Annotated in this window: 338 protein-coding genes, 4 tRNA genes, 5 pseudogenes, 2 riboswitches and 1 other annotated feature (1 of these 350 cut by a window edge); of the genes and pseudogenes, 158 read left to right on the forward strand and 189 right to left on the reverse strand. The window is 56.8% G+C overall.

The window, feature by feature from the left end:
- Positions 1 to 696, reverse strand: the 5' portion of a protein-coding gene (locus tag QZ862_RS12090; RefSeq protein WP_296083740.1) for an NAD kinase. It extends 78 nt beyond the left edge of the window; 696 of the gene's 774 nt are visible here — the first part of the coding sequence; the start codon lies at positions 694 to 696; the stop codon falls past the left edge of the window.
- A gap of 509 nt (positions 697 to 1205) precedes the next feature.
- On the opposite strand from QZ862_RS12090, the gene QZ862_RS12095 reads away from it, so the two are divergent.
- Positions 1206 to 1457 carry a hypothetical protein gene (locus QZ862_RS12095; protein ID WP_296100101.1) on the forward strand — a complete coding sequence of 84 codons (252 nt, stop codon included), beginning with the start codon at positions 1206 to 1208 and terminating at the stop codon, positions 1455 to 1457.
- Between the two features lie 497 nt (positions 1458 to 1954).
- On the opposite strand, the gene QZ862_RS12100 is transcribed toward QZ862_RS12095, so the two are convergent.
- The 3 genes from QZ862_RS12100 to QZ862_RS12110 all read right to left on the reverse strand — a co-directional run bounded on the left by QZ862_RS12100 (position 1955) and on the right by QZ862_RS12110 (position 3527).
- On the reverse strand, positions 1955 to 2167 hold the full coding sequence (locus QZ862_RS12100) for a hypothetical protein (RefSeq protein WP_296018486.1): 213 nt from the start codon (positions 2165 to 2167) through the stop codon (positions 1955 to 1957).
- 870 nt (positions 2168 to 3037) lie between these two features.
- Positions 3038 to 3113, reverse strand: a tRNA-Lys gene (locus tag QZ862_RS12105).
- Between the two features lie 162 nt (positions 3114 to 3275).
- Positions 3276 to 3527: a GlsB/YeaQ/YmgE family stress response membrane protein gene (locus QZ862_RS12110; RefSeq protein ID WP_296018489.1), complete on the reverse strand. Its 252-nt coding sequence runs from the start codon at positions 3525 to 3527 to the stop codon at positions 3276 to 3278.
- A gap of 168 nt (positions 3528 to 3695) precedes the next feature.
- Here QZ862_RS12110 and QZ862_RS12115 point away from each other — a divergent pair, with 168 nt between their 5' ends.
- The gene (locus QZ862_RS12115) at positions 3696 to 6308 is read left to right on the forward strand and encodes a mechanosensitive ion channel family protein (protein WP_296100104.1); all 2613 of its coding nucleotides are present in this window, start codon (positions 3696 to 3698) and stop codon (positions 6306 to 6308) included.
- Between the two features lie 165 nt (positions 6309 to 6473).
- The gene (locus QZ862_RS12120; RefSeq protein WP_296100570.1) at positions 6474 to 8987 is read left to right on the forward strand and encodes an FAD-dependent oxidoreductase; all 2514 of its coding nucleotides are present in this window, start codon (positions 6474 to 6476) and stop codon (positions 8985 to 8987) included.
- 76 nt (positions 8988 to 9063) lie between these two features.
- On the opposite strand, the gene glp is transcribed toward QZ862_RS12120, so the two are convergent.
- From glp to QZ862_RS12155, 7 genes are all read right to left on the reverse strand, one after another.
- Positions 9064 to 10281 carry a gephyrin-like molybdotransferase Glp gene (gene glp / locus QZ862_RS12125; RefSeq protein ID WP_296100107.1) on the reverse strand — a complete coding sequence of 406 codons (1218 nt, stop codon included), beginning with the start codon at positions 10279 to 10281 and terminating at the stop codon, positions 9064 to 9066.
- Between the two features lie 115 nt (positions 10282 to 10396).
- Positions 10397 to 10879 (reverse strand): cyclic pyranopterin monophosphate synthase MoaC, encoded by a 483-nt coding sequence (gene moaC, locus QZ862_RS12130; protein WP_296100112.1) that lies wholly within the window; start codon positions 10877 to 10879, stop codon positions 10397 to 10399.
- Complete coding sequence (gene trpC, locus QZ862_RS12135; protein ID WP_296100113.1) at positions 10876 to 11691, reverse strand: indole-3-glycerol phosphate synthase TrpC; 816 nt, start codon at positions 11689 to 11691, stop codon at positions 10876 to 10878. Before trpC ends, moaC begins: the two co-directional genes overlap by 4 nt.
- A gap of 6 nt (positions 11692 to 11697) precedes the next feature.
- The gene (trpD, locus tag QZ862_RS12140) at positions 11698 to 12711 is read right to left on the reverse strand and encodes an anthranilate phosphoribosyltransferase (protein WP_296100115.1); all 1014 of its coding nucleotides are present in this window, start codon (positions 12709 to 12711) and stop codon (positions 11698 to 11700) included.
- A 13-nt stretch (positions 12712 to 12724) separates the two neighbouring features.
- Positions 12725 to 14617 carry a peptidylprolyl isomerase gene (locus tag QZ862_RS12145; protein ID WP_296100116.1) on the reverse strand — a complete coding sequence of 631 codons (1893 nt, stop codon included), beginning with the start codon at positions 14615 to 14617 and terminating at the stop codon, positions 12725 to 12727.
- Between the two features lie 210 nt (positions 14618 to 14827).
- Positions 14828 to 14962 carry a hypothetical protein gene (locus tag QZ862_RS12150; RefSeq protein ID WP_296018542.1) on the reverse strand — a complete coding sequence of 45 codons (135 nt, stop codon included), beginning with the start codon at positions 14960 to 14962 and terminating at the stop codon, positions 14828 to 14830.
- A gap of 38 nt (positions 14963 to 15000) precedes the next feature.
- Positions 15001 to 15180, reverse strand: coding sequence for a hypothetical protein (locus tag QZ862_RS12155; RefSeq protein WP_296018544.1), 180 nt, complete (start codon positions 15178 to 15180; stop codon positions 15001 to 15003).
- A 394-nt stretch (positions 15181 to 15574) separates the two neighbouring features.
- Here QZ862_RS12155 and coaD point away from each other — a divergent pair, with 394 nt between their 5' ends.
- From coaD to QZ862_RS12190, 7 genes are all read left to right on the forward strand, one after another.
- A complete protein-coding gene (gene coaD / locus QZ862_RS12160; RefSeq protein WP_296100118.1) occupies positions 15575 to 16069 on the forward strand; it encodes a pantetheine-phosphate adenylyltransferase in 495 nt (164 codons plus the stop codon).
- A 28-nt stretch (positions 16070 to 16097) separates the two neighbouring features.
- Positions 16098 to 16667: a peptidylprolyl isomerase gene (locus QZ862_RS12165; protein WP_296018547.1), complete on the forward strand. Its 570-nt coding sequence runs from the start codon at positions 16098 to 16100 to the stop codon at positions 16665 to 16667.
- A 66-nt stretch (positions 16668 to 16733) separates the two neighbouring features.
- On the forward strand, positions 16734 to 17243 hold the full coding sequence (locus QZ862_RS12170; protein ID WP_296018550.1) for a peptidylprolyl isomerase: 510 nt from the start codon (positions 16734 to 16736) through the stop codon (positions 17241 to 17243).
- A 234-nt stretch (positions 17244 to 17477) separates the two neighbouring features.
- Positions 17478 to 18560, forward strand: a complete 1083-nt coding sequence (queA, locus tag QZ862_RS12175) for a tRNA preQ1(34) S-adenosylmethionine ribosyltransferase-isomerase QueA (protein WP_296100120.1) — start codon at positions 17478 to 17480, stop codon at positions 18558 to 18560.
- Positions 18560 to 19690 carry a tRNA guanosine(34) transglycosylase Tgt gene (tgt, locus tag QZ862_RS12180; RefSeq protein ID WP_296018552.1) on the forward strand — a complete coding sequence of 377 codons (1131 nt, stop codon included), beginning with the start codon at positions 18560 to 18562 and terminating at the stop codon, positions 19688 to 19690. Before queA ends, tgt begins: the two co-directional genes overlap by 1 nt.
- 21 nt (positions 19691 to 19711) lie before the next feature.
- Positions 19712 to 20866 (forward strand): aminodeoxychorismate synthase component I, encoded by a 1155-nt coding sequence (locus QZ862_RS12185; protein ID WP_296100122.1) that lies wholly within the window; start codon positions 19712 to 19714, stop codon positions 20864 to 20866.
- A 180-nt stretch (positions 20867 to 21046) separates the two neighbouring features.
- Positions 21047 to 22534 (forward strand): esterase-like activity of phytase family protein, encoded by a 1488-nt coding sequence (locus QZ862_RS12190; protein WP_296100125.1) that lies wholly within the window; start codon positions 21047 to 21049, stop codon positions 22532 to 22534.
- Positions 22535 to 22594: 60 nt separating this feature from the next.
- Here QZ862_RS12190 and QZ862_RS12195 read toward each other — a convergent pair whose 3' ends face one another.
- Positions 22595 to 22861 carry a hypothetical protein gene (locus QZ862_RS12195; RefSeq protein ID WP_296018556.1) on the reverse strand — a complete coding sequence of 89 codons (267 nt, stop codon included), beginning with the start codon at positions 22859 to 22861 and terminating at the stop codon, positions 22595 to 22597.
- 5 nt (positions 22862 to 22866) lie between these two features.
- A complete protein-coding gene (recG, locus tag QZ862_RS12200) occupies positions 22867 to 24972 on the reverse strand; it encodes an ATP-dependent DNA helicase RecG (protein ID WP_296100127.1) in 2106 nt (701 codons plus the stop codon).
- Between the two features lie 170 nt (positions 24973 to 25142).
- Here recG and QZ862_RS12205 point away from each other — a divergent pair, with 170 nt between their 5' ends.
- The 3 genes from QZ862_RS12205 (at position 25143) to QZ862_RS12215 (ending at position 29439) form a co-directional block, all read left to right on the forward strand.
- Positions 25143 to 25454, forward strand: a complete 312-nt coding sequence (locus QZ862_RS12205) for a succinate dehydrogenase assembly factor 2 (protein WP_296100130.1) — start codon at positions 25143 to 25145, stop codon at positions 25452 to 25454.
- A 3-nt stretch (positions 25455 to 25457) separates the two neighbouring features.
- The gene (mfd, locus tag QZ862_RS12210) at positions 25458 to 28967 is read left to right on the forward strand and encodes a transcription-repair coupling factor (RefSeq protein WP_296100133.1); all 3510 of its coding nucleotides are present in this window, start codon (positions 25458 to 25460) and stop codon (positions 28965 to 28967) included.
- A 151-nt stretch (positions 28968 to 29118) separates the two neighbouring features.
- A complete protein-coding gene (locus tag QZ862_RS12215) occupies positions 29119 to 29439 on the forward strand; it encodes a hypothetical protein (RefSeq protein WP_296037215.1) in 321 nt (106 codons plus the stop codon).
- A 71-nt stretch (positions 29440 to 29510) separates the two neighbouring features.
- Here QZ862_RS12215 and QZ862_RS12220 read toward each other — a convergent pair whose 3' ends face one another.
- The 3 genes from QZ862_RS12220 to QZ862_RS12230 form a co-directional block, all read right to left on the reverse strand.
- Positions 29511 to 30455 carry a DMT family transporter gene (locus tag QZ862_RS12220; protein WP_296100136.1) on the reverse strand — a complete coding sequence of 315 codons (945 nt, stop codon included), beginning with the start codon at positions 30453 to 30455 and terminating at the stop codon, positions 29511 to 29513.
- Between the two features lie 74 nt (positions 30456 to 30529).
- Positions 30530 to 31201: a DsbA family protein gene (locus QZ862_RS12225; protein WP_296076045.1), complete on the reverse strand. Its 672-nt coding sequence runs from the start codon at positions 31199 to 31201 to the stop codon at positions 30530 to 30532.
- 107 nt (positions 31202 to 31308) lie between these two features.
- A complete protein-coding gene (locus QZ862_RS12230) occupies positions 31309 to 33135 on the reverse strand; it encodes an extracellular solute-binding protein (protein ID WP_296100138.1) in 1827 nt (608 codons plus the stop codon).
- 318 nt (positions 33136 to 33453) lie between these two features.
- Here QZ862_RS12230 and QZ862_RS12235 point away from each other — a divergent pair, with 318 nt between their 5' ends.
- Positions 33454 to 34101, forward strand: a complete 648-nt coding sequence (locus tag QZ862_RS12235) for an invasion associated locus B family protein (protein ID WP_296018573.1) — start codon at positions 33454 to 33456, stop codon at positions 34099 to 34101.
- 77 nt (positions 34102 to 34178) lie between these two features.
- Here the strand turns inward: QZ862_RS12235 and hspQ are convergent, their stop codons facing one another.
- The 4 genes from hspQ to QZ862_RS12255 all read right to left on the reverse strand — a co-directional run bounded on the left by hspQ (position 34179) and on the right by QZ862_RS12255 (position 37472).
- Positions 34179 to 34508: a heat shock protein HspQ gene (gene hspQ / locus QZ862_RS12240; protein WP_296018580.1), complete on the reverse strand. Its 330-nt coding sequence runs from the start codon at positions 34506 to 34508 to the stop codon at positions 34179 to 34181.
- A 75-nt stretch (positions 34509 to 34583) separates the two neighbouring features.
- Entirely contained in the window at positions 34584 to 35501 is a 918-nt protein-coding gene (locus tag QZ862_RS12245) for a DMT family transporter (protein WP_296100141.1), read from the reverse strand.
- 159 nt (positions 35502 to 35660) lie between these two features.
- Complete coding sequence (glnA, locus tag QZ862_RS12250; protein WP_296018608.1) at positions 35661 to 37070, reverse strand: type I glutamate--ammonia ligase; 1410 nt, start codon at positions 37068 to 37070, stop codon at positions 35661 to 35663.
- A gap of 63 nt (positions 37071 to 37133) precedes the next feature.
- Entirely contained in the window at positions 37134 to 37472 is a 339-nt protein-coding gene (locus QZ862_RS12255) for a P-II family nitrogen regulator (protein WP_007753933.1), read from the reverse strand.
- A gap of 349 nt (positions 37473 to 37821) precedes the next feature.
- On the opposite strand from QZ862_RS12255, the gene QZ862_RS12260 reads away from it, so the two are divergent.
- Positions 37822 to 39339, forward strand: a complete 1518-nt coding sequence (locus QZ862_RS12260) for an NAD(P)H-hydrate dehydratase (RefSeq protein WP_296100144.1) — start codon at positions 37822 to 37824, stop codon at positions 39337 to 39339.
- 47 nt (positions 39340 to 39386) lie between these two features.
- Here the strand turns inward: QZ862_RS12260 and QZ862_RS12265 are convergent, their stop codons facing one another.
- Positions 39387 to 40439, reverse strand: coding sequence for a LacI family transcriptional regulator (locus QZ862_RS12265; protein ID WP_296018617.1), 1053 nt, complete (start codon positions 40437 to 40439; stop codon positions 39387 to 39389).
- 463 nt (positions 40440 to 40902) lie between these two features.
- On the opposite strand from QZ862_RS12265, the gene QZ862_RS12270 reads away from it, so the two are divergent.
- The 3 genes from QZ862_RS12270 to QZ862_RS12280 all read left to right on the forward strand — a co-directional run bounded on the left by QZ862_RS12270 (position 40903) and on the right by QZ862_RS12280 (position 44999).
- Positions 40903 to 43359 (forward strand): glycoside hydrolase family 2 protein, encoded by a 2457-nt coding sequence (locus QZ862_RS12270; RefSeq protein WP_296100146.1) that lies wholly within the window; start codon positions 40903 to 40905, stop codon positions 43357 to 43359.
- Between the two features lie 84 nt (positions 43360 to 43443).
- Complete coding sequence (mgrA, locus tag QZ862_RS12275) at positions 43444 to 44478, forward strand: L-glyceraldehyde 3-phosphate reductase (RefSeq protein ID WP_296076057.1); 1035 nt, start codon at positions 43444 to 43446, stop codon at positions 44476 to 44478.
- 191 nt (positions 44479 to 44669) lie between these two features.
- Complete coding sequence (locus QZ862_RS12280) at positions 44670 to 44999, forward strand: RcnB family protein (RefSeq protein ID WP_296100149.1); 330 nt, start codon at positions 44670 to 44672, stop codon at positions 44997 to 44999.
- Positions 45000 to 45052: 53 nt separating this feature from the next.
- Here the strand turns inward: QZ862_RS12280 and zigA are convergent, their stop codons facing one another.
- Positions 45053 to 46258: a zinc metallochaperone GTPase ZigA gene (zigA, locus tag QZ862_RS12285; protein ID WP_296100150.1), complete on the reverse strand. Its 1206-nt coding sequence runs from the start codon at positions 46256 to 46258 to the stop codon at positions 45053 to 45055.
- Between the two features lie 78 nt (positions 46259 to 46336).
- The gene (locus QZ862_RS12290; RefSeq protein ID WP_296100151.1) at positions 46337 to 47413 is read right to left on the reverse strand and encodes a zinc ABC transporter substrate-binding protein; all 1077 of its coding nucleotides are present in this window, start codon (positions 47411 to 47413) and stop codon (positions 46337 to 46339) included.
- Between the two features lie 103 nt (positions 47414 to 47516).
- On the opposite strand from QZ862_RS12290, the gene znuC reads away from it, so the two are divergent.
- The 3 genes from znuC to QZ862_RS12305 are packed head-to-tail and all read left to right on the forward strand — an operon-like array spanning position 47517 to position 49676.
- The gene (gene znuC / locus QZ862_RS12295) at positions 47517 to 48452 is read left to right on the forward strand and encodes a zinc ABC transporter ATP-binding protein ZnuC (RefSeq protein ID WP_296100152.1); all 936 of its coding nucleotides are present in this window, start codon (positions 47517 to 47519) and stop codon (positions 48450 to 48452) included.
- On the forward strand, positions 48445 to 49260 hold the full coding sequence (znuB, locus tag QZ862_RS12300; protein WP_296100154.1) for a zinc ABC transporter permease subunit ZnuB: 816 nt from the start codon (positions 48445 to 48447) through the stop codon (positions 49258 to 49260). Before znuC ends, znuB begins: the two co-directional genes overlap by 8 nt.
- Entirely contained in the window at positions 49260 to 49676 is a 417-nt protein-coding gene (locus tag QZ862_RS12305; protein WP_062427389.1) for a Fur family transcriptional regulator, read from the forward strand. Before znuB ends, QZ862_RS12305 begins: the two co-directional genes overlap by 1 nt.
- Positions 49677 to 49710: 34 nt before the next feature.
- Here QZ862_RS12305 and QZ862_RS12310 read toward each other — a convergent pair whose 3' ends face one another.
- The 3 genes from QZ862_RS12310 to QZ862_RS12320 all read right to left on the reverse strand — a co-directional run bounded on the left by QZ862_RS12310 (position 49711) and on the right by QZ862_RS12320 (position 51180).
- Complete coding sequence (locus QZ862_RS12310; RefSeq protein WP_296076067.1) at positions 49711 to 50238, reverse strand: gamma carbonic anhydrase family protein; 528 nt, start codon at positions 50236 to 50238, stop codon at positions 49711 to 49713.
- Positions 50239 to 50268: 30 nt separating this feature from the next.
- Positions 50269 to 50958: a fumarylacetoacetate hydrolase family protein gene (locus QZ862_RS12315; protein ID WP_296076070.1), complete on the reverse strand. Its 690-nt coding sequence runs from the start codon at positions 50956 to 50958 to the stop codon at positions 50269 to 50271.
- 78 nt (positions 50959 to 51036) lie between these two features.
- Entirely contained in the window at positions 51037 to 51180 is a 144-nt protein-coding gene (locus tag QZ862_RS12320; protein ID WP_296038983.1) for a hypothetical protein, read from the reverse strand.
- Positions 51181 to 51389: 209 nt separating this feature from the next.
- On the opposite strand from QZ862_RS12320, the gene dusA reads away from it, so the two are divergent.
- Entirely contained in the window at positions 51390 to 52421 is a 1032-nt protein-coding gene (gene dusA, locus QZ862_RS12325) for a tRNA dihydrouridine(20/20a) synthase DusA (RefSeq protein ID WP_296100156.1), read from the forward strand.
- A 12-nt stretch (positions 52422 to 52433) separates the two neighbouring features.
- Here the strand turns inward: dusA and QZ862_RS12330 are convergent, their stop codons facing one another.
- Both QZ862_RS12330 and uvrA read right to left on the reverse strand, forming a co-directional pair.
- Complete coding sequence (locus QZ862_RS12330; RefSeq protein ID WP_296100158.1) at positions 52434 to 53234, reverse strand: DUF72 domain-containing protein; 801 nt, start codon at positions 53232 to 53234, stop codon at positions 52434 to 52436.
- A 44-nt stretch (positions 53235 to 53278) separates the two neighbouring features.
- A complete protein-coding gene (gene uvrA, locus QZ862_RS12335) occupies positions 53279 to 56200 on the reverse strand; it encodes an excinuclease ABC subunit UvrA (protein WP_296100159.1) in 2922 nt (973 codons plus the stop codon).
- 321 nt (positions 56201 to 56521) lie between these two features.
- Here uvrA and QZ862_RS12340 point away from each other — a divergent pair, with 321 nt between their 5' ends.
- Both QZ862_RS12340 and QZ862_RS12345 read left to right on the forward strand, forming a co-directional pair.
- Entirely contained in the window at positions 56522 to 57067 is a 546-nt protein-coding gene (locus QZ862_RS12340) for a single-stranded DNA-binding protein (RefSeq protein ID WP_296018646.1), read from the forward strand.
- A 113-nt stretch (positions 57068 to 57180) separates the two neighbouring features.
- Positions 57181 to 57438: a hypothetical protein gene (locus tag QZ862_RS12345; RefSeq protein ID WP_296100160.1), complete on the forward strand. Its 258-nt coding sequence runs from the start codon at positions 57181 to 57183 to the stop codon at positions 57436 to 57438.
- Between the two features lie 73 nt (positions 57439 to 57511).
- On the opposite strand, the gene QZ862_RS12350 is transcribed toward QZ862_RS12345, so the two are convergent.
- Positions 57512 to 57919: a DUF2000 family protein gene (locus QZ862_RS12350; RefSeq protein ID WP_296100161.1), complete on the reverse strand. Its 408-nt coding sequence runs from the start codon at positions 57917 to 57919 to the stop codon at positions 57512 to 57514.
- On the opposite strand from QZ862_RS12350, the gene QZ862_RS12355 reads away from it, so the two are divergent.
- The 10 genes from QZ862_RS12355 (at position 57891) to lipA (ending at position 67116) form a co-directional block, all read left to right on the forward strand.
- Entirely contained in the window at positions 57891 to 58805 is a 915-nt protein-coding gene (locus QZ862_RS12355; protein ID WP_296100163.1) for an AraC family transcriptional regulator, read from the forward strand. The two genes, QZ862_RS12350 and QZ862_RS12355, sit on opposite strands and share 29 nt — an antisense overlap.
- Positions 58806 to 58918: 113 nt before the next feature.
- Positions 58919 to 59236, forward strand: coding sequence for a septum formation initiator family protein (locus tag QZ862_RS12360; RefSeq protein ID WP_296014237.1), 318 nt, complete (start codon positions 58919 to 58921; stop codon positions 59234 to 59236).
- 152 nt (positions 59237 to 59388) lie between these two features.
- The gene (pdhA, locus tag QZ862_RS12365) at positions 59389 to 60435 is read left to right on the forward strand and encodes a pyruvate dehydrogenase (acetyl-transferring) E1 component subunit alpha (RefSeq protein ID WP_296080631.1); all 1047 of its coding nucleotides are present in this window, start codon (positions 59389 to 59391) and stop codon (positions 60433 to 60435) included.
- Positions 60436 to 60452: 17 nt separating this feature from the next.
- The gene (locus QZ862_RS12370) at positions 60453 to 61880 is read left to right on the forward strand and encodes a pyruvate dehydrogenase complex E1 component subunit beta (RefSeq protein WP_296100165.1); all 1428 of its coding nucleotides are present in this window, start codon (positions 60453 to 60455) and stop codon (positions 61878 to 61880) included.
- A gap of 15 nt (positions 61881 to 61895) precedes the next feature.
- Positions 61896 to 63290: a pyruvate dehydrogenase complex dihydrolipoamide acetyltransferase gene (locus QZ862_RS12375; protein WP_296100167.1), complete on the forward strand. Its 1395-nt coding sequence runs from the start codon at positions 61896 to 61898 to the stop codon at positions 63288 to 63290.
- 58 nt (positions 63291 to 63348) lie between these two features.
- Positions 63349 to 63996 (forward strand): SGNH/GDSL hydrolase family protein, encoded by a 648-nt coding sequence (locus tag QZ862_RS12380; protein ID WP_296100170.1) that lies wholly within the window; start codon positions 63349 to 63351, stop codon positions 63994 to 63996.
- Positions 63997 to 64059: 63 nt separating this feature from the next.
- Positions 64060 to 65505 (forward strand): dihydrolipoyl dehydrogenase, encoded by a 1446-nt coding sequence (lpdA, locus tag QZ862_RS12385; protein WP_296100172.1) that lies wholly within the window; start codon positions 64060 to 64062, stop codon positions 65503 to 65505.
- 55 nt (positions 65506 to 65560) lie between these two features.
- Positions 65561 to 65815 carry a GlsB/YeaQ/YmgE family stress response membrane protein gene (locus QZ862_RS12390; RefSeq protein ID WP_296014248.1) on the forward strand — a complete coding sequence of 85 codons (255 nt, stop codon included), beginning with the start codon at positions 65561 to 65563 and terminating at the stop codon, positions 65813 to 65815.
- A gap of 42 nt (positions 65816 to 65857) precedes the next feature.
- On the forward strand, positions 65858 to 66106 hold the full coding sequence (locus QZ862_RS12395) for a GlsB/YeaQ/YmgE family stress response membrane protein (protein ID WP_062427373.1): 249 nt from the start codon (positions 65858 to 65860) through the stop codon (positions 66104 to 66106).
- 35 nt (positions 66107 to 66141) lie between these two features.
- Positions 66142 to 67116, forward strand: a complete 975-nt coding sequence (gene lipA, locus QZ862_RS12400) for a lipoyl synthase (protein WP_296038811.1) — start codon at positions 66142 to 66144, stop codon at positions 67114 to 67116.
- 355 nt (positions 67117 to 67471) lie between these two features.
- Here the strand turns inward: lipA and parE are convergent, their stop codons facing one another.
- On the reverse strand, positions 67472 to 69547 hold the full coding sequence (gene parE, locus QZ862_RS12405) for a DNA topoisomerase IV subunit B (RefSeq protein ID WP_296014250.1): 2076 nt from the start codon (positions 69545 to 69547) through the stop codon (positions 67472 to 67474).
- Positions 69548 to 69729: 182 nt separating this feature from the next.
- Between parE and QZ862_RS12410 the strand changes: the two genes are divergently transcribed.
- From QZ862_RS12410 to QZ862_RS12440, 7 genes are all read left to right on the forward strand, one after another.
- Positions 69730 to 70611, forward strand: coding sequence for a dienelactone hydrolase family protein (locus tag QZ862_RS12410; RefSeq protein WP_296080643.1), 882 nt, complete (start codon positions 69730 to 69732; stop codon positions 70609 to 70611).
- A gap of 136 nt (positions 70612 to 70747) precedes the next feature.
- Entirely contained in the window at positions 70748 to 71518 is a 771-nt protein-coding gene (gene tpiA, locus QZ862_RS12415) for a triose-phosphate isomerase (RefSeq protein WP_296100174.1), read from the forward strand.
- 118 nt (positions 71519 to 71636) lie between these two features.
- The gene (gene secG / locus QZ862_RS12420) at positions 71637 to 72137 is read left to right on the forward strand and encodes a preprotein translocase subunit SecG (RefSeq protein WP_296014258.1); all 501 of its coding nucleotides are present in this window, start codon (positions 71637 to 71639) and stop codon (positions 72135 to 72137) included.
- Positions 72138 to 72296: 159 nt separating this feature from the next.
- Complete coding sequence (locus QZ862_RS12425) at positions 72297 to 73925, forward strand: CTP synthase (RefSeq protein WP_296038816.1); 1629 nt, start codon at positions 72297 to 72299, stop codon at positions 73923 to 73925.
- Positions 73926 to 74004: 79 nt separating this feature from the next.
- Positions 74005 to 74643: a VOC family protein gene (locus QZ862_RS12430; protein ID WP_296100176.1), complete on the forward strand. Its 639-nt coding sequence runs from the start codon at positions 74005 to 74007 to the stop codon at positions 74641 to 74643.
- A 132-nt stretch (positions 74644 to 74775) separates the two neighbouring features.
- On the forward strand, positions 74776 to 75915 hold the full coding sequence (locus tag QZ862_RS12435) for an efflux RND transporter periplasmic adaptor subunit (RefSeq protein ID WP_296014269.1): 1140 nt from the start codon (positions 74776 to 74778) through the stop codon (positions 75913 to 75915).
- Entirely contained in the window at positions 75915 to 79043 is a 3129-nt protein-coding gene (locus QZ862_RS12440) for an efflux RND transporter permease subunit (protein ID WP_296100212.1), read from the forward strand. The genes QZ862_RS12435 and QZ862_RS12440 overlap by 1 nt, the downstream gene beginning before the upstream one ends.
- A gap of 355 nt (positions 79044 to 79398) precedes the next feature.
- Here QZ862_RS12440 and QZ862_RS12445 read toward each other — a convergent pair whose 3' ends face one another.
- Positions 79399 to 80748 carry a flagellar biosynthetic protein FliO gene (locus QZ862_RS12445; RefSeq protein WP_296100215.1) on the reverse strand — a complete coding sequence of 450 codons (1350 nt, stop codon included), beginning with the start codon at positions 80746 to 80748 and terminating at the stop codon, positions 79399 to 79401.
- A gap of 348 nt (positions 80749 to 81096) precedes the next feature.
- On the opposite strand from QZ862_RS12445, the gene cckA reads away from it, so the two are divergent.
- From cckA to QZ862_RS12470, 5 genes are all read left to right on the forward strand, one after another.
- Entirely contained in the window at positions 81097 to 83703 is a 2607-nt protein-coding gene (gene cckA, locus QZ862_RS12450) for a cell cycle histidine kinase CckA (RefSeq protein ID WP_296014275.1), read from the forward strand.
- A gap of 301 nt (positions 83704 to 84004) precedes the next feature.
- Positions 84005 to 84358 (forward strand): ATP-dependent Clp protease adapter ClpS, encoded by a 354-nt coding sequence (gene clpS, locus QZ862_RS12455; RefSeq protein WP_296014276.1) that lies wholly within the window; start codon positions 84005 to 84007, stop codon positions 84356 to 84358.
- A gap of 10 nt (positions 84359 to 84368) precedes the next feature.
- The gene (gene clpA / locus QZ862_RS12460) at positions 84369 to 86864 is read left to right on the forward strand and encodes an ATP-dependent Clp protease ATP-binding subunit ClpA (RefSeq protein WP_296014277.1); all 2496 of its coding nucleotides are present in this window, start codon (positions 84369 to 84371) and stop codon (positions 86862 to 86864) included.
- 221 nt (positions 86865 to 87085) lie between these two features.
- Entirely contained in the window at positions 87086 to 87841 is a 756-nt protein-coding gene (locus QZ862_RS12465; RefSeq protein WP_296073960.1) for an AzlC family ABC transporter permease, read from the forward strand.
- Positions 87838 to 88179 carry an AzlD domain-containing protein gene (locus QZ862_RS12470; protein WP_296014280.1) on the forward strand — a complete coding sequence of 114 codons (342 nt, stop codon included), beginning with the start codon at positions 87838 to 87840 and terminating at the stop codon, positions 88177 to 88179. The genes QZ862_RS12465 and QZ862_RS12470 overlap by 4 nt, the downstream gene beginning before the upstream one ends.
- Positions 88180 to 88385: 206 nt before the next feature.
- Here the strand turns inward: QZ862_RS12470 and QZ862_RS12475 are convergent, their stop codons facing one another.
- Positions 88386 to 88655 (reverse strand): DUF982 domain-containing protein, encoded by a 270-nt coding sequence (locus tag QZ862_RS12475; protein ID WP_296080656.1) that lies wholly within the window; start codon positions 88653 to 88655, stop codon positions 88386 to 88388.
- A 190-nt stretch (positions 88656 to 88845) separates the two neighbouring features.
- Between QZ862_RS12475 and QZ862_RS12480 the strand changes: the two genes are divergently transcribed.
- Positions 88846 to 89094: a BON domain-containing protein gene (locus QZ862_RS12480; protein ID WP_296014282.1), complete on the forward strand. Its 249-nt coding sequence runs from the start codon at positions 88846 to 88848 to the stop codon at positions 89092 to 89094.
- A gap of 241 nt (positions 89095 to 89335) precedes the next feature.
- On the opposite strand, the gene QZ862_RS12485 is transcribed toward QZ862_RS12480, so the two are convergent.
- Positions 89336 to 89815: a DUF192 domain-containing protein gene (locus tag QZ862_RS12485; RefSeq protein ID WP_296100218.1), complete on the reverse strand. Its 480-nt coding sequence runs from the start codon at positions 89813 to 89815 to the stop codon at positions 89336 to 89338.
- Complete coding sequence (locus QZ862_RS12490) at positions 89815 to 90393, reverse strand: cold-shock protein (protein WP_296014284.1); 579 nt, start codon at positions 90391 to 90393, stop codon at positions 89815 to 89817. The genes QZ862_RS12485 and QZ862_RS12490 overlap by 1 nt, the downstream gene beginning before the upstream one ends.
- A 229-nt stretch (positions 90394 to 90622) precedes the next feature.
- Between QZ862_RS12490 and gloA the strand changes: the two genes are divergently transcribed.
- Together gloA and QZ862_RS12500 are read left to right on the forward strand one after the other, a co-directional pair.
- Positions 90623 to 91063, forward strand: coding sequence for a lactoylglutathione lyase (gene gloA / locus QZ862_RS12495; RefSeq protein WP_296073966.1), 441 nt, complete (start codon positions 90623 to 90625; stop codon positions 91061 to 91063).
- 138 nt (positions 91064 to 91201) lie between these two features.
- Positions 91202 to 92362: a D-Ala-D-Ala carboxypeptidase family metallohydrolase gene (locus QZ862_RS12500; protein ID WP_296100221.1), complete on the forward strand. Its 1161-nt coding sequence runs from the start codon at positions 91202 to 91204 to the stop codon at positions 92360 to 92362.
- A 24-nt stretch (positions 92363 to 92386) separates the two neighbouring features.
- Here the strand turns inward: QZ862_RS12500 and QZ862_RS12505 are convergent, their stop codons facing one another.
- Positions 92387 to 93541, reverse strand: a complete 1155-nt coding sequence (locus QZ862_RS12505) for an HPP family protein (protein WP_296100224.1) — start codon at positions 93539 to 93541, stop codon at positions 92387 to 92389.
- 79 nt (positions 93542 to 93620) lie between these two features.
- Complete coding sequence (locus tag QZ862_RS12510; RefSeq protein ID WP_296036501.1) at positions 93621 to 94250, reverse strand: MarC family protein; 630 nt, start codon at positions 94248 to 94250, stop codon at positions 93621 to 93623.
- Positions 94251 to 94512: 262 nt separating this feature from the next.
- Between QZ862_RS12510 and gyrA the strand changes: the two genes are divergently transcribed.
- Positions 94513 to 97314, forward strand: a complete 2802-nt coding sequence (gene gyrA / locus QZ862_RS12515) for a DNA gyrase subunit A (RefSeq protein WP_296036503.1) — start codon at positions 94513 to 94515, stop codon at positions 97312 to 97314.
- A 181-nt stretch (positions 97315 to 97495) separates the two neighbouring features.
- On the opposite strand, the gene QZ862_RS12520 is transcribed toward gyrA, so the two are convergent.
- Together QZ862_RS12520 and QZ862_RS12525 are read right to left on the reverse strand one after the other, a co-directional pair.
- Positions 97496 to 97759: a hypothetical protein gene (locus QZ862_RS12520; RefSeq protein WP_296018665.1), complete on the reverse strand. Its 264-nt coding sequence runs from the start codon at positions 97757 to 97759 to the stop codon at positions 97496 to 97498.
- 91 nt (positions 97760 to 97850) lie between these two features.
- Positions 97851 to 99311 carry an SPOR domain-containing protein gene (locus QZ862_RS12525; RefSeq protein WP_296100229.1) on the reverse strand — a complete coding sequence of 487 codons (1461 nt, stop codon included), beginning with the start codon at positions 99309 to 99311 and terminating at the stop codon, positions 97851 to 97853.
- Between the two features lie 254 nt (positions 99312 to 99565).
- Here QZ862_RS12525 and QZ862_RS21340 point away from each other — a divergent pair, with 254 nt between their 5' ends.
- The 3 genes from QZ862_RS21340 (at position 99566) to QZ862_RS12535 (ending at position 101191) form a co-directional block, all read left to right on the forward strand.
- Positions 99566 to 99829 (forward strand): hypothetical protein, encoded by a 264-nt coding sequence (locus QZ862_RS21340; RefSeq protein ID WP_363315927.1) that lies wholly within the window; start codon positions 99566 to 99568, stop codon positions 99827 to 99829.
- Positions 99830 to 99872: 43 nt separating this feature from the next.
- Positions 99873 to 100109: a hypothetical protein gene (locus tag QZ862_RS12530; protein ID WP_296100231.1), complete on the forward strand. Its 237-nt coding sequence runs from the start codon at positions 99873 to 99875 to the stop codon at positions 100107 to 100109.
- A gap of 710 nt (positions 100110 to 100819) precedes the next feature.
- Positions 100820 to 101191: a hypothetical protein gene (locus QZ862_RS12535; protein ID WP_296018661.1), complete on the forward strand. Its 372-nt coding sequence runs from the start codon at positions 100820 to 100822 to the stop codon at positions 101189 to 101191.
- Positions 101192 to 101365: 174 nt separating this feature from the next.
- Here QZ862_RS12535 and QZ862_RS12540 read toward each other — a convergent pair whose 3' ends face one another.
- From QZ862_RS12540 to QZ862_RS12565, 6 genes are all read right to left on the reverse strand, one after another.
- Positions 101366 to 101767 carry a response regulator gene (locus QZ862_RS12540; RefSeq protein ID WP_296080670.1) on the reverse strand — a complete coding sequence of 134 codons (402 nt, stop codon included), beginning with the start codon at positions 101765 to 101767 and terminating at the stop codon, positions 101366 to 101368.
- Complete coding sequence (locus QZ862_RS12545) at positions 101739 to 105167, reverse strand: CheR family methyltransferase (RefSeq protein ID WP_296100234.1); 3429 nt, start codon at positions 105165 to 105167, stop codon at positions 101739 to 101741. Before QZ862_RS12545 ends, QZ862_RS12540 begins: the two co-directional genes overlap by 29 nt.
- A gap of 2 nt (positions 105168 to 105169) precedes the next feature.
- Entirely contained in the window at positions 105170 to 105769 is a 600-nt protein-coding gene (locus QZ862_RS12550; protein WP_296100236.1) for a PAS domain-containing protein, read from the reverse strand.
- A gap of 144 nt (positions 105770 to 105913) precedes the next feature.
- On the reverse strand, positions 105914 to 106747 hold the full coding sequence (gene fghA, locus QZ862_RS12555; RefSeq protein ID WP_296100239.1) for an S-formylglutathione hydrolase: 834 nt from the start codon (positions 106745 to 106747) through the stop codon (positions 105914 to 105916).
- 26 nt (positions 106748 to 106773) lie between these two features.
- The gene (locus QZ862_RS12560; RefSeq protein ID WP_296074052.1) at positions 106774 to 107448 is read right to left on the reverse strand and encodes a DUF1345 domain-containing protein; all 675 of its coding nucleotides are present in this window, start codon (positions 107446 to 107448) and stop codon (positions 106774 to 106776) included.
- A gap of 6 nt (positions 107449 to 107454) precedes the next feature.
- Positions 107455 to 107910, reverse strand: a complete 456-nt coding sequence (locus QZ862_RS12565; RefSeq protein WP_296100572.1) for a YaiI/YqxD family protein — start codon at positions 107908 to 107910, stop codon at positions 107455 to 107457.
- Positions 107911 to 108049: 139 nt separating this feature from the next.
- Between QZ862_RS12565 and QZ862_RS12570 the strand changes: the two genes are divergently transcribed.
- The 4 genes from QZ862_RS12570 (at position 108050) to QZ862_RS12585 (ending at position 110711) form a co-directional block, all read left to right on the forward strand.
- Positions 108050 to 109534 carry a helix-turn-helix transcriptional regulator gene (locus QZ862_RS12570; RefSeq protein ID WP_296100242.1) on the forward strand — a complete coding sequence of 495 codons (1485 nt, stop codon included), beginning with the start codon at positions 108050 to 108052 and terminating at the stop codon, positions 109532 to 109534.
- A gap of 148 nt (positions 109535 to 109682) precedes the next feature.
- Positions 109683 to 109862, forward strand: coding sequence for a CsbD family protein (locus QZ862_RS12575; protein WP_296016326.1), 180 nt, complete (start codon positions 109683 to 109685; stop codon positions 109860 to 109862).
- A gap of 25 nt (positions 109863 to 109887) precedes the next feature.
- Positions 109888 to 110211 (forward strand): BON domain-containing protein, encoded by a 324-nt coding sequence (locus tag QZ862_RS12580; protein ID WP_296016327.1) that lies wholly within the window; start codon positions 109888 to 109890, stop codon positions 110209 to 110211.
- Positions 110208 to 110711: a DUF992 domain-containing protein gene (locus tag QZ862_RS12585; RefSeq protein WP_296036523.1), complete on the forward strand. Its 504-nt coding sequence runs from the start codon at positions 110208 to 110210 to the stop codon at positions 110709 to 110711. Before QZ862_RS12580 ends, QZ862_RS12585 begins: the two co-directional genes overlap by 4 nt.
- A gap of 96 nt (positions 110712 to 110807) precedes the next feature.
- Here QZ862_RS12585 and QZ862_RS12590 read toward each other — a convergent pair whose 3' ends face one another.
- The 3 genes and pseudogenes from QZ862_RS12590 to poxB form a co-directional block, all read right to left on the reverse strand.
- On the reverse strand, positions 110808 to 112391 hold the full coding sequence (locus QZ862_RS12590; RefSeq protein ID WP_296100245.1) for an FUSC family protein: 1584 nt from the start codon (positions 112389 to 112391) through the stop codon (positions 110808 to 110810).
- Between the two features lie 262 nt (positions 112392 to 112653).
- Positions 112654 to 113133: an FUSC family protein gene (locus QZ862_RS12595; protein ID WP_296100247.1), complete on the reverse strand. Its 480-nt coding sequence runs from the start codon at positions 113131 to 113133 to the stop codon at positions 112654 to 112656.
- 12 nt (positions 113134 to 113145) lie between these two features.
- Positions 113146 to 114869 (reverse strand): annotated as a pseudogene (poxB, locus tag QZ862_RS12600) (ubiquinone-dependent pyruvate dehydrogenase).
- A 107-nt stretch (positions 114870 to 114976) separates the two neighbouring features.
- On the opposite strand from poxB, the pseudogene QZ862_RS12605 reads away from it, so the two are divergent.
- A pseudogene (locus tag QZ862_RS12605) lies at positions 114977 to 115159 on the forward strand (LysR family transcriptional regulator); the annotation flags it as partial.
- 318 nt (positions 115160 to 115477) lie between these two features.
- The gene (locus QZ862_RS12610; RefSeq protein WP_296100249.1) at positions 115478 to 116581 is read left to right on the forward strand and encodes a hypothetical protein; all 1104 of its coding nucleotides are present in this window, start codon (positions 115478 to 115480) and stop codon (positions 116579 to 116581) included.
- A 142-nt stretch (positions 116582 to 116723) separates the two neighbouring features.
- On the opposite strand, the gene QZ862_RS12615 is transcribed toward QZ862_RS12610, so the two are convergent.
- Both QZ862_RS12615 and QZ862_RS12620 read right to left on the reverse strand, forming a co-directional pair.
- A complete protein-coding gene (locus QZ862_RS12615; protein ID WP_296074061.1) occupies positions 116724 to 116963 on the reverse strand; it encodes a hypothetical protein in 240 nt (79 codons plus the stop codon).
- A gap of 419 nt (positions 116964 to 117382) precedes the next feature.
- Positions 117383 to 117610 (reverse strand): AlpA family phage regulatory protein, encoded by a 228-nt coding sequence (locus tag QZ862_RS12620; RefSeq protein ID WP_296100251.1) that lies wholly within the window; start codon positions 117608 to 117610, stop codon positions 117383 to 117385.
- Positions 117611 to 117785: 175 nt separating this feature from the next.
- On the opposite strand from QZ862_RS12620, the gene QZ862_RS12625 reads away from it, so the two are divergent.
- Positions 117786 to 120236, forward strand: coding sequence for an SIR2 family protein (locus QZ862_RS12625; RefSeq protein WP_296100254.1), 2451 nt, complete (start codon positions 117786 to 117788; stop codon positions 120234 to 120236).
- Positions 120237 to 120663: 427 nt separating this feature from the next.
- On the opposite strand, the gene QZ862_RS12630 is transcribed toward QZ862_RS12625, so the two are convergent.
- The 22 genes from QZ862_RS12630 to QZ862_RS12735 form a co-directional block, all read right to left on the reverse strand.
- Positions 120664 to 120957 (reverse strand): hypothetical protein, encoded by a 294-nt coding sequence (locus tag QZ862_RS12630; RefSeq protein ID WP_296100256.1) that lies wholly within the window; start codon positions 120955 to 120957, stop codon positions 120664 to 120666.
- Positions 120957 to 121604 (reverse strand): hypothetical protein, encoded by a 648-nt coding sequence (locus QZ862_RS12635; protein ID WP_296100257.1) that lies wholly within the window; start codon positions 121602 to 121604, stop codon positions 120957 to 120959. The genes QZ862_RS12630 and QZ862_RS12635 overlap by 1 nt, the downstream gene beginning before the upstream one ends.
- The gene (locus QZ862_RS12640) at positions 121601 to 121921 is read right to left on the reverse strand and encodes a hypothetical protein (protein WP_296100259.1); all 321 of its coding nucleotides are present in this window, start codon (positions 121919 to 121921) and stop codon (positions 121601 to 121603) included. The genes QZ862_RS12635 and QZ862_RS12640 overlap by 4 nt, the downstream gene beginning before the upstream one ends.
- Before the next feature lie 252 nt (positions 121922 to 122173).
- Entirely contained in the window at positions 122174 to 122506 is a 333-nt protein-coding gene (locus QZ862_RS12645) for a hypothetical protein (protein WP_296100261.1), read from the reverse strand.
- Positions 122507 to 122738: 232 nt separating this feature from the next.
- On the reverse strand, positions 122739 to 123656 hold the full coding sequence (locus QZ862_RS12650) for a DUF5131 family protein (protein WP_296100263.1): 918 nt from the start codon (positions 123654 to 123656) through the stop codon (positions 122739 to 122741).
- Positions 123649 to 123825, reverse strand: a complete 177-nt coding sequence (locus QZ862_RS12655; RefSeq protein WP_296100265.1) for a hypothetical protein — start codon at positions 123823 to 123825, stop codon at positions 123649 to 123651. The genes QZ862_RS12650 and QZ862_RS12655 overlap by 8 nt, the downstream gene beginning before the upstream one ends.
- Complete coding sequence (locus QZ862_RS12660; RefSeq protein WP_296100268.1) at positions 123818 to 124423, reverse strand: hypothetical protein; 606 nt, start codon at positions 124421 to 124423, stop codon at positions 123818 to 123820. Before QZ862_RS12660 ends, QZ862_RS12655 begins: the two co-directional genes overlap by 8 nt.
- Before the next feature lie 2 nt (positions 124424 to 124425).
- Complete coding sequence (locus QZ862_RS12665; protein WP_296100271.1) at positions 124426 to 125112, reverse strand: hypothetical protein; 687 nt, start codon at positions 125110 to 125112, stop codon at positions 124426 to 124428.
- Positions 125105 to 125533: a hypothetical protein gene (locus QZ862_RS12670; protein WP_296100273.1), complete on the reverse strand. Its 429-nt coding sequence runs from the start codon at positions 125531 to 125533 to the stop codon at positions 125105 to 125107. Before QZ862_RS12670 ends, QZ862_RS12665 begins: the two co-directional genes overlap by 8 nt.
- Positions 125530 to 126237, reverse strand: coding sequence for a hypothetical protein (locus tag QZ862_RS12675; RefSeq protein WP_296100277.1), 708 nt, complete (start codon positions 126235 to 126237; stop codon positions 125530 to 125532). Before QZ862_RS12675 ends, QZ862_RS12670 begins: the two co-directional genes overlap by 4 nt.
- Positions 126230 to 126628 carry a hypothetical protein gene (locus QZ862_RS12680; protein ID WP_296100280.1) on the reverse strand — a complete coding sequence of 133 codons (399 nt, stop codon included), beginning with the start codon at positions 126626 to 126628 and terminating at the stop codon, positions 126230 to 126232. Before QZ862_RS12680 ends, QZ862_RS12675 begins: the two co-directional genes overlap by 8 nt.
- Complete coding sequence (locus QZ862_RS12685; RefSeq protein WP_296100282.1) at positions 126625 to 127179, reverse strand: hypothetical protein; 555 nt, start codon at positions 127177 to 127179, stop codon at positions 126625 to 126627. The genes QZ862_RS12680 and QZ862_RS12685 overlap by 4 nt, the downstream gene beginning before the upstream one ends.
- A gap of 62 nt (positions 127180 to 127241) precedes the next feature.
- Positions 127242 to 127412 (reverse strand): hypothetical protein, encoded by a 171-nt coding sequence (locus QZ862_RS12690; protein ID WP_296100284.1) that lies wholly within the window; start codon positions 127410 to 127412, stop codon positions 127242 to 127244.
- Positions 127409 to 128290, reverse strand: a complete 882-nt coding sequence (locus QZ862_RS12695) for a TAXI family TRAP transporter solute-binding subunit (protein ID WP_296100286.1) — start codon at positions 128288 to 128290, stop codon at positions 127409 to 127411. The genes QZ862_RS12690 and QZ862_RS12695 overlap by 4 nt, the downstream gene beginning before the upstream one ends.
- A 21-nt stretch (positions 128291 to 128311) precedes the next feature.
- Positions 128312 to 128725, reverse strand: a complete 414-nt coding sequence (locus QZ862_RS12700; protein ID WP_296100573.1) for a helix-turn-helix transcriptional regulator — start codon at positions 128723 to 128725, stop codon at positions 128312 to 128314.
- Between the two features lies 1 nt (position 128726).
- Positions 128727 to 128975 (reverse strand): hypothetical protein, encoded by a 249-nt coding sequence (locus QZ862_RS12705; RefSeq protein WP_296100290.1) that lies wholly within the window; start codon positions 128973 to 128975, stop codon positions 128727 to 128729.
- On the reverse strand, positions 128965 to 129567 hold the full coding sequence (locus QZ862_RS12710; protein WP_296100292.1) for a hypothetical protein: 603 nt from the start codon (positions 129565 to 129567) through the stop codon (positions 128965 to 128967). Before QZ862_RS12710 ends, QZ862_RS12705 begins: the two co-directional genes overlap by 11 nt.
- Positions 129548 to 129829 carry a hypothetical protein gene (locus QZ862_RS12715; protein ID WP_296100295.1) on the reverse strand — a complete coding sequence of 94 codons (282 nt, stop codon included), beginning with the start codon at positions 129827 to 129829 and terminating at the stop codon, positions 129548 to 129550. Before QZ862_RS12715 ends, QZ862_RS12710 begins: the two co-directional genes overlap by 20 nt.
- Entirely contained in the window at positions 129826 to 130068 is a 243-nt protein-coding gene (locus QZ862_RS12720) for a hypothetical protein (protein WP_296100298.1), read from the reverse strand. The genes QZ862_RS12715 and QZ862_RS12720 overlap by 4 nt, the downstream gene beginning before the upstream one ends.
- Positions 130065 to 130370 carry a hypothetical protein gene (locus QZ862_RS12725; RefSeq protein ID WP_296100301.1) on the reverse strand — a complete coding sequence of 102 codons (306 nt, stop codon included), beginning with the start codon at positions 130368 to 130370 and terminating at the stop codon, positions 130065 to 130067. The genes QZ862_RS12720 and QZ862_RS12725 overlap by 4 nt, the downstream gene beginning before the upstream one ends.
- Before the next feature lie 247 nt (positions 130371 to 130617).
- Positions 130618 to 131313 carry a hypothetical protein gene (locus QZ862_RS12730; RefSeq protein WP_296100303.1) on the reverse strand — a complete coding sequence of 232 codons (696 nt, stop codon included), beginning with the start codon at positions 131311 to 131313 and terminating at the stop codon, positions 130618 to 130620.
- A 154-nt stretch (positions 131314 to 131467) separates the two neighbouring features.
- Positions 131468 to 131770 carry a helix-turn-helix transcriptional regulator gene (locus QZ862_RS12735; protein ID WP_296100305.1) on the reverse strand — a complete coding sequence of 101 codons (303 nt, stop codon included), beginning with the start codon at positions 131768 to 131770 and terminating at the stop codon, positions 131468 to 131470.
- Positions 131771 to 131860: 90 nt separating this feature from the next.
- Here QZ862_RS12735 and QZ862_RS12740 point away from each other — a divergent pair, with 90 nt between their 5' ends.
- The 18 genes from QZ862_RS12740 (at position 131861) to QZ862_RS12825 (ending at position 144781) form a co-directional block, all read left to right on the forward strand.
- Positions 131861 to 132097, forward strand: a complete 237-nt coding sequence (locus tag QZ862_RS12740; RefSeq protein WP_296100307.1) for a hypothetical protein — start codon at positions 131861 to 131863, stop codon at positions 132095 to 132097.
- Entirely contained in the window at positions 132094 to 132342 is a 249-nt protein-coding gene (locus QZ862_RS12745) for a hypothetical protein (protein WP_296100309.1), read from the forward strand. The genes QZ862_RS12740 and QZ862_RS12745 overlap by 4 nt, the downstream gene beginning before the upstream one ends.
- Positions 132339 to 132974, forward strand: a complete 636-nt coding sequence (locus QZ862_RS12750) for a hypothetical protein (RefSeq protein ID WP_296100311.1) — start codon at positions 132339 to 132341, stop codon at positions 132972 to 132974. The genes QZ862_RS12745 and QZ862_RS12750 overlap by 4 nt, the downstream gene beginning before the upstream one ends.
- On the forward strand, positions 132974 to 133261 hold the full coding sequence (locus QZ862_RS12755; protein ID WP_296100314.1) for a hypothetical protein: 288 nt from the start codon (positions 132974 to 132976) through the stop codon (positions 133259 to 133261). The genes QZ862_RS12750 and QZ862_RS12755 overlap by 1 nt, the downstream gene beginning before the upstream one ends.
- Complete coding sequence (locus QZ862_RS12760; RefSeq protein ID WP_296100317.1) at positions 133239 to 133655, forward strand: hypothetical protein; 417 nt, start codon at positions 133239 to 133241, stop codon at positions 133653 to 133655. The genes QZ862_RS12755 and QZ862_RS12760 overlap by 23 nt, the downstream gene beginning before the upstream one ends.
- Positions 133656 to 133735: 80 nt before the next feature.
- Positions 133736 to 134047 (forward strand): DUF2312 domain-containing protein, encoded by a 312-nt coding sequence (locus QZ862_RS12765; protein ID WP_296100574.1) that lies wholly within the window; start codon positions 133736 to 133738, stop codon positions 134045 to 134047.
- Positions 134048 to 134050: 3 nt separating this feature from the next.
- Positions 134051 to 134659 carry a GcrA family cell cycle regulator gene (locus tag QZ862_RS12770; RefSeq protein WP_296100320.1) on the forward strand — a complete coding sequence of 203 codons (609 nt, stop codon included), beginning with the start codon at positions 134051 to 134053 and terminating at the stop codon, positions 134657 to 134659.
- A complete protein-coding gene (locus QZ862_RS12775) occupies positions 134656 to 136650 on the forward strand; it encodes a DNA cytosine methyltransferase (protein WP_296100323.1) in 1995 nt (664 codons plus the stop codon). The genes QZ862_RS12770 and QZ862_RS12775 overlap by 4 nt, the downstream gene beginning before the upstream one ends.
- Positions 136647 to 137000, forward strand: coding sequence for a hypothetical protein (locus tag QZ862_RS12780; protein WP_296100325.1), 354 nt, complete (start codon positions 136647 to 136649; stop codon positions 136998 to 137000). The genes QZ862_RS12775 and QZ862_RS12780 overlap by 4 nt, the downstream gene beginning before the upstream one ends.
- The gene (locus QZ862_RS12785) at positions 136985 to 137200 is read left to right on the forward strand and encodes a hypothetical protein (RefSeq protein WP_296100327.1); all 216 of its coding nucleotides are present in this window, start codon (positions 136985 to 136987) and stop codon (positions 137198 to 137200) included. The genes QZ862_RS12780 and QZ862_RS12785 overlap by 16 nt, the downstream gene beginning before the upstream one ends.
- Positions 137197 to 137940, forward strand: a complete 744-nt coding sequence (locus QZ862_RS12790; RefSeq protein ID WP_296100329.1) for a hypothetical protein — start codon at positions 137197 to 137199, stop codon at positions 137938 to 137940. Before QZ862_RS12785 ends, QZ862_RS12790 begins: the two co-directional genes overlap by 4 nt.
- The gene (locus tag QZ862_RS12795; RefSeq protein ID WP_296100331.1) at positions 137937 to 138560 is read left to right on the forward strand and encodes a DUF1376 domain-containing protein; all 624 of its coding nucleotides are present in this window, start codon (positions 137937 to 137939) and stop codon (positions 138558 to 138560) included. Before QZ862_RS12790 ends, QZ862_RS12795 begins: the two co-directional genes overlap by 4 nt.
- On the forward strand, positions 138557 to 139375 hold the full coding sequence (locus tag QZ862_RS12800; RefSeq protein ID WP_296100332.1) for a hypothetical protein: 819 nt from the start codon (positions 138557 to 138559) through the stop codon (positions 139373 to 139375). The genes QZ862_RS12795 and QZ862_RS12800 overlap by 4 nt, the downstream gene beginning before the upstream one ends.
- Positions 139375 to 140922, forward strand: coding sequence for a hypothetical protein (locus QZ862_RS12805; protein WP_296100335.1), 1548 nt, complete (start codon positions 139375 to 139377; stop codon positions 140920 to 140922). Before QZ862_RS12800 ends, QZ862_RS12805 begins: the two co-directional genes overlap by 1 nt.
- A 116-nt stretch (positions 140923 to 141038) precedes the next feature.
- Entirely contained in the window at positions 141039 to 141356 is a 318-nt protein-coding gene (locus tag QZ862_RS12810; RefSeq protein WP_296100338.1) for a hypothetical protein, read from the forward strand.
- Between the two features lies 1 nt (position 141357).
- A complete protein-coding gene (locus QZ862_RS12815; RefSeq protein WP_296100341.1) occupies positions 141358 to 143607 on the forward strand; it encodes a hypothetical protein in 2250 nt (749 codons plus the stop codon).
- A gap of 11 nt (positions 143608 to 143618) precedes the next feature.
- On the forward strand, positions 143619 to 144584 hold the full coding sequence (locus QZ862_RS12820; RefSeq protein WP_296100343.1) for a hypothetical protein: 966 nt from the start codon (positions 143619 to 143621) through the stop codon (positions 144582 to 144584).
- Between the two features lie 8 nt (positions 144585 to 144592).
- Positions 144593 to 144781: a hypothetical protein gene (locus tag QZ862_RS12825; protein ID WP_062425257.1), complete on the forward strand. Its 189-nt coding sequence runs from the start codon at positions 144593 to 144595 to the stop codon at positions 144779 to 144781.
- A gap of 54 nt (positions 144782 to 144835) precedes the next feature.
- Here QZ862_RS12825 and QZ862_RS12830 read toward each other — a convergent pair whose 3' ends face one another.
- Positions 144836 to 145384 (reverse strand): hypothetical protein, encoded by a 549-nt coding sequence (locus QZ862_RS12830; protein ID WP_296100348.1) that lies wholly within the window; start codon positions 145382 to 145384, stop codon positions 144836 to 144838.
- A gap of 191 nt (positions 145385 to 145575) precedes the next feature.
- Here QZ862_RS12830 and QZ862_RS12835 point away from each other — a divergent pair, with 191 nt between their 5' ends.
- From QZ862_RS12835 to QZ862_RS12850, 4 genes are all read left to right on the forward strand, one after another.
- On the forward strand, positions 145576 to 145890 hold the full coding sequence (locus QZ862_RS12835) for a hypothetical protein (RefSeq protein ID WP_296100351.1): 315 nt from the start codon (positions 145576 to 145578) through the stop codon (positions 145888 to 145890).
- Positions 145891 to 145928: 38 nt separating this feature from the next.
- The gene (locus QZ862_RS12840; RefSeq protein WP_296100353.1) at positions 145929 to 147572 is read left to right on the forward strand and encodes a hypothetical protein; all 1644 of its coding nucleotides are present in this window, start codon (positions 145929 to 145931) and stop codon (positions 147570 to 147572) included.
- A 113-nt stretch (positions 147573 to 147685) separates the two neighbouring features.
- Positions 147686 to 148537: a hypothetical protein gene (locus QZ862_RS12845; RefSeq protein ID WP_296100355.1), complete on the forward strand. Its 852-nt coding sequence runs from the start codon at positions 147686 to 147688 to the stop codon at positions 148535 to 148537.
- Between the two features lie 142 nt (positions 148538 to 148679).
- Positions 148680 to 164084, forward strand: a complete 15405-nt coding sequence (locus QZ862_RS12850; RefSeq protein ID WP_296100358.1) for a PLxRFG domain-containing protein — start codon at positions 148680 to 148682, stop codon at positions 164082 to 164084.
- A gap of 64 nt (positions 164085 to 164148) precedes the next feature.
- On the opposite strand, the gene QZ862_RS12855 is transcribed toward QZ862_RS12850, so the two are convergent.
- The 12 genes from QZ862_RS12855 to QZ862_RS12910 form a co-directional block, all read right to left on the reverse strand.
- Complete coding sequence (locus QZ862_RS12855; protein WP_296100360.1) at positions 164149 to 165459, reverse strand: hypothetical protein; 1311 nt, start codon at positions 165457 to 165459, stop codon at positions 164149 to 164151.
- Positions 165456 to 166619 carry a tail fiber domain-containing protein gene (locus QZ862_RS12860; protein ID WP_296100363.1) on the reverse strand — a complete coding sequence of 388 codons (1164 nt, stop codon included), beginning with the start codon at positions 166617 to 166619 and terminating at the stop codon, positions 165456 to 165458. The genes QZ862_RS12855 and QZ862_RS12860 overlap by 4 nt, the downstream gene beginning before the upstream one ends.
- A gap of 46 nt (positions 166620 to 166665) precedes the next feature.
- Positions 166666 to 167118 carry a GNAT family protein gene (locus QZ862_RS12865; RefSeq protein ID WP_296100366.1) on the reverse strand — a complete coding sequence of 151 codons (453 nt, stop codon included), beginning with the start codon at positions 167116 to 167118 and terminating at the stop codon, positions 166666 to 166668.
- The gene (locus QZ862_RS12870) at positions 167115 to 167357 is read right to left on the reverse strand and encodes a hypothetical protein (RefSeq protein ID WP_296100373.1); all 243 of its coding nucleotides are present in this window, start codon (positions 167355 to 167357) and stop codon (positions 167115 to 167117) included. Before QZ862_RS12870 ends, QZ862_RS12865 begins: the two co-directional genes overlap by 4 nt.
- A 2-nt stretch (positions 167358 to 167359) precedes the next feature.
- Positions 167360 to 169093: a hypothetical protein gene (locus tag QZ862_RS12875; protein WP_296100376.1), complete on the reverse strand. Its 1734-nt coding sequence runs from the start codon at positions 169091 to 169093 to the stop codon at positions 167360 to 167362.
- A gap of 30 nt (positions 169094 to 169123) precedes the next feature.
- The gene (locus QZ862_RS12880) at positions 169124 to 169561 is read right to left on the reverse strand and encodes a hypothetical protein (RefSeq protein ID WP_296100377.1); all 438 of its coding nucleotides are present in this window, start codon (positions 169559 to 169561) and stop codon (positions 169124 to 169126) included.
- A gap of 1 nt (position 169562) precedes the next feature.
- Entirely contained in the window at positions 169563 to 170696 is a 1134-nt protein-coding gene (locus tag QZ862_RS12885) for a hypothetical protein (RefSeq protein ID WP_296100382.1), read from the reverse strand.
- On the reverse strand, positions 170696 to 171322 hold the full coding sequence (locus QZ862_RS12890) for a hypothetical protein (protein ID WP_296100384.1): 627 nt from the start codon (positions 171320 to 171322) through the stop codon (positions 170696 to 170698). The genes QZ862_RS12885 and QZ862_RS12890 overlap by 1 nt, the downstream gene beginning before the upstream one ends.
- A complete protein-coding gene (locus tag QZ862_RS12895) occupies positions 171322 to 172026 on the reverse strand; it encodes a DUF6682 family protein (RefSeq protein ID WP_363315928.1) in 705 nt (234 codons plus the stop codon). The genes QZ862_RS12890 and QZ862_RS12895 overlap by 1 nt, the downstream gene beginning before the upstream one ends.
- A 3-nt stretch (positions 172027 to 172029) precedes the next feature.
- Positions 172030 to 172356 carry a hypothetical protein gene (locus tag QZ862_RS12900; protein ID WP_296100389.1) on the reverse strand — a complete coding sequence of 109 codons (327 nt, stop codon included), beginning with the start codon at positions 172354 to 172356 and terminating at the stop codon, positions 172030 to 172032.
- 59 nt (positions 172357 to 172415) lie between these two features.
- Positions 172416 to 172877 carry a hypothetical protein gene (locus tag QZ862_RS12905; RefSeq protein ID WP_296100392.1) on the reverse strand — a complete coding sequence of 154 codons (462 nt, stop codon included), beginning with the start codon at positions 172875 to 172877 and terminating at the stop codon, positions 172416 to 172418.
- Positions 172878 to 172952: 75 nt separating this feature from the next.
- Positions 172953 to 174050 (reverse strand): N4-gp56 family major capsid protein, encoded by a 1098-nt coding sequence (locus QZ862_RS12910; protein WP_296100394.1) that lies wholly within the window; start codon positions 174048 to 174050, stop codon positions 172953 to 172955.
- 147 nt (positions 174051 to 174197) lie between these two features.
- Between QZ862_RS12910 and QZ862_RS12915 the strand changes: the two genes are divergently transcribed.
- The 4 genes from QZ862_RS12915 to QZ862_RS12930 are packed head-to-tail and all read left to right on the forward strand — an operon-like array spanning position 174198 to position 175855.
- Entirely contained in the window at positions 174198 to 175133 is a 936-nt protein-coding gene (locus tag QZ862_RS12915) for a peptidoglycan-binding protein (RefSeq protein WP_296100397.1), read from the forward strand.
- Complete coding sequence (locus QZ862_RS12920) at positions 175130 to 175372, forward strand: hypothetical protein (RefSeq protein WP_296100400.1); 243 nt, start codon at positions 175130 to 175132, stop codon at positions 175370 to 175372. The genes QZ862_RS12915 and QZ862_RS12920 overlap by 4 nt, the downstream gene beginning before the upstream one ends.
- Complete coding sequence (locus QZ862_RS12925; protein WP_296100403.1) at positions 175257 to 175523, forward strand: hypothetical protein; 267 nt, start codon at positions 175257 to 175259, stop codon at positions 175521 to 175523. The genes QZ862_RS12920 and QZ862_RS12925 overlap by 116 nt, the downstream gene beginning before the upstream one ends.
- Positions 175523 to 175855 (forward strand): hypothetical protein, encoded by a 333-nt coding sequence (locus QZ862_RS12930; RefSeq protein WP_296100406.1) that lies wholly within the window; start codon positions 175523 to 175525, stop codon positions 175853 to 175855. The genes QZ862_RS12925 and QZ862_RS12930 overlap by 1 nt, the downstream gene beginning before the upstream one ends.
- A 93-nt stretch (positions 175856 to 175948) precedes the next feature.
- Here QZ862_RS12930 and QZ862_RS12935 read toward each other — a convergent pair whose 3' ends face one another.
- Positions 175949 to 177271 carry an integrase arm-type DNA-binding domain-containing protein gene (locus tag QZ862_RS12935; RefSeq protein WP_363315929.1) on the reverse strand — a complete coding sequence of 441 codons (1323 nt, stop codon included), beginning with the start codon at positions 177269 to 177271 and terminating at the stop codon, positions 175949 to 175951.
- A gap of 156 nt (positions 177272 to 177427) precedes the next feature.
- Positions 177428 to 177517: transfer RNA gene (locus QZ862_RS12940), tRNA-Ser, on the reverse strand.
- A 267-nt stretch (positions 177518 to 177784) separates the two neighbouring features.
- Between QZ862_RS12940 and QZ862_RS12945 the strand changes: the two genes are divergently transcribed.
- From QZ862_RS12945 to QZ862_RS12980, 8 genes are all read left to right on the forward strand, one after another.
- Positions 177785 to 178840: a septal ring lytic transglycosylase RlpA family protein gene (locus tag QZ862_RS12945; protein WP_296073683.1), complete on the forward strand. Its 1056-nt coding sequence runs from the start codon at positions 177785 to 177787 to the stop codon at positions 178838 to 178840.
- A 111-nt stretch (positions 178841 to 178951) separates the two neighbouring features.
- The gene (locus QZ862_RS12950; RefSeq protein ID WP_296100411.1) at positions 178952 to 180124 is read left to right on the forward strand and encodes a D-alanyl-D-alanine carboxypeptidase family protein; all 1173 of its coding nucleotides are present in this window, start codon (positions 178952 to 178954) and stop codon (positions 180122 to 180124) included.
- A 73-nt stretch (positions 180125 to 180197) separates the two neighbouring features.
- Positions 180198 to 180866 carry a dTMP kinase gene (gene tmk / locus QZ862_RS12955; protein ID WP_296100414.1) on the forward strand — a complete coding sequence of 223 codons (669 nt, stop codon included), beginning with the start codon at positions 180198 to 180200 and terminating at the stop codon, positions 180864 to 180866.
- Positions 180863 to 181888, forward strand: a complete 1026-nt coding sequence (locus QZ862_RS12960) for a DNA polymerase III subunit delta' (RefSeq protein WP_296073687.1) — start codon at positions 180863 to 180865, stop codon at positions 181886 to 181888. Before tmk ends, QZ862_RS12960 begins: the two co-directional genes overlap by 4 nt.
- Positions 181889 to 181983: 95 nt before the next feature.
- Complete coding sequence (gene metG / locus QZ862_RS12965) at positions 181984 to 183534, forward strand: methionine--tRNA ligase (RefSeq protein ID WP_296100416.1); 1551 nt, start codon at positions 181984 to 181986, stop codon at positions 183532 to 183534.
- A gap of 8 nt (positions 183535 to 183542) precedes the next feature.
- The gene (locus QZ862_RS12970; RefSeq protein WP_296100418.1) at positions 183543 to 184325 is read left to right on the forward strand and encodes a TatD family hydrolase; all 783 of its coding nucleotides are present in this window, start codon (positions 183543 to 183545) and stop codon (positions 184323 to 184325) included.
- A gap of 4 nt (positions 184326 to 184329) precedes the next feature.
- The gene (locus tag QZ862_RS12975) at positions 184330 to 185160 is read left to right on the forward strand and encodes an MBL fold metallo-hydrolase (RefSeq protein WP_296100420.1); all 831 of its coding nucleotides are present in this window, start codon (positions 184330 to 184332) and stop codon (positions 185158 to 185160) included.
- 18 nt (positions 185161 to 185178) lie between these two features.
- On the forward strand, positions 185179 to 186960 hold the full coding sequence (locus tag QZ862_RS12980) for a chloride channel protein (RefSeq protein ID WP_296100422.1): 1782 nt from the start codon (positions 185179 to 185181) through the stop codon (positions 186958 to 186960).
- A gap of 389 nt (positions 186961 to 187349) precedes the next feature.
- On the opposite strand, the gene QZ862_RS12985 is transcribed toward QZ862_RS12980, so the two are convergent.
- A complete protein-coding gene (locus QZ862_RS12985) occupies positions 187350 to 188366 on the reverse strand; it encodes an NADP-dependent oxidoreductase (RefSeq protein ID WP_296100424.1) in 1017 nt (338 codons plus the stop codon).
- Between the two features lie 169 nt (positions 188367 to 188535).
- On the opposite strand from QZ862_RS12985, the gene QZ862_RS12990 reads away from it, so the two are divergent.
- A complete protein-coding gene (locus tag QZ862_RS12990) occupies positions 188536 to 189741 on the forward strand; it encodes an MFS transporter (RefSeq protein WP_296100426.1) in 1206 nt (401 codons plus the stop codon).
- A gap of 19 nt (positions 189742 to 189760) precedes the next feature.
- On the opposite strand, the gene QZ862_RS12995 is transcribed toward QZ862_RS12990, so the two are convergent.
- The 5 genes from QZ862_RS12995 to crcB all read right to left on the reverse strand — a co-directional run bounded on the left by QZ862_RS12995 (position 189761) and on the right by crcB (position 193225).
- Positions 189761 to 190258 carry a hypothetical protein gene (locus tag QZ862_RS12995; protein ID WP_296100428.1) on the reverse strand — a complete coding sequence of 166 codons (498 nt, stop codon included), beginning with the start codon at positions 190256 to 190258 and terminating at the stop codon, positions 189761 to 189763.
- A gap of 83 nt (positions 190259 to 190341) precedes the next feature.
- Entirely contained in the window at positions 190342 to 191127 is a 786-nt protein-coding gene (locus tag QZ862_RS13000) for an ATP12 family chaperone protein (protein ID WP_296100430.1), read from the reverse strand.
- Positions 191128 to 191139: 12 nt separating this feature from the next.
- Entirely contained in the window at positions 191140 to 191796 is a 657-nt protein-coding gene (locus tag QZ862_RS13005) for an HAD-IA family hydrolase (RefSeq protein ID WP_296036563.1), read from the reverse strand.
- Complete coding sequence (locus QZ862_RS13010) at positions 191793 to 192785, reverse strand: RluA family pseudouridine synthase (RefSeq protein WP_296075801.1); 993 nt, start codon at positions 192783 to 192785, stop codon at positions 191793 to 191795. The genes QZ862_RS13005 and QZ862_RS13010 overlap by 4 nt, the downstream gene beginning before the upstream one ends.
- A gap of 62 nt (positions 192786 to 192847) precedes the next feature.
- Positions 192848 to 193225 (reverse strand): fluoride efflux transporter CrcB, encoded by a 378-nt coding sequence (gene crcB, locus QZ862_RS13015; RefSeq protein WP_296075804.1) that lies wholly within the window; start codon positions 193223 to 193225, stop codon positions 192848 to 192850.
- Between the two features lie 183 nt (positions 193226 to 193408).
- Between crcB and QZ862_RS13020 the strand changes: the two genes are divergently transcribed.
- Both QZ862_RS13020 and QZ862_RS13025 read left to right on the forward strand, forming a co-directional pair.
- On the forward strand, positions 193409 to 193681 hold the full coding sequence (locus tag QZ862_RS13020; protein WP_296100432.1) for a hypothetical protein: 273 nt from the start codon (positions 193409 to 193411) through the stop codon (positions 193679 to 193681).
- A gap of 86 nt (positions 193682 to 193767) precedes the next feature.
- Entirely contained in the window at positions 193768 to 194196 is a 429-nt protein-coding gene (locus tag QZ862_RS13025) for a plastocyanin/azurin family copper-binding protein (RefSeq protein WP_296075808.1), read from the forward strand.
- 63 nt (positions 194197 to 194259) lie between these two features.
- Here QZ862_RS13025 and QZ862_RS13030 read toward each other — a convergent pair whose 3' ends face one another.
- A complete protein-coding gene (locus QZ862_RS13030; RefSeq protein ID WP_296100433.1) occupies positions 194260 to 195264 on the reverse strand; it encodes a copper chaperone PCu(A)C in 1005 nt (334 codons plus the stop codon).
- Positions 195265 to 195342: 78 nt separating this feature from the next.
- On the reverse strand, positions 195343 to 195756 hold the full coding sequence (locus QZ862_RS13035) for a hypothetical protein (protein ID WP_296100435.1): 414 nt from the start codon (positions 195754 to 195756) through the stop codon (positions 195343 to 195345).
- A 113-nt stretch (positions 195757 to 195869) separates the two neighbouring features.
- Here QZ862_RS13035 and QZ862_RS13040 point away from each other — a divergent pair, with 113 nt between their 5' ends.
- The 5 genes and pseudogenes from QZ862_RS13040 to QZ862_RS21345 form a co-directional block, all read left to right on the forward strand.
- Positions 195870 to 196055, forward strand: coding sequence for a DUF3008 family protein (locus tag QZ862_RS13040; RefSeq protein WP_296016482.1), 186 nt, complete (start codon positions 195870 to 195872; stop codon positions 196053 to 196055).
- A gap of 126 nt (positions 196056 to 196181) precedes the next feature.
- Positions 196182 to 196269: riboswitch (glycine riboswitch) on the forward strand.
- 154 nt (positions 196270 to 196423) lie between these two features.
- Positions 196424 to 197563 carry a glycine cleavage system aminomethyltransferase GcvT gene (gene gcvT / locus QZ862_RS13045; RefSeq protein WP_296100437.1) on the forward strand — a complete coding sequence of 380 codons (1140 nt, stop codon included), beginning with the start codon at positions 196424 to 196426 and terminating at the stop codon, positions 197561 to 197563.
- Between the two features lie 15 nt (positions 197564 to 197578).
- A complete protein-coding gene (gene gcvH, locus QZ862_RS13050; protein ID WP_296016373.1) occupies positions 197579 to 197941 on the forward strand; it encodes a glycine cleavage system protein GcvH in 363 nt (120 codons plus the stop codon).
- On the forward strand, positions 197941 to 200805 hold the full coding sequence (gene gcvP, locus QZ862_RS13055; RefSeq protein ID WP_296100439.1) for an aminomethyl-transferring glycine dehydrogenase: 2865 nt from the start codon (positions 197941 to 197943) through the stop codon (positions 200803 to 200805). Before gcvH ends, gcvP begins: the two co-directional genes overlap by 1 nt.
- A gap of 310 nt (positions 200806 to 201115) precedes the next feature.
- Positions 201116 to 201298, forward strand: a pseudogene (locus QZ862_RS21345) (hypothetical protein); the annotation flags it as partial.
- Here the strand turns inward: QZ862_RS21345 and QZ862_RS13060 are convergent.
- Both QZ862_RS13060 and QZ862_RS13065 read right to left on the reverse strand, forming a co-directional pair.
- The gene (locus tag QZ862_RS13060) at positions 201281 to 201430 is read right to left on the reverse strand and encodes a hypothetical protein (RefSeq protein ID WP_296077146.1); all 150 of its coding nucleotides are present in this window, start codon (positions 201428 to 201430) and stop codon (positions 201281 to 201283) included. The pseudogene QZ862_RS21345 and the gene QZ862_RS13060 overlap by 18 nt on opposite strands.
- Positions 201431 to 201490: 60 nt before the next feature.
- Positions 201491 to 201991, reverse strand: a complete 501-nt coding sequence (locus QZ862_RS13065) for a hypothetical protein (RefSeq protein WP_296077149.1) — start codon at positions 201989 to 201991, stop codon at positions 201491 to 201493.
- A gap of 136 nt (positions 201992 to 202127) precedes the next feature.
- Here QZ862_RS13065 and QZ862_RS13070 point away from each other — a divergent pair, with 136 nt between their 5' ends.
- Positions 202128 to 203387 carry an MFS transporter gene (locus QZ862_RS13070; RefSeq protein WP_296100440.1) on the forward strand — a complete coding sequence of 420 codons (1260 nt, stop codon included), beginning with the start codon at positions 202128 to 202130 and terminating at the stop codon, positions 203385 to 203387.
- Between the two features lie 66 nt (positions 203388 to 203453).
- Here the strand turns inward: QZ862_RS13070 and QZ862_RS13075 are convergent, their stop codons facing one another.
- From QZ862_RS13075 to cysG, 5 genes are all read right to left on the reverse strand, one after another.
- On the reverse strand, positions 203454 to 204266 hold the full coding sequence (locus tag QZ862_RS13075; protein WP_296100442.1) for a ferredoxin--NADP reductase: 813 nt from the start codon (positions 204264 to 204266) through the stop codon (positions 203454 to 203456).
- 145 nt (positions 204267 to 204411) lie between these two features.
- Positions 204412 to 204918, reverse strand: coding sequence for a DUF934 domain-containing protein (locus QZ862_RS13080; protein WP_296100444.1), 507 nt, complete (start codon positions 204916 to 204918; stop codon positions 204412 to 204414).
- Between the two features lie 10 nt (positions 204919 to 204928).
- Complete coding sequence (locus tag QZ862_RS13085) at positions 204929 to 206599, reverse strand: nitrite/sulfite reductase (protein WP_296016387.1); 1671 nt, start codon at positions 206597 to 206599, stop codon at positions 204929 to 204931.
- 8 nt (positions 206600 to 206607) lie between these two features.
- On the reverse strand, positions 206608 to 206922 hold the full coding sequence (locus QZ862_RS13090) for a DUF2849 domain-containing protein (RefSeq protein ID WP_296016390.1): 315 nt from the start codon (positions 206920 to 206922) through the stop codon (positions 206608 to 206610).
- Entirely contained in the window at positions 206915 to 208375 is a 1461-nt protein-coding gene (cysG, locus tag QZ862_RS13095; RefSeq protein WP_296100446.1) for a siroheme synthase CysG, read from the reverse strand. Before cysG ends, QZ862_RS13090 begins: the two co-directional genes overlap by 8 nt.
- A gap of 228 nt (positions 208376 to 208603) precedes the next feature.
- Between cysG and QZ862_RS13100 the strand changes: the two genes are divergently transcribed.
- The gene (locus tag QZ862_RS13100) at positions 208604 to 209191 is read left to right on the forward strand and encodes a nucleoside deaminase (protein WP_296036594.1); all 588 of its coding nucleotides are present in this window, start codon (positions 208604 to 208606) and stop codon (positions 209189 to 209191) included.
- Between the two features lie 19 nt (positions 209192 to 209210).
- Positions 209211 to 210047 (forward strand): nucleoside triphosphate pyrophosphohydrolase, encoded by an 837-nt coding sequence (gene mazG, locus QZ862_RS13105; protein ID WP_296100448.1) that lies wholly within the window; start codon positions 209211 to 209213, stop codon positions 210045 to 210047.
- A 35-nt stretch (positions 210048 to 210082) separates the two neighbouring features.
- Here the strand turns inward: mazG and QZ862_RS13110 are convergent, their stop codons facing one another.
- From QZ862_RS13110 to dusB, 9 genes are all read right to left on the reverse strand, one after another.
- Positions 210083 to 210958 (reverse strand): GGDEF domain-containing protein, encoded by an 876-nt coding sequence (locus QZ862_RS13110; protein ID WP_296100450.1) that lies wholly within the window; start codon positions 210956 to 210958, stop codon positions 210083 to 210085.
- A 442-nt stretch (positions 210959 to 211400) separates the two neighbouring features.
- The gene (hflX, locus tag QZ862_RS13115) at positions 211401 to 212729 is read right to left on the reverse strand and encodes a GTPase HflX (protein ID WP_296100452.1); all 1329 of its coding nucleotides are present in this window, start codon (positions 212727 to 212729) and stop codon (positions 211401 to 211403) included.
- Positions 212730 to 212926: 197 nt separating this feature from the next.
- A complete protein-coding gene (gene hfq, locus QZ862_RS13120; protein WP_027673217.1) occupies positions 212927 to 213169 on the reverse strand; it encodes an RNA chaperone Hfq in 243 nt (80 codons plus the stop codon).
- Positions 213170 to 213357: 188 nt separating this feature from the next.
- Positions 213358 to 214734, reverse strand: coding sequence for a Trk system potassium transporter TrkA (trkA, locus tag QZ862_RS13125; RefSeq protein ID WP_296100453.1), 1377 nt, complete (start codon positions 214732 to 214734; stop codon positions 213358 to 213360).
- A 46-nt stretch (positions 214735 to 214780) separates the two neighbouring features.
- Positions 214781 to 216145: a sigma-54 dependent transcriptional regulator gene (locus tag QZ862_RS13130; RefSeq protein ID WP_296016409.1), complete on the reverse strand. Its 1365-nt coding sequence runs from the start codon at positions 216143 to 216145 to the stop codon at positions 214781 to 214783.
- On the reverse strand, positions 216135 to 218399 hold the full coding sequence (locus QZ862_RS13135; protein ID WP_296077164.1) for a PAS domain-containing sensor histidine kinase: 2265 nt from the start codon (positions 218397 to 218399) through the stop codon (positions 216135 to 216137). The genes QZ862_RS13130 and QZ862_RS13135 overlap by 11 nt, the downstream gene beginning before the upstream one ends.
- 147 nt (positions 218400 to 218546) lie before the next feature.
- The gene (gene ntrC, locus QZ862_RS13140) at positions 218547 to 219998 is read right to left on the reverse strand and encodes a nitrogen regulation protein NR(I) (RefSeq protein ID WP_296016414.1); all 1452 of its coding nucleotides are present in this window, start codon (positions 219996 to 219998) and stop codon (positions 218547 to 218549) included.
- Positions 219995 to 221143: a nitrogen regulation protein NR(II) gene (locus QZ862_RS13145; RefSeq protein ID WP_296016415.1), complete on the reverse strand. Its 1149-nt coding sequence runs from the start codon at positions 221141 to 221143 to the stop codon at positions 219995 to 219997. The genes ntrC and QZ862_RS13145 overlap by 4 nt, the downstream gene beginning before the upstream one ends.
- On the reverse strand, positions 221140 to 222156 hold the full coding sequence (gene dusB / locus QZ862_RS13150; RefSeq protein ID WP_296100455.1) for a tRNA dihydrouridine synthase DusB: 1017 nt from the start codon (positions 222154 to 222156) through the stop codon (positions 221140 to 221142). The genes QZ862_RS13145 and dusB overlap by 4 nt, the downstream gene beginning before the upstream one ends.
- Before the next feature lie 254 nt (positions 222157 to 222410).
- Here dusB and QZ862_RS13155 point away from each other — a divergent pair, with 254 nt between their 5' ends.
- Positions 222411 to 223598 carry a bifunctional 2-C-methyl-D-erythritol 4-phosphate cytidylyltransferase/2-C-methyl-D-erythritol 2,4-cyclodiphosphate synthase gene (locus QZ862_RS13155; RefSeq protein WP_296100457.1) on the forward strand — a complete coding sequence of 396 codons (1188 nt, stop codon included), beginning with the start codon at positions 222411 to 222413 and terminating at the stop codon, positions 223596 to 223598.
- Positions 223595 to 224098 (forward strand): CinA family protein, encoded by a 504-nt coding sequence (locus tag QZ862_RS13160; RefSeq protein WP_296100460.1) that lies wholly within the window; start codon positions 223595 to 223597, stop codon positions 224096 to 224098. Before QZ862_RS13155 ends, QZ862_RS13160 begins: the two co-directional genes overlap by 4 nt.
- Here the strand turns inward: QZ862_RS13160 and QZ862_RS13165 are convergent.
- From QZ862_RS13165 to QZ862_RS13175, 3 genes are read right to left on the reverse strand one after another with little or no spacing between them, the layout of a single operon-like run.
- Positions 224086 to 224535, reverse strand: a complete 450-nt coding sequence (locus QZ862_RS13165; protein WP_296016426.1) for a type II toxin-antitoxin system RatA family toxin — start codon at positions 224533 to 224535, stop codon at positions 224086 to 224088. The genes QZ862_RS13160 and QZ862_RS13165 overlap by 13 nt on opposite strands.
- A 9-nt stretch (positions 224536 to 224544) precedes the next feature.
- A complete protein-coding gene (locus QZ862_RS13170; RefSeq protein WP_296100462.1) occupies positions 224545 to 225117 on the reverse strand; it encodes an AAA family ATPase in 573 nt (190 codons plus the stop codon).
- A gap of 9 nt (positions 225118 to 225126) precedes the next feature.
- Complete coding sequence (locus QZ862_RS13175; RefSeq protein ID WP_296100463.1) at positions 225127 to 225711, reverse strand: AAA family ATPase; 585 nt, start codon at positions 225709 to 225711, stop codon at positions 225127 to 225129.
- Between the two features lie 188 nt (positions 225712 to 225899).
- Between QZ862_RS13175 and QZ862_RS13180 the strand changes: the two genes are divergently transcribed.
- From QZ862_RS13180 to QZ862_RS13190, 3 genes are all read left to right on the forward strand, one after another.
- The gene (locus QZ862_RS13180; protein WP_296016431.1) at positions 225900 to 226082 is read left to right on the forward strand and encodes a hypothetical protein; all 183 of its coding nucleotides are present in this window, start codon (positions 225900 to 225902) and stop codon (positions 226080 to 226082) included.
- Between the two features lie 81 nt (positions 226083 to 226163).
- Entirely contained in the window at positions 226164 to 226895 is a 732-nt protein-coding gene (locus tag QZ862_RS13185) for an AraC family transcriptional regulator (RefSeq protein ID WP_296100464.1), read from the forward strand.
- 73 nt (positions 226896 to 226968) lie between these two features.
- A complete protein-coding gene (locus QZ862_RS13190) occupies positions 226969 to 227901 on the forward strand; it encodes a DMT family transporter (protein WP_296100466.1) in 933 nt (310 codons plus the stop codon).
- Between the two features lie 32 nt (positions 227902 to 227933).
- Here QZ862_RS13190 and QZ862_RS13195 read toward each other — a convergent pair whose 3' ends face one another.
- The gene (locus QZ862_RS13195) at positions 227934 to 229661 is read right to left on the reverse strand and encodes an ABC transporter ATP-binding protein (RefSeq protein WP_296016437.1); all 1728 of its coding nucleotides are present in this window, start codon (positions 229659 to 229661) and stop codon (positions 227934 to 227936) included.
- Between the two features lie 223 nt (positions 229662 to 229884).
- Here QZ862_RS13195 and QZ862_RS13200 point away from each other — a divergent pair, with 223 nt between their 5' ends.
- Complete coding sequence (locus QZ862_RS13200) at positions 229885 to 231090, forward strand: AI-2E family transporter (protein ID WP_296077187.1); 1206 nt, start codon at positions 229885 to 229887, stop codon at positions 231088 to 231090.
- On the opposite strand, the gene QZ862_RS13205 is transcribed toward QZ862_RS13200, so the two are convergent.
- Complete coding sequence (locus QZ862_RS13205) at positions 231087 to 231542, reverse strand: GNAT family N-acetyltransferase (RefSeq protein WP_296100468.1); 456 nt, start codon at positions 231540 to 231542, stop codon at positions 231087 to 231089. The two genes, QZ862_RS13200 and QZ862_RS13205, sit on opposite strands and share 4 nt — an antisense overlap.
- A 205-nt stretch (positions 231543 to 231747) precedes the next feature.
- On the opposite strand from QZ862_RS13205, the gene QZ862_RS13210 reads away from it, so the two are divergent.
- A complete protein-coding gene (locus tag QZ862_RS13210) occupies positions 231748 to 232146 on the forward strand; it encodes a hypothetical protein (RefSeq protein ID WP_296100470.1) in 399 nt (132 codons plus the stop codon).
- Between the two features lie 64 nt (positions 232147 to 232210).
- On the opposite strand, the gene QZ862_RS13215 is transcribed toward QZ862_RS13210, so the two are convergent.
- The 3 genes from QZ862_RS13215 to QZ862_RS13225 form a co-directional block, all read right to left on the reverse strand.
- Positions 232211 to 233347: a DUF2336 domain-containing protein gene (locus QZ862_RS13215; RefSeq protein WP_296100472.1), complete on the reverse strand. Its 1137-nt coding sequence runs from the start codon at positions 233345 to 233347 to the stop codon at positions 232211 to 232213.
- Positions 233348 to 233499: 152 nt separating this feature from the next.
- The gene (locus QZ862_RS13220) at positions 233500 to 234105 is read right to left on the reverse strand and encodes a flavin reductase family protein (protein WP_296100474.1); all 606 of its coding nucleotides are present in this window, start codon (positions 234103 to 234105) and stop codon (positions 233500 to 233502) included.
- Positions 234105 to 234686, reverse strand: coding sequence for a nitroreductase (locus tag QZ862_RS13225; RefSeq protein ID WP_296100476.1), 582 nt, complete (start codon positions 234684 to 234686; stop codon positions 234105 to 234107). Before QZ862_RS13225 ends, QZ862_RS13220 begins: the two co-directional genes overlap by 1 nt.
- A gap of 108 nt (positions 234687 to 234794) precedes the next feature.
- On the opposite strand from QZ862_RS13225, the gene QZ862_RS13230 reads away from it, so the two are divergent.
- A complete protein-coding gene (locus QZ862_RS13230) occupies positions 234795 to 235775 on the forward strand; it encodes a hypothetical protein (protein WP_296016454.1) in 981 nt (326 codons plus the stop codon).
- 94 nt (positions 235776 to 235869) lie between these two features.
- On the opposite strand, the gene thrS is transcribed toward QZ862_RS13230, so the two are convergent.
- From thrS to QZ862_RS13250, 4 genes are all read right to left on the reverse strand, one after another.
- A complete protein-coding gene (thrS, locus tag QZ862_RS13235) occupies positions 235870 to 237873 on the reverse strand; it encodes a threonine--tRNA ligase (protein WP_296100478.1) in 2004 nt (667 codons plus the stop codon).
- A gap of 108 nt (positions 237874 to 237981) precedes the next feature.
- Positions 237982 to 238416, reverse strand: coding sequence for a DUF2267 domain-containing protein (locus QZ862_RS13240; protein WP_296016458.1), 435 nt, complete (start codon positions 238414 to 238416; stop codon positions 237982 to 237984).
- 9 nt (positions 238417 to 238425) lie between these two features.
- Complete coding sequence (gene yidD, locus QZ862_RS13245; RefSeq protein ID WP_296016461.1) at positions 238426 to 238788, reverse strand: membrane protein insertion efficiency factor YidD; 363 nt, start codon at positions 238786 to 238788, stop codon at positions 238426 to 238428.
- A 4-nt stretch (positions 238789 to 238792) separates the two neighbouring features.
- A complete protein-coding gene (locus tag QZ862_RS13250) occupies positions 238793 to 239239 on the reverse strand; it encodes an iron-sulfur cluster assembly scaffold protein (protein ID WP_296100480.1) in 447 nt (148 codons plus the stop codon).
- A 272-nt stretch (positions 239240 to 239511) separates the two neighbouring features.
- Here QZ862_RS13250 and folE point away from each other — a divergent pair, with 272 nt between their 5' ends.
- From folE to QZ862_RS13265, 3 genes are all read left to right on the forward strand, one after another.
- Positions 239512 to 240138 (forward strand): GTP cyclohydrolase I FolE, encoded by a 627-nt coding sequence (folE, locus tag QZ862_RS13255; protein WP_296036628.1) that lies wholly within the window; start codon positions 239512 to 239514, stop codon positions 240136 to 240138.
- A 31-nt stretch (positions 240139 to 240169) separates the two neighbouring features.
- On the forward strand, positions 240170 to 240634 hold the full coding sequence (gene hisI, locus QZ862_RS13260; RefSeq protein WP_296036630.1) for a phosphoribosyl-AMP cyclohydrolase: 465 nt from the start codon (positions 240170 to 240172) through the stop codon (positions 240632 to 240634).
- Between the two features lie 100 nt (positions 240635 to 240734).
- Complete coding sequence (locus QZ862_RS13265) at positions 240735 to 241688, forward strand: patatin-like phospholipase family protein (protein WP_296100482.1); 954 nt, start codon at positions 240735 to 240737, stop codon at positions 241686 to 241688.
- A 45-nt stretch (positions 241689 to 241733) separates the two neighbouring features.
- Here the strand turns inward: QZ862_RS13265 and QZ862_RS13270 are convergent, their stop codons facing one another.
- Complete coding sequence (locus tag QZ862_RS13270; RefSeq protein WP_296016473.1) at positions 241734 to 242168, reverse strand: CBS domain-containing protein; 435 nt, start codon at positions 242166 to 242168, stop codon at positions 241734 to 241736.
- A gap of 182 nt (positions 242169 to 242350) precedes the next feature.
- Positions 242351 to 243094 (reverse strand): rhomboid family intramembrane serine protease, encoded by a 744-nt coding sequence (locus tag QZ862_RS13275; RefSeq protein WP_296100483.1) that lies wholly within the window; start codon positions 243092 to 243094, stop codon positions 242351 to 242353.
- Positions 243095 to 243433: 339 nt separating this feature from the next.
- On the opposite strand from QZ862_RS13275, the gene QZ862_RS13280 reads away from it, so the two are divergent.
- Positions 243434 to 244036: a PilZ domain-containing protein gene (locus QZ862_RS13280; protein ID WP_296100485.1), complete on the forward strand. Its 603-nt coding sequence runs from the start codon at positions 243434 to 243436 to the stop codon at positions 244034 to 244036.
- Positions 244037 to 244602: 566 nt separating this feature from the next.
- Positions 244603 to 245214 carry a transglutaminase-like cysteine peptidase gene (locus QZ862_RS13285; protein ID WP_296016481.1) on the forward strand — a complete coding sequence of 204 codons (612 nt, stop codon included), beginning with the start codon at positions 244603 to 244605 and terminating at the stop codon, positions 245212 to 245214.
- A 102-nt stretch (positions 245215 to 245316) separates the two neighbouring features.
- Here QZ862_RS13285 and QZ862_RS13290 read toward each other — a convergent pair whose 3' ends face one another.
- Together QZ862_RS13290 and QZ862_RS13295 are read right to left on the reverse strand one after the other, a co-directional pair.
- Positions 245317 to 245751 carry a DUF1489 family protein gene (locus tag QZ862_RS13290; protein WP_296016485.1) on the reverse strand — a complete coding sequence of 145 codons (435 nt, stop codon included), beginning with the start codon at positions 245749 to 245751 and terminating at the stop codon, positions 245317 to 245319.
- Positions 245752 to 245816: 65 nt separating this feature from the next.
- Positions 245817 to 247220, reverse strand: coding sequence for an L-serine ammonia-lyase (locus QZ862_RS13295; protein WP_296081261.1), 1404 nt, complete (start codon positions 247218 to 247220; stop codon positions 245817 to 245819).
- 637 nt (positions 247221 to 247857) lie between these two features.
- On the opposite strand from QZ862_RS13295, the gene QZ862_RS13300 reads away from it, so the two are divergent.
- The gene (locus tag QZ862_RS13300; RefSeq protein WP_296036641.1) at positions 247858 to 248211 is read left to right on the forward strand and encodes a hypothetical protein; all 354 of its coding nucleotides are present in this window, start codon (positions 247858 to 247860) and stop codon (positions 248209 to 248211) included.
- Here QZ862_RS13300 and QZ862_RS13305 read toward each other — a convergent pair.
- Positions 248206 to 248961, reverse strand: a complete 756-nt coding sequence (locus QZ862_RS13305; RefSeq protein ID WP_296036644.1) for a phosphodiester glycosidase family protein — start codon at positions 248959 to 248961, stop codon at positions 248206 to 248208. The genes QZ862_RS13300 and QZ862_RS13305 overlap by 6 nt on opposite strands.
- A 220-nt stretch (positions 248962 to 249181) precedes the next feature.
- Here QZ862_RS13305 and QZ862_RS13310 point away from each other — a divergent pair, with 220 nt between their 5' ends.
- Entirely contained in the window at positions 249182 to 249919 is a 738-nt protein-coding gene (locus QZ862_RS13310; RefSeq protein ID WP_296100486.1) for a ParA family protein, read from the forward strand.
- Between the two features lie 61 nt (positions 249920 to 249980).
- On the opposite strand, the gene QZ862_RS13315 is transcribed toward QZ862_RS13310, so the two are convergent.
- Both QZ862_RS13315 and QZ862_RS13320 read right to left on the reverse strand, forming a co-directional pair.
- Positions 249981 to 250142: an entericidin gene (locus tag QZ862_RS13315; RefSeq protein ID WP_296018316.1), complete on the reverse strand. Its 162-nt coding sequence runs from the start codon at positions 250140 to 250142 to the stop codon at positions 249981 to 249983.
- 122 nt (positions 250143 to 250264) lie between these two features.
- Positions 250265 to 251212, reverse strand: a complete 948-nt coding sequence (locus QZ862_RS13320) for a LysR family transcriptional regulator (RefSeq protein WP_296036648.1) — start codon at positions 251210 to 251212, stop codon at positions 250265 to 250267.
- Between the two features lie 517 nt (positions 251213 to 251729).
- Here QZ862_RS13320 and glgX point away from each other — a divergent pair.
- Complete coding sequence (gene glgX / locus QZ862_RS13325; protein ID WP_296100489.1) at positions 251730 to 253805, forward strand: glycogen debranching protein GlgX; 2076 nt, start codon at positions 251730 to 251732, stop codon at positions 253803 to 253805.
- 179 nt (positions 253806 to 253984) lie between these two features.
- Here the strand turns inward: glgX and QZ862_RS13330 are convergent, their stop codons facing one another.
- Positions 253985 to 254401 carry a response regulator gene (locus QZ862_RS13330; protein ID WP_296036652.1) on the reverse strand — a complete coding sequence of 139 codons (417 nt, stop codon included), beginning with the start codon at positions 254399 to 254401 and terminating at the stop codon, positions 253985 to 253987.
- A 363-nt stretch (positions 254402 to 254764) separates the two neighbouring features.
- On the opposite strand from QZ862_RS13330, the gene QZ862_RS13335 reads away from it, so the two are divergent.
- Positions 254765 to 255799 (forward strand): GlxA family transcriptional regulator, encoded by a 1035-nt coding sequence (locus QZ862_RS13335; RefSeq protein WP_296100490.1) that lies wholly within the window; start codon positions 254765 to 254767, stop codon positions 255797 to 255799.
- 110 nt (positions 255800 to 255909) lie between these two features.
- On the opposite strand, the gene gndA is transcribed toward QZ862_RS13335, so the two are convergent.
- The 5 genes from gndA to ccoG form a co-directional block, all read right to left on the reverse strand.
- Positions 255910 to 257346 (reverse strand): NADP-dependent phosphogluconate dehydrogenase, encoded by a 1437-nt coding sequence (gene gndA / locus QZ862_RS13340; RefSeq protein WP_296100493.1) that lies wholly within the window; start codon positions 257344 to 257346, stop codon positions 255910 to 255912.
- 148 nt (positions 257347 to 257494) lie between these two features.
- Positions 257495 to 257650, reverse strand: coding sequence for a cbb3-type cytochrome oxidase assembly protein CcoS (gene ccoS / locus QZ862_RS13345; RefSeq protein ID WP_296018330.1), 156 nt, complete (start codon positions 257648 to 257650; stop codon positions 257495 to 257497).
- Positions 257647 to 259947, reverse strand: coding sequence for a cation-translocating P-type ATPase (locus QZ862_RS13350; RefSeq protein ID WP_296100495.1), 2301 nt, complete (start codon positions 259945 to 259947; stop codon positions 257647 to 257649). Before QZ862_RS13350 ends, ccoS begins: the two co-directional genes overlap by 4 nt.
- Complete coding sequence (locus QZ862_RS13355; protein WP_296100496.1) at positions 259944 to 260444, reverse strand: FixH family protein; 501 nt, start codon at positions 260442 to 260444, stop codon at positions 259944 to 259946. The genes QZ862_RS13350 and QZ862_RS13355 overlap by 4 nt, the downstream gene beginning before the upstream one ends.
- Complete coding sequence (ccoG, locus tag QZ862_RS13360) at positions 260441 to 262024, reverse strand: cytochrome c oxidase accessory protein CcoG (protein ID WP_296100498.1); 1584 nt, start codon at positions 262022 to 262024, stop codon at positions 260441 to 260443. Before ccoG ends, QZ862_RS13355 begins: the two co-directional genes overlap by 4 nt.
- Before the next feature lie 112 nt (positions 262025 to 262136).
- Here ccoG and QZ862_RS13365 point away from each other — a divergent pair.
- Positions 262137 to 262550 (forward strand): annotated as a pseudogene (locus QZ862_RS13365) (SRPBCC family protein).
- The gene (locus QZ862_RS13370) at positions 262547 to 262897 is read left to right on the forward strand and encodes a VOC family protein (RefSeq protein ID WP_296100500.1); all 351 of its coding nucleotides are present in this window, start codon (positions 262547 to 262549) and stop codon (positions 262895 to 262897) included. The pseudogene QZ862_RS13365 and the gene QZ862_RS13370 overlap by 4 nt, the downstream one beginning before the upstream one ends.
- Before the next feature lie 44 nt (positions 262898 to 262941).
- Here QZ862_RS13370 and ccoP read toward each other — a convergent pair whose 3' ends face one another.
- The 5 genes from ccoP to cobU form a co-directional block, all read right to left on the reverse strand.
- The gene (ccoP, locus tag QZ862_RS13375) at positions 262942 to 263805 is read right to left on the reverse strand and encodes a cytochrome-c oxidase, cbb3-type subunit III (protein WP_296081236.1); all 864 of its coding nucleotides are present in this window, start codon (positions 263803 to 263805) and stop codon (positions 262942 to 262944) included.
- A 4-nt stretch (positions 263806 to 263809) separates the two neighbouring features.
- Positions 263810 to 263962, reverse strand: coding sequence for a cbb3-type cytochrome c oxidase subunit 3 (locus QZ862_RS13380; RefSeq protein ID WP_296100501.1), 153 nt, complete (start codon positions 263960 to 263962; stop codon positions 263810 to 263812).
- An 11-nt stretch (positions 263963 to 263973) separates the two neighbouring features.
- On the reverse strand, positions 263974 to 264705 hold the full coding sequence (gene ccoO, locus QZ862_RS13385; protein ID WP_296081235.1) for a cytochrome-c oxidase, cbb3-type subunit II: 732 nt from the start codon (positions 264703 to 264705) through the stop codon (positions 263974 to 263976).
- 11 nt (positions 264706 to 264716) lie between these two features.
- Positions 264717 to 266339, reverse strand: a complete 1623-nt coding sequence (gene ccoN, locus QZ862_RS13390) for a cytochrome-c oxidase, cbb3-type subunit I (protein WP_296081233.1) — start codon at positions 266337 to 266339, stop codon at positions 264717 to 264719.
- 226 nt (positions 266340 to 266565) lie between these two features.
- Positions 266566 to 267090 carry a bifunctional adenosylcobinamide kinase/adenosylcobinamide-phosphate guanylyltransferase gene (cobU, locus tag QZ862_RS13395; RefSeq protein ID WP_296100503.1) on the reverse strand — a complete coding sequence of 175 codons (525 nt, stop codon included), beginning with the start codon at positions 267088 to 267090 and terminating at the stop codon, positions 266566 to 266568.
- Positions 267091 to 267623: 533 nt separating this feature from the next.
- Between cobU and QZ862_RS13400 the strand changes: the two genes are divergently transcribed.
- Together QZ862_RS13400 and QZ862_RS13405 are read left to right on the forward strand one after the other, a co-directional pair.
- Positions 267624 to 268322 carry a DUF599 domain-containing protein gene (locus tag QZ862_RS13400; protein WP_296018352.1) on the forward strand — a complete coding sequence of 233 codons (699 nt, stop codon included), beginning with the start codon at positions 267624 to 267626 and terminating at the stop codon, positions 268320 to 268322.
- Between the two features lie 64 nt (positions 268323 to 268386).
- Complete coding sequence (locus tag QZ862_RS13405) at positions 268387 to 269346, forward strand: DUF1624 domain-containing protein (RefSeq protein WP_296100505.1); 960 nt, start codon at positions 268387 to 268389, stop codon at positions 269344 to 269346.
- A gap of 44 nt (positions 269347 to 269390) precedes the next feature.
- On the opposite strand, the gene QZ862_RS13410 is transcribed toward QZ862_RS13405, so the two are convergent.
- The 3 genes from QZ862_RS13410 to mgtE all read right to left on the reverse strand — a co-directional run bounded on the left by QZ862_RS13410 (position 269391) and on the right by mgtE (position 273285).
- Positions 269391 to 271169, reverse strand: a complete 1779-nt coding sequence (locus QZ862_RS13410; protein ID WP_296100507.1) for a sensor domain-containing phosphodiesterase — start codon at positions 271167 to 271169, stop codon at positions 269391 to 269393.
- A 292-nt stretch (positions 271170 to 271461) separates the two neighbouring features.
- Positions 271462 to 271848 (reverse strand): MerR family DNA-binding transcriptional regulator, encoded by a 387-nt coding sequence (locus tag QZ862_RS13415; RefSeq protein WP_296018356.1) that lies wholly within the window; start codon positions 271846 to 271848, stop codon positions 271462 to 271464.
- A 63-nt stretch (positions 271849 to 271911) separates the two neighbouring features.
- Complete coding sequence (mgtE, locus tag QZ862_RS13420) at positions 271912 to 273285, reverse strand: magnesium transporter (RefSeq protein ID WP_296100577.1); 1374 nt, start codon at positions 273283 to 273285, stop codon at positions 271912 to 271914.
- Between the two features lie 384 nt (positions 273286 to 273669).
- Here mgtE and QZ862_RS13425 point away from each other — a divergent pair, with 384 nt between their 5' ends.
- Genes QZ862_RS13425 through QZ862_RS13435 form a run of 3 tightly spaced genes read left to right on the forward strand, consistent with a single transcriptional unit; the run spans position 273670 to position 276811 of the window.
- Positions 273670 to 275976, forward strand: a complete 2307-nt coding sequence (locus tag QZ862_RS13425) for an FdhF/YdeP family oxidoreductase (protein ID WP_296100509.1) — start codon at positions 273670 to 273672, stop codon at positions 275974 to 275976.
- Positions 275973 to 276323 carry a hypothetical protein gene (locus tag QZ862_RS13430; protein WP_296100510.1) on the forward strand — a complete coding sequence of 117 codons (351 nt, stop codon included), beginning with the start codon at positions 275973 to 275975 and terminating at the stop codon, positions 276321 to 276323. The genes QZ862_RS13425 and QZ862_RS13430 overlap by 4 nt, the downstream gene beginning before the upstream one ends.
- On the forward strand, positions 276320 to 276811 hold the full coding sequence (locus tag QZ862_RS13435; protein WP_296100511.1) for a peptide deformylase: 492 nt from the start codon (positions 276320 to 276322) through the stop codon (positions 276809 to 276811). Before QZ862_RS13430 ends, QZ862_RS13435 begins: the two co-directional genes overlap by 4 nt.
- Before the next feature lie 28 nt (positions 276812 to 276839).
- Here the strand turns inward: QZ862_RS13435 and QZ862_RS13440 are convergent, their stop codons facing one another.
- A complete protein-coding gene (locus QZ862_RS13440; RefSeq protein WP_296036687.1) occupies positions 276840 to 277262 on the reverse strand; it encodes an OsmC family protein in 423 nt (140 codons plus the stop codon).
- Between the two features lie 126 nt (positions 277263 to 277388).
- Between QZ862_RS13440 and QZ862_RS13445 the strand changes: the two genes are divergently transcribed.
- Complete coding sequence (locus tag QZ862_RS13445) at positions 277389 to 277556, forward strand: Thivi_2564 family membrane protein (protein ID WP_003502827.1); 168 nt, start codon at positions 277389 to 277391, stop codon at positions 277554 to 277556.
- Between the two features lie 187 nt (positions 277557 to 277743).
- On the opposite strand, the gene QZ862_RS13450 is transcribed toward QZ862_RS13445, so the two are convergent.
- The 5 genes from QZ862_RS13450 to pcsA all read right to left on the reverse strand — a co-directional run bounded on the left by QZ862_RS13450 (position 277744) and on the right by pcsA (position 283343).
- Positions 277744 to 278817, reverse strand: coding sequence for a BMP family ABC transporter substrate-binding protein (locus tag QZ862_RS13450; RefSeq protein WP_296100512.1), 1074 nt, complete (start codon positions 278815 to 278817; stop codon positions 277744 to 277746).
- A gap of 38 nt (positions 278818 to 278855) precedes the next feature.
- Complete coding sequence (locus QZ862_RS13455) at positions 278856 to 279776, reverse strand: ABC transporter permease (RefSeq protein WP_296100513.1); 921 nt, start codon at positions 279774 to 279776, stop codon at positions 278856 to 278858.
- Positions 279776 to 280864, reverse strand: a complete 1089-nt coding sequence (locus QZ862_RS13460; RefSeq protein ID WP_296100514.1) for an ABC transporter permease — start codon at positions 280862 to 280864, stop codon at positions 279776 to 279778. Before QZ862_RS13460 ends, QZ862_RS13455 begins: the two co-directional genes overlap by 1 nt.
- Entirely contained in the window at positions 280854 to 282431 is a 1578-nt protein-coding gene (locus QZ862_RS13465; RefSeq protein ID WP_296100578.1) for an ABC transporter ATP-binding protein, read from the reverse strand. Before QZ862_RS13465 ends, QZ862_RS13460 begins: the two co-directional genes overlap by 11 nt.
- Before the next feature lie 180 nt (positions 282432 to 282611).
- Positions 282612 to 283343 (reverse strand): phosphatidylcholine synthase, encoded by a 732-nt coding sequence (gene pcsA / locus QZ862_RS13470; RefSeq protein ID WP_296036695.1) that lies wholly within the window; start codon positions 283341 to 283343, stop codon positions 282612 to 282614.
- A gap of 206 nt (positions 283344 to 283549) precedes the next feature.
- On the opposite strand from pcsA, the gene QZ862_RS13475 reads away from it, so the two are divergent.
- Complete coding sequence (locus QZ862_RS13475) at positions 283550 to 284764, forward strand: UbiH/UbiF family hydroxylase (protein WP_296100515.1); 1215 nt, start codon at positions 283550 to 283552, stop codon at positions 284762 to 284764.
- Here QZ862_RS13475 and QZ862_RS13480 read toward each other — a convergent pair.
- Entirely contained in the window at positions 284742 to 285686 is a 945-nt protein-coding gene (locus QZ862_RS13480; RefSeq protein ID WP_296100516.1) for an AEC family transporter, read from the reverse strand. The genes QZ862_RS13475 and QZ862_RS13480 overlap by 23 nt on opposite strands.
- A gap of 34 nt (positions 285687 to 285720) precedes the next feature.
- Entirely contained in the window at positions 285721 to 286467 is a 747-nt protein-coding gene (locus tag QZ862_RS13485; protein ID WP_296100517.1) for a cytochrome c biogenesis CcdA family protein, read from the reverse strand.
- Positions 286468 to 286649: 182 nt separating this feature from the next.
- Here QZ862_RS13485 and QZ862_RS13490 point away from each other — a divergent pair.
- Positions 286650 to 286725: transfer RNA gene (locus tag QZ862_RS13490), tRNA-Lys, on the forward strand.
- A 519-nt stretch (positions 286726 to 287244) separates the two neighbouring features.
- On the opposite strand, the gene QZ862_RS13495 is transcribed toward QZ862_RS13490, so the two are convergent.
- The 3 genes from QZ862_RS13495 to QZ862_RS13505 form a co-directional block, all read right to left on the reverse strand.
- Complete coding sequence (locus QZ862_RS13495; protein ID WP_296018379.1) at positions 287245 to 288555, reverse strand: homoserine dehydrogenase; 1311 nt, start codon at positions 288553 to 288555, stop codon at positions 287245 to 287247.
- A 65-nt stretch (positions 288556 to 288620) separates the two neighbouring features.
- Positions 288621 to 289841, reverse strand: a complete 1221-nt coding sequence (locus tag QZ862_RS13500; RefSeq protein ID WP_296100518.1) for an LL-diaminopimelate aminotransferase — start codon at positions 289839 to 289841, stop codon at positions 288621 to 288623.
- A 276-nt stretch (positions 289842 to 290117) separates the two neighbouring features.
- On the reverse strand, positions 290118 to 291077 hold the full coding sequence (locus QZ862_RS13505; RefSeq protein ID WP_296100519.1) for a nucleoside hydrolase: 960 nt from the start codon (positions 291075 to 291077) through the stop codon (positions 290118 to 290120).
- A gap of 175 nt (positions 291078 to 291252) precedes the next feature.
- Here QZ862_RS13505 and QZ862_RS13510 point away from each other — a divergent pair, with 175 nt between their 5' ends.
- Positions 291253 to 292056, forward strand: a complete 804-nt coding sequence (locus QZ862_RS13510) for a TSUP family transporter (RefSeq protein WP_296100521.1) — start codon at positions 291253 to 291255, stop codon at positions 292054 to 292056.
- Positions 292057 to 292076: 20 nt separating this feature from the next.
- On the opposite strand, the gene QZ862_RS13515 is transcribed toward QZ862_RS13510, so the two are convergent.
- From QZ862_RS13515 to hemN, 9 genes are all read right to left on the reverse strand, one after another.
- Positions 292077 to 292814, reverse strand: coding sequence for a PAS domain-containing protein (locus QZ862_RS13515; protein WP_296100522.1), 738 nt, complete (start codon positions 292812 to 292814; stop codon positions 292077 to 292079).
- Positions 292815 to 292988: 174 nt separating this feature from the next.
- Positions 292989 to 293681 carry a hypothetical protein gene (locus QZ862_RS13520; RefSeq protein ID WP_296100524.1) on the reverse strand — a complete coding sequence of 231 codons (693 nt, stop codon included), beginning with the start codon at positions 293679 to 293681 and terminating at the stop codon, positions 292989 to 292991.
- Positions 293682 to 293978: 297 nt separating this feature from the next.
- Positions 293979 to 294908, reverse strand: a complete 930-nt coding sequence (locus tag QZ862_RS13525) for a lipid A biosynthesis lauroyl acyltransferase (RefSeq protein ID WP_296036709.1) — start codon at positions 294906 to 294908, stop codon at positions 293979 to 293981.
- Positions 294909 to 294911: 3 nt separating this feature from the next.
- Positions 294912 to 295940 (reverse strand): zinc-binding dehydrogenase, encoded by a 1029-nt coding sequence (locus QZ862_RS13530; RefSeq protein WP_296018392.1) that lies wholly within the window; start codon positions 295938 to 295940, stop codon positions 294912 to 294914.
- Between the two features lie 141 nt (positions 295941 to 296081).
- The gene (locus QZ862_RS13535) at positions 296082 to 297368 is read right to left on the reverse strand and encodes a beta-ketoacyl-ACP synthase (protein ID WP_296036711.1); all 1287 of its coding nucleotides are present in this window, start codon (positions 297366 to 297368) and stop codon (positions 296082 to 296084) included.
- Between the two features lie 12 nt (positions 297369 to 297380).
- Complete coding sequence (locus tag QZ862_RS13540) at positions 297381 to 298577, reverse strand: beta-ketoacyl-ACP synthase (protein ID WP_296100526.1); 1197 nt, start codon at positions 298575 to 298577, stop codon at positions 297381 to 297383.
- A 181-nt stretch (positions 298578 to 298758) separates the two neighbouring features.
- Positions 298759 to 299238 carry a 3-hydroxyacyl-ACP dehydratase FabZ family protein gene (locus tag QZ862_RS13545; RefSeq protein WP_296081204.1) on the reverse strand — a complete coding sequence of 160 codons (480 nt, stop codon included), beginning with the start codon at positions 299236 to 299238 and terminating at the stop codon, positions 298759 to 298761.
- 198 nt (positions 299239 to 299436) lie between these two features.
- Positions 299437 to 299715 (reverse strand): acyl carrier protein, encoded by a 279-nt coding sequence (locus QZ862_RS13550; RefSeq protein WP_027675812.1) that lies wholly within the window; start codon positions 299713 to 299715, stop codon positions 299437 to 299439.
- A 132-nt stretch (positions 299716 to 299847) separates the two neighbouring features.
- Positions 299848 to 301197 carry an oxygen-independent coproporphyrinogen III oxidase gene (gene hemN, locus QZ862_RS13555; RefSeq protein ID WP_296100527.1) on the reverse strand — a complete coding sequence of 450 codons (1350 nt, stop codon included), beginning with the start codon at positions 301195 to 301197 and terminating at the stop codon, positions 299848 to 299850.
- A 195-nt stretch (positions 301198 to 301392) separates the two neighbouring features.
- Here hemN and fnrN point away from each other — a divergent pair, with 195 nt between their 5' ends.
- Complete coding sequence (gene fnrN / locus QZ862_RS13560) at positions 301393 to 302118, forward strand: transcriptional regulator FnrN (protein ID WP_296036720.1); 726 nt, start codon at positions 301393 to 301395, stop codon at positions 302116 to 302118.
- Positions 302119 to 302469: 351 nt separating this feature from the next.
- Positions 302470 to 302525 (forward strand) — a sequence feature (sul1 is cis-regulatory element that is thought to sense ions involved in sulfur or methionine metabolism; They are found in Alphaproteobacteria).
- Between the two features lie 75 nt (positions 302526 to 302600).
- On the forward strand, positions 302601 to 304088 hold the full coding sequence (locus QZ862_RS13565) for a SulP family inorganic anion transporter (RefSeq protein ID WP_296100529.1): 1488 nt from the start codon (positions 302601 to 302603) through the stop codon (positions 304086 to 304088).
- A 76-nt stretch (positions 304089 to 304164) separates the two neighbouring features.
- On the opposite strand, the gene QZ862_RS13570 is transcribed toward QZ862_RS13565, so the two are convergent.
- Complete coding sequence (locus QZ862_RS13570; RefSeq protein ID WP_296100531.1) at positions 304165 to 304560, reverse strand: hypothetical protein; 396 nt, start codon at positions 304558 to 304560, stop codon at positions 304165 to 304167.
- 127 nt (positions 304561 to 304687) lie between these two features.
- Between QZ862_RS13570 and phaC the strand changes: the two genes are divergently transcribed.
- The 6 genes from phaC (at position 304688) to QZ862_RS13600 (ending at position 311431) form a co-directional block, all read left to right on the forward strand.
- The gene (gene phaC, locus QZ862_RS13575) at positions 304688 to 306544 is read left to right on the forward strand and encodes a class I poly(R)-hydroxyalkanoic acid synthase (protein WP_296100532.1); all 1857 of its coding nucleotides are present in this window, start codon (positions 304688 to 304690) and stop codon (positions 306542 to 306544) included.
- Between the two features lie 27 nt (positions 306545 to 306571).
- Positions 306572 to 307291 carry a DNA/RNA nuclease SfsA gene (gene sfsA, locus QZ862_RS13580; protein WP_296100533.1) on the forward strand — a complete coding sequence of 240 codons (720 nt, stop codon included), beginning with the start codon at positions 306572 to 306574 and terminating at the stop codon, positions 307289 to 307291.
- Positions 307292 to 307323: 32 nt separating this feature from the next.
- A complete protein-coding gene (map, locus tag QZ862_RS13585) occupies positions 307324 to 308154 on the forward strand; it encodes a type I methionyl aminopeptidase (RefSeq protein WP_296036731.1) in 831 nt (276 codons plus the stop codon).
- Positions 308155 to 308171: 17 nt separating this feature from the next.
- Positions 308172 to 308996, forward strand: coding sequence for a DNA repair protein RadC (gene radC, locus QZ862_RS13590; RefSeq protein WP_296036733.1), 825 nt, complete (start codon positions 308172 to 308174; stop codon positions 308994 to 308996).
- 280 nt (positions 308997 to 309276) lie between these two features.
- Positions 309277 to 309699 (forward strand): TadE/TadG family type IV pilus assembly protein, encoded by a 423-nt coding sequence (locus tag QZ862_RS13595; RefSeq protein WP_296018420.1) that lies wholly within the window; start codon positions 309277 to 309279, stop codon positions 309697 to 309699.
- A 1-nt stretch (position 309700) separates the two neighbouring features.
- The gene (locus QZ862_RS13600) at positions 309701 to 311431 is read left to right on the forward strand and encodes a TadG family pilus assembly protein (RefSeq protein ID WP_296100534.1); all 1731 of its coding nucleotides are present in this window, start codon (positions 309701 to 309703) and stop codon (positions 311429 to 311431) included.
- A gap of 63 nt (positions 311432 to 311494) precedes the next feature.
- Here the strand turns inward: QZ862_RS13600 and QZ862_RS13605 are convergent, their stop codons facing one another.
- Positions 311495 to 312871: a class II 3-deoxy-7-phosphoheptulonate synthase gene (locus tag QZ862_RS13605; RefSeq protein ID WP_296018422.1), complete on the reverse strand. Its 1377-nt coding sequence runs from the start codon at positions 312869 to 312871 to the stop codon at positions 311495 to 311497.
- Between the two features lie 499 nt (positions 312872 to 313370).
- Between QZ862_RS13605 and QZ862_RS13610 the strand changes: the two genes are divergently transcribed.
- The gene (locus QZ862_RS13610; RefSeq protein WP_296100537.1) at positions 313371 to 314279 is read left to right on the forward strand and encodes a LysR family transcriptional regulator; all 909 of its coding nucleotides are present in this window, start codon (positions 313371 to 313373) and stop codon (positions 314277 to 314279) included.
- On the opposite strand, the gene gor is transcribed toward QZ862_RS13610, so the two are convergent.
- From gor to rpiA, 3 genes are all read right to left on the reverse strand, one after another.
- On the reverse strand, positions 314257 to 315645 hold the full coding sequence (gene gor, locus QZ862_RS13615; RefSeq protein ID WP_296019085.1) for a glutathione-disulfide reductase: 1389 nt from the start codon (positions 315643 to 315645) through the stop codon (positions 314257 to 314259). The genes QZ862_RS13610 and gor overlap by 23 nt on opposite strands.
- A gap of 214 nt (positions 315646 to 315859) precedes the next feature.
- Positions 315860 to 316459: a DUF2059 domain-containing protein gene (locus QZ862_RS13620; RefSeq protein WP_296019087.1), complete on the reverse strand. Its 600-nt coding sequence runs from the start codon at positions 316457 to 316459 to the stop codon at positions 315860 to 315862.
- 17 nt (positions 316460 to 316476) lie between these two features.
- Positions 316477 to 317175 (reverse strand): ribose-5-phosphate isomerase RpiA, encoded by a 699-nt coding sequence (rpiA, locus tag QZ862_RS13625; RefSeq protein WP_296019089.1) that lies wholly within the window; start codon positions 317173 to 317175, stop codon positions 316477 to 316479.
- A 338-nt stretch (positions 317176 to 317513) separates the two neighbouring features.
- On the opposite strand from rpiA, the gene gph reads away from it, so the two are divergent.
- Entirely contained in the window at positions 317514 to 318203 is a 690-nt protein-coding gene (gph, locus tag QZ862_RS13630; RefSeq protein WP_296100538.1) for a phosphoglycolate phosphatase, read from the forward strand.
- A 201-nt stretch (positions 318204 to 318404) separates the two neighbouring features.
- On the opposite strand, the gene rpsD is transcribed toward gph, so the two are convergent.
- The gene (rpsD, locus tag QZ862_RS13635; protein WP_296019094.1) at positions 318405 to 319022 is read right to left on the reverse strand and encodes a 30S ribosomal protein S4; all 618 of its coding nucleotides are present in this window, start codon (positions 319020 to 319022) and stop codon (positions 318405 to 318407) included.
- A gap of 437 nt (positions 319023 to 319459) precedes the next feature.
- On the opposite strand from rpsD, the gene QZ862_RS13640 reads away from it, so the two are divergent.
- Positions 319460 to 320449, forward strand: coding sequence for a TerC family protein (locus QZ862_RS13640; protein WP_296019097.1), 990 nt, complete (start codon positions 319460 to 319462; stop codon positions 320447 to 320449).
- 117 nt (positions 320450 to 320566) lie between these two features.
- Here QZ862_RS13640 and QZ862_RS13645 read toward each other — a convergent pair whose 3' ends face one another.
- From QZ862_RS13645 to QZ862_RS13670, 6 genes are all read right to left on the reverse strand, one after another.
- Positions 320567 to 322084 (reverse strand): ATP-binding protein, encoded by a 1518-nt coding sequence (locus tag QZ862_RS13645; RefSeq protein ID WP_296100540.1) that lies wholly within the window; start codon positions 322082 to 322084, stop codon positions 320567 to 320569.
- 137 nt (positions 322085 to 322221) lie between these two features.
- Positions 322222 to 323109, reverse strand: coding sequence for an EamA family transporter (locus QZ862_RS13650; RefSeq protein WP_296100542.1), 888 nt, complete (start codon positions 323107 to 323109; stop codon positions 322222 to 322224).
- A 40-nt stretch (positions 323110 to 323149) separates the two neighbouring features.
- Positions 323150 to 323785, reverse strand: coding sequence for a LysE family translocator (locus QZ862_RS13655; RefSeq protein WP_296100544.1), 636 nt, complete (start codon positions 323783 to 323785; stop codon positions 323150 to 323152).
- 107 nt (positions 323786 to 323892) lie between these two features.
- Positions 323893 to 324579 carry a 5,6-dimethylbenzimidazole synthase gene (gene bluB / locus QZ862_RS13660; protein WP_296036752.1) on the reverse strand — a complete coding sequence of 229 codons (687 nt, stop codon included), beginning with the start codon at positions 324577 to 324579 and terminating at the stop codon, positions 323893 to 323895.
- A 94-nt stretch (positions 324580 to 324673) separates the two neighbouring features.
- Positions 324674 to 324855, reverse strand: a riboswitch (cobalamin riboswitch).
- 32 nt (positions 324856 to 324887) lie between these two features.
- Entirely contained in the window at positions 324888 to 325718 is an 831-nt protein-coding gene (locus QZ862_RS13665; RefSeq protein ID WP_296100546.1) for a TolB family protein, read from the reverse strand.
- Positions 325719 to 325756: 38 nt separating this feature from the next.
- On the reverse strand, positions 325757 to 327436 hold the full coding sequence (locus QZ862_RS13670) for an NAD+ synthase (protein WP_296100548.1): 1680 nt from the start codon (positions 327434 to 327436) through the stop codon (positions 325757 to 325759).
- Between the two features lie 284 nt (positions 327437 to 327720).
- Here QZ862_RS13670 and QZ862_RS13675 point away from each other — a divergent pair, with 284 nt between their 5' ends.
- The 3 genes from QZ862_RS13675 (at position 327721) to sthA (ending at position 331896) form a co-directional block, all read left to right on the forward strand.
- Positions 327721 to 329616, forward strand: coding sequence for an LTA synthase family protein (locus QZ862_RS13675; protein ID WP_363315935.1), 1896 nt, complete (start codon positions 327721 to 327723; stop codon positions 329614 to 329616).
- Positions 329617 to 329696: 80 nt separating this feature from the next.
- Positions 329697 to 330242 (forward strand): DUF1003 domain-containing protein, encoded by a 546-nt coding sequence (locus tag QZ862_RS13680; RefSeq protein ID WP_296014757.1) that lies wholly within the window; start codon positions 329697 to 329699, stop codon positions 330240 to 330242.
- Between the two features lie 235 nt (positions 330243 to 330477).
- Complete coding sequence (gene sthA, locus QZ862_RS13685) at positions 330478 to 331896, forward strand: Si-specific NAD(P)(+) transhydrogenase (RefSeq protein WP_296100552.1); 1419 nt, start codon at positions 330478 to 330480, stop codon at positions 331894 to 331896.
- A 161-nt stretch (positions 331897 to 332057) separates the two neighbouring features.
- On the opposite strand, the gene QZ862_RS13690 is transcribed toward sthA, so the two are convergent.
- The 3 genes from QZ862_RS13690 to QZ862_RS13700 form a co-directional block, all read right to left on the reverse strand.
- A complete protein-coding gene (locus QZ862_RS13690) occupies positions 332058 to 332711 on the reverse strand; it encodes a hypothetical protein (protein ID WP_296100554.1) in 654 nt (217 codons plus the stop codon).
- 532 nt (positions 332712 to 333243) lie between these two features.
- Positions 333244 to 334719 carry a trigger factor gene (tig, locus tag QZ862_RS13695; protein ID WP_296100579.1) on the reverse strand — a complete coding sequence of 492 codons (1476 nt, stop codon included), beginning with the start codon at positions 334717 to 334719 and terminating at the stop codon, positions 333244 to 333246.
- Positions 334720 to 334908: 189 nt separating this feature from the next.
- Positions 334909 to 334993 (reverse strand) — tRNA-Leu (locus QZ862_RS13700).
- 553 nt (positions 334994 to 335546) lie between these two features.
- Here QZ862_RS13700 and QZ862_RS13705 point away from each other — a divergent pair.
- From QZ862_RS13705 to trmFO, 3 genes are all read left to right on the forward strand, one after another.
- Positions 335547 to 335693: a DUF1127 domain-containing protein gene (locus QZ862_RS13705; protein WP_082447210.1), complete on the forward strand. Its 147-nt coding sequence runs from the start codon at positions 335547 to 335549 to the stop codon at positions 335691 to 335693.
- Between the two features lie 364 nt (positions 335694 to 336057).
- The gene (locus QZ862_RS13710) at positions 336058 to 336201 is read left to right on the forward strand and encodes a DUF1127 domain-containing protein (protein ID WP_082447266.1); all 144 of its coding nucleotides are present in this window, start codon (positions 336058 to 336060) and stop codon (positions 336199 to 336201) included.
- A 297-nt stretch (positions 336202 to 336498) separates the two neighbouring features.
- Positions 336499 to 337968 (forward strand): methylenetetrahydrofolate--tRNA-(uracil(54)-C(5))-methyltransferase (FADH(2)-oxidizing) TrmFO, encoded by a 1470-nt coding sequence (gene trmFO, locus QZ862_RS13715; RefSeq protein WP_296100555.1) that lies wholly within the window; start codon positions 336499 to 336501, stop codon positions 337966 to 337968.
- On the opposite strand, the gene QZ862_RS13720 is transcribed toward trmFO, so the two are convergent.
- The 5 genes from QZ862_RS13720 to yajC all read right to left on the reverse strand — a co-directional run bounded on the left by QZ862_RS13720 (position 337920) and on the right by yajC (position 342738).
- Positions 337920 to 338402, reverse strand: a complete 483-nt coding sequence (locus QZ862_RS13720) for a hypothetical protein (RefSeq protein WP_296016248.1) — start codon at positions 338400 to 338402, stop codon at positions 337920 to 337922. The genes trmFO and QZ862_RS13720 overlap by 49 nt on opposite strands.
- A gap of 102 nt (positions 338403 to 338504) precedes the next feature.
- Entirely contained in the window at positions 338505 to 339353 is an 849-nt protein-coding gene (locus QZ862_RS13725) for a phytoene/squalene synthase family protein (protein ID WP_296076570.1), read from the reverse strand.
- 12 nt (positions 339354 to 339365) lie between these two features.
- Positions 339366 to 339758, reverse strand: coding sequence for an Mth938-like domain-containing protein (locus QZ862_RS13730; RefSeq protein ID WP_296038042.1), 393 nt, complete (start codon positions 339756 to 339758; stop codon positions 339366 to 339368).
- Positions 339758 to 342319: a protein translocase subunit SecDF gene (gene secDF / locus QZ862_RS13735; RefSeq protein ID WP_296016242.1), complete on the reverse strand. Its 2562-nt coding sequence runs from the start codon at positions 342317 to 342319 to the stop codon at positions 339758 to 339760. Before secDF ends, QZ862_RS13730 begins: the two co-directional genes overlap by 1 nt.
- Positions 342320 to 342381: 62 nt before the next feature.
- Entirely contained in the window at positions 342382 to 342738 is a 357-nt protein-coding gene (gene yajC / locus QZ862_RS13740) for a preprotein translocase subunit YajC (RefSeq protein ID WP_296016239.1), read from the reverse strand.
- A gap of 234 nt (positions 342739 to 342972) precedes the next feature.
- On the opposite strand from yajC, the gene QZ862_RS13745 reads away from it, so the two are divergent.
- A complete protein-coding gene (locus QZ862_RS13745) occupies positions 342973 to 343845 on the forward strand; it encodes an ATP-binding protein (RefSeq protein ID WP_296100557.1) in 873 nt (290 codons plus the stop codon).
- A 159-nt stretch (positions 343846 to 344004) separates the two neighbouring features.
- On the forward strand, positions 344005 to 344904 hold the full coding sequence (locus QZ862_RS13750; protein ID WP_296076565.1) for a PhnA-like protein: 900 nt from the start codon (positions 344005 to 344007) through the stop codon (positions 344902 to 344904).
- A 136-nt stretch (positions 344905 to 345040) separates the two neighbouring features.
- On the opposite strand, the gene dksA is transcribed toward QZ862_RS13750, so the two are convergent.
- Positions 345041 to 345460, reverse strand: coding sequence for an RNA polymerase-binding protein DksA (gene dksA, locus QZ862_RS13755; protein WP_062425454.1), 420 nt, complete (start codon positions 345458 to 345460; stop codon positions 345041 to 345043).
- Between the two features lie 267 nt (positions 345461 to 345727).
- Here dksA and QZ862_RS13760 point away from each other — a divergent pair, with 267 nt between their 5' ends.
- The 4 genes from QZ862_RS13760 to QZ862_RS13775 all read left to right on the forward strand — a co-directional run bounded on the left by QZ862_RS13760 (position 345728) and on the right by QZ862_RS13775 (position 349582).
- Positions 345728 to 346237: a histidine phosphatase family protein gene (locus QZ862_RS13760; RefSeq protein WP_296100559.1), complete on the forward strand. Its 510-nt coding sequence runs from the start codon at positions 345728 to 345730 to the stop codon at positions 346235 to 346237.
- A gap of 110 nt (positions 346238 to 346347) precedes the next feature.
- The gene (locus QZ862_RS13765) at positions 346348 to 347823 is read left to right on the forward strand and encodes a YcjX family protein (protein WP_296016227.1); all 1476 of its coding nucleotides are present in this window, start codon (positions 346348 to 346350) and stop codon (positions 347821 to 347823) included.
- The gene (locus QZ862_RS13770; protein ID WP_296100560.1) at positions 347820 to 348896 is read left to right on the forward strand and encodes a YcjF family protein; all 1077 of its coding nucleotides are present in this window, start codon (positions 347820 to 347822) and stop codon (positions 348894 to 348896) included. Before QZ862_RS13765 ends, QZ862_RS13770 begins: the two co-directional genes overlap by 4 nt.
- Before the next feature lie 128 nt (positions 348897 to 349024).
- Positions 349025 to 349582 carry a hypothetical protein gene (locus QZ862_RS13775; RefSeq protein ID WP_296016224.1) on the forward strand — a complete coding sequence of 186 codons (558 nt, stop codon included), beginning with the start codon at positions 349025 to 349027 and terminating at the stop codon, positions 349580 to 349582.
- A 125-nt stretch (positions 349583 to 349707) separates the two neighbouring features.
- Here the strand turns inward: QZ862_RS13775 and folK are convergent, their stop codons facing one another.
- From folK to folP, 3 genes are read right to left on the reverse strand one after another with little or no spacing between them, the layout of a single operon-like run.
- Positions 349708 to 350229 carry a 2-amino-4-hydroxy-6-hydroxymethyldihydropteridine diphosphokinase gene (gene folK, locus QZ862_RS13780; RefSeq protein WP_296100563.1) on the reverse strand — a complete coding sequence of 174 codons (522 nt, stop codon included), beginning with the start codon at positions 350227 to 350229 and terminating at the stop codon, positions 349708 to 349710.
- Complete coding sequence (gene folB, locus QZ862_RS13785; RefSeq protein ID WP_296016219.1) at positions 350222 to 350587, reverse strand: dihydroneopterin aldolase; 366 nt, start codon at positions 350585 to 350587, stop codon at positions 350222 to 350224. The genes folK and folB overlap by 8 nt, the downstream gene beginning before the upstream one ends.
- A complete protein-coding gene (gene folP / locus QZ862_RS13790; protein WP_296100580.1) occupies positions 350584 to 351372 on the reverse strand; it encodes a dihydropteroate synthase in 789 nt (262 codons plus the stop codon). The genes folB and folP overlap by 4 nt, the downstream gene beginning before the upstream one ends.
- A gap of 280 nt (positions 351373 to 351652) precedes the next feature.
- Here folP and QZ862_RS13795 point away from each other — a divergent pair, with 280 nt between their 5' ends.
- Positions 351653 to 352282, forward strand: a complete 630-nt coding sequence (locus QZ862_RS13795; RefSeq protein ID WP_296038026.1) for a DUF922 domain-containing protein — start codon at positions 351653 to 351655, stop codon at positions 352280 to 352282.
- A gap of 487 nt (positions 352283 to 352769) precedes the next feature.
- Here QZ862_RS13795 and QZ862_RS13800 read toward each other — a convergent pair whose 3' ends face one another.
- Together QZ862_RS13800 and QZ862_RS13805 are read right to left on the reverse strand one after the other, a co-directional pair.
- Positions 352770 to 353090 (reverse strand): 2Fe-2S iron-sulfur cluster-binding protein, encoded by a 321-nt coding sequence (locus QZ862_RS13800; protein ID WP_296016213.1) that lies wholly within the window; start codon positions 353088 to 353090, stop codon positions 352770 to 352772.
- 143 nt (positions 353091 to 353233) lie between these two features.
- Positions 353234 to 353602 (reverse strand): Hpt domain-containing protein, encoded by a 369-nt coding sequence (locus QZ862_RS13805; protein ID WP_296038024.1) that lies wholly within the window; start codon positions 353600 to 353602, stop codon positions 353234 to 353236.
- Positions 353603 to 354075: 473 nt separating this feature from the next.
- Here QZ862_RS13805 and QZ862_RS13810 point away from each other — a divergent pair.
- A pseudogene (locus QZ862_RS13810) lies at positions 354076 to 356605 on the forward strand (hypothetical protein); the annotation flags it as partial.

The raw sequence follows: 356605 nt of genomic DNA on the forward strand, positions 1-356605 counted from the left end.
CTGAGAAAGCGCAATTTTGACGCTGCGAACGGATTTGACCTCACGATGATCAGCAACCGCGTTAACGGGGCGCTTTTCAAATTCATGGACATGAATATCCACCGTGACCTGGTTGGGTAACAGCGCACCGCGCCAGCGTCTTGGGCGGAAGGCGCTTACGGGGGTCAGCGCAAGAAGCGGAGATTCGAGAGGCAGGATCGGACCATGGGCAGAGAAGTTATATGCCGTTGAACCCGCAGGCGTAGCAACCATCACTCCGTCGCAGATCAACTCTTCCAGTCTCGTCTTGCCATCTATATCGACGCGAAGCTTTGCGGCTTGGTGAGATTGGCGAAATAGGCTGACCTCATTCATTGCAAGTGCCGAAACTTCGTTGCCAGTTTCGTCCACTGCGGTCATTTTAAGGGGGTGGAAATCGTTGCCGGTGGCAATCGCGATCCGCTCATGTAGCCGTGACACTCTGTAATCATTCATCAGGAAGCCGACCGAGCCACGGTTCATACCATAGACGCGCTTTCCGAGGTTCATCGTTTCGTTCAGAACCTGTAGCATAAATCCGTCGCCCCCAAGTGCGACGATCACCTCCGCCTCTTCGAAAGAGGCATTGCCATATTCGCGGATGAGGTCTTCTCTTGCTGCCTGCGCGTGATCTGCGGGGGATGCAACGAAGGAAATTTTGTATACTGAGCGCGACATACGGTCATCCCGATTGATGCTCTCTGGTACATGAAGAAATGCATCATGGACAAGCTCTTTCGGACCGCAAGCGCCAACTCGCGTTTCACACCTCCACGGACTGGTAATTGTTTTTCTTCGGTGCGGGAGAAGCGGTGGCGCGAGCCATGCCTTAAATATTAACGACGGACCATCGACGGTTGGAACAAAAGGAATTTCTCTCCGTTCTCTCCGCTCAATGGAGATTGTAACATGACGTCGCAAGGTACTTCCGGTCGCCGAAGAGTTCTTGAGGCCGCAAACAAGGCCTCCGCTACTACCTATAAGCCGATCATCATGCCGCTTGCTGGAACTTATGTTGCCATGATCTTCCGCAGGGGGATCAGGAGTGCATCTAAACTGGTAAAAACTTGAACGTAGCCTGGCGTTACTACGCCTTGCCGATGAGCGGCAGCGCGACCCACACATTTACAGTCCACGGATCTGATTTCAGAAAAATCGACCGTCGATCACCGCGAGAGGAGAATGACATGAAGGAAATTCTCATAACCGCCGCAGCCTTGGTTTTTACTGCCGGTACGGCCTTCGCTGACTGTATCAAAAATATCGAGACCACGGCGGTGCCGCCCGGTATCGACCGCGAGTTCACGACAGCGAGCATTTCGGCGTCGCCGGAGATGCATCAAAAGACCGCGCTCGTACTGAAGAAAACAGACAGGCTTCCTGGAAACGCCGAAACAACTGTTGCCTCACCAGAAAGCGCAGTGGCAAGAATGCAGTAAGAGTGTGATTCCGAAGCAAAAAGGCCGCGCTACGGACGAATGGGCGTGGCCTTTTTTCGAGTCTGAAAGGAACGGCGCCTTTTGCCAGACCTCACGAATCAAGCCTTAGCGTAAGCTGACGGATACTCTTTTTCTTCAAGTTGTAGAGAGGCTTCGTCGTCATCATCTCCGTCTTTCGGCGGAGGTCTCGTCGGCGCTCTTCTGCGCGCTCTCTCAAACTTCTGGATTGCGCTACGAGCGCAAGTGCGTGTTCTATCGATCTTTCTGACGTGGTCATCCAAATCTCCTTTGTTCACTTTATGTTCTTTTTTGAATGATTCGTCAATATCGTCCAGTTCAGCCGCTTCAGTGCGTGTACGTGAAGCATCACCGCACCCTCCAGTCAGAGTCCTTCTAATCTTCGTCGTCGCTCTCACCCGCGGCGGGCGGTTTCGCGAGAAAACGAAAAAAGGCCCGGCAGAGCCGGACCTTTTTTTAATAAAGACAGCGTTTTCGTGTCAGGAAAGAGCGCGTTCTTCTGTGAAGCTATCCGCAGAAAGCCGACCGCTTGCGAGCGCCACGATGGCGAGCGCGGCGTGCTGGCGATCCCAGCCAGCACTTTCGGCTATTTCAAGCAACCCATTGATGGAAGGCTCGAGAGCGAACTGGCATTCCGCCTGGTAGTCCATTGTGTCGATCGTGAGCGAAGGCGGATTGATCAAAGCGCGCATGCAGCACTCCATTATATCACATATCCTGCTCCCCATTGCAGAACATGCGCGAAATTCATTAGCTTTTTGAAGCCGAACGTCGTTACGACGTCGAGCAGTATCAAGCGACGAATCCCCAGCGTGGGGAGATTCTTTTATCTTAGCTGGCATGTCAACCAGTCGGGAGGACTATGCATCTTTTCGATTGTGCCTGAAGGGTCGCTTTCGCCAGACGAGAAGCGCCATGAGATAGAGCGCGAAGGTCACGAACCAAACGAGCGGAAACGCCAGGAACACAGCCCCATACCCGCAGCCGCCGTCGAAACAGGTTCCGAAGGTCGCGGCTTGCACCACAGTCCTTCCTATAAAGAAAGAGACGAGGCCGGTTCCCACGACGCCTCCAAGCAACAACACGATATTGGTGAACAGTCTCATGGCGCCGGAGTATGATCAAGAATAAGACGTCTTTGCGGACATCTAGGAAGAAGCAGCTCTAGCAGCACTATTTTGATGGAGTGGGTGGCGCTCACTCGGTCCTGTGGCATCGGTAGGTCCTTCTAGCCCTCCAGCGCTCGCTCACAGTCCGGTAGGAATCGTCTGAAGACTCACTCAGAGGAGCGGTGCAGCCTGTGCCTATCGTCTTGCCCGCGCCCCTAGAACCCAGTGTGCGAGCCGAGACTTTCGGGTCGTGCGTTCTCCGATCAAAACTGTCGAGAGAGTGTTCAAGCGTCGCGCAGCCTTTTTGCTTGCCTGAACCGTATCCGCCTATCTTACTCGATACAGATTGTAATGCGCGTAGTTTACGGCGTTCTCTGCGCCACGAGAGGCGCTATATCTTGCGCAGATACCTAACTTGATGTGTGAGAAACAGGCTGTAAGCCTTTGAAAGAATGGTGGGTGATGTAGGGCTCGAACCTACGACCCGCTGATTAAGAGTCAGCTGCTCTACCAACTGAGCTAATCACCCGACCGGCACCGTGTGGCGGTGTGAGGGGGCGTATAAAGGGGTTCATTTCCCTTGTCTAGCGCCAAAGACGAAATATTGCGATTTTTCTTCTGGGAGTGATGCTCTTTCAATGAAAAAGCCCGGAAAACCGGGCTTTTAAAAAGAAAGTTTTTTTGACGCGTTTCAGCGCCTTATCGCTCTCGCGACTGCAATGAGGATGCAAGCGCCGATGAAACCAGCGATCAGATAGCCAATCCAGCCGCCCAAAACGATTCCGAACACCGACAGGATGGCGTTGGCGATCACTGCGCCCACGATCCCGAGGATGATGTTCATCAAAACACCCATATTGCTCTTCATGAACTGCTCTGCGAGCCACCCGGCGATGCCACCGATGATGATTGCTGCGAGCCAACCGATACCTGCTGCTTCCATGATTACCCTCCATCTATGGACACTATTTGCTTGTGCACACTCTAATGGCTGAAACCGAAAGAAGTTCCACATCTTAGGCGTAACGCCGCTGTTGAATTGCCTTATAGGTCCATTATCTAGGCCCCATGATTCGACAGGAGCAGAAGGGTATCCGTGATGAGGTTTTCGATGAGTGGCACGCGCTGGGTTCGGCCTCTGTCTCTTCTGCCTATTCTGTTGCTTCTGCTATCCTCGTTCGTTTTCGCTCAAGATCAGGGGCAAGGTTCAGCGCCGGTTTCCAATGGGCCTACCGCTGCGGCGCAGCCGGGTGCGGCAACACCTGTCGTTGAGCGCTCTACCAAAGAGCTCGACACGGCTAAGGCCTCCCTTTCCGATATCAGCCGGCAACTCGAAGAGGGCGGTAGAGACGATGCCCGTCTCGTCGATCTGAAAGGCAGGGCAGATGATCTTGCGGCGTCCGTGAACGGCGTCCTCGGCAATCTCCGCGGCCGGCTGGATGAGATCAACGCCCGTATCACATCGATCGGTGCGCCGCCCAAGGAAGGCGCACCGCCCGAGGCGAGCGTCGTGACGGACGAGCGTGACAAGCTCAATTCTGAAAAGTCCCAGATCAATGCGGTTCTGGGCGAAGCAGAAGCCGTAGCCGGGCGAGCCAATGCTCTGTCCAACAACATCACGTCGATCCGGCGTGCGCTGTTTGCCGCAACTCTGTTCAAGAGAACGGAAATTTCTCTACCGGTGCTCGCGGAGGCTGGCAGGGAGTTCATCGACGAGATCTCGATGGTCAGCAGTTCGCTGACAAGCTGGTCCATATTCGTCTGGAATTACAAGCGGCTTTCGATGTTCGGTGCCGTGTCGCTTTCGATACTGGCAGCACTTCTGTTTCTTGTCGGCGGTTATCGGCTTCTTGGACACCGCATGGAGCGACGCGCTTTTTCCGGCGAGCCGTCCTATCTGCGCCGCCTTTCCGTCGCCTTCTGGTCGACGACGGTGCAGTCGATGTCGGTCTTCCTCTTCATGGTGACGTCGGCCTTTTTCCTCGATAATTTTGGTGTGCTGAGACCGGATATCGCGCCCATCGTCTTCGTGGCGATGTCAGTGATTGCCTTCGTGTATTTCATTTCTCGCCTGACTTACGCAATTTTTGCCCCGACACAGCCGGAATGGCGTCTTCTGCGTGTGTCGAACAGCGGCGCGCATACGATATCGTCGGCGATGCTCGTCATGGCGATCGTCAACGGCCTGGATTACCTCTTCAGCACGATCAGCGAGACACTGAATTCGCCGCTCATTCTGACGGTGGCGAAGAGTTTCGTGGCCTCGATTGTCATCGGCGTTATCCTTTTTGGGATTTCTTTCCTCAAGCCTGTGGTCGGAGAAGGTCAGGATGCCGAAACCGGCCACAAGCGCATGCCGCGCTGGCTCGCGATTTTGCTGCGAGTCGGCGGTTTGGTGCTGATCGGTGCCTGTCTGACAGGCTATGTCGGGCTTGCCCGATTCCTTGCGACGCAGATCGTAGCGACGGGTGCGGTGGTGGCGACCGTTTATATCGGCATCCTTTCCGGCAAGGCGATCTCTCGTCAGGGAGCCTTTGGAGAAACGCTTGCGGGACGGTATCTCGGCCGTCGATTCTCTCTCGGCCCCGTAGGTCTGGATCAGACCGGTCTTGTTGCAGGACTTGGTATCTATGCGATTGCGCTTGCTTTTGGCGTCCCGCTTGTTCTGTTCTCCTGGGGTTTCCAGCCCGGCGATATCGAGAACTGGGCATACAGCCTGCTAACAGGCTTCAAGGTCGGCAACACTTCGATCTCGCTGATCAGCATTTTGAGCGGTATTCTGGTCTTCATCGTCGGTTACGCGGTGACACGGTGGTTCCAGAAATGGCTGGATCGCAATGTCATGGCGCGAGGCCAAGTCGATGCTGGCGTGCGAAACTCGGTCGGCACGGGTATCGGCTATCTAGGGATCGTTGTTGCCGCAATCTTTGGTATCTCGTCTGCCGGTCTTGATCTGTCCAGCCTTGCTCTCGTTGCGTCGGCCCTGTCTGTTGGTATCGGTTTCGGCCTGCAAAACATCGTCTCCAACTTCGTCTCCGGTCTGATCCTTCTTGTCGAGCGTCCATTCAAAGTGGGAGACTGGGTGGTGACGGGCGCAGTCGAAGGCACCGTAAAGCGGCTTTCCGTTCGCGCCACCGAGATTGAAACCTTCCGAGGTCAGTCGATCATCGTGCCGAACTCGGAGTTCATCAATTCCTCCGTCGGCAACTGGACGCATCGCAATCGCATTCAGCGTGCTGAAATTCCGGTTTCGGTCGCCTATGAGACGGATCCGCAGAAGGTGATGGATATCCTGCTTGAACTGGTGAAGAAGCAGACGCCGGTCTTGAGAAATCCGGAGCCGCATGTGGAATTCTTGCGCTTTGGCGATTTCTCGCTCGATTTCGAGCTTCGCTTCCATCTTGCCGATCTTTCGCATGGACTAGCCGTCAAGAACAATCTGCGGATGGAAATTCTGAAGCGCTTCCGAGAGGAGGGGATCAGTATTCCGATGCCGCAGCGTAATCTCAACATCCACATGGAAGGCGAGACGAACCCGCAAATCCTCGCGGCACTTCTTTCGGAGGAGGGTGACAAGGCGGTGGTTTCCCATACCGCTGCCGCAACTGCTCCCAAGCAAGAGGTAGCGAAGTCCGAGGCTCCCAATGTGCAGACCGAGGAGGAAAAGCCGTTAGAGGCAAAGGTTGGGGAGTTTAAAGCATCAGCTGCAAAGAAGCCAAGCTGAGCATTCTCGCTGCTTGAAAATCGTCAAAAGGCTCGCCGTCGCGGCGAGCCTTTTGCATGTCGTAATCAGGCGTTTGGGCGGCGATGCGACATTGCATAGTCTGCGCCACAGGTTCGGAAAAAGCCGCGTTCATGCGGATGACATGCCTCAAGGGGAACTATGACTATGAAGACACATGCGCGGGCAGTGGTTATCGGTGGTGGCGTTGTCGGCGTTTCGACGCTCTATCATCTGGCCAAAAAGGGCTGGACGGATTCCGTTCTGATCGAGCGCAAGGAGCTGACATCTGGCTCCACATGGCACGCGGCGGGCCTCCTGCCGCTGTTCAATATGAGCTACTCGGTCGGCCAGATTCATAAGTACTCGGTCAAGTTCTACGAGGAATTGCAGCAGGAAACCGGCATGAATGTCGGCTTTTCCAAGGTTTCCAACATTCGTCTCGCCCGCACCAAGGATCGCTGGGACGAGTATATGTATTACACCGGTATTGCAGAAACCATTGGCGTCAATGTGAAGATGCTGACGCCGGAAGAAGTCAAGGAAGTCTGGCCGCTCTGTGAGATCGATGGCCTTCTCGGCGCGATCCAGCATCCGGATGACGGCTATATTCAGCCGGCTGACCTCACCCAGGCGCTGGCCAAGGGCGCGCGTGACAAGGGCGCGACTATCTACAGAAACACAACCGTTACTGCGATCGAGCAGACCGAAGACGGTCACTGGAAGGTGACGACTGACAAGGGCGAGATCATTGCCGAGCATGTCATTTCCTGTACGGGTTCATTCGCCCGCAAGACAGGCGAGATGGTCGGCATCAACATTCCGGTCATTCCGGTCGAGCACCAGTATATCGTCACCGAACCGCATCCAGACATTCTGGAGCGCCGCAAGCAAGGCCTTCCGGAAATGGGCGTTCTGCGCGAATCGGATAGCGCTTGGTATATGCGCGAAGAAGCCGGTGGCCTGATCCTTGGTCCGTACGAAGTTGGCGCGCCTGTCTGTTATGTCGACGGCCCTTCCGACGACAGCGAATACGAGTTGTTCCAGGAAGAGCTCGACCGTCTGATGCCGCATATCGAAAGCGCCATCGAGCGCGTTCCGGCTTTCGGCGAAGTCGGCATCAAGAAAGTCTATAACGGCGCGATCGCCTACACCCCGGATGGCAACCCGATCGTCGGTCCAGCGCCTGGCCTGAAGAACTTCTGGCTGAACGAAGGTCACTCGTTCGGCATCACCGCTGCAGGTGGAGCTGGCTGGCAGCTGGCGGAGTGGATCGTCGATGGCGAGCCTACTCTCGATCTAACGGGTGTCGATCCGCGTCGTTTCGGCCCTTATGCAACCGAAGGCTACCTGATTGCCAAGAATGAAGAGGCCTATGCCAACGTCTTCACCATGCACTATCCGGATGAGGAGCGCTCTGCTGCTCGCCCGCTGAAAACGACGCCGGTCTATGATCGCCTCAAGAAACTCGGCGGTGTGTTCGGCTCGGTTTATGGGTGGGAACGCGCCAACTGGTTTGCACCCGAAGGTTATGCGTTGAAGGAAGAAGAACTTGGTGTTGGCGCAGACGTCATTACCAACCACAACTACGCACCACCGCTCGAAGATGGACGCATTGTTGAAAAGTGGTCGTTCCGCCGGTCGAACTACTTCGAGCACGTCGGGAATGAAGTGAAGAACGTTACTCAGAATGTCGGCGTTCTGGACATGTCGGCTTTTGCGAAGATGGAAGTCTCCGGTCCCGGCGCTCGCGCATGGCTCGAGTCGATCCTGGCGAATGCCATTCCGAAGAAGCGTGGCCGTATCGCGCTGACGCATCTCCTGACGCCGAATGGTGGCGTCAAGGCGGAATTCACGGTCTATGAGTGGGCACCCGGTCGCTTCTATCTGGTTTCCGCTGGTGGTCTTGAATCGGTCGATCACGACACGCTTCGCCGTCTTGTGCCCACCGATGGCTCCGTCACTCTGCAGCAGATCACTCAGAAGTACGGCGTTCTGGCTCTGGCCGGTCCGAAGTCTCGCGAAGTCCTGAAGAAGCTGACGCGCACCAGCCTCGAAAACAAGGATTTCCCGTGGCTCACCGCCAAGGAAATCTCCGTTGGCGTCGCAACCGCACATGCGCTTCGCGTCAACTTCGTCGGTGAACTTGGCTGGGAACTGCATCATCCGATCGAAATGCAGACTTACATTTTCGACCGTCTGATGGAAGCCGGTGCCGAATTCGGTATCAAGCCATTCGGTATTCGCGCCATGGTGTCCATGTCGCTGGAAAAATCTTACCGCAACATGGGCCGTGAACTTTCGGTCGAGTACAACGCGTACTCGTCCGGTCTCGACCGCTTCATCAAGCCGGAGAAGCAATTCATCGGTCGTGACGCAGTGGTTGCTGGCAAGGAAAAGGGTCTGCCGTGGATCTTCTCCACGCTGATCGTCAGCGGCAACACTACCGTTGATGCACGCGGTTCGGAAGCCATCCTGAACGATGCGGGCGAGGTTGTCGGTCGTGCAACGAGCGGTGGTTTCGGCTGGCGTATCGGCAAGTCGGTGGCGCTCGCTATGCTCGCACCAGACTACGCCACGATTGGTACCAAGCTGAAGATCAAGATCCTTGGCGATCTTTATGATGCGGAGGTCGTGGTCGAAAGCCCGTTCGATCCGGACAACGCAGTGCTGCGTGCTTAAGGCGTCAGGTCGCATCTATCAAACAAGGATGGGCTCCGTTACGACGGAGCCCTTTGCATTTATGAGACTATTGTCTTCAGCCTCTTAGCCTGATTGCTGTGCATTCCGCCCCGGCGGGCAGTTCAGGCGCGTGCGGTGGTCGGACGATCAGGCAATTGGACTTCGCCATGATCTTCATCATCGACGAGTCCTGCTTGGTGAAGACTTCTGCGATGGGGAGCCCATTGTCTGTGCCAGTGAAGCGGGCGCGCAGATAATCCTGCCGCATGTCATTGGCCTTGAGAGCGGTTGCCGTCTTGACCGTGATCTCGCGGGATTGGTGTTGCTGGTGGCCAAGCTTGTGGATGAGAGGCTCAAGGAACAGCAGGCCGCAGACAAGACTGGCGACTGGATTTCCCGGCAGGCCCAGCACCTGCATCGCGCCGATAGTACCGACCATAAGCGGTTTACCCGGCCGCATAGCGATGCGCCAGAAGTCCAGTGTCATACCTTCTGCCTTCAGCGCGGCCTGGACGAGATCGTGATCGCCAACCGAGGCGCCACCAAGCGTGACGAGAATATCGGCCTTGGCGGCGATGGCCTTGCCGATTGCGGCGCGGATCAGCGCGTCGTCATCCTTGACGATCCCTAGGTCGAGAATATCCGCGCCGGCCTGACGTGCGAGTGTTGAAACGCCAAAGGTGTTCGATGCGATGATCTGTGCCACCTGCGGATCACCGCCCGGCGGGACGAGTTCATCGCCTGTTGCGAGCACGGCGACAAGCGGCTTGCGATAGACCGTGACCTCGGCATGATTCATTGCGGCAGCAACGGTCAGATCGGCGAAGCTCAAGCAATTGCCTGCATCGAGAACAGCTTCGCTTTCCAGGAAGTCCTGGCCGCGCGGGCGGATATGTCGCCCTTGAGTGACATCGAATGTGGTACGGATGTGGTTAGCATCCAGAAGCTCAGCATCCTCCTGGATCAAGACTGTGTCCGCCCCCTTAGGCACTGGCGCGCCGGTGAAGATGCGAACAGCTTGCCCCGGTCCCACAGAACCGTCAAAAGCGTGTCCCGCAGAGGCCGTGCCGATAACAGTCAGTTCGGAGCCGACCGTCGGAGCATCCGCGGCGCGCAGTGCGTACCCGTCCATGGCTGAGGAATCGAAGGGCGGCTGTGTAATCCTTGCCGCAAGGTCAGCGGCCAGGACGCGCCCATCGGCATTGGTGAGGCTGACGCGTTCTGTGACAGTGAGAGGCTGTGCCGCACCTAGCAATCGTTCAAGAGCTTCGTTGACAGGCAGAAGGGGTTTCATACGCTTCCTTTTCGGTCACAAGCACGACCTTCAGATGTTACTCTATCACAGGGATGAGAATCAGGCTGATCAGCAGAGGCCAGTCGGGCTTTTCAAGAAGAGTTGAGTCGGAGACTCAGGCCCGGTAATCGCCGGAGTTTCCGCCGCTTTTTTCAAGCAGCCGGATCGAACCGATTTCCATGCCCTTATCAGCGGCTTTGGCCATATCGTAAATCGTCAGGCAGGCAATGGAGACAGCCGTCAGCGCTTCCATTTCCACGCCCGTCTTGCCGGAGAGCTTGACGGTTGCCTGAACACGCAAACCGGGTAGAGCGGCGTCTTCAGAGATATCGACGGACACTTTGCTTAGCATCAGAGGATGGCAAAGAGGGATGAGATTGGATGTCTGCTTGGCAGCCATGATACCGGCGAGGCGAGCGGTCCCGACAACGTCACCCTTCTTGGCGTCGCCATCGCGAATCAGCGCCAGTGTCTCCGGTTTCATCCTGACAAAACCCTCAGCCACGGCGGTGCGGACGGTATCCAGCTTGTCGCCGACATCGACCATATGCGCCTCGCCGGAGGCGCCGATATGAGTGAGCTTCGGGGATGAGCTCATTCGGCTGCCATAACGCCGCTCCGGCCCGTGAGCAGGGCGCGTGTCGCAGCAGTGACGTCGTCCTTGCGCATCAGGCTCTCACCAACCAGGAAGGTGCTGATGTTGCATTTTTCCAGCCGCAGGCAGTCCTCATGGGTGAAGATGCCGCTTTCGCCGACCAACAGCTTGTCCGCTGGCACCATCTTCGCCAGCCGCTCGCTGGTTTCGAGGCTGACCTCGAATGTGCGTAGATTGCGGTTGTTGACGCCGAGCATGGGGGAGGCGAGTTTAAGCGCACGTTCCGTTTCCTCTTCATCATGCACCTCGACCAGCACATCCATGCCGAGCGAGAAGGCTTCGGCCTCAAGACGTTTTGCCTCATCGTCGGTAAGCGATGCCATGATCACCAGAATGCAGTCCGCGCCCCAGGCGCGGGCCTCATGCACCTGATAGGTTTCGAACATGAAGTCCTTGCGCAAGGCGGGTAGGGAGCAAGCGTTGCGGGCAGCGGTCAAAAACTCCGGCGCTCCTTGGAAGCTCGGTCTATCGGTCAAAACCGAGAGACACGCTGCGTTGCCTGCTTCATAGGCTTTTGCAAGCGCCGGTGGATCGAAATCCGGACGGATGAGGCCTTTGGATGGGCTTGCCTTCTTGATCTCCGCAATCAGGCCATAGGTGCCTTCCGCCTGCTTGCGCTTTAAGGCGTTGTAGAAGCCTCGAGGGGCGGCCTGATCGGCGGCCATCGCCTTCAGATCGGCAAGAGACACCTTGGCCTTGGCGGCTGCGATTTCCTCGCGCTTATAGGCTTCGATCTTTCTCAGAATGTCGCTCATCTTCGCTTACTCCTCGTTGGAGACTGCAACCAGCTTATCCAGTGCAGCAGCAGCCTGGCCCTCATCCAGCGAAGCGCTGGCAATCTTCATACCGTCGCTCAGCGTTTCGGCCTTGCCGGCAACGACGAGTGCCGCTGCCGCATTGCAAAGAGAAACGTCGCGATAGGCGTTTTTATGACCGGAGAGCACGCCGCGAAGTGCATTGGCATTGAAGATGCCGTCTCCGCCCTTGAGGTCGTCGATCGTCGCGGATGAGACGCCGAAGTCCTTCGGCGTCAGGTTGAAGGTGCGGATCTTGCCATCTTCCAAAGCCGCGACATGGGTAACGCCTGTGGTGGTGATCTCATCCATGCCATCGCCGTGGACAACCCAGATCGATTCCGATCCAAGATCGCGCAAGACCTCGGCAATTGGCTGAAGCCAACGCGGTGAAAAGACGCCGAGCAGCTGGCGCTTCGCGCCTGCGGGGTTCGATAGCGGGCCGAGCAGGTTAAAAATCGTGCGGGTGCCGAGTTCCACTCTTGTCGGGCCGACATGGCGCATGGCGGAGTGATGCAACTGCGCGAACATGAAGCCGAGGCCAGCTTCGTTTATGCAGCGGCTGATGAGCTCAGGTCCAATATCGAGTTTGACGCCCAGGGCCGAAAGAGCGTCGGCAGTACCAGACTTCGAGCTCAAGGCCTTGTTGCCATGCTTGGCCACTGGAAGGCCGGTGCCTGCAACGATGATCGCGGCGAGGGTGGAGATGTTATACGTGCCGAGACCGTCACCACCCGTTCCGACGATATCTACCGCATGGGCGGGCGCGGAGACAGGAAGCATCCGAGCCCGCATCGACGAGACTGCACCGACGATTTCATCCACAGTTTCGCCACGTACCCGCAGCGCCATGAGAAAACCGCCGATCTGAGACGGCGTGGCCTCGCCGGACATCAGAATATCGAAGGCCTGGCGGGCCTCCTCCCTGTTTAGGCTTTCACCATTTGCAACCTTGGCGATTAGCGGCTTCAGTTCGGCCATGTCCCGTTCCCTATCAGTATGCAGTCATCGCCTGATCTGCGAGCGCCTGATTGATGCTGACACCATAGTCGTTCTGCAGACGGCTGACCATCTGATCCAGCATGTCCTCACCCGCAGCCTTTGCCATGGCCGTGATCTGACGATCGTCGTTGTTCAGGGCATCGACAGGGGCATTGGTGTTGACTTCCGTCACCTTGAAGAGAATCCGACCGGAACCATCCGCATTGACCGCGGTGCCGGCCAAGCCGTCAGCGCCTGCAAAGATCGCCGAAACGGCCTGCTGACCGAAGAGAGCATCGTCACTGTTGCGACGCAGCCCCATCTTGGTTTCAACAGCAAGACCCATTTCGCCGGCAATCGTCTGGAGGCTCTCGCCCTTTTCGATACGAGCCTTCAGCTCTGCTGCCTTGGCTGTCAGGGCATTGCGCTGCTGCTCGGCCGTCCATTCAGCGACGACTCGTTCGCGAACCTCATCCAGCGTGCGGTCACGCGGCGGGATGATCTGATCGACATCGAACCAGACGTAACCTTCGCGACCGATGTTAACCGCTGGTGCTTCTGTGCCGGGTTCCGTTTTAAATACCTCTGTCAACAGAGCAGGCGTAGGAAGGCCTTCGACCGGGTTGCCCTTTTCGTCCTCGCCATTGGCGTCGATGGCGTTGATGGTCACTGCCTTGAGGTTCAGCTGGTTTGCCGCATCCGCAAGCGACGAGCCGCCGCCACGCAGGTCCTCGTAGCGATCGTGAACACTGTTGAGTTGTTCAGCAGCATTTGCGGTCGCAAGTTGCGTGCGTATTTCTTCCTTTGCCTCATCCAGCGTCTTCATGCTCTCACCCTTTATGCCGGTGACGCGAAGGATGACTGGGCCAAAGGCTCCATCGACCACAGGCGAAATGCCGCCGTCTTTCTGAACCGCAAAGGCTGCATCGGCGATGGAGGGATCAGGCATCGTTTCCTTGGTAAACTCACCAAGCAGCACGTCTGCCGGCTGCTTGCCCTGATCCTTGATGACCTGATCGTAGGTCGTCGTTCCAGCGCGGATCTGAACAGCAGCAGCTTCCGCCATCTCCTTATTCGGAAAAACCAGCTGCTCGACCGTGCGGCGGCCTGCGGTGCGGAACTTGTCCTTGTTCTTTTCGTAGTATTCGGCGACCTGAGCGTCGGTGATGTCGCTCTGATTTGCGATATCGGACGGCTCAAGCTTCACATATGTGAATTTGCGATATTCGGGTGCGCGGAACTGCGTCTTGTGACTTTCGAACCAGGCAGCCAGTACATCGTCCGCCGGAGCTTTCACCGGATCGATATTGGCGTTGGACAGCAGGAGATAATCGACCGAGCGCTGCTCGTTGAGGTACTGCTTCAATGCATCAACCAGAACCTGTGGCGGCGTGAAACCATCGGAAATGGCATCTACGATCTGGCTGCGGACCGCGACCTTGCTGCGCTCCTTCACATAGTCGTCCTCGTTGAAGCCAGCGCCGCGTAGACGCTGGCTGAAGAGCTGTCGATCAAACTGGCCAGTGGGCGACTTGAAGGCTGGGTCTTCGGCAATGAGATTCGCCAGACGGTCCTCGGAAAGCCCAAGGTTCATGCTCTCCGCGAGTTGATCAAGCGAAGCGCCCGCTGCAAGCTGGCTGAAGACCTCGCGGTCGATACCGAAAGCTTTCGCCTGTTCCGTGGTCAGACGCGTACCGAACTGTTGGCCGATCTCTCCCATTCGCCGCTGGTAGGCCATGCGAAACTCATTCGGTGTCACCGTCTGATCACCGACCGTCATCACGGCGTGTGAATTGCTCGAAACGAGTGATGCCGACACACCCCATATGCCGAATGAAACGACAAGAAGAAGAAGGAGCAGCTTTGCCGCCATGGTTCTGGAAGCGTTTCTCAGGGAATCGAGCATCGTTATGCAAACCTCACAATATGCGCCCGTTACGCCGGGTCTATCGGGGTTCCTTAGAGCGTTTTATTGGTAAATGGAAGCTGTTCTGTTGAAACCTAAGGGTCAACTGATTGTGCGAACCGCATGCAGATGCCATGGCCTGCGGCGCACAAAAAAGCCGCCTAGGATAAGGCGGCTTTGTGCGGCGACGGAGTTTTGATGCCTATGCTGTCAGAACGACTTGCTGCGTTCCAGCATATCCTTCAACTCCTCATCTTCCTTCTGTAGTTCGGAAACCACCGAGACGACCGATGCCACGAACATGACGCTGATCAAGGCAGAAAGCACTGTCAAAACGAAAATCATGGCGTATTACTCCGGTCTATGTGGGTTTCCCCTGCCGATCAGTAGTAGTTCATATACTGATAGCGGGATGTAAGCTGCGGGAAGCTTGCTTCCTGTTGCTGTGGCTTCTGGGCGTAAAGGCTGAACGTCGTCGCAACCATCGCGATGAGCAGCATTGTCCAGGCGGTGCTGATCACACCGATTTTCGCCGAAGTAGACTGCTTTTCTCTTGCAAACATTTGTCCGTTCCTTTGCCTGCGAATAGAACGCCTGACTTCAAGTCGGGTTCCGAAATACTATTAAAAATCGATTAGCATTGCGCCAGTGAAGCTTCCTTGAATGCCGCGTTCATCTGGCGTTCAGGAAATTGGCAGCTCACGTCAATCCATGAAGAGCTGTTCCACCACGAATGAAGCTGCGACCGTCAGGATCACCATGAATGCCAGCATTTCCGTCTCCATTGGGATGTCAGACCCGATGCGTTGTCGATGGTTCAACTTATAAGGAGTGGCTTTGAAGCTGTGCTGAATGCTGCATTCATTGGACATTCACTTAAGCGATCGAGGTATAAGTCTTGCAGATGCGATGCTGACGTGACAAAAGGCCCACCGAGACGGAAGTATCGAGAGCGGTATGACGATTGCCTTTTATCCTGGATCCTTCGATCCGATGACCAACGGACATCTGGATGTTCTCATCCAGTCATTGAATGTGGCATCGAATGTGATCGTCGCCATTGGCGTTCATCCAGGTAAGGTACCCATGTTCGGCTTCGAAGAACGTGCGGATCTCATCAGACAATCTCTCAACGACGTGTTGCCGGACGCTATGGACAGGCTGCGCGTCGTTTCCTTCGACAATCTCGTTGTCGATGCGGCCCGCAGTCATGGTGCAACGCTTCTGGTTCGAGGCCTGCGCGACGGTACCGATCTCGATTATGAGATGCAGATGGCGGGGATGAACCGGCAGATGGCGCCGGATATCCAGACCGTTTTCTTACCCGCAGGCACCGCATCGCGGCCTATTACCGCCACATTGGTTCGTCAGATCGCAGCCATGGGCGGCCATGTCGAGGCCTTTGTGCCCAAAGCCGTGCTTGAAGCCCTTAACACGAAGCTGAAACGATAGTTTCGGCATATAGGTGGAGCCAATCCGAATGAAATTGCTCAAATTTGCCTTTGCGGGTGCCATGTTCGTCAGCGCTGTTGCTGCGAGCACGATCGCTTCTGCGGCCGATCTTCTGACGATCCAGTTGAAGGATGGCCCGGTCGTCATTCAGCTTATGCCCGAGGTTGCGCCGAAGCATGTGGCGCAGATCGAGGCTCTCGCCAAGAAGGGCGCCTATGATGGCGTTGCCTTCCACCGCGTCATCAACGGTTTCATGGCGCAGACCGGCGATGTGCAGTACGGCAATATGAACAAGGGCTTCGATGCGCGGCGTGCCGGTACCGGTGGTTCCGACCTTCCAGATATCCCCGCCGAGTTCTCGAAAGTTCCCTTCGAGCGTGGCACCGTCGGCATGGCCCGGTCGCAAAACCCGAATTCTGCAAACTCGCAGTTCTTCATCATGTTCGATCAGGGACCTTTCTTAAACGGCCAGTATACCGTGGTCGGCAAGGTCGTTTCGGGCATGGAATTCGTCGACAAGATCAAGCGTGGTGCCGGCGGAAACGGCGAAGTCTCCGATCCTGACCGCATGGTCAAGGTAACGGTGACCAAGAAGTAACATCGCGACAACCACGTCAAACGGGCGTTCTGCCCCTCTAGCCTAACCCTAGCAAGGAGAGATATCATGGCCGAGATCAAGGATCCGGAAAACACCCTCATCATGGAAACGACGACCGGCAAGGTTGTTATTCAGCTTCTGCCAGAAGTTGCTCCAGGCCATGTTGCCCGCATCAAGGAACTGGTGTCCGAGCAGGCCTATGACGGCGTCGTCTTCCACCGCGTCATCGCAGACTTCATGGCACAGACCGGCGACGTGAAGTTCGGCAAGAAGGGTTCTGCCGATTTTAACCCGGCACGTGCCGGTATGGGCGGTTCTGAGAAGCCTGACCTGAAGGCTGAATTCTCCGCCATTCCGCATGTTCGCGGCACGTGCTCCATGGCCCGTTCGCAGAGCCCGAACTCCGCCAACTCGCAGTTCTTCATCTGCTTTACGGATTCTCCGTGGCTGAACAAGCAGTACACGGTCTGGGGCCAGGTAATTGAGGGCATGGAAGCCATCGACAAGATCAAGAAGGGCGAGCCTGTGAAGGACCCCGATTCGATCGTGTCGATCCGTCTGGCGTCTGCAGCCTAAGGAGTTCTCGCCTTGCCGAGAGGCAGGGCGGGCCGCCGACGTTTTCTATCCTCGGGGCACTCTCGGGCTTAACCCGAGGACCGAGGACGACGTCGAGGAAAAGGCATCCTTCGTGCCAACCATGACCCGCCGGCAGTTCGCTGCGAGGCGGGTTTTGACATTCTGAGCTTTTCGCTTTTCTCTGCGGCGAGAGAGGTGAAAGTGACAATAGACGAATTTTATAAGAGCTTCCGAATGCGTGTTGACCTGTTCGATTTCGATCTCCCCGAGGAAAATATTGCGTTGCGCCCGGCCAATCCGCGTGACAGCGCCCGACTACTCGTGGTCGATCCCAATACGGACCGGATGACGGATCATCAGGTCTTTGATCTTGCGAGCTTCCTGAAGCCCGGCGACGCGCTGGTGTTCAACGATACACGCGTCATTCCCGCACAGCTCGAAGGCATTCGCTTGCGCGAAGGCGCGCAGGAGACCTCGGTTTCCGCCACGCTGCACATGCGCGCCGATGCGAGCCGGTGGAAGGCCTTCGCGCGGCCGGGCAAACGCATCAAGGCGGGCGACCGCATTCGCTTCGGCTATGAGCGCGACAATGCCTGCGGCCTTGCCTGGCTGGAAGCGACGGTGGAGGAAAAGGGCGAGGAGGGTGAAATCACCCTGCTGTTCGACGTATCCGGTCCCGCACTCGATGAAGCGATTGCCTCTGTCGGGCATATTCCGCTGCCTCCCTATATCGCTGCGAAGCGGCCCGAGGATATGCAGGATCAGGAAGATTATCAGACGATCTATGCGCGGGAAAAAGGTGCCGTTGCCGCACCGACGGCTGGCCTGCATTTTACGCCAGCACTCTTCGAAGCGCTGGACAAGGCTGGCATCGAGCGCCACTTCGTCACGCTGCATGTCGGTGCCGGAACATTTCTGCCGGTCAAGGCCGATGACACCGAAGACCACAAGATGCATCTTGAAATCGGCTATGTGTCGGACGAGACGGCTGAGAAGCTGAATGTGGTGAAGGCGAGGGGCGGACGGATCGTCTGCGTTGGTACGACATCGCTGCGGCTGATCGAAAGTGCTGCCGGCGACGACGGGCAGATCCGCCCATGGTCAGGTGCGACCGGCATCTTCATCACGCCAGGCTATCGCTTCAAGGCGGTCGATATTCTGATGACCAATTTTCACCTGCCGAAATCCACTCTTTTTATGCTGGTTTCGGCCTTCTGCGGTCTGGAGACGATGCGAGCGGCGTACGCCCATGCCATCGAAACAGGCTACCGTTTCTATTCCTATGGCGATTCCAGCCTGCTCTTCCGGAAAGTCTGATGCACGAAAACTTCACCTTCACCCTTAAAGCAACCAGCGGCGGCGCGCGCCTCGGCGAAGTGGCGATGCCGCGCGGCGTGATCCGCACGCCCGCCTTCATGCCGGTCGGCACAGTCGGTACTGTCAAGGCCATGTATCTGGATCAGGTGCGCGAGCTCGGCGCCGATATCATTCTCGGCAATACCTATCACCTGATGCTGCGCCCCGGCCCGGAGCGGGTGGCGCGCCTCGGCGGCCTGCATGAGCTGATCCGCTGGCCGCATCCGATCCTGACCGATAGCGGCGGCTTTCAGGTCATGTCGTTGTCTGGTCTGCGAAAGCTCGATGAAAAGGGCGTGACCTTCAAGAGCCATGTCGATGGTTCGCTGCATCATATGTCTCCGGAGCGCTCCATCGAGATCCAGGGTCTGCTCGATTCGGATATCCAGATGCAGCTCGATGAATGCGTGGCGCTTCCCGCCGAACGCAAGGAAATCGAGCGGGCCATGGAAATGTCTCTGCGCTGGGCGGAACGCTGCCGTGTGGCCTTTGGCGAGCAGAAGGGCAAGGCAATGTTCGGTATCGTCCAGGGCGGCGACCAGCCGGACTTGCGCATCCGTTCTGCCGAGGGATTGAAGCAGCTTGATCTCAAGGGCTACGCCGTTGGTGGCTTGGCAGTCGGCGAGCCGCAAGACGTGATGCTGGCCATGCTCGACACGACGCTGCCGGTTCTGCCGACGGAAAAGCCGCGCTATCTGATGGGTGTGGGTACGCCGGACGATATCCTGAAATCCGTGGCGCGCGGCATCGACATGTTCGACTGCGTGATGCCGACTCGTTCTGGCCGCCACGGCCTTGCCTTTACCCGCAGGGGCAGGGTCAATATTCGCAATGCGCGCCACGCCGAAGATATGCGTCCGCTTGATGAGCAGTCCAACTGCCCGGCATCGCGCGATTATTCCCGCGCTTATCTGCATCATCTGGTCCGATCCAATGAAGCGCTGGGCGGCATGCTTCTTTCCTGGCACAATCTCGCCTATTATCAGGAGTTGATGCAGGGGATTCGCAAATCGATTGAAGAAGGTCGCTTTGCGGATTTCTACGCGGAGACCATTGAAATGTGGGCGAAAGGCGATATCGATCCGGTGTGACAAACATCATCGGATCGCCGAATGCTAGATGCGCCTTACGTTCTTTTTCGTGACGATACGACCGGCACCGTGACACTGTTTACGGAGCCGGAGGAGATTATCGTTGCGCATGAGATTGACGCATTCTTTCCCGCCCTTGCGCGGATGGAGGCGGTCAGGGCTGAGGGCAAGTATTTAGCCGGCTATATGTCCTATGAGGCAGGATACCTTTTCGAGCCGAAGCTCGCACCCTTGGCAGAGGGGAGCCGACAGACACCGCTCCTGTGTTTTGGTGTCTTCAGCTCACCAGCCGGTGACATGACCCCTATGCCTAAGCCATTGAATATCCTGGCGGCTGACGCTTTGTTGAGCGATCTCAAACCCTCCTGGTCTTTCGCGGATTATGAAACGCAGTTCAACACATTGCACCAGCATCTGCGCCAGGGAGATTGTTACCAGGCTAATCTTACTATGCCTGTCACCGGTCGGTGGCACGGTGATCCGCTTGCCGGGTTCTGGTCTCTGATCGACCGTCAGCCGGTGAAATATGGCGCCTTGATCGATCTTGGTGGGCCTGTGATTCTGTCGCGCTCTCCCGAACTGTTTTTCTCGGTCGATGCGGAGGGCTGGATCGAGACCCATCCGATGAAGGGCACCGTCAAGCGCGGATCGTCGGCGGAGGAAGATGCGGCTCTGATTGAGGCCATGGGCAAGGATGAGAAAACGCTTGCCGAAAATCGCATGATTGTCGATCTGCTGCGCAATGATATTTCACGGATCACGGAAGTCGGCACGCTACATGTGCCGAAGCTTTTCGAGATCGAGACCTATCCAACCGTCCACCAGATGGTCAGCCATGTGCGGGCCAAGCTGTTACCCGATGTGAGCATTGGTGATATCTTCGCCGCTCTCTTTCCCTGCGGTTCGGTGACGGGTGCGCCGAAAATGCGGGCGATGGAAATCCTGCACGATCTGGAAATCGGCCTACGCGATGTCTATTGCGGTGCCATTGGACTCATATCGCCAAAGGGGGAAATGCGCTTTTCCGTGGCGATCCGCACCATTACTTTGTTCGACGATGGACGAGCGACCTTCAATGTCGGAGGCGGGATCGTTTTCGATTCCACTGCGCAGTCCGAATATGACGAGTGCTTGCTGAAGGCGAAGTTCGCAGCTGGTAAGCGAAAACTCGGCTGAGCTGGTCAAACGCATGAAGGTCGGATGAAGAGACGGCATCGCCGTCATGCAAGTGTCATATCCTGCTCTTAGAGACAGTGCGCAGAAGGTACGCTTCGACATGCACCAAAACCATGCGCGGCTGCGCGATGGGACATGTCGGAGAGACCATCTTTCTTTGTTTCTCAAGGATATCGCTCCATGACATCATTCCGTTCCGTGACCTCTCGCGGGCTTGCCGCCGCGCTGGCGACATCGATCTTCATCTTTCCTGCCGCTGCGATGGCTGAAAGCAGCGCCACCGCAAATGGCGTCAGCTATGCTAACAAGGGTCTCGTCGCCATCGGGCGCATTCCCGCCAGCCAGCGCGACAAGTTGGGTGAAACCTTCGGCTCAGGTTCCGGCATGGCGATCGATGTCACCAGCTGGAAGAAGGATGGCGATGCCTATCGCGGTTCGCTATGGCTGTTGCCGGACCGTGGCTACAACGTCGAAGGCACGACGGATTATGATGCCCGCATCAACAAGATCGATGTCACGCTGATGCCCGCAACGGGCGGCGATGTGGCTGCGGACAAGCAGCAGACGGGTGTTCAGGCGAAACTTGCCGATACGCTGCTTTTGACCGATGAGCAGGGCAAGAACATGACAGGCCTCGACCCGGAGGTAGGTACCCGTCCGGCGAGCGGCGCAACGCCAGTGCTGCCTTTTGCCTCTACCGGTAAGGTCTCTCTCGATGCCGAGGCTGTTGTGCGCCTAGCGGATGGCTCGTTCCTCATCAGCGACGAGTACGGACCCTATATCTATCATTTCTCTGCCGATGGTAAGATGATCTCGGCCACGCAGCCGCCAAAGGCGCTGCTGCCGATGCGCAAGGGTGAGATCAACTTCTCGTCCAACAATGTTGGCGAAGGCGGCAAGAAGCCTGATCCGAAGGATCCCGAAACCGGGCGCCAGAACAATCAGGGTCTTGAAGGCATGTCACTGACCCCGGATGGCAAATACCTCATTGCCGTTCTGCAATCGGCGACCCGTCAGGATGGTGGTGATTCCTCGTCGACTCGCGATCATACCCGCGCACTGGTCTACGATGCGAGCGATGTCGACCACCTGAAGCTTGCGCATGAATATGTCGTGCCGCTGCCGAAGTTCGAAGGCAAGGACAAGAAGCTCGTGGCAGCCCAGAGCGAAATTTTGGCGCTGTCCGACAAGGCCTTCCTGATGCTGGCGCGTGACAGCAACAACGGTCAGGGCCTGAAGGGCGATACGTCTGTCTACCGTAAAATCGAACTCGTCGATCTTTCCGGCGCCACTGATATTGCCGGCGGCGAGTATGATGACGTGAAAGCGGTTGCGCCCAAGGGCGCTCTGGACAGCGCCGTCAAACCCGCTCTTCTGCATGACTTCATCGATCTGAATGACAGCAAGGAGCTTGCTCGTTTCGGCCTGCACAACGGCGCGCCGAACGACAAGAACAACCTGTCGGAAAAGTGGGAAGCCATGTCAATTGCCAGCGCCATCGACGCGTCCGCACCGGACGACTACTTCCTCTTCGTTGCCAATGACAACGACTTCCTGACGCAAGACGGATTCCAGGTCGGAAAGTCCTACAAGGCGGAAGGTGATGCGGATGTGGACACCATGTTCCAGGTGTTTCGCGTGACGCTGCCGGGCGTTACCAAGCGCTAGAGACAGATCGCTTTACAAGGGCCACGCCGAACACAATCGGCGCGGCTTTTTTTATGCGTCTCAGTCGTCTTCGACGTCGTTGAATTCCTGCGTGCCGGATGCAGTGGAATGGAACACCGGCACAAAGAGCCGCATATAGACGAGCTTGACGCTCCAGCCCTGTTCCAGGGCGTCCGCCCATGCTTGCTTGCGACCGGGCTTCTTGAAGCCTTTGGCAATCGCCTTCTTCTCGCTCTTGGCGAATGTCTTCGGTTGGAGAATGTTTTCAGGTGAGCAAAGGGCAAAACCCTTCTGAAAGGCCGGTGGCGGATTGGGTGTGATTGTCATGTCTATCAGCCTGCGTGGAGGAAGCGGATGGCTTCGTCCCTGCGATGGAGGTAAAGCAGGGTTCTCAGGTTCCTGCCGCGCTCGCTGACGAGCTCGGCATCTTTTTCGATCATATAGGCGGCGTCCTTGCGGGCGATTTCAAGCAAGTCTGCATGGGCCTCGAGACTGGCGATACGAAAGCCCGGCGTTCCGGATTGGCGCGTGCCGAGAAGTTCGCCTTCGCCGCGCAGCTTCAGATCCTCTTCGGCAATCAGGAAGCCGTCTTCACTGTCGCGCAAGATGGAAAGCCGCGCCTTGCCGTTTTCGCTGAGTGGACCCTTGTACAGCAATATGCAGGTGGAGGCCTCGTCGCCACGGCCGACACGACCGCGCAACTGGTGAAGCTGTGCAAGGCCAAAACGTTCGGCGTGCTCAATGACCATGATCGTTGCATCGGGCACATCCACGCCCACCTCAACGACGGTGGTTGCCACAAGCAGGCGCGTTTCACCGCTCTTGAAGGCCAGCATAGCGGCATCCTTTTCAGGCCCGCTCATGCGGCCATGGATGAGGCCGATATTAACGCGCAAGGATTGCGATAGCACCGCATGTCTTTCCTCCGCCGACATGAGATCGGATTCCTCCGATTCCTCCACCAGCGGGCAAATCCAGTAGGCTTTCTTGCCTTCGGCCAGAGCGCCTCGCAGCCTGTCGACAATATCGCCGATCCGCTCATTGGGAATGGTGACCGTCTGGATGGGCTTTCGGCCTGCGGGCTTTTCCGTCAACTTGGAGACATCCATGTCACCGAAGGCGGCGAGAACGAGCGTTCGCGGGATGGGCGTTGCCGTCATCACCAGCATATGCGGTGTTATGCCCTTGGCGGTGAGGCGCAGCCGCTGATGTACGCCAAAGCGATGCTGCTCATCCACCACGGCCAGAACGAGGTTTTTGTAAGTGACGCTGTCCTGAAACAGAGCGTGCGTGCCGATAACAATCTGCGCTTCGCCGGATGCGATGCGCTCCTCGATTTCGCGGCGCTCCTTGCCCTTGGTTCTGCCGGTCAGAACCTCGCAGGAGATGCCCGCAGCCGCGGCATATTTCGAGATCGTCGCGAAATGCTGGCGCGCCAGAATTTCCGTCGGCGCCATCAGCACGGCCTGACCGCCAGCTTCAACGGCGGTCGCCATGGCCATCAGGGCCACCAGCGTCTTCCCCGCGCCGACATCGCCCTGCAGCAGCCGAAGCATGCGGTCCTCGCCCGCCATATCGGTCAGAATATCCTTCACCGCAGCACTTTGGCTGTTGGTGAGCGAGAAGGGCAGACCCGCCAAAATTCGTGCGGCATAATCACCCCTGGCGCGGATCGGCTGGCCCGCGACCTTTCGCAGTCTTTGGCGAACGAGCGTGAGTGAAAGCTGGCCTGCCAGAAACTCGTCATAGGCGAGCCTGCGGCGGGCAGGGGCTTGCGGATCGATATCGGCCCCATCGCGTGGATCGTGCAGTTCTCGGAAGGCATCCGCCACATGCGGAAAGCTCTGGCGCGTGGCAAGCGTCTCGTCGATCCATTCGGCAAAGACCGGCAGGCGCTGCAAAGCCGTATCGATGGCGCGTTTCAGTATCTTGGGCGAAAGCCCCCCCGTCATCGGATAGACGGCTTCCACCAGCGGTAGATTATCCGTCTCCGATACCTTTACCATGAAGTCCGGGTGAACCATGGAGGCGCGGCCATTGAACCAGTCGATCTTGCCGCTGACCATCACCTCCTCATCGATTGGAAGCGCTTTGGATAACCAGTCGCCTCTGGCCCGGAAAAAGGTCAGCGCCAGTTCGCCGGTCTCGTCATGCAGGAAGACGCGGTAGGGTGCGGAGCGATTGCCGGGGGGCGCAGGCTGATGCCTGTCGATACGTCCCTGAATGGTGACAATGGCGCCTTGGGGTGCAAGCGCGATACCCGGACGATTGCGCCGGTCGATGATATTGGACGGCGCATGAAACAGAAGGTCGATAACACGCGTGTCCTCGGCGTTCTCCCGGCCCAGAAGTTTCGCCAAGAGATCGGCAAGCTTTGGGCCAACGCCTGCAAGCGAAGAGACTGTGGCAAAAAGGGGATCGAGGATGGCGGGGCGCATGGGCTGCAAAATCGGGTAAGGCTGCGCCCATTGCAAGAGTGCTAGACGGATAAAGAGCGTTTATCACCGGCAGTTTTTATGCCCAATGCCGCATATTTGCACAAATAGCGGTTCCCAAGCGTTCCTGTCCTGTTCTATAGGAATGCGAAACCAACATACAGGTGAATGCGATGACTGGACTGGTGCGCACGAGTGCCGACCTCGAACCGAGGCGCCGGCGGATTCTCTATCGTTGCTGGCATCGCGGGATTCGCGAGATGGACCTTGTGCTGGGGCAGTTCGCCCAAGACAATATCGCCGATCTTTCGGACGCGGACCTCGATGAGCTGGAAGTCATCATGGCCGAGGAAGATAACGACCTCGTCAAGATGGTGACGGGCGCTCTGCCGATCCCTGAAAAATTCCAGACACCTCTCTTCATGAAAATCGCCTCTTATCGCCCGGACTTCGATCCGGTCACATCCGAGACAACGAAAGCCTGATTTATGATCGCCGGGATTGATGTGAAGCTGGTGGCATCGGCCGATACGCCGCTGACCATTGGAAATGTGCCATCCGGAATGGAGGCGCTTCTCCTGGCGGATATGGCGCGGGCGGGAACGTCTGTCGCCTATGTCATATCGGACGGGCACCGTATTGCCGATCTCGAGCAGATCCTGGGCTTCGTTGCGCCGGAAATCCCGGTGCTGACACTACCTGCCTGGGACTGCCTTCCCTATGACCGCGTGTCACCAAGTGCGGACACCTCTGCGCGCAGGCTTGCGGCGCTGTCGGGGCTGATCCAGCATCAGAAGAAGCCGCATCCGGCCATCGTTCTCGTCACCGTCAACGCCATGCTGCAAAAGATGGCGCCGCGCGACATTATCGAGAGTCTGGCCTTTTCCGCCAAGCCGGGCAACCAGATCCGCATGGAAGACATCGCCGCGCGCCTCGAGCGTAACGGCTTTGATCGCGTGGCGACGGTGCGCGAAGTCGGCGAGTTTGCCGTGCGCGGTGGCATTCTCGATGTCTTCGTCCCCGGCACGGAAGAGCCGGTGCGTCTCGATTTCTTCGGGGATACGCTGGAGAGCATCCGCACCTTCGATCCTGCCAGCCAGCGCACCATCGGTCAGGCCCGGTCGCTCGATCTCAACCCGATGAGCGAAGTGACGCTGACGCCCGATACGATCAGCCGCTTTCGCAAGAACTACCTGTCGCTCTTCGGTGCCGCGACGCGAGACGATTCGCTCTATCAGGCCGTCTCCGAGGGCCGCCGCTATGCGGGCATGGAGCACTGGTTGCCGCTTTTTTACGAAAAGCTGGAAACCGCCTTCGACTACCTCCAGGACTTTCGCATCGTCACCGATCATACCGCCCGCGAGGCCGCCGTCGAGCGCTCCAAGCTGGTGCATGACTATTTCGAGGCGCGGCGCAATTCCGGCCAGACCAAGGGCGCGACGCAAGGCGCACCCTACAAGCCGGTATCACCCAGCCAACTCTATATTGGCGGCAAGGGCTTCGATGAGGCGCTGAACGCGGTCAATGCGGTTCGCCTGACGCCGTTCAACGAACAGGACACCAACGACAGGCCGGTTGCCACGCTCGATGCGCATGTTGGCCCCCGTTGGGCAAAGCCGCCTGCTGAAGGTGGCGCGGAAGACCGGGTCAATGTCTTCGATCTCGCGGTCAAGCACATTGCCGAGCGGCGCTCGAAAGGCTGGAAGGTGCTGATCACCGGCTGGTCGGAAGGATCGCTCGACCGCCTGATGCAGGTTCTCAACGAGCATGGGCTGGAAAAGATCAAGCCGATCGCTTCGTTGAGAGAGGTGGAGAAGCTCGGCAAGGGGGAGGCGGCCTCCGCCGTTCTCAGCCTTGAGGCTGGCTTCGAGACGAGCTACGGGGCAAGCAATCTCGCTGTTATCGGCGAGCAGGATATTCTTGGCGACCGTATGGTGCGCCGCTCCAAGCGCCGCAAGCGCGGCGCCGATTTCATCTCGGAAGTTGCCGGGCTGGATGAAGGGTCGCTGGTCGTTCATGCCGAACACGGTATCGGCCGTTTCGTCGGACTGCGCACCATCGAGGCTGCCGGTGCGCCGCGCGACTGCCTCGAACTGCACTATGCCGATGATGCGAAGCTTTTCCTGCCCGTCGAAAATATCGATCTTCTCTCCCGCTACGGATCGGATGCCGCGGAAGCGCAGCTCGACAAGCTTGGCGGCGGCGCATGGCAGATGCGCAAGGCGAAGCTCAAGAAGCGCCTGCTCGATATGGCAGGCGATCTTATCCGCATCGCAGCTGCCCGCCTGATACGCAAAGCTCCAGTCTTGACGGCACCCGACGGCCTCTATGACGAGTTCGCGGCACGCTTCCCTTACGATGAAACCGAAGATCAGATGAATGCGATCGACTCGATCCGCGATGATCTGGGCGCCGGTCGTCCGATGGACCGCCTGATCTGCGGAGACGTCGGCTTCGGCAAAACGGAAGTGGCGCTGCGCGCCGCTTTCCTTGCGGCAATGAACGGCGTGCAGGTGGCCGTCGTGGTGCCGACCACGCTTCTGGCACGCCAGCATTTCCGCACCTTCTCCGAGCGTTTCAGAGGGTTGCCGATCCGTGTGCAGCAGGCCTCGCGCCTCGTGGGCGCCAAGGAACTCAATCTCGTCAAGAAGGAAGTGGCCGAAGGCAAGACAGATATCGTCGTCGGCACGCATGCGCTGCTCGGGCAGGGCATCACCTTTGCCAATCTCGGTCTCCTCATCATCGATGAAGAGCAGCATTTCGGCGTGAAGCACAAGGAGCGGCTGAAAGAACTGAAGAGCGACGTTCACGTTCTGACGCTGTCGGCGACGCCGATCCCGCGCACCTTGCAACTGGCAATGACCGGTGTTCGTGAACTGTCGCTCATCACCACGCCGCCGGTGGACCGCATGGCGGTGCGCACCTTCATCTCGCCTTTCGATCCGCTGGTGATCCGTGAAACGTTGATGCGAGAACATTATCGTGGCGGCCAGAGCTTCTATGTCTGCCCGCGTCTGGCGGATCTCGCCGATATCCATGCCTTCCTGCAATCGGACGTTCCGGAGCTGAAGGTGGCGGTGGCCCATGGTCAGATGCCAGCGGGCGAGCTGGAAGACATCATGAATGCCTTCTATGACGGCAAATATGATGTGCTTCTCTCCACTACCATCGTCGAATCCGGTCTCGATGTGCCGACAGCCAATACTCTGATCGTCCATCGCGCCGACATGTTCGGCCTGGCGCAGCTTTATCAGCTGCGCGGTCGTGTCGGGCGTTCGAAGGTTCGCGCTTTCGCCCTCTTCACACTGCCGGTCAACAAGGTGCTGACGACCATGGCAGAGCGTCGTCTTAAGGTATTGCAGTCGCTCGATACGCTCGGTGCGGGCTTCCAGCTTGCCAGCCACGATCTCGATATCCGCGGCGCCGGCAATCTGCTTGGAGAGGAGCAATCCGGCCATATCAAGGAAGTCGGCTTCGAGCTTTACCAGCAGATGCTGGAAGAGGCGGTCGCTGAAGTGAAGGGCGAGGACGACGTCGTCGATACCGGCTGGTCGCCGCAAATTTCTGTCGGCACCTCCGTCATGATTCCGGAAAGCTATGTGCCAGACCTGCATCTGCGCATGGGTCTTTATCGCCGCCTTGGCGAGTTGACAGATCTCAATGAGATCGACGGTTTTGGTGCTGAAATGATCGACCGCTTCGGTCCGTTGCCGAAGGAAGTGCAGCATCTGTTGAAGATCGTCTACGTCAAGTCGCTCTGCCGTACAGCCAATGTCGAGAAGCTCGATGCCGGTCCGAAGGGCGTTGTCGTGCAGTTCCGTAACAAGGAGTTCCCGAACCCGGCAGCACTGGTCGGCTATATCGGCAAGCAGGGCTCCATGGCAAAAATCCGTCCCGATCACAGCGTGTTCCTGACCCGCGATCTGCCGACGCCTGAGAAGCGATTGGCGGGTGCGGCGATGATCATGACGCAGCTTGCCGAGCTGGCGAAATCGTGACGCCTGAACGCCGTTGGCGTCAAGATATCTGACGCCAACTCGCATCCTTACACGGAATTAATCAAACGGACATGTGGCGGTAGCCATAGCAGGAGTAGTCTGTTCTTCATCAGCACAGGACAATGTGCTGGATCATTCAAGGAGCAGGACTATGTGGACGTTGAAGAACAGATTTGTCACCGCTGGTCTGGTTGCTTTGACAATTGCGGGCACCACAATTGCCACCACCAGCCAAGCTGAAGCACGCAACAATTTCGGCCGCGGCTTTGCCGCTGGCATCGCCGGTACGCTCGTGGGCGGCGCTTTACTATCGGCTGCGCATGACAGGCCTGTCTACACCACTCCGGTGTATGCTGAGCCGACCTATTACGGCCCGCCACCCGTCGTTTACGAACCCGTCTATCCCCGTTGCCACATTGCTTGGCGTCAGGACGGTTTTGGCGACATGTACCGTGTTCGCGTCTGCAATTGATGCGCCGTAATATTTCAGGCCTTTAAAATATCAATTTGAACTGACTGTGCCAAAAAAACGGGGCGAGCCGATCATCGGCTCGCCTTCGTCTCTTCCTGCGGCAGCATAACCGTCGTTACGTTCTGATCGGATGCCGCAACCGAATTCGGGAGCGGTACGTTTCGCTGCTTCTCGCGCATCAGCGTCAACAGGCCGGACCCGACGATGAGCGCGATCCCCAGCACCATCCAGCCATCGATACGATCTCCGAAGATCAGGTAGCCGAATAGGATAGCCCAGAGCATCTGGCTATATTGCGTGGGGCCGATGACGGCTGCAGGTGCATATTGTGCCGCATACATGATGAGCACATTTGCCAAGGCTGCCAGCAGACCGTAACCTGCCAGCATCAGCCACTGCTCCGCGTTTGGAATGGTGAAAGTGGGGATCATCAGGACACCAGATACCGCGAGACATCCCAGGACGCCTGCGCCGTAGAGAGAGATGTTCTTTTCCCTCGGGCCGATCGCTCTGAATATGACGATGGACAGAGCCCCACCAACCCCGCCGATAATCGCACCCAGGTGGCCGATCGATAGTTCGCGAAAGCCTGGCCTCAGAATGATCAGCACGCCTGCAAAGCCGATAATGACCGCCGACCAGCGCTTGATACCTACCTGTTCCTTCAGGAAGATCACGGACATGATCGTGACGAAGGACGGAAGCAGAAATATCAGCGCGAAAGCTTCTGCCATGGAAAGATGGGTGAAAGCGACCACGCTGCCAATGGTGCTCGCGCCGGTGGCGAAGAAACGAAGCAGCCATAAGGACCGATTTGTCGTCTTGACGATATCCGTCCAGGCATCCTTGCTTTTTCGGATGAAGGGCAGAGCCATCAGGCCAAAGAGCGCTCCGAAGAAGCCAGATTGAACGGGTGGAAGCTGCCCATCGATCAGTTTGACGCATGCATCGCTGAATGCGTAGGCCGCAAACGCGGCAAAGGCGAGCAAGATGCCCTTCAACCTGCTGTCTGACACGAAATCACCGCTCAATCATATGAATGGAAAACCGGAGCGGCGAAGGGTCGATCAACGGATTCGCACGCACACGGTCAGTTCATCGCCCTATGCTCTTCCTCTTTCATCTTGGCAATGTCCCGTAGCGCATTAACAAGCACATCCGGCGTCTGCGCGCCGCTCACGGCATATTTTTGATCCAAGATGAAGAACGGCACGCCGGAGACGCCCATCTGTTGTGCGGCGTCAATTTCGGCCTTGATCGTGTCCTTGTCGGCATCCGATGTCAGCAGGCGACGCACCATCTCGCGATCCATGCCGCATGCGCCCGCAATATCGATCAGTACTGCGTGGTCACCTATATTGCGACCTTCTTCGAAATTTGCCTTGAACAGTGCTGTGACGATCTTGTCCTGAAGCTCACGCCCTTCTGCATGTGCCCAAAGCGACAGCCTGTGTGCGTCCAACGTGTTCGGACCTATCTTGATAGCATCGAAATCATAAGCGATGCCCACGTCGCGACCAAGCTCCGTGAGCATCTTGTGCGCCTGCTCGACGCGATCCTTGCCGCCTAGCTTCTTTTCCAACTCGGCCTTCTGATCGACGCCTTCCGCCGGATAATCCGGATTCAACTGATAAGGTCGCCAGTTGACGTCAACGCTGACCTCATCCTGCACTTCCGCCAAGGCGAGATCGAGCCGGGCCTTGCCGAGATAGCACCAGGGACAAACCACGTCCGAAACGATGTCGATGACAATGCGCTGCATGGTGCTGTTCCTTCCTGCTTTTGAATATGCATCTGATCTAGAGAGTCTGTCCTTGCGGCACAAGGCGTTACCAAAAGGGACCCTATCGGGTAGAGACGCGCATCTTTTTACTGCGCGCGCGCGTCCCACCACGTCTGCTTCTGGTTTCCGGTGAGCGGCGTTTTGTCCGGCCGATCGATGTATTTCCAGCGGGCAACCCATTGCGCGCCAATGTAATAGAGAGGGATTACATAATGCCCCGCTGTCAAAAGGCGATCATAGGCGCGAACCGCAACCTCGAAATCATCTGTTTCACGGGCCTGCAACAACGCTTCGATCATCCGGTCGATATCCGGATCGGCCACGCCCGCATAGTTGAAGCTGCCATTGGCGTCTTTCGATATCGAGCCCCAGCGATTGATCTGTTCTGCACCTGGAGAAAGCGAGGATGGGTATGAGCGGATGATCATGTCGTAGTCGAAGCTGTTGGAGCGCGACTGGTACTGTCCGTCATCCACGGATCTGATTGCCATATCGACGCCGATCAGGCGTAGGGAGCGCTGATAGGCCAAGGCAATCCGCTCCTGAGCGGGGTTCTGTGTCATGATCTCGAAGCGCAGGGGTGTACCGTTTTTATCCACCATCTTGCCGCCCTTTATGGTGAAGCCCGCTTCGGCAAGCGTCGTGACGGCCTTTTTCAACACGTTCCGGTCTGCGCCCGATCCGTCCGTTACCGGCATCTGATAGGTGCCAGAGAGTATGTTCGGCGGCAAACGTTTTGCCGCATCGCCCAGAAGCGCAAGTTCCTTGTCGTTGGCTGCATTGCCAAAGGCGCCAAGTTTCGAGTTCTGCCAGAAACTCTGGGTCCGTTTGAACGCGCCGCCGAGGATGTTGCGATTCATCCATTCGAAATCGAGGACATAGGACAGGCCCTCGCGCACCCTCTCATCAGCAAATATCGGGCGACGGGTATTGAAAACAAGACCGAACATGCCGGACGGCAGACCGGGCTCGAAGACGTCCCTGACGATATCGCCACGGTGAACCGCCGGAAAATTGTAGGCCTGCCCCCAATGGGATGTGTCGGACGTTCCGTTGATGGCGTCACCCTCCGGGTAGATGTCGATATCGCCCTTTTTGAAAGCCTCGAACATCGTCGTCACCTGGAGGAAGTAGATCACGCTGATTTCATCGTAATTGTCGAAGCCGACCTTCACCGGAAGGTCTTTACCCCAATAATTCCTGTCCCGTTCCCAGACGATCTGCTCGCCGGGACGCAACGTTTTGATTCGGTAAGGACCTGAACCGATGACCTTGCCAAGACCAGCCTGCTCGAATGTCTTTGGGTCCGTCGCATGCGCTGGTAGAATGGGCGTGGAGGATGCTAGAATCAGCGGCGTTTCGCGGTTGGCCTTGTCGTTGAAGGTAAAGCGAACGCTTCTCTCGCCTACCTTTTCCATTTTAGCCACACCGTTCAGACGGCTATCATAAGGAGGCCGGCCTTTTTCCTTCAACAGGTTGAAGCTGAAGATCACGTCTTCCGGGGTGACGGGTTTCCCGTCCTGCCAGTGCGCCTTCGGGTTGAGATTGAACTGGATATAGGTGCGTTCATCATCCCACTCTGCTGTTTCTGCAAGCAGTCCGTAGAGCGTGAAGGGCTCGTCATGTGAGCGCTGCATCAGGGGTTCATAGAGAAGATTGCCGAATTCCGGGTCCCAGACGCCGCGCGCCGTGGTTCGCATGCCCTTGAGAACAAAGGGATTGAGACTGTCGAACGTGCCGACGACGCCATAGGATACGCGCCCGCCTTTCTTGACGTCCGGATTTACGTAAGGGAGATTCTTGAAGTCCTCCGGCAGGGCTGGTTTGCCATGCATCGAAATGCCGTGAAGCGGTTCAGCCATTGCCATGCCGGAAAGAAGAAGGGCGGGAATGAGGGCCAAAAGGCTTCGCATGTCACTATCCTGTCGCATTCGGGCGATCAACTCGCGGTCCTTAAAACCGGTTCGACCATGCCCGTTTTGTATTGATTCCCGCCGAAACGTATCACAGCGGTCAGGGCCATCCGTTCATGGAAATCGTGTCGGATACAAGGAAAAAGTAAAAGAAAAGCTGGATATCGCGCCGAACGAGATGTAACAGAATGGCCGAAACACTCGGGTCACGCATTTGCCTCATTTAACCGACAGTGGAACGGGCAGACGGATACCGGCGATGTTGAGCGGCGCTCACATTAAGCGCTGCTTCGCATAAATTCAGGAGACGGAACTCTTATGATGCAAAATGCAAACACATTCACCCGGGCGGCCTTGTCGGCTCTCGTTCTTTCTCTGGGCGCGGTGTCTGCACCGGCTGTGTCTCAGGCTCAGCAGGCTGCCGCTCCGGCAGGTGCTCCGCCACTCGGCTGGTTCAAGACTTGCAGCAAGCAGGAAGACAATGATGTTTGCGTCGTGCAGAATATCGTTCTTGCTCAGAACGGCCAGATGATCACCGCTGTTGGGCTCATCAGCGTCGAAGGCAAGGTCAATCGCAAGATCCTGCAGGTTTCCGTTCCGACAGCACGTCTTCTGCCGCCAGGCATTGTCATGCAGATCGACGGTGGCAAGGGCCAGAAGCTCGATTACGCCGTCTGCCTTCCAGACAAATGCACCGCCGAAGTTCAGTTGACGGATGCGATGATCGCAAGCCTGAAGAAGGGCAATGAGGTTGTCTTCACATCGATCAACTTCCGCCGCGCGCCGAACCCGATCAAGATTGCCTTGAACGGCTTCACCGGCGCTTATGACGGCCAGCCGATCAGCCAGTCTCAGCTTGCAGAGAGCCAGCGCTCGCTGCAGGAAGGAATGCAGAAGAAGGCTGAAGAAGCCCGCAAGAAGCTAGAAGCAGCGCAGGATGCAGCCAAGGCTAAGCCGGCCAACTGATACCGTCTGAATGAATCAAAAAAACCGGCTTTGTATGAGGCCGGTTTTTTCATGTCTGGGCATTGAGACTGACAAGCTCAGTGCGTCATGGCCGATTTGGGCCTCAGTTCGCCATTTGGCGCCGTGTCGAATATCCGAAGGATATGCGGGTTGCGCAACGGCTGGTCGCTCTCGTCATGAACCAGGTTTTGCTCTGAAACGTAGGCGACGTATTCCGTCTCCTCATTCTCGGCAAGCAAATGATAGAATGGCTGGTCACGGTCTGGGCGTATTTCAGCGGGGATTGCGTTCCACCATTCCTCGGTATTCGCGTATTCGGGGTCAACGTCGAATATCACGCCGCGGAACGGAAACACCCTGTGGCGAACGACTTCACCGATAGTAAATTTCGCGTCTCTTTGTTTCATGGCATGTCATCCTTTCCCAGTATAATTTGGGTTATCACGCGGAAATATCAAGATGCTGGCTTCTTGTACGCCAGACTAGCCGGTTTTGCCCAACGGTGCCGTCGCAAGCACGACGCCTCCTGTTACAAGTACAATGCCAGCGGCGTGATATGGTTCGAACTTTTCTCCCAGAAACAGGGCCGCGAGAACGATCGACACGGGCGGCATCATATAAAGGGTGATACCGGCTGTGACCGGTCCGAAAACGCGGACCGTGTGCGTGAAGCAATAAAAGGCTGCAATCGAAGCAAATAGAATGATGCCACCGATCTTTGCCCAAGCCATAGGGGTAGAGGGGAATAGGCCGCCATTCATGAGTTCGACGCCGGCGAGCGGCGCAAGAACAAGAGCGCCCGAGAAGGCAATTGTGCCGAAGAGGCTCAGCGATGCAAGATCGCGCGCTGCGGGGTCGCGCAGGAGCAGAGAATAGATCGCAAAGGCGATCGCCCCGCTTAAGATCGCGAGATCGCCGATATTGAAATTCAACGCCCACAGTTGTGAGATATCTCCCTTCAACACGATCTCTGCCACGCCTGCGAAGGCAACGAGCATCCCGATGAGCTCCAGCCGCCTGATCGGCCGCGCCTGGAAGAGGCGCTGGAAGATGATGATAAAAAGCGACGACGTGGTGTAGATCAGCGTGCCGTTAGCGGCTGAGGTCATGGTTAGTCCCCAGTAGACCACGCCACCACACACCGCCATGCCCAGCGCGCCGAGTAACAGCCAGAGCGCGGTCTTCTTGCGGATGAAGCTCATACACGCACGCCAGTCCACTAGAATGAAGGGCAGCACCAAGAGAGTGGAGAGGGACCAGCGTAAAAAGGCTGCGGTGAAGGGTGAGACTTCACCGCTGATGCCGCGGCCGAATATGACATTGCTGGAAAAGAAGAAGGGAACGGCCAGAAAGATCAGCCAGTCACGCAGGCGAGGGGACGGGGCAGTACTCTTGCGCATTTCCGGTTTTCGCATGTCCTGGGAGGGCGATCAGCCCCGCTGTTGCTCTCAAAAGCGTAAGGCGCCCCGCAGGGCGCCTCTATGCGTTCGGGTTGCGTCAAATGGACAAAGCCGACGCAGGTAGGGAGAAAGGCACTCCGCAGGGCGCCTCACAACCCTTTAGGCCGAGTAGTACATGTCGAACTCGACAGGATGCGGGGTCATTTCGAAACGCATGACTTCCTGCATCTTCAACTCGATGAAAGCATCGATCTGATCGTCATCGAACACACCACCGGCGGTCAGGAACTTGCGGTCCTTATCGAGGCTTTCAAGCGCTTCGCGCAGGCTGCCGCAAACGGTCGGGATTTTCTTCAGTTCCTTTGGCGGCAGATCGTACAGATCCTTGTCCATCGGCTTGCCGGGGTGGATCTTGTTCTTGATGCCGTCGAGGCCGGCCATCAACATAGCGGCAAAGCCAAGATAGGGGTTCTGGGCAGGATCCGGGAAGCGAACTTCGACGCGCTTTGCCTTCGGGTTGGAGCCGAACGGAATGCGGCAGGATGCCGAGCGGTTGCGTGCCGAGTAGGCCAAGAGAACCGGTGCCTCATAGCCCGGAACCAGACGCTTGTAGGAGTTCGTCGTCGGGTTGGTGAAGGCGTTGATCGCCTTGGCATGCTTGATGATGCCGCCGATGTAATAGAGGCAAGTCTCGGAGAGACCGGCATATTCATCGCCCGCGAAAGTCGGCTTGCCGCCCTTCCAGATGGACTGGTGAACGTGCATGCCCGAACCATTGTCGCCGAAGATCGGCTTCGGCATGAAAGTTGCCGTCTTGCCGTAGGCGTTCGCGACCTGGTGGACCACGTACTTGTAGATCTGCATCTTGTCGGCGCTGGAGACCAGCGTGTCGAACTTGACGCCGAGTTCGTGCTGCGCTGCCGCCACTTCGTGATGGTGCTTTTCGACAACCACGCCCATTTCGCCGAGGACCGTCAGCATCTCGGAGCGCATGTCCTGGAGGCTGTCGACCGGCGGCACGGGGAAATAGCCGCCCTTGACGCGCGGACGGTGACCGAGGTTACCGGTTTCGTAATCGGTATCGTCGTTGGACGGCAGCTCGGAGGAGTCGAGTTTGAAGCCGGTGTTATAAGGATCCGCCTTGTACTTCACGTCGTCGAAGACGAAGAATTCAGGCTCAGGGCCAACAAAGACCGTGTCGCCGATACCTGATGCCTTAAGATAGGCTTCCGCCTTTTTCGCCGTGCCGCGCGGGTCGCGGTTGTAGGATTCGCCCGAAACCGGATCTAGAATATCGCAGATGATGACCATCGTGGACTGCGCGAAGAACGGGTCCATATGAACAGTTGCCGGGTCTGGCATCAGCACCATGTCGGACTCGTTGATGGCCTTCCATCCACCGATGGAGGAACCGTCGAACATGACCCCGTCGGCAAACATGTCCTCGTCTACACAGGCAATATCCATGGTGACGTGCTGCAGCTTGCCCTTTGGGTCTGTAAAGCGAAGGTCGACGAATTTGACGTCGTTGTCCTTGATCTGCTTCAAGATATCATTGGCGGTGGTCATAGCAATTTTCCTTGAGTGGTAATGTTCAACCCGGTGAAGCTTGAGCTTTTTCGGCTCGTCTTTTTATATGGCGTCAACACCCGTTTCACCCGTACGGATACGGATAACCTCTTCCACATTCGAGACGAAAATCTTTCCGTCACCGATGCGGCCTGTCTGAGCGGCATTGCGAATCGCTTCAATCACTGCATCCGCATTCTCATCGGCAAGCACGACTTCGACCTTCACCTTTGGCAAAAAGTCGACGACATATTCCGCGCCACGATAAAGTTCCGTATGGCCTTTTTGACGACCAAAGCCCTTGGCTTCCGTAACCGTTATTCCCTGGAGTCCGACTTCCTGAAGGGCTTCCTTCACTTCGTCGAGCTTGAAAGGCTTAATGATCGCTTCGATCTTTTTCATGAGAAAATATCTCTCCGCTTCTCCCGTTAAAGCGGTCTTTCCGCTCCACCACAAGAATGCACGTATCGTGCCAGATCGGAAGCGGGTTTGGATAAAAAATCTGCGAAAATTGACGGGGCGGAAGACATTTCACTGCGAGATAACGGTGGTGCGGGCCGAAAACAGTAGACGGAAGGCCGAAATCTGGAAAATTTGCCAAAAGCAATCGACATTTCAGCGTGCTAGCTCCGTCTGTTTCGATAATGGTTATTGATGATTTTATGTGCTTTTGCGTATTTTTTAATCTCAATGTCCCGCCTAAAAAAGCGTCGGTTGCGTTTCTTCAGTTTTTGCGATCAAGTGACAAATCATGTGTAATGATGATGACAAACGCCTGATCGACCCCGTCCGCATGAGCGGAATCGATGCCGCCGCGGACGCTAGCGGGATCGATGTCCGCGCGCTTATGGAACGCGCGGGGCGCGCGGTCGCGGCCTCTGCATTAAAGCACTATCCTGGGGCGGTCCGTTACGCTGTGCTTTGTGGCACAGGAAACAATGGCGGTGACGGATTTGTTGCCGCGCTGGCACTGCGCGAGGCGGGCGCTAAGGTCTCAGTCTATCTTTTCGGCGATAGTGCTAGGCTAAAAGGGGCTGCCAGGCAGGCCTACGAGAACTTAAGGCGCGATGAGGTCGATCCAGGCTGCCTTCCGCTTGTGGAGTTCATACCGCAAGATGGTGAGGTGGTGATCGATGCGATTTTCGGCGCAGGGCTGTCACGCGACGTCCCGCCAGACGTTTCTGCCGTAATTCATGCCGTTACGCAAGCGAAGACTCCTGTCATTGCGGTTGATCTGCCTTCTGGCCTGTGCGGACGTCGAGGTATCGTCCTTGGCACTGCTTTCAAGGCGGCGCACACGGTCACTTTCGTGGCAAAAAAGCCAGGACACGTGCTCATGCCCGGAAGGGAGTTGTGCGGGTGTCTCGAGGTTTTTGATATTGGCATCCCCCGTCGGATTGTCGATGCTCATTGCGCGCCTTTGTGGGAGAACCATCCGGGATTATGGGAAAACTGGCTTACATCGGATGATGTCGAGACGCACAAGTTCAAACGTGGACACCTGACCGTTTTTTCCGGTCCGTCTCATTCTACAGGTGCTGCGAGAATGACGGCGATAGCTGGCTTGCGCGCCGGTGCCGGTATCGTGACGGTTGCGGCGCCACAGGAGGCGATGTCCGTTCTCGCGGCAACCATGACCGCCGTAATGGTCACGCCTATGGAGAGCGAAGCGGCGCTTTCTGGCTGGCTGGCTGACAAGCGCCATGCAACCTTCGTGATTGGTCCGGGCTTCGGCGATCTTTCGAGGTTAAGGGCTTTCGTGTCGCTCTTGAGAGGTTGCGCGCTCGTACTGGATGCGGATGGCATTACCGCCTTCAAGGATGAACCGGAAACATTGTTTGCCTATTTTGCCGAGGAAGACCGTTCGCGGATACTCACACCGCACGAAGGCGAATTTGCCCGGCTTTTTCCATCTATCCATGCGGACCGGGGGATGGGGAAGATCGAGAAGGCGCTCGCGGCTGCGAAAGCCAATCATGCCGTGATCATCTACAAAGGTGCCGATACAGTTGTGGCGGCACCGGATGGCCGCGCAACCGTCAACACTAATGCGCCGGCTTCTCTTGCTACCGCGGGTTCTGGCGATGTTTTGGCTGGCATCTGCGGTGGGCTTCTTGCCCGTCAGGTCCCTGCCTTCGAAGCTGCCGCTGCGGCAGTCTGGTTGCATGGGCAGGCAGCGCAGCGGATTGGCGCAGGCTTGACAGCCGAAGACCTTGCTTCGGCTGTTTGCCCCTCCGTCCATCACGGCTCGGCGACCGGAACTCATTAAAATAATCGATGCGCCCGGAGACTCCTTTTTGGGCGCCGGCGCCTCTCTTAAAGCTTTGGGGTCCTGCTCGACCAGACCGGTTTGCTGATGGTCTGTAGTTCCGAGGCAGGCTGGCCTTCTATTCTTGCTAAAACAGCGCGTGCGAGTTCACGACCGGCCAGTTTGATGTCCTCGTTCATGGTATGGATTTCCGGGCGCAACCAGTTCAGGAACTCTGCGGACTGCTTGGAGACGACATCGATATCCTTGCCGATCTTCTTGCCGCTCGCTTCTATACCCGCGACGATCGCGATGGTGGAACTGCCGCTGATCGAAATGAGTCCGTCAGGGCAATCGCTACTGCTCATCAACTTGCAGCTTTCTTGTTTCAGTTGTTCCAGCGGGGTGTCGTTGTTGATACCCGGCAGGGTAAACTCTGTCAGGCCGAAATCTTGGAGGCCACGCTCAAAGCCTCTCCGGGCATAGCCGTGGTACGAAAACAGGCTCTGTGGCAGCAAAATAGCAACCCGCTTCCTGCCGCATTGGGCCAAACGCTTCATCGCCTCGTACACATAGGCCTCGTTGTCGAAGTCATGGAAAGGATGTTCGATGCCCATGCTGCTACGTCCGTGGGTCGCAAAGGGCATATTGCGCTCCGTCATCAGTCGCACACGCGGATCTTCCGGCCTAACCTTGGAGATGATCACACCATCCGCCGATCCAGTTTCAAGGATATAGCGGATAGGGGTCATCGTATCCTTCGCGTGCGTATGCGGCGTAACGACGAGATGATAGGGCGTGTTGGTCAGGACTTCCGTGATGCCGAACACCATCTGGGAGGTGAAGCCCATCAATTCCTCGTCCACGCTTAGCACCAAGGCAATGACATTCGTCTTGCCAGTGCGCAAACGAACGCCTGCGCGGTTGGGTTGATAGCCGATCTGTTGAGCGACACGTCGCACCCGCTCCTTGGTATCCGCGCCGATATCCGGGGCGTCCTTTAGAGCGCGTGATACGGTAGTGATGCCGAGGCCCGTCATATATGCGATCGTCTTCAGCGTCGGGCGCTCGTTCGAAGGGAGGGGGCGATCGCTTGCGTTTACGTCCGTTCTGTCGTTCATGTTCTGCGATCTCCCTTAACCGGACAGGCATGGTAGTTCGGTTTTCTGCCATTGCAAAGCTTCGTACATTACAAGCGGTACGGCTTACGACATTAGCGTCCTGAAACGATACAGAGGAAACACCAAAAGTGACGGGGTGCGTGATCCGAACGGCTATCATGATCGTTCGGTGACGGAGTTAAGATCGCCGTTCAATCTTGATAAAAGCGATGAGAATTATCTCTCAACAGTATGAAAATAAAAAGTGTCATCGTTTCATCTCTAAGGTTAGTCTGACGCTATCATCGATATCCCGTTTCTGAGGTGACGCTTTTGGTTTTTTACGATAACGTTTCCGTCTGGAGGAATTCCGACATGATCTTTCGTGATGTCGGATGAGTTATATCAGCGTGTTTTCGCAGTTCTGATAGTGGATGGAGTCGCGACGTTTTTAGCTGTTGCGGGAAGAGCAGGGCATTTGGAAATGGCATCAACCTACCCAAACGATATGGTGATCGATCTCTCCGGCCAGTGGCAGTTGACATCAGCCGAGGGCGATCACTCAACGATTATGACAATCCCGGGCGACGTTCATTCGGCTTTGCGGGCGGCGTCTGTCATTCCCGACCCCTACTTCGGTCGCAACGAGAACGATGTGCAGTGGGTCGCGTATCGCGACTGGATCATCGAACGTCGTTTCACAGTCGATGAAGTCGATGCCGACTGGTATCTCGATATAGATAATCTGGACACTGTTGCGGTCGTCTTCGTCAATGACATTCCGGTGCTGTCTGCCGACAACTGCTTTCGCCGCTACCGACCGGATGTGTCGAGAGCGCTTCAGCCGGGTGAAAACGTCATTCGTATCCATTTTCATTCCAGCATCAAGGCGGGTGCTGACAGGCAAGCGGCGCAGCCATTCTATGTGCCGTATCATCCCGGTAATTCGCCCATCCCCAACGGCAACCTCTTACGCAAACCGCAGTGCCACTTCGGATGGGACTGGAACATCGCCATCGCGCCGCTCGGCCTTTATGGAAATGTGATGCTGCGCCGGCTTGAGACGGCACGCATCGAGCATGTCACCACCACTCAGAATCACAAGGATGGTGGCGTAGAACTGCATGTGGAAGTCACGCTTCATGCCAAGCAGCCTGCAAGCTTGCCTTTGCATCTTTCGCTTGGCGCTGAGCGGCTGCGACTGGATTGTGGCGTCCACGCCGGTGATACGGTTATCCGGCATGTGTTTTTCATCGAAAATCCAAAACTTTGGTGGCCGGCAGGCAGTGGCGAGCAGGCGCTTTATACGCTGACCATCGACCTGCCGGACGAGACTTTGAAGCGCCAGATCGGCCTTCGCACCGTTGAACTTCTGACAGACGAAGACGAAGCGGGGAGCCGTTTTGCGCTTCGCGTCAATGGTCGGGAAATCTTTTGCCGAGGCGCGAACTGGATACCGTCGGATGCTCTGTTTTCGCTCTCGAACCAGGAAAAAACGAACGATTTGCTTCTATCGGCGGTGCAAGCCAACATGAATATGATCCGCGTCTGGGGTGGCGGCTTCTATGAGCCCGACTGGTTCTACGATCTTTGCGACCAGCTCGGCCTCATGGTCTGGCAAGACTTCATGTTCGCCTGCAATCTTTATCCCTGCACCGAAGATTTCCTCGACAATGTCGAGGTCGAGGTCGACTATCAGGTGAAGCGTCTTTCATCTCATCCCTCGATCGTGCTCTGGTGCGGCGACAATGAACTGGTGGGGGCGCTGAACTGGTTTGAAGAGTCGCGCAACAATCGCGACCGCTATCTCGTCGCTTACGATCGCCTCAACCGCACAATCGAGAAGGCACTGAAGAAGGCGGCACCTTCTGCTATCTGGTGGCCGTCAAGTCCTGCGTCTGGCTATCTGGATTATGGCGACGCATGGCATGCGGATGGATCTGGCGATATGCACTATTGGTCCGTCTGGCACGAGAACAAGTCCTTCGATGACTATCGAACGGTCAAGCCGCGTTTCTGCTCCGAATTTGGCTTCCAGTCCTACACATCCATGCCTGTGATCCGCACCTATGCAGACAACAAGGACATGAACATCGCCTCACCGGTGATCGAGCTTCACCAGAAGAATGCGGGTGGAAACGAGCGGATCGCGGGAACGATGTTCCGCTATTTCCGCTTCCCAAAGGATTTTGAGAATTTCGTCTATGTCAGCCAGGTCCAGCAGGCGCTCGCCATCAAGACGGCCGTGGAATATTGGCGCTCGCTCAAACCCCATTGCATGGGTACGCTTTATTGGCAGCTCAATGACACATGGCCCGTTGCCTCGTGGTCGAGCCTCGATTACGGCGGCAATTGGAAGGCTCTGCATTATGCGGCGCGACGCTTCTTCCAGCCGGTTTCTGTCTGCGCCATTCCGTCTGAAGACGGAAAAACCGTCCGCTTCTCCATGGTGAACGACACGCCGGATGATGTCGAAATCGATATGAACATCTTCGCGCTGGCGCTTGACGGCGTTCGCATTCCGCTGAAATCCGCCAGCGGTACCTGCGTACCGGATGCCGCCGCGCTATTGACCGAAATCGATCTGCACCAGCTTCCGGCTGGCGCGCTGCTTTCCTGGAATTTCATCGCCTCCAATGGCATGATGGGTGAGGGGCACCATGTCCGCGAGACTTACAAGGCGCTCGATCTTCGACCATCGGTTCTTACCCATCAGGTCAGCACGCTGGACAATGGAGACGTAGAGGTTGAGATATTGGCAGAAGGCCTAGCGCTCTTCGTCATGCTGGAAGCCGATGTTGCCGGGCGCTATTCGGACAATCTTTTTGATCTTGCAGCGGGAGAGAGACGCCGTATCGTCTTTTCACCAAGCGACAAGGCGCAGACCGGCAAGCCGGCGTTCAAGGTTTTCGATCTGTATACGTCGCAATCGCAGGCTTGAAGGCAGCGCGTGATCTTCTAATCTCACATCAGCAGAAACCGCTGCGTCTGCGGTGGATCATCATTCCAAAAAGGGAGGAAAGACATGGCCTGGCAACCGGCTGAAAACCGTTACGCATCCATGAAGTATAATCATTGCGGCCGCACCGGCCTTAAGCTTCCAGCCATCTCGCTTGGTCTTTGGCATAATTTCGGGAACGATTTTTCTCACAAAACGAAGCAGGATATTTGCCGCAAGGCTTTCGATCTCGGCATCACCCACTTCGATCTCGCCAATAATTACGGCCCGCCTCCGGGAAGTGCTGAAAGCGCCTTCGGCGAAATCCTCAGGACCGATTTTGCCGGTTATCGTGATGAACTGATAATATCCTCCAAGGCAGGCTACAACATGTGGCCGGGTCCCTATGGCGAATGGGGCAGCCGCAAATACTTGATCTCGTCCTGTGACCAGAGCCTGAAGCGCATGGGGCTCGACTATGTCGATATTTTCTATTCCCACCGTTTCGATCCAGACACGCCGCTTGAAGAGACCTGCGGCGCGCTGGATCACATCGTGCGTTCAGGCAGAGCGCTTTATGTCGGCATCTCGTCCTATAACTCGCAGCGTACGCGCGAGGCAGCCGCGATCTTGAAGGATCTCGGTACGCCTTGCATCATCCATCAGCCGAGCTATTCGATGATCAACCGCTGGATTGAGGAGGACGGCCTTGTCGATACGCTGGACGATCTGGGAATCGGCTCCATCGTCTTCTCTCCGCTGGCACAGGGCATGTTGACCACCAAGTATCTGGGCGGCGTGCCGGATACAAGCCGCGCAAGCCAAGGCAAGTCGCTCAATCCAGCCTTCCTCAATGAGCGTAATATCGAAAATATCCGGGGGCTGAATGCCATTGCTGAGAAACGCGGACAGACACTGGCGCAGATGGCAATTGCCTGGGTGCTGCGCGGCGGTCGCATTACCTCTGCACTGATAGGTGCGAGCCGGCCCGAACAGGTGGAAGATTGCGTCAAGGCGCTGGACAAGCCGGACTTCACTGCGGCTGAACTGGCTGAAATCGATCGCTATGCTCGCGATGCGGATATCAACCTCTGGGCCAAATCTGCAGAACTCAAAAAGTAACGCCAACCCGCCGCTCGGGCATCTTGGCCCGAGCGGCCAATCGACTATTTGCTCGTCACATTAGAGATCGTGAACTTTAATTTCATCCTCTAAGTCTCAGTCAACGTTACGATATTGTAATTTTGCGCTTCAGTTTCCATTCATCCTCGGCGCGGTAGGGTCATCCCGTCAGAACAGGAAAGGAAACACCCATGAAAAAGCTCGTCACCGTTTTTCTGGCTGCGACAATTCTCGCAGCTCCCATGGCCCAGGCGCAGGGTCGCCATGACTACGGGCATGATCGCCGTGGGGTGCACGAACGGGCTGTCACGACCAAGAAGGTGATCATCAAGAAGCATCGCTGGGACCGCGGTCAGCGCTTGACGCCTGCCCATCGACGTCACTTCGTCGACCGTCGTGAATATCGCCGCTATCACCTGAGAGAGCCGCGCCGTAATGAGCGCTGGGTGCGCGTCGACAACCAGTTCCTACTGATCAACGCAGTAAGCGGCCTGATCATCGGGCTCGCCGCAGCCCGTTAAACTGTAAAGAATATGGGAGCGGACGCATTGAGCGCCCGCTTCTATGCGATCAATCACGCGGCCTGTTTGTTCCAATCCGGGAACGGGTCTTTCATCGACTGCCAGTTTTCCGGCGTGAAGCGCTCGGCTTCTATCAGGCAGGCGTCAAGTTCCCTGCGTAGAGCAGCTTCGCTCATCGGGTCAGCGCCGATAAAAACGATCTCCTGACGCCGATCTCCCCAGACCTTGTCCATGTAAGGCGCCAGCATCTTTTCGAAGCCCGGATCATCCGGCCAGCGCGTCTTTGGCACGGAAGACCACCACAACCCCATCTTGCCGGTTTTCACCAAGGCGCCTGCCTGGCTAATTTCGCCGACATGGTTTGGCCGAGTGGCTAGCCAGAAGAAACCCTTGGCGCGGATCACACCAGGCCAGTCGCGGTTGATGAAGGCGTGGAAGCGGGCCGGATCGAAGGGACGCTTGGCACGGTAAACAAAGGAGCGGATGCCGTATTCTTCCGTTTCCGGTATGTGGCCTTTGAAGCCGTGAAGTTCTTTGAACCAGAGCGGGTGCGTTTCCGCCTTGGCGAAATCGAACAGACCGGTGCCGAGTACGTCCGCCAACTTTACCTTGCCAAAATCCGCCTCAATGAGACGAGCATCAGGATTCAGTCCGACGACGATCTTGCGGGCAGCATCCAGTTCTGCAGGGCTTGCCGCGGAAACCTTGTTCAAAACCACGACATTGGCGAATTCAATCTGTTCGACAAGGAGATCGACCAGTGTGCGGTTGTCGCCATCGCCCGCCGTTTCGCCGCGATCAGCGAGAAAATCTGCCGAACCGTAATCCTTCAGAAGATTGGCACAGTCGACCACTGTCACCATCGTATCCAACTGTGCGATGTCCGAGAGGCTCTCGCCATTTTCATCGCGGAAGTCGAATGTCGCCGCAACGGGCAGAGGCTCGGCAATGCCGGTGGACTCGATCAGCAGGTAATCGAAACGGCTCTGCTCAGCCAATTGTCTGACCTCGTTCAGCAGGTCGTCTCTCAGCGTGCAACAGATGCAGCCATTGGTCATTTCGACCAGTTGCTCCTGCGTGCGGGAGAGATTTGCCCCACCATCGCGGATCAGGGCCGCGTCAATGTTGACCTCGCTCATATCGTTGACGATGACCGCAACGCGCAAGCCTTCACGATTGCCGAGAATGTGATTGAGGAGGGTGGTTTTGCCAGCTCCGAGGAAGCCGGACAGAACTGTGACGGGCAGCTTCTTCTTCATAGAAACCTCATTTGTTATAACATTACATGTAAAGCTCTAAAGAAGGGCGGTCAGTGCCGCCCTACTGTGCGCGTCCGATCAGGACAGGCAGTTTTTCAGCGAGCTGGCTATGCCGCGCATAAGTTTGAAATAGAGATCCGGTCCGGCTTCTAGTGTGCCAGCTTCAGGATCCAACGTGCCGGATTTGGCACTGGTGCCTTCGATGACGACGTTCACCAGCTTCGGCTCGAATTGCGGCTCGGCAAAGACGCAAGTTGCATTGAGTTCCTTGACCTTCGCCTGGATCTGTTTGATGCGATCGGCGCCCGGCATGTTTTCAGGGCTGACGGTAATGGAACCTGCGGTCTTCACGCCGTAACGGTTTTCGAAATACTGATAGGCATCGTGGAAAACGATGAAGGGTTTGTCCTTGATCGGCGCGATGGTCGCCGCGAGTTCCTTGTCGAGCGCGTCAAGGTTGTCGACCAGTTTCTTGGTGTTTTCCTGATAGGCCTTGGCGTTGGCTGGATCGGCAGTCATTAGCGTCTTTTCGATCTCGGTCGCCATGGCCTTTGCATTGGCAGGATCCAGCCACAGATGCATGTCGTATTCGCCGTGGTCGTGTCCGTCCTCATGGGCATGTTCGTGCTCACCCTCATGCGCGTGATCGTGGCCTTTCTCGCCTTCGTGCGCATGATCGTGACCATCATCATCATGTCCTTCATGGTCATGCTTGGCTTCGCCCTCATGGGCATGGTCATGACCTTCCGCCTCAGCGTGGTCATGACCTTCATGTTCACCATGGTCATGGGCCTCAAAGGGGCCGCCTTCGCGGAATTTCAGCCTTTCGATACCAGGGGCATCATCCAGTTCAACGACGGTTGCTTTGCCGGCCAGCGACTCCAGCGGCTTTTGGAGAAATTTCTCCAGCCCGTCGCCAACCCAGAAGACCACGTCGGCATTCTCTAAGGCTTTGGCGTTGGACGGCTTGAGGCTATAGGTATGAGGGGATGCTCCACCGTCGACGATGACCTTCGGCTCCGCAACGCCTTCCATGATGGCCGCCACAAGCGAATGGATCGGCTTGATCGACACGACCACATTGGGGGCGGCCATGGCATCGGACGTGCCAATCATGGCGGCAGAGGCGAGAAGGAGGGCGGCGAGTGACTTCATGCGGTATGCTCCACTTGTATCGAAATGTAATGTTATTACATAAGTTGCGTAACGCTATAACGTATGCCATAGCCATGTGCAACAGCTGCAATCGGAAAATCCCATGCTTCATTCTCCGGCCAAAACCGACGGAAATCTCGTCTCCCTGTCCAGTGCAGGTGTGAGGCGTAGCGGGCGCTGGCTGGTGCGCGGCGTAGATTTTTCTGTTCGTCGCGGCGAGATCGTTACGCTTATCGGACCGAACGGATCGGGTAAGTCCACCAGCGCCAAGATGGCGATTGGCGTGATGAAGCCGGATGAGGGAAAGGTTGAGCGCCTGGCTGGCCTTAGGGTCGGTTATGTACCGCAAAAGCTTTCTGTCGACTGGACGATGCCTTTGACCGTCTGGCGGCTGATGACGCTGACCGGCGCTCTGCCCGCAAGGGAGATCGATGCTGCGTTGAATGCCACAGGGATCGCACATCTCGCCAAGGCGGAGGTTCAGCATCTGTCAGGAGGTGAGTTCCAGCGGGCGCTACTGGCGCGCGCCATTGCCCGAAAGCCCGATTTGCTGGTCTTGGATGAGCCTGTGCAGGGCGTAGACTTTTCTGGTGAAATAGCTCTCTACGATCTCATCAAAACCATCCGCAATTCTACCGGCTGCGGTATCCTGCTGATATCGCATGATCTGCACGTGGTGATGGCGGAAACCGACACGGTCATTTGCCTGAACGGTCATGTCTGCTGTCGCGGCACGCCGCAGGCCGTCAGCCAGAGCCCGGAATATATGCGTCTCTTCGGCGGAGCAGCTGCCAAGGGACTGGCAGTCTATAGTCATCACCATGATCACACGCATCTGCCGGATGGACGTGTGAGGCATTCCGATGGTTCAGTGACGGACCATTGCCATCCAGACGATGGGCATCATCATGACCACGACCATAGTCATGCACACTCCCACTCACATGACGACCAGCACGACGATGAGGATGCTTGCGGCTGCGGGCATCATCACGACTCGGACCAACATGCCCCTGCGCCCGGAGTGAAACATGTTTGACGACTTCTTCATCCGTGCCATCTTCGCCGGGGTTGGTGTTGCGCTGACGGCTGGGCCGCTTGGCTGTTTCGTGGTGTGGCGGCGCATGGCCTATTTCGGTGATACGATGGCGCATTCGGCGCTCTTGGGCGTGGCGCTTTCGCTGTTGTTTCAACTGAACCTTATCGTCAGCGTTTTTCTCGTCGCTTCAGCTGTATCTGTGCTCTTGCTCCTATTGCAACGGCGTCAGGCTCTATCTGCCGATGCGCTGCTCGGTATTCTGTCCCATTCCGCACTTGCTTTCGGCCTCGTCATCGTCGCCTTTATGACCTGGGTGCGGATCGATCTCGTTGCTTTCCTGTTCGGCGATATTCTTGCCGTTTCACTAACGGACATTCAGATGGTCTGGGGCGGCGGCGTCCTCGTACTGGCGGCTATCGTCTATCTGTGGAAGCCGCTTCTGGCTTCTACGGTGAATGCAGAGCTCGCTGAGGCCGAGGGATTGCGGCCGGAACGATCCAAGCTTCTCTTCATGTTGCTGATGGCGCTCGTCATTGCCATCGCCATGAAGATCGTCGGCATCATGCTGATCACATCGCTGCTGATCATTCCAGCAGCAACGGCCAGACGCTTCTCGTCGACACCGGAAATCATGGCGGTGCTGGCGTCGCTCATCGGTGCCGTCGCCGTCATCGGCGGACTGATGGGGTCTCTGCAATATGACACGCCGTCCGGCCCGTCGATTGTCGTCGCCGCCGTCTTGCTTTTCGTCTTGAGTCTTTTGCCTGTGCCGGGACGGTCGCGCAGTGCCGAGCAGGGAGTGAACTGATGAATATGAATACGAATGCGAAGAATCTGACGCGCAACCAGTCCCTAGTTTATGATGCGCTGTCGCGCTCGCAGGCGCCGCTCAGCGCCTATGTCATTCTCGACAAGCTGAGAGACAGCGGGTTTCGCGCACCTTTGCAGGTCTACCGGGCATTGGAAAAGCTGATTGAATTCGGTTTGGTGCATCGGCTGGAAAGTCTGAATGCTTTCGTGGCCTGCTCTCATACGAGCGCGGACTGCTGCACCCATCATCATGGCACGGTAGCGTTTGCCATCTGCAATGCCTGCGGCCAGGTAACCGAGTTCCATGATCACGAGATCGATCATCGGCTGGGAGATTGGGTCAAGGGACAAAAGTTCAAGGCGGAGAAAACGACGATCGAGATCCGCGGGCTCTGCGAGGCCTGCGCGGCGTAGTCGCAAAAGCGCAATGTTTGACGCTCCAGACAGCCTAAACCGGCTTCAGTTCTTCGGCAAAGCGCTTCCAGTTCGTCACGTATTTTTCCGCTGACCTTCTAATGCCCTCTGCTGCCTTTTCATCCAAGGTCCGGACGGCGCGGGCAGGGGAGCCGACAATAAGTGAATTGTCGGGGAACTCCTTACCTTCTGTGACGAGCGCATTGGCGCCGACGAGGCAGTTCTTCCCGATTCTTGCGCCATTCAGGATTGTGGCACCCATGCCGATCAACGAGTTGTCACCGATCGTGCAGCCATGAATGATGGCGTGATGACCGATAGTGCAGTTCTCGCCGATCGAGGCTGGGAAGCCGGGATCGCTGTGGACCATGACGCCTTCCTGGATATTCGTGCCCCGACCGACGGTCATAGGCTCATTATCACCACGCAGAGTTGCGCCAAACCAAATGCCGACATCCTCACCCAGCGTAACAGAGCCGATGACGTTGGCATCCGGGGCGATCCAGTATCGCTCCGGTGCTGGCAGGTTCGGCACTCTCGTTCCCAGGCGATAGATTGGCATAGGCGTTTCTCCGCTGTCTTTCCTGGTCGCTTAAACCACTTTGACGGTAAAAGTGCCAACGCCATCGACGCCACACTCCATCGTGTCGCCTTTGACAATCGGACCCACACCTGCCGGCGTTCCGGTCATGATGATATCGCCTGCGGCCAGCGTGAAGACTTTTGACAGTTCGGCGATAATTTCCGCCGTCTTCCAGATCATCTGATCGAGATCGCCGGATTGCTTGCGTGTGCCATTCACGTCCAGCCAGACAGCGCCTTTGTCTGGGTGTCCAATTTTCGAGGCCGGAACGAGCGGAGAGACCGGTGCGGAAAATTCGAAGGCTTTGGCGCCTTCCCAAGAGCGGCCCATTTTCTTCAGCGTATCCTGCATATCGCGCCGCGTCATATCGATGCCGACACCATAGCCCCAGACATGCTCGAGTGCGTCTTCGACAGGAATATTCGAGCCGCCGCTTTTCAGCGCGACGACACATTCGACTTCGTAATGAACGTTGGACGACAGATCCGGATAGGGAAAGTCATTGCCGGCGGGCAGCAAATTGTCCGGGTTTTTCTGGAAGAAGAAGGGCGGCTCGCGCGATGGATCGTGCCCCATCTCGATCGCATGATCCGCATAGTTGCGCCCAACGCAATAGACACGCCGTACGGGGAAGGTTTCACTGGTGCCTTCGACGGGAAGCAAGAATGGTTGGTGGGCGGGGATAACTGTTGCGGACATGATGCACTCCTTCTTGGGAGTGGTGTTGTCCCGCAATTCTGCGTCGATTTCCAGCCCATTCTTTCGGGTCTCTTACGGTTAAGACAGAAGCCAGACCAGACAACCACCCACGATGTTGAAGGCTATGATCACGCTCAGAAGCCGACCAAGCCCCGCATTTGTGTTGCTGTCTGCGCCGACAATGGTCCAGTAGAGAGATTTCTCGTCGGTCTTCTCACTCATCAACATCTCCCGCTATCTTTGGACAACGGCCCTCGAACCATGCTTGTGGTTGAAGGTTGCGCTGCGCACATAGTATTTTTGAAAAGCCGGCGGGTGGAACGCGCAGCCAATCCGGCCTATATGGACGCAAAACGCCATCCTTCCGAAGCGGCGACATCTTTGTGTCCAGCAGGGGAGAGACGGCAAGCAGGGATTGGCGGACGATTATGATGACGACTTCTCAACACATGGACGGCGCTTCGCACTACGCGCGTGGGAAAGTCTTCGCTGTCGCACCGATGATCGACTGGACGGATACGCGTTGCCGCTTCCTCCATCGTCAGCTCTCGCAGCATGCGCTGCTTTATACGGAGATGATCGTGGCCGATGCCATCATCCATGGCAAGCGCGACAAGCTTCTGGACTATCATCCCCAGGAGCATCCGGTGGCGCTGCAACTTGGTGGTTCCGATCCCGGCAAGCTTGCCGAGGCCGTCAGGATTGCCTCGGATTATGGCTACGACGAGATCAATCTCAATGTCGGCTGCCCGTCGGACCGCGTTCAATCCGGTACCTTTGGCGCGTGTCTAATGCGCGAGCCTGAAACTGTTGCGGCTTGTGTCGAGGCGATGAAGGCTGTGGCGACGGTGCCCGTTACGGTCAAATGCCGGATAGGCGTGGATGATCAGGAGCCGGAAGCGGTGCTTCCAGATTTCATTGCACGGATGGTTGCCATAGGTGCCGACGCGATCTGGATCCACGCCCGAAAGGCATGGCTCCAGGGACTTTCGCCCAAAGAGAACCGCGAAGTACCGCCGCTGGATTACCAATTGGCCTATCGTATGAAGAAGCAGTTTCCCGATCTTTTCATTGGAATCAATGGCGGCATAACCGATCTCGATCAGGCGGAAGAGCATCTGAAACACATGGATGGCGTGATGCTCGGGCGGGCTGCCTACCACAACACCTCGATTCTTGCGGATGTGGATCAACGGATCTATGGCGAGCCGCCTCGCGATCTCGACACCGGCGGCTTGCGCGACGCGATGATGGTCTATGCGGACGACTATATCGCCAAGGGCGGACGGCTGAACCACGTCACCCGCCATATGGTCGGTCTGTTTCAGGGATTGCCAGGCGCACGGCGCTTCCGGCAAATCCTCTCCAGCGACGCGACAAAGCCCGGCGCTGGGTCCGAAGTCATTGCCGCTGCTTTTGATGCAATCGACTTCGATCGAGCGCCGGTGGCAATTGACGCGTGATCTAGAGTAGGGTCAGACGAGGGTCTGCAGCAACTGAGCACCGTTCGGCGCGTTGACCTTGCCGCCGGTAATGAAGAACGCAAAAACATCGCGCGGCGTCTTCTTGGCTTTCCTGTCCGGCGCTATCATCGGAAGATCATCGGGCGCGCCGCCAGATGCATAAGTCTTAAGGCGCTCGCTCCACGCCTTCACGTCTTTTTCCGGATAGCAGGTCTCGATATCGTCCTCGCCCTTTTGCAGACGGCAATAGACGAAATCCGCCGTCACATCCGGCAGCATAGGATAATCGTGATGATCGGCGCAAACCACCGCGACGTTATGCTTTGCCAGAAGCTCGATAAATTCCGGTACCTGGAAGCTGTCATTGCGCACCTCAACGACATGCTGCAATCGTAACCCATCCTGCTTTTCCGGCAACAAGGCGAGGAAAGCGGCAAAGTCGTCAGGCTCGAATTTTTTGGTCGGCGCGAACTGCCAGAGGATCGGGCCGAGATGATCGCCAAGTTCGGTCAGCCCCTGTGTCAGGAACTTCGTCATCGATTCCTCTGCTTCGGCCAGAACCTTGCGATTGGTAACAAAACGACTGGCCTTCAGCGAGAAAATGAAACCATCCGGCACTTCGGACGCCCATTTGGCGAAGGTCGCGGGTTTCTGGCTGCCATAATAGGTGCCGTTCACCTCGATCGCCTTCAACTTGGAGCCTGCATATTCCAACTGGCGCTTTTTGGTGAGCTTCTCAGGATAGAACGTGCCTTCCCAAGGCTCGAAGGTCCAGCCGCCGATACCGGCGCGGATCGTTGCCGACTTGCTCATCCGTCTCTCCAATCAACGCGAAATTGCCATGTAAAGGGGGCGGATCACTCCGCCGCCTGAATATTCTTTTCCGGATGGCGCTCCAGCAGCTCTTTCAGGAACTGGCCGGTGTAGGAGCGCTTCTCCTTGACGATCTGCTCAGGCGTTCCGGCTGCCACGACCTCGCCGCCACCGGTACCGCCTTCGGGACCGATATCGATGATGTAGTCAGCGGTTTTGATGACCTCGAGATTATGCTCGATCACGACGACGGAATTACCCTGATTGACAAGCTCATGCAGCATTTCCAAAAGCTTCTTCACGTCGTGGAAATGCAGGCCGGTCGTCGGTTCATCGAGGATATAGAGTGTCCGGCCTGTCGAGCGTTTCGACAGCTCCTTGGCAAGCTTGACGCGCTGGGCTTCACCGCCTGATAGCGTGTTGGCCTGCTGGCCAACCTTGATATAGCCGAGACCGACATCGAAGAGCGATTGCAGCTTGTCGCGCACGGCAGGCACGGCGGCGAAGAAATCGACGCCTTCCTCCACCGTCATATCAAGCACATCGGCGATAGATTTGCCCTTAAAGGTTACGTCGAGTGTTTCGCGATTATAGCGTTTACCGTGGCAGACATCGCAGGTGACGTACACATCCGGCAGGAAGTGCATCTCGATCTTGATCACGCCATCGCCCTGGCACGCTTCGCAGCGACCGCCTTTGACGTTGAAGGAGAAGCGACCCGGCGCATAGCCACGGGCTTTCGCCTCAGGCAGACCGGCGAACCAGTCACGGATAGGCGTGAAAGCGCCGGTGTAGGTAGCCGGGTTGGAGCGCGGTGTACGACCGATCGGAGACTGGTCGATGTCGATGACCTTGTCGATAAACTCGAAGCCATCGATGCGATCGTGTTCCGCCGGAATCTCGCGCGCGCCCATGACGCGGCGGGCAGCGGATTTGTAAAGCGTTTCGATCAGGAAGGTGGACTTGCCGCCACCTGATACGCCTGTGACGGCTGTGAAAACGCCGAGCGGCACCGACGCCGTGACATTTTTCAGGTTGTTGCCGCGTGCGCCGACGACCTTGATCTCCTTGCCCTTCTTCGGCTTGCGCCGTTCGGCAGGAACAGGAACGCCCATTTCGCCCGACAGATACTTGCCCGTCAGCGAGTTCGGATTGGCCATAACCTCTTGCGGCGTACCCTCGGCGATAACCTGGCCACCGTGGATGCCGGCAGCCGGGCCAATATCGACCACGTAGTCTGCTGTCAGAATGGCGTCCTCGTCATGTTCGACAACGATCACGGTATTGCCGATATCGCGCAGATGCTTCAGCGTTTCCAGCAAACGAGCATTATCGCGCTGGTGCAAGCCGATAGAGGGCTCGTCCAGAACGTAAAGAACGCCGGTCAGACCGGAGCCGATCTGCGACGCAAGTCGGATGCGCTGGCTTTCACCGCCGGAAAGCGTGCCCGAATTGCGCGACAGGCTGAGATAATCGAGTCCGACATCATTCAGGAAGCGCAGACGCTCGCGGATTTCCTTCAGAATGCGAACGGCGATTTCATTCTGCTTGGCGTTCAGCTTTTCCGGCAGGCCTTCGAACCAGTCGCGGGCGACCTTGATCGACATCTCAGTCACTTCGCCGATATGCAGCTTGTTGATCTTGACTGCCAATGCCTCGGGCTTGAGCCGATAACCGGCGCAGGCCGGGCAGGGGGCGGCAGACATGTAACGCTCGATTTCCTCGCGCGCCCAGGCGCTGTCGGTTTCCTTCCAGCGACGCTCGAGATTAGGGACGATGCCCTCGAAATTCTTCACCGTTTTGTAGGAGCGGGCACCGTCCTGATACTGGAACTCGATCTTCTCGTCGGTTCCTTTCAGGATCGCTTTTTTAGCGGCATCCGTCAGGTCGTTCCAGCGGCTGGAAAGCTTGAAACCGAAGGCTTTACCCAGCGCTTCCAGTGTCTGGTTATAGTAAGGCGATGAGGACTTGGCCCACGGCGCAATAGCGCCATCTTTCAGCGTGCGCGCAGGCTCCGGCACGATAAGCGCCTCATCCACCTTTTGCTGCGAACCAAGGCCATCACAGGTCGGGCAAGCACCGAAAGGGTTGTTGAAGGAGAAAAGGCGCGGTTCGATCTCGGGAATGGTAAAGCCGGAGACCGGGCAAGCGAACTTTTCCGAAAACAATACGCGCTCATGCGTCTCATTCAGAGACTTATTGGCAGAACCGCCAGCGGACGTTTCTTCCGCAGGCAGCGGCTTGTCGGCAAATTCCGCCACAGCCAGACCGTCTGCCAGCTTCAGGCATGTCTCAAGGCTGTCGGCCAAACGCGCCGCCATGTCCGGGCGCACCACGGCGCGGTCCACTACCACGTCGATATCGTGCTTGTACTTCTTGTCTAGCGCCGGAACGTCGGCGATCTCGTAGAACTGGCCATCCACCTTAACGCGCTGAAAGCCTTTCTTCATCAGCTCAGCGAGTTCCTTCTTGTACTCGCCCTTTCGTCCTCGCACCATCGGCGCGAGGATGTAGAGCCGTGTTCCCTTCTCAAATGCGAGGATGCGATCCACCATCTGGCTAACTGTCTGGCTCTCGATCGGCAGGCCCGTAACAGGCGAATAGGGAACGCCGACACGCGCAAAGAGAAGGCGCATGTAATCGTATATTTCCGTTACAGTTCCGACAGTCGAACGCGGGTTGCGGGAGGTCGTTTTCTGCTCGATGGAAATTGCCGGCGACAATCCCTCGATCTGATCGACATCCGGCTTTTGCATCATCTCCAGAAACTGGCGCGCATAGGCCGAAAGGCTCTCAACGTAGCGGCGCTGGCCCTCGGCGTAGATGGTGTCGAAAGCCAGTGACGACTTGCCGGAACCAGATAGGCCCGTCATGACGATCAGCTTGTTGCGCGGCAGATCAAGGTCGATTCCCTTGAGATTATGCTCGCGCGCGCCGCGGATGGAAATCGTCTTCAATTCACTCATGACAAGGCTCTGGGCTTAGGATGTTGGGACGGATAAATCTTATGTCATTATCGCGAACGGCGTGTCGAGGTGATCGGCGCTCTGCGATAATACTGCCGGGCACGTCTTTGCCCGCTAACGCTTCTTGATCTGCTTGACTCACTCTTCACGCCTTAATAGAACAAAAAAGGAACGCATTGCAACCGTGCCCGTTGGCAAGAACATTCCTTGTGGATTGTCGTTCCATTCGCTGCCCATCGCGGTAGGCGATGGTCTATGGTGCGCGGGACTTTTGAACAGGAAAAATGCCGTTCATGACGTTCGGCAGACAGGAAGATAAATATGGCTGGCAGCGTAAACAAGGTTATTCTGGTCGGAAATGTCGGCGCTGATCCGGAAATTCGCCGCACGCAGGATGGCCGACCAATCGCCAACCTGCGCATTGCGACATCGGAAAGCTGGCGTGACCGCAACTCCGGCGAGCGCAAGGAAAAGACGGAATGGCACACGGTCGTCGTCTTCAATGAAGGCCTCTGCAAAGTCGTTGAGCAGTACGTCAAGAAGGGTGCCAAGCTCTACATCGAAGGCGCGCTGCAGACCCGCAAGTGGCAGGACCAGACCGGCAACGACCGTTACTCGACGGAAATCGTTCTTCAGGGCTTCAACTCGACACTGACCATGCTTGACGGTCGCGGCGAAGGCGGCGGCGGTGGCCGTGGCGGAGACTTCGGCGGCGGTGGCGAGTACGGCAGCGGCGGCGGCTCCTATGGCGGCGGTAGCAGTGGTGGTTACGACCAACAGCCTTCCCGTGGCGGCGGTTCATCACGCGGCGGCCAGTCGTCCGGCGGCAACTTTTCCAACGATCTGGACGATGATATCCCGTTTTGATGACGGCGGTTGAGGCGCGCGCTGTTTTGCGTGCTCATGGCAATTGATAAGACAATATGAAGGGGTGGCGGTTACGCTGCCCCTTATTTCTTTAGTCATTGAAGGACACACATATGCCAGACCAGACGTCACCTTCCCCGCAACCCGCCACCTGGCGGATCGTCCTGGCCTTTATCCTAGATTTCTTCACGGCATTCTGGCTGCTGGGCTTCCTCGTCGCCTCGATCCTTGGCGGCCGCACGGAAAACGGCTTCGAGTTGAACGGCCTATCGGCCGTCGTCTTCTTCGCCTCCATCGTCGCCTATTTTGTTGTGTTCAACAAATATCTCGGTGGAACGATCTGGAAGCGTTTGCTGAAGGCGAAGCGGTGAGCGCATTCGTTCCTTAACTCCCGTGCGCGCTTAATTAGGTCCAGTCACCGAGCGGCGACTTTCATGGGAGGCATCAGGGATGCATCTTTGCGCCCTTGCAAGTCTTGTCGACGATCTTCTTATCGGACCGCAACGCGAGACCAACGAGCTTGGCATTGTCCGGAGTGAACCTGGCAAAGACCTCTCGATTGGCCGCATCGTGACCCGTTGTGAACATCTCTTCGATGTAGGCTGATGCCGTGACATTTCGCTCCAGCGTTCGCCGGTGGATGGTTCTTAGTGTCTCTTGGTCAGCGGTCAGAACCACGATAGGCTGGATGGACATCGGATTGTAGACATTATCAGCGGCATCCCGATATGCTTCGCCGATGATCGCGGGCGATTGAGCGATGATACCGCTTGTCAGAAAAGCGGTGACGTTTAGCTTTTGCCACGTGGCAAGGTCATCGCGGATGATGATCGCGATTTTGGTGTCAAACATGTCTTACTCCTTTGAAGGTATCGAGGACATCGAGCAACTAGCGGTGCAACGGGCGCTGGGTCTTGAACGTTCGTGCGTGGAATTTCAGCCCGGCGTGCGCGTTGTTGCGGAAAGTAGAGGGATCGAGCGGACCGAGGTGCGGTTCCACGGCAATGGGTTTACACCGCATCGGCACGACACCTACGCCTTGGGGCTGACGCTGCATGGCGTTCAGACCTTCCGATATCGCGGGGTCGAACGTTTTAGCATGCCGGGAAACGTGATCGTGCTGCATCCTGATGAAGTTCACGATGGCGCAGCTGGAACCGCTGACGGGCTGATCTATCGCATGGTCTACATGCCGCCTGAGTTGATCGGTGCTATTGATGGGTATTCTCGCTCATTGCCATTCGTGCCAGATCCTGTTGTTGCCGATGCGGAGCTATCCCGTGCGCTCGCCTACATTCTGTCGGACCTCGAGCACGAGCCGGATGATCTGGCCAAGGACGACGCCATTCAACGGATCGGGATGATTCTGGCTTATGAAGCGGGAGAACCTCGCAAGCGGGTTAGCAAAGTCGCGCAATCGGCGGTCTTACAGGCGCGTGACTTTCTTCTCAGTCATAGTGATGAGCCGGTGCGATCTGCCACGCTGGAGGAGATCACCGGGCTGGATCGATACGCTTTGGCGCGGCATTTCAGGCAGGTTCTGGGTACCAGCCCGCACCGCTATCTTGTGATGCGCCGCCTTGGGCAGGCAAAGCAGTTGCTGTTAGCGGGCAACAGTCTGGCGGGCGCTGCAGTCGAAGTAGGCTTTGCGGATCAGGCCCATTTCACGCGGCATTTTCGTGACGCGTTCGGAATGACGCCAGGCCGGTGGTTGGCGCTGCAGGGTTGCGATGACTGAGAATTGCGGTCTTTCCTATGCTGTTGGACATGCCGAAAACACGGTCAACGGATGGTTAAGCAAATGCGGCTATTGTGATTCCAGTAGCGCGTTTGAAGGCAGTTTTTCAGAGTATGTGGACGAAGCATCACAAAAAAAGACGGTTTGGCCGTCTGGTTGTTCCAGCGATCACGGTCGCCTTTCTTTCCTATTTCGGCTATCATTCCATCCATGGTGATTTCGGACTGGAAGCGATGGAGCGGCTTGAGCGTCAGCGCATTGCGCGGACAGCCGAGCGCGACAAGATCGTCAAGACTCGTGTGGCGCTTGAGCGGCAGGTGGAATTGATGAGCGATGGTTCGCTTGAGCGAGATATGATCGACGAGATTTCGCGTTACCAGTTGAATATGTCAAAGCCGAACGAAATCGTCATCATGAACGGATATATGTGATTAACCCGATTTTGGTTAATCATGAAATTTATTTTTATTTACAGTCGTTTACTTAGAATATGTGCCATGCGTTTATGGCATTGCTGTGGCGACCTTTCTTGAATATGTTACGCGCCGATCCAACCATTCTAATTCAACTCAGGGAGGGATGAATGGCGCCGCGCAAAAACGCGTCCGTATCCGGCCGCAAGACAACGGCAAAGACGCCTGCCAAGGAATTTACCGGCAAGAATTCTCCGGATTTCGGCAAGGACGAAGAACTCCACGCGTATCGCGAGATGCTGCTCATCCGTCGCTTCGAAGAAAAGGCCGGCCAGCTTTATGGCATGGGCTTCATCGGCGGTTTCTGTCACCTCTACATCGGCCAGGAGGCCGTTGTCGTTGGTATGCAGATGTCGCAGAAGGAAGGCGATCAGGTGATTACCGCATATCGTGACCACGGCCATATGCTGGCTGCTGGCATGAGCCCGCGCGGTGTCATGGCGGAACTGACCGGACGTCGCGGTGGCCTTTCCAAGGGTAAGGGCGGCTCGATGCACATGTTCTCCAAGGAGAAGCATTTCTACGGCGGTCACGGTATCGTCGGTGCGCAGGTTTCGCTCGGAACCGGTCTTGCCTTCGCCAACAAGTATCGCGGCAACGACAATGTGTCGGTCACTTATTTCGGTGACGGCGCTGCGAACCAGGGCCAGGTCTATGAGAGCTTCAACATGGCTGCTCTCTGGAAGCTTCCGATCATCTACATCGTTGAGAACAACCGTTACGCCATGGGTACCTCGACCAGTCGTGCCACGGCACAGTCGAACTACTCGCTGCGCGGCTCCGGTTTCGGCATACCCGGCGTTCAGGTGGACGGCATGGATGTGCGCGCTGTCAAGGCTGCTGCGGACGAAGCGCTTGAACATTGCCGTTCCGGCAAGGGGCCGATCATCCTGGAAATGCTGACCTACCGTTATCGGGGTCACTCCATGTCCGACCCGGCCAAGTATCGTTCCAAGGAAGAAGTGCAGAAGATGCGCTCCGAGCAGGACCCGATCGAGCAGGTCAAGGCGCGGCTTATGGAACAGGGCTGGGCGAGCGAAGACGAGTTGAAGGCGATCGACAAGGATGTCCGTGACATCGTGGCCGACAGCGCCGACTTTGCCCAGAACGATCCAGAGCCGGATGTATCCGAGCTTTACACCGACATTCTGCTCTGATCGGGAAAGGGAAAACAATGCCAGTAGAAATTCTTATGCCCGCCCTTTCCCCGACCATGGAGGAGGGCACGCTTTCCAAATGGTTGAAAAAGGAAGGTGACAAGGTCACCTCCGGCGACGTGATCGCGGAAATCGAGACTGACAAGGCGACGATGGAAGTCGAAGCCGTGGACGAAGGCGTTATCGGTAAGATCCTGATCGACGCCGGCACCGAAAACGTAAAGGTGAATACGGCGATCGCCGTTCTCCTTCAGGAAGGTGAGAGCGCTGACGATCTGTCGTCTTCCGCAGCACCCAAGAAGGAAGCGCCGAAGGCCGAAGCTGCAAGCTCCGGTTCTGACGCCGCCGGCGGCAAGACCCGCGAAGCCAGCGAAGAGCCTTCCGCCGCGAAGGAAACGGCAAAGGCACCTGCTGCACCCAAGATCGAAGTTGCTGCCGATCCGGATATTCCGGAAGGCACCGAGTTCGCCACTCAGACCGTGCGCGAAGCTCTTCGCGACGCCATGGCCGAAGAAATGCGCTCTGACGAAAACGTCTTCGTCATGGGCGAAGAAGTTGCCGAATACCAAGGCGCCTACAAGATCACTCAGGGGTTGCTGCAGGAATTCGGCGCCAAGCGCGTTATCGATACGCCGATTACCGAGCACGGCTTTGCCGGTATCGGCGTCGGCGCTGCCATGACCGGCCTGAAGCCGATCGTCGAGTTCATGACGTTCAACTTCGCCATGCAGGCAATCGACCAGATCGTCAACTCTGCTGCCAAGACACTCTATATGTCTGGCGGTCAGATGGGCGCACCGATGGTGTTCCGCGGTCCGTCGGGCGCTGCTGCCCGCGTGGCAGCTCAGCACTCGCAGTGCTATGCCGCTTGGTACAGCCACATTCCGGGTCTCAAGGTCGTCATGCCCTACACGGCAGCCGACGCCAAGGGTCTTTTGAAGGCTGCGATCCGCGATCCAAATCCGGTCATCTTCCTCGAAAACGAAATCCTGTACGGTCAGAGCTTCGAAGTGCCGAAGCTGGATGATTTCGTCCTGCCGATCGGCAAGGCGCGCATTCACCGCAAGGGCAAGGACGCGACCATCGTTTCCTTCGGTATCGGCATGACCTATGCGGTCAAGGCTGTCGCCGAGCTGGAAAAGGAAGGCATCGATGTCGAGTTGATCGACCTTCGCACCATCCGCCCGATGGATCTTCCGACGGTTATCGAATCCGTCAAGAAGACCGGCCGTCTGGTCACGGTCGAAGAAGGCTTCCCACAGTCATCGGTCGGTGATTTCATCTCCAACCAGGTTCAGCGCGCTGCCTTCGATTATCTCGATGCGCCGATTCTGACGATTGCCGGTAAGGATGTTCCGATGCCTTATGCTGCAAACCTGGAGAAGCTGGCTCTGCCGAACGTCGACGAAGTCATCCAGGCTGTCAAAGCCGTCTGCTACAAGTAAGGGGAGGGCGTTTCGATGCCTATCAACATCACCATGCCTGCCCTTTCGCCGACGATGGAAGAGGGCAATCTGGCCAAGTGGCTGGTCAAGGAAGGCGACAAGGTTGCTCCCGGCGACGTGATTGCCGAAATTGAAACCGACAAGGCGACCATGGAAGTGGAAGCCGTGGACGAGGGTACGGTCGCCAAGATCGTGGTCCCGGCCGGTACGGAAGCGGTCAAGGTCAATGCCTTGATCGCCATCCTCGCTGGCGAAGGCGAAGACGTGGCTGACGCGGCAAAGGGTGGCGATGCTGCTCCTGCAAAGTCTGAAGCGAAGGCTGACACTCCTAAGCAGGAAGCAAAGGCCGAGGCCCCGAAGGAAGAGAAGTCTGAAGCTGCTCCCAAGGCTGACACGCCTGTTGCAGATCAGGCGGCTGCGCCTTCCACGCCAGCACCTGTGTCCAAGTCTGGTGAGCGTCTCTTCGCTTCGCCGCTTGCACGGCGCATGGCTAAGGATGCCGGTCTTGATCTTTCGGCTGTATCCGGCTCCGGCCCGCATGGCCGCATCGTCAAGTCTGACGTCGAAAAGGCAGTCGCTTCCGGTGGCGCAAAGGCTGCACCGGCTGCTGCACAGGCATCTGCATCGTCGGCTGCTCCGGCTCCGGCCGCTGCAAAGGGTCCGTCGGATGACAGCGTTCTCAAGCTGTTTGCCGAAGGCTCTTACGAGCTTCTGCCGCACGACGGCATGCGCAAGACGATTGCTTCGCGCCTGACCGAGTCGACCCAGACGGTTCCGTCCTACACGGTGTCGATGGAATGCGAACTCGATGCGATGCTGAAGCTTCGTGCGGAGATCAATGCATCCGCACCGGTGAAGAAGACCGAGAAGGGCGAGGTTCCGGCCTTCAAGCTCTCCGTCAACGACTTCATCATCAAGGCGATGGCGCTTGCGCTGCGTGACGTCCCGATGGCGAATGCTTCCTGGACGTCTACTGCCCGCGTTCTGCACAAGCATGCCGATGTCGGCGTTGCCGTGTCGATCCCGGATGGCTTGATCACGCCGATCGTCCGCAAGGCCGAGGAGAAGTCGCTCTCGGCTATCTCCAACGAGGTCAAGGATCTTGCCAAGCGTGCTCGTGACAAGAAGCTGAAGCCGGAAGAATACCAGGGCGGCACCACATCCGTGTCCAACCTTGGCATGTTCGGCGTTTCATCCTTCACCTCGATCGTCAACCTGCCGCAGGCTTCGATCGTCTCCATCGGCGCTGGCGTCGAGAAGCCCGTCGTTCGCGGCGGCAAGATCGAAGTCGGCACGGTGATGACAGCGACCTTTGCCTTCGACCACCGCGTTATCGATGGCGCGCTCGGCGCGGAACTCGCTTCCGCCTTCAAGCGCTACATCGAAAGCCCGATGTCGATGCTGGTCTGATAAATAGTCGAGCCGGATGCTGATGCAGCTTTCGGCTCTTCTCCTTCTGGAGGCAGATGTGACGAAAACCGTTCTTTGCTACGGCGACAGCCTGACATGGGGATACGACGCTGAAAATCTTGGTCGTCATGCCTTTGAAGACCGTTGGCCAAGCGTGCTGCAAAAGGCGCTGGGCGTTGAGGTCAGTGTCATTGCCGAAGGCTTGAATGGGCGCACCACCGCCTATGACGATCATCTGGCCGATTGCGACCGCAATGGTGCAACGCTGCTGCCGACGATCCTGCACAGCCATGCGCCGCTCGATCTCGTCATCATCATGCTCGGCACCAACGATCTGAAGCGCGGCATCGGTGCTGGCTCTGCAGTTGGTGCTGTCAAGGGTGTGGAACGGCTGGTAAGCCTCATCCGGCATCACGCCTGGTCCTTCGAGGATCAGGACGAGCCGGAGATCCTGATCGTTTCGCCGCCGCATATTTGTGAAACCGGCAACGAGATGTTTGCGGCGATGTATGCGGGTGCCATCGAACAATCGAAGATGATGGGTTCGCTCTATCGCGATCTGGCAGACGACAAGGGTTGTGCCTTTTTCGATGCTGCCTCCGTTGCGGTGACGACACCCCTCGATGGCGTTCATCTGGACGCTGAAAATACACGTGCGCTGGGACGCGGGCTTGAGCCCGTGGTGCGCATGTTGCTTGGAATCTGATTTGAATTCGATTGACGCAGCGGCGGACTAGTCGCCGTCAAAGAGATAAAGGCAGGACATAGAATGGCTCAATCTTACGACGTCATCATCATCGGCTCCGGTCCCGGCGGTTACGTTACGGCAATCCGTGCGGCACAACTCGGCCTGAAGACGGCGATCGTCGAGCGCGAACATCTTGGCGGTATCTGCCTCAACTGGGGCTGCATTCCCACCAAGGCGCTTCTGCGTTCTGCCGAAGTGCTCGACAACGCCCATCACGCGAAGAATTACGGCCTGAAGCTGGAGGGAACGATCAGCGCGGATGTGAAGGAAGTTGTCGCCCGTTCGCGAGGCGTGTCCGCTCGCCTGAATGGCGGCGTCGCCTTTCTGATGAAGAAGAACAAGATCGACGTCATCTGGGGTGAAGCCAAGCTCGCCAAGCCGAATGAGATTGTCGTTGGCAAAATTTCCAAGCCGATCGTTCAGCCGCAGAACCCGGTTCCGAAGGGTGTTCTGGGTGAGGGCACTTATACGGCCAAGCACATCATCGTCGCGACTGGCGCGCGTCCGCGTGCGCTGCCCGGCATCGAACCGGATGGCAAGCTGATCTGGACCTACTTCGAGGCGATGAAGCCGGACTTCATGCCGAAGTCCATCGTTGTCATGGGGTCGGGCGCAATCGGTATCGAATTCGCCTCCTTCTATCGCTCGATGGGCGTGGACGTGACAGTGGTCGAGCTGATGGCCAACATCATGCCGGTGGAAGACGCGGAAATCTCGACTTTCGCTCGCAAACAGCTTGAGAAGCGCGGCCTGAAGATCATCACCGAAGCCAAGGTTTCTAAGGTCGAAAAGGGCTCGAATTCGATCACCGCCCATGTCGAGACCAAGGACGGCAAGGTCCAGCAGATCACCGCGGATCGTCTTATTTCGGCTGTCGGCGTTCAGGGCAATATCGAGAATCTTGGTCTTGAAGTACTTGGCGTGAAGACGGATCGTGGCTGTGTTGTCATCGACGGTTACGGAAAGACCAACGTTCCGGGCCTCTACGCCATTGGCGATGTCGCCGGTCCTCCAATGCTTGCTCACAAGGCAGAGCATGAAGGCGTTATCTGCATCGAGAAGATCGCAGGCGTCCCAGGCGTGCACCCGATGGATAAGGCGAAGATCCCCGGATGCACGTACTGCAATCCTCAGGTCGCTTCGGTCGGTCTGACGGAAGCCAAGGCGAAAGAGCAGGGACGTGAAATCCGCGTCGGCCGCTACTCCTTTGCTGCCAATGGCAAGGCCATCGCGCTTGGTGAAGACCAAGGCATGGTCAAGACCATCTTCGACAAGAAGACCGGCGAGTTGATCGGCGCGCATATGGTGGGCGCGGAAGTGACTGAACTCATTCAGGGCTTTGTTGTAGCGATGAACCTTGAGACGACGGAAGAGGAGTTGATGCATACTATATTCCCGCATCCGACCCTGTCGGAAATGATGAAGGAAAGCGTGCTGGACGCTTACGGACGTGTGTTGAACGCTTGATAATTGCTCTCGTCGCTCCCACTCTCTGAGGGAGCGACATCAAGGGAGAATGATCATGTCGATTGTTACGGAAGCTTGGGTTGTTTTCCTGCTGATCGGCCTGGTGGCCGGTTTCCTCGCCAGCCTCATCGTTGGCGGCGGCGGATTGATCGGTTGCCTCTTGAGTGGCGTCATCGGCGCATTTGTCGGCGGCTATCTGTTCAATGCTTTCGGCATTTCGCTTGGTATTGAAAACGCTCTGGTGGTGCAGATCATTCATGCGACGGTGGGGGCTATCATCGTCACGCTGATTGCAAGGCTAATTGCCTAGGCAGGCTTTTGCAAAGCGGCGGGTTGAAGAAAGGGATTGCGGATGGAAAGTGTGGGCTGGATTGCTGCCATCATTATCGGCGGCCTTGCGGGCTGGCTTGCGGGCAAGCTCATGGATATGCGTTTTGGCATCTTCATGAACATTGTGCTGGGCATTGTCGGCTCCGTCGTCGCCGTTGCGGTGTTGCGCACATTCGACGTGTTTGTGGAAGACAGCCGCCTCGGCTACTTCGTCACGTCTTTCCTGGGCGCAAGCCTTCTGTTATTCCTCGCCAAGCTCGTCAGGCGTTAAAGCCGCTTTAGAAGCGGCAGAAGCAGGTTTCTCTCATGGTCACTATTCTCGACAGGATGTCCCAGCCGGACGAAAAGCGTATCCGCCATCCGGAAAAGGCGCATAAGCCCGACACGGAAGTGGCGCGCAAGCCGGAATGGATTCGCGTCAAGGCGCCTACCTCCAAGGGCTACCATGAGACGCGCGAACTGGTTCGCAGCCACAAGCTGGTGACGGTGTGCGAAGAAGCAGGCTGTCCAAACATCGGCGAGTGCTGGGAAAAGAAGCACGCGACCTTCATGATCATGGGCGAGATCTGCACGCGCGCCTGCGCCTTCTGCAACGTCTCGACCGGCAAGCCCAATCCGCTTGATCTCAATGAGCCGGAAAACGTTGCCAAGGCCGTCAAGCAGATGGGCCTTAGCCACGTCGTCATCACGTCGGTCGACCGCGATGACCTCTCAGACGGTGGCGCCGAGCATTTCGAAAAGGTGATATGGGCAATCCGTGCCGCTTCGCCGAACACGACCATTGAAATCCTGACGCCTGATTTCCTGAAAAAGCCCGGTGCGCTGGAGCGCGTTGTTGCCGCCAAGCCCGACGTTTTCAACCACAATATGGAAACGGTTCCCGGCAACTACCTGACCGTTCGTCCAGGCGCACGTTACTTCCACTCCGTTCGTCTGCTGCAACGGGTGAAGGAACTGGACCCCACGATGTTCACCAAGTCCGGCATCATGGTAGGTCTTGGCGAAGAGCGGAACGAAGTCCTGCAGCTGATGGACGACCTTCGCAGCGCCGATGTCGACTTCCTGACGATTGGCCAGTATTTGCAGCCGACGCGCAAGCATCACAAGGTGGAACGCTTCGTGACCCCTGAAGAGTTCAAGTCCTACGAAACGGTTGCCTACACAAAGGGCTTCCTGATGGTCTCGTCCAGCCCGCTAACGCGATCGTCGCACCATGCAGGCGACGATTTCGAACGTCTTCGTGCCAATCGTGAGAAGAAGCTTCTGGCTGCTGCTGAGTGATTGGTCAGCGCTTCACAGCGCTGAGCCGACAACTTTCAGGGATCGTAGGCCAGCCTAGGTATCGGAGCGGCAACACCTCATCCGTGATCCCGCACTTGGACAGTGGGATCAAGCGCGATCTCTTCTGTAATCGCGAGAGCCTCATTTCGCATTGCATACACAAGGGGGCTGGGTACCGCCTGGAGGCAAGTATGACGTGTGGGGTGAAGCTCGCGCCGAAAACACGCATCGCAATCTAACTTGGACAGCAACGGTTCAGAGCCGGCCATGACAAACAAGGGTCATCAAGTCTCTGCCAAGGCTTCCTAATGATTTCGATTGCGTGTCGGGTTGGTCAAACCAACCCGACAATCCATCAGATATCCAGGTTCTCCGCAAAGGCTGCGCGGTCCTGAATGAAGCGAAAGCGAGCGTCTGCCTTCGTTCCCATCAGGTTATCCACCGCTTCCCGCGTGCCTTCGAAATCCACGTCGTCGATTTCCACCCGCAGTAGGGTGCGCTTGGACGGATCCATGGTGGTTTCTTTAAGCTGCGCGGGCAGCATTTCGCCAAGGCCTTTGAAGCGGCTGATTTCGATTTTGCCGCGGCCCTTGAACTCCGTCTCCATCAATTCCGCGCGGTGAACGTCGTCGCGTGCATAGGCGGACTTCGAGCCTTGCGTGATCTTGTAGAGGGGCGGAACGGCCAGATAGAGGTGGCTGCCGCGGATCAGTTCGGGCATTTCCTGATAGAAGAAGGTGATCAGCAGCGAGGCGATATGCGCGCCGTCCACGTCGGCATCGGTCATGATGATGATACGTTCGTAACGCAAATCTTCGTCGCGGTATTTGGTGCGCGTGCCGCAGCCCAGTGCCTGGATCAGATCGGCGATCTGCTGGTTGGCGGAAAGCTTTTCACGGCTGGCACTTCCGACGTTCAGGATCTTGCCGCGAAGCGGCAGGATTGCCTGGTTGGCGCGGTTGCGCGCCTGCTTGGCGGAGCCACCAGCCGAGTCACCCTCAACGATAAAGAGTTCAGCGCCTTCGGCAGTGTTCTGAGAACAATCTGCGAGCTTGCCCGGCAGGCGCAACTTGCGCACCGCAGTCTTGCGGTTGACCTCTTTTTCCTTGCGACGGCGCAGACGCTCCTCGCAGCGCTCGATCACCCAGTCCAGAAGCTTGGCGGCTTCGTTTGGATTGCCGGCGAGGTAATGATCGAAGGGATCGCGCAGCGCGTTCTCGACGATGCGCTGGGCTTCGACGGTGGCGAGTTTATCTTTGGTTTGGCCGACGAATTCCGGCTCACGAATGAACACGGACAGCATGCCGACCGCTGAAATCATCACGTCATCGGTGGTGATTTCACGGGCACGCTTGTTCTGCGTCAGTTCGGCATAGTTCTTCAGGCCTTTAGTCAGTGCAATGCGAAGGCCAGCTTCGTGTGTGCCGCCCTCAGGTGTCGGGATGGTGTTGCAATAGGAATGAATCTGGCTGTCGCCGCCATACCAGGTGACTGCCCATTCCAGCGCGCCGTGACCGCCGGTCTTTTCCGTTCTCCCTGAAAAGATTTCGCGGGTAACGGTAAAGTCCTTGCCCAATGTGGCGGAGAGATAATCCTTCAAGCCACCTGGGAAATGGAAGACGGCTTTTTCCGGAATTTCGCCGCCAGCGGGCACGAGGCCCGGATCGCAGCTCCAGCGGATTTCGACGCCGCCAAAGAGATAAGCCTTGGAGCGCGCCATACGGAAGATGCGGGCCGCTTCGAACTTGGCGTGCTCGCCGAAGATCTGCGCATCCGGATGGAAGCGCACACGCGTTCCCCGGCGATTGTGAACATCGCCCAGTTCTTCAAGAGGACCTTGCGGAATGCCGCGCGAAAAACGCTGGCGATAAAGCTTGCGATTACGCGCCACTTCCACCTCCAACACGTCGGACAGCGCGTTGACGACGGATACGCCGACACCGTGCAGACCGCCGGAGGTTTCATAGGCTTTGCCATCAAATTTGCCGCCTGCATGCAGCTTGGTCATGATGACCTCGAGCGTGGACTTGCCCGGCACTTGTGGATGGTTTTCGACGGGGATACCGCGACCGTTATCGCTGACCGTCAGGAAGCCTTCGGCATCAAGATGCACTTCGATGAAGTTGGCGTGTCCCGCGACCGCCTCGTCCATCGAGTTATCGATGACTTCGGCAAAAAGGTGGTGCAGCGCTTTTTCGTCCGTGCCGCCAATATACATGCCGGGACGCATGCGTACTGGTTCGAGACCTTCCAGAACGCGGATAGACGATGCACCGTAATCATCGCTTGATGAAGTGACTGGGGCAGGTGCCGCTTTTGGCTGCGCGACCGCCTTCGCAGCCGGTGCTGCTGCGTGTGCAGCTTCCCGCGGTTCTGCTTCAGCGCGGCTTGCTGACGGGAGGCCTGAGAAAAGATCGTTGCTATCGTCCATAGGTCCAGTTCAATCAGATTTTGCCCGGATTTTGTCCATGCGAGCAGACAGGATACAGACACCGGTTTACGTGTCATGCTACTCAAGCAGGGTACAAAGGGCTGGTGCTTTACCGTAAAGGATTGCGTTGCGGCAGCCCGGATGGCAAGACTTGTGGCGCAAATGAAACGGTTCCTCAAGGCATGTCCACAGCTCTTTTCACCTTTTGTACTCTTTTCTGCCTCTCTGTTGCAGCGATGCCCGCCAGCGCTCAAACCAGCGGCGGCCCGCTGAAACCTTTCAAGGACGATCTGTTTTCCGCTCAGACCGTGTTGTCCACCTCGGATAACGGTTCGTCGCAGGTTATCGAGTATCAGGAACTGCGCGATATCAACGGGCGGGACGAAATCCCAGAGCAGCGAGTAAAACGGCAATATGTCGATCTCGCGCCGAAAAGCCTCCAAGAGCTGGAAACGATTTCCGTCGGAGGACGCTCTATCGATGTGGGACGCGTCGGACGGGCGAGTGGCCAAGCGTTTACCGTGATTTTCATACACGGCCGGGGTGGGGATCGTCGGCTTGGCATGAAAGACTATACGTTCGGTGGCAACTTCAACCGGCTGAAGAACTTGGCTGTTGAAAATGGCGGTACGTATTATGCGCCCAGTGTCAAAAGTTTCGATGAGAACGGTGTTGCCGACGTCGCGGCGCTGATTGCCGATGCCAAAGCGAAATCCGGCGGCAAGCCTGTCATTCTGGCCTGTGCTTCCATGGGGAGCTTCATTTGCTACGGCATCAGCCGCGATGCGATCGCAGCTGGCGACCTTAAGGGGATGGTTATTCTCGGCGGCGCGGTAGACCCCGATTTTTCCAAGAGCGCATTGATAAAGGCGAAGAAGCCCGTTTATTTTACGCATGGAAGCTTGGACAAGGTGTATTCCGCCGATCAGCAGGCCTCTATTTTCCGGGCGCTGTTGAAGGCCGGTGTGCCGACACACTTCACGCTTTTCCAGACAGGCACCCATGGAACGCCAGTCCGCATGACCGACTGGCGGGCGGTGCTTAACTGGATCTTCGTGCATTAGGCTGGATTACCATCGCTCAAGACAGGGTTTGTACGAAATTCACCAAATTTCGAACCGAAACCTTGCTTTTTCATCCAATTTCCTATCGCTGTTATCTGAGAAGAACCCGCAAACAATCAAGAGGAACGACTGCTCTATGACCCCAGATATTCGCCCGCTCGTCGCTGGAAACTGGAAGATGAACGGAACGCGCGCCTCGCTCGATCAGATCAAGGCGATGGCCGAAGGGGTAAAGGGACCGCTCGCGAAAAAGGTCGAGGCGCTGATCTGCCCGCCTTCGACGCTACTCTATGTCGCGACTGCGCTTTGCGAAGACAGCCCTTTAAAAATCGGCGCGCAGGATTGCCATCAGAATGCGTCCGGCGCTCATACGGGCGACATTTCTGCGGAAATGATTGCGGATTGCTTCGGCACACACGTGATCGTGGGACACTCCGAGCGCCGCACCGACCATGCTGAGACGGACCATCTCGTGCGCGCTAAGGCCAGTTCTGCCTACGCGGCCGACCTCATCGCCATCATCTGCATTGGCGAGACGGCGGAGCAGCGTAAATCCGGCCAGACGCTCGACGTGCTTAAGCGCCAGCTTGATGGGTCCTTGCCCGATGAGTCGACCGCCGCCAACACGGTCATCGCCTATGAGCCGGTTTGGGCGATCGGAACAGGCCTGACGCCAACTGTCGATGACGTGCGGGAAGCGCACGCCTTCATGCGCGATGAGCTCGTCAAGCGCTTCGCCGGCGAGGGGAGGGGCATGCGCATTCTCTATGGCGGCTCGGTCAAGCCTTCCAACGCCTTGGAACTGATGGGGATCGACAATGTCGATGGCGCGCTGATCGGCGGTGCGAGCTTGAAAGCGTCCGACTTCCTGTCCATCTATGCAGCTTACGAGCAGTTGACGGCCTGATTTTTTCAGGAAAGCTGCCAGGCTTTCGGTTCCCGGGGGCTTGGAATACGCTTTCGCCTCATGTAAAGAGCCGCAAACTTCTTCATTGTGCTCCTGATGGGGCATGGAATGGATTGTCATGCAGAACGTACTGATTGTTATTCACCTCATGATCGTGCTGGCGCTTGTCGGCGTGGTGCTGATCCAGCGCTCCGAAGGCGGTGGCCTCGGTATTGGCGGCGGTTCGGGCTTCATGTCCGCGCGCGGTACCGCTAACGCGCTGACCCGCACAACGGCGATCCTCGCTGCCCTGTTCTTCGCGACATCCCTCGGCCTTGGTCTCCTGACACGTTACGAATCGCGTCCGACCGACATCCTGAACCGTATTCCGGCACAGCAAGGTCAGGGTAACGGCATTCTCGATACGCTCGGACCGTCGTCGACGACACCTTCGCAGGCGCCAGCCAATAATGGCGTTCCGTCCGCGACCAATGGTGCGTCCAACCAGGCACCTGCACAACAGCAGGCACCGGCAACGACGACGCCAGCAGCACCGGCTGAGGGCGGCGCCGCCGCTCCAGCTGCACCGGCGCAGCAACCGGCTCCCGCCAACAACAATGGCGTTCCGACCGGCCAATAAGGCTCAGTCGACGATCAACAATCCGGCAGGCTGAAAAGCCTGCCGGTTTTCTTTTGTTTAGATTCCGGCTCAGCGTCCACGCGTCATCAACAGATGATTTCGCGATCAATGAAATTGGGACTGGCGGAATCATCTATTAAAAGGTAAGCGGTGACTCCCATGGCGCGATATGTATTCATCACAGGCGGCGTGGTATCCTCCCTCGGGAAGGGCATTGCGGCCGCGGCACTCGGAGCGTTGTTGCAATCCCGTGGATATCGGGTGCGGCTTCGCAAACTCGACCCCTACCTCAATGTCGATCCCGGCACCATGAGCCCCACCCAGCACGGTGAGGTTTTCGTGACCGATGACGGCGCGGAGACGGATCTCGATCTTGGCCACTACGAACGCTTTACCGGGCGCTCCGCAACCAAGACCGACAACATCACCACGGGTCGTATCTACAAAAACATAATCGATAAGGAGCGCCGCGGCGATTATCTCGGTGCGACGGTCCAGGTCATTCCGCATGTGACCAACGAGATCAAGGATTTCGTCACCGAAGGCAATGACGACTATGATTTTGTCATCTGCGAAATCGGTGGTACGGTCGGCGACATTGAGGCGATGCCTTTCATGGAAGCCATCCGCCAGCTCGGAAACGATCTGCCACGCGGTACGGCGATCTATCTTCACCTGACGCTGATGCCTTACATTCCGGCAGCAGGAGAGCTGAAGACGAAGCCAACGCAGCATTCCGTCAAGGAACTGCAGGCGCTTGGTATTCACCCCGACATTCTGCTCGTCCGTGCAGATCGCGAAATTCCTGAGGCAGAACGTCGCAAGCTTTCGCTGTTTTGCAACGTGCGTCAGTCCGCCGTCATCCAGGCGCTCGATGTGGCGAACATCTACGACGTACCGACGGCCTATCATAAGGAAGGCCTCGACAACGAGGTTCTGGCCGCCTTTGGTATCGAACCCGCACCGAAGCCACGTCTTGAGCATTGGGAAGAAGTCTGCAACCGTATCCACACGCCTGAGGGCGAGGTGACGATTGCAATTGTTGGCAAATATACCGGCCTCAAGGATGCCTATAAGTCGCTTATCGAAGCGCTGCACCATGGTGGCATCGCCAACCGGGTGAAGGTCAAGCTTGAATGGATCGAGTCGGAAGTCTTCGAAAAGGAAGATCCGGCGCCCTATCTTGAAAAGGTCAATGCCATTCTGGTTCCGGGCGGCTTCGGCGAACGTGGTTCGGAAGGCAAGATCCGTGCGGCCCAGTTTGCCCGCGAACGCCAGGTTCCGTATTTCGGCATCTGCTTCGGCATGCAGATGGCGGTTGTCGAAGCGGCGCGTCACCTCGCTGGCATCGAGAAGGCCTCCTCGACCGAATTCGGTCCGACACAGGAGCCGGTCGTTGGTCTCATGACCGAGTGGGTCAAGGGCAATGAGCTTGAGAAGCGCAATGCAAGGGGCGATCTCGGTGGTACCATGCGTCTCGGCGCGTACAAGGCGTCGCTGAAGAAGGATACCAAGATTGCGGATATCTACGGCTCGACCGACATCTCCGAGCGCCACCGCCACCGTTATGAGGTGAATGTGGAGTACAAGGATCGCCTTGAAAGCTGCGGTCTGGTGTTCTCCGGCATGTCACCGGATGGTCTCCTGCCGGAAACCGTCGAATATCCGGACCATCCTTGGTTCATTGGCGTGCAGTATCACCCGGAACTCAAGAGCCGGCCGCTAGACCCGCATCCGCTCTTTGCAAGCTTCATCGAAGCGGCACTGGTTCGGAGCCGTCTGGTTTGATTGGCCGGAAGAAACAAGATTAAAGATTGAAAGGCCGCAGCGATGCGGTCTTTTGCTTTTATGAAGAGGACTGGCGCGAATGTTGAAGCTGGATCATTTGGCGATTATTGCTCCGTCACTGGAACTCGGCGCCGATTACATACGCGAGAGGCTCGGTGTTGAAATGCCCAAAGGTGGCAAGCACCCGCAAATGGGCACGCATAATCTTCTACTGCGCCTCGGCGAGGATGTTTTTCTGGAAGTGATTGCCGTCGATCCGGAGGCAGAGCCACCGACGCGACGACGCTGGTTCGGGCTCGATGATGCGGCAGCGGTCCAAGCCGCATGGGACGAGGGGCGGCGGCTACGCGCATGGGTGGCGCGGACCAGCGACTTTACGGGCGTACTCGCAATGCATGGCGATCTGCTGGGACGCCAGGAGCAGGTGTCACGTGGAGATCGTGAGTGGCTGTTTGCGGTGGCCGATGATGGATCTTTGCCTCTCGGTGGTGTCGCGCCTTCGGTGATGGATTGGGGCGTGAAAGGCAATCCCGCGTCAGCGATGCCGGATATCGGCTTTCGGCTGAGGAGCTTCCAGGTCGCGCACCCCGAGGTGAGCCGAATTCAGAAACTTTACGCGGACCTCGATGTCGTCGATCCTCCGGCTGTGATGGAGGGAGAACAATTTCGCTACATCGCCGAAATAGATACGCCCTATGGCGTCAAACTCTTGAATTAGGACGCACGGGCTACACGTATTGGCGGTGATGCTCCCTAAAAAGCAGTTCCTAATGTTAATATCACGTCAGAACAAAAATTCGTGATCCGAGTTTACTGCTGAATTTGAACGCCAGCGCGCGAGATCATCGGCATGCTCACTCAAGTCCTTCGCATTTATTCGCTTCCCGCACTCTGTCTTGGAGGTGCAGCGCTGGTGTTTTCCAACGTTGCATTCGCGCAGGATGCACCGGCCGTCCCCGTCACGGTCTACAAGGCCAAGGTCGAAGAGATCGATAAGGTCATCAACGGTATCGGTACAGTGGACCCATTGCAGAGCGTGACCGTCAGACCGCGGATCGACGGGCAGGTGACTGGCATTCGTTTCTCCGAAGGGCAGATGGTGGAGAAAGGCAGCGTCTTGCTAACGCTCGACGATCGTGAGCTTTCATCCGCTCTCACTTCTGCCCAGGCAAAGAAGGCGCAGGACGAAGCGCAGTATAATAGCGCGAAAACCGAAGCACAGCGTTATGCATCGCTGGCCGAAAAAGGGGTTGCGTCCGCCTCGACGCTTGAACAGAAGAATGCGCTGAGCCAGCAATATGCAGCGGCTGTTCAGTATGACGATGCGATGATCAAGAGTGCCGAGACCCAGCTTGGTTTTGCCACCGTGATCGCTCCCATTTCGGGCCGCACTGGTTTCAAGCAAGTAGACGTCGGAAGCGTGGTCAGCGCAAGCTCAACAGACGGCATCGTGACGATCACACAAATGGACCCGATTGCTGTGTCCTTCGTCGCGCCCGGCGACAGGTTCGGTGAGATCCGTCAGGCTTTGAGCGAAAAGATCGCGGCAGTCACCTTGATCACCACTGATGGAAGCCGCGTCCTGTCGAAGGGCCAATTAACGACAATGGACAACTCCGTCGATGCCTCGAATGGCTCCATCCATCTCAAGGCGATCTTCGACAATGGCAACGGCGCTCTTTGGCCAGGGCTTCCGGTCGCCACGGTACTGACGGTCGAGCACAGAAACGGCGTGGTCGTTCCCGACAAGGCTTTGGCGAGAGGGCGCGACGGGCTTTACGCCTATGTCGTCTCCAAAGACAACAAGGTGGAAAAGCGGAACGTGAAGACGGCCTTCGTCACCGGCGCGAGAGCGCTGGTCACAGACGGCATCAAAGAGGACGAAGAGGTCGTCATGGACGGCCAGTCTCGGATAGGGAATGGTGCGGCTGTCAGCGCCACCCCCTGGACCGGATCGCCGACCGGCGAACTCGCCGAGAAGGCGAACTGATGATGAAGAACGATCAGGAACAGAACCGCACATCCAGTTTCTTCGATTTTTTCATCCTGCATCCGGTGGCGACCGGGCTGCTCATGACCGGGATCTTTCTCGTCGGCGCGATCTGCTATCCGTTCATGCCGGTTTCAGCTCTTCCCCAAATCGATTTTCCGACCATCCAGATCGGTGCCAGTCTTCCCGGTGCGTCGCCGGAGACTATGGCATCCAGTGTTGCGCAACCGATCGAACAGGCGCTCTCACGCGTCAGCGGCATCACCGAGATGACGTCAAACAGTTCGCTCGGAACGACGTCGATTACGGTGCAGTTTGATCTGGACAAGAATATCGAGACCGCAGCAAGCGACGTACAGACAGCGATCAGTGAAGCGGCGGGTGAACTTCCGAAGGATATGACCTCGCTTCCCACGGTGCATAAGGCAAACCCTGCCGATGCGCCGATTATGCAGCTTTCGGCCACCTCCGACACGCTGACCCTGCCGCAACTCGACGAATACATTGAACGCAATGTCGCTTCGAAAATCGGGCAAGTCTCAGGAGTCGCCTTCGTCAATATCGGCGGGAAGCAGAAGCCAGCCATTCGCATCGCTGTCGATCCTGGTCGTCTCGCCCAGGCCGACGTGACGATGGAAGATGTGCGCACCGCTATCGGCAATCTCAGTCTCAGCGCGCCGAAGGGCAACATCGACGATCCGACCCGCAGCTTTCCGATCTACACAAACGACCAGATTTCCAGCAGTGCTGAGTGGAACGACGCCGTCATTGCTTATCGTAATGGCGGGCCCGTACGAATCCGCGATATCGGGCAGGCGACAGACGGTGCGGAAGACAGCAAGATGGCACACTGGACCAACGGAGAGCGAGGGATTGCGCTCGACGTTTTTCGTCAGCCAGGCGCCAATGTGATCGCGGTCGTCAATGCAGTAAAGGAGCAGCTACCCGCACTTCAGGCTTCGTTGCCGCGCTCGGTAAAGCTGGAGCTCGTCACCGACCGCACAACGACGATCAGAGCATCCGTCACAGATATTCAGTTCACGCTGATGCTGACCATCGGTCTCGTTGTTGTCGTCATCTTCCTTTTCTTGCGAAATCTGCGTGCGACACTCATCCCGGTCTTGACGCTCCCGATTGCACTTGCCGGGTCGCTCGCACCCATGTGGCTCTTGGGCTTCAGTCTGGACAATCTGTCGCTCATGGCACTGGTGGTCGCCGTCGGCTTCGTTGTCGACGATGCTATCGTCATGTTGGAGAACATCACCCGCCACATTGAGGATGGTGTCGAGCCGAAACTGGCAGCGCTTCAAGGTACGCGGGAGATCGGTTTTACGATCGTTTCCATTAGTCTCTCCCTGATCGCTGTCCTAATCCCGATCCTGTTGATGGGTGGCATCATCGGGCGCCTGTTTCGGGAATTTGCCGTAACGCTGACGGTCGCAATTGTCATTTCCGCCATTGTCTCCTTGACGTTGACGCCGATGCTGGCATCGAAGTTCATCCGGCCCATCGAGAAGGATCAGCGTGGCCGTTTTTATCTGGCGGGAGAGGCATTCTTCGATGGATTGACGGCGCTCTATATCCGCAGCCTGAAACCCGTCATTCGACATCGATTTTTGACGCTCATCGTTTTCCTGGCCACCATTGCCGCGACCGGTTACCTGTTCGTCGTGGCACCCAAAGGCTTTTTCCCGGAGCAGGATACGGGCTTCATTGCCGGTCTCTCGCAGGCGTCCCCAGACATATCCTTCACTGAGATGGCGAAGCTTCAGGAACGCGTCAGCGAGATCATTATGAAAGATCCCGCCGTCTATAGCGTCTTCATGGATATTGGTGGCGGCAACGGAGGCAACGCGCTGAATCAGGGCCATGTCAACATCACGCTGAAGCCTCTAGAGGAACGCGATGTCAGCGCCAAACAGGTGATCGACCGATTGGGTACGGCACTGAATGCGCAGCAGGGTATCAAGCTCTTCATGCAGTCGGCGCAGGACATCAATATCGGCGCGCGTCCTGCTAAAACCCAATATCAGTTCACGCTTCAGGACGCAGATATCGCCGAACTGAGCGACTGGTCGGAAAAGATTACCAACAAGCTCTCAAGCCTGCCGGAACTGCGCGACGTCGGAAGCGATCAGCAGGCCGAGGCTCCCAATCTGACGATCAAGATCGACCGTGCGGCGGCAACGCTCTACGGCGTGCTTCCTTCCACTATCGATGAGACGCTTTACGACGCCTTTGGTCAGCGCCAGGTCGCCTCCTTCTCCAGTCAGACCGACACCTTCCGTGTCATTCTTGAGGTGTTGCCGGATCTGCAGCGAGACATCGCCACGCTTGACCGTCTCTCGGTCAGAGCAAGCAACGGAACGCTTGTCCCGCTTTCGGTCGTGGCGAAGTGGACGACGGATGGCACCTCGCCGGTATCGATCGCGCATCAAGGTCAATCGCCGGCTGTGACCATCTCGTTCAACCTGGCGCCCAATGTCGCTCTGGGGAACGCCACTGCCGTCATCGAAAATGCCGTGTCCAACATGCATCCTCCGGGGTCGCTGCAGACATCGTTTTCCGGCAGCGCGAAGGCTTTCAAGGACTCGCTTGGAACCATCCCTCTGCTCATCCTGGCATCGCTCGTCGTGGTCTACATCATTCTCGGCGTTCTCTACGAAAGCCTTATCCATCCGCTGACGATCCTGTCGACCTTGCCATCGGCCGGACTCGGCGCACTTCTTGCGTTGCAAGTGGCCGGCTTCGACTTTGGGCTCGTCGCAATGATTGGGGTCATTCTGTTGATAGGTATCGTCAAGAAGAATGGTATCATGCTCGTCGATTTTGCCATCCAGGCAGAGCGGGAGGAGGGATTGTCGAGCGAGGAGGCAATCGTCAAAGCCGCCCAGATGCGTTTCAGACCGATCCTGATGACTACCATGGCCGCATTGCTTGGTGGAATACCGCTTGCTCTTGGCCACGGTTCTGGCGCCGAACTACGCCAGCCGCTCGGCTATGCCATCGTTGGCGGCTTGATGGTCAGCCAGGTGCTGACGCTATACACCACTCCCGTCATCTACCTTCTGCTAGACAAGCTACGGCGCAGGAAGGACAAGCGTGAGGGCAAACTCGCACCCGCTTGATGGTAGGGTGGAGGTCGTCGTGAGTATCCTATGGAGGGGAGGTTATCTCCCGGCGCTATAATGTAAGCAATCAAGCACTGGCCGTAATGAGGTTGGAATTATAGGTTACGTTCTACCCAAGGGTACGTAAGGCGATACTTCGTGGCTGCCACTAACTAGAATTTTCCTAGCGCCCACAGATGACAAGTGAGGCTAGGCGCTGGCTGTGCGCCGGGCTTTGGTAAGGGGCTAAACTTACTGATCCGCGAAATTGTAGCGACGGATATGCTGCAACCGTCCTAAAACTTTAAACACCAGAGAGACAATTGAAGCTTTCAAGCTGTCGCTGTCACTCTGGCGTCAGCGTTACCGCTGGTTATCGATCACGCGTGACCGACATCTCACCGAAGATACGAGACATTTCCTTCTGAACATCCCGCTCAGCAGCGGCAGGGTCTTCCGAGAATTTCGGTTCAGGCTGCGGATCGGGTGTGGTGGTATCCGGGTTGATTGTCGGTTCGACCGTCGGAGACGGCGAAAAATTAGCTGACGCGATGTTGTTTTTGGCGATTTCCGCCTCAAGAAAGTTTTCGAAATCGCTGGTCAACTGATCGCCGAAAACTGGACCATTATCGCTTGGCGCCAGAGGTTCTTGCTTTACGACGACCGGTGTCACAGGAGCTGCGGATGCCGCGGTAACAGGTGGTGCAGCCTGATAAGCGGGAAGAACAAGATCACGTTCTGCGTCGGGGAAATCGACCGCATTTTTTTCTGTGACAGCTGCCTCATTGTGTTCAACTGGCTCGGGCTTTTCGTCCGACAGGCGATCCACTGCCCATTTAGGCTGTGCGAAGTTCGTTCCATGGTTGGGAGATGCGACTGGGGAGCCGAAGGTGGAGACGCTGGGTGCTGGTGAAACGACAGGTGCTTCCGGGCCGCCGGACAGTGCCGAGGTCGCTGTCGCAGCTGGCTTGGGGTCTTCACTTTGCTGCATCACCGCAGCAGCGAGAATGGGTGGTGCTGCAGAAGTGGTGGGGGCTACCGGCTCTCGTGCCAGCGCCTTGGGTGCTGGTGGCGCGACCGGCTGGGGCCGGTGAGGCGACGGTGCTGAGGCTCCCGCGGTCGAAACCGGGTGGATCACTGGCACTGGTTCAGGCTTTCGGGGGATGGGCTGTGCTGTCACCGGCGGAGGAGGATTGGTTGGTCTTGTCGCTGCCACAGCGGGCGCAGGCGATGGGGAAGGCGCTGGCTTCGCTGGTGCGGCGCCCGCCGCTGGCTTCTTTCGTTCGTCCGCAGCCGGGGTCTTCACTTCAGATGCCATATTCGCTGCTGCGGGCCGGATATCGTCTTGCGGCGCCTGCGCAATGCTCCGTTGGCGGTCGGCGTCGCGTGTAATGAGAGCGTCCTCCTGCGGGTCGCGCACATCCTTCATGAACGGTATGGCACCAATGCCGCTTTCGATCACGATATCGGTCGGACCACCGATCATGACGAGATGCTCGACATTGTCACGTCGCACAAGAACAAGACGTCTGCGCGCATCTACGGCGGTCGCATCCAGCACCTGTAGACGCGGCTGACGATTTCTGCCGCCCCGGATAAAGGGTGCAGAGCCGCTTCTGCGTCGGATGAACCATAGAACGATTGCTAGAAGCAGCAATGCCGTGCCAACGCCAACCACTGCAATGATCAATCGATTGCCATACGCGCCAATGAAGTCTTCCATAATGGTGCTGGTCCCTTCAGCCATTTTCTGCAGCGGAAATGTACCCGCATTACATTTGTTCACATATCGTGACGGGAAAAGACGATTTTTTTTCGCCGCCTACAAGAATTTATCCTGTTCTTCCACGAATTTGCTGCATGTTTGACGAAATCAGTTCAGTGAAGACGCTCGGCTGTGCGCGCCCATCGGTACGCGATGCCTATTGTTGTGCATGGGCGATGCTTATCGATTGACGGAGCTTTTTGATATTTATGCAAATTGCTACAAGCAATGTAGAAGCGATTCCGTTCGATGTGACTTTTTCCGGCATGTCGGGAAGGCCAGCAGAACTGCAAGGGTAAAACCTCGATGACCAAGGTGCGTCAAACCACTGATAATGACTTTCCCTTGGTGGACAGGCGCGGGCGATCGGCCACTGTGCTTCGCATTCTGCTTCTGGCACTTGTTCTAGTGGCTGCGGCTATTGCCTTCGTTTACTTCAAGGACTCTCTTGAGAACGAGATCGTGCTTGGCATTCTTGGTGTTCTCGCCATGCTCGGCATCTTTTTTCTGGTGTCGTCCGCGATCGGCTTCATCGAGGTTATGCCCCAGTCGCAATCCGATGGAATGGCGCGGCGCTTTCTTTCATCTCATCCCGAGGGCACGCTGATCACCGATACCAAGGGGCGGCTGGTCTACGCCAACGCAACGTATTGCCAGATGACCGGCGCGTCGCGAGCAACCGAGATACAGAGCCTTGAGCAGTTGCTTTCGCGGGATATGGAATCGACGGAAGCTCTCTATCGCCTGATCAATGGTTTGCGCGAAGGACGCGACGGATATGAAGAGTTCCGTCTGCTTAAGCCTCTCAGCCAGTCAGGGGTTACCCCGCCAGGTCCCCGCTGGTTCCGGCTTAAGGCGCGTCTGCTCAAAGATGCGAGCGGTCAGGACCTGCATGTTTTCCAGATTGCCGACATCACCGCCGAGCGCGAAGACCAGGAGCGCTTCTTCCGCGAGTTGCAGAACGCCATCGATTATCTCGACCATGCGCCAGCCGGCTTCTTTTCTGCGGGCCGAAAAGGGGAAATTGTCTATCTCAACGCCACGCTCTCCGAATGGCTCGGGATCGATCTGGCGCAGTTCTCCCCAGGCTCGTTGAATGTATCCGATATCGTGGCAGGCGAGGGGATGGCTCTCATTGAATCGGTGCAGCCGCAAGTGGGTAGCAAGCGCACCGAAATGCTCGATCTCGATATGCGCCGTGTCAATGGGCAAAGCATGCCGGCACGGCTCGTTCATCAGGTGACCGCCGCGCGTGACGGTGCACCGGGTGAAAGCCGGACCCTGGTTCTGATGCGACCCAAGGGACAAGATAGCGCAGAATCGTCGTCGGCAATGCGCTTCACCCGATTTTTCAACAACACGCCGATGGCGATTGCGTCCATCGATGGCGAAGGACGTATCCTGCGAACCAATGCGCCGTTCCTGAAGCTGTTCTCCGGCGTCGTTGGTCGTGATGACATAGACAATGCCGTTCCACTGGAAACGGTTCTGCACGACAATGAGAAGGCCAAGCTTGCGCAGGCGATGACGGCTGCGAAGGATCGGCAGGGGGATATTCCGCCATTCGATTCCCGCCATCCAAAGGACGAAACCCGTCATTTCCGCTTTTACGTCAACGCGGTGATCGATCAGGACGACGAGGCTCCTGAAGAGGTCGCGATCGTCTATGCTATTGAGGTGACCGAGCAGAAGGCTCTTGAAACCCAGATGGCGCAGACGCAAAAGATGAATGCGGTTGGCACGCTTGCTGGCGGCATCGCCCATGATTTCAACAACGTCCTGACCGCCATTCTGTTGTCGTCCGACCATCTGCTTCTTCAGGCTCGGCCAGCGGATGCAAGTTTTGCGGATCTGATGGAAATCAAGCGCAATGCCAATCGTGCGGCGGTGCTTGTACGACAGTTGCTGGCCTTTTCACGCAAGCAGACGATGCGCCCTGCTGTTCTCAACCTGACCGACGTCATCGGTGACCTGCGCATGCTGGTCGACCGGTTGATCTCCGGTACGAACGTTAAGCTCGAAGTGGATTACGGGCGGGATCTCTGGCCGGTCAAGACAGACTTGTCGCAGTTCGAGCAGGTCATGATCAATCTTTGCGTCAATGCGCGTGATGCCATGCCTGATGGCGGCAAAATCAAAGTGACGACACGCAATTTGCTGGCCTCAGACGTTGCAGCTTTCGGCAAGACCGAACTTCCGGCTGAAGACATGGTCATGGTCGAAGTTGCCGATACCGGAACTGGTATCCCACCCGAGATCATGGACAAGATTTTCGAGCCCTTCTTTACCACGAAGGAAGTGGGCAAGGGCACCGGCCTTGGCCTCTCGATGGTTTACGGTATCGTCAAGCAATCCGGCGGTTACATCTATCCGGAGTCCGAGGTCGGTAAGGGCACCGCTTTCCGTATTCTGCTACCGCGCCATATCGTCGAGCCGGTGCAGGCCTTACCGGCATCCGACGGTGCGGAAACTCAGCGAACCGTCGAGGCCGTCGTCGCAAAGCCGGAAGCCAAGGACGAACCGCTCGACCTTACTGGCAAGTCGGCTGTGGTGCTGCTTGTGGAGGACGAGGAGGCTGTGCGCCGCGGCGGCAAACGAATGCTGGAGACGCGCGGTTATACGGTCTATGAGGCCGGCTCCGGTACAGAGGCGCTGGACGTGATGGAGGAGTTGGAGGGCAAGGTCGATATCGTCGTTTCCGACGTCGTCATGCCTGAAATGGACGGTCCTTCGTTACTGCGAGAGCTGCGCAAATCCTACCCTGACCTCAAATTCATCTTCGTGTCCGGTTACGCCGAAGATGCCTTTGCCAAGAACCTTCCAGCCGATGCAAAGTTCGGCTTCCTGCCAAAGCCTTTCTCGCTCAAGCAGCTTGCTGTCTCCGTCCGTGAAATGCTGGATAGCGACAGTTAAGGCACTGTTCGATCTCGCTGCTTCAGGACGCCTCCACAGAAGAGCTTTTCATCTTGGGGATTGAAGGTTCACGCAACTTTCGCGCAATTTCGACCCGGTAGCGTGAAAGATGGGCGTTAGGCTCAGCTTTGAGGCTCGCTCCTTCGACGTCTTCCCATTTTTCCAGGATGCAAACGGATTAGTGATTGCAGTGCAGCGCGAGGGGCTTAAAATCGACGAACTGAAACCTAAATAAGAAGAGGCGAAATTCTTGCTCGCACCCTTCATCGCTTGCGGGTTTGATTTTGGAGAATAATGAAAAATGATCGTTAACTCGATCTACATGCAAGGCGACAGCGAAGGGGAGGACGGCGGAACGAACCGCGGCACGTCTGTTATCACCCGCACCAAGCCTAAGACGAAACGACCGAATTTGTACCGTGTTCTTCTTTTGAACGACGACTACACTCCGATGGAGTTCGTCATTCATATTCTGGAGCGCTTCTTCCAGAAGGACAGGGATGCTGCCACCCGTATCATGTTGCATGTCCATCAGCATGGTGTCGGCGAATGCGGTGTCTTTACTTATGAGGTAGCAGAGACAAAAGTAAGCCAGGTCATGGATTTCGCCCGACAGCACCAGCATCCGCTACAGTGCGTCATGGAAAAGAAATGAGGATCGCAACGTGCCAACTTTTTCCCCAAGTCTCGAGAAGGCGCTGCACCAGGCACTGACCTTTGCCAATGAGCGTCACCACGAATATGCGACGCTTGAGCATCTATTGCTTGCGCTGCTCGATGACGTCGACGCAGCCGCTGTCATGGGTGCCTGCAATGTCGATCTAGACACGCTTCGCAAGACCGTGATCGACTATGTCGATAACGAACTCTCCAATCTCGTGACGGGATATGACGAAGATTCCAAGCCGACATCCGGCTTCCAGCGCGTTATCCAGCGTGCAGTCATTCACGTGCAGTCTTCTGGACGCGAAGAGGTGACTGGCGCAAATGTGCTTGTCGCGATCTTCGCCGAGCGCGAGAGCCACGCCGCTTATTTCCTTCAGGAACAGGAAATGACGCGTTACGACGCAGTGAACTATATTTCCCACGGCATCGGCAAGCGTCCAGGCTCTTCGCAGACCCGTACCCCGCGCGGTGCCGATGAAGGCGATAATGAACCTAAGGCTGCGCGCAGCGGTCCGGAAGACGATGCATCAGGCGCAAAAAAGCAGCAGGATGCTCTGAAGGCCTATTGCGTCAACCTCAACGACAAGGCCAGAAACGGACGCATCGATCCGCTGATCGGTCGCCACGACGAGGTCAACCGTACCATCCAGGTACTTTGCCGCCGCTCCAAGAACAACCCGCTCTATGTCGGCGATCCAGGCGTCGGCAAAACCGCGATTGCCGAAGGACTGGCCAAGCGCATCGTCGAAGGCAAGGTGCCGGAAGCGTTGATCAATGATACGATCTTCTCGCTCGACATGGGAACGCTGCTGGCCGGTACACGCTACCGCGGTGACTTCGAAGAGCGTTTGAAGCAAGTCGTTAAGGAGCTAGAGGAATTTCCTGGCGCCGTACTGTTTATCGATGAAATCCACACCGTGATCGGTGCAGGTGCGACTTCCGGCGGCGCTATGGATGCGTCCAACCTCCTGAAGCCTGCCTTGTCCTCCGGCGCGATCCGCTGCATCGGTTCGACGACTTACAAGGAATACAGACAGTTCTTCGAAAAGGATCGCGCACTTGTGCGTCGTTTCCAGAAAATCGACGTCAATGAGCCGTCGATCGATGATGCAATCGAAATCATGAAGGGTCTGAAACCCTACTTCGAGGAATATCACCATCTTCGCTATACCAACGAAGCGATCAAGGCAGCGGTGGAGCTCTCGGCCCGCTATATCTCTGACCGCAAGCTTCCGGACAAGGCGATCGACGTCATTGATGAGACCGGCGCGGCACAGATGCTGCTTCCGGCATCGAAGCGTCGCAAGCTGATCACCGAAAAGGAAATCGAGGTCACCATCGCGACTATGGCTCGCATTCCGCCGAAGACGGTTTCGAAGGATGACGAGATGGTTCTTGCCAATCTTGAGCAGGAACTGCGCTCGGTGGTTTACGGCCAGGATACGGCAATCGAAGCGCTTTCCACCGCCATCAAACTGGCGCGTGCAGGTCTTCGCGAACCGAACAAGCCAATCGGCTCCTACGTCTTTTCCGGCCCTACCGGCGTCGGCAAGACAGAGGTTGCCAAGCAGCTTGCGTCGTCACTCGGTGTTGAAATGCTGCGCTTCGACATGTCGGAATATATGGAGCGTCATACGGTTTCGCGCCTTCTTGGGGCTCCTCCCGGCTATGTCGGCTTCGACCAGGGCGGCCTTTTGACCGATGGCGTCGATCAGCATCCGCACTCCGTCGTGCTGCTGGACGAAATCGAGAAAGCCCATCCGGATATCTACAACATTTTGTTGCAGGTCATGGATCACGGTTCACTCACGGATCACAACGGCAAGAAGATCGACTTCCGCAATGTCATTCTTATCATGACGACCAATGCGGGCGCCTCTGAAATGGCCAAGTCTGCGATCGGCTTTGGTTCGTCCAAGCGGTCTGGTGAAGACGAAGAGGCATTGAACCGCTTGTTCACGCCGGAATTCCGCAACCGTCTGGATGCGATCATTCCCTTCTCGCCACTGCCCACCGCGGTCATCCACAAGGTGGTTCAGAAGTTCGTTATGCAGCTTGAAACGCAGTTGTCGGAACGCAACGTCACCTTTGACCTCCATGATGACGCTGTCGCATGGCTGGCCGAGAAAGGCTATGACGAAAAGATGGGGGCGCGTCCACTTGGCCGCGTCATCCAAGAGCATATCAAGAAGCCTCTGGCGAATGAGATCCTCTTCGGAAAACTGAAGAAGGGCGGCGTGGTCAGTGTTAGCTTGGACAAGAAGGACGATGGCAAGGACGGCCTGAAGCTCAACGTGTTGCCGGAGACTGCACCAGTGAAGCCGAAACCCGAGGCTGAGCTGAAAGCTGCAAAGTCTCCCGGCAAGTCCAAGACCAAGGCAGCCAAGGTCGAAGAGACCGCGGATGCGTTGGTTGTGGATGCGGGCAAAAAGGAGGGCGAATCCGAGCCAAGACGCAAGGGCAACGCCGTGCCGAAGGTGCCAAAGAAAAAATAACTGCTCTATCTCATCCGTAGATAGATCGTTGACGAGCGGCGGAGCCAGTTTCCGCCGCTTTCTTTTTCGCGAGTTTTAGGACGATGTTCGCAACGTATCGTCTTCGCAATTTAAGACACGCAACAAAAGAAAAGCGTGGTAGACATTCCTCAGCTGATACAAAAGACGAAGGCCAGCCTGAATGAACCAGGCGCCAGTGTTGATCGATTCCGGAATGACTGATGTCTGCATATAGTGACACGGATTCTCTTTTCCTCTGGTTCGCCAGGGGTATGAAGGGAATATTCTCGCTTCCCGCTCTTATTCTTATGACGTCCTTCGTAGGCTTCAGCGCATTTGCGCTTGAATCTGGTGTGCCGCGGGGGGAGGCGGTTTTTATGACGCTCACTATATGGGCGTTACCTGCCAAGATGATCCTCATAGGCTCCATGGTCAGTGGTGCTGGATTGGCCGCCTGTTTCCTTGCGGTGACATTGTCGTCGATCCGAATGATGCCAATGGTCGCTTCGATCGTGCCGGAGATGCGCACGGCTAGAACTCCGACGTGGCTGCTGCTTTTTCTTTCCCACTTTGTCGCCATAACGGCCTGGGTCTATGCTACCCAAAATCTGACAAGGGTTCCTCGTGAAGCGCGTGTAGCTTGGTTTGCGGGTTTCGGAATCACGCTCACAGCCATCAATGCGGCCATTGTCGGCATCTGTTATGGGGTTGTCGCAGCCTTTCCGCCGCTTGTGGCCGGCGTGCTTTTCTTCCTGACGCCAGTCTATTTTATTTCATCGATATGGGCATCCGCACGGCATTCCGTCGTCAAGGTTGCCTTCATCGTCGGTGTTATAGGCGGTCCACTCTTTGCCGTCATCGAGCCGGAGTTCGACATTCTCTACGCCGGTCTCGGTGGTGGAACGCTCGCTTATCTCATCGACCGATTCTGGTTACGCCGTCGAATCGAGCCCGCTTCCACGGAGGGCGAGCCGTGACAGATGCCTGGTGGGTACCATACGCATTCATTGCTATCGCTGGCTGGATCGCCACGGATATCTGGCGGTGGCTGGGCGTCATCGCAGGAAACAAGCTTAAGGAGGACTCGGAAGCTCTGCACTGGGTGAGGGCTGTGGCCACCGCGCTCGTCATGGCTGTAACAGCTAAGCTCATTGTCTTTCCTACCGGCACGTTGGCGCACTCTCCGGTTGAACTGCGTATCGCAGCTGCCGTTATCGGCTTTCTTGCTTTCTTGGTCAGTGGCCAGAAAGTTGTTGTCGGCGTGATAGTCCCGGTGGTCCTACTAGCCGCTGGCCTACTATACATTGGGATATAGTCTATTTTGATGTAAATATTTGTAAATCAGCAAAGATGGGGCTGTAAATAGAACGTATTTACAGCTCTCATACTATTCCAGTCAGCCTTGGGCGCGCTCAATTTATCTATCGAATGACTCGATTACTCTACCGCACGTGCCTCAGTGCTAAACTTATGGGTTAGCGTATCTTTTCTCGATCAGATGATGCTTCTGCATGACCGATTCTAATGAACGGTCAAGACATGTGCGCGACTGCTTGCAACCATGAAAGCCTCTCGCGCGGCCTCGAGATCGCAGCGACCGGCTACCGCATCAAGACATCGTTTTTTTGCTATCTCGTATTCGGGGCCGTGTTCGCTGGGCCAGCGATAGGTCAATATCTCGAGCGCTGTGAGCGGGCTGTAGATTTCAACAGCAGGACACATGGGCAAATGAACTGCGACAGGCTTGCACCACTGCGCGTGATGGCAAGGTTCTGATTTATGAATAAGCATCTCATCCTCCTTTTTTCCTCGCGCAAGCGAACCTCTCAGATCACGCTGAAGTTCCCGTTCACGAAAAAAGTGAACGGGTCGGGGGTTTCTTTTTTGCAAGATGAATGGAAAATGAACAAACACATGAACCGGAGATGAACAAAAGAACGCGTGGTGCGTTATCACTGCTCTAAATGAAGGAGGCCCGATTATGTTCAATCTGTCTGGAATTCAGGAAAGCTTTTTCGGCGATCGTATGGCCGGTGTTTGCCAAGCTATCACTTCTGCGCTTGCCTTCGAGTCGGGGCTTGAAAAGTCCAACATTTCGGCCACTGCCGAGAACGACGTCATCTATCTGCAGGGGACTGCTGATTCCGTCGAGGCCATCGAAGCTGCCATTAGTCTGGCATCGTCCATTTCAAATTGCCGTATCCTGAGCCACGTCGAGCCAGTTTACTGACTTTCAAAGGCCGGGCCTCCTGCGCCCGGCTTGACCCGACACTACGCTACCCGAGCGCATTTTGTTCGTGTGTCGACCCCGCTACCCAACAGGAATTGTAAACGTCCTATTCCAAGCGAAGGTCAGAGACCGAAAGTTGATACCGTGCGTAATGATCGTTCGGATATGACCATTCTCAACCCCCTGATACTCATTTGCACGTCGATATCGCGAAATCGCCGGACATCTCCCGCGGCAAGTATCAGCGCTTGTTGACGTGCTCACTCTTCACTGTATCACCGACAGATATCGCGAGCTTCTTCGCGGCTCCTCCGTTCAACTCCAAGACATAACGTACAGGCCCGTTAGAGCTGATGATGTCTTCGGAATGTGGCACAGCGTTAGGGTGAATGTGAGTGATCTTCCCGGCCTTGGAAATGAACAGCATATCGAGCGGGATGAAGGTGTTCTTCATCCACATCATCACGTCACGGTCCATGGTAAAGTCGAAGAGCATACCGCGATCTTCGGCCATCGACTTGCGATACATGAGCCCTTGTTGACGCTGCGCATCCGTGTTTGCCAGCTCTACGGTAAAGACGTGTATTACGCCTGACGCGCTGACAATCTCAAGCTTCTCGCTCGGGAAGGTTTCCTGCGCCATAGTGACAGAGCCTGACGCTACAAAAAAGAGAAGCGCCGTGCAGGCGCTTGCAATGGTGCGGATCGCAAACCTGTTCATCAGTGCGCCATTCCGATTCTGGCTGGATTGTCCGGATGAACTTCCGCAGCCATGAGCCCCTTGTCGCCATCACCGTATCGTACGAGAACGACTTGACCGGGCCGCAACTCGGCGAGGCCGAAACGACGCAACGTTTCCATGTGAATGAAAATGTCTTCCGTCCCTTCACCACGCGTCAGGAAACCGAAGCCCTTCGTCCGGTTGAACCATTTGACAATAGCGCGCTCCAGGCCACTCGAAGGCGTTACCTGCACGTGCGTGCGCACCGGCGGCATCTGAGAGGGGTGAACGGCTGTAGACTGATCCATGGAGAGGATGCGGAACGCCTGATAGCCACGGTCGCGACGCTGAATCAGTGCGACAATGCGTGTACCCTCAAGAATGGTCTGGTAACCATCGCGACGCAGGCACGAAACGTGGAGGAGAACGTCCTGCATGCCGTTGTCCGGCACGATGAACCCGAAACCCTTTGCCACGTCGAACCATTTGATCACGCCAGTGATCTCGATCAGGTCAACGGCATCGCCAGAAAACTCTTCGAAATCGGCGACGGTCTTCGACGATATTCTATCAGCCATTATTGCCCAGCCCCTCAATACGCACCACTACCGGTCAACTGATTCCCTACCAAGAGATTAACATTGCAGTAACGGTTGTACGCAAGTGTAGTTTTCAGTTTCCTGGCTGGTTTTTAGGTCCCAGGCCTTACCCAAGGCTGACCGTGTTCGTCTAAAACGTTTCCGTCTGGAGCGAAAACATTTATGGTCTCGGTCGGAAGCCAAGTGCTACATATGAAAGGAATAATCCATGCGTTATCTGCACACTATGGTCCGCGTCAAAGACCTGAAGGAATCGCTTGCGTTCTATGTCGACATTTTCGGCTTGCAGGAAATCCGTCGGATCGAGAATGAAAAGGGACGTTTCACCCTGGTCTTTCTTGCGGCGCGTGACGATGTGAAGGCTGCGACAGAGAATAAGGCGCCATGCCTTGAGTTGACCTATAACTGGGACACCGAAGACTATACGGGCGGACGCAATTTCGGTCATCTGGCTTATGAAGTCGACGATATCTATGAGATCTGCGCCAAGCTTCAGGCCGCCGGTGTCATCATCAACCGTCCACCGCGTGACGGGCACATGGCCTTCGTCCGGTCTCCTGATGGCATCTCCATCGAGATCTTGCAGAAAGGCGCAAGCCTGGCACCAGCCGAACCGTGGATATCTATGGAGAACACAGGCTCCTGGTAACGTCTAAAGGCTGACAGCATATCCTCCGCTCTTTGCCTTGACTGATCCGTGAGCACAACACGCTTGAGAGTTGGCGCCCGCCAACCTGGCGATGCAGCTCTAGGCGCAGTGACGCGCAAGACGCGGAGGTTTTTCCTTTTGAAGACGCAGACGGGGCAGGGGCCACGAGGACTATCGCGCGGCGGGGCGGCTATCGCCCTGTCTGTTTTGATGCTGTCCGGTTGCGTTTCGGCCAAATCCGACGGCCAGGATGCCGCGGCTGTTCTGGATTCTGCTGCCTTGGCGTCCGAGAAGCAGCCAGCTGGAACGATGCCGCAGAGTGCCACGGCGGCAGTCGGGCAGGCGGCGCAGCCCGGTTATGTCGATCCAAGAATGGTATCGGCAGCTTCTGCCCGATCGTCGGCGCAGAACACACAAGGCATTCCGGCCCAGCAAGGCCAGGCAAGCGATAATGCTGCTGGCGCGCCCAAAAGCGGCTATGCCATGCAGCCCACTGGAATAGCTGCCGGCTCCCAAAGCATTTTCTCCAATGGCGCTGCCGGTGCTGCGCCATCGGAAATGGACAGCGTTCCTGCCTACGCGCCGACGGGCAGAATCATTCCCGCCCTTAAAAGCGTGTACTCTCCCACTTCGCCCCACGCCCCCGTCGAGCAGCCACAGCCCAAACCGGCTCAGGAACATTCCTCAAACACACCTGACACGTCTTCCGGCGTCTCAAACGACAATGCACTTGCAAACAGCACGTCGTCGCCGGCACAACCGAACCCCTATGTTCCGCAAAACAACATACCTATGGCGGCAGCATTGTTTGCCGGTGTGCCAAAGAAGCGCAACGGCATTGACCCGACAGGCAAGGTCACGCCACCCTCCTATGACGAAAGCCATGCCGATGAGGACGACAAACCAACGGGTCTGATGAAGCTTGCATCTATGTCTGGAATGACGCGCGTCGCGCCCAACGGCCTCGTTTTGCAGACGAACCAGGTGGATGTCGGATGCCTCAAGCCGGAACTGGTCCATCGCATCAAACAACTCGAAACGCATTACGGCAAGCGTGCAATCATCACCTCGGGGTATCGTCCACCAAAAGGTGCAACGCATGGCTCGAAGCATTACACCTGCGAAGCCGTCGACATTCAGATCAAAGGTGTCTCCAAATGGGATCTCGCGGAATATCTGCGTTCCGTGCCCGGACGAGGTGGTGTCGGCACCTATTGTCACACAGAATCGGTCCACATGGATATTGGCGAGACGCGCGACTGGAACTGGCCGTGCCGCCGGTCCGGCACCAACAGTTGATGCCATTTCAGAAAAGCTTGCGGTTTAGGATGTCGAAGCAGCCTTGTCGGCCAGCATGCCAACAAGCACATCCGACTGCGAGATGATGCCTGCAAGCTTTCCGTTGCTGTCCACCACTGGAAGGTAGTGCAATCCCTGTTCAGCGAACATGATGATCGCGTCTTCGATTGCAGTGCTTGGCGATACCGTTTTCACCGGCGAGGTCATGATGTCCTTCACCGTATCGTTGGGTGCGGGCTTGCCGGTCGCAATCAGTCGCAGCCGCTGGAAAAAACCGATGTGTGGACGACCATTAGTCCAATGAGCCTTATCGAGGAAGTCCGTCTGTGTGACGATCCCTACCACTTCTGCCGCGTCGTTGGTGACAGGCAAGGCCTTCACGTGATGGTCTCGCATCACTGCATGGGCATTCTTAAGGGAATCGTCTGGCGCGACAGCAACGACATCGCGGGACATGATGCTGGCGCAATCGAGGTGGGTTGCACGCCGACGGTATGATCGGAGTTCCGTGCGACGCAAGATCGTTTCCAGATCGTCGCGGTCAATGTCCAGCACCTCGTCATATTCCTTCAGGACATCATCCAGATCGGTTGATGAAAAGCCGATCCGGTCTATGGGCGCCGGATCCCTGGTGCCATGGCTTGCCGGTTGCGGCCGGATCGAATGCGGGTAGGGACGTCCCGTCAAATTGTTGTAGATGATAGCGAGTGTGAGAAGCGCTACGGAGTTGCCGAGCACTGGCCAGAGCACGAATCCGTAGCCGAGATCATGTATGGCCGATCCCCCCAGAACGGATGTCAGCGCCACCGCTCCACTCGGCGGATGAAGGCACCGGAGGCTGATCATGGCGCCGATCGCGATCGAGACGGCGAGAGCAGCCGCCAGAAACGGTTGCGGCACGAGGATGGCTGTCGTAACGCCGATCAGCGCAGCGAGCGTATTGCCACCGAGTATCGACCAGGGCTGCGCCAGGGGGCTTGAAGGGACCGCAAATAGCAAAACAGCAGACGCCCCCATAGGTGCGACCAAGGCCGGTAGGGAAAATCCATTACCGATGGCGAGATAGCCGAGCAAGCCGGTCAGCAGAATGCCGATCCATGCACCAAACGCCGCACGAAACCGCTCTCTGTAGCTAACGGGCGTTGCTTCAGGAATAACAAGTCGCAGCAGTTTCTTCATGCTCATTCCACGTGCAGGTTTCTAGAGGCGGCTTCTACCCGGACATCTGTGGTGTGTCTTGGATATGTGACGCTCAAGATCAGCCATTCATGACAGATTTTACGCCGTCTACCACGAACTGAACGGAGAGCGCGGCGAGTAGAACGCCCAGCAAGCGGGTCAAAATGGCACGGCCGGTATTGCCCAAAAATCTGTCGAGCCTGTCGGCCGCCAAAAGCGCTGCAAAAACGATCACCATGCTGAACGCCAACAGCAGGATAAAAAGAGCTTTCTCCAAACTGGTCGCCATGGTGCCCGATATAAGCACGGTCGCAGAAATCGCGCCCGGGCCTGCGATCAATGGCAATGCCAATGGGAAAACTGCAATATTCTGAATGTGGTCCTGGGTGACTGCGACCTCGGAGGTCTTTTCCTTTCGCTCCTGCCGCTTCTCGAAAATCATCTCGAAGGAAATCCAAAACAGCAAAAGACCGCCCGAAATCCGGAATGCTCCAAGCGAAATGCCAAGCAGTTCCAGGATAGAAGCGCCGAAAAGAGCGAACATGGCGAGAATGCCGAAGCCGATCAGCGATCCGCGCAAAGCCACCTGGGCGCGTTGCGCCCGTGTCATCCCCATGGTCAGCGCCAGGAACACGGGGGCAAGGCCGGGCGGATCGAGCGTGACGAGCATGGTCGTCAGGGAGTTGATGAAGATTTCTGCGCTCGCCATGGGTTCCCCGCTTGTCACCTCTTCGGTGAGGTTCGCTTTTGAATATTTACGCCTGCCTTCGGCCTGGTTTTCGAGGATGGTAGGCTGGAGCAAGCGGTGTTGAAACCCCACACACCCGCTTTTGCTTCAAAGGTGGCAGAAAACTGTGTATCGTCTTGTAAATGACGTAAAAGACTGTTCAAAACCGGCTGAGAAATTGGCGTGCGGACGCCGTTTCCGTTATAAAAATCTATCCGATTCTTAACAGAGAATGTGATCCGTTTTGACTGACCAGAGCCCCCCAGGCGGCGGAAAGCTTCCGCCAGGCATTGAACCAATTTCCATCATGGAGGAAATGCAGCGGTCGTATCTCGATTACGCCATGAGCGTTATCGTTTCGCGCGCACTGCCGGACGTCCGTGACGGCCTGAAGCCAGTTCATCGCCGTATTCTTTATGGCATGTCCGAACTCGGCATCGACTGGAACAAGAAATACGTCAAATGCGCCCGCGTCACCGGTGACGTGATGGGTAAATACCATCCGCACGGCAATGCCGCGATCTATGATGCGTTGGCGCGTATGGCGCAGGATTGGTCTTTGCGCCTTCCTCTGATCGACGGCCAGGGCAATTTCGGCTCGATCGATGGCGACCCGCCGGCGGCAGAGCGCTACACTGAATGCCGCCTGCAAAAAGCCGCGCATTCCCTGCTCGACGATCTGGACAAGGAAACCGTCGATTTCCGCGATAACTATGACGGCACCCTGCAGGAGCCTGTCGTGGTGCCTGCGAAATTCCCGAACCTGCTGGTCAACGGGGCAGGTGGCATCGCCGTCGGTATGGCGACGAACATTCCACCGCACAACCTGTCCGAGGTAATCGAAGGCTGTATCGCCCTGATCGACAAGCCGGAGATCGAACTGCCGGAACTGATGCAGATCATTCCGGGTCCCGATTTCCCTACGGGCGCCTTCATCATGGGCCGCTCCGGCATACGCTCGGCCTATGAGACAGGCCGCGGCTCTGTCATCATGCGCGGGCGCGCCACTATCGAACCTATGCGCGGCGATCGCGAGCAGATCATCATCACCGAAGTTCCCTTCCAGGTGAACAAGGCTTCGATGATCGAAAAGATGGCCGAACTGGTCAAGGAAAAGCGCATCGAGGGTATTTCCGACCTGCGCGATGAATCCGACCGCCAGGGTTACCGCGTCGTCGTCGAGCTGAAGCGCGATGCCAATGCCGAGGTTATTCTCAACCAGCTATACCGCTACACGCCGCTGCAGACCTCATTTGGCTGCAACATGGTGGCGTTGAATGGCGGCAAGCCGGAGCAGATGACGCTTCTCGACATGCTGCGTGCTTTCGTGTCGTTCCGCGAGGATGTCGTCAGCCGCCGTACCAAGTATCTGCTGCGCAAGGCGCGTGACCGCGCGCATGTGTTGGTGGGTCTTGCGATTGCCGTCGCCAACATCGACGAGGTCATTCGCGTGATCCGTCAGGCGCCCGATCCGGCATCTGCCCGTGAACAGCTGATGACGCGCCGTTGGCCGGCCTCCGAAGTGGAAAGCCTGATCCTTCTGATCGACGATCCGCGCCATCGTATCAACGAGGACGGCACCTATAATCTTTCGGAAGAGCAGGCACGCGCAATCCTCGAATTGCGTCTTGCGCGCCTCACGGCACTCGGGCGCGATGAAATCGGCGACGAGTTGAACAAGATCGGCGCCGAGATCAGTGAATATCTCGAAATCCTATCGTCGCGCATCCGCATTCAGCAGATCGTCAAGGATGAGCTTGCCGCCATTCGCGAAGAGTTTGGCACGCCGCGTCGCTCTGAGATCATCGAAGGCGGCCCGGATATGGACGATGAAGATCTCATCGCCCGTGAAGACATGGTCGTGACCGTATCGCATCTGGGTTACATCAAGCGCGTGCCGCTGACGACCTACAAGGCGCAGCGTCGCGGCGGCAAGGGCCGTTCCGGCATGGCAACGCGCGACGCCGACTTCGTCAACCGTCTCTTCGTTGCCAACACGCACACGCCGGTTCTGTTCTTCTCCTCGCGTGGCATTGTCTACAAGGAGAAGGTCTGGCGTCTGCCAATCGGTACGCCGCAGTCCAAGGGCAAGGCGCTGATCAATATGCTGCCGCTGGAAGCCGGCGAGCGTATCACGACCATCATGCCGCTGCCTGAAGACGAGACGACGTGGGAAACGCTGGACGTGATGTTCTCCACGACACGTGGAACGGTTCGCCGCAACAAGCTGTCCGATTTCGTTCAGGTCAACCGTAACGGTAAGATCGCCATGAAGCTGGATGAAGAGGGCGACGAAATCCTCTCTGTCGAGACCTGTACGGACCGCGACGACGTGTTGCTGACGACGGCGCTTGGTCAATGCATTCGCTTCCCGGTCGATGATGTGCGCGTTTTTGCCGGCCGTAACTCGGTTGGCGTTCGTGGCATCAATATGGGCGAGGGCGACCGCATTATCTCAATGACCATCGTCAGCAGCAGCGATGCCGAGCCTTGGGAGCGTGCAGCCTATCTCAAGCGGTCCGCAGCCGAGCGTCGTGCGGCCGGTGTCGATGAGGAAGACATCGCACTCGTCGGCGAAGAGGTGACGGAAGAGGGTGAACTGAGCGAAGCTCGCTATCAGGAACTCAAGAACCGTGAGCAATTCGTTCTCACCGTTTCGGAGAAGGGTTACGGCAAGCGCTCGTCGTCTTACGATTTCCGCACATCCGGTCGAGGGGGCAAGGGTATCCGCGCCACCGACACGTCGAAGACGACGGAAATCGGGGCACTCGTCGCGGCCTTCCCGGTCGAAGACGCAGACCAGATCATGCTGGTTTCCGATGGCGGCCAGCTGATCCGTGTTCCCGTCAATGGCATCCGTATCGCCAGCCGTGCAACGAAGGGTGTTACCATCTTCTCCACCGCCAAGGATGAGAAGGTCGTTTCAGTCGAGCGTATCAACGAGCCGGAAGGTGAGGAAGAAGTAGAGGCACTGATCGAAGGTGCTGAAGATGTGGCAACTGGCGAAGCTGGGGCGGCATCCGAGACTGACGGCTCGGCAGAATAAGGAACAACAGAGCGAGTGGCGTCTACCGCCACTCCGCTTTTCGGGCAAGAGCGCAGTGATTTCAACTACGCTCACAGCACCCGAAACAAGGGCTCTGTCCGACTCATGTTGGACGAAGATGTCGACAAAAAACCCTGCGAAACGTTTGTTTCGCAGGGTTTCTTTTTGAAGGTAGCGTTATTCAGCGCAGACGTAGATGCACCGGAGAGTGACCAAAGCGTCCGTCGATATGAAGATGTATCTTCACTTCCGGCTGGTTGCTGCGCCAGGCGCGAGCGCCATGGCAAAGCAGGAGATTGACGAGATCGCGTGTCTTGTGTCGAGATTTGTTCAGTCCCAGATCGGCAATTTTCATCGCCGCTTCGTGGATCGGATGAAGCACCGACGCAGATTGACTTCTGCCCTTGCTCGACGCGATGTCCAAATAGTTTTCATTAATCGCCATCTGTAAAGCCTCGTTACTCATTACAATTCGAGGAGTGGGGCAGGCCATGGCGCTGACGGCGCCAAGGCCTTTCCCGGAACAGGGTGTAAACCTACTGGAGCGAAGCCCAGCAGCTGACGCCTTTCTTCTTCAGCGCGTTGCATGCATTGACCGCTTGATTCTGACCGTCAAAACCGCCGAACCGAGCGCGGTACATCTGTGCGCCATCCTTGGTGAAGGCAACCGTGAATGGCTTGGCGGTGCGCAATGCAGGTCCGCCTTTATCCTGCGCTGCCTGAAGCAGGTTGCGCGCGGAATTCTCATCAGGGGAAGCGCCGATCTGGATCACCCAACCCGCAGCGGCAGACGATGCAGCCGGGGCCGATGGTGCTGTGGATGCGGTCACGATGTTGTCTACCTTCGTCGAATTGGTAACGACAGAACGGTCCGGCTTCATGCTGACCGGCGGAACCGGCTTGACAGGCGCCCTAGGACGGGTCGCAACGTCCATGGCAGCAACTGCGGCATTCGCTGTAGAGGGGGCGAAAGCGGACACTGGAGCCTCTTCGCCGTAACGCTGCTGCGGCACAGGACCGGCGTTGGGAAGGCCCGAGGCCGGCGCAGTTGTCGCAACGACTGCGACCGGTTCTTCGATAGGGGCAGAAGGGGTGGCTGCAATAAGGTTGCTGTTACCACCTCGCGACGCTTTCGGCAGATACTCCGCGACGAGCTTGCGCATGGTCGCATCACGAGCCGCACTTGAGCGCCCTCCAAGCACGACAGCCACGATGGAACGACCATCCAGCTGTGCCGAGGTGGCGAGGTTGCTGCCAGCAGCACGGGTGTAGCCGGTTTTGATACCGTCGACACCCTTGACCGTGCCAACGAGGCGGTTGTGGTTACCGATCACCTGCTTGCCGAAGGTGAAGGTTCGTGTGCTGAAATAACCGTAATATTGAGGGAAGTGTTGGCGCAGAGCGATGCCGAGACGGGCCTGATCGCGCGCGGTCGTCATCTGCGCGGTGTTAGGAAGGCCGTTCGCGTTGCGATATGTGGTGCGTGTCATCCCGAGCGCACGGGCCTTCGCCGTCATCATTCGAGCGAAGCGCTCTTCGGATCCGCCAAGATGCTCGCCGAGAGCCGTTGCCATATCGTTCGCTGAACGGGTGACGAGAGCGAGGATGGCCTGCTCTACGGTGACAGAACCACCTGCGCGCACGCCGAGCTTGGAAGGAGGCTCCTTCGCCGCGTTTGCAGAAACCGGAACCTTGGAGTCAAGTGTTATGCGCCCGGCACTCAGTGCTTCGAAAGTGAGATAGAGCGTCATCATCTTCGTCAAGGATGCAGGATAACGCAAGCCGTCAGGATCTTCCCCGTAGAGGACCTTACCCGTCTTGGCATCGATCACGATACCAGCATATTTCGGGTCCGCCTTCGCCACCTGCGTGGCGGAAACGGTCGTTGTCGCCACAGCCGCCGCGAACAGCAAAGCCTTCACAAAAGAGGTCGCGCCCACAGCGCGACCAAGCGCCTCAGATAGTTTTTTCAACACAGTTGAACTCTTCAATCGCATGCCACAGTTCCGTCCGACACGCCCCGCCAGACATTTTCACGTTTCGAACTTTAGTGAGATGACGTTACCAAGTGGTTTATGAATGGTATCCACAGCACATAAAATGCGGCATTTCTCGCTCATTCGGAGGAAGCAGATAGAGTCTTTTCAAAATCTTAGGTCGGCTGAGACGCTTCCTTCGAGGATGTGCGACACGATACTATTGAAACGGTCGTGTTGCGCTGTTACCTGATGCTGGAATAAGAGGATGAAGAATGGCGTCTCGCGATCGATACTCCCGTAAGCTCGAATGTTCACGTTGCGGACACAGTGGATTCGCCGAGGCTTCCGAGAAAGACGAGAAGGGGTCCAGGGATGTGGACTTCCGGATCGACGAAATGCCGCGTGGGTTCCGGGCCGAGCGTCCATCGACAAACCCAGCAGAATACATGGTCCGCTGCGCTCAATGCGGCAATATCTTCCGCTTTCAACAAAAGACGGCTTATGCACCGGGCGGCGAGCCGCGCGCATCCCGGTGATCCCGATCGCAAGACCACAAGAGAGATTGAGATGAGCCTAGACATGCGGACGGACAAAAACGAGCCGCCTCGGAAACCGCTGTGGCCGTGGCTCCTATTACTCGTTCTCACCCTTCTTGCAATCTACTCGTACCATTGGTTCAATCGAATGGTCGACGACCTGATCGTGAACATGCCGAGTGCTGTTGTGGAGCTACTCGATCAACTGCTGGGTTATGAGGCTCGGCGAGAGCAGCCTCACCCAGATCAGAACTGGCGCATCGTTTCGCCCACGCAGTAAAAGCATCACACAAAAAAGCCCCGCGAAACTGGCGGGGCAGGTTGGTCGCTCGGGGAAAGTTGGGCAATGCCCTTGAGCGATGATCGAGACATATCGCGAACCGGTATTTGGTGCGAGGCTAGATGGCGTCCAAACGGTACTCCGCTATATAAAAATGTCAGCCTTCCCGACCTATTTTCAAAAAAATATCCCGCACAAGGCGGGTTTTTAGTCGAGAGGGGAACGAGAGACTGGGAGGTCTCACGGTTATAAAACGTGCTAATCACCAAGAGGTTCCGTGGCTCAAGATCGCTTTTTTAGGCCGTACCGACAGGCGCTTCAAGAGACGTCGCTATCGCTCCGCAAGGACAGAACTTTTGATTTCCGCTCTTCCTAACCGCAAAACGGTCTCGCGCAGGCACCGCATTCCTGAAAGAAAAAAGCCCCACCTTCAAGGCGGGGCGAGGTGTTACCTGATTGGCTCTCAGGACTTGGGAGCTCCTCATGGTGAGGAACGCTGACAAATTAGCGTGCGTGTCACCGGCATAAAAGGTCACTGTGACTATGATCGGTACGCCCAATCAAAAGAAATAATGACATGCCCGCTCGATCCACGCGAATGTGGTCTTCGATTTTTTGCGGCATTCATCACCTGTTCAGTGCTGACATGGCACATTCGGATTGCGTTGAGTGGCCAGCTAAGTGCGCCATCTCACCTGGAGAATATCGCCATGAAGAAAGTTCTTCTTACTGTTATAGCAGCGACGCTTGCGACTGGTACCTTGTTTGCCAGCGTTCAGACGGCTTCCGCGCAGTATTATGATGGTCCATACAGGTACGAGCGCCGCGGTCCTCCTCCTCCGCCGCCCTATCGCGACCCACCACGCAAACACCGTCATAACGACACGGGCGCCGTGATTGCGGGCGGCATTGCTGCCGGTCTACTGGGCGGGATCATCAGCGGCGCGATCGCCAATGACAGTGGCCCGCGCTACGTCGAGCCGCCTCCACCTCCACCGCCACGTTGCTGGTTGGAGGACCGCCGGGTGCCGAATTCCTATGATGGTGGCTGGCATATGGAGAGCTTCCGTGTATGCCAATGAAGTATCGTGCGTCCTTTTGGACGCACGGTGGCTTTTAACCTACGCATCGCGCTTTGCGACAATCAGGCCTGATGGCAGGCCGCTGCTGTAGGTTGCCCATAACGAATGTCGCAAAAAAAGCCGGCTCATCCGCCGGCTTTTTTCTCGCCTCATAGGTTTTGAGTAGGCGTTTCGTCACGCCCGGGCGCCGGCCCACTTGTCCAGCTTTTCCCGAGTATCGGCGGGATCGGAGATTCTCTCCAGCTCGCCTAGAAGTTTTCCTGGAAGGCATGGCTTCTGACAAAAGGCGGACGTTGTGTAACGCTGCGCAAGTTGGCGACCATCGGCATGGCCGGAATGGAAGACGAAGGGCACGTCCCGCTCTGCAAGAATATCCGCCACCGGGAACACTTCCCCGTCAATCAGGCGTACGTCAAGTACGGCGCAGGTCGGCGTGTTTTCCTTTAGATAAAGCGTCGATTGCTCGATACTGGCAAATGGCCCTGCAACGTCCCAACCAGCCTCTTCGAAGGTCATTTGGAGATCCAGGGCGACGAAAATTTCGTCTTCAACGATGAGTACCGATTTGCGTGTCATTTAAAACCGAACTTGGCAGAGTAAGAATATGAACTAGGTTGGAGCCTTCGAGTTTGGTGTCTATCACTCCTCCCAGTTGCCGTGCGGCACTCGACAGTAGAAGTGTCCCAAAACCTTTTTCCCCGAATGCTCCAACGGGCTTTCCAACGCTTTCGTTCCATAACAGATAAATATTTTCGTTATCTTGCTTCCAGCTGACTTTCAGCTTGCCGTCACTTTGTCCGAGAGCGCCGTATTTCAACGCGTTTGTCGACCATTCGTGCAGTATCAGCGTTAGCGGAGTGATGCATTTCGCCGGAATAGGCAGCGGCTCCTGCGAAATTTCGATACCACCCTTCCGATCGTATGGAGCGAGGATTGTTTTGACCAGTTCCGCTATCTCCACCGGGACAGTGCGCTTCTGGTTCGACGCCAGTGAATGAGCGTTACCGAGAGCAAGAATGCGGCCCTCGACATCTGACACCAGATCCTGAACCGTCTCATGTTTGCGGCCAGCCATTCTCAGGATGCCGCCAATCATGGCGAAGAGGTTCTTCACTCGATGATTCATTTCATTGAGCATCAGCTCCCGCGTCTCCGCAAGCCTGTACTCGGCCGTCACATCGACGGTGACACCAATGATACGGGGGGCGTCAACATCGCCAACGTAACGGCCAAACACTTTTATCCAGCGCGGCCCATGCTCTGAGCAAAGCTCCGTAGTCATGTCGAAACCGCCCTGATCCCGCTCGGTCTGCCGAATTGCCTCAAGAACCTGCGTGCGATCCTCTTGTCTGATCTTTGCAAGAAACTCGTGTGTACTGAGGTGATCGGTCGTCGCCTGGAGCAGCTCTTTTGTCGAGCCTCCAAGGATGAACTGCTGTTTTTCCGGCAGGTATTCCCACACACCGATACCAGCAGCCTCGATAGCAAGCTCGTGGCGGTTCTGTTCACGCTGTAGCTGGCTCTCGACGCTCACGGCGTGTGAAATGTCCGCAAGCACGATCGTGGCGCCCGTGATGGTCCCATCCGAGGTTCTGTAGGGAAGAATTCTCAGTGTGAATGTCTTGCGCGTTTCCTCTTGCCAGACGGTATCCTGGTATTCCACGCCATCGTCCATGACACTGCGCACGCGGTTGATGTAATCCACTGTCAGCAAACGCATCGTCACGTCGGAAATAGGACGACCGCGATCGCTTGGCTGCAAGGGGAAGATTTCCGTTGCAGCCCGCGTGAAGGAGCGTACACGCAGATCACGGTCGAGAACGATGATCGCGAGACTCGTGGAGTCAAAGAAGTTGCGCAGATCGGTATTGGCAATCGTCAATTGCTCGATCTTGTTCTTGAGCTCATCATTGACAGTGGTGAGCTCTTCGTTTGTCGATTGAAGCTCCTCGTTCATCGACATCATTTCTTCGTTGGAACTCTTCAGTTCCTCATTCGCCGTTTCGAGCTCCTCCGTCGCAGAGCGTAGGCGATGTTTGGCCGATCTCAGTTCGCGCTCAAGCGCCTCCACATGTCCGTTGCTCGGCTCAAGCTCGATGAGATCGCTTTCCTCAAGCGGCGTGAACTGCCGACCGTCCTGGAAGACCAGCAAGAACCTGTCATCATCCAAGGGATCGCAAATGATGTCGGTCGTCAAAGATCCGAATTCGGTGACGACTTCAATCTTGCTGGAGATGACGCGCTTCTTGGCGGTCCGCGCCTGCCGCAGCAGAGGGCCGATCTGTTCTTTGACGCCGGGGCGCGCCAACGAAGCGGCGCTTGTCTCGTTGGAGCGAGACACTGGAAAATCGAAGAAGGGACTCAATTTCCCAAAGGCAGCCATGATCTGCCCTTCGTGATCCAGAAGCATGCTGGCGGGCACATATCGTTCAAGCAAACGAGAGACGACGCGTTCATCGTCGTTTCTTGCCGTACCGTTGGGTGCATCCGAGCCGCTGGTCTTGCGGCCTGGATCCTGGCGGCCGCCGGGAAGAGGAATAGGGTAGGTCGGCAGACCGGGTTGCCGTTCGAAGAGTCTTGCCTTCTGGTCGATGCTCGAGAACACGTTTTCGAACCGACCGACACTCTCGGAGGGGCCCAAGAACAGATAGCCACCCGGCCGCAATGCATAATGAAACAGCGGCATGATTGTTTTCTGCAGCCTGTCGTCGAAATAGATCAGAAGATTTCGGCAAGAGACCAGATCAATCTTGGAAAAAGGCGGGTCCTTGACAAGGCTGTGGCCCGAAAAACGGATCATATCCCGGATTTGACCGACGAAGTTGAAGCGGTCTTTATGAGGAATAATGTAGTGCTCCTGGAGGGAAAACGGAATATCCGCGAGCGCCGCATTGGGATAGGATCCCGACCTTGCGATCTGCAGCATGCTTTCGTCGATATCCGTTGCAAATATCTGAACATCGCACATCACCTGCTTCTCACGCGCAGCCTCGGCAAAGAGCATGGCAATCGAATAGGCTTCCTCACCACTGGAACAGCCTGGCACCCAGACGCGAATATCGCCGTCACGGTCCTTCTGGCTATCCAGCAGCGGAAGAATCGCCTTCTCACGCAAGACATCGAAAAATTCGCGGTCGCGGAAGAATCGCGTGACGTTGATCAGCAGATCGCGAAAAAGTGCCTCGCACTCCTCCTGATCTTTTTGCAGCCGATGAAGGTAGTCTTTAGCGCGCTCTATCCCGAGAACGTGCATCCTGCGCTCGATGCGACGGATGAAAGTCGTTTTTTTGTAGCCAGAAAAATCGTGGCCGACGGAATTGCGAAGCGTCCTGCACAATTCATCAATGTGCTCTGCAACGAGCGATGGATGTTCATCCGCGAGAACTTTCGTTCGTCTGAAGAAAAAGCCGGAAATGCAGGCAAGAATCTTTTCGGGCGGCTGAATGAAGTCGACGAGCCCTGTGCCCGCAGCGGCAAGCGGCATCCCGTCATACTTGGCGGTCATCGGCTCCTGAGCTACGCACAATCCGCCGTTTTCCTTGACGGCGCGAAGCCCTGTCGATCCATCGGCGCCTGTACCGGACAGGATCACACAAGCCGCATTGCCATTTTGGTCGTTTGCGAGCGATATGAAGAAGTCATCGATCGGACGGCGTAGGCCGCGCGGCTGGGCGAAATCGGTCAGTTCAAGCGTGCCGTTGGAGATCGACAGTCCGTGGCCCGGCGGAATGATGAAAACGGTATCCGGCTGGATACGTTCACCCCCCTGACATTGCTTGACAGAGAGCGCGGTGTGTCGGCCAATAAGTTCTGCCAGCATGCTTTCATGGTGGGGATCCAGGTGTTGAACCACGACGAAGGCGAGACCCGTCGGCACCTCGGCATTGCTGAACATCTCACGCAATGCCTCCAGCCCTCCGGCCGATGATCCTATCCCGACAACAGGGACATTCTGAGCTTCTACGCGCTGATCCAAGCTCAATTCCTCAATGTGTCGCCAGATTGATCCTGGTCGTTCTTTTCAAGCTGAGCCAAAGTCAACTTTGCCTGCGCGATGGTAGTGGCAGAGCTGGCAATGGTCGCAAGACTGCCTTCGATGATCACGTTATGGCCTTCCAGCATCGGCTGAATTCCGGCAAGCGTGTTGCCCAACTCGGCGTTGTACTTATCCAGAAGGTCCGGTCTCGTCCGACTGATATCGAATTGAGACGCGAAGATGTATTTCACGTCACTGGACGACGTCAGCTTCGACATGAACAGCAGGTTGACGAAAGGCTTGCCATCCTTGCGAAAATTGATGATTGGCGTGCGAACGCTGGCGGCGCCTTGTCGAGACAGAAACAAATGAATCTTCGCCCGCGCATCTTCGTTCAAGGCGCTTTCTCCAGTCCCGCCATGCTGGAGCATCCGACAGTTCTTCCCGATCACGTCGGCGTCATCGTAACCGGTCAACGTCCGGAACTGCTGGTTCACGAGCACGAGTTCGTTGTCCCCACCAGCATCGGCAAGCGCCAAAGCAACTGTAGAATTCTCGAAAAAGTCCCGTAAGGACGGCAGAACAAAAGACTTCGGCATCATTTTATCAACTCAATGTATTTGCTTACTTAACTAAGCGAGATTTTTTGTTTTGATAAGGGCAGGCGGAGATAAAGATCACTCGCCGGCAAAATAGCCCTTACCATTGCGTTGAAAATCCATAATTGCCGATTTTGTTCTATCTCATCAGGCAAGACGTTCAGCGTGCCACTTCAAATGGTCGTCCATGAAGGTAGAGATAAAATAATAGGAGTGATCGTAACGCTCATGAAGGCGCAGTGTCAGCGAGATTTCGGTGCCCTTGATGGCATTTTCAAATAGCCAGGGGCGCAGGCCGTTTTCCAGGAAACTGTCAGCTTTGCCCTGATCGATCAAAAATTCCGGAAAACGATAGCCGTCTTCCACTAGTGCGCAGGCGTCATAAGGCCGCCAGGCTGCCGGATCTTCTCCAAGATATTTTTCAAGCGCGGGGCGTGACCAGTCGGCAGATGAGGGCGAGACGATTGGTGCGAAGGCGGAGCAACTCTTGAAGCGCTCCGGATTTTTCAGCGCGATTGTCATGGCGCCATGACCACCCATGGAGTGGCCGAAAATGCCTTGCCTGCTCATATCGGCACGAAAATGCTGAGCGATCAGGTTGGGAAGCTCTTCCGTGATGTAGCTATACATCTGATAGTGTTCAGCCCATGGCGCCTCTGTCGCATCGAGGTAGAATCCGGCGCCCTTGCCCATCTGCCAGTTGGTCAGCTCATCGGCCACATCATTGCCTCGCGGGCTGGTATCAGGACATACGATGATGAGGCCGAGTTCGGAAGCAAGCCGGCGGTACTCGCCTTTTTCCATCACATTGGCATGGCTGCACGTCAGGCCAGAGAGATACCAGAGAACGGGGCAGGGCTCGTTGATCGCCTGTGGCGGCACGAAGACGGCGAAGGTCATTTCGCATTTGCATGTCTCGGATTGATGAGCGTAGACGCCTTGCATGCCTCCGAAAGCGGTGTTCTGGGAAATAACCTTCATATGCTCCATCCTTGATAAGTCGAGTATCAACCTGCCAGAGAAACCGCGGCATTGACCGCGGCTGCCACAAGCACCGTATTAAAGAAAAACGAGACGATCGAATGCACAAGCGTGACCTTGCGCATAGCCGTTGTGGTGACGGAAACGTCGGAGGTTTGAGCCGTCATGCCGATGACAACGGAGAAATAGAGAAATTCGTAAATGCCCGGCGCTTCCGTCTGTGGGAAGTCCATCCCGCCTTTGGGGGCCTTCTTGCCACCCTCTGCAGAGGGACGCCAAAACAGATGCGCATAATGGACTGCTGCCATGGCATGGATCGTCAACCAGCCAAGAATGACGGAGGAAAAAGACAGTGCCAGTGATAGTGCGGTCTCACCGGAATGATTGAGCGCCATGAACAGCGACACGATAGCAACGACGACCGCAAACAGGGTGATGCAAATGATAGCGATTGCAGGTAGGTCATCGCTATCGGCATGCGCCTTGAGATGGGCCGCCGTAAGATAGGGGAGCCGGATCGCGAGCAACGACAAATAGGTGAGGAAAAACGCTACGCCAGAAGATTCGACCGCAAGCTTGGGGATGGTCGCTAGCGTCGCCGCAAGCACGATGCCTCCCAGCACCGCCGCAATCAAAAAAGGTCGATGCCGCGTGTAGAAGGTTATTTTTACCTGTTCTTTCGTCTTCCGCCCTATCGCCATTCTCGATTACTTTTTCGTTCGACGGCACAGCCGATCGAGGGTCTCAAGAAACTGCGAGCGATCGCGTGCGGAGAAGGCGGCGTTGTAGCCTTTGCTTTCGCCGGTTTCGCGCAGATGCGCGCCGAGATCTCGCATTGCCGTTGCCATGCCGATGTTGGCCTGATCAAACACACGACCGGTCGGACCGGTTACCATCGCACCTGCGGCCACACAGCGGCCAGCCAGTGGAACGTCTGCCGTGATAACGATATCGCCCTCACCGGCGCGCTCCGCGATCCAGTCGTCGGCAGCGTCGAAACCGTTAGAGACGATGACATTCTTCACCTTGGGATCCCGAGAAGGCCGCAAGCCGGAATTGGCGACGAAAGTGACATCCAGATCGTGCCTTTCTGCAACCTTCAAAATTTCCGGCTTAACCGGGCAGGCATCAGCGTCGACATAAATCTGCGGCATTAAACGTATTCGTCCTTCGTCGGTCTCCGGAACGCCCATTTGAGCTTTTTTACCGTCTCGCGCAACATGTTTGCACTTGCCTTCGTTTCAAGACGCCTGTCGTCTTCGACAAGTTTCAAGCGATTCCCACCAGAGAGATACGGCAGCTATGACGGATATCGAGCAGTCACCCAAGATCAACCGGCTTGTCTTGCAACAGGTCATTGCGGGCTTGAGCGACGGCCTGATCCTTGTGGAACCGGATGGCAGTATCTCCTGGGCCAATAGATCCGCGCTTGAAATGCACAGGGTGCAGACGCTCGAGGATCTAGGGCAAACAGTGGCTGCGTATCGCCAAAACTTCACATTGCGCTATCGCAACAATCATCTGCTGGATGAGGGCCAATACCCGCTGGAGAGGCTCCTGTCCGGCGAGGAAGTCGACGACGTTACCGTTGAGATATCGCCGGCTTCCGATCTCGACCAGACCTGGGTCCACACCGTGCGCGGTTTGGTAATCGAGGATGCTGGCGCAAAGCCCGATGTGACGATGCTGATTGTTCGCGACGAGACCCCGCTTTACGAGGCGGAGGAGCGCTTCGAACGAGCTTTCAACGCCAATCCCGCACCTGGCCTCATTTGCCGTCTGGAGGACAAGCGCTTCATTCGCGTCAACCAGGGCTTCATGGAAATGACCGGTTTCACCCGCGATGAGATCATCGGTCGAAGTGTCGACGAACTCGGGCTTTTCTCAAACTGCGAGACGGGACAGGATGCGCTCGATCGCCTTGACGACGGGCGCATCATTCGCCACCGGGAGGCTTTGATACCTATTCCCGACGGCGACCGCCTGGTCATCGTTGCCGGTGAAGTGATTGCAGTCGGTGAGGAACCCTGCATGCTCTTTACCTTCGCCGATCTCGATGGACGCAGGAAAGCGCAGAATGCATTGCGCCAGAGCGAAGAAAGGTTTTTCAAGTCCTTCCGGCTCTCACCGGCACCGACCGCCATTTCCAGGCTTGAGGATTTCGTCTTTACCGAAGTCAATGACGCGTTCCTGGAACTATGTGGTCGCAAAGAACAGGAAGTTGTCGGCAAGACAGCAGGCGAAATCAAGTTGTGGGACGATGTGAACGCCCGAAAGGACGTTGAGCGACGTCTGAAAAGCAATGTACCGATCCGTGAGGAATCGCTCAGGATGAACCTCAAGGACGGTGGCAGCGCCGAGTGCGTGGTTTCCGCCGAGCGTGTGGAGATCAACGACCAGCAATGTATCATCTGGGCGCTGCAAGACGTGACGGAGCGACGCCGTTCGGAGGACGAGTTGATAGAGGCCATTGAAACCGTCATGGCAGATACTTCCTGGTTCAGCCGCACAGTGGTGGAGCGGCTTGCCGGACTGCGCCAGACCTCCAAGGGGACAGCCCCGACGGCTTCGCTCAGCGACCTGACAGAGCGCGAGGAAGATATTCTGACCCTCATCTGCGAGGGATGCAGCGACAAGGACATGAGCGACAGGTTAAACCTTTCTAAGCACACGATCCGCAACCACATCGCCTCGCTTTACGGAAAGATCGGCGTCAATCGTCGGGCGGCAGCCGTCATCTGGGCGCGCGAGCGTGGGTTCAGCGGACGCAAATTGCGTAAAGGCTGAAATTTTTGCTGATTTCATTGAAGAAAGGCCAGTTTGTACCAGTTCGATTAGTAGTTTTCTCTCTGCAATAGGCGCTTTCAAGGCTCTATCTTTTCATCATGCCGCCAATGACGGCGACATAAACGATGAGAAGGAAGGAGTTCTAGAAATGGATAACAACCGCATCGAAGGCGCAGTTCGCCAAGCAAAGGGCTCGATCAAGGAAGCTGTTGGCAAGATCACCGGCAATGTCGGAATGCAGGCTGAAGGCCGCGCCGAAAAGGTCGCTGGAGAGGTCCAAAGCAAGTACGGCCAGTCCAAGGACGCCGTCAAGAAATCGTTCAAGTAAAGCCGTCGGACAGGAGTTGATCGAGATGATGATTTCATCCGACGAGGCATTGGCGCCCGCCGCAAACCCCCAGGAGTGCAGCCTTTGCGCAGCACTGCAGGCCATCATCGCCTATGCGGACGGCCAGGAAGGCAGCCGCATCTCGGTGTCCATGGAAAATGGCCGGGTGATGCTGACGGGTGAGGTGGAAACGGTCGCCTCACTCGAATGCGCGGTCTTCATCGCGGAGTGCTTTGCCTCGCGCCCAATCATCGCCGATCTCGCTATCCGACCCCAAATTCATTCGATTGCGCCGCGCCACACGGCCAGACGCAACCTATATCTCAATGATAACAGGAGTTCACTATGAAGAAGCTCATCCTCGCTACCGCCATCGCTGCCCTTGCCGTTGCGCCTATGGCATCCGCAGAGACAAAGCGCTCCCACAAGCAGATGGAGACAGCTCAGAAACAGCGTGTCGGCACTCTCTCTTGTGAAATCGACGGCGGCATCGGCCTCGTCATCGGCTCCAGCAAGGCAGTTTCCTGCGAGTTTCGTCAGCGCTCGGGCCAGGTAGAACGCTACACCGGCAAGATCGGTAAGATCGGCCTCGATGTCGGCGTTACGGGCAAGCAGTATCTGAGCTGGATCGTTTTCAACACGGCGCAGTCTCGAGTTGGTGACGGCGCGTTGAGCGGCACCTATGTCGGCGCATCGGCGTCAGCCGCGGTTGGCGTCGGTCTTGGTGCCAATGCACTGGTCGGCGGTAACGCCAAGAATTTCGCGCTGCAGCCGCTGAGCGCCCAGGCCGGCACAGGTGTAAACCTCGCTGCAGGTATCGCCAGCCTTCAGTTGAAGTCTGCCGGTTAATCCTTCGCGTTGATGAGCTAGTAACAGCGTAAAGCGCACAATATCTGTACGGGGTGGTGGGATATGCACCACCCCGTTTCTGTTGCAGTCGGCTCATCATCGCCCGCAGTGCTCCGCAAGCCGTCTGTGCCAAGCTGTAGCTGCCTCGCCAGCCAAGTTGCGCATCTCCCGTAAAGCCGAAAGATCGGCTTCGTTGAGGCGATGGCGACGGTAACGCAGCCCGCCAAGGTCATGCAGCGCAACTTCGACGTCAATGCTCGCCAAACCTGCCGCACGTTGCGCCGAACGGACCTCCAGGACCGGCCTTCCGGCTGTTACGCGTTCCAGATAAATAAGATTCGCCTCCCGGCCTTTGGCAATCAGTCGATGAAGCGGTGGGCCGAAATCGGGCCACAGAACGAGGACAGCAAGCAGCGCTGCGACACTGCCAAGGAGGTTGTCGATTACTCTCGTAACGGCAGTGCTGGCTCCAGGATGAATGATATCGGTCACGATGATGAAGAGCATTGTCAGGAAGACGACAAAGACCGAATAATTGACAGCTCTCAGAGAGATCGTCACGCTCGCGAGCAGGATCGCCAGCAGGCACAAGATCACAGGGCTCTGCGTGAAGGCGAGAACGGCCAGAGCGAGAATGCCGCCTAGCAGGGAGCCGAGTATGCGTTCAAACGATCTTGCCCATGTCACCCGCGCGCCGCCCTGTAGGCACACAATCAGCGCCATCGTTGCCCAGTAGGGATAGCCCAGTTTGAAAATGACGGCGGTGTAGTACACGCCGATAACGCCCGCAGCCTGGAGTAGACCCAGTCGTAGAGCACCCTTCGCGCGGCCTTCCCAGCTCGGGAAGACCTGATCCGTTGGTGTTGCCAAAGCCTCGTCGGATTGCTCGGTTTTTTCAAGCATATTCAATGCGTTCTGTAGAGCCAATATGCAGCCGAGCATGACCTCATCTGTCAGATTTTTACTCGTCCTTTCCAGCCTCCCAATGCCCCGGCGCAAAAAAGCGGTATTTCGCTTATCGGGATGCAACGTCAGACGGACGCCAAGCAGGGCGGTGGCAAATGCGCGCGCGGTCGCCGCTCGCTCGGCTGCGGGAGCCAGCTTGTGGATATAGGCATGATCCAGAGCCACCAGAGCGCCGAAGATGATCTCCATCGCGTTGAGTGCGTTGTGATATTGAGGCGCGTCCGCAGTGTGGCGTACCAACACCGCTCTCAGCCGCTCTATCGACATACGTACCGAACGCCTGTGTTCGGCGTGATCGTTGTGCCATTGGATATCCCGATGATCTCTATCGCCGGTCCGAAGCAGATCTGTCGCCATGTCCGATAGGCGCGCAATGACAGCGCCCGTGTTTCGGTTGAGCGCCGCCGACGGATCGATCCGCCAAAACAAATTGATGAGCAGAAACGCCCAGCTTCCGCCAGCCAGGAAGTTTAACGCCTGCGCTGCCGCGGTAGACGGAGGGTGCGGAAAGCCGACAGCAACGACGGCGACGACAGCAAGTAGGGTTCCGAGCAGTCGATCCAGAGAAAAAGCCGCCCCTGCCATGACGGAGAAGAAGACGAGGGCAGGGCCGATGGCAAGTGCTGCTTCCAATCCTGCCGAAGCACCCCATGAACCGATAAAGGCGATGGCGGTGCCGATCAGAACGAAAAGGCCAAGTGTTCGGCGGCGCATCGCGTGCGGGCCTGACCCATCGCACAGGCACGTCCAAAACGCCGAAAAAACTGCCCAGCCGACTGAGGGCTGGCCTGTCATCAGCGCAAGACACAATGGCGCTCCGACAGCGAGTGCTGCACGCGCTCCTTCATCGCCGCGGAATTGCTCGGGGAGGAGCCCGACAGCTCGCAGCTCCAATCGACGGCCTGCCCGTCGAAGGGAATAGACAGCGCTTCTGTTTTTCACCCGGATCTTGGCACGACGCCTTTGCAGGTCATGTTTAGCCATAGCGCACCCGGATAATCCGTTCTGAGAACGCGTGCAGCGCTGCACCGACAACGCTGCCAAGCAGAACCTCCGCACCTCGATACATCCCAACTTCCCACAAAGGCGTTTGTGCTGTGCTCGTCAGGAATACGATGGGGCATGTCCACATGCAGACCTTCAGCGACGGACAGCGCCGGACAATCGTTGCCGCCAGGCCTACCGCAACGGCAATTTCGGCGACCGGTCCTGCGGCACAGTATTGTAATGCCGTGCCTACGATGACGGCAATAATGACGCCCAGCAGGGCACCGACAAACCGGCCAATGGTGGTCTTACGCGTATCGCCAAGTTTTTCCTGCCCCACAATGATACCGGACATCGCCGCCCACACGGGATGTGGAAGCCCGGAGGCTTGCGAAAGCACAAAAGGCAGCGTCGCAGCCCTTGAGCACCGCAAAACGAAAGCCAGATCGCGGAAGCGCGGCTCTTTCACGGTTTTTTTCCTTTACCTCATCAGGTTCGTGCGCGCGAGTTCGACCACCTCATCGCCTCGGCCATTGATGATGGCTTTCAGCATATAGAGGCTAAAGCCCTTGGCTTGTTCCGCCTTGATCTTCGGTGGCATGACGAGTTCCTGTTTTGCGGTGACGACATCGACCAGCGCCGGTCCTGGATGATCGAAGGCTGAACGCAGCGCCTCGTCGACATCGGCGGAGTTTTCCACGCGTATCCCTTTGATGCCCATCGCGTTCGCCATGGCGGCAAAATTTGGATTCTCGAGATCTGTGCCGGTATCGAGATAACCGCCGGCTTTCATTTCCATCGCTACGAAGCCGAGCGAGCCGTTGTTGAAAACGAAGATCTTGACCGGCAGATTCAGTTGCGAAAGCGTAATGAAATCGCCCATCATCATGGTGAAGCCGCCGTCGCCAGAAAGAGACACGACTTGCCGGTGCGGTTCTGCCGCCTGGGCGCCGATCGCTTGAAGCATGGCATTCGCCATCGAACCGTGGTTGAAGGAGCCAAGCGGCGCCGCTTGCCATTCATACCAAGATAACGTGCCGCCCAGACGGTTGGAGTCCCGACATCCGCTGTAAAGATTGCATCTTCAGCAGCAAGTTGGCTGATCTGCTGTGCCAGATACTGCGGATGGATCGGCCTGCCAGCGGCGGAAGGTTTCGCCAGATCGTCCAGTCCTTCGCGCGCTTTGACATAGTTGGCGCGGGCGGCGTCGAGAAAATCCGTGCCAGAGCGTGGTTTCAGGAGAGGGAGCAGGGCAGCAATCGTTTCCCCAACATCGCCAACCAGCCCCTGTGCCAGCGATGCCCGCTTTCCAAGCGCGCCCGGATCACGGTCGACCTGGATAATCCGTGCCTTAGCAGGATAGAATGCGCGATAGGGGAAATCAGTGCCAAGCATCACCAGCGTGTCGGCATTCTCCATCGCATGGTAGCCTGATGAAAAGCCGATAAGCCCCGTCATGCCCACATCGAAGGGATTATCCCACTCAACATGTTCCTTGCCGCGAAGTGCATGCACCACCGGCGCCTTCAACGCATCCGCCAGCGCTACGACCGAATCGTGCTGGCCAGCGCAGCCGCTGCCCGCCAGGATCGTGATAGCTTTGCTCTCGTTCAAGAGCGCCGCAAGGCGCTTGATTTCGGTTTCGTGAGGAAGGATGCGGGGAAGGGAGGCAATCGCTTGATGGGGTGCGGAAGACATCGGCGCGTCAGCAAGGGCGACATCGCCTGGAATGACAAGCACAGAAACACCATTCTGACCGATCGCCGTGTTCAACGCGCGATTGAGGACGCCGGGCATCTGTGCAGGGTTGGACACCAGCTCGACAAAGTCCGAGCATTCGCGAAACAGGTCCTGCGGATGGGTTTCCTGGAAATAGCCAAGACCGATTTCGGAAGAAGGGATATGGGCTGCAATCGCCAAAACCGGGACGTGATTGCGCTTGCAATCGAACAGGCCGTTGATCAAATGCAGATTGCCCGGGCCGCAGCTTCCGGCGCAGACGCCAAGTCGACCTGTTACGGCGGCTTCGGCACCCGCGGCGAAAGCGGCTGTTTCCTCATGGCGCACATGCATCCACTCTATTTTTCCAAGCCGCCTCAAGCTGTCGTTCAGCCCGTTCAGGCTGTCGCCTGTGACGCCCCAAATGCGCTCTACACCGATATTGGCAAGACTTTCTGCCAGCATATCAGCGACGGTCTTGGTCATGGGATGTCTCCTTGGTTACGTCGTTGTTCTCCCTTGAAAACTAAAGACATTCCGTTCTAGTTTCCAATATATGAAAAGAGGCTTTTTCATATATGATATTGGATGACATCGATATTCGCAGGCTTCGCTACTTTCTCACGATTGCAGAGGAGAAGCACTTCACGCGCGCGGCAGACAAGATCGGTATTCGGCAGCCGCCCCTCAGCATCCAGATCCGCCAGCTTGAGGACACAGTCGGTGCGCGGCTCTTCACCCGACATGCAAAAGGCGTTGAACTGACGGCTGCCGGAATTGTTTTTCAGGAGACGGCACGAGACATCGTTGCACGCTTCGAGGACGCTGTCACTCAGGTCAGACGGTCTACCGACCAATTGCCGGAAAATCGCCTCGTGCGCCTATCGCGATCGCAACCCGGAGCGAGGATCATGCCAAACTTGTCACATCCTTCGTGATGAGTGCCATTCAAACCGCGCGCCGATAAATCAACAGCTTCACCTTAGGTGTGGGGACAGGCTAACGCTTTCACGAGGCTTGCAAAGGTTGTTTAGCAAAGGCGGTTCAACTATTGATGCCGGGCTTGTGATTAAAAAAAACACGCGAAGGCCATCATGACTCTTCCCGACGTAAAGCTTCCCGCACGCCCGTTGAGACTGAAGCGCGGCGTTCTGTCCGTTCCTTTCGCTTACTACTTCTCGCCGCCGATCCTGCTTGCAATCGCGATCTTCATGTTTGTCGCGGAAGGGCCAGGGATTATACGGGATTACAAAATCAGCCAGAACCCGGTCGAAATCGAAAACGGCGATCTCAATGGCAGTTGCAAAACCCGCAAAGGTATCTTCACCACCTGCACGGCCAAGCTCGCTTATGACTATGAAGGCAAGCATTATATCAGCGACGTGGAGGTGATGTTCATCGACATTCACTCAGGTGATTATGAGGCTGGCCTTGTCATTTCCGGCTCCGACCCAGCCCTTGCGACGATCTCGCTCGGTCTCGATATGTTGTGGAACAGAATCATCACGCTCGCGGTCCTCACCGTACTTCTCGGCTTCGGCGGTCTCGCGCTACTGATGGCACTCGTTCGATATTTCCGCGCAAGAGCCAAGCTCGGTGAAGCTCAGCCGCTCATACTGTTGCCGGTTGCCCTGACCAACGCCACCAAAAAGCGCGGCGGCGTTCTCCTCACTTATTCCGACACGATCCGGGAGGATAAAACGAAGCGTCAGTCATTCTCGCTTATGCGCAAGGATGAGGTCCCGCTGATTATCGCTCAGTCTGAAAAACACGATATCGCGCTTGCCACCTGGCAAAAAGACAGCCCTCTGCCCGTACTTCTGGACGACCGCCTGGAGCGGATCGAGATTACAGAAGCAGAAAGGGCGCAGGCGTTGTCTGCCTTCACGTCCGACGAAGTGTCGCCGGGTGCCCCACAGACCGACCTAGCACAGGCAAACAAAACCGTTGGCGCCTCTGCGCTGCAGGGCATTAAGGCATTCGGAATCATCATCCTGCTGATGATTGTTGGAATTGGAGGGTACTGGTTGTGGTATGTCACCGCCGCTCCATCACAGTTCACATCCCCTGCCATGGACATCAATAACCTAATGCCAGGTCCGATCAACAAATGGGGCTGTGCTCAGTTGCAGAAAAGGTTCGGAGAGCAAAATGCGCCATTCGGTTGCGCGTCGAGTGATTACACAAGCTGGAAGTAGTCGGCGCGTCTGCTAGTAATGCCGAACCCGGTTTTAGTTGCAGACTTCAAGCAAATGCAGGTCGCATCGCGGCGACCTGCATTTGTGTAGCGGAGCTGTCACCCAAAGCCTGGCTGTCTTAGGCTGCGAATGTATTTGCAATCTATCGGACGATCACGCCGTACTGTTGAACGCCACCGTAGACAGGAGGCCTATGGCGGTGGTGGTAACGGCGGTCTCGCCAATCCCGCCGGTCATAGTTGCGGTAATAACGATCTCTCTCATAGGTCCGGTAGTAGACGCCCGTCGAATAGTACCCGCCACTCCGGTAGCCACGATCGTCAACGCATCCACTCAAGATACCAACGGAAATCAGGCAAATTGCTGCACTCAAAAGCTTCATGATCTCTCTCCAATGACGCATCTTAACGTCTGCTCTTGCGCAAGGTTCCAACCGGCGTGAAGCAAGCCACTGGACAAGATGAAGAAGCGATGATGGGTGTTACATCTCTGAGCCATTCCGCGGGCGACGAAGCGCCGAGTCGACGGGCTGAACACGCTCAAGAGGGACAGCCGCGAAGTCGAAGCGACCCAATTCCGGCGACCGATTTTCTATTTCTTGTAGCCGCTCACGTGAAAAGAAATCAAAGACACCGAAAGTCTGGCCTCTCCGGTAAACCATGAAAACTCAATGATTTTTAGGAGACGTGGCGGATGGGGTGTCTGTCACAATGCTGTGGAAAAGGCCTTGTTTTTTGGGGTCATTTAGGCCTTCTCTTTGTTCCGATACCCGCAATCGTACCCGCAAATTTGTAGCGAATTTCAGCCTGTTTTTTTCAGAGTGGGTTCGCTCTCTCGGGCGTCCTGCCATACCTTGAAGTCGGAGACGCGCCACCTGGTGCAGTTCTCGCCCAGCTTCACAGGTCGAGGGAATTTACCTTCGTCCATCCAGCGATAAAGGGTAGACGTCGCAACCTTCATGATGGACGTGATCTCCCTAAGCGTGAGATAGCTGTCGAGCGATATGAAATTTGTGGGATTGTCGGACATTGGCAACTCCAAACAGGATGAGGGAAGCCGGCGCATGGCCGGTTTCTGTCCGCTTGGGAAAGTATGCGTAGATATAGGAAAGAATGTCAATATTTTTTAGCCTGCGTTCTCCCCGCTTGCAACTATATTCAACCACCCGTAAAAAGCGAAATCGCATTATAGGCAGGGGGCTAAATTGATCGACGATATTATGGAAGAAGCGATAAACGACATCGCTGGTGGAGCCGCAATTTGCCTAGTTGGTGCGGGATTCTCGTGGGGCGCAAAAGACGCTACCGGACTGTCTGTGCCAAGCGTGGAAGTCCTGTGCGAGGAGATATGCAGACTAGCTAAGTTAAACTACGCTGATGGTTATTCACTGTCTGATCTGGCCGAGTTTTGTAACGACGATCCAAATCTGAAAGAAAAACTGCGCACTCTGTTGATCCGGCGCCTTACCCTTTGCGTCCCGAGTGGCGCGCATAAAGCAATTATGCAGATGCCATGGCGTGCAGTGTTTACAACTAATTTTGATGATGTGGCCGAGCGATCGATTCTCCCCGGTCCGTTACAGGTTGTGACGCCATTATCTGACGCCAGAGAACTAAGGGCCGGGACCCGTCCGCTATACTATCTACACGGGAGAGCGCTCGATTTTCACACTATTAATCGCGACCCCGGTCTAGTTCTTTCTGAGACGAACTATCTTGAGCTTCGAGAGAAAAATCGGCTCGTCTACGATGCTCTTGTGAACGAAACTCACGCGGCAAGCCGTGTGTTTTTTATTGGCTATTCTCTTCGGGACGCAGAGATAGCAACAAGGCTCTTTAGCATTGAAGGGCTTAAAGAAAAATCTGTTGTCATTTGCGGTCCAGATGAGAAGCCTGTCACTCTCAACCGGCTTAAGAAGTTTGGCGCAACATATCCTATCGGCGTAGATTCTTTTGCTTCAACATTGCCTGAACCCTCAAGCATACCATCCAAGTCGGACGATATAGGCCTTCTGGGATACGTGGGAGTGAAGAAGAAAGAGGGAGCAAAGCAAGACCTTACCAATGAGGACGTTGAAGCTCTCCTCATAGCAGGTAAGTTTGATTATTCTGCTTATGCATCGCAGCAGAGAGCGCTCGACGACGAAACATTGTACTGCGTTCCTCGAGAGCAACATCTCAAAAAACTTTTCCAGTCTGGTGCAAGCCGTTTTATCGTCACATCGGACCTCGGTAACGGAAAGTCGGTGTTTCTCGAGCAATTGACCTTCGAAGCGCATAGGTTAGGGTATGAGGTTTTCTCTGTTCACACTCAACTACCCGAGGCGCTGACGGAACTAGATTTGCTCCTGGCTAGTAACAAAAAGCGCATTTACCTGGTTGACGGGTTCGTCCGTTACAGAAAGGCCGTCAAGCATATTGGGTCACGATTGCCTCCTAACAGTATCCTCGTTGTGGCGACCAACGAAATCGGGGACGATAACTTCCACTACAGCGTATCGGAGGAAATGGGTGGTGCCGCGCGAGAGATAGACCTTAACGTTTTAGATAATTCTGAAATTTTGGCTTGGGACCGGCTGCTGGAGCGGTGGGGGTTTTGGCAAGATCGGATCGAGGATGAGCAGAAAGAACGATTGTCCTTTCTTAGAGATGATTGTTCATCCGAAAACAGATCGATTATGCTCGCGCTGTTTAAGAAATCCAAGCTAAGTGCCACTATCGAGCGAACGGTTAGCTTCTTTGTCCAGCAATATCCTGAGCATCAGAGTTCTTTTATTGCTGTCCTGATCAATGCCCTCTGCCAAAATCATGTCGAGTGGTCGAGAATCGTCGGTTGGCTTAATATCGATACGACTGAGTTGAAACGAGCAATCCTGTCCTCTCCTATTGGAGAGATTATGAAAGGACGCAGAGAGTGGCATAAGTTCACCTCGACCGAGCTTGCATCCTACATTCTCAACAATTTCAGTTTTGATTTTGATGAGATAATCAAGACATACACAAAAATTGTTCGTGAGACTGCTTACAGTAGCGACGATTACAGAGGTGGCTTCGATTCGAGAGAGAATTTGAAAGAGCTAATGCGTTACAGATTTTTGACGCGTCTGTTCACTGACAAAGAGATCGGACTAAGCTCAATCAATGCCGTGTATCAGCAACTCTCCAAAGTTCCTCGCATCAGGAACAATGATCAGTTCTGGCTACAATTCGCTATGGCTCGAATGGAAGTGGGTGATCTCGACGGTGCTGAGGGTTACCTAAGTACAGCGCTTGGTCTTGCTGGGAAGAAAGGTGAGGAATATTCCAAACGCCAGATATTGGATCAGCAAGCACGTCTGATATTTAGAAAAGCATCACAACCAAAGGCTAGGATTGTGAAATCCGACATTTTGCAGGCAATTCAGAATTTGAATGAGGTGCTTGCTGATAAAAAATCACTAGCAATTTATCCTTTGCGATCATCGAAGTATTTATTGAATTTTTTGGAGGAAAAGGCGGATAAACTGGACGCCTCTATGGTCGAAGCCCTATTGCAGGTTTGGGAGAGTATGGACAAGAGAATTTCTGGTGAGAGGATTGAGAAATCGAAGAAAGGTGAAACCGCTGTAATACGAAAGCAATTGCGCGAAATAAAGTTGATCCTCAGCAGCCTGTAGTTATCACACCTCCAATATTGGCGGAGTTTTTGCTTTCGGGCATCCGCTTTCCTGCAAGCGATCCACGTCAGCTTTCTTAAAGAACTGATATTGATCGAGGTGCAGCTTTGCGGAATGCCCATCGCTGAACATCTCGTCGCAGTGAAAGCAGCGCCATTCCTTCGCTGCAGGTACCGGGGTCTGGACGCCACGGCAAGGGCGTGGCGTCCGCCGTCGGCCTGAAGGCCATCTATGCTATTCTTGCAGTCCGATGCAGTCGGGACATCGACGTGTGGGAGGCGCGCGAACTTGCGCATACGTTCGCACCAGATCGAATAGTCCTGTGCGGACATAAATCGTCGATTATTCCACTCGCATTCTTGTGCGAGCGCTTCGACTTGGCCGTCTGTCTCAATGGGCCATGTGCGGGCCAAGGATGTTTGTGTCGTCATTGAGCGTTCTCCTGATCCAGCTCTTTGAACTTGATCCGTTCCAGTGCTCCTTCGGCCGCATGAAGGTACTTCGCGGGGTCTGGCTGTCTGCCGCTTGCCATGGCTCCGCTGCCCGCCACAATCCACCCGACTTCCAGCAGTATGCCCGCCACCAGCGACGTAGCTTCATCGGGTTTCTGCCCGGCGTTGATGAACTCGTCGGATTGGTCAAAGGCCCATTGCTTGACCGTGTCGCGTAGCGTGGGGAAGATCCGACGAGAAGCGTCGGTGACCGAAAATTCATTGCTCATCACTTGTCCCTTTCGCGATAGAGCTTCAGCAGCTGCTCGCCGGCCTCGGCATCGATGCGATCGAGCTGGCGTAGCGCCCAATTCAGGCCCTCGGCGAATCCGCTGCGGCTGCCTTTGTGAAACTCGTCGATGTTGCGCTGGGCAGCCTTTCGCTCGCGATCGTCAATGATGGTCTTGACGGTAACGGTGAACGCACCGCGGGAATGCGGTTCCGCATTGTGGTAGGAGCTGTGGCCGGGTTCGCCTGAGACGGGGACAACTCGCCACCACTCATGTCGCACCACATCGACGTTGCCGAGACTGCGCGCTTCGGCGTTCACATAGCGTTGGTCGTAATAGTGGTCAGCGCCGGTATGCTGATTGACCGCCGACGCGAAGGCGTACCGCTCGAGATGACCTTTGGCCCAATACCCCATCAAGCCGCCGCCGTCGCAGCCCGTCTCGCGAAGGTCGATGATTTCGATCGAGGGGCGCGGAGCGCCAACGAACGATTTCAGGTGCTCTGCGGCGACGCGCACCGCGGCTTCGTCGGCGTCGCTCAGATCGGCCTTGCCAGGCAGGCTTCCATCAGTCTCGATCGTGAGGACCTGTTTACCATTAATTCGGACCTCGACGGCCCAATGAGGCTTATCAACTGTCACGGTCATTGCTGCATGCCCTTCTGCTCTCGCAACACACTCGGATGAAGGATTTCGCCATTCATCGCGCGGTATGTGAGTGACCCATTTTCATGATTGAGCGTGCCGTCGATAAACAGTTCGCTGCCGTTAGCTATGAAGCGGTCGGTTTGCTCCGGGTGGGCAGCCAGGACGGGAACGATCTGCCCGGCAAGCTCCATCGCAGGTTCTTCCGCTTGGAACCCCACAGCCGTTGTCACCTCAGCGACTCGACGAAGAAAAATGTTTACCGCGGGCGTACCGCTCTCAATCGCCTTGTTGCGCTGGGCGTAAGCGTCGGCAAGCATGTCCTCCGCCTCATAGGCTCGCTCTTTCCATGTGACGCGGCGCATGGCCGTCTTGCAGTTTGGCAAGGATCCGGTTGCTCGTCTCGAGCGGACACGCTGCCGTCATGAGCATTGAGGGTCCTCTGGTAGAGGCCGAACTTACACTTGTCGCAGACCCATTGGCCGGGGACGTATTGTTCTCGATCCAAGCGCTCAAGCTCGCGCAGTGCTGTGCCGGGCTTCAGGATGATCTTATCGAAGTTCCATTTTGTCTCACTCAAGCCCGTTCTCCTTTAAAAAGTCCTCGAGGCCGACCGGGGGTTCGTTGGGGGATGTGAAATATTGGGTGATGTCGCCGTTCAGCCGGTTCCAAGCGCTCTCGATACGATCGACGATGCGGTTCCAAGTGACAGGACCTGTCTGGCGCTTCTGCATAGCGCGATGAATCTTGCGCCAGCGAGCGTTGAGCTGCTTCCAACGGTGCCGCGTTCGCTCTGGCAGCGCCTTCCAGCATTTTCCGCAGATGATCCAGTCAGATCCGGGGTGTTTGTCCGGTGCCGCGGTGCGTCGGCATGTGGGGTTTATGCAGGGGATATGTTCGACCATGCCAGCGCTTCCTGTGACCCGCCTATGTGGAAATTCTTGTTCTCGCAGTAAGTCTTCCAAAGGTCGTTGGCGGTGCTTTCACCATCGTGGCATTTGACCCTGATGAGGCGAACGATACAGCGGCACTTCCTCTGGTTTCCCCCCTGAACACGGTTCAGGTATTCGAGGTAGGCGACGAAGTTCTGATATGCCGTGCGACGCGGACGGAAGCGGTAGTCAAGCTGGGGGCAGGTCATGAGAGCGCCTCTGGAAATTGCAGATATTCGTCGCCGTAGATTTTCCGGCCGGCAGTCTTCTTGCCGACGCGGACCATAGTGACGGTGCCGATGTTGGTGATTGAGAAGGGCTTGTCGTCGTTGCGCAAATCCAACGACGGGTAAGCCTCAACAGGCTTTGCAAGGTCCAACAAGCGCGCGACGTCGTGCGGCACCCACTCGCCCCATTGCTTGAAGAGGAGCGGTACCGGCTTGCGGGGGTGCTGACGCAGCGTGCATGCGTTTTTGATGTCGTCGAGCCATTCCGGGTGCATCGGTCTGGCCTTGGTGCCGCTCTCGCCGCCGACAATCACCCAATCGATATGATCCAGCCATTCCGCCTTCAGCCGCACGCGCCCGAGAAGAGGCTCGAGGCTCAGGCCGATCCACGGTAGGCCAAGACGATTCTTAAAGTCGATGAGGCGAGGAATGTCTCGATCGGCTTCGCGCTGGTTGGTGATGGAGAACATGAGGCCGATGTGTTTCGGCCATGCGTCCAGCCAGGCAGGCGGCACCATTTTAGGTACATTTGCCCCGCGCTTCGTCAGCAGAATGATCTTCACCCAGCGAGCTTCCTTCGCCTCGGCGAACAGCTCGGCCCGCCAGTCGTCGGAAACCTCGTTATCGAAGGTGTCTGACATCGACTGCATGAACACGCGGATGGAGCGGTTGTGTTCGTTGAAGAAGGTGAGGGCGGATCTGCGGTTCAGCATGCGCAGCAGCGAGACCGCGCCTTTGATCTTCCGACGAGGCGCGTTCGGTCCCCACTCGCCGGTGCCGCGGAAAGCGTTCAGGGTTTCGGCATAGCAATGATCGCAGCCGGGAGAGACCTTGGTGCAGCCCCACCAGAAGTTCACCGTGGCGTCGCACCACTCGATCGCGGAGGTTTCAGCCATGGGGCTGCTCCTTATTCGGGCTGGCAACGACGATGCCTTTGGTCGCTCCGCAGTTTGGGCACGCAGCGCGTTTGGCAAGCGCTGCTGCCTTACCCAACTCCATAGGGAGCTTCGCGACGAGGAAAACGTGGCCGCTGGGGCATTTTCCGTAAAGACGGTTTTCAGCCATGGGACTGCCCCACGATCTCGTCGTAACGATTGATAAACGCGAGAGCTGCACTGTCGGGAGACCATGGGATGATTTCGAAGCAGTAAGGATCGACGCCCTTGCCGATGCTCCAGTCTTCACCATTCCAAGGCAACAGATCGCGGCGTTCTGTCGCGAGCATACGAACGTCCGCTTTCTTGATCTCCAGCGGGTCGGTGATCGTGACGCCGAAACGCTTTAAGATGGCAGCTTCGCACCGCTTCTCGATCGCTTTGTAATCCGGAATCATCGATTTGAGCGGCGCGGTCATGTCGCCACACACGGCTTCTCCCACCTCGTGCATCAATGCCTCGAGGGCGAGGTGTGGCGGCACAACGTGGCTCATCCGGACGCAATGCTCTGCAACTGAATAGAACACCCTGCGCTTGAGGCGCTTGCTGTAGCACTGACCAGAGCACCGCCCTTCGAAGGCGAGACCGTAAGCAACGTCCTCGATCGTGATGGAGCTGCTCTCCGGATCCTCAAAATCGAAGTACGTGCCAGAACCGAGAAGGATGGTAGGGCCGACGGCTTTGCGAATGGTGCTTTCGTGGAGCTTCTGTATCTCGACTTCGCTCATGATCAATAGTCCCCATACTCGAGGGACGGATCGAGATCGTCCATGATGAGCTTGGAGCCGCAGGCGTAAGCCGAGAAGATCATCTTCTGGTAGGATCTGTACGGCGCTACGCCTACGACCTTCGTCACATCGCGGCGGTTCACGGTCAGGCTTGAAATCTTACCATCAGGGTCGACATAGAACTGAGTGTCGCACTCGTATCTCTTCTTGATGCCGCTGTCGTGATCGAGACCGACATGGTAGGCGCCGTCGATGTACTCACTTCCCTCGACGATGATGGAGACAGAGCCCCAGCTCTTGCTTTCCTTGGCGTCTTCGATGACGGATTCGACGACCTGCGAGAATTTCAGCTCTTTTGGCGAGATCTTCAGCAGCTCGTCCATATCAGCGGCAAGCTTCTTGTTGAGCAGTTCGCTTACATTTGCTTCCAGCCTATCGCGAAGCAATGCCATGACCATGACGCCATAGGCGGGGATGTCGAGCCTGCCCCCAACTTGGAGCGCTCCGCTGACCGCTTCCGTTATCTGCTTCTTGAGGTTGCCCCCGTATCGAAACTCGTCATCCACCGCACCTTGGATCACTTCGTCGAGTTTCTTGTCGATCAGCTGACGGATGTGGTCTTCCGACGTCTTCGCCGCGACCTGCGCCAGAACGTATTCTTGCAGGTTTGCCGGTGCCGTTTCAGTCATGTTTGGTCCTCGGATAAAGAGAAAAGGGAAGGGGCGCGGGCAGCACCCACAGGTGATACATGTCAGCGGCATCGATGATTTCGGCTTGTGGTGGGTAGACCTCGACCGCCGTGGCATCGGGACCGGCCAGCTCGTCCTTGATGCGTTGCATCTCGGTCCATGTCGGTCGGACGCCGGAAAGCGCCGTAATGCCGAGGTGGCGTGTGCCATCTGGTAGGGTCCGATCGAGGACGCTAAACACGCCGTTGCGGTGCGCCGTGGTGAACTCGGCGCTCCATCCATGAGTAGAGACGCTGCCGCGGGGAAACGTTACGGTTTCCCATGCCTTCCACTTGCCGGATCTGCGGGCGATCGCTTCATCGCGCAGGATCAGGCGACGGTTGCGGCGGGGCAGGGTGTCGAAGTGGGCTTGTGCCTTCATGCCGCCACCTGGTCGATGTTGGCGTTGACGGTGACGAACGTGTAGGCGATGATCCATGGGTTCTTTTCCCAAGGCGTCTTCACGTTGATGCCGTCCCAAAGCCATTCGAACACTTGCCGAGGGTTGTGCGAGGCGAGGCCGAAATACTGATCGCCCTGATCCACGACGTAGCGTCCGGTGGCGCGGAGCTTCTGCAAGCCTTCCGCTATGGCGTCGTCAGCGCTGATGTCTTGAAGGCGCTCTATCCGAACGTCCTTCACTTCCAACGTCATGCGCGAGTGCTTCCGGAACATGAAGCGCCCCGTGCGGCGGTGCCACGCCGGCTTATACGGGTCAGCGTTGTGCATGCCCTTGCGGAAGATCAAGGGTGTCTCGAACACGACGTCTGCCGAGTCCTCGACGAAGTGCCATTTCTGCTTTCCAAGAGGCGTCTTGGCGTCGCCCTTCGGCTCCCAATGTCCGTAGCGATAGTGGCTCTCGCAGACATAGAAGCGATCGCCTTTGACCGCGGGAACGCGCACGGTGAACCATTCCGCCGACGGCACCTCATTTGGGGTGAAGCCGTAGAGCGGCGCGTCGTACCAGCAGTGCCGGTCATAGCCCTCGGGAGGCTGTTGCGGCAGCAGGCGACGCGTCTGGGTCTTGCGGCCCGCCAGCAGGGCGGTGACCATTGAGCGGCTGAAAAGGATGGGGCGGCTATTCATAGACGACCACCATCTTGTCATCAGGCTTGCCGCCCGCAGCGATATGCTCGTCGAACCAAGCTTTCAGCGCTTCCGGATTCGAGGGGCTTTCATCGTCGGAATTGACGAACATTTCCGGGTTGTCGATGAGGTCCTGATAAGCGGGTGCGCACTGAAGGCACAGAGGCGTGACAGCAGCGTGATACCGGTCGCCGGGGAAGATTGGCGCAGCGCACTGCTCGCAAAGGATCGCGTCCTGCTTCTGGCACTCTTCGACCACGTTCTGGAAGGCCGTCTGTGCCTCAAGCCATTCCTGCTGGGTCGGCTCGAGCAGCTTGTAGCGCTTTTGGTCGAGCAGCTCGACGCGCTCATTGGCAGCCGCCCAGCGCTGTTTGAGATCGTCGTGGCTCAAGCCTCACCGCCTTCCGGTCCGTTCTCCGGCGCAGGCTCGTCGAGCAAGGTCACATCTTCGATAGCGACATTGACGCCGATGAGAACGGACCCAGCTTTGAGTGATACCGGACGATCTTCAAAATCATCAGGCAGGATGCAAACTTCTGCCTTCGACCGGATAAGGTCCTTTATCGTTCCCGCCGCGATCGCGACCTTCGGAGCGCTAACACGATCGCCGATCGAGAATGGCGTCTTCACGCCATGGTAGGTCACCCAAGCAGCCACGACATCTGCATGGGATCTGAAGAGATCAAGCTCAGAAAGGGTATCGACGAGTGAGGCGTTCGGTTCCCATCCATGCCGCTGCTCTAAATTGCGCGCGAAGATGTAGCCATTCATATCCATGCACTGGAGCAGAACGTTTTTCAGGTCCTTCTGACCAAATTGATCGTTCTCGTCAGCCCAATCTTTGACTCGAGGCAAGATGCGCTCGATCGCCTTTTCGCGCACGATCTGATCGTGGTACCTTGGACGTGGGGGGATAGCCACCGCTGGCATAGTATCGGTCATATCGTTCTCCATCAGACCTGTTCGGGAAACCCCGCCCCGAAAGGCGGAGAAACCAGAGCGGGTCAGCGTTTGCCGAGCCAGAGGGAAAGTTTGAGAAGCCCCAGCAGGCAGATGCAGATCAGGAAGTCGATGATTGGTCCTGTCAGCATCATCAGCAGGACAAGCGCGATCGCCGCCGTAACCACGATTGCTTCCGCCCGCTGCCGCACCCACGCTTTCGCCTGGGCGATCAATTGCCGTACTCCGCCTTGATGCCTTGCGCAGCGCGTGCCGCTGCCTGGACGAAGCCGGGAAGCGCCTTGGCGTCGATGCGGTCAGTGTTCACGAAGACAGCGGCGGGCCATGAAATCGTCTTGCGGGAGGCAAACCAGCCCGATTGCAGCGACTTCGGGTAAGTGCCCTTCGGGATGTCGCGATACTCATAGAGCGGATCGCCCTTGATATCGGTTGCATCGTCGAAGTCGCGATCGTTGGCGCCGGCTAGAATGACGGTATCGCCATAGGTCTGATCAGCTTCGGTGACGGTGCCGTTTCGCAGGCCTGCCGGGACGAGCATGCACGTTGCTTCGCCGCTCGACACCGCCGAGAGGGCGAGAACGCCACCCTCATTGCGAACCGGCACCTTCCCGTAGGAATCGTCCTCGGCAATGATGTTCTGCCAGATCAGCCAGGCGCCGCTGCCGGGCTCGCCGATCGCGACTGAGTATTTGGCCGGATCGTCGGGCAGGTCGGACAGATCATCGACGCCGGATTTCTTGCCGCACAGGACGTGCAGATATTCCCGGTGCAGCGTTGCGACCTGACGCAGCTTCTTCACCTTGGCCGGGGAAGAGCGACCGACATAGACCGGGCCGTCTGGCTGGCCGATCATGGCGTCGCAGGCCTCCGGGTTGGCCGGGTCGAGGTCGAGGACGCGCTCGAGGTTGTCGATCGTGCCTTCGGTCGGCACGTTGACCACACTGACGCTTTTCCCGGCCATCTTGGCGATGGCATCGCCCGCGGCGAAGTAAACACCGCTCTCGGATCCGGTGCAGAGGCGGATCGGTGCCGCCTTTGCCTCAGAACTGATCGCGATAACGGCTATTGCCGCCATTAAAAACAATGGCTTCATATGAAGTCCTCAAGTTGAAGGTTAAATTTCGTCGCTGACAGTTCGGTTGGCGACAAGTTCGATTACGGTAAGAAGCTTCCGACGGGCATCGCTGTCGCCGATCTTCAGCCACGCCTTGGCTAACTTCTGCCCGTCCGCACGCTGCATGAACTCAGTCAGCACGTCTTCGCCTTCGCCGCTGAACTTCGCGACGCCATGGCTTGGCGCGTTCTCGAAGAAGAAGGCCGGGGAAACCGACAGAACCTCGGCGATATGATGCAGTCGGCTTGCGCCGACGCGGTTCGTCCCTTTCTCGTATTTCTGGATTTGCTGGAAGGTGATCCCGAGCGCTTCCCCCAGCTTCTCCTGAGACAAGCCGATGGCGTTGCGACGGGTGCGGATGCGACCACCGACATAGACATCGACCGGGTTCGGTATTCTGGCGTGTTGCGCGATATCAAGCATTGCATTCTCCTTCTCGGGTTAAGCCCATCCGGGCGCGATAATCACGTTCCGCCTCAGCCATCATGGCGTCGTGGCGGGCGATGCTGTTGTGGATCTCGGCAATCTGGCGCTCAGTGCGCCGGCGCTCTGCCTCGCGGGACAAATGCCCAAGAGCGACGCCGATGGCGTACATCACGCCGGTGATGACGACGCCGCAGAGCATTGCCAGCGGCAAGGGAAGGTTGGTCGGATCATGCGGCACGCTCGATCTCCGGATATTCGATTTCAGGGCGAGAAAGCTTGCGGATGCGGCGCTTGTCGATGGTCTGCATCACGTGCATTACCGGGCCGCGCCGATGCTGCTGGTGGAACCGGTACCAGGCGAAATTGTCCTTGCTGTCGTGTTCGCTTGAGCTGAACCAGCGAACACGCCCGATAGGGACAATGTCGGAGCACATCGACATGAAGTGCGCGCTTTCGAGGTTGAAGGCGAAGTCGCTCTCGAGCAGCAGCCATGTCGGCGCGATCGAGATAAACCGGCGAAGCATCGCCTCGAGGAGCTTCCATGTGTAGGGCGGGTTGGTGATGATCGCATCGACGCGGTTGAGCAGCAGCCACGGATCAATAAGAGCATCAATGCCGAGCTGGATGTCGCCGCTATGAACGCAGGTCGGGCCGAAGCTCTCAATCCAGCGGATCAGGCGACCATTCGCGCAGCACGGTTCCGAGAACGTGCCCACACCTTGCAGGAAAGGCCGCAACGGTAATGCAGCCTCGTAAGGGGAGAGATAGCAATCGTGCTTGTTGCGGGCGAAGGAAGAGTGCTTGCTCACGTCAGAGCGCCCTTTCGCCATAGGTAGGCGCAACCAGCGCGCCGATGACGTGATCCACTTCCACATCACCAAATATGCCAACGCCGTGGAACAGTGCCGACATGCCTTCAGCGAGGTTTGGAGCAGGGAAGGCTAGCACAAAGCCGAGCAACGCGCCGCTTTCGTCCGGGTATAGCGCCCGCATGGCGCGGAACGCGATGTGCTTGACCGTATCCGGTGCCGGGGCGATGTCGGCCGCCGCGGCGAGAGCTGCCAGCCCCATGTCTTTGAGCGTCTTTTTCATGCCGCTACCCTCTTGGGTAGGACTTCGACATACTCGATCTCGCCGGGCTGGACGCGAACTGTTTCAGTGCTCCACCCGGTTTCGTGTGCCCAGAGGTCACAGGGCAGGTCAGCTGCATCGACAGGCATATGCCTTTGCGCCCGAAGCTTGCGGCTACGTCGATCAATGATGACCGTCCCCGGCGCAATCGCCGTGCGACGGTCGTGCAAAATCAGGACGGGGAGCTTTGCCTTCGTCATGCCGCCGCTCCGAAGACGACCTGCATCATCGCGATACGGTTCTGCAGGAGCAGATCGGCGATCATGTCAGTGTCGTACGTCGATTTCGGTGCGCGCTCCTGCCAGAGGATCACGTTGGCCTCCGCATCGCCTTCGGCTGCCGCATTCAGCAGGTCAAAGTCATCAGTGACGCGGGGTTCGTTCCGCCCGTGTGTTGTGCGGCCATCGTCGCAAATCATCGCACTGCCGCAGGTCGAGCAGGCGTCAGGATAGATGTTGAGCTGTTCCACGTTGCCGCAGTTGATGCAGGTCCATCTTCTCATCGCAGCACCTCAACGGTTCAGGGTGCTGTGGCACGTCGTGAACGACGCAGCCTTCGTGCAACGGGCATACCCGTCGTCGGTGATGCTGAAAAACAGGACGAGCGAAATCGTCCCCGCTATGGCAAGCAGGCTCCGCATATGTCTTCTCCATCGGTGAAATCAGGTTGCGGCGGAGCAACCTTCGATGGAGGCTAAAATATCCTCTATTGAGGATATGTCAATATATGTATTCTCTATAGAGGATAAATTACCCGCGGCAAGCAGGGTACAAGCCCAGCGGATCGCTGTTCACGTAAGACTCTGGGAAGGGGCATCCTTCCCGCTTCGCGCCATGAGGCAGCACCGGAGGGCGGGCAGGTAAGGGTGATTGACCCGTCAACTTGAAACGCTCGAGAAGCTCTTGTGGAAATACTTTCATATCGTCAGGCGGCGTATCCATGATCAGCGTGAGTGCCTCGGGGTCGATCCCGAGCGCAAGGAAATGACGGAGAACTGCCGAAGACATGCTCTGCGATATCTGTGTAGCCTGAGCGCTGTTGGGAGCTTCCCCCTCCGGCCAGTAAAATTGATGTGAGCCGAGCTGGCCTTTCTCGGAAACGACGCGTACTTCGCCGCCGATGAAAGCGAGGATGCAAGCAGACAAGCATCGAGAGCCGTTGGGGACAATTGTCGCGGCATTACTGCGCCTGATATCCCTGCCCATTTCCATGGCTTCAGTAACGGAACCACCTAAAGAGTTGAAAACAACGACGGTTGTTTTGCCAGGGCTTGCGAGTAGCTTTCGCAGCGTCTGCGCATCTCCGCCGTTGATCGTGCCACTGGCGCTGACGAAACGCTGGGAAGAAGAGGTTTCACCGACCTTCCAATCGAGTGAAAGGGCCGTCTGTGGAAGGCTTTGCAACAGAAGAAGGGTGGTGAGTACAATCCTTGGTAGCTTAATCATGTGTTAATAGTCACCCCTTCGCTACTTGTCTTTGTTCCCTCTATGTTCCATGATCTTCTAAGGTTGAGGGATGGATTGTTTATGCGCGTATCCATGTTGGTTGAGACATTGAATTCGCTTACGGATGAAGAAAAAAGGGCATGCCTTTTGAAGTTTACGAGCGAGAATTTCGAAGGATCTTCAAAATCCCTTCGCGAGTGTCAGGAGAGCCCTCGATCAGCGCCAATATCTCTGCCGTCTCGGGAGACATCTCGATCCCGTAGACGACTTCGGCCAACGTCACGTTGAGGACTTTGCAGACAGCGATCAGGTTGTCCACAGTCGGGTCTTTGCCCTCCTTGAGAATCGAGTGCACATAGCCCTGGCCCTTACCAGCAGCTAACGACACCTCACGCGCAGACATGCCGCGCCGTTCCATAGCGTCGCGAAGACGCGATCTCCAATCCGCATTACCCATACGGCGACTATCCTCTATTTCGGATATTTTCGCACGTCCTTCATAGCGAGCGGTTGACGTGTCCTCTATAGAGGATATATTGCTTTCATCATGACTGAACAAAGCGCCGATCTCCTCTCGAAAATTGATAAGTTCCTTTCCGATACCGGCATGGGGGCGTCGTACTTCGGCAAGCGCGCCGTTGGTAACTCCGAGCTGGTCGGTCGCTTGCGTAGCGGCGGGCAGGTCTATCTCGACACCGGCGCGAAGGTCGACGAGTTCATCGAGAGAGAACGGAAGCGCCGCAATGTCCCAGAACAGACTTCTGAAAAGGAGGTAGCGCTGTGACATGTGTGACCGGCGACGACCTCCCAGAGCTGTTCCAGCAGAAGCACGATGATCTCGTGCGCGAGCTGAGCGCCCGCGCAATTGCTGACTGCATCGTGCCGGTGCCGCTGGAACACGCGAACCGCTTTTGGCCTGCGTCCGACATGGACGCCTTGGCCCAGCACGAACTCGAAGGCCGCTGCCGCCATCATCCACACCGCGTGTTCGACCGGAACCGCTATGCAAAGTCGGAGACGCACCCATGACCGTCATCCCGTTCCCATCCTCGCTAGCACTCCCGCCGAGTGTTGGCCGTGGTCCCGAGGCATCAGGTAGTGCGTCCGCCTCGGGCAATTCCCTCCTTTCACAGTTCCTGCGGAACATACGACAGGCCATGATCGCGGTTTCTGTCCGCAACAACCCTTGCCGCCTGATTGCCCTGTCGTCGCTCCGCACCGCCTCTACCCCTCTTGATCAGGTCGTCTTCGGTTTCGCCGAAGAAGAACCTCTACGTTTCGACATTGCATCGAAACGTAGCGGCGGTTCCGCAGGAAAAATCCCGCAGATATGCGGGTATGGCCCCGCAACGCAGTTCGACGTTGAAGGCCTTATAGCCTGGCTCAGACGCACGTTCCCTCGAGCCACGACGCATCACGTCGAGGCAAAGACGGGCATTCCCGCAGCCAGCGTTGAGAATTGGCTGCACCGGCGCTCTCAGCCGTCGGTGCATCATTTTTCCCTTCTGATTTCTGTCTTCGGCCCATCACTCCTGGAATCGTGTTTCGAAACGCCTCCGGTCTGGGTGAGTGACGCCGTGACGTTGGAACGTCGCCGAGAAATCGACGACCAGATAATGCGCCTTCAGCGTGAGCGCGCCAAATTTGGCGAGGTCGCGTGATGGCAGGGCAATCGACTTCAGTCAGTTCATTGATCCGCGAAGCGGAAGAACGTCAGCTGCAGGAGGTGGTGGCAGGGGCTCGCACACCATCCCTCAGTGTAGAGCAGATCCGGCAACGGCTGGACGAAATGATCCGAAGCAAGAGCGGCTGGATACAGCGCTTTTCTGAGGGTCGTAGCAAACGTCCCGATCATGAGATCGTCAAGGCACGCGCTCAACTCGCCGCACTGGTGCAGGCCAAAGACCTTCTCAAGGGGGACCAAAATGCACCAGACCGCGGAGGATGACCGGCAAAAGGTCAGCTACCACGCCGTTGCGCGTTACGTGCAACGCATACTGCTCATTGATCTGACACAGGAGTTCACGACCGAGAAAGCGAAGGCTCAGGCCTTTGCGGAGGCGGCTGGGATAACTGTGGCCGACATCAGGAGCCTTATTTGGACGAAGGGCATGGCTGCCGCGTCTGCCCTCGGACTTGAGACTTTCGGAAACCGTGATTTCTCGGCCCGGATAGCTCAGCCCGAAGGTGTCGTCGTGACGGTCTATCTGCCAAGGCCAAGGCCGTTTGGCAGGCTCAGGATCCTTTCAGAAACAGAGCTGAAGCACAGGACGAGCCGCATCGCTCGCCGTGAAAAAGCACGTCTCGCAACAAGGCAAAGTCTCGAAGAGGTCGAACAGTGACGAACACCGTAACACTCACGCTTGAGAAGGGGCACGCCCCGATATTGAAGGACGCGGCGCGGCGATTGACCGCCGATGCAATGGGTAAGGCCCACAAGCCACGTGATCCTCTTCAGACAGAGGCATTCGACCGTGACGAGACCGGAGAGACGACGGTTGAAACTGTCGCGGCTGCCGAGCTGCGCCAGATCATTGAGCGCGTCGAGCGTCTGGAAGAAGAGAAGTCCGCCATCAGCGACGACATCAAGGACGTGATGGGTGAGGCGAAGGGCCGGGGCTACGACACGAAAGCCATCCGCACCATCATCCGCATCCGCAAGAAGGATGCCAATGAGCGCATCGAGGAGGAGACCATTCTCCAAACCTACATGGCCGCGCTGGGTATGGAGTGAGCCATGCCAGCCCATTGGACCGATATGACATCCGCCGAGCGATGCGTTGCCATCGTCGAGATTTACCCCTCAACCAAGGGGACTGGCAGGACGATCGCTGAAGCTCTCACTGCCCGGTTCAACGTGCAGATTACGCGCAGCTCTGTGATCTCGATGTACGCCCGTCATGCCGAAAAGCTGAAGACGGTTCCCCTGACAGGGCCATCAAAGGCAGCAGCTGGCAGCGTTCCAGTCAAAGCCAAACCCGCTGAAAAGAAGATACGACGGCCTTCGGCGCTGATGGTCGCCAGCGGCATGCAGTTCATCACGCCAAAGCCCAAGCCGGCGCCCAAGCGTGTTGATCAATCTGTGCCTGTTCGCCGTGCGGTCCAGTCAGAGGCTCCTGAGTTCGCTTCGTTGCTGGTGACGGCGCCGGTGCCGAAGAACCGAGAGCTTTACCAGCTCGAGCGGTGCGACTGCCGTTGGCCGGTCAGCGGCGACAGGGAGAATACGCTCTTCTGCGCGCATGCGACGCGGCTCGAGTCTCCTTACTGCGATTACCACGCGAATTTGTCCGTCGGCCTTGGTTCAAGGGCAGAGCGATCAGCTGTGCCAGCGAGGTTGATGCGATGAATGCACCTCTGCGCTCAAATTTCTTCGACCTCGACAATCGTATGACCGTCGTGTTGTTCGCCGGCATGGGTGGTGGCTGTGACGGACTGGAGCAAGCCGGTTTTCACGTTCACCTCGCCATCAACCATGACAAGATCGCCGTGGCGGTCCACGAAAAGCGGCACCCACACACGCGGCACCTTCGTTGCGATGTCTTCGAGGTGTGCCCGAAGGAAGCGACGAAGGGCAGGGGTGTTCGCATTCTGCACGCCTCACCCGACTGCACGCACTTCAGCGTTGCCAAAGGCGGCAAGCCGGTCTCGAAGCGTCGGCGGTCTCTGGCTTGGGTTGTCTGCCGTTGGGCCGGTACCGTTCGCCCCGAAATCATCACGCTCGAGAACGTGAAGGAAATTCAGTCGTGGGGCCCGCTGATCGCAAAGCGCTGCGCAACGACAGGACGCGTGATGAAGCTTGACGGCACCGTAGCGGCGCGTGGCGAACGCGTCCCGGTTCAGCAGCAATGGCTTATTCCTGATCCACGCCACAAGGGGCGGATATGGAAGGCCTGGCTGAAACACATGGCTGGCCTGCGCTATAACTTCGAAGGGCGAGAGCTGGTGTGCGCCGACTTCGGCATTCACACCATCCGCACACGGTTTTTTGGAGTAGCGAAAGCCGACGGCTCACCGATCGCATGGCCGGAGCGGACCCATGCACCTCGCAAGTTGGCGAAGAAGCTTGGCCTAAAGCCGTGGCGCGGTGTCCATGAAGTAATCGATTGGACGCTGCCGGTAAAATCCATCTTCGGGCGCAAGAAGGATCTTGCAGAAGCGACCTTGCGGCGGACCGCCCGCGGCGTCATGCGTTACGTCGTCAACGCTGCAAAGCCGTTCATCGTGCCGATCACTCATTCCGGCAATAACGACCGGGTCCACTCGATCGACGAACCGCTGCGCACCATCACGACCGCGCACCGCGGTGAGTTGAGCGTGATGGTGCCATCCGTTACCAAGTTCCGCACAGGATCGGTGGGTAGCGACATTCTCGATCCTCTGCCTACGTTCACCGCCAACAGCTATCACAAGCGGCCGGGCGGCGCGGTGCCCTTGGGTATCGTGTCAGCCACGATGATCCAGTCGGGCTATGGCGAAAGGGAAGGGCAAAATCCCCGCGTTGTTGACATCAATGACCCTGTGCCGACGCAGGTGTCGGGAGGTGCCAAGCACGCTGTCATCGCGGCGAGCCTACAGCGCCAGTTCGGTCAAAGCACCGGTGCCGATGTAAAAGAGCCGCTGCCGGTATTCACGCCGGACGGGCAAGGTAAAACCGCGCTCGTCGCTGCCGCTATCCAAGCATACTACGGTGGAGAGCAAGGCCTCCGACGAGGCGGGGATGTTGAGGAGCCGCTTCAAACCTTTGTCACGGAACCTCGCCACGCCGTGGTTTCGGCCTTCCTCGCTCAGCATAACGACGGCCCGCGCGCCGGCGCCAATGTGCGGTCGGCGGAAGAGCCTGCATCGACGATCACGACCAGCGGTTCGCAACAGGGCGTCGTCGCTGCTTCCATGCTGGCGCTCCGCGGCACGAACAAGGATGGCCGTGACATCGAAGAGCCAAGCGCAACCATCACCGCGGGCGGGAACCATGCCGGGTTAATCCTCGGATTCCTGCAGGCCTACTACTCTGGCAGCGGCGGGTATGAGCAAACGCTTGGCGACCCTATCGGCGCTTTGACGCAAAAGGCGCGGCATGGCCTCGTCGTGGTCAAAGTCAAAGGCACTGAATACGTGCTCACCGACATCGCAATGCGCATGCTCGAGCCAGAAGAAGGCGCGGCGTCTCACGGTTTCCCGCCGGGATCACTGCCAGACACAATCATGCTGGACGGAATCGAGAAGCGCCTCACCAAGACGCAGAAGTACGAGCTCGTCGGCAACAGCGTGCCGCCGAAGATGATCAGACTTTTAGCAGAGCACAATGCGCGCCACGCTTTTGCGGAGGCAGCGGAGTGAGCAGCAAGCCCGCAAACATTTTTCGGAAGGCGAAGAAGCGCACGACGATGGCGCGCCGAAACGCCAAGCGAGACGCCTCAGAGCCAGAGATCGTTAAAGCCCTCGAAGCCCTCGGCATGTCCGTTTTCCTGTTGCATGAGCCTACCGATGCACTCGTCGGCTTTCGTGGCATCACACATGTCGTCGAGTTTAAGTCCGGCCGCACTGGCTATGGCAAGGGGCTTAACGAAAATCAGCAGGCCTTCGCCAACGAATGGCGAGGCTCTGCCGTGGTCACTCTCCACAGCCGCGACGAGGCCATCGCCTGGGCGCAGCAGGTCAGTAGGGGGCAGCCATGTCCCACAGGTTAGAGCAAGCGGTTGCCGAGCTGGTGAAGCATGAGATCGAGCAGTTTGCCGCGTGGTGCGCAAAGGAGTGGATCATCACGGCGGAAGTGTTCGACCGCGAGAACGTCGTCGACATGAAGCCTGAGGGCTATCGTGATGGCTACAATACAGCCTTGGAAGGTCTGCCGCTTGCGCTCGAGCACTATCTGGAGAGCAAGCTATGACGCGCTCCCTTGACGAACAGGAAATCCGGAATGCTGTCGTCGCGCGCCTGCGCGAGCTTCTGCCTGGCTATCGTATCGTTCACGAGCTGAATGTTGCGGGGCAGGGGTCGAACCGGATCGACGTCGCCGCGATCGGTGCCGAGCATATCGTCGGCGTGGAAATCAAATCGCGCAAGGACGTGCTCAAGCGATTGGATGAGCAGTGGGTGGCCTTCAACAAGGTGTGCCACTTCGTCGTCGTCGCGGCGCACGAGAAGCATTTTGCAGGGTTCCGGGAGAAGTATTGGACCGAAGACAGACCGTCGGTACCTCAGCTTAACCATCCACTCTTCTTCAGCAAGTGGAACCATGACAAACACATCTGGCGGTATCCCAAGCCGCCCGAGAGCGAGTGGTCAAAATACCGGCCAGACGGCACGAGCTGGTCATTCGACCGCTTGCGGCAGTTCGACCGAATTCCCCACGCGACAAAATTCCTTGAAATGCTTTGGGCAGCCGAGCTGCAGGCCGAGTGCCGCAGGCACCACGTCTCATGCACGTCACGCTCTACGCGCCCCGACATGATCCGCGCTCTAGCCTGGAACCTCACAGGCAAGGAAGTCACGCACGCTGTTTGCCGCCAGCTGCGCCAGCGATCGTTCGCTGAAGCCGACGCACCAATCTATCCCGATCATCCGGTACCGGCGCCACAGCCGGTTCAGGAGCCGCTTTCTCTGCCATTTGAAGGGACGCCAGCATGAGCCGCCGTACCATGCCCTATCACCGCCGCTACCACGGCGACGCACTGCAAGGATATCGCAAGCTCACACTGGAGCAGCGTGGCGCGTACACGACGATCCTCGACCTCATCTATGACGAAGGCGGCCCAATCGATCGCAACGAGCGCTGGCTCGCCGGTGAGCTGAATTGCTCTCTCCGCAAGGCCAAGGTTCTCCTCGATGAGTTGATCCAGTTGCGCAAAATCTACGTCACCGTTGGTGGAAAACTGAGCAACCACCGGGCTGAGAGTGAGATGGAAAATTCGCTGAAAATCTCGCGAAAACGCGCTGAAAACGGATCGAAACGCAAAGATAATTCGAGTGATAAGCCGAAATCATCCAACAAATTCAATGATCCGGTCAAGCAATTGCTTAACAATTGCGCTGTAATACCAGTACCAGAGCCATATAAGAATAATAATAGCTCTTCGGAGTATGAGGATAGGCGGGCAAGGAGGGAACAGGTTCTTGCCGTTGCCGATGATCCTCCGCCGATCGCAGCATCGCATCGACTGATCAGCAGCCTGGACGGTAGAACCGGATCGGGTGCAGCCGCAGCTCAAGCCGCTCGTCGAGCGAGGTCGGGAGGGCGTTCGTGGTGAGCAAGAAGCCATCGAAGGCTGATGAGGTTTTGTCACCCCTAAAGCGGAAATCCGGCAATCGCGGGTCGTCGTCGAAGGCTGGTGGCAAGGTTGCAAAGCCGAAGGTGCGGAAAGCTGCGGTTGAGAAGGATGCCGAGCCCAAGCCGGTGAAGTACGACAAGCGATTCATCGGTCTGGCCCGGACGATGTTCCTCGCCAAGGTCTCCGACGAGGAAATCGCCGGCATCATCGGCATCGACGTCGAGGAGCTGGAGTGGTGGAAGGAAGAGCACCCCGAGTTCGGCAACGCGTTCCGGCCAGACCCGCGCAATTACGGCGGCAGGCCTACGGTCTGGGAAGATCGGAACATCACGATCGCTCAGTCTCTCGCCAGCCTCGGCGCCACGGACCTCGAGATCGCGCAGGCCTTCGAGGTCAGCATCCGCACGATCCACCGTTGGAAGCTGGAGTACCCGGAATTTCGCGAGGCACTCGAGCTGGGCAAAGACGCAGCCGACAAGCGCGTCGAGACCAGCCTCTTCCAGCGTGCCACCGGCTATTCGTTCGATAGCGAGAAGATCGTCGTCATCGAGGGCGAGGCGCAGCGCGTCGAGATCATCGAGCATGTCCCGCCAGACACCAAGGCCGCGATGTGGTGGCTGCAGAACCGTAAGCCTGACGCGTGGCGCGCCGTCCAGCACATCAAGCACGATGTCGAGAAAGATAGCCCGCTTGGATCGTTCCTGAAGAAGGTCGGCGGCGGAACGTTCATGCCCGTCGAGGAGGATGCCACCACGCCAAATGCGTTCTCGCCCGTCGAAGAAGATGAGGCGTAATGTACGAGCATCTTGCCGGTCTTACTGAAGACCAGTTCCTCGAGAACCTGAAAGACCCAAACTGGCGCATCCGCAACCTCTATTACATCCTCGACAAGTTTCACCAGACCGTCGTGTTCAAGCCCAATGAGGCTCAGGACAAGTTCTTGAAGCGCATATGGCACAGGAACATCGTGCCGAAGGCCCGCCAGCGCGGGTTCTCTACCGTCATTCAGCTGCTGATCCTTGACGCGTGCCTGTTCAATGCGAACCAACGTGCCGCCATCATCGCTCAGGATCAGTTCACCGCTGGCAAGATCATGCGCAACAAGATCGAGTTTGCGTATGAGCGGCTGCCAGACTTCATCCGCCGCGACGTGAGCATCGTGACTGACAACGTCGCTGAGAAGATCTTCAGCAACGGTTCGTCGATACAGGTGTCCACGTCTGCGCGTGGTGACACGCTCAATTGGCTCCACGTGTCAGAGTTTGGCATCATCTGCTTCGAGTCGCCGCAGAAGGCCGAGAAGATCGTAACCGGCGCGCTCGCGGCAGCCGGGCAGGGCATCACCTTCATCGAAAGCACGGCGAAAGGCAGGGACGGCGCGTACTACAAGATGGTTATGGAGGCGAAAGCCAATGCCGATTCCGGCAAGCGCCTCTCTCGCCTGCAATACCGCCTACACTTCGCGTCGTGGTGGGATGCTGACGAGTATGAGGTTGACCCGACCGGCATCACCATCTCTGCGAAGGACGAGAAGTATTTCGACGAGCTCGAGCGCGAGATTGGCCGCGAAATATCGCTGCGCAAGCGCGCTTGGTATGTCGCGACCAGGCTGAACGACTATTCCGACGAAGACGAGATGATGTGGCAGGAATACCCATCAACCGTCGAAGAGGCGTTTAAGGTTTCCACCGCCGGCGTGATCCTCGCCAAGCAGCTCACCAGAGCGAGAAGCGAAGGGCGCATCACGCGCGTTCCTTGGCGGCCGAACTTGCCCGTCAACACCTTCTGGGACTTGGGTGTGGATGACGATATCGCCATCTGGTTCCACCAGTCCGTCGGCATGATGGACCACTGGATCAATTACTTCGAGTGCAGCAGCGAGCCCTACAGCTACGTCATCGCCGAGATGCAGAAGCACGGCTATGTCTGGGGGCATCACTTCCTGCCGCACGACGGCGATCAGCGTCGGCCAGGTGCTATCATCATCGAAACGCCGCGGCAGATGCTCGAGGGCCTCGGCCTCAAGAACGTCCACATCGTTCCGCGAACCACTGACCTGATGGCGATCGGCATGCCCGCACTGAAGGATGACATGGTCAACTATGTCATCGACGAGCAGAACTGCGCAAAGGGCATCCTGCACCTCGATAACTACCGGAAGTCTTGGAACACCAACATGGGCGTGTGGTCCGAGACGCCGGCGAAGAACGGCCACCAGCACGCCGCCGATGCGCTGCGCCAGAAGGCGCAATACCGCGACGAGGTCGCGCGTCTGTGCGGCACAGTCACAGCTTCCTCCTCCTCATCGCGTCGTCGAGCGCGTGACCCCATGACCCTCTGAAAGGCATCGAAATGGCAGCAGATTTGGACCTCAATAAGCGTCTCTGGACTTTCCGAAAAGACGGCCTTATGGCTATCGGTACTTGGATACGGATGGATGATCGATTCCGCCCGTGTATGGTTCTTATTCCAGCGGACAGGGAATATGACGACAGGCTGACGCCGTGCGTGGTCACTATGGACCGAGCATGGATCTGGTCAGAGGAAGTCGGCGACCCTGCCCAAGCCGCACATGCGGCATTCCAGTTCGCAAACACCCTTGGCCTCTCCACAGACCGTCGCACCGTGATCCGGCTGGCAATGTTCATTGCCGACCACTTGGGCGACCTCCTGTCTATCCCCCCTTACACGTCAGATGATCAGCAGACCGTGGCCGAAGTCACCATGCGTGACCCCACCTCCGGGCGCACGATCGAAGCCGAAGTAAGGGAATAGAATGTTTTCACTCGACGCTGACGATGGATCGGTGCGGAAGAAGCGGTACGAATCGCCAATCCCGGCAGACACGCCAGCGTCGAAACGGCCACAGACGGGCAATGCGCTCGACAATAGCAAGAATACCCAGCTGCATAAGCGGCTCCTCGGTTTCTACACCCGAGAGCTGGACCGCCAGGCCGAGAACCGCCGCGACATGGCGGTCGATGCGGATTTCTACGACAACATCCAGTGGACTGAGCAGCAAGCGGCTGTCTTGCAAGAGCGCGGTCAGTCGCCACTCGTGTTCAACGTCACTGCCACCACGGTCGATTGGGTCATCGGTACCGAGAAGCGCGCTCGCACCGATTTCAAGGTGCTGCCCCGCCGTAAAGAGGATGGAAAGCCTGCGCAGCGAAAGTCCGAGCTGTTGAAGTATCTGAGCGACGTGAACCGCAGTGGCTTCCACGTCAGTCGCGGGTTCGAGGATGCTGCCAAGGTGGGCCTTGGCTGGATGGAAGACGGTTATCAGGGTGATGACGAGGGCGAACCTCTTTTCTCGCGCTACGAGTCTTGGCGCAACATGCTCTGGGACAGTGCAGCGACCGATTACGACCTGGACGATGCCCGCTATGTGATGCGCATGAAGTGGCTGGACCTTGATGTCGCCCAGGCAATCTTCCCCAAGCGAAAGTCGTTGCTTACCCGCTCCGTCGATGACGCAGACAACTTCGCGATGATCGACGCTTACGGCGACGAGGCGATGGACAGCCCGGAACTGGAAAATCAGGGAAGGGGCGAAGGCACGTACGTTTCCGACCGCGTGACGGGCTATCAGCGTAACCGCGTCAGAGTGATCGAGTGCTGGTTCAAGATGCCAGTCACGACCGAGAAGATTTCGGGCGGAACATTCGCTGGCGATCTCTACGACGACATGTCGCCCGGCCATCTCGCCGCAATCGAGGAAGGAGATGGTGAAGTCGTCAGGAAGGCGACCATGCGCATGTATGTCGCGCTCTTCACCACTGCTGGCATGCTCTGGCTCTCACCATCGCCATACCGGCACAATCGGTACCCGTTCACACCGATCTGGAACAAGCGCCGCGATCGCGACGGCATGCCTTACGGTCTGGTGCGCAACATCCGCGATATTCAGAGCGACATCAACAAGCGTGCATCCAAAGCGCTGCACATCCTCTCGACGAACAAAGTCATCATGGACAAGGGTGCCGTGGATGACATCGAGGAACTCCGAAACGAGATCGCCCAACCAGACGCTATCATCGAGGTGAACGCGAACAAGCAGTTCAAGTTTGACGTCGATCGAGAACTGAGCCAGTGGCACCTCGAGCTTATGTCCCGCAACATCCAGATGGTGCAGCAGGTCGGCGGCGTGACCGACGAGAACCTTGGGCGAAGCACAAACGCCGTATCTGGCATTGCCATTCAAGCCCGTCAGGAGCAGGGCGCGCTCGCAACAGCCAAGTTGTTCGACAATCACCGATTTGCTCAGCAAGTGCGCGGCGAGAAGATCCTCGCCAACATCGAGCAGTTCATGTCGGAAGAGAAGCAATTCCGCATCACGAACATGCGTGGCAATCCTGAATATGTGACCGTCAACGACGGCCTACCGGAAAACAACATCGTCCGGACGAAGGCAGACTACATCATCGACGAGCAGGACTGGCGCGCCACGGTGCGTCAGGCGCAGGTCGCAGAGCTGCTCGACCTCCTCGGAAAGCTTGCGCCGGTTAATCCCCAAATCGCAATCGTGCTCCTCGACCTGGTCGTCGAGGCGATGGACATCCCGCAGCGCGAGGAGATCGTGAAGCGCATCCGGCAGGTCACGAACATGAAGGATCCTGATGCCGAAGATCAGCCACCGACACCGGAAGAGCAAGCACAGGCGCAAGCCGCCGCGCAGCAACAACAGCTCGCGCTCGAGACGGCCATGGCGCAGCTGCGCAAGATCCAGTCTGAGGCGTTACGCAACGAAGCGCATGCCTCAGACATCAAGGCGAAGATGGTTGCTGCCAATGTCGGCGCGCAAAAGTCAGCGCTCGACGCGGCAAGCGCGGTCATAGTGGCGCCGGGCATAGCCGACATCGGCGACGTCATCTTGCACGAATCCGGTTTCGTCTCTCGCTCTCAGGGCGAGAGGGACATGCAGCAGGCCGCGCTCGAGGCGCAGGCAGCGCAGCAGCAGCAAGCAGCTCAACAACCACCACAACAGCAACAGCAGGACGCCATGGCTATCGGCCTTGGCGCATAAGGAGCTTTCCCATGGTTGGCAAACCAAATGCCGCAGAACTGGACATGCTTACTGACGAAGAGCGCGAAGGCTTGCTCGACGAAGACACCATCGACGAAGGTCTTGAAGAAGAGGGCGACGGTGAGGGCGATGCTAACGCAGATGCCGCCGCTGGCGCCGACAAGGGTCAGGACAAAGGCGCTGACGCCGACGCTGATGTTGATGCTGACGGCGACGGCGATGGTGACGATGACGATGACACCGGTGCTGACGCTGCCAAAGCCGCAGCAGATACCGCAGTTGCTGAAGAGGCAGCTGCAGCTGTTGCACAACAAGATGGCCAGCAGCAGGACGTGACGCAGGAACAGCAGGAACGTGCGCCGTCGTGGCGCATCGATCCAGCGGTACCGGAGAAGATCAAGACGCTGGACGCGCAGCGCGACGAGATTATTGCCAAGTTCGACGACGGTGAAATGACCGGCGCTGAGATGCGTGCCCAGCTCAAGCCGCTCGAAACCGAAATGGAGCAGCTTAAGACGCGCGTGATGGCGGCCGACATCGCGAAGACGAACGCGATCGACCAATACCGCGACGTCACCGTCCCGAATTTCATGGCCGCGCATACCGAGTATCAGCCGGGCACGATCCTGCACACAATGCTCGACTCAGAGGTCCGCCGTCTCCAGCAGACAGCCACGAACCCGCTGAGCCCGAAGATCCTCGAGCAGGCGCACACGAATATCTCGTCGCAGGTCGAGAAAGCCTACGGCGTGAAGAAGACGGCCTCCAAACAGGAGACGCCGAAACCAAACCAAAGCGGCGCAGGCCGTCAGGTGCCACCGACGCTGGGGACCGTGCCAGCAGCTGATAGCAATGACGCAGACGACGGCGGCGAGTTCGCCTGGCTCGATCGTCTTGCGAACGAGAACATGGAAAAATACGAAACCGAACTCGCGAAACTCTCAGACGAGAAACGCGATCGATATCTGGCCGAATAGGAGCCTGAATGTTGCGACTTGCCGTGAAGCTGGGGGACGCGGTGCGGATCGAGGGCTTTGGCCTCATCCACGTCGAAGAGAAGTCGGGGCGCAGCGTTCGCCTCGGCTTCGAAACGGATCAAGGTCCGATCACGATTATCAAGCGGGAAGACACTGAGGCCGCACTCACGCGGCGTCAGCAGCACATGGTCTATTAAGGGGCCATCTGTTCCTGTCGCTTAGCAGCAGAGAAAGCTTGCCGGTGAATTATGTCACGGTTTCGCAGCTGGCTCTTTTTGCAGTCCGCAAATCGATTGTTCAAGTGCAGTCTTAGGATTGGCGCAGTCCAATACAAGCGGCTGCTTTAGAGTTATTATTGAAGTAGGGATCCCCGGAGCTCCTGGTCGTTGCGCTACCCCCGTGCCCAAGCCCTTTGCGTTAAGTTGAGCGGTGTAAACGTTCTTCAATTTTATTATGATGGTGTTGTCTCTAGTTCCCTCGCTACCCACCTCGTACGTGTTGTTGGCAGTCAGCGTGGCCGGCGCCAAGTACGCTGGTTTGATATCCGCAACATTTACAACGAGTTTGTTGCTATCTTTCGCTGACGCTGTCACCTTCAACGTCAACGTTACTTCGTCAACGATCAGTCCGTAATTCGCTTTGTTTTGTAAACCGACCTGTCTGAATTCTTGCAGTCCTTCGGCGACGCTTCGCATAGCTGCTTGGACGGATAGCTCGCTCGGTTTCGCAATATCGACAGGACGAGAGGATACGCATCCCGCCAGCAAAGCCGACGTGGCCAAAACAATAAACTTTAGCATGTATATTGCCCCCTATTGCAATCAGTGTAGCGAACCATAGAAAGCAGTTAGTATCAACGGGACGTGAGCGTTCATTTTTGGGCTAACTGATCGGTCAAGTTTACCTGCTGGGCTTTAATCTCGTCGGTGAAGCTGTTATCTAGTCTCACACCCTCACATGGCGCATGAGTGCCCTTCGCAAGGATATCGCGATGGCACTCCCTTCTGTTCACATCATTTGCGGCTTTGCAGGCGGCGACGGCAATCAGCCGACGTCGAAGCAAGCGCTTCTGCGGCTTCCTCAGTGGTCGGAGGAGCCCGCCGCCGGCGTGCCAACGACGAACGGCGCAGCAGATAACGGCGGTATGAAACCGATCCTCCGCATCACCAACACCGTCGATATCTTCCTGAGCGTTGGTAAGGTGCCGAATGCAGGAGCGAGCCCCCGTTTCGCTCTCCGCGCCTCTGACGCGCCGCACGACATTTACGTCGAGCCGGGCGATAAGGCTGCTTGGGTGGCCGCATAATGGTGGGGCTGCGCCGGTCTCTTCGTGCGAGCGTTTCAATGCCTATGGCTGTCAACTCGCTCGCTGTGGGCAGGTCTGGTGGGGCGGTGACACCGGTCGATCCCGATCGCTATATGTTCTTCGCCTCGCGCAATCGAATGCCTTCCGGCCCGCTCTACACGACGGTGGCAAACAACAACTATCTTGCGACGAAAATCAAAGTCGGATGCCCGGAGTATAAGACCAGAACTTTCCGCTTCCACTTTCCAGGGTTCGCTTCGACAGAGGGCGGAAACTCGCCACAGGAAACCATTGTTACCGGCACTGTAGGGACACCCGGCAATTCCGTCATCATTGATGAGTTCCTAATACGGTATAAAGAGCAATTCTATCCAGCTACCTTTAATGGTGGCAGTGCTGGCGCGATCATTGCCGACCAGACGAACGGCATTTGGACGGACCCGCTCACCATTCCGGGCGACGTGGATGCAGAAGCAGATCTTGAACTGTGGACGCTCTACCATGTTGCCACGGTAGGGGACAAAGTTTGGCCGGTCTATCGTGTCCAATATCATCGCGGTGAACGCGTCTGGGGCGGCGCAAGCCTCGCTGAAATCCAAGCCTTCAAAGCCACTCCTGACGCCGCGAGTACGATAGCTTTGACGAGTTCAGCGGGAGGCAGTGGATATGGGCAACAGTCGCAGTATCAGCACTACGGACCCGATTTCATGGTTGCCAAAGGTGATTGGGATGGGCGGCCTGTTGTTGTCGTTCTCACTGACAGTATTGGTGAGGCTCGCCAGGAATACGGGCCAAACGCCGATGCGCGCGGGAATATCGGCTGGCTTCGCAAGTGGCTGGACAAGAAGGGCGGAATCGGTCGCATACCTCATCTGGTGATAGGCATGCCGGGCGCCGCGGCTGTACGTGAACTTACAGGTAGCGGCTCGACAATCGCAACCCGCCGATGGGACATTCTCGACCAGATCACATCTTTCAATAGCGGAAAGAAACCATTTACCGCCGTCCTGAACCAGCTTGGCCAAAACGACACTACCACGCCTTATTCTACGTGGTGGAGCCGAATGACCGGCCTCGCCAGCCGTGTTCGCTCCCGTTACGCGGGCGTTCGTCTTGTCCATCTGGTGCCGCTTGGACGTGGGGCAAATAGCCAGGAATACAAAGATGTGGGCTCTATGGCCTATGCGACCAACAACGTTTGGCCTGCCGACACGACCGATTCGACGGGCAAATGGCGACTTCGAGATGATCTCATAGCTTTGAAAGATGGCGTGGCGGATGCCTGCATAGACACATTGTCAGCGTGGCAGGGTGCCGCGGGCGTGGCGAAGCACCCGACCTACGATGAATTGCCATGGTCAACGCTGAGTGAAGCGGCAGGGTTTGACGGGACGGCAACTTATCAGACGTTCAAGGTGATTGACGGATCGCTGTATCAGCCCGAGCAACAGTTGCGCGTCTATTCCGCCGACGGCGCAACATTGGTGGGTGCTGGTGGCACCATCGCATCGATTGCAGGAAATACAATCACGCTTCAGGCCGCCATTTCGCTCGTCTGCCCTGTTGGCGCACGCCTCTACCAGATCCCGGTGAACTATGGCGACGGGCTACACCCGATGCCAGTGCTGGTCAAGCAGATGTCTGAGAGGCTATCTCAGGACAATAAATCAAAACTTTTCTAGGTGACGGCAAAGTAATTTTAGGGCAGACGTCATCGTGTGCCAGATACTTTATTTAGCATTTACTGGTGTTGATGCATGATTCCGGCTCATATCAGAACCGAGATGGGTTAGAAATGAAATACGAAGACATCATAGGTCGTTCTTTCTCCAACTCGATGACTGCAAAACTTAAACAGGTATCCCATTTTGATAGATATCAAAAATATCTGATAGTTTGTCTCAACGTCATTTCCCATCATATTTCACCGAAATTATCGGACCGTCTTTTCAAGTCCTTCATAAGCGGAGGCGAAGTCAGCGACGAAAAACTCTGGAAGTGCGTAATGCTCGCGAGAGCAACCTTTTACTGGTATGGCACAGCGACATACTCCGAGTTTATGCGGCGATTATCGCGAAAGGATTTTGAGACAGCCTTCGAAGAAGTGCTTGCTGCATCTTATTTTCACAGGTCGGGTTGGGAAGTCATAGCAAAACCAGAAACTGGCGTGAAACAAGGCGACTTCGATTTTAGGCTGAAGCGAAATGGCAGCACCCTTAATGTAGAGGTTACATCGATCCACGCGTCTTCGTTCTCAGAGGGTGCAATCTTCAATAAACTCGGAAAAAAGAGACGTCAGCTACCACCAGACGAGCCGGGGATCATTTATTGCAGTCTTCCCGAGAGTTGGGGCCTACACCGCTCGCAGGAGAGCAATCGACTCCTGGAAGAGATAGCGATGGCGTTCATGCGCAGCACCAATCGGGTCGTTGCAGTTATGTTCGCCATGAATTTCCACTACGATCGTCTAGCACACGGTCCAATTGATGTGGCGTCCAAACGGAGAGCGACGCTGTCTCTAATCTTCGAGAATCTCGATCCTATTGTCCCCGTAGATCTCCGATCGATTAACGCGCAAAATTTTGTCGCTTATCCCAGGTCGGAGTTGGACAAGTGGTTTGAGTGGCTTTTATGGCAAGCTGAGTAAAGCTTTGAAAATGTGCAGTTGGGTCTTTCGGTTGATTTCTGACTTCCTTCCACTCTAGCAGCTTTCAATCCCTACTGCTCCCAATTATAAACGATATCTTACCGTCCGCGCATGAGTGCGGCTTCTCGATAGGAGCCCACGCATGCCAATCGTTATCGGACTCGGCGATGATGCCGAGTGGAAAGACCCGCTCAACCTTTTCGGTGGCGATGCACCAGGTCTAGCTCCATCATCCGATAGTGCAACAGCACCAAACCAGCATCAGAATATGCGTGCTGTTATGCCTGAAGGCATGTCGGAACGCGACTGGAACGACACCGTCAATACTGTCATTGCCGAGGCAGCCGGCGAGGGCGACGAAGGCATGGCCGGCGTGGCTCATGTCATCCAGAACCGCTCAAAGATCCGCGGCCAGTCGATCGGTGATGTCGTCAGAGATCCAGACCAGTTCACCGGATATTCCAAGCCGGGTCCGAAAGCGCAGGAAGCAATGCGCGACCCGCAAGTGCGTGCGAGGGCAGAGAATATTCTCCGATCTGTCATGGCTGGAGAGGGTGTCGACCCTACCGGTGGCGCGGATCATTATCACGCCGACTATGTGAACCCGTCTTGGGCTAAATCCATGGCCGAGACTAAACGGATCGGCAGCCACCTCTTCTACAATTCGAAGGCAGGCGACAAGGCGCCCAACGCTGAGACAGCCTTCGTGTCAGAAAACGACGGGCTGGGCTTGTTGGGCCCGAAAGGCCAGTTCGGCGACCTGCTGAAAGGTGAAGAAAAGTCCGACGTTCCCAATCCAAGCGGAAAGGGACTGGCGAGGCTCGTCAGGGAGCCGGAAGAAAAAGAGAACAGCGGCGGCGGCAAGCTTAATTTTGTGCATCCCGGCCAAGAGAAGATTGCACCACAATTCGCTGCGATCCTCACCGAGACGTCGAAAGCGATGGGGCGCGATTTCACGATCAACTCCGGATATCGGTCTCCGACGCATAGTGTCGAGGCGGCAAAGCCAGGCGGCCCGGGCGAGCATGCAGACGGAACGGCGTCCGACATCTCCATGAAGGGAATGAGCGAGGGTGAACGGGCCAAGCTGGTGCGCGAGCTGTATTCTCGCGGTGCCCGACGCTTCATCACCTACAAGAACAGTCCAGACATGCTCCACGTCGACATGAAGGATCAGACGGGCAAGGGCACGCCGTGGTTCATGTTCGACAAGTCGGCGCGCAATATGCCGAACGCGCCGGAGTGGTTTAAGGAAGTAGCCGCCGATCCCGGTGGAGCGTCACGCGAAGCGCTCGCTTTCGCCCAGGGAGATAATCCGGATGGCCCTGAGCTTCGCCCCTTTAAACCCGGCGAAAGCAGACCAAACGCAGGCGGCTCTTACTCAACAGAAATCAGCACAACGTGGCAGCTTCCGGACGGGAAGTGGGTCAACGTGCCTTCGTTGTGGATGAGCAAGAGCGGCCCACAGCAATTCGCACCGGATGACGAAGAAGGCATTCTTGGCGCTATGCAGAAATACGAAGCCGTTAGCGGAACAACATTTCCCCGGTTCCCCAGCGAGTCCGCCGCAGTAGCTGCGGCGAAAGCTAGAAGCGAAGCGGGTGGAGCAGCTGCTCAGCGTGGCATAGTCGTGGACGACACCTACGCACCAAGCGACGGACTTGGGCTATATGCAGGTTCCACCAATCCCTTCGAAGCGGAAGCCAAGGCTACAGCGCAAGCACGTGCCGATGCAACGGCAGCTGAAGCGCAACGCGTCGAGCGAGCGCGCATTGAGGCTGAAACGTCAGCCCACAATCAGGACGTCGAGAGGCGACTGACCGATGGCAAAGGGCGCTACGCTGTCATCAACGAAAGCGAGCTAGCGGATTGGCAGAAGCAGTGGGACGAAAAGTTCCGCTCTTCGGGCATCGCTGGCGACCTGGTGCGCCGGTTCGGTATGGGCGCGGGCAGCACCTCACAGTCCATCAGCAACCTCAACCGGCTCATTGTGTCGAAACTGCCTGGCGGCGACAGGATCAACGAAGCGCTGGACGGCATTGACCGCTGGTGGGCGGGCAAGACGCAAAACGAACAGGCGCAAGAGAGCATCGACCGCATGTCCGGCAGCCTCTCACCAGAGGGTGAGGCGGCTCGAGAGAAGAAATGGTGGAACGAAGATACCAAGACGCTCGGACCGGCATGGAAGGACCCGCGCAGCTATCTCGGTACCATTGCCGAAAGCGCACCAGCCACTATCGCGACCATGGCGCCTTCCGGCATTCTCGCTCGAGGCGCGTTCCTCACAGCCAGAGCGACCGGCGCTACGCTGGAAGTTGCGTCAGCTACCGCTGCCAAAACGGCGACGATCGCGGGCGGCATTTCAGAAGGCCTGTTGGGCGGCGCTGATGCTGCCCTGTCGGTCAAGCAGCGCATCGCTGAAATCCCGCGCGAGCAGCTGCTCGCTTCCGATGCTGTGAAGCAGCTCGTCGCTGGCGGCATGTCGGAAGACGCTGCGATTAAAGCGATCAGCGAAGACGCTCAGACACAGGCGCTTTTAACCGCTGGAGTGATCACAGGCGCATTCGGCGGCATGGGCGATCGCGCGCTCGCCAAAATTATCGCGGAAGGCGTAGAAGGCGGGGTTGCCCGCCGTATCGGCGTCGGCGCTGCCAAGGGGATGGTTGGCGAAGGCATCTTCGAAGAAGCACCGCAGAGCGCCGGCCAGACCATCGCCGAAAACGCTGCGGTGGCACGAGTGAAGCCTGATCAGGACCTGACGGAAGGTTTGGGCGAATCCGTGGCGAGCGGCGTTGCAGCCGGTGGCGCAATGGGCGGCGGCATGGGGGCAGTTGGTGGCGTCGCTCGTCCGGCCGCACACAACACAGGCCCATCCCCGGAAGCTGGGCAGGCAGCACCGGAACCAACAGCGCCAGTCGAGCCAGATGACCGCGGACCTCTTCGTCGAGCAGCTGATCACGGCCAGCAGCGCCAGGCAGACCGCGGGGCAGCCGCGAATGCTGGTGTCCCGATCGATGGCCGTCCCGGCGTCAAATCCACCGTGCGCGTCGAAGCTGAAGGCGTTGATCCTTTCATGGGTACCGTCGAAGGTTACGAGGGGGACGAGGCCGTCGTGGTCGATAGCGGAAGCGGCGAAGTCTATCAGGTGCCGTTGGCGAACCTGACCGAGATTGCCCCTCCGGTCGCTGACTACCAGTATCCGGAAAAGTCCCAAGACGGTATGCCCGAGCATTCGGCAGACCCGGCGCTGGAGCCATTACCGCCCATGTCGGCGGAGGTGACGTCAGAAATGCCGCCACGGTCCGAAGATATCCCCGCGACTGAAAAGCGACCCACAAGGCCGCAGCCAGGCCAGCGCGTCATTGTTGTTGATCCGGCAGCAGGCCGCTTCTCTGCCCGAATTGAGCGATATGAGAACGGCGGTTCCGAGGCAGTCGTCGTCAATGGTGAGGGCAAAGCCTATCAGGTGCCCCTCGAGTCAATGAAGGTCAACGGCCTGACGCCGGCGCAAGTCGAACAACAGGACCTCGAGCGTGATCCGCCTATCGAGCGCGAGATCGGCGATGCAGGCCCGAATAGCCGAAAGATCGGCGACAAGACCGTTTTGCTCCCTGACGAGAAGCACGCCGCGCTCTACGACCTTGCCCGCGAACAGATCATAGCCAAAAAGCTTGGTGGCACCTCCCAGATCGATATGGACAGCGTCTTGCCGCAAGAGCGTAAGCGGCTCGCTGATGAGTTTCGCATCAAGGTGTCGGATCTGGCTACCTTGGCCGATGACTATCGGTACCGCGCAGAGCGAGCCGCTAAACAGGCGAAATCCAAGCTTCCGGTCAACATGCATGCTGTGAACGATCGCTTGCTGAAACAGCGTCAGTCAGCACTGGCGAAAGAGGCCGGTGAGACACCTGCACAGACCGCCGATGATGGCGCGACCTGGTGGGACGTCGATCTGACCTCACAGGATCGCAAGTCCATTCTTGAACAAGCGGGCGTCAAGCGCTCTGAGCGGCTGACATGGGCGGGTATGACGCCGGGCATCCGGAAGAAGCTGACCGACGTGCGGGACGCGCAGCGCGCCGCGGCGGAAGATGTCGCGACGCTGGCCGGGCAGCAGACCTTCAGAACAGCCAAGGGCAGTGAGTACAAAGTATACAGCGATGGCACCACGACCCGCAACAAGGCTCTGCGCGACCAACCGGGCCATGAAGGTGATAGCGGCATTAAGCCCCGCACGGCGAAAACCGTTTATGTGGACACGAACGCTTCCAGCCTGAGCGCTGCTGGACTGTCTCTTGCCAGCCCAGAGAAGGGTGCTCGCGTCGCGATCAAAGACGGAAAGGCCACGCTGGTCACGTGGAACAGCAAAGAAAACGGTTGGGGCGCATCACCCGAAGGGCGCGACATCACGATCCACGACACACCCGCGGTGGGCAGATATCCACTCGAGCTTTGGAACCCTGTTGACGATGTTCCAGGGTACGCGGCTTACAGCCGGATGCATGCAGGCAATGAGATTGTCGAAGTAGGTGGCAGCGCGGACACTGCGGCAAATGAGGCAGCCACCTCACCGACGAACGATCGACCAGAGCCAACTCAAGCTCAAAAGGAAGCCGGGAACTATAAGGTTGGTCGTCTGAAGCTCGGCGGACTCGATATCTCGATCGAGAACCCCGCAGGGTCCAAACGCAAGGGCGTTTCATCGTCTGGCAAAGCGTGGTCCGTCGATATGAAGAGCCATTACGGCTACATCCGCGGTACCGTAGGGCGCGATAAGGATCACATCGACATATTCGTCCGTCCTGGCACCGAAACGCTGGACGATTCCTCGCCGATCTTTGTCGTCGACCAGAAAGACCCCGCGCGCGGTCGGTTCGACGAGCACAAGGTGATGGCTGGCTTTGACAACGAAGCGCAGGCACGTGCCGCATACCTCGAAAACTACACGGCTGACTGGAAGGGGCTGGGCGACATCACCCAGACCACGCTTGGCGATTTCAAAACGTGGCTCAAGTCCGGCAAGACATCAGAACCCTTCGCGCCGAAGTGGTTTGCATCGCAGGAGAAGGCCGACGGTTACGTCGCCAAGAACAAGATCGCCGATACCCACGAGGTCGTTCAGAGAGGCAAGCGCTTCGAGGTCCTCGAGCGAGAGCGAACGACACCTGCGATCCGCAGCGGGAAAGGTACGGAGCTTGATCCAAGCGCGCATCCTTGGTCTGACGTGTGGGGTAGCGACGCCGATGCCGTCTCGGACGCGCTGAGCCGGATCGCCAGCACCAATGGCGGTGACACGCCAATCTCCGACGCGGTGAAAGCCAAGGTCGGCGACAAGGACCTGTTACAGCTCATAGAGCAGCGCTGGGGCGAGGGCGGCGCAGGCGGCAATCGCTACATGATCGAAACCCGGAAGGGGCCGATCGTCACCATCACGCTTGAAAAGGACAATGGAAATCAGCGCGTCGTTCTGCGCGGGAAAGACCTCGCTGACGCGATCCGGAAGGAATTTGCAGTCTCGCTTGAGGATATGAGGCGGGATGCAGCCGCTCGAGATGCCGTGGCTGCTTCGCGACCGCAGGACAATGCTACGAAGTCTGTATCCACAACACCAGAGGTAAAGCCTGCCAAGCCTGCTCCGATCGTCTCTGAGAACAAGCTTTTCACAGAAGATGCGGCGACGAAGGCCCGCGAGCTGCTGCGCAGAAAGCTGTCTGGGAACACACTGAACAGCGGTATCGACCCGGAACTGCTGCAAGCAGGTATCACTCTTGCCGGCTACCACATCGAGAAGGGCGCACGCACATTCGCCGCATATGCTTCGGCTATGCTGGCGGACCTTGGTGAAGGTGCGCGCCCTTACCTCAAATCGTGGTATATGGGGGTGAAATATGATCCTCGCGCAGCGACCTTTGAAGGCATTTCCAGCGCCGCCGAAGTCGAGTCCGCCGACGTTAACAGCTTCACCGGAGCCATCAATGAACCTGAACAACTGGATCGAGCTGGGGCGCCAGCACTGGAAGGAGTTTCTTCCAAAGCGGTACCGAGAGCTGAAAGCGGCCGGGACGCTGGACGAAGCGCTGAAGGCAGCCGCGGAGCAGACTTATCAAGAAGCGGACCAGCTCGAGCAGAGCGGGTTCAAGCCGGACGAGGCGTGGCAGATGGTGAGGGAGAATTACCTGTTGCTACCACCAGAAGGAAGCCAGCAGACCGAGCGGCAGAGCCAGACGTCGCAGGATCTGATGAGCGCGGCTCGCAGCGGACAGAGAACCGTCGAGATCAGGTAGAAGAAGGACCATTCGGGCCGATCCTTCGCGGTTACGAGGGCAAATGGCGCGAGGCTGCGGTCGAACTGGAAAAACGTCAAAGCGGCGACGCGATTGGAGCTCTGTCACATAGAGAGGTCGGCCCCATCGATCTGGTGTGGGGCAAGGCGGGGAACAATCAGCACGACGGCTCTGGCTTGGCGAAATTGATCGCTTGGCATCCGGAAGTTCTGGCCGATTTGCAGGGCTTTATCGATGGCCTTCATGTCGATCCGGCTTCGAGAACAGAGCGCCGCATCCAGCTTGTGAGCGACAATGGCCGGGCGGGCATACGGCTAGACTATGACGGTAACGCCAAGACGTGGCTTCTGACGGCATATGATACAAACGTGCTCAGACGAGCAAACGCAAGCTCTCAAAGCCTAAGTGAAATCTGGGAAGGCCAGTCGTCGGGTGAAAGTGCTGGTAAAAGCGCCACGTCAGACACCGCTTCTACAGACCCGTCGGATGCCATCGCTAGCCGACAGACCAGCACCAAAGACAACATAGCATCGAAGCCCTCCGATGTCCAATCCGCGGGGGCGGTGCCAGCGCAGCAGCGCCCGTCGGACTATGTCATCACCGATGGCGATGCATTGGGCGAGGGCGGACAGAAGGCAAAATTCCGATCGAACGTCGCCGCCATTGAGTTGGTCAAGCAGCTCGACGAGCAGAAGAGGCCGGCAACCCGCGATGAGCAATCTGTTCTCGCGAAGTGGGTAGGATGGGGCGGCTTGCGGGCTGCCTTCCCTCGTGAAGATGGCAGCGTCGCCAAGGGCTGGGAAAAGCAAGCGGCGGAGCTGAAGTCGCTGCTGACGAAGGAAGAATACAGCGCCGCCGAGTCATCGACGAGGAACGCGCACTACACGTCGCCTGAAATTGTCGGTGCAGCGTGGTCGATTGTGCAGCGCCTCGGCTTTAAGGGAGGCCAGGTGCTTGAGCCGTCCGTTGGGGCCGGAAACTTCCTCGGCCTGATGCCGGGCGAAGTGCGCGGCACCTCTCACGTCACCGGCGTGGAGCTGGACCGTATCACGGGCAGTATCGCCAAGAACCTTTATCCATCGGCGAACATTCAGGCCCCAATTGGCTTTGAGAAGCTGAGCGTCCCCGATTCCTACTTTGATCTGGCGATCGGTAATCCGCCCTTCGGTTCCGAAAAGCTCTACGACAAAGAGCGAACGCATCTCAACAAGCTGTCGATCCATAATTTCTTCTTTGCCAAGGCGATCGAGACTTTGCGACCAGGTGGCATCCTTGCGATGGTCGTTACGAACCGGTTCCTGGACGGCCAGTCGGCGGCAGCGCGCAACCTGATCCAGTCCAAGGCGGATTTCATCGGAGCTATCCGTCTTCCGAATGACGCGTTCTTGAAGAACGCCGGTACCGAAGTCACGACGGACATCGTCATTCTACAGCGCCGGGAAGCCGGCGCAGCCCCGAAGGGCAGCGATTGGCTCGAAGTCGTCGACTATCGGGGCAGAGACGGCAACGTCGTCCCTCTCAACAAGTATTTCGTCGAAAATCCCGACATGATGCTGGGCGAGTTCGGCGGCTACGGCTCTATGTACGGTCCCAACGAGCCCGCCTTGATCGCTCGAGGCGGTCAGAACACCGCGGCGGAGTTAGCGAAGGCTGTTGAGAAGCTTCCCCAGGACATCATGGGCGATACTGTGCCCATGAGGGTGACAGAAACAGTTACCGTGCCGGAAACTGTCAACGACGTGCAGGTTGGTACGATGTTCTCCGCCCCAGACGGGTCGATTCATCTCCGCACCCCTGATCACATCGGCCAGCCCACATCCAAGGCAGTCGATTTCGCCAACGAGACGGCAAAAGAGCGCGTCGCTGGAATGGTCCGAGTGAGGGATGCTTTCGCCAAGCTGAGACGCGCTCAGATCAGTGATACCGCATCGGATCAGCAGATTGATAACCTGCGAAAAAGGTTGAATACCTTCTACGATGCCTTTGTAAACAAACACGGACCTATCAACAGCGACGCAAACAAGCGTCTATTCCGAGACGATCCAACGTGGCCCCAGATCAGCGCTCTTGAGCAATCCTTCGACAAGGGTTTGAGCGCGGCACTTGCCAAAAAAACAGGAGAAAAGCCCCGCGCACCTACTGCGACGAAGGCGGCGATCTTCACGCGGCGGACGCAGCAGCCCTATAAGCGGCCAACCAGCGCAAGCAGCGCGAAAGATGCGCTTGCGACGGTTCTCAATGACTATGGTCGGGTCAACCTCGCGGCCATGTCGGACCTATATGGCAAGTCGCAAGAAGCCATCGTTGAAGAGTTGGGATCTCTGATCTTCAAGACGCCTTTGGGCGCCTATGAGACGGCAGATCAATATCTTTCGGGCAATGTGAAGCAAAAGCTTGCAGAGGCCGAACGCGCCGCCGAGCAGGATCCGGAATACCGCCGCAATGTGAATGCGCTGCGCGACGTGATCCCAGCCGACATCGAGGCGATCGACATCGATGTGAAGCCAGGCGCTCCATGGTTGCCAGCGAACCATGTCGAAGACTTCATTGCTCACATCGCTCAGGGGGCGGTAAAGCCGCGCGCCTATTATTCCGTTGCGAATGCAAAGTGGGACCTCACGGTCTCGCAAGTCACGCCGGCGGCGCAGACACTTTGGGGGACTGACAGAGCCGGCGTGGGGACCGTCCTGAGTGCTGTGATGAACGGTCAGACCATCACGATCTCCGACAGAACGTCAGACGGCAAGACCATCATTAATCAGCCTGCAACCGATGCAGCAAATGAAAAGGTGGAACGCGTAAAGGCCGAATGGCGTAAGTGGCTCTGGCAGGATGACAAACGCCGCGATGATTTGGCGCGGCTCTACAACGACACGTTCAATACCGATGTCATCCAGCAATTCGATGGGGCACACCTTACCTTGCCGGGCAAGGTCGGCGACGACATCATTGAGCTTCGCCCAAGCCAAAAGAATTTCATCTGGCGCACTTTGCAGAGCGGTACCGCCCTTGCCGATCACACCGTGGGAGCAGGGAAGACATTCGCGGCGATCGCCTCGGTCATGGAGAAGCGCCGAACCGGCCAAGCCCGCAAACCAATGATGGTGGTACCGAACCATCTTGTCGGGCAGTGGGCAGCCGACTTCGTGCGCCTTTATCCAGGCGCTAAGGTGCTGGCAGCCACAAAGCAGGATTTTGAGAAGGAACGGCGGAAACGTCTTTTCGCTCGCATAGCCACCGGCGATTGGGACGCGGTCATTGTCGCTCACTCCTCATTCGGCAGAATCGGCGTTGATCCGAATTATGAGGCGAAGTTCATCCAGCAGCAGATGGATGATCTGGAAGCCTCGATGGCGGAGGTGCGGCGCGAGACAGGGCAGAAGAGCCGAAACGTCGCGCAGCTCACCAAGTGGCGCGACAACCTGAAAGCCAAGATGGAGCGACTGCTCGATTCCGGTCGCAAGGATGACGGTCTCACCTTCGACGAGCTTGGCGTTGACGCTCTGTACGTCGACGAGGCGCACGAGTTCAAGAACCTCGCCTATTCGACATCGATGCAGCGCGTGGCTGGCCTCGGCAACATGGCTGGATCCTCGAAGGCTGCTGACCTCTACATGAAGTCCCGGTTCATCCTTGAAAAGACCGGTGGCAACAACCTTGTGTTCCTCACCGGCACTCCGCTGTCGAACACAATGGCCGAAATGTACACCGTCCAGCGCTATCTGGATGAAAAAGCGTTGCGGGCGATGGGCGTTGCCCATTTCGATGCGTGGGCTCGCGTCTTTGGCGAAGTCGTCACTGATTGGGAACTGTCGCCGTCCGGTCAGTATAAGCTCAACAGCCGCTTCTCCAAGTTCGTAAACGTTCCTGAGCTGATGCAGCGGTACCGCAGCTTCGCCGACGTCATCACCAACGACGACATCAAGGCGCAGCTTGCCGCACAGGGCAAGAAGTTCCCTCTGCCAAAGGTCAAGGGCGGAAAGCCTACCAACATCGTAGTGGAGCGCTCCCCGGATCAGGCAGCTTACATCGGCGTGGGGAAGGCCGATGATGCAGGCAACTTGGTGTTCCCGAATGGGTCTCTTGTCTGGCGGGCAGAGAACCTGCCGAAGAAGGCCGAGAAGGGCAAAGACAACATGCTGAAAGTCATGTCGGACGCCCGCAAGGCGGCGCTGGATATGCGTCTGATCGACCCAAGCTATCCGGACCACCCAAAGTCGAAGATCCATCGCGCCGCAAACGAGATGGCGCGGATCTACAAGTCGTCAAAAGAAGATCGCGGTACCCAGCTGGTTTTTATCGACCTCTCGACGCCCAAGAAGGCACAGGCCGCAGAAGCTGCACGTCTTCGCGACCTCATGGAGAAGGCAGACAATGGCGACGAGGCGGCCATCGAGGCGCTCGACAAGATTTCTCCCGACGAGCTGCTCGCGCTCGAGAGCACGTTCTCCGTCTATGATGACCTGAAGCAAAAGCTCATCGATCGCGGCATACCGGAAAGCGAGATCGCCTTCATCCACGATGCCAACACTGAAGCGCAGAAGGAGGAATTGTTCGGAAAGGTCCGTTCAGGCCGCGTCCGCTTCCTCTTCGGCTCTACCGCGAAGATGGGCGCCGGTACCAACGTTCAGAACCGCCTCGTCGCGCTGCATCACCTTGATGCGCCGTGGCGTCCTTCCGACCTCGAACAGCGTGACGGGCGAGGGATACGCCAGGGCAATGAGCTATATGCTGCCGATCCGGAAGGTTTCGAGATCGAAATCCTCCGCTACGCCACGAAGAACACGCTTGATGCTCGCCAGTGGCAGACCATCGAGGCCAAGGCGCGGTTTATCCAGCAGGTGCGCAAGGGTGACATGAAAACCCGCGAAATCGAGGACATAGCAGGCGAAGCCGCCAACGCCGCTGAAATGAAAGCAGCCGCTTCCGGCAATCCTCTCATCCTCGAGGAGATGGACACGCGCCGGAAGCTGAGACAACTTGAGGGCCAGTCTATCGAGCACGATCGTGAGCAGCATCGCGTGAAGGGCAAGATCAAGTCGCTCGAAGATGAAGCGGACCGGTTGCAGCGTGGTCTCTCAAAGGTCGAAGCCGATGCCGATTTGGCGCGGAAGGTTCCCGAGGAGTTCGCCGGTACCGTCGGGGGTGAAACGTTCGAAAAGCGCAAAGACTTTGGCGCGGCCATCGTCGCGGCGATGCGAAAAGAGCTGATCGACAAGGAAGGCGTTCGCGAGATCGGCGAATACGCCGGTTTCAAGGTCGGCATTGATCCTCTGGGATTTGGCAGAGCGTTCAACGTAACGCTCGAGGGTGCGCGGGAATACACTGTTCCAGTCGACGACGCTTCCGACGTCGATGCTGCTGGTCTCGCCCAGCGCATCATGAATACCGTGAAGCGCCTCGCAAACCAGCCAGCGATCGACAAAGAGCGCATCAGCGAGGCAAAAGCGCAGGTCCCCGCCCTGCAAAAGCAGATCGGCGCGTGGGAAGGCGCTCAGGAGCTTGCCGATACCGCCGCTCGCCATCGCCGGATTTTGGACGCGCTGAAGCCTCAGCCCAAGAGTGCCGAGACGTCGGTCAAGGTGGACGCTGGTGATGTGGACGCGCCGATCGCGAACAAGCGTCCTGATCCTGTCGTCATAGCCATCGCCAATGATCTGCAAACCGTTGGCATACCGGCTGCGCCCAATAGCACGGCCATCTTCCAGTGGGCGAAGAACACAATCGCTCGTTTCGGAAAGTCTGGGCACGAATACCTTATGGCCGTGGATGACGATGGAAGCGTGGTCGAGTTTGGTACCGCCAAGAAGAAGGCAGCGACCGGTATCAACAACAAGCTCTATGGCGCGCTCCTCAATCCTGATCGTCGTCTGGTCGTGTTCCACAATCACCCGAGCAACGGCCCGCTGAGTGTCGCGGATATTTCAATGATGGGCTTGCCCGGGTTGCACTCTGTTTGGGCCTTCGGTGCAAACGGCATGCAGATGCGCGCCGTTCTCACCCCGGAATCGGAAGCCGTCATGCGTGCCGCAGCTGATCCCAATCAGACTGTAAAGGAGTGGCGCGAAATATTGTCTTCAGCGCTCGAGCAGGTCGATGCGTTCTTACGCCCTCTCGTCACTGGTGGTTCGATCGAGGTTGAGGCTGGTAATACGGCCTACACCAACGCGGCGGCAATCTTGGCCCAGAAGTCCGGGCTTATCGACATTTCCTCAAATGTAAATTATGATACTTCCGCCATCGAGGGCTTGAATGCCAAGCTCGATAAATTGGCGGTCGCTCTGAAGGAACAGATCAGCGATGGCACAGCAGGCAGCACCGATAAGGGGATTTCACGACGACCCGCCCGCGACGTTCGACACGTTGCAGAGGTGGAGGGATTGGCACGCATCGGTGAGCCAGTGGCCGGCACGCGATCCGGACCGGCAGGCTTATCTGAAACAGGCGCGCCAGATTATCAGAGAAAAGAGCGCCGAGCAGACCGACAGCCAGGACGTGTCGAACGCGTAACCCAATCGCGCATCGTCGAGGAGCTGCGCGGTAAGCTGACCGATTTGCAGCCTGCGCTCCTGAAAACCATCCCCCTCAACTATTTCTCAGAACTTGCCCGATCGAACATGACGGCGGTTGGCGACTATCTGCGCGTCAAGCGCTTGATGGATGCCTTCAGGGGGACGAAGCATGCCGAGGCCGATTCCGTGGCACAGGATTGGTTGAAATACACCCGTCTTGGGTTCGCCGGCAAAGACAAGGCCAAGGCGCAGGAACTTGCCGACCTGATGCATGACGCTACCCTCGCGGGTGTCGACCCAGCCGCTACGGACGACGAGACCAAAGCGCTCCCCGGCTATGACCATCTGCGCAAACGTTTCATGGCGCTGCCGCCAAAGGGGCGGGAACTGTATGTGAAGGTCAGGGACGCGTATCGGGAGCAGTCGCAGGAGCTTGACGAGATACTGCTCGACAACGTCCGCAAGGCACAGCAGATCGCTGAGAAGAACGCCGAGGATCGTTACAAGCTCACGATGCAGAAGATCAAGGACGCTGGACTGACCGGCATTGATCGCAAGAACGCCGAGGAAGATGCCACCAGCGCCTACAAGGCGGAGACGACGAAATCCCGATGGGCAGCGAAAGCCCGCCTGACCCGGATGCGCATTGCGTTCGAATCGAGCCGCGTGCAGCCTCCATATTTTCCTCTTGGCCGTTTCGGTCGGTATTTCGCGACCGTGCGGGACATCGATGGAAGGGTGCTGAGCTTCTCAAAGCACGAGACCGTCGCTGAACGCGATCGGATGGCGCGAGAGCTGCGAGCTGAATATCCGGCCGGAAAAGTCGAAGTCGGTGTGATGGAGGCCAGCGGCGACATCCGCAAGGCTATGGACCCGCGCATCGTGGCGGAGATCGAGGAGATATTGGGTGGTGCCAATATCGGCGGAGACGTGATGGATCAGATATGGCAGCGATACCTCGAGTCGATGCCAGATCTGTCTACCCGCAAGCGCTTCATCCACCGTAAGGGCACTGCGGGTTACAGCAAGGATGCGCTGCGCGTCTTCTCCTCGCACATGTTCCACGCCGCCCACCAGATGGCGCGCCTCAAATACGGCCTCGAGCTTCAGGAGCTGGTGAATAACGCCGTTGACCAGGCGAAAGAGAGCGACGACCAAACCCGCGCCATGACGCTGGCGAATGAACTTTCCAGCCGCCACAAGTGGGTCATGAACCCTACTGGAAGCAAGGTTGCCCAGACGATGACGAGCACCGCGTTTGTCTGGTACCTCGCGGCTTCGCCCGGTGCCGCTCTGGTCAACATGACCCAAACCGTCATGCTTGGTCTGCCTATTCTGGCTGCCAAATTCGGAGGGTTCAAAGGGGCGGCAGTAGCACTCAGTAAGGCTTCCGCCGATTCTGTAGCTGGCAAAGGCAGTGTGGTGAGCGATCGCCTGACGCCTGATGAACGTCGGGCGATGGATGCGTTCTACGAATCCGGACTGATCGACAGAACGCAAAGCCATGATCTCGCCGGCGTCGGTGAGACGGGTGTCGAGTACACGCCTCTCCGGGCAAAGGTGATGGAGAAGATTTCGTGGGCCTTCCACCGCGCCGAAGTCTGGAACCGTGAGGTGACTGCACTAGCAGCCTACCGCATGGCTCGCTCTGCCGGTCAGAACATGTCCGACGCGATTGATACGGCCCATGACCTGACATGGAAAACGCACTTCGACTATTCCAACAGCTCGAGGCCAGCACTGTTGCAGAACGACTTTGCAAAGGTCGCTCTCGTCTTCCGCCAGCACAACATCAACATGCTTTATCGCGTGGCGCGAGATATCCACCAGTCGGTAAAGGGCGAGACTGCGCAAGCTCGGCGTGAGGCGCGGTACCAGCTCGCCGGCGTGATGGGCATGATGGCGGCTATGGCTGGCGTGACAGGAACAATGGGCTTCAGCGTTGCGATGATGATCGCGGGGGCAATCTTCGGTGACGACGACGACCCGATGGCGTTTGAGGATCAGTTTAAGGCCGACGTTGTCGATATCCTTGGGCCGCAGTTGGGCGGCGTTCTTCTGAACGGTGTGCCAGGGCATTATCTCGGAATCGACCTCTCCTCACGCATCGGCATGCCGGATCTGTGGTTCCGCTCGCCGACAAGGGAGCTTCAGGGGAAAGACGAGTACCAATACTGGCTGTCGCAGAGCCTCGGCGCAACGGTAAGCTTGGGTGAGCAGCTTTACACCGGCTTCAAGGTCATGACGGATGATGGCGACGTTGCCCGCGGCATTGAGATGATGGCGCCGAAGGCGGTTCGCGACCTGATGAAGGCCTATCGCTACTCGCAGGACGGCGTTGCGACGATCGGCAAGGATCAGATCCTCAGTGGCGACCAGATCGACGCAACCGACATCATTGCGCAGGCTATGGGCTTCACTCCCGCGAAGATCGCAGAAACGTGGGAACGCAACAGCGCACTGAAAAACGCAGAAACCCGCGTCAAGCGCACCCGGCAGTCCCTGATCAACAGATGGGCAATGGCGACTATGGCAGGTGACAAAGAAGCCGCAACAGAGGTGCTCGAGAGCATCAAGCGGTTTAATTCCGTGCCTGTCCACGCGGGTTTCCCGATCAAGGGCGAAACCCTCAAGCGCTCGATCCAGACACGAGCCACCAACGCGGCCAAACGCGAAGACGGCGTTCTGATCGGGAACAAGGCGCTTGGCGCATCGCTGAGAGAGCGCCTGGCTGATCCGGTCTACCGGTAACAAAAAAGCGCCGCGAAAGCGGCGCTCTTCTCTCTAATCCGATGGCGTGGTGCTGGCGAGGTAGTTACGGGTTCAGACCGATCGCCGTCTGACGGCTGCGCAGCTGCTCTTGGACTGCTTTCGGCCACTGCCATTCAGGGATACCCTTTTCCTGAAGTGCTCGAGCGACGTCGAGAACCGGAGCCCCATTTTGTACCGTGGCCTCTGCCTCTGCCACGATCGCACCGACGTCGGGGGCCTCCTGCGCCGGAGCCTGTGATGCTCGGCTCATCATCTCGTCGACGCGCTTGCCATAGCTTTCTTGAGCCCGTGCTGGCACTCCCGGTATAGGGGCTTTTTTGGGCGAAGACGCCTGCGCGTCATCGTCCTTCGACTTTCTCTCTGTCGGCGCTTTTGCTTTCTGCTGTGGAACAGGCTTTCCCGTGATCGTGTCGACGAGCACTTTGCGTTCCGTCGGAGCAGCGCCGACTCCAGCCAAGCCCACCTGACCATCGCCACGCTGCAAAGCGAGCTCTTGTTCGATGAGCTTTTCCTTTTCTTCAACCGGCATGTCGTCGAACTTCTTGTCGGTGCCGCCCAGCCCGCCGTCAAACCTCTTTCGTAGAGACGTGATAGCATTGGTTCGCTGCTTAGTATCACCGACGCCATACTGCCTGTCGATCTTCTTCTTTTCTTCGTATGTGCGCAGATTGGCGGCTTCTTTGTCTGCCACAGCGCGTGCGGCAATTTGACTGTTCCAGGCAGCCTCCGGGTTGCCGAACGTCGCAATGAGTTTAGGGAGGTCGGAGGTCTGGATGTCCTGTGTAACCTCCTTCCCATCCGGGGTGCGCAACTGGATGCGGAAGCCCCGATTAGCGCCCTCTGGGGTGACGATCGGCTCTTGGCCCAAGACCTCGTAGCCGTTGTTGATATACCCTTTGACCTGTCCCGCCTTGATAACGTCGGCCAAGGCCCCGGCACCATCACCTGTCTGAGCTTTGACCAGAGCCCCGGCGAACAATCTAGCGCCATTCTTCGCGTCTTCCGTCTCTCCCCATTCCTGCACCCGCCTGGCGTTATCAAGATCGCCATTTGCGAGATAGGTGTTCTTCATCTTGGGCAGAGCGAACTTGTTCCAGAACTGGTCGAAATCGCCGGGCTGCTGAGTGCCAGCGTTCACCTGTGCGTCGAACGTCGTTTTGGCATCGGCGTTGATTTTGTCGATCTCGTTGCGCTGTGCGATTACGCGATTGTATTCGACGTCTTGGCGGTCCGCCAAAACCTTGGCGCGCTCGTCCGCAACCTTTTTTCGCTCCTCGTTTTCCCAACCCTGCCGGATCTGTTGACCCTTGGCAAACCCGTCCATGAATCCGCCCAAACCGATTGCCAAGCTCATGCTGCGATGTCCTTCTGATTTTTAACCTTTGGTGCCGACCGCTTGCGGGTAGGGGGTTCAGAGCTGCCGAGGCCTATCGCTTCGATGACAGCGTCCAGCTTGTTGTCGACGTCCTGGACGGCCTTCATGGTAATGCCGATCGCATCCTGAGCGGCGATGTTCTGACCGTCACCAAGCCCGGTCTGCTCAGTGAAGTCTTGGGCATACGTCCCAATGTGGCGACCTTCATCGGCGACGCCCTCTTTGTAATCCCATGCCTCGACGGGCATCGCCTTCAGCGCCTCGAGGGCTTCGCCGTCCTCGATGGGCTCTTTGTTCTCTTTTGCGTTTTCGTCGGATTTGAACAGAAGTCCGCCGATACCGCCCAAAAAGCTGCCGATGCCTTGCGCCCCTGCAGCATTCATTTGCTGCTGCGTCTTCCAAGCGTCCAGCTGTAAGCCGTATTGCTGGTTAAGCGTGCTTGCTTGGCCAGCGTAGCCCTGCATCGCTCCGCTGAAACCAGAGTTCATAATGGTGGACGCGGCCAGCGATTGACCGTTGGTAGCTTGATTGCCAGACAGCGCGGTGCCACTTGCCGCCACGCTGCCGCCTGCGCCCGCGGCGGCTTGCGCTGGCAAGCCCTTACCGAGGTTGACGACGTCAGCCTTCAGAGCGAGCGCCTTATCCCTCACGGCCTGCCTGGCTGTGTTGGCGGCACCAGCTTCCGCAAGTGACACCCCGAGGTCAGAGGCGGCCTGCACACCCGCAAATCGACCGCTGCCGGGTGTGACGCCCATAGAGGCATTGGCGCGTTCTGTGGCGGCGCGATTGTTGGCCGCGGCGGTCTGCACGTCGGCCCGAGCCTCTGCTGCGGCTTCCGCCTGCTTCGCCTCGGAGCCGTAATTTTTTGCCTCGTTGATGAACTCGTCTTCGATAGGCCGATAGACGCTCTCGTACCGGGCGCGGTCTGCCTTCGACCACTTAGCTTGGTCCGTCGCCAGACCAAGCTGCTGCTCTGTAACTTTCGTGGTGAGCGCGTCCAGCTCTTTCTGGCGCTCCTGCGAAACAGCGAACGCATCCTTCGCAAAGCCAAGCCATGCTTCGCCTGTTTTCGCCTGCATAAGTGCGGCTGCGCCGATCTGTGGATCTGGTGCGGGTGCTGAATTGCTGCTTTTGCCCATAATGCTGCCTTCTGAAGAGGGTCAGCGCTCATGCGCAATTTGCTATCTATATATCGCGATGCCCGGTTTTTCCAGCGAAGCGTTCCGGGAGCCAGCGGCATTCCTCTCGCAACATGCCGTAAACGATCAGATCTTCGCCGGCGTCTCCCGCCTTGCGCATAAGTCCTTCACGCTTGAAGCCAAAGTGCTCATTAAATCGGATCGCATCTTCGTTGTTTACCGATACGAAGCTGTTGAGGCGAGGGTAGGCGAGCTGGATAAACGGGTACGCAAAAACCTTGATGATCAGCTCGCGCGTGATCCAGCGACGGCCGCCATCTGACACGACCGATACCCAGCAACCGCGTGTGGTGAAGGAATCGAACACGACAATGCCCTGGATGTCCTCGCCTGAGCTTATTGCTATGGCTTTGGCGTCAGCACGAAAGCGAAGATTGCCGCGACGCGCTGCAAGCTCCACCAGTTTGTCACTTGGCGAGTAGATGACCCGTTTCGTCATCGTATGAGCTTCCGCTGCAAGGCCTGTGCAACGGTGTTAAGGCGGCTGGATATTTCCTTGATGTCCTTCAGCAGCGAATTGAAGTCGTCCTGAGTAGGTGCTGCGGCCACCTCTTTCGTCTTTACCTGCGCGAGTTGAAGTAGCTCACGCACATCTTCAATACGGACAGCTGCTCGCTCTCGGGAGCCGGACCGCGACCCGTCAAGAACTTCCAACTTCTCGATCTGGCTGCCCTGCATCTTCAGCCTCTTAGCTCATCGACCGTCGTTGCAAGTGATATGCTCCCGATCGGGATATTTGACTGAACAGCTATCTCCCAGCAACGAGCGTTCTTTGCTGCCAGTCTAGCGACTGAGCCGATCTTGTCGGCGGTCCCAATAAGCTTACCATCAGCAAACACGCTTATGCTGGCAGACATAGGCGGCGGCATCGAAAGCATGGTGTCTCCACCGATCGCCATCTCATTTAAACATTGTTCATTCACTGCTGAGCCCAGCAAGCCGGAGGCGAAGATGACAGCGTTAGCGGCAGCAATTCGGTCGCGTTCCGCATCAATGCGTGTCCCATCGTAAGCGTCTGCGATCGATCCTTGATCCACAAGGATAGCGCCGAATGTGCCAGGCCTTGGCATCCAGAACTCTTTCGACCGCCATGAGTATTGCTCTGGAAAACCTGCCGGATCATCAAAGCGATAGACGTTGGTGTCTCCGGGGCGCTTGAAGAAAAGGGCTGACGTCTCTACGTCAAAATACAACGCGTCCGCTACTTCTCCTGATCGGACCAAAAAAGGCGCGGCGTTCACGTTGATGAACAGAGCGCCCGCTGATCTCTCCCCCGTAACCTCTGTGGTGTCGTAAAACATCAAGTAGATGTTCCCGTGCTGGGCTCCCAGCGCGGTTTGGGGAGAGAGCGCTTGCCATTCATCTCGGCGGAAAAGCTGCTCTGTGACGAAAGATACTTCACCTGATGCCCTAACAGAGATCAGGCCATCATTACTTGGATAGCAGATGGCAAATCCAAGATCGACAATGCCGCGAGGGTTGATGCAGGGGTAGTTCGCCTCGAGCTTCACACTCTGTATCGAATCCGGGTGCGAACCAGTCATCATGTATGGGTTGGCCCGCGTCAGCACCACAAGTACACCGCCGATGGAGGCCAAACCTACCACGTCGCTGTCGCAGGTCATCACATACTTCTCCGGCCAAGCGTGTGGGCGCCATGGCTCGCAGAAATACACATCTCGCCCGACAAACGCTGCCATCATTCCATTCGGCATAGAGGTTATGCCAGACAAGGTATCTTTCGGCTCATCCCACCCTGCCGATGGAAGAGCTTCCCGGAATGCATCGACGGCCACGGAATCAACGAAATCTGCCGCCGATACTGCCCTTTCCGCGATCAGGTAGAGATAGGTACCGCTTGATCCTGTCTGAGAGCGATAGATCCGCTGCCGCGTGATCGATCTCCCCGCGGGAGCCGCAGCAAAGCCGGAAAGGGTAACACTTTGGCCGGGCTTCCAATCAACACTCGGCGCGGCGGGAGACGGTGCGGTTTCCTCACCAAAGCTGGTGACGAACGTATAGGCATAGGTCCTTGTCTGGGTTTCGCCGCTCCCGGCCCCACCAAGCGTTGCAGCCAGCGCAGCAGTGGGACGGGGCACTCGCAAAGGGTAGATCGTACCAGATATGCGCACCTTTGGGACGCCGTCCCCCGTAAAGTAAAGGCGATCTTGAGCAACCGGCCCAGGCACTGCATCAACGTCGGTTAGCCACGAAAGCCATTGCCCCTGATGGCGATAAATCGTATGAGCGTCGGCCATAACGGTTTCGCCGGTTGCGAGAGAACCGTTGATTGGCGTCAGACCACCGTCGTCGAGCCGGACGCCCACAGCTTCAGTCGCGGCCGTTTCAGGCAGCAGCCGAGGGATAATCAGCGGCTTTTCACCTGCAAAGGCAGACAAAACGATCTTAGCCATAAGTTTCTCCTTCCAGCTGCCGCACCTGTTTTACGCTGATGACGCCGCTACCAGCTCCGAGGGCGCGAGTATCTGAGCTGCCCTGGGCGCTCCAAACAACTGCGTTGCGATTTGCTGAAGCAGGGGCCAAAGCTCGTGATCCGAGCGATAGGAAGACGCACTTTCGAATATCTTGCGCGTCCGGAAATCCTGTTGATCCATCACTGCACCGACCTGATCGGCTTCGACCTTCGTCATTCTCTCCCACAGGTGGACCGGGTAGAGGACCGATATAGATTCTGGAACCGGGTCTACCGTCGGCTCAACGTAGACCCATTGGCCATTGAGAAGCTGATGGTCAGCGTCAGGCCGTAGTGGGAAAGAGACATAGTCTGGCGGATAGGCGTTGGCGATGTGCTCCGGAGGCATGCCTTCGGTTTCCCAATAACCTATTGCAGGGTGATACCAGCCGTACGTTTCATTCGGCATATCAGCTTACCTCCGTGTAATAGGTCGCCCAACTGCCGTTGGTGCAGTAGTACCACGCCCCGGTTGGGATAACGACGGTGACGTGATAACCGCCTCCACTACCGTTCTGACTGAAACCCCAGAAGTAGTCGATCCAGTTCTTGCCATCATTACCGACGCGGAAATAAGAGACATTTCCCCCAAATGAGATGTCACCGTTAATGAAAATTGCTCTGGGCGATGTGTTCTGTCGGATTGTTGTAGCCACGGGCAGCGGGCTTGGGCGAGAAAATACCTGTCCGTTACCGAAAGATGGCAATGCCGCCAACCTGTCCCTGACCGCTCGAGCATCTGGAAACTTGTCCAAGACCCCCGCTGCGATGTCGGCCGCGCTGGCCTTATTGCCGAGCCTGACATTATCAACCGTGGTTATGCCGGTCTTTCTGCCAATTCTGACGGGCCCGTCGATGTAGGTGCCGTCATCATTGAACCGGAAGAACCCGAGGTCAGAACCCTCGTTATCTCCGCTTTCCGCGTCAAGCACTGCACCAATTTTCCATCTGTCCAGCCCACCAGTGGTAAGTCGGAGCATTTTCTCCACGCCCGAGGCGCCGTCGAGCGACAACGGCGCTTTCATGGAGTCGCCACCGTTTCTCGAAACCTTGCCGGCGAGTGCATTGAGCATTGTCGTGGAAAAGTTCGGATCATTACCCAGCGCCGCAGCAAGCTCCTTGAGGGTGTCAAGTGTCGCCGGTGAGCTGTCTACCAGGTCTGCGATCTGATCTGCCACGAGGGCGGTCACCGCAGTCATATCCGCTTTTTGCGCTACCGCGGCGGAAACCGCAGCGACCAGCGTCGTAAGTTCGCTAAGCGCCCCTGCTGTCAGCCTGATATCAATGCGGGAGCCTGCTGCAAACGCTTTCGCTGTTGTGTTTTCTTGCGCTCTGACCACTGTGAGTGTGGCGGCATTTCGAGCCGTGACGCGCACGACTTCATTGTTTCCGGCGGAATCGATGATGGTGGCCGGATGCCAGTCATTTGCCGCGAGAGCAGGGAATTTCCCAGCGTCGCTGTTCTGAATGAAAATGGCAGTCGCGTCCGACGTAATCGATGACGCCAACGTGGATTTCGCGAGATTGGCGAGCTTGAGTGCCATCAGAAATAGCTCCCTCTGGTTCGTACGCGAGCGCCCTGCTGGCCTTTGGCGACTTTCATGGGTAGAGTGTCGAGGAAGGCGGAAAATTCGCTTTGTAGCAACGTTCCCATCTGCGGATTAGAGCCCGTGTCGTCTGTCGGCAGCATCAGGACACGAGCCGCAGCGCCTTTCCCTAATTCGGTGCCGTATTTCTCGACGAGAAAGTCCGGGAAAGTGAGAGCGTCTCGAGAGGGCTTCAGGATCAAACGGACCTTCAGCGTACCGACGTTGAATGGAACCACCTGGAGAACGCCCGGCTTAATCTGCGTCACAAAACGCGACGTCGCGCCGGTAGCAACTTCATCATCCCATCCGGGATAATTCTCATCGAGCCATTCCGGGGACTGCGGGGTGAGGGGGACGCCGTCGAGTGATGCCGTCTCGATACGAACGATTTCGGCATCTGGTACCGCCACCAGCCCGCTTTCCTCATCGTTGCTGATTATGATGGAGTTACGCTCACGCCAGATATCGACCTTTTCGCACATCTGGCGCGCTGCCTCACGAAGATATCGGACGGCGACGGGGTCGGCGCAGTTTGGCGCGTGGATCAGGACTTCGGGCAAGAGATCGTCAATGTCGCGCATCAGCGCCTCCTATTCGGATTGGCAGCGGATTCGACCTGCACCTTGATACCGACCGCGGTGGCGAACATCTGGTAATGCGAAAGCGCCTTGTTAGGGTCGCCGGCGATGTCGTCCTTGGAGAAGGCCCGGAACAGCACATAGTCCAGCAGTGGGACGGAATAGGGTTCTGGTAGGCCTGTCTCAACATCCCACGCGTCGAGCGTCGTCTCGTCCTTGTCCGGGAGAGGGGACACTGGGGTGGGTAGGTAGGACATCGCCACTTCCACTACCCCTGTGCCGTCATTGCCAGGGTAAGAGTAGAACTCCAGCGGCAAGTTCTCGTCGAATACGACTTGGCGCACTTCCTTGCGGAAAGGGTGGGAGGTGGGGCTGTGCCAGGTTGGCTCCTGCGCATCCAGTAGCGCTCGAGCTGCCGTCCGTATGACCCTGCCACCAATGCGGCTGGGGCCAGCGTCTACGAGATTGCGATTAACGCCGAGCAGCTGTAGCGGCGCCACGCCGTCAATGGTATCGGGCAGCACGTGGTGCGTTCCGGCGCTCAGCGCGAGTGGCGCTGTCATTGAAGATGACGAGGGTTTTGCGAGGATGACAGCCTTGACGGCTTCATTGAGCCAGGCGGCCAGCTCTGGCAGAGGCCAGCGCACATACTCCTGATCGAGGAGCTGGACGCCGGCGTTTTTGAGGATGTCTTTCGCCTTCGGCATAGATCACGCTTTTCTGGCTGCGCGGGCCTTTTTCGGCTTGACTACAGAGGCAGCAGCGTCATGGCCTTCGGTGCCTTCGGTGCCTTCGGTGCCTTCGGTGCCTTCGCCTGATGCCCCGCCGCTCAGGAATGCGGGAATCTCAGTTTCACCCGGCTGCTCTGGCACCAGCGGCACTTCACGGTAATGCTCGACGTTCAGGAAGATCGAACGATGAAGCACGCTGCCGACGTCGTTGACGAAGCGGCCATATTCATCGCGTTCGAAATAATATGACGTGCCGCCGATGGTTTGTTCGGTATAGCCTTTGATGCACTCAATGACTGTCTTCATGACAAGCTCCTTTGAAAAAGGGGGCTCGCGGCCCCCTCGTTAATGCGCCGTGACGGCTGTTACTCGGAGACGAGGAAGACTGTCAGGCCGATCTGACCGGCGACGAACGTTGCCGCCGCCGCCGTGAACTTCACGCCGATCGAGCGGTCGTTGTTCGCAGAGCTGGTGCGGTACGCACCTTTGGTCAACGGGCGCGCCGCGACACCGTTCTGAGCAATCGTCGAACCGGCGAAGAACTCATTGCCACACGTGCGCGCCTGATTCTCTTCGCCGAAAGTGCCGCTCATGATGCCGACGTCGAAGGCGATCGTCGGCACGCCGTTCGAGTCGAGATCGTCGCTGTCGGCGATGATTTCAGCTACGCGGCAGTTGGAGGGAATGCAAGCAAGCTCCAGAATGTCGCCAACGGCTGGGTTGGCGGCGAGCTGGTGGGAGAAGCGGATAGCGACCACTTCGCCAGCGGTGGATGGGTAGCAGAGGGCTTCGGTGCCCTTGGCGTATTTGCTCTGGATGAGCGCCATTTCGAGAATCCTTCAGGTGGAAGGGTCGATAAGACCGATGGAAAGATGAAAGCCCGACAGAAGCCGGGCTAGCCGTTAAGCGTTAGGGTCTTTTGCAGCGGTATCGACCGAGATCACGCCATAGTCGCGGTTGTTGAATCGGGTCTTTTTGATGCCAGCAATGACGCCCGATGCGACGACCGGCTCATTGCCGTGGTCCTTCGTCTCTTCGGTCCATGTGTAGCGGAAGCCGCCAGCAGAACCGAACGCGATCACGCCCGCCTGACGTCCCATGAAGAGCGCGCGGCCAGCCTGAACATTCTGTGCAGCGCCGTAATCCTTGAAGCGGATCGCCCACTCGTGGCTGTGCAACACGGTGTTGTTGACCATGCCGAGCCCGCCCTTGAAGATCGCGTTGCTGCGGCCTTCCGCCGTCGCTGCTGCCTTCTGGATTTCGAGCCAGCCACCTGCATCGTTCGTGCGCAGGTCATGTTCCTGGAACGGGTTCATGACCATGACGTAGTGCGCTTCGCCATTGATCATGATCGGCATCATGTTGGCGTTCTTCGGGTCCTTGGCCGACATCATGCGGGCCTTGACCTGTGCGCGCTCGATCAGCGATCGGGACATGATGTCCGACGCATCGATCGAGGCCTTGGAGGTGGCGTCGCCACCGTACAGGATGTGGTCGGCGTCGGGGGCTTCGATCGGGTTTTCCGCGTGACCGGTCCACTCGACGGTTTCGATAAAGTCTTCGTTCGTGCCGCGAGAGCCAGACAGGTAGATGAAGGTCATCTGGTCGTTGAACTTCGACCAATAGTCAGAAAGGCGGTTTTTGCCGATCTGGCGCATGTTGTGGGCGGTGCGCTTGCGGGACATTTTGCCGCCAGCAGAAACGCCGTGGCGCATCTGGTCAATCTTCAGCTGGTCGCTGAAGAACCGTAAGCTCTCTTCCTTGCCTTCCAGGCGGTTGTCGCCGTAGGTCGGTTTGTTGCGGAGCTGGACGGACAGGTCGAAGGTAATGGTATCGCCGGCTTCCGATTCGAGATCGGTAAGACGCTGGATCGCGTATTCGTCAGACGTGCCGACGAACTTGCGGTCGAAGTAGCTTTTCTTGGTGATGTCAATGAAAAGCCCACCAGACCACTTTTTCTGGGCTTTCGGATCGCCAAAGGCAACCACGGTCTTGGTCATGAGTGATGTCTCCGGTTCAGGAACAAACAGCACTCATGCGCATTGATACTCTGATTACTGGAAATGCTGGATTGTTGCAACACGTAACGCGTGATACTGGAGGAGATCGCTAGCGCATGAGTGCGGCCTCTTCTTCGGAGCGCACTCATGACAGCAGCAATCACTAGTACATCGCCCAAAGGCCGAGCCTTCATCGAAGGCCACGAAGGCAATCCACTCACTTGCTATCTCGATCCTGTCGGCATTCCCACCATTGGGCGGGGCTTCACGATGCGCAGCGCCGCGGTTCGCCGGGCTCTGGCTAAGATCGGCATCACCAAGCTCATTCCGGGCAAGACGAAGCTCACAGCAGCGCAATCCGATGCCGTCTTCATCGAGGTACTGGCCGCAGAGTTTGAGCCAGCAGTCGTCAAGAAATCCCCAGACAATCGCCAGCAACATGAGCTGGACGCGGGTGTCTCGGCTATTTTCAATCTTGGCGTCGGCGCCATGGACTGGCAGTGGGCAAAGCTCTGGCGAAAGGGCGAAAAAGACCAGGCGGCCGACTATCTCGGCACTCACTACAACACTGCTGGCGGCAAGAAGCTGCCCGGGCTGGTACGCCGGCGCAAAGAAGAAGCAATTCTCTTCAAGCTTGGCGTCTACAGCGGTGTGGGTGAAGGCGTCCCACGCACCGCGGTGGAGAGGGCACCATCTCGTCCGGATCCTGTGGTGAAAGAGGCGCAGGCGATTCTTTCGGCTAAGGGCTTCAACCCCGGCGCTATAGACGGGTGGATGGGGGAGAAAACCGCTGCCGCGGTAAAAGCTTACCAGCGCGTTCATCCCCATCTGGTCGCAGATGGCGTAATCGGCTCTGCAACGCTTGCGCAGCTGCGTCGTGACGCAGTTGCCACCAAGGAGGCGGTTCAGGAGGGTGCTGGATCGCTTCTCGGTTCTGGCACAGCTGCTTGGGCAATGGGCCTGCCATGGGTTTGGATCGCTGCCATCGTGACAATTATCGTTCTGAGCATCTTCGTTTACCGGAAGCGTGATGTTATCGCGCGCCGCTTCAATACCTTGCTTGGCCGCGAGGTGCCGGTTTGATCTCCCGGCTCACCTTCTATGCCCTCGCTGCTATCGCCGCGGCATCTTTCGTCGCCGCTGGCGTCATCGTTATCAGCCGCAACGCCACAGAGCGCACGGTCATCAAGATAGAAAGACAAAACAATGCTGCAGGTGACGAAGCGGATGGCGCTCGTGGTCAGTTTGATGGCTGCTCTGGCGGGGTGTGGGACTTCGGGTCCGGCCAGTGTCGCCGGGCTGCGCCGAGTGGTCGGGACTGACTTGATCGGCGCGCGAGGAGCCACGCCAGCTGATCAGCGCCGCATTGACCGGACCGTTGTAGGGATTTGCGCCGGCAAGGTCTGGACGCAGCGTGAATGTGCAAAGCACGGGGAGGTCTCTCGCGCTCCCTCGAGTGCGGGAGCTGAATGATGTCATTCTGGGATTGGCTTAGCACCAGCGAAGGTAAGGTGGCTTTGGCTGGCATTGCAGGATCTGCCGTCTCGGTCGCTATGGAGTGGACAGGGGCGGTTTCCAGCCTGCGCAAGCTGTTTGTCGGCGCCGTAACGGCCTATTACCTGAGCCCAATCGGAACCACGCTCTTTCAGTGGGCGTTTGGAACATTGAGCGTACCGGAAGAGCAATCTGCAAGCGTTGGCGGTTTCATTGTCGGAATCGGCGGTATCATCATCGTCGAGATAATCCTGAAGGCATTTCGCCTCCGCCACGCGGAGATCGGGAGAAGCCGACATGACCAGGCCTAGAGCGAGACACATCAGAGAAGCAGCCAAGCCGCAAGGCCGAGTCGTAGCTGTTGCGGCTATCCTTGTCGTGGTTTGGCTGTTCTGCATGCACATTTAAGCCGCGGATCGGTCGCGCCTGATTTTTGGCACTCCCTGACCGGTCTCGAGTTTGCCTCTCAGCACCTTAATCGGCCCCATAAGCAGTTGGCTCGCCGTCGGCGCGCCTTTCAATATCCAGTCGGCATAGATCTGGTACAGCTCGCGCCGCCTGCGCATATGCTCGGCTCGGTCGTAGGCCGCCTTCACAGCGTCTTTCGGCTTGTGGGCGAGCATCAACTCGATGATCTTTTCTTCGTGTGGGAATGCTTCGTTCATGATGGACGAGAAAGACGAACGGAAGCCGTGCGGAACATGCCTCGAGTGATAGCCAGCCCTGTTGAGCAAATACCCCATAGTATTTTCTGACATCGGCTTTTGCGGCTTCCTGAGATTGGGGAATGCGAACTCGAACCTCCCCGTCACCTTCTTGAGCGCGGTGATCAGCTCCACAGCCTGATCTGACAGCGGGACGTGATGATCATACGCTTCTTCTGTTTTCAGATGCAGCTTCAGCTTCATGCGATGGGCCGGGATGACCCATATCGGGTTTGACGGGTCGATGGCGTCCAGCTCGGCCCACGGTGTTTCTGCAAGGACACCAGGTCGAACCGCAGTCAGCGCCAAGAGGCGTATCGCAAGCTTCGTGTAGCCTCGGCTTGGGGTGGATGCGACGTCGGCGAGAACCTGCCTGACCCCGTCCAGAGTAATGATCGCGGGCTGGCGACCCTTCTTCAATGGCGCGAGCGCACCTTTGACAATCGATGCCGGGTCCGCGTCGGCGCGGCCGGAAGAAATGGCGTAGACGAACACGCTCGACATCCGCTGCCGTAACCGCTTAGCAGTCTCGATCGCTCCGCGCTTCTCGACAATCTTCAGCACGCCGAGAACCGTCGGTGCATCAATGCTTCGAATCGGCATGTCGCCGACGAGGGGGAATACGTCTCGTCTAAGGGTGTCAAGCACGTCACTGGCATGCCTGTCGGTCCACGTCGGCTTGGTCAGCTCGTGCCACTCTTCGGCAATGACCTGAAACGTCTCTTCGGCTTGCTTCCTGCCGATGACCTTCTCGAGCTTCTTCATAGCCGAGGGGTCTATACCGTTTTTGATGAGCGTCCTGGCATCGTCTCGAAGACGCCGCGCTTCGAAGAGTGTGACGTCCGGGTATTGGCCAAGGCCAAGCAGCTTCTCTTTGCCACCAAAATAGTAGCGGTACCGCCAGATCTTCACGCCTGTGGTGGCGACGAATAAGTGTAGACCGTTGCTGTCGGTGAGCTTGTAGGATTTCTCCTGCGCCTTGGCTTTTCTGATCGCTGTGTCTGTCAGCACGCTTGTTCTCACGATACCCGCTTTTGAAAATCAAAGTACCCGCATTTGTACCCGCTTTTTCACGAGATTGTATCGGAAGGCATGGGAACGGGCGGGAACAAAGAAACCCAAAACGATCCGCTGCGCAAGACAAAAACGGAACATATGGGAACGTATGAGAAACATTGGTGGCGGATGGGGTGGGATTCGAACCCACGGTACGGTCTCCCGCACGCCGGTTTTCAAGACCGGTTCCTTAAACCACTCGGACACCCATCCATGCCTGTAGCGGGTTTATAAACGTTTGCGCCAGCGCGTCAATTGCCTCAAAAGCCTTATTTTCCAGTCGCCTGCGCAAGCACAAAATTAACCAGCGCTTAACCATAATCATTACAATTTTACGTTCTTGGGCCGCATCGTTCGCATTTTCGCCATGTTGCGGGCAAGATTAGGCATCCGTTAAGTGCTTCGATGTCAGGGGCGTGATTATCGAGGTGTGAGAGGGGCCGTGCAGACGTTCGGCCTGAAGCAGCACGGGGCAGAGATTTGAAGTCTACCGTTACGAAGATTGGCGTCAGCGTCAAATGGGTCGGCATTGCCGTTCTGTGCGCCGCGACAGCATCATGTTCGACAACGTCGGAAACAAAAACAAAGCCGAAGCGCAGCAAGGAATATTTCGCTGAGTCGGAATATGGCGTGAAGGCGAGTCCGCGGATCGCAGAAGGTGCCAACGTCCCCAAGGGCGGCGGCAGGTTCCTCGTCGGCAATGCTTACACGGTCAAAGGTCGTCGTTACTTCCCCAAGGAAGATCCGAACTACGACAAGAGCGGCCTTGCCTCGTGGTACGGTTCGGCCTTTCACGGTCGGATGACCGCCAATGGTGAGGCTTATGACAAGGAACATCTTTCTGCGGCTCACCCGACATTCCCGCTTCCAAGTTATGCCCGCGTCACTAATCTCGACAATGGGTCCTCCGTTGTCGTGCGCGTCAATGATCGCGGACCGTTCCACGAAGGTCGCTTGATCGACGTTTCCAGCAAGACTGCAGATCTCCTCGACATGAAGGGAACCGGCACTGCCAATGTGCGCGTTCAATATGTCGGGCGCGCGCCTCTGGATGGCCACGATATGCCATTTCTCATGGCGTCCTACATTCCAAAAGGATCTCGTGCTCCGGGCGTCAATCCTGAAGGACAGATCGCAAGCGGCGTGATGGTCGCATCCGCCTCTCAACGCAACATTCCCGTTCCATCGAATCCTGCTTATGGCGGCTCGGCACAAATGGCATTGGTCGGCGCGAAGAAGAACAACGCGCTTCAGGCCATGCCGCTGGTCGAAGGTGCAGCGCCAGCGAGCTTTAGCGGGCAGGGTAACGCTCAGTTTATAGCCCTTCCGGAAGTTGGCCCGTTCATCAACGAGCGTCCTGAAGGCAACTTCCTGCGTGTCCCCGGTCCATCGCCACGATACGCTTCGGCTTATTCAGAAGCCGCGCCGGCATCCAAGGCTGCGCATGTGTTCGATGCGGTGCTCGTGGAGCGAGGCGAACTGACAGAACAGTCCATTTTGAACTATGTGAAGAACAAGCAGAACAGAGACCGTTGAGCTTTGCCTCAACGGTCCATTGGCCCATAATCGCTTCTCTTGAGACGATTCCTTGCTAGAGGAATATCAAGGCGGCGGTAAGCAATAAGATAGGCGGCGGGCCGGCGTTCCATGGTGAAGATCATACCCAAATTTTTCCGGTGTTTTAGCCTTATCGCCCTGGCAATGACTTGTGGCGTCGCGGCTGCGGAGGCGCAGTCTGGCGGCCTCGCAGTAAAGGCGCAGCAGGCCTACATGATCGATGCCGAAACCGGCACTGTTTTACTGTCTCTGAACGAAAACACGCCATTTCCACCTGCCTCGCTTGCAAAGCTGATGACGGTAGAGACGGTGCTTGACGCACTGACGGGCGGACGTGTGACGCCTGAGACGTCCTATCCCGTCTCGGAATATGCGTGGCGAACGGGGGGAGCACCTTCCAGAACCTCAACCATGTTTGCGGCACTTAAATCCTCCGTCAGCGTCAACGACCTTCTGACGGGCATCATCGTGCAAAACGCCAATGACGGCTGCATCATTGTCGCAGAAGGCATGTCTGGTTCCGACGCAGCCTTTGCCAAGACAATGACAGAGCGCGCCAAGATGCTGGGTTTGACGGGAAGCACCTTCGCCAACTCAACCGGCTTGCCGGACCCTGCGAACAAAACCACCGCGAAGGACATGGTGATGCTGGCCAAGCATATCCGTGACATCTACCCAGATCGCTACAGCCTGTTCACCAAGCCGGATTTTGAGTGGAACCGGATCTTTCAACGCAACAAGAATACACTTTTGGCCCAGGATCTCGGTATTGACGGACTCGGGCTCGGCTTTGCGGAAGGCCATGGATATTCTGCCATCATCTCAGCCGAGCGTGACGGTCGTCGCATCTATCTGACGCTCGCCGGTATGGAGGACGACAAGACTCGCCAAGAAGAGGCGCGTCGTGTGGTCGATTGGGGCCTGACGGCCTTTCAGAAGCGAGAGTTGTTTCAAAAGGACGAAACGGTCGGGAGCGTGAGCGTCTATGGGGGCGCCGCATCCACCATAGACCTTGCCGTACATGAAACGGTAGGCATCCTCGTGCCGCTCAACAATCCCGACAGGCTGTCTGGCCGCATCGTGTATAAATGGCCGCTCAACGCGCCGCTGGACGCGGGCTACAACGCCGCGACTCTGAGGATTTTCTCCGGCGAACGATTGCTGCGTGAGGTGCCGCTCTATACCACTGCCCCCGTTGCCGAGGGTACATTAAGCCAGAATGCGGCAGGCGCCTTGAAGGAATTATTGTTTTTCTGGCTGTGAGATATGGCGCGGTTTCGCCCACGATCGATATCGTCTAATAAGAAGCAACAGCCGAGACTATCAGGAAGAGACATTGCCCCAAAAAGGACTGTTCATAAGCTTTGAAGGCGGCGAGGGCGCTGGTAAGTCCACGCAGATCCGTATTCTGGCGGAAACGCTGCGCAGCCGCGGCTTTGAAGTCGTCGTAACGCGCGAACCCGGCGGTTCTGCGGGGGCAGAGGCGATCCGACACGTGCTTCTCTCCGGTGCGGCAGAGTCTTTTGGCGTGCGTATGGAGGCCATGCTGTTTGCCGCCGCGCGCAACGACCATGTCGAGGAAGTCATCCGTCCGGCGCTGGAAAGTGGCGCTGTCGTTCTGTGCGATCGATTTCTCGATTCCTCTCGGGTCTACCAGGGAACGACGGGAAATCTGGAGCCGGATTTCATCGAGACGCTACAGCGCATTGCTGTGGATGGCACCATGCCCGACCTGACGCTGATCTTCGATATTCCAGCGGTGGACGGTCTTGCGCGGGCGCGCAAGCGTGCCGATAGCGGGGAGGCGCCTGACCGCTTCGAAAAGGAAGAGTTGGAAACGCATGAGAAACGCCGCGAAGCCTATCTCGACATCGCGCTGAACGAGCCGCGTCGTTGCCGCATCGTGGATGCAAAGCAGCCGCAGGACAAAGTGACGGAAGACGTTCTGTCCATGGTTGAGCCTCTGCTCGAGCGCTTCAAGAGCCTCGCGGATTTGACGCCATGAGCGAAACGCCGGGCGTTCTCGATGGGGCGATCGCGCCGCCGGACAATACACGTCTGTTCGGCCATGACGAGGCAGAAGCATTTCTGGCGCAGTCCTATCGATCCGGCAAAGGCCATCACGCCATTCTAATCGAAGGGCCAGAGGGGATAGGCAAGGCGACGCTGGCGTTTCGTTTTGCCAATCATGTTCTATCCCATCCCGATCCAGTCGAGGCGCCCGACCACATAGCCGATCCGGATCCGTCATCGGTCGTCAGCCGCCAGATTTCCTCCGGTGCATCACATAATCTCCTGCACCTGACACGGCCAGTCGATGACAAGACGGGACGCGTGAAGTCGGCGATTACCGTGGATGAGGTGAGGCGGGCAGGGCACTTCTTCTCGCAAACGTCCGGAACCGGGAATTGGCGTATCGTCATCATCGATCCGGCGGACGATCTTAATCGCAATGCCGCCAACGCCATACTCAAAATTCTCGAGGAACCGCCGAAGCGGGCTATGTTCCTGGTCCTATCACATGCGCCGGGTAAGCTTTTGCCGACTATCCGTTCGCGCTGCATGCCGTTGCGGCTTTTGCCGCTGGACGATAGTGCTATGGGAGATGCGCTTGATCATCTTGGGCTCAATATCTCCGGTGAGAAGCGGGAAGCGCTGCTGCTAGCTTCCAAGGGAAGCTTGGCGCAAGCGCTGAAGCTCATCAATTATGGCGGTTCCGATATCGTTGACGTCTTCACTGCGGCGATGAGTGCGGAAGGGCCTTCGGCGCGCAAGCAAATGCACAAGCTGGCGGATGTTCTTGCGCAGAAAGATGGCGATATCATCCTCGGCTTTTTCATGGAGCACGCTACCGAAGAGCTGATGCAACGCGCCAAGGCAGCCGCCCTTGCGGGAGACCTGAAAGGCGCGGAGCGTCGCGCGCGACTGTCGTCGTCCCTCTCCGAGCGTATCGCTATTGCTCAAGCTTACAATCTCGACAAAAAGCAGATGGTCCTGTCCATTCTGGAAGACATGCGCTCGGTCTGATCCGCATAAAATCCACGGCTTTTGCTTTCGCTTGTGCGAACAATAGGCTAAAGCGGTCTTTCTCAAAAATCAGACCGTAAAGCCGATCGAGCGTCATGACAGACAAGACCCCATTTTACATCACCACAGCGATTTCCTATCCGAACGGCAAGCCGCATATCGGCCACGCCTACGAGCTGATCGCGACGGATGCCATGGCGCGTTTTCAGCGTCTGGATGGACGGGATGTGTTCTTTCTGACCGGCACTGACGAGCACGGCCAGAAGATGCAGCAGACGGCGCGTGCGGAAGGTATTTCGCCGGAAGAGCTGGCGCAGCGCAACTCCGACCAGTTCCGCGAGATGGGCAAGCTGTTGAATGCCTCGAATGACGATTTCATCCGCACGACGGAAGAGCGCCATCACGAGACATCGCGCAACATCTGGAACCTGATGTCGAAGGCTGGTGACATCTATAAGGACAGCTATGCCGGATGGTACTCCGTCCGCGACGAGGCTTATTACGCCGAAGACGAGACCGAACTGCGTGCAGATGGCGTACGTTACGGACCGCAGGGTACACCGGTGGAATGGGTGGAGGAAGAGAGCTACTTCTTCAAGCTATCTGAATATCAGGACAGGCTGCTCAAACATTACGAAGATAACCCCGATTTCATCGGTCCAGCCGAACGGCGAAACGAGATCATCTCCTTCGTCAAATCAGGCCTGAAGGATCTTTCCGTTTCGCGCACGACTTTCGACTGGGGCATCAAGGTTCCGGACGATCCGAAGCATGTGATGTATGTATGGGTGGACGCGCTCACTAACTACATCACCGCGACCGGCTATATCGAAGACAAACAAGGCCCACGGGCAAAATACTGGCCGGCTGACGTCCATATTATTGGCAAGGACATCATTCGCTTCCACGCCGTATATTGGCCCGCCTTTTTGATGAGCGCCGGCTTGCCGCTGCCAAAGCGCGTCTACGCCCACGGCTTCCTGCTCAACAAGGGCGAGAAGATGTCGAAGTCGCTTGGTAACGTGGTCGATCCGGTCAATCTGGTGAATCATTTCGGCCTTGATCAAGTCCGCTATTTCTTCCTTCGCGAAGTCTCCTTTGGCCAGGATGGAAGCTACAGCGAGGAGGGGATTGCGACACGCATCAACGCGGACCTTGCAAATGGTATCGGCAATCTCGCCAGCCGTTCGCTCTCCATGATTGTCAAGAATTGCGATGGTCAGATCCCGACACCCGGCACCTTCTCAGATGAAGACAAGGCGATGCTGGCGGCGGCTGACGCGCTTCTCGCCACCTGCCGCGATGAGATGAGCAAGCAGATGATTCACAAGGCGCTCGCCTCGATCATCGCTGTGGTATCAGAAACGGACCGCTATTTTGCCGGTCAGGAGCCGTGGGCGCTGAAGAAGACCGATCCCCAGCGCATGGGGACCGTCCTTTATGTCACGGCGGAAGTCGTGCGCCAGATCGGTATCCTGCTTCAGCCGTTCATGCCGGCATCGTGCGAAAAGCTTCTCGATCTGGTCGCCGCACCTTCAGACAAGCGGGACTTTGGGGCACTCGGAGAGGCCGGTCGTCTGATGCCCGGCACACCGCTTGAGGCGCCAAAGCCGGTCTTTCCGCGTTACGTAGCGCCGGAGGCGTGAAGGCCAGCATGCTGATCGATACTCATTGCCATCTGGATTTTGCCGATTTCGACGCTGAGCGCGACGATATCATCAAACGCGCCCACTCATCTGGCGTCGCCCAGATGGTGACGATTTCGACCCGCGTTCGGCGTCTGCCAGAGCTATTGAAGATCGTCGATGCATACCCATCCGTCTTCTGTTCTGTCGGCACGCATCCGAACAACGCAGATGAGGAATTGGATATCTCCGCTGACGAGCTCGTAAGGCTTGCCAACGGTCATGAAAAGATCGTGGCGATCGGCGAGGCCGGGCTGGATTATTTCTACGACACGCAAAAGCCGGAAGACCAGAAAACGGGGCTGCGGCGTCACATCGAAGCAGCACGCATAACCCAGCTTCCGCTCGTCATTCACAGCCGCAGCGCTGATGACGATATGATTGCTATCCTGCGCGAAGAAAGCGGGAAGGGCGCGTTCCCGTTTATTCTGCACTGTTTCTCTGCGGGACCGGACCTGGCGAAGGCCGGTGTCGAACTTGGCGGTTATGTTTCGTTCTCGGGCATTCTCACCTTTCCGAAATCGAAAGATATCCGCGACATCGCCGCGACCATTCCGCTTGACCGCCTGTTGGTGGAAACGGACGCGCCCTATCTTGCGCCAAAACGCTGGCGCGGAAAGCGCAACGAACCGTCCTATGTCGTCAACACGGCTGAGGTTCTGGCGGACGTTCACGGTCTGCCCTACGAGACGATGGCTGAGATCACTACGGACAATGCGTTCCGCTGCTTTTCGAAAATGACGAGAGTCTGATCCTTTGGCACTCTATCGGCGTCGCTTCACCATACTCGGCTGCTCCTCGTCTCCCGGCGTTCCCCGCATCAATGGAGACTGGGGGGCGTGCGACCCGACCAATCCAAAAAACAGACGCACCCGCGCGGCATTTCTCATCGAGCAGATTTCCCCGGATGGCGGTGTTACCACCGTCGTTGTCGATACCGGTCCAGATTTTCGCGAGCAAATGATTGCGGCGGGCGTCAAAGCGATCGATGCCGTCATCTATACTCACCACCACGCCGATCACCTGCATGGAATCGATGATCTGCGCGGCTACTTCATCACCTCTGGCAGCCGGATACCGATCTATGCCGAGCCGGATACGATGCAGCGCATCCGCGATGGTTTTCCATACTGCCTGGAAACGCCGGCCGGGAGCAATTATCCGCCGATCGTCAAACCCAATCTGATCGAAGACCTGGATCAAGACATCGTTATTGAAGGCGAGGGTGGCCCGCTGCGTATCAGGCCGCATTTGCAGCAACATGGCGATATCGTTTCGCTCGGCTTTCGCGTCGGTGACGTTGCCTACTGCACCGATGTCAGTGATTTTCCACCAGAATCCGTCGAAAAGCTCCAAAATCTGGACACGATCGTCATCGATACGTTGCAGTATCGCTATCACCCAAGCCACCTGTCGCTCGAGCAGTCGCTCGGCTGGATTGAGACGCTTGGCGCCAAACACGCGATATTGACGCATATGCACACGCCGTTGGACTATGAGACCGTCTTGCGGGAAACGCCGGACCATGTCGAACCCGGCTACGATCAGATGCGTTTCGAGGTCGAACTGACGCAAGAGCGCTTGTAGCTGCAATAGAGGAATGCAATGTCGATCAAGCCCTTCCGCGCCCCCAGCATGGCGAGCTTTTTCGACAATATACGCAGCGGACGTTTGCGTGCGCTCTTTCGTCGCGGCGAACTCGCTCTCGTGGTTCTTGCAATCCTTGTTGGTGCATTGGCCGGCGTTCTTGTTTCTCTGATCGGAGCGCTCAGCACGGCACTGCACGTGCTTGTCTTCGGCGTCGAAAGGCTCAGCAGCAGCGATCTCTCTGGCTGGATCGTTATGGCTGGCCCTGTCATTGGAGGCGCGGTCCTTGGCCTCATACTCTTCATCCTATCCCGAACCCGCAAGAAACCGATGGTCGACCCGATTGAGGCCAACGCACTCCATGGCGGGCGGCTGTCATTGACGGACAGCATCATCGTCTGCGTGCAAAACATCGTATCAAATGGCTTTGGTGCATCGGTTGGACTTGAAGCGGGCTACACCCAGGTTGCCAGCGGCGTCGCATCCAAGCTTGGCCTGAACCTGAAACTGAGGCGAGGGGACATGCGTATCCTCGTTGGATGCGGGGCCGCTGGCGCGATTGCCGCCGCGTTCAACGCGCCTTTAACGGGAGCGTTCTATGCTATCGAACTGATCATCGGTACCTACACGATCGTCACACTTGCGCCGCTGATCGTGTCGGCGCTTGTTGCAAACATTGTGGCAGGCCTAATATCTCATCACGGCATCAACATCGACGTTGTCGGCTCAAGTTCAGTGACGCCTCCCGATTATGTGCCGGCGATCTTTCTGGGTGTCGTTTGCGCTGGCATCGGCATCGTTCTCATGCAGGCGGTATCCTTTATCGAGGAAACAGCGCGCAAAAGCGCAATACCGCTATGGCTTCGCCCCACACTTGGAGGGCTCGTGGTCGGGGCGTTGGCGCTGATCTCGCCACAGGTGCTTTCCAGTGGTCACGGCGCTCTGCATCTCAATCTCGACGCGAATATCACCCTTATGGGACTTGTTGGACTTTTCCTGCTGAAAGCCACGGCCAGTGCCGTCTCTATTGGCTCCAGTTTCCGCGGCGGCCTGTTCTTCGCGTCTCTTTTTATGGGCTCGCTGCTCGGCAAAATCTTTGCCGTTTGTGCGCCCTTCATCGGCTACGGCGCCACACAGCCGGTCGTCTACGCTGTCATCGGCATGAGCGCCTTTGCCGCTGCCATTATCGGTGGCCCCTTGACCATGACGTTTCTGGCGCTCGAACTGACAGGCGACTTTCAGATCACGGCACTTGTCCTTGCCGCGGTTATCACCACATCGCTCGTCGTTCGCACCACCTTCGGCTATTCCTTTGCCACATGGCGTTTTCATCTGCGCGGTGAAAGCATCCGCAGCGCCCATGACATAGGCTGGATTCGCGATTTGACCGTCGGAAAAATGATGCGTGCGGATATCCGCAAAGCCAATCTCAGCATGGGACTTGAAGCTTTCAAGGAGAATTTTCCGCTTGGGTCCACGCAGCGTGTCATCATGACAGATGATGATGGGCGTTACGTCGGGATCGTGCTGGTACCGGAACTCTACGCCGACCCGATGGAACGCGACGCTTCAGAGATCGGCCTCGAATCCTATCTGCACTACAAGAACAATGTACTGCTGCCGACGATGAACGCGCGCCAGGCTGCAGCGGCTTTCGACGATACCGAAAGCGAAGCGCTGGCTGTCGTCAACGACAAGGTAGAAAACCGGCCGGTGGGCCTGCTGACTGAAAGCCATACGCTGAGACGCTACAGCGAAGAATTGGAGATGCGACGCCGTGAGGCATCTGGCGAGATTTGAGTGGTTGAGGCAACGCAGTGCCTAAACGCACCGGCTTCCCACCTCTATAAGTTCCATAATCTATATTATGCGATCTTTGGGCATTGGGCGGATCTGACAGGCAGCGTCTCTCAGCACCTCGCCCCTGGCTCTGGCGCTTATGGCGTTTCGCCCAAATCCACTTTGACTGGCTTGGTAGAACGCAAGGCATTGACGTAACCGAAGTCAGAAGCACCCTCGGTGGTTCTGCCATCCGTATTCGTCGATAGCTCAAAAGATCGCTCAGGTGCAGTTGGAGCTAAGTTGCGATGGCGGCATGCCGATCACTGCGTCGTAGACAGAATACAATTGCCTCGAAACGAAAGTGTTCTGGCGCCGCAACCTTATGCGCGGCGCCAGAAAGGGAAATATCACTCGGCGACCTTGACCAACAGCTTGCCGAAATTGCCGCCGGACAGCATAGAGGTAAAGGCTTCGGGTGCTTTTTCCAGGCCGTCCACGATGTCTTCGCGATAATGGATTTCTCCGGCGGCTATACGAGGACCGATCTCGGCCAGAAACTCATCGAAATGGTCCTTCGCGAATTCGATCTGAATAAATCCACGGACTAGGATGCTCTGGCGAAGGATTGTCGACATCGTGGCCGGGAGACGGTCCTCCTGGCCAGCGCCGGCACCATTGTAATGGGCGACGAGCCCGCAAACCGGCACGCGTGCGAATTGGTTGAGGAGCGGCAATACGCCATCCCAAACACGGCCGCCCACATTTTCGAAATAGACGTCGATCCCATCTGGGCAAACAGCTCCGAGGTCTGATGCGAAGTTACCCGATCGGTGATCGACAACGGCGTCAAACCCAAGCTCGTTCTTCACGAACGCGCATTTTTCCTTGCCGCCTGCAATGCCAACGGCACGAGCACCGGCAAGTTTTGCAAGCTGGCCAACCATGGAGCCAACTGGCCCCGAAGCTGCTGCAACGACGACCGTTTCACCCGCTTTCGGCTGGCCGATAAATTTCAGTCCTGCCCATGCGGTAAATCCCGGCATACCGAGCGCGCCCAGGGACGTGGTGATCGGCGCACCGTGGGTTTCGACGTGGCGGAGCTGATCGCCGTTTATAGTAGCGTGGCCGCTCCAGCCCGTCCTGCCTCGGACGATATCGCCGGGTGAAAAGTCGTTATGTCTAGACTTCACGACCTCGGAGATTGCCTCTCCTTCCATGACACCGCCCACGGGCACAGGTGCCGCATAGGATTTTGCGTCGCTCATGCGTCCGCGCATGTAAGGGTCGAGAGAAAGATAAAGGGCCTTGACGGTAACGTCCCCCTCGCCTGCCTCTTGAAGCTCGAACTCCTCCAGGCGGAAATTGTCAGGTCCAGGTTCTCCTGTGGGCCTGCTTGCGAGAACGATGCGGCGTGCAGAAGTCATTTGATGCTCCTCTTTTCAGCATCGGACTTATCTAGGAAGACTTGCAGAGTTTCCAAGGCGGATCACCGCTCGTGGCACCATTTTAGCCGGAGTACGAAAGAGACGTTGCCTCGCTCGCCAAGCAGGATAGGGTGTTATCTCCATTCCCAAAGACATTCGAATCCCGTGAATGACATTCCGCAGCCGACTGATCCTCTACGCCCTATTGACATCCCTCACCTCGCTGAGCATCGACGCTCTGCTACCTGGGCTCAGGCAGATAGGACTGGAGCTTGGCGCGGCGCCACCGCTCTCCACCCATCACGTGATATCACTGTTCATTTTCGGCATGGCCTTCGGTGAACTGGTCATAGGCCCTCTTTCGGATGCATTCGGGCGCAAGCGGGCGCTACTCGGAGGGATTTGCGTCTATCTCCTCGGAACGGCCATAGGGCTCTTTGCTCAGTCTTTGGAGATGGTGCTCATCGGCCGTTTTCTACAAGGCGTTGGCGTCTCCGGCCCGAAGATCGCAACCCGAGCCATGATCCGAGATCAGTTCAAGGGCAATGCTATGGCGCGCGTCATGTCCTTCATGTTCACACTCTTTATCCTCATTCCGATGCTGGCTCCTGCTCTTGCGCAAGGGCTTATCGCCGTCGCAGGTTGGCGCAGTATTTTTGCAGCCTATCTCGTGATCGCTGTTTGCCTTTGCATCTGGTTCACTGGAAGACATCCTGAGACATTACCTGTCAACCGGCGCATCCCATTTCGACCGCGTCTGCTTTTCCTCAACGCTTTGCGGATTCTCTCCAGCCCCCGGGTGACGCTGCTGATTATCGCGACTGGCCTCGTGTTTGGTGCGCAGCTCCTCTATCTCAGCACCGCCGCGGACTTATTCTTTGAGGCCTATGGCGTGGCGGAGACCTTTCCACTCTACTTTGCTGCGCTGGCTCTTGCGATGGGACTTGCCTCCTTTATCAATGCCAGGCTCGTTCATCGTCTCGGCACGGTCACAATGGCGCGCATCGGGTTCATCTGCCTGACCACGGTGTCTCTACTCATGCTGGTGGCAACTTTTGTTGAAGTTGGCGCCCTTCCCTTCGTGGCGTTCCTGTCGCTGCTTTTCCTCGCTTTTTTCGCAATCGGCATCCTGTTCGGAAACCTCAACGCCATGGCAATGCAGACGCTTGGAAACGTCGCAGGGTTTGGGGCATCCTTGATCGCGTCGGGGTCAAGCCTCGTCGCCACCGCGTTTGCCGTTGGCTTCGGAAGCTTTTACAGCGCCAACACCATTTATTTAGGCGTTGGATTCTTTGCGGCAGGATTGTCGTCACTCACACTTGCCGAAGTCGCTATCAGAAGAAACGAGCCGTCGGTTATCGGCGTCAGCCGATGACCTCCGTTGGCGGGCGGTATCACCGGCTCCCGGGAAACAGAGCGGTCGCAAGTGTCGAGGGCGCTGTTCTGCTCAGCTTGAACTCTGAGATCACGCGTTCGGCCACGCCGAAGGCCAGATCCCGCTCGATTGCGGACGCGTCGAGGCTCACCGCCGTGACCGTGAATTTCGCTTCCGCAATCACCTCGCCCGTCTGCACGGCGGCCGCACGCACTACGGCCCTGACAGAGGCACGCTGGCCTAGAAGCAACGATCCCCTTGCATAGGCTTCGAGCCGGATCGTCAGCACCACGCGCGGACGCGCACGTACTCTCACCGTATCGTTGATGGCATTGGAAACCCGATAATGGATCGACTGCATAAGCTCCGGCGAAATATCCGCGCGCGCCGCAACAAAGGCGCCTCGCACGTCATAGATCAGCCGATCGCCTTCGCGCGTCTCGGGCCCAAGCCTGAAAGACATGAGTGCGAGAGACGTCAGCAGAACCACGCCGATCCGCTTGAGTTGCCGATACAAGAAAGATGCCTCCCCTAAGGTAACCTTCAGGGTGCATCTTCGTGCATCGTGGTTAAAAATGCTCTAAGTCGCTCGTGTGATCTTCACCGCGCTGCAGCAAGAACGCGGGCCGCGGCACGCATGTCGGTGAAGCGCACAGCACGACGCTGTTGGGCTTCCTCGTCTTCTCCCCACTGCTCCGCAGTCCAGTCTTCATCGAGATGCGCCAGGGCCCAAACTTCCTCAAGGCTTTTCTCGCCTTCGGCAAGCGCCAATGCGAGTATTGCAGATCCCGTGAGTGTCGTCATCGTGTGGAGAGCTGCAAGCTCGATCGGGGTATCATATTTGCGCAGTGTGACGGCAAAAGCGGCCACCGCTTCTCGGGGCTGCTCTTGGTGCATGACGCCTTCTATCAGGATAAAGCGCGCACCAAGCGAATTTGCTGCCCAGTCGATAACGCGGTCCCATTGCTCCGTCTGGCGCTCGACAAGCGCTTCCGGTTCGCCTGCCCGGTAGCAGAGCAGATCGCTGGAGGAAAAGCGCAGAATATCTTCAAATACCGCCTGGGGGTCGTTCGCTACGCCATCGATCGCCGTATTCACATGGCGGGAAATCGGCATAGTGGAGGGGTCGATCACCTCCGCCTGCGCGTCCCACTCATCGCGCATCAAGACCGCAAGCGCTCTGGTTGGAACATAGAGCGGATGTTTTGCAGGCGTACGCAGCACCTTGCCATCGAGACGGATCGTGAAGGCGCCCTCTTCTGCTTCCTCCACAGTCACCTCCTTATAAAAACGCTTGGGAAGCGGCTTCTGCATCTGGATTTGCGCCCGGCGGATCGGGTCTGGATGGCTCAAGCCCTCCGAAAGATCGTTCAGCAAGTCACGCATATTTGGTCCTCGTCAGCTCGGTATGTGACCGGGAATTTCGCTTGGATGGTTGACGATCGCATCAGCGCCAGCAGCCCAGAGCGCATCGACGGAGGCATACCCCCAAGCGACACCTATTGCCTTGGCACCGGCGGCCTTTGCCATCTGCATATCGTAGATCGCATCGCCTATGACAATCGTATCGGTCGGAACCATGCCGGTTTCGTGGCAGCATTCGCTCACCATGGCCGGATGCGGTTTCGAGGGGCAATCATCCGCTGTGCGGGAAACAATGAAGTGCTCACGAAAGCCGTGTGTGTCCATTATCAGGTTGAGGCCACGGCGAGATTTACCTGTCACGGCCCCCATCAACAGTTCTTCGCGCTCGGCAAGCTTTGCGATCATCTGCGCAATGCCGTCGAACAAGGGCTCCTGAAAACCAGGCTCTGCGCGTGTTTCGGCAAAAATCGCCTTATAATGAGCGGTCATCGCCGTTGCCTCATCATCCACATGCATCTTTCCCTGCATTCGGGCGATGGCGATATCGAGCGTCAGCCCAATAATCGATTTCGTCAGAGACACCTCAGGACGCGGATAACCGAAATGCAAGAAGGTGCGCGCCATAACCTCATGGATGAGGCCGACGCTATCGACCAGCGTCCCGTCGCAATCGAAAAGAACAAGCTTCATTGATCGTCCCTGTCACCATCGGCAACATCGAGGCCGAGGAGATTCCACGTCTGCACCATATGCGGCGGAAGAGGTGCGCTGACGCGGAGACGACCGCCGGACGGATGGGGAATATCGATGTGGCGTGCGTGCAGGTGCAGGCGCTTCTGGATGCCGCCGGGAAAATCCCAGTTCGGGTCGTCGATGTAGTATTTCGGATCGCCAATGATGGGATGGCCCATGTGTAGCGCGTGTACGCGCAGCTGATGGGTGCGGCCGGTATAAGGCTCCATTTCCAGCCAGGCCAAATTTTGCGCCGCGGTATCGATTACCCTGTAATAAGAGATCGCGTGGTCGGCACCTTCCTCGCCGTGCTTGGCAATGCGCATACGATCTCCATCCGGTGTCTGCTCCTTGACCAGCCAGCTCGAAATCTTGTCCTGGTGTTTGCGCGGAACGCCTTTGACCAGCGACCAGTAGGTCTTCTTCGTATCGCGTTCGCGAAATGCTGCAGTCAGCTTCTGTGCCGCGCCACGGGTACGGGCGACGACGAGAACGCCGGATGTATCGCGGTCCAGACGATGGACAAGACGGGGCTTTTCGCCTTTCTGGTTCGTCCAGGCTTCGAGAAGGCCGTCGATATGGCGGTTTACACCCGACCCGCCCTGCACGGCAATGCCGGCAGGCTTGTTGAAGACGAAGACCTTGTCGTCCTCGTGAAGCAACATGCGCTTGAGAAGATCGCCGTCCTCCGAATGCTTCAAGTCCTTGGAGCCGATCGGGCCGCTCTTGACCTTGGCATCGACATCAAGTGGCGGCACGCGGACCATTTGGCCGGGTTGAACGCGGGCATCGGTTTTGACGCGGCCACCATCGACGCGAACCTGGCCCGATCTCATCAGCTTTTGCAGCTGACCGAATCCGAGGCCCGGGTAATGGATCTTGAACCAGCGGTCGAGACGCATTCCGGCCTCGTCGGCCTCAACCTTGATGTGCTCGATACCTGCCATGGCAATTCCAGTCTTTCTTTTCTGATCTGCCGCCTCGTTGGTGTGCGGCCTTTGCCTTGCCTTTAAAACAAAGCGCGGCCCAAGGCCAGCCCGGCAAAGACCGCAGCAAACGAAACCAGTAGACTTGCCAGAAGATATAGGGCCGAAAGGCCTATTTCGCCCCGCTCGAACAGCACCATCGTATCCAGGGTAAACGATGACCAGGTGGTAAAGCCACCAAGGATGCCGGTGACGATGAAGACCCGCATCTCTGCGGAGGCATCGAAACGTCGGGCGATCATTTCCACGAGAAGACCGATCGCAAATGCGCCTGCGATATTGACGGTCAATGTGCCAAAGGGAAAGTTCGGTCCCGCAAGACGCGTCGCACCCAGGCCGACAAGATAGCGTGCGACTGAACCAATTGCGCCGCCGACTGCCACGAGCAGAATGTTTAACATGAGAGCCGTTTCAATTCTATGGATGTGTATTTTGACCCTAAGACAAGTTGATGGATTTAGAAATACGCTGCGATGCCTGATGTCGCCAATGATTAAAATACGCAGCAAATTCAACTATTAGATTTAGGGCCGAGTAAATTCCGCGCTGCTAGTTTTGTCTCTTCTTATTATTGAGGGCAGACAATGTCTCAGCTTTGGTCGGTTTCCGCGAATATAGCGGCGTATGCGTCTGAAAGCGTCCGCTTGGCGCAACGTCCGCCGAGAAAAAAGGAAATTGAGAAGGCTGCCGAAGAGTTGCGCCGCCAGTCGGAGCCTGATGCTTCACCGCATCCGCTGATCAATCTCGCTGCCGCTGCCCCTTCCCTTTCTCTCTTTGCATCCACCCGTCAAAATCCACAGACGACGTTCGAGCAGGCCCTGCACGCCTATGAAGAGAATCAGGATCCACCGGATTAATCTCTGTGCTACCGCCGCCATGTTCAGTTTAGTGTCAGCTGAAATGTCCAGGCTGTTTTTCGCAAAGACCGAAACAGAGGTACATCATGAAGACTCTTGCTAAACTGACGCTGGCCGCGCTTGCAACGTTCACCCTTTCCGTCCCGGCATTTGCCGCAACCACGATCATGGTTCATGAAGGCGGAGAAGGCGGGCAGCCGATGACGCTCACCCTCGACAAGCCGACGGTCAAAGCTGGTGAGGCGGTGTTCATGGTGCATAATGACGCCGTCTCAGAAGAGCATGAGATGGTTCTTGTGAAGCTGAAGTCTCCAGACGAAGCGATCCCGCTCAACACGGCCAAACATCGCGTCGATGAAAAGAAGCTGAAGAGCCTCGGAGAAGTCGCAGATTTGAAGCCGGGCGCGGATGGTCAGTTGAAGGCCAAACTGGTCCCTGGAACCTACCTGCTCTTCTGCAATATCAAAGGACACTACGAAGCGGGAATGCAGGCGAAGCTCACTGTCACGAAGTAAGTGAGAAAATACGCCGACGGCCGTCGAGGTGCAGACGCATCCCGACGGCATTTTTTTTCAAGTTCAGTTATGATTGTGCTTCGCCTCGCCCGCATTGGCCGGGCCGACTGGAAGCTCGATTGTCACCTCTCCGGCCTTTTCGAAAGCAAGCGTGACCGGGACCTTGTCACCTTCTGCAAACGGCTTCGAGACGTTAAAGAACATGAAATGCAACCCTCCCGGCTTCAACTCCACGGTCTGACCTGCCGGAATAGCGATCCCATCATTCAGCTTGCGCATTTTCATCACGTCATTGACCATTGCCATTTCGTGGATTTCAGCGCGGCCAGCCAAGGGCGATGAAACCGAAACGAGCTTGTCGTCTGAGGCGCCATTGTTCTTGATGGTGACGAAGCCACCGCCGACCGGCTGACCCGGCAGCATTGCCTTGGTGGAGGCTGCCGACAGCTCGAGATCACCCGCCTTGATGACAGCGTCTGCCGCACCGGTCGCTGCCATAGCGGCGGCGTGATCGTGGTGTGCATGAGACTCACCCTCCGCCTTCTGCTTTGCGGTGATGCGGATCACCGGGGCCGGGTTATCGAGCGAGTGTGGGTCTTGGCCTTTTACGGCAATCTGATCCCAGTTGGCTGTGCCCTTGTCGCCGCAAAGTTGCTTGACCTTGAAAGGCAGCGCCGTGCCCGGCTCAACATCCGCGATCTTGCCCTGAATGTTGAAGGTGTCATAGAATTCGTCCGGCAAGCTGCCGCCCTTCCAGCGAATTTCCACCGGACCACTTTTCACATCATTGCCGTGATTCTTGTAGGTCTTTTGGTAATCGCCCTTGATCACTTCCAGTTCCCAGCCCGCCTTGGGCTGCGGCTTGGCCGAAATAAAGCCTTCAGGCAGAACGATTTGAACTTCGGTGGTGGCAAGGCCGCCGGCGCAGCCATGTGGCACCTGAAGTGCTGCGACAATGGTGCTATCCTGTTCTGCGGTTCCATTGACGAAGCTTGTATGGGCGAGAGCGGAAGTGGACGAGAGGGCCGCGGCAATAACGATATATGTGGCGCGTTTGAAGACTGTCATCTTTTGATCCTTAAGGCTGCTGCATTACAGGCAGTCAGTCAGAAAAGTGCCGCTACGCGGCTTTGGTGGTGAGCGGGATCAAACAAAAGACGTTGGGGGATCGCGGGCGCGATTGGTCCGCGGCGCCGAGGGTTTTATGATGGTGTGGTACTGCCGAAGCGTATTTTCTATCGATGCCAGGTCAGTACCCATCCCTTGTTCCGCCACAGGTGTCGGCAGAAGAATCGAGGATGCGAGCAGGCATGCTTCGCAGAAAAGGATGGCATCACGGCTGTGCTTGCCATGCGGCAATTGAGTTTGAGCAAGATGCTCGGAGCAAATTTCGGCAAAGCTGCCGTCAGGGAGTCTGTACGCCTCATCGAAGGCAGCAACCGGGGCGGCAAGGATTGGTTTATGTCCAAAGCCAAGCGATAGCATCAGCACGGCGCACAAGATGCGCGCTGTCCGCTCTATCCCGATTGAACCGTCTTTTCCGAAAATCACCATGACCATTTCGATAGCCCGGTTTCGTGGAAAAACAAAGTGCGACCGTTCGTATCAGGGAACGCCTGAACAGGCGTGACGTTGACCTTCAATCATCAACTGGTCAAGGAGGAGACGAAACAGTGCCCGCAAAGTCAAAAGCCCAACAGAAAGCTGCAGGGGCAGCGCTTGCTGCAAAGCGTGGCGACATGCCGAAATCGCGTTTACAAGGCGCTTCAAAAGACATGGCTAAGTCCATGACGCAGAAAGAACTTGAAGATATGGCATCTACAAAACGCAAGAAGCTTCCCGAGAAGAAAGATAGCTAGAATTTGGCCGCGCGCCGCGCCAGTCCATTCCCTCTGCTTGCAACGACATGACGCAGGTTGAACAAAAAACTGTTCACTTGCGTCATTTGGTTCTTGCCAATCCGAAAGCTTCACAGATAATGAGCGTCCATACCGTTGGGAGAAACCGCTTCGATGCGGAGCCGAAGGAGCAACCGCCCCGGAAACTCTCAGGCAAAAGGACCAACGGTCGAACGGAACTCTGGAGAGAAGCCTCCTTGTAACTGAAGGGCAGGCTCGCCGAAGGGATAACAATCTCAGGCGACAAGGACAGAGGGGGCTCTTGAACCCGACGCTCGCAGAGTGTCACGAACATGAGCCCGCGCGAATGCGCTACCCTGGAGGCGTCCTTGGCCGATACAGCCGAGTTAAAAGTCACCCCGCTTCATTCCCTGCATCTGTCACTTGGCGCCCGCATGGTGCCTTTCGCGGGCTATGACATGCCCGTGCAATATCCTGCAGGCGTGTTGAAGGAGCATCTTCACACCCGCGCCTCGGCCGGTCTTTTCGATGTCTCCCATATGGGCCAGGTCATCGTGAAGGCGAAGTCCGGCAAGGTAGAAGACGCTGCACTCGCTTTGGAAAAGCTGGTGCCGGTCGATATTCTAAGCCTCAAGCCCGGTCGCCAGCGCTACGGCTTTTTCACCGATCAGAATGGCTGCATCCTTGACGACCTGATGATTACAAACCTCGGCGATCATCTTTTCGTCGTCGTCAATGCTGCCTGCAAAGATGCAGACCTTGCGCATATGAAGGCGCATCTCTCCGACAGTTGCGACGTGACACCGCTTGAGGACCGCGCCTTGATCGCGCTGCAGGGGCCTCGTGCGGAAGCGGTTCTTGCCGAGCTTTGGGCTGGCGTTTCGGACATGAAATTCATGGACGTGCGCGAGATCCCTCTGCAAGATGTGCCCTGCATCGTCTCGCGCTCCGGTTACTCAGGCGAGGACGGTTTTGAAATTTCAATTCCTGCCGACAAGGCCGAAGAGATCGCCAAGTCCCTGCTGGAGCATCCCGATTGCGAAGCCATCGGTCTTGGCGCACGCGACAGCCTGCGGCTGGAAGCCGGTCTCTGCCTCTATGGTAACGACATCGACACTACGACATCTCCGATCGAAGCATCGCTGGAATGGGCGATCCAGAAAGCGCGCCGTACAGGCGGCGACCGCGAAGGCGGCTTTCCGGGTGCGGATCGTATTCTTGGCGAACTCGGTAACGGCACCAGCCGGCGCCGCGTCGGCCTGAAGCCCGAAGGTAAAGCGCCGGTGCGTGGACATTCCAAGCTTTTTGCCGATGCCGAAGGCAGAAACGAAATCGGCGAGGTTACCTCCGGCGGCTTCGGACCGACCGTGGAAGGTCCGGTTGCCATGGGCTATGTGCCCACCGACTACACAACACCCGGCACGGCGATCTTCGCCGAGGTTCGCGGCAAGTACCTGCCCGTTACTGTTGCCGCCCTGCCCTTCATCACGCCCACCTACAAGCGCTAATCTGCGGAGAAACCCATGCTGAAATTTACCCAGGAACACGAGTGGCTGAAGATCGAAGGCGATGTCGCCACCGTCGGCATCACCACCCACGCCGCAGAACAACTCGGCGATCTGGTCTTCGTTGAATTGCCGGAAGTCGGCGCCACCTTTTCCAAGAATGGCGAAGCCGCCACCGTCGAAAGCGTCAAAGCTGCGTCGGATGTCTATTGTCCGTTGGATGGCGAGATCGTCGAGATCAATCAGGCCATCGTCGATGATCCGTCGCTGGTCAATTCCGACCCGCAGGGCGCCGGTTGGTTCTTCAAGCTGAAGCTTGCCAACACCGCCGACGCCGATGCGCTGCTGGATGAAGCCGCCTATAAGGAGCTGGTAGCGTAATGGACACGCCCACCGAATTTCATTTCACCGACTACCAGCCCTATGACTTCGCCAATCGTCGTCATATCGGCCCGTCGCCGGCGGAAATGGAGGAGATGCTGAAGGTCATCGGCTATAAGAGCCTCGATGCCCTGATCGATGCGACAGTACCCTCCTCAATCCGCCAGAAGGACCCGCTTGCCTGGGGTGCAGCACTGACCGAACGCGAGGCGCTCGACCGCCTTCGCGAGACGGCCAACAAGAACAGGGTGCTGACATCACTGATCGGCCAGGGCTATTACGGCACCATCACGCCGCCGGTCATCCAGCGCAATATTCTGGAAAATCCGGCCTGGTACACCGCCTACACGCCCTACCAGCCGGAAATCTCGCAAGGCCGTCTTGAAGCGCTGCTGAACTTCCAGACGATGATCTGCGACCTGACCGGCCTCGATGTTGCCAATGCTTCGCTTCTCGATGAGGCGACCGCTGCTGCCGAAGCCATGTCCATGTGCCAGCGCGTGGCGAAGTCCAAGGCGAACGCCTTCTTCGTGGACGCAAACTGCCACCCGCAGACCATCGCGCTGATCGAGACACGCGCAGCACCGCTTGGCTGGAAAGTCGTCATCGGCAACCCTTTCACCGACCTCGATCCGGTCGATGTCTTCGGCGCGATCTTTCAATACCCGGGCACGCATGGCCATGTCAGCGATTTCTCCGGCCTCATTTCGCGTCTGCATCAGACCGGCGCGATCGCGGCAGTCGCTTGCGATCTCCTGGCACTGACGCTCCTCAAGTCTCCCGGTGAAATGGGTGCGGATATCGCTATCGGCTCCTCTCAGCGCTTCGGTGTTCCTGTTGGTTACGGCGGTCCGCACGCGGCCTTCATGTCGGTCAAGGATGCGCATAAGCGCTCTATGCCGGGTCGTCTCGTCGGCGTGTCTGTCGATGCACGTGGCAATCGTGCGTATCGTCTGTCTCTGCAGACCCGCGAGCAGCATATTCGCCGCGAGAAGGCTACCTCCAACATCTGCACCGCGCAGGTGCTGCTGGCGGTCATGGCGTCCATGTATGGCGTCTTCCATGGCCCACAGGGCATCAAGGCTATCGCTCAGCAAACCCACCAGAAGGCGGTGCTGATGGCGAAGGGTCTGGAGAAGCTTGGCTACAAGGTCGAGCCGGAAACCTTCTTCGATACGATCACCGTCGATGTCGGCCACATGCAGGCGCTCATCCTGCGTGCAGCTGTTGCCGAAGGCGTCAACCTTCGCAAGGTCGGCTCCACCAAGATTGGCATGAGCCTTGACGAGCGCACACGCCCGGCAACGCTTGAGGCCGTCTGGCGCGCCTTTGGCGGCAGCTTCTCGATTTCCGACTTCGATCCGGATTATCGACTGCCAAAAGATCTATTGCGTACGAGCGCTTATATGACGCACCCGATCTTCCACATGAACCGCGCCGAAAGCGAAATGACGCGCTATATCCGCCGTCTTTCGGACCGCGATCTGGCTCTGGACCGCGCGATGATTCCGCTAGGTTCTTGCACAATGAAGCTCAATGCGACAGCGGAAATGCTGCCGATCACATGGCCGGAATTTTCCGATATCCATCCTTTCGTCCCCGCCGATCAGGCGTTGGGTTACAGGGAAATGATCGACGATCTGTCCGCCAAGCTTTGCGCTGTGACTGGTTATGACGCTTTTTCCATGCAGCCGAATTCCGGCGCGCAGGGTGAATATGCAGGCCTGCTGACGATCCGGAACTATCACCTTGCTCGTGGCGATGCACATCGCGATGTCTGCATTATCCCGACATCCGCGCATGGCACCAACCCCGCCTCCGCGCAGATGGTCGGCATGAAAGTGGTCCCTGTCAAGGTAAAGGAAAACGGCGACATCGATATCGATGATTTCCGTGCAAAAGCAGAGCAGTACGCGGAAAACCTCTCCTGCTGCATGATCACCTATCCTTCGACCCACGGTGTTTTTGAAGAGACGGTTCGCGAGATATGCGACATCGTTCATACCCATGGTGGACAGGTCTATCTGGACGGCGCCAATATGAACGCGATGGTCGGTCTTTCGCGTCCAGGCGATATTGGCTCGGACGTCAGCCATCTCAATCTTCACAAGACCTTCTGCATTCCGCATGGCGGCGGTGGTCCGGGTATGGGGCCGATCGGCGTCAAGGCGCATCTGGCTCCCTACCTGCCGGGACATCCGGCAAGCGATGGCCGCTCAGGCGCTGTTTCAGCAGCACCGTTCGGCTCGCCATCGATCCTGCCGATCTCCTGGAGCTACTGCCTGATGATGGGTGGCGAAGGGCTGACGCAGGCAACCAAGGTCGCGATCCTCAACGCCAACTACATCGCGGCACGCCTGAAGGGCGCTTACGACGTCCTTTACAAGTCGGAGGCTGGACGCGTGGCGCATGAATGCATCATCGACACGCGCCCGCTCAACGACAGCTGTGGTGTGACCGTTGATGACGTGGCAAAGCGCTTGATCGATTGCGGCTTCCATGCGCCGACCATGAGCTGGCCAGTCGCCGGCACGCTGATGATCGAGCCGACCGAGTCCGAAACGAAGGCCGAGATCGACCGCTTCTGCGACGCGATGCTCACCATCCGCCAGGAGGCTCGCGACATAGAAGAAGGCCGTGCCGACAAGCTCAATAACCCGTTGAAGAATGCGCCGCATACGGTGGAGGACCTCGTCGGGGAATGGGATCGTCCCTACAGCCGCGAGAAGGGTTGCTTCCCGCCCGGCTCGTTCCGCGTGGACAAATACTGGTCGCCGGTCAACCGCATCGACAACGTCTATGGCGACCGCAATCTCATATGCACCTGCCCGCCCATGAGCGAGTATCAGGAAGCAGCAGAGTAAGACTGATCATGAAGCCCGGAGCGATCCGGGCTTCATTCGTTTTAGCCAAACCGAATTCATGATGTGATAGCCGTGGTGGCAACATATGCGCTTGAGCCACTCTGCTGAGGAGCTTAGAGCCATCTAGAAGCAGTCGATATTTGTTACTTAAAAAACTCGGCTATATTCTCACCTATCGCCACAGCGCTTAGCATCGTCTGCGTCAGCCTGTTTTTCGGCCAAGACCGAATGGCGAAATAGCCGAGGCGTCCTCCATCATCCTGCGACCGACCTCGACCGATTTAAGTCCACCAGTGACAGAGTGGGGCATGTGATCGGCTTTAAGGTCATCAGCCGTTTTGCTCGCCATCTGCAGGATTTGGCAAGTCCAGATGACTTGGTCGACAGAATGGGTGCCAAGGAGTTGGTATTATTCATGGCGTCCAGCGACGGGCGAAATATGCTAGAGCGCGTTGAACGCCTGCGGGTAGGGTTATCAGCCCTTTACCCAGACGTTGATCCAGAGACGCCTGTGACGGCGAGCTTCGAGGTTGTCCGGTTTGAGCCTGACGAAAGTTTCCGGCAGGCCTATGAGCGCCCGCTGCGCTGCTCTATCCGCCTCGAAGGATGTGAGCAGAACGAACACCGTGGCGGATCTCGGCGAGGCAGCGTAAAGCTCTCTTTCCAGCCAGTGACCCAGATACCTTTAGCGGGTGAGCCGGATATCCGCGGTGACAACGGTCGGTCCATTGGCGCCGTCCTTGTCTGTCGTTCTCAATCGCAAGCCATTACGTCCAAGCTTGCTGATGGTCATACCCGCCACGCGATCGCCGTTGATGTCACGGTTCCAGCGAACCGTCAGGTTGATGTTGTCGCCTCTTCGGCTGCCGCTGAGTGCGGAGGGGCGACCGGAAGGACCGACATAATTTCCGCTATATCGGGTGCCCCGCGCGGTTAGGTCCGCCGAGATTGCTCGGCGCACGACAACAAAACCACGGCATGTGCCGTTCATCTGCAATGATGGTCCAGACGCAGTGGCCTGAAACGTGCAGTTGACATTGACCGGACGAGAGCCGATCCGCGTGGTTACCGTGCCGCTGCCTTTCCAGTTCCCACCGAGCGAGGACAGAAAGGTGGTTTCATCTGCCACTGCGGGCGTGGAGATAAGTGCCGCCAAGGCGAAAAGGCACGCTGTGTTTAGTTTCATGATGATCGCTCCCTATTGAGGAACGCCAACGGTGGGACTTGAATAGAGTTCCTAAATTAGATCGTTATGGACTATAGCAACCAATAACGTTTTCGTGCGTTTGTCGCTCGCTTCACTCCTATTCGGAAATACGCAGATGACATCCATCACCTCTCCTGCCCCCGGCCGAGGCTCTGTTCAACAGCCGAGTGGCATCAGCGATCGCACTCTATTTGCTCTCGCGGTGCTAAACTTTTTTCTAGCGGATGCACGCGATGGGCTCGGTCCCTTTCTTGATGCGTTTCTGGCCACGAATGGCTGGTCCCCAATGCAGTTGGGGGTCATTGCAACGGTCGGCGGTCTCGTTGGCCTCGCCGCCACACCGCTTTGCGGCGCTCTCGTTGATGGCACGACATGGAAGCGCACGCTAATTGCAGTGCCAGTCATTCTCGTTACCGCGGGTGCGCTTCTTACCTTGATCTTCCCGACGGAGACCGTTGTCTGGGGCGGTCAGATCATGACGGCCGTCGTTGGCGCAACGGTTGGCCCGGCGCTTGCCGGACTGACGCTGGGTCTTGTCGGCGAAAAGTTGTTCTCGAAGCAAATCTCGCGCAACGAGTTTTGGAACCACGGCGGCAATTTTGCTTCTTTGTTTGCCACCTATGTTGCCGTCTCTTACTTCGGCATTTCCGGTGTCATCGGCCTGATGGTCATCACCGCAATCGGAACGTTGATAGCGATCACGGCGATCGATCCCAACCGTATTGATCATAAAGTGGCACGCGGTCTCGGTCATGATGAGGGCGAACCCGGGCCTTCAGGTTTCGGCGTATTGTGGCATGAGCGCGGGCTCATCCTGCTTGCCATCATTCTGCTGATCTTCCATTTCGGCAATGCGCCGATGGGCCGACTGATTGCTCAGGATTTCGCAGTCGAACTCAACTCGCCCTTCAAAACAACGGCAATCATCACCGGTGTCGCACAGTTCGCCATGATCTTCGTGGCAGCTCTTGCTCCCTGGCTTATTCGCCGCTTCGGACTCTCTGCGGTTTTCCTGATTGCGCTGGCGGCCTTGCCTTTGCGCGGATTGTTGGCGGCATCCTTTGAGCAGTTCTGGGTGGTCTATCCCGTTCAGCTTCTGGATGGCATCGGTGCCGGCCTTCTTGGTATCGCGACGCCGGTTGCAGTCGAGCGCATCTTGAAGGGTACCGGTCGCTTCAATGTTGGCCTTGCGAGCGTGATGACCGTTCAAGGCATCGGCGCGTCGCTCAGCAACGGCGTTGCAGGATGGCTTACCACGGAAGGCGGCTTCGCGCTCTCGCATCTGGTCGGCGGTGGTATCGCGGCGATTGCAATATTACTCTTCATTTTCTTCCGGCGGGATATCGTTCCGAAGGACGAGCCTGAGACAATGTAAGCCACACATCACGGAAAACAAAAAAGGAGGCACCTAGCCTCCTTTTTCTTGAGATATCAAAATGCGTCAGCCGACGAAGGCGCGCTCGATGACGAATTCCGCCGGCTTGTTGTTGGCACCTTCGGTCAGCCCTGCCTTCTCCAGCAGTTCCTTTGTGTCCTTCAGCATCGCCGAAGAACCGCAGATCATGCCGCGGTCGATTGCAGGGTCGAGCGGCGGGACGCCGAGATCGGCGAACATTTTGCCGTTTGCGATCAGGTCGGTGATGCGCCCCTTGAAGGGATAGTCCTCACGTGTCACCGTCGCATAGTGCTTCAGCTTGTTGCCGACAATCTCGCTCAGGAACTCGTGGTTCTTGATTTCCTCCACAAGATCGAAGCCGTATTTCAGTTCGGCGACATCCCGGCAGGTATGGGTGAGAATAACTTCCTCGAACTTTTCATAAGTTTCCGGGTCGCGAATAAGGCTTGCGAATGGAGCGATACCCGTTCCGGTCGAAAACATGTAAAGACGTTTGCCAGGCGTGAGCGCGTCGAGCACAAGCGTTCCCGTCGGCTTCTTGCGCATTAGGACCGTATCACCTGGCTTGATTGCCTGCAGGTGAGAGGTCAGCGGACCGTTCGGCACTTTGATGGAAAAGAACTCGAGCTCTTCGTCCCAGGATGGGCTGGCGATGGAGTAGGCGCGGTAGATCGGCTTGTCGCCGACCATGAGGCCGATCATGGCAAATTCACCGGAGCGGAAGCGGAACCCAGCCGGGCGCGTCATGCGGAAGCGAAAAAGGTGATCGGTGTAATGCTCCACCGAAAGAACGGTCTCGGCATAGACGCCGTCCGGGGTCTTGATCGCAAATTCTTCCGTTTTGGCTGGAGCGTTCATTCTCTTTCCGTCCATTTCACAAAAAACCAGACATTCTCGTTACGGGGAAGTATACCATCCGCCTCCCCATTTGAAGGTATGAGAATGTCATTGGAGCTATGCAGGTGGAAATATGTATCAATACCTCATATTTCCTCGCAATGGTTCATACTGCCGCACGCCTTCGCCAGCTATAGGTTTCACCCTCTACGGAGGATCTTGCCGCCGGCTGGTAGTAGACATCGATGCCGGGTAACCGGTTTTCGGACAAACGACGGAGTGCAGTTTCGTTGGAGACGCTGAAAGTGGTGAAGCCCGTTCTCAGCATCAGCGGTACCTGGTCGATGAGCACATCGCCAACGGCGCGCAGCTCACCCTGGTAATTCAGACGTGTGCGCAGAAGGGATGCGTGGCTGAAGCCGCGGCCGTCATTGAAGGCCGGGAAGCTCACCGCGATAAGCGCGATCCGATCAATGAAGGGTGCAAGCTTCGTTACATCATCCGCAGGTGTTATGAGAACGCCGAGACCTACATCATTGCTCTCTGCCGCCCGCGTCAGAAAGGTCGCCAGTGGCAAGACCGCGTTCTGCCCCTCGCCTGCTTCGACGCCCTCGCCCTCGGTGATCCAGGGGTCATTTTCGACGAAGCCTTTTTCGGTCCAGATTTTCGTCATTTCAAATTCCTCAAGCGGCTTCTGCGGTGGCAGGATAAAGGGCGTCCTTGAAAGGTTGCGGTCCAACGCGACGGTAGGCCTCCAGGAAAGTTTCCTCCTTGGACAGGCGCAGGCCGAGATACGTGTCTACGATCGTCTCGACCGCATCCGTTACCTTTTCCGGTTCAAATCCGCGCCCGATGATTTCGCCGATCGAGGAATTCTCATCGCCGGAACCACCAAGGGTTATCTGATAAAGTTCAGCACCCTTCTTCTCGACGCCCAGCAGGCCGATATGGCCAACATGGTGGTGACCACAGGCGTTGATACAGCCGGAAATCTTGATCTTCAATTCACCGATTTCCGCCTGACGCTCAGCCGCGCCGAAACGTCTGGAAATTTCCTGCGAGACCGGAATGGAGCGCGCATTGGCGAGCGCGCAGTAGTCCAGACCGGGACAGGCAATGATATCCGTAATGAGGCCTGCATTCGCTGTTGCAAGACCCGCACCCTGTAGCGCGCGGTATACCGGCTCCAAATCTGCAAGGGCAACGTGAGGGAGAATGATGTTCTGCTCGTGGCTGATGCGGATTTCGTCGAAGGCATATTCCGCAGCAATATCAGCGACCACGTCCATCTGTTCGTCCGACGCATCTCCCGGAATGCCGCCAATAGGCTTCAGCGAGACCGTCACCATCCCATAATCCGGATGCTTGTGCGGCTGAACGTTTTGGTCGACCCAGCGGGCGAAATCCGCGTCCGTCTTCTTCCAGCGGGCGAGGCTCTCCCAGCTCTCCGGGCGGTCCCTTAGCTGAGGCGGCGCGAAATAGGTGGTGATCGCTGCGATATCGCCATCGGGAAGTTTCAGTTCGCCATTTTTCAGGTGAACAAACTCCGCCTCCACCTGGCGCGCGAGTTCTTCCGCGCCGGTCTCATGCACGAGGATCTTGATACGGGCCTTATATTTGTTGTCGCGACGACCATGCAGATTGTACACGCGCATGATTGCGGTTGTGTATGACAGCAAATCCTCTTCGGGCAGGAAATCGCGGATTTTCTTGGCGATCATCGGGGTTCTGCCCTGCCCGCCGCCGACATAAACGGCAAAGCCGATTTCGCCCTTGTCGTTCTTCTTCAGGTGCAGGCCGATATCGTGAACCTGAATGGCGGCGCGATCGCGCTCCGCACCGGTCACGGCGATTTTGAACTTGCGCGGCAGGAACGAGAATTCCGGATGCACGGAAGACCATTGGCGCAGGATTTCCGCGTAAGGGCGCGGATCGGCGACCTCGTCCGCCGCAGCGCCGGCGAAATGATCGGCGGTGACGTTGCGAATGCAGTTGCCGGACGTTTGAAGAGCGTGCATTTCAACGCTCGCCAACTCATCCAGAATGGCGGGCGTATCCGCCAGACGCGGCCAGTTGTACTGGATGTTCTGACGAGTGGTGAAGTGACCATAGCCACGGTCGTATTTGCGCGCGATATGCGCCAGCATACGCATCTGTTTGGAGTTCAGCGTTCCGTAGGGAATCGCGACGCGTAGCATATAGGCATGTAGCTGGAGATAGACGCCATTCATCAGACGCAAGGGCTTGAACGCATCTTCTGCCAGCTCACCCGACAGGCGACGCTCCACTTGATCACGAAACTGTTCCACGCGACCCTTTACGAAGGCGTGGTCGAACTCGTCATAACGATACATGATATTCCTCAGACTGCGATAAAGGCTGCGTCGGCAGGCTTGTAACCTGTAGCATATTCGATTGTGGGGCCCGCTGCGCGAATGCGCTCACGCAGACGCGTCGGCCAAAGACGACCGTTTTCCTCCGCTACGTCGACAATGTTGACGTCCACAACCTTGTTGGCGGAGAAATCGCGCTTTCCGATCTCCTCCAGCGAAGCGACGGCTTCCGCATGACGCGCAACGAGAGAGGATTGCAGGTCCTCGTTCCATTCGCCATTTGCATCAAGCCAGACGGCGATGCCATCGCTCAGACGATTGGCCGTCAGTACCTTATCAACCATTTGCATACTCCTGTCCGACATGCGCATTGAGCGGTGACTTCGCCAAGGCTTCGGACCTTTCGAAATTCGCACCGGCGACCGCGTCGCCAATGATGACCATGACCGGACCCGTCAACTCGTCGCGATGCTCGAGGTCCGGCAAATCTTTGAGCGTGCCATGCATCAGGCGACGATAGCTGCGGCTCGCATTCTCTATCACCGCGACCGTGGTTTCTTCACTCAGCCCCGCGCTCATCAGCCTTTTGGCGACCGAGGCCGCAACGCTTCGACCCATGTAGACGGCAATTGTGGCACCCGACACGGCAAGACGTGCCCAGTCCGGCAAAATATCCCCAGCGAGGTCATGACCAGTCGTGAAGATCAGCGAGGACGCAACGCCACGCAGCGTCAATGGCAATTCGAAATCTGCCGCAGCAGCGAAGGCAGATGTAATGCCAGGAACGACCTCGTAGCCGATACCGGCTTCGCGCAACGCCGCCATTTCCTCCGCCGCGCGACCATAAACGAGCGGATCGCCCGACTTCAGCCGAACCACACGCTTGCCCTGCAGCCCAAGCGACACGAGAAGACGATTGATGTCCGACTGGGACTTGGAATGACAGCCCTTGCGCTTACCGACTGACAGACGCTCCGCGTCGCGACGGCCCATATTGACGATTTCCTGAGGGACAAGAGCGTCATACACGATGACATCCGCCTGCATTAGCACGCGCTGCGCCCGAAGCGTCAGCAGGTCTTCTGCGCCGGGACCTGCACCCACCAGCCACACGTAACCTTCCGGGCTTTCCGGCGAGAGAAGAAGTTTCTCGGCAGCTTGATGCGCAGCATCGACGTCGTTCTGGGCGACGGCATCCGCCACGCTACCGGAGAAAAAGCGGCGCCAGAAATTTCGGCGCAGAGCGCCCTTTGGAATGCTGCGTTCTGCCGCGTCACGATATTCGACCGCCAGACGAGCCAGACGACCAAGGGACGGCGCCAACATCTGATCGATGCGCGCACGGACGATCTGGCCGAGTACGGGACCTGCACCCTCGGTGCAAATGGCCACAGCGAGTGGCGCGCGCGAAACGAGGCCAGGCGTATAGAAATCGCAATAGCCGGGCTGATCGACGGCGTTAGCGGGGATGGACTTCGCCCTCGCCACATCTACGATCTCCCGGTCCAGGACGTCGTCGCCGGTCGCTGCGAAAACTAGTGTCATACCCTCGACCTGACGGGCGTCGAATGGTTCGGCCACAACCCTAATCTGCTCCTTATCGAGGAATGCAGCGTAATCGGTCTGTGGCTGGTCAGAGAAAGCGACGATCTGCGCATTCGTATTCGAGAGAAGACGTGCTTTCGCGTAGGCCTCATCGCCATTGCCGAACACGGCGACGTGTTTCCCCTCTACCTTGAAAAAGGTCGGAAATGTCGTCAGGCGTTCGTCGCTACGAGAGGCTGGTGTTTCAAGCATGGGCGCAATATCGCTTATCGATTAAAAAGGTTGAAGGCACGAAAATTCCTTCATTATAATGCCGTAGATTATTATTCTCCGGCAAGCCGTGTTTTTGAGGAAAAGCAACCGCGCGACCGAGCGGCAACACCATCCAAAGACCTGTATTTTCTATAAAATTTCTATATTTCTCGGACTCACCGACTCTCGCCGATCCAACACCTCAGACAAACGAACAAAGGTATTATCTTGACAGAGCAAACTCTAGCCTCTCGCCTTCTCGACGTTATAGAGCACGATATCCTGCCTTTGACGACCCGTGGTGTATCCTTGGGCAACAAGGTCTTTGGAGCCGCAATCCTGCGTAAATCGGATTTCTCGCTGGTGATTGCCGAAACCAATAACGAGCTCGAAAATCCGCTCTGGCACGGAGAGGTGCATACGCTCAAACGCTTCTACGAACTCGGTCAGAAGCCTGCCACAAAGGACCTGATTTTCCTCTCCACACATGAACCCTGTACGATGTGCATGTCGGCGATAACCTGGGCGGGGTTCGACAATTTCTATTCTTTCTTCAGCCATGAAGATTCCCGCGATGCATTTGCCATCCCGCACGATCTGAAAATACTGAAGGAGGTCTTCGGTTTGGAGCCTGGAGGCTATAGGCGCAGTAATGCGTTCTGGAATTCGTACTTTATCGCAGATCTGGTAGAAGCAGCGGACGAACCGGCAAAAACAAAGCTGCGGGAGCAGACGTCGCGGATCAAAGCCGTATATAATCGTCTTTCCAACAGCTATCAGTCGGGCAAATCCGACAACAACATCCCTTTGAATTGACAGTCCGGAAAGCAACGCCATGGAAGCCTCGAAAGATATCGCCCGTCTCATCGAAATCATGGAGGCGTTGCGACATCCTGAAACAGGTTGCCCGTGGGATATTGTCCAGACATTCGAGACGATCAAACCCTATACGATCGAGGAAGCGTATGAGGTGGCGGACGCGATCGAACGCGACGATATGGACGATCTTTGCGAGGAGCTGGGCGACCTGCTGCTACAGGTGGTCTTTCACTCCCGCATTGCGCAGGAAATGGGGGCTTTTTCGTTCGAAGATGTGGTTCATGCCGTTACCTCCAAAATGATCCGCCGGCACCCGCATGTCTTCGCGGTATCGGATGCGGACACGCCTGAATCCGTCAAACTACAATGGGATCAGATCAAAAGCGCTGAGAAGCGCGAGCGTTTGGAACGGCGCGCACGACGCGGCATCAGCGAAGATCCCAAAGCGGGTTTCCTCGGCTCCATACAGCGCAGCCAGCCTGCCCTGACCGAGGCTTTAAAGCTTCAGGAGCAGGCGGCGCGCGTTGGCTTCGACTGGTCTGCCGCCGAACCGATCCTGGACAAAATCGAAGAGGAAATCGGAGAGCTGAGGCAGGCTCTTGCAGAAGGCGATACGAGCCGTATCAGCGACGAACTCGGTGATCTTATCTTTGCTGTCGTCAATATTGGCCGTCATGTCAAAACCGATTCCGAAAACGCGCTGCGTGGCACCAATACAAAGTTTAGACGGCGTTTCAGGCACATCGAAACCTCGCTCACAGAATCCGGTCAGACATTGGAGGCGGCTAGTCTGGAGAGAATGGAAGCGCTATGGCAAGCCGCCAAAGAGATCGAGCGAAAGCTCGACGTTTAGCAAGGCCTGCTTGCCTGATGCCGACCTAAGGGACGCTACGAATAACCAATCCGCTCCTGGAACTGCTTGTCTGTGAAATGATCGGGTTGATATAGCGTCACGCGGTTACGGCCGGATGACTTCGATGCATAGAGCGCGATATCGGCTTTCTTGATCAGTGACATAGCGGTACTCGCCTTGTCGTCGCAGACTGCTACCCCGATACTCAATGTTGCCGTTACCATTTGATCGTCGATCTCATGTTGTAAGGAGCTCACGATCTTTTGGAGCGAACCCGCCAGCGCAACCGCGTCATCCTTACCCATGCCGGGCTGAAAGAGAATGAATTCCTCTCCACCAAAGCGGGCGAAACTGTCTACCGGACGAATTCGGGTGAAAAGCTCCCTGGCAACACGGGCCAGTATCTCATCGCCGGCCAGATGACCGAAGTTATCGTTGATATGCTTGAAGTGGTCGATATCGATCATAGCGATCGCATCGCCGTATCGTACCGTCTGTGGAAGACGCGAACTGAAGGAGTGTCTGTTTGGCACGCCAGTCAAAACATCGAGCCCAACCAGCCTTTGAAGGCGCTCTTCCGCGCGTTCCTTGACGAGAGCCATGACGAAGAAAGCAATAGCGAAATGACAGACGATGGAGGCAAAAAACGCATTTCGCGGGATGCTTACGGCAGAGCGCGGCAGCGAAACGCCGATCGCCACCAGGATCATCAGAGCAGCGACAATGAATATCGATATTGCCAGTGGCTTCCTGACAGGCAGTGGTTCAGCGACATTATCGGCATAGACGATCCATGCGCAGGCGAGCAGCATCGCTGCAGCGGTAGCCTGAAATGCGATCGTCCTGGACTGCGAAAACTGATAGAGACCGGAAACCAGAAGCAGTAGACAGACGACGACGGGTAGAAACAAAACGAGCCACTCCCGGTTTGTTTTGCGCTGCCGGCTGATACGGCACGTCCCAAGCCAAAAAACGGCGTATCCGATAAGACCGACAAATGTCCCCGCAGAGGCGCAGAGGGCTTCGTGTTGTGGAACGAAAGCCTGAACACTGACGAGGATTGATGCGGTCGCGACAAGGGAAAAACCTATGGCAAGGAGCCCTAGGCCAACACTTTCTCTGGATCGAGACCGCACATAGATGAAACAGAGCGCGGCAACCACAAAGGAAAGCTTGTGCAAAATAAGAACAGTCGGAAGGTCCAGCTCGGGTAACATCAATACTCGCTCACGTCATAAATGCTGGCCGACCGGAACTCTATTCCTATCGCATTGCTGAAAATTGCGTAGAATTATCAATATCTCTTGCATAAGTCTTACGTCGTAGCACGAGACTATGTCTTCTCAAGCCGGCTTAGCGCTCCCACTCCTCTGCCTGCGACTTGACGGTCAGTCCCAGCTTCCGTTCAAGTGCAGCGCCCTGCTCTTCAGACAATCTTATATCAAGCACGACCGAACCATCCTCACGGTCCTCCCGCCCATCCACGATAGCATTGTCATACACCCAGGACAGAAGTGGAAGTTGGTCGATACTCAGAACGATCGTCGTTTCAGTCAACACACCGGATAGCCGAACCGATATGTCGTCCATCAGCGCGTCGACGCCCTCACCGCTCAGTGCAGAGACCGCGCGAACATTGGCCCGGCCGTCCGCCTTCTGCAGGATCGCATCATGCGCTTCCGGCTCGAGACGGTCTACCTTGTTCCACACCTCTATGATGCGCTCCTCAGCGACTTTCTCATCAATGCCGAGATCTGCGAGAATGCGCATGACGTCTCCCGCCTGTGCGGCGTTGTCGGGATCCGACATGTCTCGCACATGCAGAACGAGGTCGGCTTCCAGCACCTCTTCCAGCGTCGCGCGGAAAGCGGCGACCAAGTGGGTTGGCAGATCGGAGATGAAGCCAACTGTGTCTGAAAGAATGACGGTGCGCCCATGCGGAAGTTTCATGCGGCGAAGCGTGGGGTCCAGCGTGGCGAAAAGCATGTCCTCGGCAAGGACCCCAGCGCCTGTGATACGATTGAAGAGCGTCGATTTCCCGGCATTGGTATAACCGACAAGGGCCACGATTGGATGCGGAACCTTGCGACGCTTGGCGCGGTGAAGCTGGCGGGTTCGCACGACCTGCTCCAGTTCACGCTCAAGGCGCACGATACGCTCCTGAAGAAGACGCCTGTCCGCCTCAATCTGCGTCTCACCCGGACCGCCCATGAAGCCCGCACCGCCGCGCTGACGTTCAAGGTGGGTCCAGCTTCTGACGAGGCGTCCTTTCTGGTAATTGAGATGGGCTAGGTCGACCTGAAGCGTCCCTTCTTTCGTCGACGCTCTGCGCCCGAAGATTTCCAGGATGAGACCGGTCCTGTCGATAACCTTCGAGTTCCACTGCTTTTCCAGATTGCGCTGTTGAACAGGCGTTAAAGGATGGTCGATGATGACGAGACCAGCATCCGTCTCGTCCAGAAGATGGCCAATTTCCTCAATCTTGCCTGTGCCGAAGAGCGTGGCGGGACGAGGTTGGTTGACGGAAACGATCAATCCCTGCGTGACCGTAAGATCAATGGCGAGCGCCAGACCTTTGGCCTCTTCAAGCTTTGCTTCCATTGATCGCATCGGCGTGGTCGCAGTCACCTCGCGGTTATCGCGCTGCTGCTTCAGCTGCGGCACGAGAACGACCGCGCGCATGTCGTCGCGGCGCTTTTCAAGCTCGGGAATTATGGATTCGTTCGACGTATCACGCGTAGAAATGTGCTGGCCTTTCAATTTTGGGGTGCCAGTCTGACATATAGGCAGATGCACAACAAAAACAACGGAGCTCGATCAAGAGTTCCGTTGTCGATTGTCGCAAGTCCGAATGCCGGGAACGTCTTAGTAACGGTGAATCAGGCGGCGCCTTCTTCTGTTTCGAACATCTGCATCGGCTGGCCCGGCATGATGGTGGAAATCGCATGCTTGTAGACCAACTGCGAATGTCCATCGCGGCGCAAAAGCACGCAGAAATTGTCAAAAGACGTCACAACACCCGTCAGCTTGACGCCGTTGATCAGGAAAATAGTCAACGAAATCTTCTGCTTACGAACAGTGTTGAGAAAAAGATCTTGCAGGTTTTGAGAACGTTCCGCCATAGCGCCGCTTCTTTCTTTTTTGCCCGGATGGGAGACCGGGAATTCAAATAATCAATAATGCTATTCCTCTGGCCAAGCCCCCTGCCAGTGGGTGAAACTCTGGTACCAAATCGCGATGTCTTCCGCAATGTCGAAAAACTTACTCTATTTTCTGATATGACGCAGATGCAGGGCGTTCTCCTACCGAGCTAGAAGTACTGCAGCGACACTCTAAATAGTTGTTCGACATCGCGCACGGAGTCTGCCGAGGCGAACAGGATGACCCGGTCCTTGGCCTTGATTTTCATATTCCCATCCGGTCGCAAAACCATCTTGTCGCGATAGACAGCACCTATCCGAATGCCCTCAGGAAGATCGATCTCACGCAAAGCCTGTCCAACTAGCGGAGAGGTTTCAAGCGCCTCGGCCTCGATGATTTCGCCATTGCCACGCTGCACTGCGTAGACAGAGCGAATGCGGCCCTTGCGAACATGCTGCAGGACCCGGGAAATCGTTACCGCTCGAGGATTGATATACGCATCCAGGGCCAGTGATTTTGCCGCATCATGAAAAGAGCTCGCGTTCAACAGCGCTAGGTTCGACTTGCAGCCCATCTGCTTGGCCATGACGGCGCCGAGAATATTGGTCTGGTCGTTGTTGGTCAGCGTCACGATCAGGTCGGCATCCTGGATATCGGCCTGATGAAGGATTTTCTGATCCAAGACTGAGCCGTGCAGAACGATCGTCGAGTTAAGATTTTCAGAGGCGGCAATGGCCTTGTCGCGATTGAACTCGATGATCTTGACGCGCGTCTTTGGCTGCAATTGCTCGATGGAGCGCGCTACGTATTGTCCGATATTGCCGCCGCCGGCGATGACGATCTTGTGCGCTTCCTGCTCTACGTGTCCGAAAAGACCAAGCGTGCGACGCGCATGTTGGCGTTGGCAGATGACATAGGCGAGATCGCCCGTGCGCAATTGCTCGGATGAATCGACCGACTTCAGGTGCCCGTTACGAAATACACCGACGACGGTTGCCACAAGGTCTGGAAAGAGCTGGCTCAACTGCTGCAATGGCGTATTGACGACGGGACAATCCTCCATGCATTCGATTGCCAGCATGGATACATTGTCATCGGCAAAACGCACCACGTCCGTCGCCCCTGGAAACGCGATCCGCCGCAGGACCATCTTGCCGACTTCAATTTCGGGCGAGATCGTCACATCGATGGACATGTTCTCGCGACTGAAGAGGTCGCCATATTCGGGTGCGAGATAACTCTGATCTCGAATACGAGCGATCTTTGTCGGGACACTGAAAAGTGCGTGCGCGACCTCGCACGCAACGATATTGATTTCGTCATAAAGCGTGACGGCAATGATCATATCGGCCTGATCAGCACCGGCCTTCGCCAGAATATCCGGATGCGAGCCGTGACCGACATAGCCACGAACGTCAAGCGTTTCGGTGATTGCTGAAATAAGTTCGGCAGAAGTGTCGATGACCGAGACTTCATTGTCTTCTCGGGACAGCTGCTCGGCAATGCCGTAACCCACCTGCCCCGCTCCGCAAATGATGACCCTCATGCGCCCTCTCCCGGACTATATAGAGAACGCGTAGCGCATGCGCTCATCACACGCCAAGCGATTTGAGTTTGCGATGCAGAGCGGACCGCTCCATGCCGACGAACTCCGCGGTGCGAGAGATGTTGCCACCGAAGCGGTTGATCTGCGCCACAAGATAGTCGCGCTCGAACATTTCACGGGCTTCTCTAAGGGGAAGCGTCATAATGTGCTGGTCGCCCTGTGCGGCGATCTTCGGCAGCATATCGCCGATATCGGATGGTAGCATGTCAGCAGTGATCGACGTGTCTCCGCCTTCCGGACGCGCAAGAATCATCAAGCGCTCGATATTGTTGCGGAGCTGGCGGATGTTGCCCGGCCAATCATGCGTTTGCAAAACAGCCATGGCGTCATCACCGATCTTGCGAGGGCGAATACCGGCCTGTTCGGAAATCTGGCGAATGAACATATCCACCAGAAACGGTATGTCCTCACGACGCTCGGACAGCGCTGGCACCTTGACCGGAACGACGGCCAGGCGATGATACAAATCTTCGCGGAATAGACCCTCGGCGATCAGATTTTCGAGATTGAGGGCGGTCGACGAGATGATGCGGACATCGACCTTGACACGCTTGCCACCGCCGACGCGTTCGAACTGCTGATCGACGAGAACGCGCAAAATCTTGTTCTGCGTCTCACGTGGCATTTCGCCAATTTCATCAAGGTAAAGAACGCCGCGATGAGCTTCTTCCAACGCGCCGACCTTGCGCGGCTGACCGGGCAAACCTTCTGTGCCAAAAAGCGCAATCTCCATGCGCTCCGGTGTGATGGTTGCTGCATTGAGAGCCACAAAGGGCCCCGTTGCGCGCGACGACTTCTTATGGATCATGCGCGCGACGAGTTCCTTGCCGGAGCCAGAAGGCCCAAGGATCATGATGCGGCTATTGGTCGGCGCCACACGATCGATGGTCTGGCGCAACTGGGATACGGCAAGCGATGCACCGATCAACTCGACAGCATCGCCGGTGCGCTTCTTCAGTTCCTGAACCTCACGCTTCAGCTTTGAGTTTTCGAGCGCACGCTCGGCGATCAGGATCAGGCGGTCAGCTTTGAATGGTTTCTCGATGAAGTCAAAGGCACCACGCTTGATGGCGTTGACCGCAGTTTCGATATTTCCATGACCTGAAATCATGACCACGGGCAGATCGGGATGCCTGTTCTTAATTTCATCGAGGAGCGCCAGACCGTCCAGCTTGCTTCCCTGCATCCAGATGTCGAGGAAGATCAGACGTGGAACGCGCTCGGAAATCGCAGCCAGCGCGCTGTCGCTGTCATGCGCCATGCGTGTTTCATGCCCCTCATCCGACAGAATGCCCGCAACGATCTCACGGATGTCGGCCTCGTCGTCGACGACCAGAATATCAGATGCCATATGCCATTTCCTTGTCCGTTTGGCCGCCAACCGCGTCTACACGCGGCAACAGCACCCTGATCATGGCACCATGGCCATGATCGAAATCGGCGGGCGCGTCGTGCAATTCGAGATGACCGCCGTGTTCTTCAATGATTTTCTTGACAATGGCGAGGCCCAGACCGGTGCCCTTATCCCGCATCGTCATATAGGGTTCGAGAATGCGGTGGCGGTTCTCGACAGGCAGGCCCCTGCCATTGTCGATGACGTCTACTACGAACCGGTTGTTCGCCTCGTCGAAATCCGCGCGGACCAGAATGCGGCCCTCGCGTCCTTCTGCGGCATCGATAGCTTCGATAGCCTCCGTCGCATTCTTGATAAGATTGCCGAATGCTTGTCCAAGCATGCGCGAATCGAACATGCCCTCCAGGGGGGCATCGCCAAGCTGTGTCGCGAAAGTCACGTGGCTTGCGCCCATTTCTCTGAGAAAGGTTGCGTCCTTCAGCACGTCACGCAGATCGGAGCGCTCCTTTGTGGGCTTCGGCATGCGGGCAAAGGCGGAGAATTCATCCACCATGCGGCCTATGTCACCGACCTGACGTACGATGGTGTCGGTACACTGGTCGAAAATTGCCCGATCATTGTCGTCGATCTGCTTGCCAAAGCGGCGCTTGATCCGCTCTGCCGAAAGCTGGATCGGCGTCAGCGGGTTCTTGATTTCGTGGGCAATGCGACGTGCAACGTCTGACCATGCGGTAGAGCGTTGCGCGATAACGAGATCGGTAATGTCGTCCAGCGTGATCACATGGGATTCGCGTCCATCACGAGCGTCTTCCCGCGTGACCTGAACACTGAGCGTTCGTTCCTTGCCGCGCCGCATGATGTTGATCTGCTGACGGAAATCGACCCGCCCGGATGCGGACGCCTCTGCCAGGACGTTTTCGATTTCGGGGGCGGCGACGGAAAGCGGTGCGCCGACGAGTTCGGAGGATGGCAGAGCCAGAAACTCTTCCGCGGACGGATTGACGATGGTGATGGTGCGGTTCTCGTCCACACCGATGACTGCCGCCGTTACACCAGAAAGCACCGCCTCGATAAAGCGCCGGCGGTCGTCTATGTCGTCTTTCGCCTCGATGATTTCTTCCTGCTGGCTGCGAATTTCCGAAATCATCTTGTTGAAGGTGCGGGACAGACGACCGACGTCGCCATCGATGGCGCGGACCGGCACAAGCACATGCAGGTTGCCAGTCGCAACGCTGTCGGCTGCGCTGATCAGCAGACGGATAGGCCGAACGATACGGTCAGCCACCGCGATCGCCGTCCAGATCGCGGCGAGAAGTACGATTAGCGCGAAACCGAGATAGAGAATGGCGAAGGCGATCTGTAACGGCGCACGACCGGATTCCATTGCCTTGTACTCGGCACGGTTTTCCTCCATCAGCCGCATGGCCGACATGACCTTCGGATCGACGGCTCGGACGGTGTAGAGGAATGTCCCGTTGATGCCCTCGAGCTTGATGATCGCGCCTACAAGATTGGTAACACCGGGCGGAATGAGCGTCGGTTGGCCAGCAGCCGCCTTCTGGAGAGCATCGGACGGGATCGCGGGCAGAGGCCGTTCCGTCTTTATATCGGCCTGGACGACCGCGTCACCATCGGCCTGCACCAGGAACGCTCCAAGCATGCCGCGTCCTTTCGCCTGGCGCGTCATCAGATCGACGAAACCCGTCCGGTCGAGATAGAAAAGTGCGCGATTACGATCGAGATCAGTCGCCATCGAGAGGGTTTGCCCCTGAAGATAACCGGCATTTTCCAGCATATAGGCCTGAGCGATATTGCTGGAGGAATCGATGATCGCCTGCGTGCGCAAGGCAAACCAGCGGTCTAGACCAACATTCAGCGTCAGACTTGCGAAGATCGCAACCAAAACGGCGGGTGTGATGGCGACTATGGAAAACAGCACCACGATGCGGACGTGCAAGCGGGCAGCAGCCCTACCCTTGCGGCGGGCCTTCAAGAGCCGGCTGATTTCGCGGCCGATAAGATACATCAGCCCGATGACGAAAATCGAATTAATGACGACGGACGCGATTACCACGTTGGAGGTAGGCGCAATCGGCGTCAGGCCCAGCAGCACGATCAGTGTCACAATGGCACAGATCAACGCTACGCCTGCGAGAACGAGACCAGGCAGCGCGAACGACATCCGGCGGTCGGCTATCACCATCCCCGCCGCTTGCTCGTCGGCTCTTCCTTCGGCGACAGGTTTACGCATCGATCATCATTCCTAAGCCGCCGTGATTGGCAGCAACGCCACAGACCGCATCATTCTTCGCCATTTGCGAATCTATGATGTCACAGTGTTTTTCAAGCAACAGTTTGTGGCGAAAATGCAACGACGGTGAGTGTATTGTCAATACGCTCAGGTAGTACGGGAGCTGCGATACACGGAAACGCCGAGTTCACGGATTTTTTTCCTCAACGTATTGCGGTTGAGGCCAAGCAAATCCGCGGCCTTGATCTGGTTTCCGCGCGTTGCGGTCAGCGCTGCCAGGATCAGCGGATACTCCATTTCGTGCAGGACGCGGTCGTAAAGACCGGGCGGCGGCAGATTCTCGCCGAAGCTGGAGAAATACTCCCGCATATTCTCTTCCACGGCCTGAGAGATTGTCAGATTGCCGTTGCGGACAGTCGTCCTGTCGATCGGGCTGTCTGGAACATCCGACTGCAGTTCCTGCTCGATGATTTCCCGGGTAATGACTTCCTGCGGGTAAAGCGCCATCAGACGACGGATCAGGTTCTCAAGCTCACGGACGTTGCCTGGCCATGCATAGGCCTTCATCAGTTCCAGCGCCTCACCCTCGAAGCGTTTGCCCTCAAGACCTTCCTTCTCGCCGGTCTGAATGAAATGACGAACGAGATCGGGAATATCCTCAGCGCGGTCACGAAGAGGCGGCAGGCGTAGCGGGACAACATTCAACCGGTAATACAGATCCTCACGGAAGAGACCCTGATTGATCGACTGTTTCAGATCCTTATTGGTGGCTGCCACGATACGCACATCTGTGCGAATTGGCGTGCGTCCGCCAACGGTGGTGTACTCGCCCTGTTGAAGCACGCGCAGCAGACGGGTCTGTGCGTCCATCGGCATATCGCCGATTTCGTCTAGAAACAGCGTGCCGCCCTCGGCCTGCTCGAACCGACCGGTCGAGCGGTTCTGCGCGCCGGTAAAAGCCCCCTTTTCGTGGCCGAACAATTCCGACTCGATCAGGTCTCGCGGAATCGCCGCCATGTTGATAGCAACGAAGGGACCATTGCGACGCTTGCCGTAATCGTGCAGCGCGCGCGCCACCAGCTCCTTGCCGGTTCCGGACTCGCCGGTGATCATCAGCGTCAGATCCGTCTGCATCAGGCGGGCCAGGACGCGATAAATTTCCTGCATTGCAGCAGAGCGTCCGACGAGCGGCATGCCATCCTGCATATCGTCATCGAGTTTGGCAGGCTTGCGCTTCGGTTCGGAGAGGGCCCTGCCGATGATGGCGATCAATTCTGTCAGGTCGAACGGCTTCGGCAGGTAATCATACGCGCCCTTTTCAGACGCCTTAATGGCGGTCATGAAGGTGTTCTGCGCACTCATCACCAAAACGGGAAGCTCAGGCCGCGCTTTCTTGATGCGTGGCAGAAGATCGAAGGCGTTCTCGTCGGGCATCACCACATCCGTAATGACAAGATCGCCCTCGCCCGCCGAAACCCAGCGCCACAGTGTCGCGGCATTGGAGGTTATGCGCACATCGTAACCGGCGCGGCTCAGCGCCTGGTTCAGAACGGTGCGGATAGCCGCATCATCATCGGCCACGAGAATCGTTGCTGTCATGGATTGGACCCTGTCGTGTTCGGTATAATGCTGTCGTCCGGCGCGACCTCGGGAGAGACGGGCATCAGGACGCGGAATGTCGTGCGATGATTTTGGCTGTCGCACTCGATGATGCCGCCATGAGCGCCGATCAGCTTTGCCACCAGAGCCAGGCCCAGGCCGGAACCATTGGTCTTGGTGGTGATGAAGGGGTCGAAGAGATGCGGCAGAAGATCGGACGGCACGCCCGGCCCGTTGTCATGCACACAGAATTCGAGCGGCAGAGAAATGCGCTCTCGGCTGCCTGCGACGGACAGGCGAATGCCGGGACGATAGGCTGTCGTGAGAATAATTTCGCCGTCTTGTTGGTTACCCACCGCCTCGGCAGCATTCTTCACGAGATTGAGGAAGACCTGCACCAGCTGATCGCGGTTTGCGTAGACCGGAGGAAGCGACGGGTCATAATTCTCAGTGATCTTGATGTTGCGCGCAAAGCCCGCCTTGGCCACGGCTTTGACATGATCGAGGACCGAATGGATATTGACCGGAACACGATCCACCGGCCGCTCGTCCGAGAAAATCTCCATGCGGTCAACCAGCGAGACAATACGATCGGTTTCGTCGCAGATCAAACGGGTTAGAGCTCTGTCTTCGTCTGGTACGGAGGTTTCGAGTAGTTGCGCAGCACCCCTGATCCCGGAGAGCGGGTTCTTGATTTCGTGGGCGAGCATTGATGCAAGACCGGTAACAGAGCGTGCGGCAGCACGATGGGTCAGCTGACGGTCGATCTTGTCGGCCATAGACCTTTCCTGGAACACCACGACGACCGAGCCCGGCTCGCTGACGACGGGTGCGACGTAAAGATCGACAAGCTTGTCCTGGCCTAAGCGCGGCGACGACAGATCGACGCGATATTCATTCACAGGAGCACGCCTTTCGCGAACCTGATCGATCAATGCCAGAAGTGGACTGCCGAACGGGATAAGGGTGGAGATGCGATAGCGAGCCAGATGAGCTGCGCTTGCTCCGAAAAAAGCCTCGGCCTCCCAGTTGGCGAAGGCGACAAATCCTTCGGCATTCACGAGAATGACTGGGTTTTGAACGGCGTTCAGAACCGCCATGGCCAGGAGATTGGTGCCTGGCTCATATGAGTTTCCACCACTCATGCGGCCTTCCTTGCGGCATCGTCGTCGGCGCCGCGCCGAAGTGCGCCGCCGAGCACGGCGATAACCTCGCGCGTGTTTTTCGATGTCATCATAAGCACCTTTTCCTCTGGCGTGGTTGAGGGGGCGAAACGTTCGAGATACCAGCCGAGATGCTTGCGTGCATGACGAAGACCGGCTTCGAGTCCGTAAAATTCCAGCATCATCTCGTAGTGCTCTATCGCGATATCGACGATATCCTGCCGTGCCGGTGGCTCATGGCCGGCCAGAACGGCGGGCAGCCACGGCTGGCCTTGCGCGCCCCGTCCCACCATAACCGCATCAGCACCCGACCGCAGCAAGATCTCGGTCACGTCGCTTTCAGTCTCTACATCGCCATTGGCTATCAGCGGTACGGAAATAGCGTCACGGACAGCGCGAATGGCATTCCAGTCCGCTTTGCCCTCGTAAAACTGCATGCGGGTACGACCGTGGATGGTGATCAGCCTTACGCCCGCGGCTTCGGCGCGCGCTGCAATGTCCGGCGCGTTCAAGGAATTTTCATCCCAGCCCAGACGCATCTTGACTGTGACCGGCACATCGACTGCGTTGACCGTCGCTTCAATAAGCGTCAACGCGTGGTCCGGATCGCGCATCAACGCAGAGCCGGAATAGCCGCCGGTAACCTTTTTTGCGGGACAGCCCATATTGATGTCGATGATATCGGCGCCGTTGTCGGCAGCAATTTTTGCCGCCTCCGCCATCCAGTGCGCTTCCCGACCGGCGAGCTGAACCATATGTGGCGTCATGCCGGCATTTCTCAGGCGCGCCCAGGACTCGCCCTTGTTTGCAACCAGCTCTCGGCTGGCGACCATTTCGGTCACGACCAAACCCGCACCAAACCGCCAGGCAAGTTGACGAAAAGGAAGATCCGTCACGCCAGACATGGGCGCAAGCACTGCCCGATTTCGGACAGAGACATGACCAATCTTGAATGAGCCTGACAGCGCCGGGAGATGCAATTGGCGATCTTTCATGCAGTTATAAATTTTGCATTATTTTTAGACAGCGTTTCATCGCTTGCCAAGCGCCATCGCACATTTTTTGCATGTTTTTTAGTGGCGTTAGGCGCAGATTACGCCTGCTTTTGTGAGCCGGCTCGCCAACAGAGACATTTCGTCCCATTAGATCGACATATCGTGGCTGGCCATTCGGCTTTTGAAACGTTAGATCACCCATGTCAATCTGCAACACTTGCAGAAGCGGCATAGGTGAAATGCGGAAATCCAAGATGAAAATCGGTGTCGTCATTGTCGCAGCGGGCCGTGGTGAACGTGCGGGCTCGCCGGAAGAAGGTCCGAAACAATACCGGCCAATCGGCGGCAAGCCGGTTATCGAACATACGCTGAAGACATTCCTCGACTGGCCACGGTCCGCTACCATTGTTGTTGTCATTCATCAGGATGACGCTGCCCTTTTCGCGCCGGTGGCGGTTCGTCTGGCGGCCTCCGATAGGATCAGTGTCGTCACCGGTGGGGCAACACGACAGCAATCCGTTCTTGCAGGCCTCGAGGCGCTGAAAGAAGCAGACCTCGCGCATGTGATGATCCATGATGCGGTCCGGCCTTTCATCAACGACGCACTTCTGGATCGCATCGCAGAGCGTCTCGACAGCGGTTCAGACGCCGTTCTTCCTGCGATGGCTGTGACTGACACCTTGAAGCGTGGAGATGATGGCCTGGTGCAGGAAACCGTCTCCCGTCAAGGGCTTTATGCAGCACAGACGCCGCAGGCGTTCCAGTATTCAGCCATACTCACAGCGCATCGCACCGCTCTGTCATCCGGGCGGAATGATTTTACCGACGACGCTTCGATTGCAGAGTGGTCCGGTCTGCAGGTGAGCCTCGTCGAGGGTAGCGTCGACAATGTAAAACTGACTATGAAGCGAGATATTGCCATGGCTGATGAAAAACTCTCTGCTGCACTTCCGGACGTGCGCACTGGCAATGGTTACGATGTTCATCAGTTGGAGGACGGCGATGGTGTCACTCTTTGTGGCATCTTCATTCCTCATGACCAAAAGCTGAAAGGTCATTCCGATGCGGATGTCGCTCTTCACGCTTTGACGGATGCACTTCTTGCCACTTGCGGTGCTGGCGATATCGGCGATCATTTCCCACCCTCCGATCCTCAATGGAAGGGTGCCGCCTCGCGCATTTTTCTTGAACACGCGGCAAAGGTCGTGCGCGGTAACGGCGGCACGATCATGAATGCGGATGTATCGTTGATTGCAGAAGCACCGCGCATAGGTCCGCATCGCCAAGCCATGCGCGAGAACCTGGCAGACATTCTCGATCTCTCGCTCGACCGGTGTTCTGTCAAAGCAACCACCAACGAGACGATCGGCTTCGTCGGACGACGTGAAGGCATCGCTGCCATCGCGACGGCGACTGTGGTGTATCAGAAGAGACCTCTATGAGTATTTTCTCTAACGATATCGAGGAGAAGGCTCGCCAGATCATTGCAGCATATTCTGCGAATGGCCGCATGGTATCGACCGCTGAGAGCTGCACTGGAGGATTGATCGTGGGAGCACTGACCGAAATTTCCGGCTCTTCCGCCGTCGTCGACCGCGGTTTTATCACCTACACCAATGAAGCCAAAATGGAGATGCTCGGCGTAGCGCGAGATACCCTTAAAGCTTATGGCGCCGTGTCCAGAGAGACCGCTCTGCAGATGGCCCATGGCGCGCTATTTCGGTCGCGCGCGCATGTCTCTGTCGCTGTCACAGGGATAGCTGGACCCGGTGGCGGCTCAGCGGAAAAGCCGGTTGGGCTGGTGCATCTTGCCGCGAAGAGCCGCAATGGTGAGTTGATCCACCGCGAAATGCGCTACGGCGATCTTAGTCGCGACGATGTGCGCCTTGCCACCGTCCACACCGCGCTGGACATGGTTCTGGAACTGTCTCACTCGGCGTAGATTCGGTCGGCGCGCGCTTCGAAGGCCTCGGCGAACATGCGGAATGCGCGGTCAAACATCGAGCCCATCAATGCGCCAAGAAGGCGGCTCTTGAACTCGTAATCGATGAAGAAATACACCGAGCATCCGCCATTATCGGTCGGCTCGAAGCGCCAGCGGTTGTCGAGATAGCGGAACGGTCCGTCGAGATACTTGACGTCGATGGCGCGTTCTTCCGGTTTGAGTAGAACCTGTGTCGTGAACGTTTCGCGAATGGCCTTGTAGCCCACCGTCATATCCGCCACCAGCAAGGTCTTTCCGTCGCGCTCCTTCTTGGAGCGCACCGTCAAGCCATCACAAAGGGGCAGAAATTCTGGATATTTCTCCACATCGGCGACGAGATCGTACATCCGGTCGGGAGAATGTTTAACGAGGCGGCGTGTTTCAAATTGCGGCATGCGCCGGAATTAAGGTGCAGTCTTCATAAGATCAAGGAGGCGGCGCGCTTCGCCTCGCGATTTTACCTGAAATATTGGCACTTGAGGACCGTAGAGGTCGAAATTACGTTCGAAGATCGGCGCGTGGCGTTTTTCGAATGTCCAGATGTAGGTCAGGAATTCAAGGTTCGGCAACGGTTCGGGACAACCTTCCGCCATATCCGACCGCACTCGTCCATAGTTGCGCATGACGCGCCGGGCGACGCCTGCGAGGCAGATCATACGTGGCAGACGCATCCAGATCACGATGTCCGTTCTCGGCAAGCGGATATCGAAAGTCGAGGGATTGCTTCCGTCCAGCACCCAGCGGTCGCCTGCGACAATATGGGTTATGATGCGATATTGCTCAGATTGATCGCGTTGCCTCCAATTCGGCAGCCAGCGGACATCGCGATCGATCGAGAAATACTCGCCCCCGAGAATCCGGGCCACTGCCCGTGACAGAGTGGTCTTTCCTGCACCGGACGACCCGACAACCAGCACGCGGGATGCGCGTCGCAACAAGCTCGCCGCACTGACGACATCATTGATATAGTTTGGCACGTTTGCCCCCTAACCCTCCTGCGTCATGCCGATTTCCAAGTCCAGATCACTCAAGAAGCGATTTGTCTCCCGGTAGCTCTTCAGAACAATAACCGGTAAATCTCTGCGCGCAGCTTCAAGGTGGCGAACGATTTCTGGCGATTCGGCCCTTTCGAAGTTCCAGATGTAGGACAGAAACTTTGCATCAATTTTCTCCGGACAGCCTTCGGCCATTTCCGGGCGTACCTTGCCGCGGTAACGGAGCCAGCGCTTCACAACGCTGGTCAGAGATACCAGACGGGGGAAGCGCAACCATATCACGGCGTCCGCTCGCGGAAGACGAAGAGGCAAGGTGCCGGGGCTGTTGCCATCGATGATCCAACGATCTCCAGCGACGAATGCAGACATGCGCTCGGCAATTTCCGGCCTTGGTCTCAGCTTCCAGCCAGAGAGCCAGAAAATATCACGATCGCACGAGATATGTAGCAGTCCAAGGTGACCAGAGAGGTGGCGGCTCAGCGTGCTCTTGCCGTTGCCGGAGCACCCCATGACGAGAAGACGGCGGGAGGCTTTGATGATTTGGGCGGCCTCTCTTGTGTCGTTGACGATGATCATCCTCATCACCCCTGCATAGCTGTTCTTAGAAAATCGCTATTGCAACCCTACTGGGCGGATTGCTATTAAATTAGAACATTGTTTGCAGCCATGAGATGCAACCGAGCCAAACTTCCAATTTGGCGCGGTTTCGTGTCTGGCGCGTTTTCCAACCACAAACGGACCTAACGGTCCAGCCGAGAGACACGATGGACGACTTCTCCAACATCATCAACCTTCTCGAATCCGCAAAGCAACTCGCTTCGATGAACAGCATGCCTGTACTGGCTTACCTTATCGATGTGGCGAAATGCGAGGCGCGGGAAAACAAACCGGTTCTGCGCAAGCGCAAACGCGGCGAATCGACGGTCAAGCAGGAAGCCGGAGCCTGAGCGCCTGTTTCTGTCGTCGGAGCATCGTGTTAGAAAGTGGCCTCGAGGCCACTTTCGTGTTTGAGGGGGGGGAGGAAGTCCATGCAAGCCGCATCCGTCGATCTTCGCTCCTATTCGAAAGAATGGCCTGAGGAGCGCCACGCCTTCGTACAGATAGTCGTGCCACTATCTGGCTCGATGGACATCGATGTCGGCGGTCTGCAGCAGCGGCTTTCGCCTTCCAAGGCTGTACTGATCAATGGCAACGTCAAACACAGCATCGTCACTTCTGACAATAACAGATCGCTTATCGTCGATCTGAACGAATGTTACGTCCCGGAAGCGACGCTTGCAAAGTTCAGCAACAAGCCATTCTTCGATCTGACGAGCCGTTCAGCATCAGTGGCGCGCCATATGCGGCGATCTATTCATGATGGAGAATATGACCGCTCCTCAACGAGGCTGTGGGCCGAACTTCTGGTGGGCAGCTTTACCGATGAGCGGACGGATGTTGGCGCTCGCCTGCTGACGCTGAAAGCGCTGATCGAGATCGACCCTTTCCAGAACTGGACGGTCGAACAGATGGCTTCACAGGTAGAACTCAGTGCAAGCCGTCTCCATGCGCTGTTTCTCGAATACTTCGAGGCCACGCCGCATGCACTGCTTTCGCAGATACGCATGAAAAAGATCTGCGCCCTTCTCTCCAACTCCAGCCTGCCGATTGCAGAGATAGCAGCGCGAGCGGGGTTTTCCGACCAGACCGCGCTGACCAGAGCCATGAAAAAACTGCTCGGCACCACACCTGCCGCCTATCGGCGCACCATGAATTCCTGACGTTCAGGAGTTTATGTCAAGACAGTCTCCAGCGCCCATGGCACACCGCTCGCCATCAATGCGAGGGCATGGCATGAACAAGACAGGCTTGGGGCTATTTTACGGAATGCTTGCGGGAGCGCTCTGGGGTGGGATTTTTCTTGCACCCAAGCTCATCCCGGCAGGTTTCACACCGTTACAACTCTCGACTGCGCGCTATCTCACCTACGGCATAATTGCGCTTGCGCTGATCGCGCCGAGGATCAAACGCGTCTCCGCGCAGTTCGGTCGAGCAGAATGGACCGCCCTGCTTTGGCTCAGTCTCGTCGGTAACCTGCTCTACTACGTTTTCATCTCCACCGCTGTTCAACTGAGTGGAGTCGCCTTCACATCGATCATTATCGGCTTTCTGCCTGTGGCAGTCACCATCATCGGCAGTATGGATCACGGCGCAGTCTCGCTGAAGCGCCTTTGGCCATCGCTCTTGCTGGGTGCAGTCGGTATCATCGGGATCTCCTGGCAGTCGCTGATGCATGACGGCACTGCGCTCGATGCCCGCAAACTCATTGGGTTGTTAGCAGCCATCGGCGCACTGGCATCCTGGACGGCTTTTGCGGTCGGCAACGCGCGATGGCTCATCCGTCTCCATGCCGTCAGCGCTGATGAATGGAATTTGATGACGGGCGTCGTCACCGGAGGGCTCGCGCTCGTTCTCGCCATACCGGCCTTCGCTTTCGGTGGCATTGCTCATCCCCGATCTGACTGGGCACAATTCACGATGGTCGCAGTCGGCCTCGGCATTTCAGCCTCCATCTTCGGCAACGCGCTGTGGAACCGCATGAGCCGGCTTCTGCCACTCACCATGGTGGGACAGATGATTTTGTTCGAGACCTTGTTCGCTCTACTCTACGGTTTCCTATGGGAAAACCGTGGGCCGACGCCGATAGAGAGCATCGCAATCGTCTCCGTCGTGCTGAGCGTTTTGCTTTGCATGAGGGCCCATAGACCGCAAAAAGTTTCCGAGTGAGGACGATCGTCCTGCATTGATCGTTTAGCAGACTATGCGATCAGACCGGCGCCGAACTGAGCCTCATAGAGACGGCTGTAAGGCCCCCTGGCCGCAAGAAGCTCTTGGTGATTGCCGCTTTCAGCGATTCCGCTCGTATCCACCACAACGATACGCGACGCATCTCGTATCGTTGCAAGACGATGGGCAATAATCAGCGTCGTGCGTCCTTCCGCCAGTTCTCCGAGCGACTGCTGTATCGCACGTTCTGTTTCAGTATCGAGTGCGGACGTCGCTTCATCCAGAATGAGAATAGGCGGGTTCTTCAAGAACATGCGGGCAATCGCAAGCCTTTGTTTTTGTCCACCCGAGAGCTTGACGCCGCGCTCACCAATCACCGTATCCATCCCGTCGGGCATAGCGTCGATCACTTGATCCAGATGCGCCCGCTGCGCAGCAACCCAGATTTCCTCGTCGCTGGATCCGAGACGCCCATATTCTATATTCTCGCGAACGGTGCCGCCGAACATGAACACATCTTGCTGGACGATACCGATCTGGCTCCGCAAGGAAGCAAGCGTCATCTTGCGGATATCGATGCCATCGATGGTGATTGCGCCTGCCGTCACCTCGTAGAAGCGCGGTAAAAGTGAGCACAAGGTCGTCTTGCCCGCACCCGACGGGCCGACGAAGGCAACCGTTTCCCCGGCGCGGATCGTCAGATCAATATCGGACAGAACCTGCTTACCGTCGGCGTAGCCGAAGCTGACGCCATTATAGGTGATATCACCCCGAATAGACGGAGCCTCAATCGCGTCCGGCGCATCTGCGATGTCAGGCTCGGTATCGATAAGCTCGGTGAAGCGACGGAAGCCGGCAATACCTTTGGGATAGGTTTCTATGACGGAGTTGATCTTCTCGATCGGGCGAAAGAAGACATTGACCAAAAGAAGGAAGCTGACGAAGCCGCCATTGGTCAGATCGCCCTGCAACACCAGCCATGCGCCGCAGATCATGATGACCATCTGTGTCAGGCGCATACTCATATAGCTCAGCGAAGTACTGGCCGTCATGATCTTGTAGGCATCCAGCTTGGTACGGCGGTAGCGCTGATTGTCCTTCTCAAAAAGCGCGCGCTCATGGTTCTCATTGGCGAAGGCCTGGACCACGCGCATCCCCCCGACATTTTCTTCAATGCGGGCGTTGAAGGCGCCGACACGACTGTAAAGCGCGCGAAAATTGTTCGTCATGCGTGTGCCATAACGGCTCGTCACCCATGCCGTCAGAGGCACGATGACGGCCGTGATCAACGCCAGAGGTACATTGACGGAAAGCATGAGCAGAAAGGCGCCGATAAAGGTCATGACCGCAATGAAGAGATCTTCCGGTCCGTGATGCGCAACCTCGCCGATTTCTTCCAGGTCTTTCGTCAGGCGCCCGACGAGATGACCGGTCTTCTGGTTATCGAAAAAGCGGAACGAAAGCTTCTGCAGGTGATCGAAGGCTGCACGGCGCATGTCGGTTTCGATATTGATGCCAAGCATATGTCCCCAATAGGTGACAGTCGCCATGAGGCCGGTATTGAAGATGTAGACGAGCAGCAGGCCGCACGATGCTGCAAGGATCACCGGCCAGTTCGAGGCAGGCAGCAAGACATCGACAAAAAGCTTCACCGCCATGGGAAAGCCGAGTTCGAGAAGACCTGAGAAAACGGCACAGGAAAAATCGAGAATGAAAAGCCCTCGATAGGGGCGATAGTAGGCGAAGAATCGACGCAGCATAATGGGTAGGTCCAGAACGAAGCAGTAAACCTCTACGGTTGTAAATGCGCTCGTTCATTCTCACATTCATGTCAGAAGTCCAAGCATGCTGCTCAAATTTTACCAAATTCGTTCAATATGTTTTGCGACGATATAAAAGCATAATAACGGGGGAATAGATTGCACCCCACATCTTACCTGTGACAGTGTGACCTGCTGCACTGGGAATGCGAAAGAGACGAGAGTGAACAAAGCCGACAATCATCATACCGATGGAGAAACACGATGGTTGGGTGCTGCCACTCCCACTCGTAACGCGCTGGTACCGTCCATTTCTGCGGCGCGATGGCTCCTGCTTCTGACTGTCGCAGCAGGCATCTACTTTTTCTACGGCTTTTTGGTTCCCGTGCTTGCCGCACTCGTTATTGGCTTTGCGAGCTGGCCGATCTATCGACGATTGCTCAACAGAGTGGGAGGCAACACCACTGTCGGCGCGACGATCGCCATTTTGCTGATCATCGCCTTTCTGATCGTACCGATTGTCATCGCCGCTTCTTATACGGCGGGTGAAATACGCGAATGGTTCGGCTGGGCGGTGGAGGTCAATAAGACAGGCGCTCCGGTGCCTGAATGGATCGCGGCACTTCCAGGCGTCGGCCCATGGTTCAGTGAACAATGGACCCGTTACGTCGGCACGCCTGGCGCCATCGGAGAGGTCATCCAGCTCGTCAGCGGCGCCAATATTGGCAATATCTATCGTGCCATCGTCGCGGCAGGCAACGGCGCCTTTCACCTCGTCCTCACCCTCCTCTTCATGCTGATCGCGCTTTTCTTCGTCTATCGCAACGGGGAAGGATTTGCCCGCCAAGTCGATCTCGTTGGGGAACGAATCCTGCCCAATCGCTGGGAGCGCATTTCACGCGTGGTTCCTGCAACGATCAGCTCGACCGTGACGGGCATGACCCTGATCGCCATCGGCGAAGGTATCATCCTTGGTATTGCCTACTGGATTGCGGGCGTCCCCTCGCCGGTAACTCTTGGCGTCCTAACGGGCGTTATGGCGTTGATCCCCGGCGGCGCGCCGCTGTCGTTCACTCTGGTGTCCATCTATCTGCTGGCGAGCGGCTCTCCTGCGGCAGGTATCGGGCTCTTCATCTGGGGCTCGGTGGAGCTCTTTATCGTCGACAAGACTATCCGCCCCCGGCTTGTGGGCGGTCCGATCAAGCTTCCGTTCCTGCCGACCTTTTTCGGCCTTGTCGGCGGTGTCAAGACCATGGGCTTTCTCGGCCTGTTCATCGGTCCCGTGCTGATGGCGCTTCTGGTGGCCGTATGGCGCGAATGGGTCCGGGAGGCAGAAATTTCGGCAAGCGAGCCAGTGGTCGTTCATGATGTGTATGAGGAGGAGCTGGAAGAACCGGCTCCCCTGCGCAAGTCGGTCAGCTCGGTTTAAAACCTCAGTTCCATGAACATGCTGAGCGGATCAGGCTTGTAAGGCGGGAATGGTTCTATCTCTATGAACCCGGCCTTGCGATAGAGGTTAATTGCCTCCGGTTGACTGATACCTGTTTCGAGCCGGATTGCCTCAAGCTCAAGCTCACGGGCCCTCTCGACCAGAGCGTTCATCATCAGCTTACCGATGCGAAGTCCGCGCGCCTCAGGATCGACGAACATCCGCTTGATCTCTGCCGTGCCGTTTCCTGCCTCCACGAGCGCGCAGCAGCCGACAATCTCGCCGTCATTTCGCGCCACTAGAAAGGATACGTTAGGCTGTTCGAGAGCCTCGAGATCCACAAGATGATTGCTCTCCGCCGGGTAAAGCGACGCCATATAGGCATTCGACAGATCCATAAGGCGGGCGATTTCAGGCTGGCGCGGCGATTCCAGATTAATGTCCACAGGCATGCTATTTCCGTTATGGCTTAAGCATCGGCCTGAAAGTCGCAATCGATTTTCAGAAAAGCCCATGCGTAGATTTAAAAATGTAAGGCGGCCTTTGTGCGTCCGGGTTGGACTCACAGCGCGCTAGGTTATGGTCATCACAATAAGACTGCAATCTTCGTGAATGACGCGCTGAATAGAACAGCTCTTTGCGCAGGAGAAAACCAAAATGCGAACCGCCATGGTCTTGATGACAATTCTTGGCTGCGACGATACGGCGTCGGATTGCCGCTACATTGCAACGCCGCAACAGCGATGGACGAGCATCGAGCTTTGCGATGCGGATTCGGAGAAGCAACTCGGGCAGTTTACGAATGTAGCGTATCCGGTTGTCGTTGCTGTCTGCCAGATGCCGGAAGCTCCCGTCCAGCAGGCAACCACCGGACAGGACGCCCCGCAGGTGGCCGAACCCAGTGATGCGCAGGAAGAAGAGAACCTCGCCCAACGCGCCATTGGGCGCGTCAAGAAGATCCTTCCATCGACAGAGGGCGTAAAAGAAGTTTTGGGCAAACCGGTGCGGATGGTCGAAGACAGCTATTCGTGGATCGCCAGACGGCTTTCCAAATAGGCAGAGTGCTTAAGCGGATCTCTACCCATACCGCAAAACACTCCCCCGACCGGCCAGCTAACGATCAAGCAGCCTCGGCGATCATGTCCTGTGCAAAGGATCTTGCTCTCTGGCGCTGATCGACGATTTGCAGCTTTTCGACCATACCCAGCATTTCACTGAGCACCGTATCGCTTTCGGATTGCGAAAATTTCTCAAGCAGTCGTGTGGCGACCTGCTGGACCGCACCGCCGTAAGGCATTTCGGCAGCCTGTCTCCACAGATGCGTCGCCTCGATGAAAACATCGAGAGTTCTGTCAGACAGGCCGCTCGACTGGAACAGCGCCCTGACCGCGTGGTGCCTTCCGGTTGCGAGGATCGAGCGAACGCGGCGCTCCTCGAGCCCAGACAGATTGGAGATGGCCCCGGCAAAGAAATCGAGCTTTCCGGTGCAGAGAAGTTGAAGAAGAAAAGCAGGCGTCAGCTGGCTTTGCTGGCGCAAGTGCTCTACCAGCGATCCAATATCCTGACCGCGAGCATCGCCGGCAATCAGCGTCATTGCTGCGTCCGTGGCATCTCGGATGATTTGTCGAGCTCGTGCGACGCTGATGACATGGGTGATGATGCCAGCCGATACCAAAGCCTCACCCACCTGAAGAACAAGAGCATGGCGAACATCCGCTGGCAGATCGTCTCGCTCAAGCAGAAGATTACGGATCTGTTCGTCTTCCTTGAAACGGTCACAGACACGCCGGATGGAAAATGCCGTCACCTGTGCCGATCCGCTCTCGAGCATGATGGCAACTTCGCACGCACCGCCGATTTCAGACAGCGCTGCGCACGCTCCGGGGGAAAGATCAGCGCGGGCGGCGACCATGGATCTTGTGACGGAGGAGCCTCTGCCGATCAGATCGACGAGGTCGGACTCGCTTAAAACGGGCGAATGGAGAATCACCATACACGCGACCTCCGCCTGATCTTCGGCCAGAGCGATTACGATAGGACGTGGCGCATTTTCAGACGATGAGAGAGCTTCTGCCAACGCCTGACGCACTTTGGGCGACGGATCATCCAGAAGATAGGACATTGCCATATAGGCGCCTGCCCGCTTCCCAGTTGGCATGGTGCCAGTGACATAGGCCGCGCCCAGAGCCTTCGCAGCCTTTGCTCTGTCTCCAGCGCGCGCTTTATCCGTCCAGCTGAGAAATGCCTCTACAACCACCCCTGCACCCCAAGAAATGTTTTCTACGACCCTTTGGATTTCAAGGCGACTCGTTAGCGAACCGCCTTTTGACTTCCATGGGTAAAACCTAGGGAGAAAAGGTTTACGATTGGTTCACCATGTTTTTTAACCATAATGAAGTCTGGGATTTTTCAGGCCGAGGGTCGAGCAAGTTGGAACACGTCGGAGCCCCCGTCGGCATAATCCATATAGCCCATTCGGGCTACAGGGCGCGCAAGCGACATATCGATGCGTCCTTCCTGGATGATCGCCTCATCGATATGAATGCCCATCACCTGGCCGAAGACCACCCAGGAATTGACCGGCTGACCTTCGACGTCATTTGGCTGCACGATCTGGGTGACACGGCACTCAAGCGCCGCCAGAGCTTCTGCGACAAAGGGGGCATCCACAACCTCTCCCATGCGGGCGGTGAGGCCGGCCAACTCGAATTCGTTGATCGTATAATTAACGGGGGCCGATGATGCATTCATCCTGTCAACGAGATGGCGACTGACGAGGCTAGCCGTAAAAACGCCGGTTTCTCGGACATTGCGTAAACTGTCCTTCTGGCCGCTCGACGAGAACACCACCAGTTTCGGCGTGTCCGAAATGGCGTTGAAGAACGAATAGGGCGATAGATTCAGCGTACCGTCGCTTCCTTTCGAGCCAATCCAGCCGATCGGGCGCGGCGCGACGATGGCTTTGAAAGGATCATGTGCCATCCCGTGCTGGTTTGTGTCCGTCGTATAGAACATCAAGCTTCCCCGACCCAGGTGACCACATCGCTCAGGTCCGGGCGCGGTCGTTCGACAGGAGGGAATGTCGTCGATCCGACATAGATCAACCCGGCAACTTTCTCCCCCTCACCTACGCCCATTTCGGGAAGAAAATCTGGATCATACGAAACCCATTCGGTCAGCCAGTTGGCGGCGTATCCATGCGCGTTTACCGCCATGAGCAGGTTGAGGCAGACGGCACCCGCCGACATGATCTGCTCCCATTCGGGAATTTTCACATGTGGCCCAGCCTTACTGACGACCGCGATTACAACCGGCGCTCTGGTAAAACGTGTTCTTTCAACGGATTGGAAATCCACACTCAGTTCAGGGTTTTTCTTGAGTGCCAAAGCAAGGGCCGCCTCGCCCAGCCTTTCCCGCTCGTCACCGCGAATAACGACGAATCGCCAGGGTGCAATCTTGCCGTGATCTGGAACACGGACAGTCAGACGAAGAATCTCTTCGAGTTCCTCGCGGCTTGGCCCTGGCTCGGTCAATTGCGGCGCCGGCGTCGAGCGCCTTACGTTCAGATAGTCGATGAGCTTGATGTCAGTTTTCATGGTCGCACCGTTCCATTCGCATGCAATCTAAAGACAGGCCTTGAAATAGCCTTGCGGTTCGGATTGAAGTGGTCCCACAAAAACAAGAAGTCAATCCGGTCGAGAGAAATGACGTTCACCAAAATTGGAGCAGGTCTGTGCATCGCGCTGGCAGCGGCCGCTGCGCTTCCTGGCGTTGCTATCTCTCAAGATGCCTTCAAGGAGTTCAAGCAACTCGGCGGCACGCCAAAGATGCCAAAGCTGAATGCATTCTCCGTTCCTTCCCCTTCGGAACCGGAGGCGGTGAAATCGCGTGACATCTTTTTGGAAGCAAAGCTGACCCAGCAGGGCGAGCCGATGATGGAGGGACTTGCCTGGCGCGTGTTCAGCCCTATTCCGGGACCCGATGGCAAATTGCCTATGCTTGCAAGCTCGGACGGCGGCTCAGCCGAATTTCACCTTGAGCCCGGTGATTACTTCGTCAATGTCGCCTTCGGTCGCGCTGGCGTGACCAAGAAGCTCAGCGTTCCGGAGAACGGCAAGATCGACAAGCAGGTTCTTATTCTCGATGCTGGTGGCTTCGTATTGAATGCTGTTGCGGGCAACGACAAGAACATTTCCGCCAATCAGCTGAAGTTTTCCATCTACGCGTCCGAAGCCTCCGAGAACGGAGAGCGGAAGCTGGTGATGACGGATGTGAAGCCAAACACGATTGTTCGCCTCAATGCAGGCACCTACCACGTCGTTTCCGAATATGGCTCGGTGAATGCGGTGGTGCGCGCCGACATTCAGGTTGAGGCCGGCAAGCTGACCGAAGCGACGTTGCAACATCATGCGGCCCAGATAACGCTCAAGCTCGTCTCGGAGCATGGCGGCGAAGCCATTGCCGATACGGCCTGGTCCGTCCTGACGGGTGCCGGAGACGTGGTCAATGAAAGCGTCAGCGCCTTTTCCACCATGGTTCTCGCCGACGGCGAATATACTGCAATCGCCCGCAACAAGGACAAGGTCTACCAGCGCAATTTTTCGGTGAAGGCCGGTCAGGATTCCGACGTGGAAGTGCTGATGAAGGATCAGACGACGGAAGATGCGACGGGCGATTTCGAGTAGCGTCCAAGAAAAAGCGCCCGCATCGATCGATGATCGAACACCCCCGCGAGACTATATATGAAAACGGCGCCCTGAGGCGCCGTTTTCAGTTTCTTTATATCGCTCTGGTCTTTGCCGCACGCTTGCGCTTGAGGTCAGGCGGCGTTGCCTCATCCATCAGATTGGCGATCGCATCCTCAAGCGAAAACGACGTCTGAGCCTGTGAACCCAAACGACGAATATTGACTGTACGCTCTTCGGCTTCCTTCTTGCCGCAAACGACAATGACAGGAACCTTGGTGACCGAATGTTCGCGGATCTTGTAGTTGATCTTCTCGTTGCGGAAATCCGTTTCGACCGAAAGGCCCGCTTCGCGCAAGGCTTCAGCGACTTCGCGACCGTAATCGTCGGCGTCAGACGTAATGGTGGCGACAACCACCTGGAGCGGTGCGAACCACAGCGGCATATGACCGGCGAAGTTCTCGATCAGGATGCCGAGGAAACGCTCCATCGAGCCACAGATGGCACGATGGATCATCACCGGCTGGCGCTTTTCGGACGCCTGATCGATATAGAAGGCACCGAAACGTTCCGGCAGGTTGAAGTCGACCTGGGTCGTGCCACACTGCCATTCGCGGCCGATAGCGTCCTTCAACGTATATTCGAATTTCGGACCGTAGAACGCGCCCTCGCCCGGAAGAATGCCGGTCTTGATGCGCCCGCCGGATTGCTCCTCGATGGTCTTCAAAACGTCCGTCATCACGCTTTCGGCGCGATCCCAAAGATCATCGGAACCAACGCGTTTTTCAGGACGGGTTGAGAGCTTGACGACGATCTCCTCAAAACCGAAATCCTGATAGACCGAGAGAATTAGATCGTTGATGCGCAAGCACTCAGCCGCCATCTGCTCTTCGGTGCAAAAGACGTGGGCGTCATCTTGGGTAAAGCCGCGAACGCGCATCAGGCCGTGAAGGGCACCCGAGGCTTCGTAGCGGTGTACGGTACCGAATTCCGCAAGACGGACAGGTAGTTCTCTATAAGACTTCAACCCATGCTTGAAGATCTGGACGTGGCCAGGGCAGTTCATCGGCTTCAGAGCAAAGACACGGTTGTCCGCTTCTTTGTCATCGGGATGGGTAAACGCGTAGGCGGATTTCACCGCGAACATGTTTTCCTGGTACCAGCCCCAGTGACCGGAGGTTTCCCACAGCGAGGCGTCCAGCACCTGCGGTGCGTTCACTTCCTGATAGGTACCCTCAAGGTTACGGCGCATGTAGCTGGTCAGTGTCTGGAACATACGCCAGCCCTTGCCATGCCAGAACACCACGCCTGGACCTTCTTCCTGGAAATGGAACAGATCCATTTCACGTCCTAGGCGACGATGGTCGCGTTTTTCGGCTTCCGCCAGAATATGTAGATACTGGTCCAACTGTTCCTGTGTTGCCCAGGCGGTGCCGTAAATGCGCGTCAACATCGGATTGTTGCTGTCACCACGCCAATAGGCACCCGCGACCTTCATCAGCTTGAAGGCCGTACCGATCTGACCGGTGTTGGCCATATGCGGACCACGGCAAAGGTCGAACCAGTCACCCTGATAATAGATCTTGAGATCCTGACCCTCGGGGATCGCATCGACAAGCTCGACCTTGTAGTTTTCTCCCTTTGCGGCAAAGACTTCCTTTGCCTTCTCGCGCGACCAGATCTCGCGAGTGAAGGGCTTCGACCGGCCTATGATCTCTTTCATCTTCTTTTCGATCTTGGGCAGATCGTCCGGCGTGAAAGGCTCGTTCTTGGCGAAGTCGTAATAGAAACCGTTTTCGATGACGGGGCCGATCGTCACCTGGGTACCGGGCCACAATTCCTGCACGGCTTCCGCCATGACGTGAGCGGCATCGTGACGAATGAGTTCAAGCGCCCGCTTGTCGTCGCGGGTGACAATCTCGATTGCGCCATCGGCAATCGTATCGGACAGGTCGCGCAATTCACCGTCCAGCGCAATGGCGATGGCTTTCTTTGCGAGCGACTTGGAAATGGATTCGGCGACGTCACGTCCGGTTGTACCCGCGGGGTACTGACGAACGGAGCCATCCGGAAATGTAAGGGAAACGGCGTCTGACACTTTAATTCTCCTGTCCAGTCCCGCCAACGAATGCGGGTGGGATATTGGTCAGCCGAAACGACTGACAATGCAGCGCGTGGATACTGAAATTTGCCTATTCAGTAAAGTCTATTCGATTTCGGTCGAAAAACCCCAGAAAGACAGTGCATCAGAAGAAACGGATTTGAGAAAGCTCTTCAACTTCTCCTCGCCCATGTGAAGACGCAACGCTTGCGTAACATCTTGAATAGCCGTGTCTGGCGAAAGATTATGGTCTCGCCTGAAGAACATGACCTCCTCTTGCAGTCTGAGCCTTGTATCGAAAGGAACGGCTGGCTCGCCCATCGTCCAGTCAGCGACGAAAAGTGCCCGCAGGCCCGGCTTTAGCAACCCAGCAAACGCCAAACTCTGATCCGGCGTCAGACGTCGCCGGAACACACGAAGCACCGCCTCAAGCGTCGTGAAGGCACGATGCGTCGTGCTGAGCATGGCTCTGTCGCGAACATCGACAAGCGCAGCTTCAAAATCTCGGGATGCACTAATGTATTCCTGTGGTACCGTCATGAACCAGCATCAACCTTCGTGCTTTCCGAGAGTCCAGAGCCTCCAAAGCTGCCAAAAACGGACAGATCGAAGGCTATCTGGCACAGCATTGTATCCCGTCGTTCCACCCGGTCCACACCGTGCGACGCGAAACAAGCTCAGCCACCCTCCAGACCATAATCCGTGGCGGGCGATCGCTTCATATCCATATTCGGAACATGTCGGAATGTGACGGCAGGAGTTTCCGATGAAGCCGGAAAGCGTCAGTTGATAGAGCCGGATGAATCCCATGCCAAACAGCCTGCCGGGCGTCTTCGCAAATGGTCCATTCCAATTCCGAGAGCGGTTTGGAGATTTGCGCGGTTTATCGTGACAACCCGGTTGTCCACACATCAGATCAACTCGCTTCGGACAGAGACTTTTCAGCCTCCAGCTGGTCCAGGCAGTCGCAAATCGCCTCGAAGGTGAGCATCGTCGAGGCGTGGCGAGCCTTATAATCTTTGACGGGCTTCAGCACCCGCATATCTTCGAAGCGACCCGATGGCCCCTCGCCGCCCGCAGTCAGCATGTCGATCATGTCCTGGCGCGCCTTGCGGATTTCACCGCTTGTTGCACCGATCACATGATGCGCCATGATCGAAGATGATGCCTGCCCCAAGGCACACGCGCGCACCTCGTGAGAAAAGGCCGAAACAATTTCGCCGTCCATCTTCAGATAGACCTTAACTTTGGACCCGCACAATTTGGAATGTTTCTGTGCTTGCACCTGCGCATCCGGCATCGCTCCGGTGAGCGGAATATTGCCGGCAAAGTCAAGGATGCGGTTGTTGTAAATGTCATCCATTATCGAAGATCCAAGTGAATGCCCAGGAACGATGGGACCGATGTCATTCATTTACTAAACGATGTGTCGCTATGGGAAAAGCTTTGCGGCCCATGCCAGGCGTAATATGTTAACTCATTCACCATACATCAAGCGACGATGAAATAATGGTGGCCTGTGGCAGAAACTCTTGCCAAAAAATGGAAAAACAACCAGATAGCAGCTATCTGACATGAAAATGTCGCTGCAATATGCGTTCAGGTGTGGCCTTGACCCTCACCGGGAGATCAAAAATGGATGCAATCGTGAAGAAATTTCCTGGCGCTGATGCGACAGACGATGAGACAAAGAATCGCCCTACTCAGGAAGACGCCGAGGATGCCGTGAGGGTTCTGCTGCGCTGGGCAGGCGACAATCCCGATCGCGAGGGCTTGCTGGACACACCTAAGCGCGTCGCCAAGGCTTATCGCGAACTCTTCTCCGGGTATGATATCGATGCAAAGGACGTGCTTGGCACATTCTTCGAGGAAGTCGGCGGATATGACGACATCATTCTCGTGCGCGACATTCCGTTCTTCTCGCACTGCGAACATCACATGGTGCCGATCATCGGCAAGGCGCATGTAGCCTACCTGCCGAATGGCCGTGTCCTCGGCCTGTCCAAAATCGCTCGCGTGGTGGAGGTTTTCGGCCGCCGGCTGCAGACCCAGGAAACCATGACGGCGCAGATCGCATCTGCCATTGAAACCACGCTGAAGCCACGCGGCGTTGCCGTGATGATCGACGCGGAGCATATGTGCATGTCCATGCGCGGTGTGCAAAAGCAAGGCTCCACGACATTGACGACGAGCTTCACCGGTGCATTCAAGAAGGACCCTGCAGAGCAGGCCCGTTTCATGTCCATGGTGCGCAATCGATAAGTCGATTGACGCTCGGTAAACAGGGTAAGTCATGTCAGCCATTTTCCCCTCGGCGCCATCCGACAAGACGGCGCTGGAAGCATCCGGGCCGTTCTCTCCAAAGTTCGACGCGAACGGGCTTGTAACTGCGGTGGTCACCGACGTCAAAGACGGTGAACTGCTGATGGTGGCGCACATGAACGCGGAGGCGCTGAAGCTGACGCTGGAAACCGGTATCGCGCATTACTACAGCCGCTCGCGAAACAAGATCTGGAAGAAGGGAGAAACCTCTGGCAATCTCCAGACTGTTCGCGAGTTTCGCACCGATTGCGATCAGGATGCTGTCTGGCTGAAAGTATCCGTTGCCGGCCATGATGCTACTTGCCATACCGGGCGCCGCTCCTGCTTCTACCGTACCGTGACGCTGGAAAACGGAACCGCGATCACGACCGTAATCGACGATGAGCGGCACTTCGATCCGGAAGCCACCTACGGGTCCTCCACACCGTCCTCATAAAGGCCGGAATCTTTTCGATTTCTTTGCTCTTTGCTGCGATGATCGGAGAAAACCACGGGAAACTGTGGTTTCCGCGGGAGATGCTAGTGGGAGAGATCGAATGCTTGGATGGGGAATAAACCGCGACAATCCGTCGTCCGCGAACACGCTCGATACCCTGGAAAAACTCGCGCCGAAACCAAAGTCAGCATTACCGGCCAACCGCATCGCGCTTGCGCTTGGCGGAGGGGCAGCACGCGGATGGGCGCATATCGGCGTGCTTCGTGCGCTTGATGAAGCCGGCGTCAAGATCGGGATGATTGCAGGCACGTCGATCGGGGCGCTCGTCGGTGGGTGCTATCTCGCCGGAAAGCTGAACGAACTTGAAGAATTTGCGCGTTCTCTCACCATGAGGCGCATCGCCGGCTTGTTGGACCTCACGATCGGCGGTAGCGGACTGTTTGGCGGTATGCGCCTGACCAAGCGGATGCAGGAGCATCTCGAGGGTCTCAATATCGAGGATCTCGAACATCCTTTTATCGCCGTCGCAACGGAATTACGCACCGGCCACGAAGTGTGGGTTCACCAGGGCAACCTGATCACCGCGCTTCGTTCATCCTATGCTCTGCCCGGTATATTCGAGCCGGTGCGCTGCAATGGCAGGACGTTGATCGATGGCGCCCTGGTCAATCCTGTCCCCGTATCGGTCTGCCGCGCCTATGAGCAGGCTCTCGTGGTGGCGGTCAACCTCAACTACGATATTTTCGGTCGCTCTGCGGTCGTGAAGCACGGCGCTGGTTCCGAACACGATCGAAGCGAAAGCCCAACACCCACTGCCGCGACGTCAAGAATAGGGCTTCCCGGTGTTATGGTTCAGGCGTTCAATATCATTCAGGACCGGATTTCGCGCGCACGGCTTGCTGGCGATCCGCCGGACTTGACCCTTCATCCGCGCATCAGCCATATCGGCCTTTCGGAATTCCATCGCGCTGCGGAAGCCATCGATCAAGGCTATGAGGAAACACGCTCCAGAATTCCTGAAATGAAGCGCATGCAACAGGTATTCCAACCATGAAGCAAAAGGCAGACCGAGCGGCCTGCCTCATATTTCATGCGTTGATCAGCCGGCGATATAAGCCTTGATGTGCGCCGCTTCGGTTTCGATCTCACCGATGCGCGCCTTGACCACGTCACCGATAGATATGATTCCGGCCAGACGACCATCGGCTTCAACAGGCAGGTGACGGAACCTGCCGCCCGTCATCGTTTCCATCAGATCGTCGGTGGTTGTTTCCTCCGTGCAGCGTGTGACGTTCTTGGTCATCACGTCGGCAACACGCGTCTCCAAGGCGGCGGAAGCCTTGGCGGCGACAGCGCGAACCAGATCGCGTTCGGTGAAAATACCAAGAACTGCGCCATTATAATCCGTCACCACCACGGCTCCGATACGATGCTCATAAAGCGTCACGGCAGCATCGGCCAGCGTCATATCCGGGTCGACCGTGACGACCTCTCGTCCTTTGAGATCCAGAATTTCTTTGACAAATATCGGCATGCATACCTCCCTTTTTCATTGCTGCCGGTTGTCCCTGCCCAGTCTCCTCCCGAACGCGAACCACCGTCAATGAATTTTTGCTCTGCCTGAGAGGGGAAAGCAACAGCCTTTTGAAATCTTATAGCCTCCGTTCGCCCATAAAGATTCGAAACCATTCAGACCGTTTCAATCGATGGAGCAGACTATAAATCGACCGGCTTGCGATCAAACAGCGCGAAGAAGAGGAAGCCGAAGAAGAAGCCGAATATGTGTGCGTCCCAGGCTACCGCGCCACCGACATCGCCAAAAAGAGGAACACCGAAAGCGACGATAATGTTACCGGCCAGCCACATGAGCGTGAAGATGAGAACTGTGCGGTTGGATAGAGCCTCAACGATGCCCTGGCGCGGCAACGTGTGCCCGAAGGCCGGGTGGTAGCGCTGTCCACGCGGCGGGAAGGCGAAGCGGCAGGCAGCTCCCATAAGTGCCGAAACGACGCCGGAGGCACCAATGAGAACAGTGACGCTTCCCCAGTCGAGCGCGGCATGACCGAAGGCGGACATCCCCGCCGAAACCACCCAGAACACCGCAAACCGTGCTGTACCGATACGGCGTGCAACAGGTGCTCCAAACGCCATAAGCCACAGTCCGTTGAACAGGATGTGCTCTACGCCACCATGGAGAAAGGAATAAGTCAGCGGCGTCCATAGCCACTCAAGCCCCTGTTGTGACAGCGGAACGGTGTAGCGCGCGGGTATGAAGCCGAAAGTAAAGACGAACTGACCATACATCTCGTCCGACATCAGATATGTCGAACCGGCCTGAAGGGCGATCATGAACCCCAACACAGCCACCAAGATAAAGGGAAGGTTGAAGACCGGTTGTTTCTGACGCGGTGGCGGCTGGTCTGATTGCTCTTGTTGTTCTCCACCTTCATGATGCGTCATTTGGTATTCCATTTCCTGTCGCGTGAGCCGATCAGACCATTATAGGAACCCTAACTCAAATAAAAGCGGGTGTGGCACGGTCGACCAGACCCGGTTGATAATCCTTGCCGCAGTCCAATGATTGCTGGTGATGCGGGATTAATCCGCAGATAAAGTCTGCCTGCTTCCGAAGTCTTTCCCGTGACAGAACAGTTGTGGATCAAAACGATACAGTCGATCCTGAATTTTGCCGATTAGGCGTGGCTATAACGCCCCGATATTGCTGTACAACACAACTGTCTGTTAACCCGCGCATAGTACACAGAGCTATTCTTCCACTCATGCAACATAGCGCAGGCCATGTTTTCAAATTTAGCTCATACTTACGCCCCAAAACCAGTCGACGTCGCCGAACCGCCGGTGAGCGTCGGTCTGCCTGGACGCTTGATGCTTCCAAATGAGGAGGAGTATGATTGCACCGCGACCGAAATGACCGCAGGAAGCGCCAGACTGACCTGCTTTGCCAGGCCGAGCCGCAATGACCGGATCATCATTTACCTGCAGCATATCGGACGCGTAGAAGGCAAGGTTACGCAACTCACGCCCGACGGATTCTGCATCGCCATAGCGGCGACGGAACGGAAGCGAGAAAAGCTTGCAGCGCAATTGGCATGGATCGCCAAGCGCCAGTCTCTTGGCCTGCCAGAAGACAGACGTCACGACCGTCTTACACCCCGCCACCCCAACGCCAGCTTGTTGCTGAATGACGGCAACACCGTTTCCTGCCGCATCATTGACCTTTCCCTTTCGGGTGCCGCAATCGAGATTGAAAATCGCCCTGCAATCGGTACGACCGTGCGGCTGGGAACGATGGGTGGCCGCATTGTCCGCCACTTCATGGAAGGTGTGGCGATCGAGTTCGATAGCATCCAGTCTCGAGACGCGCTGATCGAGTTTCTCTAACACATCCTCACGATCAACGTTTTACGACCGGCGACGACTGTTCGCCGGTTTTTTGATTCCTCGCGACATGCCTCATGTCCGGACCCGCCTGCGCATAATCATGGCGCATTCGGATCACGCGCCACTCGTGGAAGGCGCCCCCACTGCCTCGACAACTGCTTCAAAACGGGATTCTCAAAAAAATTCCGGAGAAAACGTACAAAAATTCTCACAAAATCTCTTCTTAAGCACAACTTTTGAATGATTTTATTTCAATCTCTCCACTAGAGAGTCATATTTTCATGGTTAACTATGAGTGTCACTCATCGCAAAACCATCTCTCAGGCTCTTATTTTGCCTTTCGTATTAACCCTGACTCGGCCCCAGCCTCCGAGAAAACGGGTGGTTTCCTCGCCGCTCCAAATTATTGAACTAACAGAAAAGCTAAAATTTAAATCAAAACAGCCTCAAAAACGCATCAAATAAGCCTTTGTTTTTGCTCAATTTAAGCTCGAATTTGAGCGCCGTTTTTTGCGTGCGATCAAAGTGTCGCTGGCATTGTCTTCCTCACAACGGGGAGACAAGATATGAAAAAATACAGCCGTTTGGGACTGACCGTATTAGCACTGACGATTGGCGCATTTGCCCCACAGGCAGAAGCGTCTCCAGGAGCTGCAATGCGGATCATTGGTAAAGCCAACCCGCCCATTGGGCATTATGAATTCTGCCAGACCTACCAGAGCGAATGTAAGCCGACCTCCGCCGACATGGGCCCGATGAAGCTGACGGAAGAGGCCTGGAAAACAATTCTGGACGTAAACTATACCGTCAACACGACGATTACGCCTGCAACGGACATGGAAATCTACGGCGTCGAAGAGCGGTGGGCTTATCCCACAACAGCCGGAGACTGCGAGGATTTCGTGCTGCTGAAGCGCAAGATGCTGATGAGCAAAGGCATCGCGGCATCCAATCTGCTGATCACCGTGGTATTGCAACCAAATGGTTCAGGCCATGCCGTGCTGACCGTCCGGACCGATCGTGGCGATTTCATTCTCGACAATCTGCGCAACAAGGTCATGGACTGGTCCGAGACGGAGTACACGTATCTCAAGCGCCAGGACTCCTCCAATCCAGGCCGTTGGGTCAAAGTTCAGGATGGCCGCAACGTTAGTGCTGTTGCAGGCATCAACAACTGATGATGCAGCGATGACAGAGGTTCATGGCCGATCGCCTCACCCCGTGTCGATCGTGCCAAAAGCCGGCTCCGTTGCCCCCGGAGCCGGCTTTTCGTTTTCACCCTAGAGAAGCCCGAGTTCGGCAAGTTCACGCCGCAAGTCCGAGGGAAGATCTTGTGAAAGATCACTGCCCGCAAGATCACGCGGCGCTTCCTCATCCTTGAGATAGCGCCATCCCTGAAACGGCCGCTTCGGCGCCGGCGAGGTCTCGATCACTTCCGGCCCGAGAATGAGATCGCATCGCGTAATTCCGTCTGCGCCTGTGAAGGAGCGAATATCAAGAAGCTTCTGGCGCGCCTGTACCTGCCCCTTGATCACCCAATAGAGAGAGCCTTCTTCCAACAACTCTTCAACCCGTTTAGGGATCATGCGCGTGGTGTGGACGCTGTGCGGCTCAAGTCCAGCCGCGATTGCGGTAAGGGAGCGCTGAGATACCCATTCGCGAAGATCATCGATAGAGTCCGCGCCGACGCAAAGTTTAATCAGATGTAGAGCCATGCCGCCTATCAATGCCGTTTCGACGGACGCGTCAAGCGCCCGTCAAAAAGATGACAATGCTAACGTCAACATTCCACGACATTGACCGCAAGGCCACCGGTCGAGGTCTCCTTGTACTTCTCGCTCATGTCGTTGCCGGTCTGACGCATGGTCTCGATACAGGCGTCGAGCGGAACGAAGTGTTCGCCATCGCCCTTGAGTGCGAGAGACGCAGCCGTGACAGCCTTCACCGCGCCTAGCGCATTTCGCTCAATGCAGGGAACCTGCACCAGCCCGGCCACCGGATCGCACGTCATACCGAGGTGATGTTCGAGCGCGATTTCCGCAGCGTTCTCAACCTGAGCAGGAGAGCCCCCCATAACGGCTGCAAGGCCGGCGGCTGCCATTGCGGCGGCGGAACCGACTTCACCCTGGCAACCAACTTCTGCGCCCGAAATCGATGCATTGTGCTTGATAATGCCGCCGATTGCTGCTGCCGTGAGGAGAAAGTCACGAATGTCCTCGACAGAAGCATCCTCGTGGAAATGGCGAAAGTAGCGTACAGTCGCAGGCACGACGCCAGCTGCGCCATTGGTCGGCGCCGTGACGACCCGACCGCCCACGGCGTTTTCCTCATTAACCGCCATCGCGTAGACGCTCAGCCAGTCATTAGCGAGAACCGGGTTCAGCCTGTTGCTGCGCCATTCAGCATTGAGCTTGTCGTGAATGGAGCGCGCCCGGCGGCGAACCTTGAGCCCGCCGGGCATAATGCCCTCGCCTTTCAAACCACGTTCGATGCAACCATTCATGGCCTCCCAGATCTGGTCCAGGCGCATGTTCAAGGTTTCGCGGCTCATCACCGTTTCTTCGTTGGCGCGCTTCATCTGAGCAATGGTGCGGCCCGAGCGCGAGGCCATGTCCAGCATCTCTTTGGCCGTGGAAAAGGGATATGGCACCTTGGGGCCGTTATCGACGGTCTTGCCGCGCTGACGCGCAGCCTCGAGTTCTGTGTCGGTCACCACAAAACCGCCGCCTACGGAATAGTAGATGCGCTTCAACAGCATCCGGCCCTGATTGTCATAGGCGGAAAACGTCATGCCATTGGCGTGGCCGGGAAGCGGGTTCTTCTTATCGAAGATCAGATCCTCGTCTGGCCGAAAAGCGTAGGACGGATGGCCAGGCGGCGTAACGCGACCTTCGCGCTCGACTTCGGCAATGATACCATCCATGGCGTCCGGATCGACCTGATCGGGTTTTTCACCCGTCAGACCCAGCACGACCGCCCTGCCCGAACCGTGGCCAATGCCGGTGAAAGCAAGCGAGCCATGCAGACTGACCTTGATCGCCGAGATCGTTGCACCGGAAGGACGCGGCCAGTCATCAGACAATATCAGATCAAGAAACCGATTGGCGGCCGACATGGGCCCCATCGTGTGAGAACTGGAAGGGCCGATGCCGATTTTGAACACGTCGAAGACGGAGAGAAACATTCTGGTATGCCCTATGTATAGACCTATTGGCGCGAGTTTATCGGAACCTCGCGCCACGAACCATACCGAAAAGCGGCCAAAACTGTGTCGGAAGCGCTATGGCAACATTCTGCCATCGCCAAAAGAAAACAGCGCGGCTCTTGGGAGAGTCCACGCTGTTCTGTAAAAAACTTTTTAAAAAGTGAGATGCTTATGGCGTACCGAAAAGATAGGTCAATGCGAGAAATGCGGCAAAGCCTGCAAGCGCGCGCAACGTAACGCCCCAGCAAGATTTCTGAGCGGTTTCTTCCATGATTACTCCAGCGTGTTCACTCTACGGTGGCTTTTGCAGCGCGTCCCGTTGCGCTACCATTTATTAAAAATGTGTGACGAAGGCAATTGCAAAAAAAGGCTAAACCAAGGCGAATCCGGTAAGCTGCCATACGTTGAGTGCATAGGTCTAAGAAAAAACAATCGCTTACCAATACACTCTTCCAGCAGCGTTTGAGGACGATGTCTCAATTCGGTCCAAAGTGTAAATAGCGAAGATATTATGTGGCTTCTTCCCTCAAGCATACTGCCGCGCATGGCATGGGCAGCTTGAAATACGCCGGTCTGTAGCTTACCCAAATTGATACTTAAATCAGAGCGGGGAATCATGCAGAGCGCGTCGTCAACCTTTCCGGATCGAGAAACAGTCGCCTCGAAGATCGCAACGCTTGGAGCAGAAGACCAGGCGTGGCTGACACTGCTTCTGGAAAATCCGACTCAGGACGAAGCCCTTCTTGAAGGGCTGTTGATTTTTCTCGACCGGGAAACCCAGTCGCGTTTCCTCAACGCTCTCAAGCTGGAAAAATGCGGCAAGTGGTTTGGAGGAAACGCCCCTGCCCGGCTTCAGATTCGTTTGCATGAAATTGCCAAGAGCAGCCAGCATCCCGCTTATGCGTCTTTCAGGGCTGGCGTAGCAAAGTCTGGCGGGCTGGAAAAGGCTTACCCCAAAGCACCGCTATAAATCCGGCACGCGATCCACGACAGCGATGATCGGTCCCATTGGAAAAAGATCGTCTCTTCTTCCAATGGCTGGAATGGTGACGCTCGAAATAGTGCCGTCGAGATAAAGTGCATTTGGCGTGTTCAGCCTGTCTCGAAACAAAGTGGCAAAGTCGTAAAAGCGCACCGGCTTTTCCGATATGACGAAATGCACGATACCATCAGGTGAGACTCCTACCCCATTGCGTCGCTTAAAGCTGTCGCTGTCGGGAAGAAAACGCGGATGGAGCTTACCGTCTATCACCAGCATCGGACCTGACTGCGTTGCAAATTGGGGCCGGAGATCGGTGTTGAGATAAGCGCTGGTTTCGGCAACGCCTGCCTCGCCATCGGTGATGAAGAATACTCCATTGGGCTGCATGTGAAAGTTTCCCCATCCGCCACTGGTGCTGATCCGCGTTTTCTCAGTCCCGTTCTCGATGAACAGACCGACCGGAGACATATCGTTGTGATACATTCCGCCATTCATCCCAAAGACCATGAAGCGGTGCTGACGCCATAGGGCTGAAGAAAGCGCGGCGAAGCTGCCATAGGATGCAGCGCTTACCTCGTCACGACTGTAGATCCTTATATCGGACTTCCGCGGATCGAAACTGCAGACTGTATAGGCAGCCCCGGCATGGTCGATTCGCTGGCAGTAGCTCGGTAATTCGGTACCGTTTACCTCAGAAGCAAAAAATAACGACAAAAAATATATTACAAAGCGGCGCATGTTTCCCCTTGGCGCAAGTACAGAATCGTCGTTTCTATTGCTGGGGCGCTAAAAGCGCTGCAGGAAAAAACGAACAGACAGAATCTTTCCAGACAGTCTTTCCGTCTGAATTGAGGCCGCATCATTACAATCAGACAACAAATGCGTCCCGCCTCATGACGGTGCGGGTATTTATTAAGGGCGATGATAAGGCTCGAACATATCATCAGGGGTTCAGACAATGCCAATCATTACGTTTGCAAATACCAAAGGCGGCGCAGGAAAAACAACGGCTGCCGTGATCATCGCCAGCGAGCTAGCGCGGCAGGGACACCGCGTCACACTTCTGGATGCCGACCCACAGAGATGGGCATCGAGGTGGCACGGTCTCACCAAGCCTCAGAAGAATCTGTCCGTGATTTCCGACGTGACTGACGACACAATCGAAAGCCACATCAAGGACAGCAAGAAACGCGGTGGCTATATTCTGATCGATCTGCCTGGCGGACAATCGCCCGTTTTGGCGAAGGCGATCGGTTTTGCCAACCACGTTTTCATTCCGGTTCAGGGCTGTGCGATGGATGCAGTGGGTGGAGCCCAGGTGCTTGGTCTCCTGAAGGACCTCGCCGACCAGTGCGATATCCACATTCCGCATTCAGTGATTCTCACGCGTATCAGTCCAATCATCACCACACGATCAATGCAGGCGGTTAAAACATTGCTGGCCGAGAGGATGGTGCGAGTGTTGAATATGCCGCTCGTCGAACGCGCTGCCTATCGCGACATGTTCGTCACTGGCGGTGCTCCGCATATGATGAACCCTGAACGGGTCAGCAATCTGGATAAGGCGTGCGAGAATGCCCAAGCTCTTGCCGTCGAGGTCCTTAGCCTCGTCCCACCTAAGGCCATATCGGCGAAATCGGTGAAGGCTGCCGGCACAAAAGGCGCAGGTTCGAAGCTCGCCAAGAAAGCTGCCTGAACCATAAACGAAAAAGCCGACGAGCGATCGTCGGCTTTGTACGCTCACGTTGATTGCGATATCAACGGCGCGCTGCGTGATCCACTCGGCGTCCAGCATCCTGCGTCGCATCCACGGCGTTTGCCGTATCGCGGCCCATACCGCGGATGGTGTTGCCACAAGAACTCAAGGTCGCGACCGTAACAAGAATAGCAGCAACGGTTGCAAAAGCACGTGTCGTCATATTGATATACTCCCCTAAGGCCTGCACGGTGCAGGCGTCATCCTAGACGGATGATCAACGCCGCGATGCAAAAGCAGTTCCAGCCATTTTCAAAAAAACGTGAGCGCTAAACCTTCACGAACTTAAGCGGCGGGCGCGACCTGCGCAACATCGCGAAAGGCATTGCGAATGCTGTCGGCGACCGCCTGGATCGGACGCGACACCTTGTCGGTCATGATCAGGCGAATGTCAAAGCTGCCAAGCGGTGGCAACCCTTCCTTCTCGCCCAGGATGACCATATCGTTCTGAATGTAGGACCTTGGCAATGGAGCAATCGCGAGATCGGCTTCGATTGCCGCTCTCTGGGCAAGGGTGTGGCCACTCAAATATGCCACGCGATAGGGTCGGCTACGCTTTTCCAATGCGTTGATCGCTTCGGATCGCCAGATGCAACCGTCCTCCCATATAGAAATCGGCAAAGGCTCTCGGAGATGTGCAGTTCCACATTTTGCCCCCGCCCAAACCAATCTTTCGCGCATCAGAACTTCACCCGTGTCTCTCAGCGGATGTGAAGCGCAATTTACCAGCGCCAGGTCAAGCCGTTGCTCATCCACGCGCTTATATAGCTGCGAACTGGAATCGATCGTGACATCGACCATGATTCCTGGAAAGGCTTCGGCAAAGCGCTTTAAAATGCCAGGCAGTAGACCACGCTGGCCAAGATCGTCAGGCGCTCCTAGCCTCACTACACCAGACAATTCCGGCATGACGAACCGAGACACGGCCTCGTTCGACAGCGCAATCATTCGTCTTGCATAGGTCAGCAGGGTTTCGCCATGGGCCGTCAGCGTCACAGATCGAGCATCACGCAAAAAAAGCGTGGTCTTCAACTGCTCCTCAAGTTTCTTGATCTGCATTGACACGGCGGATGGCGTGCGGAACACGGCTTCCGCCGCGGTCGAGAAATTGCCCGTCTCTGCAATCGCCACGAATGTTCGCAGAATGTCATTGTCAAGCAAGGGAAGCGGCTGGCGAAATGAAACAGTCATGACCGTGTCCGTCAATTTTTCTGAATGATATATCGATATCATTTCGTTTGATTGAATGTCAAGCCAACGCCATTCTGTTCATCCAGCAGAGCCGAACCCACCTGCCCATCTGAATATCGCAACACAAAATATCATGAGTAGCATCACTGCCATTCAATTGATTGATGACTCGTCGGTGCGCATAGCTGTTCTGTCACCGACACTGAAACAAAGGACTATTGAAATGACGATGATAATCCAGCACGAGGAAAGCGGCAGTTCGCTTCGCCTGCGCTCTCCTCAATGGCTCTTAGGCCTTAAAGAACTTGCGTTTCGTCTTCACGCATCATGGCGGCAAAGGCAAAACCGTCGCGTCCTCGAAAGCTTGCCCATGGATACATTGAAGGACATTGGATGGCCCGTGAACGACACCATCCGCCGTTGAGCAGTAACCGCTTAAACAGCACACATAAAAAGCAATGAGTGGCTCGCCGGATGTTCCCGCGGGCCATTTTTTTGCAGCGCGGAACAAAGGCGCAAGACGTCAGTTTCCCCATGTCACTTCATCATGAGGAAATCCATGCCCCAGTTTGGCTCCAGCATTCGGCCCGGCGACTTTACTCGCCTGGGCGCCAATTTCGATGGCGAAGGCGTAAACTTCGCACTTTTCAGTGCCTGCGCCGAAAGGGTCGAACTCTGCCTTTTCGATGACACAGGAAACACTGAAATCGAGCGCATTACGCTGCCTGAATTCACCAACGAAATCTGGCACGGCTATATCCCAGGCTTGAAGCCCGGCGCGTTGTATGGCTACAGGGTATATGGGCCTTACGATCCGGAAAACGGTCATCGTTTCAATCCGAACAAGTTGCTGGTCGATCCTTACGCGCGGGAAGTTGTCGGCGAGATTGAATGGGGTCAGGAGCAATTCGGATACGACCTTAACAGCGAAGACAAGGATATGTCCTTCAACGAGGCCGACAGCGCATCCAAGATGCCAAAGTGCCGCGTGATCGACCCCAAAGACTATGACTGGAGCGGCGATAACCGGCCCAGTATTCCGTGGTCGAAGACCATCTTTTACGAAACCCATGTGAAGGGTTTCACCAAGCTGCATCCCGCTCTGCCTGAAGAGTTGAAGGGGACCTATGAGGGCCTCGGTCACAAGGGCGTCGTTGACTACATTAAAACCCTGGGCATCACGTCTATCGAACTACTGCCGATTCACTATTTCCCTGATGATTCCCATCTTCTGGATAAGGGTCTGAAGAACTTCTGGGGTTACAACTCGCTCGCGTTCTTTGCGCCGGCTTCCCGCTATTACGGCCCACGGGCGATGGCTGGCTTTCGCGATATGGTGCGTGCCTTTCATGACGCCAATATCGAGGTCATTCTCGATGTCGTCTATAACCACACCGCGGAAGGAAACGAACTCGGCCCGACCCTTTCCTTCAAAGGCATAGACAACTTCTCCTATTACCGTACCCTGCCCGACCAGCCGCGCTACTACATCAACGACACTGGCACCGGAAACACGGTCAATACATCTCATCCGCGCGTTCTTCAGCTTGTGACCGACTCTCTCCGTTACTGGGCCGAAGACATGCATGTCGACGGATTTCGCTTCGACCTCGGCACCATTCTCGGTCGTGAACCAGAAGGCTTCGATCAAAGGAGCGGTTTCTTCGATGCGGTGGGCCAAGACCCAGTACTGTCGCGCCTGAAGCTCGTTGGCGAGCCTTGGGATATCGGGCCTGGCGGTTACCAGGTCGGCGGCTTCCCTCCCGGCTGGGCAGAGTGGAACGACAAGTACCGAGACACTGTGCGCGAATATTGGAAGGATGAGGATGGCACGGCGGGTGACTTCGCTGCGCGCGTACTCGGTTCAGGCGATGTCTATGACCTGCGCGGACGCAAGACCTGGGCCAGCGTCAACTTCATTACCGCTCATGACGGCTTTACTTTGAACGACCTCGTTTCTTACAATGAGAAGCACAATGAGGCGAACGGCGAAGACAACAAGGACGGTCACAGCGACAACCGCAGTTTCAACTACGGCGTCGAAGGTCCGACGGACGACGAAGGTATCAACGCTGTGCGTGATCGCCAGAAACGCAATTTTCTGGCAACGCTTCTCCTGTCCCATGGCACACCGATGATCCTTGCCGGCGATGAATTCGGGCGCAGCCAAATGGGGAACAACAACGGCTATTGCCAGGACAGCGATCTGAGCTGGGTGCATTGGGAAGGGCTGCCGGAAAGCGCCGACACCCTCCGTGACTTTACTCGCCGCCTCATAGAATTGCGCCAGTCGCATTCAGTCCTTCGCCGTGACAGCTGGCATGACGGCACTCACGTGACATGGCTGAACCCTGGCGGCGGTGAGCAGAAGCCGGAACATTGGGAAGATCCTGGCAGCACGACACTTGGTCTGCGGCTCAGCCGCGAAAAGTCGTCCGATAGCGAGGAGTGGAACGATGTGCTTATCCTGTTCAACCCGCATGATGGCGATGTCGAGTTTAAGCTTCCGGAAGTAGAGCATGGGTGGACCACGGAGTTGACGACGGCCGATCCAGCGGTCCATGGCAATCAGATCGCCAATTCGCAGACCTATACGATGGAGGGTCGCAGCTTGATACTGCTGCGCGCGGCCTGATCGACCTGATCTTGTAAGCCATCGCAGAAGTCGGAGCACCGCTCCGGCTTCTTTTTTTGCCTATCATTAGGTTCGCGAGCCCGACTGGCCGGTAGTTCCCTACTCTTGGCTCATGCTTGCGAGGACCCGACGCACAGCAAAAAGAAGCAGCGTCGTGCAACAGCTTTGCGCAGTTTTGCTCAGGCACGAACGAGACGAAACCCGCGCCGCTTCTTCATAAGTTTCGCCTTGGCGGCAATGGTCGAGCGTAAGGCGAACAGGATGTCGTCGAAATGATAGGGCTTACTGAAAAAGCGCGCGTCTGCTGGAAGTGTCAGCCCGTCAGGGCCATGCCCTCCTGAGGTGACCACCACTGCGATCTGGTGCTGTGATTTGTCGAGAATTTCAACAAGATCAAGTCCGGTCAGTCCACCGGGCATATCGATATCTGTGACCACAGCCGCGATATGCTCCACCTTGCCGATGATGCCGACGGCTTCCAAAACGTTGGAAGCCTCCAGCACGCAGTAGCCCTTTTCTTCCAAGGCATCTACGAGCGCAAATCGAATAATGGGTTCGTCCTCAACGACCAATACCGTCAGGCCAGCTTCCTGCATACGCAATACTCCGCTTTAAGCTTAAACGGTCAGCTTTTGGCTAGGCCGTTACCTGCTGTGGCACCCAAGAACGGCGGCAATTCGACCTCCGCCGTCCCATCTTTGTCAACAGAACGCGCAATTGGGCGACAAGGGTGAAAGCATGCGGGACAAATTTGAAAACAATATTAATAAAATGCAAAACATCGTGGGCTCGCATGTCTCAAACCAGATATTGGCTTTTGTCAACCTCACCTCGCGACATGTTTTTTTGACATGGACCTGTAGATGTCGTACCCATCCATCAAGATGTCGCACCAGGAACATAACTAGACGCTTTTCCAAGCAAGAAATTGTTATTCCGCAAAATGGAGCATGGTCATAATGAGCAAAACTCCCAAGAAGCGTTCAATTGTATTTTTCATGGTTCCCCAGTTCACGATGTTGCCTTTTACGGCGGCAGTGGAAACGTTGCGTATCGCCAATCGTATGCTGGGTTACGATGCCTATGAGTGGCGCTTGGCCTCTCTCGATGGGCAGAAAGTCATTTCGTCCAGCGGGATCGCTCTTGAAGCAAACACCTCTCTTGCCGATGAGCGCAAGTGCATCAGCGGCGAGAACCGCCCGAGCATGGTTCTGGTCTGTTCCGGGATTGATATCGACCAATATGCCAACAAGTCGGTAAACGCCTGGTTGCGTGAGGTCAACAATCGCGGAATTGCCGTTGGCAGCCTCTGTACGGGCGCACATGTGCTTGCCCAGGCGGGACTGCTGAATGGCAAGCGCTGTGCGATCCACTGGGAGAATCTTCCTGGCTTCTCGGAAGCCTTCCCGCAGGTGGAGGTCTATGCAGATCTCTATGAGATCGACGGCAACATCTATACCTGTGCCGGTGGTACGGCTTCCCTGGATATGATGCTCAACCTGATCGGGCAGGATTTCGGCGACAATCTCGTCAACCGGGTCTGCGAGCAACAGCTGACGGATCGCGTGCGCAATCCTCACGATCGTCAGCGTCTGCCGCTTCGCGCCCGTCTCGGCGTCCAAAACGACAAAGTTCTGTCGATCATCGAACTCATGGAAAGCAACCTGTCCGAGCCGCTTTCCCTTCTCGACATTGCTGAGGACGCCGATCTTTCGCGCAGGCAGGTAGAACGGCTTTTCCGCCAGGAAATGGGCCGCTCTCCTGCACGCTACTACCTTGAGATCAGGCTTGATCGAGCACGTCATCTTCTGGTGCAGTCGGCCATGCCGGTGGTGGAAGTCGCGGTTGCCTGCGGTTTCGTCTCTGCCTCGCACTTCTCCAAGTGTTATCGCGAAATCTACAATCGCACACCGCAACAGGAACGTGCGGAGCGCAAACTTGTGATCAGTGCCTCGAGAATGCTGACAGCCAGCCAGGGCAAGGCAGCCCACTGAGATCTCTGGAGCGTTTCTGTTTTAAACAGAGGCGCTCGGGCCACGTAAGCAGATCTACAACATATTCAATACCGGAAAAAACAAGGCCCGCTTCAGCGGGCCTTGTCGTTTTATTTTGCAAAGATATCGAGACCGCTGCCCCATGGACCGTGAGGCTTATCCATACCGTCCGTACGCTCGAAGCCATGCGCGCCAAAAAAGTCGCGCTGCGCCTGGATGAGGTTTGCCGTGCCACGGCCACGGCGATAGGCATCGAAGTAGCCAAGCGCCGATGCGAGAGCCGGAACCGGTAGTCCAGACAGGATCGCATGCGAGACGACGTGGCGAAGCGGCGAATCCGTGTCTTGAACCATCTTGGAGAAAGCTGGCGTGACGATCAGGTTTGCGACATGCGGATCTTTGGTGAAGGCGGATGTGATCTCATCCAGGAACTGCGAGCGTATGATGCAGCCAGCGCGCCAGATGCGAGCGATGGTCGGCATGGGCAGGTTCCAGCCGAACTCCTTGGAGGCTGCGGCCATCACGGCAAAGCCCTGTGCATAAGCGCCGATCTTAGCGGCGAGAAGCGCATTTTCGAGATCGTCGATGAAGGCTTGCTTGTCCGCCGGTGCGGCAAGAGCCTTCGGAAGGCCGAAGATTTTCTCTGCAGATTCGCGCTCAGCCTTCTGGGAAGACAGGATACGCGCGGCAACCGCGGCTTCGATTGCTGTCGCGGCGACGCCCATATTCTGTGCTTCGATGACAGACCACTTACCGGTGCCCTTCTGTCCTGCCTTGTCGAGGATCAGATCAACCATCGGCTTGCCGCTGATAGGATCGGCGGCGCGCAGCACCTTCTCCGTGATTTCAATCAGGTAGGAGTTCAAGCGGCCCTTGTTCCACTTGCCAAAGACGTCAGCAATTTCACCGGCACTGAGCTTCAGGCCGTCCCGCAAGATGCCATAGATTTCAGCAATCATCTGCATATCGGCATATTCGATGCCGTTGTGGATCGTCTTGACGAAGTGACCGGCGCCGTCATTGCCGAGCCACGCCACGCACGGATCATCGTTGTATTTGGCAGAAATGGACGTCAACACCTTTTCGACGCGCTTCCAGCTTTCCTCGGTGCCGCCAACCATGATCGACGGACCATGACGTGCTCCTTCTTCGCCACCGGAAACACCCATACCGATGAAGGTCAGGCCACTATCCTTGAGATTGTCGAAACGGCGGATCGTATCGCGGAAATTGGCGTTGCCCGCATCGATCATGATGTCGCCGTTCTCGAGATAGGGTTTTAGAATTTCCATCTGCTGATCGACAGGTTCACCAGCCTTGATCATGATGATGATCGGGCGTGGCGGGCGAATGGCGGCAACGAAGTCCTCGATAGTTTCACAAGGGATGATCTGCCCCTGCAAATCGCCTGCTTCGGCATAGAACTTCTTCGTTGCTTCCGGGGTCCGGTTGAAAACGGCAATCTTGTTGCCTTTTTCCGCGATGTTGAGCGCCAGGTTCGAACCCATAACGCCAAGACCGATCAAACCGATTTCTGCCTGTTCCACGGATGTGTCTCCATTTTGCATTTGATGGCGCCTGTTTTGGCACTCTAACCTGCAAACGGCAAGGCGACAGCGGATCTAAACGGTTAAATTTTGATGACGCTGGTTGCTCCGTCGAAGTGCTTTATTCGCATTGGGTAAAGTGCAAATGTCAGACCAGAGGTTTATCATCGCCATCTTCCAGCGCCCGCCAGGCAGAGCCGTCCATATCCTCATACTGGCCGCTTTTTAGTGACCAAAGGAAGGCGAATAGACCAAGGCCGCCCAGAAAAAACGCCACTGGAATGAGATAAGCGAGCATGTTCATGCGGTCTGGGCCCCTTTTGTCATGGATAGATCGGTATCATTCGCAGGGATTTTGCGGGCCGTTCTTCGTTCAAATCCGCTGAGGCGTAACGCGTTCGTCACGACAATGATCGACGATGTCGACATGGTAATCGCCGCGATCATCGGTGTCGCAAGACCTGCGAGCGCGATTGGGACGGCAATGATGTTGTAGCCGATCGCGAGCGCGAAGTTCTGCCGTATCAGCCGGTCTGCCCGGCGCGATACGTCCACAGCAAAGACTATCGAACGCAGATCCTCGCGCAGGAAGACGAAGTCGGCTGCCTGGCGCCCGATGTCCGCCGCCGATGCCGGAGCGATTGAAACATACGCCGCAGCAAGCGCCGGGGCGTCGTTAATCCCGTCTCCCACCATCAGAACCTTTCGATCTGCGGCGGCCAGTTCTTCACAACGACGCGCCTTGTCGACAGGGGTAAGGCCGCCATGCCAGCGCTCGATCCCAAGCTTTTTTGCCAGAACATTCACGGCGGCCGGCCTGTCTCCAGAAACGATCTCCGGGTCCACCCCCAGGCGTGACAAGGCCGTAACAGTCTGAGCGGTGCCGGGCCTTATTCGATCCTCGAAGCGGAAGCAGGCAAGTTCGTCACCGTTCAGCGACAATACGACTTCCGACGATGCATCGGCGGTCGCCTGGTTTGAACCTGCTGGACAGCAAAAGCGTCTGCTGCCGAGCCGGTAAAAACCTCGCTCCATTTTCGCCTCGACCCCGCACCCCGGCACTTCCCGAGTATCGAGGAAAACCGGCAGAGCACCGCTTACAGATGCGTAAAGCGCCCGAGACAGGGGATGACGGGAATTGGCCGCGAGCCCGGCTGCAATCCGCAAAGCCTCTTGCGAAATCTCCATGCCATTGATCAGACGGGGCCGACCGAGTGTCAGAGTGCCTGTCTTGTCGAAAAGCACGGTGTCCGCCTCGGCCAGCCGCTCCATGGCCGAACCGTCCTTGACCATGATGCCATTCTTGAACAGTTCACCTGCTGCCACGACCTGCACAACGGGAACAGCCAGGCCGAGCGCGCATGGGCAGGTGATGATGAGAACGGCGATGGCGATCAACATCGCCTGTTTCCAATCTCCGCCCAATACGCCCCACGCGACGAAAGACACCAGGGCGAGAAGGTGGACGACTGGCGAATAATATTGCGCAGCGCGGTCTGCCAGACGGCGGTAGCGCGCCCTGTCCCCTTCGGCAGCTTCCATCAGGCCGATGATTTCCGCAAGGAAGGAGTCACGTGCAAGTGCCGTTGCCTTTAGCGTCAGGGGCCCGGTGAGGTTCAACGTACCCGCCTGAATATTATCGCCGGGGTGGACGATCCTGGCTGCGCTTTCGCCGTTGACTATGGACATGTCGAGATCGCTGCTACCGGTTACGATCACTCCGTCCACCGGCACTCTCTCACCTGCGGTCACAAATACGACGTCACCTGGCACCAGTTCGGCAACCGGGCGATATTCACGCGTGTCGTCAGCCAGTATCACCATCGCGCCGCGTGGCGAAAGCCTTGCCAGACCGGCAACGGCCGACCGAGCGCGATCGCGCATAACATGATCGAGCGTACGGCCAATCAGTAGAAAGAACAGAAGAGAGACAGTAGCATCGAACCAGGCGTGACTACCGCTCTGCATGGTTTCCCACAGGGACACAGCATAAGAGAGCGTAATCGCCAGGGCAATCGGCACATCCATGTTGGTGCGTCTATGCCGCAACGCATTATAAGCGGAGTGGTAGAAGAACCGGCCACCATAGATCAGAGCGGGCGCTGCAATCAGCGCGGATATCCAGTGAAACATATCCCGAGTTGCGGCATCCGCACCCGACCAGACCGATACCGACAGCAGCATGATATTGGCTGCGGCAAATCCGGTAAGACCCACGGCACGAATCAACTGGTTTCTCAAGGCGTCCGATGCGTCTTCAGCGCTCCCAAACAGATGCGCTTCATATCCCGTCGAGGCGATGGCTTTTGCAAGATCACCGGGATCTGTCCGAACGGTGCCCGTCTCTTCCCGCCAAACGATACAAACCCGTTTTGAAGACAGGTTGACGCGTGCTCGCTCCACCTCAGGCATTTTTTTCAAGGTGGTCTCGATCATGGTGATGCAGGTGCCGCAATGGACGCCTGGCACGGACAGATCGATCTGCCGCAGTCCATGCCCCAGACTGCGACTTGCCAGCATCATCTCCTCGGACGACGGTAATGTGTTTCGCAATCCGGCCTGGTCGAGAGTGCCTTCTGCTCCAGGAGCGCAGCAGCTCATCTCACACCTCCGGCGATATCGATCCGGCTGCCTTCATGAACGATGATATTACCATCCTTGACGGCAACAGCCTCGACGATCCAATCACCCGCTGCGAGCTGGTGGTGGGCTGAAAACCGGTTCGAGGACTGCTTCTCCAGCACGAGCGAAAAGTCCTGCTTCTCTCCAACTGGGCGACGGAAATTCAGCGTCACCGAGTCCGTATCGACCGGTCCCTTTGTAGGATGGGTCACCTCGTAAGCGATCTCTTCCCCCTGCAGTTCAAGACGACCCACGATTCCGCTTGCCTTACGCGCCTTGGCAGCTTCCGCCTTGCCGTTGAACTGCTGGCTGGCGACATAGGTGTTCTGCGCCACAAGGCCGCTCCAGCTGGAAACCGCATTCCACGCCATGGTGACATTGACGGCAATCACCGTGCCAAAGAATAGCACCATGACGGTGAGCATGTGCCAGCCGGTGAAGACGAAGCCCGGCTTTTCCTGTCTGTCTGTATTCATTTTCTGGCTCCCGGCGCGTTGAAGACAGCTCTGTAATTGGCGCTCTCTGCATTTTCGGCATCTGCTGCGATGAAGTTGAAGGCGGTGGCGGGCTTTTCATCACCGGCGGGCATGGTGACGAAGAGCTTCAGACTCGTCACCTCATCCGGCTTGACCTTAATATCTAAGCTGCGCGCAGCGTCGTCTGAAAGGCCGTTGACCTTCATCACCGCACCGGGCAACCCCTCCAGCGACAGCGTGATGGTGCGTGGCTGGACGATCATGTTGAGAAGCCGCACGGTATAGCCGTTTCGGATGGAACCATCCGATTCCAGCACATATTGCGGATTGCGGTCATGGATAACGTTGACCGCAAGGCGTTCGCGTGTTGCAAGTGTGACCAGCATCACGACACCGACGAGACACCAGACAGTCATGTAGAAGATCGTGCGCGGGCGGAAAATGATGCGCCAGTCGAAATGGCGGATAGAATTGACAAAGCTGCCGTCATGGTTGCGGACGGCACCGGGGCGAATGGCATGCGCACCTCCGCCGGTCGCAAGCGCCATGTTTGCATCATATTCCTGTAGCGTGGCGTAAGCGATCAGGCCACGCGGCTTGCCCACCTTGTCCATGACACCGTCGCATGCGTCGATGCAGAGCGCACAGGTAATGCATTCCAACTGCTGACCATCGCGAATATCGATTCCCATGGGACAGACGGCAACGCACGCATTGCAGTCCACGCAGTCCCCCACAGGCTCACCGGCAGCAAGCACTTTCTTGGCGTGGCGCGAACGCGGTTCGCCGCGCCAGTCATTATAGGTCACCACAAGCGAATACTCGTCCAGCATCGCGCCTTGGATACGGGGCCAGGGGCACATGTACGTGCAGACCTGTTCGCGCATCAATCCGCCGAAGACATAGGTCGTGGCCGTCAAGATCGCCGCGGTGTAGTAGGCGACCATCGGTGCTTGACCCGTCACGAACTGCTTGAGGAGCGTTGGGGCATCTGCGAAATAGAATATCCACGCCCCACCTGTCAGCACACCGATAACCAGCCAGGTCAAATGTTTGGCAACACGTTTGCCGAGCTTCTGGGCGCTCCAAGGCGCGGCATCAAGCTTCATTCGTGCGTTTCGGTCGCCTTCTATCGCGCGCTCGACAACCAGAAAGAGATCGACCCAGACCGTCTGCGGACACGTATAGCCGCACCAGGCGCGACCGACAGCCGAGGTAAGCAGGAACAGCCCGAAACCTGCCATGACCAGCAGCCCCGCGACGTAGTAGAATTCCTGTGGCCAAATTTCGATAAAGAAGAAGTAGAACCGTCTGCTGCCGATATCGATGAGCACGGCTTGATCAGGTGCATAAGGTCCTCGATCCCAACGGATCCATGGAGTCAGATAATAGATGCCGAGCGTGATCAGCATGACGATCCACTTGAACCGGCGGAACTTTCCCTCTGCCCGCTTGGGAAAAATCTTCTTGCGCGCTTCGTAGAGCGGCTTTCTGTTCTTGGCAGAATTGACCGGCTCGGCATTCAGCCTCTCGACTGGCTCAGAGCCATTCCCGGTGTTGCCGACGGTATAAAGGTTCATGATCGCAAGGTCCGTTTCTGTCCTTGCGTTTTGGCATTTCGAGGGTTCATCATCCTTGACTTAGGTCAAGCAGGGACAAAGTGGCGCAGGCACTGTGGATTGGAGAGGTAGGATGGCGACGATGATTTCACGGATCGTCCACACGACGATCGACCGGCCATGGCGGGATGTTTATGCCTTTGCCTCGGACATACAGAAAATGCCGCTGTGGGCCGCGGGTTTAGCAAGCGGGCTGAGGCAGGACGGGGAGGACTGGATCGCCTCCGGTCCTTTGGGCGACGTCCGAGTTCACTTCGCTAAACCAAACGACCTCGGCGTCATCGACCACGTGGTCATGCTTCCAGATGGCATTGATGTCTAGAACGCGCTACGGGTGACACCAATCGGTGACGGGGCGGAAGTAACGTTTACCGTCCTGAGATTGCCTGGCACGACCGATGCCGATCATGAGCGTGATGCAGCCGCCGTCATGGCCGATCTGAAAATGTTGAAATACATTCTTGAAAAGAGCGAAGGAACCGTATGAGCAGCCGCAACAACAGGATCGACTACATCGAGTTCAACGTCGGCGATATCGAGGTCTCGAAGGCCTTTTACGGTAAAGCATTTGGATGGACCTTCAAAGATTATGGTGCTGCCTATTGCGAGTTTTCGGATGGCCGTCTCACAGGCGGCTTCACCACCACGGCGCCTGTGAATGCTAAAGGCGGTGCGCTCGTTATTCTTTTTGCCGATGATATCGAGGCTGCGCGAACACGCGTTGAGGATGCCGGCGGAAGAATTACGGTGCCGATATTCAACTTCCCCGGTGGACGGAGGTGCCACTTCGAAGACAAAGACGGCTACGAACTTGCGGTCTGCTCCGATCAATAGAGAGAGAGGGGCCGCATCGCGCGCCCCCTCCATCTTGACTTCATCTATTCACCACCACCAAGCGAATGGACGAAGAGCGCGAGTTGCTTGACGGTCGTATCACCTAGGCGCTCGCCCCAGGCCGGCATGACACCGTGCTTGGGTGCGCGAATTTGAGCGACGATGCCCTCCTCGCCACGTGCCTTCAGCCAGATCGCATCGGCAAGATTGGGAGCACCCATATCGCGGTTGCCCTTGGCATCCGCACCATGGCAAGAAGCGCAATTGTCGGCAAAGATCTGCTTGCCGGGCTCGATGAGCGCTGGATCATGCGGCGTCCCGGTGAGGCTAACGACATAAGCCGCAACCGCCCGGATTTCGTCGCTCTTCAAGACGTCATCGAAGGCTGGCATCTCCGAGATACGTGTTTCTGAGTCCTCGGTAAAACGAATCCCATGGGTGATAGTGGTGTAGATGTCTTCGGCCTTGCCACCCCAAAGCCAGTCGTCGTCGTTAAGGTTGGGGTAGCCGTTGCCGCCTTCCGCACCGGAGCCATGGCACTGGACGCAATTGACCTTGAAGGCTGCAGCACCTCCCGCGACAGCAAATTGCATCAGTTCGCTGTTGGTCTGAATGTCCTCCAGCGACGAGGATGCGATCTTCTCCAGATAGGTGTTCTGGGCTGCCTTGGCATCGGCCATTTCGGTCGCCACGCTGGCGCGGCTGCTCCAGCCGAGAACGCCGTGCGTTGCTCCGCTAATCAGGGGCCAGGCGGGAAACGCAATGGTGTAACCGATAGCCCAGACGATGGTGGCGTAAAAAGTCCACACCCACCAGCGTGGCATGGGGTTGTTCAACTCACGGATGCCATCCCACTCATGGCCGGTGGTTTCGACGCCGCTGACCTTGTCTATGTGTTTATCCGACATGCTATCAGTCCTCCTTGAGAGGAATATTGGCGGCGTCCTTGGCGGTCTTACCGCCGCCGGGACGCAAGGTGAAGATGACGACGCAGAGGAAGAAGATCGTCATGACGAGCAGGCCCCAGCTATCGGCGAAGTGGCGCATGGCGGTATAGGTTTCCATCGCATATCCCCCTATCGATAGCCGGCTGCATCGTCATAAGTCGAGAAATCGACCAGCGTGCCGAGCATCTGCAGATAAGCGACAAGAGCGTCCATTTCAGTCAGCTTCGTCGGGTCGCCATCGAAATCGCCGATCTTCGCCTTGGGGTAACGCGCCTCCAGACCCGTCGTATCGGCATTGGGATCGGCCTGCGCCTTCATGTCGGCTTCGGCGTACTGTAGCATCTCGTCACTATAAGGCACGCCGACCGTGCGGTTTGCCTTGAGTTCCATGGCAACATTGGTCACCTGCAACGGCGTCGTCTTCAGGAACGCGTAGCTCGGCATGACCGATTCAGGCACCACGGAGCGCGGCGCCGTCAGGTGCTGGACGTGCCATTCATTCGAATAGCGGTCGCCCACGCGGGCGAGATCCGGCCCGGTTCTTTTGGAGCCCCACTGGAATGGATGGTCGTACATGCTTTCCGCCGCAAGGCTGTAATGACCGTAACGCTCCACCTCATCGCGGAAGGGCCGGATCATCTGGCTGTGGCAGACATAGCAGCCTTCGCGAATGTAGATGTTGCGACCCGCAAGCTCGAGCGGCGAGTAAGGCCGCATGCCCTCGACCTTCTCGATGGTGTTCTCCAGATAGAAAAGCGGCGCGATTTCGACGATGCCGCCAATCGAGACGACCGCCAACGATCCGACCAGAAGCAAGGTGGCGTTACGCTCGACAATGCCGTGTTTGTCCAGGATAGACATGATCGATCTCCTTACTCGGCAGGTTGCAGCTTGGGCGCTGCAGACTTGCCGGTGTTCTCTTCACGCATATGACCGAGAATGGTTCTGGTGATGTTGTAGGCCATGACGATTGCGCCGCTGAGGAACAGCAGGCCGCCCGTTGCGCGCAGCAGGTAGTATGGGAACATGGCGGCGACGGTTTCGGCAAAGGAATAGACCAGGAAGCCCTCAGCATCATATTCACGCCACATCAGGCCCTGCTGGATGCCGGCAACCCACATCGAGGCCGCGTAGACGACGATGCCGAGCGTGGCGAGCCAGAAGTGCCAGTTGACCAGCGCCAAACTGTAGAGCCGTTCGCGGTGCCACAGTTTCGGCACGAGGAAGTAGACGGCGCCGAAGGTGATCATGCCGTTCCAGCCAAGCGCGCCGGAGTGAACGTGACCGATGGTCCAGTCGGTGTAGTGGCTGAGCGAATTGACGGCCTTGATCGACATCATCGGCCCTTCGAAGGTCGCCATGCCGTAAAAGGCAACGGCCATGATCATCATGCGCAGGATCGGGTCTGTGCGCAGCTTGTCCCAGGCGCCCGAAAGCGTCATCAAGCCGTTGATCATGCCGCCCCACGAGGGCATCCAGAGCATGATGGAAAACACCATGCCGAGCGTCTGCGCCCAGTCTGGCAAAGCAGTGTAGTGCAGGTGGTGAGGACCGGCCCAGATATACATGAAGATCAGAGCCCAGAAGTGGATGATCGACAGGCGGTAGGAATAGACTGGCCGGTTTACCTGCTTGGGAATGAAGTAGTACATCATCCCCAGGAAGCCAGCCGTCAGAAAGAAGCCAACGGCGTTGTGGCCGTACCACCATTGTGTCAGAGCATCCTGCACGCCGGAGAAAACCGAGTAGCTCTTCACGCCCAGGAAGGAGACTGGAACCGCCAGGTTGTTGACGATGTGCAGCATCGCAATTGTCACGATGAAGGCAAGGTAGAACCAATTCGCTACATAGATATGCGGTTCCTTGCGGATGAAAATGGTGCCGAGAAAGGTGATCAGATAGGCGACCCATACGATCGTGAGCCAGATATCTACGTACCATTCAGGCTCGGCATATTCCCTGCCCTGCGTGATGCCAAGCAGATAACCGGTGGCTGCCATAACGATGAAGAGGTTGTAGCCCCAAAAGACGAACCATCCGAGATCGCCGCCAAACAGGCGCGCGCGGCAGGTGCGCTGCACCACATAGAAGGAGGTCGCAATCAGCGCATTTCCGCCAAAGGCAAAGATGACGGCAGATGTATGCAGCGGACGAACGCGACCAAAATTGAACCAGGGCTGGATATTGAGGTCAGGATAGGCCAGTTGGAGAGCGACGATGACACCCACCAGAAAACCGGCCACGCCCCAGAACATGGTGGCGATGACGCCATAGCGGATAACGTCGTCAAAATATTCACTCTTCTTGCGAGCCTGAACTGCGTGATCGACGGTTGCGAAGGAGACGCGTCGCAGCATCACGACCGTGCCGACCAGCAGCACGAAGAACAGCACCCACATATGCGCGGCGAAGAGATTGTCGTGAGCGAAGGCCGCCCCGAGCAAAGCGAGGAAGGCCCCCACGGCCACCATCGCTATTCCTATAGTAGAGTTCATTGTTGGCTTCCCCCAACGTCAAAGCAGATATGACGAGAAGCGAAGAAACCAGCTCGGAAGCGGCTAACATGCTTTCACGTCGATCGCAGCTTTGCCACCGTGACGGCCAAGCGACCTTGATCCAAATCAAGACCGCAGGTTGAAGTCGGAAACTGAAACACGACGTTCGATGTGGGATCGCGTGGCATGAACCAGCCGATATGCGTCCGTCGATGTGTCGACGGATTCATCCCTTCATTCTGAGGGGCAAACCGGCGGCAACGAAGTAGACCTCCGCTGCAATCGCGGCTATCTGCTGATGCAGCCTTCCAGCATAATCGCGAAACTCCCGAGCCATGCGATTGTCAGGCACGATGCCGAGGCCGACTTCATTCGATACGAAGATGATGTTTGCTCGGGCCTCGGCGGCATGGTCGATAAGCGGCTTAAACGCGGCTTCGACGTCCCGCCCCTCCTCCATCATCAGGTTCGTTACCCAGAGGGTGAGGCAATCGACCAAGATCGTATTGGATGCATGGTCAAGACTTTTCAGCGCTTCAGTGAGGTTCAACGGCTCCTCATGCGTGATCCAACGATCTCCGCGCTGGAGACGATGAGTTGCGATGCGAGACCTCATCTCGTCATCCCAAGCACGCCCTGTGGCGATGTAATGGGCTGGCCCCTCGGATGAAAGTACCATACGTTCTGCAAATGCGGACTTGCCGGAACGCGCACCGCCCAGCACAAGCGCAGCACGAGATATCTCGCTCATTCAGAACCTACAGGGCGGAGAAAGGTTACGAGCGATCCGGTCGCCAATACGGCGAATGCCGAAGGCCGAGACGGGACAGGCATGAAAAGAGAACGATTCGTAGATATGGAGGCGTTCTCCCGGTCGATCATGCTGGACGTCAACGGTTGTCACCAAGAAGTATCGATGCCCGACCGCCCTGTGCGGTCAAGTCGACACCGGCTTCGTGATGAAAGCGCCGGATCGCTTCATCAAAGTAGGATGAGATTCGGCGATTGTCAATTTTTGACGCTGCTAGGTGTGCAGCAGCTCATGTCCGCCCGGTTGAATACGTCATGGGGAAAAAGAGGCCCGGTACTCACTACCTAATCCGGAACCTCGCAAATCGGTGTAGCGGTATAATCTTACCGGATCGTTAGCGCGGGATGAAAATGATCTTTTTCGTCCCGAAGTCACGATTGCCTTGCGATGGTTTCTTGGTATGACAGCGTGACACCGCCAGCGTCACTAACTGGCGGACAGTGAGCGACACAGAGGCTGACAAGCGGGCGCACATGACGACAATGGATTACGCAGCGCTCGTTATTTTCCTAGTCCTATGGGTGTCCTACGCCTACGTCACCACCGCGAGATCGCCGTTCCCAAGAACGAGTCTTAATCAGGCGATGGCGGAACGCAGAAGGCAGTGGATCTACAACTCCATGACACGCGATCTCAAGATGATCGATACGCAAATCATGGCCGGTTTGCAGAACGGCACAGCCTTCTTCGCATCGACCTCAATCTTCGCAATAGGCGGATGCTTCGCTCTTTTGGGCGCCACGGACAGGGTCGAATCGGTATTCCGCGACATGCCCTTCGTCTATTACGGCGGTCGGACGGCGTTTGAACTCAAGGTCATAGGCCTTACCTTTCTTTTCGGGTACGCCTTTTTCAAGTTTGGCTGGTCCTATCGGCTGTTCAACTATTGCACGATCCTTTTCGGCGGCATGCCGATGATGCATGAGGCGAATGCCGATCGCAAAGCGGCGGAGCGCGCTGCAGAGAATGTCATACGCATGAATGTCATCGCCGCGAAAAACTTCAATGACGGGCTGCGAACCTTTTTTCTGTCGATCGGCTACCTTGGATGGTTCATCAACGCCTATGTCTTCATCATGATGACCGTGGTCATCATCATCGCACTGCTCAGGCGGCAGTTCTACTCGGAAGCGCGGCTCGCCATCATGGACGATCATGAAACGATGCCATGAAATAGCCTCACTTTAAGGGCGAAGCGCAGCGTCAGCCATATCACCGTTGCGAAGGGATAGAAGAATGCAAGAGGCAACAGCAACGGCTCCGAAATCCGGCCGGATTGGCTTTCTCGACACGTGGCGAGGCATCGCGCTGATTGCCATGGCGAGCTATCATTTCACCTGGGACCTTGCCATGTTCGGCTACATCCCGCCGGAGACGCCGACCGAAGGTCTATGGCGGCTCTATGCGCGGGGGATCGCCAGCTCGTTTTTGTTTCTTGCCGGATTCAGCCTGTTTCTGGCGCATCGCCGAGACATAAACTGGCAAGCCTTCGGTAAGCGTTTTGCAATGGTGGCCGGTGCAGCCGTGCTCATCTCAGTTGCGACTTACATCGCCGTTCCAGACGGTTGGATTTTCTTTGGCATCCTGCACAATATCGCCGTGGCCAGTCTGGTTGGCCTTATCTTCCTGCGCCTGCCCGCAATCGTAACGTTTGCGGTGGCACTTCTCGCGTTCCTGGCACCGCTCCATTTCTCGTCCGATGCCTTCAACACCATCTGGCTGTCCTGGGTCGGATTTTCGACTGCGCCTCCCCGCTCTAACGATTATGTGCCGGTGCTTCCCTTTCTGGCGCCGTTCCTCGCCGGTCTAGGAGCTGCGCAAATCGTCGTGCCGAGAGGGTGGCTGGATCGCTTCCGTAAACCGAGCGGCAGGCGCAATATTCTCGCCTTCTTCGGCCGCCACAGCTTGTCTTTCTATCTTATCCATCAGCCGGTTTTGATCGGCATCGTCTACCTGGCGTCGATCACCTTTCCGCCCCCGCCCGTAGATCAGGTCGAGGCGTACAAGAAGAGTTGCGAATCCAGTTGCATGCAAAGCCAGAACACTCTCGAAATCTGTCAGAGCTTTTGCGGCTGCACATTGGAGAAGCTGCACGCCGAAAACGTCTTCGACGCGATGATGGCCAACAAGGCCGATCTGGACCAGCAGACAAAAATCCAAGACGTCGCCTCTCAATGCTCGGCGCAGGTTCAATGACCTGTCTGAGCGGCGACAATCCTTGCGTTAACGCACAGCCGTAGCTACGCGCAGACAGGCGCCATGTAGCGAAAGCGGTAGAGGCTCTGTTCGGATAGCCACTTGACAACGCCCTTCGCACAGAGCGGCCTCGACAACCAGTAACCCTGGAGTTCGTCGCACCCCATGGCGGTCAGTAGTTCGGCGGCTTCCTGGGTTTCCACGCCTTCCGCAACCACCTCGTAGCCCAGCGAATGACATAGGGTAATCATAGACTGGACAAGGACACGCTCGCGGTTGCCGTTGCTCATGTCGTCGATAAAGCTACGGTCGATCTTGACGGTGTTCACAGGCAGCTTCTGAAGATAGGAAAGGCTGCTGTAGCCGGTGCCGAAATCATCAATCGAAAGACGTATTCCGGCTGCCGATAGAGTACTGAGCAGATCCTGAGACCTCTCGGTTTCGATCATCATTGCCGTTTCTGTGAGTTCGAATTCGATCTGGTCGCTGTCGACACCAGACCGCGCAAGATCAGCGCCGAGCCGATCCCAGAAATCGTCTTCCTGCAGATTGATCGCGGACAGATTGATCGAAAGATTGAGCCTAAGTCCCATCGCATTCCACGCGGCCAGTTGCTTCAACGATGCCTTGACGACCCACATGGTCAGTTCGCGAGCGTATGCTGAAGCCTCGATAACGGGAATGAACTCCGCTGGGGAAATCGGGCCAAGATCGGGATGGCTCCAGCGCAACAGGACTTCCATGCTTTTGCAAATGCCGCTTTCGGCATCCACGCGCGGCTGAAACACCAGTGATAACTGGTTGTCATCGGTCAGCGCGTAGGGGAACTCGCGTTGGATCATGAAATTTCGCTGATGCTGCACGTCGAAGGACGGGGAGAAAAAAGCAATCTTCGAAGGATGCGCTCGAGCATCCTGCACGGCGCTTTGCAGAGATCGTAAGATTTCCTCCGCAGTGCACTCTCCCGCCTCAAAGACCATGGAGCCGATGGAAGGTGTCATCGTGATCTGGAACTCCACCTCGCTGCCCAGTGAAAGCATGGTTTTCTCCAGGAGGATCAGGTGGTCGGACATGCCCGTGCCTGGCGGTGACAGGAACACGAATTGCGTCGGGCCGATGTGGTAAGCGAGCGTTTGGCCGTTCAGATTGTCGTTCAGGATCCGCGCGACCTTCGCGATAAGGCTATCGAGATGAGAAATCCCGACAACGCGGATCATCCGGTCGAATTGTGTGGTTTGAGCAAGATCGAGGAGGCTGATAATCTGCTCAGTACCTGCGCTATGATGAGATAGGTCAGACAGATCGTTCATCAATTGATGACGGTTCGGAAGGCCGCTAGACGGGTCGACGCGTCCTAAGGCATGCTGAAGCTCAATCTGATCCATAACCACTGCGGCAAGATCGGTGAGGACCGCCATTTCCTCTTCGGTCACTTCACGTGGTTCTGTCCCCAAGACACAAAGCGCGCCGAGACCATGACCATCCGGTGTAATCAATGGCACACCGCAATAGAAGCGAACTCCGGACCGTCCCACTGTGCTGTCAGCGTAATAGTCGTGCTTTTGCAAGTCGCGAATGACAAGCGGCAGTTTGGTTTCCGCAACCTCGGCACAGGGTGCCCGGTATCGCGGAATTTCATTATGCTCAACGCCGACCTTGGACTTAAAATATTGACGGTCCGCATCAGTGAGCGAAATGCCGGAAATCGGAAGACCGAAGTAAACGGCCAACAGACGTGTAATACGATCGAAACTCTCGCTTGGAAGTGTATCGAGAAGGCGTAGGTTTCTCAGAGCAGATAGACGGGCAGCTTCGTCAAGCATCATATGTCCCAAAGCATGCCCGACGGGAGCAATGCCAAAGTCGATCAGAAAAGCATTTTTTGTAAGCCGGATATTATCGCGCCAAGAACACGAAAGGCGCCACAGATATGACGGGCTTCATGCCCGGGCTCGAAGAATTCAGGATAATCCTACGTGATAAAGGAACGGTAGGACTTAACGGTTCCATGGGTTCTTCGAGCGTGGTTATTGATTTATTAAAGAAAAATCCAAGCGCAGAAGCGGTTATGGTCGAACTTCGAGAAGATGAATCGTATATAAGACGCCGATTGATTTACGTCCCGACGCCAATTTCCGCGAGGCGCGTCAAGCATGCTTCTTCAACATTGTCCAACTCAACCAAAGTCTCGTCGATGTCACGACGCTTCTGGCGAAGGTCGGCACGCTTTTCGTCGACCTTTTTCATGAGAAGCTCGAGCTGACCGGACTCACCGGGGGGCTCCTTGTAGACCTGGATGATTTCGCGTATTTCCGCGATTGTAAAACCAATACGGCGGCCGCGAAGAATTTCCTGGATGAGCCTGCGATCGGCGGCACGAAACAAACGGGTGCGTCCACGGCGCTCGGGGTGGATCAATCCCTCGTCTTCGTAGAAACGAAGAGTACGGGTTGACACCCCGAATTCGCGAGTTAGTTCCGTGATGCTGTAATACTTATTCAAAGCGCTGTCCCATTCTGGCTGATGGACATTATGTTTGACCTGTACGTAAAAGTCAATTTTCCATCATGATCCGGATATGCCGAACCACCATGTCGCCAGTCCGAGGAACGAAAAAAATCCCACGATATCCGTGACCGCCGTTACGAAAACCGCGGACGAAACTGCCGGGTCGGCGCCGAACCTGTCCAGACAAAGGGGGATGAGGATGCCTGCCAGGGCCGCAGCAAGCATGTTGATCAACATGGCCGCGGCAATAATTCCACCGATATTCATATCGTGGAACCAGAGGCCGGCAATGATGCCGATGGCACAGCCGAAAAGCGCGCCGTTCAGCAAACCGACGCCAGCTTCACGGCGAATGATACGTGCGGCGTTGTGGATATCGAGATTTTTGGTGGCGAGTGCCCGCACCGAAACGGTCATAGTCTGCGATCCGGCATTGCCGCCCATACCCGCCACGATCGGCATCAAGATTGCGAGTGCCACGATCTGCTGAATAGTGGCGTCGAAGAGTTCGATGACCGACGCTGCGAGGAATGCCGTCATCAAATTGATACCAAGCCACGGCACGCGCGAGCGTGACGTACTGGCGATGCTGTCGGACAATTCTTCATCACCGACGCCGCCCAGACGCAGTAAGTCTTCTTCCGCTTCCTCCTGAATGACGTCTACAACGTCATCGATGGTGAGCACGCCGACGAGACGGCCATTGCTATCCACGACAGCCGCAGACAAGAGGTCATACTGCTCGAAAAGCTGGGCGGCTTCTTCCTGGTCCATCTCCGCCGGTATGGGATGGTTCGTCTCGTGCATGATGGTTTCGATCTTCACCTGCCGCTTCGAACGCAGCAGCCGGTCTAGATCCATCACGCCCACTAGCTTAAAGGTCGGATCGATGACGAAGATCTGTGAGAAGGATTCAGGTAGCTCCTCCTCCTCACGCAGATAGTCGATCGTCTGGCCGACCGTCCAGAAGGGCGGAACGGCAACGAACTCGGTCTGCATGCGGCGACCGGCGGAGCTTTCGGGATAGTCCAGCGCTCGCAGAAGCCGTACGCGTTCGGTGAAAGGCAGTTGCGAGAGGATGTCGTCACGATCCTCGCGGTCCAGATCCTCAAGAATATAGACGGCATCGTCCGAATCGAGCTCACCAATACCGGCGGCGATCTGCTCGTTCGGCATCTGCTCTACGATATCGAGACGGATCGCTTCGTCCACCTCGGTCAGCGCCGTCATGTCGAAGTCTGCGCCGAGCAGGCGCACCAGCGCGTGGCGCTGCTCGGGCTGGATCGATTCCAGCAGATCGCCCAGTTCGGATTCGTGCAGGCGGGCTACGTTCTCGCGCAGGAACAGCACGTCACGATCAGTGATCGCGGTGCCCACCATCGCCAGAAAATCCGACCGGATCGATCCATCTTCCGAATAGATGTCGGCCATCACTTCCGGTCGCTTGGCTTCTTCCGTTTTGGGATGATCGGTGTCGGCTTGTGTCAACTTGCGCCCCCTTCTTCCGGTCGATAGCCTGCTTTGCGAACGGGCTGGAGATTGTCGTTTAGAACAACAAAGTCAACAACCCGTTAGGCAAGAAGTGGTTTCATCACCATCCTGTCGCCCTTCTGGCGAGCTACCGACAGCTCCGTGTCGTCAACGCACGAATACGATGTCGCCAATAGAAAAACGCAGCGCGCATCCATACCAGAGATCGAATTGATATATGTTAGGTAATCGCCTATCTAGACAGTTATGCTGCAGTGCAAACTAAGGATCGGGCAAGTCTGCTTTGATACCGATCGAGACAAAGCCTTCAAGGAGTGACCTTTCATGGGCAAGATGGATTTCATCGGCAAGCCCTCATCCGCGGCCGGCGGCTGGGGTGCGCTGAAAAGCGTTGGCAAGCGCTTGCTAGAATCCGGAGCACCTCTCTCCAACGCGAAGGCGCTCCTCAAGACCAATCAACCCGACGGTTTCGATTGCCCTGGCTGCGCCTGGGGTGACCCGGAACATGGCTCATCCTTCGAATTTTGCGAGAATGGCGTCAAGGCCGTTTCCTGGGAAGCCACGGAGGCGCGCGTCTCTCCCGAGTTTTTCGCCAAGCATACCATCTCCTCGCTGAGCCAGTGGTCGGATTACGAGCTGGAAAAACAAGGTCGTTTGACAAGTCCCTTACGTTACGATCACGCTTTCGATCGATACGTGCCAGTGTCCTGGGACGATGCTTTCTGCGAGATCGGCACCATCCTGCGTGGCCTCGACAGTCCGGATCGTGCCGAATTCTATACGTCTGGTCGAGCGTCCAATGAAGCGGCCTTTCTCTATCAGTTGATGGTTCGTCTCTATGGCACCAACAACTTCCCGGACTGCTCCAATATGTGCCACGAGGCCAGCGGCGTTGGTTTGAAAGCCTCGATCGGCGTTGGCAAGGGCACGGTTCTTCTGGAAGATTTCGAAAAGACCGACGCGATCTTCGTCATCGGGCAGAATCCCGGCACCAACCATCCCCGCATGCTGGGCGATCTCAGACGCGCAGCCCTTCGCGGCGCGCGCATCGCCGTCTTCAATCCGATCAGAGAAAAGGGATTGCAGCGTTTCAGTGACCCACAGGACAAGCTGGAAATGATCACTGGGGGCAATACAAAGATTGCCACAAACTATTACCAGCCCCGTCAGGGCGGCGACATGGCGGCCATTCGCGGGATCAGCAAGGTGGTTTTCGCGGCCGACGCGGCTGCGCGTGCGCAAGGCGAGCCGGCGATTATCGACTATGCCTTCATCGCCGACCATGCTGTGGAGTTCGAGGCCTATCGTGCGGCCGTTGAGGCGACGAGCTGGGACGCCATTCTTGACCAGTCAGGTCTGACGCGTGAGGAGATCGAGGAAGCCGCCGCCATCTACATGAATGCCGAATCGGTGATCGCCACCTGGGCCATGGGCGTCACACAGCACAAGCATTCCGTGATCATCGTTCGCGAGATCACCAATCTCATGCTGCTGCGGGGCAATGTAGGGCGTCCCGGTGCCGGTCTCTGCCCGGTCCGCGGTCACTCCAATGTCCAGGGCGATCGCACGGTTGGCATCGATGAAAAGGCCCCTGCTGCACTCCTCGATGCGCTGGAAAAAGAGCTTGGAGTTGCGATGCCACGCAACCAGGGACACAACACGGTCGAGGCGATCAGCGCAATGCTTGATGGACGAGCCGAAGTCTTCATCGCGCTCGGCGGCAACTTCCTGCGTGCCACCCCTGACAGTCCGCGGATCGTCGAAGCCTTCAAAAAACAGAAGCTGACCGTCAATATCGCAACCAAGCTCAACCATTCCCATCTCGTGCCCGGAGAGACGTCCTTCATCCTGCCGTGCCTGGGACGTACGGAAATAGATCGCAACTCCAAGGGCTCACCGCAGATCGTAACCGTAGAGGATTCCATGAGCATGGTTCACGGCTCGGGTGGCATCAATGAGCCAGCCTCGCCGGCACTGCGCTCGGAAATCGCGATCGTTGCTGGAATTGCGGAGGCCACGCTCGGAAATGATCTCGTCAAGTGGAATGAGCTTGCCGATGATTACGACCTCATCCGGAACATGATCGAGCGGGTTATTCCTGGATTCGACGACTTCAACACGCGTGTCAGGGTGCCACGTGGTTTCCAGTTGCCTAACTCTGCCGCTCAAAGAGAGTGGAATACGCCGCAACACAAAGCGGTCTTCTTTGCCGGTCCGCTACCCGAAAGGACGGATCATCAGAAGGCTCTGGCACAAAACGGTATCTTCGTGTTGCAGACGTTGCGCAGTCATGACCAGTACAACACCACAATATATGGGCTGGACGACCGCTACCGCGGCGTCTATGGCGAGCGCCAGGTTCTTTTCATGAACCCGCAGGACATGGATAAAATCGGCGCGCATGCCAAGCAACGAGTGGATATTGTGGGTGAGTATGGTGATGGCATCGAGCGTATTGCCCGGAACTTCCGTCTCGTACCGTACAATATTCCACAGGGAAGCGTGGGCGGGTACTATCCGGAGCTCAACGTGCTCGTGCCGTTGCACAGCTATGGCGAAGGCAGCTTCACGCCGACCTCCAAGTCGGTGCTGGTTTCGGTTCGTTTGCGCCAACAGGACGAGGCGGCTTGATGGAGAGAGACGAGGCCGCCACGCGCTTCATGGCGGTGGTGGACAGGCTGCTGAAGGCTGCCCACGGTGAATTGCAGCCGACAGGCGCAGCCATTCTCGCGGCAATAGACCAAGGCGTTGGAAGTGACAGCCGCAGCCTCGCAAACAGCCTTGGTATCGCCCATGCGCTTGTCCTGCGTGAGATCTCCACGCTTTCGGGTACCATGCTGCATGTTGTCAGGCGGGATGACCGGACACAAAGGACATTCGTGGAGTTGACGGTCCGAGCGCAGACCATCGCGCTTGCCGCATCGACCGCAGTCAATGAACATTCGGTTTCCAATTCCGCCCTCCCGGAGACGCCGTGACCATTCGAAAAATCGCTCGATACCCTGACCCTGCCCTCTCCAAGCCGTGTGAACCGGTAACGGCCTTCGGGCCTGATCTCGCAGCGCTTCAGCAGGATCTTGTCGATACCATGCGCGCAGCCCCTGGCGTGGGGATCACCGCGGCCCACATTGGTGTATTCGAACGGATCTTCGTATTGGAATTACAACCCGGAGCGATCCTGACTTACGTCAATCCGCAGATTACAAGCATGGTGGCAAAGACGATGCGTCATGTCGAGGGAAGCGTTTCCATGCCTGGTTTTACCGAAGAACTGGAACGTCCCCAGCAGGTGACTATTCGGTTTCAGGATATGAACGGTGCTGAGCACGAAGAGACGGCTGAAGGTTTTCACGCCATCTGCATTCAGCATGAGATCGATCAGCTTGACGGCATTTTCTGGATAAGGCGCCTGTCGAAACTCAAGCGCGATCGGCTAATCCGCAAATGGGAGAAGGCACAGCGCTGACTGATGCCCGGCGCAGTCTTCGTCTATGTCAGGCAATATCCAGACGAAATTCTGCCTCACCGCGCAAGGTATTGCTGACGGTGCAAATTCTCTCAGCTTCATGCGCTATTGCCTGCTTGGTCTCCTCGTCGAAATTGCCGGTGATCGCAAGCCGCATGTCAAAACGCAGAATGCGCGCGGGTTCACCGTCGGACTTCTCACCAGTCACCTTTGCCTCGACCGCTTGGAATCTGTCGAGAACACCCATGCGGCTTGCGGCGATGCGCGCACTCAAGACCAGACAGGCGGCAAGAGAGGAATAGAGCAGGTCGAGGGGATTAAAGCCCGGATCGGACGCCGCTGTGACCACCGACAGATTTCCGCCGGTTGGCGTTTCAATCTGCGGATGGCCATTGCGACCTAGAAGCGCGACGGCGCCCACATCCCGCTTCTTCACCCGTAGCTCGCTCACGCCCGCACCCAATCTCCATTTCCCGCAAATTCATTTTGCACAATGGAACCAAATAATAAATTGCGGCTTTTACTCACGCAACGGTGATCGGGCCGTTAAACGAAATGGAAATAGGAGCTGGGACATATGGTTACCTCGACGCTAGTCAGCATTCTGATCACCTTTCTGGTCATCGTACTCGTGCTGTGGCTTATTGCTCGTCTGCCCGTCGGCGGCGGCGCAAAGCAGATCGCTCAGGTCATCGTGATCATCATCGGCATTATCTCGCTGCTGAAATATCTCGCAGTCTTCTGATAACCGCCCTGTCTGACGCAACGCTTCAAGCGTGCGACACGGATCTGGAAAAGCCCGTCGTTCCATAGGCGGGCTTTTGCTTTTTTGGAAGGACGGGACGCTTGCTTTTGAGCGAAGTCGTGACTGCCTAATAAAAAAAGGGCGCGCGAGTGAACCGCACGCCCTTGCCCAATCTAAGGCTTTAGACTTACTTCGGCAGCGTGTCGTCCACGCCTTCGACGTAGAAGTTCAGACCGAGCAGAACGCCGTCCTCAGCCTTCTCGCCAGCCTTCAACCACTCCGTACCATCCTGCTTCTTCACCGGACCGGTGAATGGATGCAGCTCGCCGGACTTGATCTTGGCTTCGGTTTCCTCGGCCATCTTCTTCACGTCATCCGGCATGTTTGTGTAAGGCGCCATCGTCAAGATGCCATCCTTCAGACCGTCCCAGACCGACTCGGACTTCCAGGTCCCATCGAGGAGCGCCTGTGTGCGCTTGATGTAGTAAGCGCCCCATGTATCGACGATCGCCGTCAGCTGGGTTTTAGGACCAGCCTTGATCATGTCGGATGCCTGACCGAAAGCCTTGATGCCGCGTTCTGCAGCAACCTGCATCGGTGCCGTGGTGTCCGTGTGCTGCGTCAGGATATCAACGCCCTGGTCGATCAAAGCCTTCGCCGCATCGGCTTCCTTGCCGGGGTCGAACCAGGTGTTTGCCCAGACGACCTTGACCTTGAAGTCGGGATTGACGGAGCGCGCACCCAGCAGGAAGGCGTCGATGCCCATCACCACTTCAGGAATCGGGAAGGAAGCAATGTAGCCCGCGACGCCCTTCTGCGACATCTTTGCAGCGATCTGACCCTGAATATAACGGCCTTCGTAGAAGCGAGAGTTGTAGGTCGCGAGATTTGCTGCGGTCTTGAAGCCGGTTGCGTGTTCGAACTTCACCTTCGGGAATTTCTGGGCAACCTTGACGGTGGCATCCATGAAACCGAACGACGTGGTGAAGATAACCTCGCAGCCGGAACGAGCCATACGCTCGATTGCGCGCTCTGCATCCGGGCCCTCCGGAACGCTTTCGAGGAACGGCGTTTCGATCTTGTCGCCGAAATGCTTCTGCAGCTCCTGACGGCCGATATCATGCGCCTGCGTCCAGCCACCATCCGTGCGTGTACCGACATAGACGAAGCAGACCTTCTTGGCGTCGGCCGCTTGCGCGGCAGGCACGACGCCGATGATTGCCGCTGCGGACGCGGCCAGTGCGATAATGAGTCTTTTCATTTTTACCCCTGGTTGGTTTGGCATGACATTCGGATTTCTTAGCGATCCGGCACGAACGGTTTACCGAGTGATGCCGGTGTATTGATCAGCGTGGTGCGCCGATTATGGGAGATGACGATGAGCACGACAATAGTTGCTACATAAGGAAGCGCTGAAAGAAGTTGCGACGGTACACCGATACCGAAGGCCTGAGCGTGCAACTGGCCGATCGTGACCGCGCCGAACAGGTAGCCACCGGCCAAGACCCGCCACGGCCGCCACGACGCGAAGACGACAAGCGCCAGCGCAATCCACCCACGTCCGGCGGACATGTTCTCAACCCATTGCGGCGTGTAGACGAGCGAGAGCTGAGCACCAGCAAGACCCGCACAGGCACCACCGAACATTACTGCGAGATAGCGCGTGCGGATGACATTGATGCCGAGCGCATGGGCCGAAGAATGGCTGTCACCAATCGCCCGGATTTTCAGGCCGGTGCGGCTTTTGAACAGAAACCAGCTTATGCCGAAGACGAGCGCAAGCGACAGGTAGAAGATTAAATCCTGCCGGAAGAAAATCGGACCGATGAACGGAATGTCCGAAAGCACCGGAAAAACGATGTTGGGCAACTTGACCCCGGGAACACCAACAAAGCTTTCACCCAGCATGCCGGACACACCGAGCCCAAGTATGGTGAGCGCGAGGCCGGTTGCTACCTGGTTGGTGACAAGGGTCAGCGTCAGGAAGCCGAAGAGTAGCGAGAAAAGCGCTCCGGCGGCGATGCCAGCGAGAATACCGATATAGGGAGAGCCACTCATATGGGCTGCGGCGAAAGCACAGACCGCGCCGATGACAATCATGCCTTCGACGCCGAGGTTGAGAACGCCGGCACGCTCTGTAACGAGCTCGCCAAGCGCTGCGATAACCAGAGGCGTGGCCGCGGTAATAACCGTCAAAAGGATCGCCTGAAACATATCCATCATGCGGCTCCTTCACGGGCAGAGTTGCGCGTCCAGCGAATGCGAACTTGGTAAAGGATCAGTGTATCGCAGGACAGGACAAAGAAGAGCAGTAGCCCCTGGAATACGCGCACTACCTTGTCCGAGATCTGTAGCGACATCTGAACTGCCTCCCCGCCGAGATAGGTCAGCGAAAGAACGAGACCGGAGGCGATGATGCCGAGCGGGTTCAAGCGCCCAAGAAAGGCGACGATGATAGCTGTGAAGCCGTAGCCCGGCGAAATGGAGGGTTGGAGGTGACCGATGGAACCGGAGACTTCCGATATGCCGGCAAGGCCTGCGAGTCCGCCGGAGAGAAGCAGCGAGAACCACACCATGCCGCGCGAGGAGAATCCGGCAAAGCGCCCTGCCCGCGCCGACTGGCCAAGCACGGTGACCTCGAAACCCTTCAACATGTAGCGCATCATAAACCAGAGCGCGACGGCCGCCACCAGCGCAAAGACGACACCCCAATGGGCGCGGCCGGAGTCTAGCAGTTCAGGTAGGACGGCGCTTTCGTTGAAAGGCTTTGTCTGTGGAAAATTGTAACCCTGTGGATCACGCCACGCACCACGCACCAACCAGTCGAGAAAGAGCTGCGCGACATAGACCTGCATCAGGCTGGTCAGAATCTCATTGGTATTGAACCGTGTCTTCAACAATGCCGGAATGCCAGCATAAAGAGCGCCACCTGCGGCTCCCATGATGAGCATCAGCGGCAGAATCATGGGCGACTGCCATTCAGGGTTCAGCACCGGCAGTATGGAGCCCGTGATCGCGCCGATTGTGAACTGCCCCTCGGCACCGATATTCCAGTTGTTGGAGCGGTAACAGATGGCAAGCCCGACGGCGATCAGGATCAAAGGTGCGGCCTTGACTGCCAGCTCATGCAGTGACCAGACTTCCAGCAAAGGCTCGATGAAGAAGCTGTAGAGCGCTCCGACAGGCTCTTTGCCGAGGGCGGCGAAAATGATGGCACCCACGACAAGCGTCAACACCAGTGCCAGCAGCGGAGACAGGATTGCAAAGAGCTTGGAGACCCCTGCGCGTTTTTCAAGTTCAATGCGCATGAACGACCTGCTCCGTATGCCCTGCCTGCCCGGTATTGCCTGCATGGACGCCGCCCATCAACAGACCGATTTTTTCGCGCGTCATGTCTTTTGCCGGATAAGCATTGGATAGATGCCCATCAGAGATGACCGCAATGCTGGAGGCAACCTCGAAAATCTCATCGAGATCCTGGCTGATGACAATAACCGCCGAGCCAGCTTTCGCCATATCGACCAAGGCCTGGCGAATGCGGCTGGCCGCACCTGCATCTACGCCCCATGTCGGCTGGTTGACGACGAGCACCGATGGCTGTCGATCAAGTTCGCGACCGACGATGAATTTCTGCAAGTTACCGCCAGAGAGCGAGCCGGCTAGAGGGTCGTCCCCGCTTTTGCGCACATCCATTTTTTCGGAAATACGCTTGGCGGCGTTTTTGATTACCGAATGACGCACCACACTCAGAACGCCGCCACTCAGGAACGCCTTTCTATCGGAGCGACAGCGCGCCAACAAAAGGTTATCGGACAGGCTCATATTGGGAACGGCAGCATGGCCGTGACGCTCTTCGGGAACGAAGCCAGCGCCAAGAAGACGGCGTCCATTGATGCCCATGCGACCGACCGGTTTGCCACGCAAAAAAATCGTATCGTCTTTAGCGACAGGATATTCGCCGGACAGGGCATCGAACAATTCGCCCTGCCCGTTGCCTGCGATCCCGGCAATTGCCAGGACCTCGCCCGCGCGGACCTTCATGGCGATGTTTTTCAGGGAGACGGCAAAGGGCGTACGGGCATGAACGGACAGACCAATGACCTCAACCGCGACGTCACCGATGGTGCATTCATCGTCCCGCTGTATGCCGGCGACATCGGAGCCCACCATCATCCGCGCCAGGGAGGCCGGAGTTTCCTGACGCGGGTCGCAAGCGCCTGTCACCTTGCCATGACGCAGAACCGTTGCGCGGTCGCAAATGCGCTGCACCTCTTCCAGACGATGGCTGATGTACAGCACCGAGCGTCCTTCGGCTTTCAGCTTCTCCAGCGTCTCAAACAGGCGGTCTGCCTCCTGCGGTGTCAACACCGAGGTCGGCTCATCAAGAATGATGAGACGTGGGTTCTGCAACAAAGCGCGGACGATCTCGATACGCTGGCGCTCACCCACGGAAAGATCGGCCACATGCGCGTAAGGATCGAGTGGCAGACCATAGGCCTTGGAGAGCGTTTCAGCTTCCCGGGCAATTTCCTTCAGCGAAATCTTAGGGTCGAGCGACAGCGCGATATTTTCGGCAACGGTCAGGGCTTCAAACAACGAGAAGTGCTGGAACACCATGCCGATGCCAAGCTTGCGTGCGTCACCCGGCGATCCGATTCTAACGGGATTTCCATTCCAGACAATGTCGCCACTCGTCGGCTCCAGTACACCAAAGAGCATCTTGACCAGCGTGGATTTTCCGGCGCCATTTTCGCCGAGAAGAGCGTGTATTTCACCCGGCGCAATGTCTAGATCGATCGCATTGCATGCGGCGAATGTTCCAAACAGCTTGGTCAGCTGGCGCACGGACAAAAGGGGCATAGCCCCGGACGTCACCGATACCGTCACCTGTTCCCCTTTTCACCGGCCGCCGCACTTCTTCGAGCGCTTAACGACGAGATCGACACCTTTGCACTAAAATTGGGCACTGCCCCTTATTGGTACTAAATACCTTTTTTGGATCGCTATACAACTGAAAAAGACAGTCCGGTCCATGCTTTTAAACGACTGATTTTATCAGCGCGTCTTTGCGCCGAGCGAGGGTAGAAATTGCATGATCCCACCAATGCAGTAGAGGTAGATACCCGTCACCACAACGCCGGCAATGAGCCAATCCGGCGACTGGAAATGCAGGAGCAGCGAGTATCCGCTCAGCACGCACCAGAGCAGGAACACTGCCATGTTGAGCCATCGAAGGCGCTTCACCCTGACCGGATGAAGGAAGTTGATCGGCAGGAAGGTGAGGACGACCGAAATGGTTACGATGATCATTGCGGTGGTGGCGCTGGCATCGATGACGAAGAGCGTGAACACCACCATGTTCCAAACCACTGGGAAGCCGGAGAAAAAGTACTCATCGGTCTTCATACCCATGTCGGCATAATAGATCGCGCTGGAAACCACGATCATGCCAGCAGCGACGAAGGACCAGGGCTCGCCGATCATGCCGCTCTGATAAAGAGCAAAGGCAGGAAGCAGCACGTAGGTAACGTAATCGATGATGTTATCCAGCGTGTCGCCGGACCAGTTGGGCAAAACTTCCTTGACCTGCACCTTTCGGGCAATCGGACCATCGATCCCATCCACGAGAAGTGCCAGACCAAGCCACCAGAACATGTCCACAAAGCGATGTTCGGCGGCAGCAACGACGCCCAGAAAAGCAAGGAACGAACCCGAGGCTGTCAAAATGTGAACGGAGAAGGCCCGAATTTCGGCATAAGGCACGCGTCTGTAGTTGAAAATCTTCATGACAGCGCAATGGCCCCGCTCTTATTCGTTCTTCCATCCGATATGCGACCATTCACCGCTCTTTGCAACCGTGCGAGAATGCTTATCCTCGAACTTAACGAGCGTGTTGCCGCATCGCCATGCCGAACTGACGGCAGATGGCTTCTGGATTTGGCGAAACAAAGACACTATGTTTTGAGCCTCGACTGCAGGAGTGGAATAGGACGATGAAGAACTTCGAGGTTGCCGTTGTCGGTGCTGGACTTGCAGGACAAATCGCCGCTCTTGCCATTGCGCGCGCTGGCCGAAACGTTGCGCTTGTAGCGCCGCAATCCGACCGGACCGATCGTCGCACGACGGCCCTCATGGATCAGTCCATCCGCTTTCTCGACCGGCTCGGTGTTTGGACAAAAATCGAACCGTCCGCTGCACGACTCGCGACGATGCAGATCATCGATGGGACAGATCGATTGCTGCGCGCGCCCACTGTGGCATTCCGTTCGTCCGAAATCGGACTGGCAGCCTTTGGCTGGAACATGCCGAATGCCGCACTGCTTAGCGTGCTTTCAGATGCAGTCGCGCAGGAGAACAACATCACGCTTATCGATGCCTCTGTCGATACGGTGGAGGTCGGCCCTCACGACGTCTCACTGATGCTGTCCAATGGCGCTGCAATCTCGAGCAGCTTTGTTATCGGCGCAGACGGTAGAAACTCCAAGGTTCGCGAAGCGGCAGGAATTGGCGTGCGAAGCTGGTCCTACCCGCAGACCGCTGTGGTACTCAATTTCTCGCACACCAGGCCGCACGGCAATATCTCAACCGAGTTCCACACCTCCACCGGTCCATTCACCCAGGTTCCGCTGCCAGGCGATCGGTCCAGCCTTGTCTGGGTCGTCAAACCAGAGCAGGCAGCGGAGCTCGCAGCACTGCCGTTGGAGGCGTTAAGCGCGCGGGTTGAAGAGCGCATGCAATCGATGCTGGGTACGGTCTCGGTTGAAGAAGGCACGCAAACATGGCCGCTTTCCAGCATGACCGCCCGCTCTTTCGGCAAGGGACGCGTCGCGCTCGTCGGTGAGGCTGGTCACGGCTTCCCGCCAATTGGCGCACAGGGCCTTAATCTAAGCCTTCGCGACATCATCGTCTTGACCGACATGCTGGGCACATTGACGGGTGGTGTGATACCGGCGGATGCGGGCACCACATTCGATCGCCGCCGCCGTGCGGACGTGTTCAGCCGCACACTCAGTGTCGATCTCCTCAACCGGTCGCTTCTCTCCGGCATGTTACCCATGCAGATGGCCCGTGCGGCAGGCCTGTATGTTCTCGGGAATGTCGGGCCACTGCGTGGTCTGGTGATGCGTGAGGGCATCGAACCTGGCCGTGGCATCAAGGCGTTGCCCTCGCTGATCGTCGGTAGCCTTAGACGCTCGTTGCGCGAATAAAATACAGCACGAGCGTAACCGTGAACACTGAAAGCACTGTGGAGATGAGGATCGTCGCAGATGCCCGCTCCTGCCAGACCTGGTAGTGCTGGCCGATGACGAAGACATTTGTTGCAGTCGGCAGGGCCGCCAGAAGAATCGCTGTCGATACCCATACTGGATCGAAGTTTCCGAAGGATGACATCAGGACATAAGCCAGCAGCGGATGAACCATCAGCTTTGCCGGGACAACGTAGCTGATCTCCATCGGCACCCGCTTCAAGGGTCGCAGGGCCAGCGTCACACCCATGGCAAACAGCGCACAGGGTGCCGCCGACTGCGCCAGATAATCCACCAGTTGCTGCACGGGCTGAGGCGGCTGCCAAGCAAAAACGGCAGCCAGGAACCCGACGATGACGGACAGGATGAAGGGGTGCGTCAACACTTTTCGGGCCACATCGCCAGCGAGTTTCAAGCCTGATCGCCTGTCACCGCCAGCGATCGCCATAAGTGCTGGTGCCGCAATGAAATGTGCTGCATTTTCCAGACAGACGATCAGAGCGACGGGAACAGTCGCGCGCTCACCGAGCGCCAGGAGCGCCAGCCCTGGGCCCATATAGCCGATATTGCCATAGGCCCCTGCAAAGCTCTGGATGGTGCAGTCGGCAAAACTGTTGCGGCGTACAAAGTAGCCGATGAGAAAAAGGCCAAGGAATATTGTGTAGGTCGAAGCCAAGCTCAGCGCAACGAAATCCATCCGCGCAAGTTGATCGACCGGAGTTCTGGCCACCAGCTTGAAAAAGAGCGCGGGCAGTGCCGCATAAATGATGAATGTGTTCAGCCAGCCGAGTGCTTCGGCAGGCTGTCGCGTTATGCGTGCCGCCACGTAGCCGATGAGAATCAGCCCGAAAAACGGAAACAACAATCCGGCGATTTCAGCCATGGCCCCCTCGCCGCGATTTTTGTGTTGGTTGAACCTAGCCGATTTTCATCAGTATTGGGAAGCTCTCCTGAAACCAGATCGCGACACTGGTAATGAAACCTGACATGAAGGCGATGCCAGTGAGCACAAGCAGCACGCCCATGATTCTTTCGACCAGGCCGAGATGGCGGCGGAAGCGGGCAAGAAAACGCATGAAACTGCCCGAAAAAGCAGCCGCGATCCAGAACGGTATCGCAAGACCTGCCGAATAAATCGCAAGCAGCATAGCACCCTCGCCCACGGTCTTTTTTGAAGCGGCGACCCCCAGAATGGCTCCGAGCACGGGGCCGATGCAGGGTGTCCACCCAAAGGCAAAGGCAAGTCCCATGAGATAGGCGCCGGAAAGCGTGGCAGGCTTACCACCGCTGTGGAAACGCGCTTCACGTGAGAACACGCCGATGCGGAAAACGCCGAGGAAATTCAGACCCATCAGGATGATAATGAGACCGCCTATCTTGGCAAGGATATCGAGATTTTGACGTAGCACCATCCCGATCGTGGAGGCGCCGGCGCCAAGTGCTACAAAAACAGTTGCGAACCCCAGCGTGAAGAACAGCGCCGCTAGCAGCACTGCTTTGCGGACCTGCGGCTTCGCCTCAAAGCGCTCGTCCTTGAACTGCTCCACCGAGATACCCGCCATGTAGCAAAGGTACGGCGGAACCAAAGGCAGTACACAAGGAGACAGAAACGAAAGGGCTCCAGCAAAAAGCGCGGTGAGAAGGGATATATCGGCAATGGACAATGCGGCACTCCAGACGGTTCACGACGCCTTGTAGCGCCACCAAACCTTTGCCACCAATCACCTTTTTGCGGTTGCGTCAAAAAAACGCGGAAAGATGAGATAATCCCGTTTTTATGGGTTGACCGCAAACGTGCCTCTACATATGTTCCGCCCACTTCCAAAGGGCGGTTCGCCCCACAAGGGAGAGCGTAGCTCAGCCGGTAGAGCAACTGACTTTTAATCAGTAGGTCCAGGGTTCGAATCCCTGCGCTCTCACCACCACAATCAAGCATTTACCGGCGTACACTCCAGTTAGCATTCTAAGCACTGCTATGGTTGCGGTTGCAATTCGGAGCGTACTGTCGGGATGGACATATGGTGCGTCTGCACGTTCATTACCGAGTAAGTCAGATATCTTACTTCCAGCGAGATACACCTATTGCGTGTTTATGACGGTATTTTTACAATCCATGTTTTTGGGCTGTACATCGAATTCTGTCTACGTGTTGGGGATTCGCGATCAAAGTCCGACTTCCCTCCGAGCGCTTCTTCTTTCCCCGTGTCTGCCGCATGGCAGACTGCCCAACACCTGCCGAAAATAGTTTTGCGGCTGCGGCGAAGGAAAAATCCGCTATGCCAGCCCTGTGCCGATTGATGTCGCCTCGCACACGAGGCAGCTTCGACAAAAAAGCCCAGTTGCTTTCGCAACAGGGCCATCTTGTCTTTTGAAATTGCATTCCGCCAATAGACATCGCTAAAGCGCGCGATGATCTGCGGAAATGGCCGCATGCGGGACGATCAGGTGCGTTCGATGCGAATGACCTGCGGCTCGCTGACAAGATATTTCTCGCTCTTGATCGCTTTCACAGCCTTGCGGATCGCGTCTTCCATCGTCGCATGCGTCACGAGGATGATCGTCTGTGCTTTTTCTTCCGTTGGCACTTGCGAGCGTTGAACAATCGATTCCAGCGAGATGTTGTTCTCGGCCATACGCGTGGCGATAGAAGCGAAGACGCCCGCCTTATCCTTCACCGTCAAGCGAATGAAGTAGCCGCCCTCGTGGCTCTTCATCTTGGCGCGACGATAATCCGTCAGTGACTTGGCCGGACGGCCAAGCACCGGCACCTGCTGGGCGCCGGGTCGGCTCTTGGCGATATCCGCGACATCGCCGAGCACGGCGGATGCAGTGGCGTTGCCGCCGGCGCCTGGGCCGACCATAAGCAATTCACCGAGAATATCCGATTCCACCGCCACAGCATTGGTCACGCCATCGACCTGCGCGATGACGGAATCGAGTGGAACCATGGTCGGATGGACGCGCTGTTCGATGCCGGACTCGGTCAGTTGTGCGACGCCGAGAAGCTTGATGCGATAACCGAGATCGGCAGCAGCCTGAATATCCTCAATCGAGATATTGGTGATGCCTTCGAGATAGATATCGTCGGCTGCAATCTTGGAGCCGAAAGCAAGCGTCGTCAAAATCGCAAGCTTATGAGCGGTGTCGTTGCCCTCGATATCGAAAGCAGGATCGGCCTCCGCATAGCCTAGACGCTGTGCTTCCTTGAGGCAGGCCTCGAAGGACAGGCCCTCCTTCTCCATCTTCGTCAAGATGTAATTGCACGTGCCGTTCATGATGCCGTAGATGCGCGACACGTGGTTGCCGGTCAGCGATTCACGCAGCGCCTTGATGATCGGAATGCCCCCAGCAACAGCTGCTTCGAAGTTGAGCAAAGCGCCCTTTTCTTCTGCAAGCTTTGCCAGCTCCACACCGTGCTTTGCCAGCAGAGCCTTATTGGCTGTCACCACGTGGAGGCCACGAGACAGAGCTGCACGTACGGCATCTTCCGCAGCACCGGACGCGCCGCCAACGAGTTCGACGAAAACGTCGATATCAGCCTTCTCTGCTAGTTCTTCCGGCGTGTCGAACCAGGTAATACCCGACAGATCAATACCGCGATCGCGCGAACGGTCACGCGCGGAAACGGCAATAATCTCAATTGCGCGTCCGCAGGTAATCGCAAGTTCGTTGCTTCTCTGCTGGAGGATGCGCACGAGCGAAGAGCCGACAGTGCCGAGTCCCGCTATGCCGATTCTCAATGAATCTGCCATGGGTATTTTCCTGATTTGCTTTAATGAAAGAGGAGGCCGGAACCGGCCACCTTGGCGGGTTGCCCTTATCTATGGGCGTTAAGCGAGACGACGTTGTGCAACGTATCGTCCGCGGTCGACAGGAAACGCTTCAAATTGCGCGCGGCCTGACGAATTCTGTGCTCGTTCTCCACAAGCGCAAGGCGAACGTAGTCGTCACCCATTTCACCAAAGCCAACACCCGGAGCAACGGCAATGTCAGCCTTCTCGATCAAGAGCTTGGAAAACTCAAGCGAGCCGAGGTCGCGGAATTTTTCCGGAATTTTTGCCCAGGCGAACATCGTGGCAGCCGGAGGCGGAACCTCGAAGCCCGCCTTGCCGAATGTATCAACCATCACGTCGCGACGGCGGCGATAGACGTTACGCACTTCCGCGATATCGGAGCCATCCCCGTTCAGCGCGTGCGTGGCCGCCACCTGGATTGGCGTGAATGCGCCGTAATCAAGATACGACTTTACACGTGTCAGTGCAGCGATCAGCCGTTCGTTGCCGACGGCAAAGCCCATGCGCCAGCCAGGCATGGAAAAAGTCTTCGACATGGAGGTAAACTCCACCGAAACATCCATAGCGCCTGGAACTTCCAGGACCGATGGTGGCGGGTTCTTCTCGTCGAAATAGATTTCCGAATAGGCCAGGTCGGACAACACGATCAGATCATGCTTCTTTGCAAAAGCGATGACGTCCTTATAGAAATCGAGAGAGGCCACATGTGCCGTCGGGTTGGACGGGTAGTTGATGATGAGTGCCAGCGGCTTCGGGATCGAATGGCGCACAGCGCGCTCAAGTGGTCCGAAAAAAGTTTCATCCGGCTCGACGTTCATCGAACGAATGACGCCACCCGCCATCAGGAAGCCGAAAGCGTGGATTGGATAGGTCGGGTTCGGACACAGGATCACGTCGCCTGGCGCGGTGATGGCCTGTGCCATGTTGGCAAAGCCTTCCTTTGAACCGAGCGTTGCGACGACTTGCGTATCCGGGTTCAGCTTCACACCGAAGCGGCGAGCATAATAAGCGGCCTGGGCGCGGCGAAGGCCCGGAATACCCTTGGAGGACGAGTAACGATGGGTGCGTGGATCCTGGACGACTTCACAGAGCTTGTCGACGATCGCCTTCGGCGTCGGCAGATCCGGGTTGCCCATGCCAAGGTCGATAATATCCGCGCCACCCGCTCGCGCGCTCGCTTTCAAACGGTTGACCTGTTCGAAAACGTATTGCGGCAGACGCTTGACCTTGTGAAACTCTTCCATCTCTTTCCTCATGGAAATGGACCGGATTGTCCGGTCCACACTAGCGTTCGTTTTTTGGTTTGAAACATAAGCCGACACGAACAAATCGGACCTGTGCTGTTCATTGTAGCGCAAGCGGTGGAAAACACGAATTGGTTTTCCCGATACGCCACGCCTGTACTGGCGTTTCGCCGGAACGAGTGTCGTGAAACCTGTTTGTTCCGGTCGTGCCTGCATAACGCCAGATTCTCGTAAAATGCAAGGCAAAGCCGCCGCGCTAACGGCGGCCCAACTCAATCAGCCGCGTTCACCACGCACAATTGCGGAGCGGATGACAGAAAGCACACGATCCGCCTCGATCCTGGTGCAGATCTTCTGGCTTGGATGGCCATCCCAATTTCCCGGTGGGAAGGTAACACCGTCCGGCTTCTGAATTGTCTGGCCGTCGGCAAGACCGCCGCAAACGACCCGGATCGCGCCGCTGCGCGTTTCGAAAAGTTCAGGGTTCGTCAAATAAACGCAGGCGCAAGAATCATGGACGACCATGCCGTCGCCCGTGCGCATATTGTAAAAGCTGATGTAAAACTGCGAGAGATCAGACAGAAGCTGAACGGCCGCCCCATTTTCCTTGACCATGTCCGCCAGAAAACCGGACGTCATGACCGTTCTCGTGGTGACATCCAGGCCGATGACGGTAACCGGCCACGGTGCGGTGAAAACGAGATCGGCCGCTTCGGGATCGCCGTGGATATTCGCCTCCGCTGCAGGGCTGACATTGCCGTTGATATCGAAGGCCCCACCCATGATGATGACCTCCTTCACCAGAGCCGCGAAATCGGGATCGGTTTTCAGAGCGAGCGCCAAATTGGTCATGCGACCAACGGCAATCAACGTCACTTCGCCGGGATTGGCCTTAACGGTATCGATGATGAAATGGTGGGCTGCACGCGGATCGAGCGGCACATCAACCGTTTCCGGGACGCCAATGTTCCCCAGCCCGTCATCGCCATGAATGAAGGTGGGGAAATGGCCCTCGGCACGCGATGGATCGAATGTCTTGCCAGCGCCTTTCGCAACCGGCGCATCGATCATCCATTGCTGCTTGAGGAACTGCGCATTGCGGGTGGTGATCTCGATCGGCGCGTTTCCAAAAACGGTCGTGACCCCGATGAGATCGATGTCAGGGTGGCGGTGCAGAAAAAGCAGCGCCATTGCATCATCAATACCCGGATCCGTGTCGAAAATTACTTTCTGCATATGTCCCTCATTTAAATTCGGCGGTCTGCTTTGCAGTTGCGTTCGGCGCACAATAACCTCCTGTGCGCACTGCGCAATCTTTTCCGTCCGTCCATTAACGTGACCTGCAAAAGCGGTTGCGGGACAGGGCATTCGGTGCCACAAGCGGCCAGCAAAACATACCGGATGCCTCCCCGTGCAAGACGTCGCCCTCCAGCTTTTCATTATTTTGTTCTTTGTCGCCGTCTTCGCTGGCTTCGTCGATTCGATTGCCGGAGGCGGAGGATTGATCGTGCTGCCGGCGATGCTGATCATGGGTATACCGCCGCTGGAGGCGCTTGGAACCAACAAGCTACAGGCGCAATTCGGATCGGCATCTGCGACCATCGCCTACGCCCGGAAAGGCCACGTCGATCTCAAGACACAATTCCCGATGGCGCTGATGGCCTTGGTCGGCGGCATGGCCGGTGCCTTTACGGCGTCATTCGTTCCGGCGGATGTTCTCAGAGCGATCATGCCGTTCCTGCTCGTGGCCATTGCGGTCTACTTCGCATTCAAACCGAATTTGAGCGATATTGACAGCGAACGCCGTATCACGCCGTTTCTCTTCGGTTTGACGGTGGTCCCTCTGATCGGATTCTACGATGGTGTTTTCGGTCCGGGAGCCGGTTCATTTTATATGCTGGCATTTGTCGGGCTTGCTGGCTTCGGCATGCTGAAGGCGACAGCTCATACGAAACTCTTGAACTTCGGCTCGAATTTCGGCGGTTTTCTGGTGTTCACCTTGAATGGCGCGATCCTGTGGAAGTTAGGCCTAGTCATGGGCTTTGGGCAGTTTCTAGGTGCTCAGATCGGCTCCAGACTGGCCATGAAGAATGGAGCGAAAATCATCCGCCCGCTTCTCGTAATCTCGTGCCTCGCCATGGCTGCGCGTCTTATCCTGGATACGAACGCGCCCTATTCTCTTGGATGGATCATCGGCAAATTCAGCGGATCGTAATCTTTCGCTCACGAAAGATTTCAGGAGACTGAACCGCTCTCCAGCTCCGCCATCTCATCTACATTCTTCAACACAGCGACAGCTGCCATGATACGGCCGTCGGAGGCTCGCAAAGGCGTTATACGACAACGCGTCGCAAACCGCCCATCGCTTCTTATCGTGTGGTGAATGTAATCGATCTTCTCGCCCGCGAAGCACCTATCCAACGCGGGCTTGGCCTGACCATGAAATCCGTCGTCACCGATGAGATCCGCGAGATGACAACCGATGATCGATAGGCGGCTGGTCTTAAAGAAATTTGCATTTGCCTGATTGGAATACAGATAGCGATAGTCAGTCGTAAGGACGACAACACGATCGTCCAGGCTATCCAGAACGACCTCGCTGAAAAGCGGTTGATCGTATGAGACCGGCTTAGCGGGCTTGCCGCGCCCCGCTAATAGCTCCGCAAAATCTACTTGGGAAAACGTCGGTCGATCCAGAAAATACTGATCTATCAGCGCAGACATCATCATGCTTTTACGCACAACCGAAAGCCTGTCATCGGATCCATCTCTAATCAGGGTACACAGGAATTGGAATTGCTGATGCAACTCCTCCCGCGTCAGAGCGGTAAAGGAGAGAATGTCGGCGATGATGACCTGCAGCTCACGATCAAACATTGTGACAAGATCGTCTTCACCTTGACTAACTGCCTGCCTCAACTGAAGATTTTTGATTGCGAAAGCCTGGAAAAACTCCTTAAGCTGTACGTCCATCAAGTTTTTTCCCCGCAGCCCGAAGACCCGTCAAACTGCATTCCTTATTGACGATAGTTTTTTCGAGCACAGAACTACTGCACCGATCACGACAGTCAATATATCATTTCTAATAGCCTACTGATTGGGGAGTATCTTCAAATAGAAGCCGCCCATTTCACTTGCGTCGACAGATCAAGCAACATCCCTACTGCGGCGATCTTCCAATTCTTTGACCACAACGATGGCCCCCACAAGCTTGTAAGACGGCGAATAGCAAGGAGACATCTCGAAAGACTTGACCACGGTGTGACCAAGTTCGTCTTCCGCATAGGTATATTTCTCGGCCTCACCTTTGAAACAGGCGTCCAGTTTGTGACGGAAGATCTGCTGAAAACGGTGGATACCGACGAGCTCTGCAATGTGCTTGCCGATGATATCGCTGCGATCTGACTGTAGCGAGGCGGCATTGGCCGAGTTGGTGTAGTTGATCCGGTAACCCGGCGACACAACAACGACGCGATCGTCCAAATCATCCAACCGGTCTTCATCCAGAATGACGTAGGGGCTCCAGGGCGCATCCTCTTCAGTGCCGGTGCCCCCGTCGCGCGGCAGGCCAGCGCCGATATAGCGATCCACCAGTCGTCTTAAAACCTCCGAATTGCGCTGAACGCAGCCGATGTCTTCGGCTTCTTCATTGAGAAGGTCGATCGCGAAGCGGAACTGTTCGAGAATTTCAGACGAAGAAGCGTTCTTGCGTCCGATAATGCTATCGAGCAGCTTTTCGAGCTCCTTGTCGAGCGCGGCAACTTTCGGCGCATCATTGCGGATGACTGCGCTTTTCAGTTCATTGTAACGCTGCCAGAACGATTCTATCAATCTTTTCAACTCAACACTCCCGAGACGAAGGCACTTCCTGTCCCCAATCTTCTCCGGGCTTATCGTGATGAAACTTCATCACGTGCCCGGAAAACAGGGCGTTTGTGGGTACAAGATCGTCACGCCAATATATTCATAATTATCACAATCCGAGCTGTTTCTACAAATGCCAGAAATAGTAAGGAAGAATAAGCATATCACTTCGAGCAGCAGCTAATGCCTCACTATTTTGTGCCTACCACGTTACCCCATTTTTATTGAAGAAGTAGTTTACTGCAAATAGCAACGACGTGCGATCGGCTGCACTTAAACATGGTCCTTGATGTGCCAACGGTCATGGTACCACAACCACTGACCCGGATATTCACGAACCCAGCTTTCAACTTTGTCATTCAGCAATTGTGCCGTCTTTTGAATGTCGACGCTGCCCTTATCATTCAATGGTATCTCGACTTTCGGCTCGATCTCGAGACGATACCGATTGTCCGGAAGGCGGATGCAACGCGCAGGATAGACATCGCAGCCGAACTGCCGCACCAGCTTGGCAAGCAGCGGATTGGTCTGCACGTTGTGTCCAAAGAACTGAGTCACAAGGCCTTTGCGGAACTTCTGATCCACCAAGACGCCAACACCTGCGCCCCTTTCCAGCTGGCGCGCCAGTGCGAAAGACGAGCCCGCATGCGACGGCACGAGCTTGCCCATTCGTTCTTTGCGGAAATTATAAATCTTCTCCGCCACGTAGGGATTGTTCGGCGGGCGAAAAAGAACGGTCACATCAAGCCCGAAGGCCGATCCGGCGACCGGCAGCAACTCAAAATTTCCGGTATGGGCGGTGAAGACGATAAAAGGACGCGGATTATCACGCAGCTCAAGGAAGGTATCGATGCCGACGACTTCGATGCGACCGGGTTTTGTTTGCTGCGGATCAAAATCGAAGAGGCGGTCGAGGAAAACATATTCGGCGGCAAGACGCCCCATGTTTCCCCAGCTGTCCAATGCGATCTCCAGGCACTCCGCTTCAGACTTTTCAGGATAGGCGCGAGCCAGATTGAAGAGCATCAACTTGTGACGCGGCGTCTTCGGGCCGATCTTGCGTGCAAGTCTATCCGCAAAGCGGATGGCCGGATCTGCAGGCAGCAGTTTCAGCAAGCTCAGAAAACCGAACGCAATCGTCGCGTTGAACCACTGGCGGAAATTTTCAAGCGCGAGAACAATGCGCGTCACAAGAAGCTTCACTGATCAATCCATCCGCAGAACGATCTTACCGAAAACCTGACGGGTCTCCATACGCTCCAGAGCTTTGTCGATATCGTCAAAGGTAACTTCTGTATCGATGACCGGATGGACAAGGCCACGCGCCATTTTCTGCATGGCGTCGGCCATGTTCTGCATACGGCAACCGAAAGAGCCGAGCAGCTTCAACTGCTGCTGGAACAGCATCATCAGATTGATTTCGGTGGAAACGCCCGAGGTCGAGCCACAGGTCACGAGACGGCCGCCGCGCTTCAACGAGAACATCGACCCTGCCCAGGTATCCTTGCCGACATGCTCGAAGACGACATCGACACCCTTCTTCTTGGTCAGTTTGCGGACGACACCCTCGAAGCGATCAACGCGGTAGTTGATGACGTGATCTGCACCGAGTGCCTTGGCACGCTCGATCTTGTCATCCGAACCGACCGTGGTGATGACGGTACAACCCATCTTTTTCGCCAGCTGAATGGCGGCAGTGCCGATACCGGAACCTCCCGCATGAACAAGGATCGTCTCGCCGGGCTGAAGCTTGGCGTTGTCGAACAACATGTGCTCCACCGTGCCGAAAGTCACGGGAGCAAGTGCTGCCGCAACAGCATCGACGCCGGGTGGTGCAAGCACCAGCTGGCGCGCCGGAATGTTGATTTTCTCCTGTGCAAAGCCATCAAGGTGAAAACCATGAACGCCGCCGACATTTTCGCAAAGATTGTCACGGCCGGCGACGCAGTGATGGCAGCGACCACAGATGCGTGCGCCGTAGATGGACACGAGCTGCCCAGGAAGAACATTGGATACACCCGGGCCGATTGCTTCCACCACGCCGGAAGCTTCTGCTCCGATGGTCAGCGGCATCTTACGCTTCGCAAAGGCCATGCCGCGCCAGCCCCAAACATCGATATGGTTCAGCGCAACCGCCTTGACGCGAAGCGTGACTTCCCCCGGTGCCGGCGCTTCTGGCTCTGGCAGATCCACCTTCTCAAGCTTACGGTCGTCGACGAGTTGAAGAGCGCGCATTATAAAAGTCCTCCGCCCGAGGGCGTTACATCGTTTGTCGATTGAGAGTGCCGTGCCTTACCGGATGAACACGCACAGGCCACTCCCATCCATTTCGCACAGACATTGTCCAAAGTCGGACACATACAGAGGGGGAACCGATTAGGCCGGTTCCCGCGTCATGACAAGGCTTGCATTCTGGCCACCGAAGCCGAACGAGTTAGACAGAACGGCACCCACCTGAGCATCACGCTTCACATTCGGCACCACATCCAGCGCGATCGTCGGATCGGGATTGGTGTAGTTGATCGTCGGCGGAAGTGTGCCAGTCAGCATGGTCTGCAACGAGAACACAGCTTCAACTGCACCTGCTGCCGTCAGGGTGTGGCCGATCATAGACTTGTTGGAGGAGACGGGGATCGACTTCAAACCCTCACCGAAGACCGCGAGCATGGAGCCATACTCCATCTTGTCGTTTTCCGGCGTCGAGGTGCCATGCGCATTGACATAGCCGATATCGGCTTCAGATACACCTGCATCGGCAAGTGCGGCATGGATCGTGGCAATTGCCGGGCCGCCATCCGGCGAGGAGCGTGTGCGGTGAAAGCTATCGGCTTTCTCCCCTGCACCCTTAATGATCCCCAGGACCTTCGCACCGCGGGCAACAGCTGCTTCCAGCGATTCCAAAACCAGTGTCGCAGCACCTTCGGCTATGACGAATCCATCGCGGTCCTTGCTGAAAGGCTTCGATGCCTTTTCCGGCGGATCGTTCTGCGTGGACAGTGCGGAGAGGAGCGAGAAGCGGATCAAGGCCTCTGCACTGACTGAACCGTCGGTGGCGACCGTCAGCGCACGGTCCGTGCGGCCCTGGCGAATGGCTTCCACACCAAGCTGAATGGCTGTTGCGCCGGAAGCGCAAGCCGTCGAAAGCGTTACCGGAAGGCCACGTGTGCCGAACCGATCGGAAAGACGTTCCGAGATCGCACCGAAGAGAGCAGCCTCCTGGAAGGCCGGATCGGGACGCTGGCGCAATGCCGCCATGAACCGGTCATAGGCATCGCCTGGCTTTGCCGCTGGTGGCGAACGGTCGGCAAGCTCGAAACGGGCGCTCCATTCCGGCTCGATGGGCGGAGCCGCCAGAAATAGTGGGCCGTTGAAATCGCCGGATAGACCTGCCTGCGCCAGCGCTTCGATTGTGGTTTCACGGGCGAAAGCGAAAGAGCGCTCGACGGAATTCGGCACAGGAATATCGATGAAATCCACCGTGCCGCAAATCTTGGTCGACAGATTATCGGTGGGAAAACGTGTGATCTTGTGGATCCCGGATTTGCCTGAGGTCAAAGCCGCCCAGTTATCGGTCAGTCCCTGCCCGAGGGAGGTGATTATACCCATGCCGGTGACGGCGACGATAGGACGGCCAAGATGATCCCGGAAATTGCTGGATGCCATGGTCTGAACTCCTCAAGCGTCTCTAGAAAGAACGGCGACGCCTTCGCCGCGCACGTGACCGATGGTGGTGACGACCGCTTCTGTTACGGCAGATGCCATAGGCTTTTCCGCAACAGCGTCGAATGGCGGCACTTTTGCGCCGCTCTGGAGAGCGAGCGCAGCGAGCGCCAGGCCAAGGGGGAACTGCGCTTCAAGACCGTGGCCGGTGACGCCGCCGAATCCACGGATAGCAGCATGCGGCAAAGCCTTTTCAAGGATGTTCTTTTCGCGGGCGGTCAATCCGTCAAGTCCACTCGCACCGGAGAAAACGATGGTTTGCGCGGCATCCTTCGCAGGGGCAAGCAGACGCTCTAAACGCTTCTCAAGCTTTCCATCGTCGCGGCTGCCACGATCGCCCTCGATCGCGTCGATGCGCGCGTAGATGTGCGCACCACGAGCCTCGGCGCGCTTGCGCGATTCCAGAACGAGAAACGCGCCGACCGACCCGGTGATCATGCCACCACCCTCCCCGTCCGCGCGTGACCAAAGAGGTTGCCAGTCGCCTTGAGCGTGCGCGCCGACCGCTTCGAACAGAAGTGTCATATCCGGACGTTCGGCCGCGAATGCACCGCCAACAAGCGCATGGCTCGATTCGCCGGAACGGATGCGATAGAAGGCGGTCTCGACAGCCGAAATACCAGCGGCCTCCTCACCCATGAAGGTCCGCGACGAACCGGTGACCTTGTGAACGATGGAGATGTTGCCAGCCATCAGGTTGGAAAGTTGGGCGAGAAACAGCGTCGGACGAAGCTCGGTCGTCAGCTTCTCGTTGAGCATGACTTCGCGGTCGTTGCGCTTCAAGCCTTCGTCGACGATCAGCGTATCGACATTGATGTCTCGCTCCCCACCCCCGGCTGCGACGATCATGTCCATCGTGCCACAAGCTTCTGCGTCTTCTTTCAGACCGGCATCGTCGAGCGCAAGACCGGCGGCGAACACACCAAGGCGCTGCCAGTTTTCCATCTGGCGCTGATCCTTGCGACCGATTTGCGCCGACCAGTCGATCTCCGGCAGAGGATGGATCGGATAAGGCGCGAACTTCTCCGTCTCGACAATCGGCTCCGGCGTCGTCGTACTGGAAAGAAGAGCGATATGGGCATCTTTGCCAACACCATGACAGGTCACGATACCGACCCCGGTAATCACCACATCATTGTCAGACTTCATCATCCGTGATCCTTCGTCGCTTTTCCGGAACACTTCGCCGGGCCAGCTCTTAAAAACGGCTAAGACGCCGCACGTGCCATGCGGAATAATGCGCGCGGTGCGGCTTTGCAATGGCGAAGGCTACCGGACCTTACGCATTGCGTGATTTTTCAGCATTTTGGAGGCGCATATAGCGCTTTTTCAATCAGGGAGAAGTATCGGCCGCGATGGCCGCCATCAGGCCCACTTCCTCTGCGCGCTTCTTGACGATCGGCGCGAGTGGAATTTCTGAAAATGGCATGGTGCGAAGCTTCAACTGCGCATCACAGACCTTCTTGCCGGCTGACGTTATCTTGGCCTTGGTCACCGCGAAACCCGATCCGTCGTGCTCAAGATAGGCCTCGATATCCAGTTCGGCATTAGGCTCGACGAATGTGCGCATCTTGGCGCTGTCGACGGACATCAGGAACGGCATGGCGGCAAAGTCCGTCATGGCAAGGACCAGCATGCCGGAGGTCTGAGCCATCGTTTCGATCAAGAGCACACCTGGAACGAGCGGCATGCCTGGAAAGTGCCCTTCGAAGACCGGGCTTTTATCGGGCACGATGGATCGAGCCTTCAAGATGCGGGCGGATCTGTCGATAGACTCGATTCGGTCCACCATCTGAAAATATTCGAGAAGCATGTCTTGTCCGTGGAATAGAGAGCAGAGCCATGAACTGCCGTTACGCCGCCCTCCGGGCTTGGAATGCAATCAGCCGCGATCGGATCTGATCGGATCTGCAGCCCCAGAAATGGCATAGCGCCGCAAATGCGGCGCTCTAGTTCAGGCTTGCGAGTGGAGTGACGCAGAGGATGCCCGCACAACGGGCACCGGCATCAATCAGCCCTTTGCGGCTTTCAACTCATCGATCTTGGCGCAGAGGTTCTTCAGAACGAAGTATTCTTCGGTCGAAACCTTGCCCTCGTTAACTTCCTGCGTCCACTGCTCGAGCGGAATCTTGATGCCGAATTCCTTGTCGATAGCGAAAACGATATCGAGGAAGTCCAGGCTGTCGATGCCGAGATCGTCGATGGTGTGGCTTTCCGGCGTAATGGTTTCGCGATCGATTTCGCTAGTATCAGCGATGATGTCGGCAACCTTATCGAATGTAGCTGTCACGCCCGTATCCTTTGTGTTCTTACTTATAAAGGTCTCTTCAGAGGCACCACATAGGGAAGTTGCATCAAAAAGCCAATGGTTTCGTGATACAGCGCGATATTTTGGATGATATGTGTTGCGCACTCCCTACAGTCAAACCGCCAGAGAGTGGCGCCCTCGCCCATTCGAGAGGTAGGTATCAAACGTCGCGGCAATGCTGCGCGCAAACGGCTTGCCGGTTTCCGTCAAGGCGAAATGATCGGCCTCCAGATGGACGAGCCCATCGCGATCGCCCGAAGCAAACAGCTTGGCTTCCTCGATGGCCGGCAAAGCCAGCTCTCCATAAAGCGCAGTCAAAGCGGAAAGATCGAGTGCAAAGTCGCACATGATCCTTTCTATAACGAACGCGCGGACCCTGTCTTCTGCCGAAAGCGCGATGCCGCGCACGACACATAGGCCTTCGGCATCGGCCATTCGCTCATACTCCCCTGTCGCCACCATGTTCTGCACGTAGCCTTGTGGCAGCTTGCCGATGGCCGATGCACCAAGCCCGATCAGCGCATCCGCACTGTCATCTGTATAACCCTGGAAGTTGCGCCGAAGTTCTCCCTCCTTCACCGCCAGCGCCAGAGTGTCTCCGGGCCTGGCGAAATGATCGATTCCGATTGCCTCGTAACCTGCCTCTACCAGCATTTCGGCTGCGGTCTTCATCTGCCAGTATCGAGCGAGCACATCCGGCAGCGCCTGCTGCGGAATCATCGTCTGATGCTTCTTCATCCATGGCACATGCGCATAGCCGAACAGCGCAACGCGGTCGGGGCTGAGAGACACGATCTTCTCGATAGTGGCGCGCAGAGTGTCGAGTGTTTGGTGCGGAAGGCCGTAGAGTACGTCGCAGTTGACCGAGTGAGCACCCCTCGCCCGTACCGCATCGACTACGGATTGCGTTTGCTCGAAGCTCTGCATTCGGTTGATGGTGGTCTGTACCTTCAGATCGAAATCCTGCACGCCAATGCTCGCCCGGGTCATACCGATCTCGGCAAGCGCATCATAGCGTCCCTCATCGACATCGTTGGGGTCGATCTCCACACTGATTTCAGCATCGTGGGCAAATGAGAACACCGAACGAAGATGCCCCATTAGCTCGACCAGGTCTTCGGGCTTTACCATCGTCGGGGAGCCGCCACCGAAATGCACTGCGGTGACCTGAACACTTGGTGCTACCAGACCAGCCACAGCTTCGATTTCGCTGTGAAGCGCTTTGAGATAAGAGGCGATAGGCTCGTAGCGGAGCGTATGCTTCGTGTGACAGGCGCAGAACCAGCAAAGCCGGTCGCAATAAGGTATATGAATGTAGAGAGACAGCCGGTTTTGCGAATCAAGCGCCTGAAGCCAGGCCGCATATTCCCCCGTTCCGATGCCTTCATGAAAGTGCGGTGCTGTCGGGTAGCTCGTGTAGCGGGGTACGGCCGAGGAATATTTCTTCAATAGATGCTCGGCCATCGCGCGCCCTTTTTTAGCATGTATCAATTCTGCGACTAAGAGATACATGCTGCGACAGTTTGCAACTTTGACTTCGATCAAATTAGCTAATAAACATTCTGCTCAGAAGCGGTGTGGGGACACGCGCTTCAGGGGATCGATGTGACGGGCTTCGGGATGACCTGACGACAGACCCGTTCGACTTGGACGTGATAAATGGACACTCTGCAGAAGACCATCCATAACTCGGACATGCCTGTCGTTTGCCGCGCATGCGAAGCGCGCCATGGCGGGCTTTGTGGTGTGCTCACGCCGACCCAGCTTGGGGAGCTGAACCGTCAGTCCAGCCGTAAGAAATTCGAGACGGGCAACGAGCTGCTCGGCCAGGGCGAACTGGTACCCTACTACGCCAACATTTTGAACGGGGTCGTCAAGCTTTCGAAAATGATGTCGGATGGCCGTCAGCAGATTGTCGGGCTGCAATTTGCGCCCGATTTTCTGGGCCGTCCCTTCAATGCAGAAAGCAGCATGACGGCGGAAGCCGCGACGGACGTGGAAATCTGCCTTTTCCCGCGCCGCGTGGTAGACCGGATGATCGTCGATGTGCCGAATATGGAGCGTAAGCTGCACGGCCAGTCGCTCAAGGAACTCGACGAAGCGCGAGACTGGATGCTGACGCTGGGGCGTAAATCGGCGCAGGAAAAAGTCGCAAGCTTCCTTTATCTGATCGCAAAGCATATCGATCCCGAAAAAGGCGACGCCTCGTGTTTCGATCTGCCGTTGTCGCGCGCCGATATTGCAGATTTTCTCGGTCTGACCATCGAAACCGTCAGCCGTCAAATGACCAGGCTCAAGAAAGAAGGCATCATTCGGATTGAGAACAACCGGCATATCACAGTGCCTGATCTCGACGCGCTCAATGACGCTGCGGGCAACGACTGACGGTCTTCATCTGTCCCAGTGCAGATTCTTGAGCGATACGCCAAACATATAGGGCGCTTTTGCTTCCGCCGGTGTAAAAATCGTTCCCGTCAGGATCAACATCACAAAAAAGCACTTCATCGTCACGCTCCCCAGCGCCTGCCACCGAATGGCCTCCCTGAGAACACGTTATATCCGATAAGATACTCTTTTCATTTAAGGAATTCGGTTATCGGCAGATGCGACAAATGTATCGAAAGCGCTGCTTCGCAGTCTCAATTCGTTAAGATACGTCTGGAGTATAGCGTGCGTCGTCACTCGACATTCACTGATTGCGCCGGAAGCGCATGTCCATTATAAGGCATCCATCCACAAGGACCCGGTGAAAATCCGGGTGGCTCTTCTGGCCGCCGATCCGCCAGACAACACAGCAACGCAACCTGTTTCATTTTTTAAGGACCGAGTCCCGCTCGGCCCGTTGCAACAACTGTGGTAACTCATTCATGCAAACTTTCACACACTACCGTCAGGAGTGGTTCTCCAATATTCGTGGAGACGTGCTCTCCGGCATCGTCGTCGCGCTTGCTCTGATTCCAGAGGCGATCGGCTTTTCAGTCATCGCCGGTGTCGATCCCAAAGTCGGACTTTACGCCTCGTTTGCCATTGCCTGTGTCGCGGCTTTCGTCGGCGGTCGTCCCGGAATGATCTCGGCTGCGACGGCCGCAACCGCCGTAGTTATGGTCTCTCTCGTCAAAGAACACGGGCTTCAATATCTCTTCGCTGCCACGATCCTGATGGGTGTCATACAGATCGTTGCTGGCTGGTTGAAACTCGGCCGCGTGATGCGCTTCGTGTCCCGCTCGGTCATTACGGGTTTTGTCAACGCTTTGGCCATTCTGATCTTTATGGCGCAGTTGCCTGAACTGATCGGTGTTCCCAGCCTGACCTATGTCATGATCGCAGGTGGCCTCGCGATTATCTATCTCTTTCCGTATGTGACGAAGGCAATACCCTCGCCTCTGGTTGCGATTGCCGTCCTGACGGTGATCGCATGGTGGACCGGAATTGAACTGCGCACAGTGGGCGACCTTGGCGAACTCCCGTCCAGCTTTCCAATCCTGACATTTCCGCAGGTGCCGATGACTTGGGAGACGCTTCGGATCATCCTCCCCTATTCCGTCACACTCGCAGCCGTGGGCCTCCTTGAGTCGCTTCTCACTGCGCAAATCGTCGACGACATGACCGATACGCCGAGCAACAAGAGCCAGGAATGCGTGGGCCAGGGCGCTGGCAATATTGCCTCAGCGCTGATCGGTGGAATGGGGGGCTGCGCGATGATAGGGCAGTCCGTGATCAATGTGACGTCCGGTGGCCGGGGAAGGCTTTCGACATTTGTCGCAGGCGCCTTTCTGCTGTTTCTGATTGTCGTGCTTGATGACCTTGTCCGTATCATACCTATGGCAGCGCTCGTTGCCGTCATGATCATGGTGTCGATCGGAACATTTTCCTGGCGCTCCATTCTCGACCTGCGCAAGAATCCGCTGCCGTCATCGGTTGTGATGCTCGCAACGGTCGTCACTGTCGTGACAACGCACGATCTTGCAAAGGGCGTTATCGTCGGCGTTCTACTGTCCGGCATCTTCTTTGCCGGCAAGGTTTCCAAGCTCTTTCGAGTCACTCGAAGCGAAGAGATCGTGGCGAAAACCGTGACTTATGTCGTGGAAGGCCAAATCTTCTTTGCCTCGGCAGAGAACTTTATCCGCGCCTTCGATTTCAACGAACAGGTAGACCAGATCAACATCGATGTTTCCGCTGCCCATCTCTGGGACATCACCGCAGTGGGCGCGCTGGACAAGGTGGTATTGAAATATCGACGAGCCGGAATTCAGGTCGACGTGGTAGGCTTCAACCAGGCCAGCGCTGAGATGGTCGACAAGTTCGCGCTTCACGACAAAAGCGAACGGCTGGCTGCCAGTGCAACCCTACACTAGCAAAGGTTTGGGCCATTCGCTTGAATGGCCCTTTGCTTTTGCACTGACGATACGAGTTCTATAATTTCGTCTCGCGTCACTGTGAGGCAGCAGGCGTCGCCACAGGCTTTTGTTGCTCTGACAGAGCACGAAGTTCTGCAACGCGACGCTTATACTCGGCCTCGGTGATCTGGCCGCGACGGCGCGCCGCACCAAGAGCGGTCAGGTTCTGCTCCATGGTCGAAGCTTCGTTTTCTTCCATTTGTGGCATTGCCGCCGTCATGGGCTTGGCAAAGGTCGGGAAAGTCCCCGTGTCACGCTTCTGCAACGGCCCGCCGCTCACAGGCTGAGCGCCAACGATTTGCGCCTTGGGTCTTTCCATATGGGCAGGATCGACGATTGGAGCCGGTGTGGTACAGGCGGCTAACGGCAGAATCAGGCCGCAAACCGACAGCATCGACGCCGTATTTATGCTTCCCGAATGCTTGCCCATTATCCTGCCCCACCTATAAGGTATCCATGGTTTTGCGAACGCGCTGAAACGGCGCCCGTGTCGGTGGAACTTGTATTCGTTTTCGTACAGAATGTGCAAATACAAAAATCGCCACGAAGGAGAACGTATGGCGGGCAATAGAGGCGGACCGAACGATCCTGACGAAAGGGGATCCAGTTACGATCCCAAATCCGCCGATGCCTATATTCTGCGTGATCCTCAAGCCTTCGCCATGAATATCGCCAGAGCTGTGGAAAATCTCGGAAAGGCAGCGTCCGAATGGCTCGCGCCGCGAGAACGCGGCGAAATTCCACAAACCGATGCCAGCCCTATGAGCGATGTATTTCAGACATTGTCCGACGTGGCTGAATACTGGATGGCAGAGCCGAAGCGCTCCGTGGAGGCACAGACTCATCTTCTTTCGAGCTATTTCGAAATCTGGCAAGCGTCTTTGATCCGACTTTCAGAGGATAAGGGCAACTCCGGGACGGAGAGAACCGCTTCCGAAAAACCACGCAGCCACAAGCGCTTCAGCGATGAGGACTGGAACGTAAATCCGTTCTTCGATTTCCTGCAGAAGGTCTATTTCGCAACTGCCGACTGGGCAGAGAAAATGGTGGCCGAGGCCGAAGGTCTCGACGAGCGTACCCGCGAAAAGGCGCGCTTCTACATGCGTCAGATGACGGAGGCGATTTCACCGGCTAACTTCGCCTTCACCAATCCACAGGTCTTTCGCGAGACGGTCGCCACCAGCGGGGCAAACCTCGTCAAGGGTATGGCGCAACTGGCCGAGGACATGGCCGCGGGTAAAGGTCACCTGAAGCTTCGCCAAACGGATTACAGCAAGTTTGTCATCGGTCAGAACATCGCCGTCTCATCGGGCAAGGTCATTGCGCGTAGCGAACTTTGCGAAATCATCCACTACGCGCCTTCGACCGAGACGGTGTTCAAACGCCCTCTCCTGATCATTCCCCCATGGATCAACAAATTCTATATTCTCGACCTCAATGCGAGGAAATCCTTTGTTAAGTGGTCAGTCGATCAGGGTCACAGCGTCTTTATGATCTCCTGGGTCAATCCAGATGCGAGACACGCTGAAAAAGGTTGGGAAGACTACATCCGTGAAGGTATAGATTTCGCGCTTGCGGCGATCGAACAGGCAACGGGCGAGCGCGAGGTCAACGCGGCAGGATACTGCATCGGTGGCACGCTTCTTTCGGCCACGCTCGCACTTCACGCCCAGGAAAATAACGATCGTATCCGTACGGCGACATTGCTGGCAGCACAGACGGATTTCACCCATGCGGGCGAGCTGAAAATCTTCGTAGACGAGCCTCAGCTTGCAGCACTCGACGCTCATATGAAAGCCGTTGGCTATCTGGACGGCGCAATCATGGCAGGCGTGTTCAACCTGCTGCGCGCCTCCGATCTGATCTGGCCCTACATGGTCGACAACTATCTGCGGGGCACGCAACCGCCACCGTTCGACCTGCTCTACTGGAACTCCGATTCCACCCGTGTGACAGCGGCCAATCACTCGTTCTATTTGCGTAACTGCTATTTGGAGAACAATCTGGCGGAAGGCCGGATGCACGTCCGTGGCAAAGTGCTGAACCTCAAGGATGTGACAGTGCCCGTCTACCATCTAGCCACGCGCGACGACCATATCGCTCCGGCAAAATCAGTGTTCGAAGGCGCAAAGCTTTTCGGTGGGCCTGTTGAGTTCGTACTCGGCGGCTCAGGTCACATAGCAGGTGTTGTCAATCCGCCGGATGCCGGAAAGTATCAATACTGGACAGGGCCATCACCAACAGGTGACATTGAGGAATGGCAGCAAGGGAACCAGGTCCATACGGGGTCCTGGTGGCCGCATTGGCAGCGCTGGATCGAGGCACAGAGCGCGCAAAAGGTTGCGGCTCGCGTTCCGGGCGATGGGCAACTGACCCCGCTTGGTGACGCGCCTGGAACCTATGTTCTTGAATGATGTACACGTTAGAACGACACTCCCGCCATGCGCTTTGATTCTCCGCTTGTGCCCGCCACGCTCATATCCCGTTATAAGCGTTTTCTCTTCGATGCCGTTCTGGCCGACGGCACAACAATTACCGGGTCATGTCCCAATACAGGATCCATGCGCGGCTTGACCACGCCGGGCTCACGCATCTGGCTCTCCGAGCATGACAGCCCGACCCGGAAGTATCGCCATATGCTGGAAATGGTGGAAGCGGACGGCATGATCGTCGGCATCAACACGGGAATGCCAAACAAGCTGGCGGAGGAGGCGCTTCTTGCCAATCGAATCCCTTCGCTTCGCGGCTATGACACGCTGAAGCGAGAGCAGCGATATGGTATCAATTCCCGGATCGATTTTCTCCTGTCAGCAGCAGGACGACCGGACGCCTATGTCGAGGTAAAAAACGTGCATTTCATGCGCGAACCGGGACTGGCAGAGTTCCCGGATACCGCCACCAAGCGCGGAGCAAAACATCTGGATGAACTGGCTGACGCTGCGCAAGCCGGCCACCGCGCCGTGATGCTCTACCTGATCCAGCGCTCAGACTGTCACCGGATGCGCATCTGCTCAGACCTCGATCCCATTTATGCGGCAGCGTTCCAGCGCGCAAAGGGGCGCGGTGTCGAGGCTTACGCCATCAATTGTGATATCTCACCGCTGGAAATCGTTGCAAGCCGCATGGTTGCAATAGACGACTGGCCCACTGCTGCTTTATGAACGCAGGTGAACGTAAGACAGAAAGCGATAGAATGGTCACCTATATCGACGCGGCATCGGCTCCTTTGAAGAATACAGGCGTTATCCGCCTTTATAACTCGGAAGATTTCGAGGGCATGCGCAAGGCAAGTCAGTTGACTGCGCGATGCCTCGATGCACTTGCAGACATTGTAAAGCCGGGCGTGACGACCAATGCCATCGACCGCGTCGTCTTCGAGTTTGGCGCAGATCACGGCGCTCTTCCTGCAACGCTCAATTATCGCGGCTATACCAAATCCGTCTGCACATCCATCAACCATGTCGTATGTCATGGCATTCCAGACGATAAGCCGCTGCGCGAAGGCGATATCGTAAATATCGATGTGACCTACGTCCTTGATGGCTGGTATGGTGATTCGAGCCGCATGTATCCCGTCGGCCAGATAAAACGATCAGCAGAGCGTCTGCTTGAAGTGACCTATGAGTGCCTCCTGCGCGGCATCGCTGCGGTAAAGCCGGGTGTGCGAACCGGCGCTATCGGCGCAGCCATCCAGGCCTATGCAGAAGGAGAGCGCTGCTCTGTCGTGACGGATTTTTGCGGCCATGGTGTTGGTCGCCTCTTCCATGACACGCCGAACATTCTGCATTACGGCAAGGAGAGCGACGGCCCGGAAATCCGCGAAGGCATGATCTTCACCATCGAGCCGATGATCAATCTCGGCAAGCCGCATGTTAAAGTTCTATCTGACGGCTGGACGGCGGTTACACGAGACCGATCCCTGTCGGCACAATACGAGCATGCGGTCGGTGTGACCGCTACGGGATGCGAGGTCTTCACCCTGTCTCCGGGCGGTTTCGACAGGCCTGGCTTACCTCCGCTCTAACAGCAAGCGACCGTCAGATGGCAAAAGCCCCCTCTCCTCCGCCGCAAAAGACATCGTCACGTCAGGAAGAGAACGACGGCAAAGACCTGTTCGATCCCGCCAACGAACGCGGTCTATTTTCAGACCAAAGCCCGGCTCCCACGCAGCCAAAGACGTCTCCCCAGCGGGAGCCGGCGCATTATCATGGCCACAGGGAGCGGCTGCGCGGCAAGTATCGAGACCACGGTGATGCGGCGCTGGCAGATTATGAACTTCTCGAATTGTTGCTGTTCCGGCTCATTCCCCGCCGAGATACGAAACCGATCGCAAAAGCGTTGATTGCGCGTTTCGGCACACTAGCTGGCGTACTGGGAGCACCGCTGCCGCTGTTGCAGGAAGTGAAAGGCATCGGAGATACGGTGGCTCTCGACCTGAAGCTGATTGCTTCCGTTTCGCAGCGCATGCTGAAAAGCGAAATCCGCAACAAGCAGGTGCTTAGCTCATGGTCCTCTGTCATCGATTACTGTCATGCAGTGATGGCGCATGAAACGCGTGAGCAATTCCGCATCCTGTTTCTTGACAAGCGCAATGTGCTGATCGCCGACGAGATACAGGGGCAAGGTACAGTCGACCACACACCGGTCTATCCGCGGGAGGTCGTGCGACGTGCCCTGGAGCTGTCATCGACTGCGATCATTCTCGTCCACAATCACCCAAGCGGCGACCCCACTCCATCGCGAGCAGACATAGATATGACAAAGACGATCATCGACACGGCGAAACCGCTTGGTATCGCGATCCATGATCATATAATCATCGGCAAGGATGGTCATGTCAGCTTAAAGGGTCTGCGTCTGATTTAGGAATTTCCAGCAGAACCGTCAGCGCTTCGCCGCCGGACAACGCGCCAAAACAAGATATCGAGCATTGGAGGCGATCCCGTGATCGCTTGAAAATGCTCCCGATTGACGCGGCAAATTTTGTCCCGCATTGCGAACAACGATTGTTCCCGCATCCAGTAACGCACCGGTGTTAAACTTCCGGCCCAATACGATACACAACCTCAAGATTTACATTAATATAAAATCAACCTGCAAACATTAGCATCTAAGAATTAACGCATGAAGCGTATCGGAGGATGCCATGGCCATTTTGGCAAGAATGCTTCGTCATCGTGGCGGCTCGTCAGCTGTCGAGTTCGCAATCATAGCTCCCATTTTTCTTTTGGTCCTTTTGACCATGATCGCCTACGGCATCTACCTGATGACGGCGCACTCCGTTCAACAGGTGGCTGCCGATGCGGCGAGAACCGCCGTCGCAGGTCTTAATAACAATGAAAGACAGGCACTGGCGAAGGACTTCGTCACCAGAACATCTCTTGGCTATGTTTTCATGGACAAGCGCTACTTCAATGTGACCGTAGGCCAGGATTTGAACAACAGCAATCAGTTCACCGTCACGGTAGAATATGATGCGACCGAGTTACCAATCTGGAACCTTTATTCTTACGCCCTTCCCGAGAAAACCATCAAGCGCTTCTCGACAATCAGGATCGGAGGGGTTTGATATGCACGACAAGCGGCCTTCAAATTTTCAGATCTGGAAGAACAAGTCCGGCAATATAGCAATCACGGCAGGGCTGACGGCGCCCCTCTTTGTCGGCATCCTGGCGCTCGGGGTCGATTACGGAGCGCTTACCCTTCAGAAAAGAGAGTTGCAGCAAACGGCAGACCTCGCTGCCATCTCGGCGGCCGCCGCGGTCAACCCAGATCAAGCGGTTTTGCAGTACTTCAAACTCAACGGCAAAAAGATCGGTATCAAAACGGAAAACGGCCTGCTGACCGATACCGGCTTTGTTTCAGCTGATATCGAGGGAGAATTGGCCGGTGTCGATGGTTATGCGACCGTCACCAAAGGCCGCTATGTGCCAGATTCCACTGTCGACGTGGGGCAACGCTTCGTCGCGGACGCCAGCCCTACGAACGCAGTGAAAGTCGAAATCGTCGAAAAGGGCCAAATCTATTTCGCATCCAGCTTCACCACTGCGCCGAAGATTTCGGCAGTGGGCACGGCGGCGGCGTCGCGTGTCGCAGCTTTTTCCGTCGGCTCCCGGCTGCTCTCGCTCAATGAGGGCCTGTTGAACGCAGTTCTGAGTGGACTTCTGGGTTCTTCAGTCAACCTTAAACTCATGGATTATCAGGCCCTTGTCAGTGCCGACATCAATCTCTTGAAGACGATTGACATCCTGGCGATTGACCTTGGATTACAGGCGGGCACGTATCGTGATCTGCTTACCAAAGATATCACTCTCAGTCAGTTCCTTAACGCGCTTGGGCGAACGGGAGGGTTGCAGCCCTCGCTCGTGGCGACCATCAAGAGTTTGGAGCGCGCTGCCAACAAAACCAGTATCAGCCTCCCGCTGGAAAAGATCGTCAATCTGGGTCCGTTTCTAGGCAATATGGTCGGAAGCAGCGAAAATCTTAAGGTCACCGCAAAGCTGTTCGATCTGGTCTCAGCCGCGGCGATCGCCGCCAATGGCAATCAGCAGATTGCCATCAATGCGGGCGCGTCGGTACCCGGACTGGCCGCTACGAAATTGACCATCGCCATCGGTGAACCTCCCGTCAGCGCGCCGCCTCTGGCTGTCGGGTCAACGGGAACCGTCGTTCGCACGGCGCAGACGCGTCTGGCCATAGAGACCTCTGTCACCGGGTTGAAAGCATTGCTCGGCCTGCAGATCAACCTCCCTCTCTATGTGGAGGTGGCCAATGCCGAAGCAAAGCTTGCGGATATCAGATGCATGACCCCGGGCGACGGTGCCGTCGATATCGACGTCGTTCCGGGGCTGGCGGAAATCGCACTCGGAAATGTCGACACCAGCGCCTTCAATAATTTCGGACGAACTCCACGCGTGACCAAGGCTTCGATCCTCGATTCCGCAGTCGTCAGGATCAACGGCATGGCACAGATTAATAGTGGCAATCTGACGAAGAGTAGATTGACCTTCTATCAAGCCGACATCCAGCAGGCCAGGATTAAGCAGGTTTCCACCAAAGACGTGACCACCTCTCTTGTTGCTTCGCTTCTGAAGAAACTCGATGTCGATATCAACGTGCTTTTCCTTACGATCGGCTCGCCCGCGATCATTCAATCAGCGCTGGCCGATACGTTGAGCGCCGCCACCAAACCGATCGACGAGTTGTTATATAACACATTGCTCGTGATGGGCGTGAAGATCGGTGAAGCGGATGTGCGGGTGACCGATCTTCGCTGCATGCAGCCCGTGCTGGTACAATGACGGTGTAAAGACAAGAAAGCCGCCGGATCGCTCCGGCGGCTTTCTTGTCTAATGGCTGAACCCTCACGCGTTGGCAACAGCCAGACGCTTTTCATCGCGACCGCTCTTCATGCGCTCGGATAGAAGGAATGCCAGTTCCAACGCCTGGTCGGCATTCAGACGCGGGTCGCAATGCGTGTGATAGCGGTCGGACAGTGAGTCTGCCGTTACGGCACGCGCACCGCCGGTGCATTCGGTAACGTCCTTACCGGTCATCTCGATATGGATGCCGCCTGGATGCGTGCCCTCTGCACGGTGGATCTGGAAGAAGCTTTCCACTTCCGACAGAATGCGCTCGAATGGACGCGTCTTGTAGTGGTTGAGCGTGATTGTGTTGCCATGCATCGGATCGCAGGACCAGATGACCTTACGGCCTTCCTTCTCGACAGCCCGGATTAGCTTTGGCAGGTGGTCGGCAACCTTGTCGTGACCGAAACGGCAAATCAACGTCAGGCGACCTGCTTCGTTGGCGGGGTTCAGCGCGTCGATCAGCTGGATCAAATTGTCCGGCTGGAGCGACGGGCCGCACTTCAAACCGATCGGGTTCTTGATGCCGCGGAAATATTCCACATGCGCGTGGTCAAGCTGGCGTGTGCGGTCGCCGATCCACAGCATGTGGCCGGAGGTTGCATACCAATCGCCGGAGGTGGAATCGACGCGAGTCAGGGCCTCTTCATAACCCAGAAGCAACGCTTCGTGGCTGGTGAAGAAATCCGTTTCGCGAAGGCTTGGGTTGTTCTCGGCGCTAATGCCGATCGCCTTCATGAAGTCCATGGTTTCGGAGATACGACCGGCAAGCTTGCGATAACGATCCGCCTGCGGGGAATCCTTGACGAAGCCGAGCATCCACTGATGCACGTTTTCCAGGTTGGCGTAACCACCCATGGCGAAGGCGCGAAGCAGGTTCAGCGTTGCAGCCGACTGACGATAAGCATCCAGCTGGCGCTCCGGGTTGGGAATGCGCGAGGCTTCGTTGAACTCGATACCGTTGATGATGTCACCACGGTAGGACGGCAGCTCGACGCCATTCTGCGCCTCGATATTGGACGAACGCGGCTTGGCGAACTGACCGGCGATACGGCCAACCTTGACCACGGGCAGTTGCGCGCCATAGGTCAGAACCACGGCCATCTGGAGGAAGGCGCGGAAGAAGTCGCGAATATTGTCGGCGCCATGCTCCAGGAAGCTTTCGGCGCAGTCGCCTCCCTGCAGAAGAAAGGCCTCGCCTTCGGCGACGCTGGCGAGTTGCTTCTTCAGACGGCGCGCCTCACCGGCAAAAACCAGCGGAGGATAGCTCGCAAGCTGGGCTTCCGTCGCTGCAAGCGCAGCAGCGTCAGGATATTGCGGAACCTGCTGGATGGGCTTTTGTCTCCAGCTACCGGGCGTCCAATTCTGTGCCATTCTACTCACCTGTCTCCCCGCCCGAAAAATTGCGCGGGCGTGCGCACCTTTAAAAATTGAGCGGCTTATAAACCTTTGCAGGGAGCTTGCCTAGTCAATTACCGACGCTTTTGGACCTGCGCAAACCCTCTGCGATTCTAGATAATCCTTGAATTGAAGCCTGTGTGCTTCACGTCGTTGTTTTCGCAGCCCATCGCGATTGTGCAACCGCTGCGCTACGCGCCAAAGAAACAAGCCGAAATGGTCGAGACCGGTCGATGGCCATGTCTCCCATCGGTGACCATCGACACTCTTCCTCTCCTTGACTTGATTACGCGTCATCCTCTCCATTGCAAACATCGTTTCCGGCAACATGATCTTTCTCCTGTGTTCCCGACAGGAGGTAAGGCAGAGGCTGCGACGGGCGTAGATGCAGGAATGAAAGGCGCGTTTCACCGGCAAACGATGCAAAGCCAGATGGATCCGGATATAAATGCCCCTATCAGCCGGAGAGCCTTCCATGACAGATGTAAACTGGGACGATCTGAAACTCTTCCATATCGTTGCGTCCGAGGGTGGTCTTGCAGGCGCGGCAAGCCTGACCGGCATCAGCGCGCCGACGATCGGCCGAAAGATGCTCTTTCTCGAACGGACGATGGGACGCACGCTCTTTATCCGCAGCCAGCAGGGCTACAAGCTGGCGCCCGACGGGGTGATCCTGTTTGAACGCGTTCAACATATGAGGCGGACGGCAGCAGATATCAGCCAGTGGCACGGCGACGCCTTCTCACTGCCCATCGTTTCGATTTCCTCCAACATCTGGCTGATGGGTTTCATTGCCGAAAACACGAGCGCCATTCGCGGACCGGACGATGCCTTTCGACTTTGCTGCAAGCACTTCGGCCCCGAAGACGATCTGACCTACCGACGCGGAATGATCGGGGTCTTTGACGCATCCCCACAGCATGGCAATTTCGCAGTGCGCAAATCCGTTACGGTCAATTACTGCGCCTACCGGTCTGAGGGACTGACAACGGCCGCATCCGCCCCCTGGATTTCAATCGGCACGGAAGTCGCGGCGTCGGATGCGGAGAAGTGGGTCTTTCGCAATCGGGAGCAGATGATCCACACATGGACAAATGCGCCAGCGCTCTTGCCGCGCCTGATCCAGAGCGGGGCCGGCAAGGGCGTGTTGCCCGCCTATATCGGCGACACTTTGCCAGGCGTGGTGCGAGACGGTGAGATCATTGAGGATCTCGCTCACAACCTGTGGATCACCGTCAACGACGATGATCGACACACAGCGGAAATGCGGGTTGCCATCGATCGGCTCGCTGCGCTGTTGAAGCGCAACGAGCGACTATTCGAAGGCATACAAGCCGAGCCTGTCGAACAGCAGAGCCCGGTTATACTCTTTCCCCGTTCTTGATGCGGTAGCTTGGCGAATACATCGTCACCAGTTCCTCCGCAGCCGTCGGGTGCACGGCCATGGTGGCGTCGAAGTCGTCCTTGGTGCAACCGGCCTTCAGTGTAATGCCGAGAAGCTGCGCCATCTCACCGGCCTCATGCCCCAGAATATGTGCGCCGACGACCTTTCGATCGGCAGCGTTCACAAGAAGCTTCATGATCGTCTTTTCCTGACGACCGGAAAGCGTTGCCTTCATCGGGCGGAATTGCGCGCGGTACACCTCTACCTCTTCGAACTTCGAAGCCGCCTGCTCTTCCGAAAGCCCGACCGTGCCGATTTCGGGCTGGGAGAAGACGGCAGTCGCAATCAGATGATGATCGGGCTTTGTCGGGTTGTTCTTGAATTCCGTCTCGATGAAGCACATCGCCTCATGAATGGCGACGGGCGTCAGCTGTACCCGATCGGTGACGTCGCCAAGCGCATAGATATGCGGGACAGTGGTGCGCGAATAGTCATCGACAATGATCGCGCCCTTCTCATTGATCTCGACTCCTGCCTTTTCAAGCCCGAGCCCCTTGGTGTTGGGATCGCGACCAAGCGCCAGCATGACGAGACCAACATGGACCGACGCGCCCTGCTTGGTGCGGGCCACGAAGCCGCCCGCCCCGTCCTTGCTCACGTCCTGGATCACGTCTTCGAGGATGATGCGGATGCCCTTGGCTTCCATCGCTTCATGCAGGCCCTTGCGCATGTCGCCGTCGAAGCCGTTCAGAATTTCCTTGCCGCGATAGATCAGCGTCGTCTCGACGCCAAGGCCATGGAAGATATTGGCGAATTCAACGGCGATGTAACCGCCGCCGGCAATCAGGATGGATTTCGGCAGCTCTTCCAGATGAAACGCTTCGTTGGAGGAAATTGTCAGTTCATGGCCTGGCAAGGATGTGTGAGCATTTGGCGTGCCGCCGACGGCAATGACGATGCGCTCTGCCGTCACCGTCTGTCCGGTGCTGAGAAGCTTTATAGTGTGTGCATCGACAAGCTCTGCACGGCTATCGAAGATCTCGGCCTTGGCGTTTTCCAGACCCTTGCGGTAAAGACCCTCAAGGCGCTCGATTTCCTTGTCCTTGGCAGCAATCAGCTTTTTCCAGTCGAAGGTGCTCTCTCCGACAGTCCAGCCAAAACCCGCGGCATCCTCGAAATGCTCCGGATATTGGGAGGCGTACACAAAAAGCTTCTTCGGAACGCAGCCTCTGATGACACAGGTGCCGCCGTACCGATATTCTTCAGCGATGCCGACCCGTTTCCCGAGCGATGCAGCGACCCGGGCACTACGCACGCCACCCGATCCGCCGCCGATAACAAAAAGATCATAGTCGTAGGATGTCATCATAAACCTCTGTCGTCAGCCGGAGCGCGCAACGACGGGAGGAAGAACATACCAGCCGCAGTCGAGCAAAATCAGTGCGTTAAGCGAAATTACGCATCCAGAGATACGCAGTGCCAAGGCATCATATGGATGATCATATAGGTGTTAGACGCGGAAAAAGAAAAGCCCGGAATCTCTTCCGGGCTTTGAAAAATACTGAATGATCACCGACCGATCATGGCTTCGGCGCAGGAGCAGCAGCGGGAGCCGGAGCTGTGGCGCCTGGAGCGCCGCCGACATTGGCTTCGTTAGCAGGAAGCGGCTGAAGGTCTGCACCGGCGACCTTTTGAAGTTCGGACATGCTGGCCGAGTTCAGGTCACGGTTGATGCCAGCCGCCCAGATGTCGGCAGCCTTCATCAGTTCACGCGTGGCGATCGGACCGTCCTTCAGAAGCTTCTTACCGGCTTCGCTACCATAGAAGGCAGAGATGGCCTTCAACTCGTCGATCGAGAAGGCGCGTGCGTAGGTGAGTGCTGCTTCTTTTTCCAGGTCGGCACGACGAGGAGCCAGTTCAAGCGCCTTCGCGTCAACGGTTGCGGTGATCTGATCCTGGACATTCGGGGACGCCTGGATCAGCTCAGACTTCAGGCGCTCGGCAAGACCCGGCAGAATGTTATCAAAGCGATCCGTCACGCCGAGTGCGGTGATAGCCTGCTTTGCAGCGGCGATATGCTCTGCAGAAATTTCCTGCGCGCGCACGGCAGTGCCGAACACAAGCCCAGAAATAAGGATCGAAGCAGCGGCAGCTTTGCCCAGTCCCGCTAGTTTACCCATCAACTCTCTCGCTCCTGTTATACTGTCGCATGCATCACGCGGGCGCCGTCCGGTCCTGCGATGATGGCAAGCGATGCCAAATTAATGAAAAGTCCGTGCTCGACGACGCCTGGAATCGCATGCAGCTGACGTGCCAGCGCTTCTGCATCAGGAATACGGCCAAATGATGCGTCGAAAATAAGATGACCGCCATCGGTCTTGAACGGTCCGTCTTCGGAAGAACGTAGTTTCAGCTCACCGGAAAGCCCCACTCTGGCCGCCAGTTTTTCGATAGCGATGCGGGTTGCAGCCATACCGAAAGCATTCACCTCGATGGGCAGCGGAAATGCGCCGAGCGTTTCCACGACCTTCGTCTGATCCGCAATCACGATCATGCGTGCCGACGCCGCCGCGACAATCTTTTCTCGCAACAGAGCTCCGCCGCCGCCCTTGACCAACCGAAGCGCATGATCGACTTCGTCGGCGCCATCGATCGTGAGATCGAGCTCTGGCAGTTCATCCAGGGACTTCAGTGGAACGCCAAGTTCGACGCACAGGCGCGCGGTGCGCTCCGAGGTGGGAACACCTTGAACCTTAAGACCGTTCGCCACCTTCTCGGCAAGCAGGCGAACGAATTCTTCCGCGGTAGAGCCCGTACCAATGCCCAGACGCATTCCGTCCTCGACATAGGTCAATGCTGCCTCTGCGGCCTTGATCTTCATTTGGCGGGCATCCATGCGCCTGCAACTCCGCTTTATATCATGGGCCATGCGCCTGTTGATCGCGCTTGTGCCCGTATGGTTTTGTGCAGCGGCGGGCCCGTTAGCAAGGTGCCGGACCGCTGCGACTGCGTGTGTTTACACGGCTCGAAACTCAAACGAAAGCCCCTTCTGCTGCTTCAAAATGAACCATTCAGTGGTTTCGTTCGAAATGAGATGGTGTGAGCGGGCAGGCAATCGAGGGCGAAACCTAAAGCTTTTGCGCACAAGTCCTCAATCCTGTCGAATTGGATTTCGATTTCCGCCCCGATGCGCTAGGTTCGCGCGATATTTGCCCCACAGACGAGGTTTCCTCTTTGACTTCACCCCTTGTTATATTCGATCTCGACGGCACGCTCGTCGATACGGCTCCGGACCTGATCGACAGCCTGAACCACACCATTGCTGCTGCGGGCCTTGCACCCGTCACCTTCAACGATCTGACCCATCTGGTTGGCCAGGGTGTTCGTGTGATGGTCCAACGCGCCTTCGCGCTCAGGAACAAAGAGTTGCCGGAGGAGGACGTCGAGCCGCTGCACGAGCGCTTCATCGCCCATTACAGAGAGGAGATGCCGGGACAAAGCAAGCCTTATCCCGGCGTTCCAGACGCACTGGCTCGCCTCGCCGCGGAAGGTTTCAGCCTCGCCGTCTGCACCAACAAGACATCCGTTCTAGCCATCCCGCTGCTGGAAAAACTGGGACTGAAGGATCGCTTTTCCACCATTACCTGCGGCGATACGTTTGAATGGCGCAAACCGGATGCCCGCCATATTCTTGGTACGATCGAGAAGGCTGGCTGCGATCCGGCTCGCAGCGTAATGGTGGGTGACAGTGTCAACGACATTCTGGCGGCCAAGAACGCCAAGATTCCCGCTATCGGCGTGACCTTCGGCTACACCGACGTTCCCATGGCAGAGCTTGGGCCGGATGTGACGATAGACAGCTTCGATGCGCTGGATGCAGGGCTTGTGGAGAGGCTTCTGAAATCGCGGGCAAATGCGGCGTGACGTAATCGCCTGGAGCATGTCGCGCAAAGTGCAACAGTTTTGCATCCAAGACAGGCGATGAAACAGTCTCTAAGCGAATCTGAAAGATCGAGGCACACGTAAAATGCCACCATCCCCGGCCTTCTGCCGGGGATTTTTTGTATCACACGCAAAAAAGCCGGCCACAGGGACCGGCTTTTTTTTGCAAAACTTGAACGCGAATTAACGCGAGTAGAATTCGACGACCAGATGCGGTTCCATGATGACGGCGTAAGGCACGTCAGCAAGAGCCGGTACGCGAGCGAAGGTCGCGGTCATCTTGTTATGATCGACTTCGATGTAGTCCGGAACGTCGCGTTCTGCGAGCTGAACAGCTTCGAGAACGATTGCGAGCTGCTTGGACTTCTGGCGAACTTCGATAACGTCGCCGACCTTGCAACGGTACGAACCGATGTTGACGCGAACGCCGTTAACCGTGACGTGGCCATGGTTTACGAACTGGCGAGCCGCGAAAACGGTCGGTACGAACTTGGCGCGGTAGACGATGGCGTCCAGACGCGACTCGAGCAGGCCGATCAGGTTCTCGGAGGTGTCGCCCTTGCGGCGGTTAGCTTCGTCGTAGGTCGCACGGAACTGCTTTTCGCGCAGTTCGCCGTAGTAACCCTTCAGCTTCTGCTTGGCGCGCAGCTGCGTACCGAAGTCAGACATCTTGCCCTTACGGCGCTGGCCGTGCTGGCCTGGGCCGTATTCGCGACGGTTGACCGGGGACTTCGGACGGCCCCAGATGTTTTCGCCCATACGGCGGTCAATTTTGTACTTGGACGATTCGCGCTTGCTCATCGCATTTCCTTTTCAACAGTTTGCACCGGTCTGTTGCCAAACCGGGTGAAGGAAACACGCCCTCCTCTGAGACCCGATTAGGAACCTCTGACAGGCTTCTCACATGCGAGATGGAGAAACCACGGGACATGTCGGTGATATTGACCGCCGAACGTCAGTGACTTACTGCAAGGCAGTCAACGAAACACACCGGACATTTCTGCCCGGCGTTGATGGGGCTTCTAGGGTCGCTTCATAAAAATGTCAACGACAAAAAATGAAGACGCCCCTTGAAACCGTAGCCGATCCTCCCATTTCATTCGGGTGATCAGGACTCGGGCCCCTCTGGCGTATTACCGGACAATACGCGATGTCGAGTCTCCAAGGTTGGGGCGCGTCTTTTTTTCCATCACGTTTCCCGACCATTGAGCCAACCTCGTCCGGACAAAGGTTGACTGATGGACTTTCTGTTTACGGATTTTCTCGGTACCCCCACATGGATGTGGGGCATTTTCATCACCCTCGTTCTAGGCCTTTTGGCGCTGGATCTTGGTGTTCTGCATAAGAACTCCAAGGAAATCGGCATCAAGGAAAGCCTTTTGATGTCGGGCTTCTACATTGCAATCGGCCTGGCCTTCGGTGGATGGATCTGGTTCCAGTCCGGCCAGCAGCCGGCCATGGAATATGTGACGGGCTTCGTTGTGGAAAAAAGCCTGGCGATGGACAACATCTTCATCATCGCCATGATTTTCTCCTACTTCTCAATCCCGCGCCAATACCAGCACCGCGTCCTGCTCTGGGGCATTCTCGGCGTCATCGTCCTTCGCGGCATCATGATTGCCGCTGGCGCTGCAATTGTCGAAAACTTCCACTGGGTTCTCTATCTCTTCGCGGCCTTCCTGGTGTTTACCGGCATCAAGATGCTGTTTTCCAGCGGCCACGACGAACAGGATATCGGCAAAAATCCGATCCTGAACTTCTTGCGCGCACGACTGCCGGTTACCGACAGGCTTCACGAGGAGCGTTTCTTCGTCAAGCAGCCTGACGCAAAGACCGGCAAGCTCAAGACGTTCGTGACGCCGCTGTTCCTCGCGCTTGTGATGGTAGAAATTGCCGACCTGATCTTCGCGGTCGACTCGATCCCGGCGATCTTCGCGATCACCACCGACCCTTTCATTGTCTACACGTCGAACATCTTCGCGATCCTTGGACTGCGCGCACTCTACTTTGCGCTCGCTGCCCTGATCCACCGCTTCGCTTATCTGAAGTACGCTTTGGCTGCGGTGCTGGTCTTCGTCGGTTCCAAGATCTTCGTGGCAGACATGCTGGGTATTGCAAAGATCCCGCCTGCCGTATCTCTGGGCGTGACCGTGGCTATCCTTCTTACGGGTATTGTCGGTTCTCTGCTTGCGACGAAGGACGACAAGAAGGTTATCGAAGAACGGTAAGGGCTTCGCTTTTGACGGCAGAGCGCCGTGCGTCCTCCCGGACGTACGGCGCTTGTTTCAATCCAGACATGTCTCTGCGAAAATCTGATTCCTCGGTGCGCAAACCAGTTCGCGGCGTCACTCCGCTGCCAGACTCATATCTCCATCCGGTGCATCCGCATCGCCCGGCGCCGTCTTGGCGTCTAGGTCCGGAAAGGCGACTATGCGCTTGCCGGTGAAGTCGGCATGAACCACCACCAGTTCCTTCTCCTCGAAGTAACCGAGCAGCCGTCTTGCGCGGCGTGCCGAATGTGTGCCGTAGGCGCGTGCGATTCTTGCATCCGAGGGACACGGCTCTTGCGCAAGCGCGGCCTTGACCAGAAGCAGAAAGACGCCTTGCAGGTCGTCCGACACGCTTCTCGAAAGCTCCAACGCCTTTTGCCAATTCTCACTTGCAGCCAGCTCCACATCCACGCCCGAGCGGGTGATGGCGATCTGGCGGCGAAACTCCGAAAGCGCCATTGGCGTGCCAGGTATGCGGCGCATCCGAGCGCGAACGAGGAAGTCCTGATAGAGGACTGCATCGGTGCGATAGGCCGATTGCGGATCGTCGAGAATTTCTGTCAAAACGGCGGTGATCTTTTCCTCGCGCTCCTCCGGTGTCAGTTCCGGCTGGCTCGAACGCGAAGGTTGCTCGGAAGCAGGCGCGATGGCGGCAGGCGTCGAGCGTGAGAGCTCCGCGAGAATATCGGTTGTAGGGCGAGGAGCCGGCGGTGTGCGACGGACGACAGGACGATTGAACTCTTCCGGGTCCGGCGTGAAGATCAAGTCTTCCACATCCTGGGGCGCATCCGGCAGCGGCATGAGCTTTGGCGATGACGAACGTGCCGATGTTTCCACCGGACCGATGACGATCGGCAGCGGGCGTCTCGACAGGGCCGGGCCGAGGGCCACGAAATTGCCGCGCTGAAGATCGCGAAACATTTCCGCTTGGCGACGGTCCATGCCGAGGAGATCTGCGGCGCGCGCCATATCGATATCGAGGAAGGTACGGCCCATCAGGAAGTTGGAGGCTTCAGCCGCGACATTCTTGGCGAGCTTGGCCAATCTCTGTGTGGCGATCACGCCCGCGAGGCCGCGTTTGCGCCCGCGGCACATCAGGTTTGTCATCGCGCCCAATGAGGCTTTGCGCGCGTCTTCCGTCACCTCGCCGCCGACGGAGGGCGCAAACATCTGTGCTTCGTCGACCACCACCAGCACCGGATACCAATATTCACGATCGGCGTCGAACATGCCATTGAGGAAAGCGGCGGCAGCACGCATCTGTTGTTCGATGTCCAGTCCCTCAAGCGTCAGGACACATGACACGCGATGCTGACGAATGCGATTAGCAATGCCTGCAAGCTCCGCTTCAGTACGCTCACCATCCACCACGACATGACCAAACTTGTCGGACAAAGTGACGAAATCGCCCTCGGGATCGATGATCACCTGCTGCACCCAGGGTGCGGATTGCTCCAGCAGGCGACGCAGAAGATGCGACTTTCCGGAACCGGAATTGCCCTGCACCAGTAAACGCGTGGCAAGCAATTCCTCGATATCGAGCTTGGCACTCTGCCCGCCCGAAAGCGTTCCCATGTCGATACCGACCTGCACTTGTACACTTCCCTGCACTGCTATGAACGAAGGTGCCGATTCATTGAACGGCGAACACTCTCTTTACCAAAGTTTTACTCAAAAGCCCGGACGCATCGCAACAATGCACAGGGAATTGAGAAACTCATTGCTGTTCATCACGCGGTACCAGAGCGCGTGCGACCGAAGGAGAGGCGGCGGCCAAAAACGTTCAGCGCCAAACCTGCGACAACGAGAGCGCTACCAACGATTTCCAGAACCGTGATGTGTTCGGAGAAGGCGAAGTATGCACCCATAAATCCGACGATCGGCACCAGCAGTGAAAACGGAGCCACGGTTCCCGCCGGATAGCGCAGCAACAAAAAGCTCCAGATCCCTGCGCCAATGATCGTTGCACCATAGGCCATGTAGGCAACGACGCCTACCGTCATCATGTTGGCGTTGGCCAGACCGTCGCGGATCGCTTGCGGGCCTTCGAGCATCAACGAAAGCGCAATCAATGGCAGCACGGGCGCAAGGCTCGTCCATGCCACGAAGGAGATGGCGTTCACCCGACCAACCTTGCGATTGACGATATTGCCGATCGCCCAGCTGAAGGCCGCGCCGACACACATTAGCAGGGGAACGAGGGCCGTTAGCTCCAGACGTTCCAGAGCGATCACCGCAAGGCCTGAAAAAGCGACAGCTGCGCCAGCAATATGGGACTTCAGCGGGATTTCACCCAGCAACGTGACGGCGAGCGCCATGGTGAAGAACGCCTGCGACTGCATAACGAGTGAAGCAAGCCCGGCAGGCAGCCCCCACTTGATGGCCGTATAAAGCAGTCCGAACTGCGCGCAACCCATGACCATGCCGTAAACGACCATGTGCTTCCACGGCACTTTCGGGCGCGGCAGGAAGAAGATCAACGGGACGGCAGCGAAAAGGTAACGCAGAGCGGTCAGGAAAAGGGGCGGCATATCCATGACGCCGATTTTTATGACCACGAAGTTGAAGCCCCAGAGGAAGACCGTGACCAGAGCAAGAAGGATGTGCGGCGCTGACATTGTTCAATCCAAACTCGCGCCGCGCAGACTGGCGACGCTTTTATGCAGCAGCTTTCTTCCAGCCTGCCGCGAGCAGTCCGGCACCGATCAAAAGTCCGCCGCCGGTGCGATTGACGACACGCTGGACGGAGGGCTTGCGAATGGTGTTGCGCGCTGCACTCGCCAGCAACCCATAAAGAGCCGCGTTGCAAGTCGCAAGCACAAGAAAAGTAACTTCGAAAATAAGCACCTGCGGCCAGAACGGCAGGTTTGGCACGAGGAACTGCGGCAGGAAGGCGACAAAGAAGATGATGCTCTTCGGGTTCAGCGCCGTCACGATATAGGTATGGAGAAATATTTTTATCGGACGCTCGCGCCCTGTCACATTTCCCTCCCCGTCAGCCGAAGCTCCAACGGGCGCGCGCCAGAGTTTGATACCGAGATAGATCAGATAGGCAGCACCCACCCACTTCAAGATCGTGAAGAGCGCGGCAGACGTTGCCAGCAGCGCACCGAGGCCCAGCATTGAGGCCGTCATGGCGGTGAAGTCGCCAAGGGCTACGCCAGCAACCGTGGCGCTGCTTGCCTTTCGGCCGTGTCCGAGCGCATAGGAAATGACTAGGAGGATCGTGGGCCCTGGAATGGCGAGCATGACGGCGGATGCGGCCACGAAGGCCAGCCAGTTTTCAATCGGCATCGGTAAATCCCCTCTCGAAACAAAGAGAAAGTAAGCCATCGGCCAGCAGGACAGGCAAGTACCTTTTTTCAACTATTGAGAAGCAGCTTACGCGGCAGAGTTGCTACCTATTTTTCGCCCCACCGGTTCTTGAATACCAATTGGTCTAACGGCAGGCGTTGGCGCCATCCCTTCACCGCAAGCTCTGGCTCCGCGTAGAGTTCAGAAACATATCCCAGGCAAAGCCACGCCACGATTTGAATGTGATGCGGGATATCCAGTATCTCTCGGATATCATCGTCATGAAAGATGCTGACCCAGCCAACGCCGACGCCCTCGGCACGTGCTGCCAGCCAGAGGTTCTGGACTGCGCAGACCGTGGAATAAACATCCATATGAGGATTGTGGGTGCGCCCCAGCACCACATCGCCACCTCTTGTTGGATCGCAGGTGACGCAGATGGAGAGCGGCGCCTTCCTGATTCCTTCCAGCTTCAGACTGCGATAAAGCGACTGTTTTTCATCTACAAACATCTGTGCCGCTTCCTCATTGGCACGGCTGAAGGCCTGCCACACGGCCTGTCTGATCTCACCATTCGTGACGAGGGTAAAATTCCACGGCTGCATGAAGCCGACCGAAGGCGCGGCGTGGGCTGCAGCAAGCAGCTTTCCGATCAGTTCATCCGGTAGCGGATCGGATAAAAACTCATTGCGGACATCGCGGCGAGTCTCGATAGCGCGGTAGACCGCAGCCTTGTCGTCTTCGGCAAATTCAAAAGCTGGCCTCAGGCCGCGCCGGGTGTCATCAGGTCGCATCGTCAATCCCCAACAATGCAGGAAGGACCGCGTGAGCACGCAGATTGCACTGCGTCACAGACCTCCTTCCTCACAACCTGCCGCTGTCCGCGCGGACTGGTCAATCGTGTCAGGCCGGTCTTCTGACTTGGCTTCTTCTGACCGTTGCCGCCTTCCCGAGATTGCTCAGTGACATATGGCGACGGTCATCCGCCTCACAGCGTTGGGCACGTTGCGGTCTTGCACCGCATTCCCGATTCTCCCGCTCAAGCAGGCACCTGACGAAAACCGTATGTCCAATTGTTGGCGCCAAGGCAAGCGCCGCAGATTTATTCGGCTGGGAAATATCGCACATAGGCAAACTCATCACCAGCTGGTGACCAGTTGGGAGAGTTCATCGTCCCCTGCCCGCCAAAAAGATCAAAGAGCGTTTCGACATTGCCACCATCGGGATCCATCAGTCGCACGCGAACATCGAGATCACGCGGATGGTCGAAGACGTCGCCGTCATAGGAAATGAAGACGACCTTGTCTCCCTTTGGAGACGGATGGGGGAACCAGTCGCCATATGGGCTGTTCGTGATCCGCTCGACGGCTGATCCATCTGCTCTTACGCGCCAGATCTGCATTTGTCCCGTGCGGCTGGAGTTGAAGTATATCCAATGACCGTCCGGCGAATAATCCGGCCCGTCGTTTCGCCCCTCTCCATGGGTCAGGCGCGTCTCGTTGCGGGTTTCTATGTCCATGGAATAAATATCGAAAATCTGATCTCTGATCCCGCAGTAAGCAAAGCTTTTGCCATCCGGCGCCCAGCCATGCCAGTAGGAGGGCAGGTTCGGCGTCATCAATGTCGGCGCGCCACCTGATGACGGAAGAAGATAGATCGCGCTCTTCCCGAACTCGACCTTGTCCGAAATCGCGTAAAGCGACCCATCCGGCGAAATGCCATGATCGTTGTTGCACTGTACGGCAAAGCCGGTGTCGACCTTCTCTACCGCGACATCTCCACCCAGAGACAAGCGATAAAGCAGGCCCTCACTGTTCAACAGGAGATAGCGACCGTCTGGGGACCAGTTGGGTGCTTCGAACAGTTTGTCCGTCTGCCAGACCACCCGATTTGCCCGAGTATGAATATTGAATATCTCGACTGAACTGCGCATCGTTACTCCCCTCACCACGTCCAGACTGGCAGGCCAGCCTACCGGTCGCGGAAGCGATTGGTGATAGGATAGCGCCGGTCACGTCCGAAATTCTTCTTGGTGATTTTCACACCCGGTGCGGACTGGCGACGCTTGTACTCCGCAAGATAGAGCAGATGCTCGATCCGGTGGACAGTCGTCACATCGTGACCGCGTGCGACGATCTCGTCGACGGACATTTCCTGTTCAACCAGGCACTCAAGAATATCGTCAAGAACCGGATATGGCGGCAGCGAGTCCTGGTCTGTCTGGTTGGGCCGCAACTCAGCCGACGGAGCCTTTGAGATGATGTTGGCCGGTATCACTTCACCGGAAGGCCCGAGGGCGCCCGGCGGGACATGGGCATTGCGCCAACTGGAGATGGCGTAGACCTGCATCTTATAGAGGTCCTTGATAGGATTGAACCCGCCATTCATATCACCATAGAGCGTGGCATAGCCGACCGACATTTCCGACTTGTTGCCCGTCGTGACCACCATCGAGCCGAATTTGTTTGACACGCCCATTAGGATCGTCCCGCGTGCGCGGCTTTGCAGGTTTTCCTCTGTTATGCCTTCTTCCGTGCCTTCGAACAGTTCCGAAAGGGCTGACATAAAGCCGTCTACGGGCTCGGCGATCGGCACGATGTCATAGCGACAACCAAGCGCCCTGGCGCAATCGGCAGCGTCTTTCAGCGATTCTTCCGAGGTATAGCGGTAAGGCAGCATGATGCAGCGCACCCTCTCCTCACCCAACGCATCGACTGCAATTGCCGCACAGATGGCAGAATCGATACCGCCAGAGAGGCCGAGTACGACGCTCTTGAAGCCGTTCTTGTTGACGTAGTCGCGGAAGCCCAGCATGCAGGCGCGATAATCTGCCTCCTCGCCTTCGGGAATATGCGACACCGGTCCTTGGCTGCAATGCCAGCCATTCTCGGTACGCTTCCAGTCGGTAACGGCAAGCGTCGCTTCGAACTGGCTCATCTGAAATGCCAGCGTCTTATCAGCGTTGAAGCCGAAGCTTGCCCCGTCAAAAACCAGTTCATCCTGACCGCCAAGCTGATTGGCGAACACGAGAGGCAGCCCGCTTTCGATAACCTGCCGCAGCGCTACCTGATGACGCACATCGACCTTGCCGCGATAATAGGGCGAGCCATTCGGAACCAACAATATTTCAGCGCCGGCCTCGGCTAGTGTCTCGCAGATACCGAGATCGTTCCAGATTTCTTCGCAAATCGGGATGCCGATGCGGACGCCCCGGAAATTGTAAGGGCCGGAGATGGAGCCTTCGCTGAAGACACGCTTCTCGTCAAACTCGCCGTAGTTTGGCAGGTCGACCTTGTCACGCAGAGCGACAATCTCTCCACCATCCAGCAAAGCGACCGAGTTATGCCTGCCCTTTTCGCCCTGACGGGGGAAGCCGATGATGACGCCCGGGCCGCCATCCGCCGTGTCTGCGGCCAGATCCTCTACCGCCTTGAGGCAGGCTTTTAAGAATGCCGGCTTCAGGACCAGATCTTCCGGCGGATAGCCGGAGATGAAAAGCTCCGTCAGCAGAACTAGATCGGCGCCCTGGGCTGCGGCATCCGCTCTCGCCTCTCGCGCTTTTGCTAGGTTGCCAGCGACATCGCCGACGGTCGGATTGAACTGTCCGATGGCGATCCGGAACGTGTGGGGAATGGTCTGTTCTGTGCTCATGCCTTCCTCATTATCGCGCCGGCTCTCACTGTGCAACGCGCAGGATAAAACTGTTATAAAACAACGGCCCTTCAAGAAGGTTTCGGGATGGGAATGCCGGACATACACAGCTCACGCAATGGTTACGCGCCAGACCTGTGAATTGCGCATAGTTCATGTCGCGTTCATTGCCTGTATGTGACAGTTAGATGACACTTATATGACAGGTGATTCATGCCTGTCCCCATGACTGCCGGAGTATAATCGTGACGAAATCGGTGCCCAAAACAACGGTTGCCGAAAGGATGAAACACGTCCTTTCAAACCCATGGACACGGTTCCCTGCCCGTGAAGCCGGTAACATCCAGTCCGTGGTCAATCTCGTTCTTGCAGCCGTTCTCCTTGTGGTATGCATGGAGTGGATTGCGCGAGGCACATTGCACGACGTCGCTACCTTTCTGCTTTCGTCTTCGCGACCCGGACTGACAACGGTCTGCGCAGTGGTCATCGGTCTCATGGCGCTGGACGCTGTCTTCGGGCGTCACTACCGATCGCTGATCGTTGCAGTTCCGCTGCTCGTCCTGCCCGCTTTTTTCTCCAGTCAGAAACAACTCTATCTCTCCGATCCGCTTTACCCCTCGGACTTGCTTTTCGGACGCCAGATTATCCAGCTATTGCCAGCCATGCTGAAGGCGCAGCCTCTGACAGCCTTGTCTCTTGCGGTTGGAGTTGCCGCTGCCGTATTCGCGGCTTTCCTTCTGTGGCGCCTTTCTTCCAAACATGCGCCTGTCATTCCTCTCAAAGCCAGAATGTGGAGGCTGGCGCTTGCCGTTCCGGTGTTTGTCAGCTTCGGATCAATGATGGAATATTCAAGCTATTCCTGGATCAGGGACAGATTGAACATCATTCCGATGATGTGGGATCAGAAGGAAAATTACCGGCACAACGGCTTCATCATGGCGTTTGCCTTCAATATTCCCATGGCGAAAGTGACTGCGCCCTATGGCTACGGCGCGGAGACCATCGCAGACATCGCCTCCGATAGCTCGGCCTTCGCCGTCAACCATAGCAAGCGGCCAGACGTGATCATGATCATGAGCGAATCGCTATGGGATCCGACGCGGCTGGAAAATGTCCGTTTTTCGCAAGATCCGATGCCGCAAATCCGCGCCATGCAATCCGGCCATGTCTTTTCCCCGGAGTTTGGCGGCATGACGGCCAATGTCGAGTTCGAAGCGCTGACAGGATTCAGCAATGCGTTTCTGCCTTATGGCAGCATCCCCTATCAGCAATATGTGCGACGTCCGATGCCATCGCTCGCCACTTTCTTCCGCTCGGAGGGCTACTCCGCCATTGCTGTCCATCCCTTCCAGGAGTGGTTCTGGAACCGGCGTGAGGTCTACAAGCACTTGGGCTTCGAAGAATTCCGCTCGGAAGAAACCCTGCCGCCCATGGAAAAGCGTGGAGCTTTTGCCTCTGACGACGCTTTGACAAACGAGATTATCCAGACAGTCGATGCGGCCGAGAAGCCACAGTTCCTCTTCGCCGTCACGCTACAGGGTCATGGCCCCTATGAGCCAAACAGATATGCTAAGAACACCATCTCGGTCAGCAGCGACCTGTCCGAGAGCGCAGGCACGGCACTGTCAACTTATGTCCAGGGTGTTTCGGAAGCCGACGAGAGTTTCGCAAAGCTGGTTGCCTGGGCAAAAGGCCGGGAACGCGAAACCGTGATTGTCCTGTTTGGCGATCATCTGCCGCCGCTCGGGCAGACATTTGTGGAAAGCGGCTACATGCCGGACATGGTAGCGACACGCCGCGCGCCGCTTGCCACCATGAAGACCGAGCACGAAACGCCTCTCGTGGTCTGGTCATCCAGAACGGGTCTGCAGAACCGCATCGGTACGGTCAGCCCGGCGCTGTTGCCTTATCACGTTCTGAAAACTGCCGGCTTTGACGATCCGTTCTATACCGGCGTACTCGGCAAGGTGCATGCGTCCCACTCGGTGATCGACCGGCACATGCTAATGGAGCGCAATGGTTCAGCGGTACCGGACTGGTCGATTGCGCCTGCAATTATACCGCCAGCTCTGAGCGCGTATCGTCAGTTGCAGTTCGATATGATGTTCGGCGAACAATTTGGCAAAGACAGGTTTTTCCCAGGTTTCAGCTGGCTTCACGAGACAGCGCCATCGAGTTGATGCGGTCCGACTCGCGATTTAATTTGAACTTGTGGGTTCCTTGCGTTTATTTCCGGACAACGCCCTGCTGGAGAACGATCATGTCTGCCATTCCAGATTACGTGCTGTCCCACTTCAAACGATCGTCTCGCCATATCGGTGACGTCGAAAAGCGGATTCTGGAGGTGGCGCATCAGAAACAACTTATCTCCACGGACACGAATGCGGAGTTCTCCAAGGAGTCCAGTTTTGGAGCGCGGCTGGCAGACAGCATCGCGCGCATCGGTGGCTCATGGGCCTTCATCATCAGCTTCCTGGTGTTCCTTTTTCTTTGGGCGGTCGTCAACACGGTGGTTTTAACGACAAAGGCTTTTGACCCATACCCCTTTGTCTTCCTCAATCTTATTCTTTCCATGCTGGCGGCTATTCAGGCGCCGATCATCATGATGTCGCAGAACAGACAAGCCGAGCGTGATCGTTTCGAAGCCGCCAAAGATTACGAGGTCAACCTGAAGGCCGAACTCGAGGTTCTCTCCCTCCATGAAAAGATCGATCTCAAGGTTTTGGCCGAACTCGCGGCCTTGCGGGAAGACATCGCAAAACTGCATCAACGGCTGGCACCGGCTGAAGACAGCACCCGATCCTGATCGACCGACATTCGGGTTTACCGCTTTTGCGGCGCCGGTTACGAATCCGTCAGATTTCTAAGCTACAGATTGACGCAGGCATTTGTTGCATTGCACTCCGTCATTCTTCGGCATTCGGATGTGCAAGCGCGGGAACAATGTCCGCACGTCGGGAGCATCAGGCTTTCGATCGTAAATATCATCTGTCAGATTCACATTCGGGCATTGAACCCGGTTCACGTCCAGAGGCTTTTTCATGAACCAGTACGATCTCATTGTTGTCGGTAGCGGCCCTGCGGGAAGACGCGCTGCCATCCAGGCAGCAAAGCTAGACAAGAAGGTTCTGGTCATCGAAAAGGGTAGCCGTGTCGGCGGTGTATCGGTTCATACCGGCACCATTCCGTCCAAAACGATGCGTGAAACGGCGCTCAATCTGTCCGGATGGCGCGAGCGCGGCTTTTACGGTCAGTCCTACCGCGTCAAACAGGAGATCAGCGCGGAGGATCTGCGTCAGCGCCTGTTGATTACACTTAATCACGAAGTGGAAGTGCTGGAGCATCAATTCGCTCGCAACCGCGTACAACACATTCGCGGCAAGGCCAGTTTCATCACGCCCGATACGCTTCAGATCGTCAAGGAAGATGGGGAAGTGCTGCATGTGTTGGGCAAGAGCATTCTGCTTGCTGTCGGCACAAGGCCTTTCCGACCAGACTACATGCCCTTCGATGGAAAGAGCGTGATCGACAGCGATGAACTGCTAGAGATCGAGAAGCTACCCCGCTCCATGGTCGTGATCGGGGCCGGCGTCATCGGCATCGAGTATGCAACGATTTTCAGCGCGCTGGATACGGCTGTGACACTGATCGATCCTAAGTCGACGATGCTCGATTTCATCGACAAGGAAATCGTCGAAGACTTCACTTACCAGCTCCGCGACCGAAATATGAAGCTTCTCCTCGGCCAGAAGGCAGAAAAGGTCAAGCATACACCCGAGGGCAAGGTTTCGATCACGCTCGACAATGGGCGCACGATCGTAACGGAAATGGTGCTTTTCGCCGCTGGCAGAATGGGCGCCACCGATACGCTGAATCTTGCCGCAGCGGGACTTGAGGCGGATAGCCGCGGGCGGCTTGCCGTCAATCCGGAAACGTTCGAAACATCCGTGAAAGGCATCTTTGCCGCAGGCGATGTGGTCGGCTTTCCAAGTCTTGCTTCCACCTCGATGGAACAGGGACGAATCGCTGCGCGCGTCGCGGTCGGCGCCATTGCAATGGAACCGCAGAAATACTTCCCCTATGGAATTTACGCCGTGCCGGAAATTTCCACCTGCGGCCTGACCGAAGAAGAGATGAAAGAGCGCGGCATTCCTTACGAATGCGGAATTGCACGCTTCCGGGAAACCTCCCGCGGTCACATCATGGGCCTGGACACCGGCCTTTTGAAATTGATCTTCTCCTTGAAGACCCGTCGGCTTCTCGGCGTGCATATCGTTGGCGAAGGCGCAACGGAGCTTGTTCACATCGGCCAGGCGGTGCTCAACCTCAAGGGCACGGTTGAATATTTCGTGGAAAACACCTTCAACTACCCGACGCTTGCAGAGGCTTACAAAATCGCCGGACTCGATGCATGGAACCGCATGGGCGACATCAAAAACTTGACCGAGACGGCAAGCTAACGCTTTTGCCGCATCGGTTTCTTGGTCGCCTGCTGTACGCATGCACAGTGATATCTAAAGCGCCATGCGTGCTATTGAACGCACGGCGCTTTACTTTTTAAATCCACGCATCGTGCTTTTCCGAAAATCGAGTTCCATTTTCGGGCTGATGCTGTATCGCCTCACCATCTGACCTTGTAGTTCGCACGAACCGCTGGCCGAAAACGATCTTCATATTGACGATCAAAGCTGCCGGTGACGGTGAAGTGATCGCTGAGCCTCTGTTCGAGCGAAACACTGGAACTGAATTCCTGAAAGCTTTCACGACTCGCACCGGTCAAAATAAAAGCGGTGCCGGTGGCGGATCGCGTCAGTCGCAGGGACTGCGACACGTCAAGCCCGCTCCACTGCTCGCTAGGGCCGTCATAGCGCAGCGTGACGTTGCGGTTGGACTCCACATCAAAATCGGCCGTCGCCACGCGCTTTTGTGTCATCGTCATGGTCAAGGCGCTGGATCCGGTCAAGGCGTTCATCAGAACGCCGATGTCTCTAGCGATCTTAACCCCCGGCAGATTGGTGGACATAAGAGTGACATCGCCCCAGAACTTTACGGGCGTATCCAGCACTGCACCGCCTTCCGACGCACTCATACCCATCTCAAGCCCCGCGCGCAGCGGAGTCTCGGTGGGCAGTCTCGCGCCTAACCTCGCTGAGTAGGAGCGGTCGGAATTCTTGGCAGGCGCCCAGATCAATCCGCGTTCCTGCGCCTTTACCTGTACTGGCGCCAAGAGAACGAGCGAGGCCGCAGCGAGCGTGCCTAATATTTTGACAAACATGTCATTTCCTCAAGCTTTAAAAAGACCTGCTGCTCTTGGGAGGGCAACAGCAGTTCTCGTTTCGGCTTGGGCGACCCGGAAAACGAGATCACCCGGACTGAATTTTGCGGCGCTAATCGCCAGCCTGATCCGCGTTTGACTTCGGCAAACATGGATCGACAGGCCCGGCATTTTAGCCGCGCCCGAAAGAGGGATGGAACTGAAGGCTTAAAGCCGAGCCGCGTATAGCGACTGGATTGCTTTTAACGCCACCAGGCGTTTAGCAAATCACCCCCAAAGGGTGCCAGATGAACAGGAGATGAACAAGAGCAGGTGCAGTAAAAATTTATTGTGCATCGCAATGTGATCGTCAGAACACAGAACCAGCCTCGACTCAGCTGTCGTAAAGGCTGCACTGGCACATGCGCGAGGCTGCGGTAGGTTAAAGACTGTTCTCTGTCATACCCAACCGCTCAGACTTTGCCGTCACCGTAAATGAAAAGGCCGCAGCTTTCGCCGCGGCCCTTTCCTATAGAATGATGAGAACGACAGATTACTCTGCGTCGCCTTCAGCTGCCTTCTTCTTGGCAGGAGCCTTCTTCTTCGGAGCAGCTTCTTCGCCTTCAGCAGCGTCAGCCTTGGCTGCAGCCTTTTTCTTAGCTGGAGCCTTCTTCTTGGTTTCTGCGCCTTCTTCGGCGTCGTCAGCAAGAAGCTCTTCCTTGGAAACCGTCTTATCGGTGACGGAAACTTCGGTCAGCAGCTTGTCGATGACCTTTTCTTCGAAGATCGGAGCGCGCAGCGAAGCGGATGCACCAGGCGTATTGCGGAAGTAATCGAGGATTTCCTTCTGCTGGCCCGGGAACTGCTGCAGCTGCTGGAAGAGAGCGCGCTGCATTTCTTCTTCGGTGACTTCAACGCCAGCCTTCTCACCGATTTCGGAGAGAACGAGGCCGAGGCGAACGCGACGTTCAGCAAGCTTGCGATATTCTTCGCGGGCTTCTTCTTCGGTGGTGTCTTCGTCGGCAAAGGTCTTGCCGGACTGTGCAAGATCGGTGTTGATCTGGCGCCAGATGTTGTCGAACTCGGCGTCGACGAGGCCAGCAGGCGTATCGAACTTGTAGAGCTCGTCCAGCTGGTCGAGGATCTGACGCTTGACCTTCTGGCGTGTCACGTTGCCATACTGGCTTTCAATCTGGCCGCGGACGATTTCCTTCAGCTTTTCAGCCGATTCGAGACCGAGCTTGGTTGCCAGTTCGTCGTTGATTTCAACGTCGGCAGCAGCAGCAACCTCCTTGACGGTGATGTCGAAGGTGGCTTCCTTGCCAGCCAGCTCAGCGGCAGGGTATTCGGTCGGGAACGTAACCGTGATGGTCTTTTCGTCGCCAGCCTTGACGCCAACGAGCTGGTCTTCGAAGCCTGGGATAAAGCGGCCGGAGCCGATAACCAGTTCGGCATCTTCAGCAGCGCCGCCATCAAAGGCTACGCCATCTACCTTGCCGAGGTAGTTCATGGTGACGCGGTCGCCTTCAGCGGCCTTGCCCTTCTTGGTCTCGTAGCTGCGAGCGCTTTCGGCAATCTTGAGGATCTGCTCGGTGACTTCGTCTTCGGTTACTTCGACGACTTCGCGCGTAACATTGATGCCGTCATTCGACTTCAGTTCGATAGCCGGAATGACTTCGTAAGCAACGTTGAATTCGAAATCTACTTCAGCGGACAGGATCTTTTCAGCTTCATCCTGGTCTTCCGTCATCGATACGGAAGGCTGCGTCGCCGACTTCTCGCCGCGGCTGGAAATGATTTCAGAAGGCTTTTCGCGAACCAGCTCGTTGACGAGGTCTGCCATGATGGACTTGCCATACATCTTCTTCAGATGAGCAACCGGCACCTTGCCAGGACGGAAGCCGTTGATCCGAACCTTATCCTTGGCGTCAGCGAGGCGCTCGTCGAGGCGAGCCTTCATGTCAGCGGCCGGGATAACGACCTTGATTTCGCGCTTCAGCCCTTCAGCGAGCGTTTCGATAACCTGCATTTTCATACCTTCACTTCATGGCGGCAGTGCTCAGAGACCGCCGTCGGTTAATTTCGAGCACAGCGCCGGAACCTGAATTCACCGGCCGTGACTATAAAACTTGCATGCACAGGCGCGTTGCGGAGCAATTATGCCTGAGCCTGGGAAAGGGCAAAACGAAACGCTTCACCTTGTTTTCCCGGCGATTTGTGGTGCGGGTAGAGGGACTCGAACCCCCACAACTCTCGTCGCCAGAACCTAAATCTGGTGCGTCTACCAATTCCGCCATACCCGCGCTCTTTAAATCCTGCATAAACAACATCTGGCACATGAGGCCTTCCGGAGCGCGGCGTCTCTATATCATCCGTTTTCAGGAGCGCAAAGGAAAAATGACGCTGTACAAGGCCTATTTCCATGGGTTTCGAGGCTTATATGACAATGTCGAACAGAGCATCGCCAAGATTCACGAGGTGTACCCCGTATGCTCGATTCTCCCCTTGTCGATGTGCTGACGCGCCTTCGACCTCGAGCGATGGCATATCGAAGCCTAATGACCCAATGAGTACATGGATGACTGCGTGTCGCGCCTGACAAAAAAATAGACGACCGGAAAAAACAAACCCCCGCCCTGCTCTTGACCGTTGCACCCCAGAAAACAACCTGAGTGCCGTCAAATTATGCATTTGTTAAGGAAGTGGATGCCGATTTCGGCTCCGCCCTGCGTTTAGTGCATAGGTGTCATCCTTCTTTGTCTATTTTTGAAGTGCGCCGAGCGGCATATATTCCAGTTCAGAAAACGAAGCCGAGTTGATCCCAAGCAACCGGCGAACCGAAAAGAGGATAAGATCATGAACATTGCACGCTCGCTGAACAACTGGCGCAAGTATCGTCAGACCGTAACTGAACTCGACCGCATGAGCGACCGCGAACTGAGCGATCTCGGCATCGGCCGCACCGACATCCGTCGCGTTGCTCGCACCGCCGTCGGCATGTAATAGAACGATAACACCGACTGGTCATCTTTGACCTGTCCGACGTGTTACCCTCAAAAGGCCCTGAGCACCCTGCTCCGGGCCTTTTCTTTTTCGCGATTACTTCTCTCCTGCCCCCCCCGAAATTACCCCCCCAGCAATCGAAAAGATGGGCCTTCTCTGCGCTCAAAATATGCGCACATTCCGCGCGAAGATGCAAAAATAGACGACACATTGCACAAATGCATGGCAGTCGCTCAAAATCTGCACTCCAATTCATGGCTTTGAATATGTATATACGACATCAACAGCCGAGAGCGCAGATAACCAGCGGCCCGGTGGACAGACATCAAAGATCAAACGAACATAAAAGATTGAGGAAATACCCATGAACCCGCTTCGCATTGCAAAGAACTGGATCAGCTACCGTCGCACGCTCAACGAACTGGGCAGCCTTTCCAACCAGGCTCTCAGCGACATCGGCCTGACCCGTTACGATATCCGTAACGTTGCATCCCGTTCGTTCCGCTAATCAGCGTACAGGGTCGCCCGAAAGAGCCGACCTCCCAGGGACATCGGGCGACTGAGCGACAGGAGAAAAAACGGCGCCACGAGCGCCGTTTTTGATTCGTGGATGACGACAACCGTCACAACAGAGCCCACGGCGCGCCACTTAACTCAACGTCAGGCAAGGGCGAAAACATTTGGCGCTCTTTATCGCTCGTGGTACTGCATTCGCAGATTGCCTCCCTTATGCGAGGCACAGCCAATCAACAAGATGCTCGACCTCTGACACCTTCGGGTGCCTGGTTGACGATGTGAGTGCGCGATGCAAGACAACACAAATTCTCCCATCCACGTCATTGGCGGCGGGCTTGCCGGCTCTGAAGCTGCCTGGCAGATCGCTCAGGCGGGCGTCCCGGTTATCCTGCACGAGATGCGCGGTGTTCGCGGCACGGACGCGCATAAGGGTGACAGTCTTGCCGAACTCGTTTGTTCCAACTCGTTTCGCTCCGACGACGCAACGGCCAACGCAGTTGGCGTTATTCATGCGGAAATGCGTCTCGCCGGTTCGCTGATCATGGCCTGTGCCGACAAACATCAGGTCCCAGCCGGTGGTGCTCTCGCTGTTGATCGTGATGGGTTCTCCGAGGCGGTGACGGCTGAACTTGAGGCGCATCCGCTGGTGACCATTGTTCGTGAAGTGATTGTTGGCCTTCCACCGAAAGAATGGAGCAATACGATCATTGCGACCGGGCCCCTCACCGCACCCGAGCTCGCCGCCGCTATCCAGACGGAAACCGGCGAAGACGCGCTCGCCTTCTTTGATGCGATAGCGCCGATCGTTCATCGCGACAGCATTAACATGGACATCTGCTGGTACCAGTCACGTTACGACAAGGTCGGACCTGGCGGTAACGGCAAGGACTACATCAACTGCCCGATGGACGAGGCGCAGTATCACGCCTTTATCGATGCGCTGGTTGCGGGCGATACGGTTGGCTTCAAGGAGTGGGAGGGCACGCCCTATTTCGATGGCTGTCTACCGATCGAAATCATGGCCGAGCGCGGTCGTGAGACGCTTCGCCACGGCCCGATGAAGCCGATGGGGCTGACTAATGCCCATAATCCGACCGTCAAGCCCTATGCGGTGGTGCAGCTGCGTCAAGACAACGCTCTTGGTACGCTTTATAATATGGTCGGCTTTCAGACGAAGCTGAAATACGGCGCGCAGGCGGAAGTTTTCCGGATGATACCCGGCCTCGAGAACGCAGAATTTGCGCGCCTTGGCGGCCTGCACCGCAACACCTATATCGATTCGCCGAGACTGCTCGACCCCTCACTGAAGCTGAAGTCCCGACCGGATATCCGCTTTGCAGGCCAGATCACCGGCTGCGAAGGCTATGTTGAGAGCGCATCCATCGGCCTCCTGACCGGCCGATTTGCAAGTGCCGAACACAAGGGCGAGCCGATCCGCCTGCCACCTTCCACAACAGCGCTTGGGGCACTGCTGAACCATATTACTGGCGGGCATCTTTCCACCGACGAAGAGCCAGGCAAGCGCTCTTTTCAGCCAATGAACGTCAATTTCGGGCTGTTCCCAGACCTCGAGCCAGGATCGATCGTCAAGCCGGAAGGCGTCAAACGCTTTCGCGGCAAGGACAAGACGATCATGAAGCGGCAATTAATGAGTGCCCGAGCGCTGAAGGATTGCGCCGCATGGCTTGGCGTTGAAGCACCGGTTTTCGGTCAGGTCGCGGGAGACGGCGAAGAGTTGGAAGCGGCCTCAGTCGCCTGATGAGGCTCTGATTCTGCTGCTTCAAGATAGCTGCCGAGTAACCAGAGAGACACTTCGGCAGCCTCCCCTGCTGACTTGAAGCGATAGGCGCCGCTATATTTAGGGGCGTCGAGGAATGTCACGACGAAACCATCACCGCTTTCCAGATGCTCGACCGTGATACGCTCCGGATTGAGCATCATGCAGACATTGTGCTTTCCCATATTACGCATAAAGCCCGCCTTGTTGTCATGCAGGCGAACGAAGACGGCGTTGCCATCTGCCGTCATATGCAGGCTGCGGATCGCTTCATTGGGAAAGGCGCGGGCGAAATCGAGAATCGCCTGCCCAGTATCTCGATTGCCGTCATCTTCAGAAAAACGCTTCAAGCGCCACACGTAAATGGCAAAAGCGCATAGCAACACGAGAACGATTGTCCAGATGGTCAGAGACATCCATGGCACTCCGTAGGCGTCGAAGATGTGTCGGGCGCACTCGATGCGCCGAAACTAGACGGGCTTGATACCGCACCAGGCTTGCGTGGGCGTGGAGCCCTGTCAGAAACGCTTGAGATAAGCCGCTTTTGCCAGCAGCCAGTGACGACGCAGGAGCGACAGCTGAATGCCGTGGTGAAGATTGCCGGCGCCAAGGCGCTTGGCGGCTTTCAAGACAGGCTCAACCTGCGCCACGGGAAGAAACGCGGGAGCGACGGCCGAAGGAAGCACCGAGCGACGCGCTTTTTCGAGATGATCAAGCGCATGAGCGCAGAAAATGTCGATAGCCGCGCCTATCCTGTCTTTATCCGCCCCCTCCAGAAAAGCCTCTCGGTCCAGCCCTGCCGCAGATAGAATGTCTTGCGGAACATAGACCTGCCCGCGACGACGGTGCAGCGGCATCAATAGCAGCATGCCCGCCATTGCCTGAGCGACGCCTGCGTGACCGGCAGCTTCGGCGCTTCTTGCGGCATCTTCCGGTGAAAGGACGATGCTGGAGAGTTGGATCAGCGCGGATGCCGTCTCCCCTGCATAGCCTTCCAGTGCGTTGCGGTTTTCGAAAACGTCATCATAGAGATCGAAGATGCGTGCCTCGATCATATTGAGCAATGTCTGGCGTGGCAGATTATGCGTGGCGAGCGCGTTCAGCAAAGCTGCGGCAACAGGATGCCCCACGCTGTCGCCATGCGGATTACCCTCCAGCAAATCGCGCCACCACTGCATGCGGACTTCACCGGGAAGTGGCTCACGAACCGCATCGCGGATGCGGGCAATCTCGGCGTTGAATGCGTAAAGTGCAGCAAGGTCGCCGCGCTTACTTTCCGGCGCGAGAAGGCATGCGAGATATCTGTCGCGATCCATATCGCGCAGCATCGTCAGACATACGTTCTTATCCGCCGAAAGATCCGCCATCGATAACCGTTCTTAGCCTTCGACCGCAATCAGGGCGGCAGCGACTGCCCGCGATTCGGAAAGCATGATGTTGTATGTTCTGACCGCAGCGCCGGTGCTCATCGGATCGACCGAGATTCCGGCCTCCCTCAGCGCTGCCTTCAACTCCCTCGGCACGACCCGCATGGAGTCGCCCATGCCGATCAACAGAAACTCGATCTCGGTCGACTGTTCCAGAACCTTTGCGAAATTATCGACAGACAACTGCGAGTGATCTGTGACCTCCCATCCGTGAATCCCAGATGGAAGGCATAGAAGCGAACCGCGATGCGACATCTCGGCAAACCGAAATCCACCGTTTCCATAGGCATCGATGGGTGCCCGGCCTGGAAAGTGGGCCGGGCGTATTTCGATTCCACCAGCCATCAGACTGCCGGTTTGCCGTTGATCGCTTTCGCCTTCTGGTCGTCCTTATCGTCGGCGTCCGTGCTGGACGGGCGCAAATTGAAGGCGATCAGAACCGGGGCCGCGATGTAGATCGACGAAAATACGCCGATACCGACACCGAAGAGCATCGCGAATGTGAAGGAGCGAATGACCTCACCACCGAAAAGGTAGAGCGAAAGCAGCGCGAGCATCACGGTCAGACCCGTGAGGATCGTGCGCGACAGCGTCTGGTTCAGGGACGCATCGATGATCATAGACAGCGGCATCTTCTTGTATCGCCGCAGGTTCTCTCGAATTCGGTCATAGATGACAACCGTATCATTCAGCGAGTAACCGATAATGGTCAATATTGCCGCGATACTTGTGAGGTTGAATTCGATGCCCAGAAAAACGAAGAGGCCAATTGTGAAGACCACGTCGTGGACCATGGAGATGATCGCGCCGAGCGCGAACTGCCACTCGAAGCGGAACCAGATGTAGATCATGATCGCGATCATGGCGAGCGCGATACCGACGGTCGAAGTCAAAGTCAGATCGCCCGAAACGGCCGGTCCTACGACTTCCACTCGGCGGAAATCGTATTTGTCCTGCAACTCACCGCGGATCAGCGTAATCGCAGACTGCTCGGCATTCTCTCCGCCTTCCTGCGCCTGAATGCGGATCAGCACGTCTTGCGGAGAACCAAAGCTCTGCGCCTGCACTTCACCAAGATTCAATTGGCTGAGGCGGTCGCGAATGTCTGCGAGATCGGCTTCACCACTTTTCGAACGAACTTCGATGATCGATCCGCCCTGGAAGTCGATACCGAGGTTGAGACCCTTAGTCATGAAGCCGCCGAGGCATGCGAGCATGATCACGCCGGTAATACCGAAAACGATGCGACGGTACTTCATGAACGGGATGTCCTTACCGTCGAACATACCCGTACGCACGCCCTTCGGTAGATGCTTCGGACGACTGCGGCGAACCCAGGCGCCGAAGAGCCAGGCCGTCAGAGTGTAGGCAGTGAACACGGTCGTGACGATACCGACGGCAAGCGTCACGGCGAAGCCTTTGACAGGACCTGTGCCCATGTAGAACAGAACGCAGGCAACGATGAATGTGGTCAGGTTGGCGTCGATGATGGTCGCGAAAGCGCGGGTGAATCCATTCTCAAGCGATGATATCAGCGGTTTGCCGCTTTTGACTTCCTCTCGGATGCGCTCGTAGATCAGAACGTTTGAATCGACCGCCATACCGATCGTCAGGACGATACCGGCAATACCCGGCAAGGTCAGTGTCGAACCGATGATGCTGAGAAGTGCGAGCAGCATAACGATATTGATGATCAGAGCGATGTTCGCCAGCAGGCCGAAGAAGCCGTAGAAGACGAGCATGAAGATCACAACGCCCGCTGCACCTATGGCGCTGGCAGTCAGACCGGCATTGATGGAGTCGCTGCCAAGGCTCGGTCCGACGGTGCGCTCTTCCACCACCGTCAACGTTGCGGGCAGAGCGCCGGCACGCAGCAGCACGGCAAGGTCGTTTGCGCCCTGAACCGTGAAGTTGCCGGAAATCTGGCCCTGACCACCGTTGATCGGCTCACGGATCACAGGTGCCGAGATAACGTTGTTATCGAGAACGATGGCGAAAGGCTTGCCGACATTCTGTTGAGTAGCCTGGGCGAAACGCTGGGCGCCGCGGCTGTCGAAGCGGAATGTGACCACAGGTTCGTTAGTCTGCTGATTGAAGCTAGCCTGCGCGTCGACCAGATTGTCACCAGACACCAGCGCGCGGCGCTCGACGAGGTAAGGAACCGGCGGGTCGTCCTGCGAATAGAGAATCTCATCGGTCGCGGGCGGGCGTCCGTTCAGTGCTTCCTGAACCGGCATGGACGTGTCCACCATGCGGAAGGACAGTTTGGCAGTCTGGTTCAATAGAGACTTCAGGCGCTGAGGGTCTTGCAGACCGGGAACCTGAACGATGATGCGGTCGGTGCCCTGCCGTACGATGAGAGGTTCGGTGGTGCCAAGTTCATCGACACGGCGACGGACGACTTCGATCGATTGTGAAACAGCCGATGACAGGCGGTAATTGATGCCGTCATCGGTGAGGTTGAGGCGAAGCACATTGTCCCCGCCGTCGCTCATCGTCACTTCATGCACAGAACTGCCGACAAGTGTGCCGGATGAAACCGGCTGTGTCAGGTCATTCAGCGCATTCTTTGCTGCTTCGTACTGCGCCGGATCGGTGATGCGCACCTGAACGAGCTGACCGTTGCCGGTGAGACCGGAGTAGCGGATATTGGCATCGCGCAACTGAGCACGAACATCGCCGACAATGGTTTCGAGACGTTCCTTGACGATGTCGGAACGCTCTACCTTGAGCATGATGTAGGAGCCGCCCTGAAGGTCGAGACCAAGCGTCACCTTGTTGTGCTTATACCAATTCGGCATACCCTCCAGCTGCTTGTCCGTGAACAGGTTGGGGGAAGCGATGACGGCACTTATCAGCACGATCAGCCAGATGAAGACTGTTTTCCAGCGGGAAAAATGAAGCATTTCGGTCTCGGTCAGGGTTGGGTTAAAAAACCCAGGCTGCGACGATGCGCAGCCTGCTTATGTTACTTCGCGTTTGCGGGAGCTTCGGTCTTGACCGGCTCACCCTTGACACGAACCTCTGCGATGTAGGAGCGCGACGCGCGAACCTTGACGCCATCTGCGATTTCGACTTCGAGTTCGTTATCGTCGATTACCTTGGTAACCTTGCCGACAATGCCGCCCCCGAGAACGACCTGATCGCCACGGCGGATGTTGGTCAGTGTCTCCTGGCGCTTCTTCATCTGTGCGCGCTGGGGACGGATAAGGAAAAAGTACCAAACCACCATCAGGGGGGCGAAAAGGAAAAGCATTTCGAGGCCGGACCCGAACGCCGACGGTGCGCCCGCTGCATCCTGAGCAAAGGCTTGGCTAATGAACATAAAAAACTCCTCAGATTTCGGGCGCAGTCTTAAGCCACTGGCCAGCTTTCAAGCCGCCGGAATATAGTTGCGATCCCCTAGAATGCAACAGAAAGACTTGAGCCCAAGTACCGTTTCCACGCCTCATACGCTTTCGGGCCGCCAAACGCCATGCTAGGGCGGGCAAAATCCGTGGGTTTCGGAGTATTGGACAGGCCCGGAATGGCCATGAGAGCCGATCAAGGAGCATCGATTATGACATCAGAGGAACGCAGCACACTTCTGCTTCTGGAAGTTCGCCGTCTTGCCGATGCGGTAGAGAGGCTTGCAGGCCCTGCCCCGGCGATCAATGACTGGAACAGCGCCGATTGCTTCGTCTGGGCGCCCGCCAATGCGTGGCTTCAGCCTGTCAAGCGTCCCAATAGAGTTGCGCTGACATTGATCCGCGGCGTAGACCATGTACGCGATATTCTGCATGAAAACACATTGCGTTTCGCAGAAGGTTTTGCCGCAAACAACGTGCTGCTCTGGGGCGCCCGCGGCATGGGCAAATCATCGCTGGTCAAAGCGGTTCACGAAGACGTGCGCGCGGCAAGCGGCGTATCGATCAAGCTTGTCGAAGTGCATCGCGAGGATATTCATACGTTGCCTGCCCTCCTCGACATTCTGAAAGTGGCACCGCATAGGATCATCGTGTTTTGCGACGATCTATCCTTCGATCACGACGATACGGCGTATAAGTCCCTCAAGGCTGCACTCGACGGCGGTATTGAAGGCCGTCCGGACAACGTGCTTTTCTACGCGACCTCGAACCGTCGCCACCTTCTTCCACGCCATATGATGGAGAACGAGCAGTCCACGGCAATCAACCCGTCGGAGGCGGTCGAAGAAAAGGTGTCGCTGTCGGATCGCTTCGGACTTTGGCTCGGCTTCCACAAGTGCAGTCAGGACGATTATCTCATGATGATCGACGGATATGCGGACCATTTCGATCTCGGTCTGGCGCGTGATGTCCTGCATCATGAAGCGCTGGAGTGGGCAACAACCCGGGGAGGCAGATCGGGACGCGTAGCATGGCAATATATCCAGGATGCGGCCGGTCGTCTCCGCAAACCACTGGACCGATAGGAAAGACTGCCGAACACAACTGCAAGACGGTGATGCATTTCCATAACTTCAGACCTCTTCCTCTGATCCGCAAAAGGTTGGGCCTGCGCAGGGAACAAACCCGTTCACTCCCCGTTGCTCCGCATGCGCAACCTTTGCGTGATTAATTAGGAGAGACTAATGAGTGATCAGGTAAGCTATGCAACGTCCGCAGTCACCGCACGGGGCGCGGTGTGGCCAGACGCCATAACACGAATTTCCTGGGGTGGCATTTTTGCCGGCGTTGCAGTTGCACTGACATTGCATTTGCTTCTAAACCTGCTGGGTGTCGCTATTGGCGCTGGCGTCATCGACCCGGCGCAGAACGATACCCCGACTGCGGCATCGCTCTCCACCGGCTCCGTTATCTGGATTATCGCCAGCGGTATCATCTCCTCATTCGTCGGCGCTTACGTCGCAAGCCGCCTGTCTGGTCGCGCAGCACGCTCCACTGGTGCACTCCACGGGCTGACGACATGGGCTGTCACGACACTGATCGTCTTCTACCTGCTCACAACCTCCATCGGCGCACTGATCGGCGGCGCGTTCACTGGCGTCACGAGCGTCTTCTCCGGTGCAGGCTCGACGATTGCAACAGCCGCGACGACCGCCGCACCTTCGCTCGCAAACTCCACTGACCCGCTTTCTGGTATCGAGCAACGCATCCGCGAGGCGAGCGGTGGCAACGATCCGCAAGCACTGCGCGACGCTGCCGTCAGTGCCATTCGCGCCGTTCTCACCGGCGATCAGGCACAGGCAGAAGATGCCCGCAATCGCGCGGCCGAGGCGCTTGCCCGTGCGCAGAACATACCTGTGGACCAGGCTCGCCAGCAGGTGACTGAGTATGAGAACCAGTATCGTCAGGCATTAGAACAGGCCAAGGCTCGTGCGACTGAAGCCGCTCAGGCCACCGCGACCGCCGTTTCAACGGCCTCTTATGTGGCCTTCGGCGCACTTTTGGTCGGCGCAGTTGCTGCCATCTTCGGCGGCAGCGCCGGCGCACGTCGCGCTTACCGCGACGGTGAAGTCATCGTCGAGTAACGATCGATAAATTCTGTCACTTAATGCCCGCGCCAGCCGCGGGCATTTCCATTTCCGATACCGATTGCCGTCGCAACAAAAAAGGCCGCATCGTTTCCGATCCGGCCTTCTACCTAACTGCTGTCTGACGATGTTTCTACTCGTCGCGATAGACCTTTTCACGGCGTTCGTGCCGCTCCTGTGCTTCGATGGACAAGGTAGCGATAGGGCGGGCGTCGAGCCGCTTGATACCAATCGGTTCGCCGGTCTCCTCGCAATAACCGTAAGTACCGTCTTCGATGCGCTGAAGTGCTGCGTCGATTTTCGAAATCAACTTGCGCTGTCGGTCACGCGCTCTAAGTTCGATGGCTCTGTCTGTTTCGGAAGAAGCACGGTCTGCCAGATCGGGATGATTGGCGCTTTCCTCTGCGAGATGACCGAGTGTCTCGCGCGCTTCTCTCAATATGTCATTCTTCCAGCCGATGAGCTTCGCCCTGAAATAGGCCCGCTGATTGGCATTCATGAACTCGTCGTTTTCCGACAGCACATAGTTACTAAGATCGATCTTCTCACTCAACGCGATTCTCCTCGAAGAACATCTCATATGGCGGGGGTATACTCCAATGCCGTGTAGCCGTTCAAGTCTGGAGAACCGTTTTTAGGCATTTTTAAATCTGTCACAAAAATGATCTAAACGATTATTTTTTATACATTATTGTAAAAACACAAATTGTGTCTTCAATCACTTTATCTAAACTTGCCCCGACTTTTCCGATCTTGCGGGTTCTCATGCCGCTCCTGTAAAGTTTGGTTCTCTCTTTTTGATTGCAGGGAATGATCCGGCATGTCGGCATCGCAACAGCAAACTTTCCGGCTTTATCTCCTGCGCCACGCTCAGGCTGGATGGGCAGATCCGGGCGGTCGGGATTTCGACAGAAGACTGACAGAAGCCGGGCAGTCCGAGGCCGCTTTCGTGGCCAGTGCTGCCATGAATAATGGCTATAGGCCGGATGTCGTCTTCAGCTCCGCCGCGATAAGATGCCGCGAAACGACGAAAATTCTGCTGCAGGCATTTGAGGGCGCTCCTGCAGCTTTCTATTTGGACGACATGTACAATGCTCAGCCTGGTACATATCTCCGGCACGCCTTCGAAAAGCAGGGCACTTCTTCCGTCATGCTCGTGGGCCACAATCCGACGATCGAGGCTGTCGCAAAGGCTTTGCTCGGTCGGGATGTGATGGAGGCGTCTATTCCCCATGGATTCCCGACGGCCGGGCTCGCCGTACTGCAATGCAGTCTCCCCACCAAGAGCGAAGTTCAAGCCTGGCGGCTCATCGATTTTCTGACGCCGTAAGGTGAAAACCTTCCGGGCCTTGCGGAAAAAACTTTACCGAGCCGCTTCTTTTTTGAGCATCGGGCTATCCTATATATTTTGGAAGAACCCGTAGCTTCTAGGAAAAGTCATTGCCGCCATCCCTGACATCCATCACCGACAGCGCTTTGATTGCTCTCGACAATCTCGCTGACCGGGCAAGCGCGTTGACCAATCCGACATTGCGTCTTGGCGTCACAGGCCTGTCTCGTGCCGGCAAGACGGTGTTCATCTCGTCGCTCGTTCATAATCTCCTGAATGGTGGACGTCTGCCGCTCTTCGAGGCCATTCGCTCTGGCCGGGTGTCGAACGTGCGTCTCGAGCCGCAACCGGACGATGCCATTCCTCGCTTCCAATATGAAGATCATATCCAGGCGCTGGTGCGCGATCGTATCTGGCCAGATTCCACGCGCGCCATTTCAGAGTTGCGGATTACGCTCGATTACCAAAGCGCAAGCGGTTGGGGCCGCTGGTTCTCCCCCGGTCGACTGTCAATCGATATTGTCGATTACCCTGGAGAGTGGCTGCTGGATTTGCCGCTCCTGTCACAGGACTATAAGACATTCAGCGATAACACCGTGTCGCTGGCGCAAACTGGTGTGCGATCCGAACTTGCGCGTGAGTGGATGGAGATCGCTTCCTCCACTGATATCGATGCGCCCGCCGATGAGATGACTGCAAGGCGCCTGGCGGAAAGTTTTGCGGCGTATCTCAAGGCCTGCAAATCCGATGAGCGCTCGCTTTCGACACTACCGCCTGGGCGTTTCCTTATGCCGGGCGATCTGGAAGGCTCCCCTGCTCTCACCTTTTCGCCGCTTCCTGGTATCGGTGAAGAGAAAGCGCCCAAGGGATCGTTGCGCGCAATGATGGAACGCCGCTACGAAGCCTATAAGTCGATTGTGGTAAAGCCGTTCTTTCGGGAGCATTTCGCCCGCCTCGACCGCCAGATCGTGCTCATTGATGCGCTTCAGGCCGTCAATCGCGGGCCGGAGGCCGTTCAGGATCTGGAACGGGCGTTGGGCGATGTCCTTGCCTGTTTCCGCCCCGGCAAGAATAGCCTGCTGTCGTCACTCGTCGGTCGGCGGATCGACAAGGTGCTGGTTGCCGCAACCAAGGCGGATCATCTGCATCACGAAAGCCATGACCGGCTCGAAAGCTTAACCGCGCGGCTGGTCGACCGGGCCGTGACGACCATCGGCATGAGCGGCGCGGGTATTGAGGTGATGGCGCTTGCTTCGGTGCGCGCCACGAAGGAAGCGAGCGTGCGTCAGGACGGCGCGGCGCTACCGGTCATCGTCGGCACACCCATTGCTGGCGAGACGATCAATGGCGAGGTCTTCGATGGCAATCGCAGTACGGCGATCTTTCCAGGCGATTTGCCGGAAAATCCCGAGCCGCTGTTTCGTCGCATCGATGCTGAAGGCGCGTCTGCGCACTTGCCTGACGTCAACGTCATTCGCTTTCGCCCGCCGAAACTGGAAGAGACATCGGGCGGTATCAAGCTTTCAGTTCCGCACATCCGGCTCGACCGCGCCATGCAGTTCCTGTTTGGAGATAAACTCGCATGACAGACAACAATCACGGCTCGTCCCGCAGACCCTCGGCCTTCACCCTGGAAGGGGAGACCCGACCGGAAAGCTCTGCATCCTCTATCAGGCGTCAACCGCGAAGTTTCGATGAAGGCGTCTCCATCGTGCCGGACGAAGACGACGTGTTTCTCGCGCCACACGATATCGACCAGGCCGCGCTGCCTGTCGCACAACCGCGCCGTCACCGTTTCTCCTTTGGAAAGCTTGCGCTGGGTGCCATCGGCGTTCTGGTTTCGCTTGCCTTCGGCCTATGGGCCGATCAACTGATCCATGATCTGTTTTCGCGTTCGGATTGGCTCGGTTACACAGCAAGTATTGCGCTTGGCGCTGCGGTGGTCGCGGTTCTGGTTCTTGTGGCACGCGAGGTCTTCGGGATCATGCGTTTGAATGCGGTACAGTCGCTGAAGGCAGATGCGCAGGAGGCCGCTTTGCAGAAGAAGGCATCTGCCGCGCGGTCTGTGATATCGCGTCTGACAGCGGCTCTTTCGCACCGGGCGGAAACCGCGAAGGGCCGAGCCGCGCTGAGGGAGACCGATAACGATGTGATTGACGGGCCGCATCTGATCGAACTTGCCGAACGCGAGCTTCTCACGCCGCTTGACCGACAGGCCCGAGCCTTGATCCTTAACTCATCCAAGCGTGTTTCGGTCGTGACTGCGGTCAGTCCGCGAGCCGTCGTCGATCTGGCTTATGTCCTGTTTGAAGTAACCAGGCTCGTCCGCTCCATGGCGGAGCTTTACGGTGGAAGGCCCGGTACGCTCGGCATGATCCGGCTGCTGCGCGATGTCGTCGCTCACCTGGCGGTTACCGGTTCGATTGCTGTCGGTGATGGCCTTGCTCAGCAGGTCCTCGGTCATGGCCTGGCTTCGCGTCTCTCGGCGCGCCTCGGTGAAGGCGTCATCAACGGCCTGATGACGGCGCGGATCGGAATTGCCGCGATGGATCTCTGCCGCCCGCTGCCGTTCCGGGCGCTTAAGCGACCAGGCGTGAGCGATTTCGTGTCCGACCTGACACCCGATCTCACAGGCGCAAACAGAACTGAAAAGTCCTGATTTCGGGGCGGTTCGGGGGCCAAAGGTTACAATTCGTTATCCTTATTTGCCCGAAATATACCAAGCATTAACCATTCGCGACATAGATTGGTCCCACACAAAGCGGCTTACTCGCCAGGGAAAGTATCATGTTTTCGCGCTTCTTTTCGCTTCTGGGCGGGCTTGCCGCCGTTATATCCGTGAGCGGCGGATTTGCTGTATCCGAGGTTCAGGCTGCATCCCGTGAAGATGTCTTCTTCGGCTCGGTCGCTGGCACATGGTCCGGCCCTGGCGAAATCGTCGCGGGCAAATATAAAGGCACCAAGTTCAACTGCGACTTGACCGGCGAACCGCTCGGCGAGAAGGAAACCGGGATCAAGCTTGGCGGCACCTGCCGCGTCGGCGTCTTCAAGCAGCCCATGTCCGCCGTGATTGCCAAGAAGGGCGCGACATACGAAGGCAAGTTTCTGGATGGCTCAGAGGGCAAGGGGCTGGACGTAACGTCAGGCCAGGTCAGCGGCGACAAGGTCGTGCTGGGCATCAATCGCGCCAAGCTCAATGGGGCAATGGTCGCACGCGTCATGGATGACAACAAGTCTATGAATGTGACGATCTCCGTCAAGGTCGCGGATCAGATGATTCCCGTCATCGGCCTGACACTGGCTCGTAATGTTGACGCAATGGCTGTAGGTTCTATCAGACCGTAGGGGACGCTCGGAAATTTCTACTACAGCATCAGCCCCCAAAATCGGGATCGATCTTCGGAAAGGCACGGTGCGTAAGTTTAAAGAAGAAAGAGCGTCTATCTGCATCTAGCGAGACGCACGGCGCTCTAGCGAGCGGAAGTGGTCCACCATTCCCGCTTTTTGTTTGCGCGAACAATGCCGGATTTGTCTGCGTCGGACAGCCACTCGCTGACTCGCCTGCCATTCACCTCCATATCGGGTGCAATATCGGCAAGCGGCATCAGGACGAAAGCACGCTCCATCATTCTGGGATGAGGAATTTCGACACGCTCTGTTACGATGTGAGCGGCTCCGTAGGTCAGTACATCGATATCGATCGTGCGAGGTCCCCAACGCTCAACTCGCACCCGCTTCATTCCCCGCTCGATATCGAGACAGAGGTCGAGCAAAGTCTCTGCGGCCAGCCTCGTTTCGATCAAAGCGCAGCAATTGAAGAAATCGGCCTGATCGGTCTTTCCCCAAGGCGGCGTACGATAGAGTTCGGATACAGAAACCAAGCGGCAGTCGTCGTGAGCGTTCAGCGCAGCTAATGCTGTGGCCATCGCCGCTTTCGGATCACCTACGTTACCGCCAAGGCCGAGAGCCGCAGAGATCCATCTGTCAGGCATGCTGCTCGACACAGACTTGCGCATAATCGAGAATGCCAGGAACAGGTGCAGACGGTTTGCGGACCGTGATCTTGACGCGAACAATTTGAGGGTAGCGCTGGCGAAGGGCGGTGGCAATATCATTTGCCAGGGCTTCGATAAGGTAGCGCCGCTGGCCGACGACGATGCTCTCGATGACGGCGAAAGCCACGCCATAATCGACGGTATTACCAATCTCGTCGGTTTCGAGGGCGTTTCCGGCTTCCACTTCCATTTCCGCGTCAACAAAGAAGCGCTGCCCTAAAACCTCTTCCTGCACCAGCAGGCCATGGCGGGCGAAGAACGAACAGTTTTTCAAAAGAATGGTGTATCGGCTCAAGCGCGTGCCTCCTGTCGTTTTTTATCTTCCAGGACAGCATCAGCGACCGCCAAGGCATCCTTCGTCATGGACACGTTATGAACGCGGAAAATCACGGCCCCCGCAAGACGCAGAAGCGTGGTTGTCGCTGCTGTTCCCACATCGCGGTCAGCCGCCGCCTCCCGGCCCGTCAGCGCCCCGATAAACCGCTTGCGTGACGTTCCGGCCAGAATAGGCAGACCGAAGGCTAAAAGCTCATCGAAACGCGACATGAGAGCGACGTTTTCGCCCACATCCTTGGCAAATCCAAAGCCGGGATCCAGAACAATATGATCGCGCATAATTCCTGCGGCATCCGCAATGACCAGCGAGTGGTTTAGAAACGCAAACTGATCGGCAATCACATCGTCCAGTTTTTCGCGCTCCCTGCCCGTATGCATGATACAGAGACCTGCGCCGCTGGTCGCGACGACATCCGCCATCGCAGCGTCCTTCTGAAGGCCGAACACGTCGTTCACGATATGCGCCCCCGCCTCGACCGCCAGGCGCGCTGTGGACGAGCGGTAGGTATCGACCGAGATCAGCGCATCGGTCTCCCGACTGAGTCTTTCGATGACCGGAAGCACGCGGTCCTGCTCCTCGGTATCGCTTACGCTCGCTGCGCCCGGTCGGGTCGATTCACCGCCGATATCGACGATATGAGCGCCATCCTCGACACAGTTCAGCGCGTAACGAACCGCCTGCTCTACCGTTACGAAACGCCCGCCGTCGGAGAACGAATCCGGAGTGGCATTGACGATTGCCATGATAAGGCCACGCCCATCAAGTTTCACAGAGCGACCATGCGCCGCTTGCCATAGATTACCGCTGGCTGTTATCAAGTAACGTACGCCTTTCCGAACTCATGGAGTGCCTTGCCATTACTACCGATCCCGCTCCGTTCTCCGCACCGGCCGTTGAGCCGGTTTCGATTTTGTCCGGGCGCGGAACGGTCCATGAGGGATTGAAGCGTGGCTTACCCGCTTACTCGGCCACATTGCGCTCTATGCCGCAATCCTCCCGCAAGTTCAACATGAAGGCAGGAAAATGAAACAGCTTTCGGCTGCCTGGCGCGCCCTTCTCGCAGGCGTTCTTTTGCTGTCCTCTCTGCATGGCCAGGCCCTTGCAGAAGCCGTCAGCACAAAAACCTATTCCTATTTCACCATTGGTGGAAAGACTGCGGAAGATCTGGACCGTGAATTGTCGCAACGGGGTCCGATCACCAGATCGACGGGCTTTCGTCATCCCGGCGCAACCGAAATCAAATTCGGCGGCGAACTGACCTATGTCGAGAAAGACGGAAAATGCGGCGTTGGCACTGTCAAAGTTACGCTGCACACGAAAATTCTGCTACCCCGCTGGTCCAACCGCCGGCGCACAAATGCCGATCTCGCCCTGATCTGGGATACACTCTCAGCCGATATCAAGCGGCATGAGGAACGGCACGCGGAAATCGCTCGCGGCTATGCCCGGGATCTTGACCGACAGCTAGGTGAACTGCGCCCTCAATCCGATTGCGAGAAAATACAGGCGATGGTCGCGGAGGTGAGCCAAAAAGTCATGGACGCGCACGACAAGGATCAGTTGCGTTTCGACATGGTGGAATCAAAGAATTTCGACGCAAGAATGACGCGGTTGCTCAAACACCGTATCCAACAGCGCCCCGCTAATCGCTGAATACCCGCTTGCCAAAGGGGTTCGCCCCGCTCGCGGCCATTTCGACCTCGAGACCCGCATCTCGTGCTTTAACAAGACCGAGCGACTTCCGGGTGGCCCACATAGCGCAGCAAACTTGCTCCGACCCTTCGATAACGCGGGAAATTTTGCCGGATAATGACCGTTGATTTTTTGTCGTGGTCGCGCCAGGCAGACTCACTCTATGATCATCTCATCTGACAAACATTTTCATTCGACGACTTGGGAATCGTTGGGGCATATAGCGATCTGCATTACTTTCGTCGCGCGCTTCAGCTCTTGCAGTTTGACATGCCGATGTCGCAAGAAACACAGAATACATTGCGCGACATCACTATCACATGGGCTCTCCCGGTGCGTATGAGGCCGCAGGTGTCTTTCTCCGCCTGCTTAAGACGTGCCCAACTTGAGCGGCAGGCGGAGGATGAAACCCACTGCCGCTCAATCTTTTCCGCTAATTGCCTGTCGTTTAGCCCTGGCGTTCAGGAACGTGGACAACCAGACCATCGAGCTGGTCCGTCATCTTGATCTGACAGGACAGACGCGAGGTGGGACGGACGTCGAAAGCGAAATCGAGCATATCCTCTTCCATCGGCTCCGGCGGCCCTACCCGTTCCGTCCACTGGTCGTCTACATAGACGTGACAAGTAGCGCAGGCACAGGCACCGCCGCATTCGGCATCGATGCCGGGAATGGAATTGCGCACGGCGTTCTCCATCACGGTGGAGCCGTTGCTGACGTCGAGATCATGGGACGTGCCGTCGAAAGCAACGATTGTCAGTTTGGTCATTTCAAAAGATCCAGGAAGGTGTTTGAGAATTCTTCTAAACACATAGAAAGGCCGGCTACGATTGGCAACCCGTCAATGTGGCTGCAAACCGAACCGGCCGTCGAATTGGCGTAACCTTCGCCGCTCACCCCTAAAAGGGGACGTTATCGGCAGAGCTTCAGGATGAAGTTTTCGGCTTCTACGACCGCAGCCGAAAGTCTTGCTAGAACGGCGCTGTCGCATTGCCCGTTTTCAAGCGCTTCGGCTGCCGCAGAAACATTATAGGCCCCTACGGCATCTGCCGAACCTTTGAGCCGCCCCGAAATGACACGCATCGATGCCTGATCGGCAACAGCAAGTTCCTGCAGGACGGAGCGCGCTTGACGCGAAAACAGTTGGAGAACAGCGATCTCGATATCCTTGTCCCCCTTTGTCTGGCCAGCGAGGTGGGCAAAGTCGATGGGTTTTCTTGCCGTGACCGCGTTACCGCCGTGATTGTCCGGCGCTTCAAATGCGATGCTGAGCGCAGCCATTCCAGTTTTCCTTCGATTGTGGTGTTAGAGAGTGTTCCGATGTGGCTCACATGAAAGCAGGCTATTGTCGCTTTCCGCTGAAAATGGGGCGCCATTAGCGGGAAAATCTTTAGCTATGGTTAATTTATGTTAAACTTCTCATTATTCAGCGTTTCCGCGTCTTTTCCCGGTTTAAAAACTGTTAACAAGCAGGCACTTGGACCAGCGGTGCTGGCCGTGTTAATTGTTTAAAAGCCGCAAATGTGCCACTACCGTTATTCCACATCGCTTGCTCGTCCTAGGTTTGGCGAATTCGGCGAGCTGATGTATTTTTTGTCTTGAGAAGTGGGCGACCAATTTTCAGGGTTAGTATGAGCGGGCCACTGCATATCTTCGGGTATGGTGTCTTGCAGGCATGATGGCGGATATTCGTTTGCAGGCGGCGGGCGGATGAACGACATGAGCCGGGCGTATATGTAACGAGGCGTAACCGCATGGCGAACAACAAGTTTAGCGATTCGATCGACGAGACTGCATATCAGGCACTTGAAGATGCCTTGCAGCTCGGCGCTTACGAAAACCAGCCGGAGCCTCGTAGAAGGTCCACTCCAAAGCCCGCGGAGGCAAGAGTGCCAGAAAATAACAGACCGCGTAAGAACGAACAGCAGGCACAGTCTTCCGCTCAGGCGGCGGCACGCGCAGCAAGCGAGCAGCAGTCCCGCGCCGGTGGATTGGAAGCTGCCAATGACGGCACCAAGCGTAGCCCGGCCATGATACTGCGGTCGCTGGAAGCAGGCTCGATGACCGGCGCCGTGCGCAATGCATCTATCGTCTCGATCTTTTGGGCCATTGCCGGTATCGGCCTGGCACATGCCATTTATGGCGGACAAATCTGGGGCGTGGGCTCGCTCGCGCAGCTTTTCGCCATTCCCGGCCTGATGGCGATCATTGTCGGCATCGTCGTTCCGATCATGCTGTTCTTCGCTTTCGCCATTATGATGGCGCGCGCCAAGGACCTGCGAAACGCGGCGCGCTCCATGGCCGAAGTGGCACTTCGTCTTGCGGAGCCGGAAACCATCGCATCCGAGCGCATCATGTCAGTCGGCCAGGCGGTTCGCCGTGAAGTGTCTGCCATGAATGACGGCATCGAGCGCACGATTGCGCGCGCAACGGAGCTGGAAACCCTCGTTCATTCGGAAGTGAACGCGCTGGAACGCAGCTATGCCGACAACGAGCTTCGCGTGCGCGGCCTGGTTCACGAACTGACGGCCGAACGCGACGCGATCATCAGCCATGCAGAGCGCATCCGGTCTTCGATTTTCGGAGCGCAGGAACAGCTCAAGGAAGAGTTGTCATTGGTCGGAGAAGAGCTTTCGATGCGCCTGGCGACAAGCGGCGAAGCTTTCGCCTCTATGATCGACACACGTTCGGCAGCTCTGCTGGAAAAATCACGCGTTTCTACCGAAGCCATGGGAACGCTGATTGCGGCGAAGACCGAAAATCTTCTGAACGCGCTGAACACCTCAGGCGCTGCGCTCAACAATGAATTCGACCATCGCCTGCACGATCTCAGCAACACGTTCGATGAACGTGGCCGCGCGCTGATCGAGAAATTTGCGACGCACGCCTCAGCGCTATCGAGCGGCACGGAAACGCTCAACAAGTCCATGGACGAGCAGACGCGGCTCTTGAACGAGACGCTCACCAAACGGTCGCAGGAGCTGTCGCAGAACATAAGCCGCGGCCAGCAGGTCATCGACGGGTCACTGGATAAGGTGCTGGACAAGCTTTCAGCAACGCTGGAAGAAAAAGGCATGTCCTTCCGTCAGAGCCTTCAGAGCACGGCCGACGACGCAATCATGGATCTCGACCTGCGTTCGGGCCTGTTTGAGGAGAAGCTCCAGACCACGGTCGGTCTCGTCAACACTGCCTTCGATCAGCATGTAGCGGAGTTCGCTAGCGCCTTCGATCAGCGTGCTGGCACTCTCGACAGCAAGCTCATGGAAAGCCTGGCTCGCATCAACGAGACGGTCGCGGGCGGTACGGATTCGCTCAACGGCATTCTCACATCCAATATCGACCGGCTGAATAGCGCCCTCACCGACCAGTCGCTCGCCCTGGCAACATCTCTGGGCGCGGGCCAGGAAATGCTGGAAAGCTCGCTCGAGACGCGTACCCGGGAACTGACGGACGCACTGAGTGCCCGCACAAACGAAATCTCAAGCGCCATCGTCAACACGCATGAAAAGATCGATACGGTTCTTGCCGAGCGCAGCGCACAGCTTTTCGGTGCGCTAACCGAAACTCAGAACCGCTTCGACAGCGCGCTCGCAAGCCGCTCAGAGGCGATCACGAGCTCTGTCGCTGGATCCGCCGAGCAACTCGCCGCACTCTTGGATGAGCGCGCTGCCGCTATCAACAGCGTGGTCGCGGATGTCGAGCGCCGCCTGGCAGAAACCCTAGAAACGCGTGCTGCCGCCATCACAGGCGCAGTCTCAGGCGTAGAAGACCGCATCGCAGACACGCTGGACAGCCGCACCGCCGCGCTCAAAAACGTGGTCTCCGGTGCGGAAGAGCGGATCACCGATGCTCTCGATAGCCGCACCATGGCGATCGATATGGCGTTCTCCACCGCGGAAGAACGCATCGCGGAAACGCTCGATCACCGGACCTCGGCGCTTGGCGACATCGTAAGCGGCGTAGAAACGCGTCTGGTGGACACGCTCGATAGCCGAACGTCAGCGCTCGGCAATGTGGTCGCCGGTGTGGAAGAGCGCATTGCAGACGCGCTTGACAGCCGCACCATGGCCATAGACATGGCATTCTCCAGCGCCGAAGAACGCATCGCGGAAACGCTCGATACCAGAACATCCAATCTCACTAATATCGTCAGCGGCGTCGAAGGCCGTCTGGCCGAGACACTGGACAGCCGTACGTCAGCGCTCGGTAATGTGGTCGCCGGTGTGGAAGAGCGCATCGCGGATGCGCTCGACAGCCGCACCATGGCTATCGATATGGCATTTT

It is taken from the genome of uncultured Agrobacterium sp. (genome assembly GCA_913777615.1).
Lineage (GTDB): Bacteria > Pseudomonadota > Alphaproteobacteria > Rhizobiales > Rhizobiaceae > Agrobacterium.

Excerpts from the sequence above, each read along its gene's own strand:
- QZ862_RS12095 (WP_296100101.1), top strand. The coding sequence starts at position 1,206 with ATGAAGGAAATTCTCATAACCGCCGCAGCCTTGGTTTTTACTGCCGGT.
- QZ862_RS12100 (WP_296018486.1), bottom strand. The coding sequence starts at position 2,167 with ATGCGCGCTTTGATCAATCCGCCTTCGCTCACGATCGACACAATGGAC.
- QZ862_RS12110 (WP_296018489.1), bottom strand. The coding sequence starts at position 3,527 with ATGGAAGCAGCAGGTATCGGTTGGCTCGCAGCAATCATCATCGGTGGC.
- QZ862_RS12115 (WP_296100104.1), top strand. The coding sequence starts at position 3,696 with ATGAGTGGCACGCGCTGGGTTCGGCCTCTGTCTCTTCTGCCTATTCTG.
- QZ862_RS12120 (WP_296100570.1), top strand. The coding sequence starts at position 6,474 with ATGAAGACACATGCGCGGGCAGTGGTTATCGGTGGTGGCGTTGTCGGC.
- glp (WP_296100107.1), bottom strand. The coding sequence starts at position 10,281 with ATGAAACCCCTTCTGCCTGTCAACGAAGCTCTTGAACGATTGCTAGGT.
- moaC (WP_296100112.1), bottom strand. The coding sequence starts at position 10,879 with ATGAGCTCATCCCCGAAGCTCACTCATATCGGCGCCTCCGGCGAGGCG.
- trpC (WP_296100113.1), bottom strand. The coding sequence starts at position 11,691 with ATGAGCGACATTCTGAGAAAGATCGAAGCCTATAAGCGCGAGGAAATC.
- trpD (WP_296100115.1), bottom strand. The coding sequence starts at position 12,711 with ATGGCCGAACTGAAGCCGCTAATCGCCAAGGTTGCAAATGGTGAAAGC.
- QZ862_RS12145 (WP_296100116.1), bottom strand. The coding sequence starts at position 14,617 with ATGCTCGATTCCCTGAGAAACGCTTCCAGAACCATGGCGGCAAAGCTG.
- QZ862_RS12150 (WP_296018542.1), bottom strand. The coding sequence starts at position 14,962 with ATGATTTTCGTTTTGACAGTGCTTTCTGCCTTGATCAGCGTCATGTTC.
- QZ862_RS12155 (WP_296018544.1), bottom strand. The coding sequence starts at position 15,180 with ATGTTTGCAAGAGAAAAGCAGTCTACTTCGGCGAAAATCGGTGTGATC.
- coaD (WP_296100118.1), top strand. The coding sequence starts at position 15,575 with ATGACGATTGCCTTTTATCCTGGATCCTTCGATCCGATGACCAACGGA.
- QZ862_RS12165 (WP_296018547.1), top strand. The coding sequence starts at position 16,098 with ATGAAATTGCTCAAATTTGCCTTTGCGGGTGCCATGTTCGTCAGCGCT.
- QZ862_RS12170 (WP_296018550.1), top strand. The coding sequence starts at position 16,734 with ATGGCCGAGATCAAGGATCCGGAAAACACCCTCATCATGGAAACGACG.
- queA (WP_296100120.1), top strand. The coding sequence starts at position 17,478 with ATGCGTGTTGACCTGTTCGATTTCGATCTCCCCGAGGAAAATATTGCG.
- tgt (WP_296018552.1), top strand. The coding sequence starts at position 18,560 with ATGCACGAAAACTTCACCTTCACCCTTAAAGCAACCAGCGGCGGCGCG.
- QZ862_RS12185 (WP_296100122.1), top strand. The coding sequence starts at position 19,712 with ATGCTAGATGCGCCTTACGTTCTTTTTCGTGACGATACGACCGGCACC.
- QZ862_RS12190 (WP_296100125.1), top strand. The coding sequence starts at position 21,047 with ATGACATCATTCCGTTCCGTGACCTCTCGCGGGCTTGCCGCCGCGCTG.
- QZ862_RS12195 (WP_296018556.1), bottom strand. The coding sequence starts at position 22,861 with ATGACAATCACACCCAATCCGCCACCGGCCTTTCAGAAGGGTTTTGCC.
- recG (WP_296100127.1), bottom strand. The coding sequence starts at position 24,972 with ATGCGCCCCGCCATCCTCGATCCCCTTTTTGCCACAGTCTCTTCGCTT.
- QZ862_RS12205 (WP_296100130.1), top strand. The coding sequence starts at position 25,143 with ATGACTGGACTGGTGCGCACGAGTGCCGACCTCGAACCGAGGCGCCGG.
- mfd (WP_296100133.1), top strand. The coding sequence starts at position 25,458 with ATGATCGCCGGGATTGATGTGAAGCTGGTGGCATCGGCCGATACGCCG.
- QZ862_RS12215 (WP_296037215.1), top strand. The coding sequence starts at position 29,119 with ATGTGGACGTTGAAGAACAGATTTGTCACCGCTGGTCTGGTTGCTTTG.
- QZ862_RS12225 (WP_296076045.1), bottom strand. The coding sequence starts at position 31,201 with ATGCAGCGCATTGTCATCGACATCGTTTCGGACGTGGTTTGTCCCTGG.
- QZ862_RS12230 (WP_296100138.1), bottom strand. The coding sequence starts at position 33,135 with ATGCGAAGCCTTTTGGCCCTCATTCCCGCCCTTCTTCTTTCCGGCATG.
- QZ862_RS12235 (WP_296018573.1), top strand. The coding sequence starts at position 33,454 with ATGATGCAAAATGCAAACACATTCACCCGGGCGGCCTTGTCGGCTCTC.
- hspQ (WP_296018580.1), bottom strand. The coding sequence starts at position 34,508 with ATGAAACAAAGAGACGCGAAATTTACTATCGGTGAAGTCGTTCGCCAC.
- QZ862_RS12245 (WP_296100141.1), bottom strand. The coding sequence starts at position 35,501 with ATGCGCAAGAGTACTGCCCCGTCCCCTCGCCTGCGTGACTGGCTGATC.
- glnA (WP_296018608.1), bottom strand. The coding sequence starts at position 37,070 with ATGACCACCGCCAATGATATCTTGAAGCAGATCAAGGACAACGACGTC.
- QZ862_RS12255 (WP_007753933.1), bottom strand. The coding sequence starts at position 37,472 with ATGAAAAAGATCGAAGCGATCATTAAGCCTTTCAAGCTCGACGAAGTG.
- QZ862_RS12260 (WP_296100144.1), top strand. The coding sequence starts at position 37,822 with ATGTGTAATGATGATGACAAACGCCTGATCGACCCCGTCCGCATGAGC.
- QZ862_RS12265 (WP_296018617.1), bottom strand. The coding sequence starts at position 40,439 with ATGAACGACAGAACGGACGTAAACGCAAGCGATCGCCCCCTCCCTTCG.
- QZ862_RS12270 (WP_296100146.1), top strand. The coding sequence starts at position 40,903 with ATGGCATCAACCTACCCAAACGATATGGTGATCGATCTCTCCGGCCAG.
- mgrA (WP_296076057.1), top strand. The coding sequence starts at position 43,444 with ATGGCCTGGCAACCGGCTGAAAACCGTTACGCATCCATGAAGTATAAT.
- QZ862_RS12280 (WP_296100149.1), top strand. The coding sequence starts at position 44,670 with ATGAAAAAGCTCGTCACCGTTTTTCTGGCTGCGACAATTCTCGCAGCT.
- zigA (WP_296100150.1), bottom strand. The coding sequence starts at position 46,258 with ATGAAGAAGAAGCTGCCCGTCACAGTTCTGTCCGGCTTCCTCGGAGCT.
- QZ862_RS12290 (WP_296100151.1), bottom strand. The coding sequence starts at position 47,413 with ATGAAGTCACTCGCCGCCCTCCTTCTCGCCTCTGCCGCCATGATTGGC.
- znuC (WP_296100152.1), top strand. The coding sequence starts at position 47,517 with ATGCTTCATTCTCCGGCCAAAACCGACGGAAATCTCGTCTCCCTGTCC.
- znuB (WP_296100154.1), top strand. The coding sequence starts at position 48,445 with ATGTTTGACGACTTCTTCATCCGTGCCATCTTCGCCGGGGTTGGTGTT.
- QZ862_RS12305 (WP_062427389.1), top strand. The coding sequence starts at position 49,260 with ATGAATATGAATACGAATGCGAAGAATCTGACGCGCAACCAGTCCCTA.
- QZ862_RS12310 (WP_296076067.1), bottom strand. The coding sequence starts at position 50,238 with ATGCCAATCTATCGCCTGGGAACGAGAGTGCCGAACCTGCCAGCACCG.
- QZ862_RS12315 (WP_296076070.1), bottom strand. The coding sequence starts at position 50,958 with ATGTCCGCAACAGTTATCCCCGCCCACCAACCATTCTTGCTTCCCGTC.
- QZ862_RS12320 (WP_296038983.1), bottom strand. The coding sequence starts at position 51,180 with ATGAGTGAGAAGACCGACGAGAAATCTCTCTACTGGACCATTGTCGGC.
- dusA (WP_296100156.1), top strand. The coding sequence starts at position 51,390 with ATGACGACTTCTCAACACATGGACGGCGCTTCGCACTACGCGCGTGGG.
- QZ862_RS12330 (WP_296100158.1), bottom strand. The coding sequence starts at position 53,234 with ATGAGCAAGTCGGCAACGATCCGCGCCGGTATCGGCGGCTGGACCTTC.
- uvrA (WP_296100159.1), bottom strand. The coding sequence starts at position 56,200 with ATGAGTGAATTGAAGACGATTTCCATCCGCGGCGCGCGCGAGCATAAT.
- QZ862_RS12340 (WP_296018646.1), top strand. The coding sequence starts at position 56,522 with ATGGCTGGCAGCGTAAACAAGGTTATTCTGGTCGGAAATGTCGGCGCT.
- QZ862_RS12345 (WP_296100160.1), top strand. The coding sequence starts at position 57,181 with ATGCCAGACCAGACGTCACCTTCCCCGCAACCCGCCACCTGGCGGATC.
- QZ862_RS12355 (WP_296100163.1), top strand. The coding sequence starts at position 57,891 with ATGATGATCGCGATTTTGGTGTCAAACATGTCTTACTCCTTTGAAGGT.
- QZ862_RS12350 (WP_296100161.1), bottom strand. The coding sequence starts at position 57,919 with ATGTTTGACACCAAAATCGCGATCATCATCCGCGATGACCTTGCCACG.
- QZ862_RS12360 (WP_296014237.1), top strand. The coding sequence starts at position 58,919 with ATGTGGACGAAGCATCACAAAAAAAGACGGTTTGGCCGTCTGGTTGTT.
- pdhA (WP_296080631.1), top strand. The coding sequence starts at position 59,389 with ATGGCGCCGCGCAAAAACGCGTCCGTATCCGGCCGCAAGACAACGGCA.
- QZ862_RS12370 (WP_296100165.1), top strand. The coding sequence starts at position 60,453 with ATGCCAGTAGAAATTCTTATGCCCGCCCTTTCCCCGACCATGGAGGAG.
- QZ862_RS12375 (WP_296100167.1), top strand. The coding sequence starts at position 61,896 with ATGCCTATCAACATCACCATGCCTGCCCTTTCGCCGACGATGGAAGAG.
- lpdA (WP_296100172.1), top strand. The coding sequence starts at position 64,060 with ATGGCTCAATCTTACGACGTCATCATCATCGGCTCCGGTCCCGGCGGT.
- QZ862_RS12390 (WP_296014248.1), top strand. The coding sequence starts at position 65,561 with ATGTCGATTGTTACGGAAGCTTGGGTTGTTTTCCTGCTGATCGGCCTG.
- QZ862_RS12395 (WP_062427373.1), top strand. The coding sequence starts at position 65,858 with ATGGAAAGTGTGGGCTGGATTGCTGCCATCATTATCGGCGGCCTTGCG.
- lipA (WP_296038811.1), top strand. The coding sequence starts at position 66,142 with ATGGTCACTATTCTCGACAGGATGTCCCAGCCGGACGAAAAGCGTATC.
- parE (WP_296014250.1), bottom strand. The coding sequence starts at position 69,547 with ATGGACGATAGCAACGATCTTTTCTCAGGCCTCCCGTCAGCAAGCCGC.
- QZ862_RS12410 (WP_296080643.1), top strand. The coding sequence starts at position 69,730 with ATGTCCACAGCTCTTTTCACCTTTTGTACTCTTTTCTGCCTCTCTGTT.
- tpiA (WP_296100174.1), top strand. The coding sequence starts at position 70,748 with ATGACCCCAGATATTCGCCCGCTCGTCGCTGGAAACTGGAAGATGAAC.
- secG (WP_296014258.1), top strand. The coding sequence starts at position 71,637 with ATGCAGAACGTACTGATTGTTATTCACCTCATGATCGTGCTGGCGCTT.
- QZ862_RS12425 (WP_296038816.1), top strand. The coding sequence starts at position 72,297 with ATGGCGCGATATGTATTCATCACAGGCGGCGTGGTATCCTCCCTCGGG.
- QZ862_RS12430 (WP_296100176.1), top strand. The coding sequence starts at position 74,005 with ATGTTGAAGCTGGATCATTTGGCGATTATTGCTCCGTCACTGGAACTC.
- QZ862_RS12435 (WP_296014269.1), top strand. The coding sequence starts at position 74,776 with ATGCTCACTCAAGTCCTTCGCATTTATTCGCTTCCCGCACTCTGTCTT.
- QZ862_RS12440 (WP_296100212.1), top strand. The coding sequence starts at position 75,915 with ATGATGAAGAACGATCAGGAACAGAACCGCACATCCAGTTTCTTCGAT.
- QZ862_RS12445 (WP_296100215.1), bottom strand. The coding sequence starts at position 80,748 with ATGGAAGACTTCATTGGCGCGTATGGCAATCGATTGATCATTGCAGTG.
- cckA (WP_296014275.1), top strand. The coding sequence starts at position 81,097 with ATGACCAAGGTGCGTCAAACCACTGATAATGACTTTCCCTTGGTGGAC.
- clpS (WP_296014276.1), top strand. The coding sequence starts at position 84,005 with ATGATCGTTAACTCGATCTACATGCAAGGCGACAGCGAAGGGGAGGAC.
- QZ862_RS12465 (WP_296073960.1), top strand. The coding sequence starts at position 87,086 with ATGTCTGCATATAGTGACACGGATTCTCTTTTCCTCTGGTTCGCCAGG.
- QZ862_RS12475 (WP_296080656.1), bottom strand. The coding sequence starts at position 88,655 with ATGCTTATTCATAAATCAGAACCTTGCCATCACGCGCAGTGGTGCAAG.
- QZ862_RS12480 (WP_296014282.1), top strand. The coding sequence starts at position 88,846 with ATGTTCAATCTGTCTGGAATTCAGGAAAGCTTTTTCGGCGATCGTATG.
- QZ862_RS12485 (WP_296100218.1), bottom strand. The coding sequence starts at position 89,815 with ATGAACAGGTTTGCGATCCGCACCATTGCAAGCGCCTGCACGGCGCTT.
- QZ862_RS12490 (WP_296014284.1), bottom strand. The coding sequence starts at position 90,393 with ATGGCTGATAGAATATCGTCGAAGACCGTCGCCGATTTCGAAGAGTTT.
- gloA (WP_296073966.1), top strand. The coding sequence starts at position 90,623 with ATGCGTTATCTGCACACTATGGTCCGCGTCAAAGACCTGAAGGAATCG.
- QZ862_RS12505 (WP_296100224.1), bottom strand. The coding sequence starts at position 93,541 with ATGAAGAAACTGCTGCGACTTGTTATTCCTGAAGCAACGCCCGTTAGC.
- QZ862_RS12510 (WP_296036501.1), bottom strand. The coding sequence starts at position 94,250 with ATGGCGAGCGCAGAAATCTTCATCAACTCCCTGACGACCATGCTCGTC.
- QZ862_RS12520 (WP_296018665.1), bottom strand. The coding sequence starts at position 97,759 with ATGGCGATTAATGAAAACTATTTGGACATCGCGTCGAGCAAGGGCAGA.
- QZ862_RS12525 (WP_296100229.1), bottom strand. The coding sequence starts at position 99,311 with ATGCGATTGAAGAGTTCAACTGTGTTGAAAAAACTATCTGAGGCGCTT.
- QZ862_RS21340 (WP_363315927.1), top strand. The coding sequence starts at position 99,566 with ATGGCGTCTCGCGATCGATACTCCCGTAAGCTCGAATGTTCACGTTGC.
- QZ862_RS12530 (WP_296100231.1), top strand. The coding sequence starts at position 99,873 with ATGCGGACGGACAAAAACGAGCCGCCTCGGAAACCGCTGTGGCCGTGG.
- QZ862_RS12535 (WP_296018661.1), top strand. The coding sequence starts at position 100,820 with ATGAAGAAAGTTCTTCTTACTGTTATAGCAGCGACGCTTGCGACTGGT.
- QZ862_RS12540 (WP_296080670.1), bottom strand. The coding sequence starts at position 101,767 with ATGACACGCAAATCGGTACTCATCGTTGAAGACGAAATTTTCGTCGCC.
- QZ862_RS12550 (WP_296100236.1), bottom strand. The coding sequence starts at position 105,769 with ATGATGCCGAAGTCTTTTGTTCTGCCGTCCTTACGGGACTTTTTCGAG.
- fghA (WP_296100239.1), bottom strand. The coding sequence starts at position 106,747 with ATGAAGGTTATTTCCCAGAACACCGCTTTCGGAGGCATGCAAGGCGTC.
- QZ862_RS12560 (WP_296074052.1), bottom strand. The coding sequence starts at position 107,448 with ATGGCGATAGGGCGGAAGACGAAAGAACAGGTAAAAATAACCTTCTAC.
- QZ862_RS12570 (WP_296100242.1), top strand. The coding sequence starts at position 108,050 with ATGACGGATATCGAGCAGTCACCCAAGATCAACCGGCTTGTCTTGCAA.
- QZ862_RS12575 (WP_296016326.1), top strand. The coding sequence starts at position 109,683 with ATGGATAACAACCGCATCGAAGGCGCAGTTCGCCAAGCAAAGGGCTCG.
- QZ862_RS12580 (WP_296016327.1), top strand. The coding sequence starts at position 109,888 with ATGATGATTTCATCCGACGAGGCATTGGCGCCCGCCGCAAACCCCCAG.
- QZ862_RS12585 (WP_296036523.1), top strand. The coding sequence starts at position 110,208 with ATGAAGAAGCTCATCCTCGCTACCGCCATCGCTGCCCTTGCCGTTGCG.
- QZ862_RS12590 (WP_296100245.1), bottom strand. The coding sequence starts at position 112,391 with ATGCGCCGCCGAACACTTGGCCTTTTCGTTCTGATCGGCACCGCCATC.
- QZ862_RS12610 (WP_296100249.1), top strand. The coding sequence starts at position 115,478 with ATGACTCTTCCCGACGTAAAGCTTCCCGCACGCCCGTTGAGACTGAAG.
- QZ862_RS12615 (WP_296074061.1), bottom strand. The coding sequence starts at position 116,963 with ATGAAGCTTTTGAGTGCAGCAATTTGCCTGATTTCCGTTGGTATCTTG.
- QZ862_RS12620 (WP_296100251.1), bottom strand. The coding sequence starts at position 117,610 with ATGTCCGACAATCCCACAAATTTCATATCGCTCGACAGCTATCTCACG.
- QZ862_RS12630 (WP_296100256.1), bottom strand. The coding sequence starts at position 120,957 with ATGAGCAATGAATTTTCGGTCACCGACGCTTCTCGTCGGATCTTCCCC.
- QZ862_RS12635 (WP_296100257.1), bottom strand. The coding sequence starts at position 121,604 with ATGACCGTGACAGTTGATAAGCCTCATTGGGCCGTCGAGGTCCGAATT.
- QZ862_RS12640 (WP_296100259.1), bottom strand. The coding sequence starts at position 121,921 with ATGCTTGCCGACGCTTACGCCCAGCGCAACAAGGCGATTGAGAGCGGT.
- QZ862_RS12645 (WP_296100261.1), bottom strand. The coding sequence starts at position 122,506 with ATGGTCGAACATATCCCCTGCATAAACCCCACATGCCGACGCACCGCG.
- QZ862_RS12650 (WP_296100263.1), bottom strand. The coding sequence starts at position 123,656 with ATGGCTGAAACCTCCGCGATCGAGTGGTGCGACGCCACGGTGAACTTC.
- QZ862_RS12655 (WP_296100265.1), bottom strand. The coding sequence starts at position 123,825 with ATGGCTGAAAACCGTCTTTACGGAAAATGCCCCAGCGGCCACGTTTTC.
- QZ862_RS12660 (WP_296100268.1), bottom strand. The coding sequence starts at position 124,423 with ATGAGCGAAGTCGAGATACAGAAGCTCCACGAAAGCACCATTCGCAAA.
- QZ862_RS12665 (WP_296100271.1), bottom strand. The coding sequence starts at position 125,112 with ATGACTGAAACGGCACCGGCAAACCTGCAAGAATACGTTCTGGCGCAG.
- QZ862_RS12670 (WP_296100273.1), bottom strand. The coding sequence starts at position 125,533 with ATGAAGGCACAAGCCCACTTCGACACCCTGCCCCGCCGCAACCGTCGC.
- QZ862_RS12675 (WP_296100277.1), bottom strand. The coding sequence starts at position 126,237 with ATGAATAGCCGCCCCATCCTTTTCAGCCGCTCAATGGTCACCGCCCTG.
- QZ862_RS12685 (WP_296100282.1), bottom strand. The coding sequence starts at position 127,179 with ATGACCGATACTATGCCAGCGGTGGCTATCCCCCCACGTCCAAGGTAC.
- QZ862_RS12695 (WP_296100286.1), bottom strand. The coding sequence starts at position 128,290 with ATGAAGCCATTGTTTTTAATGGCGGCAATAGCCGTTATCGCGATCAGT.
- QZ862_RS12710 (WP_296100292.1), bottom strand. The coding sequence starts at position 129,567 with ATGGCGAAAGGGCGCTCTGACGTGAGCAAGCACTCTTCCTTCGCCCGC.
- QZ862_RS12715 (WP_296100295.1), bottom strand. The coding sequence starts at position 129,829 with ATGAAAAAGACGCTCAAAGACATGGGGCTGGCAGCTCTCGCCGCGGCG.
- QZ862_RS12720 (WP_296100298.1), bottom strand. The coding sequence starts at position 130,068 with ATGACGAAGGCAAAGCTCCCCGTCCTGATTTTGCACGACCGTCGCACG.
- QZ862_RS12725 (WP_296100301.1), bottom strand. The coding sequence starts at position 130,370 with ATGAGAAGATGGACCTGCATCAACTGCGGCAACGTGGAACAGCTCAAC.
- QZ862_RS12730 (WP_296100303.1), bottom strand. The coding sequence starts at position 131,313 with ATGATTAAGCTACCAAGGATTGTACTCACCACCCTTCTTCTGTTGCAA.
- QZ862_RS12735 (WP_296100305.1), bottom strand. The coding sequence starts at position 131,770 with ATGGGTAATGCGGATTGGAGATCGCGTCTTCGCGACGCTATGGAACGG.
- QZ862_RS12740 (WP_296100307.1), top strand. The coding sequence starts at position 131,861 with ATGACTGAACAAAGCGCCGATCTCCTCTCGAAAATTGATAAGTTCCTT.
- QZ862_RS12750 (WP_296100311.1), top strand. The coding sequence starts at position 132,339 with ATGACCGTCATCCCGTTCCCATCCTCGCTAGCACTCCCGCCGAGTGTT.
- QZ862_RS12755 (WP_296100314.1), top strand. The coding sequence starts at position 132,974 with ATGGCAGGGCAATCGACTTCAGTCAGTTCATTGATCCGCGAAGCGGAA.
- QZ862_RS12760 (WP_296100317.1), top strand. The coding sequence starts at position 133,239 with ATGCACCAGACCGCGGAGGATGACCGGCAAAAGGTCAGCTACCACGCC.
- QZ862_RS12765 (WP_296100574.1), top strand. The coding sequence starts at position 133,736 with ATGGGTAAGGCCCACAAGCCACGTGATCCTCTTCAGACAGAGGCATTC.
- QZ862_RS12770 (WP_296100320.1), top strand. The coding sequence starts at position 134,051 with ATGCCAGCCCATTGGACCGATATGACATCCGCCGAGCGATGCGTTGCC.
- QZ862_RS12775 (WP_296100323.1), top strand. The coding sequence starts at position 134,656 with ATGAATGCACCTCTGCGCTCAAATTTCTTCGACCTCGACAATCGTATG.
- QZ862_RS12785 (WP_296100327.1), top strand. The coding sequence starts at position 136,985 with ATGTCCCACAGGTTAGAGCAAGCGGTTGCCGAGCTGGTGAAGCATGAG.
- QZ862_RS12790 (WP_296100329.1), top strand. The coding sequence starts at position 137,197 with ATGACGCGCTCCCTTGACGAACAGGAAATCCGGAATGCTGTCGTCGCG.
- QZ862_RS12795 (WP_296100331.1), top strand. The coding sequence starts at position 137,937 with ATGAGCCGCCGTACCATGCCCTATCACCGCCGCTACCACGGCGACGCA.
- QZ862_RS12805 (WP_296100335.1), top strand. The coding sequence starts at position 139,375 with ATGTACGAGCATCTTGCCGGTCTTACTGAAGACCAGTTCCTCGAGAAC.
- QZ862_RS12810 (WP_296100338.1), top strand. The coding sequence starts at position 141,039 with ATGGTTCTTATTCCAGCGGACAGGGAATATGACGACAGGCTGACGCCG.
- QZ862_RS12815 (WP_296100341.1), top strand. The coding sequence starts at position 141,358 with ATGTTTTCACTCGACGCTGACGATGGATCGGTGCGGAAGAAGCGGTAC.
- QZ862_RS12820 (WP_296100343.1), top strand. The coding sequence starts at position 143,619 with ATGGTTGGCAAACCAAATGCCGCAGAACTGGACATGCTTACTGACGAA.
- QZ862_RS12825 (WP_062425257.1), top strand. The coding sequence starts at position 144,593 with ATGTTGCGACTTGCCGTGAAGCTGGGGGACGCGGTGCGGATCGAGGGC.
- QZ862_RS12830 (WP_296100348.1), bottom strand. The coding sequence starts at position 145,384 with ATGCTAAAGTTTATTGTTTTGGCCACGTCGGCTTTGCTGGCGGGATGC.
- QZ862_RS12835 (WP_296100351.1), top strand. The coding sequence starts at position 145,576 with ATGGCACTCCCTTCTGTTCACATCATTTGCGGCTTTGCAGGCGGCGAC.
- QZ862_RS12840 (WP_296100353.1), top strand. The coding sequence starts at position 145,929 with ATGCCTATGGCTGTCAACTCGCTCGCTGTGGGCAGGTCTGGTGGGGCG.
- QZ862_RS12845 (WP_296100355.1), top strand. The coding sequence starts at position 147,686 with ATGAAATACGAAGACATCATAGGTCGTTCTTTCTCCAACTCGATGACT.
- QZ862_RS12850 (WP_296100358.1), top strand. The coding sequence starts at position 148,680 with ATGCCAATCGTTATCGGACTCGGCGATGATGCCGAGTGGAAAGACCCG.
- QZ862_RS12855 (WP_296100360.1), bottom strand. The coding sequence starts at position 165,459 with ATGAGCTTGGCAATCGGTTTGGGCGGATTCATGGACGGGTTTGCCAAG.
- QZ862_RS12860 (WP_296100363.1), bottom strand. The coding sequence starts at position 166,619 with ATGGGCAAAAGCAGCAATTCAGCACCCGCACCAGATCCACAGATCGGC.
- QZ862_RS12865 (WP_296100366.1), bottom strand. The coding sequence starts at position 167,118 with ATGACGAAACGGGTCATCTACTCGCCAAGTGACAAACTGGTGGAGCTT.
- QZ862_RS12870 (WP_296100373.1), bottom strand. The coding sequence starts at position 167,357 with ATGCAGGGCAGCCAGATCGAGAAGTTGGAAGTTCTTGACGGGTCGCGG.
- QZ862_RS12875 (WP_296100376.1), bottom strand. The coding sequence starts at position 169,093 with ATGGCTAAGATCGTTTTGTCTGCCTTTGCAGGTGAAAAGCCGCTGATT.
- QZ862_RS12880 (WP_296100377.1), bottom strand. The coding sequence starts at position 169,561 with ATGCCGAATGAAACGTACGGCTGGTATCACCCTGCAATAGGTTATTGG.
- QZ862_RS12885 (WP_296100382.1), bottom strand. The coding sequence starts at position 170,696 with ATGGCACTCAAGCTCGCCAATCTCGCGAAATCCACGTTGGCGTCATCG.
- QZ862_RS12890 (WP_296100384.1), bottom strand. The coding sequence starts at position 171,322 with ATGCGCGACATTGACGATCTCTTGCCCGAAGTCCTGATCCACGCGCCA.
- QZ862_RS12895 (WP_363315928.1), bottom strand. The coding sequence starts at position 172,026 with ATGCCGAAGGCGAAAGACATCCTCAAAAACGCCGGCGTCCAGCTCCTC.
- QZ862_RS12900 (WP_296100389.1), bottom strand. The coding sequence starts at position 172,356 with ATGAAGACAGTCATTGAGTGCATCAAAGGCTATACCGAACAAACCATC.
- QZ862_RS12905 (WP_296100392.1), bottom strand. The coding sequence starts at position 172,877 with ATGGCGCTCATCCAGAGCAAATACGCCAAGGGCACCGAAGCCCTCTGC.
- QZ862_RS12910 (WP_296100394.1), bottom strand. The coding sequence starts at position 174,050 with ATGACCAAGACCGTGGTTGCCTTTGGCGATCCGAAAGCCCAGAAAAAG.
- QZ862_RS12915 (WP_296100397.1), top strand. The coding sequence starts at position 174,198 with ATGACAGCAGCAATCACTAGTACATCGCCCAAAGGCCGAGCCTTCATC.
- QZ862_RS12925 (WP_296100403.1), top strand. The coding sequence starts at position 175,257 with ATGCTGCAGGTGACGAAGCGGATGGCGCTCGTGGTCAGTTTGATGGCT.
- QZ862_RS12930 (WP_296100406.1), top strand. The coding sequence starts at position 175,523 with ATGTCATTCTGGGATTGGCTTAGCACCAGCGAAGGTAAGGTGGCTTTG.
- QZ862_RS12950 (WP_296100411.1), top strand. The coding sequence starts at position 178,952 with ATGGTGAAGATCATACCCAAATTTTTCCGGTGTTTTAGCCTTATCGCC.
- QZ862_RS12960 (WP_296073687.1), top strand. The coding sequence starts at position 180,863 with ATGAGCGAAACGCCGGGCGTTCTCGATGGGGCGATCGCGCCGCCGGAC.
- metG (WP_296100416.1), top strand. The coding sequence starts at position 181,984 with ATGACAGACAAGACCCCATTTTACATCACCACAGCGATTTCCTATCCG.
- QZ862_RS12970 (WP_296100418.1), top strand. The coding sequence starts at position 183,543 with ATGCTGATCGATACTCATTGCCATCTGGATTTTGCCGATTTCGACGCT.
- QZ862_RS12980 (WP_296100422.1), top strand. The coding sequence starts at position 185,179 with ATGTCGATCAAGCCCTTCCGCGCCCCCAGCATGGCGAGCTTTTTCGAC.
- QZ862_RS12985 (WP_296100424.1), bottom strand. The coding sequence starts at position 188,366 with ATGACTTCTGCACGCCGCATCGTTCTCGCAAGCAGGCCCACAGGAGAA.
- QZ862_RS12990 (WP_296100426.1), top strand. The coding sequence starts at position 188,536 with ATGACATTCCGCAGCCGACTGATCCTCTACGCCCTATTGACATCCCTC.
- QZ862_RS13000 (WP_296100430.1), bottom strand. The coding sequence starts at position 191,127 with ATGCGTGACTTGCTGAACGATCTTTCGGAGGGCTTGAGCCATCCAGAC.
- QZ862_RS13005 (WP_296036563.1), bottom strand. The coding sequence starts at position 191,796 with ATGAAGCTTGTTCTTTTCGATTGCGACGGGACGCTGGTCGATAGCGTC.
- QZ862_RS13010 (WP_296075801.1), bottom strand. The coding sequence starts at position 192,785 with ATGGCAGGTATCGAGCACATCAAGGTTGAGGCCGACGAGGCCGGAATG.
- crcB (WP_296075804.1), bottom strand. The coding sequence starts at position 193,225 with ATGTTAAACATTCTGCTCGTGGCAGTCGGCGGCGCAATTGGTTCAGTC.
- QZ862_RS13020 (WP_296100432.1), top strand. The coding sequence starts at position 193,409 with ATGTCTCAGCTTTGGTCGGTTTCCGCGAATATAGCGGCGTATGCGTCT.
- QZ862_RS13025 (WP_296075808.1), top strand. The coding sequence starts at position 193,768 with ATGAAGACTCTTGCTAAACTGACGCTGGCCGCGCTTGCAACGTTCACC.
- QZ862_RS13030 (WP_296100433.1), bottom strand. The coding sequence starts at position 195,264 with ATGACAGTCTTCAAACGCGCCACATATATCGTTATTGCCGCGGCCCTC.
- QZ862_RS13035 (WP_296100435.1), bottom strand. The coding sequence starts at position 195,756 with ATGGTCATGGTGATTTTCGGAAAAGACGGTTCAATCGGGATAGAGCGG.
- gcvH (WP_296016373.1), top strand. The coding sequence starts at position 197,579 with ATGCTGAAATTTACCCAGGAACACGAGTGGCTGAAGATCGAAGGCGAT.
- gcvP (WP_296100439.1), top strand. The coding sequence starts at position 197,941 with ATGGACACGCCCACCGAATTTCATTTCACCGACTACCAGCCCTATGAC.
- QZ862_RS13065 (WP_296077149.1), bottom strand. The coding sequence starts at position 201,991 with ATGAAACTAAACACAGCGTGCCTTTTCGCCTTGGCGGCACTTATCTCC.
- QZ862_RS13070 (WP_296100440.1), top strand. The coding sequence starts at position 202,128 with ATGACATCCATCACCTCTCCTGCCCCCGGCCGAGGCTCTGTTCAACAG.
- QZ862_RS13075 (WP_296100442.1), bottom strand. The coding sequence starts at position 204,266 with ATGAACGCTCCAGCCAAAACGGAAGAATTTGCGATCAAGACCCCGGAC.
- QZ862_RS13080 (WP_296100444.1), bottom strand. The coding sequence starts at position 204,918 with ATGACGAAAATCTGGACCGAAAAAGGCTTCGTCGAAAATGACCCCTGG.
- QZ862_RS13085 (WP_296016387.1), bottom strand. The coding sequence starts at position 206,599 with ATGTATCGTTATGACGAGTTCGACCACGCCTTCGTAAAGGGTCGCGTG.
- QZ862_RS13090 (WP_296016390.1), bottom strand. The coding sequence starts at position 206,922 with ATGGTTGATAAGGTACTGACGGCCAATCGTCTGAGCGATGGCATCGCC.
- cysG (WP_296100446.1), bottom strand. The coding sequence starts at position 208,375 with ATGCTTGAAACACCAGCCTCTCGTAGCGACGAACGCCTGACGACATTT.
- mazG (WP_296100448.1), top strand. The coding sequence starts at position 209,211 with ATGGAAGCCTCGAAAGATATCGCCCGTCTCATCGAAATCATGGAGGCG.
- hflX (WP_296100452.1), bottom strand. The coding sequence starts at position 212,729 with ATGCGCGCGGTCGTTCTCGTGCCGCAGCTGAAGCAGCAGCGCGATAAC.
- hfq (WP_027673217.1), bottom strand. The coding sequence starts at position 213,169 with ATGGCGGAACGTTCTCAAAACCTGCAAGATCTTTTTCTCAACACTGTT.
- trkA (WP_296100453.1), bottom strand. The coding sequence starts at position 214,734 with ATGAGGGTCATCATTTGCGGAGCGGGGCAGGTGGGTTACGGCATTGCC.
- QZ862_RS13130 (WP_296016409.1), bottom strand. The coding sequence starts at position 216,145 with ATGGCATCTGATATTCTGGTCGTCGACGACGAGGCCGACATCCGTGAG.
- QZ862_RS13135 (WP_296077164.1), bottom strand. The coding sequence starts at position 218,399 with ATGCGTAAACCTGTCGCCGAAGGAAGAGCCGACGAGCAAGCGGCGGGG.
- ntrC (WP_296016414.1), bottom strand. The coding sequence starts at position 219,998 with ATGACAGCAACGATTCTCGTGGCCGATGATGATGCGGCTATCCGCACC.
- QZ862_RS13145 (WP_296016415.1), bottom strand. The coding sequence starts at position 221,143 with ATGAGTGGTGGAAACTCATATGAGCCAGGCACCAATCTCCTGGCCATG.
- dusB (WP_296100455.1), bottom strand. The coding sequence starts at position 222,156 with ATGAAAGATCGCCAATTGCATCTCCCGGCGCTGTCAGGCTCATTCAAG.
- QZ862_RS13155 (WP_296100457.1), top strand. The coding sequence starts at position 222,411 with ATGAAAATCGGTGTCGTCATTGTCGCAGCGGGCCGTGGTGAACGTGCG.
- QZ862_RS13160 (WP_296100460.1), top strand. The coding sequence starts at position 223,595 with ATGAGTATTTTCTCTAACGATATCGAGGAGAAGGCTCGCCAGATCATT.
- QZ862_RS13165 (WP_296016426.1), bottom strand. The coding sequence starts at position 224,535 with ATGCCGCAATTTGAAACACGCCGCCTCGTTAAACATTCTCCCGACCGG.
- QZ862_RS13175 (WP_296100463.1), bottom strand. The coding sequence starts at position 225,711 with ATGATCATCGTCAACGACACAAGAGAGGCCGCCCAAATCATCAAAGCC.
- QZ862_RS13180 (WP_296016431.1), top strand. The coding sequence starts at position 225,900 with ATGGACGACTTCTCCAACATCATCAACCTTCTCGAATCCGCAAAGCAA.
- QZ862_RS13185 (WP_296100464.1), top strand. The coding sequence starts at position 226,164 with ATGCAAGCCGCATCCGTCGATCTTCGCTCCTATTCGAAAGAATGGCCT.
- QZ862_RS13190 (WP_296100466.1), top strand. The coding sequence starts at position 226,969 with ATGAACAAGACAGGCTTGGGGCTATTTTACGGAATGCTTGCGGGAGCG.
- QZ862_RS13195 (WP_296016437.1), bottom strand. The coding sequence starts at position 229,661 with ATGCTGCGTCGATTCTTCGCCTACTATCGCCCCTATCGAGGGCTTTTC.
- QZ862_RS13205 (WP_296100468.1), bottom strand. The coding sequence starts at position 231,542 with ATGCCTGTGGACATTAATCTGGAATCGCCGCGCCAGCCTGAAATCGCC.
- QZ862_RS13210 (WP_296100470.1), top strand. The coding sequence starts at position 231,748 with ATGCGAACCGCCATGGTCTTGATGACAATTCTTGGCTGCGACGATACG.
- QZ862_RS13220 (WP_296100474.1), bottom strand. The coding sequence starts at position 234,105 with ATGTTCTATACGACGGACACAAACCAGCACGGGATGGCACATGATCCT.
- QZ862_RS13225 (WP_296100476.1), bottom strand. The coding sequence starts at position 234,686 with ATGAAAACTGACATCAAGCTCATCGACTATCTGAACGTAAGGCGCTCG.
- QZ862_RS13230 (WP_296016454.1), top strand. The coding sequence starts at position 234,795 with ATGACGTTCACCAAAATTGGAGCAGGTCTGTGCATCGCGCTGGCAGCG.
- QZ862_RS13240 (WP_296016458.1), bottom strand. The coding sequence starts at position 238,416 with ATGACGGTACCACAGGAATACATTAGTGCATCCCGAGATTTTGAAGCT.
- yidD (WP_296016461.1), bottom strand. The coding sequence starts at position 238,788 with ATGTGTGGACAACCGGGTTGTCACGATAAACCGCGCAAATCTCCAAAC.
- QZ862_RS13250 (WP_296100480.1), bottom strand. The coding sequence starts at position 239,239 with ATGGATGACATTTACAACAACCGCATCCTTGACTTTGCCGGCAATATT.
- folE (WP_296036628.1), top strand. The coding sequence starts at position 239,512 with ATGGATGCAATCGTGAAGAAATTTCCTGGCGCTGATGCGACAGACGAT.
- hisI (WP_296036630.1), top strand. The coding sequence starts at position 240,170 with ATGTCAGCCATTTTCCCCTCGGCGCCATCCGACAAGACGGCGCTGGAA.
- QZ862_RS13265 (WP_296100482.1), top strand. The coding sequence starts at position 240,735 with ATGCTTGGATGGGGAATAAACCGCGACAATCCGTCGTCCGCGAACACG.
- QZ862_RS13270 (WP_296016473.1), bottom strand. The coding sequence starts at position 242,168 with ATGCCGATATTTGTCAAAGAAATTCTGGATCTCAAAGGACGAGAGGTC.
- QZ862_RS13275 (WP_296100483.1), bottom strand. The coding sequence starts at position 243,094 with ATGACGCATCATGAAGGTGGAGAACAACAAGAGCAATCAGACCAGCCG.
- QZ862_RS13280 (WP_296100485.1), top strand. The coding sequence starts at position 243,434 with ATGTTTTCAAATTTAGCTCATACTTACGCCCCAAAACCAGTCGACGTC.
- QZ862_RS13285 (WP_296016481.1), top strand. The coding sequence starts at position 244,603 with ATGAAAAAATACAGCCGTTTGGGACTGACCGTATTAGCACTGACGATT.
- QZ862_RS13290 (WP_296016485.1), bottom strand. The coding sequence starts at position 245,751 with ATGGCTCTACATCTGATTAAACTTTGCGTCGGCGCGGACTCTATCGAT.
- QZ862_RS13295 (WP_296081261.1), bottom strand. The coding sequence starts at position 247,220 with ATGTTTCTCTCCGTCTTCGACGTGTTCAAAATCGGCATCGGCCCTTCC.
- QZ862_RS13300 (WP_296036641.1), top strand. The coding sequence starts at position 247,858 with ATGCAGAGCGCGTCGTCAACCTTTCCGGATCGAGAAACAGTCGCCTCG.
- QZ862_RS13305 (WP_296036644.1), bottom strand. The coding sequence starts at position 248,961 with ATGCGCCGCTTTGTAATATATTTTTTGTCGTTATTTTTTGCTTCTGAG.
- QZ862_RS13310 (WP_296100486.1), top strand. The coding sequence starts at position 249,182 with ATGCCAATCATTACGTTTGCAAATACCAAAGGCGGCGCAGGAAAAACA.
- QZ862_RS13315 (WP_296018316.1), bottom strand. The coding sequence starts at position 250,142 with ATGACGACACGTGCTTTTGCAACCGTTGCTGCTATTCTTGTTACGGTC.
- QZ862_RS13320 (WP_296036648.1), bottom strand. The coding sequence starts at position 251,212 with ATGATATCGATATATCATTCAGAAAAATTGACGGACACGGTCATGACT.
- glgX (WP_296100489.1), top strand. The coding sequence starts at position 251,730 with ATGCCCCAGTTTGGCTCCAGCATTCGGCCCGGCGACTTTACTCGCCTG.
- QZ862_RS13330 (WP_296036652.1), bottom strand. The coding sequence starts at position 254,401 with ATGCAGGAAGCTGGCCTGACGGTATTGGTCGTTGAGGACGAACCCATT.
- QZ862_RS13335 (WP_296100490.1), top strand. The coding sequence starts at position 254,765 with ATGAGCAAAACTCCCAAGAAGCGTTCAATTGTATTTTTCATGGTTCCC.
- ccoS (WP_296018330.1), bottom strand. The coding sequence starts at position 257,650 with ATGAACATGCTCGCTTATCTCATTCCAGTGGCGTTTTTTCTGGGCGGC.
- QZ862_RS13350 (WP_296100495.1), bottom strand. The coding sequence starts at position 259,947 with ATGAGCTGCTGCGCTCCTGGAGCAGAAGGCACTCTCGACCAGGCCGGA.
- QZ862_RS13355 (WP_296100496.1), bottom strand. The coding sequence starts at position 260,444 with ATGAATACAGACAGACAGGAAAAGCCGGGCTTCGTCTTCACCGGCTGG.
- ccoG (WP_296100498.1), bottom strand. The coding sequence starts at position 262,024 with ATGAACCTTTATACCGTCGGCAACACCGGGAATGGCTCTGAGCCAGTC.
- QZ862_RS13370 (WP_296100500.1), top strand. The coding sequence starts at position 262,547 with ATGAGCAGCCGCAACAACAGGATCGACTACATCGAGTTCAACGTCGGC.
- ccoP (WP_296081236.1), bottom strand. The coding sequence starts at position 263,805 with ATGTCGGATAAACACATAGACAAGGTCAGCGGCGTCGAAACCACCGGC.
- QZ862_RS13380 (WP_296100501.1), bottom strand. The coding sequence starts at position 263,962 with ATGGAAACCTATACCGCCATGCGCCACTTCGCCGATAGCTGGGGCCTG.
- ccoO (WP_296081235.1), bottom strand. The coding sequence starts at position 264,705 with ATGTCTATCCTGGACAAACACGGCATTGTCGAGCGTAACGCCACCTTG.
- ccoN (WP_296081233.1), bottom strand. The coding sequence starts at position 266,339 with ATGAACTCTACTATAGGAATAGCGATGGTGGCCGTGGGGGCCTTCCTC.
- cobU (WP_296100503.1), bottom strand. The coding sequence starts at position 267,090 with ATGAGCGAGATATCTCGTGCTGCGCTTGTGCTGGGCGGTGCGCGTTCC.
- QZ862_RS13400 (WP_296018352.1), top strand. The coding sequence starts at position 267,624 with ATGACGACAATGGATTACGCAGCGCTCGTTATTTTCCTAGTCCTATGG.
- QZ862_RS13405 (WP_296100505.1), top strand. The coding sequence starts at position 268,387 with ATGCAAGAGGCAACAGCAACGGCTCCGAAATCCGGCCGGATTGGCTTT.
- QZ862_RS13410 (WP_296100507.1), bottom strand. The coding sequence starts at position 271,169 with ATGCTTGACGAAGCTGCCCGTCTATCTGCTCTGAGAAACCTACGCCTT.
- mgtE (WP_296100577.1), bottom strand. The coding sequence starts at position 273,285 with ATGGCCGACATCTATTCGGAAGATGGATCGATCCGGTCGGATTTTCTG.
- QZ862_RS13425 (WP_296100509.1), top strand. The coding sequence starts at position 273,670 with ATGGGCAAGATGGATTTCATCGGCAAGCCCTCATCCGCGGCCGGCGGC.
- QZ862_RS13445 (WP_003502827.1), top strand. The coding sequence starts at position 277,389 with ATGGTTACCTCGACGCTAGTCAGCATTCTGATCACCTTTCTGGTCATC.
- QZ862_RS13450 (WP_296100512.1), bottom strand. The coding sequence starts at position 278,817 with ATGAAAAGACTCATTATCGCACTGGCCGCGTCCGCAGCGGCAATCATC.
- QZ862_RS13455 (WP_296100513.1), bottom strand. The coding sequence starts at position 279,776 with ATGGATATGTTTCAGGCGATCCTTTTGACGGTTATTACCGCGGCCACG.
- QZ862_RS13460 (WP_296100514.1), bottom strand. The coding sequence starts at position 280,864 with ATGCGCATTGAACTTGAAAAACGCGCAGGGGTCTCCAAGCTCTTTGCA.
- pcsA (WP_296036695.1), bottom strand. The coding sequence starts at position 283,343 with ATGAAGATTTTCAACTACAGACGCGTGCCTTATGCCGAAATTCGGGCC.
- QZ862_RS13475 (WP_296100515.1), top strand. The coding sequence starts at position 283,550 with ATGAAGAACTTCGAGGTTGCCGTTGTCGGTGCTGGACTTGCAGGACAA.
- QZ862_RS13480 (WP_296100516.1), bottom strand. The coding sequence starts at position 285,686 with ATGGCTGAAATCGCCGGATTGTTGTTTCCGTTTTTCGGGCTGATTCTC.
- QZ862_RS13495 (WP_296018379.1), bottom strand. The coding sequence starts at position 288,555 with ATGGCAGATTCATTGAGAATCGGCATAGCGGGACTCGGCACTGTCGGC.
- QZ862_RS13500 (WP_296100518.1), bottom strand. The coding sequence starts at position 289,841 with ATGGAAGAGTTTCACAAGGTCAAGCGTCTGCCGCAATACGTTTTCGAA.
- QZ862_RS13505 (WP_296100519.1), bottom strand. The coding sequence starts at position 291,077 with ATGCAGAAAGTAATTTTCGACACGGATCCGGGTATTGATGATGCAATG.
- QZ862_RS13515 (WP_296100522.1), bottom strand. The coding sequence starts at position 292,814 with ATGGACGTACAGCTTAAGGAGTTTTTCCAGGCTTTCGCAATCAAAAAT.
- QZ862_RS13530 (WP_296018392.1), bottom strand. The coding sequence starts at position 295,940 with ATGCGCGCTCTTCAACTCGTCGACGACCGTAAGCTTGAGAAGGTGGAT.
- QZ862_RS13535 (WP_296036711.1), bottom strand. The coding sequence starts at position 297,368 with ATGGCATCCAGCAATTTCCGGGATCATCTTGGCCGTCCTATCGTCGCC.
- QZ862_RS13540 (WP_296100526.1), bottom strand. The coding sequence starts at position 298,577 with ATGATGAAGTCTGACAATGATGTGGTGATTACCGGGGTCGGTATCGTG.
- QZ862_RS13545 (WP_296081204.1), bottom strand. The coding sequence starts at position 299,238 with ATGCTTCTCGAATATTTTCAGATGGTGGACCGAATCGAGTCTATCGAC.
- hemN (WP_296100527.1), bottom strand. The coding sequence starts at position 301,197 with ATGGCCGAGCATCTATTGAAGAAATATTCCTCGGCCGTACCCCGCTAC.
- fnrN (WP_296036720.1), top strand. The coding sequence starts at position 301,393 with ATGGACACTCTGCAGAAGACCATCCATAACTCGGACATGCCTGTCGTT.
- QZ862_RS13565 (WP_296100529.1), top strand. The coding sequence starts at position 302,601 with ATGCAAACTTTCACACACTACCGTCAGGAGTGGTTCTCCAATATTCGT.
- QZ862_RS13570 (WP_296100531.1), bottom strand. The coding sequence starts at position 304,560 with ATGGGCAAGCATTCGGGAAGCATAAATACGGCGTCGATGCTGTCGGTT.
- phaC (WP_296100532.1), top strand. The coding sequence starts at position 304,688 with ATGGCGGGCAATAGAGGCGGACCGAACGATCCTGACGAAAGGGGATCC.
- sfsA (WP_296100533.1), top strand. The coding sequence starts at position 306,572 with ATGCGCTTTGATTCTCCGCTTGTGCCCGCCACGCTCATATCCCGTTAT.
- map (WP_296036731.1), top strand. The coding sequence starts at position 307,324 with ATGGTCACCTATATCGACGCGGCATCGGCTCCTTTGAAGAATACAGGC.
- radC (WP_296036733.1), top strand. The coding sequence starts at position 308,172 with ATGGCAAAAGCCCCCTCTCCTCCGCCGCAAAAGACATCGTCACGTCAG.
- QZ862_RS13595 (WP_296018420.1), top strand. The coding sequence starts at position 309,277 with ATGGCCATTTTGGCAAGAATGCTTCGTCATCGTGGCGGCTCGTCAGCT.
- QZ862_RS13600 (WP_296100534.1), top strand. The coding sequence starts at position 309,701 with ATGCACGACAAGCGGCCTTCAAATTTTCAGATCTGGAAGAACAAGTCC.
- QZ862_RS13605 (WP_296018422.1), bottom strand. The coding sequence starts at position 312,871 with ATGGCACAGAATTGGACGCCCGGTAGCTGGAGACAAAAGCCCATCCAG.
- QZ862_RS13610 (WP_296100537.1), top strand. The coding sequence starts at position 313,371 with ATGACAGATGTAAACTGGGACGATCTGAAACTCTTCCATATCGTTGCG.
- gor (WP_296019085.1), bottom strand. The coding sequence starts at position 315,645 with ATGACATCCTACGACTATGATCTTTTTGTTATCGGCGGCGGATCGGGT.
- QZ862_RS13620 (WP_296019087.1), bottom strand. The coding sequence starts at position 316,459 with ATGGGTAAACTAGCGGGACTGGGCAAAGCTGCCGCTGCTTCGATCCTT.
- rpiA (WP_296019089.1), bottom strand. The coding sequence starts at position 317,175 with ATGGATGCCCGCCAAATGAAGATCAAGGCCGCAGAGGCAGCATTGACC.
- rpsD (WP_296019094.1), bottom strand. The coding sequence starts at position 319,022 with ATGAGCAAGCGCGAATCGTCCAAGTACAAAATTGACCGCCGTATGGGC.
- QZ862_RS13640 (WP_296019097.1), top strand. The coding sequence starts at position 319,460 with ATGGACTTTCTGTTTACGGATTTTCTCGGTACCCCCACATGGATGTGG.
- QZ862_RS13650 (WP_296100542.1), bottom strand. The coding sequence starts at position 323,109 with ATGTCAGCGCCGCACATCCTTCTTGCTCTGGTCACGGTCTTCCTCTGG.
- QZ862_RS13655 (WP_296100544.1), bottom strand. The coding sequence starts at position 323,785 with ATGCCGATTGAAAACTGGCTGGCCTTCGTGGCCGCATCCGCCGTCATG.
- bluB (WP_296036752.1), bottom strand. The coding sequence starts at position 324,579 with ATGCGACCTGATGACACCCGGCGCGGCCTGAGGCCAGCTTTTGAATTT.
- QZ862_RS13665 (WP_296100546.1), bottom strand. The coding sequence starts at position 325,718 with ATGCGCAGTTCAGTCGAGATATTCAATATTCATACTCGGGCAAATCGG.
- QZ862_RS13670 (WP_296100548.1), bottom strand. The coding sequence starts at position 327,436 with ATGAGCACAGAACAGACCATTCCCCACACGTTCCGGATCGCCATCGGA.
- QZ862_RS13675 (WP_363315935.1), top strand. The coding sequence starts at position 327,721 with ATGAAACACGTCCTTTCAAACCCATGGACACGGTTCCCTGCCCGTGAA.
- QZ862_RS13680 (WP_296014757.1), top strand. The coding sequence starts at position 329,697 with ATGTCTGCCATTCCAGATTACGTGCTGTCCCACTTCAAACGATCGTCT.
- sthA (WP_296100552.1), top strand. The coding sequence starts at position 330,478 with ATGAACCAGTACGATCTCATTGTTGTCGGTAGCGGCCCTGCGGGAAGA.
- QZ862_RS13690 (WP_296100554.1), bottom strand. The coding sequence starts at position 332,711 with ATGTTTGTCAAAATATTAGGCACGCTCGCTGCGGCCTCGCTCGTTCTC.
- tig (WP_296100579.1), bottom strand. The coding sequence starts at position 334,719 with ATGCAGGTTATCGAAACGCTCGCTGAAGGGCTGAAGCGCGAAATCAAG.
- QZ862_RS13705 (WP_082447210.1), top strand. The coding sequence starts at position 335,547 with ATGAACATTGCACGCTCGCTGAACAACTGGCGCAAGTATCGTCAGACC.
- QZ862_RS13710 (WP_082447266.1), top strand. The coding sequence starts at position 336,058 with ATGAACCCGCTTCGCATTGCAAAGAACTGGATCAGCTACCGTCGCACG.
- trmFO (WP_296100555.1), top strand. The coding sequence starts at position 336,499 with ATGCAAGACAACACAAATTCTCCCATCCACGTCATTGGCGGCGGGCTT.
- QZ862_RS13720 (WP_296016248.1), bottom strand. The coding sequence starts at position 338,402 with ATGTCTCTGACCATCTGGACAATCGTTCTCGTGTTGCTATGCGCTTTT.
- QZ862_RS13725 (WP_296076570.1), bottom strand. The coding sequence starts at position 339,353 with ATGGCGGATCTTTCGGCGGATAAGAACGTATGTCTGACGATGCTGCGC.
- QZ862_RS13730 (WP_296038042.1), bottom strand. The coding sequence starts at position 339,758 with ATGGCTGGTGGAATCGAAATACGCCCGGCCCACTTTCCAGGCCGGGCA.
- secDF (WP_296016242.1), bottom strand. The coding sequence starts at position 342,319 with ATGCTTCATTTTTCCCGCTGGAAAACAGTCTTCATCTGGCTGATCGTG.
- yajC (WP_296016239.1), bottom strand. The coding sequence starts at position 342,738 with ATGTTCATTAGCCAAGCCTTTGCTCAGGATGCAGCGGGCGCACCGTCG.
- QZ862_RS13745 (WP_296100557.1), top strand. The coding sequence starts at position 342,973 with ATGACATCAGAGGAACGCAGCACACTTCTGCTTCTGGAAGTTCGCCGT.
- QZ862_RS13750 (WP_296076565.1), top strand. The coding sequence starts at position 344,005 with ATGAGTGATCAGGTAAGCTATGCAACGTCCGCAGTCACCGCACGGGGC.
- QZ862_RS13760 (WP_296100559.1), top strand. The coding sequence starts at position 345,728 with ATGTCGGCATCGCAACAGCAAACTTTCCGGCTTTATCTCCTGCGCCAC.
- QZ862_RS13770 (WP_296100560.1), top strand. The coding sequence starts at position 347,820 with ATGACAGACAACAATCACGGCTCGTCCCGCAGACCCTCGGCCTTCACC.
- QZ862_RS13775 (WP_296016224.1), top strand. The coding sequence starts at position 349,025 with ATGTTTTCGCGCTTCTTTTCGCTTCTGGGCGGGCTTGCCGCCGTTATA.
- folK (WP_296100563.1), bottom strand. The coding sequence starts at position 350,229 with ATGCCTGACAGATGGATCTCTGCGGCTCTCGGCCTTGGCGGTAACGTA.
- folP (WP_296100580.1), bottom strand. The coding sequence starts at position 351,372 with ATGGCAATCGTCAATGCCACTCCGGATTCGTTCTCCGACGGCGGGCGT.
- QZ862_RS13795 (WP_296038026.1), top strand. The coding sequence starts at position 351,653 with ATGAAACAGCTTTCGGCTGCCTGGCGCGCCCTTCTCGCAGGCGTTCTT.
- QZ862_RS13800 (WP_296016213.1), bottom strand. The coding sequence starts at position 353,090 with ATGACCAAACTGACAATCGTTGCTTTCGACGGCACGTCCCATGATCTC.
- QZ862_RS13805 (WP_296038024.1), bottom strand. The coding sequence starts at position 353,602 with ATGGCTGCGCTCAGCATCGCATTTGAAGCGCCGGACAATCACGGCGGT.